This window comes from Bdellovibrio bacteriovorus (assembly GCF_002208115.1).
Lineage (GTDB): Bacteria > Bdellovibrionota > Bdellovibrionia > Bdellovibrionales > Bdellovibrionaceae > Bdellovibrio > Bdellovibrio bacteriovorus_C.
Map to the genome: position 1 here is coordinate 1,433,779 of NZ_CP020946.1, position 456,886 is coordinate 1,890,664.

General features: G+C 50.5%; 437 protein-coding genes, 4 tRNA genes and 1 riboswitch (2 of these 442 running past the window's edge). Of the genes, 255 read left to right on the plus strand and 186 right to left on the minus strand.

The window, feature by feature from the left end; translation table 11 throughout:
• On the plus strand, positions 1-10 hold the 3' portion of the coding sequence (locus B9G79_RS06885; protein WP_088564864.1) for a hypothetical protein. Its footprint begins 260 nt before the window's first position; the window shows 10 of its 270 coding nt (coding positions 261-270); its start codon lies beyond the left edge, outside the window; its stop codon occupies positions 8-10.
• Positions 11-19: 9 nt separating this feature from the next.
• On the opposite strand, the gene B9G79_RS06890 is transcribed toward B9G79_RS06885, so the two are convergent.
• Entirely contained in the window at positions 20-748 is a 729-nt protein-coding gene (locus B9G79_RS06890) for a ComEC/Rec2 family competence protein (protein ID WP_088564865.1), read from the minus strand.
• Positions 745-1,647: a ComEC/Rec2 family competence protein gene (locus B9G79_RS06895; RefSeq protein WP_088564866.1), complete on the minus strand. Its 903-nt coding sequence runs from the start codon at positions 1,645-1,647 to the stop codon at positions 745-747. Before B9G79_RS06895 ends, B9G79_RS06890 begins: the two co-directional genes overlap by 4 nt.
• A gap of 331 nt (positions 1,648-1,978) precedes the next feature.
• Between B9G79_RS06895 and B9G79_RS06900 the strand changes: the two genes are divergently transcribed.
• The 3 genes from B9G79_RS06900 to B9G79_RS06910 are packed head-to-tail and all read left to right on the plus strand — an operon-like array spanning position 1,979 to position 5,163.
• Positions 1,979-2,506, plus strand: a complete 528-nt coding sequence (locus tag B9G79_RS06900; RefSeq protein ID WP_088564867.1) for a tetratricopeptide repeat protein — start codon at positions 1,979-1,981, stop codon at positions 2,504-2,506.
• Between the two features lie 27 nt (positions 2,507-2,533).
• A complete protein-coding gene (locus B9G79_RS06905; RefSeq protein WP_232469238.1) occupies positions 2,534-4,171 on the plus strand; it encodes a LysM peptidoglycan-binding domain-containing protein in 1,638 nt (545 codons plus the stop codon).
• Positions 4,172-4,215: 44 nt separating this feature from the next.
• Positions 4,216-5,163 carry a DNA-processing protein DprA gene (locus B9G79_RS06910; RefSeq protein ID WP_088564869.1) on the plus strand — a complete coding sequence of 316 codons (948 nt, stop codon included), beginning with the start codon at positions 4,216-4,218 and terminating at the stop codon, positions 5,161-5,163.
• A gap of 172 nt (positions 5,164-5,335) precedes the next feature.
• Here the strand turns inward: B9G79_RS06910 and lptF are convergent, their stop codons facing one another.
• On the minus strand, positions 5,336-6,439 hold the full coding sequence (lptF, locus tag B9G79_RS06915) for an LPS export ABC transporter permease LptF (RefSeq protein WP_088564870.1): 1,104 nt from the start codon (positions 6,437-6,439) through the stop codon (positions 5,336-5,338).
• Positions 6,440-6,598: 159 nt separating this feature from the next.
• Between lptF and B9G79_RS06920 the strand changes: the two genes are divergently transcribed.
• The 5 genes from B9G79_RS06920 to B9G79_RS06940 all read left to right on the plus strand — a co-directional run bounded on the left by B9G79_RS06920 (position 6,599) and on the right by B9G79_RS06940 (position 10,330).
• Entirely contained in the window at positions 6,599-7,621 is a 1,023-nt protein-coding gene (locus B9G79_RS06920; RefSeq protein ID WP_088564871.1) for a hypothetical protein, read from the plus strand.
• Between the two features lie 70 nt (positions 7,622-7,691).
• Positions 7,692-8,018: a thioredoxin gene (gene trxA / locus B9G79_RS06925; RefSeq protein ID WP_011164878.1), complete on the plus strand. Its 327-nt coding sequence runs from the start codon at positions 7,692-7,694 to the stop codon at positions 8,016-8,018.
• A gap of 147 nt (positions 8,019-8,165) precedes the next feature.
• Positions 8,166-8,837 carry a hypothetical protein gene (locus B9G79_RS06930; RefSeq protein ID WP_232469239.1) on the plus strand — a complete coding sequence of 224 codons (672 nt, stop codon included), beginning with the start codon at positions 8,166-8,168 and terminating at the stop codon, positions 8,835-8,837.
• A 134-nt stretch (positions 8,838-8,971) separates the two neighbouring features.
• Positions 8,972-9,652 (plus strand): hypothetical protein, encoded by a 681-nt coding sequence (locus tag B9G79_RS06935; RefSeq protein ID WP_232469240.1) that lies wholly within the window; start codon positions 8,972-8,974, stop codon positions 9,650-9,652.
• A 30-nt stretch (positions 9,653-9,682) separates the two neighbouring features.
• Positions 9,683-10,330 carry an iron-containing redox enzyme family protein gene (locus B9G79_RS06940; protein ID WP_088564873.1) on the plus strand — a complete coding sequence of 216 codons (648 nt, stop codon included), beginning with the start codon at positions 9,683-9,685 and terminating at the stop codon, positions 10,328-10,330.
• Between the two features lie 70 nt (positions 10,331-10,400).
• On the opposite strand, the gene B9G79_RS06945 is transcribed toward B9G79_RS06940, so the two are convergent.
• From B9G79_RS06945 to mreC, 6 genes are all read right to left on the minus strand, one after another.
• Positions 10,401-10,961: a hypothetical protein gene (locus B9G79_RS06945; RefSeq protein WP_088564874.1), complete on the minus strand. Its 561-nt coding sequence runs from the start codon at positions 10,959-10,961 to the stop codon at positions 10,401-10,403.
• 192 nt (positions 10,962-11,153) lie between these two features.
• Positions 11,154-11,873 carry a lytic transglycosylase domain-containing protein gene (locus tag B9G79_RS06950; RefSeq protein WP_088564875.1) on the minus strand — a complete coding sequence of 240 codons (720 nt, stop codon included), beginning with the start codon at positions 11,871-11,873 and terminating at the stop codon, positions 11,154-11,156.
• Between the two features lie 306 nt (positions 11,874-12,179).
• Positions 12,180-13,304: a rod shape-determining protein RodA gene (rodA, locus tag B9G79_RS06955; protein ID WP_088564876.1), complete on the minus strand. Its 1,125-nt coding sequence runs from the start codon at positions 13,302-13,304 to the stop codon at positions 12,180-12,182.
• A 2-nt stretch (positions 13,305-13,306) separates the two neighbouring features.
• Positions 13,307-15,292 carry a penicillin-binding protein 2 gene (gene mrdA, locus B9G79_RS06960; protein ID WP_088564877.1) on the minus strand — a complete coding sequence of 662 codons (1,986 nt, stop codon included), beginning with the start codon at positions 15,290-15,292 and terminating at the stop codon, positions 13,307-13,309.
• Positions 15,289-15,825: a hypothetical protein gene (locus B9G79_RS06965; RefSeq protein WP_015091519.1), complete on the minus strand. Its 537-nt coding sequence runs from the start codon at positions 15,823-15,825 to the stop codon at positions 15,289-15,291. The genes mrdA and B9G79_RS06965 overlap by 4 nt, the downstream gene beginning before the upstream one ends.
• Positions 15,822-16,766, minus strand: a complete 945-nt coding sequence (gene mreC, locus B9G79_RS06970) for a rod shape-determining protein MreC (protein ID WP_088564878.1) — start codon at positions 16,764-16,766, stop codon at positions 15,822-15,824. The genes B9G79_RS06965 and mreC overlap by 4 nt, the downstream gene beginning before the upstream one ends.
• A gap of 137 nt (positions 16,767-16,903) precedes the next feature.
• On the opposite strand from mreC, the gene B9G79_RS06975 reads away from it, so the two are divergent.
• Both B9G79_RS06975 and B9G79_RS06980 read left to right on the plus strand, forming a co-directional pair.
• Entirely contained in the window at positions 16,904-17,944 is a 1,041-nt protein-coding gene (locus B9G79_RS06975; protein WP_088564879.1) for a SurA N-terminal domain-containing protein, read from the plus strand.
• A gap of 131 nt (positions 17,945-18,075) precedes the next feature.
• On the plus strand, positions 18,076-18,588 hold the full coding sequence (locus B9G79_RS06980) for a hypothetical protein (RefSeq protein ID WP_232469308.1): 513 nt from the start codon (positions 18,076-18,078) through the stop codon (positions 18,586-18,588).
• A gap of 1 nt (position 18,589) precedes the next feature.
• Here B9G79_RS06980 and B9G79_RS06985 read toward each other — a convergent pair whose 3' ends face one another.
• A complete protein-coding gene (locus B9G79_RS06985) occupies positions 18,590-19,351 on the minus strand; it encodes a transporter substrate-binding domain-containing protein (RefSeq protein ID WP_088564881.1) in 762 nt (253 codons plus the stop codon).
• A 171-nt stretch (positions 19,352-19,522) separates the two neighbouring features.
• Between B9G79_RS06985 and B9G79_RS06990 the strand changes: the two genes are divergently transcribed.
• Both B9G79_RS06990 and B9G79_RS06995 read left to right on the plus strand, forming a co-directional pair.
• The gene (locus B9G79_RS06990) at positions 19,523-20,329 is read left to right on the plus strand and encodes a substrate-binding periplasmic protein (protein ID WP_157678751.1); all 807 of its coding nucleotides are present in this window, start codon (positions 19,523-19,525) and stop codon (positions 20,327-20,329) included.
• A gap of 139 nt (positions 20,330-20,468) precedes the next feature.
• Positions 20,469-21,548, plus strand: a complete 1,080-nt coding sequence (locus tag B9G79_RS06995; protein ID WP_088564883.1) for an endonuclease/exonuclease/phosphatase family protein — start codon at positions 20,469-20,471, stop codon at positions 21,546-21,548.
• On the opposite strand, the gene B9G79_RS07000 is transcribed toward B9G79_RS06995, so the two are convergent.
• From B9G79_RS07000 to B9G79_RS07010, 3 genes are read right to left on the minus strand one after another with little or no spacing between them, the layout of a single operon-like run.
• Complete coding sequence (locus tag B9G79_RS07000; RefSeq protein ID WP_088564884.1) at positions 21,545-22,261, minus strand: substrate-binding periplasmic protein; 717 nt, start codon at positions 22,259-22,261, stop codon at positions 21,545-21,547. The two genes, B9G79_RS06995 and B9G79_RS07000, sit on opposite strands and share 4 nt — an antisense overlap.
• A gap of 24 nt (positions 22,262-22,285) precedes the next feature.
• Entirely contained in the window at positions 22,286-22,690 is a 405-nt protein-coding gene (locus B9G79_RS07005; RefSeq protein WP_011164863.1) for a cytidine deaminase, read from the minus strand.
• Entirely contained in the window at positions 22,687-23,256 is a 570-nt protein-coding gene (locus B9G79_RS07010; protein WP_088564885.1) for a Maf family protein, read from the minus strand. The genes B9G79_RS07005 and B9G79_RS07010 overlap by 4 nt, the downstream gene beginning before the upstream one ends.
• Positions 23,257-23,430: 174 nt before the next feature.
• Between B9G79_RS07010 and folE2 the strand changes: the two genes are divergently transcribed.
• The 5 genes from folE2 (at position 23,431) to B9G79_RS07035 (ending at position 30,545) form a co-directional block, all read left to right on the plus strand.
• Positions 23,431-24,345, plus strand: coding sequence for a GTP cyclohydrolase FolE2 (gene folE2, locus B9G79_RS07015; RefSeq protein ID WP_088564886.1), 915 nt, complete (start codon positions 23,431-23,433; stop codon positions 24,343-24,345).
• A 97-nt stretch (positions 24,346-24,442) separates the two neighbouring features.
• Positions 24,443-24,940 (plus strand): Fur family transcriptional regulator, encoded by a 498-nt coding sequence (locus tag B9G79_RS07020; protein WP_088564887.1) that lies wholly within the window; start codon positions 24,443-24,445, stop codon positions 24,938-24,940.
• Between the two features lie 457 nt (positions 24,941-25,397).
• Positions 25,398-26,663, plus strand: a complete 1,266-nt coding sequence (locus B9G79_RS07025; RefSeq protein WP_088566805.1) for a hypothetical protein — start codon at positions 25,398-25,400, stop codon at positions 26,661-26,663.
• A gap of 151 nt (positions 26,664-26,814) precedes the next feature.
• Positions 26,815-29,415, plus strand: a complete 2,601-nt coding sequence (uvrA, locus tag B9G79_RS07030; protein WP_088564888.1) for an excinuclease ABC subunit UvrA — start codon at positions 26,815-26,817, stop codon at positions 29,413-29,415.
• Positions 29,416-29,513: 98 nt separating this feature from the next.
• On the plus strand, positions 29,514-30,545 hold the full coding sequence (locus B9G79_RS07035; protein ID WP_232469241.1) for a DUF475 domain-containing protein: 1,032 nt from the start codon (positions 29,514-29,516) through the stop codon (positions 30,543-30,545).
• Between the two features lie 36 nt (positions 30,546-30,581).
• On the opposite strand, the gene B9G79_RS18315 is transcribed toward B9G79_RS07035, so the two are convergent.
• Genes B9G79_RS18315 through B9G79_RS07045 form a run of 3 tightly spaced genes read right to left on the minus strand, consistent with a single transcriptional unit; the run spans position 30,582 to position 32,194 of the window.
• Complete coding sequence (locus tag B9G79_RS18315; RefSeq protein WP_232469242.1) at positions 30,582-30,956, minus strand: DMT family transporter; 375 nt, start codon at positions 30,954-30,956, stop codon at positions 30,582-30,584.
• Positions 30,934-31,479 (minus strand): DMT family transporter, encoded by a 546-nt coding sequence (locus tag B9G79_RS18320; protein WP_232469243.1) that lies wholly within the window; start codon positions 31,477-31,479, stop codon positions 30,934-30,936. The genes B9G79_RS18315 and B9G79_RS18320 overlap by 23 nt, the downstream gene beginning before the upstream one ends.
• Positions 31,472-32,194, minus strand: a complete 723-nt coding sequence (locus B9G79_RS07045; RefSeq protein WP_088564890.1) for an FAD-binding oxidoreductase — start codon at positions 32,192-32,194, stop codon at positions 31,472-31,474. The genes B9G79_RS18320 and B9G79_RS07045 overlap by 8 nt, the downstream gene beginning before the upstream one ends.
• Positions 32,195-32,338: 144 nt before the next feature.
• On the opposite strand from B9G79_RS07045, the gene B9G79_RS07050 reads away from it, so the two are divergent.
• The 9 genes from B9G79_RS07050 to B9G79_RS07090 all read left to right on the plus strand — a co-directional run bounded on the left by B9G79_RS07050 (position 32,339) and on the right by B9G79_RS07090 (position 46,048).
• Positions 32,339-34,387, plus strand: coding sequence for a hypothetical protein (locus tag B9G79_RS07050; RefSeq protein WP_232469244.1), 2,049 nt, complete (start codon positions 32,339-32,341; stop codon positions 34,385-34,387).
• Positions 34,388-34,653: 266 nt separating this feature from the next.
• The gene (locus tag B9G79_RS07055; protein ID WP_088564892.1) at positions 34,654-35,262 is read left to right on the plus strand and encodes a DUF3943 domain-containing protein; all 609 of its coding nucleotides are present in this window, start codon (positions 34,654-34,656) and stop codon (positions 35,260-35,262) included.
• A 1-nt stretch (position 35,263) separates the two neighbouring features.
• Positions 35,264-35,923 (plus strand): hypothetical protein, encoded by a 660-nt coding sequence (locus tag B9G79_RS07060; RefSeq protein WP_088564893.1) that lies wholly within the window; start codon positions 35,264-35,266, stop codon positions 35,921-35,923.
• A gap of 11 nt (positions 35,924-35,934) precedes the next feature.
• Positions 35,935-36,501, plus strand: a complete 567-nt coding sequence (locus B9G79_RS07065) for a phosphatase PAP2 family protein (protein WP_088564894.1) — start codon at positions 35,935-35,937, stop codon at positions 36,499-36,501.
• The gene (locus B9G79_RS07070) at positions 36,498-37,199 is read left to right on the plus strand and encodes a phosphatase PAP2 family protein (protein WP_088564895.1); all 702 of its coding nucleotides are present in this window, start codon (positions 36,498-36,500) and stop codon (positions 37,197-37,199) included. Before B9G79_RS07065 ends, B9G79_RS07070 begins: the two co-directional genes overlap by 4 nt.
• A gap of 150 nt (positions 37,200-37,349) precedes the next feature.
• Entirely contained in the window at positions 37,350-38,399 is a 1,050-nt protein-coding gene (locus B9G79_RS07075; protein ID WP_088564896.1) for a hypothetical protein, read from the plus strand.
• Between the two features lie 189 nt (positions 38,400-38,588).
• Positions 38,589-41,990, plus strand: coding sequence for a hypothetical protein (locus B9G79_RS07080; protein WP_088564897.1), 3,402 nt, complete (start codon positions 38,589-38,591; stop codon positions 41,988-41,990).
• Positions 41,987-45,088, plus strand: coding sequence for a S8 family serine peptidase (locus tag B9G79_RS07085; RefSeq protein ID WP_088564898.1), 3,102 nt, complete (start codon positions 41,987-41,989; stop codon positions 45,086-45,088). Before B9G79_RS07080 ends, B9G79_RS07085 begins: the two co-directional genes overlap by 4 nt.
• 54 nt (positions 45,089-45,142) lie before the next feature.
• Positions 45,143-46,048 carry a hypothetical protein gene (locus B9G79_RS07090; protein WP_088564899.1) on the plus strand — a complete coding sequence of 302 codons (906 nt, stop codon included), beginning with the start codon at positions 45,143-45,145 and terminating at the stop codon, positions 46,046-46,048.
• On the opposite strand, the gene B9G79_RS07095 is transcribed toward B9G79_RS07090, so the two are convergent.
• Together B9G79_RS07095 and B9G79_RS07100 are read right to left on the minus strand one after the other, a co-directional pair.
• A complete protein-coding gene (locus B9G79_RS07095) occupies positions 46,021-46,743 on the minus strand; it encodes a rhomboid family intramembrane serine protease (protein ID WP_232469245.1) in 723 nt (240 codons plus the stop codon). The genes B9G79_RS07090 and B9G79_RS07095 overlap by 28 nt on opposite strands.
• Before the next feature lie 209 nt (positions 46,744-46,952).
• Positions 46,953-47,348 (minus strand): hypothetical protein, encoded by a 396-nt coding sequence (locus B9G79_RS07100; RefSeq protein ID WP_232469246.1) that lies wholly within the window; start codon positions 47,346-47,348, stop codon positions 46,953-46,955.
• Positions 47,349-47,613: 265 nt separating this feature from the next.
• Here B9G79_RS07100 and B9G79_RS07105 point away from each other — a divergent pair, with 265 nt between their 5' ends.
• Entirely contained in the window at positions 47,614-48,243 is a 630-nt protein-coding gene (locus tag B9G79_RS07105) for a hypothetical protein (protein ID WP_088564900.1), read from the plus strand.
• Here B9G79_RS07105 and B9G79_RS07110 read toward each other — a convergent pair whose 3' ends face one another.
• The gene (locus tag B9G79_RS07110; RefSeq protein WP_088564901.1) at positions 48,244-48,906 is read right to left on the minus strand and encodes a hypothetical protein; all 663 of its coding nucleotides are present in this window, start codon (positions 48,904-48,906) and stop codon (positions 48,244-48,246) included.
• A gap of 171 nt (positions 48,907-49,077) precedes the next feature.
• Here B9G79_RS07110 and B9G79_RS07115 point away from each other — a divergent pair, with 171 nt between their 5' ends.
• The gene (locus B9G79_RS07115) at positions 49,078-49,725 is read left to right on the plus strand and encodes an HD-GYP domain-containing protein (protein ID WP_015091488.1); all 648 of its coding nucleotides are present in this window, start codon (positions 49,078-49,080) and stop codon (positions 49,723-49,725) included.
• A gap of 37 nt (positions 49,726-49,762) precedes the next feature.
• Here the strand turns inward: B9G79_RS07115 and B9G79_RS07120 are convergent, their stop codons facing one another.
• Entirely contained in the window at positions 49,763-50,566 is an 804-nt protein-coding gene (locus B9G79_RS07120; protein ID WP_088564902.1) for a DUF1338 domain-containing protein, read from the minus strand.
• A gap of 138 nt (positions 50,567-50,704) precedes the next feature.
• Here B9G79_RS07120 and B9G79_RS07125 point away from each other — a divergent pair, with 138 nt between their 5' ends.
• The 4 genes from B9G79_RS07125 to B9G79_RS07140 all read left to right on the plus strand — a co-directional run bounded on the left by B9G79_RS07125 (position 50,705) and on the right by B9G79_RS07140 (position 57,102).
• Positions 50,705-51,721, plus strand: a complete 1,017-nt coding sequence (locus B9G79_RS07125) for a M14 family zinc carboxypeptidase (protein ID WP_088564903.1) — start codon at positions 50,705-50,707, stop codon at positions 51,719-51,721.
• On the plus strand, positions 51,708-52,448 hold the full coding sequence (locus B9G79_RS07130; RefSeq protein ID WP_088564904.1) for an alpha/beta fold hydrolase: 741 nt from the start codon (positions 51,708-51,710) through the stop codon (positions 52,446-52,448). The genes B9G79_RS07125 and B9G79_RS07130 overlap by 14 nt, the downstream gene beginning before the upstream one ends.
• Before the next feature lie 168 nt (positions 52,449-52,616).
• Positions 52,617-54,053: a transposase gene (locus tag B9G79_RS07135; protein WP_232469247.1), complete on the plus strand. Its 1,437-nt coding sequence runs from the start codon at positions 52,617-52,619 to the stop codon at positions 54,051-54,053.
• Positions 54,043-57,102: a hypothetical protein gene (locus tag B9G79_RS07140; protein ID WP_088564906.1), complete on the plus strand. Its 3,060-nt coding sequence runs from the start codon at positions 54,043-54,045 to the stop codon at positions 57,100-57,102. Before B9G79_RS07135 ends, B9G79_RS07140 begins: the two co-directional genes overlap by 11 nt.
• A gap of 77 nt (positions 57,103-57,179) precedes the next feature.
• Here B9G79_RS07140 and B9G79_RS07145 read toward each other — a convergent pair whose 3' ends face one another.
• Genes B9G79_RS07145 through rpmG form a run of 3 tightly spaced genes read right to left on the minus strand, consistent with a single transcriptional unit; the run spans position 57,180 to position 58,531 of the window.
• A complete protein-coding gene (locus tag B9G79_RS07145; protein ID WP_088564907.1) occupies positions 57,180-57,827 on the minus strand; it encodes a hypothetical protein in 648 nt (215 codons plus the stop codon).
• Positions 57,809-58,345 carry a dCTP deaminase gene (gene dcd, locus B9G79_RS07150; RefSeq protein ID WP_088564908.1) on the minus strand — a complete coding sequence of 179 codons (537 nt, stop codon included), beginning with the start codon at positions 58,343-58,345 and terminating at the stop codon, positions 57,809-57,811. Before dcd ends, B9G79_RS07145 begins: the two co-directional genes overlap by 19 nt.
• Positions 58,346-58,351: 6 nt before the next feature.
• Positions 58,352-58,531, minus strand: a complete 180-nt coding sequence (rpmG, locus tag B9G79_RS07155; RefSeq protein WP_011164830.1) for a 50S ribosomal protein L33 — start codon at positions 58,529-58,531, stop codon at positions 58,352-58,354.
• A 137-nt stretch (positions 58,532-58,668) separates the two neighbouring features.
• Here rpmG and B9G79_RS07160 point away from each other — a divergent pair, with 137 nt between their 5' ends.
• The 3 genes from B9G79_RS07160 (at position 58,669) to B9G79_RS07170 (ending at position 60,642) form a co-directional block, all read left to right on the plus strand.
• Entirely contained in the window at positions 58,669-59,547 is an 879-nt protein-coding gene (locus B9G79_RS07160; protein ID WP_232469248.1) for a ChaN family lipoprotein, read from the plus strand.
• Positions 59,548-59,608: 61 nt separating this feature from the next.
• Positions 59,609-60,013, plus strand: a complete 405-nt coding sequence (locus B9G79_RS07165) for a response regulator (protein WP_088564909.1) — start codon at positions 59,609-59,611, stop codon at positions 60,011-60,013.
• 62 nt (positions 60,014-60,075) lie between these two features.
• Positions 60,076-60,642: a helix-turn-helix domain-containing protein gene (locus tag B9G79_RS07170; RefSeq protein ID WP_011164827.1), complete on the plus strand. Its 567-nt coding sequence runs from the start codon at positions 60,076-60,078 to the stop codon at positions 60,640-60,642.
• Here B9G79_RS07170 and B9G79_RS07175 read toward each other — a convergent pair.
• The 3 genes from B9G79_RS07175 to B9G79_RS07185 form a co-directional block, all read right to left on the minus strand.
• On the minus strand, positions 60,639-61,220 hold the full coding sequence (locus B9G79_RS07175; protein ID WP_088564910.1) for a superoxide dismutase: 582 nt from the start codon (positions 61,218-61,220) through the stop codon (positions 60,639-60,641). The genes B9G79_RS07170 and B9G79_RS07175 overlap by 4 nt on opposite strands.
• Positions 61,221-61,402: 182 nt before the next feature.
• Positions 61,403-63,352, minus strand: coding sequence for an ATP-binding protein (locus B9G79_RS07180; RefSeq protein ID WP_088564911.1), 1,950 nt, complete (start codon positions 63,350-63,352; stop codon positions 61,403-61,405).
• Positions 63,349-65,517 carry a FecR domain-containing protein gene (locus B9G79_RS07185; protein ID WP_088564912.1) on the minus strand — a complete coding sequence of 723 codons (2,169 nt, stop codon included), beginning with the start codon at positions 65,515-65,517 and terminating at the stop codon, positions 63,349-63,351. The genes B9G79_RS07180 and B9G79_RS07185 overlap by 4 nt, the downstream gene beginning before the upstream one ends.
• Positions 65,518-65,716: 199 nt before the next feature.
• Here B9G79_RS07185 and B9G79_RS07190 point away from each other — a divergent pair, with 199 nt between their 5' ends.
• From B9G79_RS07190 to B9G79_RS07210, 5 genes are all read left to right on the plus strand, one after another.
• Positions 65,717-67,468, plus strand: a complete 1,752-nt coding sequence (locus tag B9G79_RS07190) for a SpoIIE family protein phosphatase (protein WP_232469249.1) — start codon at positions 65,717-65,719, stop codon at positions 67,466-67,468.
• A 32-nt stretch (positions 67,469-67,500) separates the two neighbouring features.
• A complete protein-coding gene (locus B9G79_RS07195; RefSeq protein WP_088564914.1) occupies positions 67,501-67,971 on the plus strand; it encodes a hypothetical protein in 471 nt (156 codons plus the stop codon).
• A 100-nt stretch (positions 67,972-68,071) separates the two neighbouring features.
• The gene (locus tag B9G79_RS07200; RefSeq protein WP_088564915.1) at positions 68,072-70,000 is read left to right on the plus strand and encodes a response regulator; all 1,929 of its coding nucleotides are present in this window, start codon (positions 68,072-68,074) and stop codon (positions 69,998-70,000) included.
• A gap of 537 nt (positions 70,001-70,537) precedes the next feature.
• The gene (locus B9G79_RS07205) at positions 70,538-73,279 is read left to right on the plus strand and encodes a PKD domain-containing protein (RefSeq protein ID WP_088564916.1); all 2,742 of its coding nucleotides are present in this window, start codon (positions 70,538-70,540) and stop codon (positions 73,277-73,279) included.
• The gene (locus B9G79_RS07210; protein ID WP_088564917.1) at positions 73,276-73,989 is read left to right on the plus strand and encodes a hypothetical protein; all 714 of its coding nucleotides are present in this window, start codon (positions 73,276-73,278) and stop codon (positions 73,987-73,989) included. The genes B9G79_RS07205 and B9G79_RS07210 overlap by 4 nt, the downstream gene beginning before the upstream one ends.
• A gap of 318 nt (positions 73,990-74,307) precedes the next feature.
• Here the strand turns inward: B9G79_RS07210 and B9G79_RS07220 are convergent, their stop codons facing one another.
• From B9G79_RS07220 to B9G79_RS07230, 3 genes are all read right to left on the minus strand, one after another.
• Positions 74,308-74,766, minus strand: a complete 459-nt coding sequence (locus B9G79_RS07220; RefSeq protein WP_088564919.1) for a hypothetical protein — start codon at positions 74,764-74,766, stop codon at positions 74,308-74,310.
• Entirely contained in the window at positions 74,763-75,566 is an 804-nt protein-coding gene (locus tag B9G79_RS07225) for an RHS repeat domain-containing protein (protein WP_088564920.1), read from the minus strand. Before B9G79_RS07225 ends, B9G79_RS07220 begins: the two co-directional genes overlap by 4 nt.
• A 103-nt stretch (positions 75,567-75,669) precedes the next feature.
• Positions 75,670-76,131: a hypothetical protein gene (locus B9G79_RS07230; protein ID WP_157678753.1), complete on the minus strand. Its 462-nt coding sequence runs from the start codon at positions 76,129-76,131 to the stop codon at positions 75,670-75,672.
• Positions 76,132-76,902: 771 nt separating this feature from the next.
• On the opposite strand from B9G79_RS07230, the gene B9G79_RS18150 reads away from it, so the two are divergent.
• Entirely contained in the window at positions 76,903-77,079 is a 177-nt protein-coding gene (locus B9G79_RS18150; RefSeq protein ID WP_157678757.1) for a hypothetical protein, read from the plus strand.
• Positions 77,080-77,093: 14 nt separating this feature from the next.
• Here B9G79_RS18150 and B9G79_RS07240 read toward each other — a convergent pair whose 3' ends face one another.
• The 7 genes from B9G79_RS07240 to B9G79_RS07270 all read right to left on the minus strand — a co-directional run bounded on the left by B9G79_RS07240 (position 77,094) and on the right by B9G79_RS07270 (position 82,873).
• Positions 77,094-77,486 (minus strand): hypothetical protein, encoded by a 393-nt coding sequence (locus B9G79_RS07240; RefSeq protein WP_088564923.1) that lies wholly within the window; start codon positions 77,484-77,486, stop codon positions 77,094-77,096.
• Positions 77,487-77,627: 141 nt separating this feature from the next.
• Positions 77,628-78,170, minus strand: coding sequence for a GNAT family N-acetyltransferase (locus tag B9G79_RS07245; protein WP_088564924.1), 543 nt, complete (start codon positions 78,168-78,170; stop codon positions 77,628-77,630).
• Positions 78,171-78,401 carry a hypothetical protein gene (locus B9G79_RS07250; RefSeq protein ID WP_088564925.1) on the minus strand — a complete coding sequence of 77 codons (231 nt, stop codon included), beginning with the start codon at positions 78,399-78,401 and terminating at the stop codon, positions 78,171-78,173.
• 150 nt (positions 78,402-78,551) lie between these two features.
• Complete coding sequence (locus tag B9G79_RS07255) at positions 78,552-79,283, minus strand: SGNH/GDSL hydrolase family protein (RefSeq protein ID WP_088564926.1); 732 nt, start codon at positions 79,281-79,283, stop codon at positions 78,552-78,554.
• A gap of 18 nt (positions 79,284-79,301) precedes the next feature.
• Positions 79,302-81,080 (minus strand): hypothetical protein, encoded by a 1,779-nt coding sequence (locus B9G79_RS07260; RefSeq protein WP_088564927.1) that lies wholly within the window; start codon positions 81,078-81,080, stop codon positions 79,302-79,304.
• Positions 81,080-81,685 carry an ATP/GTP-binding protein gene (locus tag B9G79_RS07265; RefSeq protein WP_011164811.1) on the minus strand — a complete coding sequence of 202 codons (606 nt, stop codon included), beginning with the start codon at positions 81,683-81,685 and terminating at the stop codon, positions 81,080-81,082. Before B9G79_RS07265 ends, B9G79_RS07260 begins: the two co-directional genes overlap by 1 nt.
• 45 nt (positions 81,686-81,730) lie before the next feature.
• Entirely contained in the window at positions 81,731-82,873 is a 1,143-nt protein-coding gene (locus tag B9G79_RS07270; protein WP_088564928.1) for a phospholipase D-like domain-containing protein, read from the minus strand.
• 69 nt (positions 82,874-82,942) lie between these two features.
• On the opposite strand from B9G79_RS07270, the gene B9G79_RS07275 reads away from it, so the two are divergent.
• The gene (locus tag B9G79_RS07275; RefSeq protein WP_088564929.1) at positions 82,943-83,671 is read left to right on the plus strand and encodes a hypothetical protein; all 729 of its coding nucleotides are present in this window, start codon (positions 82,943-82,945) and stop codon (positions 83,669-83,671) included.
• Here the strand turns inward: B9G79_RS07275 and B9G79_RS07280 are convergent, their stop codons facing one another.
• Positions 83,672-84,514: an MBL fold metallo-hydrolase gene (locus tag B9G79_RS07280; RefSeq protein WP_088564930.1), complete on the minus strand. Its 843-nt coding sequence runs from the start codon at positions 84,512-84,514 to the stop codon at positions 83,672-83,674.
• Positions 84,515-84,518: 4 nt separating this feature from the next.
• Positions 84,519-85,811: an enoyl ACP reductase FabMG family protein gene (locus B9G79_RS07285; protein WP_088566808.1), complete on the minus strand. Its 1,293-nt coding sequence runs from the start codon at positions 85,809-85,811 to the stop codon at positions 84,519-84,521.
• A 166-nt stretch (positions 85,812-85,977) separates the two neighbouring features.
• On the opposite strand from B9G79_RS07285, the gene B9G79_RS07290 reads away from it, so the two are divergent.
• Together B9G79_RS07290 and B9G79_RS07295 are read left to right on the plus strand one after the other, a co-directional pair.
• Positions 85,978-86,718, plus strand: coding sequence for a helical backbone metal receptor (locus B9G79_RS07290; RefSeq protein ID WP_232469250.1), 741 nt, complete (start codon positions 85,978-85,980; stop codon positions 86,716-86,718).
• Positions 86,719-86,828: 110 nt separating this feature from the next.
• Positions 86,829-87,932, plus strand: coding sequence for an alkaline phosphatase D family protein (locus tag B9G79_RS07295; RefSeq protein ID WP_088564932.1), 1,104 nt, complete (start codon positions 86,829-86,831; stop codon positions 87,930-87,932).
• Between the two features lie 45 nt (positions 87,933-87,977).
• Here B9G79_RS07295 and B9G79_RS07300 read toward each other — a convergent pair whose 3' ends face one another.
• From B9G79_RS07300 to B9G79_RS07325, 6 genes are all read right to left on the minus strand, one after another.
• Entirely contained in the window at positions 87,978-88,589 is a 612-nt protein-coding gene (locus B9G79_RS07300) for a hypothetical protein (protein ID WP_088564933.1), read from the minus strand.
• 65 nt (positions 88,590-88,654) lie between these two features.
• Entirely contained in the window at positions 88,655-91,951 is a 3,297-nt protein-coding gene (locus tag B9G79_RS07305) for a hypothetical protein (RefSeq protein ID WP_088564934.1), read from the minus strand.
• Positions 91,938-93,071 carry a hypothetical protein gene (locus tag B9G79_RS07310; RefSeq protein WP_088564935.1) on the minus strand — a complete coding sequence of 378 codons (1,134 nt, stop codon included), beginning with the start codon at positions 93,069-93,071 and terminating at the stop codon, positions 91,938-91,940. Before B9G79_RS07310 ends, B9G79_RS07305 begins: the two co-directional genes overlap by 14 nt.
• Positions 93,072-93,284: 213 nt before the next feature.
• Positions 93,285-93,755 (minus strand): hypothetical protein, encoded by a 471-nt coding sequence (locus tag B9G79_RS07315; protein ID WP_088564936.1) that lies wholly within the window; start codon positions 93,753-93,755, stop codon positions 93,285-93,287.
• A 90-nt stretch (positions 93,756-93,845) separates the two neighbouring features.
• On the minus strand, positions 93,846-94,217 hold the full coding sequence (locus B9G79_RS07320) for a hypothetical protein (protein WP_088564937.1): 372 nt from the start codon (positions 94,215-94,217) through the stop codon (positions 93,846-93,848).
• Entirely contained in the window at positions 94,214-95,542 is a 1,329-nt protein-coding gene (locus B9G79_RS07325; protein WP_088564938.1) for a chloride channel protein, read from the minus strand. Before B9G79_RS07325 ends, B9G79_RS07320 begins: the two co-directional genes overlap by 4 nt.
• 400 nt (positions 95,543-95,942) lie before the next feature.
• Between B9G79_RS07325 and B9G79_RS07330 the strand changes: the two genes are divergently transcribed.
• The 10 genes from B9G79_RS07330 to B9G79_RS07375 all read left to right on the plus strand — a co-directional run bounded on the left by B9G79_RS07330 (position 95,943) and on the right by B9G79_RS07375 (position 106,545).
• On the plus strand, positions 95,943-96,647 hold the full coding sequence (locus B9G79_RS07330) for a MotA/TolQ/ExbB proton channel family protein (protein ID WP_038449640.1): 705 nt from the start codon (positions 95,943-95,945) through the stop codon (positions 96,645-96,647).
• A 16-nt stretch (positions 96,648-96,663) separates the two neighbouring features.
• Entirely contained in the window at positions 96,664-97,119 is a 456-nt protein-coding gene (locus B9G79_RS07335) for an ExbD/TolR family protein (protein ID WP_011164797.1), read from the plus strand.
• 10 nt (positions 97,120-97,129) lie between these two features.
• Positions 97,130-97,627 carry an ExbD/TolR family protein gene (locus tag B9G79_RS07340; protein ID WP_226988172.1) on the plus strand — a complete coding sequence of 166 codons (498 nt, stop codon included), beginning with the start codon at positions 97,130-97,132 and terminating at the stop codon, positions 97,625-97,627.
• Positions 97,628-97,691: 64 nt separating this feature from the next.
• The gene (locus tag B9G79_RS07345; protein WP_088564939.1) at positions 97,692-100,682 is read left to right on the plus strand and encodes a tetratricopeptide repeat protein; all 2,991 of its coding nucleotides are present in this window, start codon (positions 97,692-97,694) and stop codon (positions 100,680-100,682) included.
• Positions 100,679-100,933, plus strand: a complete 255-nt coding sequence (locus tag B9G79_RS07350; protein WP_088564940.1) for a hypothetical protein — start codon at positions 100,679-100,681, stop codon at positions 100,931-100,933. The genes B9G79_RS07345 and B9G79_RS07350 overlap by 4 nt, the downstream gene beginning before the upstream one ends.
• A complete protein-coding gene (locus B9G79_RS07355; RefSeq protein ID WP_088564941.1) occupies positions 100,930-102,060 on the plus strand; it encodes an AgmX/PglI C-terminal domain-containing protein in 1,131 nt (376 codons plus the stop codon). Before B9G79_RS07350 ends, B9G79_RS07355 begins: the two co-directional genes overlap by 4 nt.
• A gap of 3 nt (positions 102,061-102,063) precedes the next feature.
• A complete protein-coding gene (locus B9G79_RS07360) occupies positions 102,064-103,224 on the plus strand; it encodes a hypothetical protein (protein WP_088564942.1) in 1,161 nt (386 codons plus the stop codon).
• Positions 103,221-103,928: an outer membrane beta-barrel domain-containing protein gene (locus tag B9G79_RS07365; RefSeq protein ID WP_088564943.1), complete on the plus strand. Its 708-nt coding sequence runs from the start codon at positions 103,221-103,223 to the stop codon at positions 103,926-103,928. The genes B9G79_RS07360 and B9G79_RS07365 overlap by 4 nt, the downstream gene beginning before the upstream one ends.
• Positions 103,925-105,520 carry a tetratricopeptide repeat protein gene (locus B9G79_RS07370; protein WP_088564944.1) on the plus strand — a complete coding sequence of 532 codons (1,596 nt, stop codon included), beginning with the start codon at positions 103,925-103,927 and terminating at the stop codon, positions 105,518-105,520. The genes B9G79_RS07365 and B9G79_RS07370 overlap by 4 nt, the downstream gene beginning before the upstream one ends.
• Before the next feature lie 2 nt (positions 105,521-105,522).
• Entirely contained in the window at positions 105,523-106,545 is a 1,023-nt protein-coding gene (locus B9G79_RS07375) for a hypothetical protein (protein ID WP_088564945.1), read from the plus strand.
• A gap of 196 nt (positions 106,546-106,741) precedes the next feature.
• Here B9G79_RS07375 and B9G79_RS07380 read toward each other — a convergent pair whose 3' ends face one another.
• Positions 106,742-108,034: a 3-deoxy-D-manno-octulosonic acid transferase gene (locus B9G79_RS07380; RefSeq protein WP_088564946.1), complete on the minus strand. Its 1,293-nt coding sequence runs from the start codon at positions 108,032-108,034 to the stop codon at positions 106,742-106,744.
• Positions 108,031-109,002: a glycosyltransferase family 9 protein gene (locus B9G79_RS07385; protein ID WP_232469251.1), complete on the minus strand. Its 972-nt coding sequence runs from the start codon at positions 109,000-109,002 to the stop codon at positions 108,031-108,033. Before B9G79_RS07385 ends, B9G79_RS07380 begins: the two co-directional genes overlap by 4 nt.
• Positions 109,003-109,197: 195 nt before the next feature.
• Between B9G79_RS07385 and B9G79_RS07390 the strand changes: the two genes are divergently transcribed.
• From B9G79_RS07390 to B9G79_RS07410, 5 genes are all read left to right on the plus strand, one after another.
• A complete protein-coding gene (locus tag B9G79_RS07390) occupies positions 109,198-110,565 on the plus strand; it encodes a hypothetical protein (protein WP_088564948.1) in 1,368 nt (455 codons plus the stop codon).
• Entirely contained in the window at positions 110,555-112,888 is a 2,334-nt protein-coding gene (locus tag B9G79_RS07395) for a hypothetical protein (protein WP_232469252.1), read from the plus strand. The genes B9G79_RS07390 and B9G79_RS07395 overlap by 11 nt, the downstream gene beginning before the upstream one ends.
• 60 nt (positions 112,889-112,948) lie before the next feature.
• Complete coding sequence (locus B9G79_RS07400; protein WP_232469253.1) at positions 112,949-113,968, plus strand: hypothetical protein; 1,020 nt, start codon at positions 112,949-112,951, stop codon at positions 113,966-113,968.
• A gap of 1 nt (position 113,969) precedes the next feature.
• The gene (locus B9G79_RS07405; RefSeq protein ID WP_088564950.1) at positions 113,970-115,151 is read left to right on the plus strand and encodes a THUMP domain-containing class I SAM-dependent RNA methyltransferase; all 1,182 of its coding nucleotides are present in this window, start codon (positions 113,970-113,972) and stop codon (positions 115,149-115,151) included.
• Positions 115,152-115,234: 83 nt separating this feature from the next.
• Positions 115,235-116,185 (plus strand): hypothetical protein, encoded by a 951-nt coding sequence (locus tag B9G79_RS07410; protein ID WP_232469254.1) that lies wholly within the window; start codon positions 115,235-115,237, stop codon positions 116,183-116,185.
• 198 nt (positions 116,186-116,383) lie between these two features.
• Here B9G79_RS07410 and B9G79_RS07415 read toward each other — a convergent pair whose 3' ends face one another.
• From B9G79_RS07415 to B9G79_RS07425, 3 genes are all read right to left on the minus strand, one after another.
• The gene (locus B9G79_RS07415) at positions 116,384-116,635 is read right to left on the minus strand and encodes a hypothetical protein (protein WP_088564952.1); all 252 of its coding nucleotides are present in this window, start codon (positions 116,633-116,635) and stop codon (positions 116,384-116,386) included.
• Entirely contained in the window at positions 116,619-116,900 is a 282-nt protein-coding gene (locus B9G79_RS07420; RefSeq protein WP_088564953.1) for a BrnT family toxin, read from the minus strand. The genes B9G79_RS07415 and B9G79_RS07420 overlap by 17 nt, the downstream gene beginning before the upstream one ends.
• A gap of 175 nt (positions 116,901-117,075) precedes the next feature.
• Entirely contained in the window at positions 117,076-118,263 is a 1,188-nt protein-coding gene (locus B9G79_RS07425) for an endonuclease/exonuclease/phosphatase family protein (RefSeq protein ID WP_088564954.1), read from the minus strand.
• 149 nt (positions 118,264-118,412) lie between these two features.
• On the opposite strand from B9G79_RS07425, the gene B9G79_RS07430 reads away from it, so the two are divergent.
• A complete protein-coding gene (locus B9G79_RS07430; protein WP_088564955.1) occupies positions 118,413-119,333 on the plus strand; it encodes a hypothetical protein in 921 nt (306 codons plus the stop codon).
• Here the strand turns inward: B9G79_RS07430 and B9G79_RS07435 are convergent.
• Positions 119,330-120,079, minus strand: coding sequence for an RluA family pseudouridine synthase (locus tag B9G79_RS07435; RefSeq protein ID WP_232469255.1), 750 nt, complete (start codon positions 120,077-120,079; stop codon positions 119,330-119,332). The genes B9G79_RS07430 and B9G79_RS07435 overlap by 4 nt on opposite strands.
• Positions 120,080-120,314: 235 nt before the next feature.
• On the opposite strand from B9G79_RS07435, the gene B9G79_RS07440 reads away from it, so the two are divergent.
• Positions 120,315-120,953: a DedA family protein gene (locus tag B9G79_RS07440; RefSeq protein ID WP_088564957.1), complete on the plus strand. Its 639-nt coding sequence runs from the start codon at positions 120,315-120,317 to the stop codon at positions 120,951-120,953.
• 54 nt (positions 120,954-121,007) lie between these two features.
• On the opposite strand, the gene B9G79_RS07445 is transcribed toward B9G79_RS07440, so the two are convergent.
• On the minus strand, positions 121,008-122,066 hold the full coding sequence (locus tag B9G79_RS07445) for a hypothetical protein (RefSeq protein ID WP_088564958.1): 1,059 nt from the start codon (positions 122,064-122,066) through the stop codon (positions 121,008-121,010).
• 80 nt (positions 122,067-122,146) lie between these two features.
• Here B9G79_RS07445 and B9G79_RS07450 point away from each other — a divergent pair, with 80 nt between their 5' ends.
• Genes B9G79_RS07450 through B9G79_RS18195 form a run of 3 tightly spaced genes read left to right on the plus strand, consistent with a single transcriptional unit; the run spans position 122,147 to position 123,990 of the window.
• Positions 122,147-122,971, plus strand: coding sequence for a TatD family hydrolase (locus B9G79_RS07450; protein WP_088564959.1), 825 nt, complete (start codon positions 122,147-122,149; stop codon positions 122,969-122,971).
• Between the two features lie 18 nt (positions 122,972-122,989).
• On the plus strand, positions 122,990-123,844 hold the full coding sequence (locus tag B9G79_RS07455; protein ID WP_088564960.1) for a tRNA threonylcarbamoyladenosine dehydratase: 855 nt from the start codon (positions 122,990-122,992) through the stop codon (positions 123,842-123,844).
• On the plus strand, positions 123,841-123,990 hold the full coding sequence (locus B9G79_RS18195; protein ID WP_198298056.1) for a hypothetical protein: 150 nt from the start codon (positions 123,841-123,843) through the stop codon (positions 123,988-123,990). Before B9G79_RS07455 ends, B9G79_RS18195 begins: the two co-directional genes overlap by 4 nt.
• Before the next feature lie 76 nt (positions 123,991-124,066).
• On the opposite strand, the gene B9G79_RS18200 is transcribed toward B9G79_RS18195, so the two are convergent.
• Together B9G79_RS18200 and B9G79_RS07465 are read right to left on the minus strand one after the other, a co-directional pair.
• Entirely contained in the window at positions 124,067-124,369 is a 303-nt protein-coding gene (locus B9G79_RS18200) for a hypothetical protein (protein ID WP_198298057.1), read from the minus strand.
• 83 nt (positions 124,370-124,452) lie between these two features.
• Positions 124,453-125,316, minus strand: a complete 864-nt coding sequence (locus B9G79_RS07465) for a hypothetical protein (protein ID WP_088564961.1) — start codon at positions 125,314-125,316, stop codon at positions 124,453-124,455.
• Between the two features lie 141 nt (positions 125,317-125,457).
• Between B9G79_RS07465 and B9G79_RS07470 the strand changes: the two genes are divergently transcribed.
• Together B9G79_RS07470 and B9G79_RS07475 are read left to right on the plus strand one after the other, a co-directional pair.
• Entirely contained in the window at positions 125,458-126,510 is a 1,053-nt protein-coding gene (locus tag B9G79_RS07470; protein WP_232469256.1) for a class I SAM-dependent methyltransferase, read from the plus strand.
• A 143-nt stretch (positions 126,511-126,653) separates the two neighbouring features.
• A complete protein-coding gene (locus B9G79_RS07475) occupies positions 126,654-127,625 on the plus strand; it encodes a deoxyhypusine synthase family protein (protein WP_088564963.1) in 972 nt (323 codons plus the stop codon).
• A gap of 62 nt (positions 127,626-127,687) precedes the next feature.
• Here B9G79_RS07475 and B9G79_RS07480 read toward each other — a convergent pair whose 3' ends face one another.
• Complete coding sequence (locus B9G79_RS07480) at positions 127,688-128,251, minus strand: hypothetical protein (protein WP_088564964.1); 564 nt, start codon at positions 128,249-128,251, stop codon at positions 127,688-127,690.
• Between the two features lie 136 nt (positions 128,252-128,387).
• On the opposite strand from B9G79_RS07480, the gene B9G79_RS07485 reads away from it, so the two are divergent.
• On the plus strand, positions 128,388-129,179 hold the full coding sequence (locus tag B9G79_RS07485; RefSeq protein WP_088564965.1) for an MOSC domain-containing protein: 792 nt from the start codon (positions 128,388-128,390) through the stop codon (positions 129,177-129,179).
• Between the two features lie 5 nt (positions 129,180-129,184).
• Here B9G79_RS07485 and B9G79_RS07490 read toward each other — a convergent pair whose 3' ends face one another.
• Entirely contained in the window at positions 129,185-131,731 is a 2,547-nt protein-coding gene (locus tag B9G79_RS07490; RefSeq protein ID WP_198298058.1) for a hypothetical protein, read from the minus strand.
• Between the two features lie 252 nt (positions 131,732-131,983).
• Here B9G79_RS07490 and B9G79_RS07495 point away from each other — a divergent pair, with 252 nt between their 5' ends.
• The 4 genes from B9G79_RS07495 (at position 131,984) to B9G79_RS07505 (ending at position 138,318) form a co-directional block, all read left to right on the plus strand.
• Positions 131,984-134,071 carry an AarF/ABC1/UbiB kinase family protein gene (locus tag B9G79_RS07495; protein WP_232469257.1) on the plus strand — a complete coding sequence of 696 codons (2,088 nt, stop codon included), beginning with the start codon at positions 131,984-131,986 and terminating at the stop codon, positions 134,069-134,071.
• 109 nt (positions 134,072-134,180) lie between these two features.
• Positions 134,181-135,545, plus strand: coding sequence for an MFS transporter (locus B9G79_RS07500; protein ID WP_088566811.1), 1,365 nt, complete (start codon positions 134,181-134,183; stop codon positions 135,543-135,545).
• Between the two features lie 61 nt (positions 135,546-135,606).
• The gene (locus tag B9G79_RS18325) at positions 135,607-135,747 is read left to right on the plus strand and encodes a hypothetical protein (protein ID WP_232469258.1); all 141 of its coding nucleotides are present in this window, start codon (positions 135,607-135,609) and stop codon (positions 135,745-135,747) included.
• Between the two features lie 105 nt (positions 135,748-135,852).
• Positions 135,853-138,318, plus strand: coding sequence for a hypothetical protein (locus B9G79_RS07505; protein WP_232469259.1), 2,466 nt, complete (start codon positions 135,853-135,855; stop codon positions 138,316-138,318).
• Positions 138,319-138,325: 7 nt separating this feature from the next.
• On the opposite strand, the gene B9G79_RS07510 is transcribed toward B9G79_RS07505, so the two are convergent.
• The gene (locus B9G79_RS07510; RefSeq protein ID WP_232469260.1) at positions 138,326-139,669 is read right to left on the minus strand and encodes an MATE family efflux transporter; all 1,344 of its coding nucleotides are present in this window, start codon (positions 139,667-139,669) and stop codon (positions 138,326-138,328) included.
• Positions 139,656-140,216 (minus strand): NifU family protein, encoded by a 561-nt coding sequence (locus tag B9G79_RS07515; RefSeq protein ID WP_088564967.1) that lies wholly within the window; start codon positions 140,214-140,216, stop codon positions 139,656-139,658. Before B9G79_RS07515 ends, B9G79_RS07510 begins: the two co-directional genes overlap by 14 nt.
• Before the next feature lie 260 nt (positions 140,217-140,476).
• Between B9G79_RS07515 and B9G79_RS07520 the strand changes: the two genes are divergently transcribed.
• Genes B9G79_RS07520 through B9G79_RS07535 form a run of 4 tightly spaced genes read left to right on the plus strand, consistent with a single transcriptional unit; the run spans position 140,477 to position 144,213 of the window.
• Positions 140,477-141,400 (plus strand): class I fructose-bisphosphate aldolase, encoded by a 924-nt coding sequence (locus B9G79_RS07520; RefSeq protein WP_088564968.1) that lies wholly within the window; start codon positions 140,477-140,479, stop codon positions 141,398-141,400.
• A complete protein-coding gene (gene lysS, locus B9G79_RS07525) occupies positions 141,397-142,875 on the plus strand; it encodes a lysine--tRNA ligase (protein ID WP_088564969.1) in 1,479 nt (492 codons plus the stop codon). Before B9G79_RS07520 ends, lysS begins: the two co-directional genes overlap by 4 nt.
• A gap of 49 nt (positions 142,876-142,924) precedes the next feature.
• Complete coding sequence (locus tag B9G79_RS07530; RefSeq protein WP_088564970.1) at positions 142,925-143,770, plus strand: sulfurtransferase; 846 nt, start codon at positions 142,925-142,927, stop codon at positions 143,768-143,770.
• Positions 143,761-144,213: a YiiD C-terminal domain-containing protein gene (locus B9G79_RS07535; RefSeq protein ID WP_088564971.1), complete on the plus strand. Its 453-nt coding sequence runs from the start codon at positions 143,761-143,763 to the stop codon at positions 144,211-144,213. The genes B9G79_RS07530 and B9G79_RS07535 overlap by 10 nt, the downstream gene beginning before the upstream one ends.
• Here the strand turns inward: B9G79_RS07535 and B9G79_RS07540 are convergent.
• The 3 genes from B9G79_RS07540 to B9G79_RS07550 are packed head-to-tail and all read right to left on the minus strand — an operon-like array spanning position 144,147 to position 147,710.
• Positions 144,147-146,288: an ATP-binding protein gene (locus B9G79_RS07540; protein WP_088564972.1), complete on the minus strand. Its 2,142-nt coding sequence runs from the start codon at positions 146,286-146,288 to the stop codon at positions 144,147-144,149. The two genes, B9G79_RS07535 and B9G79_RS07540, sit on opposite strands and share 67 nt — an antisense overlap.
• A 55-nt stretch (positions 146,289-146,343) precedes the next feature.
• Complete coding sequence (locus B9G79_RS07545; protein WP_088564973.1) at positions 146,344-147,231, minus strand: trypsin-like serine peptidase; 888 nt, start codon at positions 147,229-147,231, stop codon at positions 146,344-146,346.
• Positions 147,228-147,710 (minus strand): DUF3465 domain-containing protein, encoded by a 483-nt coding sequence (locus B9G79_RS07550; RefSeq protein ID WP_232469261.1) that lies wholly within the window; start codon positions 147,708-147,710, stop codon positions 147,228-147,230. Before B9G79_RS07550 ends, B9G79_RS07545 begins: the two co-directional genes overlap by 4 nt.
• A 199-nt stretch (positions 147,711-147,909) precedes the next feature.
• Between B9G79_RS07550 and B9G79_RS07555 the strand changes: the two genes are divergently transcribed.
• From B9G79_RS07555 to B9G79_RS07565, 3 genes are all read left to right on the plus strand, one after another.
• Complete coding sequence (locus tag B9G79_RS07555; RefSeq protein ID WP_232469262.1) at positions 147,910-148,725, plus strand: S1 family peptidase; 816 nt, start codon at positions 147,910-147,912, stop codon at positions 148,723-148,725.
• Between the two features lie 97 nt (positions 148,726-148,822).
• Positions 148,823-149,572, plus strand: coding sequence for a ParA family protein (locus B9G79_RS07560; RefSeq protein WP_015091405.1), 750 nt, complete (start codon positions 148,823-148,825; stop codon positions 149,570-149,572).
• A gap of 14 nt (positions 149,573-149,586) precedes the next feature.
• Positions 149,587-150,057, plus strand: coding sequence for a hypothetical protein (locus B9G79_RS07565; protein WP_232469263.1), 471 nt, complete (start codon positions 149,587-149,589; stop codon positions 150,055-150,057).
• 139 nt (positions 150,058-150,196) lie between these two features.
• On the opposite strand, the gene B9G79_RS07570 is transcribed toward B9G79_RS07565, so the two are convergent.
• The 5 genes from B9G79_RS07570 to B9G79_RS07590 form a co-directional block, all read right to left on the minus strand.
• Positions 150,197-150,928 (minus strand): hypothetical protein, encoded by a 732-nt coding sequence (locus tag B9G79_RS07570; RefSeq protein WP_088564975.1) that lies wholly within the window; start codon positions 150,926-150,928, stop codon positions 150,197-150,199.
• Between the two features lie 110 nt (positions 150,929-151,038).
• On the minus strand, positions 151,039-151,416 hold the full coding sequence (locus B9G79_RS07575; protein WP_088564976.1) for a hypothetical protein: 378 nt from the start codon (positions 151,414-151,416) through the stop codon (positions 151,039-151,041).
• Entirely contained in the window at positions 151,417-152,361 is a 945-nt protein-coding gene (locus B9G79_RS07580) for an HD-GYP domain-containing protein (RefSeq protein ID WP_088564977.1), read from the minus strand.
• Between the two features lie 123 nt (positions 152,362-152,484).
• The gene (locus B9G79_RS07585; RefSeq protein WP_088564978.1) at positions 152,485-153,513 is read right to left on the minus strand and encodes a lactonase family protein; all 1,029 of its coding nucleotides are present in this window, start codon (positions 153,511-153,513) and stop codon (positions 152,485-152,487) included.
• 20 nt (positions 153,514-153,533) lie between these two features.
• Positions 153,534-154,280 carry a class I SAM-dependent methyltransferase gene (locus B9G79_RS07590; RefSeq protein ID WP_088564979.1) on the minus strand — a complete coding sequence of 249 codons (747 nt, stop codon included), beginning with the start codon at positions 154,278-154,280 and terminating at the stop codon, positions 153,534-153,536.
• 166 nt (positions 154,281-154,446) lie between these two features.
• On the opposite strand from B9G79_RS07590, the gene recG reads away from it, so the two are divergent.
• The 7 genes from recG (at position 154,447) to cysS (ending at position 166,031) form a co-directional block, all read left to right on the plus strand.
• Positions 154,447-156,534 (plus strand): ATP-dependent DNA helicase RecG, encoded by a 2,088-nt coding sequence (gene recG, locus B9G79_RS07595; RefSeq protein WP_088566815.1) that lies wholly within the window; start codon positions 154,447-154,449, stop codon positions 156,532-156,534.
• A 117-nt stretch (positions 156,535-156,651) separates the two neighbouring features.
• A complete protein-coding gene (locus B9G79_RS07600) occupies positions 156,652-159,561 on the plus strand; it encodes an RCC1 domain-containing protein (protein WP_088564980.1) in 2,910 nt (969 codons plus the stop codon).
• A gap of 81 nt (positions 159,562-159,642) precedes the next feature.
• Entirely contained in the window at positions 159,643-160,047 is a 405-nt protein-coding gene (locus tag B9G79_RS07605) for a hypothetical protein (protein ID WP_088564981.1), read from the plus strand.
• 85 nt (positions 160,048-160,132) lie between these two features.
• A complete protein-coding gene (locus B9G79_RS07610) occupies positions 160,133-162,268 on the plus strand; it encodes a S8 family serine peptidase (protein ID WP_088564982.1) in 2,136 nt (711 codons plus the stop codon).
• 217 nt (positions 162,269-162,485) lie between these two features.
• Positions 162,486-162,980 (plus strand): CarD family transcriptional regulator, encoded by a 495-nt coding sequence (locus B9G79_RS07615; protein WP_088564983.1) that lies wholly within the window; start codon positions 162,486-162,488, stop codon positions 162,978-162,980.
• A 120-nt stretch (positions 162,981-163,100) separates the two neighbouring features.
• On the plus strand, positions 163,101-164,573 hold the full coding sequence (gene gltX, locus B9G79_RS07620; protein WP_088564984.1) for a glutamate--tRNA ligase: 1,473 nt from the start codon (positions 163,101-163,103) through the stop codon (positions 164,571-164,573).
• Positions 164,574-164,582: 9 nt separating this feature from the next.
• A complete protein-coding gene (gene cysS / locus B9G79_RS07625) occupies positions 164,583-166,031 on the plus strand; it encodes a cysteine--tRNA ligase (protein ID WP_088564985.1) in 1,449 nt (482 codons plus the stop codon).
• Positions 166,032-166,064: 33 nt separating this feature from the next.
• On the opposite strand, the gene B9G79_RS07630 is transcribed toward cysS, so the two are convergent.
• The 3 genes from B9G79_RS07630 to B9G79_RS07640 all read right to left on the minus strand — a co-directional run bounded on the left by B9G79_RS07630 (position 166,065) and on the right by B9G79_RS07640 (position 169,466).
• Positions 166,065-166,556: a hypothetical protein gene (locus tag B9G79_RS07630; protein WP_232469264.1), complete on the minus strand. Its 492-nt coding sequence runs from the start codon at positions 166,554-166,556 to the stop codon at positions 166,065-166,067.
• 75 nt (positions 166,557-166,631) lie between these two features.
• A complete protein-coding gene (locus tag B9G79_RS07635) occupies positions 166,632-167,147 on the minus strand; it encodes a DUF3617 domain-containing protein (protein WP_088564987.1) in 516 nt (171 codons plus the stop codon).
• Positions 167,148-167,159: 12 nt separating this feature from the next.
• The gene (locus B9G79_RS07640; RefSeq protein ID WP_232469265.1) at positions 167,160-169,466 is read right to left on the minus strand and encodes a penicillin acylase family protein; all 2,307 of its coding nucleotides are present in this window, start codon (positions 169,464-169,466) and stop codon (positions 167,160-167,162) included.
• 124 nt (positions 169,467-169,590) lie between these two features.
• Here B9G79_RS07640 and uvrB point away from each other — a divergent pair, with 124 nt between their 5' ends.
• Genes uvrB through murJ form a run of 3 tightly spaced genes read left to right on the plus strand, consistent with a single transcriptional unit; the run spans position 169,591 to position 175,104 of the window.
• Positions 169,591-171,666 (plus strand): excinuclease ABC subunit UvrB, encoded by a 2,076-nt coding sequence (uvrB, locus tag B9G79_RS07645; RefSeq protein ID WP_088564989.1) that lies wholly within the window; start codon positions 169,591-169,593, stop codon positions 171,664-171,666.
• The gene (uvrC, locus tag B9G79_RS07650; protein WP_088564990.1) at positions 171,653-173,545 is read left to right on the plus strand and encodes an excinuclease ABC subunit UvrC; all 1,893 of its coding nucleotides are present in this window, start codon (positions 171,653-171,655) and stop codon (positions 173,543-173,545) included. Before uvrB ends, uvrC begins: the two co-directional genes overlap by 14 nt.
• On the plus strand, positions 173,542-175,104 hold the full coding sequence (gene murJ, locus B9G79_RS07655) for a murein biosynthesis integral membrane protein MurJ (protein WP_088564991.1): 1,563 nt from the start codon (positions 173,542-173,544) through the stop codon (positions 175,102-175,104). Before uvrC ends, murJ begins: the two co-directional genes overlap by 4 nt.
• Here murJ and B9G79_RS07660 read toward each other — a convergent pair whose 3' ends face one another.
• Positions 175,105-175,509: an Ig-like domain-containing protein gene (locus B9G79_RS07660; RefSeq protein WP_088564992.1), complete on the minus strand. Its 405-nt coding sequence runs from the start codon at positions 175,507-175,509 to the stop codon at positions 175,105-175,107.
• Between the two features lie 77 nt (positions 175,510-175,586).
• Between B9G79_RS07660 and B9G79_RS07665 the strand changes: the two genes are divergently transcribed.
• Entirely contained in the window at positions 175,587-176,783 is a 1,197-nt protein-coding gene (locus B9G79_RS07665; protein WP_088564993.1) for an MFS transporter, read from the plus strand.
• Here the strand turns inward: B9G79_RS07665 and B9G79_RS07670 are convergent.
• Positions 176,780-176,983 carry a hypothetical protein gene (locus B9G79_RS07670; protein WP_088564994.1) on the minus strand — a complete coding sequence of 68 codons (204 nt, stop codon included), beginning with the start codon at positions 176,981-176,983 and terminating at the stop codon, positions 176,780-176,782. The two genes, B9G79_RS07665 and B9G79_RS07670, sit on opposite strands and share 4 nt — an antisense overlap.
• 149 nt (positions 176,984-177,132) lie before the next feature.
• Between B9G79_RS07670 and B9G79_RS07675 the strand changes: the two genes are divergently transcribed.
• The 4 genes from B9G79_RS07675 (at position 177,133) to B9G79_RS07690 (ending at position 180,955) form a co-directional block, all read left to right on the plus strand.
• The gene (locus tag B9G79_RS07675) at positions 177,133-177,630 is read left to right on the plus strand and encodes a hypothetical protein (protein WP_038449588.1); all 498 of its coding nucleotides are present in this window, start codon (positions 177,133-177,135) and stop codon (positions 177,628-177,630) included.
• A complete protein-coding gene (locus B9G79_RS07680) occupies positions 177,627-178,901 on the plus strand; it encodes an NfeD family protein (RefSeq protein WP_088564995.1) in 1,275 nt (424 codons plus the stop codon). Before B9G79_RS07675 ends, B9G79_RS07680 begins: the two co-directional genes overlap by 4 nt.
• Positions 178,902-178,913: 12 nt before the next feature.
• Complete coding sequence (locus B9G79_RS07685; RefSeq protein WP_088564996.1) at positions 178,914-179,666, plus strand: slipin family protein; 753 nt, start codon at positions 178,914-178,916, stop codon at positions 179,664-179,666.
• 92 nt (positions 179,667-179,758) lie between these two features.
• Entirely contained in the window at positions 179,759-180,955 is a 1,197-nt protein-coding gene (locus tag B9G79_RS07690) for a SpoIID/LytB domain-containing protein (RefSeq protein ID WP_088564997.1), read from the plus strand.
• Here the strand turns inward: B9G79_RS07690 and B9G79_RS07695 are convergent.
• Positions 180,912-182,681 (minus strand): methyl-accepting chemotaxis protein, encoded by a 1,770-nt coding sequence (locus tag B9G79_RS07695; protein ID WP_198298059.1) that lies wholly within the window; start codon positions 182,679-182,681, stop codon positions 180,912-180,914. The genes B9G79_RS07690 and B9G79_RS07695 overlap by 44 nt on opposite strands.
• Before the next feature lie 677 nt (positions 182,682-183,358).
• Here B9G79_RS07695 and B9G79_RS07700 point away from each other — a divergent pair.
• The 5 genes from B9G79_RS07700 to B9G79_RS07720 all read left to right on the plus strand — a co-directional run bounded on the left by B9G79_RS07700 (position 183,359) and on the right by B9G79_RS07720 (position 187,561).
• Positions 183,359-184,129: a hypothetical protein gene (locus B9G79_RS07700; protein WP_038449586.1), complete on the plus strand. Its 771-nt coding sequence runs from the start codon at positions 183,359-183,361 to the stop codon at positions 184,127-184,129.
• 166 nt (positions 184,130-184,295) lie between these two features.
• Positions 184,296-184,919 carry a hypothetical protein gene (locus B9G79_RS07705; protein WP_088564999.1) on the plus strand — a complete coding sequence of 208 codons (624 nt, stop codon included), beginning with the start codon at positions 184,296-184,298 and terminating at the stop codon, positions 184,917-184,919.
• A gap of 93 nt (positions 184,920-185,012) precedes the next feature.
• Complete coding sequence (locus tag B9G79_RS07710; RefSeq protein ID WP_088565000.1) at positions 185,013-185,891, plus strand: site-specific tyrosine recombinase; 879 nt, start codon at positions 185,013-185,015, stop codon at positions 185,889-185,891.
• 82 nt (positions 185,892-185,973) lie between these two features.
• Positions 185,974-187,425 carry an ATP-binding protein gene (locus B9G79_RS07715; protein ID WP_088565001.1) on the plus strand — a complete coding sequence of 484 codons (1,452 nt, stop codon included), beginning with the start codon at positions 185,974-185,976 and terminating at the stop codon, positions 187,423-187,425.
• A gap of 62 nt (positions 187,426-187,487) precedes the next feature.
• Positions 187,488-187,561, plus strand: a tRNA-Cys gene (locus tag B9G79_RS07720).
• A 474-nt stretch (positions 187,562-188,035) separates the two neighbouring features.
• Here the strand turns inward: B9G79_RS07720 and B9G79_RS07725 are convergent.
• From B9G79_RS07725 to B9G79_RS07735, 3 genes are all read right to left on the minus strand, one after another.
• Positions 188,036-188,359, minus strand: a complete 324-nt coding sequence (locus B9G79_RS07725) for a hypothetical protein (protein ID WP_232469266.1) — start codon at positions 188,357-188,359, stop codon at positions 188,036-188,038.
• Complete coding sequence (locus B9G79_RS07730) at positions 188,360-188,785, minus strand: hypothetical protein (RefSeq protein ID WP_088565002.1); 426 nt, start codon at positions 188,783-188,785, stop codon at positions 188,360-188,362.
• Between the two features lie 81 nt (positions 188,786-188,866).
• Positions 188,867-192,475 (minus strand): hemagglutinin, encoded by a 3,609-nt coding sequence (locus B9G79_RS07735; protein ID WP_088565003.1) that lies wholly within the window; start codon positions 192,473-192,475, stop codon positions 188,867-188,869.
• A gap of 221 nt (positions 192,476-192,696) precedes the next feature.
• On the opposite strand from B9G79_RS07735, the gene B9G79_RS18155 reads away from it, so the two are divergent.
• On the plus strand, positions 192,697-192,849 hold the full coding sequence (locus B9G79_RS18155; RefSeq protein WP_157678758.1) for a hypothetical protein: 153 nt from the start codon (positions 192,697-192,699) through the stop codon (positions 192,847-192,849).
• Positions 192,850-192,897: 48 nt separating this feature from the next.
• Here the strand turns inward: B9G79_RS18155 and B9G79_RS07740 are convergent, their stop codons facing one another.
• Positions 192,898-193,467 carry a class I SAM-dependent methyltransferase gene (locus B9G79_RS07740; protein WP_088565004.1) on the minus strand — a complete coding sequence of 190 codons (570 nt, stop codon included), beginning with the start codon at positions 193,465-193,467 and terminating at the stop codon, positions 192,898-192,900.
• Between the two features lie 63 nt (positions 193,468-193,530).
• Between B9G79_RS07740 and B9G79_RS07745 the strand changes: the two genes are divergently transcribed.
• The gene (locus B9G79_RS07745) at positions 193,531-194,136 is read left to right on the plus strand and encodes an HAD family hydrolase (RefSeq protein WP_088565005.1); all 606 of its coding nucleotides are present in this window, start codon (positions 193,531-193,533) and stop codon (positions 194,134-194,136) included.
• On the opposite strand, the gene B9G79_RS07750 is transcribed toward B9G79_RS07745, so the two are convergent.
• A complete protein-coding gene (locus tag B9G79_RS07750) occupies positions 194,133-195,233 on the minus strand; it encodes a DUF3943 domain-containing protein (protein WP_088565006.1) in 1,101 nt (366 codons plus the stop codon). The genes B9G79_RS07745 and B9G79_RS07750 overlap by 4 nt on opposite strands.
• A gap of 77 nt (positions 195,234-195,310) precedes the next feature.
• On the opposite strand from B9G79_RS07750, the gene mbhE reads away from it, so the two are divergent.
• Genes mbhE through B9G79_RS07785 form a run of 7 tightly spaced genes read left to right on the plus strand, consistent with a single transcriptional unit; the run spans position 195,311 to position 202,423 of the window.
• A complete protein-coding gene (gene mbhE / locus B9G79_RS07755; RefSeq protein ID WP_232469267.1) occupies positions 195,311-198,028 on the plus strand; it encodes a hydrogen gas-evolving membrane-bound hydrogenase subunit E in 2,718 nt (905 codons plus the stop codon).
• On the plus strand, positions 198,025-198,321 hold the full coding sequence (locus tag B9G79_RS07760) for a sodium:proton antiporter (RefSeq protein ID WP_088565007.1): 297 nt from the start codon (positions 198,025-198,027) through the stop codon (positions 198,319-198,321). Before mbhE ends, B9G79_RS07760 begins: the two co-directional genes overlap by 4 nt.
• A 2-nt stretch (positions 198,322-198,323) precedes the next feature.
• Positions 198,324-199,778, plus strand: coding sequence for a complex I subunit 5 family protein (locus B9G79_RS07765; RefSeq protein ID WP_232469268.1), 1,455 nt, complete (start codon positions 198,324-198,326; stop codon positions 199,776-199,778).
• Positions 199,775-200,113, plus strand: a complete 339-nt coding sequence (locus B9G79_RS07770; RefSeq protein WP_088565009.1) for a Na+/H+ antiporter subunit E — start codon at positions 199,775-199,777, stop codon at positions 200,111-200,113. The genes B9G79_RS07765 and B9G79_RS07770 overlap by 4 nt, the downstream gene beginning before the upstream one ends.
• Complete coding sequence (locus B9G79_RS07775; protein WP_088565010.1) at positions 200,110-200,367, plus strand: monovalent cation/H+ antiporter complex subunit F; 258 nt, start codon at positions 200,110-200,112, stop codon at positions 200,365-200,367. Before B9G79_RS07770 ends, B9G79_RS07775 begins: the two co-directional genes overlap by 4 nt.
• Entirely contained in the window at positions 200,364-200,699 is a 336-nt protein-coding gene (locus B9G79_RS07780) for a cation:proton antiporter (protein WP_088565011.1), read from the plus strand. Before B9G79_RS07775 ends, B9G79_RS07780 begins: the two co-directional genes overlap by 4 nt.
• A 50-nt stretch (positions 200,700-200,749) precedes the next feature.
• The gene (locus B9G79_RS07785; protein ID WP_088565012.1) at positions 200,750-202,423 is read left to right on the plus strand and encodes a glycoside hydrolase family 13 protein; all 1,674 of its coding nucleotides are present in this window, start codon (positions 200,750-200,752) and stop codon (positions 202,421-202,423) included.
• Here the strand turns inward: B9G79_RS07785 and B9G79_RS07790 are convergent.
• On the minus strand, positions 202,420-202,983 hold the full coding sequence (locus B9G79_RS07790; RefSeq protein WP_088565013.1) for a HutD family protein: 564 nt from the start codon (positions 202,981-202,983) through the stop codon (positions 202,420-202,422). The genes B9G79_RS07785 and B9G79_RS07790 overlap by 4 nt on opposite strands.
• Before the next feature lie 298 nt (positions 202,984-203,281).
• On the opposite strand from B9G79_RS07790, the gene B9G79_RS07795 reads away from it, so the two are divergent.
• Positions 203,282-203,605, plus strand: a complete 324-nt coding sequence (locus B9G79_RS07795; protein WP_088565014.1) for a KH domain-containing protein — start codon at positions 203,282-203,284, stop codon at positions 203,603-203,605.
• On the opposite strand, the gene B9G79_RS07800 is transcribed toward B9G79_RS07795, so the two are convergent.
• From B9G79_RS07800 to B9G79_RS07815, 4 genes are read right to left on the minus strand one after another with little or no spacing between them, the layout of a single operon-like run.
• Entirely contained in the window at positions 203,602-204,009 is a 408-nt protein-coding gene (locus B9G79_RS07800) for a FixH family protein (protein WP_088565015.1), read from the minus strand. The genes B9G79_RS07795 and B9G79_RS07800 overlap by 4 nt on opposite strands.
• An 8-nt stretch (positions 204,010-204,017) precedes the next feature.
• Entirely contained in the window at positions 204,018-204,911 is an 894-nt protein-coding gene (locus tag B9G79_RS07805) for a serine protease spb1 (RefSeq protein ID WP_088565016.1), read from the minus strand.
• Positions 204,912-205,334, minus strand: a complete 423-nt coding sequence (locus B9G79_RS07810; RefSeq protein WP_088565017.1) for a FixH family protein — start codon at positions 205,332-205,334, stop codon at positions 204,912-204,914.
• Positions 205,331-205,888 carry a thioredoxin-like domain-containing protein gene (locus B9G79_RS07815; RefSeq protein ID WP_088565018.1) on the minus strand — a complete coding sequence of 186 codons (558 nt, stop codon included), beginning with the start codon at positions 205,886-205,888 and terminating at the stop codon, positions 205,331-205,333. Before B9G79_RS07815 ends, B9G79_RS07810 begins: the two co-directional genes overlap by 4 nt.
• 117 nt (positions 205,889-206,005) lie before the next feature.
• On the opposite strand from B9G79_RS07815, the gene B9G79_RS07820 reads away from it, so the two are divergent.
• From B9G79_RS07820 to B9G79_RS07835, 4 genes are all read left to right on the plus strand, one after another.
• Positions 206,006-208,096 (plus strand): site-specific recombinase, encoded by a 2,091-nt coding sequence (locus B9G79_RS07820; RefSeq protein ID WP_088565019.1) that lies wholly within the window; start codon positions 206,006-206,008, stop codon positions 208,094-208,096.
• Positions 208,096-208,821 (plus strand): dolichyl-phosphate beta-glucosyltransferase, encoded by a 726-nt coding sequence (locus B9G79_RS07825; RefSeq protein WP_088565020.1) that lies wholly within the window; start codon positions 208,096-208,098, stop codon positions 208,819-208,821. Before B9G79_RS07820 ends, B9G79_RS07825 begins: the two co-directional genes overlap by 1 nt.
• Before the next feature lie 334 nt (positions 208,822-209,155).
• A complete protein-coding gene (locus tag B9G79_RS07830) occupies positions 209,156-210,778 on the plus strand; it encodes a S8 family serine peptidase (protein ID WP_232469269.1) in 1,623 nt (540 codons plus the stop codon).
• Between the two features lie 147 nt (positions 210,779-210,925).
• Positions 210,926-213,145, plus strand: a complete 2,220-nt coding sequence (locus tag B9G79_RS07835) for a cation:proton antiporter domain-containing protein (protein ID WP_088565022.1) — start codon at positions 210,926-210,928, stop codon at positions 213,143-213,145.
• On the opposite strand, the gene B9G79_RS07840 is transcribed toward B9G79_RS07835, so the two are convergent.
• From B9G79_RS07840 to B9G79_RS07855, 4 genes are all read right to left on the minus strand, one after another.
• The gene (locus tag B9G79_RS07840; protein WP_088565023.1) at positions 213,142-214,545 is read right to left on the minus strand and encodes an aldehyde dehydrogenase family protein; all 1,404 of its coding nucleotides are present in this window, start codon (positions 214,543-214,545) and stop codon (positions 213,142-213,144) included. The two genes, B9G79_RS07835 and B9G79_RS07840, sit on opposite strands and share 4 nt — an antisense overlap.
• A gap of 60 nt (positions 214,546-214,605) precedes the next feature.
• Complete coding sequence (locus B9G79_RS07845; protein WP_232469270.1) at positions 214,606-215,616, minus strand: gamma-glutamyl-gamma-aminobutyrate hydrolase family protein; 1,011 nt, start codon at positions 215,614-215,616, stop codon at positions 214,606-214,608.
• Between the two features lie 118 nt (positions 215,617-215,734).
• A complete protein-coding gene (locus B9G79_RS07850; protein WP_088565025.1) occupies positions 215,735-216,907 on the minus strand; it encodes a hypothetical protein in 1,173 nt (390 codons plus the stop codon).
• 29 nt (positions 216,908-216,936) lie between these two features.
• Positions 216,937-218,073 (minus strand): carboxylate-amine ligase, encoded by a 1,137-nt coding sequence (locus B9G79_RS07855; protein WP_088565026.1) that lies wholly within the window; start codon positions 218,071-218,073, stop codon positions 216,937-216,939.
• Between the two features lie 607 nt (positions 218,074-218,680).
• Here B9G79_RS07855 and B9G79_RS07860 point away from each other — a divergent pair.
• Positions 218,681-218,763: transfer RNA gene (locus B9G79_RS07860), tRNA-Leu, on the plus strand.
• 197 nt (positions 218,764-218,960) lie between these two features.
• Here B9G79_RS07860 and B9G79_RS18480 read toward each other — a convergent pair.
• A complete protein-coding gene (locus tag B9G79_RS18480; RefSeq protein WP_088565027.1) occupies positions 218,961-219,311 on the minus strand; it encodes a Type 1 glutamine amidotransferase-like domain-containing protein in 351 nt (116 codons plus the stop codon).
• Entirely contained in the window at positions 219,308-219,604 is a 297-nt protein-coding gene (locus B9G79_RS18485) for a Type 1 glutamine amidotransferase-like domain-containing protein (protein WP_088565028.1), read from the minus strand. The genes B9G79_RS18480 and B9G79_RS18485 overlap by 4 nt, the downstream gene beginning before the upstream one ends.
• 280 nt (positions 219,605-219,884) lie before the next feature.
• On the opposite strand from B9G79_RS18485, the gene B9G79_RS07875 reads away from it, so the two are divergent.
• Entirely contained in the window at positions 219,885-220,154 is a 270-nt protein-coding gene (locus B9G79_RS07875; RefSeq protein WP_232469271.1) for a hypothetical protein, read from the plus strand.
• Between the two features lie 111 nt (positions 220,155-220,265).
• Complete coding sequence (locus tag B9G79_RS07880; protein ID WP_232469272.1) at positions 220,266-220,955, plus strand: carbonic anhydrase; 690 nt, start codon at positions 220,266-220,268, stop codon at positions 220,953-220,955.
• A gap of 30 nt (positions 220,956-220,985) precedes the next feature.
• Here B9G79_RS07880 and B9G79_RS07885 read toward each other — a convergent pair whose 3' ends face one another.
• The gene (locus B9G79_RS07885; protein ID WP_088565031.1) at positions 220,986-221,705 is read right to left on the minus strand and encodes a hypothetical protein; all 720 of its coding nucleotides are present in this window, start codon (positions 221,703-221,705) and stop codon (positions 220,986-220,988) included.
• Between the two features lie 196 nt (positions 221,706-221,901).
• Between B9G79_RS07885 and ileS the strand changes: the two genes are divergently transcribed.
• Positions 221,902-225,072 (plus strand): isoleucine--tRNA ligase, encoded by a 3,171-nt coding sequence (gene ileS / locus B9G79_RS07890; protein WP_088565032.1) that lies wholly within the window; start codon positions 221,902-221,904, stop codon positions 225,070-225,072.
• Positions 225,072-225,821: a tRNA (N6-threonylcarbamoyladenosine(37)-N6)-methyltransferase TrmO gene (tsaA, locus tag B9G79_RS07895; RefSeq protein WP_088565033.1), complete on the plus strand. Its 750-nt coding sequence runs from the start codon at positions 225,072-225,074 to the stop codon at positions 225,819-225,821. The genes ileS and tsaA overlap by 1 nt, the downstream gene beginning before the upstream one ends.
• Positions 225,822-225,905: 84 nt before the next feature.
• Here tsaA and kdsA read toward each other — a convergent pair whose 3' ends face one another.
• Positions 225,906-226,760: a 3-deoxy-8-phosphooctulonate synthase gene (gene kdsA / locus B9G79_RS07900; protein ID WP_088565034.1), complete on the minus strand. Its 855-nt coding sequence runs from the start codon at positions 226,758-226,760 to the stop codon at positions 225,906-225,908.
• Positions 226,761-226,880: 120 nt separating this feature from the next.
• Here kdsA and gntA point away from each other — a divergent pair, with 120 nt between their 5' ends.
• The 4 genes from gntA to ligD all read left to right on the plus strand — a co-directional run bounded on the left by gntA (position 226,881) and on the right by ligD (position 231,424).
• On the plus strand, positions 226,881-227,564 hold the full coding sequence (gene gntA / locus B9G79_RS07905; protein WP_088565035.1) for a guanitoxin biosynthesis heme-dependent pre-guanitoxin N-hydroxylase GntA: 684 nt from the start codon (positions 226,881-226,883) through the stop codon (positions 227,562-227,564).
• Between the two features lie 53 nt (positions 227,565-227,617).
• Positions 227,618-228,154 carry a DUF1989 domain-containing protein gene (locus tag B9G79_RS07910; protein ID WP_232469273.1) on the plus strand — a complete coding sequence of 179 codons (537 nt, stop codon included), beginning with the start codon at positions 227,618-227,620 and terminating at the stop codon, positions 228,152-228,154.
• 111 nt (positions 228,155-228,265) lie between these two features.
• Positions 228,266-229,096 carry a non-homologous end joining protein Ku gene (gene ku, locus B9G79_RS07915; protein ID WP_088565037.1) on the plus strand — a complete coding sequence of 277 codons (831 nt, stop codon included), beginning with the start codon at positions 228,266-228,268 and terminating at the stop codon, positions 229,094-229,096.
• A gap of 3 nt (positions 229,097-229,099) precedes the next feature.
• Positions 229,100-231,424 (plus strand): DNA ligase D, encoded by a 2,325-nt coding sequence (gene ligD / locus B9G79_RS07920; RefSeq protein WP_088565038.1) that lies wholly within the window; start codon positions 229,100-229,102, stop codon positions 231,422-231,424.
• On the opposite strand, the gene B9G79_RS07925 is transcribed toward ligD, so the two are convergent.
• From B9G79_RS07925 to B9G79_RS07965, 9 genes are all read right to left on the minus strand, one after another.
• Positions 231,408-232,526, minus strand: a complete 1,119-nt coding sequence (locus B9G79_RS07925) for a DegT/DnrJ/EryC1/StrS family aminotransferase (RefSeq protein WP_088565039.1) — start codon at positions 232,524-232,526, stop codon at positions 231,408-231,410. The genes ligD and B9G79_RS07925 overlap by 17 nt on opposite strands.
• Before the next feature lie 203 nt (positions 232,527-232,729).
• Positions 232,730-233,305, minus strand: coding sequence for a type 1 glutamine amidotransferase domain-containing protein (locus tag B9G79_RS07930; RefSeq protein WP_088565040.1), 576 nt, complete (start codon positions 233,303-233,305; stop codon positions 232,730-232,732).
• A 9-nt stretch (positions 233,306-233,314) separates the two neighbouring features.
• Positions 233,315-233,503, minus strand: a complete 189-nt coding sequence (locus B9G79_RS07935) for a hypothetical protein (protein WP_088566818.1) — start codon at positions 233,501-233,503, stop codon at positions 233,315-233,317.
• Positions 233,504-233,558: 55 nt separating this feature from the next.
• Complete coding sequence (locus B9G79_RS07940; protein ID WP_088565041.1) at positions 233,559-234,515, minus strand: BON domain-containing protein; 957 nt, start codon at positions 234,513-234,515, stop codon at positions 233,559-233,561.
• Positions 234,516-234,680: 165 nt separating this feature from the next.
• A complete protein-coding gene (locus B9G79_RS07945) occupies positions 234,681-234,977 on the minus strand; it encodes a hypothetical protein (RefSeq protein ID WP_088565042.1) in 297 nt (98 codons plus the stop codon).
• Between the two features lie 30 nt (positions 234,978-235,007).
• Positions 235,008-235,265 (minus strand): hypothetical protein, encoded by a 258-nt coding sequence (locus B9G79_RS07950; RefSeq protein WP_088565043.1) that lies wholly within the window; start codon positions 235,263-235,265, stop codon positions 235,008-235,010.
• A 120-nt stretch (positions 235,266-235,385) separates the two neighbouring features.
• On the minus strand, positions 235,386-235,820 hold the full coding sequence (locus B9G79_RS07955; protein ID WP_088565044.1) for a BON domain-containing protein: 435 nt from the start codon (positions 235,818-235,820) through the stop codon (positions 235,386-235,388).
• A complete protein-coding gene (locus B9G79_RS07960) occupies positions 235,780-237,393 on the minus strand; it encodes an FAD-dependent oxidoreductase (protein ID WP_232469274.1) in 1,614 nt (537 codons plus the stop codon). Before B9G79_RS07960 ends, B9G79_RS07955 begins: the two co-directional genes overlap by 41 nt.
• The gene (locus B9G79_RS07965; protein WP_088565045.1) at positions 237,371-238,225 is read right to left on the minus strand and encodes a YihY/virulence factor BrkB family protein; all 855 of its coding nucleotides are present in this window, start codon (positions 238,223-238,225) and stop codon (positions 237,371-237,373) included. The genes B9G79_RS07960 and B9G79_RS07965 overlap by 23 nt, the downstream gene beginning before the upstream one ends.
• Positions 238,226-238,657: 432 nt before the next feature.
• Between B9G79_RS07965 and B9G79_RS07970 the strand changes: the two genes are divergently transcribed.
• The 4 genes from B9G79_RS07970 (at position 238,658) to B9G79_RS07985 (ending at position 242,165) form a co-directional block, all read left to right on the plus strand.
• Positions 238,658-239,203: a hypothetical protein gene (locus tag B9G79_RS07970; RefSeq protein WP_088565046.1), complete on the plus strand. Its 546-nt coding sequence runs from the start codon at positions 238,658-238,660 to the stop codon at positions 239,201-239,203.
• 156 nt (positions 239,204-239,359) lie between these two features.
• Positions 239,360-239,902, plus strand: coding sequence for an OmpA family protein (locus tag B9G79_RS07975; RefSeq protein WP_088565047.1), 543 nt, complete (start codon positions 239,360-239,362; stop codon positions 239,900-239,902).
• A 28-nt stretch (positions 239,903-239,930) separates the two neighbouring features.
• Positions 239,931-240,521, plus strand: a complete 591-nt coding sequence (locus tag B9G79_RS07980) for an outer membrane beta-barrel protein (RefSeq protein ID WP_088565048.1) — start codon at positions 239,931-239,933, stop codon at positions 240,519-240,521.
• Positions 240,522-240,668: 147 nt separating this feature from the next.
• Positions 240,669-242,165, plus strand: a complete 1,497-nt coding sequence (locus B9G79_RS07985) for an FMN-binding glutamate synthase family protein (protein WP_088565049.1) — start codon at positions 240,669-240,671, stop codon at positions 242,163-242,165.
• A gap of 505 nt (positions 242,166-242,670) precedes the next feature.
• On the opposite strand, the gene B9G79_RS07995 is transcribed toward B9G79_RS07985, so the two are convergent.
• Together B9G79_RS07995 and B9G79_RS08000 are read right to left on the minus strand one after the other, a co-directional pair.
• Entirely contained in the window at positions 242,671-243,093 is a 423-nt protein-coding gene (locus B9G79_RS07995; RefSeq protein ID WP_088565051.1) for a hypothetical protein, read from the minus strand.
• 70 nt (positions 243,094-243,163) lie between these two features.
• Positions 243,164-244,012, minus strand: a complete 849-nt coding sequence (locus B9G79_RS08000) for a DMT family transporter (protein WP_088565052.1) — start codon at positions 244,010-244,012, stop codon at positions 243,164-243,166.
• Positions 244,013-244,096: 84 nt separating this feature from the next.
• Between B9G79_RS08000 and queA the strand changes: the two genes are divergently transcribed.
• The 8 genes from queA to B9G79_RS08040 all read left to right on the plus strand — a co-directional run bounded on the left by queA (position 244,097) and on the right by B9G79_RS08040 (position 252,431).
• The gene (gene queA / locus B9G79_RS08005) at positions 244,097-245,137 is read left to right on the plus strand and encodes a tRNA preQ1(34) S-adenosylmethionine ribosyltransferase-isomerase QueA (RefSeq protein ID WP_088565053.1); all 1,041 of its coding nucleotides are present in this window, start codon (positions 244,097-244,099) and stop codon (positions 245,135-245,137) included.
• A 4-nt stretch (positions 245,138-245,141) separates the two neighbouring features.
• Complete coding sequence (gene tgt / locus B9G79_RS08010; RefSeq protein ID WP_088565054.1) at positions 245,142-246,317, plus strand: tRNA guanosine(34) transglycosylase Tgt; 1,176 nt, start codon at positions 245,142-245,144, stop codon at positions 246,315-246,317.
• A 127-nt stretch (positions 246,318-246,444) separates the two neighbouring features.
• Positions 246,445-246,786, plus strand: a complete 342-nt coding sequence (gene yajC, locus B9G79_RS08015; protein ID WP_226988156.1) for a preprotein translocase subunit YajC — start codon at positions 246,445-246,447, stop codon at positions 246,784-246,786.
• Positions 246,786-248,480 (plus strand): protein translocase subunit SecD, encoded by a 1,695-nt coding sequence (gene secD / locus B9G79_RS08020; RefSeq protein ID WP_088565055.1) that lies wholly within the window; start codon positions 246,786-246,788, stop codon positions 248,478-248,480. The genes yajC and secD overlap by 1 nt, the downstream gene beginning before the upstream one ends.
• A 9-nt stretch (positions 248,481-248,489) precedes the next feature.
• Positions 248,490-249,428, plus strand: coding sequence for a protein translocase subunit SecF (secF, locus tag B9G79_RS08025; protein WP_088565056.1), 939 nt, complete (start codon positions 248,490-248,492; stop codon positions 249,426-249,428).
• A gap of 8 nt (positions 249,429-249,436) precedes the next feature.
• Positions 249,437-251,164: a single-stranded-DNA-specific exonuclease RecJ gene (gene recJ, locus B9G79_RS08030; protein ID WP_088565057.1), complete on the plus strand. Its 1,728-nt coding sequence runs from the start codon at positions 249,437-249,439 to the stop codon at positions 251,162-251,164.
• On the plus strand, positions 251,161-251,856 hold the full coding sequence (queC, locus tag B9G79_RS08035) for a 7-cyano-7-deazaguanine synthase QueC (RefSeq protein ID WP_088565058.1): 696 nt from the start codon (positions 251,161-251,163) through the stop codon (positions 251,854-251,856). Before recJ ends, queC begins: the two co-directional genes overlap by 4 nt.
• Before the next feature lie 5 nt (positions 251,857-251,861).
• Complete coding sequence (locus tag B9G79_RS08040; RefSeq protein ID WP_088565059.1) at positions 251,862-252,431, plus strand: DUF366 family protein; 570 nt, start codon at positions 251,862-251,864, stop codon at positions 252,429-252,431.
• A 109-nt stretch (positions 252,432-252,540) separates the two neighbouring features.
• On the opposite strand, the gene B9G79_RS08045 is transcribed toward B9G79_RS08040, so the two are convergent.
• Genes B9G79_RS08045 through B9G79_RS08060 form a run of 4 tightly spaced genes read right to left on the minus strand, consistent with a single transcriptional unit; the run spans position 252,541 to position 257,726 of the window.
• Entirely contained in the window at positions 252,541-252,969 is a 429-nt protein-coding gene (locus B9G79_RS08045) for a hypothetical protein (RefSeq protein ID WP_088565060.1), read from the minus strand.
• A 10-nt stretch (positions 252,970-252,979) separates the two neighbouring features.
• Complete coding sequence (locus B9G79_RS08050; RefSeq protein WP_088565061.1) at positions 252,980-254,194, minus strand: TolC family protein; 1,215 nt, start codon at positions 254,192-254,194, stop codon at positions 252,980-252,982.
• 11 nt (positions 254,195-254,205) lie between these two features.
• On the minus strand, positions 254,206-254,604 hold the full coding sequence (locus tag B9G79_RS08055; protein WP_088565062.1) for a hypothetical protein: 399 nt from the start codon (positions 254,602-254,604) through the stop codon (positions 254,206-254,208).
• Positions 254,601-257,726, minus strand: coding sequence for an efflux RND transporter permease subunit (locus B9G79_RS08060; RefSeq protein ID WP_088565063.1), 3,126 nt, complete (start codon positions 257,724-257,726; stop codon positions 254,601-254,603). The genes B9G79_RS08055 and B9G79_RS08060 overlap by 4 nt, the downstream gene beginning before the upstream one ends.
• Positions 257,727-257,869: 143 nt before the next feature.
• Here B9G79_RS08060 and B9G79_RS08065 point away from each other — a divergent pair, with 143 nt between their 5' ends.
• Complete coding sequence (locus B9G79_RS08065; protein WP_088565064.1) at positions 257,870-258,151, plus strand: metal-sensitive transcriptional regulator; 282 nt, start codon at positions 257,870-257,872, stop codon at positions 258,149-258,151.
• Positions 258,152-258,157: 6 nt separating this feature from the next.
• Positions 258,158-260,332, plus strand: coding sequence for a heavy metal translocating P-type ATPase (locus B9G79_RS08070; protein ID WP_088565065.1), 2,175 nt, complete (start codon positions 258,158-258,160; stop codon positions 260,330-260,332).
• 13 nt (positions 260,333-260,345) lie between these two features.
• On the opposite strand, the gene B9G79_RS08075 is transcribed toward B9G79_RS08070, so the two are convergent.
• Genes B9G79_RS08075 through B9G79_RS08085 form a run of 3 tightly spaced genes read right to left on the minus strand, consistent with a single transcriptional unit; the run spans position 260,346 to position 263,930 of the window.
• Complete coding sequence (locus B9G79_RS08075) at positions 260,346-261,935, minus strand: hypothetical protein (protein WP_088565066.1); 1,590 nt, start codon at positions 261,933-261,935, stop codon at positions 260,346-260,348.
• A gap of 43 nt (positions 261,936-261,978) precedes the next feature.
• The gene (locus B9G79_RS08080; RefSeq protein ID WP_198298061.1) at positions 261,979-262,326 is read right to left on the minus strand and encodes a DMT family protein; all 348 of its coding nucleotides are present in this window, start codon (positions 262,324-262,326) and stop codon (positions 261,979-261,981) included.
• Positions 262,323-263,930 (minus strand): Na/Pi cotransporter family protein, encoded by a 1,608-nt coding sequence (locus B9G79_RS08085; protein WP_088565068.1) that lies wholly within the window; start codon positions 263,928-263,930, stop codon positions 262,323-262,325. Before B9G79_RS08085 ends, B9G79_RS08080 begins: the two co-directional genes overlap by 4 nt.
• Positions 263,931-264,079: 149 nt before the next feature.
• Here B9G79_RS08085 and B9G79_RS08090 point away from each other — a divergent pair, with 149 nt between their 5' ends.
• A complete protein-coding gene (locus B9G79_RS08090) occupies positions 264,080-264,499 on the plus strand; it encodes a (deoxy)nucleoside triphosphate pyrophosphohydrolase (protein ID WP_088565069.1) in 420 nt (139 codons plus the stop codon).
• Here the strand turns inward: B9G79_RS08090 and B9G79_RS08095 are convergent.
• A complete protein-coding gene (locus tag B9G79_RS08095; RefSeq protein ID WP_232469275.1) occupies positions 264,484-264,873 on the minus strand; it encodes a thiol-disulfide oxidoreductase DCC family protein in 390 nt (129 codons plus the stop codon). The two genes, B9G79_RS08090 and B9G79_RS08095, sit on opposite strands and share 16 nt — an antisense overlap.
• Positions 264,874-264,952: 79 nt before the next feature.
• Between B9G79_RS08095 and B9G79_RS08100 the strand changes: the two genes are divergently transcribed.
• Positions 264,953-265,570 (plus strand): LON peptidase substrate-binding domain-containing protein, encoded by a 618-nt coding sequence (locus tag B9G79_RS08100; RefSeq protein WP_088565071.1) that lies wholly within the window; start codon positions 264,953-264,955, stop codon positions 265,568-265,570.
• On the opposite strand, the gene B9G79_RS08105 is transcribed toward B9G79_RS08100, so the two are convergent.
• Entirely contained in the window at positions 265,563-266,471 is a 909-nt protein-coding gene (locus B9G79_RS08105) for a COX15/CtaA family protein (RefSeq protein WP_088565072.1), read from the minus strand. The genes B9G79_RS08100 and B9G79_RS08105 overlap by 8 nt on opposite strands.
• An 89-nt stretch (positions 266,472-266,560) precedes the next feature.
• On the opposite strand from B9G79_RS08105, the gene B9G79_RS08110 reads away from it, so the two are divergent.
• The 5 genes from B9G79_RS08110 (at position 266,561) to B9G79_RS08130 (ending at position 273,437) form a co-directional block, all read left to right on the plus strand.
• Complete coding sequence (locus B9G79_RS08110; protein WP_088565073.1) at positions 266,561-267,493, plus strand: cation diffusion facilitator family transporter; 933 nt, start codon at positions 266,561-266,563, stop codon at positions 267,491-267,493.
• A 215-nt stretch (positions 267,494-267,708) separates the two neighbouring features.
• Positions 267,709-270,729: a hypothetical protein gene (locus B9G79_RS08115; RefSeq protein ID WP_232469276.1), complete on the plus strand. Its 3,021-nt coding sequence runs from the start codon at positions 267,709-267,711 to the stop codon at positions 270,727-270,729.
• Positions 270,729-271,190 carry a hypothetical protein gene (locus B9G79_RS08120; RefSeq protein ID WP_088565074.1) on the plus strand — a complete coding sequence of 154 codons (462 nt, stop codon included), beginning with the start codon at positions 270,729-270,731 and terminating at the stop codon, positions 271,188-271,190. The genes B9G79_RS08115 and B9G79_RS08120 overlap by 1 nt, the downstream gene beginning before the upstream one ends.
• Positions 271,187-272,173 carry a hypothetical protein gene (locus B9G79_RS08125; protein WP_088565075.1) on the plus strand — a complete coding sequence of 329 codons (987 nt, stop codon included), beginning with the start codon at positions 271,187-271,189 and terminating at the stop codon, positions 272,171-272,173. The genes B9G79_RS08120 and B9G79_RS08125 overlap by 4 nt, the downstream gene beginning before the upstream one ends.
• Before the next feature lie 19 nt (positions 272,174-272,192).
• The gene (locus B9G79_RS08130; protein WP_088565076.1) at positions 272,193-273,437 is read left to right on the plus strand and encodes a calcium-binding protein; all 1,245 of its coding nucleotides are present in this window, start codon (positions 272,193-272,195) and stop codon (positions 273,435-273,437) included.
• Position 273,438: 1 nt separating this feature from the next.
• On the opposite strand, the gene B9G79_RS08135 is transcribed toward B9G79_RS08130, so the two are convergent.
• Together B9G79_RS08135 and B9G79_RS08140 are read right to left on the minus strand one after the other, a co-directional pair.
• Positions 273,439-273,927, minus strand: a complete 489-nt coding sequence (locus B9G79_RS08135) for a TlpA family protein disulfide reductase (RefSeq protein ID WP_088565077.1) — start codon at positions 273,925-273,927, stop codon at positions 273,439-273,441.
• Positions 273,928-275,328 (minus strand): ABC1 kinase family protein, encoded by a 1,401-nt coding sequence (locus B9G79_RS08140; protein WP_088565078.1) that lies wholly within the window; start codon positions 275,326-275,328, stop codon positions 273,928-273,930.
• Positions 275,329-275,376: 48 nt separating this feature from the next.
• On the opposite strand from B9G79_RS08140, the gene B9G79_RS08145 reads away from it, so the two are divergent.
• Both B9G79_RS08145 and B9G79_RS08150 read left to right on the plus strand, forming a co-directional pair.
• Positions 275,377-276,684: a cryptochrome/photolyase family protein gene (locus B9G79_RS08145; protein ID WP_088565079.1), complete on the plus strand. Its 1,308-nt coding sequence runs from the start codon at positions 275,377-275,379 to the stop codon at positions 276,682-276,684.
• A 9-nt stretch (positions 276,685-276,693) separates the two neighbouring features.
• Entirely contained in the window at positions 276,694-278,064 is a 1,371-nt protein-coding gene (locus tag B9G79_RS08150) for a TIGR01777 family oxidoreductase (RefSeq protein ID WP_088565080.1), read from the plus strand.
• Here the strand turns inward: B9G79_RS08150 and gloB are convergent, their stop codons facing one another.
• Positions 278,065-278,820 (minus strand): hydroxyacylglutathione hydrolase, encoded by a 756-nt coding sequence (gene gloB, locus B9G79_RS08155; RefSeq protein WP_088565081.1) that lies wholly within the window; start codon positions 278,818-278,820, stop codon positions 278,065-278,067. It lies immediately after the preceding gene.
• A 109-nt stretch (positions 278,821-278,929) separates the two neighbouring features.
• On the opposite strand from gloB, the gene B9G79_RS08160 reads away from it, so the two are divergent.
• Positions 278,930-279,367 (plus strand): (2Fe-2S)-binding protein, encoded by a 438-nt coding sequence (locus B9G79_RS08160; RefSeq protein ID WP_088565082.1) that lies wholly within the window; start codon positions 278,930-278,932, stop codon positions 279,365-279,367.
• On the opposite strand, the gene B9G79_RS08165 is transcribed toward B9G79_RS08160, so the two are convergent.
• Entirely contained in the window at positions 279,364-279,627 is a 264-nt protein-coding gene (locus B9G79_RS08165) for a (2Fe-2S)-binding protein (protein WP_088565083.1), read from the minus strand. The genes B9G79_RS08160 and B9G79_RS08165 overlap by 4 nt on opposite strands.
• Before the next feature lie 129 nt (positions 279,628-279,756).
• Here B9G79_RS08165 and greA point away from each other — a divergent pair, with 129 nt between their 5' ends.
• The 3 genes from greA (at position 279,757) to B9G79_RS08180 (ending at position 283,038) form a co-directional block, all read left to right on the plus strand.
• Positions 279,757-280,245, plus strand: a complete 489-nt coding sequence (greA, locus tag B9G79_RS08170) for a transcription elongation factor GreA (RefSeq protein WP_088565084.1) — start codon at positions 279,757-279,759, stop codon at positions 280,243-280,245.
• A 94-nt stretch (positions 280,246-280,339) separates the two neighbouring features.
• A complete protein-coding gene (locus tag B9G79_RS08175; protein WP_232469277.1) occupies positions 280,340-282,241 on the plus strand; it encodes a hypothetical protein in 1,902 nt (633 codons plus the stop codon).
• A complete protein-coding gene (locus B9G79_RS08180; RefSeq protein ID WP_088565086.1) occupies positions 282,241-283,038 on the plus strand; it encodes a glycerophosphodiester phosphodiesterase in 798 nt (265 codons plus the stop codon). Before B9G79_RS08175 ends, B9G79_RS08180 begins: the two co-directional genes overlap by 1 nt.
• Here B9G79_RS08180 and B9G79_RS08185 read toward each other — a convergent pair.
• The 3 genes from B9G79_RS08185 to B9G79_RS08195 all read right to left on the minus strand — a co-directional run bounded on the left by B9G79_RS08185 (position 282,998) and on the right by B9G79_RS08195 (position 284,866).
• Positions 282,998-284,020, minus strand: a complete 1,023-nt coding sequence (locus B9G79_RS08185; RefSeq protein ID WP_088565087.1) for an alkane 1-monooxygenase — start codon at positions 284,018-284,020, stop codon at positions 282,998-283,000. The two genes, B9G79_RS08180 and B9G79_RS08185, sit on opposite strands and share 41 nt — an antisense overlap.
• Before the next feature lie 58 nt (positions 284,021-284,078).
• On the minus strand, positions 284,079-284,318 hold the full coding sequence (locus B9G79_RS08190; protein WP_011164633.1) for a Sec-independent protein translocase subunit TatA/TatB: 240 nt from the start codon (positions 284,316-284,318) through the stop codon (positions 284,079-284,081).
• Positions 284,319-284,392: 74 nt separating this feature from the next.
• Complete coding sequence (locus B9G79_RS08195; protein ID WP_088565088.1) at positions 284,393-284,866, minus strand: hypothetical protein; 474 nt, start codon at positions 284,864-284,866, stop codon at positions 284,393-284,395.
• A gap of 232 nt (positions 284,867-285,098) precedes the next feature.
• Here B9G79_RS08195 and B9G79_RS08200 point away from each other — a divergent pair, with 232 nt between their 5' ends.
• Positions 285,099-285,968: a TIGR02285 family protein gene (locus B9G79_RS08200; RefSeq protein WP_088565089.1), complete on the plus strand. Its 870-nt coding sequence runs from the start codon at positions 285,099-285,101 to the stop codon at positions 285,966-285,968.
• 3 nt (positions 285,969-285,971) lie between these two features.
• Here the strand turns inward: B9G79_RS08200 and B9G79_RS08205 are convergent, their stop codons facing one another.
• The 6 genes from B9G79_RS08205 to sohB form a co-directional block, all read right to left on the minus strand.
• Entirely contained in the window at positions 285,972-287,186 is a 1,215-nt protein-coding gene (locus B9G79_RS08205; protein WP_088565090.1) for an ABC transporter permease, read from the minus strand.
• 11 nt (positions 287,187-287,197) lie between these two features.
• Positions 287,198-288,169 carry an ABC transporter permease gene (locus B9G79_RS08210; RefSeq protein ID WP_041577671.1) on the minus strand — a complete coding sequence of 324 codons (972 nt, stop codon included), beginning with the start codon at positions 288,167-288,169 and terminating at the stop codon, positions 287,198-287,200.
• 26 nt (positions 288,170-288,195) lie between these two features.
• Entirely contained in the window at positions 288,196-289,887 is a 1,692-nt protein-coding gene (locus B9G79_RS08215; RefSeq protein ID WP_088565091.1) for a peptide ABC transporter substrate-binding protein, read from the minus strand.
• Between the two features lie 34 nt (positions 289,888-289,921).
• Entirely contained in the window at positions 289,922-290,905 is a 984-nt protein-coding gene (locus B9G79_RS08220; protein ID WP_088565092.1) for an ABC transporter ATP-binding protein, read from the minus strand.
• 18 nt (positions 290,906-290,923) lie between these two features.
• A complete protein-coding gene (locus B9G79_RS08225) occupies positions 290,924-291,835 on the minus strand; it encodes an ABC transporter ATP-binding protein (RefSeq protein WP_088566822.1) in 912 nt (303 codons plus the stop codon).
• A 70-nt stretch (positions 291,836-291,905) separates the two neighbouring features.
• Entirely contained in the window at positions 291,906-292,925 is a 1,020-nt protein-coding gene (sohB, locus tag B9G79_RS08230; RefSeq protein ID WP_088565093.1) for a protease SohB, read from the minus strand.
• Positions 292,926-293,035: 110 nt separating this feature from the next.
• On the opposite strand from sohB, the gene B9G79_RS08235 reads away from it, so the two are divergent.
• Complete coding sequence (locus B9G79_RS08235; RefSeq protein WP_088565094.1) at positions 293,036-293,785, plus strand: hypothetical protein; 750 nt, start codon at positions 293,036-293,038, stop codon at positions 293,783-293,785.
• A gap of 226 nt (positions 293,786-294,011) precedes the next feature.
• Here B9G79_RS08235 and B9G79_RS08240 read toward each other — a convergent pair whose 3' ends face one another.
• A complete protein-coding gene (locus B9G79_RS08240) occupies positions 294,012-294,725 on the minus strand; it encodes a VC0807 family protein (RefSeq protein ID WP_088565095.1) in 714 nt (237 codons plus the stop codon).
• A 94-nt stretch (positions 294,726-294,819) separates the two neighbouring features.
• On the opposite strand from B9G79_RS08240, the gene B9G79_RS08245 reads away from it, so the two are divergent.
• The 5 genes from B9G79_RS08245 (at position 294,820) to B9G79_RS08265 (ending at position 301,805) form a co-directional block, all read left to right on the plus strand.
• Positions 294,820-296,526 carry a sensor histidine kinase gene (locus B9G79_RS08245; RefSeq protein ID WP_232469279.1) on the plus strand — a complete coding sequence of 569 codons (1,707 nt, stop codon included), beginning with the start codon at positions 294,820-294,822 and terminating at the stop codon, positions 296,524-296,526.
• A 94-nt stretch (positions 296,527-296,620) separates the two neighbouring features.
• The gene (gene mutM, locus B9G79_RS08250; protein ID WP_088565097.1) at positions 296,621-297,433 is read left to right on the plus strand and encodes a bifunctional DNA-formamidopyrimidine glycosylase/DNA-(apurinic or apyrimidinic site) lyase; all 813 of its coding nucleotides are present in this window, start codon (positions 296,621-296,623) and stop codon (positions 297,431-297,433) included.
• Positions 297,434-297,570: 137 nt separating this feature from the next.
• Positions 297,571-297,783: an acylneuraminate cytidylyltransferase gene (locus tag B9G79_RS08255; protein ID WP_080602385.1), complete on the plus strand. Its 213-nt coding sequence runs from the start codon at positions 297,571-297,573 to the stop codon at positions 297,781-297,783.
• A gap of 247 nt (positions 297,784-298,030) precedes the next feature.
• Positions 298,031-300,481, plus strand: a complete 2,451-nt coding sequence (locus B9G79_RS08260) for an acyl-CoA dehydrogenase (protein ID WP_088565098.1) — start codon at positions 298,031-298,033, stop codon at positions 300,479-300,481.
• 106 nt (positions 300,482-300,587) lie between these two features.
• Entirely contained in the window at positions 300,588-301,805 is a 1,218-nt protein-coding gene (locus B9G79_RS08265; protein ID WP_088565099.1) for a voltage-gated chloride channel family protein, read from the plus strand.
• Positions 301,806-301,901: 96 nt separating this feature from the next.
• Here B9G79_RS08265 and B9G79_RS08270 read toward each other — a convergent pair whose 3' ends face one another.
• Positions 301,902-302,171, minus strand: coding sequence for a hypothetical protein (locus tag B9G79_RS08270; RefSeq protein ID WP_198298062.1), 270 nt, complete (start codon positions 302,169-302,171; stop codon positions 301,902-301,904).
• A gap of 47 nt (positions 302,172-302,218) precedes the next feature.
• Here B9G79_RS08270 and B9G79_RS08275 point away from each other — a divergent pair, with 47 nt between their 5' ends.
• Both B9G79_RS08275 and B9G79_RS08280 read left to right on the plus strand, forming a co-directional pair.
• Positions 302,219-302,896, plus strand: coding sequence for a response regulator transcription factor (locus B9G79_RS08275; protein ID WP_198298063.1), 678 nt, complete (start codon positions 302,219-302,221; stop codon positions 302,894-302,896).
• Positions 302,886-304,244, plus strand: a complete 1,359-nt coding sequence (locus B9G79_RS08280; protein WP_157678759.1) for a sensor histidine kinase — start codon at positions 302,886-302,888, stop codon at positions 304,242-304,244. The genes B9G79_RS08275 and B9G79_RS08280 overlap by 11 nt, the downstream gene beginning before the upstream one ends.
• Here the strand turns inward: B9G79_RS08280 and B9G79_RS08285 are convergent.
• On the minus strand, positions 304,241-305,272 hold the full coding sequence (locus B9G79_RS08285; RefSeq protein ID WP_088565102.1) for a hemolysin family protein: 1,032 nt from the start codon (positions 305,270-305,272) through the stop codon (positions 304,241-304,243). The genes B9G79_RS08280 and B9G79_RS08285 overlap by 4 nt on opposite strands.
• Positions 305,273-305,480: 208 nt before the next feature.
• Between B9G79_RS08285 and B9G79_RS08290 the strand changes: the two genes are divergently transcribed.
• Positions 305,481-306,053: a hypothetical protein gene (locus B9G79_RS08290; RefSeq protein WP_088565103.1), complete on the plus strand. Its 573-nt coding sequence runs from the start codon at positions 305,481-305,483 to the stop codon at positions 306,051-306,053.
• Positions 306,054-306,117: 64 nt separating this feature from the next.
• Here B9G79_RS08290 and B9G79_RS08295 read toward each other — a convergent pair whose 3' ends face one another.
• Together B9G79_RS08295 and B9G79_RS08300 are read right to left on the minus strand one after the other, a co-directional pair.
• On the minus strand, positions 306,118-306,543 hold the full coding sequence (locus tag B9G79_RS08295; protein ID WP_011164606.1) for a response regulator: 426 nt from the start codon (positions 306,541-306,543) through the stop codon (positions 306,118-306,120).
• 128 nt (positions 306,544-306,671) lie between these two features.
• A complete protein-coding gene (locus tag B9G79_RS08300; RefSeq protein WP_088565104.1) occupies positions 306,672-308,255 on the minus strand; it encodes an Rnase Y domain-containing protein in 1,584 nt (527 codons plus the stop codon).
• Positions 308,256-308,467: 212 nt separating this feature from the next.
• On the opposite strand from B9G79_RS08300, the gene B9G79_RS08305 reads away from it, so the two are divergent.
• Entirely contained in the window at positions 308,468-308,851 is a 384-nt protein-coding gene (locus B9G79_RS08305; RefSeq protein ID WP_088566823.1) for an OsmC family protein, read from the plus strand.
• Complete coding sequence (gene arfB / locus B9G79_RS08310; RefSeq protein WP_088565105.1) at positions 308,848-309,249, plus strand: alternative ribosome rescue aminoacyl-tRNA hydrolase ArfB; 402 nt, start codon at positions 308,848-308,850, stop codon at positions 309,247-309,249. The genes B9G79_RS08305 and arfB overlap by 4 nt, the downstream gene beginning before the upstream one ends.
• A gap of 1 nt (position 309,250) precedes the next feature.
• On the opposite strand, the gene B9G79_RS08315 is transcribed toward arfB, so the two are convergent.
• Complete coding sequence (locus B9G79_RS08315; RefSeq protein ID WP_088565106.1) at positions 309,251-310,489, minus strand: MFS transporter; 1,239 nt, start codon at positions 310,487-310,489, stop codon at positions 309,251-309,253.
• 50 nt (positions 310,490-310,539) lie between these two features.
• Between B9G79_RS08315 and B9G79_RS08320 the strand changes: the two genes are divergently transcribed.
• Genes B9G79_RS08320 through B9G79_RS08330 form a run of 3 tightly spaced genes read left to right on the plus strand, consistent with a single transcriptional unit; the run spans position 310,540 to position 312,143 of the window.
• Complete coding sequence (locus tag B9G79_RS08320; protein ID WP_232469280.1) at positions 310,540-310,929, plus strand: hypothetical protein; 390 nt, start codon at positions 310,540-310,542, stop codon at positions 310,927-310,929.
• A gap of 6 nt (positions 310,930-310,935) precedes the next feature.
• Positions 310,936-311,751 (plus strand): sulfite exporter TauE/SafE family protein, encoded by an 816-nt coding sequence (locus B9G79_RS08325; RefSeq protein ID WP_088565108.1) that lies wholly within the window; start codon positions 310,936-310,938, stop codon positions 311,749-311,751.
• Positions 311,748-312,143: a DUF1634 domain-containing protein gene (locus B9G79_RS08330; protein ID WP_088565109.1), complete on the plus strand. Its 396-nt coding sequence runs from the start codon at positions 311,748-311,750 to the stop codon at positions 312,141-312,143. Before B9G79_RS08325 ends, B9G79_RS08330 begins: the two co-directional genes overlap by 4 nt.
• A 4-nt stretch (positions 312,144-312,147) precedes the next feature.
• Here the strand turns inward: B9G79_RS08330 and B9G79_RS08335 are convergent, their stop codons facing one another.
• On the minus strand, positions 312,148-312,360 hold the full coding sequence (locus tag B9G79_RS08335) for a hypothetical protein (protein WP_015091248.1): 213 nt from the start codon (positions 312,358-312,360) through the stop codon (positions 312,148-312,150).
• Between the two features lie 241 nt (positions 312,361-312,601).
• Here B9G79_RS08335 and B9G79_RS08340 point away from each other — a divergent pair, with 241 nt between their 5' ends.
• A complete protein-coding gene (locus B9G79_RS08340; RefSeq protein ID WP_232469281.1) occupies positions 312,602-313,081 on the plus strand; it encodes a DUF4442 domain-containing protein in 480 nt (159 codons plus the stop codon).
• Here B9G79_RS08340 and B9G79_RS08345 read toward each other — a convergent pair.
• Positions 313,067-314,065 (minus strand): NAD(P)H-dependent flavin oxidoreductase, encoded by a 999-nt coding sequence (locus B9G79_RS08345; RefSeq protein WP_088565111.1) that lies wholly within the window; start codon positions 314,063-314,065, stop codon positions 313,067-313,069. The two genes, B9G79_RS08340 and B9G79_RS08345, sit on opposite strands and share 15 nt — an antisense overlap.
• A 61-nt stretch (positions 314,066-314,126) precedes the next feature.
• Positions 314,127-314,753 (minus strand): TetR/AcrR family transcriptional regulator, encoded by a 627-nt coding sequence (locus B9G79_RS08350; protein WP_088565112.1) that lies wholly within the window; start codon positions 314,751-314,753, stop codon positions 314,127-314,129.
• 605 nt (positions 314,754-315,358) lie between these two features.
• Here B9G79_RS08350 and B9G79_RS08355 point away from each other — a divergent pair.
• Positions 315,359-315,874: a response regulator transcription factor gene (locus B9G79_RS08355; protein ID WP_088565113.1), complete on the plus strand. Its 516-nt coding sequence runs from the start codon at positions 315,359-315,361 to the stop codon at positions 315,872-315,874.
• Here B9G79_RS08355 and B9G79_RS08360 read toward each other — a convergent pair.
• Entirely contained in the window at positions 315,871-316,842 is a 972-nt protein-coding gene (locus tag B9G79_RS08360; RefSeq protein WP_088565114.1) for a universal stress protein, read from the minus strand. The genes B9G79_RS08355 and B9G79_RS08360 overlap by 4 nt on opposite strands.
• A 152-nt stretch (positions 316,843-316,994) precedes the next feature.
• Entirely contained in the window at positions 316,995-318,536 is a 1,542-nt protein-coding gene (locus B9G79_RS08365) for an MFS transporter (protein WP_088565115.1), read from the minus strand.
• Positions 318,537-319,008: 472 nt separating this feature from the next.
• On the opposite strand from B9G79_RS08365, the gene B9G79_RS08370 reads away from it, so the two are divergent.
• A complete protein-coding gene (locus B9G79_RS08370; RefSeq protein ID WP_088565116.1) occupies positions 319,009-320,625 on the plus strand; it encodes a fumarate hydratase in 1,617 nt (538 codons plus the stop codon).
• 31 nt (positions 320,626-320,656) lie between these two features.
• On the opposite strand, the gene B9G79_RS08375 is transcribed toward B9G79_RS08370, so the two are convergent.
• The 4 genes from B9G79_RS08375 to B9G79_RS08390 form a co-directional block, all read right to left on the minus strand.
• Entirely contained in the window at positions 320,657-321,694 is a 1,038-nt protein-coding gene (locus tag B9G79_RS08375; RefSeq protein ID WP_088565117.1) for an AI-2E family transporter, read from the minus strand.
• A 6-nt stretch (positions 321,695-321,700) separates the two neighbouring features.
• On the minus strand, positions 321,701-322,468 hold the full coding sequence (locus B9G79_RS08380; RefSeq protein WP_088565118.1) for a nitroreductase family protein: 768 nt from the start codon (positions 322,466-322,468) through the stop codon (positions 321,701-321,703).
• Positions 322,469-322,798: a hypothetical protein gene (locus B9G79_RS08385; RefSeq protein WP_088565119.1), complete on the minus strand. Its 330-nt coding sequence runs from the start codon at positions 322,796-322,798 to the stop codon at positions 322,469-322,471.
• Positions 322,799-322,876: 78 nt separating this feature from the next.
• A complete protein-coding gene (locus B9G79_RS08390) occupies positions 322,877-323,542 on the minus strand; it encodes a PilZ domain-containing protein (protein ID WP_088565120.1) in 666 nt (221 codons plus the stop codon).
• A 593-nt stretch (positions 323,543-324,135) separates the two neighbouring features.
• Between B9G79_RS08390 and B9G79_RS08400 the strand changes: the two genes are divergently transcribed.
• Together B9G79_RS08400 and B9G79_RS08405 are read left to right on the plus strand one after the other, a co-directional pair.
• Positions 324,136-326,916 (plus strand): CHASE domain-containing protein, encoded by a 2,781-nt coding sequence (locus B9G79_RS08400; protein ID WP_157678760.1) that lies wholly within the window; start codon positions 324,136-324,138, stop codon positions 326,914-326,916.
• A gap of 1 nt (position 326,917) precedes the next feature.
• A complete protein-coding gene (locus tag B9G79_RS08405) occupies positions 326,918-327,205 on the plus strand; it encodes an Hpt domain-containing protein (protein WP_088565123.1) in 288 nt (95 codons plus the stop codon).
• Here the strand turns inward: B9G79_RS08405 and B9G79_RS08410 are convergent.
• The 3 genes from B9G79_RS08410 to B9G79_RS08420 all read right to left on the minus strand — a co-directional run bounded on the left by B9G79_RS08410 (position 327,200) and on the right by B9G79_RS08420 (position 328,317).
• Positions 327,200-327,451: a GlsB/YeaQ/YmgE family stress response membrane protein gene (locus B9G79_RS08410; protein ID WP_088565124.1), complete on the minus strand. Its 252-nt coding sequence runs from the start codon at positions 327,449-327,451 to the stop codon at positions 327,200-327,202. The genes B9G79_RS08405 and B9G79_RS08410 overlap by 6 nt on opposite strands.
• A gap of 109 nt (positions 327,452-327,560) precedes the next feature.
• Complete coding sequence (locus B9G79_RS08415) at positions 327,561-327,824, minus strand: CsbD family protein (RefSeq protein WP_088565125.1); 264 nt, start codon at positions 327,822-327,824, stop codon at positions 327,561-327,563.
• Positions 327,817-328,317 (minus strand): hypothetical protein, encoded by a 501-nt coding sequence (locus B9G79_RS08420; RefSeq protein ID WP_088565126.1) that lies wholly within the window; start codon positions 328,315-328,317, stop codon positions 327,817-327,819. Before B9G79_RS08420 ends, B9G79_RS08415 begins: the two co-directional genes overlap by 8 nt.
• A gap of 202 nt (positions 328,318-328,519) precedes the next feature.
• Between B9G79_RS08420 and B9G79_RS18335 the strand changes: the two genes are divergently transcribed.
• The 4 genes from B9G79_RS18335 to B9G79_RS08435 all read left to right on the plus strand — a co-directional run bounded on the left by B9G79_RS18335 (position 328,520) and on the right by B9G79_RS08435 (position 332,422).
• Entirely contained in the window at positions 328,520-328,930 is a 411-nt protein-coding gene (locus tag B9G79_RS18335) for a response regulator (RefSeq protein WP_232469282.1), read from the plus strand.
• On the plus strand, positions 328,927-329,907 hold the full coding sequence (locus tag B9G79_RS18340; RefSeq protein WP_269768131.1) for a sigma-54 interaction domain-containing protein: 981 nt from the start codon (positions 328,927-328,929) through the stop codon (positions 329,905-329,907). The genes B9G79_RS18335 and B9G79_RS18340 overlap by 4 nt, the downstream gene beginning before the upstream one ends.
• A gap of 124 nt (positions 329,908-330,031) precedes the next feature.
• Entirely contained in the window at positions 330,032-330,562 is a 531-nt protein-coding gene (locus B9G79_RS08430; RefSeq protein WP_088565127.1) for an OmpA family protein, read from the plus strand.
• 60 nt (positions 330,563-330,622) lie between these two features.
• The gene (locus tag B9G79_RS08435) at positions 330,623-332,422 is read left to right on the plus strand and encodes an SLC13 family permease (RefSeq protein WP_088566824.1); all 1,800 of its coding nucleotides are present in this window, start codon (positions 330,623-330,625) and stop codon (positions 332,420-332,422) included.
• On the opposite strand, the gene lon is transcribed toward B9G79_RS08435, so the two are convergent.
• From lon to B9G79_RS08450, 3 genes are all read right to left on the minus strand, one after another.
• A complete protein-coding gene (gene lon / locus B9G79_RS08440) occupies positions 332,397-334,778 on the minus strand; it encodes an endopeptidase La (protein ID WP_088565128.1) in 2,382 nt (793 codons plus the stop codon). The two genes, B9G79_RS08435 and lon, sit on opposite strands and share 26 nt — an antisense overlap.
• A 63-nt stretch (positions 334,779-334,841) precedes the next feature.
• Entirely contained in the window at positions 334,842-335,249 is a 408-nt protein-coding gene (locus tag B9G79_RS08445) for a response regulator (RefSeq protein ID WP_088565129.1), read from the minus strand.
• Entirely contained in the window at positions 335,246-336,586 is a 1,341-nt protein-coding gene (locus B9G79_RS08450) for a GAF domain-containing sensor histidine kinase (RefSeq protein ID WP_198298064.1), read from the minus strand. The genes B9G79_RS08445 and B9G79_RS08450 overlap by 4 nt, the downstream gene beginning before the upstream one ends.
• Before the next feature lie 233 nt (positions 336,587-336,819).
• Between B9G79_RS08450 and B9G79_RS08455 the strand changes: the two genes are divergently transcribed.
• Complete coding sequence (locus tag B9G79_RS08455; RefSeq protein WP_157678761.1) at positions 336,820-337,305, plus strand: hypothetical protein; 486 nt, start codon at positions 336,820-336,822, stop codon at positions 337,303-337,305.
• On the opposite strand, the gene B9G79_RS08460 is transcribed toward B9G79_RS08455, so the two are convergent.
• Positions 337,302-338,189 carry a 3'-5' exonuclease gene (locus B9G79_RS08460; RefSeq protein WP_088565132.1) on the minus strand — a complete coding sequence of 296 codons (888 nt, stop codon included), beginning with the start codon at positions 338,187-338,189 and terminating at the stop codon, positions 337,302-337,304. The two genes, B9G79_RS08455 and B9G79_RS08460, sit on opposite strands and share 4 nt — an antisense overlap.
• A 138-nt stretch (positions 338,190-338,327) precedes the next feature.
• Here B9G79_RS08460 and B9G79_RS08465 point away from each other — a divergent pair, with 138 nt between their 5' ends.
• From B9G79_RS08465 to B9G79_RS08475, 3 genes are read left to right on the plus strand one after another with little or no spacing between them, the layout of a single operon-like run.
• A complete protein-coding gene (locus B9G79_RS08465; RefSeq protein WP_088565133.1) occupies positions 338,328-338,942 on the plus strand; it encodes a response regulator transcription factor in 615 nt (204 codons plus the stop codon).
• Entirely contained in the window at positions 338,915-339,409 is a 495-nt protein-coding gene (locus tag B9G79_RS08470; RefSeq protein WP_088565134.1) for a ribonuclease H family protein, read from the plus strand. The genes B9G79_RS08465 and B9G79_RS08470 overlap by 28 nt, the downstream gene beginning before the upstream one ends.
• 36 nt (positions 339,410-339,445) lie before the next feature.
• Positions 339,446-339,943: a transposase gene (locus B9G79_RS08475; protein WP_088565135.1), complete on the plus strand. Its 498-nt coding sequence runs from the start codon at positions 339,446-339,448 to the stop codon at positions 339,941-339,943.
• On the opposite strand, the gene B9G79_RS08480 is transcribed toward B9G79_RS08475, so the two are convergent.
• Positions 339,940-340,146, minus strand: a complete 207-nt coding sequence (locus B9G79_RS08480; RefSeq protein ID WP_088565136.1) for a SlyX family protein — start codon at positions 340,144-340,146, stop codon at positions 339,940-339,942. The two genes, B9G79_RS08475 and B9G79_RS08480, sit on opposite strands and share 4 nt — an antisense overlap.
• A gap of 10 nt (positions 340,147-340,156) precedes the next feature.
• The gene (locus B9G79_RS08485) at positions 340,157-341,272 is read right to left on the minus strand and encodes a calcium:proton antiporter (RefSeq protein ID WP_088565137.1); all 1,116 of its coding nucleotides are present in this window, start codon (positions 341,270-341,272) and stop codon (positions 340,157-340,159) included.
• Between the two features lie 225 nt (positions 341,273-341,497).
• Here B9G79_RS08485 and B9G79_RS08490 point away from each other — a divergent pair, with 225 nt between their 5' ends.
• A complete protein-coding gene (locus tag B9G79_RS08490; RefSeq protein ID WP_088565138.1) occupies positions 341,498-341,791 on the plus strand; it encodes a hypothetical protein in 294 nt (97 codons plus the stop codon).
• A gap of 59 nt (positions 341,792-341,850) precedes the next feature.
• Here B9G79_RS08490 and B9G79_RS08495 read toward each other — a convergent pair.
• Positions 341,851-341,927, minus strand: a tRNA-Met gene (locus B9G79_RS08495).
• Positions 341,928-342,064: 137 nt separating this feature from the next.
• Between B9G79_RS08495 and B9G79_RS08500 the strand changes: the two genes are divergently transcribed.
• Complete coding sequence (locus B9G79_RS08500) at positions 342,065-343,033, plus strand: hypothetical protein (RefSeq protein ID WP_232469284.1); 969 nt, start codon at positions 342,065-342,067, stop codon at positions 343,031-343,033.
• Between the two features lie 52 nt (positions 343,034-343,085).
• On the opposite strand, the gene trhO is transcribed toward B9G79_RS08500, so the two are convergent.
• Positions 343,086-344,138 carry an oxygen-dependent tRNA uridine(34) hydroxylase TrhO gene (gene trhO, locus B9G79_RS08505; protein ID WP_088565140.1) on the minus strand — a complete coding sequence of 351 codons (1,053 nt, stop codon included), beginning with the start codon at positions 344,136-344,138 and terminating at the stop codon, positions 343,086-343,088.
• Positions 344,139-344,439: 301 nt separating this feature from the next.
• On the opposite strand from trhO, the gene B9G79_RS08510 reads away from it, so the two are divergent.
• The 4 genes from B9G79_RS08510 to B9G79_RS08525 are packed head-to-tail and all read left to right on the plus strand — an operon-like array spanning position 344,440 to position 348,029.
• Complete coding sequence (locus B9G79_RS08510; protein WP_088565141.1) at positions 344,440-346,047, plus strand: peptide chain release factor 3; 1,608 nt, start codon at positions 344,440-344,442, stop codon at positions 346,045-346,047.
• Between the two features lie 33 nt (positions 346,048-346,080).
• On the plus strand, positions 346,081-346,998 hold the full coding sequence (locus B9G79_RS08515; RefSeq protein WP_088565142.1) for an ABC transporter ATP-binding protein: 918 nt from the start codon (positions 346,081-346,083) through the stop codon (positions 346,996-346,998).
• Positions 346,995-347,768 carry an ABC transporter permease gene (locus B9G79_RS08520; protein WP_088565143.1) on the plus strand — a complete coding sequence of 258 codons (774 nt, stop codon included), beginning with the start codon at positions 346,995-346,997 and terminating at the stop codon, positions 347,766-347,768. Before B9G79_RS08515 ends, B9G79_RS08520 begins: the two co-directional genes overlap by 4 nt.
• Before the next feature lie 6 nt (positions 347,769-347,774).
• Positions 347,775-348,029: a DUF2945 domain-containing protein gene (locus B9G79_RS08525; RefSeq protein WP_088565144.1), complete on the plus strand. Its 255-nt coding sequence runs from the start codon at positions 347,775-347,777 to the stop codon at positions 348,027-348,029.
• A 55-nt stretch (positions 348,030-348,084) separates the two neighbouring features.
• Here the strand turns inward: B9G79_RS08525 and B9G79_RS08530 are convergent, their stop codons facing one another.
• Positions 348,085-348,588: a hypothetical protein gene (locus tag B9G79_RS08530; protein WP_088565145.1), complete on the minus strand. Its 504-nt coding sequence runs from the start codon at positions 348,586-348,588 to the stop codon at positions 348,085-348,087.
• Positions 348,589-348,615: 27 nt separating this feature from the next.
• Positions 348,616-349,011, minus strand: coding sequence for a hypothetical protein (locus tag B9G79_RS08535; RefSeq protein ID WP_157678762.1), 396 nt, complete (start codon positions 349,009-349,011; stop codon positions 348,616-348,618).
• A gap of 190 nt (positions 349,012-349,201) precedes the next feature.
• Between B9G79_RS08535 and ffh the strand changes: the two genes are divergently transcribed.
• The 10 genes from ffh to B9G79_RS08585 all read left to right on the plus strand — a co-directional run bounded on the left by ffh (position 349,202) and on the right by B9G79_RS08585 (position 355,108).
• The gene (ffh, locus tag B9G79_RS08540; RefSeq protein ID WP_088565147.1) at positions 349,202-350,533 is read left to right on the plus strand and encodes a signal recognition particle protein; all 1,332 of its coding nucleotides are present in this window, start codon (positions 349,202-349,204) and stop codon (positions 350,531-350,533) included.
• Positions 350,534-350,601: 68 nt separating this feature from the next.
• Entirely contained in the window at positions 350,602-350,850 is a 249-nt protein-coding gene (gene rpsP, locus B9G79_RS08545; RefSeq protein WP_011164565.1) for a 30S ribosomal protein S16, read from the plus strand.
• 64 nt (positions 350,851-350,914) lie between these two features.
• Complete coding sequence (locus tag B9G79_RS08550; protein WP_038446499.1) at positions 350,915-351,154, plus strand: KH domain-containing protein; 240 nt, start codon at positions 350,915-350,917, stop codon at positions 351,152-351,154.
• A 111-nt stretch (positions 351,155-351,265) separates the two neighbouring features.
• Positions 351,266-351,784 (plus strand): ribosome maturation factor RimM, encoded by a 519-nt coding sequence (gene rimM, locus B9G79_RS08555; RefSeq protein ID WP_088565148.1) that lies wholly within the window; start codon positions 351,266-351,268, stop codon positions 351,782-351,784.
• Positions 351,777-352,604 (plus strand): tRNA (guanosine(37)-N1)-methyltransferase TrmD, encoded by an 828-nt coding sequence (trmD, locus tag B9G79_RS08560; protein ID WP_088565149.1) that lies wholly within the window; start codon positions 351,777-351,779, stop codon positions 352,602-352,604. The genes rimM and trmD overlap by 8 nt, the downstream gene beginning before the upstream one ends.
• A complete protein-coding gene (locus B9G79_RS08565) occupies positions 352,582-353,181 on the plus strand; it encodes an RNA methyltransferase (protein WP_232469285.1) in 600 nt (199 codons plus the stop codon). Before trmD ends, B9G79_RS08565 begins: the two co-directional genes overlap by 23 nt.
• Positions 353,182-353,231: 50 nt before the next feature.
• Positions 353,232-353,603 carry a 50S ribosomal protein L19 gene (rplS, locus tag B9G79_RS08570; protein ID WP_088565150.1) on the plus strand — a complete coding sequence of 124 codons (372 nt, stop codon included), beginning with the start codon at positions 353,232-353,234 and terminating at the stop codon, positions 353,601-353,603.
• A gap of 164 nt (positions 353,604-353,767) precedes the next feature.
• Positions 353,768-354,385: a ribonuclease HII gene (locus tag B9G79_RS08575; protein ID WP_088565151.1), complete on the plus strand. Its 618-nt coding sequence runs from the start codon at positions 353,768-353,770 to the stop codon at positions 354,383-354,385.
• Positions 354,386-354,491: 106 nt separating this feature from the next.
• On the plus strand, positions 354,492-354,737 hold the full coding sequence (locus B9G79_RS08580; RefSeq protein WP_232469286.1) for a hypothetical protein: 246 nt from the start codon (positions 354,492-354,494) through the stop codon (positions 354,735-354,737).
• A gap of 32 nt (positions 354,738-354,769) precedes the next feature.
• The gene (locus B9G79_RS08585) at positions 354,770-355,108 is read left to right on the plus strand and encodes a hypothetical protein (protein ID WP_088565152.1); all 339 of its coding nucleotides are present in this window, start codon (positions 354,770-354,772) and stop codon (positions 355,106-355,108) included.
• On the opposite strand, the gene B9G79_RS08590 is transcribed toward B9G79_RS08585, so the two are convergent.
• A complete protein-coding gene (locus B9G79_RS08590; protein WP_232469287.1) occupies positions 355,105-357,465 on the minus strand; it encodes an LPS-assembly protein LptD in 2,361 nt (786 codons plus the stop codon). The two genes, B9G79_RS08585 and B9G79_RS08590, sit on opposite strands and share 4 nt — an antisense overlap.
• Positions 357,466-357,637: 172 nt before the next feature.
• Here B9G79_RS08590 and B9G79_RS08595 point away from each other — a divergent pair, with 172 nt between their 5' ends.
• Positions 357,638-357,964, plus strand: coding sequence for an STAS domain-containing protein (locus tag B9G79_RS08595; protein WP_088565154.1), 327 nt, complete (start codon positions 357,638-357,640; stop codon positions 357,962-357,964).
• Here the strand turns inward: B9G79_RS08595 and B9G79_RS08600 are convergent.
• Positions 357,961-359,094 carry a hypothetical protein gene (locus B9G79_RS08600; protein WP_088565155.1) on the minus strand — a complete coding sequence of 378 codons (1,134 nt, stop codon included), beginning with the start codon at positions 359,092-359,094 and terminating at the stop codon, positions 357,961-357,963. The two genes, B9G79_RS08595 and B9G79_RS08600, sit on opposite strands and share 4 nt — an antisense overlap.
• 141 nt (positions 359,095-359,235) lie before the next feature.
• Here B9G79_RS08600 and B9G79_RS08605 point away from each other — a divergent pair, with 141 nt between their 5' ends.
• Positions 359,236-359,826, plus strand: a complete 591-nt coding sequence (locus B9G79_RS08605; protein WP_088565156.1) for a hypothetical protein — start codon at positions 359,236-359,238, stop codon at positions 359,824-359,826.
• Positions 359,827-359,859: 33 nt separating this feature from the next.
• Here the strand turns inward: B9G79_RS08605 and B9G79_RS08610 are convergent, their stop codons facing one another.
• Complete coding sequence (locus B9G79_RS08610) at positions 359,860-361,068, minus strand: vitamin K epoxide reductase/DsbA family protein (RefSeq protein WP_088565157.1); 1,209 nt, start codon at positions 361,066-361,068, stop codon at positions 359,860-359,862.
• Between the two features lie 82 nt (positions 361,069-361,150).
• On the opposite strand from B9G79_RS08610, the gene B9G79_RS08615 reads away from it, so the two are divergent.
• Together B9G79_RS08615 and B9G79_RS08620 are read left to right on the plus strand one after the other, a co-directional pair.
• On the plus strand, positions 361,151-362,782 hold the full coding sequence (locus B9G79_RS08615) for a ChaN family lipoprotein (RefSeq protein WP_232469288.1): 1,632 nt from the start codon (positions 361,151-361,153) through the stop codon (positions 362,780-362,782).
• A complete protein-coding gene (locus B9G79_RS08620) occupies positions 362,779-363,183 on the plus strand; it encodes a DUF4339 domain-containing protein (protein WP_088565159.1) in 405 nt (134 codons plus the stop codon). Before B9G79_RS08615 ends, B9G79_RS08620 begins: the two co-directional genes overlap by 4 nt.
• On the opposite strand, the gene B9G79_RS08625 is transcribed toward B9G79_RS08620, so the two are convergent.
• Positions 363,176-363,448, minus strand: coding sequence for an HU family DNA-binding protein (locus B9G79_RS08625; protein ID WP_011164549.1), 273 nt, complete (start codon positions 363,446-363,448; stop codon positions 363,176-363,178). The genes B9G79_RS08620 and B9G79_RS08625 overlap by 8 nt on opposite strands.
• Before the next feature lie 171 nt (positions 363,449-363,619).
• Between B9G79_RS08625 and B9G79_RS08630 the strand changes: the two genes are divergently transcribed.
• From B9G79_RS08630 to pyk, 5 genes are all read left to right on the plus strand, one after another.
• Positions 363,620-364,333, plus strand: coding sequence for a hypothetical protein (locus tag B9G79_RS08630; RefSeq protein ID WP_088565160.1), 714 nt, complete (start codon positions 363,620-363,622; stop codon positions 364,331-364,333).
• A 41-nt stretch (positions 364,334-364,374) separates the two neighbouring features.
• The gene (locus tag B9G79_RS08635) at positions 364,375-365,049 is read left to right on the plus strand and encodes a tetratricopeptide repeat protein (protein WP_088565161.1); all 675 of its coding nucleotides are present in this window, start codon (positions 364,375-364,377) and stop codon (positions 365,047-365,049) included.
• A gap of 1 nt (position 365,050) precedes the next feature.
• Entirely contained in the window at positions 365,051-365,788 is a 738-nt protein-coding gene (locus B9G79_RS08640; RefSeq protein WP_088565162.1) for a hypothetical protein, read from the plus strand.
• An 86-nt stretch (positions 365,789-365,874) separates the two neighbouring features.
• Positions 365,875-367,551: a hypothetical protein gene (locus B9G79_RS08645; protein WP_088565163.1), complete on the plus strand. Its 1,677-nt coding sequence runs from the start codon at positions 365,875-365,877 to the stop codon at positions 367,549-367,551.
• A gap of 5 nt (positions 367,552-367,556) precedes the next feature.
• A complete protein-coding gene (pyk, locus tag B9G79_RS08650; RefSeq protein WP_088565164.1) occupies positions 367,557-369,044 on the plus strand; it encodes a pyruvate kinase in 1,488 nt (495 codons plus the stop codon).
• 64 nt (positions 369,045-369,108) lie between these two features.
• Here pyk and B9G79_RS08655 read toward each other — a convergent pair whose 3' ends face one another.
• From B9G79_RS08655 to B9G79_RS08670, 4 genes are all read right to left on the minus strand, one after another.
• Positions 369,109-370,092 carry a cyclic nucleotide-binding domain-containing protein gene (locus B9G79_RS08655; RefSeq protein WP_088565165.1) on the minus strand — a complete coding sequence of 328 codons (984 nt, stop codon included), beginning with the start codon at positions 370,090-370,092 and terminating at the stop codon, positions 369,109-369,111.
• A 146-nt stretch (positions 370,093-370,238) separates the two neighbouring features.
• Positions 370,239-370,895, minus strand: a complete 657-nt coding sequence (locus tag B9G79_RS08660; RefSeq protein ID WP_088565166.1) for a CoA transferase subunit B — start codon at positions 370,893-370,895, stop codon at positions 370,239-370,241.
• A 9-nt stretch (positions 370,896-370,904) separates the two neighbouring features.
• Complete coding sequence (locus tag B9G79_RS08665) at positions 370,905-371,603, minus strand: CoA transferase subunit A (protein WP_088565167.1); 699 nt, start codon at positions 371,601-371,603, stop codon at positions 370,905-370,907.
• 5 nt (positions 371,604-371,608) lie between these two features.
• Positions 371,609-372,784: a thiolase family protein gene (locus B9G79_RS08670; protein ID WP_088565168.1), complete on the minus strand. Its 1,176-nt coding sequence runs from the start codon at positions 372,782-372,784 to the stop codon at positions 371,609-371,611.
• Between the two features lie 133 nt (positions 372,785-372,917).
• Between B9G79_RS08670 and B9G79_RS08675 the strand changes: the two genes are divergently transcribed.
• The 3 genes from B9G79_RS08675 to B9G79_RS08685 all read left to right on the plus strand — a co-directional run bounded on the left by B9G79_RS08675 (position 372,918) and on the right by B9G79_RS08685 (position 375,729).
• Positions 372,918-373,898 (plus strand): DUF4097 domain-containing protein, encoded by a 981-nt coding sequence (locus B9G79_RS08675; RefSeq protein WP_232469289.1) that lies wholly within the window; start codon positions 372,918-372,920, stop codon positions 373,896-373,898.
• A 65-nt stretch (positions 373,899-373,963) separates the two neighbouring features.
• Positions 373,964-374,860, plus strand: a complete 897-nt coding sequence (locus B9G79_RS08680; protein ID WP_088565170.1) for a hypothetical protein — start codon at positions 373,964-373,966, stop codon at positions 374,858-374,860.
• Between the two features lie 299 nt (positions 374,861-375,159).
• Positions 375,160-375,257: riboswitch (purine riboswitch) on the plus strand.
• Positions 375,250-375,729: a hypothetical protein gene (locus B9G79_RS08685; RefSeq protein ID WP_088565171.1), complete on the plus strand. Its 480-nt coding sequence runs from the start codon at positions 375,250-375,252 to the stop codon at positions 375,727-375,729. (Overlaps the previous riboswitch by 8 nt.)
• Positions 375,730-375,799: 70 nt before the next feature.
• Here the strand turns inward: B9G79_RS08685 and B9G79_RS08690 are convergent, their stop codons facing one another.
• From B9G79_RS08690 to B9G79_RS08700, 3 genes are all read right to left on the minus strand, one after another.
• A complete protein-coding gene (locus B9G79_RS08690; RefSeq protein WP_088565172.1) occupies positions 375,800-376,555 on the minus strand; it encodes a substrate-binding periplasmic protein in 756 nt (251 codons plus the stop codon).
• Positions 376,556-376,652: 97 nt separating this feature from the next.
• Positions 376,653-380,642 (minus strand): tail fiber domain-containing protein, encoded by a 3,990-nt coding sequence (locus tag B9G79_RS08695; RefSeq protein ID WP_232469290.1) that lies wholly within the window; start codon positions 380,640-380,642, stop codon positions 376,653-376,655.
• Between the two features lie 118 nt (positions 380,643-380,760).
• The gene (locus tag B9G79_RS08700) at positions 380,761-381,390 is read right to left on the minus strand and encodes a hypothetical protein (RefSeq protein WP_232469291.1); all 630 of its coding nucleotides are present in this window, start codon (positions 381,388-381,390) and stop codon (positions 380,761-380,763) included.
• Between the two features lie 94 nt (positions 381,391-381,484).
• Between B9G79_RS08700 and miaB the strand changes: the two genes are divergently transcribed.
• From miaB to B9G79_RS08760, 12 genes are all read left to right on the plus strand, one after another.
• Complete coding sequence (gene miaB / locus B9G79_RS08705; RefSeq protein WP_088565174.1) at positions 381,485-382,846, plus strand: tRNA (N6-isopentenyl adenosine(37)-C2)-methylthiotransferase MiaB; 1,362 nt, start codon at positions 381,485-381,487, stop codon at positions 382,844-382,846.
• 2 nt (positions 382,847-382,848) lie between these two features.
• The gene (locus B9G79_RS08710) at positions 382,849-383,406 is read left to right on the plus strand and encodes a bifunctional nuclease family protein (RefSeq protein ID WP_088565175.1); all 558 of its coding nucleotides are present in this window, start codon (positions 382,849-382,851) and stop codon (positions 383,404-383,406) included.
• Positions 383,407-383,424: 18 nt separating this feature from the next.
• A complete protein-coding gene (locus tag B9G79_RS08715) occupies positions 383,425-385,665 on the plus strand; it encodes a cation:proton antiporter (RefSeq protein ID WP_088565176.1) in 2,241 nt (746 codons plus the stop codon).
• 59 nt (positions 385,666-385,724) lie between these two features.
• Positions 385,725-386,942, plus strand: coding sequence for a patatin-like phospholipase family protein (locus B9G79_RS08720; RefSeq protein WP_232469292.1), 1,218 nt, complete (start codon positions 385,725-385,727; stop codon positions 386,940-386,942).
• 41 nt (positions 386,943-386,983) lie between these two features.
• Positions 386,984-387,493 (plus strand): gamma carbonic anhydrase family protein, encoded by a 510-nt coding sequence (locus tag B9G79_RS08725; protein WP_088565177.1) that lies wholly within the window; start codon positions 386,984-386,986, stop codon positions 387,491-387,493.
• Positions 387,494-387,570: 77 nt separating this feature from the next.
• Complete coding sequence (guaB, locus tag B9G79_RS08730) at positions 387,571-389,034, plus strand: IMP dehydrogenase (RefSeq protein ID WP_088565178.1); 1,464 nt, start codon at positions 387,571-387,573, stop codon at positions 389,032-389,034.
• 2 nt (positions 389,035-389,036) lie between these two features.
• A complete protein-coding gene (gene guaA / locus B9G79_RS08735; protein WP_088565179.1) occupies positions 389,037-390,557 on the plus strand; it encodes a glutamine-hydrolyzing GMP synthase in 1,521 nt (506 codons plus the stop codon).
• Between the two features lie 145 nt (positions 390,558-390,702).
• Positions 390,703-391,671 (plus strand): hypothetical protein, encoded by a 969-nt coding sequence (locus B9G79_RS08740; RefSeq protein WP_088565180.1) that lies wholly within the window; start codon positions 390,703-390,705, stop codon positions 391,669-391,671.
• Positions 391,672-391,743: 72 nt separating this feature from the next.
• The gene (gene dnaE / locus B9G79_RS08745) at positions 391,744-395,283 is read left to right on the plus strand and encodes a DNA polymerase III subunit alpha (protein ID WP_088565181.1); all 3,540 of its coding nucleotides are present in this window, start codon (positions 391,744-391,746) and stop codon (positions 395,281-395,283) included.
• Between the two features lie 2 nt (positions 395,284-395,285).
• Positions 395,286-396,458, plus strand: coding sequence for a hypothetical protein (locus B9G79_RS08750; protein ID WP_088565182.1), 1,173 nt, complete (start codon positions 395,286-395,288; stop codon positions 396,456-396,458).
• A 13-nt stretch (positions 396,459-396,471) separates the two neighbouring features.
• Positions 396,472-397,401 (plus strand): hypothetical protein, encoded by a 930-nt coding sequence (locus tag B9G79_RS08755; protein ID WP_088565183.1) that lies wholly within the window; start codon positions 396,472-396,474, stop codon positions 397,399-397,401.
• 229 nt (positions 397,402-397,630) lie between these two features.
• Positions 397,631-399,295, plus strand: a complete 1,665-nt coding sequence (locus B9G79_RS08760) for a substrate-binding domain-containing protein (RefSeq protein ID WP_232469293.1) — start codon at positions 397,631-397,633, stop codon at positions 399,293-399,295.
• Here B9G79_RS08760 and B9G79_RS08765 read toward each other — a convergent pair.
• The 4 genes from B9G79_RS08765 to B9G79_RS08780 all read right to left on the minus strand — a co-directional run bounded on the left by B9G79_RS08765 (position 399,292) and on the right by B9G79_RS08780 (position 403,463).
• Complete coding sequence (locus B9G79_RS08765; protein WP_088565185.1) at positions 399,292-400,302, minus strand: LLM class flavin-dependent oxidoreductase; 1,011 nt, start codon at positions 400,300-400,302, stop codon at positions 399,292-399,294. The genes B9G79_RS08760 and B9G79_RS08765 overlap by 4 nt on opposite strands.
• A 105-nt stretch (positions 400,303-400,407) precedes the next feature.
• Positions 400,408-400,806 carry a hypothetical protein gene (locus B9G79_RS08770; protein WP_038449303.1) on the minus strand — a complete coding sequence of 133 codons (399 nt, stop codon included), beginning with the start codon at positions 400,804-400,806 and terminating at the stop codon, positions 400,408-400,410.
• Positions 400,806-402,704 (minus strand): lipoprotein N-acyltransferase Lnb domain-containing protein, encoded by a 1,899-nt coding sequence (locus B9G79_RS08775; RefSeq protein ID WP_088565186.1) that lies wholly within the window; start codon positions 402,702-402,704, stop codon positions 400,806-400,808. The genes B9G79_RS08770 and B9G79_RS08775 overlap by 1 nt, the downstream gene beginning before the upstream one ends.
• A 207-nt stretch (positions 402,705-402,911) precedes the next feature.
• The gene (locus B9G79_RS08780) at positions 402,912-403,463 is read right to left on the minus strand and encodes a TetR/AcrR family transcriptional regulator (protein WP_088565187.1); all 552 of its coding nucleotides are present in this window, start codon (positions 403,461-403,463) and stop codon (positions 402,912-402,914) included.
• Positions 403,464-403,588: 125 nt separating this feature from the next.
• On the opposite strand from B9G79_RS08780, the gene B9G79_RS08785 reads away from it, so the two are divergent.
• On the plus strand, positions 403,589-404,872 hold the full coding sequence (locus tag B9G79_RS08785) for an acetyl-CoA C-acetyltransferase (protein ID WP_088565188.1): 1,284 nt from the start codon (positions 403,589-403,591) through the stop codon (positions 404,870-404,872).
• Positions 404,873-404,996: 124 nt separating this feature from the next.
• The gene (locus B9G79_RS08790; protein WP_232469294.1) at positions 404,997-405,173 is read left to right on the plus strand and encodes a hypothetical protein; all 177 of its coding nucleotides are present in this window, start codon (positions 404,997-404,999) and stop codon (positions 405,171-405,173) included.
• Between the two features lie 25 nt (positions 405,174-405,198).
• Here B9G79_RS08790 and B9G79_RS08795 read toward each other — a convergent pair whose 3' ends face one another.
• Complete coding sequence (locus tag B9G79_RS08795; protein WP_232469295.1) at positions 405,199-405,990, minus strand: M48 family metallopeptidase; 792 nt, start codon at positions 405,988-405,990, stop codon at positions 405,199-405,201.
• Between the two features lie 134 nt (positions 405,991-406,124).
• Positions 406,125-406,200, minus strand: a tRNA-Val gene (locus B9G79_RS08800).
• Between the two features lie 133 nt (positions 406,201-406,333).
• On the opposite strand from B9G79_RS08800, the gene B9G79_RS08805 reads away from it, so the two are divergent.
• From B9G79_RS08805 to B9G79_RS08815, 3 genes are all read left to right on the plus strand, one after another.
• Complete coding sequence (locus B9G79_RS08805; RefSeq protein WP_088565190.1) at positions 406,334-406,945, plus strand: glutathione S-transferase family protein; 612 nt, start codon at positions 406,334-406,336, stop codon at positions 406,943-406,945.
• 125 nt (positions 406,946-407,070) lie between these two features.
• Complete coding sequence (locus B9G79_RS08810) at positions 407,071-407,526, plus strand: hypothetical protein (RefSeq protein WP_088565191.1); 456 nt, start codon at positions 407,071-407,073, stop codon at positions 407,524-407,526.
• 92 nt (positions 407,527-407,618) lie between these two features.
• On the plus strand, positions 407,619-408,095 hold the full coding sequence (locus B9G79_RS08815; protein ID WP_088565192.1) for a YcnI family protein: 477 nt from the start codon (positions 407,619-407,621) through the stop codon (positions 408,093-408,095).
• On the opposite strand, the gene ttcA is transcribed toward B9G79_RS08815, so the two are convergent.
• Both ttcA and B9G79_RS08825 read right to left on the minus strand, forming a co-directional pair.
• Complete coding sequence (gene ttcA, locus B9G79_RS08820) at positions 408,092-408,871, minus strand: tRNA 2-thiocytidine(32) synthetase TtcA (RefSeq protein WP_088565193.1); 780 nt, start codon at positions 408,869-408,871, stop codon at positions 408,092-408,094. The two genes, B9G79_RS08815 and ttcA, sit on opposite strands and share 4 nt — an antisense overlap.
• Positions 408,855-409,910 (minus strand): mechanosensitive ion channel family protein, encoded by a 1,056-nt coding sequence (locus B9G79_RS08825; protein ID WP_088565194.1) that lies wholly within the window; start codon positions 409,908-409,910, stop codon positions 408,855-408,857. Before B9G79_RS08825 ends, ttcA begins: the two co-directional genes overlap by 17 nt.
• A gap of 111 nt (positions 409,911-410,021) precedes the next feature.
• Between B9G79_RS08825 and B9G79_RS08830 the strand changes: the two genes are divergently transcribed.
• Both B9G79_RS08830 and B9G79_RS08835 read left to right on the plus strand, forming a co-directional pair.
• Positions 410,022-411,593 (plus strand): hypothetical protein, encoded by a 1,572-nt coding sequence (locus tag B9G79_RS08830; RefSeq protein WP_232469296.1) that lies wholly within the window; start codon positions 410,022-410,024, stop codon positions 411,591-411,593.
• A 187-nt stretch (positions 411,594-411,780) separates the two neighbouring features.
• The gene (locus B9G79_RS08835; RefSeq protein ID WP_088565196.1) at positions 411,781-412,395 is read left to right on the plus strand and encodes a L,D-transpeptidase family protein; all 615 of its coding nucleotides are present in this window, start codon (positions 411,781-411,783) and stop codon (positions 412,393-412,395) included.
• A 72-nt stretch (positions 412,396-412,467) separates the two neighbouring features.
• Here B9G79_RS08835 and B9G79_RS08840 read toward each other — a convergent pair whose 3' ends face one another.
• Complete coding sequence (locus B9G79_RS08840; RefSeq protein WP_088565197.1) at positions 412,468-413,436, minus strand: hypothetical protein; 969 nt, start codon at positions 413,434-413,436, stop codon at positions 412,468-412,470.
• A 73-nt stretch (positions 413,437-413,509) separates the two neighbouring features.
• Here B9G79_RS08840 and B9G79_RS08845 point away from each other — a divergent pair, with 73 nt between their 5' ends.
• The 3 genes from B9G79_RS08845 to B9G79_RS08855 all read left to right on the plus strand — a co-directional run bounded on the left by B9G79_RS08845 (position 413,510) and on the right by B9G79_RS08855 (position 416,782).
• Complete coding sequence (locus B9G79_RS08845; RefSeq protein ID WP_088565198.1) at positions 413,510-414,244, plus strand: PilZ domain-containing protein; 735 nt, start codon at positions 413,510-413,512, stop codon at positions 414,242-414,244.
• 63 nt (positions 414,245-414,307) lie between these two features.
• The gene (locus tag B9G79_RS08850) at positions 414,308-416,134 is read left to right on the plus strand and encodes a hypothetical protein (protein WP_232469297.1); all 1,827 of its coding nucleotides are present in this window, start codon (positions 414,308-414,310) and stop codon (positions 416,132-416,134) included.
• 78 nt (positions 416,135-416,212) lie between these two features.
• Complete coding sequence (locus B9G79_RS08855; protein WP_232469298.1) at positions 416,213-416,782, plus strand: RDD family protein; 570 nt, start codon at positions 416,213-416,215, stop codon at positions 416,780-416,782.
• Here the strand turns inward: B9G79_RS08855 and B9G79_RS08860 are convergent.
• Positions 416,759-417,925: a class I SAM-dependent RNA methyltransferase gene (locus B9G79_RS08860; RefSeq protein ID WP_088565200.1), complete on the minus strand. Its 1,167-nt coding sequence runs from the start codon at positions 417,923-417,925 to the stop codon at positions 416,759-416,761. The two genes, B9G79_RS08855 and B9G79_RS08860, sit on opposite strands and share 24 nt — an antisense overlap.
• A gap of 65 nt (positions 417,926-417,990) precedes the next feature.
• Between B9G79_RS08860 and B9G79_RS08865 the strand changes: the two genes are divergently transcribed.
• Positions 417,991-418,428: a hypothetical protein gene (locus tag B9G79_RS08865; protein WP_088565201.1), complete on the plus strand. Its 438-nt coding sequence runs from the start codon at positions 417,991-417,993 to the stop codon at positions 418,426-418,428.
• On the opposite strand, the gene B9G79_RS08870 is transcribed toward B9G79_RS08865, so the two are convergent.
• The gene (locus B9G79_RS08870) at positions 418,425-419,057 is read right to left on the minus strand and encodes a hypothetical protein (protein WP_088565202.1); all 633 of its coding nucleotides are present in this window, start codon (positions 419,055-419,057) and stop codon (positions 418,425-418,427) included. The two genes, B9G79_RS08865 and B9G79_RS08870, sit on opposite strands and share 4 nt — an antisense overlap.
• A 63-nt stretch (positions 419,058-419,120) precedes the next feature.
• Between B9G79_RS08870 and B9G79_RS08875 the strand changes: the two genes are divergently transcribed.
• Positions 419,121-422,045 carry a M28 family peptidase gene (locus B9G79_RS08875; RefSeq protein WP_088565203.1) on the plus strand — a complete coding sequence of 975 codons (2,925 nt, stop codon included), beginning with the start codon at positions 419,121-419,123 and terminating at the stop codon, positions 422,043-422,045.
• Between the two features lie 83 nt (positions 422,046-422,128).
• Here B9G79_RS08875 and B9G79_RS08880 read toward each other — a convergent pair whose 3' ends face one another.
• Positions 422,129-422,830: a hypothetical protein gene (locus tag B9G79_RS08880; protein WP_088565204.1), complete on the minus strand. Its 702-nt coding sequence runs from the start codon at positions 422,828-422,830 to the stop codon at positions 422,129-422,131.
• A gap of 151 nt (positions 422,831-422,981) precedes the next feature.
• Between B9G79_RS08880 and B9G79_RS08885 the strand changes: the two genes are divergently transcribed.
• The 5 genes from B9G79_RS08885 to B9G79_RS08905 all read left to right on the plus strand — a co-directional run bounded on the left by B9G79_RS08885 (position 422,982) and on the right by B9G79_RS08905 (position 426,560).
• Positions 422,982-423,380 carry a hypothetical protein gene (locus B9G79_RS08885; RefSeq protein ID WP_088565205.1) on the plus strand — a complete coding sequence of 133 codons (399 nt, stop codon included), beginning with the start codon at positions 422,982-422,984 and terminating at the stop codon, positions 423,378-423,380.
• A gap of 48 nt (positions 423,381-423,428) precedes the next feature.
• Positions 423,429-424,334, plus strand: a complete 906-nt coding sequence (locus tag B9G79_RS08890) for an alpha/beta hydrolase-fold protein (protein WP_232469299.1) — start codon at positions 423,429-423,431, stop codon at positions 424,332-424,334.
• 5 nt (positions 424,335-424,339) lie between these two features.
• Positions 424,340-424,651, plus strand: coding sequence for a KH domain-containing protein (locus tag B9G79_RS08895; RefSeq protein WP_015091142.1), 312 nt, complete (start codon positions 424,340-424,342; stop codon positions 424,649-424,651).
• A 66-nt stretch (positions 424,652-424,717) separates the two neighbouring features.
• Positions 424,718-425,686 (plus strand): phosphotransferase enzyme family protein, encoded by a 969-nt coding sequence (locus B9G79_RS08900; RefSeq protein WP_232469300.1) that lies wholly within the window; start codon positions 424,718-424,720, stop codon positions 425,684-425,686.
• Between the two features lie 28 nt (positions 425,687-425,714).
• Complete coding sequence (locus B9G79_RS08905) at positions 425,715-426,560, plus strand: D-alanyl-D-alanine carboxypeptidase family protein (protein WP_232469301.1); 846 nt, start codon at positions 425,715-425,717, stop codon at positions 426,558-426,560.
• Here the strand turns inward: B9G79_RS08905 and B9G79_RS08910 are convergent.
• Entirely contained in the window at positions 426,557-427,126 is a 570-nt protein-coding gene (locus B9G79_RS08910) for a hypothetical protein (RefSeq protein ID WP_088565207.1), read from the minus strand. The genes B9G79_RS08905 and B9G79_RS08910 overlap by 4 nt on opposite strands.
• A gap of 164 nt (positions 427,127-427,290) precedes the next feature.
• Between B9G79_RS08910 and B9G79_RS08915 the strand changes: the two genes are divergently transcribed.
• On the plus strand, positions 427,291-427,977 hold the full coding sequence (locus B9G79_RS08915) for a YjjG family noncanonical pyrimidine nucleotidase (protein ID WP_088565208.1): 687 nt from the start codon (positions 427,291-427,293) through the stop codon (positions 427,975-427,977).
• A 147-nt stretch (positions 427,978-428,124) separates the two neighbouring features.
• Entirely contained in the window at positions 428,125-428,844 is a 720-nt protein-coding gene (locus B9G79_RS08920; protein WP_157678763.1) for a substrate-binding periplasmic protein, read from the plus strand.
• A 46-nt stretch (positions 428,845-428,890) separates the two neighbouring features.
• Here B9G79_RS08920 and B9G79_RS08925 read toward each other — a convergent pair whose 3' ends face one another.
• Both B9G79_RS08925 and B9G79_RS08930 read right to left on the minus strand, forming a co-directional pair.
• Positions 428,891-429,511: a hypothetical protein gene (locus B9G79_RS08925; protein ID WP_232469302.1), complete on the minus strand. Its 621-nt coding sequence runs from the start codon at positions 429,509-429,511 to the stop codon at positions 428,891-428,893.
• A gap of 155 nt (positions 429,512-429,666) precedes the next feature.
• A complete protein-coding gene (locus tag B9G79_RS08930) occupies positions 429,667-431,025 on the minus strand; it encodes an MBL fold metallo-hydrolase RNA specificity domain-containing protein (RefSeq protein ID WP_088565211.1) in 1,359 nt (452 codons plus the stop codon).
• Positions 431,026-431,160: 135 nt separating this feature from the next.
• Here B9G79_RS08930 and B9G79_RS08935 point away from each other — a divergent pair, with 135 nt between their 5' ends.
• The 3 genes from B9G79_RS08935 (at position 431,161) to B9G79_RS08945 (ending at position 435,574) form a co-directional block, all read left to right on the plus strand.
• Positions 431,161-431,937 carry an NADAR family protein gene (locus tag B9G79_RS08935; protein ID WP_088565212.1) on the plus strand — a complete coding sequence of 259 codons (777 nt, stop codon included), beginning with the start codon at positions 431,161-431,163 and terminating at the stop codon, positions 431,935-431,937.
• Between the two features lie 2 nt (positions 431,938-431,939).
• Complete coding sequence (locus tag B9G79_RS08940) at positions 431,940-433,121, plus strand: aminotransferase class V-fold PLP-dependent enzyme (RefSeq protein ID WP_088565213.1); 1,182 nt, start codon at positions 431,940-431,942, stop codon at positions 433,119-433,121.
• A 143-nt stretch (positions 433,122-433,264) separates the two neighbouring features.
• Positions 433,265-435,574 (plus strand): Fic family protein, encoded by a 2,310-nt coding sequence (locus tag B9G79_RS08945; RefSeq protein ID WP_088565214.1) that lies wholly within the window; start codon positions 433,265-433,267, stop codon positions 435,572-435,574.
• Here B9G79_RS08945 and B9G79_RS08950 read toward each other — a convergent pair.
• From B9G79_RS08950 to B9G79_RS08975, 6 genes are all read right to left on the minus strand, one after another.
• Entirely contained in the window at positions 435,552-435,932 is a 381-nt protein-coding gene (locus B9G79_RS08950; protein WP_088565215.1) for a hypothetical protein, read from the minus strand. The two genes, B9G79_RS08945 and B9G79_RS08950, sit on opposite strands and share 23 nt — an antisense overlap.
• 9 nt (positions 435,933-435,941) lie before the next feature.
• Complete coding sequence (locus B9G79_RS08955; protein WP_088565216.1) at positions 435,942-437,090, minus strand: outer membrane protein assembly factor BamB family protein; 1,149 nt, start codon at positions 437,088-437,090, stop codon at positions 435,942-435,944.
• Positions 437,091-437,102: 12 nt separating this feature from the next.
• Complete coding sequence (locus B9G79_RS08960; protein ID WP_088565217.1) at positions 437,103-437,909, minus strand: tetratricopeptide repeat protein; 807 nt, start codon at positions 437,907-437,909, stop codon at positions 437,103-437,105.
• A gap of 200 nt (positions 437,910-438,109) precedes the next feature.
• Positions 438,110-439,240 (minus strand): Glu/Leu/Phe/Val family dehydrogenase, encoded by a 1,131-nt coding sequence (locus tag B9G79_RS08965; RefSeq protein WP_088565218.1) that lies wholly within the window; start codon positions 439,238-439,240, stop codon positions 438,110-438,112.
• 113 nt (positions 439,241-439,353) lie between these two features.
• The gene (gene argS / locus B9G79_RS08970; RefSeq protein WP_088565219.1) at positions 439,354-441,096 is read right to left on the minus strand and encodes an arginine--tRNA ligase; all 1,743 of its coding nucleotides are present in this window, start codon (positions 441,094-441,096) and stop codon (positions 439,354-439,356) included.
• Entirely contained in the window at positions 441,093-441,683 is a 591-nt protein-coding gene (locus B9G79_RS08975) for a hypothetical protein (RefSeq protein WP_088565220.1), read from the minus strand. Before B9G79_RS08975 ends, argS begins: the two co-directional genes overlap by 4 nt.
• A gap of 383 nt (positions 441,684-442,066) precedes the next feature.
• Here B9G79_RS08975 and B9G79_RS08980 point away from each other — a divergent pair, with 383 nt between their 5' ends.
• Complete coding sequence (locus B9G79_RS08980) at positions 442,067-442,600, plus strand: tyrosine-type recombinase/integrase (RefSeq protein WP_038449271.1); 534 nt, start codon at positions 442,067-442,069, stop codon at positions 442,598-442,600.
• Here B9G79_RS08980 and B9G79_RS08985 read toward each other — a convergent pair whose 3' ends face one another.
• A complete protein-coding gene (locus B9G79_RS08985) occupies positions 442,601-442,933 on the minus strand; it encodes a hypothetical protein (RefSeq protein WP_088565221.1) in 333 nt (110 codons plus the stop codon).
• A gap of 192 nt (positions 442,934-443,125) precedes the next feature.
• Between B9G79_RS08985 and B9G79_RS08990 the strand changes: the two genes are divergently transcribed.
• Genes B9G79_RS08990 through B9G79_RS09005 form a run of 4 tightly spaced genes read left to right on the plus strand, consistent with a single transcriptional unit; the run spans position 443,126 to position 446,172 of the window.
• Positions 443,126-443,737 carry a 2OG-Fe(II) oxygenase family protein gene (locus tag B9G79_RS08990; RefSeq protein ID WP_088565222.1) on the plus strand — a complete coding sequence of 204 codons (612 nt, stop codon included), beginning with the start codon at positions 443,126-443,128 and terminating at the stop codon, positions 443,735-443,737.
• 1 nt (position 443,738) lies between these two features.
• A complete protein-coding gene (locus tag B9G79_RS08995; RefSeq protein ID WP_232469303.1) occupies positions 443,739-444,485 on the plus strand; it encodes an ABC transporter ATP-binding protein in 747 nt (248 codons plus the stop codon).
• Positions 444,482-445,243, plus strand: coding sequence for an ABC transporter permease (locus tag B9G79_RS09000; RefSeq protein ID WP_088565224.1), 762 nt, complete (start codon positions 444,482-444,484; stop codon positions 445,241-445,243). The genes B9G79_RS08995 and B9G79_RS09000 overlap by 4 nt, the downstream gene beginning before the upstream one ends.
• Positions 445,240-446,172: an ABC transporter substrate-binding protein gene (locus B9G79_RS09005; RefSeq protein ID WP_088565225.1), complete on the plus strand. Its 933-nt coding sequence runs from the start codon at positions 445,240-445,242 to the stop codon at positions 446,170-446,172. The genes B9G79_RS09000 and B9G79_RS09005 overlap by 4 nt, the downstream gene beginning before the upstream one ends.
• A gap of 4 nt (positions 446,173-446,176) precedes the next feature.
• Here the strand turns inward: B9G79_RS09005 and B9G79_RS09010 are convergent, their stop codons facing one another.
• Complete coding sequence (locus tag B9G79_RS09010) at positions 446,177-447,496, minus strand: solute carrier 40 family transporter (RefSeq protein WP_088566829.1); 1,320 nt, start codon at positions 447,494-447,496, stop codon at positions 446,177-446,179.
• A 35-nt stretch (positions 447,497-447,531) separates the two neighbouring features.
• Between B9G79_RS09010 and B9G79_RS09015 the strand changes: the two genes are divergently transcribed.
• Positions 447,532-447,792 (plus strand): metal-sensing transcriptional repressor, encoded by a 261-nt coding sequence (locus tag B9G79_RS09015; protein WP_015091117.1) that lies wholly within the window; start codon positions 447,532-447,534, stop codon positions 447,790-447,792.
• 45 nt (positions 447,793-447,837) lie between these two features.
• Here B9G79_RS09015 and B9G79_RS09020 read toward each other — a convergent pair whose 3' ends face one another.
• Positions 447,838-448,701, minus strand: a complete 864-nt coding sequence (locus B9G79_RS09020) for an alpha/beta fold hydrolase (protein WP_088565226.1) — start codon at positions 448,699-448,701, stop codon at positions 447,838-447,840.
• Positions 448,702-448,875: 174 nt separating this feature from the next.
• Here B9G79_RS09020 and B9G79_RS09025 point away from each other — a divergent pair, with 174 nt between their 5' ends.
• From B9G79_RS09025 to B9G79_RS09070, 10 genes are all read left to right on the plus strand, one after another.
• Positions 448,876-449,436 (plus strand): YceD family protein, encoded by a 561-nt coding sequence (locus tag B9G79_RS09025; protein WP_088565227.1) that lies wholly within the window; start codon positions 448,876-448,878, stop codon positions 449,434-449,436.
• Between the two features lie 38 nt (positions 449,437-449,474).
• Positions 449,475-449,660, plus strand: a complete 186-nt coding sequence (gene rpmF, locus B9G79_RS09030) for a 50S ribosomal protein L32 (RefSeq protein ID WP_011164465.1) — start codon at positions 449,475-449,477, stop codon at positions 449,658-449,660.
• A gap of 30 nt (positions 449,661-449,690) precedes the next feature.
• A complete protein-coding gene (locus tag B9G79_RS09035; RefSeq protein ID WP_088565228.1) occupies positions 449,691-450,686 on the plus strand; it encodes a beta-ketoacyl-ACP synthase III in 996 nt (331 codons plus the stop codon).
• A gap of 3 nt (positions 450,687-450,689) precedes the next feature.
• Positions 450,690-451,664 (plus strand): ACP S-malonyltransferase, encoded by a 975-nt coding sequence (gene fabD / locus B9G79_RS09040; protein ID WP_088565229.1) that lies wholly within the window; start codon positions 450,690-450,692, stop codon positions 451,662-451,664.
• A gap of 78 nt (positions 451,665-451,742) precedes the next feature.
• The gene (gene fabG, locus B9G79_RS09045; RefSeq protein ID WP_041583536.1) at positions 451,743-452,492 is read left to right on the plus strand and encodes a 3-oxoacyl-[acyl-carrier-protein] reductase; all 750 of its coding nucleotides are present in this window, start codon (positions 451,743-451,745) and stop codon (positions 452,490-452,492) included.
• A gap of 116 nt (positions 452,493-452,608) precedes the next feature.
• The gene (acpP, locus tag B9G79_RS09050; protein ID WP_011164461.1) at positions 452,609-452,845 is read left to right on the plus strand and encodes an acyl carrier protein; all 237 of its coding nucleotides are present in this window, start codon (positions 452,609-452,611) and stop codon (positions 452,843-452,845) included.
• 6 nt (positions 452,846-452,851) lie between these two features.
• A complete protein-coding gene (fabF, locus tag B9G79_RS09055) occupies positions 452,852-454,123 on the plus strand; it encodes a beta-ketoacyl-ACP synthase II (RefSeq protein ID WP_088565230.1) in 1,272 nt (423 codons plus the stop codon).
• A 3-nt stretch (positions 454,124-454,126) separates the two neighbouring features.
• Complete coding sequence (locus tag B9G79_RS09060; RefSeq protein WP_088565231.1) at positions 454,127-454,603, plus strand: RpiB/LacA/LacB family sugar-phosphate isomerase; 477 nt, start codon at positions 454,127-454,129, stop codon at positions 454,601-454,603.
• Positions 454,604-454,701: 98 nt separating this feature from the next.
• Positions 454,702-455,949 (plus strand): serine hydroxymethyltransferase, encoded by a 1,248-nt coding sequence (gene glyA, locus B9G79_RS09065; protein ID WP_088565232.1) that lies wholly within the window; start codon positions 454,702-454,704, stop codon positions 455,947-455,949.
• A 132-nt stretch (positions 455,950-456,081) separates the two neighbouring features.
• Positions 456,082-456,666 (plus strand): M23 family metallopeptidase, encoded by a 585-nt coding sequence (locus tag B9G79_RS09070; protein ID WP_088565233.1) that lies wholly within the window; start codon positions 456,082-456,084, stop codon positions 456,664-456,666.
• A 139-nt stretch (positions 456,667-456,805) separates the two neighbouring features.
• Here the strand turns inward: B9G79_RS09070 and B9G79_RS09075 are convergent, their stop codons facing one another.
• A protein-coding gene (locus B9G79_RS09075) for a hypothetical protein (RefSeq protein WP_088565234.1) crosses the window boundary here: on the minus strand, positions 456,806-456,886 show its final stretch. 897 nt of this gene lie beyond the right edge of the window; only the last 81 of its 978 coding nucleotides appear in the window; its start codon lies beyond the right edge, outside the window — the gene reads right to left on this strand; it ends in the stop codon at positions 456,806-456,808.

A 456,886-nucleotide genomic window follows, 5' to 3' on the forward strand; every position in this document is an offset into this window, starting at 1 on the left:
CGGTCAGTAACAGACGGAATCATTTCGCCGTACGTTGTTCCAACCAAAGATTCCCCCAGTCTTCAGTTTTGAGCAGGGGGATCTTTTTCTGATGCAATCTTGCCACCACCGTTGGGTGAGGATGGCGATAGCGGGGCCAGCGGGCCGAGGCGATGCTCAGACGTAACTTTGGCAGTGAATCCAAGAGCTCTTCGGATGTGCTTGTCTTGCTGCCGTGGTGGCCCAACAACAGCACTTCAGCAGAGCTGATCCATGTGCGTGTTCTCCATATCAGCTCTTGTGATCTTGGAGAATCTCCGGGCAGCAGCACGGGGCCCGAGCGCAGGATGTGGCTTTCAGCATTGCTGTCTTTATTAAGTGCCGGAGTCCACACCGGCAGATCCTTTTGCAAACAAAGCGGCAGAGCGCGTATCAGCTTTTCTTTATAGCGCGAAGACTTCCCCAGCGGCGGCAAAGCCAGGCATAGTCCCTGAAGCTGTTTCAGTTGAAATGTCTTGGACAAAGCCCCGATATGATCCCAGTCCCAGTGGGACAGGAACACCTGATTTTCTTTGTCGGCGCAGGCAAAGTGAATGCGCTTCCACGGAAAGAATTCTCCACCCATGTCAAAGTGGCGACAGCGTAAGGCCGTGACCTCGCTGACCCATTGTCCCTGACCGACATTCCACACGACATAATAGTGGCCGCTCAAAGCGTGTTTCACGGGCGAGGCGCTGAAAAGAATCAACAGAAAGAAAAACAGACTCATCGTGAATCCCGGCCCTGCCATAAATGCAAACGCAAGAAATGCATGATCACCTGCCAAAACACGATCCACCACCACAGTGCGGCCACAGATGGGGGGCGGGTTTTGTGCATCACGATGGGCTCCGATAAAAACGCCAAGGTCTGGCGGAAAAATTCCATCACTGCGTCAAATACGAAAACGCCGGACGGTAAAAGAGTCACGAAGAACGCGAGCGGCAGCAGCGCATAGCTGACAACCGGGGCCAGCAGCAGATTATAAATCAGACTCAAAGGATGCAGACTGCCCAGTCCCCATAAAGGTGCGCTCATAAAGACAAAGATGCCGACTTGGGAAAGCAGCAGGCGGGGCAGGGGTGGCTTCACCCGCAGTAAACTTCCCCAGCACAGCGCCAAGGCGGCGCACCAGCTCATCAGCAGGGATAGGGAATCCCACCATGTCGGAAAAAGCGAGAGGGTGATTAGACCCGCTGCCAGCACCCCCAGATCGGGCGGCAGGTGCAGGCGAAAATGCTTCAGACTGTGGCGGGTGATCAGAGCTAAAAGTGCCCGCACTGCGGGTGGTTGCCAGCCCACGATCAGTGAATAAAAGCCCAGGAACAGGATTCTTACAAAGAGTGGAATTCGCAGAATGCTTAAGAGTTCATCAAGCAAAATCAGGTGAGATCCCGAAATAACAAAGATGTGAATCAGTGATGTGCGCTGCAGATTTTTTTGCAATTCGGCGTCTGTGATTTTTTCACCACAAAGAAGTGATGCTAAGGACTGCTGTTCTAGTGAATTCTTTGGCAGAAAATGAACACACTTTTCCTGAAATTTCTGTGACAGATGTGTTGTGTTTGTCAGCAAAACATCGGGAGCGGCAATGCTTAAGCAAAGGGCAAGGCTTAGAAGAATGATCATGGTTCTAAGCACTCATGGTTCTAAGCACTTAGCAATTTTCATAACGCAGTGGATTTCTAAAATAGTCTGTTATTGGGTCCGCGCGTCTTCGGGGGACGGATTTTAAGATCTGAAATTCGAGAGCATAATTACAGGGCATTAATACTATTAAAGCTAACAATATTATATATTTAACTGCTGCTTAAGATCCGTGCAAATCGCTGAAAGCCTTGAAAATAAATAGGTCTAAGGTCTAGCATTACAATAACTCAACATTTTATGTGGATAACTCCTGCTTGTTTGCACTTCTCAAGGCGTGTCATACTAGTAAAAGATCAAGAGGTGTCGATAGATGAAGCAACTTAGACTATTAGCAGCAACGGTCCTTTTAAGCCTGCCTTTGGCCTCGTTCGCCAAACCAGCCACCAGCAATGCAAAGAGCTCTTCGCGCGACCTGAGCCAGGAAGCTTTGCTTGTCGAACTGACGGGGAAAGACCTTTCGAAAGAAAGTGACATCGGTCTTTATGCTGAAATGGTAAGCGCCTATCAGAACAATGATGAAATCGCCTTTAAGAGCCGCCTGCAAAGCCTTCTGTCGCGCTATCCACAAAGCCCTTACGCCGACAATGCCTTGTTCGTAGCGGGTCGTATGGCCGTGGATAACGGTAATTACGCAGAAGCGATCAAGTACTTTGCGCAAATCGAAAAGCAATATCCGCGCAGCAACAAAGTCGCTGCAGCCAAATTTGCCAAAGCCATGACCTATAAAAAAATGAATCTGCCTGAGTTTTCTCGCAAAGCCCTGCTGGATGTCCGCTCCCGTTACCCGGGCAGCCCGGAATCTTTCCGTGCAGATGCTGAGTTGAAAATTCTGAAATAAAAAATCACGGCAAGGATGCAAAGAGTGATGAACAAGAAGTTCTCCGTAATGATGGCCCTGATCCTGACGGCAATGCTGGCACAGGCGCAAGACAACCCACCGGATGCGACCTGGGAGTCGGATCCACTTGACGTGCTGGAAAGCCAGCAGCAGGAAGTGGTTGAGCCGAGCGTGCCTGAGTTTAAGGAAATTGACGAGCCTGGTGCAGATGTCCCGGCACCTCCGGCTCCGGAGGTGGCAAGCCCTGAGCCAACAACAGAGGACGTCGCTCCATCCGCACCGGCCCCGGAAACCCAGACAATGGAAACCTTCAGTCCGGCACCGGGCACTGGCGCCGTGGGGTCTGAACCCGATTACGCGCGTGAGGCGGAATTCCATCGCATCTACAAAAACTACAATGAACAACCCACTTCCGTAGAGCTGTGGGAAAAAGCCGTCGGCAATCGCGAGGCGGAAATCTATCAGGTGCAGAAAGGCGACACGCTGTGGGGGATCTCCACAACGTTCTTCGGTGATCCGAATTTCTGGCCGAAAATTTGGTCTTTGAACAACGGCGCGGTTTTGAATCCGCACGAAATTGATCCGAAGATGAATATTCAGTTCTTCCCTGGAACGGCGGATGAAGCGCCGACTCTGGATCTGGCGGCGGCTGATACTGCGGGCAAAGCGGATGGCACTGTGGTGACGGACGTGAAGCCGGAAGCGGGAGCCAAGGGTGATGCCGTGGTGTTGCCGCGTGGAAAAAAACGTGCTCCGCTGCTGAAGAATCTTCCCAATAGTCTGCCATCCTATCGCATGGGCGCGATGAATGACCCGAAGGTGGAACTTCAGATTGAGCTGCCGAAAAACCAGTTCCCTATTGCTCCTGAGTATCTGGAATACTATCTGGCGGACGCTCCGGTTCAGGGGGTTGGTCGTGTGACGGCTACTGAAATGGATATGAAGACGGCTGGTGAGTTCCAGTACATCTATGTGCGCTTGGACAGCAATGGCGGCAAAGACTTTGTGGCCCAGAAAAACCTGACTATGGTGAAAGACCCTTTGGTGAAAGACCGTCAGGGGCAAATGGTCGAGCTGCAGGGTGAAATCGAAGTTCTGGAAAAAGTGAACGACCAGCAGAATATCTACCGCGCGATTGTGAAAAAAGCCATTCAGCCGGTGGACGTGGGCGCGATCCTGACGCCAGGAAAACTGCCGATGATTGATCCAACGCCGTCGGGGCTGGTGTCCGGCGTGGGGGCAAAAATCATGGGCGGGCAGTTCGATAAAAAGCGCAACATCTTTGGTAACAGCACTCTGGTGTTCCTGGATGGTGGTTCTGCTTCGGGGCTGCAGGAAGGCCAGACGCTGTCGGTGTTTGCGGATGAGCGTGTACGCAACAAGAAAAACGAAGCGGTGATGAATGACCGCGTGGTGGGCTCGGTGAAGATCGTGCGTGTGTCGCCAAACTTTGCCACCGCATACGTGATCAAAGCTTCCGACAACATCCTGGTGGGCGACTATGTCGGCAAGCCGGTGGTTCAGGCCATGCGTGAAGCTCCGGTGGTTGAAGCTCCGGCCAAGGTGGATGAGGATTTTGAAAAGGAATTTGAAGATGCACCGAGCACTCCGGCAGAAGCTCCGTCGCCGGATGGCGGACTGGATGATTCCGATCTTGATTTTTAAGACCCTTTCAAAAAGGCTCTGCAAATTGCAGGGCCTTTTTTCTTATGAACGATCTTTATTCCATTTCGCAAATTTTAAAAAGTCACCCGCTGTACGCCGTTGAGCGCGACGGGGTTCACGCCCTTTATCTTGAGCTGGCCCGTGCCGGAAGGCTTGCGGCCGATCAGGTGCTGGCCGAACTTCGCCCCCGGTTTCCGGATCTGGCCGACGCCCTGGTGAAAAACCATGAGCTGTTCAAAAAACACTGCGAGGAAAGTCTGCAACTGAAAATGCAGGGGGTGAACTTTGTCGTCTATGGCGAAGTGTTGTACCCGGAACTGTGCTATCAGATGGCGGATCCGCCGCTGACCCTGAGCTATCGTGGTTCGCCCGCGTGGTTGAATGCCAAAACCCTGTCGGTGGTGGGCAGTCGGGAGCCGGCGGCGGATTCCCTGTTGTGGATGGAAAAAGAGCTGGGAGCTTTTTGCGAGCAGGAAAGGCCTTGCATCATCAGCGGCGGTGCCCGCGGTGTCGATCAAAAGGCCCACAGTGTGGCTTTGCGCAAGTTCTGCCCGACGGTGGTGGTGCTGCCATCCGGTTTGGGTGAAGTTTATCCCGCCAACTTGAAAGAGTGGATGGGGCTTGTGATTGAGCAGGGTGGTTGTTTCTTAAGTGAATATGATCATCAGCAAAAAATGCACAAACATCTCTTCCATCATCGCAACCGCCTGATCGCCGCGTTGGGGCGGGCCAGTCTGCTGGTGGAAGCCCGTCGTCGCAGTGGAACGCTGATCACCGCCCATCAGGCCGCGCAGATCGGACGACCGGTTTGGGTGGTTCCAGGTCATCCTTTGGATCCGCATTTTCAAGGCGCTCTGGATTTGTTAATGGACGGTGCGCAGGCGGTTCGCGATGCCCAAGACTTGCTCATGTTTTTCCATTCGGAAAATGCTGGTGAACAAATATCACCAGCAGGGGTAGGTGAGACAGTTGAGTCGCAACACTACCTGTAGTGGGGTTGCTAAGTGACCAAAATGCTTGGGAAAAAAATGAAATGATCTAAAAAAACCTTTTGCAAGCTCTTGGTATTGCCCCTACCATTTGAAGTAAGGGAGGGGCGATGTGGTCAGGGACGACCGTGGTAGTAAGGATGCTACTGCATCGCTCTATTTTTCAAGCCCGATCTTAGTTCCAGTTTCTTCTTAAAGTTTCCACACCCAAAGCAGCAAAAAGAACGTTCGGTGTCCAGATCGCAAGCGCCGCTGGTAAAGCACCACTGCGTGCCGCACCTTCTGCAGCCACGTACAAAATCCAATAGAAGATGATGATCCCAATACAAAGAATCATGCCTCCGGCTTTGGCGGCACGGCGGTTGGTGGTTGTTCCCAAGCCCACGCCGATCATCGCAAAGACGATACAAAGTACCGAGATGGCCCAGCGTTTGTGATACTCGCTTTGCAGAGTGCGACGGACTTCTTTGTCTTTGATGTCCTCTTTCAGGCGGTTGCGGACTTCTTCCAAAGTCAAAGAGGGTGGTGACTTGGCTTTTTCCTCGATGTTCTGTGGTTCCGAGAAGCGCACATCATAGGTGTCAAAGCTGATTTTGGTATGGGTTTTGGCCTGACGGTGGATTTCACCCTGATTCAGTTGCAGCAAAATCTCATGTCCCGGACGTGTGGGATCCGGAACAATTTCGCCGGCCTTGGCAATGATGGTCAAAGGCACGTCGCCGTTTTTCTCGTCATAGATAAAAACTTTTTTCAGCAGACCCTTGTCGGTGTTGACCTCGTTGGCGTAAATGACCATGTCAAAGAAGCCTTCGGCAAAGGTGCCTTCCTTGATGATGGCAGCGGCCTTGGTGTTGGCCAGACGGGAATAAAGAACCTCGAACTGACGATTGCCCCAGGGCGCGATGTTGAAGGACATCTGCGCGGAAATAACACCCACCAAAGTGGCCAGAACCAGGGCGGGCAGCAGCAAAGTGCCCATTGGCAGGCCCGAGGCTTTCATGGCCACGATCTCAGAATCCTGGCTGAGACGTCCATAGGTCAATAGAACCGAGAACAGCAAAGCCATCGGGAACAGAATCGGCAGCATGGAGATAATGACGTAACCAATGATTTCAGCGATGGTTTTCATGGCCACGCCATGGACCAGGGCAAATTCGGTCAAACGCAGAACCTGGAACATCAAAATAATGGAGACGAACACCAGTAATCCCAAAATAAAACTCGGGAGCATCTCAAAGAAAATGTACTGCGCGGCTTTTTTTCCGTTAAAAATACTCAAATCTGGTCTCCGTTTTGGTCGCCCCTGGGTCTCAGTGTCAGTCGCCGGGGGCTCCGTGTGTTGAACCTATTCTAGAGCGCCTTGGGCCCAAGGTCATCGCGCCCATTGTCCAGAAGAAGCCTTATTGACCCATGACTCTGCTTATCTGACAATAGAACTATGAACAAGATTCTTTTGGTTTACGAGGATTATGCTGACTTGATGTCTGTTGAAGGCACTTTGAAAAAGGTGGGCTTTGATGTCATCGGTCTGTCCAGCGAATACGCTGTGGCTGAGCAAATGCTGGCATTCAATCCGGATCTTGTTGTCGGTGCGGGGAAGGGCGGTAAAGTCAGCTCGCTGGGCGTGGGGAAACGTCTGAAAGAAATGACCCGCTGGCAGGGAAAATCCGTGCTTATTTTCCCGGCAAACTTTAAGCCCAATCCTCAGGATCTGATTAAGATCCGCGTCGACATGGTGCTGGAGTCTCCGGTGGCGCCGGTGCGCCTGGTGCAAGTGATCGGTCGCATGCTCGGGCATGATGAGGCCGTGCTGCTGGAGCGCCTGAACAAAGCCATGCACGTGGAAAGCCCGCAAAAGTCCGGGACCACGGTGGCAGGGGGCGGAAAGTTTTCTCCGGAAGAAGAAGCGATCTTTATCAAGGGCTCCACGGAAGAAGTTGAAGCCAACAGCGATCCGTCTTTGCGCACGGAAAGAATTGATGAAAACTCTGAAGGCCAGCTTGTAACTGATGAAGAGCAAAGGGAAAAGCCAACCTTCCGCTTTGGTGATCGAATGGCGGCAGCAGATGCTGAGCGCGGTGCGGCAGCGGAGGCGGCATCGGATTTTCCGGATGTCGATCTGAAGGCATTTGAACGAGAGCTTTTGGGTGGCGGGGCACCAGAGGTTGAAAAAGTCGAAGTTCCACTGCCGGGGACAGGCCTGGGGAATGAAGAAGACGAGCAGGCCCAGTTGATTGCACGCGCTCAAGAGAACTTGAAAAACGCTGATAAAGCACTTCAAGAAAAGATGGCTAAGTATGCGAAGCTTGTGGAAGATGTGAAGGTCTCTCCGAATAGCACCGTGACTCGGGTTGAGGCGCGTCGACGCCAAAAGGCCCTGGAAGCTGACTGGGATAGTCAAAACATCAACGAACTCGATAAGTTGCGCCAAGAGTTCACCAAAGCCCTCTTTAAAAAGTAATTGATCCTCACCGGGCTTGACGATAAGGTTTCCGTGATCACATTGAGTGTAGATATTACGGAGGCCATTCATGGGCACATTTACTAAAGCAGTTACAGACACGTCTTTCGATGCAGAAGTTCTAAACTCTTCGACTCCAGTACTGGTAGATTTCTGGGCCGAGTGGTGTGGACCTTGCCGTGCTTTGGCTCCTAAGCTTGAAGAAGTTGCACAGGAGTTGGGTGCGAAAGTGAAAATCGTAAAAGTGAACGTGGATGAGAATCCAAGCGTTCCTGGCAAATACGGCATCCGCGGTATCCCTGCGATGTTGTTGTTCAAAGGCGGCAGCGAAGTGGGCCAATTGGTTGGCAACCACCCGAAAGACGCTATTCTTGAATTCCTGAACAAAAACGTTTAATCGCGTCCCTGTTTAGAATTATTAGAAGTAGGTAAAGAAGGCTCCCAATGGGGGCCTTTTTTTGTTTGAATTGGACAAGAGTCCGGCGTTTCACTATGATACTTCACAGAACCCCAAACAATGTTTGTTGGGCCGACCGAGGATATCATGTACCCAGGAATTTACGTTAAAGACAGTGAACACGAAGTTCTGAACGAAGAGTTCAAGACGATCACCATGGATATTTCCCTGATGCTGAAAGCTGAAGGTAAAACCGTGCGCCCGTATGTTCCGGGTCTTCCGTATTTTTCCCGTTTGCCTCTGGATAAGAAAAGAGACGCCGTTGAAAAAGTGCGCTTCTATCAGGAGCTGTGTCATTCCCAGTTGGCTGAAGGCTACAAAATCAACGACAGTCTTTCTTTCACCTGGAAGGCATTCCGTCGTCTGGGGCTGGTGCCAAGTTCTGATCTGTTCAATCATATTCAGAACGAGGATATCATCGAGATCTATTCCAAAGAACACGTTCAGTTGTTCCGCAATTTCAATTTCTTTGACTGCTGCTCTTACACTCTTGAAGAACTGAACACCTATGAGTGGTGGTCTTTGTTTGAAAGAGAAGAAGCCGTCACCCAGAAAATCATCGATGCCTGCAATCTGGTGTTCAATGGTGAAGTGGATGGCACATTTGTTCCGGATGTTCCTGTTCATCAACTGCGCGAAGCCCGTTCGGCAGAGCGTTTGACGATGAACTGCGAAATTCGCAGAATGGCTCCGGTTTACCGCAACAAGCGCCCGGACTGTGTGATCGTTCTTGAGAAAGTTGAAATGATCCGCAACTGATTTTTTTTGCAATGTGATTTTTTGAGAAACACAGCACACAAGTCACAGGTTCTCAGAATCAAACGTCTTAAATTAGTAAACACTATCAAGTTCACAACTGGAACATCCGAAACACTCTGCCGGAAGGAGAGTGTATGGGTAAGTTTCAGTATCACCTTTTCAATCCACGCGAGTTGAATCCCGAAACAGTAAAATTAAGCAACGACGTCTACGAAGTATGGAGGCGGGTCTATTCAGAGGTGCTGGGTAAAGTCGGCGAACCTTTGAATCCGGATGATTTTCATCGCAATGACATTGTTGTCTGCCTGACCGACAACGGAAAAGTTTTCGGTTTCCATTTGTACAGCGCCTTTGATCTGCGCTCGGACGCCCTTCGTGACCACCATTATATGAAAGCCTTTGATCAGGCGATTATCGACAAATTCAAAAGCCGTGGCATCAATACTTTGATGAGCATGGAGTACCTGACAGTGATTCCCGAATACCGTTCGCGCAATGCCGAGGTGAACTGGGCCGAAATCATCATCGCGCTGGGAAGCAAGGTGATGGAAGCTTCGCCATGGGACTGCTGGGTGGGCACAGCCCGCAAGGATCTGCACGTCCGGCGCAAAGCGGAAAAAAGCGGAACCGCCTATTTTGGCAGTGTGATGAAGATGAACTATGAGTGTGAAATCCTGATGACGGCAAAAGGGGAGGTTGTGCCTCTTCCGGATCCGAAGTCCAATGACCTGGTGGAAAGCCTGTGGGCCGATAAAAGATCCCACGTGACCTGTCTGCGTGAAGTTCGCAGAAACAATCTTAAAATTGCAGCTTAATGGTTTTATTAAACCTGAAAAGAGAGACACATGCCTAACAATAAGAACGTTAACGATGAACTGATGACCCTTCTGAGTTCCTCCAAAAAGCAGATCGAAGCTTTTCCGTGGGAGGACAAAAATGCCTATTCTGCCTGGGTGTCGCAGACATTCTATTTTGCCCGTCACACCACGCGGCTGCTGGCGATGGCTGGTGCGCGCACACCATTTGGAGCGCCCGAGTTTCATAATCGCTTCCTGGCTCACTGTGCAGAGGAAAAAGGGCACGACAAGCTGCTGGTGAATGATCTGAAAACTCTGGGAAGCAAAATGGAAGAGTGGCCGGAGATGCCAGGCACCTGCGCCCTTTATCAGACCCAGTACTATTATATCGAACATCATTCGCCGATGGCTTTCTTTGGTTACATTCTGGGGCTGGAGGCGCTGGCGGCGCACTTTGGTGATTACATGAATAAACGCATTGAAAAGGCCTGGGGGCCGAAAGCCGCACATTTCATCCGCGTGCATGCTGAAGAGGACGTGGGACATACGGAAGAGGCTCTGAGCAAGATCGCCTCGTTGCCACCAGATGATCAGGTGGTGGTGATGCAGAACCTGCGGCAGACCTTGAGCTATTATGAACAGATGCTGAACGAATGCCGCGAGATATCCCGGGCCCGGGGGCGCAACGCCGCTTAAAGCGCGCAGAAAACAAAAAAGCCGGAGGAACACTCCGGCTTTTTTTTATTAGAGAAGAGAGAAATCAGAACTATTTGAAGCGAGCGGCAACCACGTCACAGATATTACCCTGCATCAGGGAAGCGCCACGATAGATTGTCGCATCCAGAACTGTCGGGTCCTTCAGTGTCTGCTGACGAAGAGTTTCGCAGTCGGATTCGTAGTTTTTGCAGATGCCACCGCTGTTTTCGTTTTCACAAACCCAGTAAAGGCTCTTTACTTTTTCGCCCACGATTTTCACATCCGCGATTTCAGAGTGAAGCTCGATAGAGCATCTGATTTTGGCGTGACCATTCTGATCCAGATCGCCGGCAACCCAACTGAAGGTGAAGTTTTTGTATTTAAGGTCAATCGCGCGCTGGGAGCCGATCACACGCTGGCGCTGTTCCAGATTATCGAAGAACTTCTCACAACGGGAACCCAGCTCATCAACAGTGCCTTTGCGGGACCACTGCAAAACGCGTTTAGAGGGCTTTCCAGCGATGCAGGACGTGCCTTCCTCGTTACAGCCAATGCCAGTGTAATAAGGGGCTGCTTGGCCAATACTGCTTAATAGGAACAGGGCCACCAGGGCCGTCAGACTCTTTTTCATATGGTTTTCTCCTGATGGGAGGAAACCTTGCGATAACTGTTCCAATGCGAGAAACCATTAAATAGTGGTAGAAGCCGGTGGGCTGTCAGAAACGCAAAAAAGGGGACAATCTTTGGCAACCTTAGCAGCCTATGGATTGAACCCCTGGTGAGGCGCTCGCTGTTCGAATTTGCGAGCGGGAACAGGATTGTCTTACAGAGCAGCCACGGTGTGTGGATTCTTGGAATTGATGTTGGAATAAAGAACGCTGTAGTTCTTCATTACTCTTGAGTTGTACTCTGCCGGTTTCACGTTTTTAGCCAGCAGACGGCGCACATTTGTCGGACCCATGTTATAGGCACTGACATACTTCATCGCCTTCTTGTCGAACTTCGCACGCAGATAGTTCATGTAAGCCATGCCGATCTTGATGTTCGCAGACGGGCTTTGCAAAGTCTTTTTACCGTTGAAAGGCAGGTCAAATTTTTTCGCGATCCATTCCGCCGTGTCGGGTTTGATTTGCATCAGACCAATTTCGCCGTGACGGCCGACAACCAGGGGATTGAATTTGGATTCCGTCTTGATCACCGCAAGAACAAACACCGGATCCATACCGTATTTGGCGCTTTCAGAAATCACCGTGCGGGCAATGGCGCGTGCCTGGCCTTTGAACTTTGCCGGCAGGTGAGTTTGCACTTTGGAAAGAATGGCTTCGTTCAAAGCCTTTTGGCCTTCGATTTTCTGGGCGTCACTGCCTTTATAGCCGCCACCCAGCAGTTCTTTCGCGTGAGAAACACGTGAAGCTTCGTTCACGCTTTCCATCGCTGGCACCTCAGGGCGCTGCCACTGGGTGAAAGAGAAGTTGTTAAATAGAACCGACGTGAGCGATGCGGTGACAAAGGCGATTCCGATTTTGAGATGTTTCGTTTTCATATCCGCGTCCTCCTGTTACAGAGGTATAGTTCAAGGGCCATGCCGAGTGGCCAGGTGTGCGGAATCTTTCAGGTCTTGCTTTGAAGCACCTTTTAAACGGAATCAATTGAGTCTGGCAAAGGGGGGTGTCAATCAAAGTATGAACACTGTCTGATTAGTGGTTAGTCGATCTGGGATAAATTCTGAGAATGAGACAGTCACTGAGAGACAGGGCCGGGCTGTGCCCGGACTCAGGGGAATCATCAAAATAAAAAAAGCTCTGAAGGGGTGCTTCAGAGCTTTTTTGTTTCTTTGATTTTGGAATTTCTAGAACAGATATCTGCGGTAGGCGACGCTGGAAACCAATCCCAAGCCTGCCATGGTGGTCAGCATGCTGGAACCACCGTAAGACAGCAGTGGTAAAGGAACCCCTACGATCGGCAGCAGTCCAATCACCATTCCGATGTTCACAAACATGTGCCAGAAGATGTAACAAAGGACTCCCACGGTTAACAACGCTCCGAATTTGTCGCGGGCGTTCGAAGCGATACGGATTCCGGTGATGAACAGGAAGCAGAACAAACCCACCACGGCGATGGAGCCCACGAACCCGTGTTCTTCGCTAAGAACAGAATAAATAAAGTCCGTGTGACGTTCCGGCAGGAACTCCAGTTGGGACTGGGTGCCCTTCATAAAGCCTTTTCCGAAGAAGCGGCCGGAACCCACGGCGATTTTTGACTGGATGCTGTTGTAACCGGTGCCGCGTGGGTCACTGGTCGGGGACAGGAACGTCAAAACGCGGTTTTTCTGATAATCATGCAAAACGAATTTCCAGGCGATCGGAATCGCGATGATTCCCAGGGCGATGATCGTTGCCAGAATGGTTTTGCGGATTTTTGCAAAGATCAGCATGGATCCGCCGATCGCGGCCAGCATCATCGCGGTTCCCAAGTCCGGCTGCTCAACAACCAGACCAAACGGAATCAGAAGGGCTGTCAAAGGCAGCGCCAGTTCCTTCAGGCCCATGCCTGAGCCGTGGGTGCTGCGAGTGGCAAGGATCTTGGCCATCAGCATGATTAACGCCAGTTTCATGGTTTCAGAAGGCTGATAACGGAAGAAACCCAAATCAATCCAGCGCTGCGCCCCCAAGGCGACCTTACCGAAGAAGGTCACATACAAAATCGCGCCCAGATTCAGGACATAGGCAATCAGGGCAATTCTGGTGACGATGGAATAATCAACAATGGTCACAACCAAAAAAACCGTCCAGCCCACGATCAACCACATGATCTGGGAAATGAACAGGGATGCCACGTCCTGAGTGGTCGGGCCGTGGGTCGCACTCCAAAGATTGATCAGGCCGATCACATTCAGGGCCAGGATCACGATGATCAGATTGATGTCTAATTTTTTGAAGAGGGTTCTTTCTTCAACATGCAAAGAGGTAAACACTCTTATTCTCCTTCAACTTCCGGTCCGGCGGCCGGTGCTTGCGCACGTTTTCCACCGGTGGCTTTCAACGCCGCTTCGATCACTTCAGGGTGATATTTCATGAAATAAGCTTCAACAATGTCGCGAACAATCGGGGCCGCACCGGAGCTTCCGTGGCACGAGTGTTCTGCCAAAGCGGCGATGGTGATTTCCGGATTGTCTGCCGGAGCAAACGCAATGAACCAACCATGGTGACGCATGTGAATCGGACGGCTTTCGCACTTCGCATAGATCTGATCCGCCGAGAAGCCCATAACCTGTGCTGTCCCGGTTTTACCGGCCATTTGCACGCCCGGAACCTTGTAGCGCTTCGCAGTTCCGCGCTCGCCATTGGCCACACGGCGCATGCCCTCTTTGACGGTTTTAAACGTTTCTGCAGAGATCTTCACACCATTAGGCTGAGTCTGTTGCAGATCACGAACCACCTGAGGGAAGTTTTCGCGCAGGACTTTTCCGTCCTGGTCGATGATCTTGCGAAGCAGGAACGGTTTTACAACTTTACCCTCGGTGCCGATCGCATTGTAGGCAATCGCCATGGAAAGCGGAGTCACGTTCACGAAACCCTGACCGATCGCTGTGGAAAGGTTTTCCCCCGGCTGCCACTCTTCGCCGACAGTGGATTTTTTCCAAGCCGAGTTTGGCATGGTTCCGGAAACCTCACGCGCCAGCTCGATACCGGTTTTCTGACCGATGCCCAGCAGACTGATATAGTCGAACATTTTATCAACGCCCAACGCGATACCCATCTTATAGAAGAACACGTTGGAGGATCGTTCCAAAGCTTCAAACACCGTGATGTTACCGTGACCGCCTTTTAAGTGGTCATGATAAGGACGACGGCCGAAGTAGAACACACCCGGAGCCGACACAATCGTCGTCGGAGTGATCACTTTTTCCTGCAAAGCGGGAACTGCCACCAAAGGTTTGAAAGTCGAACCCGGGGCATTGTGATCCTGGATAACTTTGTTACGCAGAGGTTTGAACGGATCGTTGATCAGTTTGGACCAAGTCTGCGCGGAAATACCGGTGGAAAACTCATTCGGATCAAAGGACGGGGTGCTGACCCAGGCCAGGATTTCACCGTTGGTTCGCATCGCCACAACCGCACCGATGCGGTTTAAGCTCATGAAGGACTTAAAGGCGGCTTCCTGGATATCACGGTCAATCGTCAGAATCGCGTTGTTCCCGTGGACCGGGATCATGTCCTTGATCTGCTCACCGTAAATGTTTGGTGTCTGAGTTACCGTTTCACGCCCGTGGGCGTCGACCTGGATGAAGCTGACGCCGTCAGAACCACGGATGTCTCTTTCCAGGGTTTCTTCCAGACCTGATTTACCGATGATGTCACCCTGGTCAAACTTCAGTGCGCCTTTGTACAGGTCATTCAGTACCGGCAACTGACGCTTGGAAATCTCTCCGACGTAACCAAACAGTTGTGCGCCGTTGTCACGCAATGGATAGAAGCGCACGATGGATTCGCGGATCTCAAGGCCCGGAGTGTCCAGACGCATGCGTTTCAGACGGAAGACTTCTTCGCGGCTCAGGTTTTCTTTCAGACGGATCTGTGCAAACGGACCGTTTTGGCGGCGGCTTTTCTGAACCTTCAGAACCACTTTTTCCGGTTCCATGCCCAGAACCGGGCCGACAGTTTTCGCCAGCTCATCAAGGCTTTCGATGTACTGCGGGGACAGGATGGCCTCAAAGCCCGGCAGATTTTCCACCAGCACTTTGCCATCACGATCCAGCATCAGACCGCGCGGAGCGGTGATTTTGTTTTGTTTGATACGGTTTTTTTCCGAGAACTCGCGCAGCTCATTACCAGAAATGATCTGCAGATACCACAGACGCATCGTGAAGATGGTCAGGGCAAAGCCGATGGCGATATAAAAGATCTTGTACCGGCCCAGGTACTCTTTTGCCTCGTCCGGATTACTGACGTATGTACTCATAGCTCCAATCCTCCGGGCTCATGAACCAGCTCGTCCTGAGTGACCTTGTCGATCTTGGCCAGCAGCCAGTACATCGGGAATGCAAAGGAGGGAGTCAGGATGATTTGTACAAGGCGATCGACAATCTCAAAGCTCGCAGGGTTTTTCTCCAGCACCATGGATCCAAAGAAATAGATCAGGTGATAGGCCACGGCAGAGAATGCACACATAATCGTATAATATCCTGAGCCGGACCAAAAGACGCGACTCTTGATAGTATAGACCAAGGTAAAGAGAATAATGAGGCTGATCCACATCATCTTCAGCGGCATCGCGGTGAATGTGAGCAAAATGAAGCCCATGGCGTAAATCGTGAAGATGGCCGGGAACGGTTTACGATAAAGGATCATATATACAACCAGATTCAGCCACAGCAGCGGGGAAGGAACATTCCCGAAAAGCTGGAACCAGAAGGTTGTCTGGAATCCCGCCAGCAGCATCAGCACTGCCAGGAAAACCAGGAAATTCAAAAGGGCATTCCAGCGGATTTTCACTGTCTGTTCTCCTGAGGTTTAGGAGTCGCCGCCGGCTTGGCTGCCGGAGTCGCCGCCGGCTTCACAGCCGGAGTCGCGGCGGGCGCAGCGCCTTCCGCCGTGGTTTCGGTTGTCGCAGTTGCAGATGCAGGCGCGAACTTGTCGCCGAAATCCTCATTGTTACCCTGAAGCACGACAAAGACCTCTTCCACTTTGTAAGGGTCCACCACCGGGCGCAGGTCGACTTTCAAGGATACGCTGAAAGTTTTCTTTTCCACGGAATCGACCACGGCCACCGGGAACCCTTTAGGGAAGATGTTGTCAAGGCCGCCGGTCACAACCAGGTCGCCTTCCTGAACGTCTTCGGTTCTTTCCACGTATTTCAGTTGCAGAGTGCTGCTGTACTGGGATTTACCCTCGACAATCCCGTGGGCACGGGTTCTTTGCACGATACCATCCACCACCGCATAGCGGTCGGTGATCAGCATCACATGCGAAGTGAAGGTGTCCGGTTTAAAGATGTAACCCAGAACCCCGCCCGTGGTGATCACGGCCTGGCCGGCTTTCAGGCCGTCTTGAGTTCCCTTGTTGATCGTGATGGTGTTGTGATCAATCACCAGGTCGCGGCCGATGACTTGCGCTGCCATCAGGGACATTTTGGTTTGTTCTTTGAACGTCAAAAGACCGCGCAGGCGGTCGTTTTCAATCAGCAACTCGTTCATTTTTTCCAGGCGCGCCTGAAGTTCATTGTTGGTGCTGGCCAGTTGTTCGCTGTGCTTCTTGATGTTGATAAGATCAAGATACATGGCGGTGGTGCCTTTGACGCCGGAGCTGAAGCCATAGAAGGATTCAGAAACCGCGCTGCCCAGAAGGCTGAAGGGTTTTGCCAGCCAGTTGGACTCTTGCGGGCGCTGCTGCATGTTGATGGAAATCAGTGGCAGAGCCAGGACAATCCCGATCATCACAAGTTTGCTGTATTAATATTTCTCAACGCTAGTAAAAACCGCTAAGGAATACAACAATTTCCCCTTGAATATTTATAAAATTCGTAAGGTAATGAAGCGGTTTGTTTGATAGCTTGATTAAGGAAGGAAAAGTTATGAGCGATAATATGGCAGAAAAGATGAAGCGAGGAATCAACGCGAAGAGCGTGACGGCGATGGTTATTTTCGGTGCCATCATTATGGTTTTCGTCTTCTTCGGGATGCCCGAAAGAATGGGTGCGGGCGTTGGCTCCGTGGCTCGCGTGAACAACACTCTGATTTCTCTGGCGGACTTCCAAAATGAAGAAAACCGCATCCAGCAGTACTACCAAAACCTGTTCGGAACCCAGATGGACTTTAGCTCTCAGCGTCAACTTCTGCGCCAGCAAGCGCTGGAGAATCTGGTGCGCATGGAACTTGTGTCCCAGGCTGCTCAAAAGAACGGCATTTTGGCGACAGACGCGGAAGTTCGCGACTATATCGTGAAAGACATCCCGTTCCTTCAGCAAAACGGCATGTTCCAGAAAGAATACTACATGCGTTTTATCGAGCAAACGCGCACCACTCCGGCTAACTTTGAAGATAGAATCCGTAAAGACATCTCTAACGTTCGCACTCGTGCTTTGTTCGAACTGGCGACTCAACCAACAGCGGTGGAACTGAAAAAGATTCAGGATCTGCGCGCGGCAAAGATCAATGTTCTTTTCGTGAAAATCGACTCTGAAGCTGCGACCAAGGCTATGACCAAGGAAAAAGCCGACGCAGCTATCAAAGCTTTGGATGAGGCTTTGGTAAAAGGCGACGAAGCCGCAGTTAACGCACAACTGAAAGAGCTGAAAGCGACCTGGGAAGAAACCGGTTTGGTTGAACTGGGTTCTGAGACTTTCCCGAAAATCACCAGCTCGGTGGCTACGGAAGCGGTCTTTGAGCTGAGCAAAACAGAGCCTTTGCTGAAGCGCCTGGTTCGTGACGGCAACAGCAAATACGTTTTGAAACTGAAAGAAAGCAAAATTGAAGAAGTCAAAACCGCTCTGGAGCCAATGTCTGCAGAGATGATGCAAAAACGCCGTGGCGACGGTATGTTTGAGGCGTGGATCAATATGTTCCGTTCCAAGTCCCACGTGACTATGAACACTCAAGTTCTGCAGTTGAACTAATGCTTCAATTTGTCAGAGAGATTCCCATTCGAATCACGTTAAAAGGAGCCCTGTCATCACGACGGGGTTTTCTTTTTCATCTGGCTGCCGGGTTTTCCCCGAAGAGCGGACGCATTGATCCCTTGTCCGGGATGACTGTGAACCTGATGGACGTGGATCAGTGGCTGGGGGCTTTGAAGGCCGAGCTGGAGCGGGATTTGTTCGTTTCCAAAAGCGCCAGCTTGAATCACGCTTTGGCGGAAGTGATGGCGGTGGCCCGCCTGAAGCTTGCGGAAAATGCCGAGCCGGCAGACGCAGTGCTAACCAGCCTGACATTCCGTGAAGAGCGAGGATGGAGTTTCCAGTGGAACTCGCAGCAATCCCCGGAACAGCAGCGTTTCGTTTATTCCCATTTCCTGGAACTGGTGCCTCAAGGGCAGGGCAGTCAGCTTCTGCGCCTTGATTTTGTCTGGTGCCGGTTCTTTGACTGCGAAGCAGACTATCAGCACGAAGGCTTCCGTCTGTTGAAGGGCCTGTCGTTGTCGGGGCTGGAGGATGTTCTGGCTCAGGCAGCGTCCCTGAAAGGCCATAAACTTTCCTCCGGCAGCAGTCTTGAATCCATCCGTGTCAATGTGTTGGCGGAAGGCGTTTGTCTGAGCGTTTAAGTTAATCAGTTAAGTGAGTTTTAAAATAGAGTTCCACCAGACGGTGGAACTCTTCTTTTTGAATAAGTCGGTTGAAAGTCTCAAGGTGTTCTTTGCCCTTGCCGCTGTTTTTGAAGGCGACGCCGTATTCGTCCATGCGAATGATTTTGCCATTCATCTGAAGTTCATTCTGATAGGGGCGAAGGTTGGGGCTGCTTTTCATTAGATATTCAAACATGGTGGCGTCGATAAACGCCAGGTCCACACGTTTCTTGGCAAGTTTCAGCAAATTCTGCTCATCGCTGGAAACATTTTCGATATGGAACTTTTTCTTTTTCTGGGCTGGCACCAGGACTCGGGACAATTCATAACCCATCACATTGCCGATCTTATAGGGCAAAAGATCCTCGGGCTGATTCCAGATGATGGGCTTGTCTTTGCGTTCAGCAAAGCCCCAGGGGGTGACGTACATGATTTTGGAAAGCACATAGCCGGAAGCGATGTTTTCCTGGGCGGCGGGAAAAAATCCGGACACGTCGTCTTTCTGCAGAGCCTGAATTTTAGCCCGCAGGTAAGGGGTGAAAGTGACCTTTAGGTCATAGCCGTTCTTTTTATAGATCTGGCGAAGGGCATAGACCGCCGCACCTTGTTCCGGCAGCGAGTTGCTCATAAAGGGCGGCGCTTCCATGGTGAGCAGATGAATGACTGTGCTGGCTTTGGCAGCAAGACTTTGCTGTGACCATGCACAGGCAGTTAAAAGTAAAAACAGAAGCTTGTGAACCAATGCGACCTCAGTAAGCTCCTGTTGTAAGAGATGCGGGCTCAGAAGACCAATTACCAAAACGCAATAGGAACAATCCTCATAGTTAATGATTTATTTTCCGGTGTTGGGGTTTTAGCGCATCATTGCTTTGCCTTAATGAAAATCAGTGGGAAAGAAACCGATAATAAAGGCATGAGATGGATCGTTCTGGCAGCTCTTTTGATGACCCCTCCAGCCTGGTCTAAAACTGTGAAGCTGAGCACAGATGACGGCTATGCACCCTATACCGGACAGAAGCTGTCACGGGGTGGTATGGTGACAGAGATTGTGCAGGAAGTGGTTTCCGGCATGGGGCATTCGATGGATCTTACCTGGTTGCCGTGGCGGCGCGGTTTTGAAAAGGCCCGACAGGCGCAGTTCGATGGCCTGTTTCCCTATTTGAAAACGAACGATCGTGAAAAAGAATTCCTTTTTTCTGAACCTCTTTATGAGGTCCGCAATACGGTGTTTGCCGCAAAAGGGGAAAGCGGTTTCTATTCCAGTCTGGAAAGTCTGCACGGAAAAACCTACTGCCTGCCCTTGGGATGGGTTCCGGCGACTCCTGAACTGGCGGAGATGGTTCAGAAAAAACACGTGAAAGTGTTTGAAGTCTTAAACACTGCGACCTGTGCAAAGATGGTCAACAGTGGGCGGGCAGATTTCTTTGTCACCGATGATGCTCAAGGTGAAGCGGCTTTGCGGGAAACCGGGCTTGTTGAAAAAGTCAGCTTGATTCCGCATCTGCTGCCGAAAACGCAGTTGTATTTTATTGTCAGTCGCAGTCATCCAAACGGCGTGGAGCTGGTGAAGAAGTTCAACCAGTCCTTAAGCGATCTGAAAAAGTCCGGAACCTATGAGAAGATTGTTCTGCGCCATCTTCGCAGCGAAGGGGCTGCCACCGGAGAGTTCCCCCGCAACAGTAAAAAAAATCCTGTGAAAAAGTCCTATTCCGCGCTTTAATGCCGCGCTCGGGTTCAGTGTCGATATCTTTGACAGTCCGGGGGCTGCGGCCTTCAATATAAAGCTTCCTCGGCTTTGCACGACTCTTGAAATATCAGTTCCCGGATGCCCTGAATTTTTAGGCGGCGAGGACTTCTTTATGAAACTTAAAGCATGGCTATTGGGTGGTGCTCTTCTGATGTCGGCTCAGGCCTTTGCTGAGCAGTATTGGGTTCCTGACAATCGACCGCCAAGATTCTGCCTGCAGAATTTCAATGCATATGGTCCGGTGTACGCCAAGGGCATCGAAGAGCGCACGGGGCGCATGACGGCTCTTTTACAGGGCATTCCCAAGTGTGACGTGGTCCACTTGCAGGAAGTCTGGAATGATTCGCAAATCAATCAAATCGAAAATGACCTGAAAAGACAATACAGCATCAGTGCACCCAATAAAACCGAACGTATCGGGGTGATGTCTTTGTTTATGGGTGATGTGAAGGGCACGGAAACCCACTCTTTTGCCGTGAACAATGAAGGCGGTGTGCTGGATACGGTCCGTGAGGCCTTGAATGTGAAAAAAGCCTTCCACGTTGTTAAATCCGGATTCTTCGGTATCGACGAGGACTTTTATTTTATCAACACCCATTTGCACCCGACATCCGAAGCCGTGCGCCTGACCCAGGTTCTGGATCTGTTGCGCTGGCGCATGGAACATCAGGATCTGAAGATGCTTTTGTCTGGTGATTTTAACGCCAATGTCGACAGTGTTGAGCGCGGTTTTGTGATGGCGACTCTGGCCACGCGTGATGCGATGGAAGACGCCATGGGTGGATACCCTAAAAAAGGCTATTGCACTTACTGTGCAAGAAACCCGCTGGGCTGGCTGTTCAGTGATCAGGTTTTTGACTACATCTTCTATTCTAATGTTGGCGCTTCAGGCACGACCCTTCAGGTTGTGGACGGGCAGGTGAATATGCAGGGGACACCACGTCGTCCTTTGTCGGATCACTATGGTGTGCGGGTGCAGTTCTCGGTGGATCCGAAAACCTCTGAAACCAATGCGCTGGGGCTGGAGCTTCGCCGTTCCTATGCTTTGGATAACTTTGCCAAGGCTGAAAAAATCCTGGCGGCGGCCAAAGAGCCCGAGTTCAAGCCTTATCTTCAGGCTTTGCGCAAAATGACAGAACAACTGCAGGCCAAGTCGGGCGCGTTCTGGAATTACTTCTCAAGTTTCCGTTAATTCAAGGCGGACTTTGCCGGTGGCAGTTTCGAAATGCGCGCATTGATCTTGTCCAGATCGCGCGCCAGCTTGGATTTGTGTGAAATTCCAAAAACTCCGAATTCTTCAACAATAGGCGGACCAATGCGTTTGAAGGTCTTCAGCGGAATGCCTTCGCTTTTGGCGTAAAATTCCAGAACTTGAGTGTTGCAGATAAACAGGCTGATATCGCCGGACAAAAGCTTGCGCATGCCCTGAATCACGTCCTGCACTTCGACTTTTTTCGCCAGAGGGGATTTCAAGTAACTTCCGAAGGGCTCGGCGTATTCATAACCCAGAACATACCCCAGATTGTGATTGCGCAGTTCTTCTGTGGTCTTCCAGTTCAGTTGACTCAGGTACTGGCTGGAGGCCAGGGTCCATACGGCCTCTTCGGACGGAAAGACCTTCTTGGTGAACAGCAGATAGTCCTTTTTGGGATCGATTTGCATCGGACCGATGATGTCAACGCTGCCTTGTTCGGCGGCTTTCAGCGCGCGCTTCCAGGGAATAATGCGGATATCGAGGTCTTTGCGGGGAATGTCCAGAATTTTTTCCAGGGCATCCACAGCCGTGCCCTTGGCTTCGCCATTTTGTTCATAGATGAACGGCGGATAGGGATCTGAGGCAAAGATGATTTTCTTAGCCTCAGCCCAGGGGGAAAAAAGAAATAAAACCAGCAGTAAAAACGGCATTGGATTTCCCTTTTCCCTGATTGTCTAATCCAAATGCTTTGGAGTAAAGGCTTCGGGGAAGATTTCCGGGAACTGGAAGGTCTTGATTTTACCCTGCAGGTTCGCGGTGTGAATCACGGTGTGTTCGTTGGCAAACTCTGCAATCACCTGACGGCAGAATCCGCACGGTGGCCATGGTTTTTCAGCATCGCTGACAACCAGCACTTCCTTGATCAGTTTTTGTGCGCCTTCGCTGACCGCTTTAAAGATCGCCACGCGTTCCGCACACACGGTGCCGCCGTAAGAGGCATTTTCAACATTACAGCCATTGAAAATCTGTCCGTCGCTCATCAGCACCGCCGCCCCAATCAGGGCGTCGGAATAAGGGGCGTGGGCTTTTTTCTGGGCCTTGCAGGCGGCTTCAAATAGTTTTTTCTGTGTATCGTTCATAGGTTTGCATTCTCTAATATTTTGCCAAGCTCGATCAAGGGCAATCCTTGAATCGCGGTGAAATCCTGGCTTTCAATTTTATCAAACAGCATGATGCCGTGTTTTTCAATTTTGTAGCTGCCAGCGCAATCAATCGGATTGTCCAGTTGCACATAACGTTCGATCTGGGCGCGGGTCATTTTCTTCATGTGCATGCGGGTGATATCGGTATAGGCGATTTTCTTGTCGCCGTCATAAACGCAGATCGCGGTGATCAGATCATGAGTTTTTCCCTGCATGGACATCAGTTGCTCGACAGCGCGCTCGGCCGTGTGGGCCTTACCGATAATGCGGCCTTCGAAGGACACTAGTTGGTCGCCACCGATGACGACTTTGCCGGCGGCTTTCAGGCTGGCCGCTTTGAGGTCCGCCAGTTTTTCCGCCAGAGCCTGCGGCGCCAGGGCCGGGTCTTTCTCTTTTTCTTCGTCAATCAAAGGCGCTTGGGCCGAATAGCTGTAAGCCAATCGAGAAAGAAGCTCTTGGCGGTACTTCGAGGTGCTTGCGAGGATCAGTTGCTTTTGTGACATAGGGGCCCAATATATCGCTTCTTATCGAGGGCGCCACCCATATTAAAGCTCTGTCTTGCGGTGCTTCAAAGCCTTCGGGGCAGTACCTGTCTGAAAAAGCTTCGCTGGGTGGGAAAAGTGAGAGCCATTTACAGGAAATTGCGATAAGACCAGCGGTGAATTGGATATAAATTTATGACGAAACAATCTCTTCCTGACGTAGCCAAAGAAACCCACTCTGAACGTTTTGCCCCGATCGACTGGGTCGGTATGGGCTCTATCGAACTGCCGGTGATGTTGAAGCAGGCTGATGGGGTTTATCGCATTCCCGCACGCGTGGATGCGAAAGTCAGTCTTGATAAAAAACCGTCCCGTGGCATCCACATGTCGCGCCTGTATCTTTTGTCTCAGGAGCTTCTGACCAAGTCGGAACTGTCCCTGGGGCTGTTGGGCAATGTGACCACAGAATTCCTGCGCACTCACGAAGACCTTTCCACCAAAGCTCTGGTGCAGGTGCAGTTTGAAGCTCCTCTGGTGCGCAAGGCTTTGAAAAGCAACAACCAGGCTTGGCGCTCTTATCCGGTGATCACTTCGGCCTTCAATGAAGAAGGGCAGATCAGCTACTTCGTTGAGGTTGTGGTGACTTACTCCAGCACCTGCCCGGCGTCGGCGGCGTTGTCCCGTCAGTTGATTCAGGATGGCTTTAAACAGAATTTCTCCTCTGACAAACCGCTGGATTTCGATGTGGTTCATTCCTGGCTGGGAACTCCGCAGGGGATCGTGGCGACTCCGCACGCCCAGCGCAGTTTTGCCCGTGTAAAAGCGGAAGTGGGGGCGAACTACAACTATGGCGATTTGATCGACATTGTTGAAGAAGCTTTGCAGACCGCGGTTCAAGGGGCTGTGAAGCGCGAGGACGAGCAGGAGTTCGCTCTGCGCAACGGCCAGAACCTGATGTTCTGTGAAGACGCTGCCCGCCGTGTGAAGGAAGCTTTGGACGCCAAGGTGGATATTTTGGACTACGTGGCTGAATTCAGCCATGTCGAGAGTCTGCACCCTCACAATGCCGTTTCTCATATTTCTAAAGGCTTGAAACTACGCAGTTTTTAGCCGTCCAGTGTCAGCTTACTGGAAACCAAATGAAAATGATTCTTAATAAATTGGACATCTTCGGGGCCTTCACCTATAACGAAGCCCTGAGGTGACCATGGGTAAAGACACAGTTCCATTTCTTCCAAGACAGCATGATGACGACATCGTCGTTCACGCCGATCAGTTCGACGAAGCTGAATTGAAGCGCATCATCCGTGCCTTGAACCTGAAAGTCACCAGTCAGCGTATGGCGATCTTAAAGGCCCTGCATGAAGGCCGCCGTCACGTCACCGCTCAAGAGCTTTACGAAAAACTGAATAAAGAACATCCGGACATTGGCTTTGCCACGGTTTACCGTTTCCTAAGAACCCTGACCGAAGGCACTTTCGTGACGGAAGTCCGCATGGGCGGCCTGCCAGCTCGTTACGAGTTGACCCCGAAAGGTCACCACGATCACTTGACGTGTGTGAAGTGCGGTAAGATCTGTGAGTTCGAGAATAAGGCCATCGAAGGACTGCAAGAGAAGGTGGCGAATCAGTTTGGATTTAAGCTGACCCATCATATCCTGGAGTTGTACGGGATCTGCCCCTCCTGCCAAGCTAAGAATCTTTAAGAAACGGCCGTTGAAAAAGGCCCATCTTCTTCGTTGGAGATCGGCCTTCTCGCTCCGACGTGCTCGGAGCACGCCTGCGCTGCGAGGGCCGACCTCCGCCTCGAATCTGGACCTTTTTGAACGACCTCTATAGTTGGGGACTGGCTGCGCTTCGCGGTCCGCCCGGACGGGGCTCGGCTTCGCCATCGCGTTTTTAAAAGGTGCCTGGTGACTTTTTACATCTACACTGCGTTATTGGGTGGGGGGGCTCAGCTTCGCCTGTCGTTGTGGCTTTTGGTCGGGGTTGGGACGTTCAAAAAGGTTCAGCGGCGAGGCGGAGGGTCTCCGCTGTAGCGGAAGCGTACTTAATGTGCGCTGGAGTGGAAGATGAGGCTCGACAACGAAGACGATGGGCCTTTTTCAACGTCCTGTTAAGTCTTGTTTTGGAACGGCCGATAACTTCTTTATGAAGTTGGCTATGAAACGGTGGGGAGTGTTCCTGCTGATTCCTCTTATTTTGGGTGTGAGCAGTGGCGGGGTTGTTGAGCTCGAGGGCTACTTTAATGCTCGTTATTCGGCTAACTTTTTGAAATCCACTCGTAACGTCAAATTTGTCATGCGTCCGGGGACTCGGGGGAAAATTGAAGAAACCAAACAGTTTGCTTCGGGTAACTACGGTCTGAAAGTCGAAGTTCTTTCCGGGAAGCATAAGGGCGAGAAGGTTTGGGTTTATTATAAGCCTTCGGATCCGGGGATGAAACTTTTTGAAAATACCGAGGCGGCCGGCGAGGCTTTGGCTTCGGCGGATGTTGAAAAGGCCAAGTCGGCTGAGACGACTCGCAAGACTGAGGCTTTACGGGTTCCTGCGGCGGCGGAAAAAGCCGAAGAAAAGCAGGTTGTTCAAGAACTGAACCAGCAGATTCGTGATGCCAATAAAAAAGTTCAAGAGACCAAGCCTTGTGATGGCTGTGAAGTGGCCAAGGAACAAGCTCGCGATACGGTGCCGAATGGCTCTGCGAAGGTTGTAAGCACTTTTGCACCGCGGTCTTCTTCCGATGCGCCGGTGTTGCGTTCTCCGACTCGGACGGTGAATCCATTTGGGATTCGTCCAACGCGCTGTCGAACTCTTGGGACCTATGACAGTTGTATTTTTGAAGGGGACAGCTCCGAGGGGAAATTCAAACTTAGAAACATGGGCCCTAATAAAATTGTTTCCAAGGGAGAGTACCGCATTCGTGAATGGTCTTTCGAATACGAAGCCGGAGCCCGTCAGGATATTGGAATCAGCATCAGTGATTCTCCCAATGCAACAGTCAGCCATACACAGGAAAGTTACATCATGCTGTTCCCGCGTAAAACTCTGCCGCACATCCGCGTGGAAGGGAACCGTCAGATCGTGACCCTGCCAACCGGGGAAACCGTGACTTATAATGCCCAAACCCGTGAAGTCATCGGTGGCGCCTTTTCTGAAGACGGGCCTATGACGGGCGGAGGTAAAATTCTGGCACCGGCCAAGGTTTCTTACCGCGGTAACGGCGTCATGGTCCGGGTCGATCGTCGGGGCGAAGAGCCTCGTCTGCTGGCAAACGGCACGGCGACGGTGACCAAACAAGGCAAATCCTGCAAAGTCCCTGTGCGTGACCTGTGGCCGAATCAGGCTCAGAACTCTCCTGTGCACTTCAAATATTTCTCGGACTCCGACTTTGATTCTTATTTAAAACGAAAATGCGGCTTCGGCCTTTAATCGGCTGCTGAAAAGGGCCCTTCTGACTGCGTTGTCAGGCCTTTCGCTTCACTGCGACGTGCTCCGTCTTGCCTATGGACCCTTATGACCAGCCTTGGCTTGTTCTTTTTCGGCTTTCTTTCTGCGAGGCTCGGGCTTAGACTTTGGAGTTATGTCGCATGCTGAAGATGGAATCGTAGTTAAGGGTGCAAAAGAGCATAATCTGAAGAATGTCAGTGTGACTATTCCGCGCAATAAGATCACCGTGTTTACGGGGTTGAGTGGCAGCGGGAAGTCGTCGTTGGCGTTTGATACGGTCTATGCCGAGGGTCAGCGTCGTTATGTGGAAAGTCTTTCTGCTTACGCGCGCAACTTCCTTGAACAGCTTAAAAAACCGGAAGTGGATTCCATCACCGGGCTTTCTCCAGCCATTGCGATTGACCAGAAATCGGTCAGCACCAATCCGCGTTCGACCGTGGGGACGGTGACAGAAATTTACGACTATCTTCGTCTTCTTTTTGCCAAACTGGGAATTCCGGAATGTCCGACTCACCACATCCCGGTGAGCAGTCAAACCCCGCAACAGATCATTGAAGAGGTCTTTAAAAAAGGTGTCGGCACCAAGTTCTATGTGCTGGCACCGATGGCCTCCGGCAAAAAGGGTGAGTTCCTGGCCGAGTTCCAGCGCTGGGCCAAAAAAGGATTCGTGAAAGCCAAAGTCGACGGCAAGATGATTGAACTCGACAAGGCCACGAAACTTGCCAAAACCAAAACGCACGATATTGATCTGGTGGTGGATCAGTTGATCCTGAAAGACACGCTGAAATTGCGCCTTTCAGAAAGTATCAACACCGCTCTGAGCATGGCCAATGGCCGCGTGATCATCGAAACCCTGGACGGGGAGCGCACCAGTTATTCTTTGCACTCGGCATGTCCTGAGTGCGGTTACAGCTTCCCCGAAATTGAACCTCGCCTGTTCAGCTTCAACAACCCGCGCGGGGCCTGCCCGACATGCAATGGGCTGGGAACAATTGATCTGGAAGAAGAAGAGCAGTTCTCTGACGGCGAAGTGGGCGGCAAGAAGCTGGACAAAGTCGTCTATAAATACAAAGGCAAAAAAACTTCGGACGAGGATGACGAAGAGGGCGAGGAAATGGTTCTGAACGACTGCCCGGACTGTCACGGGGCTCGTTTGAAAAATGAAGCCCTGAATATCCGTCTGGGTGGAAAAACCATCGCCGAGCTGTCGGATCTGGGGGCGCATGAATTGCGCGACTGGGTGGCCAAGCTTCAGTGGAAGTCCAAAGATCAGTTGATTGCTGAAAAAATCGTTAAGCAAATTCTGGCCCGTCTGGATTACCTGATCCGCGTGGGCACGGGATATCTTTCCCTGAGCCGTCCTTCACGCACGCTGTCCGGCGGGGAAGCCCAGCGTATTCGTCTGGCAACCCAAGTGGGATCCTCTTTGATCGGCTGTCTGTATGTGATGGATGAACCAAGTATCGGCCTGCATCCGCGCGATCACCACCGGCTGCTCGATATTATCGGCGAGCTGAAAGAGCGTGGAAACACCATCTTGCTGGTTGAGCACGACGAAGACACCATCCGCTACGCTGACTTTGTTGTCGATCTGGGACCTCGTGCCGGGGTTCTGGGCGGAGAAATGATGGCGCAAGGCACGCCGGATGAACTGGCCGCCAATCCGAATTCTTTGACCGGAAAATATCTGAACGGTGAAATGCGCATTCCGATTCCGAAAGAGCGCCGCAAAGGCAACGGGCAGTTTGTGCGTTTGACCGGGGCGACGGGAAACAATCTGCAGAATGTGGATCTGGAAATCCCACTGGGGACTTTCACGACGGTGACCGGGGTTTCGGGTTCCGGAAAAAGTACGCTCATCATCGACACACTTTACAAGATTCTGGCGCAGCATTTTTATAAGGCTTTGGCGCAGCCGTCGCCTTATAAGAAAATCGAAGGCCTGGATAAGATCGACAAAGTCATCGACATCAACCAAAGACCGATCGGACGCACACCGCGTTCGACCCCGGCGACTTATGTGGGATTGTTCCCGATGATTCGTGATCTGTTTGCGAACCTGCCGGATTCCAAACTGCGCGGTTATGAACCGGGTCGTTTCAGCTTCAACGTCAAAGGCGGGCGCTGTGAAACCTGTATGGGACATGGGCAGATCCGTATGGAGATGCACTTCCTCAGTGACGTCTTTGTGACCTGCGACACTTGTCAGGGCCGCCGTTACAACCGCGAGACTTTGAATATTAAATATAAATCCAAATCCATCGCCGACGTTCTGGAAATGAGCGTGGGGGAAGCTTTGGAGTTCTTCCGCAACCACACCCAGATCTATCGCAAGCTTGAAACTTTGCATCGTGTGGGTCTTGATTACATGACCCTGGGGCAGAGCTCGACAACGTTGTCGGGGGGTGAAGCCCAGCGTGTGAAGCTTTCCAAAGAGCTTTCCCGCCGAGGCACCGGCAAGACGCTGTACATTTTGGATGAGCCGACCACGGGATTGCACTTCGATGACGTCCGCAAGTTGGTGGAGCTGATTCAGGAGCTCGCCGATCAAGGGAACACCGTGCTGGTCATTGAGCACAACATGGAAGTCGTCAAATCCTCGGATCACGTTATTGATCTGGGGCCGGATGGCGGCAAGGGCGGAGGTCAGATCGTGGCCGCCGGAACACCTGAAAAGGTCGCCAAGGTCACTGCCAGCGAAACAGGCAAATTCCTGAAGCCACTGTTAAAATAGTCCTTTAAAAAGCCCGGCTCGCCGCCGGGCTTTTTGACATCCCGTGTCCCCCGAGGCGGTCCTTGATTCTTGCTGGGGAATCAGTCAAATCTGTGGAAATGAAATACTTTACTGGTTCCTTTGTTTTTACTTTCTTCGGATTGGTAGCGTCCTACTTTGTGGGGCACTACTACGGCGGCACCGTGGCGGCGGGCTTTCAGGCTCTGTTTATTGCCACGATTCTGGCCATTCTTGAAATCTCTTTGTCTTTCGATAATGCGATCGTGAATGCGGTTGTTCTGAAAGAAATGACTCCGGTCTGGCGCCATCGCTTCCTGACCTGGGGTATGATCATCGCCGTCTTTGGTATGCGTTTGATCTTCCCGTTATTGATTGTGACCTTCATGGCAGACGTCAATCCTTGGGAAGCCCTGGTGATCGCGGCGACGAAGCCGGATGATTACGCCAAGATGATGCTGGATGCGCACTTGCAGGTGGCCGCCTTCGGCGGAAGCTTCCTGTTGATGGTGGCGTTGAAGTACTTCTATGACGGCAGCAAGGATCTGCACTGGATCCCGTTCATCGAAAAGCCAACCCGTTATATCGGCAGCAAAGTTGAAGCCATCGAAGTGTGCTTGACCTTGATTATTTTGATTCTGATCACCCACTTCCTGAAAAGCCAGGAGCAATTGCCGTTCCTGATGGCCGGTATGGCGGGCTTGATCACTTATGTGATCGTGGATGGTATCGGTTCCTGGTTGGAAGCGTCTGATGATCAAATGCACGACGTGCACAAAGCCAGCGCCGGTATGTTCCTGTACCTGGAAGTTCTGGATGCGTCCTTCAGCTTTGACGGTGTGGTCGGGGCGTTTGCAATCACGCACAACCTGTTCATTATCATGATCGGTCTGAGCATCGGTGCATTCTTCGTACGTAGCTTGACGATTATGTTCGTGGAAAAAGAGGCGCTGACGAAGTTTGCGTTCCTCGAGCACGGGGCTTTCTATGCCATCGGTCTTTTGGCGATGATCATGCTTGCAGATCCGTTCCTGCACATCCCTGAGTGGTTCACCGGATTGAGCGGGGGGATCATCATCCTGACCTCTTTCATCTGGTCTTTGAAAAAGGGCGATATACAAGCTTCTCACTAAAAACAAAAAAGCCTGCTTCAAATAGGCAGGCTTTTTTTATGTCTTGATGTTTTCAGTTTTGCTCGCGGTATCAGTCAGAATCTGCAGCACCGAGGCAACCATGATTATCACGGCCCCGGAAATCTGGAACCAGCTCAGCCGTTCACTGAGAATCAGGAATCCAAACAGCGCGGCGAACGGGGACTCGAGCAAAAACAGCATGCTGGCCGTGGAATCCGAAAGCACCTTTTGAGTGCGGATTTGCAGATAAAACGCAATGATGCTGGAACCCAGTCCCAGGCATAGGATTCCCAGAATCGGTTTATAGTCCGTCACATTCCAGGCGGTGCGTTCCTGAGTCAGCAACAGAGGCGTCAGCGCCAGCAGGCACCAGGCGGATTGGAAATTGTTAAAGCGAAACGCATTGCCCACTTTGTTTGAAATCTTTCCGATATAAATAATATATGCTCAGGAAGGCTGCAAACACCGAACAGCCCAGGGTCCACAGATCACCCGAGTTGATGCCGGATAGATTGGCGTCGACCAGAATGAAAGTTCCCAGCAGCGCCAACGCGGTCAGGGCATAGTTTTTCCAGTTACCGGCAGATTTAAAGAACCACGCATTGAACAGCGGCACTAAAATCACATAAAGACTGGTCAGAAATCCGCTCTTGGTGGCGGTGGTGTATTTCAAACCGATGGTTTGCAAAAGCAGCATGCCGCCCAGAAGAAGCCCGGCGGGCAGGGCGCGGAAAATTTCTTCGCGCAGACTGGTGAAATTGGGTCCTTTGATGATCAGGTACAAAATCTCGCCCATGACAGAGGCGATGACAAAGCGGAAGAACAGGGTCTCTACCGGAGTGAAGGCCTCCAGAGCCCAGACAGTGGCCACAAAGCCGAAGCCCCAGAGGACTCCGGCGAAGATCAGCTCCAGGGCCGCGCGATTCTTAGTCAAACGCCTCGGCCCAGATTTTTGTTTTATCAAAGCCGTCAACTTCCAGAAGCTGGTGTTTTACGTCTTTGATCATGCCGCCGTTACCGCAAAGGTAGAACGTCGTCGGGATGTTTTTGTAATCAAATTCAGAGATGAAGTTTTGTACGTAGCCTTTTTTGCCCTTCCAGTCGTCTTGAGGGCGGCTTAGAACAAATTCAAACTTGAAGTCTGGCAGGGCTTTTTGCAGCTCTTCGATTTCTTTTTGATAGTACATGTCCTTTTCGGTGCGCACGCCGAACAACATGCGATAACGAAGATTTGGATACTGCTCTTTTTTGGAAAGCAGATAGCACAAGTGTTGGGACAGACCTGTTCCCGTATTCAGGAACACGATTTGCTCTGTTGGAGGCTCTTGGAAGAAGACTTTTCCGAACGGGCCGGTGAAGTTCAGAAGTTCGCCGCCCTTAAGTTGCCACACGAAGGTCGAGGCTAAGCCATTTTCCACGAACTTGAAAAGCAGTCGGAATCCATTTTTGGTGCGGTCATCAGAGGCGATAGAGTAAGCACGCAATGCGGGTTTTGCCTCGCCCTGAGGCACGTGAAGCATGACGAATTGGCCTGCTTTGAAGCTGAATTCATTCGGAGTTTCCGTCTTCAGGACCAATTCACGCACCGTTGGGGTGTGGTCGATGATTTCTTCAACTCTCATGTGATAGATAGTACGAGCGGCAGACATAAGGCTCCTTCATAATCGGTCCCGTCTTCATAAACCGAAAAACCCAGACAGTCCAATATTTTAGCTTGTTACAAAACCTCGCATTCAATAAAATTGAAGCACAGCAGTGAGGTATATATCGTGAATAGTGCGCAGCATCTTGTATTGTCCGTATTATTGTCTTTTGCGTCCTTTGCACACGCTCAAACACCAGAGGGAACACCCGCAGCGGCGCCAACTTCGGCTCCAGCGGAAGCCGCTGAGTCCACGGAAGAGATTCCGGCGCCTCAACGCTCCTTGCTAAAAACCGCGGCGACTCGTGATTTCAATAAGCCCCTCTATTTTGACCAGTTGGATAACGGTGTGATCCTGCCTCCGTTGGAGATGGAATACGACCTGAGCGCGGCTGGTGGCAAAAACCTGAAAATCGGGAACGTGCAACTGAACGAAAAGAATTTCTTCTTCGCACTTTTGCCTCTGGGTAAAACTCACTCGCAAATCAATCAGATCCTGGGAAGCGGCGAGGCTGGCAAAGTGGCGTTGGTGATGGCGTGGCCGGAAAAGCTGATGAGTCACGGAACGATCGAAATGATCTCTCGCACAGGAACAGTTCTTTGGAGCTATTCTTTCACGGAAGCCGATCGCACCAAATGGCAAAAACAACTGGATACGTGGAGAAAAGAACTTGTTGCTAAAGGCGTTCCGTCAAAAGATGTGGTTCGCGCCGGTATCTTCGGCTCCCAGTTTGCGATTCAGGACGTTGAGTCCGCGAAAGCTCCATTCTGGGGTCAGAAAGAATCCTTCCGTTTCTGTGTGACTCAGACTGACGGCCGCAATTCCACGAAAATGTGTTCTCAGCGTTATGGTTCCAAATCCAGCGGCAAAACTGTTGTGATGGGTAAGGTGCGCGCAGATGCGGTGACTCCGCGAGTGCTGGTGAATAACGAAGAAGCGCCATTGAAAAATTCCGTACCCGTGGCAGCGGACATGCCAAGTTCTTTCTTTGCTGAATTGGGAACCGGGGAGTCTTATGAATTTGTGACTTTACCCAACAAACTGGAGCTGATGGATATCGCCGACACCAAAAAACCGGGTGTTTTGAGAATCGTCGGTTATGACACGCGCCCGGTGGGCCGCTCTGTGATTTTGAATCCGGATCAGTACAGTTCTTTGACCAAGATGCTGGGTTTTGAATCCACCATCGGCGACCCGCGCAAGTTCTGGGCAGCGGCGATCAAGAAAGACGATCCAAAAATTTACCTTCCGGGGCAGGGCGGGGGGATCTTCAAACAGAAATTTGAACTGTCTGAAATTCCGCGCACTCAGTCCCGAGTTTATTTGAGCAAAAGAACTCCAACGGGAACATACATTGACGGCATCAAGCTGGAAGGCCGCAAACAGCCGGTGGCTCAGGTGTCTTCCGAGCAGAATTCCGTGAAGGAAAATCCGCAGGATCCGGCTTCTTTCGTGTGGGAATTCAAAGCCACCGAACGTGGTCAGATCAATCGCTCGTACTTGAATGTCGACATCGACGGCAAGACTTACAAATCTTACTATGAAATCTATAAAGGTTATCCGCGCGAGCTTTCCGGTCGTTTCACGGCGGTGCAGGCTTCCGGCGAATTCATCTTTATGGGTGAAGTGGCTTACAATCAGTGGTTCGAGGATCTGTTTGGTTGGACCAACTATTGGTTGTCCCGTCAGCGCTGGGGCTTCAGTGCAAAGTACTTCCAGTCCTTCAATCAGTTGAAAGTCGATGCTGCCGGCAACACGGCTCCGCTGAGTGTGATGACTGTGGATTTGAAATACCGTGCAACACCCGGCCTGTGGGGTCGCGATGAATCTGTTGGTGCGATGGTGTCCTATCAGAATGTGACCTTCGATCAATTGAAGGCGCCGATGCTGGGGGTAGGGGCCTTCTGGGCGCGCTCCATGCCGAAGGTGTTTGATGACTTCTTCAACCTTCTTCCGTTCATGCGTTATCCAAAATGGGTGGACATGGAATTTATCTACTACGCAAGCTCCATGGACTCGAATGTGAAACTGAATGCGCCGATGTCTCTGAATTTCCACGGTAAAGTTTTGTGGTCCGAGAGATACTTCGGGGAGGCAGGTTTCGGTATGAAACGATATGGATTCACTGATGAGTCTGTAAACCAGAAAGCCGAGCTGAACACGTTCTATGGAACCGTAGGTCTCGGAATCAACTTCTAAGCTGTTGAATTGTAAAATCAAAACAAAAAAGGAAGGCCCCCAAAGCCTTCCTTTTTTTATTCTGCCCAGGCGAAGCTTCGTCCCCCAATACTCATTTTTTAAGTAATTGCTTGATTACTTACGCGCATTCCGTTAATTTGTTTTTCATATAAGTAAGTAATCGCGTACATACATAAGTGAGCTTTTGTTGATATTTAATCAACAATTACAGATAGATACTTCGGAGTCCGAACTCACAGGGTGTTTCGCGATATGCGGAGTTTCCCATGAAAGCCCTCGTCACTGTTCTTTTAACCCTTCTGATTGCCGCGCAAGGATTCACGGCAGAAACAACATCAACACCTCCACGCACGGCCGGTGATTATGCGCTGAACTTTGGTGCCGTGTATGTGGCGCAGTGGAGCGTGTATCTGGTCACGCAGGAAAAAACCATCGCGGACCATGGCTCTTGGGACAACTTCACCAGCTATCCGTTCAAACCTGAATTTGATAAAGACAGCTTTGACTACAACATCTTCAAACATGCCCTGGCCGGGCAGTACTACTATCTTTTCTATCGCTATCGCGGCTACACCGAAACCGAAGCCTTCGCCTGGACATTCCTGTCGTCACTGGCTTTTGAATTTGCGGTTGAGACCTACACCGAACCTCCGAGCTTTCAGGATATTTATCAGACTCCGGTCTTTGGAACTTTGGTGGGGATGGGCTTTGAACGCGTAAGTCATCATCTGCGTGGGCAGGACTCCGCGTGGATGCGGGCTTTGGGTTATGCTCTGAATCCTTTCGCTTTGTTGTCGAACTATCCACAGGAACTGGCAGCGATGCCCAATGTGGGCACGGACTCTTTGGGACTGAATCTGTCCTGGAGGTATTGATATGAAAAAATCCGTGTCTGTATTTCTGCTCACGATGCTGCTTTCTGTTTCGGCTTTGGCAACTGATTTTGAAACGGACCGCTGGAGCGATGGCCTTCATCTGCTGGCCGGAGGAGGTTTCAACTCGTCCTTGTACACATCCGATGATGATCATTCGGACGGGGGCATTGGCGTCAATCTGAAGACGGACCTGCTTTATGTCTTTCATCCCGAGTGGGCGGTCGAGTGGAGCGCCAGTGTGAAGTTCAACCGCATGGAGGACAGCTTCCTTTTATGGGACACATTGCTGACCATGGGAATTCGCACTCAGTTGCCAAAGCTTTATCCCGAAATGGAAGGGACACCTTACGCCAGGCTCTTTGTGGGGCGTGCGCCGACGGTTTTATTTCTGAATGGTGAAACTCCAAAAGGGGTTTCAGATCCCAGCACCAGTCGCATTCATTTTGGCGGCCCGGTAGTGGGTTTGGGCTGGGGCATTCTGAAAAAGAATTCCAAAGGACAAGTGTGGTTCACCGAAATCGCGGCCACCGCCCAGACACTGGAAAGTGAAGAGGACGTGATGATGGATGGTGAAGTGCCCTTGGTGCTTTCCCGCAATCAGGTCACGAATAATGCGCGCATTTACAGTATCGCCGTCACCTTCGGCATCCTGGCCTTTTAAGGAGTTCTGCGATGTGGGAACAACTTGATCAGCAGATTTTCTTATTCATCAACAGCACCGCCGCCAACCCGCTGTTTGATGCCTTCTTTCCGTGGTGGACGGACTTTCAAAAGTCCCCATGGTTTTTGTTCATGGTGCTGCCAACGATTTTGCTGTGGTTGTTTATCAAGACCCGAATGAAGGGTGTGCTTGTTCTGGTGTCCGCCGTGGGGGTCGCAAGTTTTGCTGACTTCCTGTCAGGGGATCTGATCAAACCCGTGATTGAACGAGCCCGGCCGTTTCGTTCGGATCTTGCCGATCTGGTGATCTTGCGCGGGCCGGAGCAGGGCGGATTTTCATTCCCTTCCAGTCATGCCGTGGACGCCTTTGCGTTGGCTGCTTTTATTGGTGTGTTTTATCCAAAGGCGCGAATCCCACTGTTGGTGCTGGCATTTCTAACCGCCTATTCCCGTGTCTATTGCGGAGTGCACTTTCCGGCAGATGTGGCGGCCGGGGCGCTTCTGGGCGGCCTTCTGGGGGCTGTCATCGCGCTGATAGCACAGCAGATCACGATGAAATGGCAAAGAGGTTGGTCATGAAAAACCTCGTTGTCGCGTTTCTGTTGTTCTTTACTGCGGCGGCTCAGGCGGAAGAAAAAGCTTTTTCCTGGCTGTGGCATCAGGAATTAAAACCCACTATCACCAATTCCTTCGACAGCGGGGGGCAGTTGATTCTGTTGGTGGGCGCTGGCGCCACAGTGACGGCACGGCAGTACGATCAGACCGTTTATAAAAACAATCTTAGTCCCGACAAGCTGATCATGGATAAAGACACCGCCGATATCGGCGCTTATCTGGGCAGTGGAGGGCCGGGGATAGCCATCGCGCTGACACAGCTGTGGCTGGATCCACAAAACGGCCTGGCTCACAGCAAGGCCTTGGCTCTCACCGCCGCCAGCCATATCACCATGGCCTCTCTTATAGGCCGTGAACGCCCCAGCGGACGGGACTATCTGTCTTTCCCCTCGGGGCACGCCTCCTCGTCCTATGCCACGGCAACCTCACTGGCATACGCCTACGGCTACAAGGTCGGCATTCCGGCCTTTGCCCTGGCAACTTTCGTGGCGGCCTCCAGAGTCAGTGAAAACATCCATTGGACAAGTGATGTGGTGGCCGGCGCCGCCCTGGGCATTTACTGGGGCCGCGCCAGCGCCCTGAACACCGGAAAAAGCGACTATAATATAGTTCCGCTCGTCGGGGCTGGGTTCACAGGCCTCAGCTTCCACCGCGAATTCTAATTCCCTGAATCCAGTGTCCAATTCTCCAATCTCTAACTACCATTTTGGTCACCTGTTCAGGTCTTTGACAGCTGAACAGGGTTTAAACACGGAACCACTATGGATTGTGAATTGCTTTAGCATTCGACGTTGAAAATGAAAGGACGTTGTATGTTGAAGCTATTAAAGACCGCTGTGCTCTTTTTATGTGCCTTTGCCACGGCCATGGCCGCGACGGCAGACCGCGCATATGCCTGGGGCAAAAAACGAAGTACTTCCGCCTCTGAGTTTATCTCCAACAAAAGAGTCACGGATTCTTTGGTGCAGGATCTGACCTGCAACAAGCTCAGTATCGAAGGCATTTACTATCGTATCAAAGCCGATGCCTTTCATGAATCCCGCAATATGCCCATCACCAACTGGCCCTTCCGCAGTGGTGTGGCGACGATCGCCGGCTGCTGGGCTCTTAGCAGCACTCAGCGCATGATCTCTTACATGGCCCGTTACAATGAACCGACCAGTATGCGCATGGATCAAATTTCCCCAGGGCTTTTGAATCAGATCCGGGGCGGAACCCTCGAGATGGTCAGCGAGAATCACAATAATGACAATCGTGGCTTCGATAACAACAAACGCCTGATCACACGACCCCTGAAAGCCAACAGTGTCTTCCCGGTGCCGTCCAACTCTTTGGGCGAGGACAAGTGGCATACCAACAGTCTTTGGATGCGTTTGCTTGAAGGCCATATTGAAAATGTTGATGGTCGCAACATTCACAGGCACTTCCGTGCAGAGATTGAAGAAAACCAGGCCCGTCATTTCTTCCGTGCCGCGAACATTGGTATGGGAGCAGGGTCCGGCGATCGCAGCGCTAAAAAGAATCAGGAAACTGTGGCGACCATGCGCCGTAATGCTGACACCAAGCGCCTGACTCTGGTGAATCTGCGTGCCGGCAGGACGGCTCAGCACATCGTGATGGTGAAGTCTTACAAGGTCACTAACGACATCATTACTTTCACTGTTTACGACTCTAATCAGCCTTCGAAGGACCAGTTGCTTTATTACTCTGTGAAAAACAGCGCCTTCTATGCTCCAGACATCGTCAGTCGCTTCGTGCTTGAAAACACCAGCCGCTCGTTGGGCGTGTATGTTGTGGACGAAGATGAGCGTGAAATGCTTGAAGACGCAATGATGGCGCACTATCGCATCAAGTGCCGATAACTTGAGCAGAGCTTGTAAAAGCTACAGATGACCGCCGTGCAAGGCGGTTATTTCGTTTCTAAAGCAGTTAAACGGGAACTTATTTCTAAATGACTGACAATTTGTGGCCCGTTCCTTGCTGTTCCGGGAACGGGGTCCGTGTAAGGCCCTTTTGACACCACTTTGTGACCCTTTTGATAAGGATACGCTATGTCTCTCAGAATAGTTATAGTCTGCGCCCTGTGTTTGATGGCGCTCTCCATCGCAAGTGCCGAGAGTGTTTCCCTGCCATTGAACTCTGTAAAAAAGCCGGCGATGGATCTGGTCAACAGTTCCGGAACGGCTTTGGATGTCGGTCAGGCCGCAGCCCTTGCCAATCAGGGGACGGATCTCAGCCTTTTAAATCCGCTTGAAAACAAGATGTGGCAAAACCGTGTCTATCCGGGTGTGGAAGACATTCCGGGCAGCTACCCGGTGGCTCAGAACGGCGTGCAGTTCCTGTCTGAAGAAGCCGCGTTGCCTTTCACATACATGTCCCGCGTGCAGTCGCTGGAAAATCCAAATCTGTTCTATCGTTTAAGCTTGTCCCGTTTGACTCATACAACATTGATGCGTGCAGCACTGCTAAGAAAACTGGGCTACTATGTTCCGTCGCCAAAGTACTACCGCAACCTGCGTGTGTTCTTTAAGACCGAAGCTGAAAAAGAGTCCTTCCTGAAAAACGCCCAGGAGTCCATGATTTCAGACTTTGAAAGCCGTGGCTGGGTCACGGAAGACAACAAACAAAATCACTCCGTGGTTTTCTCGGATGCGGTTCTGGAACCAGCTGTGGCTGAATACTTCGACATCCAGTGGGGTTACGCTCCAGATCCAAACAATCCAAATCAGCTGCCAGCCGTGCAGCGCTACTCCCGTTACAGAGCATACCGCGCTCTGATCCTGCCATTTGCTTTGGTTGACCTGCCAGAGTCCGTGAACAGATTCAGCGCCAAGTTCGGTGCGGTTCTTTCCGGTCACGTGGTGATCAATCATCCGTCCGCGGAATCCTTCTCGGCGGCAAGCTTTGAGGACGTGCGCTGGCTGGTTCGCCGTATGGCGGAACTTCGTTACAGCGACTTCGTGGAAATCGTGCGTGCCGGTGCTTATCCTCAGGAACTTGAAGACCTGATCCTGGCAAAACTTCTGCACCGTGCCCACAATGCGCTGGAGCTTTTCAATGTGAAGAACTCTTCCGCATTGCCATTACCGGACCTGAACATCACCTCACGTTCCGGCCTGGTGAAAGACGGCAAGGTCACTCAGGAATTCGTTCCGGGCTATCCGCAGCGTTTTGCCCACGGGGACCGTCAGTCTCCGTTCCAGGACGGGGACCTTGAACGTTACATGGGTATCCGTGCCAAATCCGCTGTGATTGGCACAGTGATGAATCATATCAATGAAAAGCTGGATCTGCTTTCCACCTCAGACCTGTTCCAAAACCGTCGTGATGAAATCACTCAGCGTGTTCTGGAACACATCCGTGAGCGTCCGTACGAACCACTTTACCAGAAAGTGGAAGCGTGGGGCGGTCCGGTGGGTGGCTTCAATCTGGGAGCCACTCGTCACGTGACGACGGGTACTTACTTCGGCAGTTCCGCACCAATTCAATTGGTGGATAACGTGTCAGTGGCGGGTCGTCTGGGTTATTTCATGACTCTGGACGGGGTTCCTAAGATCACGCCAATGGCGGGTGCCAACATCATGGTTATGCGTGATTATACTCACGTACGCCCTTTGAACTCCATCCAGGAAGGCACGAAAGTGTCCTGGAAAGATCTGCTGGTTCCACGTTTCATGAGCAAGCTTTCGGCCGTGCTGGATGAAAAAGACCCGATCAAATCCCAGGAGGAAGGCAAGCCAGCCCGTCAACCGCTGGATGCGTTCCTAAGCGAGCTGCGTGAAGGTGAAGTTTTCACCGTGACTGATTCCATCGCATTGTCGGCATACGCTCAAGCTTCGTCGTCTTTGGATGTTTTGATGGGTATTTCTCCATTGAATTTCCTGAACACGGTGGCTGTGGGTGTTGATGCCAACCGCGCGATCTTAAGACAAACCAGCTTCATGCGCACCAAAGAGGGTGTCCAGGTTTACGTTCGTTCCCAGAACAGCAAAGCCATGGGCATGACCCTGGATATCAATTACTTCATCAACGTGATGCGTGTTCGCGCCAACACCACGTGGGCGGAACTGAGCACGGATGCCTTCGTGATTGATTACAATCCTGAATACGCGGAATACATTGATTCTGAAAACCAGGAAGCGAAGTTCGTGAAGGACTTCATCAAAACCCGCAATGACCTGAAACCGGCATTGCGCGCGTTGTTTAAGAGCAACGACCCGGAATTGTTGTACGCAAACTTCAATCATCGCAAGTTTGAGATCGACCACAATCTGAAAACCCGCGAGATCCGTAACAAGTTCTTCGCAATGCGTGTGAACTCTTTCAACGAAGATCACACTTTGAAAATCCGTTACCCGCGCAGTGCGGAAGCTCCGGATCTGGATCCTAAAGACGAAGAAGTGACGCTGTTCTCTAACAAGCGCGGCGAACTGATCGGTCGTGATTTGCTGGGCTTTGCCTTTGACTGGGTTGAAGGTCTGATGAATAAGTGGTGGCCTAAAGGCCGCGTGGATCTGGCTCGTTCTGATGATCCAAATCCGGCCAACACTCCGTACGGTAAAGCGTACTGGAGAACTGTGACCACCGAAGCGGATCTGACCACTAATGCGAAACAGTATCCATCCGTGGGTGTTGTTCAGCGCGTGTGGGGTGGCTGGCACTTAAACCGCAAAAAATTCCTGAAATTGATCGACGAGGTTCAGGGCGAGTTGAAAAACTCTCCGGTGGGATCTTACCGCCTGATTGAAAAAGAAGCGTTCTCGAATGTGACTGCGGTGGATTTCTATCGTATCACGGCGAACCTTTCCATCCTGCCGGGTGGTTTGGACAAGGTCAAAGATCTGATCCTGCAGCCGGATCAGGACGGGAAGTCTGTTCCTAAAGCCAAGTTCATTGGTCGTCTGTTCCAGAAACTGAGCGAGAAAATGGGTCGCAAAGCCCGTCCTCACGATCAGGAGATGTTCAACGATATGGTGACTGTACTGGGTAACGGGGACTTCAAACGCGGTAAGTCCGAATTCATCACTGCATGTCAGGAAGAGCAGGATGCCCATAAAAAAGAAAAAACGATGAACTATCAGGGTTCTTGGGTCAACGGAACTTACTTTGATTGTATGTTGCCGTGGATGGAAAGACTGTTGAAGCTTTCTGCCAGCTACCCGAAAGACAAAAAATCCCAGACGCAGTGGATGACAAATGTCCTTTACACTCTGGAAGAGGCGATTCCATTGCCTCAGCTTTTGAAGTTCCTGGGTAAGGACAACTATATCTACTTCGTGCGTATCAACGGATTCCGTGCCGGTGATGAGGACGGGGATATTGAATACTTCTCCAATACTTTGGGTGATCCGAAGCAGAACATCGAATACGCCAACGGTCTGATTCAGATGTTTGCGACGAAAACCCGTATTTCTCCAATCGAACTGGATAAATCCCTGGGGAGCTTCCGATGAGATCCTTGATTCTTTCCGTTATCTCAATGAGCTTCCTGGCAAGTCACGCTGTGGCCGCTGATCCTTTTGCTGACAAACAATGGGGTCTGAACAACCAGGGCGTGCCGCAAATGATCGACTTGGATCCTTTGCACACCTATAAAATTCCTGCTCGTGCGCAGGAAGACGTGCGTTTGCCTTCTCCGGTAAAAGCCAAAAATAAAATCATCGTGGCGGTCCTGGATACCGGTATCGCCAAAAATCACCCGGATCTGAAGGGTGTGATCCGTCGCAATGAATCTGAGTGCCGGGCTTTGGTGAAGTTTGAAGCCTGTGTGGCTGACAGTGACCGCAAGACCTGTGAAAAGAAATGGATGGATTTGAACAATCCGGAAGTGGATCAGGATAAAAACGGATATCCACTGGATTGTCAGGGCTGGAGCTTGCTGGGGGGCGTGAATGCCGCCGGCATCATGGGCCGTCCGGACTTTGGCGATGACCAGGGTCACGGAACTCACGTCGCCGGTATTATCGCGGCGGAAGTCGACAACAATATCGGTGTGCGTGGACTCAGTGAAAACGTTGAGATCCTGCCGGTGCAGGTGATCGGTGTTCAGCCTTCTGAGCCGATGAAACCTTTGTCTATTTATGATTCCCCACAAGAAACAGGCCGTGAAAGCGTCACCCGCAGTCTGGGGGACATGGTGGGTCGTGGTGTGATCTATGCGATGCGCTCGGGCGCCAAAGTGATCAACTTCTCTATGGGGTGGCCTCAGGCGAAAGATTCTGATTTCATGCGCAAAGTGATTGCTGAAGCTCAGGCCCGCGGTGTGATCATCGTGGCTGCTGCCGGCAATGACTCGACTCGTGCGCTTCTTCGTCCGTGCGCTTATCCGAATGTGATTTGCGTGGGAGCGGCCGGTCCGGATGGCGCGTTCTCGCATTTCTCTAACTTTGGCAGCGGTGTGGATATCGTGGCTCCGGGTGTGAACATCTTGAGCACTTATCCTGAAAGCAAACGTCCAGTGCGTTTCCGTTCAACTTTGGGTTATGAATTCCTTTCTGGAACGTCGCAAGCGTCGCCCTATGTGGCGGCGGCTGTGGCCGAGCTGATGGCTCGTGGTGTTCCGGCGGATGAAATTTACGCAAGACTTGTACTGGGTGCCCGCCCTTTGAAATCAAATCTGTCTTTGGTTTCCGGCGGCTCTCATGAACAAGGACAAGTCCTGAGCCCGGAAAGGGAAATTTACAAAAAATATTCTGTGGCCGGTAACATGGACGTTGAACAGTCCCTGAAAGTTTCCGTGCAGCCTTTGATCGTTCCTGCGGATAAAGAAAAAGTCGAAATCAACTGGGACCGCAAAAGCAAGGACTTGAGTTTTGAGATTTCTTTTGTGAACAAGTGGCAGGCCGTTGATATCGGCAAGGTGAAAATGAACGCCCAGTTCATCAAGCCTCATGCGGATGCTGTACGCCCGTGGATCACCGCGATCAAAGAAGCGGCTCCATACCCAGGCGTGTGGCAGCAGAATGAAGTGCGCAAATACGTGGTGATGATGAGCCTGGTGGATTCCCAGGATCCTTCCCAGTCCCGCATCCCAAGTGAGCTGGATCTGACGGTGGATGTGCGCGTTGGTGATGCCGAAGCCCGCCGCTATGTCTTTGAAAGTGAAGTCGTGGTCAGTGTGACGCCGGAAATGGCATCCAGTGATGTAAAGACATTTAATATCACGGGCATGCCAAGAGCCCGCGTGTCCTTCCTGCCTCTGGATGAAAATCTGGACAACCACCCTGAACAGCGTGATTACCTGGCTCTGAGCCAGCAAAACAACACCTGGCAGTTGTGGCTGGTGGCTGATAACGGCAACGGCGCTTATACGGCCGTGGGTGGCACAAAAATCCGCCCTGAAGGTGAAGCCGACAATCTGCGTGAACAGGTGCTGACTCGTCTGGATCTGAACGGTGACGGTCAGAGCGAATACGTGATGGGCATTCTGGAAGACAAATCCGAACTGGATGAGCCTGAAGCGTCGCCAATGACGTTCTATATCTTTGATAAGGCCATGAAGCTTCTGGAGACCTTCAAGTATTCCGCCGAAGTGGCTCCGGCCCCTTACCAGATGTACTGGCAAAAAATCGGTGGCACCAAACGCCCGGCGTGGGTGGGTGGTGGTAAAGATCCATCCAAAAAACGTGGTTTGAAAGAGCGCTGGGAAAATCCGGACAACTATGAAAAGCCGCAGACCCGTTTCTATTTCCTGAACGAAAAAAATGAATTGAAAGCCCTGGAAGAACATCAGGGTTACAAGATCATCGACGTGATCGAACCGCGCCGGGAACAGATGGTGGCGGGGCGTGTGCCGGTTTTGCTGGCAAAAAACCAGGGAACCGAAGCCAAGCCAAGTTATCTATATAATTTCGCCATCGCCGAGGTGGTGGAAGGCCGTATTGAAAACTTCATGGAGCTGGATCTGTTTGCCCATCAGACCACTTACCGCAACATCCTCGACACCCGTGTCGACAAGGTTCATGCCCTGGATTACGGCAAGGATGAATTTGCGGGCAGCTTCTGGTTCGGTGAAGGTTTGAACCGTCAGCAGCGTTTGTCGGTCTTTGATAACAAGAACTGGGAGCTGTTAGACCAGCAGCTGGGGGCGGAGCGGTCCCAATTTGACTCCGCTTTGTGGGTGCGCGCCGTGTTTGCGGGGCTGCAGCGTAAGGGAGCCTTTGTCCTGACGAACTCCGAAATTCAGTATCACGACCTTGTGACGTCCCGTGTAGTAAGCAAAAGTTTCGAGCGTTACACGTTCTTCCCGGACATGTTGATGACGAATTTGTACTTCCCGCTGACTTTAAAGGATGCGCGCGACGCATCAACGAAGATTCCAGCGCTATTTACCACGGAAAGTTCGGAACTCAGCCGTGGTGTCAAAATGTTGGTACCGGTTTTTGCAAGGGATGGATCTGCGATCGAACTGGTGTCACCAGCGCGCTTGAGATTCAAGTCTTCGACAGGCTGTCGTCCCATGGATACACCGGTCTTTGACGGAGTTAAAGGAGCCCACTCGTTCGATTACTACTGCGGCGATAAATTGCTGAGAGTTAATTTAACTTACTAAACAAAAACGAATATAAGAGTTCGATTTTTAACAAACCTATAAGGGGGAACCATCATGAAAAATGTTTTGCGCGTAGTTCTTGCGTCTGTAGTTGCGACGAGCTTTGCTGCCTGCGGCGGCGGAGGCGGTGGTGGCGGCGGCGGCTCTGCACCAGTTATCTACTACCCATACGAAACAGTCTACGGTGACGTGTGCCAAACTCAGGAAGCTTCTCCAGGCTGTACTTTCCTGAAATCCACTGGCGAGCGTATCAAAGTAACAGACGATCCTGATTACAACAGAGGCGGCTACGGTTCTGACGACCTTTGGTATGTTAAATTCGATTCTTCCGGTAAAGCGGCAGTTTACAACGATCTGGGCGTGTTCCAGTACTATGCTAACGTAAGCGAATTTGCTGGTTACGTTGGTGGCACTACGATCGGTGTGGGTACAACTGGTTTCTACTGGGAAGATATCACCAACGGTACTTACTGGTTGGGTAAAAACGGCGTTCTTTACAATGCGAACTCCGGTGAATCCAACTACGGTCAAGCTATCAATGACAAGACTTCTTCTTCTGCTTCAGACACAAACTTTGCTGCTTTGAACTCTGACGCAAATAAAGAGCTTGTTAAAATGGCTTCTGATCGTCTGATGAAAGAATACGGCTTCAAACAAGACAAAGCGGTTGCGGTTGCTTCTGCGTTGAATTCTTGGGCAGTTGCTGCTGCTGAACGCGGTACTACTTCTGAAAAAGACATGGACAAGACTTTCAAAGCTGTCTTCGGTGTTCAGTTCTCTGACGCTTTGGCTGCTGCTAAAGATCTTTCCTTCGGTGATAAATCCGGCATGCAAGACCTGACTAACAGATCTGCTGCGGCGTTGGGTTTGAAACCTCACCAGGCTCAGAAGTTCATGAAGGGCATGTACAAAAAAGCTCTTGCTAACTGGGGCTACGACGAATCCAGCTTCAACTGGTAATTGTCTTCTAAACTTAAATGTTGTTGTAAAAGAAGAGGCTCCCAAAAGGAGCCTCTTTCTTTTTTTTTTTTTTGAATCTCGGGGGGGACATTCCTTGGTTCTTTCAGGTTGTCTTCGGAGGGGGAGTCCTCAACAACCTGCTCAATAATAAGAGCCTTCAGGAAAGCCTTCCGGTTAACAAAATAATAAACAGCCCCGCTGGCCAGTCCCAGCAGAAATCCGTACCAATGGGCCAGATAACTGATCGAAGGGTCAAAGGCGGAGGCCGGGAAGAACACTCCCAGCGCCACGCCGAAAGCGCGCAGCATGCGCTGGGTTTTGGTGCGCTGCTGATCCAAAAGCAGATACAGAATCAACCACGCAGCCCCCATCCAGTAAACCACACCGCTGATTCCGACCAGTTTCACGGCCGGGTCATAGCTTAAAAGTGTCAGATAATTGGTTAGGCCCCCGACCAGCAACGCGGCCACCGGGAAAAACCACAGACTGAAATAGCCGCTTAAGAAATAGCCCAGAACAAAGATGCCCAAAGAATTCGAGGCCAGATGTCCCAGGTCTGCGTGGGCAAACAGGGCCGTCCACAGGCGCCAATATTCGTGATTTTTAAAGACGGCCTCGCCCGAGGCCGGTAAAAGGGCCCCAATGCCACCCCAGTTGCGCCAATAGACGACGGACATGGCAATCAGGGCGAACACGCTCCAAGCGGCTATAAGGCTTGCACGGAAGTGAGGACGGCGGCTGAGCCACGTTCGGCGAACGACCAAAAAACTATGGGGGGAAGGGGACTCCATCTGAACCTCCGAAGTTCAAAGGTGGGTCGGGAACCAGGGAAGTCAAGGCGGGTCAAAAAAGAAGGGGTCCCTTGTTAAGGACCCCTCTGATTATCACAATTTAAAATCGCCTTTTAGTGGCCGCGGGAAACGTAGACTCTTTGAATCAGCATTTTTTCAGGAACATCATTGATGTCGGCAAATGTTTCGTACGCGATCACCGTTTCACCCACACTGACACCGTCGATCTGGTGTTGAATGTCCAGATGGCATTCATAGATGCCATCGCGGCTGATAAAGACGCAGTCGTTCTTGATGACGGCGCCACCTTTGCCCGCAGAAATCAGAGCGCGGGAAAGAATCCCCGACAAGGTTTCACTGTCACGCACATCACCTTCAAGTTTGATGGAACCTGCGCTGCTGATAAGCACTTCCAGTGCCTTGTTGTTGGCCTCCGACGACGAAATCCCTTTGGCGAAAGCGGGCAGGGTGATCAGCATGGACAAAGACAGCATCATCAGTTTTTTCATTTTGCGTGCTCCTGGCTTAATTCCGCTTTGTTGAACCGCGGATTGGTTTCGATTTCCAGTTAAAAATTGGCAAAGGTTCGCCACCAAGAGCCAGCAATTCAGATGCCTGCCTTAATGAGACTGTGTTGCTTTTTAAGTTCAATGGATTGTCCATGCAGACATTTTTTGTCAGCGATAACCCGTTCGGGTGAACCCTCTGGGGGCTCCCGGTTGTATTCTGATGGTGAAACAACCACTATCCTGTCTTTACGTTGTTAGAGGATTTATGGGCTTCGCGGATTTTAAAGTGCTTTGTGAAAAGTTAAGCCAGGTGTTGAGTCACGAAGGTGTCAGCATCCCCCCTTACCGTGACAGCTCCCTGCAGTTCTTCAATTCCCTGGCGCCAAGTCAGCAAGAGCGCGCCTATAAGACCCTGCGGGACTACGTTGATATCTGTGAAAGCGCCATGACTGAACACACCTCGCTCAGGGACTCGGAGCGTTTTTGTCGCCGCGCCCTGGAGCGCTGGGGGCTTTCGGTCGCCTCGGACTTTTTCCTGACAGTGAAACCTGAGGATTGTGTTGAGATTTACACCGATGAGGGGTTTCAGATCTTTCGCAATCTGCGCTTTTTTGAACTCAGCAGCTATTCTGTGGAAGAGCTTTATTCCGTTGAGTGGTGGAAGCTCTTTGGTCGAGACCCTCAGGTGACGGAAAAGCTATTTTCAATGTGCCTGCAGACACTGCAGGGGCGCATTCCCGGCACTTTGAATTTTGATATTGCCGAGCATGAAGTGCGGGAAAACAACTCTGCTGAAAAACGCCGGTTTTTGATATACCCGAAAGTGGGTTCGGCGTTGCACCGTGAAGGCAAGATCCTGGGCTTTTTGGTCGCCCAGGGTGTGCGCAAGATTTGATTAGAAATAACCCATCAGACCGGCTTGCATGGCAATGCCGGACACCACGTTGTCAGAGGCAACCCCGCCGGATTGTTTTTGATAGACGTATCCACCATCAAGACGGAAACCGACGTTGCTGCCTGTGGGGAACCACTTCACGAACGGGCCCACGAAGAATTCCATGATGTCACGTTTGGAGCCGGCACCGTTATCCAGTTGGCCGATATCAAACAGACCGCCCAAGCCATAGATGAAGATCTCGCCCGGAGTGTTAGCGATCATGTTGTAATCCGCCCAGCCGCCGAATTTGAAAAGGGTGCTGGTCAGGCTTCCGGTGGCGTCTGCAGCATAAGATGCCAAAGGACCGAACTCGTAGCTTGCGTAGTTCCAGCCAAAACGGCCCGAGATCGCAATATCTGTTTCGTTCTCTGCGCCTGCGGCATCAGACTTTGTGTTGGTCAGGTCGAAAGAAACGGCAATCAGGTAGCGGCGCATGGACTGGCTCATAGTGGTATCGCCGAATTCGTCCGGTGCCAGTTCATAGACTTGTCCAGGGGCCAGGCTGCCGCCGGAGAAGTCAATAATGGCCTGGCTGCCTTTGACTTTGCGGACCTTGATTTTTTGAGCAAAGGCGGAGCTTGAGAAAGCCAGCAACAGGATCAAAAGAAAGCACTTTTTCATAACACCTCTTCAAGTCATACAAGATGGATATCAAGACCAAAGTCTTCCAACCGCGGGCAGAGCTGTCAACGAGAAGTTGTCTCAAGATGAGACGTAAAACTTTCTCGAGTTTAAGTAAATGGCGCGTTTAGCCGAACAAAAGATGGTAAACAGGGGAACAAAGGGAGTGCCATGTCTTCTTCCTGGGGAAACATTCCAACTTGGGCTTACGATGCCGCCCAGGCGCTGATGCAGTCATTGAAGGTCGTGGACCCTTTGACGTATGCCCATTGCTGCCGTGTCGGGGAGATGTCCCGCAAGCTTGCGCGCGATGCCGGTCTGAATGAGTATCAGCAGAAGCTGGCTGAATTTGCCGGCTTATTCCATGATATTGGGAAAATTGGTGTGCCTCAAGAGATCATCGCCAAGCCGGGCAAACTGACCGATCAGGAATATGAACTGATGAAGTGTCATCCGGTGCTGAGTGAAGAGATCATAAAACCGTTGGCAACCCATGACTTCTTTGCCGAAATTCTGCCGGGCATTCGCGGGCATCACGAACGCGTGGATGGGCGTGGTTATCCGGACAAAAAGAACGGCGACGAGATTCCCTTGATCGCGCGTATTATTCTGGTGGTTGACACCTGTGATGCCATGTCCGAAACCCGCGCTTACCGCAAGGGCCTGCCGATGGAAGTGGTGTACGAAGAACTGAAGCGCTGTTCGGGCACGCAGTTCGATCCGCAATTGGTGCAGATCTTCCTGAAGGCGCACGAGCACTGGAAGGACCAGAAGCAGGATCAGGACACACTGAACTATCTGATCAAAAAAATCGCATAAAAAAAAGGGCCAGTTACCTGGCCCTTTTTCATTTGAACTATTTCTGTTTGTTCGTGCTTTCAAAGATCTTGTCGGCGGATTTTGCGACAAAGCCCTGATACAGTTGGCCGTTATCCAGCGCATAGCGTTTGGCGAACTCATAGTAGCAGCCTGGAATGTTGTGGGTGCTGCCGTCGTCGAATTTCACCGGGATTTCAGAAGCCATCGTGGAGCTTTGCTCCAGATAGTCCGCCTTGGTCCCTTTGATTTCGCCGCCGGATTTGTTCAGTGTATAGCCTTTTTCCTGAACGAATTTGTTCAAAGTCGGCAGATCGTTGAACTTGTTCAGTTTGTTCACATTCACGGTGAAGTGGTTCGGACGGAAGCCATAAGCCGCCACCCAGGAAGCGTATTCGGATTCTTCCGCCAGTTTTGCGTAAGTTTCCCAGTTTACTTTCCAAGGGCGTCCCGCCATAGCGAAGGTTTCGCTTTCAATCACAGAATCCGGAACCTGCGCCACCAGTTGGTTGACGGTTTCGCGAATGAACGGGGAGACCTTTTCAAGCTCCAGTTCGCTGATGAAGATTTTTGGATTGTCCATGTTCGGGTGTTCGTAGTGTTTGGCGTATAGCTTTTTTTCCACGAACGTGTATTCGCCTTTTTCAACGTAACCCAGTTTTTTGAAGTGTTTGGCCAGGGATTCGATCCCCAGGCGCGGGTGGTTGAAGGTGCGAAGAGCGATATGGTCATTCAGCACCGTTTCACCTTCGGCGGTGAAAATGTCATAAATGCGTTTAGCTGCAGGATTCAGTTGGCAGTAATCCACCCACATCTTTTGCAACAGAGTGTCCAGATTCATCATGGCGATCTCCTAAGTATTAATTCAGCACTGACGAGACTACCCCTCTTGTCAGAGTGGTGCAATCCTTTAATGGCCGCGAGCGTTAAGCGTTGGACACGGTGGAATTATCGCGAACAATAGGGGGCTCTGGGGAAAGAAATGACAACATTGCCTGAGATCCAGCAAATCGAGAAAAAGATCGCGCAACTGGGCTCCACCGCCCGGGCGGAGATTTTGACCCATAGTCAATCTGAAGACCTGCGCTTTCCAATTTACAAAGTCTCTTTCGGCAGTCAGGACCCTCAGGCCCCGGTGCTGGGTTTTGTGGGTGGGGTGCACGGACTTGAACGCATCGGTGCGCAGGTTTGTGTGGCCTTGATGAGTTCATTGGCTGAGTTGTCCCAGTGGGATGAAAGCATTCAGCAGACTCTTGAAAAAGTCCGCATCTTTTTCATCCCGACCGTGAATCCGGTTGGTATTTACCGCAAGACCCGCTGCAATCCTCAAGGTGTCGATTTGATGAGAAATGCCCCCATCGATGCTGACAATCCACAGTTTTTACTGGGTGGTCACCGCTATAGCAAAAAACTGCCATGGTATCGCGGGGAAGAGGGCGCCCCCATGCAACTGGAAGCCCAGGCGTTGGTGGACAGTGTGCAGAAGGAAATTTCACAAAGTAAACTTGCCATGACTCTGGATCTGCATTCGGGGTTTGGTCTGCAGGATCGTCTGTGGTTCCCGTATGCCAAGACCGTGAAGCCGTATCCGGAACTGCATCTGTGCTACGCGCTGAAAGACCTTCTGGATCGCACGTATCCGCATCACTTTTATCGCTTTGAGCCGCAGGCTCAGAATTACACCACGCACGGGGATCTGTGGGATTATCTGTATGACAATCACCGCGCCCGTTCAGGCAGCGGCATCTATGTACCGCTGTGTCTGGAGATGGGGTCGTGGTTGTGGGTGAAGAAAAACCCGTGGCAGATTTTCAGCGCGGAAGGTCCGTTCAATCCGCTGAAAGGCCATCGTCATAAACGCACTCTGCGCCGTCATAACACGCTGATGGAATTTTTAATCCGGGCGGTGAATTCACCGCAGGCTTGGATCACGCAGAATCAGGAACAGGTCCGGCAGCTTGACACCCGGGCCAGGGAGCTTTGGTATGGCAACATCTAGAAACTGGTTATTGCTGCGCGGACTGGCGCGCGGGGTGGGGCACTGGGGCTCGTTCGCGGAAAAAATTCAGCAGCATTTTCCGAATGATAAATTTGAATTTTTGGATTTACCGGGGAACGGATCCCGTCATCAGGACACCAGTCCGGTGAAGATTTCTGAGTATGTGAAAGATCTGCGGGCGCGCTGCTCGTACGTGCAAAAAGGTGAACCGTTTCAGGTGCTGTCGGTTTCTTTGGGCGCGATGATCACCGTGGAATGGATGAAGGAATATCCTCATGAAATCCGCAAAGCCACTTTGGTGTGCACAAGCTCTGGCGGTTTTTCTCCGTTCTATCGTCGTTTTATTGCCGGGAACATTCCCAAAGGTCTGAAACTGATTGGCCGGGAAAAGGATGAAGCCGTCTGGGAAAAAACCATTCTGGGCATGATCACCAACAGCCACGAACGTCGCGAAGAGGAAATGGGCGCAATGATGGCTTATACCAGACAGTATCCCATGAACCCGCTGAACGTGATTCGTCAGATGTACGCGGCCTCTCGCTATCGCTTTCCGGATTCTGCACCCGGTGATATTCGCCTGTTGGGAAGTCACGGGGATCGTCTGGTTTCACCAACCTGCACTTTGAAGATTGCCGAAAAGTGGGGAGTCCGCGCTGAAATGCACCCTTGGGCGGGGCATGATGTGCCGATTGACGACCCGCAATGGCTGCTGGAGCACTTGCTCTAAAAAGCCTGTTTTTACACAGGTTTTCAAAGGAAGTTTTTTCAAACAGAGCGAGGTTTTTTTACCATCATCTCTCATATAATCGAACTGGAGCCCCTCAACGCGTGGCTCCGTTGACTCCGAAAGCCTTTTCTTATTCTCTATCCCCTAGACTTTTATCCAGAGGCGGATGTGAGTAGTAGGACCTATTTGGCCGCGATGCTTTTGAGCGTTGTGGTGGTTTCAAAGTCCAAGGCACAATCAACGAGCTTGAAGATTCCTCAAGCCGAAGGGGTGAGCTCTATCCAACAGCCTCAGGTCTCGTCCAAACCGGCAACGGTGTATGGGCAGATCAGGATGGAGGGGATGCAGTATCTGACCCCGATTCCTGAATCTCCGAATTTAACTTACAGCCAGCTTCTTTCCGCTCGTCTTTCCGGTCTTAAAGAAACTTCCTGGATCGACTTTGCCGCCGACGTCTCCGGCGGAACCTTCTTCACCCGTGGACAATCTCACTTCGTTGTTTCTGAGGCCTATGTGGCTTCCAAGAAAGCGCCTTTCCGTGCATTTGCCGGTCGCAAAAAGCATGACTGGAGTGAGATGGACCGCCGCTGGCAACTGGGTCTGTGGCAACCGAAGTTTGCCATCGACACCCTTCGCCCCGAGGAACAGGGTCTGACGGGTCTGTTCCTGGATTATAACACCAACGGTTGGCAGATCGTGGGCTTTGCCTCACCTTTGTTCATTCCAAGCATGGGCCCCGATATTCGTGAAGAGGGTGGCGGCCTGGTTTCTGACAGCCGCTGGTATCGTGCCCCTTCGCGCGACTATGACTTCAATAACAACATCAACACCATTCAGTATCAACTCGACATCCCGGATGCTGCCAAGCTGACGGCCAATGGTGGTGCCGCGATGATGGGGCGCCTGGGCAGCAAAGAGCGTGGCCCGTGGGTGGTGGTCAGCGGTGGTTACCTGCCGGTGAATGAACTGATTCTGAAGCGCAAAAACTTCAAAGACGTTTCTGAAGAAAAAGTCGACGTGACGGTGTCTCCGGATGTCACTCATCACATCATCAAATCCATCGACCTGGGTTACACCCATGGCCGTATGAAGGCTTCTGTTTCTTATCTTGAGGACGATCCTATTGAAAAACGTCCGGATGATCCGGAATGGTCCATTCAAAAGCTGGAGCCTATCCGTGCGTACTCGGCGGCGTTTGATTTCTCTTTGGCGGACTTCCTGGCAAAAACTCTGGCGATCCAGGTGGAATATCTGAAAGTTGAAGGCGGCGGTATCACGGACATTCAGTCCAATGGTCAGCCGGATGACTTCACGATGTTTGACGACCGTTTGAAATTCACGAACGCCCTTTCTTTCCGCGTTGAAGGGCAGCTTGCCAGCTTCTTCAATCGTCCGTTTGTGACCCGTTTTAAGTATTTGTATGATTATGATCAAAGAGGCTCGTTGCTCAACACCGAGTTCCTCTATTACCCAAGTCAAAAGTGGGCCGTGGTCGTCGGAGGAGACGTATTGGGCGTGCAGGATGAAAAGCACGATCCATCCGGATTCCTCAATCAATATCGCGCGAACGACCGTTTCTACGGGGGCATGACTTATGTTTTCTAAATGTTTGAAGGCCGTTCTGGCATTGTGTTTGGTTGCGGGACTGGCGTCCTGTGACTCGAAGGTGGGCGAAGAGCCACCTCCTCCAGAGTCTCAGGAATTTGGCGGCACTCAGTGTTTGACAGAGGCTAAGCCTGTGGCCAAAGCCTTCGTTGTGGGCGATGCCCAAAAAGAGGAACTGGAAGCGGCGTGGGACTGTATTGGCAGTGCTGTTGAGAAATTCAAACGTTACGTGCGTGGCAACACTGCAGATCGTTACACCGCTCAGGAATTGGCAACGTTCCTTGAAAAGAACTTCCTGGATCCCAAAGACAACGTCGTTATTTCCCAGCAGCTTCAGACCGAGTTCATGAAGCTGAAACAGGTCTTCGTCGGCGGCAGCCGCGAGTACCTGACCCGCAGTGAGCTTGATAAAACCATCGCTTTGGTTAAAAGTCTGCGTACGATCACGGTGAATCTGAATCCGTACATGAAAGTGATCTCTCTGAACTGGGAGGTTTCTGAAAGTCCGAACATGCAAAGTGACGTCCGTCACTTCGAAGAAGCCAATAAAGAACTGCAAAACGCCGCGCGTATGCTGGCGTCATTGATCGAGCAAAATGCGCAAGGTTACAACCTGTCTGACTTTGTTGTCCTGATGCGCGAGATGGGTCAGTTCTTCGGCGAAAAATGGGAGTTCCCGTCTGTGATTCAGACCTACATGCCGGTCATCAAAAAAGTGAAAAAGGCCCTGGCGGGTGGGGATGAAAACTCCATCACTCCGAACGAGTGGCGCCGTTTCACTTTGTTGGGGGCGCGAGGCTATGTGCAGTTCCTGCGCTATCACTATTTCATCAAGTCTGTTCCTGAAACCGGCACGGGTTATCGTCTGGGCTATCTGGCCCGCACGGTGGAAGACGTTTTGTCCGTGTTCCAGGATCTGGTGGCGGAAAAGCCCGAGGGCGTGGTTTCCCGTGACGAGGTCTTTGACCTGCTAAAAACCCTGGAAATCGTCTGGCCGGAATTCAAAGTGTCTTCAGGCTTGGTGTTTGAGGGGATGAAGGTTAAGCAACTGTTCTTTGGCGGCAGTGTTGATTCCCTGACAACCACAGACTTTGAAACGGCACGACTGAAAGTCAGCCGTATCAAAACTTTGATTGAACGTTTCATGCCTTTTTATTCCATTTACGGTCGTGAATGGGATCCGGACATGTATGATGCTGATGAGGCGCAAAAGCTCTTCATGGAATCCCAGTTTGTTCTGGAAGCCACAGTGCGCGAAGCCGGTGTGCTGTTTGAAGGTTCCTACGACCTGAATGATCTGAACAATATCGTGCGTGAAATCGAGATCCTGTATCCTCCGAAAGAGGGCCGTGGTCTGGCAGATCAGGTGAAAAGCTATCTGCCGCTGGTGATCGATGCGAAGAACATGGTTCTGGGCGGCAATGATTCATCTTTACGCAAATCCAACTGGAGTGTGTTGCTGGGCTTTGCGGCCCGCGCGTATTCAGACTTCCTTTACTATCAGTACTTCCTGATGGGCGAATCCCTGCAGCAGCCGATGAATCTGAGTTATTTCTCGGTGTTCGGCAATCAGACTCTGAACATCCTGCGTGATCTGCTGCTGGTGAAAAAAGAGAATCAGTTCACTCGTGTTGAATTGAATAAGATTGTGAAACACCTGATTCGTTTGGAGCTGGTTCCGGGTGCGATCAATGAACAGTCCGCTGATAAGCTGCTTAGCGTGGTTCTGAATAATATGCTGGTGGCACCGGAAGCTCGTCTGTCCGGTCACAAGCCCGATGCCCTGACTTTGACCTCGGTTGAAGTGGGTCGTCAGGAAATGCAAATCTGGATCGATACCGAGTTGATGTTTGCCCAGATGGCCGAAGGCTGGAAACCGGAAGAAGGTTTAACGGCTAAGGATCTGCTGGCGGTGTTGAAGAAAACTGAAAAGAACCTGGACGCTCACGCCTTGCCATTGCAGGCGGCGCTGACGGAATTGATTTTGTCAGTGGAAAGCCCGGTTCCAATGACCACGGACTATCGTGGTTTTGTGATCATCTCGAACAAGTTTGAACAGCTTTATACGTTCAAGAGCTTGCGTGACCTGAACCGCAATCGTGCAGTGGCGCGTTTGCTGATTCGTTCCTTTGCCAATGATTTGAACCGTATCAACACGTTCCAGGGTGCGACCCTGCCGGAAGTGGAAGGGGCCTTTAACGAGCTGAAATCCATCTTTGTTGAGATGGGCCTGCTTGATCCGAAAAATACTTCCTTTGCGTCTTCGCGCTTCCGTGAAGCCAACATCTTTGTTCCGCACTCTGATGGGAATGCCTTGGCTTCCCAGGCTGAAATCACCGACCTGATTGGTATGATCTGGTCGGGTGTGGGGATCAACTCACGTCTGCGCACCGAGCTTGTAAAGAAATGCTTCGGTCGTGATGAGGAAGTGACTGACAACAGTCTGGTGACGTTAAGCTGTGCTCGTGCGGCTTATAAGGACGCGATGCCGGCCATCATGTCGGCGACACCGGAATATATCAAGTTCATGAAGAAGGCTTCTGCCGACGATTGGGCTTACTATATGAACAACGTCTTTATGGCGGCAGGCTACATCCCGAACGACAAAAATCTGGCGAAGATGGGGGATATTGCCCTGACTCCGCACGTGATTCAGTATGTGGAAATGGTCTTTGCCCGTTTTGATAAGAACAAAGACAATATTATTTCCACCAGTGAGGCGATCAAAGCATATCCGGCATTTAAAGGTCTGTTGAAAGAACTTGCGGCGGATCAGTTGAAAAGCGGTGTGCTGAAAGAAAAAGACCTGCTGGATGTCTTCACCTTCATCCTTCGTTATGGCAAACCGCCAACAACGCTGATGGAGCAGGCAAGATTCATGTTCAAGTGGAAGGGCAAACAAGATAAGTGGGACGTATGGGCGGACCGCGTGCAGTTGGCTCAGATCCTGGGTTATATCGCCGATCAGGTGAATAAAAGTGCCAGTGCCAAGATCGTTCAGGAACCAGCCTCCCAGGACGCTCTTGAAAAAGCCGCAAGCCAGCTTTAATTCAGAATCAAAATCAGAAAAAACAAAAGCCCCTGAACAGGGGCTTTTTTATTGCTTAAAGATTGTCGTGAAACCTTTTAATCGAGCACTTTAGGTGTCGACACTTGTGCTGCCGTGACAGTCGCATAGTTCAGAATCAACCCGGCAAAGACCCCGGGGCCAACCGCTGTGGGAAGAGCTGAAGATACATCCGAATTTGAATCCACATCCGCGCTGGTTGGGGCATACACCAGATTGTCGCGTCTCCAGATATAGACGCGGGACTTGGTGCCGACGTTGTGAACGTCAATCACCACATCAATATTGTTCGGGATGTAAAAGCCCATGTCGGCACTGGTGACGGTGCGGGTCTGGCCATTGAAGGTGATCGAGGCGTTCACACTGGCGCCCGTGCGGCTGAAGGTCACCACAATTCCGGTGGAGCCCGACACGCTGGAATCGCTCGCATAGAAAACGGCACTCACATCACTCAAAGTGACGTTGTTTAATGAAGCTTTTAAAGAAATAGAGCGGGAAGAGCTGACGCCCGGCAGTGTAGAGGTGAAGCGAACGACACCGGTGGTGCCGGCAATATGCAGGGCGGTCGAGTCAGCCTGGCTGAACGAGCCGGAAACGACAGAATAGCTGTCTAAACCGGAAATGTCGTCGACCTCGCCCCCTGAAGAACAGGCGGCGGTAGTCAGAAAACCAAGTATGAGTAGGGATTTTAGAATGAATTTTTCCACATCATGGACTCTACCGGGATTGGTTGTTTGTCGTTATATTTTGCGGAAGGTTTGACATTATAAGGAGTTAAAATGTCGCCTTTCACTTCAAAGTATATCAACTGACCAACCGGCATTCCAGTGTAAACACGCACAGGCTGTTTCACGGAAATTTCCAGAGTCCAATAGTTGCAGAAACCGACGTCTCCTTTGCCAGCAGTGGCATGGATGTCGATTCCGAGACGGCCTACGCTCGATTTGCCTTCCAAAAATGGGACATGCTTCAGAGTCTCAGTGTACTCCAAAGTAACGCCCAAATAGAGAGTGTCTGGCATCAGCACGAAACCCTCTTCTGGAATCTCAAAGGTACGAATCTTGTTATGCTTCTTGGCGTCCAGCACCTTGTCTTCATAGACAGCTAGAGTTTTACCCAGGTGAACATCATAAGAGTTCGTACCCAGGCATTCTCTGCGGAAAGGTTCCACTTTAATGGAGCCTTCCTTCATGAAATCCAGAATTTGCTGATCCGTCAGAATCATTACGAATTACTTCGTTTCTCTGTGAACAGTGTGGCGCTTAAGATTCGGATTGTATTTCTTCTTCTCAAGACGGCTTGGAGTCTTAGTTTTGTTTTTAGTCGTAGTGTAACGAGAAACAGGTTTGCCTTCAGCGCGAGCTTCAGTGCACTCAAGAGTTACGATGATTCTTCCTGTCTTTTTAGCCATTGCGATACCCCTTAAATTGAACCATTTGTATTGCCACGCGTTGTATAGAAAAAATGACAATACCTTTTCAAAGGGGCTCAAGGTATCAAAGGAAAAAGGAAACTTCAACAGACAAATTCGCGTCTAGAGGAGGAATCGTGAAGACTTTGGGCCTTTTTTTAAGTTCCCTGCTCATGTTGGCCTGTGCACATGCTCAAAATAGTGGCATTTTGCGTGGAAACGACCTCCAACCGGTGGATTTGGCTGAAGCCGTCCGTCCAGTCGCTCCGGGTTCTATCGTAGTTATCGGCGAAAATCACGGTTTCAAAGAACACCAGAATCAACAGCTCTCCATTATGCAGGCTTTGCGGGCTCAGGGCCTGAAGGTCTCTGTCGGGATGGAATTTTTTACATACACCGACCAGCCCGTGGTGGACTCTTACCGTCAGGGACTTTTGAGCGAAACTGACTTCCTCTCTCAAATCAAATGGGGCAACCCTTCTTATGATTATTATCGCGGGCAAAGCCTGTTCCCGAACCTGTCAGAAGGGTCCAAGACGATTGCTTTGAATGCTCCGCGCTCTTTGACCGGCAAGGTTTCCAAGGGCGGCCTGCAGGCGCTGACTCCGGATGATTTGAAACTGATGCCTCCGCAATTTGCGGTGGGGAACGATGGCTACAAACGCCGTTTCCTGTCCATGATGCCGCATCTGCCGAATCCCGAGGCGGGCGAGCGCTATTTTGCGTCTCAGTCCATCTGGGATGACACGATGGCGTGGCAGGCGGTGGAGTTTATGCGCTCCCATCCCGAACAAGTGCTGGTGATTGTGGTGGGGGATTTCCATGTGCAGTACGGGGGCGGTCTGCCGGATCGTCTGCGTGTGCGCGGGTCCGAGTTCCCCGTGGTGACCTTCTCGCAAGTAAATACGGCAGGTCTGACTGAGGACGAAATCGCGACTGAAATCAACCCAGGCACTCAGGACGGTCCCCGTGCTGATTATCTGTGGTTGGCGCCAGCTCTAAGTCCAGCATTGTAAAGATTCTTTGAGATTCACCACAGGTTTTCTAGAATAGGGGAATGTAGAGGAGACCTCGTCTATGTTCCCCCCTGAGACCCGCATCCTAGTTATTGATGACATGCCCTCCATTCGTGATCTGGTGAAGAACACGTTAAAAGCCATGGGTTATAAAAACCTGCAGGAAGCTGAAGACGGGGAAGCCGGTCTTAAAATTCTTATTCAGAACAACACTCCGGGCTCTCAGATCCAACTGGTGATTTCCGACTGGAATATGCCGAAAATGAAGGGCTTGGAATTGCTGAAGCAAGTTCGCGCCACGGCGGAATTTGCCAATCTTCCATTCGTGCTTCTGACGTCAGAGTCCGAGCGTGATCAGGTCACTGAAGCTGTTCTTGCCGGTGTGTCCCAGTATATCGTGAAGCCATTTTCGGCAAAGATCTTTGAAGACAAATTGAAAGCTGCTTACAGCAAACACAACAAATAGATTCTTTAAAGAGTGCTGCGCGCGTGCGTTGCACTCTTTCCTGCAAACATCTACCATAGGGCATGACTTCTTTCGACGTATTGGCTCAGAACCTTGCCGCTCAAATCACTGAACTTCGTAAAAAACGTCAACTGACTCAAGCTGCCTTGGCGAAGCTGGCCGGTGTGCCACGATCCACACTGACCAATATGGAAAGTGGGATGGGGAACCCTTCGTTGGTGAATCTGGCCAAGGTTTGTGCGGCTTTGCAGGTTTCATTCGAAGAGCTGCTGGCAACGCCCAGATCCCAGACAAAATTGATTCGCAAGGATGAAATTCCCGCCAATAAAAAAGCCAAAGGCAACGTCACTGTTTACAAACTTTTACCGGATCCGATTCCGGGGATGGCCATTGATCGCATGGAGCTTGAAGTGGGGGCTCGCATGGGCGGGATCCCGCATTCCAGCGGTACGAAAGAGTATTTGCACTGTGTGCAGGGGCAGATGACCGTGGTGGTCAGTGGGGAAAGTTTTGAGCTGAAGCCCGGAGATGTTTTGGCATTCCCGGGGGATTCAGCCCATAACTATGTCAACACGGGCGCTACAAAAGCCATCGGCCTGAGCGTCGTGACGATGACACCAAGATATTAGCCTTTAAAGTTTTTTGCGGCGAATTCCCAGTTCACCAGCTTCCAGAACGCGGCCAGGAAATTCGGGCGGCTGTTGCGATAGTCGATATAGTAAGCATGTTCCCACACATCGCAAGTCAGAATTGCCGTGTGACCTTTGGTCATCGGGGTTTCGGCGTTGCTGGTGCTCAGGATTTCCAGTTTGCCTTCTTTGTTTTTCACAAGCCAGCCCCAGCCCGAGCCGAATTGTTTGATGCTGGCATCAGCAAACAGTTCTTTGAATTTTTCGATGGAACCGAAATCGCGAACAAGGGCTTGCGCCAGTTCACCCGTAGGTTCACCGCCGCCCTTCGGGGACAGGCAGTTCCAGAAGAACGTGTGGTTCCAGATCTGAGCTGCGTTGTTAAATACGCCGCCTGAGCTGCTCATGATGATTTGTTCCAGAGTTTTACCTTCGTGTTCAGTGCCGGGAACAAGTTTGTTCAAGTTATCAACGTAGGTTTTGTGGTGTTTGCCGTGGTGGTATTCCAATGTCTCAGCGGACATGTGGGGAGCCAAAGCGTCTTTAGCGTAGGGAAGTGCTGGAAGTTCGAAAGTCATGGGGGTCTCCTTGTAGTACAGGTTGAAATTCCATGATCAGAATAGAGGGCGGACGGGGATCAGGGAACCCGTTGGTCTTTATATTGGCAAAGGGACGATATATTGGCGGAAATGACGCTAAAATGCCTACGTCACGCGACGCTGTGTAGCCAGAAAAAACAACCAGGCACCTTTTTACCTTTTTAGGCGGCGGTTGGAAGTTTTTTGTCTTTTTGGAATTCGGTGATGTAAGGAACTTCCACAAACAAGGTAGATCCTTGTCCTACGGTGGATTCGACCCATACGCGGCCGGCCAGCTCTTCGGCGGCGACTTTGATGGCGTCCATTCCCACGCCACGGCCTGAGATGTCCGTGACGTGTTCGCGGGTCGAGAACTGACTGTCGAAGATATGCTGAATGATCTGCTGATCGCTTTCAGCGGACACATCCAGGCCCTTGCCGGTAAGCTTTTCGCGAATACGGGCAGGGTCAATACCGCCACCGTCATCCTTGATTTGCACCAGCAGCCAGGAACCTTGAGAATTGTGATTCAGACTGAAAGTAACATCCACCTGGCCTTCGGCAGGTTTGCCGATGTCCACGCGATGATCCGGCATCTCGATACCGTGATCCACAGCATTTCTGAAGGCATGCACGAAGGTAGAGAACAAACCGCTGTAAATTTCCGGAATCACCATCAGGTTGCCATTGTGAATCTTCAGCGGGGAGACCATTTTATCGACCTGAGCAGCCACTCGCAGCATCACGTCGTTATAAGGCTCGACAAATCCAGCGACCGGCTCCATCGCAAGTTCCAGCAGCAGCTCCTGCGCCACGGCACCGCCACCCGGCAGTGAGCCCACTTTGCGGGCGATATGGTTCAGTTTACTGATAGCGACTTCGATCTGACGCTCTTCTGGCATGTTCGAGCTTCCCAGAATTTCTTTGGTTTGATCCAGGAACTTGTGGAAGAACTCTTCCACTTCAAAACATTTGCCGCGAAGGGCGATAAAGCCTGGATGAGTCCAGGACTCTTTCAGTTCGGCCAGCAGGCCCTCGGCCTGATGGCAGGCTTCGGCGACATCTTTGATCGAAAACAGCGCTGCGCCGCCTTTGAGCGTGTGCAGACTGCGGAAAAGCTCTTCGGTGTTGTAAGGACCGTTGTCCTTGCTGACTTCATCACGCACCTGACCCAGCAAGCCTTGAGCTTCCTGGATGAAGCGGTGAATTTCACGTTTGGATTTGATCATGTGGATGATCAATTTTGCATGTTCTTTTTCGCGCTCAGCTTGTTTTTGTGCTTCGACCAGCGAAGTGATGTCCGAAGCGACAACAACCACACCTTCCATCACGCCTTCGCTGCTGCGAAGCGGGTGGTATTCAAGGGCGATGTTACGCTCTTTGCTGTGCGGGTAGGTTTCAGGTCCCAGGCAGGACAGGTCTTCAAATGGCAGCATTTCCATGAACAGGGTCTGCATCCATTTTTTGAAGCCTTCGACTTTGTTTTCCGGAAGTTTCAGCACATCCCAGATCAGTTGACCGTCAGGTTTGCATTCCACCGTGGCTTCGCAGGCCTTCGAGGACACATCCAGGATTTTACCTTCAGCATTGAAGATAAAGAAACCCTGACCCAGACTGTCCAGCAGGGCGGACATGGTTGTGTTAAGACGGGACAACTCGCGCGTGCGGTCGGCCACCATTTGTTCCAGGTTTTTGCTGTAGTTTTCAAGCTGAACTTTGGCTTCTTCCAGCGCCGTGATGACGCCTTCTTTTTGCTCAAGTTCAGCGCGGTATTTTTTCTGCAGACGTTCTTCCAAAGTCACATCACGCACAAAGACGATCCAGTTCTTGTCACCCATGGAATCAAAGATCGGCTGCAGAGTGATCTGCACTTTGCCTTCTTCCGCGTGGATGGCTTTGAAGTTGACCTCTTTGTAAGGAGTCGCATCCGAGACACCAATCAGATTGTCCAGAGCTTCAATAGGTTCGCTGAACTGGAACAGTTCATTGAACTTCATGCCTCTTGTGATCTTGCGAATGGAAAGGCCGGCCACAATGGCGGCAGTTTCATTGCAATAGACAACCTTTTGATCTGCTGTCAGAACAAAAACAGGCTCTAAAAGGGTGTCGAAGAGGGAGTACTGGATTCTCATTTTACGAAGGTCTCATTCTTCTGGTGATAAAGGGTGAATTCACGTTTTTCCGCCCACTCGGACATTTCGGCGTCGCCTTTGGCTTCGGCACGAACTCTCCAGTAGATTTTCCCCAGTGGAACCTTTTCCTTGATCAGGAAGCGGTTGCCGGCCAAAGATTTTGCAATCAATGTGCGAGAAAAGTCCGGTTTGTCGGAAATCTCGATGCGGTAGGAAGTCGCACCTTCCACCTTTTTCCATTCCAGCCAGATGAACGGTTCCATCTCGGTCTGCAGGAAGATTGAGGCATTGTTAAATGGCTCCATCAGTGGTGGCGCCACCAGCGGGGTGCGGAAGGTGTACATGACTTCCTGAATATTCGAGAAATCAGTCAGGGGCTTGTTGGCTTCATCCAAAGCCTGCACGCGCACTACATAGGTGCCCGGATCCTGCAGCGTCAGATTTCCGCCTGTGGCAGAGTATTCCAGTTGCTGAGGGGCCGTGAACTCTTTCGATTTATCCACCTGCACCAGATAGGATTTAGCAAACGGCACTTCGCTCCAACTGATCGGGGTTTCTTTAGGTCCCGGAGCCTGGCCGACGGCATTGATGGTTTTCAAAGGATTCAAAGTCAGGCCGCCGACGCTGACGTCGATGGTTCCCACTTCACTGAATTCACTGTTAAGGCCATTGATGCCTTTGGCTTGAACACGGTAATAGTGTTTGCCCGGACGGAACTGCGACCACGCCACTTGATTTTGGGTGATGTCGTATTTTTCCACTTCAGCAAAGCTGATGTCCTTGGAGATTTGCAGTTGATAGCCCTTGCTTCTCAGAACTGGTTTCCAGGCAAGTTTCGGAGCTTCAGGGGAGGCGGGGTTACGTTCACCCGTTGGCGCCTTGAAGTCGACTTGCTTGGTGATCAGCACAGGCCTGTTTGGACGCTCTTCTTTATGAGCTGCCAGATTTAAAGTAAAGGAAACAGGCTCAGACCAAGGCGAAACATTGTTGCCGGCCGTTTGCCCCTGGACACGCACCCAGTAAGTCCCGCTTGGAAGGCGAGGGGTCACGGCTGCCAATGAATCCGTCTGGCCATCTTTGATGATCTGCTGGAATTCCGGGTCTGCCGCGATCTGCCAGGTGAAGTGTTTCAACTGGGCCATGGCCTTCCATTGCACCTCGGTGGTGGTGGCCAGTTCTTCCTGAGGTTTTACTTTCAGTTCCAGATTGATTTGGGCTGCTTGAACCGGGGTCACGATCTGCGGGCCGGCCAGATGAGTGATGCTCATGCGCTGGGCCGGGGACACAACACCGACTTCGCCATTGCGGTCATAGGTTTTTAGGCGCCAGAAATAAGGGCCCGGCTGCAGCGGCTCGGTCACCGCGACTCTTTGTTCGTTGGTCATTTTTGAAAGGGCCACTGAGCTGAAGTCCTCGTTTGGAGAAACTTCAAGTTCATAGCGGGCGATGTCGCCTTTACCTTGCCATTCAAATGGCAGTGGATCATCCGGGTTCACACGAAGCCAGTTCATGTTGTCCGGAGTTTTCACAAGTAACGTTGGTTTTTCAACCGGCTTGATGTCGCCGTCTTTTTTAACTGCTACGACTGCGTTCTTAGGCAGTTCTTTGACGGCCTGTTTTTTCTTGTCGATGTATTTCACGTCACCGGAAAGCAGTTTCAAATCAACTGTGCCACTGTGAGCTTTGTTGAATTTGATTTTGGGCTTTTCCTGCGTGTTTGTAGGAGAGCCTTCCAGTTTGAACTCTTCGGTGCCGGACTTGATCGTCAGGGAAGAACCTTGCGCCAGTTCCCCGACCAGATTTCCGTAACGCAGATCCAGATTCATCTGACCGTTTTTAAGATTCAGGGTGATCAAAGAATTCGGTTCGATGCGGATCTGGGTGCCATCCTGTAATTGGATAGTGGCTTCAGAACGATCCCCGGTGAAGATAGAATCGTTCTGGAAGACATTGTCTTTGCGCGAAGCGGGTAGCCAACTGAAAGTATCCAGATTTTTGCGGCGCACGTCGTTCTGGGAAATGGCAACGGAACCAATTAGTTCGAGTTCGCCAGTATTTGATTTTGGGAATAGCAAAGAGTCGTCGTACAGGAAGTACGAGAAGACCATGAGCACAAGCAGGGCTCCGGTGAAGATCATTTTTTCTGTTCGTCCAAAGCGCGACATAAGACTCCTGCTCAAAGCTTATCGGTTGGAAATGACAAGAGATTTACAGACCTTAGGCTAAGTTATGTGAGAATTTGTTTTCGGCCAGTGCTTGAACGGGCATACTGGAGTCGTGAAAAAACGTGGATTATCAATTAGATACAAGATTCTTTTGTTACTCACTTCGTTGCCACTTATTACACTTACGGTGTATTTGGTTTTGGCGCTGAAAATTTTTGAGGACGATAAGATCGCTTACGTCTTTGATTCCTCCAGCAGCATGTCCGGAACCATGGCGGCTCAAATTAAGACACAATTGAATGCCGTGCTTGGAACGACCAAACCAATCTTCCAGGATTATCTGAGCCAGCAGAAATTTTCTTCTGTTGGGGAGTCCATCTTCCAGAACGAATTCAATCTGGAATCCATTGTGGTCTTCAAACCTTCAGCGACCGGTGCTTATGAAAAGGCCGCCGTGCTTGAGAAAGTTCCCAATCAGACAGACGGGGTGTTGAACAGTCTGCAATCCCAGATGTCCGGTTACTTTGCTGAAGTGGAAGCCACCCGCCGTGTGGTGAAAGTGCCTTTCAGCGATGACCGTGTGTTCATCATGGAAAAAGTCAGTGACGAAACCAACACCCGCAACACGGTGTTTTTGGTCATCGTGAAGATGAGTGAAGCCTCCGAGATGTTCCGCGCGGCGATGTCGCAAAAAATGTATCTGATTTCTTCTGACGGGACCGTGTTGTTTGGACCGGATGGAATGCCGGGGCAAAAGCTGCAATCCACCGTCAGTCCCCAGTTCCTGGAAAGCACCAACAAACAAATCGCCCAAGGGGCTGAAACGGATCGCTCCGCAGACGGCAAGGAGCTGCTGGTGTCTTTCTCGCGCGCGGGTTTTGGTGATCTGATTGTTGTGACCACGGTGGAAAAAGAAAAAGCCCTGGGTGCGGTTCAGATCCTGATTCGAAAATCTTTGATCTTCTTCGGCATTCTGATTTCGGTGACAGTGATCTTAAGTCTGTTTGCCTCCAGCGGTTTGACTCAAGCCTTAACACAATTGTTCGATGCCACCAAAAAGGTGGCGGAAGGCGACTTCAATATCCGTGTTGATGTGAAGTCCAATGATGAAGTCGGAAGCCTGGCTGACAATTTCAATATCATGGCGGCGGAGGTGTCGCGGCTGCTGGATCAAACGGCGGAAAAAGCGCGTATGGAATCCGAGCTGCAGACCGCGAAAACCGTGCAAGAAACCCTGTTCCCGGAAACGCAGGCCAAGATCGGTCCGTTGTCGATTGCCGGTTACTATGAGCCGGCCAGCGAGTGCGGTGGCGACTGGTGGCACTACTGTCAGATCGGTAACAAGATCTTCTTGTGGATCGGGGATGCGACGGGGCACGGGGCTCCTGCAGCATTGATCACCAGTGCAGCGAAATCAGCCTCCACAATCATTGAGCGTTTGAATATCACTCCGGCCAAAGCGTTGGAGTTGTTGAACCGTTCCATCTATGATGTGTCCAAAGGCCGTATCATGATGACGTTCTTCCTGGCGTCTTTTGATCTGGACACCGGGGAGCTTGCTTACTGCAATGCTTCGCACGAGGCGCCGTTCCTGATGAAGAAAAATGAGGGCGGCACACTTAAAAAGAAGGACCTTGTTCCATTAAATGAAGTGAACAATCCCAGACTGGGACAGGCCCGCGATTCGGTCTACGAACAAACAACCATTCAGGTTGAGCCGGGAGATCTGGTATTCTTCTATACAGACGGAATTCCTGACATCCAGAACCCTGGTAAAGAGGCGTGGGGCGAGCGTGAGTTTATTAAAGCTTTGATCGCGGCCAACAAGGATTTCCCGGGCGTTAATGATTCGGTGGAGCGTTTTGCAATGAGCTTCCAAGCCCATCGTCAAGGCGCGCCCTTAATCGATGACGTCACGTTTTTTGTAGTGAAAAATGAAGGTCTTAGTTAAAGTTAGATTTTGTGAACGAGGAGATTGGAACTATGGGTAAACTCGATGTGAAAATGAACAAAGCCGCAGATAAGCTGACTGTCCAAATGGCAGGCACTATTGATGAGGACGTTGATTTTTCTCAGTTCAGCCTTGGCGGCAATCCACAGATTGAGGTGGAGCTGAGCGGACTGAAGAGCATCAACTCCTGCGGTATCCGTGAATGGATCAAATGGATGGGCACAGCGGGCCCGGCGCAAATCAGCTTCAGCAACTGCCCGAAGGTGATCGTGGATCAGATCAACATGGTTGATGGCTTCCTGCCAGCTTCCGGCAAAGTGAACTCATTCTTTGTCCCTTACTACAATGATGATTCCGGCTCTGAAAAGAACGTCCTGTTCCGTTATGGGACGGAGTTCAGTGAAGGCAGTGTGAATCCTCCTGCATCCGTCAAAGATGATGAGGGTAACGAGATGGAAATGGACGTCATCGAATCAAAGTATTTCAAGTTCTTAAAGAAATAGTCCATCGACAAAGGTCCAGTTCTTAAGGCGGGTGCTGTATTACAGCCCCGCTTTTTGCTTTTATCCTAAATGGAAGGGCCTTTAGAGCCGACAAGGAAGCGTGGAATCAGGCAAATCTAAGATCTTGATATTGGAAGACGACGAGTCCGTCAGATCGGCCTTAAAAGAAATTTTAAGCCGCGCTGGCCATTCCGTCTTTGTCGCGTCCCGCCCGGACGAGGCCAATAGCATTCTTGCCAGCAATTCCAACATCGAATTCCTGTTCTGTGACTGCTTGCTGCCACAGATGACGGGCCTTGATTTCATCAAACAAGCCCGCGCCAATTATCCCTCTGCCAAATTCAAAGTCGTTCTGATGAGCGGTATTTATACCGACAAGTCCTTCATTCAGGAAGCGACTCAAAGCACCCAGGCCGTGGCTTTCATGAAAAAGCCCTTCGATATGGAGCAGGTGCTGAAGATCGTTAAAAAAGAAGAAGCTCCACGCCGCGAGGAATCCAGCGCGCGCAAGCTGCTGTATCAGATGTTCGCCAACCCCACAGTGACCAACCGCCAGAAAAGAAAGGTGATTGAGTCCATTGAAGAGGTGAGCGGCTTTGACTTGCCATTCCTGTATTCACTGCTGGTTGAAACCAAGAGCGGTGGTTATTTGAATATCTATAATGCCGACGGTTCTGTGTCCGGTATCTCGTTCTGTAACGGGAATATCGTGGGCGTGGATGTGGATGATAAAACCACCTTCCTGGGCGAGATGCTGATCCAGAGTGGTTATGCGACTCCGCAAGACGTGCAGGAAGCTCTGCGTGTCAAAAACAACCGCCGCATTGGTGACTATCTGATTCAGAACAATCAGCTAAGCCCCCATGCCTTTGATCTGATCCTGATGGAGCAAATGAACATCCGTCTGGTGCGCACGATTGTTGATCAGAAGATCCGCGTGAACTTTGCGTCTGCGGAAGTTGAGATGAGCAATCCAAGTATCGATGCTGACAGTCTGTCTTATTATCTGCATGACTGGATTGCCTCTAAAATCTCTATTAACTGGCTGAAGTCTTTGTATGTGATGTGGTCCGGTAACATCATCGTGAAAAGTCCGACTTTCCGCGATGACCATCCGGCCTTGAGTATGTCTCTGGTCAAATCCCTGGAAGGTCTGACCGTGAAGCTGAACAACCAGATCACACTGACGCAGCTTCTGGATATCAAAGGCTACAGCGAAGTGGCGGTCTATAAGGCCATTCACTTCCTTTTGACCAAAGGTCTGATTGTCTTTGCCCAGCGTGCGGCCTTTGCAAATCCGGCTGAGCAATTAAAAGTCATCAAGAAGATCGCGGCCGAACTGGAAAACAAGAACTCTTACGAAATCGTTGCTTACATGGAAACGGGGACCGGTGGTGGTTCTGCCGAATCCATGTTGTCAGACTTTATGACGTTGCTGGGAGATGAGCCGACCGACACCGCTTCGGAAGTGTACACCCAGTGGCACAAGGTGCAGAAACTGGCTGAAGAGGCCATGAATGCATCCAAAGACACCAATAAAATTGATCAGATCCGCCAGGCAACGCAAAGAAATGAAGCTGAAGCCAAGCTTCGCGCCAATTCCTTGATGGAAGAAGTCAAAAAAGCCCTGCAGTACACCCAGTTCGCGAAAGCACTGGAACTGCTGGCCGAGGTTGCCAAGCTGAATCCGCAAACCCAGCAGCTGCACTTGTACAGCTCTTGGGCGAAGCTGGGTTCTGTTGACGTGGCCAAAAAGAACTTTGTCCTGAAAGAAGTGGAACTGGAGTTGATGCAGGTTCCGCCGGATGAGCGCTATGACACGCTTTTCCCGTTTGTGATTGGTCTGTTCAATAAAACCAAAGGCGATATGGTGGCCGCACGCAAATCCTTCGAGAAGAGCGTGGCACTGGATCCTTCCTTCATTCCTGCACGTCGGGAAATCTCTGTCTTGGCGGCTGCTAATAAAAAGCAGGACGTCTTTAACGTCGACCTTAAACAGGTTGTTTCGGGCTTCTTTAAGAAAAAATAGTATTGGTCTTTGCACGGGGATCGCCGGTGGGTAAGGGCTTGGTAAGCCCTGCCGCTACAGCGGGCACGCGTCCGTGCTCAATCGCCGCCGGGGCTTTGCCCCGGTTCGCGCATCCATGCGCCGGCGAAGGCCCGCCTTCGGGCAGAGCTTACCAAGCCCTTACCCACCGACGATTGTGCTTGCCACAAATATTTCCTCTTAAAGAATCCCGAAACAACTGAGGTCTCTGTATGTGGGTGCCTTCATTGTTGGTCAATAAGGTGTGATTTGGTTTTGTGACATGTATGAAATGGGGCCCAGTGATGCTTTTGGAAGGATTTGTGGTGGCGGGTTTCGTCATTGAAAGATGTATTGGGATTAAAGCTTTTCTCTGAGGGGAATGATCAAAGATTTTACAGAAAAAGGAACATTCAAAAAATGTTCTTTAAAGTGTCTAAAGCGTTGATAAGACGCTAAATCAATATGACTCGAATGTTGTAAAAGTATGGAGATTTTAGTTGCGGCTTGTAAACATGAACGTAAGCAAGGAGTCGCACGATGAACTACGGAAGAGTCTTACTGCCCCTGAGTTTAATCGTTCTAGCAGGATGTCAGAAAAGCGCTTTGAGTGAAGGTTCAGCAGATACTATGGAGGCGGCAAGTTACTGTGCCGGTCAGCTTTCCAAAGCTTCCTCTGAAGAAGTTCGCATCGTGGGTAAATCAGCTACAGAGGCAGGAAGCACTGTTAGCTACTCCTTGGATCAGGCCGGGAACTGTGTCAGCAGTTCTGATGTCACATGGAAGGTGGCAGGGGCCAGTCGCACTAAAACGTCAGCGTCCGGGATGACGTCGACATTTAAAGTGGCCGGGACCTATGTGGTGACTGCGCAGGAGAAAACTTCTGGTTCTGAAGAGATCTCTTTGTCTTTGGTGACGACGGTGGTTAAGGAAGATCTTAAGATCTCGGGTCCACAAGCCGGTTTTGTCTTTAATCCTATGAGTTTTGAGGTTGTGATTCCTTCCGGTGTGGATGCTCAGTCCATCGTTTGGAATTTTAATGATGGCACTGCGACTGTCAGCAACGCCAGAACTGTTGAACACTCCTTCTTTAATGTGGGGACATACCAGGTTCAGGCGACTGTGACTGATGCTGATGGCAAGGTTACGGTTGTCAGCCATCGAGTGACCGTGATGACGGTGATTGATGATATGGACTGCCTGGAGGACTTGCGTATTTCCGGGGCTAATGAGGCTAAAGTGAAGATCGCTACTGCGATGCACGTTTATCTTCCGCCTTGTCTGGTTAGCAAGGTCGGTGCCGTTCGCTGGAACTTCGGTGACGGAGGTACAGCGGCCAATCAGTCTGTGACTCATGCTTATCAGGCAGTGGGAACTTATCCTGTAACTGCGACCCTTTATTTGGGTGACAATCAGGAGCCTTGGGTGACTTTGGATCATTCGATCCGTGTGATCGAGGATCTGGATGTTGATCCGGAACCAGAAGTTCCTGTGGATCCAAATGCTTGTACCGTTGCGGGTGCAACCCGTGAATCCAAAGGTGAACTGGTTTCTGAAGAAGTGGCCTGCGGTGTGAACGGTAAAAAGACTGTTTCTTACCGTGACCGTGTGGTTGAAGAATGTAAGCTTGTCGTAGAAAAACTGAACTGGGTGGAAGTGTCTCGCACGAAAGAAATTACCAACGAAGGTTCTTGTGAAGGTCAGTCTTGTAAATTGCCTGATGGCAGTCTGCTGGCACACGGGGCTTCCCAGGTTCTATATTCCAGTTCGACTCCAGTGGGTTCTTGTTCCAGCGTGAGTGAGTCCCGTACTTGTAATAACGGTGTATTGTCCGGTTCCAGCACGCACAACCAGGTGACTTGTCACGAGGGTTGCGGCAGCTTCGGTTCCCATGGCACTGTAAAAACGGGTGTGATCACCGGTGAAACGAAAGTTCCATTGAAATGTTCTTTCAATGAAGAAGGTTTCTTTGACCTTTATAATGAAATCTCGGACCAGACTTGTACTGACGGTCAGATCATCAGCTCTAACACTCGTCAGGGCACGATGAAAGAAGCAGGAAAATGTCCGGTTTACAAATTTGCTCCTACGGACAGCTTCACGGCTTGTACCGCGGATTGCGGCGGCAAACAAAACCGTATCTTTGTCTGTGTGGACGATAAGGGTGTGACTGTTGATGACAGCCGTTGTGCGGACCAGGTGAAACCAGTGGAAGAGCGTCTGTGTGATGCCAACCCTGAAGCGGTTCGCAGCCAGTCCTCTGTAACGACAATCGAAGAGGCCAATTCATCTGCGACATGTCCGGCGAACCAAATTGGTGTGATCGTCAAAACCCGCGAGGTTGTGACGACTAAAACCATGGCTTGTATCGATCACTCTGTTCAGTTGGAAAGCGAAGTGGCGGTTCCAGGTGCTTGGGTTGAGGAAAAGTATTGCCGTGACTACGTAGCGCGTCGTTGTTCTCATGACAGCTTGAGCAACACTGAAGCCAAAGGTCGCTACGACTGGATGGTGAAATGTCAGGACGAGCTGCCAGTGATCAAGGAATTCCTGACCAACTTTGCCAACGTGACAGTGACTGTCGGCGGTAAAAAAGTGGGTCTGGGTTCTGCCGGTCAGGAAATCTATGCGACCTTCATGGATCGTGCATACAATCCTGAAAAAGCATGGATCGCTCCGAAGAAAGCCAATGCTCCATGTACAATGCCTGCGACGGCTTACGTGGCTACAGTATGCGTGTCTTCATGTGCGACTCCAGAACAGCAGATTCTGGCTGAAGAGGTCGTAAGCAAGAAGCTGAAATACATGTCCTTCTTTGATGCTCTGACTTCACAGTCCGCTTATGTGGGTACAATGCAGTCCGCGGATTCTTTGAACAAGAATGCGGTTGTGAAAACCAAAGTGGATCAGTGGGTGACCGAGCTGGTGGACGGCGACCACGAGATCCTGGTGTTCAAAATGAAGTCCGGCCGTGAACTGCGTGTGACGAAAAATCACCCGATCCTGAGTCAGGACGGCTCCATGAAAGTGGCTGAAGAGTTCAAAGTCGGAGAGTCCTTGGTTCAAAGTGGTGGAACACTGGATGCGATTGTCTCCATCAACGAGATCAAGTACTTCGGTAAGGTGTACAACGTGTTTGTTCAGTCCAATGCACCTCACAAAAACGTGGTTCTGATCAACGGTTACCTGAACGGATCTGCATTCTTCCAGAATGCCGGTGCGAAGGAAATGAACAGAACGATCTTCCGTAACAACATGACCCGTGGAGTGTTTGGCAAATGAGAATCAGAACACTAGTAATGCTATCCGGTGCAATAACAGTCCTGGGTGTGGGTTTGACCGTGATGAGTGAAAAGAGCAAGCCTGAGACGGAGTCCCAAGCGGCCCCGAGTCAGGAAGCTCCGGCGGCAAACCCCGTTGAATCTGAAAAAGAGACCGCCATCGCAGCAGGGACGAAACCTGCTGCGATGGACGTGATTAAATCTTCGCAGCCAATGCCCGTGGTGTTTAAGGAATTCAAGCAGGCCCGTGACCTTAAAAAGTACGCGGACCTGAGCCACAAGGCCCTGTTGCTGGAACCTGACAAGATCGTCAAACGGCGTTTGTTGAAAGATGAAGACTTTCTGAAAAGTCTGGAAGCTTTGTTGAAAACCGCACCCAATGATGAAGAATCCCAGCAGATGCAAAATTCGGCTTTGGATTTTGTGTTTGAAGCCCTCAATACTGATATGAAATCCGCTGCGATAGAAGTTTTAAAGGGTGTGGTCGCTGATGCCACGGTGGAAAACAGTGCTGTGAATGAAATGGATCGCAAAGTGCTGGCAGGGGTGAAGGCAGAAGCTCTTCATAACTGGGCGGCCGCAGATCCGTCAGCGGAATCCAGTATCAACAGTCTTCTTCCAGGCCCGGTCAGTCAAAAGATCTGGGCGAACGTGAAACACCAGCAGGAAAGCAACCTGGGTGAATCTGCGATGCTTCAGGCGGGGCAGTAGGGATAAGATCTATTAGGCCAGAAGTAGAAGCTTGCATTCATTCTTGTCTCTCAGCATCGCTTTAAAGATCCAAGAAAGCCCCGCCATTGAGTTCAAAGTTTCTCTTTGGAGGGAAAACCCAAAAGCCGTTTTCAAAAACTCAACGAATAATGCCTCCAGATGCAAATTAGAGGTGGCACCCGGGACAGGAACTTTAGAATCAGAAAACTGCAAATTTCGAGGATTCTTAGATCAAGAACGGCCTTCAATCGGCCGTTTCTTGATCCACTTATCTATCAAAGGTGCTCTAAGACCGCCAACTTCAAGACTCTTCTAGAACTAAAAGCAGTACCTTATTTTCTTTTCAGTTTCTTTTTCTTTAATCTTTTTCTCCTCTGAAACGACTCTCACTGCATCCTTGAACTTCATAACGAGAGCTTTTTTGGTGTTCTGCTTGAGTTGCCTGCATGCACCGTTAATTTCCTTAGGATAATGTAAAATGATTTCCTTAAGTTGCTGAACCAACTCTTCACTAGCGCTTTGTTCTAGATACGAGAGTCCTACCAGATATGGTCTCAAGCACTTTTGACAATTTTTCTTTGCCAAAAGACCACGCATCTTATCCACAGCAGGAATGAATTCATTCTCGTTGAATGCCTCTGTCTCCTCGCGATACTTCATTGTATCGCTTTTAAATTTCTCATAGATGCCATGACTTTTATCGAAAACAGCCATAACGTTTTGTTCCGGTGATGCAGCACTAGCAAAAAAACTCAATAAAAATGTTAGGATAATCATCTAACCTCCAAGGCAATCCAAGGTGTCATCGGTTGTCCATAGATGCCTCTGAGCATTTCACCCAAAGCATCAGCAGAACCATTAGTACAATTTACTCCAATACAGCCTAAAGTTCCAGGTGTTCCTCCATCAGGGTGAATTCTCAAATCGGTTCTATTTGTCGGGAACTGTGGATGTAAGTTTAGAGAGTAACCGTTTGATCCAGGACAAGCATAGCTTCCCGATCTATTGTCTCTGAAGTCACCTACTGAATAGTTTCCTTTAGGCAGACCTCCGTTACCCCACGGCCCCGAAGTCGCAGACCCTTCATACAGAAGTCCGCCGTTGTCGTCGAAAAAGGACAGAGTACCATTCTGGAAAACAAATTTTTTCTTCAGTCCACTTGGATCAATGAAATTCACGGGATCATTTTGCACGTACCCAAACAAATTCGTATCCCCGCCTTTAAACAAGATCGGATCTTTGCTTGTCCATCGCCCTGTTTCCGGATCATAGTCTCTGGCGCCGAATCTTACAAGTGGCGTGTTGCGGTCATAGAACCCACCGGCGAAGCCATGCGGAGATATTTGATTGTAGTTTTCAAGAATTTGTCCAAATTCATCGTGGTCCATTCTGGATATGATTGCTCCGTCAGAGAGTCGAATGGTTAGGCGAGGGGATCCCAGATGATCGGAAATCACGCGATAAAGCTGATTTCCAGTAGCGATGATATCCGGGGTGTTCGGTTTGGATGCATAGACAAATCTGTTGACGAGGGCTCCTTGTGCATTGAGCTCACCGGCAACCCTATATTGGTCCATATAGATCCATCTTCTTGAGATGTTGCCATTAAAGACCTCGCCAGCATCCTGAATCTCTCATCCTCCAGAAGACACTTCGTTGGCATAGAATGTCAAAAAAATTTTAAATGGGGGCCGCATACAGGAGGCATACATTCACACCTTTTTGCTCAATCACTTTTGCGTAAGGTGCAACCCCGGCGTCTTTGGTCAAGGCACTTGGTTGAAATGGCACTGTTCCCATTTGACCTAATTGAATCGTAGCGCCTTCTCTGTAGGCGTCTAACAGCATATTTTGGCAGGCCGCGACGTCTGCCAAGGGATAGGTCTTTTTATCACTGTCTGTCCAAGGCAGGGCTTGGTGAAGCCAGCGGTGCGACGATGAGGGCCAATTGTGAAATTCAAAGACGAACCTTTTGAATTCGCTTTTTGATATAAATCCATTTTCTTGGACCCACTCTAGTTCGAAAACGACTTGAGCGCGTTCATTGAATATAAATTTCGTTATCTTAGCTTCAGACCAATCTCCACCTGCAGAAGCCGTTGATCCAAATCCTAATGCAAGCAGTACAAGCACTTTTCTCATTTTATACCTTTCTGCCATCCAGCTAAATAGCTTGGAACCATCTAGTTCCCATTTGATGGGACTACCAAGGTATTGCCTCCCATCTCGTTCGTCAGCAACTGGTTTAAGTTATATATGCTCCCAGCGTTATTTTCAGATCGTCGAGCTGTGATACATCCATTCGATGTGTTTCCGGGAATGTGGAAGTTAAAGCCGCCCCTCCCTAGACCGAATTTATATAGGCCTCTTGAAACTGTTCCTGGATCAAGGAACCATGTTCCATATTGAGAGTCTGGCAATTTTACAATATTATATGTGCCAGAGGGGATTGCACCGTTTGTCATATTTTGAGGCTCGGAGCTAGTAAAAGCGTTGACGGTAATTGTGGTCTTGCCATCGTTACTTGTGCAAGAGAGTAGCCCTCCGCTGAAGATACACTTTGCAAGGCCCATTGGATCTACTCAATTCACAGGATCATTGGCAACATACCCATACAAATTTGTATCCCCACTTTGAGATCCAAAATCTTCGTACTTCTCCAATTTCAATTTAAGTGGTTGTGATATGAAAATTTACCTCGCTGCTATGAAATATTATCTAATTTGTTCAAATTTTTTGGCAACAATTTGGCACGCATCGAGACTCTCTCGTGGCATTTTGTATAAACGTATCATCGTCATTTTATCTGCCGCATTGTCGTGTCAACAAAATGCGGCAAAGGCCTTGAGTAGATCGTGCCAGCGATTCAAATTTTATTGAATTTTTTGGCACGATCTAGGCGCGGAATCCCAGATGATCGGAAATCACGCGATAAAGCTGATTTCCAGTAGCGATGATATCCGGGGTGTTCGGTTTGGATGCAAAGAAAACAAATTGTCTTTGCAGTCTCTTGGCACCGCCAAGGTCACCGGAAAGCCGGGTGTGGTTCTGGTTGATCCTGTGGTGGTCACTGCTGTCGAAAAAAACTGAAGCAAATTTAGTAATTATCGATAGGTCTCAGTATAGCAAGACTCAACTTCGGCAACCCCATTGGAGTTATAATAGGGCTCATCCGCGAGCTTGGCATCCAAGGTCCCGTTGTGACTCCAAGTGCCGCGCCCTTCTTTGTAGATGTTGTTGAAATCAAGTTTGATCACACCGGTGTTTTTCAAAGTGATCATTAAAGTGCCCGGGCCTTCTTCTTTTTTGATGATAGTATCTTCACCAATCGGGCGTCCCATGCTGGAGGCCATTTCCCAAAGATCCACGATATTTTGTCCCTCATAGACCTTGAAAGTATAGCTTTGTCCAATGGAGCAAATAAGAACATTGACCTTGGCCAATGCGACATCCGCGAACATTAAAGAGAGGATTAAAACACCGGAAGCTGCCTTCATATTAAAGCCCTTTCGTAGGGCCTAAGGAATACAAGAAGAGGCTTCAAATAGCGAGATCAATCGGCCAAAATTGACAGTGTCTAAAGTCTGGACAGTAGAATCTTCATAGAGATATTTGGAAGCTGGTCGACTCAGCTATTGTTAAAGTTTAGCACCTTCCAAAGTAGCGCTAAATATTCTAAAATGATCAGTCTCCGACTGCAAAGTCATCCCCAGCTTTTGCGCCACATTTTGTGATCGGATATTTTGGTTGTTGGTTCTGATAATAGCCTGTCTCCAGCCTCTAGCGGCCATGGCTTTTATCAGAAGCAGCAGGCTTTCTTGGACCAATCCCTTTCCTTCATATTCAGAATCCACCCAATATCCGAATTCAAAGCTGCGGTTCTGATAGTTCAGCGAATGAATGGAGATGGCCCCAGCAAAAGTCTCATCTTTGAATATCTGAAAGTGATAAGCATGGCCTGCTGCCCACTGTATATCTGTTTTTAGCGAAAAGTTCAGCTGGTCTTCCAAGGTGTTAATGTGGATCGGCCAGTTTAGGAACTCTTGCAGTCTTTCTTTTTGTGACTGCACTTTTTTAAATACAACCTCAGCATGCCGTGCTTCTTGCTTGCGAACAGAAACTCCGGAATTACCGAAGAAGATGTCCGCTGGCGCTATGGGGTTGAACTCTGCCGAGTTCATTTAGTACCAAGCATGTTCACGCGGGGAATAGAAGTGTTTGCGGGATTCTGGAATCTTTTCGGACTCTTTTTCTTCGATGCGTTTGTCGTCGTGGGCATCGGCCTGGCTCCAGGAATTGGCGGCAAGCTTCTGGCTTTGTTCAAGCTTGTTACTTAGTTCCAAGTCAGAAGCGTGGGCGTTGGAAGCCATTAGAAGACCGATAAATGCGTAAAAGATTGCTTTGGATTTCATGTTTCCTCCTCAGGAAAGTATTTGTTGTGAGGAGGGTATTGCGCGGTCCGTGCCGCCGGATTTTAGGGTTATAAGCCGCTTATATTCGATCTGGCCTCCGTATTGTCCGGGGAGGGATTCTAAAATCTAGGATATCGGATGAAAGGGACCTTACTTGGTGCCGGTCTTTTTTTGAGCTTCTGCAGCCTTCGGGGCTGCCGCTTTGGCTGGGGGATTGATCTTCAGTTTGCCGATCTCTTTCGCCACTGACTCGCCCCAAGCCGCTGAATCTTTCGGGCCATAGTGAATGCCGTCGGATTTGCCGCCGGGATATTTGGTCAGCTTGGTGGAATCAATGAACTGACAGTTGTTGGCGTCAGCCCAGGACTTTAATTCCTTCACGCCCAGTTCTAGATTTTTCTTGAACGGATCTTTTCTCAAGTCTGGAGGTCCCACCCAGATGCACGCAGAACCTGCGGCATTGATCTGCTTCATCATCTTTTCAACGTGGGCTTTTTCGCTTTTGATGTTGGCAGGGCTTGCCAGGAAGTTTGTTCCCAGGGTGATCACCGTCAGATCCGGTTTTGTCGCAGTAAGCTCTTCACTGAAAGAAGGCAGCTTGTGACTGGTCACGCGGGTTTCTTGACCTTTGGCGTTCTTTTTCCAGAAACCACAGTTGGTGCTTTTAAAGTTTTCAGAGCTGGTGGTCCATGTGGATGGGGATGAGCCACAGCTGGATAAAGATGTGACCTGGGTGGCGCCCTTTCTGAAGTGCGCATCCAGCACCGAGCCGTAACGGCCGTAAGCGTGGGAATCCCCCAACAACAAAACGCGCGAAGGACCTTCGGCAAACGCCGATGAGAATGAAAGCCAAACTGTCAAAGTCAAAAGTGTGCTTTTCATAAGGTCCTTCGTCAGAAATTAAAACTTCCAGTAAAGGCTGGTGGACAGGCCGATTTGCATGTCTTCTTTGGTTGCGGAGGGGTCGAACTTATAATCCGACAAATCAACGCCATAGCGCCAGTACCATTGGTTAGAGAACTGCAAGTATGCTTGTGCTTTCAGGTTGTACGCCGACTTCACTTTGAAGTCGCTTCCAGAAGAACCTGCATAGTACTGCAGCTTGTATTCCGACCAATCCATGAACGGGCGTAACCAGCGGCCTGGCTTTTTGATGATATAAGCCCCCAGCCCGTAAGCCGTGGCACTGGAGCTTTCGCCGGCCACCATTTGCAGTGGTACTGTAAGACCCCAAGTGGCATCCACAAGGTTAAAGCCTTCCTCAGCGCGCCACATCAGTTCTACCGTGGTCAGATCGACCTTGGCGGTATCATCGTTTTCGGTCAGGTGCTGCTGGCGTTCAATCGACAATCCCCAGTGGAATCGGGTCCAGTCTGAGTTCATCCACAGGAAGTTTTCAATCCACCACTGGAACTCAATAGTCCCAAATGCAATGCCTGACGGAGTCTGATAGCGCGCCCCCAGACCCAGTCCAAACGGCTGCCCGCGGAAGACGTCGTTACCGGCAACAAACGTGTGGCTGTCCGCTGTGACCGCCAGATAACGACGGTTTTCTACGCCTGCCGGGATGTCATCAATGGTCCATGCGAATTGGTTTTTCTTGGTGCCTTCCAGTCTTGCGGCCTTGTCGGAATCAAGTACTTTCACCGTGACACCCTCTGGTGCCACACCCGCAAAGCTTAAAGATGAAGAATAAGTGCGCACGGCAGAACGGTTGGAAAGATAAGGACGGTTCTTTTCGCGTGGCAGTTGACCACGGATATAGAATTCCTGGCGCATCGGGATGTCGCCATCACCTTTTAAGTAAAGCACCGGACGGGACTTCGGCAAAGAGATCTGCCAGTCTGTCGCAGAAAGTTTTTTCACTTTCTTGGCATCCACAGGCTCAGCCCCGGAAGCTGTCAGAATCAGATTTTCACCGTCATCAGACACAACCACGTCTTTGAAGTCGACGTCTTTTTTACGGGTTTCAATTTCCAGGAAGGCGCCAGAGCGGGTGGCCGCTTTAAATGCCACGTTTTCACTGCGGTCGTTCAGATAGATGATCCCTTGATTTCCGACCACCTTGCCGTTGATCTCAATCTGTGAGGCCTTCTTGGTGCTGGTGCGGGCTTTCACCGCCATCTGACCTTGCTGGGAACTGAGGTAAAGTTCGTTCGAGCAAAGATACAACCGAGTCTCTTCACTTTCACGGTAAATACAGAATGTCATGAACGGCAAATATTTCATGTCGTCGACAAGGCTGTTTTCGATTTCTTCCACCACGAATTCCGCTTTTTCCGAACGAAGGTCCCCATCTTCGGCAGGCAGGGTGTCGGTGGTGACTTTGACGTTGTTCTTGTCCAGAACAGCGTTGAAGATGGCTTTGCCGGAATTGTTTTTCACTGCCAGCTCGCCATCTTTGATCAGTCCCGCCGGCCAAGAGAAGCGAATACGGTAGGAGCCTTTTTTAGACGGGGATGGTTCCACCTGGAAAGTGACTTCGGTGGTGTCAATCAGGATGTCGCCGACTTTCAGACGGTTTTCATCCATCAGGGTGTATTCAAAGCGCTGAGGCAGAACCTGCAGATTGTTTTTGTCGGCCTGAAAGTACATGGGCTTCAGGCGGCTTGTGCGGGTTTGTGCCGCCACAGGCAGGGCGATCGAAAGACTTAACAATGCAAGCAGGGCGGATTTCATTACAGTAGCTCCTTCTTGATTTCTTCAGCGCTTTTATGGGCCATGATGGCTTTGATCACTGCCAGGGATGTTGTCATCTTGGAAAGGAAGTCGGCGTTGTGAGTGATCACCACACGGCGGGGATGTCCGTCCCAGGCATTTTTAATACGGTCATTCAGGTCCCAGGCCTCCTGATAGGTTTCAGTGCGGATGGGATTGGAACTGTCATAGTCATCAGCTGCGGCGGTATCCAGATGAATGACCCAGTCATAGCGGGCCAGTTCTTTTTCTTTGGTAGTGTTCATGCTGGTGAAGAAATCACTGCCCAAAGATGTCGGCCAGTAAGCAGCGCTGTCCAAGGAGCCGCGGTCACAGACGATCAGACTTTTTTGACTGACGTAAGAAATCATCGCCTCCAGTTCAAACTGAGTCGCATAGATCGCTTTTTGTGCATGCACTACAGTCTGCGGATCTTTGTAGCGTGGGAAACCTCCGCGATACAAAATACTGGCCGCTTCCGGCACGATGGCACAGCGCTGGCCCAGCTCTTTTTTCAGAGCTTCGATAAGTGTGGTTTTTCCCCCTGACGGGCCTCCGGTGATCGCGACTTTGACGTATGAATTCATACCTCTATGGTCCCTAATAAACGGTCCTCAGGTCAAAACAAAAAACTAGAGCATATAACGCAATCGGAAGGCGATTTTATACAGGATTCGGGTCAGCCATGACGGGGTCGCAAAATCCTTTTCTGAGGCAGGTCGGGAGTTTGCAATATCCTTGTTCCATTGCTCCAGCATGTTTTGCACCAGGGGCGGATCCTGCAAAATCACTTCGACCTCCAGATCATGCAGAATACTGCGATGATTCAGGTTGAAAGAGCCCACAAAGGCCTCGTTGTCGATGATCATCGTCTTGGCGTGCAGAATGGACTTTTGATACTCAAATATCGGGATCTGGCGCTGGATTAAAAGGCGAACAATATAAAAAGCCGCCCATTTCACCATCGGAACGTCGGACTTTCCGGGGATCAGCAGTTGCACGTCGACGCCGCGTTGAGCGGCTTTCAGCAAGGCTCGCAGCAGGGATCGCCGTGGCAGGAAATAGGCTGTGGTCAGGTAAATGCGGTTTTCTGCGTGGCTGATTCGGCGAAGCAGGTCGCGATAAAGTTTTTTTCGCGTGCGCTGGGTGGTGTTCAGGCGAAGCACACTATGGGCGACGTCTTCGTTCATGCGCCAGCGGCCGACCCACGTCAAAAGGCCCTTCATGAACGTGCGCAGGTAAGAGATCTGAAACGCCAGCACCAGGCGCTTGACGGGTTCACCTTCGACCCATACGCCGGTGTCACGCCAGGCTTTGTCGCCGACATAGCTTATGCAATGTTCCTGAGTGAAGTTCATGCTGCCCAGATAGGCGCGTTTTTCATCGATGATGGCGATCTTGCGGTGAGTGCGGCGATTCAGGCGTTTAAACAACAAAGACCCGCGCCAGGAGTATTTCAAAACAAACTGATGTGCCCAAATCAGCGGATACGGCAGGGGGTGAAAGACCCGCAGTTCCAGTCCGTTGTCCGTGCAAAAGCGGTCCAGATAAGGGATTGAGGTGTAAGAGCCAAAACCGTCGACAACGATTTTGACGGTGCAGCCGCGCTCCCGCGCGTTTGTCAATTCCTGCAAAATCGTCTTGGTAAGCTTATCTTCAGCAAAGATGTACGATTCAATGGTGACGCTGCGACGAGCCTGTCTTATATCTTGGGAGAGACTTGAAAAAAAGTCGTCACCTGAGTGAAAAATTTGAACTTGGCTCCATGACTCCATATGTCGCAATTGTTCATTAATTTATTAAAAAAGTCGACAGCAAAGCAAGGGGGAGGGCACACTCACTTTATGGCATTAAGCAACATATCTCTAGACATCAAAAGTCTTAAAAAATTCCTGACGGGAAGTCTTCTGATCCTTGCCTCCTGCGGGGCAACATGGGCTCAGGCTGCGGTGCCGTCCTCAAAAACAACGGTGATCTATTTCGGTCAGAACAAAGCAGAAGACTTTGAACTGAAAGTGAAGCCTGTTTTTGCTGATTTCGTTAAATCCTGCAAATCCTGCGAGATCCTGAATTACACTCCATATACCAAAGAAGGTGAAGTGGACATGGCTTCCCTGCAAGAGCGCGTGGAGTCCCTGCCGGACAATGCAGCTTTTGTTTTCTTTGATTTCAACATGAGAGCCAATGAAGCCAATAAAGAGCTGGTGGAAATCCTGAACAAGAAAGCCGACTCCGGCCTTGTTATTGTGGGGGCCGCAGGTGGCCCGGGGCCCGCGGAGGTTTCAAGTCCGTTGAGCCGTACTGTCCTGGGACAGGTTCATGGTGCATTGATCATCGGCGAGCTGGGCGAAAGAGACCGTCTGTTCCCGGTGATTGGGTTCTATGGCCCGGAAATGCTGACTGCTTTGCGTGCGCCACGCGATATCGTCGGTCAGGGTTACAGCCCGCTGATTTTCTCTGCAAACCTGGCCAGCAACTGGCAAAAACGCACGTCTTCTGAGTGGGTGGAGCACTTCCGCAGTAAGAAGATGAAAACCCGCAAGCTGTGGCTTGATTTGGGTGATTTGTTCTAATTAACGGCCTGGAAACAGTTCGACACGATCCCGGTATTCTGCCGGGATTTTTTCTTGAAGCAGGCGCAAAGCCTCTTTGTCTGAATATCTGCTGGAAGCATGAATGATAACGATCTTCTCGCTCTCAATGTCCTTGAGGCGGGGGATGATTTCGTCAATATGGGTGTGACCCCAGGTTCTGGCGTGTTCAACGGATTTCTTGTCGTCCAGATAGGTGGACTCCATAATCAGGATCTTGCTTTGGCGAACCCAGGGGCGGGAATCCAAAAACTCGATCTGGGTGTCGCCGGTAAAGCTGACCACCGGGATGTTGGTGGTTTCGTTGACTTCAAGACCCTGGCGGCGCAGGTCCACGATTTCGTCCTGTTTCAGGCCCAGGTATTCTTTCTTCAGTTTCTTGTGAACCTCAAACAGGGTGTAACCGTAGGACTCGATTCGGTGAGTGGTCGGGAAGACCTTGATGAAGGCTTGCGGATTCAGAGGGATTTCGTCATCGGCTTTAACGGGGATGAATTCGTACTTGTACTGATGGTTTTCAATCTGCTCCCAGAGCTTCATGATTTTATCCAAAGGTTCCACCAGCGTGCCCGGCATATAGAACTTTCCGGGTGGCATTGAATTCATCGCTTTCTGCGAGATGATGTAGGGAATCCCTGCTGCGTGGTCCAGATGGCCGTGACTGATAAAGAATTGCTTTAAGTTTATCAGGAACGGATAACCTTGTGCGACATCAAAGCTCAAAGAGAGTTCGGGCATGGAAATCGCCGTGCGGATTCCCGACAGCGACATTCCATGGAACTTGTACTTGTTGTAACTCCAACTCTCTCCGGCTTGAACTGACATACAATTACATGCAGCGGGCTACGAGGTCGTGACCAATCCATGCCACCGGAGCTTTCGGCTTCCAAGAGTCATGAAGCATCACGTAACCACAGGATTTAAACACCACTTCAGACAAAACGGCCGTCAGTAGATTCTTCGGATCTTTGTGCATTTCAAACAAAGCGTCCGAGTTTTTCAGCATGAACTCCATCTGATCCTGGCGGGAATGCTGAGGCCATTTGTCGAACTTGGTGAACTCCAAAGTCAGATCATTGGTCAAGTAGTCGTCAGTGGTTTTGATGATTTGTTCAAGTGTTACGTCATCTTTCAGAAGGGCCTTGCACTCGTTCAGAACCTGCTCCGCGTGTTTCTTGTCACCAGCGTCTTTCTGAATAGCTGCGAGCAAAGGGTAAAGTGATACTTCAACCCCTTGGAAGATGGAGCTTGAGTTCGTTAGAATCTCTGGGCAGTTGTAAACGCAGCAGTGAACACCTTGTTGCGCAAAGTCTTCAGCGTGTTTTTCCAATGCCATTTTTGCCCAGCCCTGGAAGTAGCACGTGTAAGTCTGCCATTTGTACTGGCCACGGATCAGGACTTCGGTGCCATGGTATCCGTAAGCAGTGTAAGAAACGTGGCTGCCTGCGGCTTCCAGTTTTTTGCGCAGTGGGGTGGAAAGTTCCACCAAATGCTTGAACGTTTCTGCTGTCACATCCTGGAAGTTACGCAGGCACAGTTTGCCGATCTCAGAGTCCATCAAGGCCTGAGAGGAAATGTGGCGGTCCCCGGTGCCTTTGGCAACGCGGTTCAAAACTGGCATGATCACTTTTGTGCGCGGAACGCCGCCGGCCATCAAGTGCGCAAACAGAACATTGGCACCCGCCGGGATGTATTGTTCCAGTTCTTTCAGGAAAAGTTCGGTGTTTTTTCTGAAGCGAGCGGTCCCGTTTTTCTGGGATTCATCAATGGACGCCCAGTCCAAGTGGACCTTGTCCCATTCGCTCATTTTAACGCCTTCCAACTGCTGGCAAGGAGTCACGCCCTTGGAGTCTGGCTCCATGTCAAAACCGGCCTCCATCGGCACGTTGATGAATGGGCGAGGGATGTTGGCAGTTTCTTCTGCATTCAAAGCGCGCAAAGAACCGTCTTTTTCGCGGCGGCCCACAGTGGCACGGACAATCGTCATTCCACGGCGCTCAGCCTCTTCAACCAAACCGTTGGCATAGCCACGAGTGAAAAGCTCACCGAACAACACCAGGACATCGCCTTTTTTGTACGGGCTCAAGGATGGCTTCTCGGTCAGAGGGAAAAGTTGCGTCATAAATACCTCACTCAAAATTGAAAAAAACATACTTGTCCTCTCTGGCAGCGGGGTCAAGTTTTGACTAGCGGCAGTTCAAAATACAGCGCAGAGTGCTCAAGGCCTGGGCCGTTTTTATTGCTTTGGGCGCTGGGGGACGTTTAGAATGGGCTTTCGGAGGAATATTGTGCGAGTTGTTAGTATGGTTCCGTCATGGACCGAGACACTTTTAAAAGCCGGCGTTCAGGTTGTTGGACGCACGCGTTTTTGCATTCATCCGCCGAAACAGATCACCAATATCCCGATCGTCGGGGGCACCAAGGACGTGTCCTGGGATCTGGTGGTGGATCTGAAGCCTGATCTGGTGCTGCTGGATCAGGAAGAAAACCCTCTGGAAATGGCTGAAGAATGCCCGGTGCCCTATCTGGCGACCCATGTGCATTCGCTGGCTTCTTTGCAAAAAGAGCTGGCTCGGCTTGGGGAGCATTTTGAAAATCCACAGTTGATGGAAATGTCTGTTGAAGCTTTGGATCTGGTCGAGGCTGCGCCGCTAAAATGGGATCTGCAAAAGATCCCGGGCTTTCTGGAGTGGGTGCGCCCGCCGGGAAAAAGCTATGACGAAGTTCTTTATCTGATCTGGAAAAAGCCCTGGATGAGTGTCAGTCGTGAGACCTACATCGGCTCGGTGCTGGAAAAGCTGGGAGCCAGGGTGGCCGAATTTCCCGAGGGCGAAAAGTATCCGGTGGTAGAGCTGGAAGATTTCAAGAACGCTTTCTATTTGTTTTCGTCTGAACCGTTCCCGTTCCAAAAAAAGATCGGCGATTTGAAGGCGCTGGATATTGATGGAGCTATTGTCAACGGGGAGTCCTATTCGTGGTTCGGTGTTCGCAGTATCGAGTTTTTGAAAGAGGCTTATCTCCAGAAGTAGGTCTGGTGTTTTCGAGTTCTCAGTGACAGATCCTGATGATTATATACAATAAATTATATACAATAAAATCTCATGATTTCATTGAATGAACATCAGGAAGGATTTGCCTCATGACTGTGACTTCGTTTTCGGCCCGTGTGTCCTTGTTGGCTTTGACCACTATTCTTGCAACGTCTTGTGCGGAAAAAAGCCAGGCGCCCGAGTCTTTGACCTTAAAAATGATGCGCATGCAGGCGGAAAACAACTATCAGTCTGAGATTCCGCAAAAAGATCTGAAATCAGTCAAAAAAGTTCAGCGTGTGGCCTTTGTTTGCTGCGCCCATCAGGATCAGGAGCAAAACCTGTGGCAGCAGGTTTCTGCGAAAAATCCGGACGTGGTGGTCTTTACCGGGAACAGTGTCAGCGCGGTTCGCTACGATGAAAAACCATTGGGCGCGCAATACAAAAAACTGGATCAAATCGAAGGTTATCGTCAACTGCGCGGCAAAGCGCCTTTCATGGCGGTGTGGGATGGACTGGATTTCGGTCTTCGTCACGGGGACTCGGGCTTTGAAGGCAAATACGAAAGTCGCGAAGCTTTCCTGAATTATTGGAATTACATCCCGAAACTTCAGCCTAAATCCGCCAAGGGGGTCGAACACTCGGTCATTCTGGGGGCGCCGGGGCAGCGTGTGCAAATCATCATGCTGGACACACGTTTCTATGCGACACCATGGCTGGATACCGGTGTGGACGGGGTGTTTAAGAAAAATTGGAACCGCTCAGATTCTTTGTTGGGAACCGGGCAGTGGAACTGGCTTGAAAACGAACTTCGCAAAGAAGCCGAATACCGTGTGATCGTGTCCCCGTTGCAGATGGCAGCCAACACCGGTGGCCAGGAGCGCTGGGGCTTGTTCCCGCTGGATCGTCAGAAGTTCTTTGATACCTTGCGCGCCACCAATGCCAGGAAAGTGGTGATTGTCAGCGGCAACCGTGGCTTTGGCTCTGTTGGTAAAGTGGATCTGCTGGAAGGTTATGGGCCGCTGTATGATCTGACCGTGGGCCCGATGAACGGTGAAACCAGCCCGCGTGAAAAAGACTTCCACTATGTGGGTAGCGCCTTAGAGGCCTTTAATTTCGGCCTGCTAGAGTGGGACTGGAAAGCCAAAACAGTTCACCTGAAACTGGTGGATGAAAGCGGCAAGACGGCGCAGGAAATGAAATTGAGTTTGTAATTTGAAAATTCCGAAAATAAAAAACCCGCGATCTTCGCGGGTTTTTTATTTGTGGCCGGCTTTGCCTTTTTGGTATTTGTAAGACGCTTTTCGGTGCAGCAGTTTTTCGTAAAAGGCACTTTGTTTGTCGATGCTCACTTCTAGCTCTTTGGATTCGACCTGGCGGCAGATGTTCAGAGCGTGCAGGGTGTCTTCGGGATCGTATTTGTTCTGGTATTCACCGGTGACACTGTTCATCTGGCGTAAGAGTTCTTTTTTTAAAAGGGCGATGGAATCCGGATCCAGTTGGGCTTTTGGGGTGACAGCCTGAGCTTTGGCTTCCTTGGTGGTGTCTTCAAAGGACACGTTGCCGATGGTGCCGTCTTTTTGGAAATTGATCGTGCGATAGAAGGGCTGGCCTTTTTCTTCCAGTTTCACGGTCATGCTTTGATCGGCGTATTTGTGATCCAGAACACTGACAGAATCACTGGTGATGAAATAGATCTTTTTTCCGGAAATCAGCGTAAAAGGAGTGGGGGAGGTGACTTCCAGCTTAAAGGTGCGGGCGTCGGATTTGCCATCCAAAGCCTCGTGGCAGGCAATCAAGCGCGCCAGCTCCTGCGACGCAAGAGCGTGATTTGCGAACATGAGCATGCTGGCAAACAGAACAATTTTCATAATTTAAGGATAAAAGGAATTCCCAAAGACCGCAAAGTCGTCCAAGGGGAATTCCCGATTTGAGACTATTTCACCAGGTACATGCCTGGGTAAGCAGGTGCTGGCATCTGGAACAGCTGCTCCATCATCTTGGTCGCCTGAACCTGAGGATCTTCGTCTTTTTCCGCACCCTGAGGCATACCAGCGTTACCGCGCATTGCGATCACGAAGCGGTTGAAGTCTTGCGTGGATCTCAGCGCGATAAAGAAGTTGCGGTTGCGGGAATCGCCACTGTCCTGCATCTGAGAGCTGCTGGTTTCCTGAGCGATCAGATAGTAGTTCTCAGTGATGTCCATTGGCTCAGTGTGAGTCACACCGTCACACACCATGATACCACGAGTGACTGCCGCCGCTTTTTCAGCCTCCGTCAGTTGTGAGTTCAGCACCATCAGATAGTCCTTGCGACCAAACCAGGATTTCGTGTCCTTGATAAACAAAGTCGGGTTCAGGCGCACGATTGCGCACTGTTCGTACTTGTTCACGCGAATCTTCATCTGGCTTTGTTGAACCGTCATGGAAGTGGAACCATTCACAGAAATCGAGTTGCTGGAAGCTTTCGCGTCGGTGGTGGCCCAGGACATCGTGTAACCCAGGTCCGCGCTGACAGACAAAAGATCCATGAACTTCTTGGACAAACCAATCTTAGCAGACACACTTGTGGAAGTCGTCACGGATTTAGAGTGGGAAGCGCTCAAAGAGAAGCTTGTCCCCACAGTCAGACCCTGATTCAGACCCTTCAGGTATTGAGTGTTGCCGACTTCTTTGATCAGCATCTGTTTTTCAACCATGAAGAACTTAGAAGCGTCTTTTTTAACTGCGTGGAAGCAATCCATACCAAACGCCGGAGCAATATTAGGCATGATCGCGCCACCTTTGGCAGCGTACATTTTTCTCATATAGTCGCTGGCCCAGAACGCACACATTCTTTGTGCCGCTTCGTTGGACAACTTGCCCGTGGAAACCAGGGAATACAAATCAGACTTCGTCACAATCAGGCGGTCCGCCAGGTTCGTTGAACCTACCAAAGCTTTTACCAGTGGCTGCTCTTTTTCAAGGTTTGGCAAAGCCAGCAGATCCAGATTGTTTTCTTTGGCAAACTGCGCCGCCTGAGATCGGTTCTTGATGTTGCTTGCGATCTCGGCTTTCACTTTCAGACCTTCGGCCACGATACGAGCCACCACGTTCTTTTCAGAAGTGTTGTTTTCGCCTTTACCTTTCAGCAGGTAAGTGCTGATCGCTGCCGGGTCCATAATGCGAAGCGGACGGGTCGTTTCATCGATATTCAGAGTGATCGGACCAATGAAAGTTGGATTTTCCAACACAGAACCAGCATCAATCGCAGAGTCCGCGTGCTGAGAGGCGTCTTTCATGCGCACTTCGCCTTTTTCAATCACGACCTTGGATTCATCCACCGGATGCAGTTCCACCAGGATGTTGTTGCGATTACCCAGGGCTTTAAGATCCTGAGTTTGGAAGGTCACGTCCGTGTTGATCAGGCCGTTCATGACGTTCACGAAGCGGTCTGCAGATGTAACATAAGTGTTCTTCTGGTCATAGTCGCGGTTTTGCACGATGGCCAGTTTCATCAAGTAAACGCCATCACGCAGTTTTTGAGCTTCCGCGCGGCCGTTGGCCAAGCTTGAATAGATCAAAAGGCGAGGGTCCATCTTGAACTGGATTTTCTTGGTCACAGTCAGGTTCAGTTGTGCATCCACGTTGTAGTTGTAGGACAAAGTGTTGTAGCTGAAGCTGTCCAGCAGGATTTGCGTGCGTGGACGACTTTCTTTTTCACAGCTCAGGATCAGCTTTTCAGTTGGATCCACATAACGCATGTCACGAGCCACCTGACCCCAGGATTCCCATGGGTTCACGATGATTTCCAGTTTTTCCTTCATGCCCAGGTCTTCGTTTTCGATCTGAACATAACCTTTCAAATAGCGCTGACAATCGAAGTATTTAAATGAAATGCTTTCATCCCAGCTCAGGCATGAGTTGTTGTCCGTCTTCAAGGACACAGAAGAAGACGTCTCCGCTTCGTTTTGGCGGAACTTAGTGACTTTGAATGTGTGAGCGCGCGTGTTCTTCTGATCCAGGCCGTTTCTTACGCAGGCCTTGATATTATAGAACACTTCACGAGTGGACGTTGTTTCAGAGCCCACGCGGATAAAGCGGAATTCCAACTGGGATACTTCAATTTTTGGTTTCTGGTAAGTGTCTTCGTTCATTTTGCCAGCCGGAGTGACTTGTGCCACTTCCTGCATCTGAGCATTCACATAGTTGCTGATTTTGAAACCTTTGGTTTGAGCTACAATCGTGTTCAACTTCAGGAAAGAAGACCCTTTGATCTGATCGTATTCACCCAGGAAGTAAACGCCATCAAATGCGGTCAGGCCCTGGGGACCGTTCACCGGAGAAAGCTCCAGACCCAGCATGATTTGACCGCGAGTAGGCAAAGCTGGAAGGTGCATCGGGGATTTGATCGCCAATGAACCGTTTTCCATTTTGACGTCCATCACCGGAGTCTCAGACATCTGGCGGCGGATTTCCTGGTTGTCGTGCTGATAGATATGGATCAGCTTCATGCGCGCTTTGAAAGATCCCGCCGTCAGGGCGCGCAGGAACATTTCGCCGTTCATTTTTGTAAGCTGAATGGATGGATTCGGGCGCATTTCCACCAGCAGGGTCACGCCATCGGTAGTCATTTTCTGTTCTGTTACGAACAGACGACCATCTTCCACCCACAAAGGGCGAGTGGCTTGAGCGTTGTCAGCAGAAAGGCCTTTCAAAGCCAGTTTGCCTTGTTCCTGGTTGTCCACCAGGCGAGGGATGTTGTTGCCATCATCCGGATTCAAAACCGGAGTCAAAGTTTCGCCATGGGACCAAGGGTTGATCGCATAAGCCACTTTTTGAGAACCGCGGTGAACGCCCGTGCCTTTGATGGTTCTTTCGATGCGGATGTACTGGGATTCTGCCAGGAAGTTAAAGCTCACGCGCTCAGCCCAAGTCAGGCAGCCGGCTTTGTCAGTTGTAACTTTCTGCTGTGTTTCTTCCACCATGAAATCATGACCCGCCACGACCTTGTCATAAGCGACGTCTTTGATACATGCCTGAAGATTGAAAACTTTGGAAGATGGCAGGGCAAAGTCACCCTGAACGCTGACTTCCAAAGCTTTGGATTTATCAGCCATAGGTTGCGCGGTGAAAGTCGCAGCCCCTGTGCCCGTGCTTTCTTTGTCCTGCGGAGAAGGAAGATTACATCCTGCCAGTGACAATGCATAAAGACTTAAGATGGCTTTAAGGATTGTCAGTTTAGATGTTTGCATAGAAAGTCTCCAGCTTGATCATCAAAGTCTTTTCGCGGGATTGGGGATCGCGATTAAACATCACTTCTGAATCCGTGTATTTCACGCCGATATTGAAACCTTCCTTTTTAAAGGAAAGGTAGCTTTCAGCGGAATAGCCCACGCGGTTGGTTTCAAAACCACCAGCGTTAAAGTAAGCCACCGCTGCTTCCGGAGCGATGGAGAAATAGCTGCCTTCAATAACCAGATCTGTATTTTTGCCGAAGTGGAACTCACCCGCGGCAAAGTAACGGGTTGCGGTGTTCTGGTCGGATGGAGCTTTGGTGTTTTGCAGGTATTCGCCACCAGCTCTGAAATCAAACAGAGAAAACACCGGGAATTCAAATTCAGTCGCGGCCTCGATGCCTTCGTATTTATACATGAATGCGTACTGGGCTTCGGAAAGCTTTTCAACTTCATTCCCCAACAGATTGGACTGCTGAGCCACCGCAGAAGGCAGATTGTTATACATGAAGTATCCAACAGAGGATTTCCAGAAAAGGTTCTGGGCGGCCTGTACCTGGAATTTAAGGGCTGCGGTGTTCAAGGATGGTGTCTTTTCAAGTTCTTTGGTGTTCGTGCTCAAAGAAGTTGAAGTCGGGATTGCGGATTCCACAGAAAGGCTTGTTTTAGTCAGGCCCGCTTTCATCAGGGCTTCCAGGCGAGCTGCGGGGAAGGCAATGCCATCCACCAATAGATTTGTATGCATGTGGCGCTGATTCAAGGCACCCGCTGACAGGCGCAACGCCGAGAATGGCAGATAATGAGCTGCCGCCTGGTTCAGGATGATCTTGTTTTCAGCTCTGTCGGCACCATCCACGCTCTGGGTTTGGCCTGATTGCAGGCGCAAAGAAGGCTGGATGTCCAACTGCAAGGAACGGCTTAGAAGGTATTTGGCTTTGATATCTGTACGGATATCAACGACTTTGGATTGGCTGCGCTCATCGTGCACGTCAGAGCCTGCAAGGCGCAGTCTCCACTCGGCATCGAAGCGGCTGCTTTCTTTGGTCTCAGGCATAGCTGCGCTGATCTGACTTTGCGCATAGCTTTGCGCCGTCAGTATCAGAATGAGACAAAGTGTTGATAATGCAGTTCTTTTCATGCCAACCCCATATTCCTACCCACATCATTTCAAGTTCCGTGCGCGGGTTTGGCGTTACCATTTCAAAGATATAAGACTTAATAGAAAGGCCTTGGACAGTGTGCCCTCAATTGTCACAGCAGGGTAAAAAAGCCAATGAGGGCTCACAATCCCCAATAGAGGGCTGCAAGGAGGGATTTCGAATGAAATTCTTAATTTCAGAATTGAGACAGTTTATTTATAGACCTGTTTGCAAGAGCTTTCGCAGGCGGCCGCGTCCCGGGCCGATTCGCCAAACTGTGCGCCGCGAGCAGTGGCTTTATAGTCGTCTTCATCGAAGCGCGTTTTATAATTGCAGTCGGTGATGTCCCGGTCTTCTTTCAGCCAGCCCACATAGTCCGCCGTGTGATAGCTGGTTTCCTGAGAAATGCGGCAGCCGATGTAACAATGAGCCAGCTTGTCGGTGCCCATCTTTTCGGCCTTGGTTTTTTCGCTCTTGTAAACGTTGTAAGCCTTGATCAAGGAAAACGGATTTCCAGCTCCCGGGTTTTGCTCAGCCCAGTCGGCGCGGAAGGCGTCGTATTCGTCAGCGCTGGTGAAGGCCTGACGGGTGTTCGGGTTGCGCTCTTTTTGATAGCAGAGTGGGTCTGCTGCTTGCGCAACAGAAGAGAGGCTGATGATAAGGGCGATCAGGATTTTTGCCATAAGGGCAAAATCTATCAAAGTCGCCCCCGAGGTGCCCGTGAAAATTCAGCAAGGTGAATTTTTATAATACCAGTGACGATTTATGGCTAGCTAGGTTTCAGGTATTGAAATGCGAACAACCGATGCGCAGTTCTGGCAGATTTCCGTGTGTTCCTCAAAAAAGGCGGCTTTGCCAATTGTCACTGGCGTTTTGCAATGCGGGCAGTGGATCGAGCCCGACAAGATCTCGTGACGGAACTTTCGCGCGCGTACGGACAGATAGATTCCCAGAATAAAAAATAACGGCGTCAGAACAAAGTGCACCACTGGAAGCAGAATACTGAAAATCGCTAGGCCCCAGAACATTCCCAGCTTTTGCAATGACTTGATCAGAACTTCACGCGGGGAATACGAGCGGATGTCGGCGGTGCCGTACTCGACATGATCGCTGCCGGCGGTGGCTTGAATGCGTTGCTGACTCATGAGTGGGATCCTCCGTAGTATTCATGGGGAACCTTCAGGCCCCGGCGTGCGATTTTTTCAGTCATGATAGAGTTTTTCATAATCACGGTTGAAATCAAATAAGCAATACAACAGCACCCCAATAAAGGAACCAGGCCCACGGGTTGTTTGGTTCCTTCCAGGGCGAACAGTACGGATGCCAAGAGTGCTCGTGAAGATCCGGCAAACAGGGCTGCCATTCCGATCAGGGCCATGGTGTTTATATCCGTGTGCAGTTCGGGAACAAATCGAGCCAGCAGCGTTCCAATGATAAATCCGAAAGCGGCGCCCAAAGTCAGTAGTGGTGCCAGGGTCCCGCCGGACGTTCCGCTTCCCAGCGCAATGGCCCAGGCCAGGAACTTCCATACGAAGATGCTTACTGCGGCGCCGACGGTAAGACTGCCCGCAAGACTCAGCGATATATTGCCATAGCCCACACCCAAGGAGCGTGGCTCAATCAGGCCGATAATGCCCACAGCAAGGCCGCCAAGTGCGGGCCACCACATCCAGTGAAGGGGGATTTTTTCAAAGTGGTCTTCCACCCAGTAAATGGACTTCGTGACAACGACCGCCAGTAATCCCATGACAGCGCCAAACGCCAGATATGTCAGCAGCCCGGTCATGTCCGGGGCCTGAATAGGCGGCATGGTGAAGAAAGCTTCCGTGTGCATAAAGGCTGAACGCAAAGTCGCCGCCACCGCGGTCGCCAGCGCCACGGGAACAAAAGATTTGGGACGGTATTCAAAAAGGAGCAGTTCGATGGCCAGCAGTACCGCCGATAACGGTGTGCCAAAGATCGCCGTCATGCCTGCCGCTGCGCCGGAAGCCAGAATGATTTTTCGTTCGTAAGCGCTGACCGGCACAATCTGTCCCAGCCAGGATCCCAGGGCACCGCCGGTGGCGATGATCGGGCCTTCGGCGCCGAAAGGGCCGCCGGAACCAATGGCGATGGCTGATGACAGGGGTTTTAGGAATGTGATGCGACGGGGGATGCGACTTTCTTTTTGCAGGATATTTTCCATCGCTTCAGGAATGCCATGACCGCGGATGCTGGCAGATCCAAATCTTGCCATGGCTCCAACAATCAAACCACCGATGACCGGTACCACGACAGCCCAGGCACCTAGAGTGTTGTCTGCGGGATTGCTTTCTGCCACAGAGAATGTTTGGAAATAGAAAAGGTTCGTGAACAGGGCAATTCCCAAAAGCAGCAGCTTTGCCACCAGAACACTGGCGACAGCCACGAGGCAGCTCAAAACACAGATCAGCAGAATGCGACGACGTTGCTTCAATTCATTTGAAAACACTAAAACTCCCAGGCGGTCAGACAGTGCGACAGAACTTCTGCCTGTCAGTGTGAGGGGTCAATGCATGAGGCTTTGCATCGAAACGGTGTGTCATGGATTTATATCTATAATATGCACCAACATAAAAATAATTTTGTTCCGCCATGTGTGGCGAGGGCGGCGGGGGTGGAGAAGCGTGAAATCGGAAACTGCATAAAAGCAATTTTTCATTCGAGAAACTTGTTTGTACAGTAAGAGGATGTAAGAGGATCGCGACTTGCTTGGAGGAGTAAATCGTTCGTTTCGCCAACTATTCCCTGACCTAAAAATAATATTGTGTTGTGTCATCTTGCATTTGTCCCTTTACGATTTGCTGGACCATGGTCTGTAATTGAAATGTTACATTAATGAGGGGGTAACAATGGAGTTTCTGACAAAAATGGCTGTAGCATTCGAACACGGTGGTTTCTGGATGTGGCCAATCTTGCTTATTCAAGTCGCATCTATCGCAATCATGATCGAAAGAGCTTACGCTTTGTTCGTTCGTCGTAAAATCACTCAATTTGACTTTGCAATGGGCTTTGAAGAGTCCATCCGTCGCGGTGAAATGGATGCCGTGATTTCCAAGTCCCAAGCGGCTATGGCGACAAATCCAGTGGCTCGCGCAATTGCAGCGGGTGCAACTGCGGCTCGCAACCTGGGCGGTAAAGAAGAAATTCAAGGTAAAATGGACGAAGTTCTTATCCAGGAAAATGCAGCTTTGGATCACCGCACGGGCTTCCTGACTATGTTCGGGAACGTGGCGACCCTGACTGGTTTGTTGGGTACGATCTCTGGTATGATCAGCTCTTTCGCGGCCGTGGCGTTTGCGAATCCGGCGGAAAAAGCTTCTTTGCTTTCTGCTGGTATCTCTGAGGCGATGAATGCGACAGCTTACGGTCTGATCACTGCGATCCCGGCTCTGGTTGCTTACGCAATCCTTCAGAACCGTGCCAACCGTCTGGCTGAAGACCTGAACCAAGCGGGTCTGAAAGTTTACAACTGGCTGAGCTACTCTTACGAGCCAATGACTTCCTACAACATCAAAACTTCCAAATCCGAGCGCGCTGCTGAGCTGGATGCTTAATTTTTAAGGGGGTTCAATGAAACACTCCAAGAAGCATCTGGATTTTGAGGTCAACCTTATTCCGTTCATCGACTTGCTGTCGGTATCGATCTGTTTCCTTTTGATCACCGCTGTGTGGTTGAACGTCGGATCGATGAACGTGAAACAGGCGGTTGGCGGACAGGCTCAGGAGGACACGAAAAAAAGTCCCCTGGTCTGGATTCGCATGACCGCTACCGGAGATCTGGATCTGGAGGTGCAGCAAAGCTCTCTGGTGCCGGCATCTTTGCGCAAGTTTCGCGTTGCTCACGAGGGCAAACAGGTGAACTGGGCAGGGTTGGAAAAGGCTTTGACCAATCTGAAACAGGTCGAGCCATCTTTGAACACAGGACTGATTCAGCCGACAGCTTCCACCGCGTACGAGGAAATCATCGACGTGATGGACAAGCTTAAGAAAACCGGCATGACAGATCTTGGCGTTTCTCCATTATAGTGGGGGTTTTGTGGTTACTGATGGAATTTTAAAACATTCAGTGCTGACCGGGATGATCGAGGGGCAATCCACGATCACTCCGCGCGGCGCCAAAATGAAAAGGCAGATCGCTGCGGATCTATTGTTGACCGCATTGATTGATGCTTTCTCTATTCTTGTGATCTTCCTTTTGATGAATTTCTCCAGCACAGGCGACATTCTGATGATCGGCAAGGGACAGGAACTTCCCAAAGCACACATGGCAGACGTACTGGAAAGAAATCCGGTTATCAAAGTCGAAGACGGCAAAATCTTCGTCGAAGATAAACTGGTGAATGCCAACACGATCACGGCCGAGCTGCTTGAGCTTCGCAAAAAGTACCAGGAGCTGCATCCGAATACGGAGTTCCCGGGAACCGCGACCATCCAGGCGGATCGTCGTGTGAAGTACGACTTCCTGAACCAGATTATTCTGGGGATGAATCAGGCGGGCTACAGCGATATCAAGTTTGCCGTCGTTATGAAGTAACTCATGAGATAGGCAATGAAGTAAAATCTGCCAAAGTAGTTTAGAGACAGAGGGGGTCTCGACAATGAAAAAAGGACTTTTAATTTTCTCCATGACAGTTGGGGTGGCTGCGGCCCCTCACGCCATGGCCTCAGGGTCGACTCAAGACCTTCTGATCCAAAAACTGACTCAGGTACAACTGGGCTTGGCGCCGGCAGATCCGGCCCGAGCCGCTGTGCTTTTGCGACTGGCGGATCTTCACGCTGAACGCAGTCGCCAACTTTCCATGAAGGAACTGGCCGATGGCTGCACGGTTTGCACGGCGGGTGCCAAAGACCGTGATAAAGCACTGACTTATTATACTGAAGCTCTCAGCAAAGTTCCTCCCACGTCTGTGGCGAAGGTTCACTTGCAGATGGGCCATCTTTACGAACTTCAAGGCCGTAATGACCTTGCGGAAAAAAGCTATCAGGCCATGCTGACCAACGGTGGCATGACCACGCCCATCGAGATGGCTGAAGCCAATCTGTCTTTGGCGGAAATGGCTTTCCGTCAGTCTGACTTTGCGAAAGCCGCAGGTCTGTACGACAAGGTTCTGGCAACTGAAGGGGCGAGCTCTCAGGGGTTGGCGGCTTACCGTCGCGCTTGGTGCTCTTTCCGTCAGGGGAATATGGATGCCTCTATCGCCCAGCTTCAGGTTATTCTGAAGAATCCGAAATTGCAGTCCCGCATGGCGGCGTCCCGTGGTGTGGCGGATGTGCAGTTCCTGGAAGAAGTTTCCCGCGATATGGCGACCTTCATGGCCGCGCGCGGAATCAAGGATGGCGATGCAGAAACTCTGTACAGCCTTTCTCCGGAACAGTTCAAACTGCAACAGGTGACGATGCTGGCCCGCGAAGGTTTGCGTCTGGGGCAAAAAGACCAGGCTTTGAAAACCTGGGACTATGTCTATCAAAAACAAAGCGATCCAAAAATGCGTCTGGAAGCCCAGGTGCGTATGGCGCAGTTGAACTTTGATCTTAAAAACACTCAAGCTGCGGCAAAATCCTATCAGACTGCTTTGGGTCTTTGGGGTGCCACGGATTGTACGGCTGCGACCTGCGAAGAATCAGCAAAAGGTCTTCGTCAGTTCATCGTGGGCTGGAACCGTCTGGAAAACAGCAAACCAAGTGCAGAGCTTCTGACAGCGTACCAGGAATATTTCCAGGTGTTTGCTGAAGATGAAGACATGTATGTGTGGGGTGCTCAGGCGGCGGCGACGGCGGGTAATTATGCTTTAGCCTCCCAGTGGACTGCTTTGGCGAACAAGGTAATCCTGGCTAAACACAATGTTGAAAAAGATGCGGCAGCAAAAAAATCCCAAGCTGAAAAACTTGAGAAGAACCTGCTTTTGGGCATTGAAAATGCTGAAAAATCCAAAGATGCAAGTCTGTTGGTTGCGGCTCAGGATGACTATCTTCAGAACTCGGTTCTAAAACAGAAGTCCTTCGATGTTCAATATCAGAAGACCTATGCAATCTATCAAAAAGGCGACTATGCCGTTGCGGCGGACCAGTTGAAACAACTGGCTTTGAACACGCAAGGCAGTGCTGCGATTCGCACGCAAGCCGCGGAACTTTCACTGGATGCTTTGGCATTGCTGAAAGACGACGCGCGCATCATGGCTTGGTCCGCAGAATACGCGGGCAAGTTTGCTGATAAAAAAGCGGACTTCCAGCAGATCCAGCAAAAGTCCATCCTGACTCAGTCGGCGAAACTGGCTGAAAGCCAGCCTGAGCAAGCCTTGGCTGCATTGGGTTCTTTCCATGCTGCTTCGGCAAGTGCTGAAGACCGTAAAGTATATTTGAAGAACAAGATTCTTCTGAGCGAAAAGCTGAACAAGATCACCGAAGCCCGCGTGGCCATCGAGGATCTGTTGCGTGAAAAGACTTTGACTGCCGAAGAGCGTGAATTCGCCCTGGGCCGTAAAGTCTGGTTCGCAGAACTGGAACTGGATTTTGCGACGGCTTTGAAAACGGCTGAGCAAATGAACTTTGCGGGTTTGTCAGCGGACGACAAGGTCCTGAAACTGGCGATGTATTCTGAGCTGGCGGAAAAAGATCCCCAGCAGTACTACGCTCAGTATCTGAAGCAGTCCAAAGACGACAGCAAAAAGCCTTTGATCGCGTCTCAGTTGATCCGTTTGTCGAAAAATCCGGTGAAGGATCTTGAGACTTACAAAATGTACTTTAAAAGCAACAATGGTCTTTATGCCCGTGCCGCTTTGGAAGTTTACGGACGCACCAAAGATCGCAAAGCTTTGGATCTGGCTCTGAAGGAAAAAGGCGCATCCAAACAAGATGCGTTTGTGATGATCGAAAAGATAGTCTTCCTGGCAGACTTGAAAGCGCTGAGCGCGCCTTTGGCGTCTCACACGATCGACACCAAAAACCAGAATACCATCGCTCAGGGGCTGAAAGCCCGTGTGAAGCTGCTTGAAAAAGCGGAAGCTCTGGCAAACCGGGCAATCAACACCGGGGACTGGTCTTCCCAGTTGCTGGCTTTAGATCTGGTGGCGAAGGAAAACACGCGCTTCTATAATGAAGCTTTGTCTTTGCCAATGCCTGCGGGTCTGACTCCGGAACAGGAAAATGAATACCTGACGATTCTGTCCCAGCAAGTGGCTCCGAATCAGAACACGGCGATGATGGCTGAAACCAAAGTCAAAGAATTCTGGGCACAAACCGGCGCTCTGGAATCTTACAAAGCCTTTGCCACTCAGAACAACGAGTGGGCTCAGTACACTTCCCAGGAAGTCGAAGCGGTGGCGGCGATTGCTCCAGAGGCTCAAAAAGCCACCTGGACTGCGGCGGTAGCGCAAATCAAGGCGGAAGAGTCCGCGCAAACCAAACCAACTCTGGTCGAGCTTGAAAAAGCCCGCACCCACCTGAAACAGAATCCATTCATGGCCAGCGCCATCGAAGAGGCTCTGGTTCTGGAGAAAAAAGCCCAGCGCAAATCCATGGTGGAATACCTGGAAGGCCGTTTGGCGACACTGGCTAAGAAAGACACCGAAGTGAAGGAGAAGCAGCAATGATGAAATACGTATTGATGATGCTTGTGATGGCAGGCTCCGTCCAGGCGGCTCCTGAAAAAACAGCTCCGGCAAAAAAGAATCAGGACGTGAACTTCGAAGACCTTTTGGTCAGCGGTCAGTATCACTTCTCTGATGAGGCCGTGACCACGGTGGAAGAAGACAAGGTTCTGAACAGCCTTATCGGCGTCAGAGCAGACTTCAAGGATCGCATGAAACAATCTGCGACCCTTGGTGAGGTGAAAAATCCATGAGTTTAAGACTGGTTATTGAAGACAATTTGGGCAATGTGACCCGCCAGATTCCGGTGACGGAGAAAAAAGCGCAGGTGATCCAGCGCTTTGACACCAAACGCCTGGAAGTTGTGACGAACACGGCGGCTCTGGATAAAAACAAAATCAAATTCTCTGTTATTGCGGATCTTGATTTTGACGAAATGAAAGACAAAAAAGTCCAACTGGGCAAGTTCGGCTCTATGCGCCTGGTAAAGGAAGTCAAAGCCGTTCCAGCAGACCTGCTGGTTCGTACTGATGACAAGAAAGATCTGAAAGCTTCCGTGATGATGGCCTTTGCCATCTTGTTGTTGCTTCTATCCATCTTCAAGCTGGCTCCAAAAGAGAACGCGAAGGTGACTGAGCAGCTAAAACAGGAAGTCGTGAAGATCGTTCAGGCCAAAGAACAGCACAAGCGCACCGTGGCTCCGACCACGAATATGATGGCGGATCCAACCGCAACCAAGATGCCGGTAAAACGTGCGGAACTGGTGAAACGTTCCGGAGCATTGTCTGCCCTGGGCAGTCTGCGTTCTGGCAAGCAGCGCGGTGGTTTGAATCTGGGTGCCGTGAACACCACAGCCGGCGTCGGCTTGGGTGGCACGGGCGGCAGCGGTGGTGTGCAGACGTCTTTGTACGGCAAAGGCATCACATCGGCTCCGTTGGGCCCTGGAGCTAATATTGCCGGTGGTGGCGGTTACGGCACCAAAGGTAAAGGCGGCGGTCAGGCGGGTTACGGCAGCTTGTCCCTGGTGGGTTCTGCGGGCGGTGCTCCGGTTCCATTGGGTGCCGAAGCTGAAGTGGCTCAAGGTCTGGATCGTTCTGCGATTGATGAAGTCATTCGTCGCAACCTGGGTCAGGTTCGTTTCTGTTACGAGCAGGCCTTGCAGGGGACTCCAAGTTTGAGTGGTCGTGTGGCGATGGGCTTTACCATCGGCGGCAACGGTTTGGTGAAGTCCGCGTCTGTGGAAAGCTCTTCCATGGCGAACAAGGGTGTTGAAGATTGTATTACCATGCGTTTGAAAACCTGGAAGTTCCCACTGCCTCAAGGGGGCGTGGATGTAAAAGTAACTTATCCATTCGTTTTGCGCAGACAAGGTCAGGGGTAAAAAATGAAAGTATTGTTGGCACTATTGACCAGCGTTTTGTTCCTTACTGCTTGCGAAATGCAGCAGGATCCATTGGCAAATGCTTCCGATCAGGTTCGTAACGGACACCTGCCGGATACAAACAAACCGGTTCCGGAAAAGCCAATCCCGCAGGATGGCCTTTTGGTGGATGCGCCAGAGCGTGTGAACGCTCGTGTCGGATCTGAAGTTCAGTTCAAAGTCGGCGGCCGCGTGATGATTCCGGGCGTGACCTTTAAAATGATTGTTCTGAATCTGGCGGACTTCCCAGGGGCAAAATTTGATGAAAGCACCGGTGAGTTCTTCTGGACTCCGTCAAAAGCCCTGCTTGGCAGCCTGCCAAACCTGGCGATGAGCCTGAAAGTGGTTCTGGCGACGGACTCCACTCCGACTCATCCGACCGTGTCCGTAAGAAATCATGAAGTTCGTTTCTTCATTGAGAACACTTACACAAAGCCGATCGTGAACACGATTGAAGGCAGCTCCGGTGTTTTGATCGCAGGTAAATCCTACGAGATGACGGTGACTTTGGAAGATATCGATGCTTATGCCAAAGAAAACGTGTCTGTTCAGGTGCGTGACTGTGCAGCCAGCTATTCCTCTGATTCCATTTCTCACTTTGTTGAGGTGAAAAATATCAAGGACGTGGCCGGCTCCACGGGCAAGTACACCGGCACAGTGGTGGTGAATCTGAATAACGCCGACACCCTGGCTTATGGTACTTACTGCTTCGGTCTGGTTGCGGTTTCCAAGCACGGTGTGGTTTCGGACTTCTACAAGCGCGAAGTGACGGTTGAACCGCGTTTGCGTCCGACAAAAATGACGATGGAAAACGTCCCGAACATCACTGCGGGTGAATCCGTTCAAGTGGCGTTCTCGATCTATGATCCGGCTAACTTTGCCAACATCCGTCTGGTTTCCATCGATGATGTGGCAACTGCATTGCCTGGCAGTTCCTTGACCTGCAAAAAAGCCTATGGCAGCAGCTCTCAGTTGGATTGCGCTGGTTTGATTAAAACGGATGCGACTACAGCGGCAAAAACTTTGACTGTGACTATCAAGGTGGAAAGCGTTTCTCCGCGTTCTATCCAGACCGCAAGCAACACTCACACACTTCGTATCAATGTAAAGGCGGCGAACCCATGAAATCAGTAAGCATTATCTTTGCTCTTCTTTTGTCTTCTGTTTCCTATGCTCAGGTCGAGCAGGAAGTGGATTCTTTTGGTGGCAACGAGGCATTGTACATGAAAGCCAAAGCCCTGAATCCGGAAGTTGAAAACGAAGTGGTGCAAAACCGCTTCATCAACCGCACCAAGCGTGTGGAACTGGCGCCAGAATTTTCCGGCGTGTTCGGCGGGGATTCCTACAACAAAACCAACAACGTGGGTTTGAATGCTCACTACCACATCAATCCAAGCTGGAGTGTGGGTGTGAAGTACAACTATTCCTTCAACACGTTGACTCCGGAAGGAAAAGCCATGGTTTCCAAGGCCGATCAGGCGGCGGCAGCCAATCCAAAAGATCCCCAGTACCTGTTCCCTCAGGTTGTTTATCCAAAGTCTGAGACTCTGGGTCTGGTGAACTGGTATCCGGTTGTGGGGAAACTCAGCTTCGGCAAATTGGGCGTGGCTCACTTCGACACCTACCTGACTGCGGGTTACGGCCAGATGGAGCTTTCCACGGGGACTTCTCCAGCGGCGACTTTGGGTGTGGGTTTTGGCTTCTGGCTAAGCAACAACCTGACGACTCGTATCGAGTACCGCGCTCAGCAGTACAAAGCGGAATACTACGACAAAACTGAGAACATGATGACAAACGTTGCCTCTGTGCAAATGGGTTGGATGCTATGATGTTGATTAAATCCCTGACAGTGGCTTCTTTGCTGGTGGGTGTGAACAGCGTCGCTCTTGCAGAAGACGACCTGATGAGCATTCTTGAAGGCAAAACAAGCACTGCCCAAGCTCAATTCGTGGAAAGCGAAGAAGTGGCCAAGCTGAAAAAAGCGGTGAACCCGTCTTCAGCCGAGCAAAACATCTTCTTCCAGTTCCTGGTGGAAAAGAACTATGAAAAAGCTCTGTTCCAGTGGAGCCAGGCTTTCAATCAGTCCGCTTTCCAGATGACTGAAACCGGGAAAGCTCTGGAAGCTTTCCTGAACTATAAAAACGGTCTGAAGCTGACGGGCGTTGAAAACCTGCTGGCGATTTCCAATCCTGAAAAGATTGACGCCACTGTGATCAGTCTGTGGAAGGAAAACCTGAACGACAAGGATCCGGTCTGGGGCATGGCTCAGGTGACTTGGAATCCTTATTGGACTCAAGTTTTCGGTCAGGCGGCGGAAATGGCCGTGGTTCTGCAAAAAAGCTATGTTACTGAAGACATCGCCGCTTTGACGGAACTGATCAAAAAAACTCCGGTTGATTCCAAAGAAAGAAACATTCTGCAATGGCAGTTGGTTCTGAATCTAGGTATCAAAGGGGATGCCTCCAAGGCCGCTCAGGTTTTGGCGCACTTGATGAAAGCGAAAAACAACCCGATCGACAAGGATCTGATGACCCTGACGGCGGGACGTTTGCTTTATCAGAACGGATTCCTGGATGCTTCATTGAAGTATTACGAAAAGATCTCCAAGAAATCTGATTATTGGTTCCAGGCTCAGGAAGAAATGGCCTGGGCTTACATGAGAAAAGGCGAGCCACAAAACGCGATGGCGATCACCAAGACTTTGACTTACCCGCACTTCAAAGGCTGGGTGGGTATTGAGTCTTATCTGTTGAATTCTTTCACCAGTTTGAAAGTGTGTGATTATTCCGGCGTTCTGACGACCATGAAATCCATCAAAGGCCAGTTCGGCGAGCACCTGATTGCCCTTGAAAAACTGAGTGCAGATCCTCACCAACCGGCTGTGGCAAACCTGATGAAGGCGTTGGCCCAAGGCCCGGTCGGCACGGCGAAGCTGGGTAAAGATGCTCATCTTTTGCCGGCAGTGGCTTCTCGCGACGAGGTTTTGAACCTTTTGGTGAAAAGACATCAGTACATGAATCAGGAAGCGGATCTTGCTGAAAAGCTGTATGCGCGTTCTTTGACCTTCGGAAATCTGCAAGGCCAGTTTGAAACCTTGAAAAATCAGGTGAAAACCCGTGCAGACATGACCCAAGGTGCTGGTTACCAGCGAGTCCAAGAGCTGGCAAAGGCCGAGCTGGAAGATTCCAAACAAGTGATGCAGCGTCTGCGCATCGTGGAAGTTGAGATGATTCAGCAGGTGGATTCCGCCAGCAAGTTCATCAAACACGCCGGAGCAGTTGAAACCAAAAAAGGTTCCACCGGTGCTTCTGGCAAATATGCGATGAGCTTCTCTAATGACAAAGAAATCTGGTTCGACGAATTGTCCAACTTCAAAGTCGATGTGAAAAAAGGCTGTGCTAAAGACAGCGTGAAGGAGTAAGGATGAAGTCTTCGATCAAGGCTTTGAGCCTGCTGATGGCTTTTGCAATGGTTTCCGGTTGTGGAAACGAATCCACAAAACTGATCCCCAAGGCTAAAATCAACAAAGAGGAAGTCTCTGAAAAACCAGCGGACTTCGCCATCTTCAATCCGAAGGTGGATATTCTGTTCGTGATTGATAACTCGGCCAGTATGGACGATGCCCAAAGCAATTTGAGTCGAAATGCGGCGGCTTTTGCTGATGGTATTTCCAAGGTGTCCATCCTGGATTATCACATCGGTGTTTTGACGACAGATATGGCTTGCCGGTATTCGAACAAGCCAGATGCCTGCGGGAAACTTGTCGGGACTCCGTCATTTGTGCAAAACTCGACTCCGAATCTGGTTAGTATCTTGTCCAGTAAGATGATGGTGGGTTTGGACGGGGACGTCAGTGAGATGATGTTTTCTCCGGTGGTGGCGGCGTTAAGTCCGCCTTTGGATGTGGGGGTGAATGCCGGCTTCTATCGTCAGGATGCCTTCCTTGCTGTGATTTTCATCACGGATGCGAAAGAGCAATCGACACTGTCGCCGAAGGACTTCCAGCAGTTCCTGAACACCAAAAAAGGCGATCCTAACAAGGTTCTTGCCTATGGTGTTATCAACAAACTGGCAGAGGAGGATATCTGTCCTTCCAGCGAGTCGCTAGATGGCAAGCTTGAGGAGTTCTTGGGGTCTGTGGTTAATGGTGATAAAGCTCAGACTAATGTTCTAAGTCTTTGTGCTCCGGATTTTGGTGTGAAGCTGGCGGAATTTGCCCGTGATATCGTTCGTCGCACGGCAGGTTCAGTGAAACTCAGTCGTACTCCGAATGAAAAAACCATCGTGGTGAAGTACGGAACGCAAGTGATTCCAAACAGTGTGACGGAAGGTTGGGTTTACGAGCCTGCCACGCGTTCCATCCTGCTGGCTGAAGGTATCAAGTGGGACTATCAAGGGCCCGGCGTTGGCTTGACGATTGATTTCGAAGCTATCGACATTGAATAGACTTGCGTAAATTAAGTAATAGACCCCACTTGCTGGGGTCTTTCTAAAATGCATGAACAAACTAAGACCAACAGCAATGTTCGGTCTTTTTTTGTTTTTGATGTATTAATTCTGATTTTAGACGGTTCGTGATGAGTGAATTCTGCGGTCCGCCATCGCTACGAGGACGGACTGCGTTGTGGTCAACGTGTGATTATCAGTAAATGACTTTTTCAATGGCGGAAAGAACTCTTTGCGTGGAGTTTCGGTTCTTGCCGATTTCGGATCTGATTTCCTCTTTGATGTGCGGGATCTGTTCCTGTTGTTTTTTCATTCTTTGTAGCAACACTGCGATGTCCGCCGAGGAATGAACCACCTGCACAATCATGCCGGATGAATAATTCTTTTTCTGATAGAATAAAGCTTCGCGGTTGTTGCGATGGTGGGGCCCCACCATGACTGGCAATCCGGCGGCCAGAGCTTCCATCACACTGTGTACTTGTTTCTTGAAGGATCCGCCGATAAAGGCGATGTCGGCCCAAGTGTAAAGTTCAGCCAGAATGCCGACTTGATCCACCAGCAGAATACTTCCTGCCGGCCATTCCTCAGTTTGAGAGTAACGAACATAAGAAAGTCCCAAAGCCTTCATCTGGTTTTCCAGATGTTCCAGGTGGGCGGGTGTGGTTTCATGCGGCGCTAAAATCACGCGCATGTAAATGCCCTTCATCTTTTCCAAGGCTGGCAAAAGGACAAGTTCGTCTTCGCCCCAGGTGGAACCGGCGATAAAAACGAAATCTTCAGGACTTGGAATCAGTTGGTTCTTGAGCGCCTTTGGGTTTTCCAAACGGTGAAAGACTTGATCAAAACGGGTGTCACCGCTGACCAGCATTGGGACTTTCAGCCCCAGTGTATCCAGATTCTGAATGTCTTCCGCCGACACACAGTGAATCTCTGAAAGATGATTCAAAGAATAACGGGTCAGATGGCGGGTGATGCCTTTAAGACGGGAAGAATTATCTGCAAAGGTGGCTGAAAAGAGCGCTGAAGGAATGCCCATTTTGCGAGTCACTGACACCAGCACGGGCCACACATCCGTGCGCGAGAAAAGCAAAACCCGCGGGTTCCAGCGTTTGATAAAATTCTGCATCTGGAAATCCAGATCCCAGGGAAGCGCACACCACACATCCACGTCATGCAGGCTTTCCAGAATCTTTTTTGCTGACGGGGAAGAATACGTCACCAGCACCGGGATGTTCGGATGCTGTTTTTTCAGTTCACGGATCACCGGGCGGGCGTATTCAATTTCGCCACTGGCCGCGTGAATCCAGAACGGGCGTGCCTGGGCAATATCAGCTTCGCTGCCGGCCTTTTTGATCTTGTAAAAGCCTTTGTTTTTGTCCTCGATCATCTCGCGCAATTTGCCTTGCAGGAACGGGCGCAAAAGCTGCAAAAGCAAATAGGCCAAAGGGACTATGGCGAGTTTATAGAAATAGAAAATCAAAGCGCTCATGGATGATTCCGTTGCAGCAGCTGTTTTAGTTCCATCGCCACTTGTTCGGGTGTGATGTCCACCAGACACTGGTGATATTTGAATTTATTCACGCAAGGGCCCTGACCGTGTTTGCTGCACGGGCGGCACTTCAGTTCAATTTCAAGAATCTTCGTGGATGGGCGGGACGGGAATCCAAACGGAGCAGGTCCCATCAGGGCGATGGTTTTTTGTCCCAGTTGTTCGGCCACGTGCAAAAGCCCGGTGTCGTTGCTGATCAACGCCGTAGACAAGCCGACAACGCTGGAGCTGACTTGCAAAGAGCATTTGCCCGCCAGATTTAAAACTCTTTCCGGAGCTGCGGCCTTGATGTCCTCGATAAAGGAATCCTCAGGACCACCCAGCAGCACAAAGCGCTGATCCGGGCACAGCAGAATCAACTGCTGCCAGTATTCCTTCGGCCAGCGTTTTAAAAAGAACGCCGCTGACGGAGCCAGTGCAACTGACCCGGCATAGTGACCCAGCACTTCGCGCGCTTTTTGATAGCTTTCTTCACTGGGGAAGATTTGCGGGGCGGCGGGGGCTTTACGGGAAATTCCCCAAGGCTGCAGTGGTTCCAGCAAGTCGCGCTGGCCATTAAAGGGCATTTCGAAAGTGTTGATGCGGAATTTGAACAGCAGCAAACGCTTCCAACGGCGGATCGAACGGCGGATGAACTTCGGCCCCATGCCCAGGATTCCCAGCGGACGCAAGATCCAGGAAATCACGCGGGAGCGCATGTTGTTGTGGGCGTCGTAAATGTGCGTGAAGCCTTCCTTGCGCATTTGCAGGCACAGTTTGATCAGACCGTTGAGACCGGCTTTGCGATCAAACTCCCAGATGCGATGGATGTTGGGATGGTTCTTCAGTAAAGGGGCCATGTCCTTGCGGGTGATCCAGTGGATCTCTGCATTGGGATAGGTTTCTTTGATAGCCGAAGGAACGCTCAAAGTCTGAACGACATCTCCAAAGCTGGAAAAGCGAATAATTAAAAATTTAGCACTATTAGGGTCCCGTACCAACATGGGACTAATCTATCAAAGGCGCCGAAAAAGGTCACTTGTTTAAAAGGTGGAAAGGGTAATCGCCTATAGGCGATCTGGCCGGGCATGGGCATTGAAGTAAAGCTCATTGATGGGAGGCCCATGGCTTTCAAACAAGTCCCCGTTTTGGGGGCCCTTAACACATCTCTGATCGGGTTCATGCTGCTGGTTTTGACCCCGTTTTTTGCGTCTGCGCAGGTGCAGACGGAGATGCGTTTATTCTCGGATTCTTTCATCAGCCCGACCTTTGAGGCCGCGGAAAAGACCAATTATCAGTTTGTCGGAGCCCAGTTAAAAAGCGAAACCTTCAGCGAGGCGCCATTTAAGATGGACGTTTCCGGTGGTGTGGCCATTGGGGCTCCGTTGCTAAATTACCTCAATATTTCCGAGTTCTATCTGGAAACGCGCCTGAGTGAAACTGAGAATTTCTATATGGGGCGCAAAAAAATGCTGTGGAATGAACTGGACGCCCGCTGGGATCTGGGTGTGTGGGAGCCCTTGTTCAAGTGGAATCCCCTGAACGCCGAAAGCCAGGGGTTGACCGGGATTTTCTGGCAGGTTGACAAGCCTTATTACACGCTTTTGTTATTTGCTTCACCGATCTATATTCCGGATCAGGGGCCGAGCTTCGATATCGAAAACGGCAGCTTCGTGAAAGGCAACCCTTGGTTCCGCCGTCCGCCAGAAAGCATCCGTATCTGGGAAGAGGCCACGGCCATCGATTATACTTTCGAAAAGCCGTCAGAGACGGAAGTGGTTTTGCAAAACTCCTTTGGTATGAAGCTGGCCTTTGGTGACCCGCAAGGGTTGCGCGGGCAACTGGCCTATACCTACAAACCATCCAATCAATTGGCTATCGGTTATGAAGGCAATTTGAACGTCGCCGAACTTAAAGGGGCGGTCAATCTGCAGCCGCAAGTCTTCTATCACTCGTTGGTGGGTGGTGATATCAGCTATAAATCCGATCGTCTGCGCTTGGGCGTCAGTGGATTGTATGACAAGCCAAGCAAGGATGAGATCTTTGAAGAAAAATGGACCCATCCGACATTTGAAGATGCCGTTTTGGTCAGCCCGTTTATTGAGTGGACTAACTCCTATTTCGGCGTGGCCTTGCAGCACTTGGAAATCTATGGCGGCAAAGTCACTGAAGAGGGCGAACTTGCCAATGAAAACCGCGCGCCTTTGATGACCCGTTACCCGTATCAGCAGGCAACCCAGTTGTCGTTGATGGGGAACTTCAGCTTCAAGCGCACGAAAAAACTGATCACCAAAGTCAGTTATACACATTCGGAAAAAAACAAATTTGACCTGATCCGTGTCAGCGCCAGATTCCGTCTGTCGGGCCTGTGGTCCTTCATCGGAGAAATGCAGATGGTGAAAGCCGAACCGGCAAGCCAGGAAAATCAAAACGACATCGCCCAATTCGAGAACAACGACCGCCTGATGTTAGGAGCCGCCTATGTGTTTTAACGCTCCTAGCAAGGCTTTTATGGCGGTTTTGAAGAGGGCTGCATCTTTGATTTTGGTGTCGGCATTTGGTCTGTCTTCTGTGGGTTGCAGTGACTTCCTGAATGGGAAGAAGGCTGAACCGGAAGTGATTGAGTTTTCTGACACGCGCTTTGCGTGTCTTCAGGTGATTCCGCAGCATCTGGAAAAGTTCTCGGTCGGTGAGGCCAAGGAATCTGAAATCCGTCAGGGCTTTGACTGCATGACGGATGCCTTGAACTACTTTAATAAAAAGACTTTCGGTTCTTTGGAAAATGCTTATACCGTCGAGGAAATGCGCCGGTTCTTTGGCAAGTACTTCCTGAAAAAGAACAATGTCACTCCGGAATTCGCGGCCGAACTGATGAAAATCAAGCGCGCCCTTTTGGGTGGGTCCACCAGTCATATCACCAAAGACGAGATCGTGCGTCTGGTTGAGATCCTGGGGCTGCTGCGTGATGAGTCCATCGAGTTGTCACCGCATGTGAAATTGCTTTTGAATCAGAATCAGAATGACAAGACCGAGTGGGAGCAGATTTCTGCAGCCGTTGATCAGTTGCGCCGTTCATTGCAGCGTTTGCTTGAAAAAACACAGATTGCCAAATCTGATTACAGTTTTGAAGACGCCAAGAAAGCCTTGTCAGGATTCGCCGAGTTCATCCGGGGTGAAGAGCCCTTTGCGCCTTACCAGAAATACAGTCAGTGGGTTCCAATGGTGGAATCTGTCAAAGTCGTACTGATGGGCCGTCGCGCGCATTTTGCGGGCCTTTATCAGTGGAGTGAAAGTCTTGATACTTTGCTGGATCTGTATGAACTGGCTTTGAAATATCATTATGTCATTGGTGACTTTGAGTTCACCAATGCCGCCAAAGTCCGTCAGACCAGTCAGTTCCTTTCCCAAGGCCTGGGCTTGTTGTTGAACTCCCACCAGATGAAAACAGCGGGCCGCATTCCGGTTGAAGACATCGACAATCTGATCAATCAGATTCTGCCTTCTGCGACGGACATGATTCAGCCCAAATCCCTGATCAAGACTTATAAAGCCGTGCTGATGAAGATTCTGGATCCGGCGCGCGTGGCGGATTCCCGCAGTCTGCTGGGACTAGAAAAGAAGCACATCCTGAGCATCCAACGCGAACTGAATATCTTCCGACTGCATCAGAGCTTTATCGACAACATCCCCATGGATGAATTGGGCGGAGGGGTCACACAAAAGCAGTTGATTGAGTACTACAACAAGTTCAACAAGACCTATGTGATTGAAAAGGGTCTTACTGACGACGCCTTTGAACAAAAGGCCCTGGAAAATGCCTGGGCTGACATCGGGGATCTGATCAAGAATCCAACGATGGTGAACTTCAATGCCGATGGACGTTTGATTATTTCAGCCACCGCCAGCCAGACCAAACAGAGCTGGGCGGCGTTGACCAAGTTCAACTTGATGCGTGTTCTTTCGCGCATGCTGATGCTGGGTTATGCCGACAATGTTGGCGGCCGCTTGAGTCAGTCCCAGATGAGTGAAAAGGGCCTGGTGTCCTGGTATGAAGACTTCCAGGAACTGGGGCTGGATCTGAAAGCCTTTGACCCGCGTTCAGCGAATTCCGGTTCCCGCAGCTTCCTTGAGGCGAATTTCTTCACGTTCAGTGGGAACGGCAACGATGGCATGGATCAGAAAGAGACTTTCGAATTTGTGACGACGCTGTTCTCGGCCGGTCTCGGGACCTCCAATGCCGTGTCTGATCACATGAAGCTGGCTCAGTGTGCGATTGAAGAAAGGGACGTCTTTGGCTTTAACTACTACAAAGAAGACTGTTTCCGCGAACAACTGCGCAAGCATATCGGTGTGTACTTTGGAAATATGCCTGGCATGGTGAATTACGTGCGCGGTTTAACTGCCGCCCAGTGGAAGCAGTTCTTTGACTATCTGCTGGCGGCTTCCGTGACGCCGACCCAACGCGCAGGTTTGATTGAAACAGCCAACGTGCGCACGATGGTGACGATTCTTCATTATATTGAAACCATCATGGTCATTTACGACACAGACCACAATCAAGGTCTGTCAGTGGATGAGGTGTATGCCTCTGCCCCAAGATTCATGTCCTTCTTCAAGAAGGTGAATCCGGGCACTTACGAGTTCCTGATCAAGGAAGGTTTTGCGCATCTGGTGTTCTATGGTGAAATCCCGGGGGCGGGTGGTATAGCCAGCTTCCAGTTTAAAAAGCTTTGGGGCATTGACGATGCTCAGCGCATGGAAATCGCCCGTCTTTTCGGCACCCTCAAGGACCAATTGAACAAGGTGGAAAACTAGGTTAGGCTCCGGAACATGCTGCGGCTTGTTCTGGTGCTGACAACCTGTTTTGTGTCCTTTATGGCACAGGCTTCATCCTCCATGGATGAAGAGGTTCCTATTATTTTGCGTGAGCCCGCCATGGAAATGCCAAAGCCCATGGCCGAAGCCCGAGGGCGCATTGATTCCTTTATCGACAACAAAACCTTGCGCGTGATCACGACTGCCAGTGACTGGTACATTGGTGAAATGGTCGCCATCGAGTCTCAGACCCCTTCCGTGGGCATTGTGGGCTTTGTCGAGGTGACCGGCATCGAGAACAAGCAAGACGGCACCTATGAGCTGATCTGCGAACTTCAACGCCAGTCCCGTATGAACTTCATCCAGATCGGCGATCAGGTCATGCATTTGGATTTAAGCTCTGAAAACAATCGTTATAAGGGCACCACGGACCTGATCATCAAAAAGGGCACGAAAGAAACCTCGTCCAAGTACAAACCTTTGTTCACCCAAGGTATCGCGGTCGGTGAGACGGCCGAAACCCTGTGGGAGGACGAGTTCCTGATAACCTGGTTCGGTCAGGTGAACTATGGCTGGAAAGAGTGGCTGACGGTTTCTTCCATCATCCCGGCGGACATTCTGGGGGCTTACAATGCGACGATCAAATCACGTCTTTACCAGTCCGCTTCCAATAACTTTGCCGGGGGTCTGAACTTTGCGCGCATTCCGAACGAAAATCGTTCCACTCTGAATTTAAATATCTACTGGGATTCAATTTCTTCTGAAAGTGTGGTTTCGCACACGCTTTTGTCCGTGGCTCTTTTCAGCTTTGAAGATGCCGCTAATACCACGGCCATCAAGTCCCTGGGAACAAGCTCCTTCCAGACGGGTTATGAATTCATCCTCGACAACTGGGACCGCGTTTTGTTGGGTCCGTCGTACAACTTCGAATCCAAAGCCGTCGGGGGTTATCTCAGCTATGTCAAAATCTGGGATCAGTTCCATCTGAGCTTCTCGCTGAACTCCACTGACATCACTTCCCTAAAGTACGCCCCGGAAGACGGCTATTATCTGCTGTTTGATGCGTATTGGAGATTCTAAAATGAATCGATTCTTTGTTGCAACACCGCTTGATTTTGAAAAGTTGGCTTTGGCTGAAATGAAAGAGGTTTGGCCGTTCCTGTTGGGGAAGGATGCCAAGCCCCATACTTTGCCGTTTCCGGAAGTCACCGTGCTTGAGGGCGGTTTTGAATTCGAGACGGAATTGGTCATTGGTCTGCAGTTGAATTTCTTCCTGAAGACCGCCAATCGTGTGTTGCTGCGAATGACCTCGTTCAAAGCGAAGGATCTTCCCAAGTTCTATCAAAAGTTCAAAGCCCTGCCGTGGATTGATTTTCTGCCTCACGCCCATGTCGAGTGGGAAGTGGCGGCGCAAAAAAGCCGTCTGAACAACGAAAAACGCCTGCAGGAAAGTGCCGAAGCTGCCCTGACTGAAATTTTTAAAGGTGTCAAAGGCAAAGAAGCCTGCGCCAGCATCTACATCCGCATGGATGATGATACCTGCACGATCAGTCTTGATTCCACAGGGGAACATCTGCACAAGCGCGGCTGGGCCACACTGAAAGGTGAAGCTCCTTTGCGAGAGACTTTGGCGGCCATCCTGTTAAAGGAAATCATTGGCAACACCAACCCAGCAGAAACGGCGCAAATCACGTTATTGGATCCGATGATGGGTTCAGGCACTTTCTTGTGTGAGGCACGTGCTCTGTGGGCCGGGCAGTTTGTGCGGGACTTTGCTTTCAAAAAATGGAAGCGCGCCCCGAAGCTTTTCCAGTCTTCCAGTTTTGCTCTGAATTATAAGCTGCCTGCGGTTCATCCGTTTAAGGCCTATGTCGGCTTTGATATTGATGCCGCTATGATCCCGGCCGCGGAAGGAAACTTCAGCGAAGTCGAGCGTCAGTTGCAAGCTGTGCAAAAAGCGGCATTTGTGAAAGCACCTCACAAGTTCATCCAGGGCAATTCCCTGGAGATCAGCGAGGACGTGGGTACTTCGTGGCTGGTGGTAAATCCGCCCTACGGCGAGCGCCTTCCGGTGGCCGGAAGCGGGGGGCTGAAGACCCTGGTGAAGCTTCTCAGTGAGCGTCATAAGCCCTTGAAATTGGGCGTTCTGTACCCCGAAAAAGAGCGTCTTGGGACGGTGCCGGCGGGCTATAAACTGCTTAAAGAGGTTAAAATCAACAATGGCGGCTTGCGCTGCCTGTTCACAGTTTTGACACGTCTGTAAATTTTCAGGAATTGGTTAGAATTATTGAAGGAATCGACGGACCCACTGGCGGAAAACGTCCTTTCCGGCTACATTCCTTTTCCATGAAAACAGCCAAACTACTTTCAGTCCTATTTATTTCATCTGCACTTTTGACGACAGCTTGTACGCCGAAAGACGAAGCGGTTACCACCGATGCCGTTCGTAAAAAGATCATCGCGCAGAACGAGCGCAAGAACAAAAAGAACACTAAGCCTGGTCAACAGGGCTTCAAGTTCCAGTTCGGCTCTTTCTCCAGCACGACGCTTATCGTAGGCAAGCAACTGGAAGGTTTGGAAGTACTTCGTTACGCTCTGGATTCTCAGGACGTTAACAAGTCTGTTTATAAAGCGGAAGTGACCAAGCGTGATGACGGTGGCGACACAGTGAAACTGGTGGCTGATAAAGTTGTCACTGCCTACACAACATCCAAAGGTGAGTTCGCGAACACTTTGACTAAAACATGGGAAGTCGATGTGACTTATGTTGATGGCCAGGTGGCGACGGTGAAGGCTGTTTCTAAAAAATCCCGCAACTCTTTGGATCAGAAGAATCTGGAAAAGACCTTCGTGAACATGAACGAAGACGAAGCGGTTGTTGAGGCGCTGAACGAAAACGGCGTTTTGAAAGTCAGCATCACGGCTAAAGGTGTTATCAATGGCCGTCTGAAAAATGCAGCGACTCGTGAACAGTATGAGTTCTCTGAAAAACTGGAAGTTTCTTTGGAAGAACTTCTGGCGGGTAAAGTAGCTGTGAAAAATGCTGACGCGAAACTTGATTATATAAAAGAAGGCGGCAAGCCTTGGACCTCGTCTATGAAAGCTGGCAAAATGTCTGTTGAGCTTCAGGGGCTTTGCAACGTGGCGATCTTTGATACGGTGATGAAGGGTAAAAATCCTAAGAACATGATCTCCACCGCTGAAGGAATTGAAGTGACTCAGTCCAGCTTCAAGTCCACTTACGGCGCTTGTGGTTCCCGCCCGACGATCGATCTTTCCCTGATGCTGATCTACTAATCGAGCGCGGTTGGTGAAAAAGGCCCATCTCCTTCGTTGGAGGTCGGCCTTCTCGCTTCGACGTGCCTGGGGCACGCCTGCGCTGCGAGGGACGCCCTCCGCCTCGGATCTGAGCCTTTTTGACCAACCGCTTGGCTTGGCAGTGAGGGTTCTTAAAAATAAAAAAAGCCGCGATCTTTGATCTGCGGCTTTTTTGTTTTAAGAGACGTCTTTGATCATCTTTAGGATTTCAGCGCCTTTTTTGTCCAGGAGTTCTCCGGTGATGTAGCGATGCAGGATGCTTCCCATGAGGGTTTGGTAGGGTATTCCCAGTCGATCTGCTTCGGTTTTAAGATCAACCAGATCGTTGGTGTTGATGCGCATGCTGATAAGTATCTTGCCTACCTCGTCTTTGGAGACAGTACGGCTTTTCTTTTGTTTCAGATTTTTAAGATCATATTCTTTCTTCATAAAATCTTCTTTCCTTGTCGGTGGCCCTGCGGGACGAGATAAGACGAATTGTATTGCCATGTACGCGCTCACAAAAGGATGTCATCAGCAGGCGTCCTTTTAATGAGTACCCAAGCTTTAAAAAGCGATCCTCGGATTGGCTGTGAGGCTCGTCATAGAACTCCAGTGAATGGCTGTCTGACCAGCAGGTCTTCGCTTCGTCAAACCAGATGCCGTGCTTTTTGTGGTTAATCCTCTCTTTGGACGAGTTCCACTCGAATTCCAAAGCGACCTCCTTAGTGTAATACAATGTATATACTTTTTCAATAAGGAGATTTTGCAAGAAGTGGGGAAGTGCGAGGAAGAATAGATTCGATTTGGGGAGCAGAAGGGTGCGTGATTCGGCAAAAAAAAAGCCGCGATCTTTGATCTGCGGCTTTTTTATTTTGAGCGTCTGAAGACTACTTCTTTTTCGTCTTTTTAGCGTCTTTAGCGGGCTTTGCTTCTTTGGCAGGAGCTGGGTCCTTTACCGGAGCTTTCGCCTCACTACGCTGTTTTAAACGAACATACAGCGGGAAGTGATCGGCCACGCCGATTTGGCGGTCATAGTCCCAGCGCAGTGGGTACTTGCCCTTTTTCAAATGAACTTCATCGTAGCGGATCACGTCGATTGTGCCTGGCTCCATTTTATAGCTGCCAGAACCTTTTTCCAGAAGCGCTTTGGAATAGATGTGCGCATCCAGGAAAGACCAGCTCTTACGATAGTTGTGAGTGCCCGGGCACTCTTTGCAGCCTACGAAGTGGGAAACGTCACCCACCGGGCTGAAGGTGTCACGGAAGATGTGCTCTTTGCTTTCTTCTTCGTGGGTGATGTTCAAGTCACCGCCGGCAATAACCATGGTGTCCGGCCCCTTGTCTTTGATCAATTTAGCCACGAACTCCGCAGCCTGTTGACGCCAATAGGTCGGATTGGCCTGGGACGGGAAGTGGGCCGTCAGGAAGGTGATAGGATCGCCATTAGGCGCCTTCAGGGTCACTTCCAGGACGCCACGGGAGGCTTCCATCCATTTTTTGTCTTCGTCGTTTTTAGGCTTCCAAGGGATTGGGTGCAGAACCGGTTTTCCAACCACTGGCAGACGGGACATCAAGCCCACGTCGATACCGCGTTTGTCCGGGCCCTCGATCAGAACCACGGTGCTGTAGCCGGCTTTTTGCAGGTATTTTTTGTTCCAGATATTAAGAACATTTTCGTTCTCTACTTCGATCAGCATCAGAACGTCCGGACCATTGCCGTCTACGCCCAGAACCACCTTGGAAAGGTTTTGCAGCTTTTTATCGAGTTGTTCCTCGCTCCAGTCGGTGGAAAGGCACTCGCCCACGCGGTAAGCACTGTCGTTGGTGTCTTTGCAGGCTTGGGCAATTTTTGCGTCTTTCTGCTTCACCGCCAACGGCAGGTAAGTATAGTCGTTGCGGTTTTCATCGTGGGTCGTGTCGAACAGGTTTTCGACGTTGAAAGACATCACGGAAACCTCGTCAGCGGCCTTCGGTGGAAGGCTAAACTCGGCCTTTTTGAAGGTGACGGCACAGCCAACTAACAGGGACAGAAGAAGAGCAAGGGTCAGGTTCTTAAGTTGCAGTAAATTTTTCATGTCCTCAGTTGTAAGGGATGGGGACAGGGGACTCAAGTTGAAAGAGTTTTAGGAATTTATTGAGACTCATACTGTCTAAATATTCGCTATTGTGTAACGTGGCGCACTATGGCATATTTCCAGCGAATTTGATCCCTTAAGGAGCTTCCATGTTTAAAAAGGCCCTGGCACTTTCTCTTGTTTTCTCCTGTCTTGCCCCTTTCGCTCAAGCTCAAGAGCGTGAAGAAAGCATGGTGATGTCCGTAGGTGATTCCCTGCGCAGAAACTGGAACTTCACGTTGTTCAACGTGGTTTCCCAAGCCAACATGAAGCCAGGCAAGAAACAGACGGACGGCCGCTCCCAGGATTCCTACACTTACATCAGCATGAACTACAAAGTGAATGCGGATGAAAAGTTCTCTTTGCGTGTTCCTTTCATCTTCAATACGGCCGGTCAGAATGAATACGGTGATCAGGTTCAATCGGAAACCCAACTGTCTGACGTGCACGCGGTTTATTCCATGTACGACCTGGGTTATATCGGTGATGTGGATCTTTCCGGTAATGCCAAAGTATATCTTCCAACAAGCAAGTTCTCTCAAGACTCCGGTCTGATCGCAAAGTTCCGCGCAGAGCTTTATCTGGAATATTCCATCGGACGATTCTCTTCCATCTCTTACGGTATCAAACCTGATTACTACTGGCAGAGCCGCACGGCGAGCTTCAACTATGACATGCCTCAGTTTGATGACGGGAACTATGTTTCCGATCCTCGTCAGGCCAACAAACAGGCTTCCCTGGAGCACTTCCTTGAAGTGGTTGCTGATATCAACAAGTACTTCTCTTTCAAACCACGCATCGGTATTGAAGAAGACTGGTACCACTCTTCCACAATCGAAGGCATCGAGCCACGTCACGTGACCAAAGCGTTCTATCAAATCAGCCTTGGTATTCGTCCGGTTCGTGGTGTGAACTTCCTGGTGGGTGCGACGAATACAACGGTTCTTAATTCTTACCGCGGTAAAGACATCGCTTTCGGTCAGCCAGAGAACACCCAGTACTTCGTAATGACCAACGCCTTCTTGTTCTAGATTTTAAATTCGTGATTTTCACCTGTGAGCGGGTTTGTAAACGCCAGCTCACAGGCTTCAAGTTCGATTCTTTCCTCTTCCCAGACTTTCAACGCTCCATAAGCCACATCACCCACAATCGGATGACCTTCTGCTGAAAGCTGCGCGCGAATCTGATGCGTGCGACCGGTGTGAAGTTTGATGCGCACTTCACTCATTTCGTTTTCTAGCTTTGAAAACTCAAGAATCTCAAGAAGGCATTCCTGCCACTTGGGCTGCTGTTCTTTGCTGACCACTTTCGGGGCGCGCGGGGACGGCTCCATATAATGCTGCAACAATCCGGTGGAAAGACCCTGGCCTTGCACGCGGGCGCGATAGATCTTTTGCATCTCGCGTGCGATCAGCAGTTTATTGAACTCGGTCTGAAATTCGGGTCTCTTGGCATAGACGATCAATCCTCGTGTGGGCACATCCAGACGGTGAGTCACATAGACGGGTTGATTTATAGTCTGCTGCAGATACGACTGCAGATTCTCATGCAGATTATCAACGCTGGCATGAACGGGCAGGCCCGAAATTTTGTTGGCCACCACAAAGTGTTCGTTTTCAAAGACGATACGCGATCTCCAGTGTCCGTCGTTGGCGGTGAATCGACGGGGTTTAGTATGGACCCTGATGTAATCGCCGACGGAAACCGAGGAATTTTCTGTCGTGCGCTGATGATTGTGGTAAATGGCACCCAGATGCAGAAGAAACTCGATTTGCATGCGATCAAGTTCCAGATTGCCTAATAATACATCACAAAGCCCTCCAGCCTGGGGGCTTAATATATGTCTAACTCCGTATTCAAATCCTCTGGCACTCTGCATACTTCAATCTTCTGTTAGAAACACTCATAGCACGGTGTAGCAAGGGTGTTCAAGTGAGACAGTTTCATCCATAGTAAGGTCCTCAAGGAGAGATTGCAGTTTGGAGTTTGCTAACGAGCCAATATTTCAATGGATGTCTCAGTTTGCGTATCAGCCGGGGATGGTTTACGCCGGTTTGATCGCGATGATGGCATTATCTGCCGTTGGTTTTCCGCTGCCGGAAGAAGTCACTCTTATTAGTGTGGGTATCTTGGCCTTTATGGGCGCCCACCCAGCGCATTTCCCGCCCCCGTACGAGGGCGCCCCTGTCGTCAACGTTCATACCGCTGCCATCATAGCCTTTACGGCCGTCGTGGCCAGTGACACCCTGATCTATGTGATAGGACGGGTGTTTGGACGAAAGCTTCTTTACCATCCCAGAGTTCACAAGTTCTTCCCAGAGCACATGATGAAACGTGTGGAAGAGTGGACACACAAGTACGGCGCTTATGCCTGCGGTATCTTCCGTTTCACTCCAGGTTTGCGTTTCCCAGGTCACTTGGCTTGCGGAATGCTGAGATACCCAGTCTGGAAGTTCCTGGTGATCGACGGTATCGCCGCTCTGATCAGCGTGCCGACGCAGATTTACCTGTTGGCGCATTACGGGGAGCCGATCCTGAAGTACCTGCGTCAGTTCAAGCTGGTTCTGTTTGGAATCATCGGATTGTTGGTTGTTTATTTTGTAGCCAAGAAAATTCATCAACGCTGGTCGGCTCGCGCAGCCAGTCGCTAAAAAGAAAAGCCCAGCTCGAAGCTGGGCTTTTTAGTTTTAAATCAAACAAACAGATTATGCGGCGTTGCTGCCGAAAACCGCTTCCGGTGTCACTTCACAGCACAGGTGCAGGCTGACTGGTTTAGAGTGGAATTTCGGCTCCACATCCTTCCAGAAGATTTTCTCATAGCCGCTTTGCAGGGCAAAGATCTCTTCACGGATTTTGAACAGCAAACCAGCAGGGGAACCCAGCAGCCAGTCCATCTGAACCAGATAAAAGGCCTCTTCCAGCTCCATCGGGCTCAATGATTCGATGAAGTTTTTCGGCAGGTTGTCCACCAGGTGGCAGGCGTTGTGGGAATATTTATGGAAGGCTTTTTCCATAGGATTCACCAGCAGTTTTTCCACGCGGCTGTCAGGAGTTTTCGGACCCGCAAACGGTTGAGAGAACTTTTTGAAGTTCCAGTACAACAAAGCATCATTCACCACATATTCGGCGCGCGGCAGATAATCGGTGATAGCGTCCACTTTAACACCTTCATGGGACGGGTCTTCAACATGAGCGTTGTGATCCACAGCCACCAGGCTTCTGAGGTTGTACAGGAATGAATAAAGGTACTGAAGCTTGTCGACAAACGGTTTAGAGAAGTTCAGACCGAAGTTGTACATCAACGGCTGACCCATTTTGTTTTCAAACCAACTGAAGCTGTCCAGAAGCGGCCACAAAGCCGTCAGATCCACACCCCACGGTTTCAACGCCGTTTCAAAGTGTTCGTTGAAGTGAGATTCAAATTCGGCGCACAGATCCGGATTCACAACCGCGATGTGGGACTGCAGTGCACGCACGCGTGGCAAAGAGCGTTCATAAAGTTCGGTGTGGGGATCCAATGCCTTCCAGGCTTCGCTCGCAAAATTATAATCCAGGTGAGGAGTTGCCACCGGGCTTTTAATGTAATGATTCAGTTTGACCAGAGACAATCCTACCAAGGCGTCAGACATGTACTTGAACGGCTCAGAGGCTTTGAATTTGTCGTAAGCGGAAGGTTGATTCCAGAATTGAACCTTGACGGGTTTCCAAGTGGAACCCTTTTCCATGGTGACATCAAAACCCAAACGCAAGCTTTTATGCTTCATACATACTCCTACATGTCTGTTGTTATCGGTTGAACTGCGGCCTTGTTCGAGTCCGGGTTTTCAGGATATAACCTAGACCTATGGTTGGATTTGGCTATTGGATCGATGCTCACGGACACCTTGCGGACCTGCGATGGCAGGGGCAGGTGGACACTATTATCGATGAGGCCCGCTCAAAGGGCATCGCCTTCTTCATGCAAGGGGGCGTAGATCCTGAAGATTGGCAGCGTCAGCGCGAAATCAAAGCGCGCTACCCCAGTCATATCGGTCTTTGTTTTGGCCTGCACCCGTACTGGGTGGCGGCCCACGATGACGATGAATGTGAGCAGGCTCTGGATCTGCTGGCGCAGGCGCTGCCTGAAGCCGATGGTTTGGGGGAGCTGGGTTTGGATTTTCGCCCGCATATCATGAAAGATTCGATGGAACGCCAGATTGGCGTATTTGAGCAACAGTTGGAACTGGGGCATATCACGGGGAAGCCTCTGGTGTTGCATCTGGTGCAGGCCCACGAGGAAAGTCTTAAGATCATGGACGTGTGGGGGCTGCCAAAGCAAAAAGGCATGGTACACTCGTTCAACGGCAGTGCTTATAAGGCGCAGGATTTCCTGCAAAGGGGCCTTATGCTGTCCATTGGAGGCCCGGTGTGTCGCCCGGACAATCAGAAGCTGCATCAGGCGGTGCGTGAAATTCCCCTGGAACAGCTTTTAATTGAAAGTGACAGCCCGGATCAGGGGCCTCCTGCCTATAAAGGCCGCTTAAATCCCCCAGAAAGCATCTGGGAGGTGGCAAGAACTATAGGGGAGCTAAAATCACTTGATCCTCTGGAAATATTAGATATCACTACTGCAAACTTTCGGAGACTGGGCATAGGCCCACAGAGCGCAGGGCCTGCGGCCCGTAGCTGAAGTAGCTTGGAGAAATTAATGGAAACCACACAATCACCTAATTTGCCTCAACCTCAGGAAACCGAGTACGTTTTGCACCGCCGTTTCGATCGTATGGGTCGTTTGGTGGGTGACGAGGTGATGAAACGCCTTTTCAACACTCATGTGATGGTGATTGGTTTGGGCGGCGTGGGCTCTTGGGCTGCGGAATCCCTGGCTCGCTCCGGTGTGGGCAAACTGACGGTCATTGATTTCGATGAAATCTGCATCACCAACGCCAACCGCCAGTTGCATGCTTTGCAGGGCCTTGTGGGGAAAAAGAAAGCCGAAGTGATGGGCGAGCGTCTGCGCAAAATCAATCCGCAGAACACGGTCACTGTGATCCCGGAATTCTACAACGCTGAAAACTCTGAAATGATGTTGTCCCATAAGCCGGACTATATCGTGGACGCCATCGACAACCTGACGGCAAAAACCCACTTGCTGGCGACCTGCCGCGAGCGTGGTATCAAAGTCATCACTTCTGGTGGTTCCGCGGCGAAGATGGATCCGCTTCGTATCAAAAAAGCGGATCTGGCTGACACATATGTTGATCCAATGGCGGCGCAAGTTCGCAAAATGTTGCGCCAGAAATATGATTTCCCGGAAAAGAATTTCGGTATTCCTTGCATCTTCTCGGATGAAACTCCGATTCAACCGGTGGAATTGAAATACGACAACGGCCAGGGTTTCAAATGTGTATGCCCTAAAGGTCAAAACGATCTGCACAATTGTGACAGCCGTAACGTGATCTGGGGAACTGCAAGTTATGTGACGGGAGCTTTTGGTTTGGCCATGGCTTCTCACATTGTAAATGAAATCCACGCTCAAGTTTGGGCCGAGGCAAAAGCATGATCGTTCTTGCCTGGTTCATCCTGATAACTCTTATTATTCTCTTCAGCTTTGGTTTTTTGGGTGCGACGTTCTGGCACTGGTACAAAGAAGGTAAAGCCAAAAGAAAAGCGGCCGCTGCAACCGCCGCCGCTTCCGTTCAAAATTAATTCTCAAAACTGTTAAATACCGACGCCGGCCGGATTTGGTATTGAGATGTTGATACTGGATTTGTCCCCGGAAGAATCAAATGGCGTCACCTTCACGGTGTCGCCAGATTTCCACGCGATATTGATATTGTGCTTTCTGCGTCAGCCCGATGTGCGAGATGACTTGGGAAAATCCTCCGGTGCTGATAGTGCCGCCAACATACAAAAATAGAAAACTTTTGCCATTTTGACTGCTGATGCTGGAGCCCGCGCCGGCAGCAGGAATGGTCGTCGGAGAATATGTGAAGCGAATGCCGACGGAAACATTGGAGGTCCCTCGGGTGCCCGCGGTGATCGGTTGCATGGAGTCACTGGAGCTGTAGCCCGCGAGGTTGCTCATGTCGAGGTCGATGGACCAGATGCCGGTCTCGGGACAGAATACGGATGATTTTTGCGCGATTCCGTAGGATCCCAGAATGACGATCAGATTGCCGGGCTTGCATACACCTGTGAGTGTCTGTATCGTTCGCAGGCAGATACGATATCCAGGTCGCTGATGTTTTCACAGCGGCCATTGACCTCAATTCCCCAGGCAGAGGGCAGGCCTCTCAGGAGTTCGCAATTGGTGGAGTAGTCCACCGCAGCCACCATATTCCCAGAGCAGGAATCAGAATTGAAGATTTTTACAGCGCCCGGTGTGCTGGCGCCTTTGAAGGCGGCGCAGGCTTTGGCTGGTGCGGTGTCGCTGATGTTCTGGCACTTGCCATCGATTTTGACAGCCCAGGCGCTGGAGCCCGTGCTATCAAAGTTCTCGCATCGGGAAGGGGCGCTGATAGCGGCGATCGCATTGCCGGAACACGAGTCCGAGGTGAAGATCGTGACGGCGCGCGGATCGGCTCCACCCTTAAAGGATTCGCACGCTTTTACGGTGGAAATGTCCGGGATGTTCAGGCACTGCCCCTTGATGCGAACAGCCCAGGTGTCGCCAGCAGAAGAGAATCTTTCGCAGCTGGAAGCCGCACTCACGGTGCCAATCAGGCTGCCCGAGCAGGAGTCGGAGCGGAACAGTTCCACGGATCCGTAAGACGGCGGCGGAGGAGAAGATCCGCCACCACCCAGGGCCTGACGCAGAAGTTCTTCAGCGGAAGTCAGGCGGTCACTCACATAGCGCAGTCGTTCCTTCTGATCTGGGCTGGAAATTTGGCCCATGACCAAGCGGGTTTGCTCTTTGGCAACAGTGATTTCTTCCAGGCTGCGGCTGACTTTAGAATCATCAGCGGCCAGAGAGATGGAACAACACAATGACATCAACAGACTGACAGTGGCGGTTTTAAAAAGCACAGGCATCTCCTTTATGGTGACAGCATTTACAGGCAAGAAAGACCTTACAACCTTTGTGCCAGACCAAAGTGACACCGGGGATCAGGCCCGGCGGAATCTTGTGTTTTTCCAAACTCCGGCGGTAAAATATGGATGGAGGCCTTGTCTATGAAGATCAAGATTCCTTATCAGGACAAAATCACTCTTGGGTATTCCTTGGCGCGCTCTGCGGGCTTCGCAGCCCAGCAGTGGACGCTGCCGTTCTTTGAATTTGTGACGACGGGTGCCCGGAAGTCCCACAAAGCCATGGATCCCCACAAACTGCGCCTGGCTTACAAAGAGCTTTTTCGGCTGCTAAAGAAAGACAGCGAAAACATCGCCCAGGGAATTTATCCGGTGGAGGTTTTGAAGCCTGAAACCGTCACCCGCCATTTCATGCGTTATCCGCGCATCATTTATGACGGCTATTCCATTGCCAAGCGCCGTAAAGACAAGTCCGCCCACGATTTTGATGCGGAAGCCGAAAACTTCATGAAGGACCTTCCGGAGTATTATCAGCGAAACTTCCATTTTCAGACCGGGGGTTATCTGACCCGGGAATCGGCAGAGCTTTATGAACATCAGGTTGAAATTCTTTTCTCGGGCTCGGCTGATGCCATGAGACGCCTGATCATTCCTTTGGCCAAGCAGGTTCATCCCGGCGATGGGGCTGGCCTGCATTTTCTGGAAGTCGGGGCTGGCACCGGACGACTGACCCGGTTTATGAAACTGGCGTATCCGAAGGCCAAGATCACCGTTCTGGATTTAAGTTATCCTTACTTGAAAAAGGCACAAGACAACTTGCACGAATTTGACCGCCTGGATTTTGTGCAAGGGGCGGCAGAGGATCTGCCGTTTTCTGATGCCAAGTTTGATTTTGTCTATTCCTGCTTCCTGTTTCATGAACTGCCTCACGAAATCCGCCGGCAGGTGATCCGCGAGGGTTACCGGGTGCTGAAGGGCGGGGGGTGTTACGGTCTTGTGGATTCTTTGCAAGCTGAAGATACTCACGATTTTGAATGGGCGCTGGAGCAGTTCCCCGTGGATTTCCACGAGCCGTTCTACAAGAATTACACCCAGAATCCGATGGAAGGGCTGCTATTGGCGGCCGGTTTTGAGGGGCTGCATAAGGATCAGGGATTTTTTGCCAAAGCACTGTTGGCGCGTAAACCCTCAGAGTAGTGTCGTTTTTTTCAATTGGGGTTTTTAGAACCTGGGGGTGAGTTAACACTCCAGAAGGACTGACTTTTTTAGACTTGTGTTTTCCTTTGTTTCTGGTAGTTTCCTTGCCACTTGATAAAAGCTAGAAACTTTCAGGAGAAATCATGGGTCCTATTACTCAGTTTATCGATCATCACTACCGTCACTTCAACGCTGCTGCATTGAAAGATGCTGCTAAAGGCTACAAACTTCACATGGATAACGGTGGCCAGATGCTAGTGACTTTGGCAGGTGCCATGTCTACAGCAGAACTGGGTCTTTCTTTGGCTGAAATGATCCGCCAGGGTAAAGTTCATGCGATTTCCTGCACAGGTGCGAACCTTGAAGAAGACGTATTCAATCTGGTAGCGCACAATCACTACGAGCGCATTCCGAACTACCGTGACTTGACTCCGGCTGACGAACAAAAGCTTCTGGAAAGACACTTGAACCGTGTAACTGACACCTGCATCCCTGAGGAAGAAGCCATCCGTCGTATCGAGAACGTGGTTCTTGAATACTGGCAGGACGCTGATAAAAAAGGCGAGTCTTACTTCCCGCACGAATTCATGTACAAAATCCTTCTTTCCGGCAAATTGGAACAGTACTACCAGATCGATCCAAAAAATTCCTGGTTGTTGGCTGCGGCTGAAAAGAACCTTCCAATGGTTGTTCCAGGCTGGGAAGATTCCACTTTGGGTAATATCTTCACTGGTCACATCATCAAAGGTGACATCAAAAAATCCACCACTGTTAAAGGTGGTATTGAGTACATGAAAACCTGGGCAGAGTGGTACATGGGCGCTTCCAAAAGAGCTCCTGTGGGCTTCTTCCAAATCGGCGGTGGTATCGCTGGTGACTTCCCAATTTGCGTTGTTCCGATGCTTGAACAGGACTTGGGCCACGAAGACATTCCTTTGTGGAGCTACTTCGCTCAGATCTCTGATTCCACAACTTCTTACGGTTCGTACTCTGGTGCGATCCCGAACGAGAAAATCACTTGGGGTAAATTGTCTCCAACAACTCCTAGCTACATCGTTGAATCCGATGCAACTATCGTTGCACCTCTGATCTTCGCTTACGTTCTAGGAAAATAGTCGTTAGAGATTAGATATTAGAAATTGGAAAAAGGGCACCGGAGACGGGGCCCTTTTTCTTTTTAGCGAACGAATTCAATTTCCAGGCGGCCGCGGCTGCCGATCAGATTCGGGCTTTCGATATCCAGAATCAGAGTGCGCACGTCCAGGGTGTCTGAATATCTTTGGCCGAAGTGGCGGTCGTATTCGTAGTGACCCAGATCAAATTCCAGAGTTTCGCCGGATCTCATTTTATAGATATATCCCAGGTCCACGCGCTCTTCGCTTTGAGCGATGACTCGTGGGTTGTTTTCAAAACGGACTTCACCTTCCACGCAGCGGATGATGATTTTGCGGTATGAACCCCAGACATCCAGGCTGTGGCGGCTGGCGCCGAATTTGTCGGCTTTCACCGTGCGAACTTCATTCGGGATTCGCGGGGTTGGTTTGATCGGCGTTTTGGCAAGGTGTTCGTCGGTCAATGCGATCAGCTCGTCGCTGATTTGCAGAATTTCTTCCGTGCTTTGTGCTTGTGCCATGCGGGCTCTGAGTTCGGCGATACGCTGCTCAAGGTTGTCCTGGCTTTGAGCAAAAGCGGTAGATTGAAGAAACAGTCCAAAGATCAGTGTGAAAATGGTGGTTTTCATGTTTTTTGCCCCTCCCAAGTGGCGAAGGGACGCATTGCAATCGCAGGGCCAACGTTTGAGGTGGCAGTTTGGCTCCAAGCCTGGTGGCGGGTAGTCATGGCTTGCAATAAGGACGGCAAAAGGAAAGCATATTGCCATGAAGATTGAACAGCTTTGCATCTATCCCCTGAAGTCCGCGCGTGCGCAAAAGATCAACCAGATGACCATGACTCATGAAGGTCCGGTCGGGGATCGTCAGTGGATGCTGATTGATGAAAACGGCAAATTTATTTCTCAGCGAACGTTGCCAAAGCTTGCCACAGTGGAAGTGTTTTATGAAGACACAGCCTTGACTGTTGGTTTTCAGAAAATGTTCTTTAAAATCTCCACCAATAATTCATTCAAACGTCAGGTGAAGGTTCAGGTTTGGAATGACACCTTTGATGCGGCTTTGGAGCCCGACCTGTATTCCCAGGCGCTGTCCCAGTATCTGGGGGTGAACTGCCGCTTGGTGCGCTATGCGCCCTATTCCCAGCGCCGTGTGCTTTCCACAGACAAAACGTGGAAGCCGGAAGTGCGTTTTGCAGACGGACGCCCAGTGCAACTGATCAACACGAAAAGTCTGGAAGAGCTGAACTCGCGATTGGCAGAACCAGTCGGCGTGGACCGCTTCCGTGGTAACATCATCTATTCCGGACAAGTGCCATTTGAAGAAGACAAATGGAAAAAGATCCGCGTGGGTGAAGTGGTCTTTTCCCAACCCAAGCGCTGTTCCCGCTGTACGATCACCACCATTGATCAGGCCACGGGTGTGGCCATGGGCCCTGACCCGCTGAAGACTTTGGCGGGCTATCGTCGCGAGGGAAGCTCTGTCTTTTTCGGCACACTGTGGATCCCGGAAAACACCGGGGTGATCAAGCTGGGTGACGCTTTGGAAGTGCTTGAATAGTCGCTTTAGAACAGTTCTCCGGACATGTTCAGACGATAGGCCGTGCCGTCGAATATTTTGAAAGAGTTATCGTTAGAGTCCCAAAGAACGTCGTCAAGACTGCGGTACTGACTCATGGGGAAGTTCAGGGTTTGGACGCTGTTGTTACCAAAGCTTTGGTTTTCGGAACCGTCACCTTTCCATGATTTCATGACGAGGTTCTGACTGTAATCAAGACCGAAAACATAAAGGTTTCCCTGGGAGTCAATGCTTAAGGCATCTCCACCCCAGATATTTGTATCGATCCAGAAGTCCGTGGTGGTGCTGATATATCCATTTCCAGAACCGAATGAAGTATCCAGCGTTCCATCGGGTTTATAACAATTGATGAAGATCATTCCATCCCACGATGGCATTTCATAGCCGTCAAAGACTGTATAAAGCCGGCCGTCAGGCGCAAACTCAAGGCCCATAGTGGCGTGATCAGAGTCGGTGTCCATGCGCAGTTCCACATAGCCGTCTCCACTGAAGCTGGAATCGACATAGCCATCCTCAGCAATCATCAGCAGGAACTGGGCTGCATTCATGGAGCCATCATAGGAAAGACCTGCTATCACCGTGCGGCCATCGGCCGCCTGCTTCATCGTTATCAGATCATAAACATCGCCCGGAGGGATTGTGATCACATTCAAACCTGTGCCTCCGAATCCCAAGTCCCGCGTCCCATCCGCCAGAATTTTTGCAGTGATAATGTTGTCACCGTTGTTGAGGATTCCCACGGACTCGCCATTGTCGTGAAATGCACAGAACCAGGGATAGGCATTGCTGCCGTTATTAATTGTTTCAGTGTAAATTCCATTGACCCCGAAACTTAAGTCCCGGCTGCCATCGGGATGGAACTTTGCGACTGAAAACTTTGTTCCCGTGGACTCGCCACACACCATGATACTGCCGTCGGCCAAGTGTTTCAGGGTGAGTATTTTTTCATAATCGTTCTCAAAAACATCACGAATATAGCCGTCGTCACCAAATTGAGTCTGAATGACGCCGGATTTGTCTGTCTTCACAATGAAGACTTTTGCGGATCGGGCCTCGAATCTTCCGGCATACAAAAAGGTGTTGTTGTCCAATTTGTATTGTATATCGGGCTGGCCATTGTCGGTGGCGGCGGCAAAGATGGATTCGTGTTTTCCCGCGCTGGCAAAGCCAGGATCCGGACTCATCGCCGTATTAAACTTTCTGATCAAGGCTGAATAGTAAAGCGGTTCTAGAGTGGTGCCCTGGCCCGCGGCGACGATGTCGCCATTCGCTACAAAACGCAGCAGGCGAAAGCTGTCGCTGCCGTTATAGGTGATCGTGCCACCCGTACCATGAGAGGCATCCAGCGTCCCGTTATAGTTGTACTGGGAAAGAAGAACTTTGCTGAACGTTCTTAAATTATCATAGGGAAAGGACAGTCTTTGGGTTTCGGTATAGGCGATCTGAATGTCGTTGTTTGAACTTCCGTCAAGAACACCTCTGACATCAAGCACGCCATAACTTAATGTGGCGTGAGTGAACATCAGTGTTCCGGTGGAATTGAAGCCGGTGTCAGGGGTTCCGTTGAGGTTGCAGACAACAATCAATCCCTGGTCTCGTTGATTTGATCCGCCCGCCGTGGCCGTGTTGCCGAAGATAACAAGGCGATCATTGTTTAATTTTTTTAAGCCGATCCAGCGAACCGTGTCGACAGCCGCCGTTGACGGGTAGGCGGTCGTAAAGCCGCCATCTTCAACACCGCTGATATTGAACTTTCGCAGTTTCACTCGGTCTGCGGTTGGCACGTGGTTCAGCAGATAGATTTCGCTGTCCGAAACATATAATATATCCTGCGGGTTTTCAGCACCGGCCGCGTTCGAGAAGACCTGAATGCCTCCCGTGCCGTGGTTGGTATCAAGAGTTCCGTCAGTGTTTATCAGAAAAGTTGTGGCTTTGTATTGGGTGTCCATGCGATAGGAAGCAACCAGAATCTTTCCAGAGTCCGTGATCGCCATCTTCCGGCCATAAACGGCGTTACCAGTTTCTGTGCGATTGTATACGCCCTCGGTTCCAAAACCTGTATCGATGTGTCCTGTTGTTGAAAGCTTCAGAACGTTGAATCCATTTTGAGTGGGATTTGAAAATAGGATGAATGTGCCGTCATCTGAAGTTTTCATGTCGACGATGCCGGAAAGCGTGCTGCTGGGAAGGTCAACATAGCCATCTTGCCCGTAGGTCAGATCCAGCGAACCGTCTGTATTTAATCGAAAAAGAAGGGGCTTGGTATAGTCGTAGAAATTTGAATGATAAAATTGTCCCACAATGATTTTACCGTCTGATTGAGTGTTCAGCAGGCGGGGATTCATGTTCACTTTGTTGGACCCGTTGATTTTCAGAATACCAGACACCCCAAATTCATGCAGTGCGACCGAGGGCGCAGATTCTGTTTTCATCGTCAGATTCAGAATGTCGGCTTCCAAAGTGCAACCCGTGAAGGCCACAGCAAAGTACAAGTGACCCACGATGGAAAGGGCTCTTTGAGTAAGAAATCTCATAAAACGCGCAGAATTACTCATGTAATATTAATCGGTTTAAGCAGAGGTAACCTCAAGAAGCGTTTACCTTTAGAAAGTGGATAAGCTGTTTATTACAGCAACTTAAGAGCGACATCTCATTTTGATACAAGAGAACTGACACTTCTGGCGCGCTGACAATTCCTTAACCATACCAGATCCCATAAAAGCACAAGCCCGGTGGGTCCAAACTGTGCAGCTAGATACCTGAATTATTTAATTTAAGGGTGTATCATGTTGAGACAGTTGCGGTTCTTGATATTATTCATACTGATCCTCGGTCGCTTTGCCTGGGCGGTGACGCCAGAAAAAGTGGGCCTTCATCTTTCTTTCGAAGAAAGACTGGCGCTGACCTATGCCCTGATGGCGCAGGGTGAAACCGCTGAAAATAAAGAGCAAATTCTTGAAAGAGCCAAAAACTATTTCTCGGCTGTTTATCAAGCTGAAGTCGAGACTGTCAAAGTCCGCAACTTTGATGAGTTTTTAAAACTTCACAAAGGTGAGTGGCCGAACACTCACAGCGTGGCTTTGGATCTGGAAATGATCGAAGCCCGTGGGGCGAAACCCATGCGCACATACACTTCCGACAGCGCGCGCGTTCAGAAGCAGATTGAAAACTATTTGGAATGGCAGCAGCAAAAACTGAAAGACATGGTTCCGCAGGATCAGCTTGAGCAAAAGATGCCTATGGAAGCCCTTGCGGCTCAGGTGATGGCTTTGGCGCAAAACCCGGACGGCCAGAAGCTGGCTGAAGGCTGGGTCCTGGCTGAAAGTGATGCTCTGTTAACTGAAAAGATGAAAGAACTGGATCGTGTGGGTGAAAAGATCGCGGAATCCAAGCTGGGTCAACAGCAGGATGCGACGATGAAGATCTTCCTGCAGACCATGTTCAGTGAATACTTCCGTCGTTTAAGCCCGGCTTCGAAAAAACTGATTGTGTCTTCTTACCTGGGCAGTGATCTGAATATGCCGGAGATGAAAAAGTTTGAACTGATGGTTCAAAACAGCGGACCGCAACTGCAAAAGTTGCTTCAAGTGGTGGCTCGGCAGGCGGATCTGGGACCTGATATGGTTGAGGTCTTCCGGGGTCTTGAGAATTCTGTGCGCCCGGTGCCTTGGTCGCAAGTGGAAAAGCTTTTGAGCTCTGAAAATGGCAACTATAAGTTCACCTATTTTGAAAGAAAAGCACTGGGTGTGGGAACGATGGCTCAGGTTCACCGCGCGAAAGTCGTCATCGATGGCGAGCGCCGTGATGTGGTTGTGCGTTTCATCAAACCGGGTATTGCCGACAGAGTTGAAGAAGACAAGCGCATTCTGATGGATGTGGCTGAAATTCTGGATTCAAACCCCGAGTTCCGTAAAACCGGGGCTCCGAAACTGACTCCGGTGGTTCAGGATATTACGGACACCGTTTTGGCAGAACTCAGTCAGGAAGACACGATTGCCCGTCAGAAGCTGGCGGCGACTCGCTATGAAAAAATGGCTTTCATGAATACGCCGGATTATAAGAACGACATCCAGTTCCATGTCCCGAAGATCTACGACGGCAAAAAAGGCTCCAAATTCATGGTGCAGGAGCTTGTTATCGGGAAAAAACTGGATAAAGAAGTGGCCCTGTACAAAGAGATTGCTCCGGAAATGAAACGCGTGATCATTGAGCAAATGGCCCGCGTCTGGGCCCAGGAAGTGATGTTTGGTGGCGGGTTCTACCATTCCGATCTGCACCAGGGGAACTTCATGATCCAGGTCACCGAGCCAAAAATTATTGTGAACATTCTGGATTATGGAATGGGTGGGGTGATCACTCGTGACATGCAGACCCAAGTCATGTTGTTGGGGGCAGGTACGGAGCTGTTGAATTCTGAAATCATGGCGCGGGCCTTCTGGAATATCGCTGACAAACAAAAAAGCACGATCACTCAAAGTCGTCTGCAGTTTATGATCGAGGCAAAAATGCATAATATCCGTCACGGCTATGAGCAGCCTTTGACGATGGAAATGTGGACGGCCTGGGTTATGGATCTGGGACTTCGTCTGCCTTATGAGTTTGTCAGTTTGAATCGAGGTATCGTGATCGTGAATAAGCTGCTGGCCGATGCCGGCAGTAAAATGTCCATCAGCTCATTGATGAAAAGTATGGCCGTTAAAAACCCGGCCCGCGTTTACAAGGCTTTGGCGATTGAGGGCAAGATCTCTCACAAAGAATTGGTGAAGCTTGGGTGGATTGAAATGAAAGACATGCTGGGCTTGTCTCCGAAGGTCCTTCCTGCAAAAGTGGCGACTCCGGCAGCGGTTGTTCGTTGTGAAATGGTGTTCAACTAGGGACTGCGCAGCGACAGTCCCTTAATTAATACTTTGAAATCGTCATTGAATTTGTTTGTTGTTGTTCCTGGCTCCTGATCAAAATGAGGAAAATCAGGAGGGAACGTTCATGGCCATATCTACTGTCAAAGATGCGGGCAAAGCCGTCTTGGATAAAAGCAAAATTTGGAAAGTCATCGGGGCCTCCAGCGCCGGAACCCTGATTGAGTGGTATGACTTTTACATCTTTGGCAGTCTTGCCACTATTATCTCCGCTCAATTTTTCCCTAAAGGTCATGAAACTGTGGCATTGCTTAGTACGCTGGCCACTTTCGCCACTGGCTTTATTGTTCGTCCTTTCGGCGCGCTCGTGTTTGGCCGCGTGGGCGATGTGGTGGGGCGTAAGTATGCCTTCATGGTCACCCTGCTGATCATGGGCCTTGCGACCACCGCCATTGGTTTATTGCCAGGGTATGAAACGATTGGGATTCTTGCGCCGATCCTGCTTTTGGTACTGCGTCTGTTGCAAGGTCTGGCTCTTGGAGGAGAATACGGAGGTGCCGCCACCTACGTTGCCGAACACAGTCCGGATGGCAAGCGCGGATTTTATACCTCGTTCATTCAAACCACGGCCACTTTGGGGCTCTTTGTTTCATTGGGCGTGATTCTGGTAACCCGTTTGACGATGGGTGAAGACGCCTTTAAGGACTGGGGCTGGCGGATTCCGTTTCTGCTGTCGGTGGTTCTGGTGTTGGTGTCTTATCTGATTCGCCGAAAGATGCAGGAATCACCGGTCTTTATTCAGATGAAGGCCGAGGGGAAGTCCTCGAAAAGTCCGCTGCGTGACAGTTTCCTGCATCCTGAAAATCGCCGCCTGGTGATTCTGGCATTGTTGGGTGCGACGGCTGGGCAGGGGGTGGTGTGGTACACCGGGCAGTTCTATGCACTTTACTATTTGCAGACGGTTTTAAAGGTGGACTTTGTGGTGGCCAATCAGATCATCGCGGTGGCATTGCTGTTTGCAACTCCCTTCTTTGTGGTGTTCGGTGGCCTTTCTGACAAGATCGGACGCAAGAATATTATGATGGCGGGGTGTTTGATCGCGGCCCTCACTTACTATCCGATCTATCAGGCGATGGAGTATTATTCTGGATGGAATCCTGCAGAGCCTTTGGCGACGGCGGTGAATCCCAATGTCGTGATGCTGACCTTGTTGGTGTTCATTCAAGTGATCTATGTGACGATGGTGTACGGGCCGATTGCCGCCTTTCTGGTCGAGCTATTCCCGACACAAATTCGCTATACTTCGATGTCTCTTCCATATCATATCGGGAACGGTGTGTTCGGGGGGCTTGTTCCTTTCATCGGCACGGCGATTGTGGCGGCCACTGGGAACCACTTTGCCGGTTTGATATATCCTATCGCAATCGCCTTGATGACATTTGGTATTGGGATGATCTTTATCAAAGAAGACCGGAACGTTCGTTGGCATTAGCTGGACGCAGTTTCTCAATTTGATACTCAGGTCGCTTTCCACAATCTCCGATAAGATAAACATGCACGTTGGTAGGTGGGAAGTGGCCGAAATTCAAAAGAAAATCAAAGCAGCAGCAAGTCTGTTGCTTTTTTCTATTTTGGTTTTGGGTTGTACCGAGCGCACCCTTGAAATGGACTTTTTAAATAAGGCAGATGTGTAATAAGAGACAGGTATTACTTGTGACCGATCCATTGAAAAGATCGAAGCTGAAAACCCACAAACCAAGATTTGGCGTGATGTCACGGAACTTGCTACAGATGCTCAGGTGGACTGTGCCGACACGGGGAAAGCCACCTTCAAATTGCCGTTGGAGCATATCTTCCCTTATGAAGCCCCCACAGTTGCCGGGAATGTTGGTCACGACTTCCAGATCCGCTGGTATGTGAAAAGTCTTGAAGGGGAAACGTTTGTTTTCAACAAAACCCTTTCATTGGTGATTTTTGCTCCGAATGTCAGTTTGACCGCGGAAAGTATCAACACCCTGAAGTTAGGTCATCAAAGCTACGAAATCAACGGCACCTGCCAAATCGAAGGTGGGGTGGTGAATCTGACCGGTCCCTTTGATGGAGGACCTCAAAGTGCCAATTGTTCGGGCGGCGTCTTTTCAGCGGCAGTGACCTTGAAAAGCAACTTGGGTGATGGCGTAACCAGTATTTCAGTCAATCACATGGCCACCGGCGCTTACCGGGTTTTTGGTTTTGAGCAGAAAGAAGTTTTGGTTGATTTGACGGCTCCTGAGGTGGTGATCACATCGCCAACGGGCAATACAAAATTCACCCAGTCCTCGGTCAACGCTGATGGAACGATTACTGTTCGCGGCACTTGTTCTGAAGATTTAATTCCCGTAAAAGTGAACATTGGTGCTGTTGTTCGTGAAGTGACCTGTTCGGCCGTGCGCACTTTTGTTGCCGACGTGGCCGTCAGTAATGGCATGCCAGCAGTCCACGCTATGCAGACGGATGCGGCTGGTAATGCGGGGGATGCTGTTGGTGTAAATATCATTGTGGATCTTGAGGGGCCTGGGGCCTTTACGATCACCGGGGTTCGCACGATGGCCGGTGCAGACGTGACGGCAGATGGATTCCTTCGTGACAAAGGACCGGTGATTGATTTCACGATGCCGTCGGACCTTGATCATGTCGAAGCTTTTATCAAAGACAGTGCGGGCGCCACGACGATTTGTCAGGCCAGTATTGCCGCCTCTGCGGTGGATCTTTCTTCTTGTGTGCTGGCTCAAGGCACAGTCTATTCCATTTATATTCTAGCCGTCGACGTAAATGGCAATAAAACTGCGGCTTCGAATAATGGCTTTATATTCACAACACAGTTCCCGGTTCCGCAAATCACGCGGGTTTATGCTGCCGTCCCGGGGGCGCATTTCGGGAACGGTACAACTGTCAGTATTCGCGTCGAGTATGACCGTGAATTGAAGGTGGTTGGTGGAGTCATGCCCAGCATGGTTCTAAATACCGGCGTCCTCGTGACAGCGGCGTCGCTGCAGGCGGACCTGCGAACACTGCAGTTCAACTATGTGGTGTTCGCGGGGAACTATGCATTCCCTCTGGGAGTCACTTCAACGTCCTTCAGTGGCTGTGCGGGCTGTCTGGTGGACAAGGCCAATGATGTTGTTCAGGCATCAATGGTATTGCCCGCGGATGTTGGAGCAAACGGGCTTCAAGCATCCAATGTAAAAGTAGATGCGATGGCGCCAAACACCCCGCCGTCGTTTAATCTGGGGGCGGTTTTGCCTCTGTACACGGAAGCACCCGTTGTGAATTTCACGTTACCTTCAGATCCAGATGTGTTGACAGCGGAGCTTCGCCTGCTGCAGCAGTCCAATGGCGCCATCCTTCGTGACTGGACTGAGGTTGCTAGTCCGGTCAAATTCTCTTCTCTGTCGACGACTCTGCAGCCGGGTTTGACTTATTCGCTGAGCCTGCGCCTGAAAGACCCGATGGGGAATTATAGCAGCACTTTGACAAATAACTTTGTCGCGTTTTCGTGTCCTGCGGAATTTATCTATGTCCATAATGCGAGCATCGTCGCAAATCCGTTCTGTATAGGTCAGTATGAAGCCAAGAACGATGGCTCGCCACGCCCGCGCTTTATCGCGGATTTTGTGCCCGAAAGTTTAAGCAATATGGGGGCGGTGTCGCGATGTACTTCTTTGGGGGCAGGTTATGATCTGGTCACCAATAGTGAATGGCGGGCTGTGGCGGACCTCATTGCGAAACAGGCCGGAAACTGGGCCAGCGGTGTTTATGGGTCAGGTCTTTTGCATCGCGGGAACAATCAATCCGGTTCTCCAGTGTCTGCCACGGGCGGGGATGTTTGTGCGCCGAATTCGGCTCTTTGTACCAGCAATGCTTTAAGAAGAACGCACTCGCTGCCGTATGGTCAGATCATCTGGGACTTTGCTGGCAATGCTACGGAGGCAATCAAAGACACCAATAGTGTTATTTATAATCCGGCCTATGTGTATCCGGCGCAGAACACCGGCGATGCTTTGAATCTGGCATTTGGTACAACGGCCGTGACCTGCAGTGGTGCGGGTGGACCTGAGTACTGTGGTTTTGGTAAAATCGACTTCAGCAATTCAGCCGTGACAGGTGTTTGGCGCGGAGGCGGAACTGGAGATGGCAATTCCGCCGGGGTCTTTAGTGCCAAACGTGCTGCTGATGTGACATCGGTCCTGACCAACAGCGGATATCGCTGCGTTTATCATCCGTAATTGAATTCTAACTCTTCAAAAAGCGCTTGCTTAGGATGTGGAATCTCCATGTCAGAAGAACTGAGGCAAAGATCAATCCCACCAGCAGACCGATCCAGATTCCCACCGGACCCACGCCCAAGTGGAAGGCCAGCAGGTATCCACCCGGAAGCCCCATCACCCAGTATGCAAAGAAAGCGATGATGCTGGGCCATTGCGTGTCGCTCATGCCGCGCAAAGCGCCAATCGCCACGGCCTGAATGCCGTCAAAGATCTCAAAGATCGCAACGACGACAAAGAACTTCGCCGCCCACGCGATCACATCCTGATCGGTCACATAGAACGTCGGGAACCATTCGCGCAGGAAGAAGAATCCAAGTGCACACAAGCTCATGTAAGCCGCCCCCAGCTTGATCGCGGTGAATCCCGCAAATCTTGCCAGGGAATAATCCCCACGGCCCAGTTCAAAGCCCACGCGGATGCTGGCGGCAATGCCGATCCCCAGGGTGATCAGAAAGCTTGTGCTGGCAAGGCTGATGGTGATTTGGTGCGCTGCCAAGGGGGTTGATCCAAACCAGCCCATCATCACCGCCGCGGCGGAAAAAGCACCCACTTCAAACAAATAAGTGAAGCCGTTGGGAAGTCCCAGGCGGATGATATTTTTCAGCAGGTGGTGATCAAAGCGATGCACCCAGCGCTCGACCAGATATTTTTTAAATTGCGGGTGCAGGTGCACATAAGTGACCATGATCAAAGCCATCAGGCAGCGGGAGATCAGGGTTGCCCACGCGGCACCGTTCAGGCCCAGCTTGGGAAGGCCGTAAAGTCCATGGATCAGCACCCAGTTCCCGGCGATATTCAAGACCACACCAAAGATCATCACATACATGGCCACTTTGGTTTTACCGATGCCATCGGTGAACTGTTTGTAGGACTGGTAAAGCAGGCTCGGCAACACAGACCAGATGGTGATCTCGAAAAAGGCCGCTCCCATTTCCAGAACTTCATGGGTTTGTCCAAAGACCTTCAGGTTCGGAAGAAGGGCGTACAAGAGTCCGATGATGAATGCACTGATGGCCAGGGCGACAACAACACTATGACGAAGCAAAACCCCGCCATAAGGATAATTTTCCTGGCCCTGCATGCGCGCAAAAAGCGCTGTCACCGGAGCCAGCATTCCCAGACCGAAAATCAGAAACACAATAAAGACACTGCCGGCAAATGCCGAAGCCCCCAGGGCCACGGACCCCAGGGCGCCCACCATGATCGTGTCCGCCAAAGTGATCAGGTTCTGACCGACCTGGCCAACGACGATAGGCCCGGAAAGACGGGCCAGCATTTTGCTTTCGTGAATGAATTTAGACTGCGACAACTTCTTTGATCTCCGGGAAAAGTTCCTTCATGCGCACTTCGACTCCTTCTTTAAGGGTCACGCTGGAACTTGGGCAGCCGGAGCAGGCGCCTTTCATGTGAATGTAAAGGATGTTGCCTTCATATTTATGGAATACGATGTCGCCGCCATCCAAAGCCACTACGGGACGGATTTCGCGGTTCAGGACCGATTTGATATTGCGAACCATCGGGCTGTCGTTTTCATCATTTTCGTCGGCTTCAACGAAAGTAACCACCACAGGTTCATCGCGATCCAGGTGTTCCTGAATCAGGCCGCTCAGGGGGTGAGCCAAAAGTTCCCAGTCCACCCAGTCCTGCTTGGTCACGGTGATGAAGTCCGGGCCCACGTATACGGAGCTGGTCCATGGGAAGCCGAAGATTTTGGCAGCCAATGGCGAACGTTCCGCCTCCTGAACGGTCGGGCAGTCAAAGCCCTGATCCGTGACCTTTTTGTGAAGCAAAAACTTCATCGTGGCAGGATTAGGGGTTGGTTCGAAGCTGACAGGCATTTTTTCACTCGTATTCATACAGACCTCATAGGGACAACGAACATTATACCACAGCATGTTTTCTGCCAAGCGTGTTAATCGCAGAGACGCGCTTGATTAAACTTGAAAAACTTCATAAATTTACCCCGGCCTAGGGTGTGCCTGAAAACCTCCATTGCTGCGTTGCTCGTCGTCGGCGTACAAAGAGTACGCCTTCCTCCTCGCGCCTTGCACTGGAGGCTTTCAGACACACCTTAATAATATGAATGTAAGTTTTCTTTAGGTTATAGGAGATCTAGATGACGCCGAGAGTTAGAGAGATTTTGAGCTGGTACGGAGCTGATAATCCAGGGGTATTAACGAACCTGGCTCGCATGTTGAACCACGGTAAGTTGGCTGGCACCGGTAAGTTGGTGATTTTGCCAGTGGATCAGGGCTTCGAACATGGACCTGCTCGCTCTTTCGCGAAAAATCCAGATGGCTATGACCCTGCTTACCACGTAGAGCTGGCTATTGAATCCGGTTGCAGCGCTTACGCAGCTCCACTGGGTGCTATCGAAGCTATCGCCCGTGACTATGCTGGTGAAATCCCGTTGATCCTGAAAATCAACAACTCTGATTCTCTTTATGCCAACAAGGCCCCGATCTCTGCGATGACGTCTTACATCGACGACGCTTTGAGACTGGGTTGCGTGGGTATCGGTTTCACGATCTATCCGGGTTCTGCAGAACGCAAAAACCAATACGAAGAAATCGCTCAGGCGGCACGCGCAGCTAAAGAAGCCGGTCTTGCGGTGATCATCTGGTCTTACCCTCGTGGTGAGCAGCTTTCCAAAGAAGGCGAAACTGGCATCGACGTGATCGCATACGCGGCTCACATCGCGGCTCAGTTGGGCGCTCACATCATCAAAGTGAAACCTTCCTCTGCGCACCTTGAGCAGGCCGCGGCGAAAAAAGTTTACGAAGAACAGGGCATCAAAGTGTCCTCTCAAGTGGACCGCACTCGTCACATCGTTCAGTCCTGCTTCAATGGCAAACGCATCGTGATCTTCTCTGGTGGTGAAGCCAAAGGCACTGACGACTTGTTGAAAGAAGTCAGCGAACTGGCACAAGGTGGCGCCTTCGGTTCCATCATGGGCCGCAATGCCTTCCAGCGTCCGAAAAAAGAAGCTCTGGAACTTTTGCACAAAGTAATGGAAGCCTTCGCAGGTAAAAAACTATGAGCATCAACGAAAATCCGCTAAGAGCCGAGAAGCGCAAAAAACTTCATGCGCTTCGTGAAAAAGGCATCAACCCGTATCCGTACGTCTTTGAAAACAAGGCGAAGATCTCTGAAGTGACTGCGGAACACGCGGCCACTTTGCAGGCGGGAGAAAAGAAACCTGAATTCTCTTATCGTATTGCCGGCCGTCTGATGACCCTGCGTATGATGGGGAAAGCGTCTTTCTTCAATCTTCAGGACCAGACCGGTTCCGTTCAGGTCTATGTAAAAACTGAAGAGCTTTCTGAACAGGACCGCGCGGCTTTCGAGCTGGTGGATCTGGGTGACATCGTCGGTATTGAGGGCTTTGTCTTCAAATCCCAAAAAGGCGAGTTCTCAATTTACGCGAAATCCTTCCAGATTCTGACGAAAACCATCGAGCCTTTGCCAGAGAAATTCCACGGCGTTCAGGACATCGAAATCAAGTATCGTCACAGACACCTGGATTTGATGACCGATGCGGATTCCCGCAAGGTGTTTGAAACACGCTCCAAGATCATCAAAGAGGTTCGTCGCTTCCTTGATGATCGTGGTTTTATGGAAGTGGAAACTCCGACATTGCAGCCGGTTTACGGCGGTGCTGCGGCGACTCCGTTCACCACACACCACAAAGCTTTGGACATGAAGCTTTACATGCGTATTTCGCCAGAGCTTTATCTGAAACGCCTGATCGTGGGTGGTTTCGAAAAAGTTTACGAAATCAGCAAAAACTTCCGTAACGAAGGTATCGACCGCACTCACAACCCGGAATTCGCGTTGCTTGAGTTCTACGAGGCCTACACGGACTATAACTATCAGATGAAGCAGTTCGAAGAGCTGATTTCTTCTTTGGCTTTGAAAATCACCGGCAGCATGAAGGTGACTTATCAGGGTAAAGAGATCGACTTCACTCCTCCGTGGAGACGTCTGACGGTTCATGACGGGGTTAAAGAATACGCTGGCATTGATCCGGACAAGGCAACTGATCAGGAAATCTTCCAGGCCATCCGTAAAAACGGGGGCGATATCGATGAGCCGGGTAAACGCGGCGAAATGATCATGGAATTGTTTGAACTGACAGCTGAACAGCACTTGTGGCAGCCAACCTTCGTGATGGATCACCCGGTGGAGATTTCTCCGCTGACGAAGATTCACCGTCGCGATAACAGACTGGTTGAACGTTTTGAACCGTTCGCCGCCTGCATGGAAATCGGTAATGCTTATTCGGAGCTGAATGATCCGGAAGACCAGTTGGCCCGTTTGAAAGAACAGGAAGCCAACCGTGCGAAGGACGAAGAAGCTCACCCGATGGATGAAGACTTCCTGCTGGCGATCGACGCTGGTATGCCTCCAACAGGGGGCGTGGGAATCGGTATCGAGCGTATCGTGATGTTGCTAACGGATAGACCAAGTATCCGTGACATCATCTTTTTCCCAACAATGCGTATTACAAAATAGTCTGCAAAAAGGGAGCGAAAGCTCCCTTTTGTTTTTTCAGGGGTATGTTATGAAGTTTGTTTTGATTGCAGCATTTGTGGTGCTTTCTGCGTGTCAGATGAAGCCGACGAAGGTGACGGTGCAAGAGCCGGTGATGGGTGAAAATGTCACGGCCGAACAATTGATCAAAGGCAAGACGGTGATCCTGGATGCTCGTCCGGCGTTTGAATTTAATCTGGCGCATGTGCCGGGCTCTATCAATGTTCGTTGGGAGGATTTTTCTCAACAAAATCCCAAGTCCCGTGGATTGTTGCAAAATGACCTTTTTGCGATTGCTCGCAGACTCGCTCTGGTGGGCGTAGATCCGTCGACTCCCGTAGTGGTGTTGGGTAAAGGTGCGCAAGGGGCTGGGGAAGAAGGTCGTGTGGCCTGGACACTGAAAGTCCTGGGGGTGAAAAACGTTTATACTTTGGTTCACACTTCTTATCGAGAAATGAACACCAATCCCAACCGTGAAGCGCCTCCGGTTCAGAACAAGCCTTACTGGAAGCCGGAAGTGGCGGAAAACCTGGATACATCTTTTAAAGTGTTCAAGGCAGACGTCACTCAAAATGAAAAGCCTGTGATCGTACTGGATGTGCGTTCCGGTCAGGAATTCGCATTGCGCAATCTTTCGACGGAAAAATCCGTGAAAGCGCCGGTGGTGAATCTTGAGTGGCGCGAGTTCTTTGACGATAAAGGCCTTCCATCCAAAATAATCGAGCGGGCCCTTTACGAGAAGAACATTTCTAAAGACAGCCGCATTCTGGTTGTCAGCAATCACGGTGTTCGCTCCGGTGCCGTGGTGTATGCTTTGAATTATCTGGGTTATAAAAAAGCCACAAACTTTGCCGGGGGCTATGAACAATGGAAGTAAACCCGCAGGAACTGATTCAGATTCTGAAGGACAAGATCACTCTGTATGAGCATCTTGGCATTGAAGTGAAAGAAATCAGTTCCGCGCGCGTGCACTTTCGTGTGTCGCTGGATAAGAGCAAAAACCACAAGGGCACAGCCTTTGGTGGCAGTTTGTATGCTTCGGCTGTTCTGGCTGCCTATGCACTGGCATTGGCAGGGTTAAAGCAGCGGGGCCTGGACACCGAAAATATCGTTATTGCCAAGGGCGAGATCCAGTATCTGCGCCCGGTGGAAACTGACTTTGATATCGTCAGCGAGTTTCCGTCTGAAGACGACGAAGAAGCGTTCTATCAGGAACTGCTTTCCAAAAAACGCGTTCGCGGAAAAATCCGCTCTCAAATACTGGGTGATGGCGGCTCTTTAAAGGCTTCCTTGGTCGGGGATTTCGTCGTCAAGTTGTGAGCCAGAATTTCTAAAATCTCGGCCTTCTTTACCGGCTTCACGGCGTAGGAATCACAGCCGCTGCTGATGGCTCGTTGCAGGTCTTCCACCACCGCAGTGGCCGTCAGGGCGATGATTGGCGTATGGGGAAGTTTGTTCATTTTTTCATAGTATCTGATCAGTTCGGTGGACTTATACCCGGTCATGATGGGCATTTGCATGTCCATAAAGACCAGATCGTATTTACGCTCTTTGAATTTTTCAAACGCCTCCTGGCCGTTGACGGCTTCGTCGCAGTCAAACGGCAGGCTTTTTAAATAGTGAATCATCAGAACGCGGTTGTCTTCTGAATCATCCACCAGCAGCAGACGGAAGCGTTTGTCGGTGGGAAGCTGGCTCCATACCATGGCGGGCTTGGCCTTTTTCTCGATGTTGCTGCTAAAATCAGGACGGTGTGGCAGTAAAATCCGGAACGTCGTTCCGCGTCCGGCAAGGCTTTTCATCTCCATGGTGCCACCCATGATTTCAACCAGGTTCTTTGAAATCACCAGACCAAGCCCCGTGCCGCCATATTTGCGGGTGATCGTCGGATCACCCTGAAAGAACGGTGAAAACAGTTTGGACTGTTTGTCGCGAGGAATGCCAATGCCGGTGTCCTGCACCTCGATCAGCAATTGTTCGGGGGTTTCCTTGGTCAGATCCACCTTCACTTTGACATGGCCTTCATTGGTGAATTTTAGCGCATTGCCGATCAGATTGAACAGCACCTGTCGCAGGCGGGTCGGGTCCCCCCATTGCAGAGCGGGGACATCCTTGGAAACCTGCAATTCAAAGTGCAGGCCTTGTTCCTCGGCTTTGATTTGCAGGATTTCAAAAACGCTGCGAATGGTGCTGTGAATATTATAGCTGACGTTTTCCACAGTCAGCGCTTTGGCTTCAATCTTTGAAAAATCCAGCAGGTCATTGATCAGGGCTTTCAGGTTTTCCCCTGCATGACTGAATAAGGTCAGATAACGTTCCTGATCTTTGGAAAGTTGGGTTTCGCGCAGCAGTTCCAGCATTCCCAGAACAGAGTTCAAAGGTGTTCGGATTTCATGGCTCATGCGGGCCAGAAATTCGGATTTTGCGCGAGACGCTTCTTCGGCCTGCTCTTTTGCCGCTTTAAGCTGGCCTTCGGTTTCACTCAGCTCCCGGATCTTTCCGGTCAAAGATGTCACGGCAGAGCCCGTAATCAGAGAGCAGAAACACAACGTCAGCAAGGTGGCCGGGGTTTGCACCTCGATAAAGCTGTTGGACCACGGAAGATTGGTCATCTTTGGCAGAATGATTGTCAGGAAGACCACCCAGGTGTTCACGGCCAATGCGGCGTACATTCCGTACCACGCAGCTGAAAGCAGCATCAATATTCCATAGACGTACCAGGTTTGGGGCAGATGAACGGATACAGCCAGCGCCAGCATTCCCGTCAGGACGACTGCAAATAAAACCTTTTCTTTGCGACTCAATGTTTCCCAATGCATTGGCGGAAGAGGTTTGACTGCAAATAGGGACAGATTGTGTTTGCGCAGCCATGGCGAAATAAGAATCAGTGCCGGGATACTTATGAAGATGGCACCCGTGAGATCGCCGACGGTTGTGATCAGGGTGCTCCAACCGAACAGGGTTTTATCCTGAATGCCGGTTAAAACAAACAGGGCTTGAATCGCGATAGAGCAAATCACGGACGGAATCAGCAGACCATATACAAAATAAAGACTGATGTTTTTGGGGCTGGGTTTCCAGGCATGCAGGTCCTTGAAGCGTTCACGAACCAGGAACCACGAGAAAATTACTTCCAGAGTTTCAGGCAGGGCAAACAGGGGATAAAGTGTTGGTCGAGGCACGCCAAACAGCGAAACTGCGACCAGAGCATTCAGGAAAACGGCAGCAAAAACCCGAGGCCCCCACCACAGAGCCATGATCACACCGAAGTTGATCGGGAAATAGATCCAGTAGATCCCCTGGGATATCTTGAAGGTGAGGCTTAAAAATGTGCCTCCAAGTAGGATGAAAAAGGGAAGGACCCAGGTCCACCAGGGAAGTTGCTTTTGGTTCATGCCTCTAGTTTAAGGGCAAAGAACCTTAGCCCCTAAACGAGAAGCTATGAATATGCTAAAGGTCAATGCGGGGGGCTTTATAGTAAGTCTGACCAAAGCAAAGGCCGACGGCACAGGCGTTGAAGTTGATGCAGCCGCCCTCTTTTTGCACGCGATAGATGTCATCTTCCAAAATGTCATCCATACCGCGAGAAAGGATTCCGACAATTTCACCCTGGGTGTTGTAAAGGGGAGAACCTGAACTGCCAGAGAACGTGTCCACCTGGACTTTGAAAGTATGCATCTCTGGTGTGTCAGAAAGCACGCGTGCATAATCCTTCTTTACTGGCAGACCCAGTGGGTGCGACAGACTTAGCAGAGTTTGATCGGGCTTCAGCAGAACTTCTTTGGCGATCTTGGCCGGGCGCACACCGGGAACGGGGCGATCCAATTCCAGAATCGCGTAGTCGATGTTTTTGCGAATGTTCAGTTCAAACTTCACAATGCCTTTGCAGTTGTAAATTTCCGAAGACGGCAGCAGGGCTTGACGGGATTTTTCTTCGGTCCAGCCGAATATGAAATGACTGTCGTTGCAGTCTTTTTGGTTTTCCACGCAGTGACCGGCCGTCAGTACCAGATTGGGCGCAATCAAAGTTCCCGAACAAAACCCCAGCGTCGGCTGGGTCAGGAACTTTTCATTCGGGCACAGGGGATAAAGCTGTTCCAGTGGGGTGGAGTTCAGCTTAACGACTGGGTTTTGCGCTGGCACCAGTCGGTAAGAATGAACCAGTACGGCCGTAGCCTTGACCAGTTCTTTTTCCGGGGACGACGAGGTGCTGACATCTTCACGGGTGTCGCCGTTGTAAATAGCACCCGGAGCCTCTATTTTGGATAAAGCCTCAGGGGTCGAACCTGTGCAGGCGGCCAGGACCAGTGGAAGAAGGGCGCAGAGAAGGAATCTCACTTTTTAGATCCTTTGCTGTCAGTCAGGCCGGCCACTTGTCCGTTGATGGCGATAAAGCCATCTTCATGAGGACCGCCTTTTTTGGGGTTGATGTGCAGCCAGTGGATCACGGCCTTGTGTGGAGAATACTTGTCGACCACAAAGTCACCGCAGGCGATGATGCGATCGCCGGGTTGATATTCCGGAAGCTTGCCGTATTTCACGTTATAGATCACTTCAATGCGGTCATCGTCGGTGTTCAGGTTTTCATCCAGATCCACTTCAAAGTGCACATGTCCCTGACGGTCTTCCATCAGGCGCACCAGGGTGCCATCCACAAAGGCGCGGGCGGTGAACTTGTTTTCCATGAACTCGCGCCAGGTCAGCACCTGGCTTTCGTTAAATTCCATACGGTCTTTGCGATCGAAACATTGAGGAATGCGATCGCCCGCAAATGCCGAACACGAGATCAAAACAAGAAAGAAAATAAGCGATTTCATAGGTGCTGAATATAACAGGATTTTGCGACGGTTTTGATGGCCATTTCCCCGCTGGAAAAGCTTTCAGGTGGTGTCTAAAGTTTGGCCGTTTTTGCTGGTGAACTTTTGGGCGAAAAACAATAAACGTCACTCTGTGGATTTCTTCACTTTTCCCTCTGAAAATCTGGTAAAACAGAGGTCCAAAACCGCGAGGTGTGTGATGCTTAAGAAACTTTCTTTGACTTTGTTGTCAGTGGCGATGCTTGCAGCCTGTGGGCAGCAAAATACCGCAGAAATTCTGTCGGAAGACTCGCAATCCGGAGTCATTGGCGGTGAAAAGGTTGAAATGGGCAGCCGGATCATGCGTTCCACCGTAGGGCTGTATGATGAAGGCTCTGGTACGTTGTGTACGGGAACTTTGATTTCGAAAGAACTGGTTTTGACGGCCGCACATTGTGTGACCCCGGGTTCCACCCATCAGTTGGTGTTCTTTACTGACGACATTAAAAACATGAATGCTTATAATTCCCGATATGCCATCAAAGCTTTGCGCCATGAGGACTATGAACGAAACCGTGGCCGCAAATATGACACTGCCGACATCGCGCTGGTCCGAATCCGGGGCGAATATATTCCGGTGGGTTATGCCCCGGCACCGATCTTTGCTGACTTTCAAAGTCTGAAACAAGGTTCCGAAGTCGTGGTTGCAGGATATGGACTGAGCTGGGCGTGGGGCGTGAAGAAAGGTTCTGGAGCTCTTCGCACCACGAAGCTCAAAGTCGGTGAGGCCCGCTACGGACAAAACGAGGTTCTGATAGCTCAGTCAGTGAAAAAAGGTGTGTGCAGTGGCGACTCCGGCGGCCCGGCGTATATTGATAAAAACGGTGAATTGTATCTGATGGGCGTGACCAGTCGGGGTGACTCGATGGCGACACCGCTAACGCCGAAATGTTTCCAGTTTTCCATTTATTCGCGTGTGGATGCTTACCTTCCTTGGATCAAAAAAACCTCGGAGTTGTTGTTGAAGGATCGTTAAGCAGCCGCGTCGTGAATTCGAAATCGCGCTTCACATTGCCCAAAAAAAACAGCTAGACTTAGGTGTTGAATTTTATCTACCACGAAGGGAATCGTGTATGGGCAGCATCGTATCATTCATCAATCAAAAAGGCGGCGTGGCAAAAACCACCACCGCCATCAACGTGGCATCTCAGTGGGCGAAGGAAGGCAAGAAAGTTCTTCTGGTCGACCTGGATCCTCAGTCTTCCGCCACTCGTGCGATCTTTGGCGACGAGGATTTTGAAGATACAATCTATGACGTTATCACTGGCGAAGTGCAGGCACAGGACGCCGTTGTTTTCTCTGAAGCCTTCGGCATCGATGTGATCCCGTCTGAAATCATGCTGAGCGGTATTGAAATCTCCATGTCCACCAAGTTTGGCCGTGAAAGCATCCTGAAAAGAGCCCTGGCAGAAATCAAGGAAGAGTACGACATCGTTGTGATCGATTGTTCTCCGTCTTTGGGTCTTTTGACCGTGAATGCGCTGATTGCCTCCAAGGACATCGTGATTCCGATCTGCCCAGAGTACTTCTCTTTGATGGGCATTGATCTGATTCTTGAGACTTTGAAAAGCATCAAGAACGGTCTTGGTCACACCATCAACGTGCGTGGAATCATCATTTCCAAGTACCGCAACCGCCGTATCGTGGAAAAGGTCATCCAGGATCTTCGCACGAACTATTCCATCCCGGTATTTAATAACTTTATTCCAGAATCCATCGCGGTTGAGGAAGCTCACCACAAGCATTTGCCGGTGAATGATTTCTCTCCGAAAAATCCGGCGGGTCTTGCTTTGGCAAGCCTTGCACAGGAAATGTGGAATTGAAAAAGCACAACCCCTTGTTTCTAGATTCAACCCAGCCCGTTGGTGACAAACTGATCACCAACGTGGAGCTATTGGATGCGAGTCTGGCGCCAGGGGAATCGCTGTATCTAGAGGTGACTGACAGCTTCGGGGTGCAGCAAAAGTTTGCTCTTAAGACTGTGGCGACGAAAAAGTCCGTGCGCCACAGTGCCGAGCTTTGGCTGAATCAAAATGAAGAGATCAAGTACAGATTCATTTTGATCTCTGCCGGAGCCGAACTGTTGTCGACAGCAGAAAAGACGGCCCTGGCTGGCGGCGCCATCTCTGAAAAGTGGGACCCTGCCACAGCCGTCAAGGCCTCTGTCGCGCCCAAGGCGAAGAAGGCAATGCCCAAGACACCCAAGTCCTCTGAAATCAAGAAAACCGCATCTATCAAGTCCCAAGGCCTTCTGGGCACCGCTCAAGACTATCAGCAGATGAAGTTCCTGCTGGGTGAGTTGGAGTAGTCATCCTCTTCAGTGAGTGGCAGCTAATTATAAAATTTTTCACAAATTGCAATGAGGTTTATTTCTCTTTGGGTCTCATGTAAACAAGAATATGCACTGAGCTCCTCAGTGCCTTTTTATTTTCCGGACTTAAAAGTGACTACTTAGCGCCTGCTTCAATCCAGCGTTTCATATAGCTCAGTTCGGCTTCGGTCAGCGGAGCCAGAATCGTCTTGCCTCTTTGCGGAGGCATAAAGCGTTTATTCATTCCAGGAACCGTCACCTGATACAGCACGCTTTCTTCGGCGGTGGCTGCTAGCAGGTTGTGGTTATGAAGATCCGCCACTGTTTCCAGGATCGTGCGTTTCGCTGTTTCGGTGCTATGGCAGACCATGCACTTCGGGGCCAGGATTTCTTTTTTCAAATTCTCAAAGCTCAGTTCCAAAGTCGCAAGATCGGTTTTTGGTTTTTGAACAGGAGCTTCAGCTTCGCCACAGTTGGAAAGCTCGCCGACCTTCTGAACGTCAGAACGGCTGCGCATTTGATCATCAATCCACGTTTCAAGGATCTGTTTTTCGCAGGCATTTAATGCCTGATAACCCGAAGACCGCGGGGGCATGGTGCCTTTGTTGATGACAGACAAAATGGAATCTTTTTGCGCCAGCACTTCTTCTGCCGTGTCCATGCTGCGGGAACCCGTGGTGTGACACTCAAGGCAGGTGCTTAGGGCGGTGGATTTCACCACGTCGAAGCTGACTTTTTCGTTTTGGAATTTACTGAAACCTTTGACCTCAAGACCGCCGGTTTTAAACAGACCCAATTCTTCCATTGGATAGCTGCAGCCCACCAAAGAAAGCCCCAAAATTGCCAAGAAAACGAAGTGCTTTTTCATAGTGGCAAAGGTTCTATCAAATTTTGGTGAAGTCAGGGGATTTGATTCAGTGCCGAAGAATAAAATACAAGGGACTGTCAGCTTTTTCGACAGCCCCAGAATGTGGGGTCCTATTTTTTAACTTTTAAAGGCTGAAACGGAGCCACAGAGGCAGGCTTACGACCCCCACGGGCAGTATCAATACAGCTTTGGCGCTGGGTATCGCTGGCTTCCGTATTCTCTCCACATTTGGAAAGCTCGGCCGGGTTGTAGCTTTGCCCTTGGATGCTGTCCCAGCATGCCCAGAAGGCTTTGTCGTCTTGTTGCAGGTGGCAAACCGTAGCGGCATACCAGTCGACGTTTTCGGTTTTAGTGCGCTCTTGGCATTCGCTGATTTCTTTTTCGCCGATGAAGCGTTCGCAGAAACCAGCAGGGTTGGTGGGTTCAAGAGCAATGGCAATCAGCGGAACGCAGGCAATAAGAACCAAAGAATGCAAAACGAGCTTCATCTAAGCGACCTTTATTTTGAAAAGTACTGAATACATGGCTTTCAGCATGTCGGGATCATAACGACCGGCCAGTTTTTCCTTCATCATGGCGACGGCATCCATCGGTGTCATCGGCACGTTGTAGGATCTTTGTGTGGTCATGGCGTCATAGGTGTCGGTGATGGCGACGATCCTTGCAAACGGGTGGATTTCTTCCGCCACCAGTTGCTGAGGATAACCGTTCCCAGCCCAGGATTCGTGGTGCTCAAAACAGGCGGCCTTGATTGCATCACTGATGTTCGGGTGGTTGTTCATGATAACCAAACCGTACTGCGGGTGCATTTTCATTTGCTCCCACTCGGCATCTGTTAAGCCGCCTTTTTTGCAAAGGATGTCCAGACTGACGCTGCGTTTGCCAATATCGTGGAAAAGGGCACCCACACCCAACTCTTCCAAAGTTTTTGCATCATAGCCAAGAGCTTTACCCAAGCCCAAAGAATAAATGCTAACGTCCAAAGAATGATTGTAGGTATAGAAGTCATGTCCGGACAACGAGATCATAAAGCCCATGGCTTCCGGTGCGCTTTCCATCAGGTCAATGAAATCGGTGATAATCGGGCGGGATTCATCCAGCGCCTTGTTCACATCCGGATTTTCAAAGAGATCTTCCATCAACGCAACCGAGGATTCCCGCAGGATTTTGGCTTTATCAAACGGGTTCAGAAGGTCCGAGTTCATTTCTTCCTTCACCCAGTCGCGATAAGTCTGTTTGTCTTCCATGCGCACGAAGAAAGAATCCCCCGTGTCACGTCCGTGCAAAGTTTTGATTTTACCGGAAGCAAGTTTGTCGCCGGCGCGCAGGTAAAGAATATGTTTACCATCCACAAGGATGTAAATGTCAAAACTGGTGACTTTATCAGGGCGAATTGTGCTTAGACGGATGCGGAAGTAAGTCGTGGAATCCATAGGAAAATTCTGCCACGGAAAGGGGGCTTGAAGGAACTAAATCCGCAATAAACAAACAGCTCAGCCCTTGGTCTAGACGTAGAGGGGCGAGCCCCCCTCACAACGTTTCAATGCGGGACGGGATTAGCGTTTCAGCAGCATCTGCACTGGAGTCAATCCCGTGCTAAAAGGAGTCGCACTGGTTCGGGTCAGCGACCCGTCGGTGCCCACATGAAACTGCAGTATTTGGTTTTCAATATAGTCGAGCACATAAGCGGATTGGCCTGCAGCATCCACAGTCACCGTTTCAGGCGAGGCCCCGGCAGGAACTGTTGATTTAAGCTCCAGTGTTCCGCTGTTTTGAATTTCATAGACACTGACGGTTGAAGAAAACGCATTGGCCACATACAGGTGGTTTCCGCTGATGGTCATGCCTTGCGGGCTTGATTCCGTCGCCATCACCTGACGGGATTGCAAAGTGCCATCTGAACCAATGGCAAACACTTCGACTTCGTCAGTGCTGCAGCTAAGCACATAGATGAATTCACCTTGTGAGGCCACCCGGTCCGGCACCAATGCCGTCAGCGCGCCATTGTTGTCCACTGCATACTGGGAAATACTGGCATCAAGAATGTTCACCACATAAGCATACTGACCCTGATTGGAAAAAAGCATGCTTAATGGACCTGCTGTATGCGGCGTGCTCCCCATCGCAGTAAGGCGCCCATCACTGCCTTTGCTGTACTGAGTGATGGATTCACTGCGCAGATTCAGTGAATAAACAAATCTTCCGTCTGGAGAAATCTGCACCGACTGGGGAAACTCTTCCGTGGCAACGAGGCCCAGGGACTGAAGCTTGCCATCAGGGCCGATTTGAAACTGTGAAATCGTGTCGTCACTGGCGTTCACCACATAAAGATGCTCTTGGTTTTGATCCATCAAAAGTGATTTCGCATAATTCCCGGCGGCCGCGACCTCCAAAGGTGCAAGGGTGCCATCAGATGCAATCGAAAAAACACTGATGCTGTCGTCCGAAGAATTCAACACATAAGAAAACCTGGCCGGAGCAGGCGTGGGTGAAGGGGAGGGGGAGGGGCCAGAACCAGAACTGCCAGCACAAGCAGCAAGAGTCAGTATCCAAAGCAAGGTCAAACCAAGGCGCAGGGTTTTCATGGGTTCTCCGTAAAAAAAAGCTAGCGCCCTGGGGCGCTAGTGACGACAAGTCGAAGGATCGATGGGTTGTTACCGGGAACCAGCTCGATTTCTTCATCCAGGATCATGAAGCCCGCACGGCATAGTTCCTGACGAATCACTTCAGCGGGTGGCAGTCTTTTTTGTGCTGTCCAGTGACGGCCATTCATGGCAACCACACCCGGAGCATCTGATTCTGGAGTTTGTCTCCACAAAACATAGTCGGCATCCAGGCAAATGGACTCGAAGCTGTCATCCGGATCGAACTGTGGGCTGAGGATGGAGGTGCGAATCACCAGTTTGCCATCTTCAGCCAGCATTTTGCGAAGGCTTTGCAGGAAGCGCGCTCGATCCAGAGGTAGTGGAATATTAGTAAGGCAGTCGCGATCGTGGATCAAATCGAATTTTTCCTGTAGCTGCTCGATTTGCAGGCTGCCGCCCACGCGGAATGAAATATTCAAGTGCTGCTCCATGGCCATTTTGTGAACAATCGCCACAGAAGAACGGTACATGTCGTAAGCCGCTACTTGCATGCCCAGTTCGGCCAAGGCCATTGCACAAACCCCGTGCGCCGCACCCATGTCCAGGGCTTTCAGCCCTTGGGGGTTTGGGAACAAGTCGGCGCAGACGTCTTGCAGATATTCGACATGATTGCGTTCAGTCAGGCCATTTAAGGCCACCAGAGTTTCACCGTTGATGGCAGTTTTGTGATTGTGAGTGCGGATGAATTGTTGGTATTGAGCTTTCATAAGATCTCCTTTATGCCAACCTATAAAGCACAGGCGGTGCCAGCGGATTTCGCTCTGAAAACGGCTTAATTTTGAGCTGATTGGCCCCCCCGCCGAGTTCCCGGCAGGCTGCGTTGCCGGGGGTTCGGCAGTTGCCGAAATCCCGGTGATTGGCCATAATCACCGCATGGCTCTTCGTCTGGATACGCAAATACAATTTCTTAAAGGTGTGGGTCCCAAGTTGGGGGATCTGTTTTCCCGTAAAGGTCTTAAGACCTTGGGGGACCTTTTTGAGTTCTATCCCCGTGCCTACGAAGACCAGCGCGCGGCACGAAACATTTCAAGCCTGCGCCCGGATGATATCGTCAGCATCAAGGCCACGGTTGTCGCTGTTCACAGCGTGAACATGGGGCGATCGGCACGCAAGATGTATGACGTTCTGGTCAGAGACGCCTCCGGACAGATTCACTGCAAATACTTCCGTGTGCCTTACAAAGGATACTTTGAACGCTTTAAGCCCTTCACCGAAGTTCGTGTGGTGGGAAAAGTCACCGAGTACCGCGGCCGTTTGGAATTCCATCATCCCGATATCAAGGATGTGGAGCCCGACGAAGAAACCCAGGACGCGCTGATCCCGCTGTATACGGAAATTGAAGGTCTTGCCACGGCCAAGATCATGAAGCTGGTGCGTTCGGCGTTTGCGCAAATCGAAGAATGGCCGGAAGAAGCGTTCCCGAAATGGATGCGCGAAAAGTACAATCTGATTCCGCGCAAAGACGCCTTGAAGGACATCCATTTTCCGGATCCGAACAAGGCCAAGGAGTATTCTGAATTTAAAACTGCGGCCCAAAAACGCATCATCTTTGATGAGTTTTTCTGGTTGGAACTTTATTTGGCCTCTAAAAAGGCAGGCTTCCAGAAAGAAGGGGCTCCGCAGATCAGAAATTCCGGCGAAAAGATGCGGGCATTGCTTCAGTCTTTGCCATTTGAAATGACAGGCGCACAAAAGCGCGTCTTCACTGAAATCAAAGCCGATCTGGAAAAAGGCCACCCTATGCACCGAATGGTGCAAGGGGATGTGGGAAGCGGAAAGACGCTCGTGAGCTTTATGGCCGCCATCTATGCCGCAGAAAGCGGTTATCAATCCTGTTTGATGGCGCCGACAGAAATTCTGGCTGAACAGCACTTTAAAAATGCGCGCAAGGTGCTTGAGCCTTTGGGTGTTCGTCTAGGGCTGCTGGTGGGTAAATCCAAAGCCTCGGAGCGAAAAGCTCTGCTGGCGGCTTTGGCAGCCGGCGAGATTGATTTGATTATAGGCACCCATGCCCTGATCGAAGATGAAGTGCAGTTCTCAAATCTGGGACTTGTGATCATCGACGAACAGCACAGATTCGGGGTTGAACAGCGCGGGGTTTTGAAGAACAAAGGAAACTCTCCGCACTTCCTGGTGATGACCGCGACTCCGATTCCCAGAACTCTGGCCATGACTGTGTACGGGGACCTGGATGTTTCCATCATCGATGAAATGCCGGCCGGTCGAAGCCCGATTCAGACGCGCGCAACGTTTGAAAGCAAACGCCCTCAAGCCCTGCAATTTATGCTGGAACAAATCCAAAAAGGCCGTCAGGCCTATATCGTTTATCCTCTGGTGGAGGAAAGCGAAAAGATTGATCTGAAAGATGCAGTGTCGGAATACGAAAAGCTGAAAGAGCTTTATCCGCAGTTGAAGATCGGTCTTTTGCACGGGAAGATGAAACCAGATGAAAAAGACCAGGTCATGGATCAGTTCCGCAAAAATGAAATCCAGGTTCTGGTTTCCACCACCGTCATTGAAGTCGGTGTCGACGTGCCGAATGCCAACATCATGATCATCGAACATGCTGAACGTTTTGGTCTGTCGCAGCTGCATCAGTTGCGCGGCCGCGTGGGACGGGGAGAATACAAAAGTTTCTGTATTCTGATCATGGGTTATGCCGTGTCTGAAGAAGGCAAAGCCCGCACCGAGATGATGGAAAAGACCTCGGACGGATTCAAGATCGCTGAGTTCGATCTTGAAATGCGCGGCCCGGGTGAGTTCATGGGGACCAGGCAGTCAGGTCTTTCCGGCTTTAAACTGGCAAACCTGGTACGTGATATGGCCATCCTGCAGGAAGCCCGTGAAGCGGCTTTTGAGGTTCTAAGAAAGGATCCAAAACTTTCCTACGTCGAGAATCAAGGTTTGAAGGCCGAGCTTTTGCGCGAGCACGGTCCAGCCGCTCTAGCTGGTATTGCCTAATGTGACAACCTTTCCTGTTTGAAATATTCGTGTGTCATTCTGAGAAAATGCCTTAAGTGAGGGTTGTTAAGGGCCGATCAATGATGGGCTGTTAACTGAACGTTTCGAGGAATTGGAATGACCACGAAGTATATTCGCAACCTGCTTCTTACACTGAATCTTCTGCTGCTGACGGCGTGTTCGTTGGATGCGGAACTCTTTGAAAAAATCAAATCCACCTCCGAAGCTTCCACCGATCTGAGTCTTAAGATTTCTGATTTGCCCACGAACGTTCCTGAATCCTTCCCTTATTATGGACAGGTTCAGGTCACAGGTCTTTCCAGCGGTCTTTCAAGTTTCAGCACTCCGGCTTTATCCCTTCAAGACAGCACGTGTCCGGGGCTCTCCATCAATGCCGATGGCTGGATTTCCGGAGTGCTTGACAAGGTTTCTGGCGAAAGCTGCGAATTCAAAGTCAAGGTCACTCAAGGCTCTGTCAGTGTGGTGTCCGATGTTATCAGTCTGGGTGTGCAAAACAGCTTGCAGTTGACCTTATCTCAGGAAAACTTCAGCTTTGATTCCGGTGCGCCAACGCAAAATACGGTGTTGAATCTTTCAGCTCCGGCGCCTTTTGCGACCTATTTGGATTACTCCATATATTCCGCCAATTCCGAATCATCACTGTTTAATGGAATGAACACTGGGAAGATTCTGGTTCCAGCCGGAGCCACCTCTGTCGTTATTCCTCTGACTTTGCAGGCGGGTCTGTCTTTGTCATCCGCCGAACATCAAACCATTCAGCTCAACAGCGGTATGAGTGGGCTTAAACCCAAAATCGAACTGGTCATTCCGTTGGAGTTTACTGGCGGAGCTCCTGCGCAGGTTTTTCAGGACATCAATGTCTCTGATACCCATATCTGCGCGATTTCGGATGGCAAGCTGTATTGCTGGGGTAATAACGACAAGTACCGTCTTGGATTGGGGGCTGGGGATCAGGACAATCGCACAAAGCCTGTCCGTGTGGGAACTTCCACGACATGGCAAAAGGTGGCATTAAGTTCTGAGGGTACCTGTGGGCTCAATGGGGGCAAGCTTTATTGCTGGGGTCGCAACGATGCGGGACGATCGGCAACCGGGTCCATGGTGCCGTCTGAGGTTACAGAGCCTACTCAGGTGGGTGCAGATTCCGACTGGCAGGACCTGGTCGGTGGTACTCATTTCTCATGCGGTATCAGATCAGGTGAATTGTACTGCTGGGGTTTCAACCAGTTTGGTCAGCTCGCCACCGGAGATATTCTGACAAAATACAGTCCTACAAGAGTTGGCGCCAGTACAACCTGGCAGAAGATTTCTGCAGGTGGATCCCATGTGTGCGGTCTTGATTCCGGAAAACTTTATTGCTGGGGCGCGGGGTCTCGTCTGCAACTCGGGAATAATGCTAGCGTGACTCGGCAGCAGTCGGTTTTGCAGGTGGGTGCCTCGGCATCTTGGCAGGATGTTGTGGCCGGAAATGATCACACCTGCGGTATCAATGCTGGAAAGCTTTACTGCTGGGGTGACAACTATTCCGGGCAGTTGGGGCTGGGAGCTGCAGAGGCAGGCAATATCATCGGTGCGATTTCCCAAGTGGGTACTGCTTCCGACTGGGAAAGTCTTGCGGCAGGGGGGAATCACACCTGCGGAATTCGAAACGGTGGCGATCTTTACTGTTGGGGTGCTGTAAGTTATCAAAGCGGCGTGTGGGAACCAACCCGCATTGGCACCGACAGTACTTGGAGCAAAATTAGCACAAGCTATTACATGACCTGCGGAATCAATAACGGATCCGTGCTGTGCTGGGCGCATGACGAGAGCACTATTAATTACATCGGATTGGGCGAGGATCGGGCCGAGATTGCCCACAAACCTCATAGAGTGGGCCTGTCTACATCCTGGTCTTTGCCAAGTGCGGGATATGGTCATTCTTGTGCGATCAATGCGGGTCGCCTGTACTGCTGGGGTGATAACTCCAGTTTCCAGTTGGGGCAAAATGACAACGGATCTTTGGCGTCAATCATTGTTCCTCAACAGGTTGGAAACTCCAAGGCCTGGCAGAAAATCGCCAGTGGCGGGGGGCACACCTGTGGCATTAAAGAGGGTGAATTGTACTGCTGGGGCTTAAACGTGGGATTTGACTTCGGCGGAGGAGGTCCACCGCCACCACCACCTCCTCCGGGCGGCGGTGGTTTTATGCCGATGAATGTTTCACCGGTTTCGCAAGTTCCTACGCGTGTGGGGACTTCCAAGGCGTGGACGGCCATTGCCGCGGGTTCCGGTCAGTTGTGCGGAATCAACGGTGGAAAAATGTATTGTTGGGGGCAGAACTCCGACGGGCAGATGGCGGCTGATCCGGCCACGGTGCCTTTGGTGGAAGAGCCTACTCAAGTCGGCACTTCTGATAAATGGCATGCCGTGGGGATCAGTTCCTATCATTCCTGTGGTATCGATGACGGCAAGCTTTATTGCTGGGGTTACGGCGATGACGGGGAATTGGGTGACGGCAATAACACCTCTTCACACACGCCTGTTCGTGTGGGATCTGACTCTGATTGGACCGCCGTTGTAGCGGGCAACCTGCATACCTGTGGTATTCGCTCAGGTCAGCTTTACTGTTGGGGTGGATCCTATCAGGGGGCTTTGGGGACTGGAAGCATGGTTGATGCATCGACTCCGCAGCGTGTGGGTGTCTCGTCATCTTGGACTGAAATTGCCTCGGGCTTTGAAAATAGTGCTGTCTGTGGCATTGATGGCGGCAAACTGTTCTGTTGGGGTTCTGATGGCTGGGGGCAGCAGGGCAATGGTTCTGCCTTCACTGGTGCGGAAGTTGTGCCTATTCAGTTAGGAACTTCTACCAATTGGCAAAAAGTTTCTGTTGGCGAAAGAAACGTGTGCGCGGTGAATGCAGGGAAACTCTTCTGCTGGGGTGGCAATAATAACGGCCAATCGGCACTTCCGCCGACACCGGGCGCTGCTGATCCGACAACGCCAACGCTGATCACTGGTTTCTAAGAAAAAATAGCGGAACATTTTGCTGTTGCATCCGCGAATTTTGTTTGTCATCCTTTTCTTAGATCACAAGGATGTGCTCTTATGAAATTGCTCTTCAGCGTAGTTACGGCAACAGTTCTGTTCTCTCTTCAATCATTGGCGGCGGCACCTTCTTATAAGGTGAACATGCGTGTCGGTTTGAAGGGGGCTTCTCCTATTTCTATCAATACTGTTGCAAAATCCGGCAAAAAAAGCTTCGTCAGTGAAATTTCTGACGATGGACAAAGCGAAACACTGGTGGAAGTGTTTGCGCGCAAATCCCAAGTGAATAAAAAAGACGGTCTTTATATGGATGTGACCGTGACAAAACGTGTGCGTGGGCAAAAGAAACTCGCGGAACGCGCGCAGATTTTTGCTCCTGACAATCAAGAGATGGAATTTGGCATGAATTCCAAGGGTCGCACGGCAGGGAATCTTTCTCTGGCGGTGATGGCTCATCAGCTTTAAAAAATCACTCAGCGCATCAATATACTAAGTACCCCTTGCGACTGGACTTCGGTCGTGATCTGATTTTGTACTCAGAGGGGGTATTATGAATCATCTTGTGAAGGGCATCACGGTCTCTACGGTCGCGGCAGTTCTTTCTGTCAGCGTGGCACAAGCAGGCACAGTATTGAAATTCAATGCTGGCGCTATCGACACCAACAAACTTACCAGCAACTACGCTGCTTCCTGGATGATGGAAGCCAAAGCAACTGAATACATCGTTCAGTTCAAAAAAGCGGTGACTGAAAAAGACAAAGCGGCCTTGAAGGCTCAGTTTGAAGTGTTCGGCTATCTTCCTGATGATGCTTTGGTTGTTCGCGGGATCTATTCTGATCTTGTGACTTTCAAAACCAACCACCCTGGTGTTCAGGCTGTGGTGAAGTACTCGGCTCAATATAAAGTGAGCACGTCCTTCGCTCCGGCCAGCGTCTTTACCAAAGACAATATGGTTGCAGTTCTTGTGAACACTTTCAAATCCCACGAAGTGGAAGTGATCGCCTCTAAAATTGAAAAAATGGATGTTAAAGTAGCAGTTCAAGTTGTTGATGGAAAGCACATCACAGCTTTGATTCCTCGTGGGCTTGTTCCGGCGGTGGCTGCTTTGACAGGTGTTGAGCACGTTCAACCGGCTCCAGTAATTGAATCCTTCCACTTTGCGATGGATGAGGACCTGGCCGGTCAGGTTTCTGCAACTGCAGCGGGTGATTATTCAGACCTGACGGGCGATGAGTCCGGCACTCGTTTGATGAACTTTGATGCAGCTTGGGCCATGGGCTATGCAGGGAAAGGTCAGACTGTTTCCATGGCGGATACAGGTCTTGATTCTGGTAACACCGGCGCGATCCATCAGGATTTCGCAGGCGGCGTGATCTCGGGTTATCCTTTTGGTTTGTGGTCTAAATCATGGTCTGATCCAATGGGTCACGGGACTCACGTTGCCGGATCTGTGATGGGTCGTGGTACAGCTTCCAAGGGCTTGCTGAAAGGCGGCGCTTATGAAGCTAACATGGTGGCTGAAGGCATGTGGTCTCCAATGATGAAGAACTTGAGTGTTCCATCCAAACTAGGGGATTTGTTTGAAAAAGCCTTCGCTGATGGCGCTCGTATCCACACCAACTCTTGGGGTGGTGCTCGTACCTTCGGTGCTTATGACAACTTCGCAGTTCAAGTGGACGAATGGTCTTACGCGAACCCGGATATGTTGATTCTGTTTGCGGCTGGTAATAGCGGCGCGGATAAAAACAAAGACGGCCGTATTGATTCCAACTCCATGGCTTCTCCGGGCACAGCGAAAAACGTTTTGACCGTGGGCGCTTCTGAAAACGTGACGAAGTCCGGTGGTATTCAGGTACCAATCAGCAAGCTTCGCGCGGCTAAGGATGAATGGCCGGCAGAACCAATCTACAGCTCTTACATCTCTGATAACGGCAACGGCATCGCGATGTTCTCTTCCCGTGGTCCAACGACAGATGGCCGTACCAAGCCTGATATCGTGGCTCCGGGCACAAACATCCTGAGCGTGTTCTCTCAGGAAAAAGATGCTTCTCCACTTTGGGGCGCTTACAACAAAGACTATGTCTGGTCTGGTGGTACGTCCATGGCGACTCCGCTGACGGCGGGTGCGGCGGCGATTGCTCGTCAGGTGCTTGTTGAAAAATTGGGCATCAAAAATCCATCTGCGGCTTTGATGAAAGCAACTATGCTTCACACGGCTGTTGATATGTACCCAGGTCAGTTCGGTGAAATCGGTGCAGCTCGTGGTCAAGAGATTCTGACTCGTCGTCCGAACTCTGATGAAGGTTACGGCCGTGTGGACGTGGCTAACATCGCCAACTTGGGCGGTGCTACTCAGTTCGTCGACAACCGTCAGGGTGTGGCTCAAGGAGCTGAGGTTTCCTACGAATTCACTTTGAATGCGCCAGGCAGCCTGTATGCGAACCTTGTTTGGACCGATGCTCCGGGTTCGGCGAATGCGGCCCAAGCCTTGGTGAACGATTTGGATCTGGTTCTGACTTTGCCAAACGGTCAGACCCTGAGCATGAACGATCACATCAACAATCTTGAGATGATCGAAAAGTCCGGCTTGCCGGCGGGTACTTACAAGCTGACTGTAAAGGGCTTTAAAGTTCCGCAAGGTAAGAACGGCGCTCAAGCTTATGCTCTAGTCTATACGGCTAAATAGGTCTTGATAACTGTTTTAAGTATTCGAAAATACTGGAAAAAGGCTCGGATGATTCCGGGCCTTTTTTGCTTTTAAAAGGCTTCTGAAATAATTTCCAATGCGCTGCTCCCGTTTGATAACTCGTGTCAAATTTGATAGAACTGTCGAGGTTGCAAGTCTGTCCTAAGGTCTAGGCCTTATGGATGTATAGTCCCTTTTCCCTTGGGGAGGTTCGTGAATGCAGACGTTTGAAGTCGGTGATAATGCAGTTTATCCTGGATACGGCGTTGTTAAAGTGGTTTCTATTGAAACCAAAGAGATGCTTGGTACTAAGACTACGTTCTACAACATGCAGTTGGTGGACACAGGTCTGAAGATCATGATCCCTACCACGAACGTGAAGTCCGCGGGTCTGCGTCCTATCATCTCCAAGTCCGAAGCATCCCGAGTTGTTGGAATTCTTAAAGAAAAAGACATCAAGATCGACAATCAGACATGGAATCGCCGTTATCGCGAGTACATGGAGAAGATCAAAACCGGTTCCGTATTCGAGATTGCTGAAGTTTTACGCGATTTGTTCCTTTTGAAAGCGGACAAAGAGCTGTCCTTCGGTGAGCGCAAGATGCTTGATTCTGCGCGCAGCCTGCTGTTGAAAGAGCTGACTTTGGCGACAAGCCAGGAAGAGCTGTTCAAAGAGGAAGAAGTTAAAGCCATCTTCGGTATCACGGGTTAGGCTTTTTTAACCAGCCGAGAAAGGCTGGACGACTTTCAAAAAACATAATAAATTCGGGGCTTGGTTTAATGACCAGGCCCTTTTTGTTTTTTAAGGCCTTTCCCAGCTTTGGAGTTCCGCATGTCCTCGAAAATCTCTCCGCATGTTCGTGTTCGTTTTGCCCCATCCCCAACGGGTTATTTGCACGTGGGGGGCGCAAGAACCGCTCTTTACAACTACCTTTTCGCCAAGAAAAACGGCGGTGAGTTCATCCTGCGTATCGAAGACACGGACGAGGCCCGTTCCACTCAAGAATCCCTGCGTGGGGTGGTGGATGACCTGGTTTGGCTGGGTTTGAAATGGGACGAAGGCGTGGACCCGGTGACGTTGAAAGACGTGGGCCCGAGTGGTCCTTACCGTCAAAGTGAGCGTCTGCATATCTACAAAGAAATCGCTGATCAGCTTCTGAAAGAAGGCAAAGCGTACTATTGCTTCATGACCGAAGAGGAAATTGAAAAGCAAAAAGCCGCAGCCGGAAGCTTTGCTCACCTGGTGTCTCCTTATCAGGATTGGTCTTTGGAACAAGCTTTGGAGCGTCTGAAGACCGGCGACAAAGCCGTGGTTCGTTTCAAAACCAAAAATCTGGTGAAAGATTATATCTTCACCGATCTTGTGCGCGGTGAAGTGAAGTTCCCATCCGACATGGTGGGGGACTTTGTCCTGCTTCGTTCTGACGGAATGCCGGTTTACAACTTCTGCTGCGTGGTCGATGACCACCTGATGAAGATGACCCATGTTTTCCGTGCGGAAGAACATCTGCCAAACACTCTTCGTCAGTTGATGATCTATGAGGCGATGAACTGGCAGGCGCCGGAGTTCGGTCATATGGCTTTGATTCTGGATGAAGACCGCCAAAAACTTTCCAAGCGCAAAGGCGCTGTAGCTTGCGGTCAGTTGAAAGACGAAGGTTATCTGGCAAGTGCCGTTTTGAACTTCATCGCATTGCTGGGATGGTCTGATCCTCAAGGGCGAGAGATCCTGTCTGTGAAAGACATGCTGGAAGTGTTTGATATTTCCCGTTTGAATCCATCCGGTGCGATCTTTGACCGTGTGAAATTCAAATGGATGAATGCGCAGCACCTGCGTGCGTTGCCAAACGCGGAACTTTGGACGGCGGTGGCTCCGTTCCTGGCTCGTGAAAACATGGATCTGCCAAGTGATCCTGCGTGGCAAAGCAAGTCTTTGGATTTGTTCAAGCCCTACATGGAAGTCCTGGCTGATGCGATCGAACTGTATCGTCCGTTGAATGATAAATCTTATGTGATCCTGCCGGAAGCCGATGAAACCCTGAAGTGGGAATCCACCAAAGCGGTTCTGACCTCCTGGAAAAACCTGCTTCAGGCGCACCCTTCTGACTATATGACAGAAGAAGAGTTCCTGAAAATGCAGGATGAAGTGAAAAATCAGACCGGTTCCAAAGGCAAACACCTGTTCATGCCGATTCGTGTGGCGGTGATCGGGAAGCCTCATGGTGCGGAACTGAAGACACTTGTGCCGTTGATGAAAAAATCCTCGCTGGTGGCCCGCGCAGAGCAGGCCCTGGCAAAAGTGTAGGTTTTAACTATGTTGAAGATTCACAATTCTCAAAGCAAGCAGCTTGAAGATTTCACACCACTGACGCCGGGACAGGTGAAAATGTATGTGTGTGGTCCGACGGTGTATAACTTCCTGCATGTGGGGAACTTCCGCGGGCCGGTGGTCTTTAACATGGTTCGCAACTGGCTGGAGCACCTGGGTTACAAAGTGACCTACGCCCTGAATTTCACGGACGTGGATGATAAGATCATCAACCGTGCGAACGAGCTGGGTATGACTCCGACTGAGTTGTCTGAAAAATACATCGCAGAATACAAAAAAGATTTCGCGATGCTGGGGCTTCGCCCGCATGACATGAATCCGAAGGTGACGGAGCACATGGATGACATTCGCTCCATGGTGGAAAGCCTGGTCAGTCAGAAAAAAGCCTATGAAGCACAAGGCGATGTTCTTTATTCCATCGAATCCTTCAAGGATTATGGCAAGCTGAGTGGTCGCAACACCGACGACTTGTTGGCGGGTGCCCGTGTTGAAGTCGATGAAAAGAAACGCAACCCCATGGATTTTGCCCTGTGGAAAGCGGCAAAGCCGGGTGAAGTGTCCTGGCCATCGCCTTGGGGCCCAGGGCGTCCGGGCTGGCACATTGAGTGCTCGGCGATGATCAAAAATCTTTTCGGCGATCAGATCGACATTCACGGGGGCGGCATGGACTTGATCTTCCCGCACCACGAAAATGAAATCGCACAAAGTGAAGGCTGCACCGGCAAAGCCTTCGTAAAATACTGGATGCACAACAACATGCTGAACTTCGGCGGGCAGAAAATGTCCAAGTCTTTGGGGAACATCGTGACTATGCGAGAATTCCTGGAGATGTACAACGCCGAGATCTACAAATGGATGATCCTGTCTGCGCACTATCGCACATTGAGTGACTTTGGTGATGAAGCCGTCGAGCGCGCCGTGGGCGGGTTGTCCCGTGTGTATTCTGCGCTTTCCATGGCTGAAAGCTATCTGACTGCGGAAGTGACTCAGGAGGATGCTGCTTTTGCGAAAATCACGCAAGACGCCTGGAAGAAAGTGGAAGAAGCCATGAATCATGACTTCGGAACACCGGATGCGTTTGCGGCGATGTTTGAAGTGGTCCGCCAGTTCAATGCTCAGGTTCGCCGTGGCATGAAAGTGAACCCAGCGATTCAAGGCAAAGCTTTGGCTTTCCATAACTTCGTTCGCAAAATGGGTTCAATGATGAGTTTGTTCCAGGAACCGGCGCACGCCTTCCTGATCAAGCTTGATGATATGTTGCTGAAGAAAATGAACCTTGAAAGGTCTGCAGTGAATGCATTGGTTGCAGAACGTGGCGAGGCTCGCGCAGCGAAGGACTTTGCGAAGTCTGATGAATTGCGCGCGAAAATCACCGCTTTGGGCATTTCAGTCAGCGACACTCCGGAAGGAAGCTTCTGGGAAGTGACGAAGTAGAAGTAAATGTTAAAAGCCCTCGTGATGAGTTTTTTATAGTCCCGCGATAATCGAATTCAAATCCGGTTTTGAGATCGGCATTTTGCCGCTGTCGCGGGTGTTTTTGCTGACGACTCCAAACGGGATGTCACCCCACCAGCGTTCGACCATGGTTCCGTCGGCCATGGTCATGCTCATTTTGCAGGTGTCATAGGTTCCCGCCGGGGCGATGAGCTTTTCCAGGGTTCCGCCATTTTTCACGCAGTCCACAATCAGGGCTTTATATTTTGCCGGGGAGTAGAGGTCCGAGATCTCCATCGTCTCACTGGTTTTTTCTGTGCCAACGACGGCTTCGATTTTTATTTTCCAGATGTTCTTTTTTTCGTCGTGGCCGATGACTTCTTTGGTGATTTTCACGGCGTTGGTTTCGCCGCTGACGGTGCTCATGGTCCCTGTCCAGGAAACTTTGTCACCGACATTGGGATAGGCCAAGGCGGTCGTGATAAACAGGGTGGTGAAAGCTGCCAGTAAAGATTTGGTAAACATAAAGCCTCCTTCCATGGAATGCCACTAGCATGGCATCCAAAGAAAAAGGCTGAAAGTCCAAGAGCGAATCAGGTGCTAAAGTACAGGCTTCACTTTACCGCAATCAGCAGAAATAAACTTACCCTGATAGCGAATTTGTGTGTTGCTGCCTTTGCTGGTTTTGCCGTTCATCAAGCCTTCGTATTCGTTGCTGGATTTGGCATTCCATTCAAAGTCACCCTTGGCGTCGTCTTTCGGACAGTCAAAAGTTCCCGCCAGCTTCTTGGCAGTCTGCGTGGTGATCTTGGTGGTGCAGGCCTTGGTGCCTTCCATCACTTTGTTGGGATTTTTCAGCATGTCGGCAGTGTAGCAGATACGATAACCATTTTTTGTGACGGGGATTTTGTCAGAGCCCGATAGCATCGCTTCCATCTTTTTTCTTTGCTCGGGTGGCAGTTGTTCCAGGGCTTTGTTCATTTCAGCCATAGGATCAAAGGCTTTTCCGTCCAGGGTCATTTGCATTTTTACTTCCCAAAGGCCGGGCTTGATATCAAAAGCTGCGAATGATGTGGAAGCGGTAAAAAGTGCGGTGAGCAAAATCAAAAACTTCATGAAATCCTCCGGTTATTGGGGTGTCAGTTTCAGTTCGTATTTTTTGTTCTTTTCAATGTCTTCGGCCGCCATGTATTGCGGGCGATATTTTCCATCCAGGAACAATTGCACCTGGTCTTTATAGAAGGGTGACAGGATATGACCGGAAATGCCAATGGGATTAATGCCCCAACTGGTTTGGGGGCGGGCAAAATCAATCACCCGGCGAGTGCTGGGTCCTGCCACCACATTGAAGTCACCACCAAGGCCGCGCATCTTGTTGTTGTTGATTTCATTGTAGGCGCCCGGCATCGGGTAGGGCCCCAGATTAAATATCTTGTCCAGTGGGAAGCTGCGGCCCAGAGGGTGTTTGTATTCCACCGTGTGCAAGTCGCCCCAGGGAATGTCCTGCACTTTTTCAATCGCGGTTAAGAAAGCTTGCGTGATCAGTTGATCCTGATTGCGATCTTTCCACCAAGGCGATGCGTCGTCCAAAACGGCGCGCTCATAAAAGGCCCAGGCGTACGGAGTCGTCAGATAGGTGGCCTTCATTTCTTCCGGTACATCTTTTAGCAGCAGCAATACCAGTTCGTTGTTCCACTGATGGTACAAGCTGGCTTCGACGGATTGAACATCTGAACGCAGGTTCCAGTTTTTCAGGGCGTTCAGTTCAGTTTCGTATTTTAGATTCTGCGCTTCATCCAACTGCAGGTGATCATTCAGTTTGTCTAACAGCTCACGGGTTTTATAGTTGAAGTTGTCTGTTTGCAGGGCGCGCACATCATCGGCACTCCACAGGTCTTTTTCGCCCAAGGCACGCACCAGGGTCTGATAGCGGTCATCGGACTGCCAGTCTCCGCGGATGTTTTCGGCGATGCCATCGGGACGGGAATTGGCCGTGACGATGATGCCGTTTTCAGGATTTATTTTGTGGGGTTTGTCTGCCCATGCAAGCACACGCTCGTATTCATCCAGACCCGAAGCTCCGTCCAAAATCATATCCGAGTTCGGATTCTTCTTAATGGCGATATCACCAAAGATCCACCACGCGATATTTTCGGCATCCGCGTACATGACATTCAAGCCCGGTGCGGTTCCGTATTGCAGGGCTGTTTCAAAGGCTGCCATGTTCGGCGCTTTGCCCATTTCAAAAAGGGCCTTCATCGGATTGTTTTCGGGGCGGTGATAAGCCCACTTTAATGCCAAACCTTTGCGTTTCAAGGTTTCATCCATGATCGGGCCATGATTGGTTTCAATCATGTTCAGCACCAGATCTGGTGCATCTTTGATTTTGATGGTTTCAGTCCATTCCTGATAAGGGACTTCCTTTCCCATGAAGACGGCGGTTTTCTTGTCCTTATTCAGGGTTTCGGCAAACAGATCCATATCGTCGGATAAAGACATAGTGAAACCCCAGGCATGCTGGCGGCTGTGGCCTAGGATGGCGAAGGGAACCAGCGGAAGGTAGTGGCCGTAAAGTTCAAACTCCGGGGTTTGGATGTGGGCTTCGACCCAGGTTGCGGGGTGAGAAAAACCAATGTGAGGATCGTTGGCAAAAATACTTTTGCCGGACTGCGAACGGTCCGGCCCGATCAGCCACGCATTGCTGCCTTCAAAAGAGGCGGTGAAAAGATTTTCAGTCAGCAGTTCAAACGGGGTGAATCCGCCCTGAAGGGATGTGATCTTTAGTGGGGCTTTCAGCGGCACATTGCGAAGTCCTTGGAAGGATTCCGGGGAAAGCTTCCCGGCAAGTTCGGTCATCAACGGGTCGGCTTTTAGTGCGATCCCAAAGCTGTAAGCCATGTGGCCGGTCATGATGTAAGCATCCAAAGGCGAAAACGGGCGGGGTTTTAGTCCCACGAGCGCCATTTCATAGGGGGCTTTTTGAGTGCTGATGTATTGATTCACACCTTCAAAGTAGGCCTCCATCTCATCCCACATACTCTGATCAAAACGGCCCTCGGCTTTTTCCTTTGCAAGCATGCGTTCGACTGATCGGCGAAGCATCAGGCTGCGGTACAATTTGTCGCTGGGAAGGGCCAGCTCTCCGAAGATCTCGGAAAGTTCCCCTTGAGTCATACGGCGGGAAAGCTCCATTTGGAAAAGTCTTTCGCTGGCCATGACAAAGCCCAGGGCTTTCAAGGCGTCTTTCTTATTGGCCGCTTTGATATGAGGAATGCCGTATTGATCGCGAATCACGGTCACGGGCTCAGACAGCCCTTTAAGCGGAAGTGAGCCCTCCATCGGTGGCAGGGACTGGCGCAAGAATAGATAACCCCCCAAGCAGAAGACGGTAACCAAGATGAAGAATACGAGAAGGCTTCGTTTGAGTGTTTTCATCCCTCAACTGTCGGCGGGGTCTGGGAGGGAGGCAAGAAAACCTTTAATTGCCACCTCGCATATAACGCAGAGTAGAGCCAAAAAAGGACGGGTACTTTTATATGATCGTGCTATTCTTGGAGGGATGGCCTCTGCATATAAAAAGAACTTTCAATTGGTGTCCGAGTTTAAACCTTCCGGCGATCAGCCGAAAGCAATTGAGCAGATTGCTGAAAACTTCAAAGCGGGTTTGAAACATCAGACGTTACTGGGTGTGACCGGGTCGGGAAAGACCTTCACCATGGCGCACACTATTGCAAACTTGAATCAGCCGGCTCTGGTTCTGGCGCCGAATAAAACTCTGGCGGCTCAGTTGTATGCCGAGTTCAAAGAGCTGTTTCCGCACAATGCCGTGGAATACTTTGTCAGTTACTACGATTACTACCAGCCGGAAGCTTATATTCCTTCTACGGACACCTATATCGAAAAAGATTCAGCCATCAACGAGCAAATCGATCGCATGCGCCACTCGGCGACGCGTTCCCTGTTTGATCGTCGTGATGTCATCATCGTCAGTTCTGTTTCGTGCATTTACGGTTTGGGGTCGCCAGAGGCCTATGAAGGCATGATGATTCAAATCGTGTCCAACACGTCGATGAAGCGCGATCACTTACTGCGGGAATTGATTCGTATTCAGTATCAGCGTAACAACGTGGATTTCTCGCGCGGAACGGTGCGCGTGCGCGGGGACAACGTCGAAATCTTCCCACCCTATGAAGAAGAGCGCGCCGTGCGTGTGGAATTCTTTGGAGACTATATCGAACGCCTTTCCTGGATTGATCCTTTGACCGGGCAGATCCTTGAAGAAATTGACCAGATCGGTATTTATCCGGGAAGCCACCACGTTACCAGTGATGACAGCTTAAAGCGCGCGATCAAGACCATTCAGGACGAGCTGCGTGACCGCCTGGTGCAGTTGAATCAGGAAATGAAGCTGCTTGAAGCCCAGCGTTTGGAACAAAGAACCTATTACGACATCGAGATGATGGAGCAAATGGGTTTCTGTCAGGGGATCGAAAACTATTCCCGCCATATGACGGGCCGGGGGCCGGGGGAACCACCTCCGACGCTGCTGGAATACTTCCCCAAAGACTTTGTCACCTTTATCGATGAGTCCCACGTCACCGTGCCTCAGATCGGGGGGATGTATCGCGGGGATCGTGCGCGCAAGATGAATCTGGTGGAGCATGGCTTCCGTCTGCCTTCGGCTTTGGACAACCGTCCTTTAAACTTCCAGGAATTTGAAGCCATGATGGACAAGGTCGTCTATGTTTCGGCGACTCCGGGCACTTATGAGCTGCAAAAATCCGAAGGGGTGATTGTTGAGCAAATCATCCGTCCGACGGGTCTGATTGATCCTGTCGTCGAAGTCCGTCCGGTGAAACATCAGGTTGATGATCTGCTCAAAGAAATCCGTGTCCGTATTGCCAAGCAAGAACGTGTTCTGATTACAACTTTGACCAAACGTTCTGCTGAGGATCTGACCGAGTACTATGAAAATCTGGGTATTAAGGTGAAGTATCTGCACAGCGAGATCGACACCATGGAGCGTATGGAGATTCTGCGCGATTTGCGTTTGGGGGTCTTTGACGTTCTGGTGGGGATCAACTTGCTGCGAGAAGGCCTGGATATTCCCGAGGTCAGCCTTGTCGGTATCACCGATGCCGATAAAGAGGGTTTCCTGCGCTCAGAAAGATCATTGGTGCAAACTATCGGTCGTGCCGCCCGTAACTTGAATGGCCGGGTGATTTTGTACGGGGACACGATCACCGAAAGCATGGAAAAAGCCATCAACGAAACCGATCGTCGTCGTCGCATTCAAAGTGAATACAACGAGGCTAACGGGATCACCCCTCAGTCGGTGAAAAAACGCATTAAAGAGGGTCTGGGCGAGATGTTCGACGGAACGGTCTCCAACCCATTGGGTGGTGAAAACAAAGCTGCTGCCATCATGAACAAGTTTGCGCAGCAGCCGGAGAAAATCCAGCAAGAGATCACGAAGCTTCGTGCCCGCATGAAAGAGCTTTCTGCGAACCTCGAGTTTGAGGAAGCGGCGAAAGTTCGCGACGAAATCAAACGTCTGCAGATTGTGGAACTGAACGTGCGCAGCGGGGAGATCGAACAGGAGAGTGCGGAGGTCGTCAAGGATGGCCTCAAGTAAGTTCGAGGAAGTTCGCGACAAGGTGAAAGAGTTTCCCACGCAAAGTGGTGTTTATCTGATGAAAAACACCGCCGATAAGATCATCTATATCGGTAAGGCGAAGAATCTTAGAAACCGTGTGCGCAGCTACTTTAACGACAGCAAGGATCACAGTCCCAAAACGCGCCTGCTGGTTACGAACATCTGTGAAGTTGAATACATCCTGACCAAAACCGAGGTGGAAGCATTCCTGCTGGAAGCCTCGCTGATTAAAAAACACCGTCCCAAATACAACATTCGTCTGCGTGATGATAAGGCCTACCCTTACATCCGCTTCAGTTGGGGAGACCAGGCGCCAAGACTGTATCTGGCGCGCAAAGTGAAAAAAGACGGGTCTTTGTATTTTGGCCCGTACACTTCGGGCCTGGCCGTGCATGGCACGATCAAGTTTCTAAACAGAACCTTTAAAATCCGTGATTGCACTGATGCGGTCTTTAAATCCCGGACCCGTCCGTGCATGACCTATCAGATCGGTCGCTGTACCGCGCCGTGTGTGAAGTACATCTCTTTGGAAGATTACCGCAACGAAGTTGAAGGCGCGAAGCTGTTCCTGAAGGGGCAGAATAAAAAAGTCATCAAAGCCATGACCGAAAAAATGATGGGCGCTGCGGACGAGGAAAAGTTCGAGGTTGCTGCGCGTTTGCGGGATTCTATTGAAGCCATCAAGGCGATCCTGCAAAAACAGGCCGTCATCAACGACACTTCCGAAAAAGACCAGGATGCCCTGGGTTATTATGGGGATGAGCGGGGCTGCTTGATTGAAACAGTCCATATCCGTGCCGGACGGGTGATTGGAACAAGGCCGCATTACCTGCCGCACTTTGATCCGAATGACGCTGTTGAAGATCCGCGCGAGTGGCTGGTGGACTTCCTGAATCAGTACTATGAAGACAACTTCATTCCTGATGAGGTTTTGCTGCCATTGGATATCGGCAATGACCTGACCAAGCTGATGGAAGAGGTTCTTAAAGAACGCTCTGGCAGCAGGGCCACGGTGCGCTTTGCAACGGATGAGCGCGGCCGTAATCTGGTTGAGATGGCCCATGAAAACGCCAAGTCGCATTTCCTGAAGTACGTTTCCAAGTCCGAAGAAAAACTGCGTGGTCTGGAGGAAATCAAAGAACGTTTCAATCTGCCGGAGCGTCCGCGCCGTATTGAGTGTTATGATATCTCCACCTTCCAGGGGGCTGAAACCGTGGCCTCCCAAGTGGTGTTTGAGGACGGGGTCCCTGCCAAAGAGCACTATCGTCGCTATAAGATTAAAACCGTTCAGGGAATCAATGACTTTGCCTCGATGTACGAGGTGTTAAGCCGTCGTTTCAAGCACACCGAGTACGAGGACCCTCAGTTGATCGTGATCGACGGTGGTAAGGGGCAGTTGTCCCAGGCCATGAAGATTCTGGAAGAAATCGGGCGCAAGGACATCCCGGTGGTGGGCTTGGCCAAGGCGCGCACCGAAAGTGATTTCCAAAAGCAGGAAGTCGAGTCCACCGAAGAGCGCTTCTTCCTTCCGGGGCGTTCCAATCCGGTGATCTTTAAGCACAATGCCGAGGCTTTGTATATCCTTTCGGGCATCCGCGATGAGGCCCATCGTTTTGCCATCACTTACCACCGCAAACTGCGTGAAGGCACGTCACTTGAAAGTGAGCTGGATTACGTCGTTGGTTTGGGGGAAAAAAGAAAGAAAGTTCTTTTGACTCAGTTCAACTCTGTTGATGAAATCAAAATGGCTGATGCAGAAGAGATTGCTAAACTTAAGGGCTTTAACCGGGTCCTTGCCGAGCGTATTTTGCTTCAGCTTAACGAGAGTGAAGAAGAAGAAACTGAGGTTGAAGAGTGAAGAGTCATGCGCTCTTAGTCGGACTGGGGATTTTTTTAAGCCGTATCGCGGGTCTTGTCCGTGAAAGGGTCTTTGCCCACTACTTCGGAAATTCTGATGCCGGGGATGCCTTCAAGGCCGCTCTGAAGATTCCAAACTTCCTGCAAAATCTGTTCGGTGAGGGCGTGCTGTCGGCAAGCTTTATCCCGGTCTATGCCCAGTTGCTGGCAAAAAAACACGATGAAGATGCCGCCAAAGTGGCGTCGGTGATCGGCAGTTTGCTGTTTCTGCTGACGTCAGGTTTGGTGCTGGCTGGTGTGCTGGCAACGCCTTTTTTGATTGATGTCATTGCGCCGGGATTCACCGGTGAAAAACGTGATCTGACCATTCAGATCGTGCAGATCCTGTTCCCGGGCACGGGGTTTTTGGTGATGTCGGCGTGGTGCTTGGGGATTTTAAATTCTCATCGCAAGTTCTTTCTTTCGTATGTGGCGCCGGTGATCTGGAACCTGGCGATTATCGCCGCGCTGGTGATGTGGGGCGGGAAACAGGGGCAGTTCGACCTGGCTGTGACGGTGGCCTGGGGGCTGGTGGCGGGAAGCTTCCTGCAATTTGCAGTGCAGTTGCCGTCGGCTTTGCGTTTGGGGAAAAAGATTTCGCCGTCCTTGGATTTAAAGCTTTCTTCCGTTCGCACGGTGGTGAAGAACTTTGTGCCCGTGGTCTTTTCCCGCGGTGTTGTTCAGGTTAGTGCCTATATCGATAACGTTTTGGCCAGTTTGCTTCCCACCGGCGCGGTGTCGGCCTTGGCTTACGCGCAGACCCTTTATCTTTTGCCAGTCAGTCTTTTTGGAATGAGTGTGTCGGCCGCGGAGCTTCCGGCCATGTCCCAGGCGACGGGTTCTGACGAAGAAATCCGTCACTATTTGCAGGGGCGTCTGAACAGGGGCCTTGAACAGATTGCGTTCTTTATCATTCCATCTGTGGCGGGCTTTCTGATTTTGGGCGATCTGATTGTCGGCGCGGTTTTTCAGACCGGAGAGTTCACGGCACAAAACACCCACTATGTGTGGATGGTTCTGGTGGGATACACGCTGGGTCTTTTGGCGTCCACATTGGGGCGTTTGTATTCTTCAACCTTCTTTTCTTTGAAAGACACCAGGACGCCGCTGCAGTTTGCAATTGTGCGTGTGATCTTTGCGACCTTGCTGGGCGCGATGCTGGGGTTCTATGTGCCTCAGGCGCTGGGGCTGGATTCCCAGTGGGGAACAGCGGGTCTGACGGCGGCGGCCGGGATAGCGGGCTGGATCGAATTCTATCTTTTGCGCAAGTCCTTGAATAAACGCATCGGTCGCACCGGATTGTCACTGAAATTCCAAGGCAAAGTGTGGTTGATGGCTTTGATCGGGGCAGGTGCGGGGGCACTGGTTGCCAAAGGATTGCTTGATGCTTCAGTGCACGTCATTGCCCGTGCCGCAGTGGCATTGGTGATCTATGGCCTGCTCTACTTCACTTTGGGTTATATCCTGAAAGTAGAGCAAGCTCACAGTTTGCTGCAGAAAATTCTGCGCCGTATTCGTTAATCACCAGCGCACACCCCAGCCATAAAGCTCAACAACGATGCTGCCGTTCGGGAATGCGAATCTGAGTGCGCCGCTGAAATAGCCTTCATACCAAGGGCGGAACTCAACACGGGTCAAACAGCTTTGGCCCGGATACAGATAGTTCGGACATTGGCTCCAGGCCCAGAAGGCGGCGCCGCTGATATAAACGCCACGGACATACAAAGGCTCATGTCCCGTGTTGCGCAGATAGATATCGGCGTATTGACTCCAGTTCACCCGCACACTTCCAAAGTTGTAGTAATAGTATTGATGTGATTGCGTCTCTATCGTGGATGGAGTGACGGTGACTTCCAGTGGGGCGGCCTGGGTTGTTAGGGGCAGGCAAAGGCTTGCGGCAAGGAAAATACTTAGTAGAAGCTTCATAAGCACCTCCTGACACTTCTATTTTTTCCCAAGAAGAGATTGGTCGCAAAGTTTTTCAGGAGTATGCTGTTCTTGTCATGAACGAATCAGTCTGGTCTCCGATGAAAATTTCCATCTATCGATCCTTTTGGATCTGTGCCTTTGTGTCGAATCTGGGAACCTGGATTCAGGATGTGGCGGCCAGTTGGGTGATGACACACTTATCAACATCACCTCTGATTATTTCTTTGCTGTCCTTCACCGGAAGTCTGCCGGTGTTGTTCTTCAGCATCCCGTCCGGCTATTTGTCGGATCTGGGGCATCGTCGAAAATTGTTGCTGTTCGCACAAGGTCTGATGTGTTTTGCCGCGGGCCTTTTGGCGTATCTGGTGTGGACCGAGCAGGTGACGGAAGTCAGTTTGTTGGGTCTGTCTTTGATCATGGGCGTGGGCTTTGCGCTTTCCAATCCGGCATTTCAGTCGGTGCTCACGGATCTTGTTCCTCATCCTATGCAGGCACAAGCGGTGCTGGTGTACTATATGGGGATTAACATCACCCGCGTTTTGGGGCCCACACTGGGGGGCGGTATTTTAAGCGGCTTTGGTCCCAGCAGTGCCTTTGTGGTGAACAGCGTTTCTTATCTGGGGTTGATTCTTTTTTTCTGGAAGTGGCCAGTGCCGCAGTCCGTGGAAACGCAGAAACTAAAAGTCCGCATTCAGGAAAGTGACTGGAAGCCGTTGTTGTCATTGCATAACATGAAGCTGTGGGTGGAAATTTTCCTGGTCACTTTCTTTGCGTCTTCGTTGTGGGCGCTTTATCCGACACGCGGGCGTATTGAGTTGCAGCTAAGCTCGCTGCAATATGGGTCGCTTCTTGGTTTTTTGGGGCTTGGGGCTTGTGTCAGTGCTTTCTTGTCAGGAAAGATCATGCATCCGGATCGCACGCAAAAATCCTTGGCCGGATCGTATGTGATATATGCCGTGGGGATTTTGCTTTTGGGGCTGGCGCCGGGCTACTTGCTGATGTGTGCGGCGATGTTCTGCGGCGGGGTGGGGTGGCTGGTGCTTTCCACGTTGATGAACATGAGCTCAAGGCAAATCACCGGCGCTTCGCAGTTGAAAGCGACGATGCTGGGAGTTTTTCTGGCGGTATTCTATGCCGGCATGGCGTTGGGGGCCATTTCCTGGGGAGCCGTCGCGCGTGTGGGGTCCACTTCGGTGGCCCTCATCATGGCCTCGGTGGGTTTAGGTCTGATAGGATTTTACAAAGGGCTTAAAGACTTCACACGCGTTTAGTGAACGCGGTGATTTTCTTCTTTGATTAAAGCACAGCACGGGCAGGAAGCTTCTTCCGAAAGCACGGCAAATTCATTCAATTGTTTGTAGCTGAATTCCAGGGCCGTGCCGCAAGCTTCACAGTTGTTGATGGCTTTGCGGAAGGCTTCACGTTTGTTAAATTCTTCAGTCGGGATGATGTTGAATTTGAATACTTCCATGTGATGCCTCCTGTTTGTGCGTGGTATCTTTCTTATCGGTAAAGTTTGTATCAACTTGAGACAAAAAAGCGGGTTTTAGCCCCCTTTAGGCAGTGCATTAACCCCGGTTTTTGGTGTCTCCAAACCAAGGTCCAGATACAATCGGCGCCATGAAAGACTACATCCAGTATCTTCAAGACGTTCTTGGTCTTCAAAATGTCATGCTCGCTCCGGAACAAGCCGGGGTTGAGGCTGCCAAGACGCAGTTTTTCACTGCCAAGGGGCCCTTCACGGTCTCTGAACTTCGCCATTATGAATTGGTATTTTTGAATATCCTGACTCAAAGCAAAGAAAGTCTTTTCCTGCCGGAAGTGAACGATCTTTATTCCAAGATGAAAGCGGCGATGAAGCTGCGCAATCTGCAGGTGCTCGAGCTGGATTGCACGGTGGAAGACCGTTCCCAACTGCCGTCTGAACTGGCGAAAATCTGTGAAAGCAAAGTTGTGGTTGTCTATAGCTCGTTCCCGAAAGACATCGGCGAGCTGATCTTTAAAGGTCCGGGAAAGTGGCTTGAGACCTACAGCCCGGCTTATCTGCTGGAAGATCCGGCAGCCAAAAAAGTCGTTTGGAATGACCTGCAAAAAGTAATGAAGGAGCTCGGAGTATGAAGTCTTTGATGCTGATTCTGGTTGTGTCTTTGCTGTCGGTGGTTGCCAAAGCGGACTGTACGACCGCGATCACCATCAATGAGGCTATTTCGGCCAGCACTTCAGATTATCTGGAACGCGCGGAAAAGCGGGCCGTCGAGGATAAGTGCAGCTCCCTGTACCTGCGTATCAACACTCCGGGTGGCAGCCTGCAAAGCACGCGTCTGATTGTTGAACGTATTTTGGCGTCACCGGTTCCTTACCTGTGTCTGATTGCTCCTCGTGGGGGGCATGCCGGCAGTGCGGGGGCTATCATTCTGCAAGCCTGTCACGTGAACGGTGGTCTGACTGCCACTAATATTGGCGCCGCGACCCCGATTCTGGGGTCGGGTGAAAAGACCCCGGAAGATTTGCGCAAAAAACTTATTAACGACACCGTCAGCTGGATGGAAGGTGTGACGAAACTTCGCGGTCGCAGTCTGAAGTTTTCAAAAGAAATCATCACGGAAGCGAAATCTCTTTCCAGTGAAACGGCGCACGCCGAAGGCGCTTTGGATATTCTGGCGGGTACCGAGCTGGAGTTTTTGCAGCAGGCGCAAGGGCGCAAAGTTCTGGTGGGTGAAGACAAAGAACCCGCAGTTGTGGCAGTTCATGACTTGCGCGAGTTTGTGCCGGACCTTCGCTATAAGGTTTTAAGTTTTGTGGCCGACCCTGAATTTGCTTATCTGCTGTTTATGGGAAGTTTGGCTTTGCTGTATGTTGAGGTCACGCATCCGGGATTGATCGCGCCGGGAGTGATCGGGGGAATCGGTCTGGTACTTTCCATGGTGGCCTTCCATAAGCTGGATGTTGCCTGGGGCGGACTGGCGTTGATCTTGTTAGGGGTCGCGTTCCTGATTGCGGAAATGTTCATCCCAAGTTTTGGTGCTTTGGGCATTGGCGGCCTGATTGCCGTATTTGTGGGAAGTGTGTTTTTGTTTGATGCGCAGACAACGGGGTATGTGTTGCCAATGTCTTTGATTGTTTCAGTGGTGGGTGTTTTGGGGATCTTCTTCCTGGGCTTGGGTTATCTGGCGGTGAAAACCATCCGCTTGCGCACCCAGGACGCGGATGCGCAGATGCAAAGCCGTGATGGTGTGGTGATGACGGTGGAAGGCAACGGCCACAGCGGGCAGGTGGAAATCATCGGCGAGATCTGGAAGTTCGTTTCTGAAGATTCCCTGATGCCTGGCGACCGTGTGCATATCACCGGACGTCAGGGTCTGACTTTGAATGTGAAAAAGAACAAATAAGGAGATAGCAGCATGGAATTTATAATTGGTATTATCGTCATCGGCGGTATCATTGGCAGCTCGATGATCAAAATCCTGAATGACTGGGAACGCGGCGTGGTTTTGCGTCTTGGTAAGGCTGTGGGCGTGCGTGGTCCGGGTTTGATTCTGTTGATTCCGTTCGTAGAGCGCATGATCAAGATCGACACTCGTACCATCACAATGGATGTTCAGCCTCAGGACGTTATCACGAAAGACAACGTATCCATGCAGGTGAATGCGGTTGTTTACTTCAAAGTGATTTCTCCGATGGAAGCGATCACAAAAATCGAAGACTACTACTTTGCGACCAGTCAGTTGGCGCAAACGACTTTGCGTTCTGTGATGGGGCAGTACCACCTTGATGACGTGCTTGAGCATCGTGACAAAATCAATGCGGCTTTGCAGGTGATCCTGGATAAGGCGACGGAATCCTGGGGTATCAAAGTCACGATGGTGGAAGTAAAACAAATCGACTTGCCAAAAGAAATGCAAAGAGCCATGGCCCGTGAAGCGGAAGCAGAGCGTGAGCGTCGTGCGAAAGTCATCAGCGCGGAAGGGGAAGTGCAGCGTGCGCAGAAGCTTCAGGAAGCTTCCAACACTCTGGCGGGTTCTCCATCAGCTCTGCAATTGGCTTATTTGCAGACTTTGACGGAAATTGCCGGCGATAAAACCAACACGATCCTGTTCCCATTGCCGCTGGACATCATTAAACCGTTCATGGAGATGGCGAAAAAGGAAAACTAGACTTTCATCGCTGGACCACTGTTGGTTTAATAAAGGGGATAAAGCAAGACGCTTTATCCCTATTTTTTTGCTCTACGGATGGAGTAACAACAGTGAAGCTCGTTTTTGCAGCGTTGATCTTCAGCATTGGTTTGGTCAGTTTCACATCAGAAGCCCGCGCGGAAGACAAAGAAATCGTGCGCGTGCGCTTAAGCTCATTGGCGGGGAAAATAGCCTTCACCGGGACAGGTTTGCAGTTTCAGAATCTGACCCAGAATTTTCGTCCTGTTGCCATTCCCAACTCTTCTTCAGCCGAAGTACGTGTGCTTTCCAAAGGTAATAAAAAAATCTGGGCTCTTCGTATCAACAACAAAGACCCGGAACATCTTTTCACCGACAAGTATCTGATGATCCAGGGGCACAATCTGCGAGTCGGATCGCAGGCTCTGCCGGGCCGGGTTTTGCTGAATTTGAACTCTGAAAGACAGATTGATGTCATCGGCGTGATGCCGCTGGATGAATATATCACGGGTGTCCTTGCCAGCGAAATGCCCTTGTCCTGGCCTCTGGAAACCTTGAAGGCTCAGGCTGTGGCGGCAAGATCCTATGCCCTGGCGGTGATCCATGAACGCAAAGACAAAGCCTATCATCTGGAAAGCAGTGTGCTGGATCAGGTGTTCCGTCATGTCGTCGCGGAAGATCGCAAAAGCCCTTTGATTCAAAAAGCTTTGCAGGCGGTGGAGTCCACCAAAGGAATCAAACTTTTGGGGAATAAAGACCGCGTGCTGAAGGCCTTCTATCATTCTGATTGCGGTGGCAAAACCACGACATCCAAGAATGTCTGGAACTATGGCGTGAACACCGGTGTGGTGGTGGACAGCTCTTGTCCGACGAACCCGCGTGGCCACTGGAAGTTGTCTCTGACGAAAATGGATCTGCAGAAACGTTTGAAGGTGGAAGATTTCAGGGACTTGCAATTGGAACGAAATCCTGCAGATCAAAGAATCAAGTCTGTGCGTGTGGCCTTTAGCGGGCTGCCGGACAAGGTGATTTCAGCCAATGACTTCCGTCAGGCTTTGGGTTTTCAGGATCTGCGCAGTGCTTTGTTTGATATGAAGAAAACCGGGGATCAATTCCTGTTTGAGGGCCGTGGTTTTGGTCATGGCGTGGGCCTTTGTCAGTGGGGCAGTCGCGCTTTGGGTCAGAAGGGTTATACCTTCCGCCAGATCCTGAAGCACTATTACCCGCTGGCGTCTTTGAATCAGCCTACTTTGATTGCCCACGCACCTCAGTCTCAAGACTCACAATAATGGATTTCAGCAGCGAGGATTGTTCCAGAATGGATCCTGCGGCCTCTGAAACTTCAGTCATGTTTTTCTGATTGTCAGACGTCTCTTTTTCAAAATCAGACATCGTGCGCGCTATTTGTGCTAAGCCCACGGACTGCTCTTGGGCGGCGTTGGCGATCTCGTTTGAAAGTGTCGAGACGTTTTTGATCGAGGAGACAATGTCATCCAGAATCGACACGGCTTCATCGGCCCGTTGTTGGCTGGAGTTCACCAGTTCCACATTGGATTTCAAAAGCTCGTTGATTTCCTTGGCGGACGTGGCGCTTTTTTGAGCCAGGGCACGAACGGCGTCCGCCACGACAGCAAAACCTTTTCCTTGTTCTCCGGCGCGGGCGGCTTCGACTGAAGCATTCAGTGCCAGCAGATTCGTCTGAAAGGCGATATCATCAATGACCGAGATCGTTTCCACGATCTTTTTGGATCCTTTGGTGATGTCATTCATTGAATTCAAAACACTTTTGATCTGTTTTTGTCCTGAATCGGCAGAGTCGTTGGCTCTGCGGGCCATCTCAGAGGCTTCTTTGGAATTGTCAGCACTCAGATTCAGCATGCTGTTGATTTCCTCAATCGCCGCAGCCGTTTGTTCGACGGCCGCCGCCTGATGGTTGATGCGGCTAAATACACTTGTGGTGATTTCATTTAGGTGAGTGCTGATGGAACCTGAAGATTCGGAGCTTTCCTTCAGCTTAAGAACCGAAGCCAGAATGGTCTTGATACTTTTATGAATACTAAGCCCGATGATGACTGAAATCAGAATCGAGAAAAGCAACGCAATACTGGAATAGGTGAGAGAGCTTTGTCGTCCGGCCTCTAGGGTCTTGAGACGGCTTTCAAGCAAGACATCCATTTCATTTACACTAGAGTGCCAGGTTTTGAACGATTGCTCCAGCGCCTGATTGGCGTCAGTAAAGTACTGATCTTTGCTGACTGCTTCACCACGGGACAGAGCGCGCAGGCTGTCGATCATTTTCCTGGTTGGGACGGCAAGGGCTTCTACGGTGGCGGGCAGATTCTTTTGCAGGCTTTCCGAGGTGCCATAGAAGTTCTTGTCTTCATTGATGGCGGTTTGTGCATCGGCGAGCACGCGGTTTAAGTCGGATTCTTCCAGCTGGCTGGCGTACAGAGCGGCCTGGATCCGGGTGGCTTGTGAAGTCTCACTGGTAAAGAACTGGTCGCTGTTGTGAAGAATGGTTTGAATACGGTCTTGCATCTGAGGCAGGGCCAGCAAGGTGATGTCCATCACATAGTAACTGTCCAGATCCGGATCCAGGATCAGATTGGAGATGTCCCCCAGGTGAGCAATGGATGTCTTGACGGATGAAATCGCGTCATTCCAGTTCTTGGCTTCAATCTGCTTTGACAGATATTCTAAGCTAGCGTTTTCACGTTTGCGCGCGGCAAGGTTGTGATCGTCAAAGAGCAGGATGGGGCCGACTTCGGCGTAGATCTTGTTGAGCTCGGTCATCTTGGTTTCAAGATTGGTGGTGGCTTTTCCCTGTCGGGCAAGGTCGATATGCCACAGGACTTCTTCATAGGGGCGTTGCAACCTGGTGCCCAGTTCTTCTTTTTTGGTGAAGTCGATGTTCACGGTTTCTGATCTGTACATGAAGACCGTCAGGACGATGATCGGTACAGCGAAGACGATGATGTTAAGAAGGAGCTTTATCTGCAACGGGATCTTTTTCATGATGAACCACTCGCGATGTTGTAAAAAAATCTTCATTACAATCGGTATAATTGTGAGGTGCCATAGAGGTGAGTTGGTCCAGATTTGAATATTGTAAGCAGATAAGTGGTCGATTTTTTTCAGGTTCAGAAAGTGGTTTTAGCCCGCTTGGGTGATTGAGTAATACGAGGCAGGAGATTTTGTTTGTGGCTGGAAAAGTGAGGAAGTGGGAAGTGCTCTGCTATGGCAGAAGGAAGAAATAAAAAAAGGGCTGTGTAAAGCCCGATTCAAGAGCGTGTACTTTTGGTTCTTTTGGAAGTTCTAAATATTAGAACGCCAAGAAAACGCGGGCTGCAAACATGAATACTGCGCCCAGGATCAATGCGTTTGTTGCTGTAACAGTCATCTATAATTCCTTGTTTAAATTGATACATCCCATTTCGGTAAGATGAGGGAAAATCTTAAATATTTCTTTTTTCGTCGAAGTTTTAGGCGGCTCAGGATGTGACAGTGGTGCCCCTTTTGCGCACCTTCCTCAAGGATTAGACGATTACGGGTGTTTGTACCACCCTGAGATTAGTCGAAAAAGCTCCGTTGGATCATATAGTTAGGTCATTTTGGCAAGGTTGGCACACGCATAGCAATAGAGTCTTGGTGAGAGGTCCATCAATCAACCGGACCTTTTAAGTGAGGCTGATATGAAAACATTCAACTCTAAACTGATCTTCCTGCTGGCGGCGTTCTCTTTGATGGGCGTTGGTTGCGGTAAGAGCAATCAGTTCCAGACTGGATCCAACACCAACACACCAGTTGTTGATGGCGGAGTTGATGGCAGCGTACCAACTTCCCCAGATGGTTCTGGTTCATCTTCTTCCGGATCCACTTCTGGCAGCAACACGGTTGATTTCGTACCGACATCATTTACTGAGTTCAGTAACTATGTGGCATCTCACCCGCTGAACAATCCATCCAACTATAAGTTGACTGTGGATTTGCAAAAGCTTGAGAGCGGCCGTTATGCCGGTTCTGTAAAGATCTCTTATGTGGATACAGGTTATCAGTATCAGGGTGTGTTTGAATCCGGTTCCGGCACCAATCAGAAACTGAGCGGTCTGCAGGACAACAACATGCTGGAGTACAACTATAACTACTGGTTCAAATACGGCAGCAAGACAGTGTTCAGCGCTTACTTCCAGGATGCTCAAGGTGCGATTGTCCTGATCGTGGATAACGTAGTGAACCAAGGTGACGGTCAAGGCGGCGGATATGTAACAGGTTCTGTATACTACAAGAACTTCGCACAGTCCTACGTACAACAGTCTCCATACAGAAAATGCTGGTACATCCGCTCTGGTCCATACAACTGCCGCGCTTCCGCAGTTATTGACAAGACCAGCCTTTACCCAGCAGACGGCTTCAAAAAGCTTGGAACATTCTCCGGCTTGGCGAAATCCGCAGCGTTTAAATAGTCGGCCCCGGCCGGCAGAGCTCGGGCCTGCGCCCGGCAGAGCTCGGGCCTGCGCCCGGCAGAGCTCGGGCCTGCGTCCGGCAGAGCTGGAACGCCGGCAGGCGTGAAAGCTGAAGCAGCTTAAGAATTTTTAAAAATGAATTTATTAATTAACCAGGAGAGAGAAAATGGAAGGACTTAACAACAAAACTTTAAGTTTTCCAGCAAAGACAATCACACGAGCTTTCGCAGCGCTGGGAATGGTACTGGCTTTAGCAGCCTGCGGTAAAGGCGGAGGCGGCGGGACAAACACCAATGTGGGTTTGAACTGTCTGTCGCAAGCTTGTGGAAATATCACAGCACCGGTTGTGCTGACGACGTTCCAGTCTCAGTCTTCGACAAGCAATCCAGAGATCATTTTGCAAAACATGCAGATCATCGTTTCTGCGAACCTGATCCAGCAAAATGCCTCCGGTAACAACTATAATAACTACCAGGGGCCGATTGCGATCCAGGGGCAGATGGTTGTGACCAAGCAAATGGTGGATGTGGATACAATCACCGGGGCTCAGTTGACTCCGTGTGTTTTGCCAGCAGGAACTTACAATCTGCAGACTTTGACGACAGGAACCATGGGCTTGGCGGGCGGCGATGTGAATGTGCCGGCAATGCTGAGCAACGTGGGTAACATTGAAGTGAAAATCGAAAACGGTCAGTTGTTCACTTCTGGAACCCGCCTGTTCGCAAAAGTTTCTGTGACCAGAGTGAATGGCTATGTTTGCTCTGGCAGATTCTTCGGCTCGTTCTACTAACCCTTATCAAATCCAAATAAATGAATCACCAAGCCCCGGGGAAACCTGGGGTTTTTTCTTGCGTATGGATGAAAGTCTGGGTCTAATAGGGGTATGGAACTACCTCTTTGGATCGACTTCTTTGATGAACTGCAAAATGTACGAGGACGCTCCCAGAATACGGTGATGGCATATCGCCGCGATTTGGAACTTTATCTTGAGTACCGTAAAACCGGTAAAACGGTGCCGGGCTTCTATGAGTTTATGAAGAAAAATAAACTCTCCACACGCTCTCAGGCCCGCGTAATTTCTTCTTTGCGCACTTACTTCAAATTCTGTGAAACCCGCGGGATGAAGTGCCCGGAGCTGCGTGAACTTCGTCCACCAAAAGTGAAAGTGGGCCTGCCAAAGGTTCTGACGCCCCAAGAGTTCCAGCAACTTTTTGATGCGGCAGAAGTGCCGGATGCCGTGAAAACCGCGCGCAACCAACTGACGTTGTTGTTCCTGTACGGTTTGGGCTGCCGTGTGTCTGAATTGATTGGTCTGAATGTGGTTGATTTCAACCAGACAGACCGTTGGATCAAGGTTTTGGGTAAGGGCAATAAAGAACGCCTGGTGCCTTTGACTGAAAAACTGGCAGAAAATCTGACTGTTTATTTGAAGGAACATCGTCCGACGCTGATGAAAGAAAACAGCCCGTCGATTCTGATCAACGATCGTGGTCATCGTCCGTCCCGCGTGGATGTATGGAGATGGCTGGCGGCGTGGTCGGCTCGCGCTGGTTTCGCTGAACCGGTGAATCCGCACAGATTCCGTCATGGTTGTGCGACCGCGCTTCTGGAAAGCGGAGCGGATCTTCGTTCGATTCAGATGTTGTTGGGGCACGCAAGCATCCAGACAACGCAGATTTACACGAATGTCACGACCAACACGATGACCAAAACCATCGAAGAACACCATCCGCTTTCGCAGATGGTTGATGCGGATAAATAATCCGGCTTTCGAAAAGGCTCCTCTCTGAGGGGCCTTTTTTATTTGTTCTATAGCGGGCCCGAACTTGCTTTTGGGCCCTGTCATGAAAATCCAATCACTTATTCGAAACAACGACCGTCTGGTGCCTGTGGAGGTGGAGCTGAGCTTCGTTCCGGGGTTGCCACAAATTCAATTCTTAGGTTTGCCGGATCAGGCAATTAAAGAAAGCATCCACCGGATCAAAAGTGCCATTCGCAATCAGGGGTATGAATTCCCGAAAGCGCAGCAGATTCTGGTCAACTTGCGTCCCTCGCATTTAAAGAAAACTTCGCGGGGGCTGGAGCTGGCGGTGGCTTTGGGCATCTTGTGGGAAACAGAGCAGGTGCCTAAGCCCTTGGATGGGGAGGCTTTGGTGTATGGTGAGCTTTCTTTGGGCGGAGAAGTGTTCGAACCAGGGGATCTGCATGAAGACTTTGATCCCGAAGTTCCACTGACCGTGTGGACCGGAGACGGTGACGGGCGTTCTTCACCCTTTGCGCGCTCTTGTTTGCGTGAACTAAAATCCGTGACGGCTCCTGAGATCGTGGCCCATGCTCCGCGCGAGTATCCGATTGAGCGTCCTTCCTTCGGTCTTGATCTGGAGTTTCCAGAACGTCAGGCCAAGCTTTTAAAACTTGCTGCCATTGGTGAGCACTCTGTGTTGCTGGCTGGGCCTGCGGGTTCGGGAAAAAGCACGATCGCCAAGGCCCTGCATGCGTTGCTGGCAGCTCCGACTCAGAAAGAGATGCATGAAATTCGTCAGAACAACAAAGGCGGGGCTGAGGCTCCGCTTTCCTGGCGTCCGTTGGTGCATCCTCATCATTCCACAACGCCGCTGGGGTTGATCGGCGGGGGAGTGCCGCCATTTAAAGGCGACATCACCCGGGCGCACAAGGGGATGATGGTTTTGGATGAATTATTGGAGTTCAACCCGCGCGCGCAAGAGGCGTTGCGAGAACCCATGGAAGACTTCCGCATCCGCATTCGTCGCGGAAGGTACGTGGAAGAACATCCGGCGGACACCCTGGTGGTGGCGACCACGAATCTGTGCCCTTGCGGGGATTGGGTGCCGCAGACGAAGGTTATTTGTGGGCGCTCGATTAAGAAGTGTCATTCCTATATGGAGCGCCTGTCGGGGCCCTTGGTGGATCGCTTTCAGATCACCTTCTTTACTCGCAAGCGGGAAGAGGGCGGGACCGTCACCGGGATCAGTCTTTTAAAAGAGCTGGAAGAGGTTCGGGTCTTCAGGGCCGCCATGGCCGGAAAAGATCCTCGGTTTTTAAGGGTGGCTGCCCGCTGGAGTTGGGAGGAGCTGACCCAGGATCTGCCGGGGTTTTATATGCGGGAGCTGTTCCCGAAAGAGCTGTCTTCCCGGCGCAGGGAGCTTGCGACGCTCCGGGTCGCAAGGAGTCTGGCGGACCTGATGAAGGCTGAAAAGCTTCATCCGCTTCATGTTGAGGAGGCCTTAAAGATCACCCACCTTCCGTTTGAAGCTTTAAAACGACTTGGGGGATAAATATTGACTTAAACGGGGGGAAGGATTAGTTTGGTCCTTCCTTCGCATAAGTAAATGCACATGGTGATGTGGCCGAGGGGTTAGGCTCAGCTCTGCAAAAGCTGCTACAGCGGTTCAAATCCGCTCGTCACCTCCAACTTTAAACCCGCTTAACAGCGGGTTTTTGCGTTTTAAGCCCCTTTTCCAATCTCAGAATGGTCCATTGACTGAAACTTGGTTGGGAATGTTCTAAACAGGTCGATATCCTCAATCATATGACGATGGTGCCAAAGTACTTATTGGATATGCCTGCGGCAGGAATTGCCGGTGTTAAGTTTAGTGATGAGTTTGTAAAATGGGATGATATTTGGTCAGCATCCATTAGCGGCCATTTTCTTGTACTCCGCCGAAGAGGTGTGTTGTTTTCTTTAAAGGTGCCCTTGTTTCCTGATCATTATCAGAGATTCCGTAGTCAGGTGCTGGAATTTGCACCAATGGATAGTGAAGTTCGTATCTTGCTGCGTGAATTGAAGGAGTGCCCTGCTCGAGACACATATTTTAGAATACGACTAAATAGTTTCATTTTATTGTTGTCTTTCAGAGATGACTTTTTTCACTGCCGTAAAGAATTTTATTTTGAGTCCTTCTCGATGGACACAGCCACCAAATGAAAATCCGACCAGCGGGTTTTCATCAGCCATTGAATTGATACTGCGTGGGCCAGGATTCCCCCGAACATCATCAGGAACCACATGATAAACAGCGGCCCCAGAGGCATATTCCTTTGAATTTCTTCCGGCGTGGTGCCGGGTTCTGGGGTGGGCATAATAAAGAACATCAGCACGCCCGTGATGACCATCACGGGGATCATCAGCACCATCATTCGCCATGACCAACTGACAAGAATTTTAACGGCTCTTTCAAGGGTGACTTCGGTGGTTTGCATGGCGTCCATTTAACTCGCTTTCGGGATGTTTTCCTGCTCTGGTTTGTCTGTCGGGTTTTTCTTTAAATAATCCAGCGCGCGGATGCAGGCGATAAAGCTGCAGATGAAGATCACGGCAATTGCCAGGCCTCCAACACCCGTGTGTTTGATCGTGTACACACGATCGCCCACATACACGATCAGAGCCATCCATCCGGCTGTTTTGGAATGCTCCGAGATAAAGTAGGCCAGCACCCCATAAATCAGAGCGCTGCCCCAGGCGTCTTTTGCCAGGGGAATGTCGATGATCTGGTACTTGTACAGAAGACTGAGTGTCAGGCTCATGGCAGCGATAAAGATACAAATCCCCACAGCTCGCTTTACAAGGGCCTCGGCGTCGATACGATCGTTGATTTCTGGCCAGAACAAAGTTGGCGGCTTGCGCTTCTGCTCCATAAATCCTCCGCATGTTCTTATCGGCCGAATACTAAATTATTTTATGTTTTCTAATGAACTTACTAAATTGAGACGCCGACATTACAATGGCGTCGGGAACAGGGCGGTTTTAAGAATTCGCTTTTTAGTTGTATCCAGCAACAGCAATCCCAGCGGAGTGATCTGAAGGGTGATCGGGCGGAAGGTTGAAAGACGCGACGGCAGAACCCAGCCGGTCGTGGAAATCTGCACGAAGCCCTCATCCGGATGCGCGGCCCAAACTTGGCCCTGAGTGGTGCCTTCGGTGTGTGTGACGAAATAGCTCCAGCCCGTGGCCGTATCATGAACGGCATGGTTCCACGAGGCAATGGTGGGCTTGTTCGGCAATGCCGCGAAGTTGGTCAGGTCGTAGATTTTAGGATTGGCGGATTCGGTGGCGATGGTGACCTTACGCAGTCTCCATCCATCAAAAATCAGCAAGTCCCCATCGGCATTGGCCTGCAGGCCCGAGATATCGCTCAGGTAAGCACCCCAGGCATTTTGGCCGTGATCTGTCGCCACATAGTTCGAAGCGCCGGCGCCGCCGACGACGGGTTTGATTTTGCCGGTGTCTTTGTCAGATTCAAAGATCCACAAGTTGGCTTCATCCAACAAACCTGACGAACCATAGAAATACAGTTTGTTATTCGGAAGGAACGTCGCAATTTTGCGGTAAGAGTGCAGGTTGTATCCGGTGTTCGTGGTGTTGAACTGACCGACATCAACGGCGGGATAAGCGCTGGAGGCGGGCGTGGCATGATAGTAAGACGGGCCCACGGTCAGATTGTATTCCAGGGTGCTGGCATCCCAGGTGCTCATGCCGTAAGAGCTCCACAGGTTGGCCGGGGTGCCTGCGATTTGCGAGAAAGCAGCAATGCCGGTTCCAGAGATCGTTAACGAGGCATAGGCCGAACTGTTACCCGCCGAGGCATGATAACCTGTGGCAATGTGATCAATGGCTTCAGATCCGGGGACAGAGGTATTGATGTGCAGACGTCTTAGATGGCGGGGGCCTCGCACATACAGGTACTGAGAATCGGGTTCATATGCGATGCTTGAAATCTGGGTGAAGGCCGTTTTGGATGGGTCTGTGCCGTTTCCGAAGGTAAAGAACGGAACCCCCGCGACCATGGAGTTTGTGAAAGTGCCACTGTCATCCACAACTTTAAAAAGTTCGTTCGTGGTGGTGGAGAAGGCATAGATAAAGTCTTTCGCCGCGCCCATATAGAAAATGGTCGACATGTTTTTGTAGTGCTTGTCCAGATTGAAGGACGCCGACCATGTTTCCGTCGCCAGATCGAAGTAGGCGAGCTTGTTGCCCTCGTATTGAGCCCGAAGGCAATAAAGTTTGCCAGGCAATCCGGCCACCTGCGTGCAGCGGTTAAAGAACGTGTTCCACGTGCCCGTGGTCATGCCCACTCGGGCAATTTTATACTTTCCGTAAGCGGCCTGCTTGTGCAGCTCAAAAGTGGAACCGTTGATCTGAACCCAGATTTTATTCAAGTCAGGTCGAAGCAACGTCAGATAAAGATCCGATGTCGGGCAAGGAATCGGAGAAATATCCGCCATCGTATCAACAGCTCCCATGGTGCCACAGGTGCCAGGGGTCCCCATGACCAGCACCGGATTTTTATCGGCAGAGTTGACGTCGACCATCCAGAAGGCCTCATTTGAGAAATAGAACAGATGGCCCGTTTTCACATATCTGATGCTGGAGGCTTGCTCTTTGTTCAGGACCAGGCTGTTGATTTTAATTTCCGGCAGAGTCTTGCTCCACAGGACGGTCTTGTCAGAGATGCGAATACGGAACAACTGCGAACAAGGCAGGCTTAGCACCAGCATTTCATCAGATTCGTTGATGTCCAGAATCATGGGGCTTGAGAACTTTCCGTTGGCGGGGTCACAAGCCAGGCTGAATGGTTCGCCCATCCAGGTGGACACCAAACCCGTTTCCGAATTCACCGTCGAAATGCTGTTGAATTTGGTATAGTAAATTCGATTCAGAGAATCTGCAAAGAAGCCATACATCCCCGTTGTGGCGTTGGCGGTCAGATCCGCAGCATTCATGTGCACGCCGTTGCTTAAGTTCCCCGGTTCACCGACCAACACAGTCCATTGTGAATTCACGGCATTGGAAATCGCACTGGTCACAACACCGGCGTCTGAAACGCAGGATATCAGAATTTTTAAAGGTGTCGTGGCACTGACGGTCTGTCCCGTGGGGGTCTGAGAGGGCACCACCCAGGAATAATTCCCGGTGGTGGCACTTAAGTTGTTCGGGCGATTTGTGGATATGGTGTGGAAGCTGATGCCATCATCAACGGTGTATTGAATCAAACTGATCGGGTTTGTCGCCAACGGGATGGGCCCGGCCCCCGGACTGCAGGACCATTCGATATTGACGGTAGCACCTGGGGCATAAGTTTGTCCGCCCACAGGCGAAGTCAGATATACCAACGGGGGATTGCCAAGGTCCAGGGTCACAGTGTCTGTCAAAGTGTTGCTGACGGTGCCTGCGGCGTTTCTGACTTGTGCATAGATTGTTTTTAAACCGCCAGGATTTTTCAGAGTGGTTGTACCCGATGCAGAATAAGGGACCCAGGTGGTGTCAGAAAAATCTGCAAGCTCAGAAAATCTCATGCCGGTGATTGCGGCAAAAGCTGACGATGCGGTCATTTGGGTTGTGGTGTAAGCAAGACCGATAGTTGCCGCGTTGTTGGCAATAGTGAAGCTTGACAGGGTGACGGTGCCGGAATCCACAATCCAGTTATAGATTATCGGACTGCTGACATTCCCAGCCGTGTCTTTGGCGCGAATCGAAAAGCTGTGTGCCCCTTGGGATAAAGAGGCATAGGCCTGCCCGGACACGCAGTCAGCATAGTCGTCGGTGTCGATTTTGCACTGATAGCCGTCAAAGACCCCACCACCGGTTTCGGTGTTGGTAAAATTGAACGTGGCTGAGGCGCTGGTGGTTGCTGTGGCCGGCTTGCCAGTGATTTGTACAGCAGGTGGAGTCAGATCCACAGTCCAGGTGTAGGTGTATTCTGCTGACTGATTTCCGGCTTCGTCCATGGCTTTGATGGCATAGGTGTGAACGTCTTCAATCAGGCCCACCAAAGGCACAAGCGGACTGCAGGTTTCAAAACTTCCTGCGGGCTGGGTCAGGCTTGTGTGTTTGCACTGATAACCTTTGATGGGCGATGTGACATCAGCGGCCACAAAATTAAAAAGCGCCGTGCTGGAGTTGTTCAAGGCTGTGGGGTTTTGCGTGACTGTCAAAGACGGCAGATCCGTGTCGACAGTCCACTGGAACGAGGACTCACCAGCCAGGATGCCTTGTGCTTCGAAAGACTGCACTTTGAATTCGTGGGCACCGTGTGAAAGTCCACTCAGGGTTTGCGGGCTGCTGCAGTCGTACCAGTCGCTCTGATCCAGAGAACACTTGTAGGACTTGATCACACTGTTGGCGGCTTTGAAATGGAAGGTCGCCGAAGTGGAAGATGAAAATGCCGTGGGCTTTTGTGTGAAAAATGGTGTTGAAGACTGGACGTCAGAAATTTCAAGCTCAGCCGTACATGCTGAAAGGATCATAACAAAAAATAAGAATCCGCCCGGCAACAAGGTCGGTCTTAAATGTGATAGATTCTTCAGGAAATACGTGCCTTTAAACATCTTTACTCTTATCGGTGGCACGCTCGGAGTTTGAAGAAGAATCCTTAGGCAAACTGAACATTAGTGTTCCGTAGGGTCTGGCTCTGTTTCAAGATGATACACACTCAAGGCGAGTGACGGCGAGCAAGTCATACAGACGTTTTTTTAAATCTCAGAAATAAAGACGCAATTTAGAGACATCCTTGTGTTGGCGTTTACACTCAGACGAAAAGGAGGTCGCTATGAAAGGCACCAAAAGCTCAAGCCGCTCTGGCAAACAAAGCCGTTCGTCCACATCTTCGGGTAAAAGCTCCGGCCGCTCTGGTAAGCAGACAGGTCGCAGCTCTTCCAGTTCATCACGCTCCCGTGACGAGAGTGAACAGGACGACGAATAGTCTGTGAAATAATCTGGCATCATGCCAGAAGGGAACCCGGGGATGCTCTCACCGGGTTCGAAACTCCCACATCTGAAGCTGGGCTTTCAAATCTGCACCGTAACTGGTTTCGGTGCGTTCCAAATCAAGCCCTGCCTGGGTGGCCGCGAGGGTGATTGCTTCTTCGCTGTGAATGTGATTGGCGGGTGGTGCAGACTCGGTGTGGACTTCGGATAAATATAAAATGCCGTTATTTACAAGCACCGCCGCCGCTTGTCTGAACAAGTGGGGAAGATCCTTGACAGGTTCGGCTACCAGACTTGTGACAACTGCAGAAAACTGATGCGGGCTGAAATCCTGAAAAGTCAAAAAGTCCCCGTGAATCATTTCCACATTGTGAGATTCGATAAAGTCCCGGGCTTTGGATATTAAATCCAAAGAAGCCTCGATGCAGGTGACTGTGTTACCAGCATCCACGAGGCTTTCCGCCAGATGGCCATGCCCCCATCCTACCAGAAGAACGGTTTGGTTTTGCAGATTTTGCCAGAAGGCGGGAAATGCCGTGGCATCCGCCTCAAGCAGGACCTGTTGCGGGCTTTTTGGAGCTTCAGAATAAGGGGACTCATGTGTGGGTTCCACGTCATCTAGTCTGGAAGGACACGTGAGGTTCCGTCAACGGCCAATCTGTGATATCGTCAATGTATGTCGGCACAAGCAATCTTTTTGGATATTGGTGGAATTATTCTGGAAATCAACTGGCGTAGGACAGTGGAGGCTTTGGGGATTTTTGATCGAGCAAAACAGGATCAGATATGGTCGGTGTTAGGAAGTGCAAAAATTCACTTTGAGCTGGAGCGGGGAAACGCAACTCCGGACGAATTCTTTTCCTTTGTTCGAAGTGAATTAAGGCTTTCTGCCGAGACCCCGTTGGAATTCGCCTGGAATAAATTGATTCTGGGAACTTTGCCGAATGTGGAGCAGATTTTTGATCGTTATGCTGGAAAGGTTCCGTTGTATGCCCTGTCTAATACCAATCTTCCGCACTATGATTATTTTATGAATCAGTTTCCGGTCATGAAACGATTTGATCGGATTATGACCAGTTTCGAGCTGGGGCATCGAAAACCGGATGCCGAAATTTATCTGTCCGCCGCTGCCCAGGTGGGATTGCCACCGTCGTCCATCGTCTTCATCGACGACAGCCCCGCCAACGTGGACGCTGCGGAAAAGCTGGGATTCAGATCATTTCATTCGGTGAATTCCGTGCCTGCCACCCTGGAAATCCTTCAGCGGCAGTTTTCGCTTTAGAATTTAAACTGCAATTCAAAGCCCCAGACCGGAGCGCGCTCGACAGAAGGGTGGCCGCCGACACCGGTATGACGACGCACAACCCAGCGTGCACTGGCACTTTTAATGACCTTGCTGCCAAAGAGTTTGTTCATCTGATCACTGAACGCGCCCATAGGGTTCATCAGAACAATCAGCACGGAGCCGAGCTTTTTTGAACCCCAGACTTTCCCGCCATTTTTCTGAATCTTCAGTTCCGCGCGATAGAACAGCTCACCCATAATTGATCCGATGATGGGGGTGATGAACAAGTCCTGAATAGAGGGCTTTTCAGCGAAGGCTTCAACTCCGTATTCCCAGAAGAATGTGGACATCAAAACAGAATAGCCGAAAGAACCCATCGGTCCTACGCCAGCGTGACGGGCCACCTGGTAATAAATGGCACCCGAATAAGGGTGACCGATGTAGTTGATCGCCCAGTCGTCTTTGTCCACCACCGGGCCGTCCTTGACATTGTCCTGCCAGTTCTTGCCAAGGTTTTTCATTTTTTCTTTGTCCCAGTTGGTTACGCTTTCAGGCATCATGTATAACAAGCCTGCCACACCCACGGCACCCAGGGCCACGTTGCGGGTGCTGGTGTAAAGGTTGGATTGGTCCGAGGTCAGTCCGCTGATATCCACCTCGCGCTGCCATTCAATTTCATTGGACTCGCGCAGCACCATCACGCTGGCAATGGGTTTCGTGTTGTCCTGCACACAAAGTCCACGCACGTCGTTGACGGCTTTCATGTTTCTGTTACCGGTCAACTGGTCCTGAATCTTTTGGCAGGCCTCCTGATCCCGAGTGTCCACCATAATCAGCTGCCCTTTGATCAGCCGCTGTTTGCGATGCTCTTCGGCGCGCATTTCCTGACTGATTCGTTCGATATCGGCTTTGGTAAAATACTTTCGATAAGGGTTTTCTATGAGTTCTGCCACAGGATCTTTGGCCGCAGGAACGGACTGATAAAACGGCTCGGGTGTTAAAATACTGGCAGGGTTACGAAAATTGCTGGCGGCAGCTCCTTGCAATTGCAAAAGAGCCAGCCCAAATGCCATATATCGCATTAGAGAGATCATAGAACCTCACTTCCAGAGACACAAAGTACGAGAATTCAGTAAAGCAAATGCAGGGCCACGAAGTCCCTTGGGGACCTATGAAAATGCCTTTGATTTTATCCCGAAAAGCCCCTTCAAAGTTGTCGAAATCCATCCTGTTGGGAACACTTGAGGAGATAAACAAAAAAGAGGTGCAGATGCTGATGTACTGGGTGATTTTGTTTTTCCTTTTGGCGCTGATGGCCCCGTTGTGTTTACGGCTGCCTTCCGCAGTATGGCGTGTGCTTTTTTTGCTGCCTTATCTTGGTGCCTTTGGGGAAAGCTTAAAACCCTTTATTGAACAATCCTGGCCTTTTCCCCGCGACGGTCTGTCCGAGTTCTTCGCCTGCATTGTCAGTGGTATTGGTGCTTGCGTCAGCGTGTATGCTGGCACCTACTTTAAGACCGTGGAAAGGCGCAGATTTTTTCCGCTGTTTTTTGCCTTCACCGGGAGCATGCTGGGGGTTCTTTGGGCTGACAATATTTTTGTGTTCTATGGCTTTTGGGAGGCCACGGGCCTTTGTTCGTTTTTGCTGATCGGATTTAAATTCACTGATCCTGATGTGCGCAAAGGTGCCAAACAGGCGCTGGTTCTTAATATTGCCGGGGGCTTGTGTCTGCTGCTGGCACTGTTGATGTTGTCACAAGCTTCGGGCAGCAACTCGCTGCTGGAAATTCTGTACGGGCACACGGAATATCAGCACAGCCAACTGACGATGCTGATGATTATGATTGCTGCGATGATCAAGTCGGCACAATTTCCATTTCATTTCTGGCTGCCAGGAGCCATGGTGGCCCCGACGCCGGCCAGTTGTTATTTGCATTCGGCCACGATGGTTAAGCTGGGGGTGTTCCTGCTGGCAAGGTTCAGCCCGTTGTTTGATAAGAATCTGGATTGGCTGATGACGCTGGGGCTTGTCGGCGCGGCCACTCTGATCTGGGGCATGATTGTTTCACTGACCAAGACGGATCTGAAGCAGTTGTTTGCATGGACCACGGTCAGCTCTCTGGGTGGGATGTGCATGCTGGTCGGATTGCACGAAGCTTATTCATGGAAGGCTTTTTTTTCCTACATTCTGGCGCACTCTTTTTACAAGGCCAGTCTGTTCATGTGTGTGGGAAACATCGACAAACAAATGGGCGGGCGCAGTCTGGATCATGTCTCGGGTCTTTATCGTCGGATGCCTTTGACGTCGCTGGCTCTGTTGATGGCTTTGGGGTCGATGATGGGGCTTCCCTTCAGCATGGGCTTTTTAAGCAAAGAGTATCTTTTTAAGTCCGCTCTGGCTTTGAAGTTCCCGGGATCATTTTTGGTCCTGGCCTTGCTGGGGGCCAGTATCATGTCCATCGTGGTCGGGTATCGTTTGATCGTGGTGATCTTTGCCCAGCAGGAGGACCGGCAAGTCCTGCATGAAGTGCAGGCGAGTATGTGGGGGCCTCCTTTGTTGCTGGCTTCTGGCGGCTGGTTGGCGGGCTTTTTCTTAAACGACATCAATAAATATTTCCTGAATCCGGTTGTGTCGGCCATCGTGTTGCGCGATGTGGAATTGAATCTTGAAATGTGGACCGGAGTGAATCTGGCGCTGATTCTTAGTTTGATTTCCATGGGCCTCGGGACTGTGCTTGCCGCCCGGTACGCCGGCGTCGTCACCAAGGCGGCCGTGTGGATGAAGGGTTTATACAAGCCTTCACCGCGAGTCGGCCATATGGGAACGCTGGCCAAAAAAGTCATGGACCGCCTGCAAAGTGGGCGTTTGAGTTTTTATATTCTGTGGATGCTGCTGGTGCCTTGTCTGGTGCTGCCGTGGTTTTTACCGCTTCGGGACTATGCGCCTTCCTTGAGGACCGACGAGCTGATTCTTTTTCAGGTCATTCCCTTTGCGCTGGTGGTGCTGGGACTGCTTCCGCTGATTTTTAGTCTAAAGCCTCTTTTGAAAGTGGTTGGGGTGGGGGTCGTTGGTATCGGTATCAGTCTGTTTTACCTCAGTGTCGGTGCCACCGATCTGGCTATGACTCAGATGGCGGTGGAAACTCTTTCAGTCGTGGTATTGACTTTGTCGCTGGTGTTCTTAAGGCCGAATCCGTCGGGATTCAGCGTTTTGTATCGCACCGTGCGCGCGCTTGCAACGGCGGGTGCCTTTGTCGGCGCACTGCTTTTGTGTGGAGTCATGGCCGACGGAAAGCTTTCTTCGCGGGTCGCGGATTTCTATCGTGAAAACGCGCTGCCTTTGGGAAAAGGATCCAATGTTGTGAATGTGATTCTGGTGGATTTTCGCGCGCTGGATACCTTGGGTGAAATCACGGTTCTGGGAATTGTGGGCATGGGAATTCATTTTATGCTTTTGCGAAAGCGGCGCCTGAATTTGACTTTGCGGCCCTCTATCATTTTGTATACTTCCGCGCGGGTGATGGCTCCGTTGTTCACCGTGATTTCCTTGATCATTCTTTTGCGGGGTCACAACACCCCAGGGGGTGGTTTTATTGCGGGGCTGGTCCTGGCCATCTCTTTCACATTTTACGGACTGGTGTTTGGCGAAGATGGCGCGCGCAAGGTGCTGGTGATGAAGCCCTTAAGCTGGATCTGCACCGGACTGCTGCTGGCGTTCACGGCGGGGATGTTGCCGGTGTTCTGGGGTAAACCCTTTCTGACGGCATTGTGGTTGCCGGGGGGGCTGGCTTTCCTGGGCACGCCTCTGTTGTTTGATATGGGTGTTTATCTGCTGGTACTGGGAATGGGGACCAGCCTGTTTTTTGCCTTCCTGCGGAGGGACGTATGATTGACTTTCTCTCGCTCAGTATTGCGCTGCTTTTTTCCGCCGGTGTGTGGTTGATCCTGTCGCGCGACTGGCTGACTTTGATTCTGGGGATAAGCGTTCTGGGGCACGCGGTGAATCTGCTGATTTTAAAAAGCGGAGGATCCCAGGGCGCTGATCACCTAAGCCAGGCGCTGATTTTAACGGCCATCGTGATCGGTTTGGGAATGACGGCAGTGCTATTGGTACTGGCCAGTCAGGGACTTAAATATTCAAAATCCCGGGATGCGGATTTTCTGCCGGAGGATTCGGAATGATAATGGCCCCGTTGCTGATCAGCTTTGTAACGGCGTTGCTGACGTATATGTGCAGAAAGAATTCGCTATTGCTGCGAAGTGTGTCCCTGGCCGGCTCGGTGGGGGCATTAGGGGCCGCGGTGCAGTTGTTTTTGCGAGTGGAGGATGGGGGCATTCAAACCCTGCAACTGGGGAATTGGCTGGCGCCTTTTGGCATTTCATTTTCGGTGGGCTTGCTGGCGGCAGTCATGCTGGTGGGAAGCTCTGTGGTTGCTTTGTGCGGAAACCTTTCCATGCAGGCACTGCTGAACCGGCAATGGGAACTGCGGGGGTACTACAGCTTGTTCCATTTCATGATGATGGGTGTGTTTGGCGCCTTTTCCACCGGAGATTTATTCAACCTGTACGTGTGGTATGAGGTGATGCTGGCCTCGTCCTTTTTCCTGGTGGCGATGAGCCGCTATCGCACATCGGTGACCGGCGCCTATAAGTACGCTGTGTTGAGCATTCTTTCTTCAGTCGCTTTTTTGATTGGCATTGCATTTATTTACAATACGGCTGGCAGTCTGGATATCGTGGATCTGATTCAGTATCAGCGCAGCTACGGTCAGAATCTGGGGATGGTCGTGGGCCTTTGTTGTCTGGTCATGGCATTTTCTGTGAAGTCGGCGCTGTTTCCGTTTTTCTTCTGGATGCCAGCGGCGTATCCGGTGACGTTGACGGCAGTGGCCGGGGTATTTGCGGGTTTTCTGACCAAGGTGGGCGTTTATTCTCTATTGCGGATTTTGGTGCCCGTGTCGACTTTACCTGGCAGCGAAAGACTGTTGCCGCTTCTGTTTTCGTTGGCCTTGTTGTCGATGATTCTTGGCGTGCTGGGGGCGCTTTCCCGGGACAATATGAAGGGCATTCTGGCCTTTCACAGTACATCCCAGGTCGGATATATGGTGCTGGGATTGTCGCTGGGAACTTCGGCGGGCATAGCTGCCTGTGTGTTCTATATGATCCATCACATGCTGGTGAAAACGAATTTATTTTTTGCTGTGGCGGTTATGGAAAAAGCCAGCGGCACCAGCTTTGTTTCTGAATCCGGAGGCCTGTGGAAGGCTCGTCCGCTACTGGGGGCTGTCTTTGCATTTTCGGCGTTGTCGTTAATTGGTGTGCCTCCGCTGTCTGGTTTTTGGGGCAAGGTGCTGACCCTGCAGGCGGCGTTGGGTGAAGAGCGTTGGCTGGCTGTGGGGATGGCGTTGGCAGTCAGTCTGTTGACTTTGATGTCGATGCTTAAAATCTGGAACGGAGTGTTTTGGAAGCCTGCGGTGTCTTCGTTGCCTGAAAACGACCGGCAAGGCCGGGGGCGCTGGATGATGGTGCCACTGTTGGTGATGAGTTTATTGATCCTGAGTGTGGGGCTTGGTTTTCAGCCTTTGATGAATCTGACGGAAAGGGTGGCGCAGGAACTGATGGAAGGAGGTCTGCGATGATGCGGGTTGTGTGGGTGGTGGAAGTGCTGCTGAAGTTTGCCTGGGATTTTTGTGTTGCCGTTTTACAAGTGGTGTCCTGGGTGTTTCGTCCCAACCGGTTTATGAAGCCTGTTATTGTGCGTCTGCCGTTGGATATTAAAAGTAAATGGGGGATCTGGTGGCTGTCGCTGATCATATTCCTGATTCCCGGTTCTATGGTGATTCGGGTGCGTCAGGATCTGGGGCTTTTGTATGTGCATCTGTTGCATACCGATGATGCCGATAAGGATATGGAAGTTTTAAAATCCCGTTTTGAATACAAACTGCGTTTGATACTGGGGGAGGTGAAGTCATGATTTATTTGATGATCACAGCACTGGTGGTGTCGTCGGGGCTTGCCATGTATCGCTGTATTAAAGGGCCGGACTGGATGGACCGGGTGATGACCTTTGATCTATTGAACAATATCTCCATCGCTTCGGCGGTCTTGTATGCCGTTTTTAGCAACAGCGAAGAAGCGGTGTCTTTGATTCTGGTGCTGGCGCCGCTGTCATTTCTTTCAAACACGTTCTTCGTGTTTTTACTGGAGCGTAAAAAGGACATCTTATGACGATCATCGTGCAGGGGCTGTTATTATTGGGATGCCTTTTGATTTTACTGGCCTCGGTCGGAGGAGTGAAGTTTCCCGACACGCTGACACGAATGGCGGCGGTTTCCAAATCGTCAACACTGGGGGTGGTTCTTTTGTGTGCGGCCGCAGCCCTGCATTTTGGTGATGCCTATATGGGGGGATTGCTGGGATTAGCGGCTTTGGTGCTGTTCCTGGGCATTCCGGTATCTTCGTATTTGATGGGGCGTGTGCGGGTGCGCCATGCCCGGGTTATCCCGCTGCAACTGAAAAGAAATGATTTGCAGTCCGATGAGCCCTCAGTCTTTTCTTGACGGGTCCTTTTTTAGAACTTTACATTCGAGACTTACAAGGGGTCTTAGTCGTGTCCGAAGTTCAAAAGAATTGGTGGAAAGAAGCGGTCGTTTATCAGGTTTATCCTCGCAGCTTTAAGGATTCCAATGGCGACGGCATGGGGGACCTGCAGGGTTTGATTTCCAAATTGGATTACCTGAAAGATCTGGGCATTGATGTGATCTGGATTTGTCCTATGTACAAATCCCCGCAGGACGATAACGGCTACGACATCAGTGATTATCAGGATATTCACCATGAATTCGGCACCATGAAGGATTTTGATCAGCTTTTGCAGCAGGTTCACGCCCGGGGTATGAAGCTGATCATTGATCTGGTGGTGAATCACACCAGTGACGAACATCCTTGGTTTATCGAGTCCCGCAGTTCTAAAAACAATCCCAAGCGGGACTGGTACATCTGGCGCGACGGAAAAAACGGCAAAGAGCCCAACAACTGGGAAAGTATTTTCAGCGGGTCGGCCTGGAAGTTTGATGAGCTGACCCAGCAGTATTTCATGCATATTTTCTCAAGCAAGCAGCCGGATCTGAACTGGGAAAATCTGGACATGCGTAAAGCTGTGTATGACATGATCAACTGGTGGCTGGATAAGGGCATTGATGGTTTCCGCGTCGATGCCATCAGCCACGCCCGCAAAGAGCCGGGCCTTGCCGATATGCCCAATCCGAACAATCTTGAGTACGTGCCGTCTTACGACAAACACATGAACGTGAACGGCATTCAGGAATACCTGAAAGACCTTTGCACCAACACCTTCAATAAGTATGACATCATGACGGTGGCGGAAGCCAACGGTGTGTCGGCTGAAAACGCGGAAGAGTGGGTGGGCACTGCCCAGAAGAAGTTCAACATGATTATCCAGTTTGAACACGTGGGTCTGTGGGATGCAAATCCCGAGCGCCGTGTGGATCTGGCAAAGCTGAAGTCAGTTCTGGGCCGTTGGCAAAAGGGTCTTGAGGGGCGTGGTTGGAATGCTTTGTTCGTGGAAAACCACGATGTCCCCCGCATCACTTCCAAATGGGGTGATATTCAGAACTACTGGCGTGAAAGCACGACGTCGATTGCAACCATGTACTTCATGATGCAGGGAACGCCGTTCATCTATCAGGGGCAGGAAATCGGGATGACCAACACGGTCTTTAGCGGGCCTGAGGACTTTAACGATGTGTCCGCGAAAAACATTTTCACAATTCGCCGCAGGCAAGGTGCGACAGATGCCGAGATCACGGCAGACCTTGCCAGTGCCTCTCGAGACAATGCCAGAACTCCCATGCAATGGGATGCTTCTGAGCAGGGTGGTTTCACCACAGGTCGTCCTTGGTTGAAGGTGAATCCGAATTATAAGACCATCAACGTCGCAGCTCAGGAGCAGGATCCAAATTCAGTTCTGAATTTTTATCGCAATCTGATTCGACTCCGCAAAAATCATCCGGTATTCATCTATGGTGTCTATGACGAGGTTCTTGGCAAGCATGATCAGATCTATGCTTACACCCGCACTGACGAGAATGAGAAAATGCTCGTGATGGCCAACATGACTGGCAAGCCTGCGAAATTTGATCTGCCGGGAATCAGTCTGTCTTCGGCGAATCTTTTGATGGCGAATCAAACCGTGGCTGATCACAGTCAGATCACCGGTGGAGAGCTTCGCCCGTTTGAAAGTCGCATCTATAAAATAAACTAAATGGGGGAAAGCGAGATCTGATAGTATCCCAGGGTCTCGCTGGCCGTGTTTTGGATTTTGATCTGGGTTTCCCGGATGAGTTTAAAACAGTCTTGCACTTGCGCTGTTTGACCGTCCAGGCGCATCTTGCCTTGGACCACGAAGAAAAAGTGAATCTCTTCTTTCAGGGACATCACGGATTCGCTGACGGCGGGCAGGGTGTGAAACTGCATGCGTGCGCGGTGGGTCTTGGGATTGAAGATAAGTCCCAGGTCCCGGACGGGGGAGCCGATCAGCTGACAATCGGTGTGATCGTCCCCAGAAAACTCGCATACCTGCAGCGGCAGAAGCGGATTTTGATTCAACATCAGGCCATCGCCTTCGATCACACTAAGTAGACGATCATAACCTTCAAAGATTGAAAATGGATTCGACGCCGTCACTAAAGCAGAACTCAGGCGCCACGCATAGGGCTGACTGCTTTTGATTTCTGCCGGAGCCAGGTCAATTTGATCGGTGACACCAAGGCCGTTCTTCCAGGGCATGCGTTGATAAGTGGAGCTTTTCAGAAGTTGAATCATCACACTATTAGAAGAAACTTCCGACAGGATGTCCAAGAAATCTCACAATTGAAATTACACTGAATACCTGGCTCGGACAGTGCGAAATAAACTCGAGAATATTTTCGTGATCCATTCTATTTGACACTAAGTAACCCCGGAATTTTCGGTAAGTGCGAGTCTCTTTGAGAAATCTAAAAAAAGTGCCTAACTCTTGGTGGGGTTCTTACAGATTTTGAATTACATTTGCCAAATCCCCCTTTAGTTTGATTATTACAAAACCGAAATGTTTCTTGTTGATATAATTGGAGTGAAACAAATGTCTGGCCTAAAAGAGATCAAAGTCATTCGTAAAAGACCTGAGATCAGCCCTAACCAAGACCAAGATCGAGAGAGCGGTCGCAGCCTGCTTGAGACTTTGATCCGAGGATTGGTCGATTATCCTGACACGGTTTCTGTAACTTATATGGTGGGCGATAAGACGACTGTCTATAAGGTGGAGTGCGATCAGAAGTGCCTGGGGCAGGTGATCGGCTGCAAAGGCAAGAACATCAGCGGCATTCGTGCGGTTCTTTCGGCAACATTGGCCCGAAAAGGCATCCGGGCCATCGTGGAAATTCCATACTTTGTGGTTGAAGCCTAAGGCTTCACCACCACAGTCATTTCGCTCTTCTCATTATTGATCCAAACGCGGATCAGCCATTTACCCGGCATCACAAAGTAAGCTTCAGAAATCAGGAAAGTTCCGACTTCCTGCTTTTCGATTTTTACCGGTGATGTTCCATGGCCGTGGTGACCCATGTTCATCCACAAATCCACTTTCAATTGAGCCGGATCCACCAGGACAGGCACAGAAGCCGTGCTGGTCAGATCATATACTTTCAGGATAAACGGCGAATCTGTGTTTTGATTTGGCGCCTGTGCAAACTCAATAGTTGCACATAATTCGCTGTCATGGAAAGAAAGCGGGCAATCTGCGGATTGTTGAGCTGAAGCTGTTACAGATGCCAGCATCAGACCTGCAGCAAGCATGAAGTTCTTAAACATAAAATCTCCTAACGGGGCCACCGCTGTTGGTAGCTCAGATTAATGGTATTAGATAAACTTGAATTAACGGGATTGCCGATCAGACTTTGATCGGCGTAGCTGACGGTTACAGCCGATTCCAGATTGATCATGTAACTTCCGGCAACACTTAGCGTGAAGTTCTTTTGTGCGTGCCCCTCTGAAGTCGTTGAGCCGTTGATGGCAATAGCTTCTTCATACAGAAACGCCAAAGTGCTTCCCAAACGGAAGTCCCTGCGGTTCCAGCCAACGCCCAGGCTTTGTGTCGTGCCCCAGCCCGGACGGATGGTGGCTTCGCCGTTGTAGGCTTCACCGGAAGCGGTTCTTTCAAATGATCTGTGAAGTTCGGAACTGAAATTAAAATCCCACACTTTCCATGCTTTGATCAGCGCCAGTCCTGCGCCCAAAGAGTAAAAGCCGCGGCCCCGAATGTCCGATGCATTCAAAGCACTGTCATAAATGGACGGGCTTGTGGGCAGGGTCAATTGCAGGAACGTGACCCCGCGAGGTTTCCAGGCAGAATATGTCAGCTCAGGGAAGGTTTCATGCCCCAGGTACAGCGACACATCCCCAAGCCCTGAGTTGGTGTCAGAGGTGCGGCTGTTTTTGGAATGCACGGGCAGGGAAAAGCCACCCTGAAGGCTGTCGTTGATAAGTGCAGCCCCTTCCAGTTTTAGCATCTGCGCGCGGTTGTCATCTTTGCGGCGGATCCACTTGCCGCTGGCCAGAACATCGTCAGTGATTTCAGACTGACTGAGGGTTCCTGTGACCTGAGCCTTGTCGTCGCCCAGGATCAACGCTGGAAATGAAAAGCTGCCACCACAGCAACTGGCAGCCAATGCTGGAGAGCTTGCGAAAATCAAAGCCAGCGCCAGCAGTTTCATTTACGGTACCACCAAAGGCACATGCGCCTGATCCAGAGTCGCCTGGCTGTCTTTAAGCACGATGCGAATTTCCCAGTCACCGGGCATGATGAAGAACACGTTAAACACGCGGAATTTTCCGTCGCCCAAAGATTCAATTTTTACTGGAGAGGAGCCATGTCCCATGGAAGGCATCCACAGAATCACCGACAGATTCTCTGCCGGTATCGAAGCGTTGAAGCGAAGTTCGAATTCGGAAAAATCGGTGCTGGTGGGGGCTTGCTTCCAGAGCAGCTCAGCGCAGATGTTTTCTTTGTTGAACAGGATCGCACAGTTTGACTGTGGATCGTTTTGCTCGTTGTTCACCGCGGTTGCTTCTGGCAAATAATCAGGACGGGCGCAGGCGCAAAGGGTCAGTGCCAAAAACACAATCAGATATTTCATGCTTCATCCGCTCGTTGGATGTAACACCCCAAAGCGCGTCCTTCCTTGTGGCGGGAGGGTTTTCCGGCCTGCAGGTCTTCCAGAACTTCTTTTAGGAACTGCTTTTTAGCAGAAGGACCCACGTGACTGTCGGTCACGCCGCCGTGATAAATCATTTCGCCGGAAGGATTAAGGACAAAGGCATGAGGAGTTTTCAAGGCACCCAGCTTGTTTGCCCACTGGCTGCGCGCATCTTGTATCACCGGGAACAGCAGATGGGCTTCGCGGAAATGCTTTTGTGTTTCTTCAGCGGTTTCGTCCGAGTTGGAATGTATGCCCACGAATTGGAAGTCTTTGTATTTTTGGGCCAGCTCCTTTAGTAAAGCTTCGTGGCTGGCAGAGCAAGGGCACTTCGCGGATAGAAAGACGGCAATCGTGGCTTTGTGATTGGCGGTGGTAATGGTCTTGGGTTCACCATTCAGTACATCCGCTCCGGACAGGCTGGTGATTTTATCAGCTCCCATACAGATTTGAGAGATCATCAAAATAAGGGTGAAAATCAGACCGTTTCGCATGGCGAATTTTTAGCACGGACAGGGATGGGGAGAAATGCCACAAATGGTTGCGTTGTGCGTTGCGGCTTTGGGCAGAATCCCGCGTGCCTTTGAAATGGGATTCTGTAAACTTTCTATATGTTTACAAAGATCAAAGCCTTTAGAAACCGGTTCATTCAATACAAAAGAAGCAGCAAGGTTCACAGTGACCTGGATGTGCTTTTGGGTTCGGCCTCTGAACAGAAACAACTGGAAGATCAGCTCCAGTGGCTGGTTCGGCTGCTGCAGTGGGTTCGCTATGAAGGCGCTGTGGATGCGCACATAGAAAAGGAAACCGGCCGTCTGCCGGTGGCTCGTTTGCGTTACCTGTTGATGGTTTTGGAGCGCAATCCGCAGTGGAAAAAATCGGTCGCCGTGATTCTTAGAACCGTGGTTCACGAAGTCAGCGGTCTTGAATTGTACACAGAAACCGGTCTGCCCAGAGAATTAGGCCTGTGGAGTGAGCTTTCAGATCGTCTGATGATGAAGATGCTGCCAACCCCGCCGCTGGATCACGAACTGGGGTATTTGTTCTGGGCGCTGTTCCCGGAAAAAGAAGATCCATTGTGGGTGGCCTCTATTGATCCGGCGACGTTTGACCGCCTGGTTGAGTTGTTTAATTACGAAGTCGGTTCTGATGAAAAAGACTGGAACCGTTTCGGCATGGATCTGGAAGATGCTCTGGTTTATCTGGTGATTCAGGTGCGTGCGATCGGTCTGTCACCGGCCATCCGTTATCGCCTGGATAAACCGAACTTCCGCGATTCGGCGTTCTTTGCTCTGGTGCGCGGGCTTGAGGAGTTCATGAATGCCTATCACGCCGGGGATCGCAACCTGGCATTGGAAAAGGCTTCGCGCTTTCGCATGATCGTGTGGGAATGCCGCCGTGAAATGGCGCAGGTCCACAAGCATCTGGATGAATATGGTGTCAGTGTCAATCTGGTGTTCCAGATGGCGCGTCTGCGCACGTATTTGCAGCGTATTGACAGTCTTTTGGAAATCCTGCTGAACGAGCGCGTGGATTCAAAAAAAGTCACAAGCTTCCTTTCAAAACTTATTGAGGAAAATCAGGATCTGCGCAGTATCTCGTCGCTGTTTTCCCAGAACGTGTCTTTGCTGGCCCGCAAGGTGGTTGAACGAGCCGCCGAAACCGGCGAGCATTATATCACCCGCACCAAGGATGAATACCGACGCATGCTTCAGGCCGCGGGCGGTGGTGGGGCCCTGACGGCGATCACGGTCTATGTCAAGACTGGCATCCTGGCGCTGGGTCTTTCAAGCTTTATGGAAGGGGTCTTTGCCTCTTTCAACTATGCACTCAGCTTTGTGGCAATTCATTTGGCTGGATTCACCCTGGGCACCAAGCAGCCGGCCATGACGGCTCCGGCGCTGGCGGCAAAAATGCAGGATGTGGATACGGAAAAAGGGATGAATGATCTGGTGACAGACATCACCCATCTGATTCGCTCGCAAGTGGCGGCGATTGCCGGGAACGTCATGTTCGTGGTTCCGTGTGTGATCCTGATTGATGCCTTGTTCTTTATGCTCTTTGGCGGGCATCTGATGTCCCACGAAAAAGCGGTGTACGCATTTAAGTCTGTGGATATTTTTGGCCCGGCGCTGATCTTTGCGGCGTTTACCGGGGTTTTGTTGTGGTTGTCCAGTTTGACATCGGGTTGGGCGGACAACTGGTTTGCGCTGAATTCTTTGCGTAAAACCCTGGCGCGCAGCCCGACGCTGAAAGCAGTCTTTGGCAAGCGCGGAGCACGCAGCATTGCCGTGTTCTTTGAAAATAACATCTCGGGCCTGGTCGGGAATATTTCCCTGGGTTTTTTGCTGGGGATGACTCCGGAAATTATGAAATTCATTGGTCTGCATCTGGATGTGCGCCACGTGACTCTGTCGTCGGGCACGCTGGGCGGGGCTTTGCCAGTGCTGGGTGTGGAGTTTATGAAGTCCTGGGAATTCTGGCGTGCGGTGATCGGGATCTTCTTTATCGGTGCCCTGAACGTGCTGGTCAGCTTCGGCCTGGCATTGTGGGTGGCGATCAAAGCTCGCGGCATCAAGCCGCCACAGCGTAAAGCCATTCGCAAAGCGGTGATGAAAAGATTCTTCTCCAGCCCTTTGAGTTTCTTCCTGCCTGTGGGGGCGACAGTTCCCAAGTCCTCCAGCGGAAACCACGGCCACTGATGCAGAAAGTTTCGGTGGTCATTCCTGCATACAACGAAGAAGAGCGTCTGCCGGCAACCCTGCAGCGCCTGCGCGAGCTTTCTTCATCGGGATTGTTTCAGGCCGAAATCTGTGAGGTCGTGGTGGTTGATGACGGGTCCCGTGATCATACGCGGGAGGTTGTCGAAAAGCTTCGCAGCGAATGGCCGCCGCTTCGTCTTTGCAGTTTGCGTGAAAATAAAGGCAAAGGGGTCGCAGTTAAAAAAGGTCTGGTCGAATCCCACGGAGACTGGATCCTGGTGGCCGACGCGGATATGGCAACGCCCTGGGAGGAACTGAACAAGCTGCTGTCTTATTCCGACCGTGCGGATCTGATCATGGGGTCGCGCGCCCTGCCGGAAAGTCAGATTGAAGTTCGGCAGCACTGGGTTCGTCAGTCGATGGGAAAGATCTTTAATCGCATCATGCGCTTTTTTATCGGCCTTCCCTATAAAGACACGCAGTGCGGATTCAAGTTGGTGCGCAATGAAGAGGTGTTTCGCAGCAAAGTACTGCCGCTTCTTTCCGTTGAACGCTTCGCCTGGGATGTGGAGCTGATTTTATTCATGGAGAAATTTCGCCTGCGCGTGTGTGAAGTGCCGATTCGCTGGCAACATAAAGAGTCTTCGCGGGTGCGCCTTATCCACGACAGTGTTGAAATGCTTTTTGCTATTCGCCAGATGCGCCGACGTCTTAAAAAGGCCTGATGCCGAGGTATTCCGGCTGCTCAAAGACTGCTCATGAACAAAAAAATGACGACGCGAACGGTCATTTACTTTGATTTAATATTGTGCAGCTAATTCCAAATAAATGATGGTATCTATAAGAGAATCTAATAATAAAGGCCGCTCTGGTCCTAAAATCGAACTGGGGTGCCACTTTGGAACCCCCACCCTCATGACAGATTTTTTCACTTTTCTGGTGCCAAAAAAATATTTAGGTGGTTCCAAAAGAGTACTTGATAAATCTTTCAAGCTGAAATGAAGTGCCTCTCCATGAGGACTTCAATTGTTGGAGTCCATGGATATGGGGGGAATTTTAATGAAATTCAACGTGTTTGCACTCATCGTGTCAGTGCTTTTCGCGACATCAGCTCAAGCAGAGCGCGTTCTAGTGATCATGAAAGACCAACAGTCTTTCAATAAAGCTCACATGGCTTATAAGATGAAGGGGTCTTATGCGTCTAAGGGCTTGGACTTGGGAGTTCAATCTCAAGCTGTAGGTCAACTGGAAGACAGTCTTGCGAATTTGAATTCTTTGGTTGTTAATACTGACAACGACGCTCAAATCGAAAAATTGAAAGCAAATCCAGCAGTAGCTTACGTTGAGAAAGAAGTTTTCCACGATGCTCCAGCTCCGGTAAAAGGCTTCCTGGGTCAATCCCGTCAATCTTCTCAAGCTAAATTGGGTCAAAAAACTCCATGGGGTATCCATGCAGTAAAAGCGACTCAGGCTTGGAACAAATCCGGTCGTGGTGCTGGTGCTCGCGTGCTTGTGTTGGACACTGGTATCGACGAAGCTCACCCATCTTTGGCTGCTAACTTCGAAAAAGGTAAAGACTTCACTGGTGACAGCAACGGTTCTGACTTCTCTGATAAAGTAGGTCACGGTACTCACGTAGCTGGTACTATCGCTGGTGTTCTGGACAACACAGGTTTCACTGGTGTTGCTCCTAAAGCAAAAGTTCTTGCGGGCCGCGTGTGCTCTGAGCAAGGTTGCTCCAACGTAGCGATCGCTCAAGGTATCAACTGGGGTATCCAGGAAAAAGTTGACGTGATCTCCATGTCTTTGGGTGGCGCTTGGTCCACTCCTGCTGAAAGAACTGCAGTTGCTGCCGCTGATAAAGCTGGTATCACTGTTGTAGCGGCTTCCGGTAACAACGGTTCCAACCGCGTTTCTTACCCAGCGGCTTTGTCCACTGTTATCGCAGTAGGCGCAGTTGACGTGAACCTGCAAAAAGCAGACTTCTCTCAATACGGTCCAGAATTGGCTGTAGTTGCTCCGGGTGTTGCAGTTGTATCCTCCGTACCACAAGGTACTGGTCGTGAGTCTGCAGTAGCTGTTTCCAACGGTCAGAAAACTGTAAAAGTTGCTTCTTCCACTTTCCAAGGTGCGAAAGAAATCCTGACTCCAGAAACAAACGTACTTGTTCACGCAAACCTGGGTAAACCAGAAGACTTCGCTAAAGTTGACGTTAAAGGCAAATACGCTTTGATCTCCCGCGGTGAAATCACTTTCGGTGAAAAAGTTAAAAACGCGATCAAAGCGGGTGCAGCTGGTGTGGTTGTTTACAACAACGCTCCTGGCCTGATCCAAGGCGCTTTGACTGATGACGGTTCTGTTCTTCCAGTAGGCGTGTTCATGATCGAACAAACTGTTGGCCAAGAGCTGGTTCGCGTAATCAACTCTGGTAAAGTGGCAACTGCAACTTTGCACACTATGGCAACTGACTACGCTCCGTTCGACGGTACTTCCATGGCGACTCCTCACGTATCTGGTGTGGTTGCTTTGATGAAAGCTGCGAACAAAGCTTTGACTGGTGCTCAAGTAAAAGAAATCCTGAAGCGCACTGCGACTCCACTGACTCCAAACTCTGCTAACGAGTTGGGCGCTGGTATCGTGAACGCTGAAGCGGCTGTTCAAGCTGCGATCGACGCGAAGTAATTTTCGCTTCAAATTCAGATCTTTTAAAGACGGCTTTCCTTCGGGAAGGCCGTTTTTCTTTTTGTGCAGCGCTTCGGAAAAAGTTACCTGGTACTTTTTTGAAAAGGTAGCTGGTGCCTGCGGCTGAAGTGTGGGCATAATTTATCTATGCAGCATTTACCGGCGATGATTCACGACCTGGCCCTGATTCTTGGTACTGCGGGGCTTGTTACACTTCTATTTAAAAAACTCAATCAGCCCATAGTTCTTGGATATTTGGTCGCAGGTTTCCTGGTGGGGCCGAAAACTTCGATTTTCCCGACAGTGATCGGGGTGGCTAGCATCAACCTGTGGGCCGAGATCGGGGTTATCTTCCTTTTGTTCGCCCTGGGGTTGGAGTTCAGCTTTAAAAAGCTATTGCGTGTCGGGGGCTCGGCCAGCTTTACGGCATTGTTTGAAGTCTCATTGATGATCCTGTTCGGTTTCACCACGGGCCGTCTGCTGGGGTGGAGCACCATGGACAGTTTGTTCCTGGGGGGCATCCTTTCCATTTCTTCCACATCCATCATCATCCGCACGGTGGAAGAGCTGGGAATGAAGAACATGAAGTTCGTGGGGATGGTCTTTGGGGTTCTGGTGATTGAGGACCTTGTGGCCGTTCTTTTGATGGTTTTATTGACCACGGTGGCGTTGACCCGAGACTTTTCCGGATCTGAGATGCTGGGGGCGGTGCTGAAGCTGGCCTTCTTCCTGTCGATCTGGTTTGTGGCGGGGATTTTCCTTTTGCCAAGCTTCTTAAAGCGGGCGCAAAGACTGTTGTCCGAAGAAACCGTTTTGGTGGTGGCCGTGGGACTTTGCCTGATGATGGTGGTCTTTGCCAGCAACGTCGGGTTTTCCTCCGCTTTGGGGGCTTTCATCACGGGCTCGATTTTGGCTGAAACCATCGAAGGCGAGCGCATTCACCACTTGATTGCTCCGATCAAGAATCTGTTTTCGGCCGTGTTCTTTATCTCGGTCGGGATGCTGATCGACCCCCATGTTATTTCGATCTACTGGAAAGAAGTGCTGCTGCTTTCGGCGGTGGTCATTGTGGGAAAAACTTTAAGTGTCACTTTAGGGTCGGTGTTGTCAGGACAGACCTTCAAGTCTTCCTTGCAGTCGGGAATGAGTCTTGCGCAGATTGGGGAGTTTTCCTTTATTATCGCGACCTTGGGTTTAAGTCTTAAGGTTATCAGTGAAAAGATTTATCCGATTGCGGTGGCAGTGTCAGTGCTGACGGCGTTCACGACTCCGTATATGGCACGGTCGGCGGAAAAGACCTATGCTTGGCTTGAAAAGTTCCTGCCGCCTCGGTTTATCCAGTCCATCGACAGCTACAGTGTGATTTCATTTTCGATGTCCGGGAACCGCGAATGGCGTGAACAGGTTCGTGCCTATATCTTAAAGGTTCTCTTGAATGCCGTGGTGGTGGTGGCGGTGTTTTTGACCATGGCTCGTGTGTTCCTGCCTTTCCTTTTGGAACGTCAGATGGAAGAGGGCCCCGCCAAGTTTTTAACTTTAAGTGCCACTCTGGTGATGAGTGCCCCTTTCTTGTGGGCGCTGGCTTTCGGCCGCACCAAGCAGTTTGAAGCTCTTTTGGTCGAACAGGGGAAGGGCAGTCATAACTATGTTTTCCTGGTTTCCCGGATCATGCTGGCGGTGGGACTGCTGGGTGCGATGGTGGGGCAGTTTGTGCCGGTCATGTGGGCGGTGGCGATCACTTTATGGATGGTTGTGGTTGTGGGTTATGTGTTGTCCCAGAAACTGCAGGACATATATGGCTGGTTTGAAAGACGTTTCCTGACCAACTTGCACGACGATGTTCAGAAGGTGCACGCCCGCAAGAACAGCCGTTCCCTGGCTCCGTGGGATGCCCACATCACCGAATTTATGATTCCGCCGGAAGCTCCTTATGTGGGTGTGCCTTTGCATCAGCTTTCGATCCGGGAAAAGTACGGGGTCACAATTGCCCTGATCGAGCGCGGTCGTCGTCGTATTACCGCTCCGGGGCGGGTGGAATGTCTGATGCCTCACGATCATGTGTTTGTCATCGGGACGGACGAACAGTTGATCCTGTTTAAGGACTTTATCCAATCCGAAGTCCCGGAAGTGGCCTTGACCGAGCCTGAAGCAGAGTACAGCCTTGAGCAGTACCTGTTGACGGAAGGTTCGCCGTTCTTGAATAAAAGCATTCGGGACTGCGGCTTGCGTGAAATTACTCACGGCCTAGTGGTGGGAATTGAGCGTGAGGGCGGGCGTATTTTAAACCCGGACTCCAGCGAAACGCTGAAGCGCGGGGATTTGTTGTGGATTGTGGGCGATCGCGAAAAGATCCTGCAACTGACTTAAAGACGGAAGCGAATCAGACTCTTTAGCGCCTTCATTTTAAAAGGCGTATAAGGGGGATACATGATTCGCAAAAGCTTCCCGAAGAAGGACTGTTTTAAGACCGCCTTTTCATGGGAAAAGGCGCGGAAGCCATGTTTGCCATGATAGCTGCCCATTCCACTGTGATTCACGCCTCCAAAGGGCAGATGCGGGTTCACAAAGTGAATTACGGAATCATTAAAGACCAGGCCGCCTGAGCTTGTTTCCTGCTGAATTCTTTCCATGTTCATCTGACTGTGAGTATAGCAATAAAGCGCCAAAGGCTTTTGGCGTTCATTGATGAAATGAATCACTTCAGAGATCTCGTGGAAGGTCAGCACCGGTAAGATCGGACCAAAGATTTCTTCCTGCATGATCAGGGCATGGGGATCGACGTTTTCCAAAAGGGTCGGGGAGCAGAAATGCTCGCCGGGAGATGTTTCCCCGCCGAAGAAGACCTTGGCATTCTTGCTGACGGCATCATCCACCAGGTCTTTCAGGCGTTGGGTGTGGTTGATGGACACCATGCGCGCCAGATCCGGTGAGGTGTGGCGAAGGTCTGCGGATTTTCCATAGAAGTTTTCGATGGCCGCGATCAGGTGTTTCTTAAACGCCTGATGAATGCTTTCGTGCACGAAAAGATAATCCGGCGCCACGCAAGTTTGTCCGGCATTGATAAACTTGGCCCAGGCGATTTTTTGTGCGGCCTCAGAAAGATCGGCTGTGGCATCCACAATGGTCGGGGATTTTCCGCCCAACTCCAGAGTCACACTGGAAAGGTGCTTGGCTGCGGCTTCCATGACGATTTTTCCCACCCGCGTGCTGCCGGTGAAGAAGATATGATCGAAGGGAAGTTTCAGTAATTCCTGGGTGGTTTCGACTCCGCCCTCGGCAACAAAGACATGTTCTTCCGTCAGGGTTTCGGTCAGGATTTTTTTAATCACATAACTCGTATGACGGGTCAGTTCCGAGGGTTTCACAATTGCGCAGTTGCCTGCGGCGATGGCTGACACCAAGGGTAGCAGGCACAGTTGGAAAGGATAGTTCCAGGGTCCAATCAGCAGGCACACCCCTCGGGCTTCCGGCAGTATATAGCTGCGGCTTCCAAACAGTGTCAGGGGTGTTTTTACTTTCTGTGGTTTGCTCCAGCGGGAAAGGTTTTTGCGGATGAATTTGATTTCTTTTAAGACCGGATAGATTTCCGACAGCAGTGTTTCAGCTTCGGGTTTTTGGAAGTCTTTCTTCAGGGCCTCGATGATGTCCGGCGTGTGAGTCTCGATGGCTTTTTCCAGGGCCTTCAGTGCCTCGATGCGGGCTTGAAGGCCTTCGGAGCGAAGTTTTAAGGAGTACTGCTTTTGATGAAGAAAGATCCGTTCCAGCATGCCCTTTATGTTAGATCACTGTCTGTAAAGGGCAATAGATTAGTGGACCGTCTGGCTGTGTTACAGAGCAAAGATCTTGGAGCAACGGGAAGGCATCACGACGTTCTTTTGCTGCACAATACGCCAAAGGATCTTGGATCCCAGTTGATTGTTCATGAGTTCCGGGTGGAACTGCAAAAGCAGGCCCCGGCCGTTTTTAAACTCGGTGGCTTCGGTGACTCCGTCATGTCCCTGCGCGGCCAGTTGTAATGGACCATTTTCTTTATAGATCACTGCCTGATGGTGTAATGAATTTACCAATAGTTTTCCATCCGCGTTTGGCACCAGTGAACCCAGAATGTTGTGTTTGGTTTTATGAACCTGAATTTCATGCCAGTCATTTCCGTGGCTGACTTTGTCGCCCACGTGGAAAGGCACATCCTGCATCAACTGATAGCCCAAGGCCACCGCCGAAATCTGAGAACCCCTGCAGACCCCCAGCAGGAAGCCTTTTTCCTGTGCAACATAAGACTTGATCAGTTGAATCTCGAACTGATCGCGCGTCGGGATGGTGTTGCGGGAGTGAGTGTTTTGTTTTTTATAAAGAGTCGGCTCAACGTCATCACCCCCCATGGCCACCATGAATGGGAATTTTTCCGAGATTTGTTTGAACAGATCGCGGGTTTCTTCAAGGCTCAGTCCCAGGTTGGCGTTCATGGGAAGAATGAACGAGCTATGACGGCTTTGCGCAAAGATTTTTTTAAAATTGATCACGCGCTGGGAATTCATGCCGTAATCTTTGGGAAGATTCGCAATCAAAAGCGCGCGCGATTCGCGGGAATTTTCATTTAATGGTTTAAAACCCGACAAAGCCAGGTCCGGAGTTCTTCCTTCGAATAGCTCCATCAGTTCGGGTTGTCTTTGCAGCTCGCGCATATAGCGGGTGGCGGCCTGTTCTGGTGTTTCACCGGACTTCACAGGAAGAATGATGGGCGCCAGGGTGTTTCCCGGACTCCATTCATACAGACGAACCAGATCCCCGGTGGCCCAGGCAAATCTGGCAAAACTTAGAACCAATAATAGAATCCACATACTGTAACCCATACCAGAGTTCCATTCAAAAGCGGTGCCTGCTTTGCGGTCCTGATATTTATCCTGGTGGTTTCGGCGGAGGTGGCGGCGTTTCAGTTTGAGACAGCGACCAATTTCGTTATTCAATCACACGATAGTTGTCGGGATTTGAACAGGTGCGGCCGAAGCGTTTTTCAAGATGCACGGCTGTCTGGGCAAGACTTGAAACATAGCCCGGGCCTCCGTGGCTTTGCCACACTTGCAGCCATTCAGGGAAGCTGTACATCGAGGCCGAAACGTTTCTCAGCACTCGTGAAACCGCCACGTCGATTTGTGTTTCGTTCAATTGGCGGTTTTGTTCGCGCAATTGTTGTTTCAGATTGTTTTTGTGTTTGTGGAATTCTGCCAGACCCTTTTTGAAATCAAAGTCTTTGGCTTGGACATAGGACAGCGCCTGGGCGCGGTCTTCTTCGGTCAGGCTTCCCAGCAACTGAATGTTGAATTCCTGGCTTTTGCGACGAATGAAATCCACGCGACTGAAAAGGTAGTCCTGCAGATTTTTTACGGCCACAGCCCCGCCCGTGTTGTATCCCAGGGTGATCAGAATGCGTTTGATCTGAACATAATCCTGACGGGGATATCCCGCTTCGCGCAGCAGGGCCGGGATGTTGCGTTTGGCGAATTCGTTGTCGACATATTTTTCATTCAGTTTGTGAAAGATCCCGGCATAAAGCAGGTTTTTCACCGGGTTCGAGTTCTTTGACATCAAAGAGCATTTGCTTTCTTTCAGCAACGGACGCCAGAAGCTGGCGCCCCGGTACTGGGTGCGGGATTTGATCCACTGGCAGGATTTTTTGCGGCTTTTAAAGATCTGCTCCTTGTAGGCAGGCAGCACCTGATCCACATCCGCGATGGCTTTTCCGGTCAGTTGCCCGATGCCGGCGTCCCCATTGGGATTCTGAATCTGCACGTGAAAACCGCTTTCCATCATCAATTTCGGGAACAGCCACTGTGGATCAATCTCCAGACAATCAGTGATGTTTTCAAAAGCCTGACTGAGGGCTTTGATTTCAGAGGTGGTATAGCGTGGGCGCGGCTGACCGGCCTCGGGCTGGCTCTTTTCAGAGGAGCATCTCACAAAGAGACGCGACTTTTCCCCCACAGCAATACGCGGGAACGAGTTTGTCAGGGCGTGGTCCATGCAGGTGTCGAAGTTCTCTGCGGAGGCAAAGAACGGCAACAGGCTGACCACGAATGTGACAAACACCGCTTTTAGAAGCTTTATAAAGGTATTGGAAAAGAACCCTTGCATGCCGTCTTAACAAAGCAAGGGCTCTGCCATCAGACGACGTCGAGGTCCTTTTCAAAGACGTCGCAAAGTGAGTCGACGACATCTTCAAGTGATCCGGTTTTCTCAAACAGGGCGCGCTGGATTTCATAGGAAGGATGGGTCAGATCCTCTTCGACCAGTTGTTTTAGATATTCTGTGTAGCCCATCTCGGCGGCATCCTCTTTCATCGCGGACAGCAGATCGTTGATGTCCGCGCGAAGATTCTTGGTCAAGCCATCATTATCAATCAGCACGTCGCAATCAAGTCCATGGCGGGACGCACGCCATTTGTTTTCGCGCACCATCCAGTCATCCGGCGTCTGACGGCGAATGCCCTGATCCAGACGTTTTTGCAGGTGACGGGCCAGCAGGTGAATGAATGCCACAAGGCGCGTGGTTTTGCGAATTCCCGGAACACCGTCACAGATGCGGATTTCCAGTGTGCCATAGTTCGGGCTGGGACGGATGTCCCACCAGATGTCCTTGAAGCTTCCGATGGATTTGCTGCGGGTTAATTTCTGTACGATGTCTTCAAATTGCGCCCAGTTTTCCACACGGCACGGGGTGCCTCCGGCCGGGTGAGCCTCAAACACCGTGATGCGCGAGGATGCCAGGCCTGTGTCGTGGCCCGTCCAAAAAGGGGAGCTTGCCGACATCGCCAGCATGTGCGGCAGATAGTATAGGAATTCATTCATCATGGCGATGCAGTGATCACCATCTTTCATTCCCAGATGCACATGCAGGCCGTAAATCATCAGACGGCGGGCAATGTGCTGGTTTCTTTCAATCAGATACTCATAGCGATCCGATGGATAAAATATACGATGATGCCATTGAGCGAACGGATGGGTTCCGTTGGTCGCAAGTCTTGCACCGTGCTTTTTACAGATACGCGAAAGCTCGCGGCCAGTTAGCAGCAGTTCATATTCCACTTCCTGCACGTTTTTGCAGATCGGGGTGTCGATTTCCAGCATACTCTGAAAAATTTCAGGTTTCAGATGCGGGCTTTGTAAGGACCATTCTTCCAGGATATCCGGAGATATGGGGTAAAGGTTTCTGGTTAGCGGGTGAATGATTTGAAGCTCAACTTCTACACCCAGCGAGAATAAGTCCGATTTTCCAAAAGGAATGGGTTGAGGCTTAGTCATAAAATCACCTTAGGGAGTTATGACCATCGGGGCAAATTTTAATGATGAAAATGTAGGAATAATATGACTTGGCGGAATAATATGACTTGGCGCGCTCAAATAGGCCTGAAAATAAAATGGGGGGCCTCATCGGCCCCCCGGACTCGTGTGAAGGGAACCACCAAACCTTCACTGAGTCGCCCAAAATAAATTTTTAGTTTCAGTATCGTCTTTTCCTTGCTTCAACCCGGGCGGGGCTTCGTGCCACCGTTATCCAGAGAGCGTACATCACGACTCCCGAGTAGAAGAGGCAGAACATCGCTACATCTTGTAAGTCTGTCATGTACTCTCCTTCCTTTACTTTTTGCGGCCTTCCTTGGCCTCGGATTCCTGAGGTGCCATCCTAGCGTCCCCTTGTTTCCGTTTGTAAGAGCGTCCGTGCTCTTATTGATATGACAGGGAGGGGTGGGGTGACAGGGAGGGGTGGGGTTGGGGTTAATCTTTTTTGCTAAATTTGTGGGCAAAAAAAGGTCTAGTTACTGGCCGGGGCCCAATGGGCATCCTATTGACTCTGAGGGGTCAAAATGGTTAATTAGTTGTTCCCTCTATCAGAATTTCTTATAGGTGCGCGCGGATGGTGGAATTGGTAGACACGTACGTTTGAGGGGCGTATGCGCAAGCGTGAGGGTTCAAGTCCCTCTCCGCGCACCACTCTTTGGGGCTCTTGCCCTCCTTGGCTTCGGACAGTCCTCGCTCTTTTCTTTATTTTACTAGTTTAGGTCGCTTTTGGGTTCGTCGGCGTCTTTGGGTGTTTTAGTTTACTGCAAAGGCCTGCGGAACTTGCCAATGAGGGCAAGAGCCCCAAAGAGCGCTGCGCGCAGAGGGCCGTTCACTGCGTGGGTGGAAGCTCAGGGGGTTGGGTGTCCTACGAGTTCTGTTTTTCCTTGGTTGATGCGAATGGCTTCGCCGTCGTGGAGGGTTTTGTATTTGATGTTGTGGGTTTTGTAGTAGGCTACGACGTTTTCCATTGCTGGGGATTCTGGGTGGTTGGAGCGATAGTGTGGGGCTATGCAGAAATCAATGAGCCCGAGGCCTTCCCATTGTAGTTCGGTTGCGGGGATTTTTTCTGGTTCGTCGGCTAGATGAATTCCCTTGAGTGTCGGGCTTAAGACGCAGGCGCCAGCACTGAATCCACCATAGACCAGATCCGATGTCTGTAATAAATTCGGGAGGAGTGTGTCGAGGCCGGATTTGTTCATCGCCCATCGAGGGCAAATGTATTTCCGCCTGCGGCCCACATCAATCCATAATTAGATAAAGCAGATTGCAGATCGGCTTTTGCATTAAAATAGTTTCGCAGATCCAGTTCTTCCATTTCGATTCCAAGCTCTGCGAAGGCCATTTTGTATTTTAATACATAGTCCGGTCTTTGCTCGTTCCCAAAAGGATCGGTCGCATTCATGATAAGTGCGGCCCTCTTATTTGAACCGATAAGTTCAGTCAGTTTTTCGGGCGCATTTCCGATTTGGTAGGAAGATAAGAATAACTTCATCTGAAAAATGTAGCACTACTGCCGACGCGTGAACATGAATTTGTCGATGAATTTTCACCTCTCGAAGTCGCACTGTAGGAGGGTGGACATTTTTTCGGGTCTGTGATATTGTCAGCCTATGTTTGTAATTAGTTTTTCTGTCTCAGAGTAGTTTTGCGAAGAAAGGCTTGAGCTGGGCTCGCCTTTCTTCCGCTTCTTGTTCAAATCGGAAAAAATTATGGATGGAGTTCTGCTTCTTTAATTTGAAGCAGGGCGGTTGCTTTTGTTTTATGGGAATCAGATGAATATGAAAAAAGAAGAAGTGCTAACGACAGAATCCAGCAAGGTCGAAAGCTGGGAGCGCTGGTGGCATGCATTGTCTATTTCTGACACCTTGTTGTCCCGGGCGGAAGAGGACCCTTCGATGAAGGAAATCTGCAACTATCTGGAGAGCATCGAAGTCGTGTTCGAAGACGCCTGTGATCCGGCTGATGACTTTAAGGCTTATGCCATCCGGTCGCTCTGTCAGGCGGTGCGACGGACCCTAAAAAATAAGCAGGAGTCGACGTGATTTCGAGCACTTGGACGCATGCGACGCAACTGGTTAGGTGGGCCGGGTTTTCTTTGATGTAGAATGTATAAAATTCTTTTCGCCTGTCCAATCCGGTGGTACAGAAATCCCATGGCTTTACAGGAACGCACTCTTAAAAAAGAAATTCTGAAGATGGTTGTTGGTTTTCATCGCTTTCAGCAGCGATTCTTTAACAATCAGGATTCTCACCTGTACGAACACCTTTCCAGCATCGGTCAAAGTCCCAAGACGCTGATGATCGCCTGCAGCGACTCTCGTGTCGATCCGGCTATTTTGTTCTCGTCCTCGCCGGGTGAAATGTTTGTGGTTCGCAACGTTGCTAATCTGGTGCCTCCGTTTGAATCCAATATGGGTTTCCACGGGGTCAGTGCCGCGATCGAATTTGCCGTGGCCAATTTGAAAGTCGAAAACATCGTGGTTCTGGGGCACCGTCAATGTGGTGGTATCCGCTCTCTGTTCCAGCCTGAAAACGTCCTTAAGGGCGGCTTTGTGGCGCAGTGGATGACCATCGCGGAAACAGCGAAGCTGAAGGTTCTTGAGAAAGATCCACATGGGGATCTGGATACACACTGCCGTGATTGTGAAAAAGAATCCATCGTGACTTCTTTGCAGAATCTACGTTCGTTCCCGTTCATTCAGGATGCGATCAAAAACCGCGGATTGGAGCTTTTCGGGGTTTACTTCGACCTGGAAAACGGTCACCTGTGGAACTACAATGACGCCACTCACGTGTTTGATGAAGTCACCCTGAACGGTCTTCGCGCCACGAATTTGCCTTAAAATTTCAAAAGACAATCAGAAGGCTTCACGCTAGTAGTGAAGCTCGCCACCCGGGAACTTGATCACGCGCTCGTTCCCCGGAGCCACCAGGTGCGCCCACAGTGGAAGCTTTTGGCGCTCTGGCGCCGCCAGCGTGTAGATACGCTTGGTTCTGACTTCGCGCAGTTTCAGCGTGTATTTGAAGGCCAGAGTGAAGGGGATGTACTCTTTGCTGATGGCGACGACCTCAAACCTGTTGTAGGCCGCAATCGTTTTGCCATTGAGAATCACCGAAGCAGAATTCACCACATGATCCCGCACGGCCGCGCGTCCGGTTTGCAAGGTGGGGCTTCTGTAAAGCTGGTCCGGGATCATATTGAAATTGCCTATCACCGATTCAGGATCCGCCTTGGCTCCTACAAAGTAAGTGACCCCGGTGGGCTGAAGGTTTTTACCCAGTTCAACCAAAGACAGTGTGTAAACGGTGTCGACTTTCTTGTGGTCTTTCAGGCCATAGGAATCAAAAGAGTGAACGTAACTGACGCGATACAGGCGGCCTTTGCGGATGGGCGACTGGCCGTATTCGGTCAGGGTCATCGCAACGGTTTTTTCCGGGGGCTGCAGCAGTTCAGGTTGAGTGACCACCTCGGACAGGTCGGCAGTGGCCTGTAAAAGCAGGCGGGGGCGCAGGTCGCCATAGGTGGCCTGCTCGGCTTTACCGAAAGCCGCCGTGGAAATCAGAATAAGGGTCAGAAAAACCAGCTTGGTCATCGGGCTTTAACTAGCAGAATCCGTTCCATGACCAGATTCAAATAATGCAGTCCCAGGGAAGAGGGCCCTGTTCACTCTCTAAACAAGCTCCGGGAAGTGTCATTTTCTGACGCATTGCCAAAACAGCAATCTGGTCCCGGAAAGCGGGCTTCTAGACGTGCAAGTTCTGGGAAAACCTGATAGTTATTAAGGACCTATGACAAATGCAAACACTCGTTCGACACCGTATTCAGCCGTAAAACCAGATGTGAATCTTGCCAAGCAAGAAGAGACCATTTTGGACTTCTGGGATCAGGAGAAAATTTTTGCTCAATCACTGAATCCTGAAGGTAAAAAAACTTACAGCTTCTATGACGGTCCTCCGTTTGCAACCGGTCTTCCGCACTATGGTCACTTGCTGGCGGGTGTTTTGAAAGATGTTGTTCCTCGTTACTGGACGATGAAAGGCTACACAGTGCCTCGTCGTTTCGGTTGGGACTGTCACGGTCTTCCGGTCGAGTATGAAATCAACAAGACTCACAAAATTGAAAGCCGCAAAGACGTTTTCAAAATGGGTGTTGCCAATTACAACGACGCTTGTCGTTCGATTGTAAAACGTTATTCCACTGAATGGAAAACCACGGTTCGCCGTGTGGGGCGCTGGGTGGATATGGAAAATCCTTACTTCACCATGGACGTGTCTTTCATGCAGTCGGTGTGGTGGGTGTTCCAGCAGTTGTTTGAAAAAGGTTTGATTTATGAAGGCTACAAAGTCGTTCCTTACTCTGTAGGAATCTCTACTTCGCTTTCAAACTTTGAAGCCAATCAGAACTACAAAATGGTTCAGGATCCAGCGATCACTGTGATGTTCAAACTGGTGAATCAGCCGGACACAGCGATCATGGCATGGACGACGACTCCTTGGACCTTGCCTTCCAACCTGGCGTTGGCTGTGGGGAATGATATCGAATACGTCAAGGTTCAGGAAAAAGCCACGGGCCGCAAGCTGATCATGGCGCAGGCTTTGCTTTCTTCCGTCTTCAAGAAAGCGGACGAGGAAGTGGAAGTTCTTCAGATGATGAAGGGCACAGAGCTTGTGGGTCTGACTTACGAGCCTCTCTTCCCATACTTCGGCGATCGTGCTGACAAGGGTGCTTTCCGTATTATCTCTTCGGATCACGTGACCACGGAAAGTGGTACCGGTGTGGTGCACATGGCGCCTGCATTCGGTGAAGAGGATTACTATGCTTGTGCGAAAGCAGGCATCCCGATGGTCAATCCAGTGGATGACGATGGTATGTTCACTGCGGAAGTTCCTGATTACGCAGGAAAACGCGTGAAGGAAGCTGATAAAGATATCATCGCGGATCTTAAAAAACGCGGGAACCTGTTTAAGCAAGATACTATTCAGCATAGTTACCCGTTCTGTTATCGTTCCGACACACCGCTGATTTATCGTGCGGTGTCTTCTTGGTTTGTGGCTGTTGAAAAAATCAAAGAAGAGCTGATTGCAAACAACAAACAAACTTCCTGGGTTCCGGATCATCTGCGTGATGGCCGCTTCGGAAACTGGCTGGAAGGCGCTCGTGACTGGGCGATTTCACGCAATCGTTTCTGGGGGACACCACTGCCAATCTGGCGAAATGCCGAAGGCGAAGTGATTTGTGTTGGTTCCCGCGCGGAGCTTGAAAAACTCTCCGGCCAGAAGGTCGACGATTTGCACATTGAATTTGTGGATAAAATCACCATCCCATCACCAACTGGCAAATCGCCGTTGAAGCGTGTGGACGGCGTATTGGATTGTTGGTTTGAATCCGGCTCCATGCCTTATGCTCAATGGGGTTATCCTGAAACGTCTGTGGAAGATTTCAAAAAAGCCTTCCCGGCAGATTTCATCGCAGAAGGTCTGGATCAGACGCGCGGTTGGTTCTACACGCTTTCCATCATCGGAACGGCGTTGTTCAATCAGGCTCCATTCAAAAACGTGGTGGTGAACGGTTTGGTTCTGGCTGAAGACGGTCGCAAGATGTCCAAGTCTTTGAAAAACTATCCGGATCCAATGGAAGTGTTGAATCAGCACGGTGCGGATGCTTTGCGTTTGTACTTGATTGATTCTCCGGTGGTGAAGGCTCAGGAATTGAAGTTCTCTGAAAAAGGCGTTTACGATATCGTTCGTAAGATTTTGCTAAGATGGTGGAACTCTTATTCCTTCTTTGCGAACTATGCCAATATCGATGGCTTTGTTCCAAAAGGCGATGCGAAGAAGTCACCGAACATTCTGGACCAGTGGGTTTTGTCCCGTCTGAATGGTCTGATTGCAAACACGCACAAAGAAATGGACGCCTATCGTCTGTACAACGTTGTGCCTCATTTGCTTCAGTTCATTGAAGACCTGACGAACACCTACATCCGCTTCAACCGCAGCTTGTTCTGGCAAGACGGCATGCCGGAAACCAAACGCTATGCTTACGAGACTTTGCACGAGGTTCTGGTGACCTTGTCACGTCTGATGGCTCCGTTTGCTCCGTTCATGTCAGAGGTGACTTACAAGAATCTGGCGCAGGTTCTGAAAGACAAGAAAGACTCTGTTCATTTGGAATCCTTCCCGACGGCAGATCTTTCCATGCTTCGTCCTGAGCTGGAAGAAGCCGTAAAAGCCATGGACACATTGGTGACCCTGGGGCGCAATCACCGTGAAAAAATCGGCGTGAAAGCAAAAATCCCGCTGAATGAAATCAAGATCATCCACAGAAGTGCAGAGCTTCTGGAAACTTTGAAAAAGTTCGAACCGTTCTTCGTGGACGAACTGAACTTCCGCAAAGTTGTCTACAACCCGAATGAAGATCAATTCGTTCAGGTGTCTGCCAAGGCGAACTTCCCGGTGTTGGGTAAACGTCTGGGGCCTAAGATGAAAGCTGTGGGCGCAGGTATCATGTCCCTGTCCCTGGAAAACATCCTGAAGCTTGAAGGCGGCGGTACTGTGGTCATCGAAGGTGAGGAAATCAGTCTGTCTGATGTGGAGATCCGTCGTGCACCTAAAGGTGACAACGCGAATTTGTCCGTGCATCAGATTGTATCCATTGAGGTGGACCCAACGGTGACTCCAGAGCAGGAGCGTGAAGGTCTGGCTCGAGAGATCATGCGTAAGATCCAGGTGGCCCGTAAAACGGCGGACTTCCAGATGGATGACAAGATCACTTTGGAAATTGCTTGTGACGGTGCTTTGTTGGAGGCATTGAATGCCCACAAGGACATGATCACAGGTGAAACCCTGACGAAGAATCTGAATATTCTGGCGTTGACGGCAGAGCCTAACGGCAAGCACACCGAGACGTCAGACATCGATGGTCAGACGATCAAAATCGGCGTCACCAATCTGCCAAGATAATGAAACAGCTGGGAGAGGTTTTTGAATTTTCGGCAATAGGTGTGGTGAGAACTCCGTTCAAAGACAGATTCGGAGTTCCGCGCCAGCCCGGGCTTGCGGCGCAGGCCAAAGGGGTGATTAAAATCAACCCCGATCCGGATTTGAAAACCGCTCTGCGTTCGCTGGAAGAATTCACTCATATCTGGATTGTCTTTGTCTTTCATGATCATGGTGGCAAGGGCTGGAAACCCAGCATTCGTCCGCCACGATTGGGTGGCAACCGCAAAGTCGGTGTTCTGGCTTCGCGTTCTCCGCACCGCCCGAATCCCATCGGGCTTTCTGCAGTCTTAGTTGAAAAAATTGATTTTGATGCCGAAGGTGGCCCTGAGATTCACATCGGCGGTGTGGATCTGGTCGATGGCACGCCCGTGCTGGATATCAAACCCTACATTGCTTATGCGGATTCAATTCCCCAGGCCAGTGCAGGGTGGGCGTCTGCACCTATTCCTCGTTATCCGGTTATTTTTTCGGATGAAGCTGAAAATGAAATTCTAAAACGTGATCCTCAAGGGAAGCAGAACCTGCGTGCCCTGATCGTGGATGTGATGGAGCTTGATCCTCGTCCCGCGTTCCAAAAACGTCAGAACCCGGTGACCGACTCGGCATCGTGGGGACAGCGGTATGGCATTGATGTTCTGGGAAATGATGTGAAGTATGAACTTCGCGAGTCGGGGCTTTATGTCTACGACGTTCAGGATCTGAAAAAGTAAAAGCCCCAGTGATGGGGCTTTTGCGCACTGCTTAAGCAAAATTGCGGTGGGCCCTCCTGTGGAGGGTGCCGCAAGAGGTACCTTTTAGTTTTCGGTGTTTAGTTCTGGGAAGGATTTTACCAGATCGTCCAGAGCTTTCATTTGCTGCAGGAATGGCTCTACTTTGGAAAGAGGCAACGCCGACGGTCCGTCGCAAAGGGCTTTGTCTGGATTTGGATGGCTTTCGATGAAAAGACCTGCAAGGCCTACGGCAAGACCCGCGCGGGACAATTCTGCCACCTGGCCACGGCGGCCACCAGACGCTGCACCAAATGGATCACGGCACTGCAGGGCATGGGTCGCATCCAAAATCACCGGGCTGCCTTTGGAAACTTTCTTCATGATGTTAAAGCCCAAGGTATCCACGACCAGATTGTCGTAACCAAAGTTCGTACCACGATCACACAGAATGATTTTGTCATTACCGCACTCTTCAAATTTATCAACGATGTTACCCATCTGTCCTGGGCTCAGGAACTGCGGTTTCTTCACGTTGATCACGGCGCCAGTGCGGGCCATGGCTTCAACCAGGTCTGTCTGGCGCGCCAAGAAGGCGGGAAGCTGGATCACGTCGACAACTTCCGCCACGGGTTTGGCCTGATGGATTTCGTGAACGTCCGTGATGACTTTCACGCCGAAAGTTTTTTTAAGCTCCGCAAAGATCTTCAAGCCTTCTTCCATGCCCGGTCCACGGTAAGAGTGGATAGAGGATCGGTTGGCTTTGTCGAAAGAGGACTTAAAGACATACGGAATATTAAGTTTGTCGGTGATTTTAACGAAGTGCTCACACACTTGCATGGCCAGATCGCGGGATTCCAGGACATTCAGGCCTGCAAACAAAACAAATGGCTTGTTGTTCGCTACTTCAATATTTCCGATTTTTACGACTTTATTTTGCATGGGTAATACCATAGCACCCTTTATTGGCTTTTGACATCCAATATTCTCTGTCGGAACGGGAGTGCGGAAAGACACGAAGCCCGACCTTGTTAGGGGCTCAACCGACACAGACAATGCCTTATGGAAACCCATCAAATTGAAGCCGACCTTAAATCCCTGATAAATCAACGTCATTACCCCTGCGTGGCCGCTATTCAGGCGCTGCATCACCGGGACTACACTTTTGACGTCTATGAGGACTTCGGCACCGGGGATTCCCGGCATCGCCTTGCGCTGAACCTGATACGATTTAAACACGAGCAGCGGCAAAGTCAGGTGCCTTACCTAAGCTACTTTGCCATCTATCCCAATGACCGGGCTAACACCGAAGAAGAGTTCGAACGAAAGATGTGGCGCGAGCTTTCGGCCCTGTGGGAAGACGAAACTATTGCCGGTAGCTGGGATCCTCAGTTCAGTGACAATCCCGAGGAACAGAATTTCTGTTTCAGTCTGGATGGCAGTGCGTATTTTGTCGTGGGTCTGCATCCCGCGGCCAGTCGCATTTCCAGGCGGCTTCCTTACAATGTTCTGGTGTTTAATCTTTACAGTCAGTTCACCGAGCTGATGAAAAAGGGGACCTACGATGCCATGGTAAAAGTCAACCGTGACCGGGATCGGCGCTTTCAGGGGTCGGTCAACCCGATGGCTGAAACTTACAATGAGTCGTGGGAAAGCATTCAGTTTTCGGGACGTAACAATCCTCCCGATTGGAAATGTCCTTTCACGAAGGGGCTGGGAATTTTGCGGAGCAAGCTGTGGAAGTAAGTCGTCTTTCTCCATTTTGCCGGATTCCCGCCCAGCAAGGGGCAGGATTCCGAATGAGTAAGGGCCAAAAGCTTCGGGTGGTCACCCCAGAGGATATGCAGGTGGCGGACCTTTTTTGCTATGCAGTTTCTGATGTCACCGAAACGTTGTCCAGTGGGCGCTCTATTGATTATAACGACACCATCTATTTGACTCAAGGTCATGATCTTTATTCCAACCGCAGCAATGTGATGTTGTCGGTTCTGCAGGACAGTTGCGGGCGACATGATTTTTTGATGACCCCCTGCAGTTTGCGCATGTTTCAAATCGTTTCGGGAAGCTCCCATTATCATCCCAGTTGTCACGAAAACCTGGTGCGGGCCTTTCAGGAACTGGGGGTCGAGGGTGATACAGTCGGCACCACATTCAATCTTTTTATGAATGTGGCTGTGGATTCTCTGGGGTTGATTTCCATTCAGCCTCCCTTGGCGCGAGCGGGGGACTATATTCTGCTGCAAGCGCAAATGGATCTGCATGTGGGGCTGACCGCGTGCTCTCATCCGGAAACAAATCACTTTCATTGCAAACCCATTCACTATCGGCTGGAGTGATTGTCTTTTCCCACTGGACTGGACGGGCAAAGCGGGGCTTGTTGGCAAAAGGCGGCCTTAAGGCTTTTCAAAATGCCACTGATGGTTTGTCCTTTTTAAAAGGAGAACTTTATGGCGGCAAGTATTTGGAAAGGCTCTATCAGTTTTGGGCTTTTGAATATTCCAGTTAGTCTGCAGAGTGCTCAAAGCGAAAAAGAGGTTCATTTTTCCATGCTGGACAAAAAAGACCTCTCGCGCATCCGCTATCTGAAGGTCAGCGCCAAAACCGGCAAAGAAGTTCCCAGTGACCGTATCGTGAAAGGCTATGAATATCAGTCCGGGCGCTACGTCATCATGACCGAGGCCGAGCTGAAGAAAGCCAATGTCAAAGCCACACAAACCATCGACATCGAGGATTTCGTTTTGTTGGATGAGGTGGATCCGATGTTCTTTGACCGGCCTTATTATCTGGTGCCGCAAAAAGGGGCGGAAAAAGGGTATTACCTGCTGCGGGATGCATTGGAAGGAACCCGCAAGGTCGCCATCGGAAAACTTGTTATCCGGATCAAACAGCATCTGGCCTTGATCATGCCGCGCGGCCCGTACCTGGTGCTGGAGCTTTTGCGTTTTTCCCATGAAGTTAAAAGTGAAAAGCAGGTTCATTTTCTGACAGCTTCGGCAAAAAAACCGTCTTACAGCCCGAAGGAGCTGAAAATGGCCGAAGAGCTTGTGGAAGGCATGACCAGCGAGTGGAAGCCGGAACAATACAAAGACACCTATTATCAGGATGTGATGAAAACCATTCAGCGCAAAGTCAAAGGCGGACAGGGACATCGGGTCAGTGAGGCTAAAGAGGAAAAAATCGCCACAACCGACAACGTCATTGATTTGATGCCGCTGCTGCAGAAAAGTCTGATGGCGAAAAAGAAGACCTCCCGTCGCAAAACCCGGGCAAGGGCTTAAGCTATGCCTTTAAAAGAGTACCATCAAAAGCGGGATTTCAAGAAAACCCGCGAACCACGGGGACGCGCACAAAAGAAGGCGAAAAAGCCCGCCAAAGAGCAATTGATGTTTGTTGTGCAGGAACATCATGCTTCGCATTTGCATTATGATTTCCGGCTGGAGTGGCAGGGGGTTTTGAAAAGCTGGGCTGTACCCAAAGGTCCCAGTCTGGATCCTCACCTGAAGCGGCTTGCCGTTGAAGTGGAGGATCATCCGCTGGAGTACGGAAGTTTTGAAGGGGTGATTCCGGAAAAACAATACGGTGCGGGCCAGGTCTATATCTGGGATACCGGGGTTTGGATTCCCAAAGGCAATGCCGCAGCCGGATTCAAAAAAGGTCATTTGGAATTTGAGCTAAAAGGAAAAAGACTGAAAGGCACCTGGGATCTTATTCGCACGCGCATGCAAGGGCGACAGGTGCAGTGGTTGTTAGTCAAACGTGAAGATGCTTATGCCCGGGCCGGGTATGAAGCGCCACTGATTGGCGAAAAGACCCCGGCACGGCGAATTCATTCGCAAGAATCCTTTCAATTTGTCAAACCGATGCTGGCCCTGCTGGTAGATGAACCGCCTCACGGGAAGGAATGGATCCACGAAGTGAAGTGGGACGGCTATCGCATTCAGGCCCATGTCCACGGCACCAGTGTGAAGTTGTACACCCGGGCCGGGCATGACTGGGCTGGCAAGATGACAACAGTCGCCCATGATGTTTCAGGCCTGAATGTGCAGTCGGCCGTTTTGGACGGGGAAGTGGTGGTTCTGGATGCAAAGGGAGTCAGTCATTTTCAAAAACTGCAAAATTACTTTGAGTCTGATCCCGATCAAAAATTGACCTACTTCGTTTTTGATCTGCTGATGTTAAACGGAGAAGATCTGCGCGATCGTCCGCTGAAAGAACGGCGCAAAAAACTTCAGCAGATTTTAAAAGGCAAGCGCAAAGGCCGTCTGCAACTTAGTCGGGAGATAAAACTCACAAAAGGTTCCTGGGCGCAGTTGCAAAAGCAGGGGCTCGAGGGAGTGATTTCAAAAAAAGCGGACAGCACCTACGTTTCAGGCCGTAAGGGCGAATGGGTGAAGAGCAAATTTTTGAATCGCCAGGAATTCGTGATTGGCGGATACGTTCCCGGGAAAGGCAGTCGCAGCGACTTTGGGGCCTTGTTGTTGGGGGTTTATGAAAAAGGCCAGTTGCGCTTTGTTGGCAAGGTCGGGACTGGATTTAACCAGAAAAATATTACTTCGTTAAAGCGTCAATTGGACAAAATTAAAACCGCTAAAAAGCCCTTCACTGCCGGGGATCCACCGAAAAAAGATGCCATCTGGGTGAAGCCGCAATTGCTTGCGGAAGTGCGCTTTGCGAACTGGACCCACGGCATGCACCTGCGGGCTCCGGTGTTTGTCGAGCTTCGTAAAGACAAGCCCGCGCCCGATGTCACTTCCGACGCGTTGATTCTGACCAGCCCGGACAAAGTGCTTTACCAAGACGAGGGCATCACCAAGCTCGAGGTGGCCGAGTACTACATTGCCATCGCTGAGCGCATGCGGCCTTATCTGGAAAACCGTCTTCTGGCCTTGGTGCGCTGTCCGGAAGGTTCAGCCGGGAAATGCTTCTTTCAAAAGCATTTGAACGCAAAGGCGGATGCTGTGGCGATCTTTGAAAAAGACGATGCCTTGTACGTCAAGGACGTGCGCGGTCTTTTGGAGCTTGTGCAGATGGGTGGTTATGAAATCCATGGTCGCAACAGCCGCGCGGAAGCACCCGCCAAGCCGGATCAGTTTGTTCTGGATCTGGATCCGGGATCAGGAGTGCCCTGGAAGGACGTGGTGGCCGCCGCTTTGTTGTTTAAGAAGGATCTGGAGGCTTTGGGGCTTCGCAGTTTTGTGAAGCTCAGTGGGGGCAAGGGACTGCACATTCATGTGCCTTTCAAGCCCGGCCCAACGTGGGATGAGGTAAAGCATTTTACTCATGCTCTTGCGCAAGCCTGGGAGGATCGTTATCCGGATCGGTTTGTCAGTAAAATGTCCAAGAAGATCCGCCACGGGAAAATATTTGTCGATTATCTGCGAAACTCAAAAGGGTCGACCAGTGTTCTGCCATATTCACTGCGTGCCCGTGATAAAAGTTCGGTGGCGCTGCCGGTGGCGTGGAATCAGTTGAAAAAATATGAAAGCGGGGATGCCGTCAGTCTGAAAATGGCTTTGCAGGAAATCAAGAAAAGCCGAGACCCTTGGGCAAATTACTTTGCCCGGGCCCCGGTTTTGCCATTGAAGAGAACTAGAAGTGCTTCTTGACTGTATCGCAAACGTACTGAAGCTCTTCCTGAGTGATGTAAGCATAACAAGGAAGATTCAAAACCGCTTGAGAGATATGGTGAGCGTTGCCGTTGTCGATCTTGCCAGCCAGGTGACCTGCAGAACCGGATTGGTGGCTCATCGCGCCCGGATAGATGGTGCCGTAACCCACGTTGGCTTTTTTCAATGAATCAATCAAAGAAGCGCGCAAAGAAGGTTCGATCATCGCAACGGCGCAGTAGCCGTTCTCTTTCACTTTGGAAGTCGCACGCACTGGTTTCAGAGGAAGACCTTTCAAAGACTCTTCATAGAACTTCACAGCGTTCATGCGGCTTTGGATGCGTGCATCGATGTGTTTCAAAGACATGTTCAGGAACAAAGATTCGTAAGCTCCGATACGGGAGTTCCAGCCGATCATGCCGTGAGAATAGTGATCAGTTCTGCCGTGGTTGATAAGCGTGCGGCAGTTTTTGGCGTATTCATCGTTGGTCGTGAAGATCGCACCTGCGTCTCCGGAAGCACCCAGAACCTTTGCCGGATAGAAACTGGTGGTGGAAATCAAAGCCGTGCCCAGGATGGACTGGCCGTCGATTTCAGTGCCGAAGCACTGGGCGCCGTCTTCGATCAGAAGAACGCCGGCTTCTTTGGCGAATTTGCGGATTTCCAAGGTGTCAGCAGAAGCCCAGCCGTAAAGGTGAACCATCACCGCGGCTTTGGGTTTGAACTGTTCTACAGCTTGTTTGAAAGTGGCAAGGTCCCAGTGGCATGTTTCACGATTTACATCCACAGTCACAGGGTTCGCGCCCACGTTCACAACGGCTTCGAAAGTGGCCCAGAAAGTCATATCAGGAACTAGGACTTTGTCGTTCTTGTTAACGCCCACTGCACGCAAAGCAATTTGGATCGCATCAGTGCCGTTGGCACAACCGATAGCGTGTTTGGATTTTGTGTAAGCTGCAAGGTTGGCTTCCATTTCGCCAACAATAGGACCGCCCACGAATTGCGTTTTATCGAAAAGATTTGCAACGCCATTCAGGAACTCATCACGGAAACCAGGTTCAAAACGATTCAGGGTGATAAATGGAACTTGTTGAATGCTCATAGTTTTCTCTCTCGGAAAATGTTAACTGGATGAGAGAATTATCCAATAAGTCCTGGCAACTTGCAACCCGTGGGTCCTTTTACGGACCGCGCGGTTTTAAGAAAAAAGTGAAGGAAACTGTATCTTTACGGACTCGGTGGTGCTTTCTCGCAACACACTCTGCCCCGTACAGGCTTAAAATGCAGCACATTCCCAAGGGGGGCTCATAAAGGGGGCGTGGCGTCTTTCAATTGCTGATCACCCATTGAAAAGACCTCGATCATCTTTTCGCTAAAGGCGGAGATGTCTTCGGGCTTACGACTGGTGACCAGTCCGTTATCGACGACCACCTGCGTGTCAAACCAATCCCCCCCGGCATTGATCAAATCCGTGCGCAGGCTGGGCCAGGAAGTGATTTTTCGACCTGAAACAATCCCGGTTTCGATCAGTAGCTGCGGACCGTGGCAGATGGCGGCAATGGGTTTGTGGGAATCCACAAAGGCCTGTACAAACTTGACGGCTTTTTTATCCATTCGCAGTTTGTCTGGATTGATGACTCCGCCAGGAATCATCAGGGCGTCAAATTCAGAAGGGTCGACTTCATCCAGGGATTTGTCGACGGCCAGGAAGTCACCCCATTCGCCTTTTTTCCAGGCCTTGATGTGACCTGGCTTTAATGACACAAGCACCGTCTGTGCGCCGGCCTTGTCCAGATAGTTGCGGGGTTCGATCAGTTCTGATTCCTCAAAACCGTCAGTGGCAATGATGGCTATCTTTTTACCGGCCAGTGATTGATTCATGGGGGCTCCCTAGTGGGTGGTTTTCTTGCGGCTGGATTTCTTCTTTTTGGCAGCGCCGCCGGTTTCTTTATTTACTGTGGCCCACGCAAGACGTTCGGCCTTTTTCGTGGAGGCTCCTTTTTTCTTGTAGCCCTCTTCAATATGCTGGGCCATGCGTTTTTGTTTGCTGGAATAGCTTTCTTTGCTTCCGCGAGGCATGAAAGGCTCCTTTTCAGAAAGAGCAAGGGAGGCCGTCATGGCCTCCCTTGGTGAGTTAGTGATTCGGGGCGTTTGTGGACGTGCTGGAGGAAGAGGACTTCTTCGTTCCGCTGGTTCCTGTTGTGCCCGTTGTACTTGAGGAACGTTCACTGCTCAGGGAGGAGGTGGAGGACGTGTCCTTTTCAGAAGACGATTCGCGGTTGACGCGAATGTTGTTGGTGACATCCTTCACACCATAGCAGCCTTCGGCGCAGTCTTCCGCCATATGTTTCATGCGGCGGTCAGGCACCGTTCCCGACAATGTGACTTCACCGTCTTTCACTTCAACCTCAATGCCTTCGGCATCGATGTTGTTGTCACGAGTCAGCATTTCGCACACATCTTCCTTGATGCGTTCGTCGGAGCGTTTGTAGGACTTTGGACCGCGACCGAAGAACTGGGAACGTCCTTCAGAGCGCTCCGAGCTGCGTTCAGACCCTCGCTCGGAAGAGCGATCACGATCTGTATCGAAAGAGGAACTGGTGCGGTATTGGTCCGATCCTTGGCGGGTCAGATCACTGGTGCCATAAAGCCCGCGACGGGAATCAAAACGGCCGGCTTCATAGCCGGAGCCTCTTTCGGATCTTTCTGAACGATCCCAGGAACGTTCATTGCGGTCATCGTAAGAGCGCCCGTAAGACTGTTCACCAGAGGAACCGTAGCGATCCTGACGGCCGCTGGCGCTGGATTCATAGGAAGAGCCGGAGCGATTGCCGTCGATAGAGCGGCTGCCACGGGATAGTTCACGGGAACCCTGTGTTCGGCCGTAGTCCTGATTGGAGTAATTAAAGTCACGGCGATAGTCAGAAGCATCGCGATATTCAGAGGAGGGACGATAGTCTTCATCGCGGTATCCGGAGCGCTCGTCCATTTCATCGCGCTCATACCAGTCTCTGCGTTCAGAGGCTTCACGGCGGGACGGACGTTGTTCATCCCTGCGCAAGTTGCGTGGTTCACGTTGATCATGTCTCATTTAATACTCCTTTTGTTGTTGGAGCGTTGATGTTGAGACGAGATTTCAGGGTTGACCACCTTCCTTTAAGTAATGTTTCAGAAAACAAATCTGCCGTATGAAAGAAAAAGAAAGGTCTTCTGCAAGAAGACCCTCCTGATAATGGATGACGGTGACATCCCGGATTTAGTCCCAGCTTCTTCCATCCGGCATCAGATTTTGTGAATCGATATCACGTGGCATCTGACGACCGCGCATTTGCCGGTCAAGCTGTTCCTGACGACGTATCATTTCATCCTGACGTCGATCCCAGTCCTGATCCAGAGTGCTCTGGGAAGTTCGCGGAGTGGGTTGAGGGCGTCGGTCCTGCGGTCCGGTGGGAATAGGACGTGATTGATATTGGGTTTCAGAAGATCGGTACTGTGCCTCGGCGTAGACCGATGGCAACAGCAGAGAAAGGACAACAATTGCGGTGAGTTTCATAGTATGCCTCCAGATGATGTTGTTTTGAGTTCAGTGTCTTCTTCTTAAAAGATAAGCCGCCAGTGCGCCCACGCCAGCTACGCTCACTGCTCCCAGAATTATCTGATAAGGGTGTCTCACGGCGTACTTGCGACCGCTTTCCAGAATTTCACCGGCCTGCTGGTAGATGCTGTTGAAGTTCAGCGACGATGATCCGGTGATGGAAGGTCTGTGGGTCGGTGATGTGGGTTTTCGTTGTTTGGGACTGCCATAGTGTGTGGCAGGGTTTCCTGCATGCTGGGCTGCCATAAAAGCCTCCTTGCTTGGTTTTTCTTTATTGTCGCGCGGGGCGGGCGGGCAGAGTACAGAACATCGCAATTTCTGTCAGAGACCATGCAGGACCAGGGACCTTGGTGGGTCCCCGGACACCTACTTTCGTTTGAAGTGCAGATCATTGTGGATGTCTTTGACGCCGGAACAGCGTGATACATGCTCTTCCACGAATCTTTTCATCTTGCGGTCGGCCACGATCCCTCGCAAAGTGACTTCGCCCTGGGTGACAATGACCTCCACGTCGGCGATGTCGATGTCCACCTCCAGCGCCAGAGTTTGTTCGACCTCGTCGCTGATGTTGCTGTCGCTGACGTCCATATCCTTGCTTGACGTGGACCCAAAGCGCGCATCATCAAAGGGCGGCCGGAAACTTTGGGTGCAGCCGGTGGAGCCTTGGCGCTGACGGTTGATATCAGGCCTGCTGGATTGCAGCTCTTTCTGCGAATCCAGATCATGATAGCAATGAATGCCGGCATCGCGGGTCTGAATTTTATCTTTCCGCGGAGGTGTCGCTCGGTTTTGCTTTTTCATATTCAGTCCTTTCATCAGGCATGGCGATGGTTTCCGCCTTTTCCTGTGGTTTTTTCATCACGGCTTGTTTAAGTCCTGAAATCGCCGGACCATTGATCACTTCACCGGTGCAGGCAAAGCGGGATCCGTGACAAGGGCAGTCCCAGGTTTTTTCGGCGTCATTCCAGTGCACGATGCCGCCCAGATGCGGGCACACGGCATTGAGAGTGACTGTCTCGTTGCTTTCGCTGGTATAGACGGCGAATGTCTTTGCTCCCTGATGCACCAGCCGTCCTTCACCCGGATGGGCTGAAACATTTTTGAGTTCTTCGCGTAAAGCAATCCGGTCGCGGTATTGGGCCAGCATATTCATATTGACCGAAATCACAGTTCCCAGATTTTTCACTTGAAAACGCGAAGGCGAATAGATGTGAGTCCACTCGTTGTGATTTTGCTGGATCAGATCACGAATCACCATGGCGCTGACCGCGGCGTGAGTCAGCCCATGACCGGAGTCGCCGCTGACAATATAGGTATTGCGATTGCCAGGGTTTCTTCCAATGTGGGCAAGGCCGTCGACGGGCTCGATGATCTGTCCGGACCATTTGTAAGCGATCGGCCCGGAAATGCCGAGGTTGAACAGAGCCCAATCGTGCAGGGTTTCAAATTTGGCTTCGGGATGATCTTCCTGGCCCACGCGGTGATCTTCACCGCCAATCAGCATAAGGTCCTTTCCTTCGGCATGATTTTCGACTTTGCGCACATAGTGATAGGGATGAGAGGTATCCCACATCAGAATGTCGGGGAAAGCATCGTGAGGCACTTCGATTCCGATAATATAGCTGCGGTGGGCGGCTTCCATGGTGTGAATCATCACCCGGTCATTGACCGGCACATTCGTGCAGACGACGACATGCCGGGCGTAGACATAGTGTCCGCTGTCGGTTTTCACGGAAGGCAGGGCGCCGTCCTTGAATTCCACCGCCGGAGACTTGCTGTGAATTTTTCCCCCCATGCCCACGATGGCCTTCAAAAGTCCGTTGATGAACTTCAGACTGTGAATGCGGGCCTGACGGGGGAAGCGCAGGGCCGGACCAAACTCGGCGAAATGAGGTGGTGAGGAAAGCAGTTCCACATCCTTAAAGCCCAGTTTTGCTGCGGCCTGGGCTTCTTCTTTCAGGTAATCTTTGTTCGTCTCGGGGCTTAGATAAAGATATCCGTCCAGTCGGCGGAAGTCGCAGTCGATGTGTTCTTCCTCGACAATTTTTTCTATCAGATCAATGGCATCACTGTGGCTGGCAATGGCCTTTCGGGCATTGTCTTCCCCCAGATTGTCGAGAAGTCTTGAAAGTCCTTCGTCGAGCACATTGGAAAGGTGCGCGCTGGTGCGGCTGGTTTCGTTGTGGCCCAGAGTGTCCCTTTCCAGGAGTGTCACCTGAAAGCCGTTTTTTAATAGGACATAGCTGTTCAGAAGTCCGGCGATACCGGCTCCGATCACACACACATCGGTGGATGCGTCTTCGCGAAGTGGCTGGAACTCGGGGACCTGAGTGTCCTGCCAGAAAGAGGCGTTATTCTGTTGATGTGGCTGCATGGGAAAACTCCTTTCTCCAGGCATAAATCGAATGTGCACCTATAAAAACAATCAAAGTTGAATAATAGACCCAAGCCAGTAATACGACGATGGAACCGGCTGCGCCGTAAGAGGAGGTGATCGGGCTGCCTCCCAGATACAAGCCGACCAGCTCTTTTCCGATCACGAAAAGCAGGGCCGTAATGATGCCGGCATGAAAGGCGTCCCGCAGGGCCAAGCGGGGCACGGGCAGAAAGTGAAAGATGCCGGTAAAAAGCAAAACGTAAAGCAGCAAAGAGAAGATGATGTTTATCACGAAAGCCCCCTCGCCATTGTCCAGCAGGCCCACGCGGATGACCGTGTTTAATGCAGTCGAAACAATCAGTGAAACCATCATGGCAAATATGAACCCAAATGCGAGACCGATCTGCAGCAGGCGGCTTTTCACGTAGGCGATCGAAGCGTGCAGGATGCTCAGGTCTTCCTCTTCCACAGTGTGTCCGAGTATTTCTGTCAGGGCCGCGCGCATTTCGCCGAAAATCAATCCCGCAGAAAGAACCAGGGTGCATGTTCCCAGAATTCCTGCCCACGACATCAGATCCACACGGTCATTGGCATTTTTTACCACGGCTTGCACTGCTTCTGCGGCGGTAGGACCGACCAGGGATGAAACTTCACTCATAAACGTCTGCTGCAGTTCCAGCCCCAGGTTGGCCACCACTGCCAGTGAAATCATCACCAGCGGGGCCAGAGAAAAGCAGGTGTAAAAAGCCACCGAGGCTGCCCAGGTCATGGTGTGGCAGTCACTGAATCTGTCTGCGAATGTGAATACGAAATTCTTCACTTTCGTCATGCAACCTCACCCCTCAATTATCGGACCCTTGAGGGGTGGGAGGAAGGTAAAAGTCTTTGCAAATATACACACACAATCACCCCTCATTCGGAGGAGGCGTGCCGGGATCTTTGGAGGGATTTTCCCTTGGCATGCCCGGATCTATTTCCGGCACGACCTTGGGACGTGGTGGTTCTTTCACTGGAGAAGGGCGGGGCTGGGTTGAGGGTGGGTTGAGGGTGGGTCCTGCGGAATGGGAATTTCATTTGGTCGTGGTGTCATGCAGATCTCCTTATTTTTTTTGTTTTCATTAGGCGGAGTTCTGAAAATGCGGGCAAAGATTTTATGATTACATGTGGGAAGGTCTGTTCATATACATGCGTGAAGAGATAGGCCTTGTGGAAAAAAAAGATCATAGTTCAGGTATTCAACAACCCTAAGAAAGGATCAGCCATGAAGACATATCTGTTAATTGCATTGTTTGCTGCTGCAACGGTTTCCTGTTCCCACAAGGAAAAGACCGCCAGCACCATGCCAAGCACGGAAGCTAAAACCGTGGCCGTTCAGGAAGAGGCGACTCATGTGACTGAGTTTGGTTTTAAGAAAGGTTCCAGCACCCTGACCTCGGATGCCAAAGGGGATTTACAGCGTTTGATTGATGAAGCCAAAAAGACCGGCACGATCAAAGAGATCAAAGTGATCACCTGGGGTGACAAGGACTATCCATCCACCGAAACCAAAAAGCTTTCTTCTGCCGAGGTGAAGCTGGTTAAAGAGCGCAACAAAGCGATTGAAAACTATATCAAGTCCTATGACAGATCTCCGGATGTGGATTTGTACAGCATGGCGGAAAGACCAAATTTGTTGCAGGACATGCTGAACACTTCCGATGCCCGTATCAAAAAGAATTTGGAGACGGCGGGAATTCCAACGACTGACACAACAGCGAAAGCACCGTCAAAAGCTTCAAAGTCCATCGTCATGGTTATTATGGAATAAATCCCCGCGGGGCAAAACTCCGCATTGCGGGAGGGCATTTAGGGACGACGGGGCTGTGAGCTGCAAAATAATATGGTCTCAGCCCCGGTCCAAGAGATGCAATACCCACGGATGCTGACAGTCGTAAGATTTTAACAACAACAAAGGAGAATGAAAATGAACATTCAATCTGTGATTGGCTCTTTGATTTTGGCAGTGGCTTTGTCTGCAAGCACATCGTTTGCTCTGGATAGTTCCACCGAATCCGCGGGAAAAACCCTGGGCGCGAAAATGGTTTCGGAAATTTCTTTTGACGAAGGCAAATCCACACTGACGGATTCTGCCAAAGACGACATTCGAAAAATGGTGAATGAAGCCAAACAAAAAGGAAAAATCGATGAACTAAAGGTTGCTGTCTGGGCGGACCGCGAATATCCGACGGAAGGGGCCAAGGCCTCCAAGCAGGATGTGAATCTGGCCAACGACCGTGCACGTTCGGTGAAGAACTTTATCAAGGACGAATTGAAGGTGGGCTCTGTGAACACTTATAACATGACCGAGCGCCCGAACGCCCTTCAGAAATTCATGCACACCGACACGGCCAAAACCAAAACCGCCATGGAAGACAGCGGGGCTGCTCCTCGCACTCAGGATGAAACCGGCTTCTTCAATCAAAAAGCCAAGTCATCCAAAGCTGTCATCATGGTCTATATGAAGTAAGCATTTGGAATTCACAACGGAGGCTTTTATGAAAGCAATCAGCGCGATACTTCTGGGATGGGCCTTAACAGTTGTCATGCCGGCCTATGCAGGATTTTATATTGAACCTGGAATCACCTATGAAAAAGGGGATAACGAGCTGGAGTGGCCAGCGCCTTTGAGCAACTCCACCGGAACAGGGCAGGGCCTGGGATTTAACCTGAAGCTTGGCTATCATGCCAATGACGTTTTCTTTATCGGTCTGGACGGCTCTTATTCCAAACCGAAATTCGAAAGCTCCGCTTCCATGGACTACGCAGCCGAAGCGACATCGACACTTTACGGGGCGGTGATCGGGGCACAGATGCCGGTGGCGGGACTGCGAATCTGGGGCGGATACATCTTTGGCGGTGATCTGGATCCGGAAGAGGACGGGGGCGTGGACGTGAAGTTCGAAGGTGCCAAGGGGCCCAAAGTGGGGGTTGGTATCAAGATCCTGATCGTCAGTCTGAATCTTGAGTACATGGATCTGGAATACGGCACCTCCAAATTGGAAGAGGCCGGTCCGGTGACCGGGGAGCTGGGCAAGTTCAAGAATAAGGTCGGTCTGCTGAGTGTGAGCTTTCCTCTGACATTCTAAGTTTTAAGACGAAAGAAAGGCCCGGTTTTGACCGGGTCTTTCCCTTTTGCCTTTTCAGTCCAGTTGGACTAGATTGGCTGTGCTTTGTGTTCGATACTTTGTCGGAAAGCGCAGTTTATTTTAAGGCAAGAGGGTCTTGAGGCTGAAATGAGAAGAGAGTTTTATATCGCATTTGCGGTGGCATTGGGTCTGAATGTGTTGTTCTATCTGTATTGGACGCCAGGACTTTATTCCCTGTTTTTGTTTGTGCCTTTCTTCCTGCTGGGATTCCGCGACATTCATCAAAATCGCCACGCGATCAAGGCGAATTTCCCGGTGTTCGGTCACTTCCGTTATATTCTGGAATCCATCCGACCTGAAATAAATCAATACTTTATCGAATCCAACACCGATGGAAAGCCGTTCAATCGGGAACAGCGATCCGTGGTTTATCAGCGCGCGAAGAAAGTGTTGGACACTGTTCCCTTTGGAACCCAGCACAATGTTTATGCGCAAGGGTATGAGTTTGTGACCCATTCCATGTACCCGAAGCATGTGGACCGCAAAGACCTGCGTGTGACCATCGGGACGGATTTGTGCAAACAGCCGTATTCCATGTCGCTTTTGAATATTTCCGCGATGAGTTTTGGTTCTCTTTCCACGGCCAGTATTCTGGCGCTGAATGGCGGTGCCAAAGACGGTGGTTTTGCGCACAACACCGGTGAGGGCGGTATTTCCCCTTACCATTTGGAGCCGGGCGGCGATCTGATCTGGCAGATCGGGACGGGGTATTTCGGTTGCCGCACGCATGACGGTGACTTTGATCCTGAGTTGTTCAGAAAAAATGCATCTCACCCCCAGGTGAAAATGATTGAGATCAAACTTTCTCAAGGTGCGAAGCCAGGGCACGGCGGTATGCTGTCCGGGAAAAAGGTAACTCAGGAAATTGCCAATATTCGTAACGTGCCAATGGGTAAGGATGTGATTTCGCCTCCGGGCCACAAGGCCTTCAGCGACAGCCGTGGCATGCTGGCCTTTATCACGAAACTGCGTGAGCTTTCCGGGGGAAAACCCATCGGTATCAAACTGTGCCTGGGTCACCGCAATGAATTTGAAGAGCTGGTCAGTCTGATGACTGTTGAAAAAGTGTATCCAGACTTTATCGTCGTGGATGGTGCCGAAGGTGGAACGGGTGCTGCTCCGTTGGAGTTCACCAACTATATCGGTATGCCAGGTATGGATGCTTTGGTGATTGTTGTCGACACGCTGAAAAAAGCGGGCTTGAAGGATAAGATCAAGGTCATCGCTACCGGTAAAATCACCACGGCATTTGATATCATCAAGTTGTTGTGCCTGGGCGCAGATGCGACTTACGCGGCAAGATCCATGCTGCTGGCATTGGGTTGTATCCAGGCCCTTCGCTGTAACAACAATAAATGTCCTACGGGTGTTGCCACCCAGGATCCAAACTTGGTTCGTGGCCTGCACATTCCGACAAAACGCGTGCGCGTAAAGAATTTCCATCAGGAAACACTTGAGTCCGTTGCACACGTGATTGGCGCAATGGGTGTGGCTCGTCACCAAGACTTGAACCGAAGCCACCTGTACAAGCGTGTCGAAGACGACACCATCAAAACTTACGCCCAAATTCACCCAGGCGTTTAAAATAAATCTAAATACAAATTACTTCGAGCGGAGGCGGGGCTTGGGCAGAGTCCTAAAAGCCCGCCGCTACAGCGGGCACGCGTCCGTGCTCAGTCGGTGCCGGGACTGCGTCCCGGTTCGCGCATCCATGCGCCACCGAAGGCCCGCTTTCGGGCAGGCTTTTAGGACTCTGCCCAAGCCCCTCGGTGCTAGATACAATTTCTCTTTCGTTTTTTTAAACGTGCCCGCGCGCGCGACTCTCGGTTTTTTTGCTTTTATTTTTTTTGCACTGAGCTTTGTGGGTTGGCGCTGAAAATCAGGGTCGTTGATCATTCATAAATAGCAAAATTTGGGGAGCGAGGAAGGGCCCTGGCGGCCAGAGAGAGGCCTTCGCGGGGCCTGGATGGCCCTCCGCCGAAGGCGGAAGCGACGAGGCAGGATGCCGTGCCGAACGGCGCGCCGACAGGGCCCTTGCTCGGGCCCCAAATCGTCGTGTCTAAGCAGGATCAACGATCCCGCTTATTTCTTACATGCATTTGAATTTCATTTCTACGTTGTAGCCGTTACCCAGAACTCCGTCGGCGACGGCGCCGCCCAGGCCTACGATGCCGCCAGCGGTGGATTCAGTTTGGCCGCCCAAAACGTAAGTAGCGCTGCCAAGGACTTGGGCTGCCTTGCTGGCTTTTTTTGCGTTTTTATAGGTTTTTTCGTCGTAGTCGCCGTTGTATTTGGAAGACTCATTGATGAAGGCTGCGGTCTGATTGCGTTCTTTGCAGAAGCTGTTGGCTTGGCGGATGGCTTCGCGGGAACCTTGATCGGTGTCTTCGCTGGCAATGACGACACGGTGAATGCCGTCAGCTCCGGCGCGAACATCCGGGTGGTGGGCGCAGGCTGCGGTGAAAATTGTGGCTGCTGTGATCAAACCGAAACGAAGATAAACCTTGTTCATGTGAGCATTCCTTTTGTTGTGAAATAACAATCATAGGAGACGCTGAACTATGCAAACAGTCCAGATCTTTTTAAAGGCTTAGAAGCAAAGCTCCAAGTCCGATGGTGGTCGCGCCCAGAATCTGTGTCCGGGTCAGGGACTCTTTTAAAAAGACCGAGAATACAACCGCAAAAAAGATGGAAGAGTTTCTAAGCGAGATTGCAAAGCCGGGGGCCGAGACCTTTAAGCCATACAAAAAGATTAAAAACGATGCCGTGGCGAAGGTGCCACACAAAAGAACCCGCACCGGGTGTGAGGTCATGGTTGCCTTGATTCGCGGCCAAGGGGCGCTGCGGATTCCGTAAAGCAAAAACGGCAAAGACACAACCATCGCCACTAAAAAGAGCGGCTTGGGGTCGGTGTTTTCGGTCAGAGCCTCATGATAGGCCAGGTGATAGCCGGCGATAAAGACGGCGCTGATATAGGCCCAGATGTCGTTTTTCAAACTCTGTCTTTTTCCTTTTAGCAGGTCCTGGAAGTTCATCGCCAGAATTCCTAAAAGAACAAAAACAGCTCCCAGGAACTGCAGGCCGTGGGCGCGTTCCCCCAAAAGGACGGTGGAATACAGCCACACCAGCACCATGGCACCTCCGCGCATGATGGCGTAAGATTTGCCAAGACTTGAAGCTCGCAATGCTTTGGACAACGTCAGAAAATAGAACCCCTCAAAAATACCTGAAAGAACTGCGATCGCAAAGGCGCGGTTGTCCGGAAAAATGAACCCCGTCCCGCTGATCGGCAGACTGACCGCTGTCAGCAAACCGCTCAGTAAAATGGTCAGAAAAAGGAAGCTTTCCTTGTCTTTAGAAGCCTTGGCCAGGCCATTCCAGGCGGCGTGAAGCAGGGCAGAGAGTAAAAGTAACAGGGGTCCTAAAGTCATGGTTGTTGTTTTAAACCCTTTCCATGGGTCGAAGCCACAAAAAAACTGCCTCGTATGGGGGTTTTATGGTATCAGAACCCACCTATGAAACTGACCGATTTGGACTTTTCCTACCCTGAAGAGCTTATTGCCACGTCCCCTGTGCGGCCGTCCCGCGTGATGTGGGTGGAAGGCGAATTAGAGCCTCAGGAAATCAGTTTGCAGGAACTGTTGTCACGTATTCCCGCCGGCGATGTGCTGGTGGTGAATAACACCCGCGTCTTAAAGCGCCGGGTTTTTTCTGGTGACGTTGAAATCCTTTTCCTGAAGCAGATCAATGCCACGGACTGGGAAGTTTTATTTCCGTCCAAGAAATTCAAAATCGGTGCGGCGCTGGAACTTCCGTTGGGCGTGCAGATGACCTTGCTGCAAAAAGGTCGCCCGCAAACCGTTCGGCTGAGTCAGGAAGTGGGCGAGGATTACTTCCAGAAGGTGGCGGAACTGCCACTGCCTCCGTACATTCAAAAAGCCCGGGAGCAGCGTCACACTGTCGAGGCGGACGAGTCCTGGTATCAGACGGCGTGGAATAAAAGTCCTGGCAGTTTTGCGGCACCCACGGCCAGTCTGCATTTTTCCGCCGACGACATTGAAGGTCTGAAAAAACGGGGCGTGAAAGTTTTGGAAGTCACTTTGCACGTGGGCCTGGGAACCTTCCTGCCGGTGACGGCGGAAGATCTGAATGATCACGACATGCACGAAGAATATGTGGAAATCTCTGCCTCCACATGGGCGGCGGTTCAGAATGCCAAAGCGGAAGGTCGCAGGATCTGGTCCCTGGGCACCACAACCAGCAGATCGCTCGAAAGTGCGGCTCAGGGTCTTTTGGGTGAAATGTCTGAAGCCGGTTTCAGTGGCTTTACCAAGCTGCTGATTCAACCCGGATACCAGTACAAAGTGGTGGATTGCCTGATGACGAATTTCCATCAGCCGCAGTCGACTCTGGTGGCTTTGGTCGCCGGATTTTCTTCCTTGAATCGAGTAAAAGCTTGCTATCAATGGGCCATTGAGCGAAAGTTCCGGCTCTTTTCTTATGGCGATCTGACAGTTTGGGTCGCGGCCGCAAAGTCGGCAGTTCACGAAGGGTGAGGTTATGTTGGACGGTCACAATTCCACAGCCGTGGGTCCTAATTCCACTGCAACAGATGCAAACATGAAACTGGGTGAATTCAAAGTTCACGCGACTGACGGCAATGCCCGTCGTGCCACCCTGATGACCGCACACGGTCCGGTGCAGACGCCGGTCTTTATGGCCGTGGGTACGAAGGCCACCGTGAAAGCCATGACTCCGGAAGAACTGAAAGACTGCGGCACTCAAGTGGTTTTGGGGAACACCTACCACCTGCACTTGCGCCCTGGTGAAAAAACCATCGCGCGCATGGGGGGCTTGCACAAGTTCATGAACTGGCATGGCCCGATTTTGACGGACTCTGGCGGTTTCCAGGTGTTCTCTTTGTCCCAGCTTCGCAATATGACTGAAGAGGGTGTGGAGTTCCGTTCGCACCTTGATGGCGCGAAGCACTTTATCTCTCCTGAAAAGTCCATGGAAATCCAAATGGACCTGGGTTCAGACATCATCATGGCCTTTGACGAGTGCTTGAAGTACCCGGCCACCGATGAAGAAATCGAAAAGTCCATGGCGCTGACCTATCGTTGGCTGCTGCGTTCCCAGGCCGCGATGACCCGCAAGGAAAGTCTGCTGTTTGGTATCGTTCAGGGCGGTTTGAGCCTGAAACATCGTTTGAAATCCATGGAGCAGATCTGTTCCGTGGATCTTCCGGGTTATGCATTGGGTGGATTCAGCGTCGGGGAGCCGATGCACTTGATGCACGCATTGCTTCCGGATGTGGCACCAAGAATGCCAGCCAATAAGCCGCGTTATCTGATGGGCGTTGGGACGCCGACGGATTTGATTATCGCAATTGATTCCGGCGTTGATATGTTTGACTGCGTCATGCCTACAAGAGTGGCACGCAACGGGACGATTTATACCTGGAACGGCAAGGTCAGCATCAAACGTTCTGAGTATAAGGAAGATCCTTCGGCTTTGGATCCGGAATGTGATTGCTATACTTGTAAGAACTATTCCAAGGCTTACTTGCGTCACATGTTCATGAGCGGAGAAATCCTGGGCTCCCGCCTGAACACCATCCACAACATTCATTTCTATATGAAAGTGATGGAAAAGGCGCGTGAGGCCATCGCTGAAGGCCGCTGGGCAGAGTATAGAGACTTCTGCTTAACACGCTTCGCCAAGAAAGATTCTTAAAGCCGATGAAGGCCCTCCGCCTTGCATCCGAACCTTTTTGATCGACTTTCTACTAAAGTATTGATTCTTCCCAAGAATAATGCTGAATTTTAACGTCAGTTAGAATTGTAAGTTTATGGAGGAATCAATGTTATACGGACTTCTTGTATCCACAGCTCACGCACAATCAGCGGCTCCTGGCGGTCAGCCATCAGCTTTCGAAATGTTTGTGCCGTTCATCTTTATCTTCGTCATCTTCTATTTCCTTATTATTCGCCCTCAGTCCAAACGTCAGAAAGAACACCAGAAGTTCCTGACTGAAATTAAAAGAGGTGACGAAGTTGTCACTTCCTCCGGCATTCTGGGCCGTGTAGAAGGCATCACTGAGCAATTTGTGACTTTGGAGATCGCAGACGGCGTTAAGGTGAAAATGCTTCGCAGCCAGATCGCAACATCTCAGAAAGCAGCAACTCAAGAGGAAAAGAAATAATGGAAGGTCTTCGCTGGAGAACGTTTGTAGCAGTATTGGGCGTTGCCGCATCTTTGGTGTGGGTATTGCCTAACTTGGTTAACTTGTCGGAAGTGTCCTGGTGGCCTTCCAAGCAAAAGCTGAATTATGGTCTGGACATCCAGGGTGGTTTGCACCTTGTTATGGGTGTGGATGTTGACGGCGTGGTGAAAGAATCCACAACTCGTCTGATCAGCACTATGAAAGCGGAAATGACCAAGGAAAACGTGGCTTATGCTGACGTTAAATCCGAAAAGCCAGAATCCGGAGAGGTTCAGGTTGTGGTGGCTGATGCTGCGGGCAAGGCTGCTGTCGAAAAGTTCATCTCTGACAAATATTCCACTGTTTTGCAGGTTGTTGGTTCCACTGACACTTCTGTGACGGCTCGTTATTTTGATGCTTACCTGAATGACTACAAAAACCGCGTTATTCAGCAGTCCATCGAAACAATCCGTAACCGTATCGATGAATTCGGTGTGGCCGAGCCTTCTATTTCCCAGCAGGGTGCCAACCGCATCCTGATCCAGTTGCCTGGTATGGCTGACGCTGAAAAAGCGAAACAGCTTATCAATACAACTGCGAAACTGGATTTCATGATCGTGTCTAATGAAAAGACACCTCAGGAACTTCAGGTGATGATTGCTGAGGCGGAAAAAGCTGGCAATTTCAACATGGAAAACACCAAGTACTCTGACTATGTGACTCGCGTGAATGAGGCTTTGAAAGGAAAACTTCCAGAGAAAACGGCAGTTTACTTTGAAAAAGCACCAAATGCGGCGACGATCGATGCCGGCGCAATTCCTTACCTGCTAAGAACTGACACTGATCTTGGTGGTGGTGCTTTGGATGACGCTTTCGTGGGTTATGACCAATACGGTTCTCCACAAGTGTCTTTGCAGTTCAACTCTGCGGGTGCTCAGAAATTCGCTGATTTGACTGGCAACAACGTGGGCAAACAGATGGCCATCGTTCTTGATAAAGTTGTTAAATCCGCTCCAAGCATCCGTGACCGTATTGCGGGTGGTTCTGCTGTCATCACATTGGGTGGTGGTCGTGACCGTAACGGCATGATGGATGAAGCAAAAATGATCTCCACTTCTTTGCGTGCGGGTGCTTTGCCTGCTTCTTTGGAGCAGTTGGAAGAGCGTCGCGTGGGTCCAACTTTGGGTGCTGATGCTATCGGTAAAGCCAAACTTGGTTCCTATGTGGGTGCGGCGATCATCGTGATCTTCATGCTGGTTTACTACAAATCAATGGGAGCAGTGGCGTCCGTGGCTTTGGGGTTGAACATCCTGGGCATCTTCGCTTTGCTGACGACTTTCGGTGCAACTCTGACTTTACCGGGTATTGCGGGTATCGCATTGACCGTGGGCTTTGCGGTTGACGCCAACGTTCTGATCAATGAGCGGATCCGGGAGGAACTGCGAATGGGTCACGGAATCAAGGTGGCTGTCGCTGAAGGTTACAACCGTGCGATGTCTGCGATCATCGATGCCAACGTGACGACGGCGGCGACGGCGGTGGTTCTGTTGTACTTCGGTACGGGCCCGGTGCGTGGTTTCGCGGTGACCTTGTTGATCGGTATCGTGACTTCCATGTTCGCAAACGTGTTCGTTTCCAAAGTTATCGTTGATACTTTGGTGAATAAATTCAACTTCAAGAAGTTGTCGGTTTAGTAGGTATATATGGCTAATAAAAATACAGAATCATTTGGACGTTTTGATTTCGTCGGTAAAGCCTGGTTCTTCGGGGGCGTGTCCCTGATCCTGGTTGTTGCTTCTTTGATTTATCTTGCGGTTCACGGGATCAACTACGGTATCGACTTTAAGGGTGGTACCGAGATCCAGGTGAAATTTGACCAGGGTGTGACCATTGATCAGGTTCGTGACTCCGTGGCGAGTCTGGACTTGGGTGAAGTGGGTGTTCAGTCCTTCGGTGAAGGCAACGAATTCATCATTCGTTTCCAGGGCCGTGAAGGTAAAACGGACAAAGAGACGAATGAGATTTTGAATGCGGACCTGACCAAGGTTCGTGGCATCATCACCGAGAAATTCCAGGCTTCCAATCCGGACATCCGCCGTATTGATACCGTGGGTCCTCAGGTGGGTGCGGAGTTGAAGCGTAACGGTTTGCTGGCAGTATTCTATTGCTTGCTGGTGATCCTGATCTACGTGGCACTTCGTTTTGATTACAAGTTTGCTCCGGGCGCAGTACTTTGCTTGTTCCACGATGCGGTGATCACTTTGGCGGTCTTCGTTCTTGTGGGTAAAGAAGTGAATGTGTCTATTTTGGCTGCGATCATGACGCTGATTGGTTTCTCTCTGAATGATACCATCGTCGTGTTTGACCGTATCCGTGAGATCGACACTGGAAACCACGATAAGGGCTTCAAGTTCGTTATCAACAAGTCCATCAACGAAATGTTGGTGCGTACTTTGATTACGTCCGGTACCACTTTCGTTTCCGCGCTTTGCCTGTACATCTTTGCTGATGGTACAGTTGAGGACATCGCGTTCTCTATCTGTGTGGGTATCTTCTTCGGTACTTACTCTTCTATCTACGTAGCGGCTCCTTTCGTTCTTTTGATGGACAAGCTCCAGTTCAAAAAAGCTAAAGCGGCGTAAGGATTTTCATGAATCCTTTGTGGACGCTGCGGGAATCTGAGAATGAGCCAGTCATCCCCTCGAATGTCGAGGGGCAATGGCCGAAGCTCATCACAAAGGTTCTTGCAGCCCGCGGTTTTGCTGAAGCTTCCCATGTTGAGAAGCTTCTATTCCCGAAGCTCGCTGATTTGAAAGATCCTCTTGTGCTTAAGGGGATGTCTCAAGCTCTTGAGCGCCTGGGTCAGGCGTACCTGAATAAAGAAAAAATCTGCATCTATGCTGACTTCGATCTGGATGGAACTTCCGGTCTTGCATTGCTGAAAACCGGCATGCTGGCTTTGGGGTTCCCGGATGTTTTGCACTATCAGCCAAAACGCCTGGCCGAAGGTTACGGCTTCCACGCCCATGCGGTCGAGGAGTTGAAAAAGCAAGGTGTCAGTCTGATCATCACCGTCGATGTGGGTATCACCGCGCACGCGGCGATTGATAAAGCCAATGAACTGGGTGTGGATGTAATTCTGACGGATCACCATTTGCCAGCAGAAACAATTCCTGCGGCATTTGTGGTGGTGAACCCCAATCAAGGGGATTGTCCGTCGGGATTGGGTTATCTTTGTGGGGCGGGTGTTGCCTTCTATCTTTTGCGTGGATTGAAACGTCACTTCCACGATCATCCACAACTGCCTAAAAATAATTGGGATTTAAAAGAAGTATTGGATTACTTTACCATCGGTACGCTGACGGACATGGTTCCGCTGGTGGATGACAACCGCGTGCTGGTAAAGCATGGTCTGGTGAAGCTTGCTGAAACCAAGCGTGCCGGACTTCGAGCCTTGCTTGAAGAATTAGACCTGACCGGAAGACCGCTGACCAGTCAGGATGTGGCGATTCGTTTTGCGCCAAAGCTGAATGCGCTTTCTCGTATGGAATCCGGCATTCTTCCGATTGATATATTCTTGTTGGATGATCCCAGCCAAGCCCGCGATATGGTTCGACAAGTGATGAAGAATAATTCCACCCGCGTGCAATTGCAGGGGGATGCGGAAGCAGAAGCTCAACAATTACTTCAAGGCTGGCCTCATCAGGATTTCGTGTTTGTCGCTTCCAAAAACTTCCACCGCGGAGTTCTTGGGTTGATCGCGACGAAGCTGACTCAAGTCTATAACAAACCAGCCTTTGTGGGGGCGGTGGGTGATGACGGCATGATCGTGGGCAGTGCGCGTTTGCCGCAAGGTCAGGAAGCCTGTCTTGTGGAAGCAATGTCTTCTGCACAGGAATTGCTAAGCCGCTTCGGTGGTCATTCGGCCGCGGCGGGTTTTGAGATTGCGGAAACCAAGGTTTCCACTTTCGTGGGTAAGCTGGCGGATCATTTCTCGGATTTGCGTGAAAAGCCAAAACCGCTGGAAATCTTCTATGATGTTGAAGCGGGACTTTCCGAGGTCAGTGAAGGTTTGATGAAGTGGTATGACTTCGTCGGTCCTTTCGGCGCGGGGTTCTCGATTCCTTTGATTCATTTCACGAATGTTCAGGTCTTGTCCAAACGCGAACTCAAGGGCGGGCATCTTCGTCTGAAAATTGCTGATGCTGATGGCGGGGCTTCTGCGGAAGCGTTGTTGTTTACTCCGACACCGCGCCAGTTGGATACTTTGACCAATGTGCCGGGGTTCTACCATGTTCTGGGTGAACTGCAGTGGAACTATTTTGCCGGGCAAAAGACAGTTCAGATTCTTATTCGGGATTTAAAGGCAGCCACATGAAAAAAAACAAAAAGGTCGTAGTGCTTTTATCGGCGGGGTTGGACTCGACGGTGAATGCGTATGAGGCTATCAAACACCACCATGAAATTGTTCTGGCTTTGACTTTCAATTACGGGCAGCGTGCCGCGAAGAAAGAGCTGGAGGCTTCCGCAAATATCGCAAAACACCTGGGGGTTCCACACAAAGTGGTCGAGCTTCCATGGTTCAAGGACTTTAACAAGTCGTCTTTGCTGGTCGAGGATCAGACGGTCCCTACCGGGGCGGCAGTGGAAATCGACAATCAGCAAAAATCGGAAGAAACCGCGAAGTCAGTGTGGGTTCCCAATCGCAACGGGATCTTTTTGAACATTGCGGCGGCTTACGCAGAAGCTTTAGGTGCTGATGCGGTCATCCCGGGATTCAACGCTGAAGAGGCGGCAACTTTCCCGGACAATTCCCGCGAGTTCCTTGAGCAGGCCACCAAGTCCCTGTGGTATTCCACGTCCAATCATGTGACGGTGGGGTGTTACACGGCTCATTTGAAAAAGCCTGATATCGTGCGGTTGGGGCAGGGGCTGAAGATTCCCTGGGAATTGATTTGGCCTTGCTATTTCTCGGGCGACAAGTGGTGCGGGCAGTGTGAGTCCTGTCTTCGTTCCAAGCGGGCTTTTGCTTCAGCCAACATTGATGTGAAACATCTTTTTAAGGAGTAGTGCGGATGGAAGCTTCATTTATTGAAAAGAAATTTGCCTATGACGGTTCTCAGCTTCGCTCGCTGTTTGCCTATCTGGAACACGGAATTTTGGGACCTTCCATTGTTTCCTGGGTGGGTGCCTGCTCGATCCCTTTTGATCACATGGTGGACGGCGAAGATCTGCTTGAAAAGGCCGTGATCCAGTCCGATGAAATGCTTCATTTTATTATTGAAGTCTTTGATCGTGATTTGTTTTCGGGCGTGGCGTTACAGCGCCTGTTTGCCTCGATCGCGAAAGATTATGTGCAGTCTCACGGGAAGGGTCTTCTGACGGGTAAATCGGTTCGTCGCGACGGGGATGATATTTACCTGGATACCAAAAAGTTAAGCATTAGCATTGCGACTCGCTCACCAGTGTCGGTGATGGTTCATTTCGCCATGAACGTCACCAACAAGGGCACTCCGGTTGAAACCCTGTCTTTGCAGGATCTGGAGCTGGATCCAGTGCGCGTGGCCGAAGACCTGATGTCCCTGTTCCGCCGCGAATTCGAATCGATCACCGTAGCCACCCAAAAAGTCCGCCCCGTTCCTTAGGCGGACCTTCTCGCTTCGACGTGCTTAAAGCACGCCTGCACTGCGAAGGTCCGCCTCCGCCTTGCATCTGGGGCTTTTTGAGTCGCCTAAGCCCCAGCACGTTTTTCGCTTAGTGGTGGTGGGAGTGGTCTTCTTTTTTGGATTCCTTCTTGGATTCTTTGAAGACAGGAAGAGGGAGCTTGTAGATGGCTTCGTTACCTACGGCTTTTTCTCTTGTTGCCTGAATAATCAAATTTGTTTTTGCCGGAACTTTTCCATTCGGAATGCAGTGATAGTGGTCAGTGCCCATCACGGAGCATGTGTATTTTACTTCTGATTTTTTATTTTTTGCTGTCACCGCTACGGATGAATCTTTGATGGTTGGGTTTTCAAAGTTCATATCCAGCAGGTAAACGTGAACGCTCTGGTCTTTGTCCACGGTGATTTCCGTGTGGAAAGCTCCCGGCATTTGGACATGGCCACCATGCGGACCTGGTTTGTCTTCGCCATGGGCCCAGGAAAGCGCGGGAAGAAGGATAAGAGTTGCTAGCAGTTTCATGTTGTTCTCCTTAGATAGTCAGTTCGTCAAATTTCAATTTCAGGATTGCAAGTTCTTTTTGTACTTCCAGCAGGCGGGTGCGGTTGTCAAAAAGGCTGTTGGTGGCGCTGGCAAGGTCTGAAGAGTTTTTTACTCCACGACGGTATTCAGACAATGTCAGGTCATAGTATTTCTGAGTCAGTGTCTGGCGTTTCTCCAGCAACGTGCGCAGTTGTAAAAGTTCCCGGGCTTTGTTGCGCAGGCTGGAAACTTGCGTATCCAGTTGCAGGCGGGTGCTGGTTTTCTCCAGGCCTTGAGCTTTTTCGATTTCTTTCGCAGCGGCGCTTTTAAAGCGCGTGTCAAGACCCGAGAACAGCGTCCAGGTCATCAGCACCGACACACGGGACTCGCTTGCTTCCAGAGGGTCGTCGTATTGTGGAACCAGGCGACCGTACTGAGCATTCACATCAATGCTGGGAAGGTACGCCCCTTGGGTCTGCTGGCGGCGCAGTTGTGAGCTTTGCTCGAGCGCTTCCTGCTTCTGTAAAGTGGGGTTGCCAGCTAGGTCCGACTTTGCAAAATCAGCTTCGCTGATGCGCGGGAAAGTTTCTTTTGTGGTCAATTGCACGGGTTCTGAGCTGTTGATCAGGGTTTTGATCACATCTTTTGAAACCTGCAGATCGGTCTTATGAGTTTCGATTTCCGCTGACAGTGTGCTTTCTTCCAGGTCCAGTTCAATGGCATCCACGTTCGACGTCAGACCGGCATTGATTTTTTTCTGAGCCATGGCGCGCTGGTTGTGCAGGAACTGCAGTTTTTCCGAATCCACAGCAATAAAATGCGTGTTGAGCAAAGCTTCGTAGTACGCTTCCCCCAGCTCGCGGTGCAGGCGGCGCGAGGTGATTTCAAAGTCGAAGTCTGCAATGCGGCTTTCCTGAGTGGCAACGCTTTTTGCCTTCCAGTCCTGGCCGCCGCGATACAGGTTCCAGCGTCCGCTGAGATAGCCGACATATCCATCATCTTTGTCATGCAAAGTGCTTTCTTTGCCATAACCGGCCGAGGCGGATATCTCTGGCAGGAACGGACTCCATTGGCTTTTTGCCTGACTCTGGCTGGCTTGTTGACGAGCGGCGCTGGCCCGCAATTCCGGGTTGTTGCTGACCAGTTGCTGTTGCAGGCTGGTCAGGTTTTGCGCGTTCGTTGTTAGACTGAAGAACAGGGCCGTCAAACCCCATTGCCACTTCATAGAAACTCCTTTTATTTTTCCACCAGAAACTTGAAGGTGTCAGATTTACCTTCATAGTCGACTTTGATCTCAAGATTTACGCGGTGGGAACCCTGGAAATCCACAGTCGTGTCGAAAGAATTGGCGTTGGCGGTAAATTGCAATGGGGCCGCTTTGCCCTTGGGGGACTTGGCAGTGCCGCTGATTTTGATGTTTTTGGTGTCCAGGCTTTCGCCCTCGTGAGCGCGCGGGAAGAATTGAACCTTGGTTTCGATTGCCAGCATTTCCATATTGAACAGTTTTCCGGTTTTTGGAATACCCCCATGCTGGGCTTTCAAAGTGCCTGGCACATCATGGCCTTCATGCGCCATGGCCACAGGGGAGAGGGTCAGTGATGCCAGCAGAATCAGGCTTTTCAGGGTGCGTTTCATGAAAGGACTCCTTGTTTTTCGTTTTCTTCAATATGTTTTAAAGCGGACTGTTTACCAAACTTCCAGAATATCGCCGGAGTCAGATACATATCAAGCAAAGTGCTGCTTAATAGACCGCCGACAATCACGATAGCCACCGGATGCAGAATTTCCCGTCCCGGAGCTCCCGGCGAAAGAGCCAAAGGCAGCAATCCAAGAATGGCCGTCAAAGCAGTCATCAGAACCGGAACCAGGCGCTCTAAAGAGCCGCGCACGACCATGTGTTTGGAGAACTCCTCGCCCTCGTGCTTCATCAGATGCAAATAGTGTGAAATCATCATGATGCCATTGCGGGATGCAATACCACATAATGTGACGAAGGCCACAAGGCTGGCGATGCTCAGAGTGCCGCCCGTTATGTAAATCGCGATGATGCCGCCAATGAAGGCCATGGGGATATTGAGCATAATCTGAATCGAAATAAAGGTGGATTTGAAATGAGCATACAGAACCAGGAAGATCGTCAGGATTGAGATCACTCCCAGAATGGCCATCATATCAGAGGCCTGTTGCTGGCTTTCAAACTGGCCGCCATAAACCACATAGTATCCGGCAGGCATTTCCACTTTGGATTCGATGTTCTTTCTAATATCGGCAATGATGGCATCCAAAGAACGGTCGGTGGAGTTCGCCTGAACCACGATTCTTCTTTGTGCATTTTCACGCTGGATAATATTGGGGCCGGTGGATTCGTAAACGTCCGCGACCTTTTCAACTGTGATGCGGCTTCCGTCCGGCATAATTTTCACCGGTGTGCGTTTGATAAGCTCAAGGTCCGTACGGGACTTGTCATCAAAACGCATAAACACATCCACTGTCTTATGGCCCTCAAGAATCTGTCCGACCACTTCGCCCTGCAGCGCTTTTTCAAGCAACTGGGCCAGATCGCCGACCGTGATGCCATAGCGGGCAGCCTCATCGCGCAGAAGATGTATCTTCACCTGGGGAATCAGAACCTGCTGTTCAACCTGAAGGTCGACAAGGCCGGGAACATCTTTGATGGCCTGATAAACTTCCGCCCCTTTGGCGCGCAAGGTGGAAAGCTCAGGTCCAAAGACCTTAATGGCAATCTGCGCGCGCACGCCGGACAGAAGGTGATCCAGGCGGTGAGAAATCGGCTGACCGACGTTCACACCCACGTTCGGGATGGCTTCCAGATTTTTACGAATCTCTTCCAGCACCACTTCGCGGGGGCGGCCTTCGTCTTTAAAGTCCACTTCAATTTCCGAAGTGTTCACGCCCTCGGCGTGTTCATCCAGTTCGGCGCGTCCCGTTCGGCGCGACACGGTCACGACTTCCGGAGTTTTTAGAACGATCAATTCAGCCTGGGTTCCAATTTTATTGGACTCTGCCAAAGAGATTCCCGGGGGAGCCACAACGCTGATCATCGCCGAGCCTTCATTAAAGTGCGGCAGGAAGTCGCGTCCGATGATCAGAGACAATGCGATCGAGCCGGCAAACAGCAGGCCGGAGGCCCACAGAACTGGCTTTGGATTATCCAGGGTTTTGTTAAGCAGCTTTTCCTGATGTTTTTTCAGCCAGCGCACCAAGGCGCCGTCTTTATGTTCCAGCAGTTCGCCTTTGGAAAGGAAGTACGAACACAGCGCCGGAGTCACGGTCAGCGAAACCACCATGGAGGCCAGCAGTGAAACGATGTAAGAAATCCCGAGTGGTACAAACAGGCGGCCTTCAATTCCACCCATGCTAAACAGCGGCACAAACACCAGCACCACAATCAAAGTCGCAATGACGATGGAGTTACGAACCTCTGACGAGGCCTCATAAATCACTACCAGAGGATTGCGGGGATTCGCCAGAAGTTTGTTCTCGCGAAGGCGGCGATAGACGTTTTCCACGTCGACAATGGCATCGTCCACCAGCTCACCGATGGCAATGGCCAGCCCCCCCAGGGTCATGGTGTTGACGGAAAGATCAAAGAACTTAAACACGATGGCTGTCAGAACGAAAGACAGGGGAATGGCTGTCATCGTGATCGCCGTTGTGCGGAAGTTCATCAGGAACAGGAACAGAACGATGAAGACCAGGAACACCCCATCGCGCAGGGCCATTTTTACGTTGTCGATGGCGGTCTCAATGAACAAGGACTGTTTGAAAAGGTTGGGTTGCAGCTCGACACCCGCAGGAAGAGTGGTGGCGAACTGCTTTAAGGCCTCGTCGATTTTTTCTGTCAGCTCCAAAGTGTTGGCGCCGGGCTGTTTTTGAATGGAAAGAATAACCCCGGGTTTTCCGTTGATGCTGCCGTCACCGCGTTTGGTTTGCGGGCCTTCAACGACGTCAGCGATTTCTTTGACCAGAACCGGGCGGCCCAGATGCATGCCGACGACCGAGTTCATGATCTCTTCCTTTTCCTTTACCGCGCCGATGTTGCGGATCAGGAACTCCTGTCCTTCAAGATCAATAAAACCGCCGGTCGAGTTTTGCGATACATCTGAAAGGTTGTGTTCAACCTCGTCCATGGTCAGTTGCAGCTTTTGCAATTTTTCTGCGGAAATCAGAATCTGATACTGGCGGACTCCGCCACCAATGGAGATAACCTGCGACACGCCCGGAATGCTCATCAGGCGGGGGCGCAGTGTCCAGTCAGCCAGAGTGCGCAGATCCATGCCGGACACCTTGTTGTCAGGTGAACTTAAACCCACAAACTGGATTTCGCCCATAATGGATGAAATGGGTCCGAGGGTGGGGGAGATGTTCTTAGGCAGCTTTTCTTTGGCCAGAGCAATTTTTTCCTGAACCATCTGGCGGTTGCGATAGATGTCGGTATCCCAGCCGAACTCAACATAGATCACACTGAGTCCCACGCCTGAAGAAGACCGAACTCGTTCGACTCCGGGCAGACCATTCAGGGCGGTTTCCAGCGGGAAGGTGACCAGGGTTTCGACTTCTTCCGGAGCCAGGCCATGGGCTTCCGTCATAATATTAACGGTGGGGCGATTCAGATCTGGAAAGACGTCCACTGGCAGATGAACCAGGGCCCAGCCTCCATAGGCCACCATTAAAGCAGCGACTGCGATCACAATGAGACGATGAGTCAGAGAGTATTTAATAATTCTATCAAGCATAGGTCTACTTTAATGCCTCCGCACACCCTACTAGGAGGGGGTATCCGGCCTTGTGACAATCCGAGGAAAAATATTTTTCTTCAAGGCCCCTTGAAATACATACCCCAGGGGGGTATATACTGGAACTGAAATCGAGGTGTGTCATGAAAAAAGAATCCGGTCAGCATCCCGACCACAGTGGTCATTTAAAGCGTCTCAACCGTGTCCGCGGTCAGTTGGATGGCATTCAGAACATGATCGAAGAACGTCGTTATTGTCCTGACATAGTTTTCCAGATCCGCGCGGCCGCAAAAGCGCTGCAGGCGATGGAAAATGAGATTATGCGGACCCATGTCCACGGTTGCGTAAAGACCGCGATCAAATCCAAGGACGAAAAAGAAATCTCTAAAAAAATCGACGAGATCATGAATCTCGTCAGTAAGTAGGTCGTTATGGAAACACAAAACAACAGTACCGAGTTGCAACTTATTGGCATGTCCTGTGTGAATTGTGCAGGCAAGATTGAAAAGACATTAAATGGTTTGCCGGGTGTGACGGCAACAGTGAACTTTGCCACAGAAAAAGCCCAGGTGAATCTGGGGGACAGTCCCCTGACAGTTGAAAACCTGATTAAAACCATCCAGGAGTTGGGGTATCAGGCTTTTGAAGTGAACTCAGAAGTCGACGCCCAAAAGCTGAAAGAGGAGGCTGCGGCTGAGTACCGCAAAGAACTGCGTCTGTTCATTATCTCAGCGATTCTGACGGCGCCCTTTCTGGTTGAGATGGCCGTGATGCTGAGTGGGGCGGGTCATGAAATGATTCCGCGCTGGGTGCAGTGGATTTTGGCGACGCCGGTTCAGTTCTGGGTCGGGTGGAGATTTTATCGTGGATCTTATTACGCCTTGAAGTCGGGCAGCGCCAATATGGATGTGCTGGTGGCCTTGGGGACGACGATGGCATATGGCTTGAGTGCGGTGATGACGGCCATGAGCTGGCATCATCATCACGTTTATTTCGAGGCCAGCACTGCGGTCATTACCTTGATTCTGCTGGGTAAGTTAATGGAAAGCCGCGCGAAGGGGAAAACCTCGGAAGCGGTGGAAGGTCTGCTGCGCCTGCAGCCGAAAAAGGCCATGGTGGAAAGAAACGGCGAAGTGGTTTCTTTGGATATCAGCGAACTGGTGGCCGGTGACATCGTGGTGGTGAAAAATGGCGAATCCATTCCGGTGGATGGTGTGGTGGTGCAGGGACTTTCGACTGTGGATGAGTCGATGCTGACCGGCGAAAGTATGCCGGTACAAAAGGCTGTCGATGATCACGTTTATGCAGCGACTCTGAATCAGGATGGCAGTCTGCGCATTAAAGCCACGGGTGTGGGCAGCAAGACTCAGTTAGCGCAAATCATTAAGATAGTGACGACGGCTCAAGGTTCGAAAGCTCCTATTCAGCGTCTTGCGGATAAGATTTCAGCGGTCTTTGTGCCCGTGGTCGTTGCTATCAGCGTGCTGACATTCTTTGGGACCTGGCTGTGGACCGGGGATTTGACGATGGCGTTTATTTCGTCCGTTTCGGTCCTGGTTATTGCCTGTCCGTGTGCTTTGGGTTTGGCAACGCCGACCGCCGTGGTTGTGGGAATTGGCAAGGGCGCTCAGGCCGGAGTTTTGTTCCGCGACGCCAAAGCCTTGGAGCTGGCCGAAAAAATTGATGTTCTGGTCTTGGATAAAACCGGCACTATCACGGAAGGAAAGCCCGTGGTCACAGAAATTCATGTGACTTCCGGTCAGGATAAAAAAGAGGTGCTGACTTTTGCGGCAAGTCTTGAGGCGGGATCGTCGCATCCTTTGGCTCACGCTATTTTGGAAGAAGCCAAAAAAGAGGGATTGTCCCTGGTTCAGGTTGAAAATTTCCAAAGCGTGATGGGGCAGGGTGTGGAAGGCCGCATTCAGGGACGCTCACTGAAGCTGGGTAAGAGCGGCTGGGTGGCGCCGGAGTTTTCCTTGAATCAGGAGCTTTTAAAGACTCTTGAATCCAAAGGTCAGACTTTGATGGTGCTCGCGGATGACGCTCGTGTCCTGGGGTATATCGCGGTGGCCGACCGTATCCGTGAAAGCTCGAAAGAAGCCATCGCCGATATTCAAAAGCGCGGTGTGAAAGTCATGATGCTTACCGGGGACAACGAAGGCACTGCCAAAGAAATCTCCCGTCAGGCAGGAATCACTGACTACAAACACAGCGTGAAACCCGCCGACAAAGCCAATGTCATTGTGACCCTGAAACGCAAAAAACTGCGTGTGGCGATGGTGGGTGACGGTATCAATGATGCTCCGGCATTGGCGATGGCTGATGTCAGCTTCTCCATGTCTTCTGGAACTGATATTGCGATTGAAACTGCAGATGTCACTTTGATGAAGAATGATCTGAAGTCCGTGGCGCAGGCCATTGAACTGTCACATCTGACATTAAAGAAAATCCGTCAGAACCTGTTCTTTGCTTTCATCTACAACGTTCTGGGGATCCCACTGGCCGCATTAGGAATGCTCAACCCTGTCATCGCAGGGGCGGCCATGGCCATGAGCTCAGTCTCTGTAGTCAGCAACTCGTTGTTGCTGAAAAGAAAGAAGATCTAAAAGAACCAGGAACTTATTTTTCTTTGGTTTTGATGTAGGCTTCGCGCAGCCAGAGGCGGATGTGTTTTAGATAGTAGTCTTTCATTCCGAAGAAGACGAAGTGGTTCAGGAAGTAGTTTCCGCCACCTTTGTCTTTTTCGGTGTAATTCACGGTGCCGATGATTTCCGGGGTTTCCAGTTCTTCCGGGCGCCACAGGACGAATTCACGGAAGGCCCCGATACTGATCTCGCGATAGTATTTCATGATCAAGCCCGCTTCGGAAATCTGGGTGATCTCAACGGGATTGGCCACTTTCAGGGCGCTGCTGTCCTTGCGGCTGGCGATAGTGGTTTCGGTTTTGTTCACCAGCGAAGTTTTTGTCTTCAGCAGTTTTTTGAATATGTAAGTTTTGTCCAGCGGGGTGAAGAAAATTTCTTTGGTCCATGCGGACAAGGCCTTTACCTCATCAATGATCAAACGCTTGCGAGAGATCATGTAAAGCTCCGGGGCCTCGCTGAATTCCTGGTTGTAGATTTTGCAGCGATCTTTCAGGTATTGCTGAATCTGTTCCCATTTTTTCTGTTTTTCAATTTCAAAGTCAGCATAGTTCACAAAGACCATGTCAAACTGGGCCGGCAGCTCCTGGCGGTTCGGAGTTTCCTTGTTGGCAAGATCTGACAGCAATTGGCCAAAGTTGGAATAAGTGAAGACTTCGGTGTTTTCAAATCTTTCTGCCAGAAAGGTTTTCATTTCGATGGCCAAAGGCACATCTTCATCCAGCACCAGAATGCGGTTCTTGTTACCCAGAGAGTTTTTGATTGGTTCCTGAGAATGAGTTTTGTCCGTCAGGATATTTTTTCGAATCTGGCTGAGCTGCTGGTTGTCAGCGCCGAAGAACATGAATTCACACAGAAACTCTTTCGGAGAGATTTCTTTGCACGAGTGGCAGTACGCCAGCACCGAACGCTTGTGGTCCGTGGTGAAGGATTCGCTGTAATACTTGGTCATGGCACCAATGCGAATCTCGTGGTTGTTGATGGTGGTAAAGCCAATTTCGCTGATGCTGTGAAGCTCAACTTCTTTCAGCATTTCGATGGTTGAGCTGATCTGCATGGAGGCCACGGCGGTGGAGCTGACCGGGTGGTGGCCTGACAGGGCAAACTCCAGATGCTGGCGCAGAATCAGTTTGTCGAAGGGTTTAAAGATCACATTGTTGATAATGCGCTCTTCAGCCAGAGAGATATCAAAATCCGGGCTGTCAAAAGCCGTGATGATCAGGGCTGTGGGTTCTTGTGCCGAGCACATTTTCTTGCGCAGGAAGAACTCACGGGCGCGTTTGATCAGGCCCATGTTCTGCACGCCCAGGAATTCGTTTTTGGCGATCACCAGGCGAAGTTCGTGGGTGCTTGCGGGTGTCACATCCGGAGACGTGTCATCAGCATGGCGACGACCGCCGCCAGCCAGTGCTTTTGGCCCCTCAGTAACCGAAATTTTCAGCCATTCGTGGAATTCAGCCAGGTTCAGGAAAAAGCGAATAGAAAGCCCGGAATCTATGCTTTTTAAGGTCTCAAATAGATCCTTCTGTATGCGTTCATCATCTTCCAGGACATAAATGAACTTCATACTTTAATCGTATCCTAAAATGAGGCAAATAAGGGATTTATTTTTAAGGACTGCGAAAAATGAAATAAACCGCCCCCACAAGGCATAGGCCCGCCCAGAGGAAGTCCAGCTTCAGGGACTGTTTCATATAGAGAACCGAAAAGCCCGCAAAGACCACCATGGTGATCACTTCCTGCATGATTTTAAGCTGTGGCAGGGAATAGTAATCAGAGCCCAGGCGGTTGGCCGGAACCTGAAACACATATTCAAAGAAAGCCACGCCCCAACTGATCAGAATCACCAGCCACAGTGCCGAGGACTTCAGAGTCTTCAGATGACCGTACCAGGCAAATGTCATAAAGATGTTGGAAATGATCAGCAGACCAATAGGGGCAATAGCGTTATTCATCATGACTGGGACCTTTGATTGTAAGCATGGTTGCACAGAAGACTTGCGATACGACGGTATTCACTCAGCAGATCCAGGTGAATGGAGCTGGTGTTGATCGACGTGTTCAAGCCACGGTTCAGACGACTGATATGGTTTTCACGCAAAGAGATCTCGGTTTTTGCCAGGTCCCGCTTCAACTGAATGGCGGCTTCCGCCAGCTCTTTATTCTGATAGGCATTGATGGCCATGGAGGCCACTTTCACCACTTGTTCGTGCATTTGACGGATCTCTGCCCAGCCTTCATCAGAGAACTCCAGTTTCAGGGCGTTCTTTTTGATCGCCAGGGCCAGGATGTTGATGTCAATGGCGTCTGCCGCACGCTCAACGTCACTCAGGAACATAATCATGTTCATGACGTTCTGATGTACCACTGTGGTGGATTTGTTCGCGTGGTCCAGAAGGAACATCTTGGTTTCGCGATAAAGGAAATCGACCTTGTTGTCGCGGTCCTTGATAGAATCAAAGTCTTTCGGGTCATTCGTTTCAAACAAACGAAGGGAGTCCTTGATCATGCCCAGAACAATGTCCGCCGTGCGCATGATTTCGCGGTTGGCATAAGAGATGGCCAGAGCTGAACTTTGATAGTTGTTCATGTTCACGAACTCGGTTCCAAATTCTTCAGAGGCTGCTTTCGGGAACATCTTTTCGATCAGTTCAGCACCCTTGTTGATGAACGGGAAGAAGATGATCGAAGACAGGACGTTGAAGATCAGATGCGCGTTGGCGATCGACCGGGACTGGGTGGTGTCAAATGTCATCAGGAAGTCGATAAAGATCTGCGTGAATGGATAGAAGATCACCACGCTCAATGTTTTATAGAAGAAATGCGCCCAGGCCACCTGGCGGCCGATGTAGTTTCCACCGGCTGCGGCAATCAATGCCACAGAAGTCGTTCCGATGTTCGCACCATACACCCACAGCATGGCATCATAGAAGGTGATCGCTTTGACGGTTGCCAAACTCATGGCAAGACCAATTGTTACAGCCGAACTTTGCACGAAGGCACAGAACACCACAGAGATCAGCAGGGAATATCCAGGGTTGTCACGCAGGCTTTGGAAAACCTCGGTCAGCATTGGATTTTCAGCAAAGTGATGGGAGGAAATCGAAATCAGCTTCATCCCGAAGAACAGCAAGCCAAACCCCATAAAGACCAGGGACAGGTTCTTGAAGACTGTTTTCTTGGCTTTGAAATAGAATGCAAATGCCACGGTGAACACTGGCAGGGCGTACTGGGTCAGATCCAAAGAGATCAATTGAACCGTCAGGGTCGTACCGATGGCGGTTCCGATAATCACGCCCATCACCTGGCGCAGGTTGACCACGCGGGCAGAGCCCAAACCGACCAGCATGGACGTCACCGCCCCCGAGCTTTGCATCAGGGTGGTCAGAATCACCCCGGTCAGGATGGCCAGAAATTTACTTTGCGAAAGATGATTCAAGAGGCCGGTGATTTTTCCGGCCATCAGTTTCTCCAAAGAGCTGGAGGCCATGCTCATTCCGTAAAGGAAGAGTGCCACCCCGCTGACGAGGAGAATGAAGTACGAGTTGCCCGAGTCGATCATGATGCGTGTTCCCTCAAAACTCTGATGTTATCAAGGGGCTTCAATTTAAGGAAGCACCAATACTGTGCGTGAATCTTTCTTAGAGTAAAACAAATCCTTAAAAAACTCAAAAACCGCTTATATACTTTGGTCTTACAAAAGGAAATCTCATGACCAAGCAGCCGGTGTTAGTCGTCGCCGCCGTGATTCAAAGACAGGAAGACCCTGAAGGGCGAATTCTTGTGGTTCGCAGAGGCCCCGGCCAGTCCGGAGCAGGTTTTTGGGAGTTTCCAGGCGGGAAGGTGGAGGCCGGCGAGGCTCCCGAGCAGGCCCTGGTCCGCGAGATCATGGAAGAGCTGGCCCTCAGTGTCCGGGTGCATGAGCTGATTGGTGAAGAGGACTTTGCCTATCCGTCAAAAACCATCCGGCTTCGGGTGTATTGGGCATCGGTGAAGGGCGGCGAGGATCTGGTTCTGAGTGAGCATGACGACTTCAAATGGCAGCGGCCTGAAGAGATCGATGTGATGGCACTTTCGGCGGCGGATCGTCCGTTTGTTGAGTTGATTCAAAAAACTTACGGCAAAAGGTAAGAACGTTCCGCCGGGGTTGGAAGGCGACAAAACTCACGTTCGCCAAACCACGAGTGGCGGTTCTTGGCGATCAGTTTGTAAAACACATCACGCAAAGGGCCGGGGATGATCCAGGCCAGCGCAAAAAGTTTGTAGGCTCCACCGAGGCCGGTGAGGATCTTCAGGATTGCGGCAGAACGGTAATAAAGTTTGCCTGACTCAAAGTAAATCACTGTATCAAGATTGGTCCGGTCCTGAGCACTCAGAACCTCTTCGGCGGTTGTTCCTTGCAGAGGAGCAAAGAGATAAGTGTGGTTTTTGTCCCTGCTGATCACAGCATCGACAAAACCATTGCAAAGGTGGCAGACGCCATCAAAAAAGACCACATTTCGCATTGATATATCCACCTTTTCCATAGCAATTACAGGCTACAGTCCTTATAATCAAAGTTCAAGCAAGAGGAGTCGTGTTCGCATGGAAGTCTTTCTTTTTCCTCTAGTCAATGTGACCTTGTTCCCAAGGACCACCAAGCCTCTGAACATTTTTGAGCCCCGCTATCTTTCCATGATCAAGGAAGCTGTGGAAACCCAGACCCCGATTGCCGTGGGGTTTATTGAGGATCCCGCGAAGGTGATACCTGTGCGTCCAGGGGAGACAGTTCCCTTTGTGCGTGAGGTGGCCGGATACGGGTATGCTCAGATTATCGAAGAGCGCCTGAACGGCACTCTTTTGGTCTTTATTCAGGGACAGGGCAAGTTACGTCTGGGAAAGGTCCTTGATCGAGGAACCCCGTACATGGTTTGTGAGGCGCAGATTATTCCAGAGAAAACCGTGCTTGAGCCCAGCCTAAGGTTGGAGCTGAATTCGCTGCACAAGATTCTGACCCGTTGGATCCAGACGCATATTCCGGACCCGGCTCAGAGGGATATTTTCATGAGAAATCTGACTCACCCCGAGGAAATCGTGGGGAGTTTTGCTTCCTATCTGGTGCGCGACTATGATTTGCAGCAGATGGTATTGGAGTACGACGACATCAACGAGAAGGTGCATTTCCTGCACCGTCTGATGGAGTCCAACGAACTGACTACGTAAGTTTGTTGCTGCGGATGAAGAACACCCATTGCAGCAACACCACCCAGATACAGTGAGCCAGTGCCAAGTGCACGATCTTCATCCACACCGGCGCATGCAGAAGCAGCGTCGCAATTCCGAACAAAATCCCCGCAATCAAAAGACCCGTCATTTGCACCGAACGCTTTTGCACGAGCTGTGATTCGGTTGTCTGTGCCTTCAGCCAGAAGAACAGCGCAAGGCTGCCGCCGCCCAACAATGCCAGCACCGGGTGGAAACCGCGAATGCGCACCAGGAAGTGGGATTCGCTTGAGAAATCATCCAGCAACCCCTGGAGCAGGTTGTCCGTCGGGAAAAGAGAATTTGAAAGAGATGCCCAGGCGCCGGTGATGCCGATAACGACAATCACCCAGGGAAGCAGACGATAACGGCGGTCCTGGGTTGTGGGAACTCGCAAGTCTTCAGTTAACAAGGCGGCGGCATAGGTCAGTGCCACCGATCCCGTCAGCAGGAAAGAGTTGATCTGGTGTAACGCCATGATGAACGCGCGATAGGGAGTGTCGTTCGTGGTGACCAGGCCGAACAAAACCAGTTTTGCTCCCAGCAGAGCTTCTGAAATTGTGAAGATCAAAGTGGCCAGGGCCGCTTTGCGGGCATAGTGACCTTTTGGGTAAAGCTTGCGGGACACCCACCAGAAGTAAATCACCACCAAACCGTAAATTCCCGACATCAGACGATGGCCGTATTCAACCCAGGTTTTTCCGCGTTCAGCTTCCGGGATCAGTTGCCCGTGGCACAGCGGCCAGGTGTCGCCGCAACCATCACCAGAATGAGAAATCCTCACCCAAGCACCCCAAAGGATCACCAGAAGGGTGTAAACGAGCAGGCCAAATGCAAATTGCTTGTATTGAGAGCGTTTCATAGTGATTTTTGAAGTATCACGCCCGTTGGAGGGGGTCAATTCAAGGCTGTTCGATTGACTTCCAATCCCAGAAAAGCGTTAAATGAGCTATGTCTGAATCCAAGCACGCTCATCATCACCATTCGCATTCTCACGGCCACCACCATCATCATTCCCATGGCGCGGCGGTGGGGCGCATGACCTTTGCTTTGGTGCTGAATCTGACTTTCGCGGTGATTGAACTGATCGGCGGGCTTTGGACGAACTCGGTGGCGATTCTTTCAGATGCGCTTCATGATTTCGGTGACGCCATCGCGATGCTTTTGGCGATCATTCTGGAAAAGGTGTCGCACAAACAAAGTGATGGCAAGTTTTCCTATGGTTATCGTCGTTTTTCCACCCTCGGGGCGGTGATCACCGGTCTGATTTTGGTCTTGGGTTCGATCTTCATTCTGGTCGAGGCTGTACCGCGTTTGTTCGCCCCTCAGCAGCCCCATGCCGACGGCATGATTTTGCTGGCTTTTTTGGGAGTGGCGGTGAATGGTTTTGCGGCCTACCGCGTATCCAAGGGCGAGTCGCTGAATGAAAAAATGCTGATGTGGCATATGATCGAAGATGTTTTGGGCTGGGTGATGGTCCTTGTCGGCGCGCTGGTCATGAAATTTTTTGATGTGCCACAACTGGATGCGGGGATGGCGATCGCCCTAGCGTCGTGGATTTTGTACAATGTGGTTCGCAACTTGCGGGAGGCCTTGAAGGTGTTCCTGATGGCTTCGCCAAGTCATATTCAGGTGGCGGATGTGGAAAAAGCCATTTTGGAAGTGGATCAGGTGGTGGGTGTGCACCATGCGCATCTGTGGTCTTTGGATGGTGAAAGCCACATCTTTACAGGGCATGTAGTTGTGGCCAGCGGTGCGGGGGCTGCGGATATTGAAAAAATCAAAAATGAGGTCAAAAAAAGGGTGCGTGATTTCGGCATTGTCGAAGCCACCATCGAAACGGAATCTGATGGCACTCACTGCGCGGATCCGGAACACCACTAAGACTGTTTACAAATGAAACGTTTTTTAAGCCCGGCCCAGCCGGGCTTTTTCTTTTCCACAATCTCTGTCTGAGTCAGCTTCATTCCACAGTCGGCGCACTTCGCTTCAGCGTGAGACACGGCTTCATTTCAAATTCATAAAACTTTGTGATTTCCATCAGTTTTTTCATATAATTACCGATAAAGGTACGGGTCGTAGAAAATAAGGAACCATTTATGCTGAATACGGTACGTAACACCAAAGGTAATATTTTGCTGCAAATTCTCGCGGCCACCGCGGTGATGAGCACGTCCTTTTACTTTCTAACGAATTACGTGATCGGGCAAAGGCAGCAGGTCAGTAAGACCTCCAACGTCGTAAACCTGCGATTTGCTTTGAACAGTGCCATGGATTACGTGATTTTCGGGGTCCGTCAGAAGTACTGCTTCTCCAGCGACAATCTGCTGATGAATGACCTGGGGGCTGAGTGTAACCTGGCGCACACGGGAAGTGTTGAGCGTCTGATTATGTCCACTGAGCAGGAAAACTTCATTCGTCAGTTGGTGAATGACGGAAAAAATGTGGGCCCGCTGGAGTCCAACGCGCTGACTCAGAACAAGATTCGTCTGAAAACAATTGTGCGCCTGCTGGAAGTTGGCAAGGCAACAACAACGCATCCCTTATTCCCTGTCCTTGAAAGCTTAAAAACAGTTCGCAATGAAAACGGTGAAGTTGTCAAAGTCGCAGCTATTCGTGTGACGTTGACTCGCAATGAAAGCATCAACCTGCCAAAGGCAGGTCGTGAGGTGTATGTTGATTCCCGTGTCGATCTGGTGGATTCCCTTGGCAATGTTAAGCCGATTAAAGTGGGCAATAAAGAGCTAAGTCTGAAATCCCAGATCGTTATTTACCCGCGTGAGGTGGGATCTTTTGCCTTGCTAGTGCCGCAGGATCTGTACATGGACCGCTCGTGGGATTCGCCGATGAATGCCGGGGATGTGGCTTTGCACAAGTTCTCCAGCCGCAAAGAAATGGCGGGAAGCTCTGGCCTTGTTTTCCAGAGTCCGGTGTTTGTAAATCGCAATATCTATTTGCCTACGGATGAGTCGGGTGATGATGCTTCTCCGGATTCCATCAATTATGCCGGTGTGACGTTTGCTGACCGGGTGTATATGGGGAACGGTGATATCATGACTTCCAAAGGGAAGTTTTCGCCGAGATCCTCGGGCCAGATGGGAGACCGTTTCTGGGCGGATGTTCGCACCTTTGGGGGATTCCTCAAAGGGGTTGAAAACGACGGGGGGCTTGATGCCGGTCTCGTCTATCTTTCTGATAAAACCAAAAGCATTAATGTTGATAAAACTTTGATGGCCAAGTGTCAGGACATGAGCACCAAGCAGGCGGATAAAACCAGCGTTTACCGTTCAGAGTTGGGCGCTCGCAGGACCGATGACGGCTATAATGAAGCCGATTACCGTCTTTATCTGTCGAACTGGAACTATTTCAGTCGTCAGAGTAATGCCCTGCAGGTCGATAAAACAAGATGGGGTAACGGAAAAGTCGAGGTCGACTCCAATGATTACAATGATGCGGTCGTGAAGATTATGCTGGCCGTGGGTGATCGCGTTGTTGAGGCCCAGTTGCCTCGCACGGGGTCTGTGACCTTCACTCCTGAAGTGGGATCTGCGGCATTTGAATCCGCGTTGAGGAGCAAAGTCAAAGCCTCTCAGACGACTTATGATGCTGCTGTAAAGGCGGAATCCGATCTGACTGACTCCCTGGCTTCTTATCGTGCGGATCTTAAGGATAAAGAGGCTGATCTTTCCGCTGAAATGGCTAAACCCGTGAAGGGCAGTCTTGCTGGTGGCAGCACAGGCTCCGGATCAGGTTCTGGCACGGGTACCGGCACTGGTACTGGAAGTGGCACCGGCAGCGGTGGCACTAAGACAGTTGAAAAAACTTTGGAATCAGAATCGACAGTGGAAGATTCTGGCGTAGCGGACTCAGGCTCTGGTTCCGGTTCCGGCTCCACAGGTACGGGCGGAACCAAAATTGACTATCGCGATGAAAAACTCGTGGCAGAGCTGGAAAGAGCAATCAGTGATCTTAAAAAAATTATCAGCGATTTGAACAATAATAAAATTCCGGCCCAGTCTTCGGTGGTGAATCTGGCATCCAAACAACTGGATACAGACAAAACTGCTTTGAATACTTATGAGCTGCAAAAAGCCAATCCGCCAAAAATTACGGTGGAGGTTTCCAAGGCTTCTAACGCCTATTACTTTGACAAGCTCAATCTGGAAGTGTCTGCGAAAAACGTGCAGAACATGATTGATAAAAACGGGAACTATTCTGAACCGGTCATCGGTGTTCAGGCCTACGACAGTACATACTATAAAAGTAACCCGATCGATCCAAAGAACGAGAACACCAAATTGTTGGGTTACATCAACATGACCTTCAATAATAACAAGACCCAGTTGAATTTCCCTTCGAATATTTCCCGCGAACCAAAAGGCGGATCAGCGGTTCAATTGGCCGAGGACAATGACCTTGAGACCATGATGACCGAATGTTCGAAAGCCTATGGTACGATGACCTCGGCTTCCTTTGGTGGTGCCGGCTGGGATGTCAGCTTTGCGCCTACTGCACGAACCTCCTGGAACTTTGCGGGGGCGGATGACAGCAAGGATATGAAGGCCGACCCGGCATTGGCCACTTTTGAGTTCGACAACATGACCCAGGCAAATGCGACCTTCCAGGTGCGCTCTATCGTCGGGAAATGTGTGATCAAGGCCAGTACGACTTTTGTTACCGGCTTTATGACCTGTGATGAACTTCACATTGAGGCCAGAAGTGCTCCTCTAAGAATTATCGGGACCTTTATTGTGGGTCGAATGAAAATTCATCCGACCGCCATCAAATCCGGGATCAACTGGAGCAGCGTCTATCATCCTCAGGCCACCCGCGAATTGCGAGCGGCAGGAAATCCACGAATTCTTCGTTCATTCAGTGGCACGGACTGTAATGCGACCAGCAATGAACCTATTTGGCATCCCATCCCTTCAATCAAGGCCGTGGCCGATCGTATGAATTGCAATACGATCAGTCTTCGTGCCAAGGCTGATCCATTCCAGTGGACTTCAGTGGATCCGGATTGTGGTATTGCGGCGGGAACCATGGCATCCAACACCACATGTAAACGCCGTTTGGTTCGATTCTTCGTGGTTGAACAGTCCCGCGAGGGAGGTATTTAATGAAAATGCAGAACGTAATTGGCAATCAGAAAGGTCAGACCATTGTTGAAGCCATTGTGGGCTTTGGTTTGATTACCATGGTGGGATTGACCTTCGTTGGCGGAATGGTGTCCCTGCGTAACACCACGAAAAGCACAATCCTGCTTTCTTCCACTGACAAGCAGGTGACTGATATTGCTGAAAACATCAAAGCAGGTGTTGAAAACTATCAGATCAATTATGACTCCAATCGCAGTGTGTCCGAACTGTTGAATCCGGATAATCTGCCGATGGCATGGGATAACGGAAAGGTGGCTTTGCGCAAGGAATGTGAAACCTGCCAGGGCACCTATGGCTATGTGATCCAGCCTTATCCAGAATTCCGCGGACTTTATAAAGTGACTTTGCGAGTGACTCATAAGTCGTGGATTGAAAAGGGTGAGGCCTTTAAAGACTATCATTTCGTGGTGAGTGCAAAATGAAGAATTTAAACAATCACGGTTTAACGGCAGTTGAATTGGTTATCGGGGTGGGGTTGGTCGCCATTCTGACAAGTGTCGTTGTAACGACGCAGCTGACTGTTACCAAAGATCAAGTGAAGATGACCAAAGAGCTGGAAGACTCCATTGATACCAAGCTGGCAGAACGAATTCTGTTCAGTGATTTTAACAATGTGGATCCTTCCTATAACAATCTGACCGTGAAGGATGATTCCGGGAAGATGTTTTTTGACTATTACCCTGATGTTCCTGCCAACGCCATTAAAAATGGACTTGAAAGGAATGCGACTCTTTCTCTGACGGGCAGAAAAGAATTCGTGATCATGACACAGGATCCGGCAGCCGGTGGCGTGCTGGTGTACGACCCGGTTTTTGCTTATGAGGTCGGACCCGCTCCGGATGATTTCAATGTGGCTGCAAGTCTTACATTCAAGGGTTTGAATTATAACGATAAGGTGGCTTCCCAAAGACCTGCGATGTGGAATACTGGTCGTACCGTCATGCTGGATACGCCGGCCCGACTGCGCCCGCTGGTTAATGGCGTGGCCAATATGCAGGTGGCGCCGCGAAGTCCCATTTACGTGGGTACAGTTCATGGAATCAGCACGGTTTCAGACTCTAATATCAGTACGTACGTGAATATGAATCACCCGGAAACAGGCGAACATCTGGCTTCTGCGGACTTGTTCCTGCGTCGAGCACCTTCCATTGGGGGTGGTCAAAGTCTGATTCGTCTGCGCGCGGTGCATTTGATCAAATACTATCTGGAAGAAATGAAAGAAACCGGCAGTACTCAGCGTATGGCAAGACTGTACAAGGTGAGTTATGCAGAGGGGCGTTGGGGAACGCCGGTTCTGCTGGCCGATCGGGTGGAGAAATTAAGTCTTCGCCGCGATTCGATTCTGAAACGAATGATTTATTTTAAAGTTAAGAAAGTTGATACGACTAAGACCGCAAGTCTGTAGTTGTTTTCAGGGGGAAATTATGGGGAACAATAAATTCAAAATGATCGTAGTCGCGGGGATGTTGATCTCTGGCGCAGCTCAGGCTGAAGACAAAGACTTCCCGATGTCGGTGAACAGTGCCAGTTCCGGTGAAACGGTGACGGCGGCGCCTGCTTCCGGCATGGTCAGTCGCGCAGCAAAGGACACAGTCACAGTTAGGTTGAATAACTCTTGTTTCCCAACGAATCTTCGCGGGGTGACAAATCCTTTGGCTGCGACGGCAATTATCACAGCGCAGTTTACCCTGGTGCTTGGTGGTAAGGACTATGCATTCACAGTGAAGTACCCCAGTGACCTGGTTCTGAAAACAGGAATGACGACAGGAACTCCGGCGCCGATGGCGGCGGACAAATTTGTTGTCAGTGGCGCTTCCGGCACGGCAGCTCTGTTTGGAAACACAGTTTTGATGAAAACAAAAGTTCCGACCACGGTCAGTGTTGATGACGAGGGGCAGGTGATGATCCCTGAAAAAGGTGACGTATCCCTGAAATCCTCAAGCTTCGTGCAGACTGTGAACTGTGATGGCTCGGCAGCGGTATACGGTCAATACGGCTATTCCTCTTATACTCCCACCCGCAAATGCGGTGACTATATGGGTAAGGACGGCGCCATTACAGCGTCTTTCGGTGGAATTTCAGTGTCAGCGGATAAATCGGTGGTGGACATCAACGTGTCCTTCCCGGGTGAAACAGGTTTCTGCGGTGGTTACTGGTCGCCGTTGATGGTCTTCTTTGACGATCAAAGACCAAACTTCAATAACATGAGCGACTTCCCGTTGAATCCGATTGGCAAAACGCACTGGCCGGAAGCCAACGCTCCAGGCTGGTTCGTGGCTTTGGACCGTGACAAATCCGGAAAAATCGACCAGAAGGATGAGCTCTTCGGTGACAATGCGTCTCAGGTGAACGGATTTGAGGTGCTAAGAGCCTTTGATTCCAACAAAGATGGTGTGATCGATCACCGTGACAAGGGCTTCAAAAAGCTGGTGATGTGGCAGGATAAAAACGGCGATGGCATCTCTCAGAAAGACGAGATGATCCCGCTGCACACCAAAGTCACCAAGATCTCATTGAACTATGAAAAGGGTGTGGTAAGTCCGATTGGTGCTTATGCCGAGGCCCGCGAGCGTGCGGATTTCTGGTATAAAGACGGCAAGAAGATCAAAAAAGGCAAGATCGTGGATATCTGGCTGGCTCCGGCAGAAACGAAGCTCAGTCAAAGATAGGTCACTGCTTTAAAAGTTCCTGAATTTTCTTTTCCAAAGCCTGTGAGTTTTTTTCGTCATAACCACGATAAAAAACCACAGGCTTTAACTTTTTATCAAACACATAAAGTGTCGGCAAAGCGAGAACTTTAAAGTCCTCCAGAACCAGACGTCCCTGGTCGTGATAAAGCGGGAACTCAAGTTTGACGGTCTTTAAAAAGGCCTCGCGTTCAGCGACCTCTTCGTCTTCGTTCACTCCCAGCACCACCAGTCCCTGACTGCGATACTTTTTATAGAGGCTGTTATAGTGCGGCAAAGCGGCTTTGCACGGCTCACACCAAGCCGCCCAGAAGTCCACCAGAACAACCTTACCCTGAAGGTCCTTGAGTGTTTTGATATCGCTTTTATTCAAAGCCACCGTCGGCAGTCGTTTGAATTCCACGGTGGAGGGCATTTCTTTGGCAAAGACCGAAGAGGCGCAAAGCAAAAGCAATACAGGCAGAAATCTCATTTAAGAGATCCTTTCAATATACTTTAAAAGCAAATCCCGCCCGCGCACCTTGGCCCGCAGGACCGCGAGGAAGATAAACACCCCGCCGGTCTTGCGATCCAGGAAAATGATTTCCCGCGGAGGCGTGCGGAAATGGAAGCCACGGATGATCTGAAATACTTTTTTGGAAAGTCGCTGGGGCAGGGTGGTGTTTTTCCAGTCATAAGTTCCATCCGCTGCAATCTGTCCCTGGTTGTTGCGGGGATCGGTGTATTCAATAAACGGCTCGACCGTTTCAAAGCAAAATTCTTCAAACACCTGCTTTAAGACCGGATCATCATTGTCATGGACGAACTTTAAATCCATGGCCGCCTTCATAAACAGAGCCCGGTCGTTCAGCAGTGAGCCCTTGACCATGCGGCGATAAGGAGTCAGGAAGTCCAGATCATAGGAACGGGTCGCGCCGAAATCAAAAAGAACCAACTGATCCCGCCCCTGGGGATCAATGCGGATGCGATAGTTGCCGGCGTGAGGATCGGTTTGAACGACGCCCCACTCAAAGATTTCTTTGAAGTAAAGATCCAGGAAATTCAATGCCAAGCGGTTGCGGCGTTCCTGTGGCAGGCTTTGAATCAGGGAATCATCGGCGCGCAGGCCTCTTTCAAAGGTGGTGGCCAGAATGCGGGGCCCTGAAAATTCACGAATGACTTTGGGAACCACAAAGCGGCTGTCGCCAGCCAGGCGGTTGTGAAAATCCTCTGTCAGAGTGGCTTCCATCTCATAGTCGGTTTCCTGCACCAGCATTTCCCGAACCTCGGCAAACACCGGATCCATATTGAAATCCTTGGGCAGAAGTTTCAAGGTGCCCAGAAGTGTCTTGATCGCGCGAAGATCACTGTCGATGGCGCGGTCCACATTCGGGTACTGGATTTTCAGCACAATGCTTTCGCCCGTGGCCTTGATGCGCGCACGGTGAACCTGACCCATTGAAGCGGAGGCTAGGGCTTCTTTTTCAATTTCCAGAAGCTCCAGCTTTTCCGGAGGCAGTTGCTTTTTCAAAGTCGGCTCGATCGCCTCCCAAGAAAGAGGTGGGGAATCATGCTGCAGGGACTTCAACAGGTCATTGGCTTCCGGAGGCAGAAAATGTTCGCCATACATGGAAAGCATCTGGCCGGCCTTCATCAGGCTGCCTTTAAGTTCACCCAGTTCCGCACTGATGCTTTGAGCCTGGTTTTGCAAAAGCTGTTTCCAGGTTTCCTCTTTGGACTCTTTGGATTTTAAAGCGGTGGTGACCCCGTGCTGGGCGATGGAGGCTCCGGCTTGGATGGTTAATTTGGCCAGAGAAAGACTGCGCGAAAAGACCGAGGATTTGATCTTCTCAATCTTTTTTGTATGTTTTTTGGCAGACTTTTTTTCGTCCATAGAATCCCAATTTACCTTAAGTAGGTGAAATGTTAAACTTTTATTCCTATGTCAAAAGTCACAGTTTTTTGGTTCCGCCGCGATCTCCGTCTAGATGATAATGCGGGGCTGTATCACGCCCTTAAAGAACGCTCTGCGGTGTTGCCGCTGTTTATCTTTGATTCTGAAATCCTGGAAAAACTCGACGACCCCGCAGATGCGCGAGTGACATTCATTTATGATCAGATTCAGGATCTTAAACAGCAATTGAAAGCCAAAAAATCGGATTTGCTGGTTCGCCATGGCAAACCTCTGGAGGTCCTTAAAGACCTGTCAGCCGAAATGACAATTGAAGCCATTTACACCAATCATGACTATGAGCCGGCGGCCCGCAAACGGGATGAGAAGGTGGCAGCCTGGGCGGCGAAAGAGCACATTGCGTTTTTAACTTTCAAGGATCAGTGCCTGTTTGAAAAAGACGAGATCCTGACCGATGCGCGAAAGCCCTACACCGTGTATACGCCTTACAAAAACAAGGTGCTGGCGAACCTGACTCCGTTTTATCTGAAGTCGTATCCCAATGAGCTGTATGAAAGCAGTTACGCCAAAGTCAAAAAAACCGAGGCGATGCCGACGTTGAAAAGTCTGGGCTTTGAGCGCAGCCAGATCGAGTTCCCGCCGATGGAACTATCCACAAAAATGTTGAAGACCTATCAGGCGACGCGGGACTTTCCGGCCAACGAAAAGGGCACATCCCACCTGGGACTGCATCTGCGCTTCGGGACTTTAAGTGTGCGTGAACTGGCACGCGAAGCCAAAAAGTATTCACCCGTTTGGTTGAGCGAACTGATCTGGCGTGATTTCTTTATGCAGATTCTGTGGCATTTTCCCCAAGTGGAAAAACAGAGTTTCCGTCCCGAGTACGACAAAATCGCCTGGCGTACGTCCAAGGCCGATTTTCAGAGGTGGTGTGAGGGGCAAACCGGGTACCCTCTGGTGGATGCAGGTATGCGGGAACTGAATGCCACTGGATATATGCACAACCGCGTGCGCATGGTGGTGGCAAGTTTCCTGTGCAAGCACCTTTTGATTCATTGGTATGAAGGCGAACGGTACTTTGCCAAAAAGCTTTTGGACTATGATTTATCAGCCAACAATGGCAACTGGCAGTGGGCGGCAGGATCAGGTTGTGATGCGGCTCCGTACTTTAGAATCTTCAACCCGCAAACTCAGTTTGAGAAGTTTGATCCGGATGGCAAGTATGTGCAAAAATGGGTTCCAGAGTACGGAACGGATGCATATCCAGAGCCCATGGTGGATCACAACGAAGCCCGCGGGCGCTGTTTACAGGCATTCACCAAGGTTTTGAAAAAGTAGGAGGCAGTCATGCGAATTCTGATGACCGGAGCGACGGGATTGATCGGACGGGAGCTGGGGAAAGTTCTGGCGGAAAAAGGCCATGACCTTTATGTCGTCAGTCGTGATCAGGCCAAGGCCCGCGAACAGCTCCCTTTTCCCTGTGAAATCATTGAAGGGGATTTAAATACAAATCCGCTGCATGATTCCCGTCTGGCCAAGGTTGAGGTCGTCTTCAACCTGATGGGCGAATCCATTGCGGGTGAACGCTGGAGCGAGGAAAAGAAAAAGCGCATTTATCAGTCCCGGGTCATGGGCACGCGCCATTTGGTGCAAAGCCTGCCCGAAAACTTGAAGTGTTTTATTTCTTCTTCCGCGATGGGGATTTACGGGGATCAAAGTGACACCCCACTGACTGAGGATTCTTCGCACGGAGAGGATTTCCTGGCCAACGTCTGCAAAGAATGGGAAGCCGAAGCCGCCAAGGCGCCGGGTCGTTCGGTCTTTGTGCGTACCGGGATTGTGCTGGCCAGGCAGGGCGGGGCATTGGATCAGATGCTATTCCCGTTCCGCAGCGGTGTCGGTGGGGTCCTTGGTGACGGCAAGCAGTGGATGAGCTGGATCCACTTAAAGGATATTGTCGGTCTTTATCTTTTTGCTCTGGAACATCATGATGTGGAAGGTGCGTTGAATGCGGGGGCTCCGCATCCAGTCACCAATCGAGAGTTCTCTGAAACTCTGGTGCAGTCTTTGGGGACCCGTCTGGGGCCGGCCGTGCCTCTTTTTGCCTTGAATGTGTTATTCGGTGAACTGGCGAAGTCCTTGGTGGCCTCGGCTCGTATGGTTCCGGAAAAAGCGCAGCGTTTGGGATACAAGTTCCACTATGAAAACCTGCTGGAGGCGCTGAACGAAATCTGTCTGCCATTCAAGATGGGGGAAGAGATTTTCGTGGCTGAGCAGTTTGTCCCGGCACCTCCGGAAAAGCTGTTTCCGTTTTTCAAGGATGCCCACAATCTGGAGCGCATCACGCCGCCCACACTGAATTTTTTGATTGAGAAAATGTCGACACCGGAAATCGGGCAGGGGACCCTGATAGATTACCGGCTGAAGATTCACGGTGTTCCCGCCAAATGGAAAACCGAAATCGACGAGTGGCAGCCGCCCTTTAAGTTCGTCGACAATCAGTTGAAAGGCCCTTACCGGCTTTGGCATCACACGCATGAATTCCGTCCATTCTGCGGGGGGACTTTGCTGGTGGATCGGGTTCGCTACCGCATGCCGATGGGCTTTTTGGGATGGCTGGTGGCAAATCGTTTCGTCAGAAAAGATGTGGAAAACATCTTTGCCTTTCGTCGCAAGTACATCGCCAATATGGGAACGTTGCCAACCAAGACCGACTGATCACTGACGGTTGCGCAGCTCGCGCAGGTATCGGAACTGTTCAGCGTCTTGGGCCAGCAAAAAAGGATTCGTGCTTTCTTCGATGGAAAGTTTCAAAGGAACGCTGGGAAGCCCCAGGTCCCGGCGATTGGACAGTTCGTTGGCGTAAAGTTCCAGCGCTTCGGAATCGCCGGTGATGGGGGTGTTGTCCTGATTTGTCAGAATCCGGCAGAAGTCCAGGTTGCGTTCGGTGTATTCATGCGTGCAGTAAATCAGCGTCTGGGGCGGAAGCTTCTTGATGCGCTGAAGACTTGCATAGCCCTGTTCGTGGCTGCCTTCAAACAATCTTCCGCAACCCAGCCCGAAAATCACATCGCCGGAAAAAAGCCATTTGTGCTGTTGATCCCAGTAAGCGATATGCCCCAGAGTGTGACCGGGAAGCTCCAGAATGGTGAATTCCCAAGGGGACAGTTTCACCACATCGCCTTCTTTCAGCCAGTGATCTGCCTGGGGGATCTGCTTCTGATTTTTTTCAGGGGCATACACCGGACAGCCGAAGGTGTTCTTCAGGGCAGCGACTCCGCCAATGTGATCTGAATGATGATGAGTCACTAAAATGGCTGTGAGGTCGAGCTTTTTTGCGCGCAGAAACTCGGTGACCGGCCCCGCATCGCCCGGATCAACAACAACGGCCTTTTTCCCCGCGTTGTCGATCAGGACAAAGACGTAGTTATCGTCAAAGATGGGGATCAGCTCTACATGCTCGTTTTTCATCATGTCTTATTCTTGCAGTTGTACGGGGCTTCGACAAGACCAAGGTGGGTTTGATTAACAGCACAACTGGCCTTGGGAAAACCGGGCGTTTCCTCTAAACTTAGAGCTTATTATGAAGATCAAAGTAGAGCTTGAAGGCCGTGATTTTATTGAAGTTCAGTGCCAGGGGGACAACGCCCAGGCACCAGGCCCTGTTGAAAAGGTTTCGATCATGGGTTGTTCCCAGTTTATGGATATGATGCAGACAATGCGCAAAAACTTCGGGGCCGACCTGAAAAAGTGGCCGTTGCCGGAAGCTCAGGATCATTCCAGCCTGCTGTTGCGGGAAATGATTTTACGTCTGCGTGGAGAGTGGGCTTTCCCTTATTGTGAGGAAGAGCTTTGTCATTGCCGTTCTGTTTCTGCGCACACCGTGGATCAGGCGATCATCGCCGGGGCTCATTCCACGGAAGTGGTCAGCCGTCAAACCAACGCCAGCACCAACTGCGGGACCTGTCGTCCTGAGGTTCAAAAGATCATTGATTTCCGATTGGGTAAAAAGACCGCCTAGGTGTCTTTTTTCGGGGGGACCGGGGCTTTTCCGGTCAGGTCCTCGGTGATCTTGTCCGGGAAGGTTCCATTTTTCAGATAATAATCCAAAAGAGGCCCCAGCTTGCGGCGGCAAGACCCCCCGCAGGGTCCAACCCCGGCCGACGTGGTGTCGAAGATGTCATTCAGGGTCGTGGCGCCGTTTTTAATAGCCTGCTCAATGGTCTCTCGACTCACGTTATTGCAACGGCAGATGATTTCGGTCTTTTTCTTAGCGCCCATGGACTAATTGTAATGCCCCGCATCCGAAAAGGATACTTCTGAACCCTTAGTATTGCTAAGCGTCATAAGTGCATTGAAAAGCCCGCGGGAATCCTGTAAAACAAATGTCCTTCTAACACTGGAGCTGAAATGGCTATTGCTACACCTGATAAACTTCCTATGACCATCCGCGGAAAAGCGCTGCTGGATGCAGAGTTGAAAAAGCTTCTGTTGGAAGAAAGACCGTCCGTGATTCTGGCGATCGAAGAAGCTCGCGCTCAAGGCGATATCTCTGAGAACGCTGAGTATGAAGCAGCTAAAGAGCGCCAGGCCATGATTGAAGGTCGTATTGCTGAAATTCAGGGCAAACTGGCGGGTGCAGATGTTATCGACACTGCGCAAATCAAAGCAGACCGTATCGTATTCGGTGCGGTTGTTAAGATCGTAGACACTGAGTCCGAAGAAGAATTCCAATACCAAATCGTGGGTGTGGATGAAGCGGACGTGAAAAAAGGCATGATCTCCATCCTGTCTCCTTTGGCGCGCGCGTTGATCGGTAAAAAAGACAGCGACACCGTGACCGTACAAAGCCCTAAAGGCGACAAAGAGTTCGAAATCATCTCCTTCGAGTATAAGTAATTTTCTTGTCGGTCCATGACCTTCTCTGTGAGAATGGGTCATGGACTCGCGCAGACGCCTCTCAGACCGACATCTTATTGCTGAACAACCTGGAATGACCATTCTTCTGACCGGTCTGATTCTGGCGTTTCTTCTTGGTTACACCACCAAATCCCTGCTGTCGCCGGCCCGGCTGGCAGCGCGAATTGAAAAAGCCGCAAGCCACATTCATAAAGACGTTAAAGTCAGCTTTGGTTCCGCTCACGTCAGTTTGAGCAACGGCATTCTGCCACGCTTCGCAGTGATCATCTCCAATGTGCGTATGGAATCCAGTCAGACCTGCTGGGCTGCGCCCGTGATGGAAATTGACGAGCTTCGCCTGCCATTGTCGTTCTTGAATCTGATTCAAGGCAGGGCCCCCGTGCGGGTGGTGGAGGCCAACAGCGTGACTCTGACTTTGCGAGACGACTTCAAAGACTGTGACCCCACTGATCCGGAACAGATCCCGGCCAGCCGCCCAAGACCGGCCGTGACGCTGTCGCCTTCAGAACAAAGTCAGAAATACCGTAACGATGTGCGGGGGATTTCGGTTCGCACCCTGAAGATCACTTCAGCAAAACATCCGCAGTATTCAACAGAGCTGATGAATTTTGCAGTGAAAGTAAAATCCTTTGAACCCAAAGTGATTGAAGTCACCGCAAAAACCCATCTGATGAAAGACAGTCAGGTCGGGGATTATCTGTCCCACGCAAATCTGTATCTGCAATACAAAGAGTCCCCGGAAGCGGCAGTGCAGGCCCACTTCTTTGGAAACTGGCGTGAAGGCCACTACAGTGTGATTGCCAATTACACTTTGGGCGACCAGTTGCTGGCTGTGGAAACTGATTTGAAGCACATCCCCTTAAGTCAGATTCTGGCTATTCTGCAAAAATATCAGTTGGCTTCCCGCGATTTGAACGGCCGTCAGGTGTGGATGTCTTCCAAAGCCCGCATGGCGGGGCCGGTGGATGAAATCCGCACGCTGCCTTTGGAGATCCGCGATCTGCGCCTGGAGGGCGACTTGGGGGAAATGCATGTTGAAAAAATCAACATCGGTTCGCTGGAACCTTTGAAGTATGAACCGATCCTTGTCGATGTGAAGAAACTGGACATCGAAAAATTGCTGGTGCTTTTAAATCGCACCAAGCAGACCAGCATCCTGGGGCACCTGGGAAGCTTCACCGGACGTGCGGAGATCGTGTCGGATCAAAAAATGCGCATGAGAGGGGAGCATGCCGGGCTTGAGTTTGTCTTTTCAAATAAAGGCCAGCGGGAGCTTCAGGTGATTGAAAGCATGGTCGGCGACATTGCTTTGGATCAGGATCAATGGAGTTTCCAGATTAAACGAGTCGAGCCCCGTGGCGGTGTCTTTGTCGGGGATTTAAGTCTGCGTGCCGATCGTGATTTCAAAGCGGTGGCGGTGAAAACCCACATCGATGAACTGCAACTGGCTTTGCCAGTGCAAAAGCTGATGACCAACGGAGGCGAGATCGGCCTGATGAGTCTTGACGGCGATTTGCGTTTTGGAGAAGGCAAAGTGCAGTCCTTAAAAGGTCTGCTGCGCTTGAACTCCATGAATGTTGAGGGTGTGGGCCTGGGGAAAACCCGAGCCTCCTTTGACTGGAGCAAGGGGGAGGTTTTGCTGAACGCCCAGGTGCAGTCCATGAAGGTTTCACCCAACTCTCCAACAGCCGAGGTGCTGCGTCCGGTGACTTTGAACTCGTGGTGGCATGACGGTGTTTTGAATCTTTCTGGTTTAACCGGGCAGTTGGGTGCAAAAAGCGCGAAAGACTTCTCTTGGAAGGGGTTCCAGGCGCAGGCCTCCAAAACCGGAAAGCTTAGCACCGAGGGATCCTGGAATGAAGAAGCGCGCTTAAAAGGACACGTGCAGGTCAAAGACGGCAAGATCCAGCGTCGCTGGCAGATTCAGGGAACGCGCGAGCTTCCGCAGTTTGTGGAAGAAAAGGCGCGGCGCTGATGATGGCCGTGGTGCTGGTCCTGGCCGTGGCAGGATTCTTGTTATATCGCCATAAAACCTGGAAGGCGCAAAGCTGGCCAGCCGAAGGGGTGAGGCCCCCTGCCTGGCAGGCGCATCGCGGATTCTGGAAAGCCGGTGCCCAGGAAAATTCCTATTCGTCCTTTGTGAAGGCCCGTGAGATGGGTTTTCAGATGTTTGAGCTGGATGTGCGGCTGTCAAAAGATGAAGTGCCAGTGGTGTTTCATGACGGCGATTTAAAACGAATTGCGCAAAAAGATCTGCGCGTGACGGATGTGGCCGCCGCAGATCTGAAGGCCTGGGCCGGAGCCTGCACGCTGGAAGAAGTGCTGGCGTCCCAAGACATCCCTGCCACGATAAATATAGAAATCAAAAGCAATGCGGTATTCGATTCCCGTCTGGAAAAACGGGTGGCTCAGCTTGTGCGAAAATATCACCGCGAAAAAGAGGTGATGTTTTCAAGTTTCAACCCGGCTTCGATCTGGCGACTGGGGCGTCTGTTGCCACAAGTGCCGCGGGCACTGCTGGCGACCGGGGAAGACGATCCGGAAAATAAAATCTATCTGAAAAAACTCTGGCTGGCTCCGTACATTGGAGCCAACGCTTTGAATCTCGATTATCGCTTTGTGACTCCAAACGAAGTGCGCGCCTACAAAGAACGCGGGATTCCGGTGGCTTTGTGGACAGTGAATGATCTGGATCGTGGGAAAGCTTACCTTCAGGCCGGGGCCATCAGTATTATTTCTGATGTAGAGAAAGCAGCGGATTCATTTTCTTAAAGTACAAAGGCGGCACAAAAGCCAAAAGGGCCATGGTTGAATAGCCGTGGGGAAGTTTCATGGCACCGGGCTGTTCCTGTAATTCAGTGAACGGCAAAGTGGCTTTCAGGTGATGATGGGAATGGTATCCCAGATTGATCAGACTGTAGTTGGTGATGACCTGATAACTGTCCCAGGAATGTTGGGCCTTGGCGCCTTCATAGAATCCGTCTTCTTTTTTAGTGCGCATCAATCCATAGTGCTCAATATAGTCCGCAGTCTGAAGCAAAGTCACACCCACGAACCCCTGACCCAGCCAGAACAGAAGGGCTGAGTTTCCGTAAAGCCCATGCACCGCTAGACACAACACCAACTGCAAAAGAAGATACCACACAATGCGATGGCGAAACCGCTGCCAGACGGGCTTGCTTTTCAAGCGTTTATTTTCAAACTTGAAAGCATCTATCAGGCCGCCAAGGAACGAGCGGAAGTGATATGTGTAGATCCATTCATTCTTGCGGGCGGTGGCGGGGTCTTCCGGTGTTGCCACGTTTTTGTGATGCCCGTAAACATGCTCAATGGCGTAGTGAGCAAAGTTCGCCAGCAACAACAGTCCAACACCCAAGCCGCGCAGGGGTTTTTCACGACGATGCACTAACTCGTGAGCCGTATTGATGGCCAGCACTCCGGTGATGGCGCCGAAGGAAAGAACAAGGCCTGTCAGTTCCAAAGCCGTGGCATCCAGTGAATGGATGACTCCGGTAAATAAGAACACCGACATAAATGGAAGAGCGAAAATCAACAGGGCATCGGGCAGGCGACTTTTGGGGCGGGCTTGGGGCACATGTCTTGTGCGCAGAACGTGATCCCAGATCGGGTGGATCACAAAAAGCCCAATGACTCCCAAAAAGGTCCATGCACCACCCAGGGCGGCTCCGAGCAAAGCCAGCAGGGCAAAGAGATAAGCAAGACTGTAGCGGGAATAAAATAAAAAAGCCTTCATGGTTCTAAGTAAAGCTTAGCTCCAGGAAGGCTTTTAAGAGAAACAAAAAAACTAAAACTTAGGAGTTTTGGTTTTCGCCTTGTTTCTGAGTTTGACCCATAGACTGTTTGTTCTGATGGGAAACTTGTTGGTTGTCGTGAATGTCTTTGGCATCAACGTCGATTTCATTCAGGCCTTGTTTGAAACCACGGATGGCTTTACCCATGGACTGACCCAATTGTGGCAGACGGCTTGGACCGAAGAAGATCAAAAAGATAACTGCAAGAAGCAGAATGTGCGTAAGGCTAAACTCACCCATGGGGTTCCTCCCAAATTTCTTAAAGTGTACACTTTTTAGACCTGTCTGGGAGGAAAATCAATGCTTGTCTGGCTTTATTCCACTGGCATGTCGATAATTTCGACCTGATCTGCGTCAGCGGCTTCTTTCTCAAGACCGTCAGTTTCTTCTGAACCCACGGCAACGACTTTTGTCCCTTCAGTCACGGTTTGTACTGGGATAGCTTCAGAGCTCTGAGCTTTGCCTGGGAGCTGCTTTGCGATGCCCTTGGTTGGTACAGGAGCCTGGACTTCACGAGCGACCGGAGCGGCTTTGGCGGCCTTTTTGGCGTTGCCATTACCCATCTTCTTAAGCTCTTTGTCGTACTTGGACTTCAGATCAGACAGCTCTTTTTGATAATTTTTTCGGATTTCCTCAACCTGCGTGTTGCGCGCTTCAGTAATGCAGGAAGAGTAGGTCTGGAGAGCCATCTCTTTGGCCTGGGCGCGGCAAGTCAGCTCTGCAGCAGTTTGTGGCATGGCTGAAAGCGAGAACATAATAGTGGCAAAGAAAGAGAATACGGTTTTCATATCAACCCCATTTATCTATAGCCCCCTATAACAAGATCCGTGCCGGGCTTGCTCCAAACCAAGGGGGCTTTGAGGTCGGGGGATCTTACCTTTTTACATCCTTGATCAGTCTTTTGTCGGCACCTGCCGAACGCGAAGAAGGGTCAAATTACATATGGTGCCCGCAGCTCAGGGGAGTAAATTAAAACCAGAGGAGGGCGCCGTGATACCTCTGACCTGCATACTTCTTCCTATGTTACTGACACTGGGCTGGGCCCAGACATCTCCGGTCGTCACCGAGAAAATCACCGTCCCCTGGGCCGTCACTGATTGGGAGCCCTACTACATATTGGAAGGTGCCAATGCCAAGTCCGGCAGGGTCGATCGCCTGCGTCGCGTGCTGGAAGATCATCTGAAAGGCTATCAGTTCACTGATATGTATGCGGATATGCCAAAAACAATGGAGCTGTGGAAGCTGGGTAAAAACATTTGTTCAGGCTCTGCCTTGATGACCGCAGAGCGGGAAAAGCTGGCGTATTTTTCGGCACTGTCATTTCAGGTTCCCCATGAATATGTGCTGGTGACGGCTAATACAAAAATGGTGGAAGATCTGCCGGCGGAAATTTCTTTAAAAGATATTATGAAGAATAAAAAATGGACGGGCCTCTTCGTCAAAGACCGTTCCTATGGTTCCGAGATCGATGCTCTGGTGAAAAGTGTTTCCCCGCGCGACAAACATCTGATGCTGAAGAAAAATGTGACTGAAGGCTACACTTCGCTGCTAAAGATGCTGGAAAAAAAGCGCTTTGATTACATGATCGAATACGAAGCCGTGGTGCGGGCGTATAACGAAAAGATCTTTCCGGCGAAACCGCTTGCGACCCGTATAGTGAAAGAATCTTATCCGTCGGCGGTGTTTTATCTGGCGTGCACCAAAAATCCATGGGGCCGGGATGTTGTTCGTCGGGCGGATCAGGCCTTGCAGAAAATGGCTTTGACCAGTGAATACCAGCGCGCCGTGGAATCCTGGCTGGCGCCGGACCTGCAAAAGAAAAGTCGAAAAATTCTGGATGAATTCTATCAGAAAAGAGCACAGGGACCGTGGATGACGGCCCCCTGGTGAAAACTAGCGACGGATCGCTTTTGGATCGATGGCGTCCTGAAGACCATCACCCAGATAGTTGAAGCTGACTGTCGTCAGGAAAATCAACAGACCCGGAAGAACTGCCAGGAACGGAGCCTGATAAATCAGCTCTTGAGCATTGTTCAGCATGTTACCCCAGCTTGGTGTCGGAGGCATGATCCCCAGACCTAAGAAACTCAAAGCCGCTTCAAACAAGATGGATTCACCCACACCCAAAGTGATCGCCACCAGCATTGGGGCAATCACGTTCGGGAACATGTGGCGGACGATGATTGTGCTGTCTTTCGCGCCCAAAGTTTTTGCCGCCAGTACGAATTCGCGTTCACGAATGGACAGAATACTTCCGCGCACCAGACGAGCCACCGACATCCACGAGAACAGGCACAGGATGATGATCATCTTGAAGATGCTTTCGTTGGACGTGCTGATGATAGCTTTCAGCCATGGGATCTTGGAAAGATCAATGGCGGCGATAACAATCAGAACCGGGATGTGTGGCAGGGACAACAAAGCATCCGTCACGCGCATCAGGAAGGTGTCAATCATGCCGCCATAGAAGCCCGCAATACTGCCGATCAGAAGACCGATCAAGGCAGAAGCAATCGCCACCAGAACACCCACACCCATGGAAACACGGGTGCCGTAAACCAGGCGGATAAAGACATCACGGCCCAGTTCGTCGGTGCCGAACAGGTGGAAGGTTTCAAAGTTGTTGAACATGGAAACCAGACCCGCTGTTTCAGCGATGTTCAGGCTTTTCAGATCCGACAGGGCTTTGGATATTTCCTGGGCACCCAGTTCATAGATCGCGTCAGCTTCCGCCACCGCAACGATGCCTTTTTCAACCAAAGCTTTTTGCACAACATCGGCCGCTTCGGGGTTGTCCGTGATGAAGCGTTCAATTTCAGTTTCACGAACATCCAGGCCCACAGAGGCGGTGGTCATTGGTGCCAGATAACGGTTCCCCACGTTTTGGGCATCCGGATCAAGGCCGGTCACGGCCTGAATGGTGCCGGCAAACACAGCCACCAGCAGGAAGATGCTGATGATCACAGCGCCAGCCACAGCCAGTTTGTGATCCATAAACTGCGACAGAACCATCTTCCACATCGGCTGGGCTTTTTCCAGCTCCGCACGATCCTTGGCTGACAGTTGGTTGGAATCAATTTCAATTTCGTTCATGGTCATTTCGCTCATACTTTATGATCCTATTGGTAAGAGATGCGAGGATCCGCAAAGCCGTACATGATGTCCGCGACCAGATTCATCAGCAAAACCATGCTGACGGAAATCACGAAAGAGATCATGGCCACGTTGTAGTCATTACCGATGATGGAGTCGTAAACAAGTTTACCCACGCCCTGATAAGCAAAGACAGTCTCTGTCAGAATGGCGCCGGAGAACAATCCCGAGAAGCTCAAAGCCAGGATCGTGATCAGCGGGATCAGGGCATTACGGAAGCCGTGCTGCCAGATCACTGTTTTGCGGGAAAGGCCTTTGGCTCTTGCCGTGCGGATGAAATCATTGCGCATGGCTTCGAGCATGGTGGAACGGGTGAATCTTGAGAAGCGTCCGATCTGCTGAATGGACAGACTCAAGACAGGAAGAATCAGATAGATAGAGCGGTCTTTGATATCAGCCCAAAGGCCCATATCTGAAGCTCCGATGGTTTGTGTGCCCCCGGCCGGTAAGATGGGGAATTTCACGGCAAAAAGAATAATCAAGACGATGGCCAGCCAGAATGAGGGGATGGAAATGCCCCCGAACGAGAACAGATTCACAATGTAATCGGTTCGGCTTCCCGGCTTCAGCGCCGAGATCACGCCCAGAGGAATGGCAATGGCAATGGAAAGGGTCAAAGAAATTGCAGAAAGCAGGAAGGTGTTCCACAGACGGGGACCCATCAGTTCCTGAACCGGAACACGATAGGTACGGCTGTAACCAAGATCACCCTGAAGGATGGAGCCCATCCAACTGGCGTAACGTTTATAGACCGGCTGGTCCAAACCGTACAACGATTTCAGACGGGCCACGTCTTCAGCGGTGATTTTGGGATTGGAGGCCACCATCATGTCCACCGGGTCACCGGGCATTAAGCTCATCAGATAGAAACACACGTAGGACAGGATCACTATCACAGCGAGTGTCTGCAAAATGCGGCGGGTGATGAATGTAGTCATAACAGGGGTCCTCCAGAGTCAGGGATCTAGTTCAGGTTCCAGTCTTCGATGTTGTTTGTCTCGTAGAACTGGTGACCAGCCATTTTGTAACCCTTCAAGTTTTTCGGAGTCACAGAAATGTCAGAGCGGTAGTAAAGTGGCAAAACCGGAACTTCCGCAGTGTAAAGCTTCAGGATTTCATGAACCAGGTCGGCGCGTTTCTTCGCGTTGAATTCAAGATCCAGAGCGTCCAGGTTTTTATCAACAGTTGCGTTTGTCCAACCGTGATAGTTCTGACCGGACCAGCCGTTGCTGTTGTTCGGAATAGCTTTGGAATAAACCGTAGAACGCGGGCTGTTTTCCGGAGAAGAAACCCAGGCAAACAAGGCCATGCCCTCGAACTTGCGTTTGGACATGGTTTCACCGAAGAACACACGTGCTGGTTCATTCTTGATCAGCACTTCGATACCAGCCTGTTTCCATTGGTTTTGCAGGTAAACCTGAACCAGCTCACGGGTTTTGTTGCCCGCAGTTGTCTGGAAGACGATGGAAAGCTTTTTGCCGTCTTTGTAGCGGTAGCCATCTTTACCCATTGTCCAGCCAGCAGCATCCAGAAGTTTTCCGGCTTCACGCTTGGAGTAACGGTACACAGTGATCTCTTTTGGATCCGCAGTGAACCAAGGATCTTTCGGGGATACGTTGTGCAAAGCCACTTGTTGTTTGTTCTCGAACAACGCTTTCACCAGGTCGTCGCGGTTGATGGAATACAACAACGCTTTACGAACGTTCACATCTTTCAGGATTGGATTGTCCAAACGAAGGTCGATGTGCTCGTAAGTCACGGACGGAACGAAATGAACCACGTAAGGCAGGTTCTCAGACTTGTTTTTCTTGTCGAAAGCAAGTGCCTGATCCAGATCCAGACCCAAAGTGGAGATCATGTCGATGGTGCCGGAGCGAAGGTTGGCTTCCATAGTTCCGGTGTTCGGGATCAGCTTCACGATCACCTTTTTGATGTTCGGCTGTTTGCCATAGAAGTTCGGGTTGGCTGCAAATGCCACGTGAGAACCCAATTTGACTTCGCTGATCACATAAGGACCGTTGTAAAGGCCCGGATTGGTCGGGTTGCGAACATAATTGGAATTCTTCTCGTAGCCTTCTTTTTGCTTGGAGTGTTTGTCAAACACAGGTTTTTCCAGGTGAGTTGGCACCGGGAAGAACTGAGCCAATGTGAAGAAGTCCCATTTGGCTTTTTCGTATTTGAATGTGCACTTCTTTGGATTTTTAGGATCGATGTCGATCTTTTCCACCTGAGTCCACTGTTCTTTTTCACCCACGCTCACAGTCGGGCTGGTCGCGATGGTGTGGGAAGTGATGAAGTCCTGGCAGATAACCGGTTTACCGTCGCCCCATTTGGCGCTTTCGATGATTTCCCAGTTGGCTACAATCTTCTTTTTGCCGCCTTCTTCGATGATCTTCGCAGTGCCTTTGTCCAAAGAAGGAATTTCTTTGGCAAGCTGAGTGACCCATTTGCCTTCAGGAGTCAGAACCACCAAAGAACGGCCCACCATGCGGTACATGTAAGCAGAAGCAGACATGGACATGATCAGCGGATTCATGGTTTCGAATTCCTGAGAGATACCGATTTTAAGTTCGGTGTTGGACGGAGCTGCCACAGCCTGGACACTCATGCCCAAACCTGCAACCACGCAGAGACCTTTCGCAAACTTTTTCAACATCACTTTCTCCTTGTTGATTAACTTTAAAACAAAACTAAACCGACATCTTTGGTGCGGACTCAAGCCAGCACGCCTTCTGATGATTTCCCTGGCCTTCCAAAACCGGGGTCTTTTGCGAACAGATGTCCATTTTATAAGGACATCTTGTGTGGAAAGAGCAGCCGGAAGGCGGGTTGATCGGGCTTGGCACTTCGCCACCCAGGGATTTTTTCATTTTCTTTTTACCGTGACCCACGCGCGGGATTGCGCCGATCAAAGCCTGCGTGTACGGGTGCTGAGGATTTTTGAAAAGCTCATCACGCGGGGCGATTTCGACAATCTTACCCAGGTACATCACGGCGATACGGTCACAGGTGTGCTCGATCACGGAAAGATCGTGGGAGATAAACACATAAGTCAGTTTCAGCTTTTCCTGCAGGTCTTTCAGTAGATTCAGAATCTGCGCCTGAATGGAAACATCCAGGGCGCTGACCGGCTCGTCACAAATGATCAGTTCCGGATTCAAAGCAATCGCACGGGCGATGGAAATACGCTGGCGCTGACCCCCGGAAAATTCATGCGGGTAACGATTCACATGACCTTTGCGCAGGCCCACGACTTCGATCAGTTCCAAAACGCGCTGAGTGCGCTCTTCCGCAGTGCCGACGTTATGAATATCCATAGGCTGGCGGATGATTTGACCCACGGTCATGCGTGGATCCAAAGACGCATACGGATCCTGGAAGATCATCTGCATGTTCTTGCGTTTTTTGCGCAAAGCTTCGCCTTTAAGTTTCAGGAAATCCTGACCATCAAAGTTGATGTCACCGGCTGTCGGTTCATAAAGACGGATCAAAGTTCTGCCCAAAGTGGACTTGCCGCAACCGGATTCACCCACCAGACCTAAAGTTTCACCTTTGCGAACGTACAGGGAAACATCGTCCACGGCCTTAACGCTGGCCACTTCACGCAACAACAGACCCTTTTTGATAGGGAAGTGTTTTTTGATATTTTTGGCTTCAAGAATGATTTCGTTCATCTTTATTATTCCCGAACCTTAAAGAGGGTTGAAGCAGGCCACTTTATGACCCGGTCTGATTTCTACCAAAGGCGGCTTGGTGCCGGCGCATTCACTTTTTACGCGAGAACAACGGTTCACAAAAGGGCAGCCTTTCGGCAGTTCGTACGGTGCCGGGACCGAACCTTCAATGGTGGTCAGGCGGCTGACGCGTTCGCCGAATTTAGGGCGGGATGCGATCAATGCCGCTGTATAAGGATGGCTTGGGTTCAGGAACAGTTCAGAGGTGTCTGCTTGTTCGCAAGTCTGGCCACCGTACATAACCATCACCCGGTCCGAAATCTCGGAAATTACACCCAGGTCGTGGGTGATAAACTGAACAGTCATGTTCAGCTTTTCCTGCAAGCCTTGGATCAGCTCCAGGATTTGGGCCTGAATCGTCACGTCCAACGCGGTCGTTGGTTCATCGGCGATCAGGAATGTTGGGTCGCAGGAAAGAGCCATGGCAATCATGGCTCTTTGTCTCATGCCGCCGGACAGTTGGTGAGGGTAAGCCTCATAACGTTCTTCCGGGGAAGGGATGCCCACCAGGCGAAGCATTTCAATGGCACGTTCGCGGGACTCTTTCGGTCCGCACTTTTTGTGCTTCATGATCTGTTCATCCATCTGGAACCCGATGGTCAGAACCGGGTTCAGGGCCGTCATCGGCTCCTGAAAGATCATCGCCATCTCGCCGCCGCGAACTTCGGCCATTTCCGGTTCAGAAAGTTTCAAAATATCACGGCCATTCAGCAGGACCTGGCCGCCGGTAACTTTTCCCGGTTTTTCAATCAGACGCATCAAAGAATAGGAAGTGACAGATTTGCCGCAACCGGATTCGCCCACGATCCCCAGGGTTTGACCTTTATAGATGTCATAACTGACGTTGTTGACGGCGCGGACCGGGCCCATCTTTGTGTGAAAGGTGGTTTCCAGATTCTTAACTTCAAGTATTGGTTGAATAGCCACTATTTAAGTCCTCTTAAAGAAAGCGTCTTGTTTCAAGTTCTTCCATGGCAGAAAGGGCGCCTTTTTTTAGGGCCTTTCCCAAAACGCCGGTCAGCTTGTCGCTTAAGCTTTCGTGGTGTTCAAATTTTACTTTAACTACCTGATGCTTTTCAGAAAGGGTCAGAAGGTAGTCATCGCTGGTGCGGATTTCATCAACCAGCAGTTTTGTCAGGGCTTGTTCGCCGTACCAGTATTCGCCGGTGGCTACTTCAGACAGATTCATCTGTGGACGGAAGCGGCTGACAAAGCTCTTGAACAGCACATGCGTGTCTTCAAGCTGTTGTTTGAACTTTTCTTCGCCCTTGTCAGTGATTTCACCCAAAAGGCTCACAGTTCGCTTGAACTCTCCAGCGGTGTATTCTTTGTAGTCTACATCGTGCTTTTTCAACAGACGGTGCAGGTTTGGAAGCTGGGCCACCACACCGATAGAGCCAACAATGGCAAACGGGGCGCACAGGATTTTGTTCGCGGTCACAGACATCAGGTAACCGCCGCTGGCAGCCACTTTGTCCACGCAAACAGTCAATGGAATGCCTTTTTCACGGATGCGCAAAAGCTGGCTTGCGGCCAGGCCGTAACCATGAACGACACCGCCCGGGCTTTCCACGCGAACGACAACTTCGTCAGACGGGGTGGCCAGGGTCAAAACAGCCGTGACTTCTTCGCGCAGGTTTTCAACCGCAGACGCTTTCACGTCGCCTTCAAAGTCGATCACGAAGATTTTTTTGTCGCCATCGCTGGATTTGGATTCAAGGGCTTTGCGCTCTTCTTTCAACTTTTTCTTGAGCTCTTTGCGCTCGGACTTGGTGACGGTGTGGGCTTTCAGAAGATGACGGAAGTTTTTGTAGCGCTTATGCAGAAGTTCGATTTGAATTTCGGATTTGTGACTTGCCTTGGCAGCCAGCAGGGCGATGACCAGAATCACCGCAAGGACGGCGAAAAGGATCAAAAAGGTCTGTGCTGCGAAAACTCCGATGCTCTGCAATGCGTCCATAGTACTCCTTAGGGGCAAGTTGGTACGTTATTGAGAAAACAGACAAAGGTCGAGCATCTTTTTTGTTTGCTCAAAAAAAACCGGGAGCCCTGATAGACTCGGAAGTACGAATGAAACCTTCAGGGCGTCTGACCTCTCTTCTTCTGCTTAGTTTTTTTGCTTCCTCTGCATGGGGGGAAAGCCCGGAAGAGGCTCGTCTAAAGGGTTTTGCTCAGCATCATAAGGCGCAGGATCGCTTTGAACAGGCTCGTCAGCAGGGCGAGCGTGCCTATCTTGAAGAAGAAGAGCAGTGGGAACGTCAGAAAGACCGCCAGCTTGAAGAATACAAGAAAAACAAAAAATCGATTGTTATGACTGAAGACGGCCCGGAAGCTCAGGCTGATGCGGCTGCTAAGAAACGCTGGGACGAATCCTATGAAAAGGAGCGTCGAGTGTATGCGGCCGAAAGTGCGCGCCGCGAATCTTTGGATCGTGGGGCAAAGAATCTGCCGTCTGAATCTCAGGAATTGGGTTTGCTTGAAGATCGTCCACGTTACGACTATCGCAAGCGCGCCATGTTCGGCGGTAAGCCCAAGTTCGGCTCCAGTGCCAGCTCGGGCTCTTCCGGCGGTTCCAGTTTCGGTGGGGGATCTAGCAGTCCCTCATTCCCGCCACCACCAACATTTGATGATTTTGGCGGCGACGGCGGCTATGTGCCGGCGCCCAATATGCCAGAAGATTACGGTGATATTCCACCACCTCCTCCGCCACCACCACCTCCACCGCCGTTTGGCGATGACTTTGGAGGAGGATTCGGAGGCGATTCAGACTTCCCACCTCCGCCACCACCCCCACCATTCGAAGGCGGCGGCGACTTCTAAGCGAAAGCTGGAACTTGCCCAAACTCTGCGTTGCTGCGTCGGCGGCGTGCTGTTAGCACGCCTTTCTCCTTGCGCCTTGATTTTGGGCAAGTTGCAGCTTTCGTGGTTCCCGGTTTTTTTTTGGGGGGGGCGGGCCAAATGCCTTTGGCATTTGTGCCAAGGGGAGGGGCCAAAACGGCTTTGCCATTTTGAGCCTGGAAGTCAAAGTGCCGAAGGCCTTTGTGCTTTAGTTTTCTTTTAGGAGTTCTTCGGTGGAGAGGCCGCTGTGTTGTTTAATGCCTCTCATGAGATACCAGAAAATGCCTAGCAGGAAGATCATGGATGGGACCATGATGATGGCCATTGACCAGGTGGTCATTTGGGCGATTTGTTCGTTGAGCACTGTGGACTGAGCGTCTGCGGACAGTGTTGAATCAATATTAATGAAAATCTTGCGGGCCAGTACGAAGTTGCAGACGGCGCTGAAGGCAAATGAGAGTGACAGCCATACGGTGGCGCTCTTCATGTGATCGTGGAATTCTTTTTGTTTGCCCTTTTCTTTCAGGCGTTCTTCCAGAAGATCCACTTTCATCAGAGAAGGATTCAGGAACAGAGTTTCGATGAATGGTTTTTTGGTGAAAGCTGATCCCAAAACGAACAAGCCAACCAGGGCCGGGAAGGCCGCTTCTTTTACGGCGAACCAGAATCCGTGCAGACCCAATAGTGCTAGGCCGCCGGTCAGTAGTACGTTCAAAAGACCCAGGGCTGAAAAGGCATTGAATTTTTTGCGTTTGATCAAGTCATAGGCGCCGTATCCCAACGGGAAGGCCAACGCCAAAACCAGTGCCCAGAAAGGTCCGATAAACTTCGACAGTTTATTCAGGATCAGCACCGGAAGTACGATATTAAAGACGATATTTAAAAGGCCGTTTTCTTTTGGTGGTGCTTCCTGTTTTGACATGCATAGCATCCTTGTCGGCTTCGTAGAAAAAGGCAAGTCGGCGCTGTGCATAAAGTTTCGTTGCACTCAACGTCCGACCGGGTACAATTTGTCGATGGCAATTATACTGGTCTTCTTATCCACGGCGCTCAGCTTTCTAATCAGTTCTGTTTTTGCCGTCCGTTCCTGGGCGTACCGCAGATCTTACATTCATAGACTGGTGTTTATTATTGAAGTTGGCTATGCCCTGTGGGCTTTTTCCATCATCAGTGTTTTTGCCATTGATGACATGGCATTTAAGATTTTTATGACCCATGTGCGGATGCTGGGGCTGCCCTTGTTGTTTCCGTCCTGGGCTTTGCTGGGGGCGGGCCTGTTTTTACCAAGGGTGTCGGCGAAGCTTCGTCAGTACTGGTACGTGGTTTTTGCCTTTCCGGTGTTGATGATCGTCGGCAATTTGCTGGCGATGGCTGGGCTTCCTGCGGCCTCTCGGTGGATGTATTACGACTTTCAATTGATCCCGGGGATGAGTGGCCTTGTGGATTTCACCCGGGGACCGGGGGTGCTGGCGACTTTTGCTTTCGGGGCCGTGGCGATCGCAGTGGGATTTGCGTTCCTGATCTATGCTGTATGCACCCTTAAAGGGCGTCGTTGGAAATATGCCCTGGTATTTTTGGCAGCAGCATTATGGCCCTTTGCTCTTGAAGGCCTGGTTTTGCTGAGCCCCGCGGATCTGCATTTGCGTCAGTTGAAAATCGCCGCCCTGTGGCCCTTTATATGGGGCCTTCATTATGCGGCGAACAAGGGCGACGTTCTGGAAATCACATCCCTGGCGCAGCAAAAAGTTTTCGAGCAGCTTCCGGGGCCCGTAGTGATTTTGAATGCGCGCTCTGAATACTGGGGTGGCAATGCGGCGGCGTCGGAAGTGCTGGGTCTTAAGGACAGCTGGCAGGGACGTCTTGCGGTGGAAATCCCCGTTCTTCGGGACATCATTTCCGGTGCCGAGCGTTTTCAGATTCACGGGCTCAGTTATCAGATCCGCCGTCACAATTTGGAAGGCGACAGTCTGGAAAGTCAGGCGCAGGTGTATCTGTTGAATGATGTGACCGAGCTTGAGGAAAGCAACAAAGCCCTGAAAGATCTGAATGGGGAAATCTTAAAAATGTACAGATTCAACAAACGGGTGCAGACGGTGCTGGCGCATGATTTGACGGGAGCGCTGGCAGGGACGCAGTTGCTGCTGGGCGGAGTATCCCGTGAAGACGGTGTTCTGACTCCGGATTCGCTGGTTCGCGTGCGGGAAGCTCACAAGGCCTCTTTGGAGCTATTGAGAAATATTCTGGTCTGGAGTCATGAAGGCGAAAGTCGGGAAAGCGTTGATCTGAAGACGCGTGTCAATGCAGCAGTGGGGCATCTGGCTCCTCAGATTCTGCAAAAGAATGTTTCGGTGAACGTGGACCTGCCAACTGGGGAAGTTCAATTGTGGGGATCCATTCGTGTTGTTGAAACGATTTTAAGAAATCTGCTGTCGAATGCGGTGAAGTTCAGTCCTGAGGGGGGAACCATTCAAGTGACGGGCTTGATTATGGGAAATCAGGTTGAATTGACTATTCAGGATCAGGGGCCGGGAGTATCGGCGGAAATTATGGCCTCGTTGTCGGATTCAGGTTCGGTGATGTCGTCGCAGGATGATGGCTTCGGGGTGGGGCTTAAATTCACCAAGGACTTTGTGAATCAGATGGGCGGGGTTTTGATCTTTGACCCGAATGTTGTGCAGGGCACCCGGGTTTCAGTTCGTTTTCCTATCGGGTTTCCAGTTTAGGTATTTTAAATAAGATAAGTAAAATTAGGTATTTGCTGGATTCGTCCGCAGCGGGTGAAAAAGTGTGATAAATTGGGCTCACACGAGGTGAGTGATGCCTGAACTTCCAGAGGTCGAAGTCGTCCGCCGGGGCCTGCAGACCATATTAAAAGACCAGCCGATTTTGGAAAAAGTCGAACTGATGCGCAAAGATCTGCGCGAGCCGATTCCTGCTAGAAAAATAAGCACCCTTATCGGCCAGCCGCTGACCTCCATCGAGCGTCGCGCTAAGTATTTGCTTTTGTGGACCCCGAAGGGCGCCATGCTGTCGCACTTGGGAATGACCGGAACCTGGCGGGTGGCGGTGCCGGGGGATGAGCGTCTGCATGACCATATATATCTGCACTTTTCCGGAAACCTGCGCCTGGCTTACCGCGATCCGCGCCGTTTTGGCTGTTTTGACTTTGTTCAAGACCCGTTAAAACACCCTAAGTTGGCGGATTTGGGGCCCGAACCGTTAGAGGCGGAATTCAATGGATCGCTGTTGTGGGAAAAACTGCGCGGCAAGGATGTGGCTTTGAAAGTTGCCCTCATGGATCAGAAGGTTGTCGTGGGTGTCGGGAATATCTATGCCAGCGAAGCGTTGTTTGCCGCCGGAATTAAACCCACTCTGCCAGCGCGAAAGCTGTCTTTGGAAAGAGCTTCGCTTTTGGTTGGCGAGATTAAAAAAATTTTATCTCAGTCAATCAAGGCGGGTGGATCTTCCATTAGTGACTTCGCCCAAGCCTCCGGGGAAAGTGGTTATTTTCAGACGAGCTTTCAGGTTTACGGGCGGGACAAAGAGCCTTGTGTGACTTGCGGGCAACAGGTAAAGTCGAAAGTTCTGGGTGGCCGAAACACCTTCTGGTGTTCGCGTTGCCAAAAATAATTTTGCAAAATTTCGTTTGCTAAGCGGGCCAATTTTTGTGTAACTTAGGCCTTAGTCGAGTTTTAAAACAAACGCGGGCCCACTGTTGGCAATTAAGTCAACAAGGTCAGCTTAAATAAATAACGAAGGGATCATCAATGAAAGCAATCGTAGTAGCAGCTTTGCTTGCACTATCTTTCACAACTGGCTTCACTTGCTCTAAAAACCAACCAGAGACAGCTCCTGCTGAAACTGCACCTGCTGCTGAAGCAACTGCTACTGAAGCAGCTCCTGCAGAAGGCACTCCAGCTGCTACTGAAGCAGCTCCTGCAGCTCCAACTGAAGCAGCTCCAGCTGGCGAAACTAAGTAATTAGCCTTTAGGCTTAGTACTTAAGTTACGACGAAAGCCCTCGAAAGAGGGCTTTTGCTTTTTTCCCCTCTGAAGTTTGTGATTTCTCCATCCCCCCGGATCACCCAAGGTGATTAGTTCTGCTCCCAAAGGTTAAATCAATTTCTCCTCATATTCCGTGTATATATAGATAACGGGCCAGATGCGCTTGCACATGCTCACATTATTGAGTCTAATTATTGGTGTATTTCAATAAAGGAGATTCATCGTGGATTCTATCAGCTCATTCTATGGAATGTTTTTGGAGAACTACACGGGCCTGTGGGTATTGGGCTCTGTGGTGCTTCTGTTGTTTGTGGGCTTTTTCTCAAGCCCTCTGATTGTGTGGGCGATTGCCCTGGCCGCAATTCTTGTCGGCTTTGGAGCGCCAACCTGGCTGCTGGCAGTGTACGCTGTCATCGCCATCATCTTCCTGATCACGCCGCTGCGTGCAGCACTGGTAACATCCGGTTTGCTGGCGTTCATGAAGAAGATGCAGTTCCTTCCGAAAATCTCCGACACGGAAAAAGCGGCGTTGGACGCCGGTGCCGTGTGGGTTGAAAAAGATCTTTTCTCCGGCAACCCGAACTTCGGCAATCTTCTGAAAGAAGACTATCCGCAATTGACGGCGGAAGAGCAGGCCTTCATGGACGGCCCGGTGAACAACCTGTGTAAGGTTTTGGATCACTGGAAAATCCACAAAGACAAAGACATCCCTAAAGAAGCCTGGGACATCATCAAGAAAGAAAAATTCTTAGGCATGATCATCCCGAAAGAGTACGGCGGTCTTGGATTCTCTGCGCTGGCGCACTCTGAAGTGATCATGAAAATCTCTTCCCGTTCTTTGTCTACGGCAATCACGGTGATGGTTCCAAACTCTTTGGGTCCTGCAGAGCTTCTGGCTCACTACGGAACTGATGCACAGAAAAACCGCTATCTTCCACGCCTGGCGACGGGTGAAGAAATCCCTTGCTTCGGTTTGACAGAGCCAACAGCGGGTTCTGATGCGGGTTCTATCACTTCCACCGGTGTTCTTTTCAAAGGTCCGGATGGCAAACTGCAAATTAAATTGAACTGGAACAAACGCTGGATCACTCTGGCTGCGATCTCCACCACGATCGGTCTTGCGTTCCGTTTGCGTGACCCTGAAAATCTTTTGGGTAAAGGCGAAGACGTGGGTATCACGTGTGCGTTGATCCCTTCCAGCACTCCGGGTGTTGTTTTGGGTCGTCGTCATGATCCACTGGGTATTCCGTTCTACAACTGTCCGACTCAAGGTAAAGACGTTATCGTTAACGCAGAAGATGCCATCATCGGTGGTGTTGCCAATGCCGGTAAGGGCTGGCTGATGTTGATGGAGTGTCTGGCTGCAGGTCGTGGTATCTCCTTGCCAGCTCAGGCAACCGGTGGCGCGAAACTGGCGGCTCGTGTTGTGTCTGCGCACTCTTTGGTTCGTCGTCAGTTCGGTATGTCCATCGGTCGCTTCGAGGGTGTTGAAGAACCTTTGGCGCGGATCGGGGCGGCAGCTTACCAGCTTGAAGCCATGAGACGTTACTGCCTTGGTGCCATCGACAAAGGTATCAAGCCGGGCGTTATCACAGCGATGCAAAAGTACTATGCAACTGAAATGGGCCGTCATGTGATCAACGACTCCATGGATATCATGGGTGGTGCGGGTATCTCTATGGGTCCTCGCAACGTGCTGGCGGAAATCTATATTGCGACTCCAATCGGTATCACGGTTGAAGGTGCAAACATCCTGACTCGTACTTTGATGATCTTCGGTCAGGGGGCTCTTCGTGCCCATCCATTTGCTTACGCGGAAGTTAAAACGGCGGAAGCGGGTGATTTGAAAGGCTTCGACAGAGCATTCTGGGGTCACATCGGTCACGTTGTGCGCAACACTTGCCGCGCGATTCTGCTTTCTTGTTCCCGTGGTTTCCTGGCGTCCACTCCGGATGTGCACCCGCAAATGAAAGTTTACGTTCGTCGTTTGACTTGGACTTCTGCAACGTTCGCGTTGTTGTCTGACGTGGCGATGGGTGTTTTGGGTGGTCAGTTGAAAGCAAAACAAAAAATCACCGGTCGTTTCGCGGATATTCTGGCGAATATGTACATGGCGACAGCAATTCTTCGTCGTTTCGAGTACGAAGGTCGTCGTGAAGAAGACCTGGCGTTTGCTCACTACAACCTGAAACGTTGCATGGCGAACATCCAGACTGGTTTTGATGGCATCTTCGACAACCTGAAAATCCCGGGTCTGCGTTGGTTCTTCAAAGGCTGGATCGGTGCTTGGTCCCGCATCAACTCCATCGGTTCCCAGGCTTCTGACGGCTGGTCTCACGCGATCGCGGCTTCCATGCTGAAAGAAGGCGGTATCCGTGAGCGTCTGTCTGATGGTATCTATCTGCCAACAGATAAAAACGAAGCTATCGGTCGTCTGGAGCACGCATTCTCTGTGACGAACAAAGCTGAAGCGGCCGAGAAAAAAGTGAAAAAAGCCATCCGTGAAGGTGTTCTGCCTAAAAAGAAAGTTCACTTGTTGCTGGATGAAGCCCTTCAGAAGAATGTGATCACTCAGGACGAACTGAAGCTGATCCAGGAATCCGATGCGGTTCGCTACGACGCGATCCTGGTGGATGATTTCTCCCAGGAAGAATACATGTCCCGTCATTCTTAAGACGGAACTGATTCCGAAACTTAAAACCCCCGTGTGAACCACGGGGGTTTTTCTTTTTCAAGGGCTTGACCACTTGGGGATGCAGGACTAGCGTCTGATTCCAGGGATGAATTTTCAGATCAGAAGAATACTATTAAGTGCTGCCGTGGGAGTGATGGCCGGAATGGCCGCCGCAGTGTTCTTAATTGCGTTGAACGCGGCGACCCTGTTGCGGGAGTCATATCCCTGGCTGATATGGCTTTTACCCGCGGCTGGAGCGGTGATCGGTTATGCCTACTACAAGTATGGACAAGGCACCGACAAGGGCACAGGGTTGATTCTGGAACAAATCCATGACCCATCCAATATCATTCCATTTCGTATGGCGCCGATGGTGCTTTTGGGAACCGTGCTGACTCATCTTTTCGGCGGATCGGCGGGGCGGGAAGGCACGGCCGTGCAGATGGGGGCTAGCCTTGCTGATCAGCTCAACCGTTTTTTTAAGATGTCCCCTGAAGATCGTAAGGCGCTTTTGATTGCGGGGGCCGGGGCGGGTTTTAGTGCGGCTATTGGCGCACCTTTGGCCGGAGCTTTGTTCGGTCTGGAAGTCATTCAGGTGGGCAGACTTCGCTTGTTCGCCTTGGCAGAATGTCTGGTGGCTTCGTTTGTGGCCTATTACGTTTGCCGTCTGCTGGGGGCTCCGCATTCTGTGTTCGGCCCGGTCGGGGATGTTTCTTTCAACGCGCTTGGTTTTGTCGCTGTTGTTGGTGCGGGTTTGGTCTTCGGGCTTGCTGCGAATATTTTCATGCGCTTCACACATTGGATCGAGCGTTGTCAGAAAAGATATATCGGGCATCCGGCATTCAGACCCGTTGTGGGAGGCGTGTTGCTGGTGATTCTTTATCAGCTTGAAGGCAGTTTCCGTTTCGTGGGACTGGGAATTCCCGTCATTCAGGATTATTTCTCGCAAAGTGCTGCCTTTCTGGATCCGGTTTATAAAACCCTTTTCACAGGTTTGACCGTCGGATCAGGGTTTAAAGGGGGAGAGTTTATTCCCCTGGTCTTTATCGGCTCGGGCCTGGGAAGTGCGCTTTCTGTGGTTTTGCCGGTGTCCGTTTCCTTGTTGGCGGCACTGGGGTTCGCCGCCGTCTTTGGTGCTGCGGCCAACACTCCGTTGGCTTGTGCGGTGATGGCTTGTGAAATTTTCGGATGGCATATCGCCCCTTATGCATTCTTAGCCTGTCTGGTGGCGTATTTCGTGTCAGGCCATCTGGGGATTTACAAGAATCAAAAGATCGTGCGCAGCAAGCGCGATCAACTGTTGTGGGTGTTTCGGCGCAAGTAAGCCGCAAACAAAAAAAGCCTGAAGACTTTGGGTCTTCAGGCTTAGAAGAATGTATGAAGGGAAATTCAACACGCTTCTAGTCGAGCTTAAATCAAATTATGTCGTCGCGGATGCTTTCGCTTTTTCTTTCACGCACTTGCGGATTTCTTTTTTGCTGGCTTTTGGGTTTTCAGATTTGCAAGCCTGGCTGTAAGCTTTCAGTTCTTTCTTAGAGGCTTTTGCAGCGTAGCCAGGTTGAGTGACAGCAAATGTCAGAGCTAGAGCGAAAAATGCAATCCATTGGGTTTTCATCGGGACTCCTTTTTTTTTAAGCCTAGCAAATGGCAAAGAACCAACAATGGCTGAAAATAAAAAATCTTTTAACATGGAAAATAACTTACAGAGTCGAGTCCGGATTGGGCTATAGTGACGCCATGAACATCCTGTTGCTGGAAGACGACGAAGAGATCTGCAAGCGTCTTGTAATCACATTTGAGTCTCAAGGCTGGGCGGTGAAAGCCGTGCAGTCCATTTCAGAGCTTGTCGCACTTTTAAAAGCAAAATCCTTTTATCCGCAAGTGGTGGTGCAAGACCGCATGATTGCGGGCACCGATTCGGCTCAGTATGTCGAGCGCATCAAGACGTCCTTTATTGATACAAAGATTCTGGTCCTGTCCGCCATCGATACCAGTAATGAAAAAGCCGGTTTGTTGGACCTGGGGGCTGATGATTATGTGGCAAAGCCGTATTCAACCTCAGAACTGGTGGCCCGAGTCAAGGCTCTGGGGCGCAGATCCACGCTGGTGGCGTCTAGTCAGTTGATCACCGTGGGAAATCTAACTGTCGACATGGGACTTCGCCGGGCGGAAGTGGCTGGCGAAGTGGTGAACTTGTCGCAAAAGGAATTTCAACTTTTGTCCTTGTTTGCGCATCATCCGGGCAAGGTTTTTCCGAAAGAGGTCCTGCTTGAAAAAGTCTGGGACAATAAGGGCGATGTGGAATCCAAAGTGGTTGAAGCCACGGTGAACAATCTGCGCCGAAAGCTTGAATCCGGGAAATGTTCCTGCGGAATAAAAAACGTGCGCAATGTGGGGTACTGGCTTGAGGCTTAAGTTTTTTCTTCTGTCACTTCTGACTCTGGTTTTCACAAGTCTTTGCATCACTTTTTTGCTGGCCTATTTTTATCAAAGCGAGCGTCTGGCTTTTATCGACGATCAGGTTCGGGAAACGGCCACGGCCATTGTTGATTCAGAATTGTCAGATCTGAAAACCTATGACTACCAGATTGCCAATGCCCTGATTTCTGAAGAACTCGGGCCGGACCGCGTGGGTAAGTTCTTTATCGTGCGAAACTCCAAGGACGAGATTTTGTTTCAGACTGACAACGTCAGTCTGCTGGATGTCGCCATTCCGCGCAGTCCCCAGTGGGTGACGATCGAACAAGACGGCAGACTTTTGCGAGTTCTGAATCTAAGTCTGCCCAAATTTCCCAACCGCACGTTGCAGGTCGGAGCTATCACGGACTCTAATTTCATCTTCTGGTCCACGCTGACGCAAAGATCCGTGGTGTTGATTTCGTTGATCGTGGGAATTGTTCTGGTCATGACCTGGTTCCTGTCAGCCCAGTTGTTTTCACCTGTGCGGGATCTGGAAGGCTTCCTGCATGAAGCCAGTGCCATGCTTGAAAGTAAAAAGGATATTCCCGAAATCCCGCATCGCCTGTTGTCTCCGCAGATAAAATATCTGCGCCGCCGGGACGAATTCAAATCTCTGGTCGAGGGTATTTCCCAACTGGTGGGGCGGGTGAATATGAATAACAAATTCACCAAATCTTGGACCTTTCAGATGGTCCATGAAATCAAAACCCCATTGACCCTTTTAAACCGCGAGCTGGAACGTCTGCAGGAAAAATACCATTGGGAAGCCAGCGAAAATCACGAAGTGCAGCGGCAGTTGAACCGGGTTTCCCGTACCATCACCAATTTCCTGGACTGGGCGGATCTGGCTAACGCCGAAAAACCCCAGAATCTGCACGTTTTAAAGACTCAAGCCGTGGTGCGCGAAGTATGCAGTTCGATTCAGCGTGCGTATCCGGATCGTCTGAATCTGGATCTTCACGCGGATTTTCAGGTGATGTGTAATCCACTGCATTTGGAACAGGTGATTGAAAACCTGACGGTGAATGCTCTTCGCTATACAAACGGTCCTGTGAAAGTGATCTTAAAACAGAACCAATTCATCGTTCAGGATCAGGGGGACGGAGTTCCGGCGGAAGTGATCGAGCGTCTGGGGACGCCTTTTAACCGCGGACCACACCGCTCCGGGCAGGAAAAAGGCAGCGGCCTGGGTCTGGCGTGGGTGTTCTCGGTGGCGACGCTTTATGGGTGGAAGTTCACCCTGATCAATGATCAGGGCACTCGGGCCAGGATTGAATTCCCGGCCTTGAATGAGGCTGATTAAATCGGACGGCGGCGGGACTTGGAGGCCAGGATCTTTTTCATCAGACCATCGTCATCTTCATCAAAGACATCGCCGATGATTTCTTCAAAGATATCTTCCATGGTCACAAGACCCATCGGGTTTTGTTGTTCATAGATGATGGCCATATGCGATTTTTGCTCCTGCATTTTCAGCAGAATTCTGAAAAGCGGCTCGAAGGCCTTAAAGCGCAGGATCGGGCGGATCACACTTTGCCATTCCGCTTCGCCATAGCGGCGCGCAGTCAGGAATTCTTTGGTGTTGATCAGGCCGATGACCTCTTCGCCGTCCAGTACCGGCAGGCGGGTGTGGCGGGAATTCATGATGATGGTTTCAACGTCCTCGACAGAGTCCGTCTTTCTGACAAAGATGACGTCCTTCCATGGGAGCATGATTTCACGGGCCATCTTTTTGTCAGCGCTGACCAGATTCACAACGTATTGTTTGGTCTGCTGTGGCAGATCCTCAAATTCAATGTGCGTTTCTTTAGGGGCGCCGTGGAAGTTCCCGAAAGTGAAAAGCTTCAAAACCACGTTCGTGGACCACTCTAGAATGGTCACGGCCGGGGACAGCAGTTTTTCACCCACATACAGACCTTGCGCCGTGAAAAGCGCAATGGCCAGAGGATTTCGCAAAGCCAGAGTCTTGGGAACGAGCTCGCCAATAACGACGCTTAAGTAAGAGATCGGCAGAACCACCATACCGATGGCCACGGCCTCGGCGGTTTGTTCGGACATCGCAAATGTGCTCATCAGCCACGGACTTAAAGCTTCTTCGGCCCCGGCACCACCGACGGCCGCCGCGATCGCACCCACCAGGGTGATGCCGATTTGGATGACGGACAGGGTTCGCTCCGGATTTTCTTTTAATTTCAACAGGCGGCGGGCATTTTTGTGAGTCGGTGCCAGGCGCTTTAATTGCTGCCGGTTGACCGTGACAAAGGCCATCTCGGAACCGGAAAGAAGCATGTTTACGAAAAGACAGGCGGCGACAACGATGAACTCAGTCATGTGCGCTCCTGCGGGAAAGGGACGAGTATTTCGGGTAAGGGTCAGGATCCATAGGGTTCAGATAGTACAACGGGCGGGCCCTTCCCGCAAAGGGGCACTGCGTTTTCGGCTGGGGAGTTTGTGGTGGCGATGCGTCATAAGACTTCGTGGACAATGTAGTTGCTTTTGGTGGCGCGACCCGGCAAAAAAGGGGCCTCGAGGGGGCTCTATGAAAGTTGTATCGTTGATTCTTGGTCTTTTGCTGTCTGTTTCCACGGCGTCTGCAGACTGGGCTCAGGATTTTTCTGAACTAAAAGACATTCCACGCAGCTATGAAGATTCCGGCGCCATCTGTGAAGAAGTCGCGCGTCTGGAAATGCAGCGCACGTACCCGGCGCCACAATATAAAGTGGAAGTGGGCATTGCCTACGGCGATGGCTCCCGCATCATTGGTGAACTGGATGTGGTGATCTTTGATAACAATCTGAACAAGGTCTTGAAAATCGCTGAAGTCAAATGCTGGAAAGACGTTCGCGGCGGTTTGCAAAAAGCCCAGGAACAAAGAGCTCGCTTCTTGAAGTACAACCGTTCCGGAAAACCATTGTTCTTCCGTTCGACCTCTTCGAATCAGACGTTCGATAAAGAGCAGTTTGCCTTCGTGAAAGAGTTCTTCTCTATCGCACAGAAAGGTTCTGCGTCCCAGGGGTTTGAGGTGGAGCTTGAATACACTTTGAAAGAGATGCATCAGCATCGTTATGAAATGATCCGTTGTCAGAATCAAGGGCAGTGCGCGAAGCCGTAAGGTGATAGTTCAGGGGCCACGGACATCATGCCCGCGGCCCCGTTGCATACGTTCCTAAGTTGCCTTAGATAGAACGCAAAATAAAATTAAATGATCTCATCATGGAACTGAACGCCTGGCGCTTGTTGATAAAGCCCATATAGGTGAAGTTTCTGACCAGTGGCAGATCCAGTTCTTCTTCGCTGTGGCCGGTGTAAATCACAACCGGAATCGGGCGACGGATCTTATGAACCTTCCTTTCAGTCAAAAGTCGATCCATCAAAAGTAAAGTGTCACGGCCGCCCATTTGTGGCATTTGCCAGTCTAAAATCACCAAATCAAAATGTCTGTTCGCAAGAAGTGGGATGGAATCTTGACCGTCGAAAGCCATCGTGACATCGCATTTGTAGTGATCAAGGATGTGTGACATGAGTTTCACAGAATCCAAGCTATCGTCGATCACCAGAACGCGAGGTGTGCGTTGTTTTTCGAGATTAGTTTCTAAGACCATGAATATTCTCCCTGTGTGTCGCTACTTCAGTAATTGAAACCGAAGTAGATCGGAGAATCTTCTAAAAGAACTAGCATGAAGGGATTTTAATAGAAGGTCTGTCTAAAGACAGAAAGAACTCACATTGCTTATGCGAGTTCTTTCCTTGTTTGCTCGGTGACAACTGTTTCGCGCACCACAACCACTTTAATTGATCCTGGATAGTTGCACTCTTCTTCGATGCGTGCCGCAATTTTGCGCGAAAGATCCATGGCTTGAGTGTCATCCACCTTTTTGCCATTCACCATCACGCGGCATTCGCGACCACCACTCAATACGAAGCAGTCCGTAACCCCAGAGAAGCTGCGGGCGATATCCTGCAGTTCAGAAACTTTCTGATTGTAAGATTCGATTGTCGAACGGCGCGCACCTGGGCGAGCCCCGGAAACCGCATCGGCCGCGATCACCAGGAACGCATGATCGGTGCTGGGTTGTTCGTCAAAGTGGTGGGCTTTCACGGCATGAACAACGTCAGGTGCTTCACCGCGTGCCGCGATAAAGTCAGCGCCGATCACGGCGTGACCGCCCTCGACAGTGTGGTCCATGGATTTACCGATGTCGTGAAGCATACCCACGCGGCGTGCCTTCTTGATGTCAATACCCAGCTCGGCCGCCATCAGGCCCGCCAACCAGCCCACTTCACCGCAGTGGAAATACTGATTCTGAGTGAAGGAATAACGATAGCGCAAAGAACCCATCATCTGACGGATCTCGGCGTTCAAACCTTCCAGTTTCAACTCTTTGGCCAAAGAATCGCCATCGTGTTTGATGTTTTTGAAAAGTTCCTTTTTCTGGTTTTCAGCAATTTTTCTGATGAAATCAGGATTGATGTTTTTCTTTTCTTTGAAGATGCGCTCCAAAGTACGGCGGGTCAGTTCGCGGCGAACAGGGTCAAAGCCGGCAACGCCGACCATTTCCATGCCTTCTTCCACGATGATGTCGCAACCGCAGGCATCCTGCACGGCCTTGATGTTGTTGCCCGCCGGATCACAGAACAGCTTGCGGATGTGGGCATCCGGGAAGTTCACGGCACCAATACCGCGCTCGGCGCAGTAAGGACGGGCAAAACGGTCAATCACCAGGCTCAAAATGCGCTTGGCTTCGGATTCAGCGTGTTCTTTGGTGTCAGCTTCGGTTTCCTGGATCATGCGCGCGGCACGACGGCGGGATTCCTCTTCCATCTGGTTTTTCAACTGGGTCTTGAATTCTTCTGCGGAAGTTCCCAGGCGCTCTGTCAGCTTCTGAACCAGTTCTTGGTTCAGGGCTTTTTGCGCTTCCTTGAGTTTTCCAAGCTCAGCTTCCTGACCACGCAGGGCCTGTTCCTGAACCTTGACGTCCGCTTCGCGATCCTGAAGTTTCTTTTTTTCTTCCTGAACGATGGCGTCGGCTTTGGCTTTTTTCTCGTTGGCGACTTCCTGCAGATCCTCGATGCGTCCTTCGGACTTCAGCATCTCGGGTTCCACTTTGGTCCACAATTCCATTTCGATTTCCTGGATGCGTTCTTTTTCCTCCAGGTTGCGAAGTTCGATGACTTCATTGGCTTCGTCCAAAATATCCTGGGCCTCTTCGCGAGCCAGACGCAAAGTGCGTGCTCTGAAGAATTTGTGCAAGGCCCAGCCCAAACCACCACCGGCGACAATTCCAATTATGGCTGTAGCAATCATTGCAATCATAAGGGTACTCCTAACCCCGTTATTGTACCTCCCAAAGGAAGGTCATTGCAAACCTTTGCCGCGCCAATGGGGGCCTTTACTTCTGGCGTTATGGACGGTAGGCTACCTCTCAAAGCGCGTTGCAGGAGGTTTTAATGGGTCATATGGCGTGTCAAACGAAGTGGGTTGGAGGAATCGGGTTCGAATCACAGATTCGTGACCACAAGGTTGCTATGGACTCACGCAGCGACGGAGGCAAGGACCAAGGACCATCTCCAAAAGAGCTGCTTTTGGCCAGCATCTGCGGGTGTACCGGAATGGACGTGGTTTCCATTCTGCAAAAAATGAGAGTCGGGCTTCAGTCCTGCAACGTGGACGCAGATACCGACACCACGGCGGGCTATCCGTCCATTTTTGACCGCGTGAAACTGAAATTTCTCGTAAAAGGCGACATGAAAAACGAGCAGTTGATGAAGGCCGTGACGCTGTCCATGACCAAGTACTGCGGTGTCAGTGCCATGGTCGTGAAGGCTTCCCCTATTGATTACGAAGTGTTTCTGAACGATGTAAAGATTGGCGAAGGACAGGCCGATTTTGAAAGCGCAGCCAAGGCATGATCGAAATTCAGATTCCTTTTGCCGAACTTGACTTCACCTATGCCCGGTCTCGCGGACCCGGCGGGCAGAACGTCAATCGCACCAACTCGGCGGCGATCCTGCGTTGGAATCTGATGAGCTCCCAGGTGATCAGTGAAGAATTAAAACTGCGCCTGCAGGCCAAGCTGGCAGCGCAGTTGACCGAAGACGGGGATATTCTGATTCGCAGTGATGTGCATCGCGATCAGGATCAGAACCGTTCTGAGTGTATTGCGCGTCTGCATGCACTTTTAAGAAAAGCACTCTTTGTTCCCAAAAAACGGGTGGCCACCAAACCTTCTCGCAGTTCTGTGCGCAAGCGTCTGGATACCAAGCGCAAGCACTCTGAAACCAAAACCCTGCGCCAAAAAGTGAAATGATCTAAACGGCTGGTTCTGCGACGTGCTCCACTGGAGCCGGACCGCCACCTTCGACCGCTTCAATACGACGGGACAGGAAGATCGCCACAAAGGTGAAGCCGATGGCGATGTAGCCCACCGTCGGGTAGTGCTCCAGCCGTCCGTTCGCTCCGGTGGTGACGATCAGTCCGCCGATATAGCTTGAAACTGCCGATGACAACTGCTGAACGCAACTGACGATACTCATGAAGCTCCCGCGGTTTTGCGGGCGGGCTGTACCAGAAACCAATGCTGTTGCGGGAATCATGCGCCCGCCGGAAACCACAAAGAAGAAGGCGCAAATCGCCAGCACCACCCACAGCGGACTTGGTCCCAGATGGGTGATCACCCAGTAAGGGATCAGCGTCACCAGGGCACCCCACAGGAAAACTTTGTGTTTGCCATAGCGATCCGCCAGGCGACCGATAAACGGGGAACTGAAGATCGTAAAAGCCCCGCCGATCATGTACATCAGTGGCAGTTGGGATTCGCTTAAGCCGGCGTTCGCAACCAGTGAAGGGGACAGGAAAGGGATGATGGCAAAATGGCCGAACATCACCGAAGACATGAAATACAGTCCACGGCGCTGGTTTTTGTTGCTCGCGATGCGCGTGATGGTGTTCCACATCGGCTCTTTATTCGTGCCGCCTTCAAGGTGCTTGCTCATGGCGGGCACTTTGAACCAGATCACCACACAAAGTGCCAGGGACGTGCAGCCCAGGAAGATGAACGGGGCGTGCCAGTTGAACTGGTTTGCCAGATACAGACTGAACGGAACCCCCAGGATGGAAGCCATGGAAAACGAAGTCATGATCACGCCCATGGCGCTGCCTCGGCGCTCGTAGGAAATCGCATCACTGACGATGGAAAGAACCAAAGATCCCAGCACACCGCCAAAGACGCCGGTCAGGCCGCGGGCCAAAAGCAGCATTTCATAATTGGGCGCCAGACCGCAGGCCACTGTTCCCACGGAAAAGCCGATAAAGAAAAACAGCAGGCATGCTTTGCGATCGAACTTGTCCAGGAAAAAAGAGGCGGCAAAGCCGCTCAGTCCCGCAAAGAAGGTGTACGATGACACGAGGAGTCCGAACTGGTGTGGATTGATCGCAAACATGCGCATCAACTGCGGTCCCAGCGGCATCATGATCATGAAGTCCACGATGGAGCTGAACTGAATGGAAGCCAGGATCGCGAGAAGGAGTTTTTCTTGTTTGGAAAACACGGGGGGTCCTTTTTGTTGACGTGTTTAAAACTTACCGATAAGCCATGGATATGGCAACAATTTGGAAGTTTACAAAGTTTGTTATTGGTTTGGTTGTACTTGGTTTGATTCTGTGGGCGGTGCTGGCGAACTACAGCGTGATTTTCTCTAAAACTGTGATTGGTGAAATCACCAGTGTTGAGCGTGTGGAGCTTCCTGTGGCGCTTGTCACACGCGCTGAAGGTAACATCACTTCTCAGGTGTTCTCTTTCGCTATTGGTATTAAGGACACTAAAACAAACGAAATCTTCACGGCGTCTTCTGAAGACCGTCAGTGGGCGGTGGCGCAGCCGGGTCAGTGCGCTGAGGCTGTTTTCCTGCCTTATCCGCCTTGGCAGTTCACAAAGAAAGACACTTATTTCGGAGCTCGTCTGGTAAAACTGTACGAGTGCGCAAAGTAAGGCACGATGTTTGAGTTACTGCTGCTGATCACTTCCATGGCCGCCGGATTCCTCGGGGCCCTTTTGGGGCTTGGTGGCGGAATTATTGTGGTGCCGGTTCTGACGCTTGTGTACCACGTTGATATTCGCTATGCGATTGCCGCCAGTCTTATTTCGATTGTGGCGACGTCTTCGGGCGCTGCTGCCAGTTATCTGAAAGATTCTTTGACCAATTTGCGACTGGCCGTGTTTCTGGAAGTGGGAACGGTCAGCGGTGCCATTGTTGGTTTTTTGATTTCATCCTTTATCAAAGCACAATTCCTGTTCCTTTTGTTTGGCACCTTTTTGCTGTTTTCGGCGCTGATGATGCTGCGAAAACGCGGCGAACACATTGCGACAGTCAATCACCCTTGGGCGGAAAAACTGAAGCTGGATGGTATCTATCCTGAAAGCGACAACCGACTGGTTGAATACAAAGTCCAGAATGTTCCACTGGGATTGTTTGCCATGTTCGGTGCGGGTGTGATGTCGGCTCTTTTGGGTATCGGCAGTGGCATTTTCAAAGTTCTGGCCATGGATGGGGCGATGAAGCTTCCGATCAAAGTTTCCAGTGCGACGTCCAATTTTATGATTGGCGTGACGGCCTCTGCCAGCGCCGGGGCGTATCTTTTGCGCGGGGACATCCGTCCTGAAATCGCGGCGCCCGTGGCAGTGGGAATTATCGTGGGATCCTTTGTGGGGGCCAAGGCCATGGTGAAAATCCCGGCCGTGCGCATTCGTCAGATCTTCGTGGTGGTTCTAAGCATCGTTTCCATTCAGATGATCATCAAGGGGTTGAAATGACGCCAACGCCGCAAACAAAACCTGACAAAGATTCTTTGCATGACCTGGAGCTGACAATCAGTCAGATCCTTCGTGGCGGCGTACTGTTTGCCGGAATCTTTCTGCTGACGGGCTGGGTGTGGATGTGGTTGCGTGACGGCGACAATTTGCAGTCTTTCACTGTTTATGAACCTCGTCCCTTTGTTGAGAATATTCAGTGGGCGCTGGTGATGAATGACCGGGCTTTGTTGATTGCTCAGTTCGGGCTGGTGGTGTTGGTCTGTCTGCCTTTGGTGCGAGTCCTGATGACTGCGATTTTGTTCCTGAAGCAAAAGGACAAGGGCCTGGCGGTGATGGCGCTGACGGTGTTTGTGGCTTTGGTGGGCAGTTTCCTTTTGGGGATTGATCTGTAAAGTTTTAAAGCAAGTTCTTCGCCAGATACCATGGCAGAATGATGTACAAAGTAATGTCCCGAATCAGATAGTACGCGAAAAAGACCGCAAAGAATTTCCATCCATAACGGCGGATCACGCCTTTTAATCCGCTTTCGCGGAATATCTGCTTCGCTTCACGAAACACCCGCGGCGTCCAGCGATCCAGAAATTTTGTCTTGGGTGGAGCTTGTTCCATATCTAAAAAAGAACCCCCTGCTGTATCTATCCTCTCCTTTAAAGGCGAATAGTCAAGGGGTCAATAAACGGGGCAGGAGTCCGTGAGAAGGAGGGAATGAGAACATGAATGAGGGGAAAATTCACGGAGCTCCTGTCTGATTTCATTACACTCCTGATGGTGCGTTTTGTCAAAAGGTCGAGGCGCCAGTGAAAAACGCTGGTCCATCTCTGGGCGGGAGTCCTACTATCAAGATATGAATATGAAAAATCTCAAATACACTCTGTTCGTTCACCTTTATGGTCTTTTCAAAATTCCTTTGGTTCTGTTTGTCAGTCCACGTGTGGTGGAGGCGGGAAAAAAGCGCTTTGTGATCAAGATCCCGCTGGGGTACCGCACGAAGAATCACCTGAACTCGATGTACTTTGGCGCCCTGGGGATTGGCGCTGAGCTTTCGATCGCCGCGGCGGCGGTGTTTGCCATTGCCGAAAGCAAGCAGAAGATTGATTTTGTCTTTAAGGATTTCAAGGGCGACTATCTAAAGCGCGGTGACGGCGATGTTCATTTTATCTGTGACGAAGTTGAAATGGTGAATTCTTTGATCGAAGAATCCAAAACCAATCCGCATCGTATCGAAAGAAAAATGAAAGGTTACGCGATTGTTCCTTCCGTCAGCGAGACTGAGCCCATCATGACTTATGAGCTCACTCTGTCGGTCCGAAACAGATCACTCAAGGCCTAACTGGGAAAGGCTTTTTACGCTCTCATCGTATTCGTTGATGAGCTTGGCGTAGATCTCTTTCACGGTCAGAATTTCCTCCACCAGACCGACGGATTGGCCTGCAGTCCAGACGGTTTTCCAAGTGGGTTTGGTGGCAGCCGCTTCCAGGGATTTCATTCCCATCAGATGAATCAAAGGCACCATGTATTTCTTCGTCAGTTTGTAGTCTTTCAGGATTTTCATCGCCCAAGGCAAATCAGTTCCCATTTTCTGTACATAAGGAGTGTTGATCACTGCTGCGGGTGTGCCTGACACCCGCGTGGTCATCACGATGTCTTCCGGGGTGGATTTGACGATGGCATCTTTGTAGGACTGATCCACCTGTGCTTCGCGGCTGGCGATAAAGCGGGTTCCCACGCTGACTCCGGAGGCGCCCAGCGCCAGGCATGCGGATATCATCGAGCCGTGAGCAATGCCTCCGGCGGCAATGATCGGAATCTGCAGGCGGGTCTTAAGCCACGGAATCAAAACCAACGGAGAAATCGGGCCGGCATGGCCGCCAGCGCCTGCGCCCACGGCAATCACGCCGTCCGCACCCATGTCCTGAACCTTCAGGGCGTGCTCAAGATTCGTCACATCACAGAAAACCTTCGCGCCGTTTTTGTGGGCGTCCTGAATTACAGATTTGGGACTTCCCAAAGAGGTAATGAACATGTCCACGCCGTGATCCAAAGCGACTTTGATGTCTTCGTTTTGGCGGGTATTGCTTTTGTTCACAATGACGTTCACGCCAATAGGTTTCTTGGTGCGGCTTTTGATGTTCTTAAGGGCTTCGGCGTATTGTTCAATCGGACGATAATTCAGTGCAGGGAAGGTGCCGATTCCGCCGGCCTCGCTGGCTTCGACGACAATGTCCGTGTTGCTTACCAGAAACATCGGGGCGGCGATGATGGGATAATTAATGCCCATAGTGTCGGTGAAACTGGTTTTGATCTTTTTGAGCATAAAAAAAGCCTCCCTGCTTTCATAAAGAATACGGGGAGGCTTGGAGGACGCAAGTAATTTCTTAAGGCTTCAGGTATCTGCTGAACAGAGTGAAGACTTCTTTTTTGATCGCTTCTTCGCGCTCGACAGTTTGCGGTCCCAACAATCCCAGTTGCAGGATGTTGTTAAAGCAACTGACCACGAAAAGGGCCATCATGTCGCGGTCACGCCCCTGGTAAGCCGGCATGTGTGCCAGAACCGCTTTTTGATAGTGTTCAAAGAACACGCGGCGTGTTTCCCAGTAATCCAGCATACCCTGAACGCCTTGCAGGGCCGTTCTTAGTGGGCGGTTGTCGTGGAAGCGCGTAAATCCAATGTCGATGAAGGCATGGATCTTGGCATCCAGGTCCGGCGTTTGAAGATGAGCCAGTTTCTCTTCAATATATGCCAGATCTTTCTGCAGAAGATCGTCGATCACCGCAGCCACAATGGCTTCTTTGTTGGCAAAGAACTGATACAGAGACCCGATGCTGACGCCCGCCATTTCGGCGATCTTGTCAGTAGTGATAGCGTGGTAGGGCTCTTGAACCAGAAGGCGTGCGCAGGATTCTACAATGCTAGCCACCGTCTCTTTGGAACGTTTCTGGACGGGGATTTTCAGCATGTACTTCTTTTCAGGACTTGTGTGAGTTTGTGGAGCTGCACCCATAATTTCCTCCTTTTTGAGGTTATAAACTTGGCTCAGGTTCATATTCGGCCAAGAGGGTTTATAATTCAATACTAGTTCCCTAAGTATCATTTAGCGGTACCGACGTCCTCCCTAGAGGTACATCTTTACCGGTTCTTAACATAAAATTAAAACTATCGTCTTATTCTGATCCTATACCCCTAAACATTAGAAGTATTGCTCTATCGTAATCAAAAAACAGTAGAAATAAGAGCTTTTAATTATGTTTATGTCGAAATACGTGTTTTCTACGAGCTGTTTTTAAATATTCCTTCTAACTTTGTGAATGAAACTTTTGAGATCTGCTGCGGAAACTCACCGAAAAGTTCATTTGAAAGCAGGATTGGGGATCCAATACGTTGCTTTTGTTCCTGCCGTTCATCGCTGCGCGCAATGCTCATGGAGGCGATCGACCTCACATTTTAAACCACCATTAGTAAGGCTGCTAAGTATACGAAGTTACGAGTCTTAATTAGTTTTGCAAAGCATCTGGATTGCGAGAGGTCTTTAATTATTTTGGGTCCTATGATGGGCATCATGTTTTGCAGAGCGGCTTTCGGCGACTATGAAATGGATGGAGGTGGTGTGTGGATGGCCAGAATGATTTAAAGCACTTTGCAAATCTGGGAACCAAGCTGGGTTTGTGCGTGAAGGATCAGGACAAACGAGTTCTTTATCAGAATGGAAACAGCATCCGCACTTGTGGCAATATGCTGGGGCAGCAGTGCTCCAAGACATGCATGACTCTGTACAAGAAGATCGAAGAGTGTTCGGCCATCTCTGAAGGCATGAAACTTTTTAAAGCCACTGAAATTGAAGGTCACAAAGTGGATGCGCTGATCGTGAATGACGGCGACAAGATCACCACCATGCTTTATCCACTGGATGAAAGCGAAGAAAAGTTCCAGAAACAGGAAGCCTACTTCCGCGAAAAAGGTCTGACCAAAAGTGAAATCCGTATCATGCAGATGGTTCTTCAGGGTATGACCAACGCCAACATCGCCGAGAAGCTTTTCATCTCCAAGGCGACGTTGAAAACTCATTTGAATAATATTTATAAGAAACTTCCAGAATCCATGCGCCCATCCCAGGTGCGCAACTAAGGGGACGGCTCGACAAAGCGGTCCTCTTTCTTGTCATAGAAGTGGCGGGTCAGCACGTACACCGGGCAATGGGCCTTGCGAACGACGTTGCGGGTGTAACTTCCCAGCAAAGCGGCGCTCATCGGGCCGCTTTGAGCTTCCATCACCACAAGATCTGCTTCGGTGCTGTCAATGGCCTCCATCACCAGTTCATCCACGCCACGGAAAGAATTATCAATAATGAATTGCGCTTCGACGCCTTCTTTGTGGGCCCAATCGACCCAGTGCTGAGCGCGGTGGGATTGTTCTTCGATGGTGTGCTCGATGATTTGATCCAGCGTCAGCATCTGCCCTTTGAAATTATAAATTCGCGGACGGGTGTCCAGATCAAAAAGGCTTTCAATCGGGCGGGCAATCGCGTGCAACAGGGTCACACTGGATTTCAGGTTTTTCGCCAATTCCAAAACGTGACGGAAGTTGTCCTTGGAATGCTCCCCAAATTCGGTCGGGAACAGGATGTTCTTAGGTGAGCGGGTTTTGGTGGTGTGGGCCCCCACGACGCAGACCGGGACTTCGCTTTGCAAAAGCAGGCTTTCGGCGAAGCTTCCCAGAATAAAACGCTGGAATCCCTCGCGTCCATGGCTGCCGACAACGATCAGGTCGGTTCCGGTGCGCAGGGCATAATGGGACAGGGTTTCTGCAGCCCCAGCGTGCGACTGTGAGGCGTGCGGGATGACCTTGGGGGCGAGCAAGAAGGGAAGATTATAATCCGCCAGAACTTCTTTAAAGAGCGATTCGGCGGTCTTGGAATGATCCGTGACCCAGGCTGGGACTTCATAGGTCGGCAGCACGATTTCGTTTTCACGCAGAAGGTACAGGGGCTCTATTTCTGCGAGCAAAGTGTGATGCAGGCTGGTCAGATAGTCCGCCATACGCTGGTTGAGTTCTTTGTTGTCTTCAAATGCATCTAAAGCCCAGATGATTCTCATAGAACCTCCCGGCCCCTATTGTGCCGTGAAGGGGAGGCGCAATAAAGAACTCGCCTTAGAGCATGTCGGGAATCAGTGTGGCAGGTGACAGGGCTTAAAACGAAAAAAGCCTGCCGGGAAGGGCAGGCTTTTTAAATTAAACCGGAAAGGTCTTATGTGGACGGAGCCGGATCAGAGCTGCCCACTGTTGTGGTGCCAAGCTTCTGAGCTTTTTCTTCGGCCTTTTCGATCTCTTCGATGTATTTCTTGGTCGCTTTCGGAAGTTCATTCCACATGCGCAAGGAAAGAAGAAGACCCATCACCGCAAACGGGATCAGGAACAATGGCCAGTAAGCCCAGCTCTTGTGGGAAAGATAACCGATTGCCAGGGACTGGATACCAGATCCCAGATACACGCAACCATCCACGATACCGGAAGCAGTAGCCGTCATTTTTTTACCGCCGAAGTCAGCCGCCGCAGTACCGGACATCAATGAGTGAACGCCGATAACTGTCAGGGTGATCATGATGGCTGCCAGACCCAGCACAGTGGGGTTGGAGAACAGGCTGAACGCCATGATGATCAAAAGGATGATCATGATGAAGTTGTTGATCGCGGCTGGAGGACCGCGACGGGACTGGAAGAAGCGGTCAGAGATAATCCCCGCCATGAAACCACCAAAGATACCAGTCATGCAAAGCAACAGACCCCAGTTTTTGATGAAGAACTGAGAGCCTTCAAAGAACACGGCATCTTTGTCTTTCATTTCGTGCGCAAATACCAGATACCACTGCATGATGCCGTTACGCAGAACGCCGGAAGTGAAGTCCACCAGGGCGATTGTGATCATCACAGGATTTGTGAAGATCTTTTTCAGCATGAAGCCAATAGTGATTTTAACGTTGGAATCATCGTAGTCAGAAGAAGCATCTGCCGTGTCGAAGTCGCCGAAGTTCGCTTCTGCCGGGGAGTCTTTTAGCAAAACGAAGTCGATCAGGGACCAGCACAGAAGCAGGAAGGCCGGGATCGCAAACACCAGCCACGTTGCGTTGGTTACGCCCGTATCGATGGCAAAGATGTGACGGATGAAGCTTTGGAAGGCTGTTGGTTCGTGGCCCAGTTGCAGTTTGGATGCCTCAACGATCGCCTGACCCCAGTCGAAGGCAAAGTAAACCCCGAAAGAGATCAAAGTGCCGAAGATCGCACCGAAGACACCGCGCTCACGCACGTGGAACCAGTATGCTTTGACCTTGATGATAGAAACCGCACCGTAAGACTGGAAGAACATGTTCAGCGCAAACAATACAGAGTACGCCACCACGATGTTGGTTTTCAAAGTGCCCATCAGATACAGATAGGTTGCACCCGCCATCAGCATATTCATGATGGAAGAGCCCAGAGCCGCGATGATGATACCTTTTTTACCGCCGATCTTATCAACGATCGGACCATTCAGAAGGAAAGAGAACCCGTAGGTGATTGTACCGGCGGCGAAGATGATACCAAATTGTTCTTTGGTCATCAGGTCGCCCAGAGCGTTCTTGGAAACGTTCAGGTTGTAACGTGCCATGTACAGGAAGGCATAGGTCATACCCAGAGGGAACCAGTTTACGAAACGACGAATCATGAACTTGCGTGAATGTCCCAGCGGGTTGTTCTTGAAGTACAAGAAAATAACCGCGAACAGACAGGCGCTGACGAGTAGTAAAGCCATGGAACCTCCGGTAAAATTTCGAGGAAGCTAAAGGAAAATGAGCCACTTTGCAATCTAAAGAGCCTTCAATTCCTCCGAAGTTATTTCAAGATTGTGTCAGGGCGCCGGGAAACTGGTTCCAGAGTGGGATTTTATTTTCCCCTCTCTGTGATACGCTGCAAAAACTTCACGATGAAATCTCTCAAATCTGTTTAATTGGACCCCTGAATTACCCATAAGCAAAACTTATGGAAGCGCTAAAAATTATGACTTTGTGCTTATAGGTCCAGGGCGATATGTTGTGTTTCAGAAGGAGACGTTACAAACGAAACCTTCTAACCTCGGTAGGTTCCTGACCACTCTCCAGCGAAGAGAGACCCGGTCCCAAGAAAACCGCCGCAATCGCGGCTCACAAAGTCCCACCCAAATAGCCCACCTAACACAGCCTACCGAGGGTTGCGCGCGAACACGACGCAATGCTACTTTCAATCCCATGTCATTTAAATATTTCCCCCTCTACGAAAAACAAAAAGATACTACCCAATATAAAAAGATCTCTTCTGATCACGTGCGTGTGGAAAAGATCGGCGAGCGCGAGGTTCTGATCGTGGAACCGGAAGCTCTGGAATTGCTCGCTCAAGAGGCCTTGAGCGATGTGTCGCATCTCTTGCGTCCCAAACATCTGGAAAAGCTCGAAAAAATTCTGCAGGACCCTGAGGCTTCCCCAAATGATCGCTTCGTGGCGGTGGATTTGTTGCGTAATGCGGTGATCGCGGCACAGATGGAGTTCCCGTCCTGTCAGGATACCGGAACAGCGATTGTTGTTGGAAAAAAAGGCGAGCGCGTGTTTACCGGTGCTGATGACAAGGAGTTCCTGTCCAAGGGTATTTACAACACCTATCAAAAAAGAAACCTGCGCTTCTCTCAGATGGCGCCGATTTCTTTCTTTGAGGAAAAAAACACCGGCAGCAATCTGCCGGCACAGATCGACATTTATTCCGAGCAGGGTGATGAATACAACTTCCTGTTCCTGGCAAAAGGTGGCGGCAGTGCGAACAAATCCTATTTGTATCAAAAAACCAAGGCGGTTCTGAATCCTGAGGGTTTTGAAAAGTTCGTGCGCGAAACGCTGAACTCTTTGGGCACAGCCGCATGTCCTCCTTATCATCTGGCGTTCTGCGTGGGCGGAACTTCTGCCGAAGAAACGCTGAAGATCGTAAAATACGCCTCTGCGGGTTATCTGGATGGTCTGCCAACCACGGGCAGCGAAGGCGGCCGTGCCTACCGTGATCTGGAAATGGAAAAACAAGTTGAGCAGTGGGCTCGCGAAACCGGAATCGGCGCTCAGTTCGGTGGCAAATACTTCGTGCACGACGTGCGCGTGATCCGTCTGCCTCGCCATGGTGCAAGCTGCCCGATTGGTGTGGGGGTCAGTTGTTCTGCGGATCGCAACATCAAAGGCAAGATCACCCGTGACGGCATCTTCCTTGAGCAGTTGGAGCTTCACCCGGAACAATACCTGCCCAATCACCTGCAGGACGCGGGCGCTGAAGCAATTGAAATTGATCTGAACAAGCCAATGGCGGAAACGTTGAAGGTTCTGTCGCAGCAGAAAGTGGCAACCCGCGTGATGCTAAACGGTCCGATGATCGTGGCGCGTGATATTGCCCATGCGAAACTGAAAGAAAAAGTCGATCGCGGTGAAGGCGTGCCTCAGTATTTCAAGGACTATGCGGTTTATTACGCAGGTCCGGCGAAAACACCAAAAGGCTATGCTTCGGGCTCCTTCGGTCCGACCACCAGTGAGCGCATGGATCCCTATGTTGGCACGTTCCAGGCTTTGGGTGGTTCCATGATCATGCTGGGTAAAGGAAACCGCAGCCCGCAGGTCACGGAAGCGTGCAAGCAGTACGGGGGCTTCTATCTGGGATCTATCGGTGGTCCGGCGGCCCGTCTGGGCAAAGAGTGCATCACGAAAGTGGAAGTGCTTGATTTCCCGGAGCTGGGCATGGAGTCCGTGTGGAAGATCGAAGTCAAAGACTTCCCGGCCTTTATCATCGTTGATGACAAAGGAAACGATTTCTTCAAGTCCGTTATCAGAAAGTTGTAAAAGTAAAAAGCCTCCCAGCGGGAGGCTTTTTTTATGTCTCTTTCAGCAGGATCGGCGAAATGCCGACAAAGAGATTCATGATCACCGGTCCAATCAGCAAGCCCGGCAGCCCCATCATGATGATGGCTCCAACCACACACGTAAATCCAATTACCGGAGAGATGTCCTGATCACCGCCCACGATGAAGGGCTTCAGAATATTATCGATACTGCCGGCGATGGTTGCCACGATGAAAAGCCCCACCGCGGCGCCGGTGCGGTCCCCGATAAAGGCCAGCACGCAAAGTAAATATCCCACGGGCGCGGCGCCGATCACAGGAATGAAGGACACAAAGAAGGTCACAGTCAGAACCAGCCAGAAATCACCCTCACCAAAAATCAGACTGCCGGCACCAATAAGGCTTGCCTGAATCAGACCAATCACCAGAGTTGAAAACAAAGTGACCCAGCAGCTTTTTTTGGTGATCACAATCAGCTTTTCGGTTGTTTCAGCTTTCAACGGGCTGTAGCGCAAAGTGAAGGCTTTGATGCCCGGCGCTTTGATCAGCATGACCGTCATGGCAATCAGGAACACAAAGATCATAAGCAGAATCGCCGGAAGCTGGCCCAGGAACTGGGTGGAATATTCCAGGGCGCCGCTGCCGATTTTGTGCAGAACATTTTCCATGACCTCGCGGGCAGGGCCTGCCAGATCCGTTCCGGTGAAATCAGAAAGCTTCTGCAGCAGATTCAAGGCATAGTTTTTCAGATTGTGGGCCTGGGACAGAATCTTGTCGGTTTCAATGTCCTTGGGCTGGCTGGCATAGACGACAATGCGGTAGATGGCCAAAGACAGCGGGATCAGGAACAGGCCCATTCCCAAAAGCATAAAGATCAGTGACCAGGATTTACGCCCCAGACGCCCTTTGGCGCTGAGTTTTTCTATCCAGTCATTCAGCCCCAGCGCAAAGACGCCCGCCAGGGTCAATGGCATCAGAAATGGAACATTGATGAAAAGAAATGCCGCCAGAAGAAGTATCAATAAAATCCAGTGCACAGCTTGAGGTTTGTCTTTAAAAGAATTCAGCATAACGTCCTACACTTTCTTGATAAATAAATCCTGGCTGCCGCGAATACGTTCAGCATAGATGCCTTTTTCTGATCTTTTTCCCGCACTGATGATCATGGTGACGGCGGCTCCGGACGGCAGGGCCAGCAGCTTTTTCACGCGAACTTCGTCAAAGCCCTCCATCGGGCAACTGTCGTATCCGGCAGCGCGGAAAGCCAGCATCAGGTTTTCACAGGCCAGGGCCGTGGTCTTCGTGGCCCACAGTAAATTGCCGCTGCGACCAAAGGGGCCGCGCGGGATCACTCTGAACATTCCCAGGAAAAACACGGCAAGACTTTTAAATGGCGCCAGAATATTCAGCGGACCGTTGCCGTACACGAAAGGCACCAGCTTGTTGTAATAGGCATGAACACTTTTCGGAGTATCCTGACGATTGGAAAAATAGATCTGGTTGATCTTCTGACCGCGCTGCCACTGATCAGGACGGGCAACGCAGGCAATCAGCGTCGGGGCAGTGCGTGCGGCAGGCTGATTCAGGCAGAACTCTTTCAGACGCTGAAGTTTATCGGGGCTTTTTACCCAGTAAAACTCCCACGGCTGCAGATTGGATGAATTGGGTGCCAGCAGACCCAGACGCAGGCATTCTTCAACAACAGAATCCGGAATCGGTTCATTGGTATAGTGGCGGACAGAACGGCGGCTTTCGACGACTTTCGTGAATTCACCAAAGTCACAATCGACCGCCGGCTCTGAATACATCACGTCAGGGGCTTTGCTGAAAATATTGTCGGACATTTAGTTTTGAACCTCGCACTGCATGCGCGCATCACTGCGACAATTGACCCAGGTGCCATCATGTCGGGGTGGCAGATAATTCGGACTGCAGAAGGTGTTGGTGAAAGTGGTGTAAGTCAGTGAGCGCCCGCGATGAGTCATCTCGCAAGTCCAGCGGGCGTCGCGTTCGGCTTCATCTTCAGAACGCTGTTTGATGTTGTTAAAACAGAAACTGCCGCTGTTGGCATTGCAGTAAGAGTACTCGGATCCGCGACCGGTAACCTGGATGGTTTTGGCAAAAACAGACTGTGATATAAGAATTGCAAATACTGCAATGATCAATGTTTTCATAAAGGCCTCCGCCTCTCAATCAACGCACAGTTTAGAGGGGGAGGCAACAGGCACTGTTATCAAGGCATAGCGTCAGTGTCAGGCTTGGGTAAGAAACTGAACGCCCAGCTCCTGAGCCTGCTCAGTCTCGTTCCAGCGCGACCAGCGGACTTGTCCTTCGACGCTGACATATTCACCTTCCTTGTTCTGGTAGGTGAGGTTGACAAAGTCTTTCTTCGTATAGAATGGAGCCTTAATCTTAAGGCAAGAGCCGTTAAGTGAAATGTTCTCAAAGGCACCTCCCATGATGGGTTGAAAGCCGCGGTTTTCCATTCCCGCCGGCAGCATGGAAGGGCTGACCATGGCCCGGCTTTCCTGCATTTCCCGCTTGTCCTGGCGAAGCTCCAGCGGGCGGCCACTCAGGTATGCCTGAATGTCTTTCAGCAGGTTGGCTTCTTCCGTTTTCCATAGCACCACGAAATCATTGCGGGACTTCAGGCGGATTTTCATCGAACTTGAAAGTTCATTGACCACGAAGAAAGTCTTCACATTGCGTGTGGTTTTTTGCAGATAGCTGTAAAGATCAAAGTGCCGGATCTCCAGAAAAGGCAAAAAGACGATGATGATTTTTTCGACGTCGTTATTTTGCAAAAGCGGGCGCAATGAATAGGGATTGTCGATCAGTGTGCAATCGAAATTTTTTTCATTTTTCAGTTGTGCAGGAATGCGGTTTGTTCCGGTGATAAAGATTTGTGTGTTCATCATTCTTAGGTTCCCCCTTGTTCAGATTCCCTAAAGCAAGCATGAAGCCAACGCCAACCAGCGCAGAAGGGCTCTTCAGAAAAAGTGCGTGAACAGGTGTCTAGAATTTACTGACAGTGTTAAGTTCCTTCCTCTCAAAATGAGACTCCGACGGGAGGAGGGGTGAGAGGGCCTCTTGCTCAGGCCCCCTCACTGGAGGGAAGGGTATTTGAATGGATACAGCGTAAATGCCGCCTCCTATATAATAGGAGTGAAGATCGCCAGACTGATCTTTCTCACCATAGAGACCACCCTGGGAGAAGTGCATGGGCTCTGTGGTATGAAAGCGCAAGTGAAGCTGTTGATCAGGGCTATTTGCCGTTACATCGTTCATGCTAACTCAGTAATGCAAGCGATGGGCCCCGTGTGAAAACGCATATATTTCATCTGGCAGAATTTGGATGATTTTACGGGGCAAAATGACCCAGGCGACTGGAGAAAGACCCCCATGCATTTCTACAATAATATTAGTCTCTTTTTCTTGCGGTGAGAGCTTTCTTCACCTAAGAATGAATTAAGACTGAATAAATCATAAATCCTGGGAGAGAAGGGTTTTTGTGAAAAGACTAAAGCGGTTGTTCGTTCTGTCACATGAATGGAATGTCTTTCTTGTTCTGTTGATTATCATCTCTGTCAGCGTCCTGAGCTGGTGGATGGTCAAAGTGCATCTTGAAAAAGAATGGAATGCACGTCTGGATTCAGAAATAGGAAGTGTTCAGGCGGTTATCAACCGCGAGTTCTTCGGCTATGGCCAGTCGTTGATGGACACGCGTGCGTTCTTCCAGTTGGCGGGCATTCCCACAGCCAAGGAATATCAGGACTATGTGGACTCCTCCCAGGTGCTTCGACGTTTCCCGGGACTTCAGGGGATCGGGTTTGCGCAGAAAGTTGAAAAAGACGGTGTCGCGAATCTTGAGCGTGCCATGCGGGATCAGGGATTTGTTGATTTTAAATTCTGGCCTGAAGGGGAGCGCCCTCTTTATACCTCCATCACTCTGATTCAGCCCCAGGACTGGCGTAATAAAAAAGCCATGGGCTTTGATATGTATTCCGATCTGACCCGCCAGTCGGCCATGGACAAGGCTCTGTTGGGGAATTTGATGGCTGTATCTGATCCCGTGGTGCTGGTGCAGGATGATCAGGAGGAATTTCAAAAGGGCTTCCTGATTTATTTGCCCGTGACCAAGACCATCGATGTGTCCGGCGAGGTGGAGCCCAAAAATATGCTGCTGGGTTTCGTCTATTCCGTAGTGCGTATCAATCGTTTCTTTAACGGGGCGTTTGGCGTGCCGCAGTTCTACGATGAAAAGGTCAACTATAAGATCACCATCTATGATCAGAAGATGGGTCGCACCATTCCCATCTATGAACGCTTTCCCTCGAAATCGGAAGCCAAGGTCCTGTCTGACATTTCAGTCAGCCGGGAAATCAAGGTCTTTGATAAAACCTGGACAATCCATTTTGAGCCCTTGCCGCATTTCTTTAACTGGTATGAGCGCTATGTGCCGATTCTTTTTGCATTCGTGACGCTGGTGATGTTGTCGGTGATCTTCCTGGCTCTGTGGTCAACGCAGCAGTTCCTGAAGTTCAGTGAGCGTCACAAGGCCTCGTTGTCCCAGCTTTCCAAAAACAAGTCCGAGGATATTGCCATGTTCAGAAAGCTGAACACCGTCAAGGCCGACCTTTCCTCGGCGATCGAGGGAAGCTCGTTGTTTGAAAAGTTCTGCAAGCACATGGAGTCTGTTTTTGGCATTGAAGACTGTGTCGTCTTTGTTCGCGAGCAAAAAGGTCCTTACGAAAAGCGTTTTCAGAAAAAGCTGAATGTATTCCCTGATGTTTTGGACATCCCAAACGAATTTGACGAGCATTTGGGCGAGGAGGTTCTGGCAACTCAGGGGCACGCGGAGGCGGCACAGAAAGCCCTGGCGCTCGTGGCGCCGGAAGTGCGAAAAGTCCTGGATCAGTCATCTTATTACATGAGTCGAACAGTCATGCACGAATCCGGCAAAGAGACTTCGGTGCTGATGATCCTGAAGGGCCCGAAAAATCTGCTGGACTCCGAGATGAAATCCTATGCTGTACAGCGGGTGGTCGGACAGTTCACGATGTCCTATGATAAGGCCATTTTGCTTCGTCGCGCAGAGGATGCAAACTTTATGAAGAGCTCCTTCCTGGCCAATATGAGTCACGAGATCCGCACTCCGCTGGGGGTGATTGTCGGCTATTCCGAAATTCTGGCTGATGATGAGCTTGAATCCGAGGATAAGGAGCAGATTGTTAAAAGCATCAAGCGCAACGGCAAAGAGCTGGCGCGGCTGATCGATGATATTCTGGATATTTCAAAAGTGGAGGCCGGCAAGCTGCACTTTGAAATGGCTCAGGTGAATCTGGAAAACCTGATTCAGGAAATCAAATCCATCATGGAAGTGCGCGCTTCTGATAAGAAAATCCAGTTCAGCACGGCGAAGCTCAGCAATGTGCCGTCGCTGGTTGTGACTGATGATGTGCGCCTGAAGCAGATTTTGGTCAATGTGGTCGGTAATGCCATCAAGTTCACCGAAAAAGGCGGTGTGAAGCTGCTGTATAAAACCTATAGCAATGATAACGGCGAGCAGTTCCTGGAATTTCAGGTTCAGGACAGCGGTGTTGGTATCAGTGAAAAGGGCCGGGAGATGCTGTTTAAGCCGTTCTCTCAGGCGGATGTTTCCACGACTCGCAAGTATGGCGGGACCGGGTTGGGGCTGGCCCTTTCCAAGCGTCTGGCAGAGCTTTTGGGCGGGGATTTGTTCCTGCAGGAATCCTCTGTCGGCAAGGGCTCGACCTTCTGTCTGCGCATTCCTTTGAAGGATCTGGAAAAGAAATCTTTCAACGTCCGACCGGAAAAGAATGTGGTGAAAGTGGAAAGCGCGCTGGATGACGGTCCAAAGCGTGAAATCGACTGGGGGGCGCTGGATCTGAAGAATCTGCTGGCCGGATCGCGCATTCTGCTGGTTGAGGATTCAGAGGACAATCAGGAGATCTTTGAACACTTCCTGCGCAGTGCCGGCGCGGACGTGATGATTGCTGACGACGGTGAAAAAGCCGTGGATCAGGCTTTCCGCTACAATCCGGATCTGATCCTCATGGACATTCAGATTCCTAAATTTGACGGCCGCGAGGCGACCAAGCGCATTCGCCAGAAGGGCTTCACCCGCAGTGTGATCGCCCTGACGGCCCATGCCCTTCATGAAGAGCTGCAAAGCTGCCTTGAAGCCGGTTGCAACGGTCAGATCACCAAGCCTGTGTCCGGTGAACTGCTGGTGCAGGAAGTTTATTTCTATCTGAATCACAAGGTGTAAGATGACGGCGATGAGTGTGCCGGTGGAATCAAAAGTGAAGTATCTGCGCCGTCGCGCTGCCGAGCTTGAGTCCCTGCTGGCGATGGGGGAAGGTGTCGAGTTGTTTGAGCTTGGAAAGAAAGTGGGTCATCAGGTCAAGGGCAATGCCGCCACGTTCGAGTTTGCTGAATTGGCGGAGTCGGGAAAAAAGCTGGAGTCGGCGGCTCTTTCAGAAAATGCCAAAGCTGTGCTGGAAGCGGCCCGGGAGCTGATGCAGCAGGTGACCGCTCTTTTGCAGCAGTATTCATGAGTGACTGGTTTTCCCCACCAGCAGTCGATACACAAATAAAATCAGCATGGCGCCCAGGACCGACGCAATAAAGCCCGCAGGTTCATAGGGCGCATAATATCCTGCACCCGTGCCAATAAAGTGGGCCACAAAAGATCCGGCAATTCCCAGGGCGCAAGTGATGATCCAGCCTCCGGGGTCCCGTCCGGGCATTAGTAGTTTGGCCAGGGCTCCGACCAGCAGTCCCAGTATGATGGCGACAATCATGATGTGCTCCTTTCAGTGTGAAGTGTTGATGGAAGGCCACCCCTTCGGAGAATGCTTGAAGGGGTGGCTGCTTATCCGTCATCCGTCGTGGTCAGATGACGAACAAATTTTAAATACTATTGTGGGGGACGGCGCGAAGGAGGAGTCGGCTTGTCCAGACTTTCTCTTGCGCTGTTCGCGTACTTTTAAAAACGCTGGAGACTTTTTCTGAAGCCTCTTCTTTTGCCATGCCGTACTTCTGCTGCAGAATGCCTGCGATGGCTGTGGCATCACCCTTGGTTTTTTCCCACTCGTCATCGGTGATATTGCCCCAGGCTTTGTGCAGGTCGCCTTTGATCTCTTTCCATTTTCCCTGAATGACATCCTTATTCATGGTGTTCTCCTTTGTTGAGGGTTGTTGGGTTGTATGTGATCAGCACCAAGGCTTTGGAGGCTTTGGCGGTGTTTAATTCTGAATCCGCTGGGTGAAGGTTTGCGTTACGCTCATCGATCACCGTCATCTGCTGAAGATCTTTTTTCAGCAAAGCTTTAACTGCCGCGGCTCGTTCATCAGCAAGTTTAGAATCTCCCTGGGGGACATTCTGCCCTGACGAGGGATAGTCCCGATCGGCCCAGGCAAGAATCCGGATCTCGTGAATGTGGCCATGGCGTTCGGCCAGTTCGGTAAGCTGATGAATCTTGTTCTGCTCTTCTTTGCTAAGTTCCTTGGTGCCGGGTTGAAAATTCACAACGGTATAGTGAGCGGTGCCGGGTAAAGCATCCGCTGATGTCAGTGACGGTTGGGTATTCGTGGGGCTTGTCGAGCAGCCAATACTCAGGAAGAGGGAGCTGGTGATGGTGATTATAAGGCCCGCAGAGCGTAACATAATGTCTCCTTGTGGTGTATTTTCATGGGGCCAGAAGCCCGTTGCTATAATGTGGTTGCAACTGGGGTGCCTTGCTTTAAAAATGCTCAGAACAAAATAAAGAGATATAGAATTCTTATTTTTGGCCAAGGGTGGCAAAAAGCCACAAAAATGTTGCGGATATATGCCCCATTGGTTTAATTCTGTAAAAGAAGGGGGCTTAATGGACTCTCAAAAGAAAATTCTGCTAATTGAAGATGATTTGGATTTAGCCGAGCTGGCGACAGCCTATTTCCGCCAAAAAGGCATTCAGGTTCTGCATATGGAAGATCCGCTGGAGGCTTTGAAATCCATCACCTCCAAAAAACTTGTGCCCGATGCCATCATCACAGATTTGAACCTGCCAATGATGTCCGGCTTGGATTTTATCAAAGCCGCACGCAATGAAGGGGTGGCGCTTCCGATTATTCTGATCACTGTTTCCAATGATGTTGAAACTGCGGTGGAAGCCATCAATGCCGGCGCTTATGATTTTGTGGTGAAACCTCTGCATTTCCCCCAGTTATTAATTTCAGCGCAGCGGGCTTTTAAGACGAAAACCTGCGTCAGACGCTTGATTTCAGCAAAGGTGTGAATCCAGAGGGCATCATCGGAAAGAGTGATGCGATTCGCAAGGTGGTCGACTTGGCCCGCCGGGTGGCCAAAAGCGCTTCCACCGTTTCCATCACTGGTGAAAGCGGGACCGGTAAAGAGGTCTTTGCCAAAGCCATTCACAACTGGAGTCCGCGCGCTAAAAAACCTTTTGTCGCGATCAACTGCTCTGCCATTCCGGAAAATCTTCTGGAGTCAGAATTGTTCGGTCACGCCAAGGGTTCCTTCACCGGCGCCGTGGAAAAGAAAGTCGGTCTTTTTGAGGAAGCTGACGGCGGCACGCTGTTCCTGGATGAAATCGGGGATTTGAATTTGTCCCTGCAGGCAAAGCTTTTGCGGGTGTTGCAGGAGCGTGAAATCAAACGGGTGGGTGAAAATCAGTCCCGTCCGGTGGATGTGCGTGTGATCGTGGCCACTCACAAAGATCTGCGTCAGGAAGTGGCGGAGAAGCGCTTCCGCGAGGATTTATATTTCCGTCTGAATGTGATTCCGGTGAAACTTCCCCCGTTGCGCGATCGTCGCGAGGACATTCTTCCTCTGGCAGAGCACTTTCTTAAAAAGTACAACGCCATCAATGGCACCCAGGTTCAGGGCTTTAAAAAGTCGGCGAAGGAATTTTTGCTGACACAAAGCTGGCGGGGAAATGTGCGTGAACTTGAAAATGCCATTGAAAGAGCCGTGGTTCTTTCGTCAGGGACCGAGATTGACGTGGCCGCGTTCACTTTGTTTGATGAACCGGCATTGCAGGATGCATTCCTTGGCGGTGAAGACAAAAAGAATGCATTCGTATTCCATTTCGGTGACGAGGTAGAACCATTGCATGAACTGGAAAAGAAGTACGTCCAGTTTGTCTATGAACGAAAAAACCGCGCAAAAGAGCTGACCGCGAAAGCTTTGGGCATTGATCGCAAAACCCTGTATCGCAAGTTGCAGGAGATTGATCCTCAGACGTCCATCTAGGGAGAAAATCCCAGGTAAATCGGGGTGATTTGCCTCGTCTTGGGGCTTAGGGCGATTTAATGCGTTTTAAGCCCTGGTGGTTCCCTTGCATTACCTTCCTTGTGAGATAACAAGGAGGGTTTTCATGATTTCAATGATCCGTTTGGTGCTGGCTTTGGGTTTTGTCGGCGCTATCACATACGCTCAACCCGATGTGGAACTGGCCACTGCTCGCATGGTGGGGGCGTCCCAGGTGGCCCCTGTCTTTTTTGATCCGGGAAAAAACAGCCTTAGTAACGAAGAGAAAAAAGAACTGCGCACGTTCTTCACGTCATTGCGTGAATCCGAAAAGATCAAATCGGTGCGCGTTCTAAGCTGGGGGGATCGCGAGTATCCGGCGAAGGACGAAAAGGTGTCCAGCAAGCAAATATCCCTGGCGCAGGACCGCGCCGAAGCCATTAAAAAATTTCTGAAGCAGGATTTGAAAATCGACTCTGTGGATACGCACAATATGAGCGAGCGTCCCTCCAAATTGAGCGAGCTTTTCAAAACTGATGACTACGAAGTGAAATCTTCGGCTGAAGCCACGGGAGCTGCGCCTGCGCAGAATAAAACCGGCGTCTTTGAAGAAATGGCCCGATCCACCACCGCATTGGTGCTGGTGGTCCTGCAGTAAAGGAGAGAGCTTTCCCAGTTGAAATTTGGATTTCACTGGTGTGCAGCTCATAATCGCAAGATGGACTATAATCAGATCCTATTCTTAATAATCCTGGCATTGGCGTTGTATTTTTTTGTCAGCGAAAAGCTGGGTGTGGATATGACAGCGCTGTTGATCATTCTGTCTTTGGCCGTCACGGGTGTTCTGGATCCCAAAGAAGCCTTTGCCGGATTTTCCAGTGAACCCGCGCTGATTGTGGTGGCGGTATTTGTGCTGTCTGCGGGGCTCTCTGCGACGGGTCTGACTGATGCCATCGGAAATGCCGTGGGGCGGGTGGCTGGAAAAAATCAGTGGACTGCGAATATCGTGATTATGACGACGGTGGCGGCTCTTTCGGCTTTCACACATCATTTGATGGTGACCGCAATGATGCTTCCGATCGTCATGCGGCTTTGTCGTGAACAAAATCTTCCTTCTTCGCGATTGTTGATTCCCATGGCTACGGCAGCTTCGCTGGGGACCACTCTGACGTTGATTGGGGCGCCGGCCTTTCTGCTTGCCAACAGCGTTTTAAAGCGCTCTGGAGAACCTGCCCTGCGCCTGTTCTCTGTGACCCCTTTGGGAGCTGTGCTTGTCGGCGTCAGCTTTGTGCTGATCCTGCTTTTGTTGTGGGTTTTGCCGAAAACCTCGGGCCGTGATCAACAGGATGAAAAGTTCCGCATCGATGAGCTTTTCACCGAACTTGTTGTGACTCCGGGGTCGCGCTGGGCGGGAATGGAGTTGTCCCAGTTTCAGAAAGAAACGGCCAAACGCTTTGAAATCGTCGGCTTAAAAAGAAACGGCACCAGAATTTCCACTTTGGAGGCCCGGGTGCAGCTTGAGGTTCATGATGTTCTGCTGGTCAAAACCTCGCCGGATGAATTGTTGTCCGTGGACGAAAAAATGGGCCTGGCCTTAAGAACTGTAAGAAAATACGGCGAAGAAATCGCGGCTGCCGCTGAGGACGGGCACAGCAAGGCTGCTGAACCGATGATCGTGCAGGCGTTGATCGCGCCGCAGTCATCGTTGGTCGGTAAAAGCATCGGCGAAATTGATTTTGTCCGTACCATGGGGGTGATCGTCATCGGTCTGTGGCGGCGGGGAGGCTGGATGTACCATGAGCTTTCTCAGGTGCGACTGCGCGAAGGGGATCTGATCATTTTGTGGGGTCATGAACCTCAGCTTGATGAGCTGAACGCCAAGTACAGCCATCTGCTGATGTTGTTCCCGATGAATGTGCGACCCAAAAAACGGGTGAAAGCCAAAACCGCGGCTTTAATCATGGGGGCCTCTGTGCTGGTGGCGGCCACCGAAACTCTGCCGCCGCATATTGCATTTATGATCGGGGCTGTGGCCATGGTGCTGAGTAAATGCATTTCTGTGCGTCAGGCCTATGATTCTATTGAAGTGAAAATATTTGTGATGATTGCCGGGGTGATTCCGTTGGGGATTGCCATGGAAAAAACGGGACTGGCGACCCTGTTTGCGGAAAATCTGGCTCGGGTGATCGCACACTGGGAGCCCTGGGCCATCATGATGACCTTCTTCGTGGCGGCCGGGTTGTTAACTCAGATATTATCGGATGCGGCGACCACTGTTTTGATTGCCCCGATTGCGATTGCCTTTGCAAAAACCGCCGGTGTTTCTCCAACAGCGGCGGTGGTGTGTGTGACCGTCGGAGCCGTTGCGTCTTTCCTGACTCCGATTGGTCATCATGGGAATTTACTGATACTGGGGCCGGGGAACTACCGATTTGTTGATTTCCTGAAAATCGGTTTTCCTCTGACGGCCCTGATCGCGGTAGTGACTTCTTTTATGTCCCTGCATCTGTGGGGCTAAGCGGGGATGGCGGAGGAAGCTGCACCTGATCCCACTTCGGCACATCCAGGCCCAAAGTGATCTTCAGAACTTCATTCACATCCTCGACAAAGTGGAAGCGCAGGTCTTTGCGAATATCTTCCGGGATCTCTTTCAGATCCTTTTCGTTTCTTTTGCAAAGAAGAATTTCCTGCACTCCCGCCCGGTGAGCGGCAATAACCTTTTCCTTGATCCCGCCAACCGGCATCACACTGCCTCGCAAAGAGATCTCACCTGTCATGGCAATCTTCGGATCCACGGGCTTATTCAGCAGCATGGACGCCATGGAGGTCAGCATCGTGATTCCGGCGGAAGGCCCGTCTTTCGGGATGGCTCCGGCAGGGACGTGCACGTGGATGTCTTTCTTTGCAAAGTCCAGCAATGGATCCAAAAGGGGCAGACGTGACTTCAGCAGGGTCAGGGCGATCTTCGCGGACTCCTGCATGACTTCACCCAGTTGGCCGGTCAGCAGCAGATTCCCTTTGCCGGGCATCTGCGCAGATTCGATAAACAGAATGTCACCACCCACCGGCGTCCAGGCAAGGCCTGTCACCACGCCCGGAGGCAGCAGACTGCCAATCATGTCGGCCGAGAATCTTTCAGCCCCGAAGATTTCTTCAAGGTCTTTTTCCTCCACGCGCAGTGGCAGGCCTTCGGCTTTGATGATCTTAAGGCTCATGTGTTTGCAGATGCTGGCGATTTTTCTTTGTAAATCGCGCACACCGGCTTCCCGGGTGTAATGGGTCAGAAGTTTCGTCAGGGCCTGATCGGTGATCTGCAACTGATTGTCTTCCAATCCGTGCTCTTTTAGTTGCTTCGGCCACAGATGGTTGCGCGCAATCTGGCGCTTCTCATCGATGGTGTAGCCACTCAGGTCAATCACCTCCATACGGTCCAGCAGCGGTAAGGGAATGCCTTCCAATGAGTTTGCTGTGGCGATAAAGAACACCTTCGACAAATCGAAAGGTGTGTCCAGATAGTGATCCTGGAAGGTGTTGTTCTGTTCGGGGTCCAGCACTTCCAGCATCGCGCTGGCGGGGTCACCGCCAAAGCCACGGGTCAGCTTGTCGATCTCATCCAGGATAAAGACCGGATCGTTTTCGCCGGCTTTCTTGATTCCCGCAATGATTCGACCGGGCAGGGCGCCAATGTAGGTGCGGCGATGCCCGCGGATTTCCGCATCATCTCGCACGCCACCCAGGGCCACGCGCACATATTTTTTACCCAATGCGCGCGCAATGCTTTTACCCAGGGATGTTTTCCCCACGCCCGGAGGCCCGATAAACATCAGGATGGAGCCCTGCTGCGACTTGCGAAGTTTCATCACGGCAAGATGCTGCAGGATTCTTTTTTTGATTTTATCCAGACCATAGTGATCCTCGTTCAGCACGCGCTCGGCGGCCTCAAGGTCGATGTCCTGCTGGGCGGATGACTGGTTCCACGGAAGACTTGTCATCAGCTCCAGATGGGTGCGGATCATTTGGTATTCGGGCGAGGCCGAGTTGGACGTTTCCAGCCGGCGCAACTGGTTCTTGGCAAGTTCCAGGGCTTCCGGTGGCATACCGGCTTTGTCGATCTTGTCTTTGAATTTGGTGAAAAGATCTTCGCCTTCGTTGTCGCCCAGCTCTTCGCGGATCACACGCATTTGTTCACGCAGAATGCTTTCTTTCTGATTCTGCTGGAAGCTTTCCTGCAATTTGTCGCGGATGCCGCGCTGAATTTTCAGGCGCTCTTTCAGCTCCTGCAGACGATCCAATAGCTTCAGGGCGCGGTCTTTCAGAACCGGGATTTCCAGGATTTCCTGTTTGTCAGATATATTGATGTCTGCGTATGCGGCACACATGTTTACGAGTGTTTGCAGATCTTCGATTTCAGCAATCATCTCACGGATCTGCCTTGTATTTCCCGGCAGAAGGTCCAAGAGGTCATCGCTGAGCTGGCGCAAAGAGGAAAGCAGGGCTTCTTCCGTCTTTTTATCAAGACGTCCGGTGTCCTCAAGGGCTTCAGTTTGCGCTTCGATGTGTCCTTCTGAATCACGGCTGTGAATCAGGCGAATGCGCTGGTGCGCTTTGACGAAAATATTGTAGCTTCCGTCTTCTTCCATGCGGAATGATTCGACTTTTGCCAGTGTTCCCACTTGATAAAGGTCTTCGATTTTATCCACGGATGCATTGGGATTTTTTTGCGTCAGCAAAATCACCCAGTGATTGTCGCGCAGGGCTTTTTGTAAAGCCGATATACTTTTTTCACGTCCGATTCGTAAAGGCATACTGATGTCAGGAAACAGTACGGAATTCTTCAGAGGAATGACTGGGACGTAACCAGAGACGTATGACACGTGTTACCTCGTTTCTCCCCATTATTGGGGGCTTTCTTAAAGATGAGCACGATCCGCCAGCCGTCAAGCCAGGGTCACCCCATAATCTTTTTCCATGCGGGATATGAGTTCTTTATAGTTTACAGGTTTCGTAAAATAGCCCTGCGCACCAAGATTCAGGGATTTTCGAATACTTAGTTCGTCGTCATAGGCACTCATCATATAGACATCAATATCGGGGAAGCGCTGCTTAACTTTTTTAAGCAATTCAAAACCCGAGACGTTGGGCATGTTGATGTCCGTGAATAAAACTTCGGAGCCCGGACTTCTTTGAGAGTTTTCCAGATATCTTAAGCAGGACCGGGCGTCTTCAAAGAAATGAAATTGAATATTGCCTTTTTCAATGGGCTTTCTGAACTTCAGTTCGCACAAGGCACCGACACTGCTTTCGTCGTCGACCACGACAACATTTAAAGGTGCTGCAACATTCATAGGCTGACCTCCGCTGTGCGGGGGGCACTGGGAAGTTCGATGGTGATCTGGGTGAATTCATTTTCTTTGCTAAGAATCTGGAATGATCCGCGGTTTTTTTCAACATTCTGCTTGGCAATCCAAAGCCCCAGTCCGGTGCCTTCTCCGGGAGGTTTGGTCGTGTAAAATTCATCGCAGACATTAGGCAGGTGATTTTGAGGAATGCCGATACCATTGTCGCGAACAGTAAGACGACACAGGGTTTTGCCCGGAGTCAGTTCCACCTGCAGTTCCGGAACAAAGGAAGTGCGGTTTCGTTGGAATTTTTCATTCAGGGCGTACAGGGCGTTGTCGATGATATTGATAAACACACGCTCCATTGCAGGGGCATCCACCAGTCGCGCCTGCACACGGGGGGTGATATTGATCTTTTGCACCAGGGCTGTTTTCAGGTCGATATCCGAGATAGACCGCAGGAACATATCCAGCGCTCTTTCAACCAAGGCGGAAAAATCAATCCATTCCGGTTCCTGACTGGTATCCTGGCGGGCTTGTTTCAGCATGTTGGTGATGATTTCGCTGGCGCGCACGCTGTGTTGTTGGATCATTTCCGCCGCGCGCAGATGCGATTCCTTGTCCAGGTCGTCATCCAGGAGCAGCTCTGAGGCGTTAATGATGATGTTTAACGGATTTTTCAGTTCGTGGGCGATGCCGAAAGTGATGCGCCCGATGGTTGCGAGCTTTTCCTGGGAGATCAACTGCTTTTGTGTGGCTTGCAGCGAGGCAAAGGCTTTTTGCAGTTCATTGGTGCGTTCATCCACCAGTCTTTCCAGGCTTTCATTGATTCTTTTCAATGAATCCTCAGCCGCCAGTCGGCGGTATTCAGTGCCAATGCGGGCTGCGAAAAATTCCACGATGGCAGTGGGTAATTCAGTACTTGCAAAAGGTTTGTCATCCATAATGACCAGGAGGCCGATCAAACGCCCGTCGGTGTGCAGGAACGGTGCGCCCAGATAGGACTGAACATTCATATCCTTGAGCATCTGGTCTTTGGGGAATTCCTGCTGCACGTTCATCGAATAGCAGGCCACACGGGTTCCGCAAAGAACCTGAGTGCAGGGTGTGTCCTCAAGACTATAGACGACATTGTCGGTGAATCCTTGATTTGCCCACAGAAAATCGGTCTGGATGGACTTGCGTTCGGGTTCGATGGCGTGACCGACCATCACATACTTCACGTCCAGGGTGGTGGCCAGGCGATGCACGAGCTCGCGAATGTATTCTTTTCCAGAAAGCAACTGGTCGATATTGTAGATGTCCTTGATGACCTCCAAAGATTGCCGTGTGTTGCTTTCCATAGCTGGCCTCCAGCCAGTCCATTTTATCACTCCCATGAAAGAAAGATCGCTTTGGTCTGTGGGCCTGTTAAAAGTCATCCTGTTTTCCGGATTTCCGGACAGTTAATCCTGGATTTCAGATGCGCAAAAGAGCTTCGGCCGCGCCCTTTTGGCTTCTGATTGCATCTGGCAAGGCACATCCCTTGCTGATGGGGTTGAACATCGGAAATGAGTTTTTTCCAGAAAGGTCAGTTATGAAAAAGTTAGTATTTTTGGTTATTGGATTGTTGGTGGCGGCGGGTGGGGCCGGTGCCCAAACTGCAAAGCCCTCTTTGGCTGAGCGAGCGCAGAAGCTGTCAGCTCATTTAAAGGCCGTGCAAGGTCAGTTGATCTATGCAGACCATGAGGAGGTTCGTGACAGTCTGGACCGCTTGGAATTGGTGTTGAGCCGTTATCAGAATTCAGAGGTGCGATCTGCCTTGGCTTGTATTTCTGATGGCAATGCGGATCTGTTTGAGCGCTTTAAACCTACGAATTTGGATACGGGTACTGTCTTTGGTGGAGGGACGTCGAAGAAAAACTGTGAGACTTTGATTGAGCAGGCAACAGAAAACTTTATGTGTGTTTCTGACGGCAACGCAGACCTTTTTGAAAAATTCGTCCTGCACGACATAAAACGTGCGCGCAGTATCGGAGGAGGCACCACGCTAAAGAACTGTCTGGCCGCAATTCCCCGTTAATTTTTAAACCCGTCCACCAGCGCAATATCCCTAGTCATGCCACCGAAGGGGCCGCAATACACGGTCTCTTCAAGCCATTTGGTTTCATCCGGGACTTCGTCTTTGAAAATGATTTTGGACCAAAAACGATTGATGCTGTCCCAGTTGTAACCGCGACCCTTTAGATGGTCTTTTGATTCAAACGGCGCGGAAGTCGCAATCACATGAGTCATCGGACGGCGGGCATTGTTGATCAATTCAAAAAGATAAGGTTTCTGGGTTTCTGCATCCGGCAGGCTTAGCAGATAAAGCAAAGCATCCACGTCGTTGATCGCACGGTGGGAATCCGTGAAGAAGCCGTGATAGATATTCAACAGCTCCAGTTTCGGACTGGTAAAGCCCTTGTCGGACCATTCCACTTGTTTGAAGGAACATGCCCACACGCGCTCGGCAGAGGTTTTGGATCTGCGATCGATGAAGGGACGGTCAAACTTCGCGTTGTGCGCGATAATCAATTGGCATTCATTTAAAAGCGCATCCACAGCAGTCCAGTCAATGTGCTTTCCGGCGACCATTTCGTCAGTGATCCCGGTCAAAGCCTGGATTTCTGCACTGATAGGCTTCCCCGGATCCTGGAAGCTGGAGTAAGACTTCGTAACGGCCAGGACTTCCCCGGTGTTTTTATTGAACAGGAACTGGCGAATGCCGATTTCGATGATGGTGTCCTCGGCCTGGTTCAGGCCAGTGGTCTCGACGTCCAAAATGGCGGCAACGCGAACGATATCGGCGTTATCCCGAACCCAGGTCGTGGTCGCATAAGGGGGCGTGTTTAGTTTGCAGTCCTCAAGGTGTTTGAGGGTGACTGACTTACCGTCTGCTGATTTGCCGATCCAACGAAATGCCAAGGGACAACTCCTTAAAAATCGGCCCATTTTAGAGGGAGCCCCGTCCACTTGTCACGGAGGGCCTGAGGCGAAGCGATGCGGCGAAAGTCTGAAGTCGCCCGAATTGACTTTTTTAAGCCGGGCGTAAAGACTTTTAGTATGAGTTTGGAAAAAGTATTGATTATTGATGACCATCCGATTGTCCGCGCCGGTTTGAAAACCGAAGTAGAGCGTCTTTCTGACACCTTCACGGTTGTCGGAGAGGCTGAAGAAGCCGTCCGCGCTCTGCAGATGATTCAAACTGAAAATCCCTCAGTGATTTTACTGGATCACCATTTGCGTGGCTCCAGTGGTTTTGAGGTTTTGGAATTCATCCGCAAATTCAATGCTTCTATTCGTGTGATTGTGTTTACGCAATCTCTTGAATCCGCTATTTTGAAAACCTACTGGAACTCCCCGGTGGTGGCGATTGTCAGCAAGGGGTCCTATATCGAGGATGTTCCAAAGGCATTGCTGGCATTGAAAAACGGGGACCGCTTCCTTTCTGAAAATATCCGTCAGGCCATTGATAAAGCCGGCGTCGAAGTTCTGACCAAGCGAGAGATCGAAGTGGCAAGAATGGTTGCTACAGGCCGTTCGAATAAAGAGATCGCTGAAGCTTTGGGTTGTTCTGATCAGACTATCAAAACTCACAAGACAAACATCATGACCAAGCTGGGTGTGAATACCTCTGTGGAAGTTGCCATGTGGGTGACGAAGCAGGGTCTATCTTAAAAACTTTAAAAGCATTCAATCAAATACTGCGCAGGCTCTTTCTGCCGCGCTTTGAAGTTTACACTGACGGCAGTGTTAAGCATGGGCGAGGTTCCTGGGCCTATGTGATCGTTCGCCGTAACCGTGTGCTTCGCGAAGCCAGCGGGGCGTGTTTAAGGCCCACCAACAATCAAATGGAATTTCAGGCGGCTATCGAAGCCCTGTCGTCTTTGCCGGTAAAGTCCCGCATCGATCTTTATACTGACTCTCGTGTATTGATTGAAACCCTGAAAAAGGTCCCGGAGTGGAAAACGCTGGGCTGGATGAAGTCGCGAGGTCAGGCGATTCCGCAGGTCAGTCAGTTAAAGGAACTGGATCGGTTGCTGGCGGTGCGGGAAGTTCAATGGAAATGGGTCAAAGCGCACTCGGGAATTAAGCACAACGAACGATGTGATCTGCTTTGCATACAGGCGCGGTCTGGGTCCTGAGTTGACTTGAGGCCGGGTCGAGGTCATCATAAATTCATGCTTAAATCCAAAATCATCCTGGTGTTGTCTTTGTGTACTTTGTTTGCGGCTTGTTCTCCGATGAGTTCGATGACGGCAAGCAAGCGTGATGCGGAATTTTATGGTCGCTTCGTAAACCCTGCAGATCAAATGGCGAGCGCTCCGGAAAAGCTGGATCAGGTCAAGCTTCTTGAAACAGGTTCTGAGTACCCAATGCGTATGGCTTTGTTCACCAATGGAAAATTCTACTATCAGGTGGACAAGCTGGGGGACGGACAGGGACTGTGGGATGTGACGGACGGAGTTTTGCGTCTTAGAGCGATCCGCCCGTTGTTTGATATGCACTTGTTTGTATCCGGGGCTCAGGCTGACGGGGATGAAACCGTGATTCGTTTCATCGATCGCCACGGATTTAATTCAATCAAGATCCAGTTGCGCGATCCAGAGCTGATGAAGCAGCAGGGGGTTGTTCCTCCGGCGCTGCCGCTTTATCAGGCTTCTGAAAAAGATATCTAGTAGTGAGGCGGCTTTTCATTGCCGCGAATCTCATCACCCTCTGTTCCCAGAACTTCCTTCAGACGGCTGGTCAGACCCTGCAGAAGGGTCTCCAGTTTGTCGATGGTCTTTTGTTGTTCGTAAAGCACGTGGTGCAGTTCTTCCAGTTTTTGTTCCTGGTGAGTCAGTTTGATTTCAAGGTCCACGAATCTTTCTTCGCTCATAAAAAACCTCTTAAGGGATAAAGGACATCACAAAGTAAGTTAATAGAATCACGCCGTGCACGGCGCCCTGAAGCAGGGTCGCTTTGCCTGTTCCCAGAGTGATTGTGCCGGCCATGAACGTCATGATCAGAAACACCATGTTTTTCGGGTCAAGACCCAGCATCAGTGTCTGGTTTGTGTAAAGGCAGAAAGCGATCACCGTCGGAATCGTCAGCGCAATACTGGCGATGCCGGAACCCAGCGCCAGATTCAAGCTTGTTTGCAGGCGGTTGGCGCGAGCGGCGTTGATGGCGGCCCAGGTCTCAGGCAAAAGCACGATGGCTGCAATCAGCAGACCCACCATCGATTTCGGAGCCCCGACATAATCCACGCCCTGTTCGATCAAAGGTGAAATCATTTTTGCCAGGCCAATCACCGCGATCAGGCTGACTGACAGGGAAATAAAACTCAGCCACGCGTCGGTCGTGGTGATTTCATGGGTGGAGTCGATGGGTGAAATGTCACTTTTGGTATCCACAGCTTCGAAGTATGTTTTGTGTGTGGTCGTTTGGAAAAGAATGAACAGAAGGTATAGGACCACACAGATGATACCGATGAAGATCATTTGGGGCGGGTTGTAAGTGCCTGCCGCTGTTGTGGTGGTGAAGTTTGGAAGCACGAACACCAAAAGTGCCAGGGTCATCAAAACGACCATCAGACTTTTAGAGCCTTGAACCTGGAACTCCTGCTCTTTGTACTTCATACCGCCCAGGATCAGGCACAGGGCCACCATCCCGTTGGTGATGATCATCACCGCAGCAAACACGGTGTCACGGGCCAAGACGGCAGAATCAGCGCTAACGGTGGATTGATTCATCAATGACACAATCAAACCAACTTCGATAATGGTCACGCAAAGGGCAAGGACCAGGGTGCCCAGGCCTTCGCCGATCTTGTGCGCGATCACTTCGGCGTGGTGGACCGAGGACATGACAGCAACGCCCAGGAAAACGGCGGCTGTGATCGAAACCCATAGATTGTCCGTGGCGAAGATACTGGAAAGCAGGAATACAACAAAACTTAAAGAAGAGACCAAGTGCTGGGGTTCCAGTCCTTTACGGATGAATTGGGCTGCGCTCATGATCATAGATGTCCTCCTGTTAAGTGTTGAATAAAAGCCTTAGAACGGGAGAGTCCTTGTGCGCAAGTATAAATCCAAAATAATCCAAGAAATTAACTATTTGAGAACGATAATGCCCGATATGTGGGCAGATATTTCCGGGCCTGATAAATAGTGAGAGATTTCCTAAAAAATCACAACGGCATTGACCTAAATCATGAAATCCCCGAAATCATTTACTGAGGAGTTCTTATGAAGCAGTTGTTCTTGGTTTTGGTGGTGGTATTTGGGTTTGCGGGAAACGCACTGGCGTTCGATTGCAGCGATAGAGTTCTGCGCTTTCCGATGAGCGAAATCACGCGCAAGGTGCAAGTAAATCCAGAGGCTGCGGACACGCTGGAAGGTATTCATCTGTATTGGATCGCTTGGGAAAGTTATCCCGAAGCTATCGAAGTGACTCAAGCGGCATTGGCCTGCCTGGAAAGTCAGGGTGTCATGGAGCAATTCCGTATTGCGAATCGAGTGCTGTGGAGACGTGCTCGCTAGAGCTTAAAGTAAAGGCCTAGAAATGGAAAAGGCCCGATGGTTTACCATCGAGCCTTTATTGGTTGCGGGGGCAGGATTTGAACCTACGGCCTTCGGGTTATGAGCCCGACGAGCTACCAGACTGCTCCACCCCGCGACAAGGAAACATAGGTATAGGTGCAAAGCGCCGAGGGGTCAACCCCTCATTATTAATAATTGTAATATAGCACCACGTATCATTGTCAGTGCTCGCATTTCATGGTTCAGTTCGACTGTGTTGCAGGAGACGTGAATATGAATGCGAAAAACTTGCTAAAAATTCTGGGAATCAGCTTTGTTATCTCCGCAGTAGGTCTGCTGGGTTTCTTGTTCTGGGGTCTTTCCAAACTTCCCTCAGCTTCTGATCTGAAAAAAGCGCTGACTCCACCTGCTTTACAAAAATCTGCTCATGCAAACAGCACTGAATCTGCGAAACCGTTAGCTGCAAGCAATTCTGAGGCATCTGTCGCGGCGGCCGATTCATCACCTGCGCCGACGCCTCCTCCAGCCCTGAGTGCGCGTGAAAAGCTGGCGCAGGACACAGTGGATGTGTTGCTGAAGGATTTTGCTGATCCTCGCAAACCACTTGTGGATGGGTGCCGCAATCTTGAAAAAGCAGCACAGAGCGGGCTTTTGCGTGATCCGCAAAATGCCTCGGCGAAATACTTCTTTAGCAGCTTGTCGGATGGGAATCATGATCCGATGGTTGAAACCGCAGCGCCGATCCTGCGCTTTATTTTCCGTGCACCAGGTATGGAGCAAGTCGTGGAACAGATCATGAGTGCGGATGCACAGAACGATCAGGGGCTGCTGAAAAAAGCCGAGTTTTACTATGAGATCTATCGCGCGGGCGATTACCTGCAGAAGCACACTTCGGAAATGGATCAGATTCTGCAAAAAAGCTATAACATGCACTATCTGGCGCGCGCGGTGGCGGCAAAGCCGGAACTGGCCAAGGACTCTGCGACTTTGGATTTCTGCGATCAGATGGAAAAGAATATCAATGCGGGCGGTGAATTCGATGCTGATGAAGCGGCATCAGAGATGTCGAAGTTTTTGGATAGCGCCGGGCTTGATGCCAAAGCGATTGGTTATGATCCAGCTTATCGTTCCAAAGTGAAAGTGCAATTCAACAGCACCCGTGTGGGGGTGAATGATTCCTGGGTTGTCAGTTTGTTTGCCCGGGATATTGAGAGGGCTCAGAAAGCCCCCTCAGGAAAATAGATAGCTACTCCAGCTTTCGCGACTGCCGTCGCTACAGCACTGTGGCTGGCGCCTACTCAGCAGTTTCTTTGGTGGAGCGGGTTTCTGCTTCGCCGTTTTTATTCAAGGAAATGTACTTTGTGCGAGTCACGCGAATCTGCGGCAACGCAGACGGGTCCTTGCCTTCAGCCTTCATTTTTTCGATTTCAAATGGCACCAGTTGTTTTTGACCTTTGCGGGCCGGATGTTTTTCCAACTGGTAAGCACAGTTCTTGGAACAAGTGTCTTTTGCGTAGTCCACTTTGATGCAGTCTTCGCAGATCAATTCATGGGCGTCACAGCGCTTGCATTCAATTTTGATCGTGGAAGGCTGACCGCAGTGCGGGCACAGGCCGAATTTGGTGGTCGGCTGCAGGTTCTGATCCACGGCCACGCGGTGGTCAAAGACGAAGCACTCACCCTCGAACTGATCGTTCGGATATTCTTTCATGTAATTCAGAATACCGCCATCCAGTTGGAAGACGTTGTTATAGCCCTTGTCCTGAAGCTCCAGAATGCCTTTTTCACAGCGAATGCCGCCGGTGCAGAAGATCAGCATCTTTTTGTCTTTCGGAATGCCTTGAGATTCAATGTACTGCGGGAACTCCGTGAACTTTTCAATGTTCGGGTTCAGCGCGCCCTTGAAGGTGCCGATTTTGTATTCGTACCAGTTGCGCGTGTCGATCATCACATAGTCAGTTTCTTCTTTCATGACCTTGTTCCACTCGGTCGGGGACAGGTGATGATTGACGCCTTCCGGAGGCATCACGCCAGGAATGCCCGTGGTCACGATTTCATTGCGGACTTTGACTTTGAATCGACGGAACGGAGACTTCGTGGATTCAGAATCTTTGAAGAACTGATCCGGAGAATTAAAGTACTCGCGGATAAAGGTTTTCCAGGCCTCGAAGGATTCTTTAGTGGAAGCTGCGCAGGTTGAGTTGTAACCCTCATCGCCCAGGATCACGAGTCCTTTGACGTTAAGTTCTTCCGCTTTGTCTTCCAGAGCTTTTTGGATGGCTGGCAGATCCGCCAGTTTGGTAAAACGATAATAAGCCGTAACATAATAGTTCAGCGATTCAGACATTGTGTCACCTTCGTGTCCTGCCGGCGCGCGAGCGTCCGGGTAGCTTGGCTCCAAACCAAGGGGAGTTCAAAGTAGTCGGACGGTTATAAGGGCTTTTGCATTTTAGCGCAAGGGGGCCTCGTCATTCCGGCCGGAAAACGAGGAGAAGTCTGTATGAATTGCCCGGTTTTGGGCATGATCGCCGTCAGGTTGGGCACAAATCCACCCAAGGAGGGTTTCAAGCGCCGAGGGCAGTGCGGCAAATGCTTGTAACCTGTGGGATTTCCCCGTAAAAAGAAGTTTTCAAAGGAAAGATTCCACAATGCAAGTCACTCCTCAGATCCAAAAAGAAATTCAGCGTCGTCGGACGTTTGCCATCATCTCTCACCCGGATGCCGGGAAGACCACGCTGACTGAAAAATTGCTTTATCACGGCGGCGTGATCCACGAAACCGGGGAAGTCAAAGGCAAGCAGGGGACCAAGGCCGTGACCTCCGACTGGATGGCCATGGAGCGTGAAAAAGGGATCTCCATCACATCGTCCGTGATGACTTTTGATTTCGATGGTTTGCGCGTGAACCTGCTGGATACACCGGGACACAAAGACTTTTCCGAGGATACTTACCGCGTCTTGATGGCCGTGGAATCCGCCTGCATGCTGATTGACGTTGCCAAGGGCGTGGAAGAACGTACCAAAAAACTTTACGAAGTCTGCCGCCTGCGCAATATTCCGATTTTCACATTTGTGAACAAACTGGATCGTGAAGGTAAAGATCCGCTGACGTTGATTGATGAAGTTGAAAAGACTTTGAACATGCAATGTTATCCAGTGACGTGGCCTTTGGGCATCGGGCAGCGTTTCCGCGGTATTTACAACCGTCTGACCAAAGAAATCTGGATCTACGATCAGCGCCGTGAGGAAGTGGAAGACTATAAGATCATTCCATTTGAAAAAGGCAAAGACGACAAAATCCTTTACGACTATCTGGACAAAGAATCCGCAGATCAGGTTCTGGAAGAACTGGATCTGATCGAAGGAGCACTTCCTCCATTTGATGTGAATGACTTCCTGAATGGGACTATTTCTCCGGTGACGTTCGGTTCTGCAAAACAGAACTTCGGGGTGGATACATTCCTGCAGTTCTTCACCAAGTACGCTCCGGGTCCGCAGCCCCGTCATCTGAAAGACGGCAAGGACATGGATCCTTGTGATGCAAACTTCTCTGGTTTCGTATTTAAGATTCAGGCCAATATGGACAAGCGTCACCGTGATCGTATTGCCTTTATCCGTATTTGTTCCGGTAAGTTCGAGCGTGGCATGAAGGTGAAGCATTCCCGTCATGACAAAGAGCTAAGACTTTCTTACGCCAGCCAGTTCGTGGCGGCCGACAAAGAAACCGTGGATGATGCTTACGCGGGCGATATCGTCGGGGTCGGTGACACCGGGAACTTTGCCATAGGGGATTGCGTTTACGCTTCCGGCAAAATCCATTTCGAAGACATTCCAAAGTTTGCGCCGGAATTGTTCGGCAAGCTTTCTGTGCGTGATGCTTTGAAACGTCAGAAGATGAACGAAGCCCTGAATCACCTGTCAGAAGAAGGCGCAATTCAGTTGTTCATTGACCCTATCATCGGACCTCAGGATCCTATCATCGGCGCGGTCGGGGAGCTTCAGTTCGAAGTTCTGATCCGTCGTTTGCAGGATGAGTACAACCTGGAAGTGAAGTTGAGCCGTCTGCCATATGGTGTGGCCCGCTGGCCGCGCACGGAAGACGGAAAACCCGTCACGGACCTGAAGGGCGGCGCCAACATGTTCCGCGATTTGCAGGACAACCCGGTCGTTCTGGTAAACCAGGAATGGGATTTGAACTGGCTCAAGCGTGAAAACCCAACAGTGGAATTCCACACCAGCATCTCGCGCGCCCGCTAGTGCAAAGTGCTGAAGCGGCGGAGGGTAAAAACTATGAATTTGCCATTAGAGATTACCGATCTTAGAAAAACCTACCGCGGCGGCACTGTCGAAGCGGTGAAGGGTATGACCTTTTCCGTAAAACCCGGCGAGATCTTCGGACTGCTGGGGCCGAACGGGGCGGGTAAGACCACGATCATTTCAACCATCACGACGCTGGAAAAGCCCACGTCAGGGACGGTGAAAGTGTTCGGGGTGGATGTCTGCACAGATCCGATGTTCACCAAAAAACAAATCGGCGTCGTTCACCAGGAAGTGATCACTTCCGGATTCTTCGACGTTGAAGAGATTCTGACTTTCCATTCCGGCTATTATGGTCTGCGCAAAAACAAAGAGCGCATCCACTTCCTGCTGGAAAAACTGTCGTTGTATGAACACCGCCACAAAAAAGTAAAACAGCTTTCCGGCGGGATGAAGCGGCGTTTGATGATCGCAAAGGCCCTGGTTCACAATCCAAAGCTGTTGCTTTTGGATGAGCCCACGGCCGGGGTCGACATTCGTCTGCGTGAAGATCTGTGGAAGTTCGTTCAGGAACTTCGGGGCGAAGGCATGTCGATTCTGCTGACGACTCACTATTTGGAAGAAGCGCAACAGCTCTGCGACCGGGTGGGTATTATCAATCTGGGTTCACTGGTTGTTTTGGGTGACACCAAAGCTATCATCCGTGAATACACCCATAAAAAAATCCGTGTTCTTCTGACTGAAAAGCATTTGATCCAGTCGGAGTATCTGACGGAAGTGGACGGCAAAGAATACAGTTTCGTCGTCCCTCAGAATAAGACTCTGGGTGAGTTCCTGAACGAGGTCCACATTCCGACAGGGCTTATTGCAGACGTTCAGATCGAAGAAGGCAGTTTGGAAGACGCTTTCCTGAAGCTTGTTGCCAAGAAAGAATCGCAGGTGTCTCTATGACCGGTTTTGTGACTATTTTCCAGCGCGAAATTGCGCGGTTCCTGAAGGTTTTGGTGCAGACGGTGGTGACGCCGTTCATCTCGTCTTTCCTGTATCTTTTGATCTTTGGTGTGTCTTTGGGTGAACAAATGGCCTCGCATCAGGGTGTGAGCTATCTTAGCTTCCTGATCCCGGGTCTGATGATGATGGGTATTATCAACAATGCCTTTCAGAACTCATCCTCTTCGATTGTGTCGGCCAAGTTTTCCGGCGACCTTGAGGATCTGCGTGTGGCGCCGGTGACTGATCAGGAGATCATCTGGGCCATGAGTCTGGCCGCCTTGGTTCGCGGCAGTATCGTGGCGGTGATTACTTATATCGTGGGTTCTTTGTTCTTGTACTACCAAAATGGCACCTGGCTGGTGATTGCTCACCCGGTGGCGGCACTGTTCTTTGTGGTCCTGGCGGGTTTGATCTTTGGAATGATCGGTATCAGCATTGCCTTTTGGGCCAACACCTTTGATCAATTGTCGGCTTTTTCCGCCTTCATTCTGCTTCCGCTGACTTATCTGGGAGGGGTGTTTTTGTCGATCGAACATTTGCATCCGTTCTGGCAGGCGGTTTCCAAGGCCAATCCGCTCCTGTATCTGATTAACGGCCTTCGTTATGGAATTCTGGGTGTCAGCGATGTGAATGTGTGGACGGCTGCTTTGATCTCGCTGGTGGGGATCGGTGTGTTCTATACGGTTGCCCGGATTTCTTTGCGCAAAGGCTCGTTCCAGCGCTGGTAGGTGTTTATGAAGCCGTTTAAAGTGCACGACAAAGTTCAATGGCAGTGGCTTGGAAGAGCCATTGTCGGCACGGTCGAAGAGGTGTATCTGGAGTCGGTGACCCGAATCATCAAAGGGAAAAGCATCACCCGGCATGGCAGCCCCGAAAAGCCCGCCTATCTGGTTAAATCCGAAGCCGGCAACGAAGCCCTGAAGCTGCATACAGAACTTCAGCCACATAAGAAATCCAAGAGTCCGTTCAAGATCTTTTCAGACGAATAACAGACCCCGGAAACTTTATAAAGGCCCTGATTATGAGTCAGGGCCTTTGTTTTTTTTAGTGAGGGTACACACCTTCACATGTTGGGAACGTGAAACGCTTCCAGAAAGACTGGTCAGCTTCGCCACGAGTGATGATCACTTGCGTGTCGATAGTGCGAGGGACCGTCACGATTTTTGAACCAAAGCGCGTGCACTCTGGAGTTTGATCGCCGTTTGCTGGAGTGAACTCTTCACACACGGGCTGTTCGTAGCTGCGGGAAACTGCCAAAGTTGTAGTTTCATAGCGTGCGCAAACCCACTCAGTGTAGCCACCTTGCTCGCTGTTGGGATTGCCGACCTGGCGAGGCACCAGTTCCGCACATTCGCGGGTTGGCGTGATGGAGCGGATTTCAGTGTCAGTCATGCAGGCATTTTCAAGCTTGATGCCGCCCAAGGCATATCCGTGGGTCACAACCGCGTGACGGGACGCAAAGATTTCAGACCAGGAACTGCCCTGGTGAACTGCGTGAGCGCTGACAGAAACCAGAAGTGCGGCCATTGTGAATAGAACCTTTTTCATTGGAACTCCTTACCAAAATTGGTGTGGTTATTGTTTGTTTCGCAAAAGGAGCAAAACACTCCAAAAGCGCACGACAAAACCTATTAAGAAACTCGTGGAACGGTCTAAATACAAAAATGTAATTGGCAACTGACACGAAAAAACCGTGGCTTTCCGTGTGTATCCACAGAATTCCAACAAAAAAACCATTTCAAACGTGTAGAGGCTGAAGTTCAAGGAATCAAATTCACGGAAACGTTTCTTTTCGTCTTCCATGCGTTGTGCTTCCAGTTTTTCCAAAATGGAGTTTTCAGTTTGAACTTCCATTTGTTTGCGGGCGTCGCGAAGACCTTCCATTGTCGTAGAGTGAGTCGTTCTTAGTCCTGTCTGCGCATTTGCGATTGCAGCAGTCCCCAATACAGAAACAAGTACAATTTTTTTCATAAAAGTGCCCCTTTGCGAACTCTCATACACACAAAGCATGGAGAAAGAATGGATTGACGCTCTGCCGGAGTATATTATTCCCAGTGTGAAAAGGTGCCCGGCAACCCGCACTCGGGGCGCAGTGCGTTAAGTGTGGTTCTTTGTCATTCCGTCCGACTTGTTATAAAGAAAGATCCTTCAGGAGTTTCACATGTTTGAGAATTTATCAGATAAAATCATGACAAGCCTTAAAAAGGTCCGCGGTCAGCACAAGATCAGCGAAGCCAATATTGAGGAAGTGATCAAGGAAATCCGTCTGAGCCTTCTTGAAGCCGACGTGAACTTCAAAGTGGTGAAAACCTTTATCGACAAGGTGAAGGAAAAAGCCCTGGGTCAGGAAGTTCTGACCAACGTCAATCCCGGCCAGATGTTCGTAAAGATCGTCCATGACGAACTGGTGAACGTTCTTGGCGGCGGTGCGGTTGATATTAATGTCCGTGAAAATCCCAGCGTGATCTTTATGGTGGGCTTGCAGGGGGCGGGTAAAACCACTTCTGCAGCGAAACTGTCTCTGTATATCCGTCAGAAGCTGAATAAAAAACCGGGTTTGGTTCCCGCCGACATCTATCGTCCGGCGGCGATCGACCAGTTGCAGGTTCTGGGTAAGCAAAACAACATCCCGACTTTCCCGACCCAAGTGGGCATGAAGCCGGAAGAAATTCTGGAAAAAGCAAAACAATGGGCCCGCGACAATATGGTCGAGGTGGTCATCGTCGATACAGCAGGACGCCTGCAGATCGATGAAGACTTGATGGGTGAGCTGGGGCGTTTGAAAGAGATCTGGACTCCACAGGAAATCCTGCTGGTGGCCGACGCGATGCTGGGTCAGCAGTCCGTGAACGTGGCTGAGGGGTTCCATAAGCGCCTGAATCTGACGGGCCTGGTTCTGACCAAGGTGGACGGGGATGCGCGCGGTGGTGCGGCCTTGTCGATCCGTGAAGTGACCGGCATTCCAATCAAGTTCCTGGGGGTTGGTGAAAAAGTCACCGCTCTGGAAGTCTTCCACCCGGACCGTCTGGCCGGCCGTATCCTGGATATGGGCGACGTGCTGTCGCTGGTTGAAAAAGCCCAGGAAGTCATTGATGAAAAGTCTGCGCGTGATTCCGCCAAGAAACTCATGAAGAATGAGTTCACTCTGGAGGATTTCCTGACTCAGATTCAGCAGCTCAAGAAAATGGGCGGCTTTGAAAGTATTTTGAAATTTTTACCGGGCATGGGGGAGCTCAGCAAACAGCTGAAGAATATGACCCCTCCGGATGCAGAAATGAAAAAGATTGAAGCGATCATTCGCTCCATGACCTATCAGGAACGTCATAACCATAAGATTTTAAACGCTTCGCGTCGTCAAAGGATTGCGAAGGGGAGCGGGACTCAAGTTCAGGACGTGAACAAGCTTATAAAGCAGTTTGAGGATGCAAAAAAGATGATGGGCGGTATGATGAAAATGGGTATGGGCCGGGGCGGAATGAAGTTTCCATTTTAGGGCTTGATATTTAACCACGATCCAAGTACAAACTTGGACTTACTGTTTTTGATACATGAGGTTTAGAAATGGCAGTTGTAATTCGTTTGGCTCGTATGGGCGCTAAGCATGAACCTAAATACCGCGTTACTGTAGCGGATTCCCGTCGTTATGTGACTGGTAAATTCCTTGATATTCTTGGAACTTACATTCCATCTCCAAAAGGTAACGACAAAAAGATTGAGCTTGATCTGGCTAAAGTTGAAGAGTGGATCAAAAAAGGTGCTCAACCTACAGATCGCGTAAAACACGTGATCAAATTGGCTCAAGCTAAATAAGTTGTTGGCTTCCTACTTGGTTTTGCTAAACTAGATCAGGTAGGTACTATCTGTGGGGGTAAATATGGATAGCTTGAAAGACCTCGTTGAGTTCATGGCGAAGTCCCTGGTGGACAAACCTGAAAATGTCGAAGTTGATGAAATCCCTGGTCAGCAAACCACACTTCTTGCTTTGAAGGTTGATAAAGAAGACCTTGGTAAAGTGATTGGTAAGCAAGGTAAAACTGCTGCTGCAATGAGAACTATCATCCGCGCAGCTGGTACTAAGCTTAACAAACGTTATCACTTGGATATCGTAGAGTAGTTTGGTTTAAGTAAATTTAGAGTTAATTCTCATGGAAGGGGTTACCAAATAGGTGACCCCTTTCTTATTTGTGCTGGCGGACTTACAGTTTCGCCTCACTGGAGTCGTAAAATGAAATTGGTTGGAAAAATCCGCGAAGCTCACGGCCTTAAAGGAGACCTTTATGTTCTGGTCTTCTCTGGTGAAATTGCCTGGGCAAAACGTATGAAAACCTTCGGCCTTAAGGCGAAGGATTCAGACGAAATCAAAACTTTCACAGTGGAACGCACCAAGCCCTTCAAGAAAGGTCTGATCGTGAAAGCTGCTGAAGTGGCTGACCGTACAGCGGCCGAAGGTCTGGAGCACATGGAATTCTTCATCGACGATGAGCTGATGGTGTCCAAGCCGGGCGAAACCATCTTCCTGTCCGAGATTAAAAACTTCAAGTTGAAGAATCCAGAACAGACAGTACTGGGTGAAATCGTTGGTTTTTCCTCCAACGGTGTTCAGGATCTGCTGGTGGTTGAAACGGCTGACGGCAAGACCGCTGAAATCCCGTTCGTGGATGCTTTCATCAAAAAAATCGATTTCAAACATCAGGCTGTCGTGATGGATTTGCCTGAAGGGCTTCTTGATATCGAAAATGCTTAAAATCGATGTGATCACTCTTTTTCCTGAGATGATCCAGGGCGCGGTTTCTCACGGCGTCCTGGGGCAGGCATTAAAGGGTGATCTTTTGTCGGTGCAGGCGCACACTCCGCGCGAATTTGCCACCGACAAGCACCGCACGGTCGATGATCGCCCCTTTGGCGGTGGTGACGGCATGATCATGCTGTCTGAGACTCTCGAAAAGTCCCTTCAAAAAGTGCAACATAAGAATTCCAAAATCATCTATTTGTCTCCGCAGGGCTCGGTGCTTACGGATGACAAAGCCCGGGAGTTGTCCCAGGCGGAACATCTGGTTCTGGTCTGTGGTCGCTATGGCGGCATCGATCAGCGAATCATCAACAGCTATGTCGATGAAGAGATTTCGATCGGGGATTATGTGCTTTCGGGCGGGGAGCTGGGAGCCCTGGTGGTGATCGATGCACTTTCTCGCTTCATTCCTGGTGTTCTGGGGCATGCGGATTCGGCGGACAAAGACAGTTTCTCTGAAGGGCTGCTGGAGCATCCCAATTTCACCCGTCCTCGCGAGTACTTAGGACAGGATGTTCCCGAAGTTCTTTTGAGCGGCAATCACAAGCTGATCGCGGACTGGAAAAAGAAAGTGTCAGCGCTGGTGACCCTGAAAAAACGCCCGGATCTGTTCATAATCTATCTGGCGGAAGAACGGGAAAAGTACCGCGCTTTGAAAAAGAAAAAAACCGCAGAGCCCCTGAAGGAGCTCTTTAAGTTCTGGCAGCAACTATCCCCTCAGGATCGCGAAGTTTTGGGTCTTGAGGATTTGAATGAGGAAAGCTTCAATGGCTGAAGAAACACCTTACGTGCCCCGTCTGGCAATTGGACTGGTTCATTATCCGGTCCGCGACAGCAAACAAAAGACGGTGGCCACCAACATCACCAATTTTGATATTCATGACATCGCCCGGGCGGCGACCGTTTTCGGAGTGGAAAAATATTACATTATCCATCCCATGAAAGAGCAGCTCATGTTTGTGGACCGCGTGCTGGATCACTGGCGCACCGGTCAGGGGTCGAAGTTCAACCCCATGAGAAAGACCGCCCTGGGGAACGTAAAAGCCGTTGAGAGCGTTGAAAAGGCCTTTGAGGACTGGAATGTCCCGGAGGCGCTGACGATCGCGACAACGGCCCGTACGGAGTGGGCAAAGCACAAGTACTCGTTTGCCGAGCTGCGCAATGAAATGCATGTGGCCAAAAAGCCAGTTTTTATGCTATTTGGTACGGGCTTCGGTCTGACGGAAGACCTCATCAGATCCTCTTCAGGGGTTCTGGAGAGCATTAGGGGTGCTCCCCCCAAAGATTATCGGCATCTTTCAGTAAGATCTGCCGTAAGTATCTGTCTTGACCGTGTCATGGGTCCATGGTAGACCCTTGTTTTACTTTTTGTGAAAATTGACTGCTATAAGGATTTTAAGCAATGGCTAAAGAAACAAACCTCGTTCGTCGCGTTAGTGTTAAAGCTGCTAACAAAAACATCCAATCCTTCAACTCTGGTGACACTGTTAACGTATTCGTTAAAGTTAAAGAGGGTGAGAAAGAGCGTGTTCAGCTTTACAAAGGTATCGTAACTAAGATCCAAGGATCTGGTGCTGCGAAGTCTTTCACAGTTCGTAAAATGTCCGCTGGTGTTGGCGTGGAAAGAACTTTCCCGTTCGCATCTCCAGCTTTGGATAAAGTTGAGATCGTAAACATGGGTAAAGTACGTCGTTCTAAACTGTACTACCTGCGTGATCTTAAAGGTAAAGCAGCTAAGATTGAATCTGAGCTGGTTTCCTCCAAAGCAGAATAGTTTTTTAAAAACTAAATACAGCTTTATGCAAAGACCTGGGATTTTACGATTCCGGGTCTTTTGTTTTTTCTGAACAATGGCAGCGTCTGACGCACTCAAATCTTGAGTGACCTGTCTTGCCTTCTTCCACTATCATCGCAGGCCTTAAGCATCGAGGCATCCGCATGGCGAAAAAAGAAAAAATCGAGTTCCCGAAAATTGAATGGCGCGACTATTCACCGACTCCGATCATTGGTGTGGATGAAGTGGGGCGTGGCTGTTTGGCGGGGCCGGTGTATGCGGCGGCTGTGATTTTCAAGTCCGATGCCCTGAATGATCTGGTGACTGATTCAAAACTTCTGTCCGAAAAACGCCGTGAAGAACTGGCGGATCTTATTTTAAAAGAGCACATTGTTGGTATCGGTTCTGCTTCCGTGGAAGAGATCGACGAAATCAACATTCTCAATGCCTCACTGCTGGCAATGAAGCGCGCGGTGGAAAAATTGGGAGTGAAGAAAGGCCACGTCCTGGTGGACGGCAACAAAAAGATTCCGAATCTGAAGGGCTTTGAGCAAAGCACCATCGTGAAAGGTGACTTGCGAGTGGCGCCGATTTCGGCGGCATCGATTGTTGCGAAAGTGACCCGTGATCGTCTGATGAAAGATCTGGGGGCAATGTATCCGCTTTATGGATTCGAAGTGCACAAAGGCTATTCCACGCCAATTCACAAACAAAGCATCGTCGATCACGGCCCGTGCATCGCGCACCGCCGATCCTTCGCCGGCGTCAAAGAGTACGTTTAATAATTCTCAGCGCCCGTCTTATTGGGCGCATGAACGGGGACTGCAGTCCGAGTCTCTGGTTATCAAACACTATCAGCTTAAAGGTTATCAATTGCTTGGACAGAGGGTGAGGACACCTTTTGCCGAGGTGGATCTGTTGTTTAAAACTTCCCGGCAGACATTGCTGATGGTGGAGGTGAAAACCACCAATCTTTCGGACTTTCAGCCTTTCCGTATCAGTAAAAAACAAAAAGCCCGTCTGGTGCGGGCGATGCTGTTTCTGGCTTCACGCTGGGACATCCCGGTGGAGGTTCACTGGGCCTTTGTCACGAAAGACGGGCAGATCACAGTCTTTGAAGATATCAATGATTGACTGAAAACCCCGCTTTCAGGGGACAATGTCTTATGAGAAAAATTCTGCCACTTCTGATTTTTGTTTTGCTTCAATCCCAGGCTGCTCAGGCGCAAAGTCTAAAACGTTTCCTGACCAGTTGTGCATGGGGAACATTGGGTGGAGCGGGGCTTGGGGTGGTTAGTCTGGCCGTTGAAGATAAACCCAGTCAAAGCTGGAACAATGTGGCCCGCGGGGCCTCGCTGGGGTTGTATGCGGGAATTGCTTATGGGATTTATTCCATGAACAAAGAACCAGAAATGTCCCAGCAACCGGACTTTGCCATCGCACCGACTTTTAAAAAAGGTCAGATCGACGGCGCTGAAGTGTTTGCCACGGTTTTGAGTTTTTAGAATCCGTATGAATCCAAAGCTTCCGGCGGCAGTGCCGGTTTTGGATTTCCGTCGAATGTGAATTCGAAATTCAATTTGAAATTCGTATCCCCACCGGTTACCTGATCGTGAATGAAGGTGATCATCATACAATCGCCCGGCGGCTTGAATTGCGCAATGTACGCCCAGGATTTCACCTGGTCACGCGTGGTGGATTCAGCCCAGTTGGCATCATACACGAACTTACCCATCAGGTTGATGAATCTGGAAGTAAAGCCCGCCGAGAAAGTATAATCTTCCTGGCGATCACTGGTATTCACGGCTTGTCCCGGAGAGATTTTATATTGACGGGTTAGCTGCACTTGGAAGAACTGCCCCATATCGTTCAGCAAGCGCACACGCGAAGACGCATTGGTCACGTTCTGATAGGGGAAGTAATTGAAGATGGAGTAAGTCTGAAAGCGATCCAGGCGCACATCCAGTGTGGCGGTCAGATCAGACCAGGGTTCTTTCACGCCGACTTTGTTTTCCTGGGTGCCGTCATAGGATTGTGCCAGTTTCAGATAGCCGACCTGGCGGTATTCAGGGCGTTCACCAATCCAGCGCTTTTCGGTGATTTTGTTGATCAGAGCCAACGTCACCAGATTTCTGTCATAGACGCGATCGTAATAGTCAAACTGCACCCCATAGTCACTGGCGATATCAAGGTCTGTGATACTGTCACGAGCCGTATAGGGCGCATCGGAAATGGACCCGGTCCCGAAGAATGGATTGTCATCCTGAGAAACCCACGGCAGGCGCGTGTAGGTCACTTCCGGGATGATTTCGTGTTTATAGCGGGTGGCCTTGGAGTTGACAGTGTCGCCATAGATGCGGCTCAGGTTTGTGCGTGCGCCGATTTCTGTGCGGATATAGCGACGTGCCAGATACTGGTCTTCGTCGATATTGAAGCCGTAGTGTGTTTCACGATAGCTGACTGCCGGAATCACATCCAGGCCATCGCCGAATTTGAGCGGGTAGTACAATGCCGGCATAAAATCCAGGCGCTGACCAGTGCGGATCTGATCCAGACCCGGATCGTAAGAGCCATCGTACACGCGGCGGCAGTTGGGATTGTCTTCCCAGCGCGGGTCGTTGCAGGTGTTTGTCGGGAAGCGAATTTTGCTTCCGTTAATAGTCTGCTCGGTCATGTCATCATAAGCCTGACCGGCGCGGGTGAAATTCACATAGGTCAGATTCAATGAATAAATGAAATTGGTCTCGCCAATATTTTCCTGAGTTTGCGAAAAGCGCAGTTCCGGAATGCGGTGAACGGCGTCTTCGTTTCCTTCCTGCGGATTCCCGTGCAGCATGTTCACATAGTACGATGAATCCACACTGTAGTGCTGATCCAGAGTGTTCTTGGTGAAGGACATGCGGTTTTCCATCGCCGAGTCCCCGTGGTTCAGGGTCTCCGTCGGGAAGTCCTTCGGATATTGAAGGTCGCTGGCCAGATTTAATTGGGCACGGTGGATGATGCCATCGGGCATGTCATAGTAGTGATCATAACGCAGGAACCAGCGTTCCAGAGGGTCGCCTTTTTCCGTGGCCGGGCGGTACAGATTCAAACGATCATCCTGCGCGAACGCCTGGTCGAAGATCGTTCCGAAATTCATGGTTCCGCTGGAGGTCTCATTCAGCATGTAGCGATACTCAACCAAACCTTTAAGACCCCGCTTTGCGTAGTCTTTCACTTCGATGGTCGCATCGGTGCTGCGTGAAATCGCCCAGAAGTACGGTTGGGAAATCGCGAAGCCCCCTTTGTCGGAAACTTCAAAGGTCGGTGTCAGTAAACCGGATTGGCGATCACTCTTCAGCGGAACAATCAGATAAGGCATCCAGAAAACCGGAACGTGGCCAAAGCGCAGAACGGCATTTTTGATGTAAGCGTATCCACCCAGTTCGGCGCGCACCGTTGTGCCGGAGAAACTCCACGAAGCCGGACAGTTGGTGCAGGCCGTGTAATCAGCAGAGCTGACGACGAATTCGGATTCGCCGGTTTTTTGCAAAACATCCCCCGAGAACATGATCGGGCCGGATTGCACTGAACCGTTATAGATCATGCCGGTGTTGTTTTCATAATCCAGGAACACCTGATCACCGACGATGGTGTTTTTGGCATCCATGATTTCAACGTTGCCGTACAGCTCCACCTGGCGGGAGCGCAGGGAGGTGATGGCTTTGTCAGCTTTGATGTGCTGGCCTTTGTAGACGATCTGGATATTGCCTTCCAGCTCGACGATTTCTTTTTCGGTATCGCGGTACATGCTGTCGGCATTGATCAGCATATCATGGATCTTCGCCATGGGTTCTGCACCCAGGGCAAAAGAAGATGACATCACTGTCACCAGTAAAAATGAAATCAAGACGATCCAGCTTCGAAGCACCAAAGTATTCTAGGGATGGTTTAGGGCCTTTGTCGAGGTGAAACTGGTCTCTTTTTGGACTCAAAATGTCATAGATTTTGGCCGTTAAGATAGAACACTTAACTTAGGTTGATGAGGTCTTAACATGGAAGTCAAACTCGTGCTCGATGGTGACATCACCGTTGTGTCTTTGAGCGGTCGCATTGAAATCGAAAAAACTCAGTCCTTTAAAAAAGCCTGCCTGCAGAATTTTTCCGACCGCAAAGTCGTATTTTGCATGAAAAACCTGCATTTTGTCGGTTCTTCCGGGATCCAGTCTTTCTTTGGTGTTTTGAATGAATTGAATGCGGGGAGCCGCATGAATGTGAAGATCGCGGGTTTGACCCCGGACTTCCAGCGCCTATTCTCATTCTCTGAGTGTGCCAGCCTGGAAGTGCACGAAAGTATCGAAGGGGCCCTGCAAAGCTTTTAAGCTGTGGGCCCGTCCTGTTTACGCAATTCATTAAGTTTCTGACTTAGCTCAAGGTTCAAACGCTCCAAAGCGGCGGCTGCAACCTTGAGTTTTTCGTTTTCCTCGTTCTTGGCAGTCCACATGTATCTGAGGCTTTCCAGTTGCTCCTGGGCCTGATAGTGGTCTTTTTCAAGTCTTTGGATCTTTTCCTGATCTTCCACCACGCGAATCTGCAAATCGGCATGCTCCACACCCAGTTTTTGGTTCTGGCGGGTCAGCTCGCTGATGCGCTCCTGCTGGCGGGAGATTTCCTGTTCGTAGCGGTCTTTCAGCTCCTCTTTGCTGCGGCGAAGAGTCACTACTTCGTTTTCCAGCGTGTCCTGACGTTCCAGGGCGCTGTGCAGCTTTATGGATTTCACTTCAAGTTCTTCTTGAATCTGATGTAGCTGTGCGACTTCCCTGGTCAGGCGCTCGATTTGCTCTTCATAGAAGTGAACCATTTCTTGAGCTTTTTTCTCGGAGGCTTCCACTTGATAGCGGGAGTTCTTGGTCACCTCGATGATTTGGTGACGCAGATCGCGCAGTTGGGCCTCTTTATGGCTGGCGGACTGCTCCAGCTCCTGCAGGCGCAAGTCCTGGGTGCGGGAGTACTCTTTCAGCTCAGAGATATAAGGTTTAACCTGGGTTTTGATGCGCTCGTGGTACTTTTCATGGCGAGCCAGTTCGGTGGCCATGTTTTGTGTTTTTTCAGTCAGCGCGCGCAGCTTTTCAGCCTGGATTTCTTTTTCTCTTTCCAGTTGATCGACTTTTTGTCTCCACAGATTGTCTTTTTCTTTCCAGACCAGAATTTGATCGGTCACAGAAGATTGGGAAAGACGGGCTTTGTTGGCCTCTTCGCTGAATTTCTGATTTTCTGTTTCCAGCAAAGAAAGACGGCGCAAAGTCACCTTCAGGCGGGCCATCAGGTCTTCGTTTTGTGAAATCAGATTTTCAACAGTGGAGGACTTCAGGATCTCTTTTGGGAGATGGCTGAAATCGTTCTGGCGGGGCAGCTCATCAGGCAATGGGATATTGCCCACCGGTTGGGATTCCCGAGGTGAATCAAAATCTAAATGTCCAAGTTTCGCGGTCTGGAAAGATTCGGTTTCCATAGCCCTCCTCCATGAAGTCTAGGTCGCCCTAAGTCCATGTTCTCAGGATGAGACATAATTAGTCAAACCAAGGTACTAAGACTGGACCTAGGTAATAAGAAAAGACCTTAATATCGCCGCCAAACAGCCGAAAAGATACTCATGTCAGTACCCGCATTAAAAGACGCCGCAAACGCTGCGGATCCAGCTAAAAAAAGGGAAGAAGGCGCTTTCTTCGATATGAATGTCGACAAGTCGGATCTGGGTCGGCCGGAGTCGCTGCGCTATAACATTCTGACATGGGTTCTGGATGAGCGTTATGATCGCGCCATCGAAGAGCTGAAAGACTTTTTGGAAAAACCCTCCGAGTACCCGAACTTTCAGGATAAAGTCACTCGATACATCAATCATTCCATCGACTTGATCTATGCAATTAAAGCCAAAAGAAGCTTTCCGGGGATCAACTCCCTGACGCGCGCCAAGCAGCAGGAGCTTCGCGAGAAATTCAAAGAGCACTTCCGCGAACTTCAGTATGTTTTGAAAATCGTTGAAAAAGTTCAGGGCGATTTGCGTATTCAGGATGTTCGTTCCACCATTTATGTGGTGAAGGCGGCGTGGTTTGCATCCTTGGCAATTATTGTCCTGGCGTTCTGGCTGGATATCGTCAACGGCCTGGCAAAGACCAGTGTTGTGGTGTTTGACGACGGCTTCGGGAAGCTCGCCAACATACTGGCCGAAATGATCGGATTCTAAAAGAAAACGGCCTCTTGGAGGCCGTTTCTCATCTTACTTTTTCAATGTTTTATAAGCAGCTTCAAGGACCGGGATCAGCTGACCGCCGTCCAGCAGTTTGCCATTCACAAAGATCGCCGGTGTTCCGCGGATCTGCGCCACTTCGCCTTCTTTGGCCGTGTTGCGCACGATTTCCGGGATCTCGGTGCCTTTCACGCAGGTTTTCAGTTCTTCCAACTGGATGCCAGTCGCTGTCGCGATAGATTCAAGGTTCTTGTCCAGGTTCATCATGCGCGTGATTTCTTCCTGATTCTCGAAGATATAGTCGTGCGCCACCCAGCCTTTTTGTGCGATTTTTTCAGAGCACAAAGTCGCAAAGGCCAGACCGCAAGAGATGCCATCGCCGCCGCCGTTTTTCATGGCTTCATTGCACGTGCCATCCAAAGGGAATGGTTTGTAGATCAAGCGCACATCCGGGTGGTTTTTGGTGAAGTTGTGCAAAGGAGCGGCTGCATGCTTGCAATGACCGCAGCGGAAGTCAGCAAACTCCACGATGGTCATCACGGGTTCGTCAGTTCCTTTTTGCATGCTCAGACCCTTTGTCAGGTCAAAGTTCTGCTGGGGAGCCACTTGCCAGTAAGCCACTTTTTCTTTGGCCATCTTTTCAACATCGGAAAGACCATGGCTTTCCAGATACATAATATTTGCAAGGAATGCAAAAGCCGGAATCGCCAAAAGGAAGCCGGCAACCCAGCGTTCGGAGGTGAAGATGTCTTTGATGTCATTGCTGATATTTTCAGCAGACACATCTTCAGCCCCCATCCAGGTAAAGATGAAGCCGATGATTGAAAGAACGTAAGCCGTGATGCAGAAGATGCAAAGATTGCTCATCGCCGTGACAGAGATCACCGCCATCACAACGGAAGCCAGCACCGTCACCCCGGAAAGCAACAAAGCGTAGCGGGAGGTGCGATCCGGATCCTGAACAAGATTGAAGCGGCTGACGCCCAGGAAATACAGCAGAACCAGATTGGTCATCACGCCCCAAAGAGCGATTGGCACACCCAGGAAAGCAGAGAATCTGCTGGCGGTCACAGCGTCACAGTTCAGCACTTCGTTGATATTGCACATGGAATCGCCGGCAGACAGGCCGAACTTGATGTCATAATAGTGCAGGGTCAAATAGATATGAACGCCCACGCCGATCAGGGTGGCAATCATGGCGAAAAGCAGGAACTTGGATTTGCTGACTGTGTTTTTCATGACCCCATTGAATCTTAGAATCGTGTTTGAAATCAATCGAAATTATGTAAAAATACTTCGGAATGCTCTCAAGGAAGACAGCTTGAACGACCTACAAAAATGGATACGTATTCGCAAAGACCTGTATCTGCAGATGGAAAAGCAGGTGCGGCATCGACTGGGCCGGGACACGCCCGAATTGATGCGCTATCAAAAGGTCTATGAAAAGGAGTTCGCCAAGAAATGGACGGCCTCCACCAAGGAAGCTCTGTGGGAGCAGATGAGCCATTCCCAGGTCGTTATGGTCGGGGACTTCCACGCCCTTCATCAGTCGCAAAAGGCCCAGGCGCGCATCCTTCGTCATATCCCCAAAGACCGCAAAACCATTCTGGCGGTGGAGTTTCTCGAGGCCGCAGATCAGGAAAAAATCGACCGCTTTATGTCGGGGAAGATGTCCGAGCGTGATTTTCTTAAGTCAGTGCAATGGCAGACCAAGTGGGGATTCCCATGGGAATACTATCGTCCGCTGTTGCGCTGGGCGCAAAAAAACAAGGTGGCGGTCCGCGGAATCAATCGCAGTTATAAAAAACGCAATGCCACCACTTTAAAGTCCCGGGATGTCTTTGCGGGCAAAAAAATTGCGGAACTGGTGAAAGCTCACCCTGATCATTTGGTTTTCGTTATTTATGGGGATTTACATCTGGCTGCGGATCATATCCCTGCCGAGATCGTGCGTATTTTGGGGGCGCCGTTTGCCAAGCGTATTTTGCGTATTTTCCAGAACTCCGAGAAAATCTATTTCCAGTTGCTGAACCGGGAGCTTGAATCCACTACGGACCTGGTACGTCTTTCTCAGAATATTTTTTGTCTGATGAGTGTTCCGCCGTGGGTGAAGTGGCAAAACTATTTGATGTATCTGGAGCAGACCTATGATCTGGGACTGCACGACGACGAAGAAGATGATGATGAGGATCTGCTGGACTATACGGATCACGTCGGCCGTTACGTGAAGATCATTTCAGAAGAGCTGGGGTTGACGGTTTCAACTTCAAACTTGTCTGTCTACACGGCCCGTGACAGTTCTTTCTGGAGTCAGGTGCGTGAGCATTATGACCCCAAAAAATTGCGCTGGATCGAAATGATGATTGCCGATGAAAACTCCTTCTATCTGCCGGAAATCAGTGCGGCCTATCTGGCGCGGGGAACGGTGAATCACGCGGCCTCTCTGGCAATGCATTTTGTGCATGCTCAAGTCAGCGGTGAAAAACAGATCCCGATGGATGTTCCCAGTGATTTTCTGCGTCTGATTTGGAAAGAGGCCGTGGCCTATTTTGGCTCTAAAATCATCAACCACAAACGCAAGACTGACACAATTGCAGACATCAAGGCCAGCCTGGCGGCTCGTGGTCCGTCGGATTTGGGGAAAGAGGCCTTGCAGTTGGCGCTTGCGCAGAAGATGCATGAGCTGATGGTCATCACCGGAGTTCCTGGCCATCGCCTGCAGGCGCGTCCGCGTAAAAAGTGGAGCTATGTTCTGGCAGCATCTTTGTTGGGTGGGATGATGGGGGAGCGCCTGTTCGGCGGATATCAAAAAAAGCTGATTAAGGCTGCCACTTTGGCCACCTTCCTGAAAAAGCCATTAGGAAATCCGCATTTTGATGTGGTTTACTATGAAGCGCTGGAGGTGATTGAATCCCTGCCGGCACCATTCCTGAGCAAAAAGGAAAAGTTATGAAAAATGACCGTTGGTACTACAATAAAAATTTGAAACCCCAGGGCCCTGTCGGTTTTGAAGAGATCCGTCAGCTCATACTTAAAGGTGACATCGGTCCTCACGATTTGATTTCCTGTGATTCTGACGGAAGTTGGAAATCTGCCTGGGAGTGGGGGTTTGATCGCAGTTTATTCCCGGCCACACAAGGTTATGTCCAGGGGATGGATATCGCGGCTGATGATAAAGAGTGGGTGCTGCTGGTGGCATCTGATGATGGCAAAGCTTTGGTTCAGGAAGGACCCTATTCTGTCCGTGAAGTTCAGGAGTCTTTGCGCAGTCAGCGCGTCAGTGCTCAAAATTACATTTGGAAGTCCGGCATGAGCGGATGGTCGCGAATTTTAGATCGGCCCGAATTTAATTAAGGGCGTCTTTAAGGTCTTTGCCGGGTTTGAATTTTGGAATGTAGGCGCTGGGAATTTTCACGGTTTCGCCGGTTTTGGGATTGCGGCCCTGGCGTGCTTTGCGGGAACTGCGGGAGAATGTGCCAAAACCTACAAGTTTAACTTCATCACCATCTTTTAATGCTTCTTGAATGGCTTCCAGAGTGGCATCGAGAATCAGCTCGGATTGACTTTTGGTTGTCTTTGTTTTTTCTGCGACCAGTTCCACCAATTGCGCTTTGTTCATAGCTTTCCAATCCTCATCCCGAAGGAACTTACCCTAGTTTTCTGTGTCGGGATGGTCAAGCGAAATGAAATTTTCCGGTCCAGGATGTGTTGCAGAAATTAATGGCTGTTAAGTGTCATGCTTTTTATTTTTTGTTCCATTGGGTACTATGGACTTTCGATGGGGGGCTTTATGGCGTTGATTCTGGCACTTTTGTTTCCGGCATTCGGATTTGCTCAAAACTATTCTTCCGCAACCCTTTACGATTTGAAATCAAATCGCCAAAAAACTCTCTTTACATTGAATGTGGATCTTGCGGCCCTCGCAGATGGAGTGCAGACGCAGACGGAGTTTCGCGATCCCGATGGCAAGATTGTGGTGACGGAAAAAGGTCTGATCAAAGAGGCTGAGGTGCTGTCCTATGAAATCGACCGCAAGCAGACTGGTGAAAAAGGCCGGTTCCAGGTGCGCGAGGGGCGCATTTACTTCGAATACGAAGGCCCGGGTGGGAAAAAGAAAAGTGCCGATGAAAAGCTGAGCGGGTTTGTGTTAAGCACGCCGAATTTCAACGCCTTTGTTGAGAAAAACTGGGGCGCGCTGGCCGGTGGGAAACCGCTGGATGTTCGCTTCGCTGTTTGGGATCGCCTGGAGACCGTCGGCTTCACTCTGCAAAAGGTCGGCGAAAAAGAGGTGGCTGGTGGCAAGTGGATGGAGCTTCGTATGAAGCCCACAAGTTTTATCATCGCCGCTATCGTTGACCCGATCCATCTTTGGTATTCCCATGCCGACAAAAAGCTGCAGGTGGTTAAGGGGCGTGTGGCGCCGAAAATTCAGAAAGACGGGAAGTGGAAGGATCTGGACGCCGAGAGCGTCTATACCTACGACCAGAAGTCTGTCTCGAAATAAGACAGTCTCAATATTTATCGGTTTTTGCCGATAAGTGAGACATGAAAAATCAGAACTCTTTATTTGTCGTTTTCTGCCTGTGCCTGGCTGTCGGGTTCATGGGAGTGTATGCCACATTCGTGGCGCATTTTAATGGTCATGAAGAGTATGAAATGCGCCTGGCATCCCTGCAAAAACAGGTGGAAAAAGAGAAATTCAACAACTCTCTTTTGACGTATCAGTTAAAGGACTTCCAGCAAACCGTCGCGCAGGTCCTTCCGAACGACAAAACACTTCAAGCAAAGTATGAACTTCATAATCTTTCCGCAGTGGTACGTGCTCCGGCCAGTGAAGAGGCATTGGATCTGTCTGGCGCCATCTATGAAAAGGGCAAGCGTTACTTTAACGGTCAGGAATATGACCGCGCCATTCGTGAATTTGGTCAGCTTCTGGAAAAATACCCGTTGTCCCAGCACAGTGTAGAGGCGCGTTTTTTCATTGCTGAAAGCTACTTCCTGAAAAAAGACTATCGCAGCAGCCTGGGTCAGATTGATGAAATGGTGACTCAGTATCCGCAGCATGATTTGACAGGTTTTATTTTGCTTCGTATGGGGCAGATCAGTGAAATCAACAGCCAGACTGAAGAGGCCGCTGAAATCTATAAAACCGTGGCTAAAAACTTCAAGAATGAAAACCTGAAAAAACAGGCGCGCAAACTGGCGCAAAGTGTTGAGTAGTATGAAGAAAATCGTGCGCTTGATGTTGTTCCTGATGGCATTTCAGATGGAGGTCCGGGTTCGGGCCGCCGGTGATCTGATCGAGCAGCCATCAGCCTGTCTGAAATCCCAGGAAAGCTGCGCGATTCAGGTGACAGGTTCGGCCTTTCATTTTGAAAAAGGGGATCATCAGTTGCATGCCACAGGTGGATCAGCCGTGGTTCGCCTGACGCCGGATCAATGGCGTTTGGTAAAAGGTGCTGTCTGGGTTGAAGGGGGAAAAAACCTGCAACTTGAAAGTCTTTATGCCAGCACTCAGGCGACGATGGGTGAGTACTGGGTGATCTCTCAGGATTCCCGTATTTTGATCCGCAATATGAATGCGTCTTTAAAGGTGACTTTGCGCGATGGAAAGACTTTGGAGATTCCAGAGGGTTTCGAGGTCTGGGTTGCCGGGTTGAACTCTCAGGGTAAGACCGAGTACGGCATGATTGAGCCTATCAATATGAAAGAGCACCTGCCGATGTGGAATTCCCTTTATCGTGGCAGCAAAGAGGATTTCGTAAAAGAAGTGCGTCTGTACCGCGATAATTGGGGTGATCTGGCTCAGAAATCCAGCCGGCTTTATCAGACACTGACTGAAAGAAAGATCGCCTCTATTGAGGCCCAGGAAAAGGCCGAAGAAGCGCGCCGTCAGCGAAAAGCCGCGGAACTGCAGCGCATGAAAGATCTGTATCGCCAGCGCGTCTTTGAGCGCTAGACTCTGGTCCTGATTTTAATTTGCATTCCATGTCATTTGAAGTTTCTTCCCATGCCTCATGTTAATCTGAGGTCTGGGAGGATAGGATGTCTTCTATTTCATCATCGGATCGTGCGCGTCAGGACGAAAAAATTCGCAAGACTCGGGAAGAGTACGAAAATCGCGAAAGCGAAAATGCCAAGCGCCGGAATGCAGAAATCAAACGCCTTGAGCAGCGTCATCACGACGAAATCAAGAATATCACTGATGAATATGAAGGCCGCATCGCCGAACTGAAGGATCGCAACCGCGAAACCTTGAGTGAGCGCGACTATGAAAACTCCAAGAAAATCGATGAAGTCCGCCAGACTTATCGTGAGTCTTTGCGCAATAAAACTGAAGATGCTTACAATGCGCGTGAAGAACAAAAAGCGGCCTACGAAAGCACCATCAAAAAGCAAAAAGAAATCAATGAATCCCAGAAACAGAATCTGGTGGGACAACTGAATTCTGAAGTCAGCAATCGCGACGAAAGATTCCAGACTGCCATTGAGGAAAACCGTCTTAAATCCCAAAAAGCCATCCACGACAACGCCCGCAAGCTGAATGACGCCCACGAACGTGAAAGAGAGGCGATTTTAAGCAGCCACGACGAGACGCTGAGATCCAAGGATCGTAACGAGCGTGAAATGCGCAAGTCCTATGAGTCCCGCCTGAAGCAGACCGAGCGTCAGCGTGAGGCGGATAATTCCCGCTGGTCACAGAAGTATTCTGACTATGTGACCAACAGCAAGGAAGAGTACGGCGACAATCTGGAGATGAAGCAGCAGATCATGGATCAGGAGCGCGTGGCGGTTCGTGATAAATACGAAAACACCCTGGCGAAAAAATCCAATATGATGGATGAGCAGAATCAGGATTTCCGTGATTCTGTGAATGGCCGTATCAACAGCCAGATCCGGTCCCGCGACAGTCAGATTCAGCGCCTGAACAGTCGTTTGAACAATGAAATTTCCAAAAATGAGCGTCTGCGCGGCATTGAACGTCGCAACCTGACGCAAGCCTATGAGCAGCGCCTGAACCTTTCTGAAGAGCAGCGGGAAAATGCCGTGGATCGCATGAAAGAGATCAACGACGAGCGCATCGGCAAGGTGTTGACTGAAAATCAAAAGCTTTTGCGCAATACGGACCGTGAAAACAAATCCCAGGTCAGTCTTATGAACACCCGTCATCGCGAGGAAAAAGAAAATCTTCTGATGACTCATAAAGATCAGGTCACCCAGGTGGCGAACAACGCCGAGGCCCGGGTGAAGAAGGTGATTGATCTGACCAACAAGAATCAGGATCAGTTGGAGCGCTATTACAGCGATTCTTTGGACACCATGAAGGCGAACTATATGGAACGCATGGACGTGGTGCGCGAGAAAAACAGCGCTGATCATTCGGCCACTAACAAGGCTATGACGGAGCGCTTCAGAACAATGGAAGCCAGCTTTAATTCGAAGCTTGAGCAGACGGTAAAGACCTATGAGGACCGTCTGGCGGCCCTGAAAGACAGTCAGGATCGTGAAATCAAGCGTATCGAGAAAATGTACGCAACTCGTGTGGATGAGCGCGACAAATCCGGTAAAATGGAAAAAGAATCCATGCAGATGAAGTACGAGGCGAAGATTGCCCAGTTGAACAATTCGCATCAAGATCAACTTGATAGAATGAATAGACGCCATCAGGAAGATATGCAAAACTTGTCTGTGAAGATGAGTTCATATAGCAGGAAGGCGTAGTTCAAATGTTAGCAGATCGTCGAGCGAAGATTGTGGCCACTATCGGCCCAGCGACACGTGATGAGAAAAATCTGGAAAAAGCAATTAAGGCGGGCATGAACGTGGCTCGCCTTAACTTTTCGCACGGAAGTCATGAAGACCACCTGAAGGTGGTTCATTCCCTGCGTAAGCTCTCTAAAGAGCTTCAGGCGCCCGTGGCAATCCTGCAGGATCTGCAGGGCCCTAAAGTCCGCGTGGGTAAATTTGAAAATGGTTCCATTGAAATCAAGCCTGGTGAAAAACTGGTGGTAACGACGGCAAAAGTTCTGGGTAAGCCGGGGCTGGTTCCGTCCGACTTCCAAGAGCTGCCTTTGGCCTGCGTTCCAGGCACGCGCATTCTTCTGGATGACGGTTTGATGGAAGTGAAGGTTTTGCAGGTTCGCGGTGAGGAGATCGACGTGGAAGTTGTCTATGGCGGTATCCTGAAAGACCGCAAAGGCATGAATCTTCCGGGTGTAAATCTGCCGGTGGACTGCATGACGCCAAAGGATCTTGAGGATCTGCAATTTGGTATTGCCAATAAAGTTGATTATATTGCCCTGAGCTTCGTTCGCCACGCCCGTGATATTCGCAAATTGCGTGAACTGATCGAGGCGGGTAATTCCAACGCAAAAATCGTAGCCAAAATCGAAATGGTGGAAGCGATTGAAAATCTGGAAGAGATCTGTCGCCTGAGTGACGCTGTCATGGTGGCGCGCGGGGATTTGGCGGTGGAAGTCGGTCAAAGCCGTCTGCCGGGTTATCAAAAACGCATCATTCAGGTGTGCAATCAATTGGGTAAGCCGGTGATTACTGCGACGCAGATGCTGGACAGCATGGTTGAAAACCCTCGTCCAACCCGTGCGGAAATCACGGACGTGGCCAATGCGGTTTTGGATGGTTCTGATGCTTTGATGCTGTCAGCGGAATCTGCCAGCGGCAAACATCCGTTCAAGTGCATCCGTACTATGCATGAAATCATCACTGAGGTGGAACGCAACGAGGAAGAGTATTATAAAATCTCTCTTGAAAACGAGTTCCTGAGTACGCCGGCGTCCATCGCCGCCAGTGCTTCATTGAGCGCATTGAAGTTGAACGCGACTGCGATCATCTGTCTGACGACTTCCGGTAAAACGGCAAATATCATTTCTGCCTTCCGTCCGAAGGCGCGCATTATTTCCGTGACTCAGCATCTGGATGTTTTGAATGGCATGGAATTGGGCTGGGGTATTCAGACCCATGCGATCAAGCCCTATAAGACGATGGAAGATATCCTGCGTGAAGTGGATCTGTTGTTGGTGTCTCATGGCTTGGGTAAGACCGGGGACCGTGTGATTCTGACATTGGGTCAGCCGATTGCTTGTGGTGCAAAAACCAATTCGATCTATGTGCACACAGTGGGCGGGGAAAACGTGGCGAAGCTTCCTAATGACAAGTTGCCTCTGCGCTGTCAGGAAGAGCCGGTTGTTGAATAGGATCTGTGTGAAATGAAGAAATAAAAAAAGCCAGGGAACCCCTGGCTTTTTTCTTTTCCGCTTGTTAGCGAAGCTTCTTTTTTAGATTGTTCACGATGGTCCAGTTGCGCGCCAAAGGCTCAACATAAGGCAGTTCCACCATGATGTAGACGCCTTTTTCATCCATGATTTTTTCCGTCAGATACTTTTTCTCAATCAAAGAATTCACATCGTCTGCGCGGATCAGTTGCCCCAGTTCTTTCATCGATTCGTTCTGCACATCGGTCAGATCGACTTTGTATAAACCCTTGTTGTTCGGCTGGGCACGGCGGGCAAACAGCAGGATGCCGTTTAGAATGTTGACCTCAGCTTCAGTCAGGGCTGGCAGGCGGTCCTTGTCCTGTTTAAACAGCCACTCATTGTACCAGTCGACAAAGCCAAACAGTTCCTGCGGCTTCAGGTTGGTGATTTTCTGGGTGCCGTCGCCACGGTCTTCCTGGGAAAGATAGCCAAGATCGGTCAGGGCGTTGGTGATGCTTTGCATTTTGTTGGTGGCTTCCTGGAAAATCTGAATCGTGTAATTGCGAATCAGAACAGACGAAAAGCTCAGGCCTCCGCCGTCTTCGGGTTTTCCGTATTTGTTGCCGACCAGATTCAGAATGGAAATGTATTTGTTCACGATGTGAGGCGGGAAGCGCTCTTCATCGGGATTGGTGTTTTCAAGCAGACGGATCTTCTGGTTCGCATCGCGCAGTTTTTCATTCAGCGTTTTCATGATGGCACGAACCCACACTGGCAGTTGATCCATCTGTTTGTTCAAAGAGTCATAGGGAAGTGCGATCACTTCAGAGTCTTTGGTGGCTTTTACATTCGCGCTGCGGGGTTTTTTATCAAACAACGCCATTTCGCCAACCATCGCGCCTGGCTGAATTTCTGCGATGACAACTTCAGTGTTGCCTTTGCTTTTGGTGATGGAAAAGCCGCCGGTCTTTACGATATACATGGCATCGGGAGCATCCCCATCTCGGAATAGATAGGTGTCTTTTGCCACTTTTTTTGCTTCAGCCACGAAAACCCCACTCGCAAGTACGTGAAGATTTATTATCTATGGGATTTTCAGACAGAGCAACGAGGTGCTGGACCTTGGTGGGTGAGAAGCGGGGAAGTGTTTAAAACCAAGACGGCTTCCTTGTGAGAAGCCGTCTTGAAGTGAAACTAGAATGTCATCGCTTTGCAGTCCGGGGCGATTTTCATTTTGCCCTCAGTGGCTGCAAGAACTTTTTCCGGAGTTAGATCCGGAGCATATTCTTTCAAAACGAAACCTTCAGGTGTGATTTCGATCACGCCGAAATCGCTGACGATTTTCTTGATGCACTTAACACCAGTCAAAGGCAGCGTGCACTTGGTGCGAAGCTTGGAATTGCCTTCCTTGTCAGTGTGCTGCATGGCCACGATCACGTTGCGTGCGCCCGCAACCAGATCCATCGCGCCGCCCATGCCTTTGACCATTTTGCCAGGCACCATCCAGTTGGCGATGCTGCCGGATTCATCAACCTCCATCGCGCCCAGTACGGTCAGATCCACGTGACCGCCGCGAATCATCGCAAAGCTGTCAGCACTGGAAAAGAAGCTCGCACCCGGAAGTGCCGTCACAGTTTGTTTGCCGGCGTTGATCAGGTCGGCATCAATATCAGCCTCTTTCGGGAATGGACCCATACCCAAAAGACCGTTTTCACTCTGTAACATAACGAATTTGTCCCGAGGGATGTAGTTCGCCACCAAAGTGGGAATACCGATACCCAGATTCACACAATAGCCGTCTTCAACTTCCTGAGCGATACGTTGAGCAATTTGCTCTCTTGTTAATGGCATTTTGCTCTCCTATCCCTTGGAAACTGTTTTTTGTTCGATGCGTTTTTGATAGTCAGTGCCCTGGAAGATGCGCTGAACGTACACACCCGGAGTGTGAATCTGATCCGGATCCAGTTCGCCAATCTCAACCAGCTCTTCAACTTCAGCCACGGTGATTTTACCGGCTGTTGCCGCCATCGGATTGAAGTTGCGCGCAGTTTTTCTGAAGATCAGATTTCCGAACTTGTCGCCCTTCCACGCTTTCACAAATGCGAAGTCGCCTTTAATGCCTTTTTCAAGAACATAGTCGCGTCCGTCGAATTGTTTGATCTCTTTGCCTTCAGCCACCAGTGTGCCCACTCCTGTCGGAGTGTAGAAACCAGCGATTCCAGCGCCTCCCGCACGAATGCGTTCAGCCAGTGTGCCTTGCGGGCAGAATTCCAACTCCAGTTCGCCGCTCATGTACAGTTTTTCAAACAAAGCGTTTTCACCCACATAGGAGGAAATCATTTTTTTGATCTGACGTTTTTGCAAAAGCAAACCCAGTCCGAAATCGTCCACGCCGGCATTATTAGAAACGCACGTCAGGCCTTTTACGCCCATTTCATTCAGAACTGTGATGCAGTTTTCCGGGATGCCGCAAAGGCCGAAGCCTCCCAGCACCAGAGTCATGTTGTCTTTGACGTCAAAGAGCGCGCTCTTGGCGTCTTTAAACACCTTTTTGCTCATGATGATTACGCTTTCTCGATGATCAATGCCACCGCTTCGCCGCCACCGATGCACAAAGTCGCAAGGCCGTAGCGTTTGTTGTGAGTGTGCAGAGCGTGAACCAAAGTCGCCAGGATGCGCGCGCCAGAAGCACCGATCGGGTGACCGATAGCCACAGCACCACCATGGATGTTCACTTTGGAAGCCGGGATTTCAAGTTCTTTCATCGCCACTTGAGTCACAACCGCGAAAGCTTCGTTGATTTCCCAAAGATCCACATCGCCCACTTTCAGGTTGGCTTTGTTCAGAGCGGCTTTGATCGCGCCCACTGGAGCTGTGGTGAAGTATTTTGGTTCGTGCGCAAATGTTGCGTGAGCCACGATTTTTGCCAGAGGTTTGATGCCGCGTTTTTTTGCTTCACTTTCAGACATCAAAACGTGAGCCGCAGCGCCGTCGTTGATTTTGGAAGCGTTGGCCGCCGTGATGGTGCCGGCTTTGTCGAATGCTGGTTTCAAGCCAGGGATTTTGTCGAAGTTCGTGTTGAACGGCTCTTCGTCTTTATCGATGGTCACAGCGCCTTTGCGGCCTTCAACCACAACCGGAGCGATTTCGTTTTTGAAAACATTCTTCGCCCACGCATCCTGAGCTTTTTTGTAGGAATCAATTGCGAAAGCGTCTTGTTCTTCACGAGTGAAGTTGTGCTCTTTTACGCAGATTTCCGCGGCATTACCCATGTGGAAGTTGTTGTATGGATCCCAAAGGCCGTCTTTGATCATGGAGTCGGTCATTTGTGTTGGACCCATGCGGTAACCGGAACGGGAGTTTTCAAGCAAGTGCGGAGCCAAAGTCATGTTTTCCTGACCGCCGGCCACAGCGATTTTAGTGTGACCCAAAGCGATGGAGTCCGCTGCCAGCATCACAGATTTCAGACCGGAACCGCACACTTTGTTGATGGTCATGCACGGAGTGGAGTTTTTCAAACCCGCGCCCAAAGCCGCTTGACGCGCTGGAGCCTGGCCGACACCTGCAGTCAGGACTTCGCCCATGATGCACTCATCGATTTCGTCAGCAGAAACACCTGCGCGAGTGATGGCTTCCTTGATGGCTGCTGCACCCAGTTTTGGTGCAGGAACAGAGGCAAAGCCTCCTTGGAAAGAAGCTACAGGGGTTCTTACGCTGCTCACAATTACGACATTTTCCATATTTCACCTCAATTAGTCTTGGGGCGCATTCCGCCCGAAGCTTTATAAATACCTTATTGTAAATGCCCGGATACTTTTTTATATTTTAGGAACAGAGTCAATAGCCCCCGGGATGGGGCAGGGGAGTCAACGCATGTCAGCGATTAGTTTCATTCTTGCCCACCTCGTTTTTCAGCCAGTGATGGCGGCGACTTTCGACGTGCCGGTTTCTGAAGGGGATCGTCTGGTCCTCAAAGGACTTGAGGCTCAGGTTCAGATGGTGGCGCAGCCTGGTGCCGCGTTGCGGGTTTCCGGAGTGGAGCAGTCCGGCGCCGAAGGCGTTTTCATCGTCGAAAAGAAAAATAATATCATCGAAGTGCGCATGAATGAATACAGCGGGAAAAGAACCTGGCTGAACATCTTGCCAAAAGCGAATACACAACTGAAAAAAATCGAAATCACCGGGCCAGCAGTACCCACAGAAGTTCAGTTGCGTGGTGGCTCCGTCGTGGCGCAGAAGTGGAATAAAGACCTTAAAGTGAGTCTGACTCAAGGCCGCGTTGCGGCACTTAATGGGGCGGGGACTTTGCAGGTCTACGTGCAAAAAGGCGACGTGTCTGTGTCCGATCATCTGGGCAAGGTGGAGGCAGACTCCTATTCTGGCAGTATGACTTTGAAAAACATCCAGGGGGATGTTGAAGCGTCCCTTTTCTCGGGTCAGATGAACATCGAAAAAGTGCGGGGATTCCTGACTGTGTCGGCGCAACAGTCGACAGCGAAGGTCAACCAAAGCAACGGGACCATTCAGTTTGAAAGTGGTAAAGGCAGCCTGAATATTCAGGGCTTCCAGGGCCGCATTGAGGGTCAGAATCAGGATGCCGCAATCACCATCGGCATGACTCTGGACTCTGAAGTGGACGTGAAATCCAAGTCTGGCAAAGTCAGCATTCAGACGCCCCCGGGTTCGGGCGCTTCTTTGAACTTGATGACGGTGGAAGGTGAAATTGTTGTTCCTTCCGAACTTCGTGTGACGAAACTCAGTGCAGAGAAAAGCGTGCGAGGCCGCCTGCGTGGCGACGCACCTAGAGGAAGCATTTTTGTGCGCAGTCAAGATGGCACTATTTCAGTGAAATGAGTTGACAGCTTTTCTCAAATGTCTGACAGATGAAATGATCATCTAAAGCACTACCAGGTAGAACTATGGCAAAAATCGTTAAAAAGAAGCCCGCGGCCAAAGCCGCTGCAAAACCAGCTAAGAAAGCGCCCGCAAAAGCCGCAAAGCCAGCTCCAAAAAAGCCGGCTCCGAAGGCTGTTGTAAAGAAAAAGGCCGACAAAGCCCCTGTTAAGGCGGCTAAAAAGCCTGAGGCGAAGAAAAAGCCGGAAGTAAAACCGGCTAAAGCCCCGGTTAAAGCAGCTAAAGAGACCAAAGAGGTTAAAGAAACCAAGGTCGAAGCGGCCAAAAAAGCCGAAAAAAAGGCAGCCCCGCAACCTGCTCCTGAAAAAGCTGCGCCTAAAAAAGAGGCAAAAGCCCCTAAAAAAGGCAAAGCGAAGAAGGAAAAGGACGAAAACGAGCTGGAAGACGATTTTATCGCCGATGACGATCTGATGGGCGATGAAATTGGCGAGTACGAGGAAGAACTCAAAGCCGTCGAGGAATCCGAAGAGGAGATCGAGGTTGATGAAGAGTGGGTTGCCGAGGAAAAAGCCAAGTCTGACGAAGAAGTGGTTCTGACGGATGCCGAAGGCCGCCGTTACTGCCGTGCCCGTGATTGCGACCAGATCGCTGCCGTGGATGCTTACTGCCGTTACCACTACCTGATGTTCTGGAAGAAAATCCAAGTTCGTAAGAAGATCCTTCAGGATGGTAAACTTGAGCGTTATGTGGAAGAGCTAACCTCTCGTTATCCGGACAAATTCCTGGAAATGATCCGCCGTGATTTGCGCACTGAAAAAGACTTCCTGGCAGCCATCCAAGAGCTGGAAATCGACGAATCAGCGAGCGACAATGACTTTGAAGAGGATAACAGCGCATTCATCGAAGAAGTTCGTGGAATGGGAGAAGGATCCGGCTCTGGAGTAGAAGACGACGAGTACTAGTCGGCCGGTGAAAAAGGCCCAATCGACTGCGTTGTCGGGCCTTACCCTTCACTCCGACGTGCTTGGAGCACGCCTGCGTTGCGGGTAAAACCCTCCGCCTTGCGCTTGAACCTTTTTGACCGGCCTTGAAGTTGGTCATTTTGGGGAGATTAAATGTCGGCGCCTTTGGCTGGACGCTTTTTATTAGATCTAATTTTTTAAGACCTGCCCTTGTGGTGGGTCTTTTTTTTTGTTTGGGGACATAGGCTGGGTGCGTTAGGGTCCTTAGTTTTTTATTGCAAAGAGGAAATCTCGCCGTTACTACTAACCGCGGTTACACAAATATAAGTCGGAGATAGGGTCCGACGTTTCTACCTGCCACCGTAAAGGGCAGTCTATTTGGAGCGAATATGTTGAAGAGCGCAGTTCTCTTTGTTGTTGTTTTGTTCTCTGTTTCCATGTCCCAGGCTTATGAAGCCTTCCCAAAGGGACCGGATGCCACTCTGACTCCGGGTGCTCTTTGCAACCGTCCGTCTGAATACCGTTACCCTGAAAAAATCAAATACTGTGAGCGCGATGTGTCTTCTTCTCAGAAGGCGGCTATCTTCCAGAAGTACGATCAGATCGGCTACAGAACGCGTTCCATGAAGCGTCTGGCGTTCAAGATTGATCACTACATCCCGCTTTGTGCAGGTGGCAGCAATGATTCTAAAAATCTGTGGCCACAGCATGAGTCTGTTTACGAAATCACTGACAAATTGGAAGCTCTGATCTGTGAAAAAATGGCTGCCGGCCGTTTGCTTCAGAAAGATGCTGTCGAAATCATCATCCAGGCGAAAAATCACCTGAATGAAGTTCCAGAAATTGAAGCTCGCGTTCGCGAACTTTAATCCTTAGATTTACAATATTCTCTGTTCGAGGGGCGCCCGTGTCTGAATTAAGGCACGGGCATTTTTCGTTTCAGGGGTTCAGGGCCTGCAGGCTGTTGAAGCGATTCATGATTCGGTCATAGGTTCCGTCAGCCCGGATGGCCTGCAGACCTTTTTCAAAAACATGGGCGTAGTGCGCTCCATCCTTGTGACTTTTTGAGAAATTCAAATACAGTCCATCTTTGGAAAGACGACCCACCGGCTGAATTTTCTTGGCCAGTTCGGGATGGTTTTTTAGAAGGTATTCTCCGGTCAGGCCCCATACGACGGCGTAGTCAATGCGATTGCTGGCCAGTTTTTCCAGTTGGGATTTTTCCGTGGGACTTTGTGAATGCAGAATTTTTTTGTTCTGCAAAAACTCCGTCGGGTAGGTGTAGCCGTTGGTGGTGCCAACCACTTTGTTTTCCATATCCTTCAAAGTGACGTTTTGCCGACCGTCGCGGATACGGCCATAGACGACCATTTCCGCTTCAAACATCGGTGTCTTGTGAAAGATGTATTTGTCTTTGGTGTCCTGGTTGATGATGGTGTCAAAGCAACCCAGGGATTTCCCTTTTTCAACTTCATAAATACAGCGGGCAAAAGGAACAGGGCGGGTGATCACTGTGATCCCCTGACTTTTGAAGGCGGCTTTCACGATTTCCGGCGCCAGGCCCACGACATCTTTATAGTCGGCGGAAGCCGAGGAGTAGGGTGCCCAGTCATCTTCACCATTGATGACAATAGTCGTGGCGTGGGCGAAATTCCCGGAACAGGCGAGTGTCAGTATTAGAAGTAGTTGCAGCATCCTGAGTCCTTCAAACATGCTCTTTCATTATCTCGACAAGCCACAAGAGAGCTAACTAAAAAAAGCCGCTGAATAAAAATTCCGCGGCCAATGTTGTCTATTTGCAGATAGGATTTTGTGGTTCTTTTTCGCAGACATATTTTTTGAACTGCTCATTTTGTTGCTTCAAAGTTTGAACCTCCTCTTTCAGGGAGGCGATTTCTCTCTTGGTGATTTGTGAATCTTTGCTCCAAAGCTCGTAGAATTCTTTTAAGGCATTGAATAACGGCGCCACCAGGTTTCCGTAAGTAACGGACTTGTAACCATCTGCATCCGTTTTCACGGCTTGAGGGAACACTGTTTCTACTTCCTGTGCGATCACCCCGATTTGCTGACTTGGATCTGGATTCACGCCCGGCTTCCAGTGGTAGGTCACGCCCTGCACCTGCAGCACTTTTTTCAACGCATCCGGGATGACTTCAATGTCAGTCTTGAAACGTCGGTCGGAACCGTTAGAATAAGTTCCGGCGATCCACATGTTTCCGGAAGAGTTCGTGAAGTTCATGCGTTGCCCAGCGGTGCTGTCCCAGAAACGGAACATGCCGGTGCTGGCCTGATAGCCATAACCGAAGTATTTTCCGCTATCAGAGCCTTCGTACGGAACGTACACATCCAGGTTGGCGCTGGCGGCGGATCTGCGCAATGTGAAGATGCCTTGGTCGTGGCCATAATCACCTATAGTCAGTAAACCGCTTTGAAAGGCTGTGCCCGAAGCACCGATAGAGACTTGTCCGTTCTGCCCGACAATCATGCGCAGGGTGTTGGTGTTGGGGCTTCCCGGAGTTAGTCCGTTGGCTCCATAAAACACAACCCCATTTGGACCGACGGCCAATGCCGCAGCGGTGGTGCTTTCAGCGACCCAGGCGGAGCCTGTATACTTTGTGCCTCCGGAAAGAATCAGCCCCGGAGAGCTGGTTGGGACCGTCAGGTATCCTGCGTAGCTGCCATTTGAAATGCGGACAGCAGAAGCAGTTGCAGGCCCTGTGACATTCAGACGGTTTGAATCTGTATTGAAATCGCCGATGGAAACGTTACCCGTGGTGTGCATCGCCATCACATGCCCTGAGCTACCACCCACGCCGGTATGGTCATGCCAGAAGTTCAGAGATCTGTTATTGCCTGCAACATCTTGCACGATAGTCCAGCGATTTGTCAGACTGTTCCCCATGACAAAACCGCTTTGGCTGGTGTCGGCACCAAACGTTCCGACAATGGAATCTCCGGCGGCATTGACTTGCAGTTGATAGCTGGGTGATGTGGTGCCGATGCCCACTTTGCCGCTGCCATCGATGCGCATTTTCTCTGTGCGTGTGGCAGATCCGGTTGTGGTGGTTTCAAAAATCATTTTGCTGCCGCGATTGGTGGTGCTTTGTGTTTCCGAAGCGCTGACTTCGATGGCGGCGTTGGTGGTTCCGGTGCCGGATCCATCGTGGGCACGGAAATACAGACCACCGATGGTGTTTCCAGAATTGACTGCGGTACCAGATGCTATAGTACCGCGGGTTCGTGTCAACATCAGTGCGGCCCCATTATAATCGGCGTCTGAAGCATGGAACAGGCGCTGCTGGAACGCATCTGAAGTTTGGACATCAAGTCTGTAGGAGGGGGAATTGGTGCCAATGCCGACATACCCACCATTGGTAATACTCAGCTCGTTGCTAGAGCCTCCTGTGCCCAGATCCGTTCGGTTGGTCGCAAAGTCCATAGCTAGAAAGTCATTGGTGCTTGTGCAGGTCGTGTTGGTGCATTTGCCCATGTTGAAGCTGACGCCATTGGTGTACATGGTTGTCATGTTGCCACCACGATCCAGTAAGAATCGCGCAAAAACGCCAGGGTCTCCCTTTACAATGAAAGGATGCTCTGTGCCGGTGTAGGTGGTGCCGGCTCCGCCAGCGACGATAACGCCATCATCGTAATACAATTTTGTCCCCGAAACCTGCCATTGTCCCAAAGTGGAAGGCAGGGCGCTCGCTGGCAGTTTTCCACTTCCATCCAAAAGCAGAACTTCACCCGCCGCAGTTCCGGCCGCTTTTGTTGAAGCAGTGCCAAGGCCTGTGACCTGTGTGTTGGCGATAGAGATGTTCTGACATTCAAATTTATCTGTGATTGAGCTCCAATTCAAAGTCTGCGCAGCAGTGCAACCAGCCGCATTGAATGCGCTTCCGCCGGTCAGGTTTTGCAGCTCACTTAGTTTCACAAAACCCGGAGTCCATTTGCTGGTGCCGTTGTCCCATTTTAAGTAAGCATTCGCGGTCGGTGCGGTTGTGGAAACTTCATAACTCTGAAGTTTTGCAACAGTCGGATTTGGATAAGTCCCGGAAAGATCGCCTCCGGCGGTGCCTGTTGGAGGAGCGCCGGTTGTGGCGATGGAAATACTGCCTGTGCCATTGGTGATGGAAATACCTGAGCCCGCCGTCAAAGTGGCTTTGGTCAGTGTATTTCCGGTGGAGTTACCAATCAACAGTTCACCATTCACAAAACTGGTCTGACCCGTGCCGCCCTTGTTCACGGGGATTGTCGGAAGATCAACGGCTGTGATCGCTGCGTTCACCCAGTTTGTGCCGTTGTGTTTGATCACGTGGCCCGAGGCCGGGGAGGCAAGACTTAAAGCCACTCCGTTCAGTTTGTCGATCGTGGGGTTGGGATAAGTGCCGGTCAGATCTCCACCTGCAGATCCTGAGGGGCTTGTGCTGGCATTAATAGAGGCGATGCTAACCCAGGCGCCGGAATTGTACTGATAAATGACTTTGCTATCGGTGGCAAAGTAGATAGCACCGGCAGCGGGACTTGCAGGTTTGGCTGTGTCCAGACCTGTTTGAATGGAGGGGCTGCCTCCGGCATTTTGCACCCAGGACTCTGTCGCGGGCGCCCATTTGGTGCCGTCATATTTAAGGACCTGTCCTGATGTTGGAGCTGTGGCATCGACACTGACGCCTTTGATTTTATCAACGCTGACGGCACCGATCGAGCCGCTGACATCACCTGCAACAGACACATTGATCGCCTGACAAAGGAATTTTCCGGCGACGGAACTCCAGTACGCAGTTTCATAGGCTGCACAGTTGGCGCTGCCAACGGCGGTGTTAAAGCTTGCCGTCGACAGCAGTCCGCTGAGGGAGCTGGTCAGATTCGTCACATCGGCAATGGCTATTGCGGAACTGCTCCACTCGGTGCCGGAAAACTTCATGAAGTGCCCGGAGGTCGGGGCTGAGTTTGAAACAGCCACGCCCTGGATTTTTGCGACCGAGGGATTAGGGTAGGTGCCACTCAGGTCACCAGTCGCATTTCCTGACGGCGTGCGCGCATCTGTGAAGCGCGTATCATTGCCGGCAGCCACGGTGTTGGCGGTTGTGCCGACGTTGACAGTCAGGACTGGTGTGGAATTGCCAGTAGCGACAGTCAGATAGTTGTTGGCGGAAGTGACGTCCGTCACTGTGCCTCCGGCTGCGCCGGTTACCGGTGCACAAGAAAAGCTGGTGCCGTCGAAGGTCAGGAAGTTATTTGCCGGGCAGGCCGTGACGGTGTTTTTCAAAACAAAGTCCGTGGACTGATAGGAGCCCAGCTTTTGCGCGGACAAGGAATAAGCGGCATAAGGAACAGAACGGATTTCATTGTCCGGAGAGATCGTCTTCCAGCCTGTCCCATCATGGAATCTGACGCGCAGGCGGCGTTGATCGTTGGCGGCCGGATTGTAAGTGGCGCCACCATCACAGGAAAGGCTGCCGGAATTTTTAAATGAATCAAGCAATGTGAATGTGCCCGCTGTCGGATGGCTTTGTGAGCCGGTTCCGATAGGCACATCGAACACGCCACCAGAGTTTGTCAGATCAATGTGATCCACTTGCTCGCGATAAATGATGCACTGGCCGTTGGGGCTGGTGATTTCAAATTGAAAGCTGACGTTGCTGTATTCCAGCGGAGTGCCGTCGTTTTTGAGAATTCTTCCCTGATACGTGAGGGAATTGGGTGTTGCTGATGCGGAAGCAGCCAGCATCAAAGAGGCCGTTAAAATACCAACAAGCGACGTTCCGTATTTGCGAGTTTTCATGAACTACTTATCGGAAGAAGCTCGCCTTTTTTGGATATCTGTCTGATTTTTCTGGAAAAACTTTAATAAAGGGGGATGCCTCAAAGTGAGAATTTATCCCCCAGAAGGGAGAGGGTAGCTAGTGAAGCTGCTTCTTTCCTTTGCCACCGAACATTTTTGGACCCTTGTCTTCAGAGCCTTCCTCATCTTCTTCGGCAGATTCGTTCTCTTCGGAATAGTCTTCATCGTCACGTGGAGGAGAAAGCTCTTCGCTTTGTTCTGCGCGGCTTAGTGCATCTTCGTCTTCATCCTCATTGGTGTCGTGAAGCATTTCATCTTCGCTGAGACCCAGAAGTTTATTGGCTTCAGCTTCCAGGTTGGAATTTTCAGTTGAGAACTTCAGATAGACTTTCTTTCCTTGGAACGGCACTTCTTTCCAGTTGTAAGGGAAGTCGACTTCGCCTTCGTTTTCCAGGAACTCCAACATCATGCTGGCTGCGGCGTCCACGCAGTTGTGGATACGGGAAACGGCGTCTTGCTGCTCTTGAGAATAGCTCATGGACACTTCGAAATTGGCTTGCGCCAAACGGCCCTCTTCCAGATAACCAACGCGCAGCACAATTTCTTCCTGATAGATGCGGCCTTCAATAATCAACTCGGCATTATCCAGGTATTGGGCGAAATTTTCTTTAAAAACAGCCTGGATCTGATCTGAGTATTCTTTAGGGAAGGATGTCCATTTTTTTGAACTTTTCAGTCTTGGGATCATGACGAAGGCCTCCATCAGGTTCGGGCTTTTTTTGACATTCTTAAAGCGCTCCTCTATAACTCACTTTCTTTAATGACACAAGAGGTAATAGCTCGTGGACGACATCACCCAAAATCTTGAAAGTGTTGAGAAAAATCCCGATATCGGGATGGGTCGTGGCGTCTATATTTCGACCTACGGCTGTCAGATGAATGTGAACGATACCGAGCGCATGTACGCTTTGCTGGAAATGCAGAACTTTGTTCCTGTGACGGATCCAAAGAAAGCATCTTTGATCATTATCAATTCCTGCAGTGTGCGCGAAAAACCGGTGCATAAGGTTTATTCTGAAGTCGGCACTTACAAGTACATGAAGCGTAAAAATCCGGATCTGAAGATCGGCGTGGGTGGCTGCGTGGGGCAGCAGGAAAAAGAAAACCTGATGAAGACCCAGCCAATGATCGACTTTGTGTTCGGCACCGATCAGATCGACAGTTTACCGCAACTGGTGGCAAAATCTTTTGCGGGCGAGCGCAGGCTGGTGAACTCCCGCTTTGAACATCGTTCCCCGTATCACATCGAAACTTTGGTGCGTAATCCGGGTGTGGCCACTTATGTGAATATCACCAAGGGTTGCGACAATTTCTGCACCTTCTGTGTGGTGCCTTACACTCGCGGTCGTGAAAAGTCGCGCCCGGTTCAGCACATCCTGACTGACATCCGACATCTGGTGAAACGCGGGGTGAAGGAAGTCACTTTGCTGGGGCAAAACGTCAACTCCTATCAGGGTGATGAGGGTATCGACTTTGCTGACTTGCTGGCGAAGGTGGCCAAAGAAACCGACGTCGAACGCATTCGTTACACGACATCTCATCCCAAGGACTTCAATCAGAAGCTGGTGGATGTGATGGCGGAACATTCGGACAAGATCATGGAATACATCCATCTGCCGTTCCAGGCGGGCAGCACCAAGGTGCTTGAACGCATGAATCGCAACTATACGCGTGAAGAATATCTGGAGCGCATTGCGATGATTCAAAAGGGGCTGCCGAATGTCTGCTTCTCAACGGACATCATCGTTGGTTTCCCAGGTGAGACTGAAGAGGACTTCCAGGACACGCTGAATATGGTGACGGAGGTTGGCTTTGAAACCATTTTTGCGTTCAGCTATTCACCGCGACCTTTCACCAAGGCTGCGAAGTTTGAAGACCAGTTGCCGGAAGATGTGAAGAACGAGCGTTTGAATCGTCTGTTTGATGTGCATGAGGCAATGGCCTTTGAGCGGGTCAAGCGTTATGAAGGCACAACCATGAAGGTCCTGGTGGAAAACGTGGACCGTGATCACGGAAAAATGCAAGGACGAAGCACCGGCAACAAGCTGGTGCACTTCCTGGGAACCGCGGATTTGATCGGTAAAACGGTCGATGTGAAAATCACCAAGGCGTTCCCGGCAGTGTTCAGAGGAGAAATGATTTAATCATGAAAGACATCCACAATTTCAACTCACTTAAAGCACAGATCGTGTTTTCAAATGAATCACGTGAAGAGGAAACCTTCCATCAGAATGAACTGGTGCAACTGTTCCCTTATGGTTTGTCAGTGACCACGGATGCAACCCGTCCGTTTTTGCTTTTGAAGGACGAGGCTCATCAGTATACACTGCCAGTGGCGGTCAGTGCCATTGATGCCGGTGTGGCGTTGTCTCAAAGCAATAAGATGATTTTAGAGTCCTCGCCGCACAAGTTCACGGCGTTGATGCTGGAATCTTTGGGAATCGAAATAAAGCAGGCGGTTTTTGTCGAAATAAAAGGCGCTCATCAATATCTGCGTCTTTATATCAGCGGTCATGCGCAGATGAATTCACTTAAGCTGCGCGCCGATGAGGCGATGTCGCTGTGTCTTTATCTGGGTGTGCCTCTATTTGCGACAAAGAGCTTCATTGGTCGTTCCCGCGTGATGAATGCGGAAGTCGAGGGCGGCGCGCAAAACATCCAAAATTTTGGTCTAATGGACAAAGGCTCTGGATATTTGAACTAGTTTTTGTAACTATGAGGCATGCATCATCTACCTCATTTGATTACGGATCTTGGTTTTATTCTTATGATCGCAGCGCTTTCCACGCTGCTTTTCAAAAAACTCGGCCAGCCTCAAGTTCTGGGATATCTGATTGCAGGATTTCTGGTCAGTCCTCACGTTCCCTTTTTACCCACAGTCACTGATCAGGCCAATATTCAGGTTTGGTCTGAAATCGGTGTGATCTTCCTGCTGTTCAGTCTGGGGTTGGAGTTCAGCTTTAAGAAATTGTTCAAGGTCGGTGGGTCGGCCAGCTTTACTGCGGTCTTCGAAGTAGTTTTCATGGTGGCCCTGGGATATCTGGTGGGCCGTCTGCTGGGCTGGAACAATATCGACAGCCTGTTCTTCGGGGGTATTCTTTCCATTTCCTCCACAACAATCATCGTTCGTGCTTTCCAGGAACTGGGGATGAAAGGCAAAAAGTTCGTTGAACTTGTCTTTGGCATCCTGGTTGTGGAAGACATCGTGGCAATTTTGCTGCTGGTGCTGCTGACGGCGATTGCAAGCTCTGACACTTTCTCGACCGCCGAACTGGCGTTCTCGGGGCTTCGTTTGTTGTTCTATATCGCACTTTGGTTCGTGATCGGGATCTTCCTGATTCCGATCTTCCTGCGCAAGATCCGCCATCTTTTGGAAGACGAAACCATGCTGCTGGTTTCTATTGGTCTGTGCTTTATGATGGTGATGATTGCCGCCGGTGTGGGGTTCTCTCCAGCTTTGGGCGCTTTCGTGATGGGATCGCTTCTGGCGGAAACACCGGAAGGTCATAAGATGGAGCACGTTCTGCAGCCGGTGAAGAATCTGTTTGCAGCGATCTTCTTTGTCTCTGTCGGTATGATGATCGATCCGAAAGTTCTGATTGAGCGCTGGGATCTGGTGATTCTGGTCACTTTGGTGACGATCGTTGGTAAATTCGTCAGCACCTTCCTGGGGGCGATTTTGTCCGGTCAGGGGCGCAAACAGTCCTTCCAGTCCGGAATGAGTCTGGCGCAAATCGGAGAATTCTCTTTCATCATTGCCGCCCTCGGTGTCAGTCTGAAAGTCACCAGTGATTTCCTGTATCCGCTGGCGATTGCGGTGTCGGCCGTGACGACCTTTACCACTCCTTATCTGATCAAGGTGGCCGATCCGTTGTATCGCTGGGTTGAATCGAAACTGCCTGAAGGAGTTAAGCGCAATCTGGACCAGTACCAGGCGTCTTTTAATCAGGCCGGTGAAAACAAAGCGGGTGCTTTGATTATGAAAACCTACGGCATGAAGATTCTTTTAAACACCGTGATGGTTGTGGCCATCATGGGGGCGTTTAAAGCCGTGGTGAATGCGGAAATTCAGAAATATCTGCAGGAAAGCCCCTGGGCCAGCGGTATTTCGCTGTTTGTGTGTCTGGCGATATCCGCTCCTTTCTTCTGGGGTATTGTGATGAGTGGTCCTTCCCTGCGCGCTCAGCGTGAAGTGGAAGAGCTGCAGAAACTGCGCGGTTTGCAGGCGGGCCTGTTTGTCGGTCGTCTGGTGCTGGCTGTGATTTTATTGGGCGCTTTAATCAGTCAGTTTGCAACGCTCAAAGTCGCCTCCGGCGTCATTGTGGCGGTGGTGGGTGTGGCGGCTTTGGCCGGTCAGCTATGGGTTCGTCATCTGTATCAGTTTATTGAAAAGAACTTCCAGAAAAACCTGACGGAAAAAGAACGTAAGGAACTGGTCAGCAGTTCTGTGGCAAAAAACTTCCTGCCTTGGGAAACAACCCTGGGGAACTATGATATCGCATCAGAGTGTTCGCTGGTGGGGCGTACCTTGAGGGACCTGTCCTTTAAGGAAAATTACGGTGTGACGGTGGCGGCAGTTTTCCGCGGTGCCAAACGTTACTTTGCTCCGGACGGGGAGTTCGTTCTGTGGCCGCATGACAAACTGATTTGTTTCGGAAGTGAAGAGGAACTGCAAAGTTTCCACACATTCCTTGAGGGTGAAAAGGCAGCGCAGGTGCCAGAACCTGAAATGACCACCAGACAGGATGATTACAAATTGTCTTCGTTTGTGGTGTCTGACGATTCCAAATTCAAAGACAAAACCATTCGCGAAAGCGGCATCCGTGAATCCTATCACGGCATGGTTGTGGGGATTGAACGTGGCCCCCAAAGAATTTTGGGCCCTCGTGCCAGCTTCACTCTGCGTGAGAACGACCTGGTCTGGGTGGTATCTGATAAAAAGCAAAGTCAGGCGACAGTTTAGCTCGAGTTCTTTACGTCTTCATTGGTCAAAGTTAGCATAGACACTCGGGGAGGGTGTTTATGCCAACTCTGGGTCTTGTACTTTCCGGGGGCGGCGCCCGCGGGGCTTATCAAGCCGGCGTGCTTGCGGCGATTGCGCACATCTGTTCCCGTCATCAACTGGATGATCCATTTCAGGTTTATTCCGGAGTCAGCGCCGGAGCCATCAACGTGGCTTTGCTTGCGGGGAATCCCTCGTCATTTGTTCAAAGCAGTAAAAATCTGGTGAACCTGTGGTCTAAGATCGACAGTGATAATGTTTTCTATGCGGATCTGATGGCCTTGTCCCGGGGTGGACTGCAGTGGATGACAGAGTTTTCCCTGGGGGGCGGGAAAAAAGATTCCGGTCTTCGCTCGCTTTTGTCCACGCACCCTTTGCATAACTATATTCTGGGAAAATGTCAGTTTGGTGAAATCCAAAAAAAGATCAACGCCGGCATTTTGAGGGCGGTGTCGGTGTCTGCTCTGGACTACGACAGTGTCGCCACCGTCACCTTCTTTCAGGGGATTCCCGAACTGAAGACCTGGGAGCGGGGCATGCATCGCAGTGAAAAGGTGAATCTTTCGGTGGAACACATCATGGCCTCATCGGCGATCCCGATGTTGTTTCCTCCGGTCAAAGTGCAGGATCGTTATTACGGTGATGGTTGTATTCGCAATCAGTCCCCTTGTGGACCGGCGATTTATCTGGGGGCCAGTCGTTTGCTGGCCATCGGGGTGCGCCGACGGCAGGACACGTTTTACAGCTATCATCATGCCAGTGGCGGAGAGATGCCGACGGTGGCTCGGGTCGCCAATGTGCTGATGAATGCCGTGATGATGGATGGCCTGGAATCCGACATTCAGCGTATTCAGCAGATCAATGAAGGCCTGAAAGGCCTTTCCAGTGAAGAACGTCGTCGTTCGAACTGGCATGAGCTTGAGACGCTGTGGATTTCCCCTTCGGTGGATTTTTCAGAGCTGGCAAAAAAGAAGGGAAACGAGCTTCCGCGGATCATTCGCTACCTGTTGCGGGGGCCGGGTTCGGTGGATGAATCGGCGGAGCTTTTGAGTTATCTTATGTTTACGCCCACCTATTGTCGCCAGCTGATTGATATCGGGTTTTCGGACGGCATGAAAGAGCAGGAGAGGATTACAGATTTTCTTGTGCGCGCTCAAGAAGAGACCACGGTACGAAACTTGGCCGGCAATCGCAAAGAAACAGCGGCGTCGAAAAGAATTTCCGGAATCAAAGGTTGATTCCTTCAAAACGAAACTTTAGCCTAGAACAGAGGTGTTCTATGAGCAACAGGTTAGTGAATGCACGCGGCATGTCTCCGGTGATTGGTGAAAAAGTTTTTGTGGCAGACACTGCCCGCATCATCAGCAACGTGGAAATTGGTGACAATTCCTCGATCTGGTATAACGTGGTGATTCGTGGTGACGTGATGCCGATTCGTATTGGCAAAGAGGTCAACGTTCAGGATGGTACGGTCATTCACGGAACCTATGGAAAATGGGGCACGACGCTCCATGATCGCGTGACCATTGGACATTTGGTGATGCTGCATGGCTGTGAAATCGGCCGTGGCACTCTGGTGGGCATGGGATCTATTATTATGGACGGTTGCAAAGTGGGCGAGCATTGTCTGATCGGTGCCGGAACCCTGATCACGGAAGGCACGGAGATTCCGCCACGCAGTCTGGTCGTGGGACGTCCCGGAAAAGTCAAACGCGCACTGACGGATGAAGAAGTCGCGCTGCTTGAAAAGTCTGCCGACAACTATCTTTTGTACAAGACCTGGTACTGATAAATCATCCTCGTTTTGCTTGAACTCAAAGGGATTTCCGCTCAGAATAACAAAAACCTGCCTCTAGGAGCTTTGTTATGGATCGTGAAGTCCCTTACGCATTGACGTTCGACGATATTCTTCTTCTTCCCCAGTATTCTGAAATCACCCCGACTGATGTAGTGCCTCGCTCTGTGTTTGCCCGTGGCAAATATCTGAACACGCCGATCATTTCTGCGGCGATGGACACGGTGACGGAAAACCGCATTGCGCGAGTGATGGCTCAGCATGGTGGCCTGGGAATCATTCACAAAAATCTGGATATCGACAAACAGGCACTGGAAGTTGAAAAAGTAAAAAAATACGAAAGCGGCATGATCATGGATCCGATCACTCTGGGGCCGGATCATCTGGTGGAGGAAGCTGTCGCCTTGATGGAAAAGTATTCCATCAGCGGGGTTCCGGTGACGGTGAATGGCGAACTGGTGGGGATTTTAACCAATCGCGATCTGCGTTTTGAAGAAAACTTCAATCAGCCGATTCGCAATCTGATGACCAAAGAAAATCTGGTCACCGCGAAAATGGGAACCACTTTGGATGAAGCAAAAAAGATTCTGCAAAAACACCGCATTGAAAAACTGCCGGTGGTGGATTCCAAAGGAAAACTAAAAGGTCTGATCACCATCAAGGATATTGAAAAGGCCAAAAATTACCCTCAAGCCACCAAAGACGAACATGGTCGGTTGTTTGTAGGGGCTGCGGTGGGCGTGGGCCCTGATTCCCGTGACCGCGTGGAAGCGCTGGTGGCGGCCGATGTTGATGTTCTTTGTGTCGACACCGCTCACGGTCACTCTAAAAACGTGATCGAAATGGTGAAGTACATTTCTCAGAAACACAAAGATGTCATCGTTGTGGCGGGGAACGTGGTCACTGCCGACGGCACAAAAGCCCTGTTGGACGCTGGTGCGGAAGTGGTCAAAGTCGGTGTCGGTCCGGGCAGCATCTGCACCACGCGTGTGGTGGCTGGTGTCGGGATGCCGCAAATTTCTGCGGTGATGGAATGTGCAAAAGTCGCCCGCTCCCGCGGTAAAACAATCATCGCCGACGGCGGTATTAAATTCTCGGGTGATATCACCAAGGCGCTGGCGCTGGGTGCAAACTCAGTGATGATCGGAAACCTGCTGGCCGGGGCTGAAGAATCCCCAGGCGAAACGATTTTGTTCCAAGGTCGTACTTATAAAGTCTATCGCGGCATGGGCAGTTTGGGGGCGATGTCCAAGGGCTCCAAAGACCGTTATGGGCAAATGGACGTCGAAGAAAATGACAAGCTGGTTCCCGAGGGCATCGAAGGTAAGGTCGCTTACAAAGGATCTGCTTCCGGCGTTATTCATCAGTTGATCGGTGGTCTTAAATCCGGAATGGGTTACGTGGGCGCCCGCAATATTGATGAGCTTCAAAGCAAAGCGAAGTTTGTGCAGATTTCAGCCATGGGTCTTCGTGAGTCCCACGTGCATGATGTCAGCATCACCAAAGAAGCACCTAACTATCGAATTGAGTCTTAATTATGCGTGGTTTTGTCATTCTTGATTTTGGTTCCCAGTTCACTCAGCTCATTGCCCGTCGTCTGCGCGAGTTGGGCTTTTATTCCGAAATTCATTCTTTTGAATATCCTACGGAAGAAATCCGCAAAAAAAATCCTTACGGAATTATTCTTAGCGGCGGTCCGAACTCCGTTTATGAAGCGGGTTCTCCGCAAAGAAATGTGGCGGAACTTCGTAACATAAGTCCTGTGATGGGTGTTTGTTACGGAATGCAGCTTTTAACCCATCAACTGGGCGGCAAGGTCACTCGCGCTGAACATCGTGAGTACGGGCTGAATTATGTAACATGGTCCAGTCCGGTCGAGGGTGTTCCTGAACGACAAAAAGTTTGGATGAGTCACGGTGACGTGGTTGAAAAAGCGCCGGAAGGCTTTCAGATAATCGCAAATTCCGACGGCCATCATCCGGCGGCAATGCAAGGTCCCGGCGTTCTGGCAGTGCAATTCCATCCTGAAGTGGCGCACACCGATCACGGAATGGATTTGCTGAAGTATTTCGCGCAAGGCATGTGTCAGGCCCCTGCGGACTGGGATGCTCCGCACATCAAAGACATTCTGATTAAAGAAGCTCAAGACAAAGTCGGTCCGACAGATCATGTACTGGTGGGCCTCAGCGGGGGTGTTGATTCCACCGTGGTGGCGACACTTTTAACGAAGGCCTTGGGGGCTGAACGCGTTCATTGTGTGTTTGTTGATAACGGTCTGTTACGTAAGAACGAATACGAAGGTGTTCTTGAGTCTTATCATCGTATCGGACTTAACGTGCGCGGCGTGGATGCTTCTGAAGAGTTCCTTTCGGCTCTTAAAGGCAAGTCTGATCCAGAGGAAAAACGCAAAACCATCGGCCGCGTCTTTATCGAAGTTTTTGATAAAAGTTACGATCACAAACTTCCGATCAAATGGCTGGCACAGGGGACACTTTACCCGGATGTGATTGAAAGTGTGTCCTCTGTCGGCGGCAGCGTGACGATCAAGTCTCACCACAATGTGGGTGGTCTGCCGGAAAAAATGAAACTTGGTCTGGTGGAGCCGGTTCGTGAATTGTTCAAGGATGAAGTGCGTGCGCTCGGGGCTCAGTTGGGGCTTCCCAAAGAAATGCTGTGGCGCCACCCATTCCCTGGTCCGGGGTTGGCGATTCGAGTGTTAGGTGAAGTGACGAAAGAAAAGCTGCAAATTCTTAAAGAAGCAGATGATGTTTATATCTCAGAACTTCGCCGTCGCGGCCTTTACGAGAAAATCTGGCAGGCCTTTTGTGTCCTGCTTCCAGTGAAAACCGTGGGCGTGCAGGGGGATTCCAGAACTTACGATCACGTTCTGGCCTTGCGTGCAGTCACCTCCAGTGACGGCATGACCGCAGACTGGTATCCATTCGAATTCCAGTTCCTGCGCGAAGTCTCCAATCTGATCACCAACAAAGTCAAAGGCGTCAACCGCGTCGTCTACGACGTAACCAGCAAACCCCCCGGCACCATCGAGTGGGAATAACCAAAAGGTAAAAGGTACCTGCTCACTTTTGCATAAACGCTGCGCCCAATGCGTCGCTTCAGCAAAAGTGAGCAGGTACCTTTTTTGTTTGTCATGATTTTTGTGTAACTGCTGATTCGGGGTTGGTTTTGTTAGCCTTCTTTGAATGAAGACAAAACACATCCATAAAATTTCCAAGGGTATTACTTTACTGATCGTTCTTTCCTGTATGGCGGCGCTTGCGGCGGCGGGGCAGATTCTTTATGAAAGCTCTGGCATTTCCAGTTTTAAATTAAAACAGGCCGAAGACGGCAGTCGTGTAATTCAGCGCACTTCTCAAGACTATCAGACCTATCGCTCTTATTCGGAAGTGGATGGGGATCAGTTGTACTTGATCGGCAGTGTAAAAACCACTGAGCAATATTTAAATGCAGAGGGGATATCCGGAAGTATTTCCTGGAGTGTTCGTAAAGGCGAGCGTCTGGAACAGGTTTTGTGGGGGAAGACGGAATCCGCCACTGAGCTGAATGTGCACGACAGCTATCCTGTGCTGGTTTCTGGTTTGGGCGGCTGTTGTGCTGAGATGACGGGATATCGCCTGTTCAATCTGGAAGATGGGCGCCTGCTGATGTCCTTTAACGATTTCAAATATCGCGCACGAGTCACCCAGCCCTTTTCTTTGGAGGTTCCGAACTCGAATTTGGGCATTCGCTATATTGGCATGATTTCCCAGGATAGCACCCGCGATCGTGATTTTGTCACGCCAGCGGCGGGCAAAAGTGCCGTGCTTCTGATTAAGTACGCCAACGAAATGCTTCGTCAAAAACTACAAGTGGATATGGAAGTGGCCGACGGCTATGCCGCCAGTGTTCTGGAGGCAAAACTTGAAAAAGACCCGGCAGCTCCGAATAGCGATAAGATTGAATTCCGCGAAGATCAGGCGACACTTTGGAATATCGACGGGGCGACCAATCCGGCTCAGATTTCTGGAGTTATTCTCACAGTCGTCATGGATGCCGGTTTGGGGCAAAAAACCATCAAAATTCCCGTCAAAAACGACAGATTGGATCTGGGATCTGCTCAGATTCCGGGCGGAGTTTCCATTCAACCGTTGGTGCAGCTCGGAGTCTTTTAACGCGCCGAGCGAAGTGTGATCCAAACACCCCCTTTTATTGAAACAAAAAGGGGGCTAAGATATGAAATTGTCATGTCTTTTGTTCATCTACACGTCCACTCAGAATATTCCCTTTTGGAAGCCGCGTGCCGGGTTAAAGCCATTGCTAAAAAAGCAGCGGCGATGCAGATGCCCGCGGTGGCTCTTACAGACAACGGTAACATGTTCGGTGCTGTTGAATTTTTCTTTGCCTGTAAGGACAACAACGTAAAACCAATTCTGGGCTTGGATGCGTACATCGCTCCGGGATCGCGCCTTGAAAAAAAGCAGGACCGAGATCAGGTCAACACCGGTCCGCGCCGTCTGGTGTTCCTGGCGCAGAATAATGATGGCTATCGCAATCTGTGTAAACTTTCTTCCATTGGTTATCAGGAAGGTTTTTATTGGAAGCCTCGTATCGATTACGAAGTCATTCAGCAGTACAATGAAAATCTGATCTGTCTGACCGGAGGCCTGCGTGGTGAAGTCGCGGAGTCCTTCCTGCGGGAAGGGCCGGACGCGGCTTTGGCGAAAATCCGCCAGTTGAAAGAAATCTTCAATGATCGCCTGTATCTTGAGATGTGCCGCACGGGTGTGCCCGAGTGGGATCGTATCAATCCGTTCCTGCTAGAAGCCTCCAAAATCGCGGGAGTTCCTGTGGTGGCGTCCAATGACGTGCACTACATGACTCAGGACGACCAGATGGCTCAGGAAGTTTTGATCTGTATCGGATCGAATAAAACTTTGAGCGATGAATCCCGTTTCCGTCTGGGGACGGATGAATTCTATCTGAAAAAACCAGAGCAGATGGTCGAGCTTTTTGCCGACGTGCCGGAAGCGATCTCCAACACTCTGCAAATCGCCGAACGTTGCGATGTTAAATTCAAACTTAAAGACGACCAGGGAAAACCAATCTATCACCTTCCGACATTCCCGACAGATGATGGGTTGTCGCTGAAAGAGGACATTGCCCGCAAAGCCAAAGCCGGTCTGTTGGTGCGCTTTGAAGAGGCGGCGGCACGCGGTGAAATGGTGCCTGAAGATAAAATTCCTGAATATGACAAGCGTCTGGAATACGAGCTTGGCATTATCGACCGCATGGGTTTTAACGGTTACTTCCTTATCGTTCAAGACTTCATCAACTGGGCCAAAACCAATGACATTCCGGTCGGTCCGGGGCGGGGTTCCGGGGCGGGTTCTTTGGTCGCTTATGTTTTGCGTATTACGGATCTGGATCCGCTGCCGAACTTCCTTCTGTTTGAGCGTTTCCTGAATCCAGAACGTATCTCCATGCCCGACTTCGATATCGACTTCTGTCAGGATCGTCGTCAGGAGGTGATCCAGTATGTGACCCGCAAGTACGGTCAGGAATCTGTTTCCCAGATCATCACTTACGGAAAGTTACAGGCCCGCGCCGCCATCAAGGACGTGGGCCGCGTGTTGGGTATGACCTTCCCTGAGGTCGACGCGGTAACAAAACTTATTCCGGAAAAGCTCGGCATCAACCTGAAAGAGGCCATGGAAATGGAACCTCGTATCGGAGAGATGATGGAGATGAATCCAACAGTGAACACGCTGATGGATCTTGCTCAAAGGGTTGAGGGGATGGTTCGCCATGCCGGGATCCACGCCGCCGGGGTTATCATCGCCGACGGCCAACTGGTTCGTCATGCTCCACTTTACAAGGGTGCTGACGGAGAGCAGGTCGTTCAGTACGACATGAAGCACGCCGAGAAAATCGGCCTGATTAAATTCGACTTCCTGGGTCTGAAGACCCTGACTCACATCAATCACGCGCTGAAGCTGATTGTGAAAAATCGCGGCAAAAAAATTCTGTCGCAGATGATTCCGATGAATGACACGGCGACGTTTGAGATGATGTCGCGCGGGGATACCGCAGGGGTGTTCCAGTTTGAGGGTGAGGGCATCACCGATGCCACCCGTAAAATCAGACCTTCTTCTTTTGCCGATATCACCGCGATCACGTCGTTGTACCGACCGGGTCCGATGGCGAACATTCCGGACTTTACCGATCGTAAGCACGGCAAGGCGCCGGTGGAATACCTTCTGGAAGACACCCGTGAGGTTCTGTCCGAGACCTACGGGATCATGGTCTATCAGGAACAGGTTATGGGTATCGCCTCTCGCATTGCCGGATATTCTCTGGGTGAAGCGGATATGCTTCGTCGTGCGATGGGTAAGAAGATCAAAGAGGAGATGGACAAGCACCGTGAGCGCTTCATGCAAGGGGCGATCGAACGCGGGCATGATAAACAGCGCTCTAATGATCTGTTTGATTTGATGTACAAGTTTGCCGACTATGGATTCAATAAATCCCACGCGGCGGCTTATTCCGTTGTTACGTTACAGACTGCCTGGTTGAAATGTCATTACCCGGCGGAATTCTTTGCAGCCCTGCTCAGTACCGAGCTTTCCGACACTGAAAAGATCGTAAAATACTCCAAGGATGCGACCAAGCGCGGTCTGACCGTGCGTTCGCCAAGTGTGAATTTCTCGGATTACCTGTTTGATGTTCATGGCGATGAGATCTACTTCGGTCTGGGGGCGATCAAAGGTGTGGGGCAGAATGCGGTTGAGGCCATCATCGAGGCCCGCAACAATCTGCCCGAGAAAAAGTTCACTTCTTTGGATGAGTTCTTTAATTCCATCGACACCCGTCGTGTGAATAAAAAAGTGATCGAATGTCTGATCAAGGCCGGGGCCTTTGATGGCTTTGGCGCGCACCGTGCGCAGTTGATTGCCGGTTATCAGAAGTACCTGGATCGCGCGATCGGTCTGCAAAAAGACCGCGAGATGGGGCAGTCTTCATTGTTTGATCTGGGGCCTTCGACTGAAACCAAAGTCACTTTGGAAGATGTGAAGCCTTGGGCACGAACGGCGTCTTTGACCTATGAAAAAGAAGTGCTGGGTTTTTACCTGAGTGATCACCCGCTGAAGGGGTTTGACACGCTTTCAGAACTTTGGACGACCTGTAAGGTGATTGATTTGCCAGCACAGATGCCAGCGCCGGGCAGTCCCGAGGCGGAAGCACTGAAGGCTGCCAAGAAGGATTGGAAAAATCGCGATGCGGGTAAAAAACGCGTCGTCGTGGCCGGTCTTATCACTGAGCTTCGCGAACTGATCACGAAAAAAGGAACCCGCATGGCGTTCGGCAAGGTCGAGGACCTGACGGGCAGTTGTGAGCTTGTGATCTTCCCGGATTCTTATGCTCGCTTTGAGGCCCAGCTTCGCGATGAAAGGCCGGTCCTGGTCGGGGGTGGTCTGGAGGTAGAGGACGGATCAGCCAAGATCATGGTTGATACCGTTTCTCCGTTGGAAGATATCCTTAAAAAAACCAAGCGAATGGTACTAAGATTGGATAAGATTAATCCTGATGATTACCCACGCCTGCAGTCGTTGATGAAGGACTATCCGGGAACAACCTCGGTCAGTCTGGAAATCGAGCTGGGTGAGCTGAACCGCCGTGTCTTGATGGAGATGGAGGAGGCTCAGGGTATCAGTGTGAATAATGAATTCTTTGAAGGCGTTCATTCCCTGTTTGGAAGAACGGACTTTATCGAGTTGAGGAGCTAGGAATGCGTTTAGTAAGTGTGGTTGCAGCAGCATTGATGATCTTCGTAAGTGGCACCGCCCTGGCCCAGCAGGCAGAACTGGTGGACCGCACCTATTCCGGTGTGTCCAAGGAAACCAACCCTCAGGTGGCAAAAAGAGTCATTCAGGATGAAGCGGCTCAAAAAGTTTCTGAAGAAATCATTCAGGAGCTGATCGGTAACGACCGCTTCCTGAAAAACAAAACCCTGATTCAGAATAAAATCATCCGCAATTCGGCGCGCTATATTCCGTTCACGAAGCCTTCGGCGCTGACTCAAAGCGCGGATGAATTCAAGATGTCCGTGGCGATGAAGGTGTCTTTGAAGGATTTAAAGCAAATGCTTCAGGACAACTCGCTTTTGAATGAAAACGAAGCCGTGCCGGTGGTGTTGCCACTGGTCAGTTGGCAGGATCGTGTGGAAGGCCGCAGCTATCGCTGGTGGTTGCCGCTGGATAAAAATCCTCAAGGCTTCCTGGTGAAAGAGGGCCGCCTGCTGGAGGAAGCTCTGCGTGGCGCTTTCCAGAAAAACAACTTCTATCTGATCAAACCGATTGAAGCGGGTTTGGCAGCCAGTGTGCCCGCGGATTTCCAGAATGAAAAAGTCGGTGGTGAGGATGCTCAGTTCTTTGCCCAGTATTTCAATGCTCCAGTGGTGGTTGACGGACAGGTGAACCTGACCAAAGGGGAGCGTAATAACTTCCGTATTGAAATCAAATTGACCGCTTTGCAGGTCAGCAACGGCCGCGCGATTGCCGATGTGTCCCGTCGCTTTGATACGGACGGCGGTTCTTTCGAAAATGCGATCGATAAAAAATTGCGCGAGGTTCTGGAGGGCACGGCCAACGATCTGGCTGTGCAGGTGATGGACGCATGGCAAAGAGGTTCTGTGGGGACTTCTGTGATCCGTCTGACCATTCACGGTCGCCAGCCATTGCCGGTTCTTGAGGGCGTGAAAGAAAAAATCCGCTCACAGTTGACGCAAGTGAAGAACATCCGTGAACGTCTGGTCAGCGCTGACAGTGTCAGCTTCGAGGTCGACACGTCGGTGCCGGCGTCGGAACTGGTCGGCAAATTGGAAACCCTGGATTTGGACGGGAAAAAACTTTCCCGCGTGTCCGAGGGGCAAAATGAGATCGTTTTGAAGTGGGCTCAGTAGGAAAGGACTCCTGGTGAAAAGGTTATTTTGTCTGGCAATCGTATTTTGTGTGACTGCGTGTACAACTTTGGATCGCAGTGCAAATCCCACCACGCGCCGGGAAATCAAGGATGTGAACTATGAGGCGCGCAAGGATGATTCCGCACCTCGCAAGCGCATGATGGTTCTGCCGTTCCTGGATGCGGGTGACAAGCGCCCGCAGGAATTGCGTGATCAGGCTCGGGCGGCCTTTATCGCTGATTTGAACCGCACGGGTGAAGTGATTGCTCTGGACAGCCGTGAATTGAAAGTGGACCTGGCCAAGATGATTGAAAACGGTCAGTACAAGCTGACAGAGGTGGCCAAAGCAGCCCAGGCCCTGGGTGTAAATACGGTTCTTGAAGGCAAGATCATCGACATTCGTATCAAACGCAAAGCTGATAACGTGGGTGTGGTTCGTCATTTGACCACGGCCTTTGAGGTGGTGGCACAGGTGCGTGTGGTGACGGGCCGTGCGGGGCGCGAAGTGTTTAATACGGTGAAGACAGTCACCGTGGAAGAGCAGGGCGTGCGTGTTGCAGAACGTGTTGAAACAGACAAGTTTCTGGCCAACAACCCGGATATGATCACCGTTTTGGTGAAAGACGCGTTTCTTGATTTCACTCCGCAGGTGCTGGCATCGTTGGATAAAGTCACCTGGGAAGGTCGCATTGCTGCGATCAATGGCGACAGAATTTACCTGAATGTCGGCAGAATCTCTGGCCTGCAAGTGGGAGATCTTTTAAAAGTCACTGAAGACGGTGATGATGTGTATGATCCGGAAAGTGGCGGTCACATTGGTCGTGTTCCGGGGCGTCTGAAAGGAACACTTGAGGTCATCAGTTACTTTGGTAACGATGGATCTATTGCTGTCATACATTCCGGCTCTGGATTCAGAGAGAATGATCGCATTGAGTTGTATTAGTGCCGCGGATATCTGTGGAACATCAGCGTTTCGTTTATCTCTGTAAACATATCTTGTTTTCTTTCATTAACAGCTCGCAATTCTGAATTGCTTGTTTGGAGCCCATAACGGCATCAGCTATACTCGCTGTGTGGGCACAAATAAGTTTTGTTTTTTTATCATCGCATTTATTTTTTCTTTTTCTTCACATGCTTCAACAACGTGGAATGTTCCCGCATTGTACTGGAGCATGAAGATTGAAGGCCAGGTCGCAATGCGAAAAGGCTTCGAAGAGGAAATTGAAAAATTCAACAAAGCCAGCGCTGATAAAATCAAAGTGATTCCTTACGTGGCCGGGGAAGGCCGCAAAGGTATTTTGAATCAAACGGCCCAGTTGGATGATGCTCTTAAAAAAGCCCCGAATGTGATTGTGATTCAGCCCACTGACAATTCGGCCCTGGCGCGCGGTCTGCAAGAGGCCAATACCAAGGGCATCCCGGTGATTGCCTATGATCAGTATATCGTGAATGGCAATCTGGCGTCGTTTTTAACCAGCGATAATTATCAGGGCGGCCGGGATAACGGCGATTATATCGAAAAGACCTTTGAAAAAGGCAGCACGATTCGCATCGTGGTGTTTGAGTATCCGCAGGTGTCTTCCACGATGGATCGGGTGGATGGATTCTTTGATTCCCTTCGTGAACACAACCGCAATTTCAAAGTTCTGAAGCGCTATCAGGCCGTGGATCCGGCGTCCGGGGAAGCGGCGGCAAAACAATTCCTGAAGGACTTCCCTGAAAAAGGCAGTGTGGATTTGATTCTGACGGTGAATGACGGAGGCGGGATCACGATTGTGAAAACCCTTTGGGAAAAGAAACGCACCGAAATTCGGCATGCCACTTTCGACGGGGATCCGGAATCCGTTGAGAATATCAAAAACAAAAGACTGACGATCATTGATTCTGCGCAGTTTTGTGCAGAGCTGGGGCGGGAAACTGCCCGGAATCTGATTGCGTATCTGAGAAAAGAAAAAGTTCCCACGAAAAAACTGGTGCCCACTTTCCCGGTGACCGAGCAGTCCGTAAAAGATTATCCGGGCTGGATGGGACGTCCGTCCTCAAAGTATGTGACGGTGACTCCGGAGAAAGCTCCGGTTCGCGTGAAGACAGCGGCCATTCCCGCATCGTCCTCCAATCGTGTGATCGTAAAAATCGGTGTGGCCCCTTTGTGTCCCTATCTTTGTGAAAAAGGCCCGGGAGTCTGGGGCGGATATATTTATGATATTTTGAAAGACATCGCCCAGAAGCAGGGTTTCATTCTGCAAATGGAAAGTATTGCCAACACCCGCCTGGTTTCAAATCTTTTAACCCGGAAGGTGAATTACATCATTGTGCCGTCGTATATGGTTCGCTATCTTCCGAATATCCGCGTTGTCGGGCCGGATCTGGGGATGAGCTATCTGGGAGCCCTGGTGCCTTTGAATTACAAGGACTCGTTGATCGACAGTGAATCCATTGCCACAAAAAAGATCGTCTATGCGGATGTCGGCAGTGAAGGCAGTGCCGAGGTGTTCTCAGCATCCGGCGGGTCCCGCGTGATCAAACTGACGGGTTCTGATGTGGCGGATCGCATGATTAAGATGATCAATGATCGTCGTGTGGATCTGGCCTTGGGCGATTACAATTTGCTCAGCTATTCCGTGGGACGAAAAGCGGGGGTGAATCTGAAGCTGGTGCCGACCTCACTGACGGGATTCAGCTCTTTGGTTCTGGTCAGCGTCCCGAAAGAGCCTGAATTTGGCTCTATTCCTCAGCTCTTGCATAACTGGTTCCTGCAGGCCCGCCAAAACGGCGAGCTGGAAGGTATTTTGAACAAGTACAATCTGAAAGACTGGCACCTGATGTCTCAGGACTAGCTTTTCCACGCTTGCGCGGTCAGTTCAAACGAGCGCAGGCGGTCTGCGTGATCATACATATCCGATAAGATCATCAATTCATCTGCGCCCGTGCGCTGGATAAATCTTTCCAACCCGGCTTTGACCTCATCCTTGTCACCAATGACGGCGTTGCTTAGTTTGTTTAAGACGAGCTCTTTTTCACCAGGGCGCCAGATTTGTTCCATGCTGCTGACCGGAGGCAGCAGATTCACGCGCTGATTGCGGATGATTCCCAGGAATCGCAGATAAAGCGTTGTGGCCAGGCGCTGGGCTTTTTCACTGGTGTCGGCGGCGACAACCTGCAAGCCCACCATGACGTGGGGTTTTTTAAGAAAGCGCGAAGCCTGGAACCCGGACCGGTAAATATGTATCGCTTCTTCCATCAGTTCCGGGGCGAAGTGACCGGCAAAAGAATAAGGAAGTCCCATCACCGCCGCCAGTTGGGCACTGTAAAGGCTTGAGCCCAGCAACCACACCGGAACTTCTGTTCCCATGGCTGGAATCGCGCGCACGCGTTCATGCCCGTGGCTTTTTGCAAAGTATCCGATCAGTTCACGCACATTTTCCGGGAAATCATTTTCATTTCCCTGCATATCGCGCCGTAAAGCATGCATGGTCAGGCGATCGGTGCCGGGTGCTCGTCCCAAACCCAGATCAATGCGACCCGGGTATAGATGGGCCAGGGTGCCGAACTGTTCTGCGATCACCAAGGGGGCGTGGTTGGGAAGCATCACGCCCCCAGAGCCCACGCGGATGGTTTTGGTTCCGCCGGCCACATAGCCAATCAGAACTGAAGTGGCGGAACTGGCGATACCATCCAGATTGTGATGTTCGGCCAGCCAGTAGCGATTGTAGCCCCATTTTTCTGTGTGCTGGGCCAGATCCAGAGTGTTGTGAAAGGAGTCCGCAACGGACTTGCCGTCGATGATGGGGGCCAGGTCCAGAACAGAAAGTTGAATGTCAGAAAGCTTTTTAGTATCAGTCATAGGCACATTATAAGCCTGTCTGTCTGAAACAACAACTCGTATCCGTAACAAAAAAAGGGACTGATTTCTCAGTCCCTTTTTCGTGGTCCGAAGTAAAAACCTGAACTAAAGGCTTTCAGCTCTTCTCATAACCAAGTAAGCCACTTCCTGATCGGAAAGTTCAGCAGAAGCTTCGACTTGCGCACGCGCCAGGAAATCACGCTCATAGTTCATTGCCTGCGCCAGTGCCGGAGTCGGCTCGCCACCTTCAGCAAGGAAGGTTGCCGCGTCCTGATCGGCGTGCAGATAAACTGCCTGAGAATGGTTGGCAGTGATGTCGCTCAAGAACAGAGCTGATGTGGAAAGCAGCAAGCCTGCCAATACACCATCACCGAAATCGCTGTGACCATGATGGCCACCGTGGCCACGGCCGTGCTCCGGGCGCGGTCTGTGGTGAGGACGAGCCATTGCCGATTCCATGCCGATACCCATGATCAACAAAGAGACCAGTACTAGTTTTTTCATTAAAACCTCCTGCGGTTTGTTAGTTGTTCCAGGTTCTGTTTAATTCCAACAAGCTCCCGGTCGATGCCGGGGAACTTTTTCATAACCAATTCTTTGTAAGCCCCGCCCCACTTGATGCCCTCTTGCAGGCGCAAGGCGACCTCTTCATCAGAAACCACTTCGGCGGCCAGCGGCACACCGTAACCCCCTTGAGCCAGCTTCCATGGCAGTCGGTTTTGTGAAGCCTGATTGATGCCGGCAATAACCTGCACAAACGCAGCTTCGCGGTTGTCGCCTTGAAGCAGGCGGGCAATCAGTTTTCCCTGCAGGCCTTGCTGCACCAGATGGGCGTATTTTTCCAGCATGTAGGCATTGCCGATGTCTTCGAAGGTCTCAAGCGTTTCATACACTTTTGCGCGGTCTGAGGCTTTGGAATATTCTGCCCATTCGGACAAATCACGATACCCGAGGAAGAACGGGCGCATGTGATTAAAGGCCTTGTCCAGGGATTCTTTCTGACTTGGGAAGAAGTAACCTTTGCGTTTGGCATCCTTTTCATCTTTTAAAAGGCCTTCATCCACCAACTGATGCAATTTCAAATTACGATAAACTCCCAAAGGGCTTGCCGCAAAGGTGTCCTGATAGGAATGATTCTTTGGCAAAGCTGCGCGCATCAATTGGTCGGTTTCTGAAGCACAGTTGTTGGACAGGAATTTGTAATCGCCCGCGTAACTCCAGTAATGTTCCAGGGCACTTTCCACCAGAATTTTCTTTTCCGCGGCAGAGATCTTTAACGGCAGGCTGATCAGATCGCGCCATTGACCGCGGGTGTATTCATCAATCACTTCATTCATTGAAAACGTCATGATTTGTGACGGATACTTTCCGGTCAGGCCGTCCCAGTAATTCACAATCACATCATCAATATTGGCGCGATAACTTAGCACCACGTGGTAGGCCACATCCGCCAGGCATTCCGGGCCTACAGTTTTGCGCGTCGGTGCGCAGACCACCAGTCGAAGCATTGAGTGCCCCCAGCGGCTCATAATCTCTTCACCCTTGCTGGCAAAAAGGAAATGGACTTCGTAAACCTTGGCAGGATCGATGTCGATTTTCCACGCCCCCGTACTGGTGTAAAGATGAGTGACGGGCGCACAGTTTTCGGCAGCAAATGGAACAAATCCTGTCAGGCGCTGGAAATAAGTGTGGAAAGAAGGTTTACGGCACTGATAAGAGGGGTCCGTTAAAAACTGCGTGAAGTTGTATGCAAAATGCTCATCCGGAGAATCCAATTCGTGGATGTTTCCCAGTCGCACTGGAAGTTCATTTTTGCTTTGAATGCGATTCCCCTTAAAGTCCGACAGGTTCTTGTAAGCAGGGGAGCCGGAAACACGGTAAGAACTTTTCAGATAATACTGGCAGATCGGAAACAGATTGCCATTCTGACGATCGGTTTCGTGCTGGAATTCACAACTGGAAAGAGCGGCCTTGTCGGTGGCATTGTCCCAGTGTTTGTCTGAGCGGTCATACAGGCGGGAAATTTCAAAGATCAAGGCCCGTGCGGCGATGTTTTGAATGCTGTCGCCGGCGCAAGGGGACTTGGATCCTTTGAGGTAAGGCAAAAGACCTTTATGCAGATAGATGCGTTTACGGAATTTTAAGATGCTGCTTTTAACCAGGTCTTTATAGTTCACATCTTTGCTGCACAGATTTCCTGGAAGTGAACTCATGTCTTTAAAGTCGATTGTTTGTGGACCCACGAACTTGATCACTTGTGGTGGCAGACGCATTTCTGTTTTTGAAAGGAATTCCCGGATCAGTGTCGTATTGACCTCGGAGTCAGCACTCAATGACGCGGCATTCGCGCTGATCATCGCAAAAAACACAAGGCCCAGAACTGTAAGTGATCTGTATTTCATATGAATACCATTCCTCTGAGCCCATCAGAAATGGGCTGGTCGCACAATGACTCCAAAAAGCACAAGCAGTGTCCTTAGAGCAAACTCAGTGCCAAAAGGGTGGTAACAAAAATTTAGTAAATTATGGAATTACTAAGAGGAAATGATGGAACAATTGTGGAGCAGAGCGTAGAGATTCTGAGTCCTACGGACTGCTCAGCGGAACTATCACTTAAGATTCTGAATCAGAGTTTTGCCCAGGGTTTTGAAGCTTTTCATTTCGCCGCGAATGCGCGCCACCTGCAGTCCCCCTTGAATGCTGGCTTGAATCAGATCAGCGGTTTCCTCGATGGGAAGATTTTTTCGGAAAGTTTTTTCGCGAATGCCCTGCTTCAGTGTGCGAATCAGCCACGCTCTTTGTCCCAGATGAAACTGCAGCAGTTTTTTCTTCATGGCGTTTGAAACCGCCCCAAAATCCGCGCACAAAACTCCCCCGGGGCAGATCTTGTGATCCGCACCGATTTTGACAAACATCTGGATCAGTTGTTCCATTTTTTCTTCGGCAGAGAGATGCTCTCTTTTTAAGGCCCAGTCGGAATAGGACTTTTGGTATTCCTCGATCAGAGCCATACCCAGGTCTTCTTTTGAGGCGAAATAGTAATGCAGACTGGCTTTGCGGATGCCCAGGGCGTCTGCGACGGTCTGAAAGCTGAAGCCGTTAAACCCCAGGGTTTGCAGATAATGGCGTCCCAGGTCCAGGGCGCGGGTTCTAGTGTCCATACTCTAATCCTTTTCAGCTCTTGCATTCACGGGCCGACAGGGATATTATCTACCTATCAGTAGGTAGGTATCAAGCAGAATTACTGCAGGTAACCAGAATAGGTACCAGAACAGGACAGGTAAATATGAGCAACCGTAAAACCATGAGACCCGTCGCCATCCTGGCCGGCTCCAGAACTCCGTTCACAAAATCCTTCACACATTATTCCCGCACTTCGAATCGGGAACTGATGACGGCGACGGTCCGTGATCTGGTCGACAAGACCCAGTTGCGCGGGGCTTTGCTGGGGGATGTGTCTTTGGGGGCGGTGATGAAAAACGCCTCCGACTGGAACCTGGCCCGGGAAACTGTTCTGGGGGCCGGACTTGATCCACACACGCCGGGTTATGATGTGCAACGTGCCTGCGGTACGGGGCTTGAGACGGTGGCACAAATTGCCCTGAAGATCGCCTCAGGCCAGATCGAAAGCGGCATTGGCGGCGGTACCGATACCAACAGTGATATCGCCGGTGTTTTGCCGCATGAATTTTCCTGGATCATGATGGAAGCACAAAAAGAAAAAACTTTGGGTGGGCGTCTGAAAAAGTTCGCCGAACTAAAACTTCAGTATCTGAAGCCGCGTTTCCCTAACGTGCAGGAACCACGCACTGGCAAATCCATGGGTGATCACACGGAAATGATGGTGAAAGATTGGATGATCACGCGCGAGGCCCAGGACGAACTGGCTTATCACAGTCATCAGAACGCCGCCAAAGCGTATGCGGATGGCTTTTATAAAGACCTCGTGTTTGAATTTAAAGGTCTGAAGCAGGACATCTTTGTTCGTCCCGACACGACCATGGAAAAGCTGGCAAAACTCAAACCCGCCTTTGATTTCAATGGCACGGGCACGCTGACTGCCGGCAACAGCACTCCGCTGACTGATGGCGCCTCCGCCGTGCTTTTGGGCAGCGAGGAATTTGCCAAAGAGAAAAACCTGCCGGTGCTGGCGTATTTTGTGGATGCTGATTACGCGGCCGTGGACTTTGTAAAAGGCGAAGGTCTTTTGATGGCCCCGACACGCGCGGTGGCTAATCTTCTTCGCCGCAATAACCTGACTTTGCAGGATTTCGACTTCTATGAGATTCACGAAGCCTTCGCGGGCCAGGTGCTCTGCACTTTGAAGGCCTGGGAAGATGAGCAATACTGCCGCACACAACTGGGCTGGGACAAGGCACTGGGATCCATTGATCGTTCCAAAATGAACGTCAAAGGTGGAAGTCTTGCACTGGGCCATCCCTTTGCGGCGACCGGTGGAAGAATTGTGGCCAGCCTTGCCAAGATGCTCGCACAAAAGGGTTCCGGTCGTGGGCTGATCTCCATCTGTACCGCAGGTGGTATGGGTGTGGCCGCGATCATTGAAAGATAGTAATCGTTTTTCTTCCGGGCAGGACCTCCCACTGCCCGGACCACCTTTATTAAAATCTCCTAACTCGATCTTTAGCTAAGCTTTGTCTATATTCCCTCGCCATTAAACAATGCAGGAGAATTATATGATGAATCTGTCCATTTTTATTTTGATCAGCTTGCTTTCCGCAGCCGCGTTCGCTGACACCACCATGATTTGCAGTATGGGAGACATCGCCGATATGGACATTCAAGTGCAGTCACTTGAAGGCCAGCAAGAGCGTCTGACCGCTATGATGTGCAGTTTGCGGCAAAGGATGTGATCTTCACCGCGTCCTGCAAGTAAGACTACTTGATGGTTGCGCCCAGGCCGTATTTGCTGGGTGACTGGGCGTAAACGGATTCGGCCTCTGGCAGCCAGCTTTTCAGATTGTTTTTACGGGTCTGATCAGACGGGTGCGTGGAGATAAACTCTGGCGGAGCCGCGCCCTGTTTTGCGGCATTCATGCGATCCCACAACACCAAAGATTCTTTCGGGTCGTATCCGGCTTTGGCCATATAGATCTGACCCTTTTTGTCTGCGGATGTTTCGTCTCCGCGGCTGAATTTTCTTTCCAGGAATGTCAGGGCAAAGCCAGCGGCTGCGCCACCCAGGGCGCTCCACTTGCGGCATTCATCTGTTTTACAAAGCAATTGTCCCCCGACGACGGTGGCGCCCGCAATCAGGATGCCGGCATAGCTTTGTTGTTTGGCGCGGATATAGCCTTCCATCCCGTGGCGCAAAGTCGCGTGAGCCACCTCATGCCCCATGACCGCAGCCAGGGCGCCTTCGGTTTTTAGCACGGGCATGATGCCGGTATAAACCGCCATTTTTCCACCGGGCATGCACCAGGCATTCACTTCGGGGCTGTCGATCAGGATGACTTCCCACTGAAAGTTTTCACCAGAGGCCTTGGCGATTCGATCGGCCACGCGCTGAACCATCGCGGTCCATTCTTTGTTGGTGGAGATTTTGGATTTGGTTTTGATTTCCGCGTAAGCTTTCTCCGCTTCGGCGTTGATGTCCGCTTCGTTCACTTTCGGTGTCAGAGTGGAGCAACTGATAAGCATGGATGTCATTAGCAGGGCGATGAGTCTCATTGTTTTCATGAAACTAAGATAGCGCAGAAAAAGCGCAAAAATCAATCTGCCGGAGCAAGAGCCTTTGTTTACTAAAACTGTTTGTGATCTGACGGGGAATTGCTTGAAAGCAGACAGGAAAAAAAGGAAGAAAATGGTGCGAATAACTGGACTTGAACCAGTGACCTCTTCCATGTCAAGGAAGCGCGCTACCAACTACGCTATATCCGCACATGTGAAAACTGAACAGACCAAAATCTATCTTATTAAGAGATAGGCAGCAATCATGGATGCGGGTGGTCAGGGGTCCCGTTTTAACGAAAGGGGGTCTAAACTGGGGCCTTTCGCCTGAAGGAGTTCATCTATGATCGAGTTTTACACCGCCTCCACCCCCAACGGCCGCAAAGTGACCATCATGCTGGAAGAATTGGGCCTTGCCTACAACCTGCACAAGGTGAGCCTGAAGGATCTGGAGCAAAAAAAGCCGGAGTTTCTGGCGATGAACCCGAATGGAAAAATCCCCACCATCATCGACAACAAGGGGCCGGAAGGGCAGACGACGGTGTTTGAAAGCGGTGCTATCCTTTATTATCTGGCCGAAAAGCACGGGAAGTTTCTGGGCGATTCTTTGCCGGAAAAAACCCGCACGATGCAGTGGGTGATGTTCCAGATGTCGGCGATTGGACCGATCTTTGGGAATTACTATTATGGTCTGAACACGCTGACCCCGCACAACCCGGGGTTTATCGAGCGCTTTGAAAAAGAGGCACGTCGTCTGGTGGGGGTGATGGAAATCCAGCTTTCCGGGAACAAGTACCTTTCGGGTGAAAGTTACACCATCGCCGACATGGTGACATATCCTTGGGTGGCAGGATTTATTCATGCCCAGCCGGGCTGGTTTGAAGACAAGCCGGCAGTGAAGCGCTGGGCTGAGCTGGTGGGAGCTCGCCCCGCAGTTCAAAAAGCCATGGCTTAAGCGCCCCTTCTTGGCCTCTGCCAACTCTTTAGACAGTGTTCCGCAGTTATCCGAGAATAGATTGATTTTGGAACAGGCACAGTTGTCGCTATTCTCCGCGATGAACATTTATAAAGGAGAATACAATGAAAGCCTCTCATTTGTTGTTTGCGGTTGTTATGGTGGCCAGTGCCACATCTTTCGCTGAAAGAGCCGGGAACGCCTGGAAAAACGAGGTTCGTTCCGAGGGTCAGGGTCAGTATTTTATCGATCAGGAAGGCAATAAATACTGCACGCATGAAGGAACGCGTTTTGCGCATTCAATCCAAGACGGAACTCTGGTCGTGATGGATAAAGAGACCGGAAAGTCTGCCAAGTATTTCAGTAAAGTGGGCTTCACCAAAAAAGGATTTGTAGTGTCGATGAAAAGTGAAACGGGTGATGAGTCACTGCCGGTATTCATCGGTGAGTCTGAGCAGGGAACACACTACTTCAACAGCCTTGGTGATGTTCAAGCCGGACAGTTGGATGAGGGTTTTTCTTTTGGTGAAATTGCCAATGTGAAGACCAAGACTTATACGCTGATGTGCTCTAAAAAATAAGCTTCAATTTCACGCAACTAATTGCTGCATTGTGGGCCTTCTTGAAGTGGATTAAAAATCCATCCATCCATCCATCCATCAAGGAGGCCTTTGTGCTTAAAATGATCCCTGTTCTGTCTTTGTTACTGGGCTCTCAAGCCCTTGCCCATGTGTCCCTGGAAAATCCTCAAGCCGCTGCTGGCAGCTATTACAAGGCTGTTGTGCGCGTACCTCATGGCTGCGATGCCACAGCCACCACGTCTTTGACGGTGCATTTGCCCAAGGGCTTCATCACGCCTAAACCCATGCCGAAGCCAGGCTGGGATGTGGCGGTTGAAACAGACACCAGCGGTGTTGCCACGGCAGTGAAGTTCAGCGGTGGAAACTTGCCGGATGCATTCTATGACGAATTTGTGATTCGGGCGAAAATCACGGCCCCGGCAAATTCAACCTTGTATTTCAAAGTCTCACAGGTCTGTGAAAAAGGTCAGATTGACTGGTTTGATATCCCGGTTCCAGGTCAGGATGAGCACGAACTGGCGGCTCCGGCGGCAAGCTTGAAAATCACCGCAGGAGCTTCGGGCCACTAGGTCTTGAGGTTCTTAAAGTCCCACAAATCCTGATCCATCAGTTGACTTGGCTTGATATTCGTCATGGAAGTCTGGATGGAGGCATAGATGTTCGGGATCTCTTTTTCGAGGTCTCGAACCAGCTTTTTGATGCGCTGACGTTTCAATCCGTCCTGGGATCCGCACAGGTTGCACGGGATCACCGGGAAGGCCCATTCGGCCGCCAGTTCTTCGATATCTCTTTCAGAAGCATAGCACAGTGGGCGGACCAGAATATTGCGTTCGTCGTCAGATTTCAGTTTTGGTGGCATGGCCGCAGTGGTGCCGACATAGAACATGTTCAGCAAGGCCGTGTGAACGACGTCATCGCGGTGGTGTCCCAGTGCCAGCTTGGTGAAGCCGTTGTTATGGGCAAAATCATAAAGAATCGCACGGCGCAGACGTGAGCAAAGAGAACAGAACGTTCCGCCCTGAACTTTTTCTTTCACGATGGAATAAGTGTCTTTTTCAACGATATGAAAAGGCACGCCCAGGCTTTCCACCCAAACTTTGAATTTGGAAACATCGAAGCCCGGTTGTTTTTGATCCAGGATCGCAGCTTCGATTTGGAATTTGCGCTCAGAGCGTCTTTGGATTTCGGTCAGCAAAGCCAGCAGGACACTGGAATCTTTGCCGCCGGAAACGCAGACCATGACCTTGTCGCCGTCTTCAATCATGTTGAAGTCGTTCAAGGCCTGCACGATCTGTTTGCGGATTTTTACCGCCAGGGGAAGTTCAAAATTAACGGCTGATTTCATGGCCTTGGGTTGTATCCGATAGCTCAACCACTTGTCGAGCTAATTTGATGCCCTGAGCCTTCAGAGCCTCAATCCCGCGCACATAAACCTTGTCGCCGATGTTGAACTGGGAACCGTAATTATCAATGAAATAGATGATTTTCAGTTCCACCCAATGTTCGTTGGTGTCGCTGACATAGGCCCAAGGTGCCGGAATGCCTCGGATTTCGCCAACTCCGGCGACCGTGCGCTCCAGGATCTGCTTGGCCAGCTCGATGTTCTGACCGAATGCCAGGCGGAAGATCTGACGGCGAACGATAGGGTTGTCCGGTGGGGAGAAGTTTGAAATCTGAGCATTGGCCATAAAGCGATTCGGGAAGGTGATCAGCTCATCAGAAAAGCCCACCAGGGTTGTGGAGCGCCAGGTGATCTCGCGCACTTGACCCGTGGCTTTCTGAATACCGCTCGTGATTTCCAGCCAGTCACCGATTTCAAAGTTGCGATCCAGCTGCAAAGAAATTCCGGCAAACAGATTTCCCAAAGTGTCCTGCAGCGCCAGACCCAGAATCACCGAGGCCGCCGCCGACGTCGCAAGCAGGGGTCCCACCTCCAGGCCAAACACGTGAGTGATGCCCCAGAACATTAAGACGATAGAAAGGATCAAAGAGAAAATGTTCACCAGAAGCAGAGGAACACCGTGCTTCATTGATCCCAAGAACAGGTACTGCAGGACGATCAGACGGGATGTTTTCACAAACACCACGTTGCCCCAAACAAAAGTCAGGAAGGCGACATAAGGAATGAACTTCGCAAAACGCCCGATCTGGGGTTCGGAGGTCTGCATGAAAATAAAGAGCAAAAACAAGAAGGCCAAAATCACATAATGGCGAAGCAAAGTGCGGAAATGATTGCGGATGCTGCGATGTCTTTCGTCGGAGGCTTCCTTCAGGAAAAACTTGTAGAAGATCCAGGTGATGGCAATGAGCGCCCCCAAAAGTATGAAAGGCTCAAGTTCAAGGAGTCCATAGAGTGCCTGAATTTTGATAAACTTTTCTGCCATGCTGATGTGTCCCTCTTGAACTCTGATTATAGTGACTAATTTTTAGTCTAGTCGAGTCTAAAATTCATCCCGGGTGTAATCTGTCCAAGTCAGCCTGCCGATAAGTTCCCTATGAAAACACACGGAATGGTTTTGATCTTAGGGATGATGATGACGGCCTGCGCACCACAGGGGTATGAGGCCATGAACAATATCGCTTCGCAGGTGGGTAATGACATTGCCTGCAAAGACAACAAGCTGGAGATGAAGCTCTGGGACGGCCTGAAGGCCTATCTGATTGAGCAAAAAGAGATCCCGGCTTCCGAAACACTAAAGCAGGCCATGCGCGATCAGGTGCAAAAACTGGCTGCTGAAAATCCAAGCATGACAAGTGAAGATCAGGAGAAGCTGCAAGCCCAGTTGGACAAGCTGGTTGTATCCTTGCTTGAAGAAGCTCCCAAGGGTGAGCGCGTGGAAACACCAGAACAGCTTTTGATGCTTCTGTCGGCGATCGACGTTGGGGACCGTTCCACGGTTTTCAGAAGCTACATGCAGGATAAAGTGCGTGGCAATTTCACGCAGCTTTCAAAAACCGTGGAAAGCTTTGAGTTGAATTGTCCGTCCGGCGACAACTCCACAGCGGGCACAGACTCGGGATCTGATTCCGGCAGCACTGATGCGGGTTCAGGATCGGGGGGCAGTAATGTGGTGGAAGAGCCAACACCAGCGCCGAATCGTGATTATGAATACCATAAAGCCCAAGCTTTGAGTGCCGGGGAGCCCTTGGCGGTATTCGGTGCCCGTTGGGCCTTTGCAACGTCCTATCAGACCTGCCAAAGCGTGGCTTTGCCGGACCTGAATGCGCAGACGCCCACGATCTCCGGTATCTCTATCGTGGGGAAACACTCCGACGGTGTCGGCAGCAAGCGAGAGATCGCCAGCCTTTCCAAGGTTCAGGCCACGCATCCTTACATCAAGGGTGTGTCAGGATATGGTGAGGGTTGCTTCAGTGTTAAATCCAATCCTTTGATTTATGATTACGGCGGGAAGCCTTACGGAACGACAGCGGCCGATTCCCCGATTGATATGTTTAAGAACAACGGTGACGGCACCAAGGTTCTGGGTATTGACTGCTCTGGTTACGTTTACACCTCCATGGCCACCGCGGGGCTTCGTTTGAAGGCAGGCCGCGCACTGAAAGCTTCAGATTCCTGGGCGTGGGGTTCCAGCTCTTATGTAGAGCCTCAGAACAACGGGCTGACGTGTTTATCCAAGATCTCTGTGACACCTTCGACGTCCCTGAAAGCCGGTGACATCGTGGCAGTCTATGGTCACGTTCTATTGATCGATAAAGCCGGTTCTGATCCATTCGGCATCGCTTCGGCAAAAACCGAAAGCGATTGTTCGAAAATCAAATCCAGCGGTTTTGATTTCACGGTCGCGCAGAGCTCTCCGAACGTGGGTGGTGTGGGTATCAACTTCTTTGATGCCCGTGTGTACCTGCCGACCAGCGCGAAGATGCAAACGGGTCTTGAGAAGTACGCTTACTATGCGTGTCTGGCGAAAGTGAACAACAAGACCTACACTCCGAATGTGGGGACATTGTCGGTGATTCGCCACAAGGGCACCGCGGACTGTATGGCTCCACGAGTGAAAATGGCCCGTGAGGCTTGTATCTCATCCTGCTCCTCGCTTCGCAGATAGTCCCCGGCCGGGGCAGGAACTCTGCAGGCTGGCGGCGATGAATAACTTTTTGACAGAGTGACAATAGGGGTCTCCGTGAAAAACACGGGGACCTTTTTATTTGCTTTTTACGACGGGAAAACGATTACAAAAAAATATCTTTTTGGGGTGGATGTGAATGAGGGGCGAGTGTGATATAACTCTCGTCATGAAAAAGACATTGCTTCCCCTCATTGCTCTAAGTCTGTTTGCTACAAACTCTTTTGCCGCGGGCTCCAAGGCCCTGGATAAGTCTTTCCGCTATTGCCAAGACATTTCCCAGGTCGACAAACTTCTGGATCGCAGCCGTGAAAGCGTGGATCGTCTTCAGGCGGAAGATCTGACGGTGGAAAGAATTGTGGTTTCCAAAGACCGTAAAGAGCTTTATCTGATTTCTGGCGAGACCCTGTTGAAAGTATACCCAGTGGCCTTTGGCAGAAACCCTGTTGGTCACAAGCAGTTCGAGGGCGACAACAAGACGCCGGAAGGTTTGTATTCTATCGATTATAAAAATCCTCAAAGTCAGTACACCAAGGCTTTGCACGTTTCTTATCCGAATAAATCGGATGTGGAGTTTGCAAAATCCCAGGGTAAGTCCGCGGGTGGCGATATTATGATCCACGGTCTGCCTTCTGAAGAACGTAAAGGTCAGGCGGTTGGTTTGATCCATCCGATGAACTGGACCCAGGGGTGCGTGGCAGTGACAAATCCGGAGATCGAAGAGATTTATTCTTTGGTCAAAGAAAAGACTTTGATTGAAATCTGCAAAATGTCCAGCAACTAATAAATTTAAATTCCGGCACGCTTCAACGAAAAAGCCACCTTATAAGGGTGGCTTTTTTATTTCTGCTTCAGCTTAGGTGCCTGTCGCGACCGAGCAGGCTTTCTTGTAGTGTTTCAGTAAGGCCGTGTCGACCAGGCTTCGTTCGTGTTCATCCACAATAAAAACCCCGATGGCGTCGTTGGCGTTTTTCACCCGTGGCAGACCACGCACGATGTCCGGTGCGTAGAAATCGTCTTCGCGGCCATCAAAGGTCACAATCTGATCCCGCAGGGGCTGGTTGGAGTCGTACACGCGTATTTCAATTCGTCCGTTGCTTTTAACCTCAAAGGACTTGGCCACGACAACGTGCTGGGCGGTGCGAGTGGGACGCAACAACAGTAAAGTCAGACGGTGGGATTCAAGATTTCTTAAAAGCACATCGCGGGTCTGGCGGTTCTTGCGTCCGCTGCGGGCGTCGTCGCCGATCACGTACTTCAGGTTCTTTGCGAATTCGTGAAACCGTTCTTTCTGATAGTGTTCAATTTCATTCTTCCAGGCACGATACAATGTTTTGCCATTTGAAAATTTCTGGGAAAAACCATACTGCATCTGCGACCACAAGGGCGTGTTGGTGCGCCATTGGGAGTCCTTCTGACTGAAGACTTTGAATTCACTCAAGGCCGTTTCTTTCAAGCCACTGCCAGATGCATAGGGGCGGCTGCCGCGAACCATGTCCAGTATCTCGGTGGTCTGCTGGGGTGTGGGATCGCTCCCCTGATTCCAGCGCGACAGATAAAAGAACAGACGCTGCGTGCGCGACAAGGACCAGCACGCGGCCAGATCATAAAGGCCGGCCGAGAAGGGCCAGTTTACTGACAGATTGTGATAGCTGCTGCCTAAGGACTCGGGCCGGATGCGGCGATAGATTTCCTCTGTCGAAACGCGGTCGCAAGCCAGATTCTCCACCAGGGAGTCCGAGATTTTTCGGGTCGGAGTGGCAAAGCTTTGGGTTGATAAAAGGGACACCAATAAAATGAGTATTTGTTTTGCTGTTTTTGACATAACTAAGGTCCAGAGATCGCAAGAAGTGATGCCCCGTCAAGTTGCTTTCGTTTAACATACTGGAGGGGGTTTCATGGGGGAAGAACAGTTGAAAAGGCCAACGGGAATGTACCTGATGGCGATTCTTTTTATTCTGGCTCCATTGGGAAATCTTCTGATCAGTTTTGTAAGCTCTGAATTTGTCAATTCGCAAAGCGGGTTTCTTTCTTTCGCGCAATCTGTTTCGAATCTTGATTGGATGTGGCTGGGTCTTTTGTTTTTGACCGGGGTTTTGTTGTTGCGCGCGCATAAGGCCACATGGACTCTGGCGATTGGCTCGTTGATGCTGGTGCTTTTTATCAATCTCTATCGTTGGGGCAATGGCGAGTTTTCAGACAGCGGCCTGTTCGTTCATGGACAGCTTTTCATGTCCTGCCTGATCACGGCTTTTGTTTTGTTGCTGGCTTTTTACTTCCGTTTTCCTTATCTGGATCGACGCGCGCAGTGGTTGTTCCCGGCGGCGGCTCGTTATGAGTTCCGCACTCCCGTGAATGTGGTGGCTCAGGATATTTTTGAAGGGGTTACTGAGTCCATTTCCGCCAGCGGGGCGAGGGTTCGTTTGCAGCGGGATCTTGAGGGGTCCCAAGGATTGCGGTTTGTGGATGTGATCTTCCCCGACATTCGTAATATGAAGGTCAAAAGTCGAGTCGTGGAGTATCGCGATAACGTGCTTCGCCTGAAGTTTAAAGAACTTACAGAGCGGGACCGGTTATATTTGCAGGAGTGGTTGCGGTCTCAGATTGAGACAGGAACAGAAAAGTTAAGTTAAGTCCGGGTTCTTTTTAAGTTTTTTAGAATGTGTACCGAAAAGACTCAAAAGCATGAGGTCGTTATGAGATGGAAGTTGAAACCGAAGTCATTGATGAAAAGTCTTGCAGCCAGCGCATCTGCATTCACGATGTGTATGGCGCCAGTCGCACAGGGTGCGGCGGCACAGGATCAGAAGAAGCTGATCAATCAATACCTGAAAGAAACAGGGCTCACGACAAAGAAAATGACCGTCGGTGAATTCTACCGCATGGTTCGCCACGTTTATCCTCACAAACTGCAAAAGCAGATGGATCAATGGGTGGAGTTGAATCGTCATGAAATGATGCCGGCGGTGGAAGCATCCACTTACAAAGGCGCAGACGGTAAAGAGCAAGTGCGTTTGACTTTGACTCATGCTGGTCAGACTTCCACTTTGACTTTCACTGGTGATGACGAAAATCCACTGAAGGTCAACGGCGTCAACTTCAAGCGCAAAGAGCTGATGAATTATAACAACTTCAACGCGATCGCCGGTAAAATGGCGAAGCTGGATCCGGTTGTTGCCAAGTCCCTGAAAACGGGCAAACAAAAGCCTCTAAGCAAAAACTTCGTTTTGACTTACAAAGAATACACGCGTCTGACTCCGCGTCAGAAAGCAGAGTACTTTGTGCGCATGCGTGCGGCTCTTGAATCCGCTCAGAAAGTTTATACTAAAATCTATGGTGTTCAGGCGTTGAATGAACTCAATAAACGTCATGAGTGGGCGGCTTCATTCTTCTTTGGGGAAGAGGCTGAAGCAGCAAGTCTTGTTGGTAAGCCATGTATCGTGGCGGGTTATCTGTCCATTTATGGCGAAAACAATTCCTGCGGCGGTAGCAAGCAGGGGGCGATCGATCTGAAAAACAAAATGGAAGTCAACAGCGCGACGTGCTTGAACAACGGCGTTTCCTGTAACCCGATGGTTTATGGTTTCAGCGCGAACGGTACCCCTCATTGCGTATCCCGTTCTGAGATCAAGTACGCAACCCGCGTTTGTAACGGCAAATCCCCTCTGCGCACAGGTGATGTGAAGTCGGAAGGCGAAGATAAAAAACGTATCATTGAGTCTTATCTGAAAAAAGTAAAAGGCCAGGATATCAACCTGGTTCTGAACGAAGAAGGTAAGATCTCTCAAGAGCAGTACAATCAGATCTCTGCTTACCTGGGTGACCTGCAAAACTTCATCAACTCTGCAGTTGCAGAGTGTGGTCAGTTGCCGTTGCAAAAAATTGCACAGCAGCGTGATGACCAGGCGTCAGCTTGTAACGAGATCAAAACCCGTGCGTTCTCCCTGCAGTCTTTCGTGGTGTCTCCAGAGCCGCCATCTCCTCCAGGTCCGATCGCGGGTGATTGTTCTGTTGAAAAACCAGGTTCCGTTCCGGGTGAAGGCGGCAAAGGCTGTGTATGTCCTGAGGGAACTAAAGAAAGTGAACCAAGTGAAAGTGAATCCCGTCCAAGCTGTCTAGTGATCGAAGCTGGTGGCGAGGGTGATCTGCCAGGTGGTAAAACAGAAGTCGGCAAAGACGACAGCTGTGGCTTCTGGTGCCGTAATAAAAACTGGATCATTCCAGTCGGTATCGGTTTGCTGGCCCTGGGTGCTTTCTGGTGGTTGTTCAGCAAGAAGTCCAAATCCGACTCCAAGTCTCCAGAGTACGTGCCACCAGCACCTGCTCCAGAACCAGAGCCGACGGCGACAACAACTGTGACGACACCTCCGGTGGTCGATCCTCCGCCAACGGCTCCTTGCCCGGCTCCGAACCAGTTGATCAACAACGTGTGTGTGCCGGTCGTGGTGGTGCCTCCTCCGACTCCGGATTCCGAGGGCGGAACAACTACTGACACCTCCATCCGTGCGGGTGGGGTTCGCTAGGAAACTTAAAAAGTGAATATCGACAAGCATCAAGAGAAAAACAATCCACAGCGGGCTCCCCAGAAAAGGGAAGCCCCTGTGCCGTTAAGGGGCCCAGCCCCGCGTCGTCGGGGTCCGGTGACTCCGGCTCCGTCACGCGTGAACGGCTTGTTCAAGGATCGTCGAGATCTGAATTTTGAGCAGGGAACCGGTTTTCATGGCGGGCCATCGGCGCGTCGCAAGGGTTATAAACTTGCGCTGTGGTCGTGGCTGGCGTCTTTCATTGATGCTTTGATTCTGATTGCTGTCAGTTGCGTGTTCATGCTGATGTTTTCCATGATCGTGAAAACGCCGGTCGGTTCGTTGATGAATCGTATGTTCCACAGCCAGCATCAGCTGACTTTCTTTGCTGAAGTTTTTGTGATGTTTGCCTGGGTGTACATGATCACGATCCGCAGCCTGATGGGTTCCACCATTGGTGAGTGGGCGTGTGATCTGCGTTTGGGGCAACCTCATGAGCGTCTGCAAATCAGTTATATCTTCCGTGTGGCTTTGCGCAGTTCCTTGATTTTAATCACTGGGATTGTGACCTTGCCGTTGCTTTCGCTATTGGCCGGGAAAGATCTGGCCGGTGCGCTTTCAGGCTTACGCCTTTTCTCTTTGAAGTAATCCCAGAACCTCATAGTGATCCGTCTGCGGGAATTGGTCGACGATAAAGACCTCCTGCATGCGGTATCCGCATTCCTGCAGGGTCACCAGATCCCGGGCCATGGATTCAGGATAACAGGACATATAAATAAAGAACTCGGGCCGCTGTTCAGGCGCAAGGTTTTGTAGCGGATTCAAAAAGCCCATCAAACCTGATCTTGGCGGATTTGCCAGCACCCCGTCGAACTGGGAAAAGTCCTGCGTCAGTTTTTTCTGGAAGTCCCCGCGATAAATCGTCACGCGATCTTTCAGGTGTGACAGGCTTGCAGGAAGCTCGTTTAAAGAGCGCTCCAGACCTTGCAGCGAAAGCTCGTCGATTTCACACGCCAGAATACTCTCTGCCCCCGCCAAAGCCGGGAAGGTCAGATTGCCGATGCCAGAGCCGAACTCGATCAGGCGCTGAGCTTTGTACCGTTTCACCCAATCATAAATCACATCACAGATGACCTTGTTCGCCTTGTGGCTGGGCTGAGTGAAGCTCGCCACCTGACAATACAGGTTCACCGGTGTGTCGTTCATCCAGGACTGGAACCACACATGATGTTCGGGATCGCGCAGCTTAAATTCATTTCCAGTCCAAACCGGAACTTTGCGGCGCTGGCCGATTTCAACGAAAGACTGCTGTTGCAGGGAGTACAGGATGCTTTGCTCATCCAGCAGGGTTTTGATGTCGATATTGGCCAAATCAATCCACACTCCGCGCTGTCCGGCCGGTCCGACGCGAAGTCGGAAGGATCCGCGCTTAAAAGGCCACTGAATCTTTCTAAAGTCCGAGAGCCATTCTTGCAATGCGGGGCTCAACTGGGCGCAGACTTCGATATCGAGAATTTCATGACGATCCGTGCGGTAAAGTCCCAAGCGGCCGTCCTGAAGGCTGAAATCCAGTCGGTCCCGCAGATGGGCGGGGCCGGCGGAAAGAACTTTGAGGGGCTGTGGAAACGCCACCGATGCCGCCGTAAACAAGCCTGAAAGGTCGTTTATTTTGTTTTGAGCCTGGTCGCCGTAAGGCACGCCGATATGCTGACAGCCGCCACAGTCCGGGGCGTAGGGACAAGGCACAGTGGTCAGTTTGTCAAAGGTTTCGAATTTCTGAAAGTTCGGCATTGAGTGCTTGCCCCGGCAATTTCGCTGTTATAAGAAAAACCTATCTTATCAAAACTAATGGGGGAATGGTGAGAATTTTATTGCTTGCTGGCATGATCATCTTTGCGGGAGTTTCCTCCTTTGCTGCCAACAACAACCCGTGGATGCGCGCTTGCCGTATTGAGGCGGGTCAGTTCTGGGTTCTAAAAGCCGGTTCGGAGGAATACTCCATGTGTTTCTTCGGCGAATCCGCAGTGGGGGCTGAAGCCCTTTTCCAGTTTAAATCCAAATCAGGGACTCCAGAGGCCGTTGTGGCCTATAAGAACCGCAATGCCTCTTCGGCTCGCGGCGGGATCTGTGGATCTTTTGATGCGGAAGTTCTGCAAGGCAAGGATACGGACGGTCAGACGTTCAACGTCTGCAAGTTTTCTGATGGTTCTTTGATTGAGGAAACCACGCTGTGGCTGGGCCCTGGCGCCGGTACAACTCAGGGCTTGGACAAAGCTCTTTCAAGCACTTACTAGTTTTTTGCTGATTCAGACGGGCGCAAGGAATAGATACAAGAACTTGCGTCCTTGATCACACCATCTTCCAGGTGCAGATCCTTCTTCGTAAAACCCAATGTCACATGCGGATAGTACAGATCAGGATTGAAGTCTTCGGCTTTACCGCCTTTTTGCGTGTAAAGAACGTGCACGGCTTTTCTGATCTGGAACAGGCGGTCTGATTCCACCACGGCGTAATAGGTGGCATCCTCATTCACTGCCCCTTTGCCCACACACAGCAGGTGATAAGAGCTTTTATTCATGTCCATGCGTTCAGCCAGGGCGTTGATCTCTTTCATCGAGATTTTCTTTTTCAACTTGGTGAACTCGACAGGTGAAATTACGGTGATGTGCGCTTCGCCGCGATGCTGAAGCTGCACGTTCTGGTTTTTTTCCACATCAACGCGCATTTTTTCAAAGGCCGCATAAGGCAGATCCAAAGACAGATAGGACTTTTCTTTTTTATGTTCAACCGAGGCGATGCCGCGCGTGGCTTTCGGCTTCAGCTCTTCTTCAGAATAGCTCAGGCTTGAAAGTTTATACGGTGATGAGGTGGCGCAGGCGGTCAGTGAAAGTGAGATGAGAGCCAAGTGAAACGTGCGGCGCATGAGTTTCTCTTTTCTTCGCTTGGGTTTGACTTAAGATGGTCCTGCTTTTAGCCTACACAGACTATGAAAAAAGTGAAAGTTCTTCTTACAAGTGCCTGCATTTTCTCGCTAATTTCCGGCCTGGTGGCGTGCCAGATGAAGGACACCAAGTCCGCTGTTTCCAAATCTGAGACTGCCGCCACGGGTGCCTTTTCCAACGAGCCGCACACCCTGGTGGGTGAAGCCCGTCAATTGACCTTCACAGGCCCTAAGTCAGGGGAGGGTTATTTCAGTCCTGACGGCAAAAAGATGATCTTTCAAAGTGAGCGCGAGCCGGGGAATCCCTTCTATCAGATGTACATTCTGGATCTGATCAGTGGTGACACGACACGGGTTTCGCCGGGGCATGGGAAAACCACCTGCGGCTGGATTCATCCGTCCATGAAGAAGGTTCTGTATTCGTCCACTCATCTGGATCCGGAAACGAAAAAGAAAACCCAGGAAGAATACGACAACCGCAAAAAAGCCGTTAAAGCCCGCTATTCCTGGAGCTTTGATGATAACTACGACATCTTCAGTTCTGATCTGAATGGCAAAAGCATCCAGCGCCTGACCCGCGAAAAAGGCTATGACGCTGAAGGGTCTTATTCTCCGGATGGACAATGGATTGCCTTTGCCTCCAACCGTGCCGGTTACACGGAAAAACTGGAAGGGGAGGATAAAAAACTTTTTGAGCAGGACCCTTCCTATATGATGGACATTTACATCATGAAGGCTGATGGCACCGAGGTGAAGCGCCTGACGGATTCCAAAGGTTATGATGGCGGTCCGTTCTTCAGTGCGGATGGCAAGAAAATCACCTGGCGTCGATTCTCTCCGAATGGTTCCACGGCGGAAATCTTCACCATGAATGTCGATGGCTCTGACCAGAAACAAGTTACAAAATTAAAGTCCATGTCCTGGGCTCCTTATTTCCATCCATCAGGGGATTACATCATCTTTGGTTCCAGCGTTCTGGGTTATCACAACTTTGAACTTTTTATTGTCGATGCGGAAGGCAAGAAAGCGCCGGTGCGGGTAACCTCGGATGAGGGCTTTGACGGACTTCCGGTGTTCACTCCGGATGGCAACAGCCTGTCCTGGACTCACCGAAATGAAAAAGGGGATTCGCAGATCTTTATCGCGAAGTGGGATGATGCTCAGGCGAGAAAGCTTTTGGGTCTTTCGGCGCAGGATCCGGCGGCGGGGTCTTTGACTGCGGAAGTGAAGGTCGAAGACATCAAAAAATGGGTTTACTATCTGGCCTCTCCCGAGCTTCAGGGCCGCGGCACAGGCACGGGTGAGGAAAAGATTTACACCGCAAAGCTTGCGCAGCTCTTAAAGTCCTGGGGTTTGACAGGCGCAGGTCCCAATGGATCTTTCTTTGAAACCTTCGAATTTACTTCAGGTGTGGGTCTGGGTGCTGCGAACTCACTTGAAGTGGTGGGTTCATTTAAAAAGAAATACACTGTTTCCAAGGATTTTGAACCGGTGTCATTCTCTAAAACCGGAGACTTCCGTGAAGCACCGGTGGTGTTTGCGGGTTATGGTATTAAAGCTCCGGCCAGCGACAAGGAAGCTGAATACAACTCTTACAAAGGTCTGGATGTTAAAGGCAAGTGGGTGATGGTGCTGTCGGATTTGCCGGCGAACGTGTCGCCGCAACGTCGTCATTACCTGAATCTGTATTCTCGTTTGCAGCACAAAGTGACCGTGGCGAAAAACGAAGGGGCTGTTGGTATTATTGTGACCAACGGACCAGAAAGCGGTTTGCCGGAAAAGTTCGGCAAGATCAAATTCGAAGGCTCTTTGTCTGAAAGCACGCTGGGGGTTTTGCGCCTGTCGACATCAGCCGCTCAGGAAATGATTCGTTATGCAGGTCAGGATCTGATCAAGCTGCAAATGAAACTGGATAAAGGCGAAATGCTTGAGGGTTTTGTGATTCCTTCGGCGTATATCAAGGCGCAGGTGGATTTGCAGTTCCAGAAAGCTCAAGGCATCAATGTCGTTGCGAAACTGGCTGTCGTCGGTGCTGATTCTGCGGTGATGATCGGCGCCCATGGGGATCACCTGGGACACGGTCAGTTCGGCAGCAGCCTGGCTAAAACCGGCGAAGCTGGTAAAGCCCATGTGGGTGCTGATGACAATGCCTCAGGGGTCGCTGGTGTGATGGAGCTTGCGCATTACTATGCGAACCTGAAGGCTTCCAAGCCCGGTCTGCTGAAAAAGAATATCTATTTCGGCATCTGGTCCGGCGAGGAATTGGGAAATCTGGGATCGTCTCATTTCACCAAAAACATGGCGAAACATAATATTACCGCTTATATCAACATGGACATGATCGGTCGATTCAAAGATCGCGTCTTTGTTCAGGGTTTGGGATCTGCTGACAACTGGACCCGTCTGGCTGAAGAAGTCGGCGTGCGCAGTGCGGTTCCGATGATTGTTCAAGAAGACCCTTATCTGCCGACAGATTCTTTGGCCTTCTATCTGGCTGGAGTTCCCACGGCGAACTTCTTCACCGGGTCCCACGCTGAATACCACAGTCCTCGCGACATTCCTGAAATGGTAAACTATGAAGGTGTTGCCCGTGTTCTGACGGCCGTAAGAAGCCTGACGGACCTTTTAGTCGATTCCAAACTTCCGATGGTCAAATATGTGAAGGTGGCCGGTGCCCAGAACCGTCTGGAAGGGCGCAGCTTCCGCGTTTACCTGGGCACAGTTCCGGATTATTCCCAGGAAGGGGTCAAAGGGGTGCGTATCTCGGGGGCGTCCAAAGACAGCCCTGCTGAAAAAGCCGGATTGAAAGACAAGGATATCATCACCGAGTTCGGTGGAACCAAGATTGAAAACCTGTATGACTATGTTTACACGCTTCAATCGGTGAAACCCAATCAAGAGACCATTATGAAGATTCTTCGTGATGGCAAACCACTGGAGCTGAAGATCACTCCGAAGCTGAAAGAATAGATAATAAAAAAAGCCAGTCAGGATTCCCGGACTGGCTTTTTAGTTTTTCAAGCGCAGCGATTTAGCGCTTCAAGCGGAGCGATTTAGAAAGTCAGTGAAGAGCAACGGCTTTTTAAGAATGTCTTCAAACCACTGTCAGAGAATTTGAAACGCACATCCCCGTCGGACGTATATTTGAACAGCTCATAGTTTTTCACACTGCAGGTCTTGCCGTTTTTGTCAGTGAATACCGAGCTGTTTCCGGAAACTGCCGTGGGAGCCGAACCCAGCTTAAATCCTGAGTCCAGTTTCAAACCCTGATATTTATTGATCTCCACGCCTCCACGGTTGTCCGGGCGGATTTCTGCGGCTCTTCTGATTTCAGCGCCCGTCATTTCAACCAGTTCGGCGTCTTCGTAGTCAAAGGAAGCTTTGTTGCCGTTCACGGTTGTCACCGTCAGGCGGCGGGTTTCATCATTCCATTCAAAAGTCGGAACCGGATTGATACGCGGGAACAGGAAGAATTCGCGGGCTCCTGTGGTTGAGGACTCATCCCCGTACCCCAAAGAGTTAAACACCATCAGTTCGCCGTCAGCGGTGAACAGGTAGTCACGATAAACCAGACCCTCGGCCTTGCGGTTGTGAACAGAGACATAGCAGTTGTCGCCGTCATTGGAGGAAATCATCTGGACCTGGATGCTGCCACGTCTCTCAACGATATCCTGACAAACTGCCTGGGAGTCGAAAGCCATTGCGGAAGCCGATCCAACGGTGGAAAGAAGAAGAACGTTCAAAAACAGTTTCATGTGCACCTCTTTGTTGTAAGCAGAACCCAGTCAAAACAGGCTGTCAGCTGGGGAGGCAGAGCGGCAAGGAAAATAACAGAATCTGGACTCGATCTGTACTAACCGATTGTGATTGTATAAGGGTCTCTTTGAGGAGCGAGGTTTCCTGCACATGTCCTCTTTTGTGGAAGAATTCAAAAAATACCAAAGACAAGAACGCCTTCTGACGGGAGCCTTGGTGCTGCTTTCGGTGATGGCACCAGTGTCATTCACATGGCTGATGGATGAAAAGGTTCATTGGGCAGTGGCGCTGAGTGCGGCATTCGTGTTTGTCTGTGGTGCCATTTTGATCCATGTTCTGCGTGCGCGTGTGGCGGGAAAACTTTTAAGCAAGTACGAAAATTTGGATGTGGGATCGGTTCTTGCCAAAAAGATATCTCCCGCCCAACCCCGTCGTTTTGTGGTAACCAACAGGGGTTTCAATCACTTCTATTTGCGCTGCTTGAATACGGGAGAACAAGTTCTCGTGTCTAAGCACAGAGTTCGCGAAGATTTCGATATTGCAAATTGATTTTTCATAGACCTCAAGGGACCCTTTCCTCTGTGTAGAGGGGGGTCTATGAAGAGGTTGACTCTAGCTTTTCTCCTTCTGTGCGTTTCACTGTGGGCTCAGGGATATGATGACGTGACCGACGACTATATGCTTGCAGAAGCAGATGTCCCGGAAACTGAGTTTGGGCGCGGACGATTTATCTGTGATTCGGAAGAATTGCAGGGCGTCCGGTTTAAGTATTGTTACCGGGATCCAGACAGCGCGAACAACAACGATATCGTTTATTTCTTCCATGGACTGAACGGTTCAGAGAAAACCTGGCACCGTCAATTTCTGGGAACCCGGACGATTCAGGACTGGTGGGAGCTTCGCGGTTATCGTCCTCGGATCGTATCGGTTTCATTCGGCCCCCAGTGGCTCTTGGTTAATAATAAGCGATACCCTTTGTTGCCGGCTTTCACCAGGGTGATTATGCCTTATATGGAAAAGAAGGTCGGGGGCCTGAAAGGTGGACAGCGCCACATTATTGGCCAGTCCATGGGGGGATTCAATGCTGCTGAAATATCTCTGAAGAACCCGGGGATGTTTTCAAAGGTGGCCTTGTTATGTCCGGCTCTTGCGACGATCAGTCCGTTTGCCAGTGATCGAGAAATCGACGCTTACATCCAGCGCACCGGAGCTCTTCGTTGTCAGGTGGAAAAAATGCAGCGCATTTCGCAATCCGTGTTCGTGGATAAAAAGGACTGGGATGATCATGATCCGCTGAAGCTGATCAAGAGATATCCCAAAGGCAAAAAACCAAGGTTCTATGTTTCCATCGGACGCAATGACGGTTATGGATTCCAGGAAGGTTCGGCCGCCTTTATCAAAGGGGCCCAGGCGTTTTCCTTCCTGTTTAGCTGGGTGCCAGTCCCGGGACCGCATTGCAACTTTAAGCGTATCGGCACAGCCAATTTCATCATGGGGGACTAGGTTCTATGAACGACATCGAAGCCTTTAAGTATGAAGAACGTAAAGTCAAAGGCGCAGATATTGACCAGGAAAAGTACCGCGAAGAGATTCGCCAGTTGATTGAGCACATGGTGCGTCTGCTGGTGGATCACCCCGACACGGTGACGGTCAGTACCTATGTGGGCCCCAAAACCACCGTGTACCGGGTGAATTGTGCCAAAGAAAACCTGGGACAGGTGATTGGCACTCAAGGAAAGACCATCATGGGGTTGCGGGCTGTGGTTCACGCGATGACGGCACGAACCGGGATTCGTTCAATCGTGGAAATTCCGGTTTAAGTATTCCGATAAGTTTTCAATTTTACTTGGAGTTTGCCTGGAACCCTAGGTATCCTTGTTTTATTGATGAAACCAGCTGAGATCGAGCGACTGCATTCCATTTTGAACCTATGGCCCTTGGGGGTCATCCAGTCCGTTGAGGAAATCCTTAACGGCGCCGTCAATCAGGTCTATCGGGTGCAGGCCAGTCTGGGGAACTTTTACCTTCGTCTGTATAAAACGAGCGAGCGAGCCCGTGTAGAGCGAGAGCACGCTTTGCTGGAATACGTCGCCTCTTACAATCTGCCTGCAGTTCAAACTCTGCCATCGCGTTATGGCACCTCGTTGATCGAACACGACGGAAAATTTGGTGCCCTGTATTTTGAATCGCCCGGCCATCAGGTGAAAAAATCGGATCTGACGGTGGTCCATGCGCGGGCTGCAGGTTCCATGTTAGCTCGTCTGCATAAAGTATTAAAACCACTGCCGGATGTGGGGTATCGCAAGTATTCCTTGAACTGGGATGCCAAAGAGTGGATTGCTCGCCTGGATAAAATTGAAGCGGTCATTTTGCAGAAGCCCCATCTTTCCGAAGCGGATCAATGGGTTTTGTACCGCCTGAAAGATCAGCGTGAGTGGATGCGAAATCCTGCTTGCCTGCATTCTTATGTTCCAAAGTTCTCAGCCCAGGTTCTGCATGGGGACTATCATCAGGGAAATCTGTTTTTTCAAAAAGAAACTGTCTGTGGTGTGATTGACTGGGATCAGGCCGTGTATATGCCCCGTGGGTTTGAAGTGGCCCGTGTGGCGTCTTACATGTTTGACCTGAAACCAGATCTAACTATGGCCTTTCTTGAAGCCTACATGGCTTTAAATCCATTGCCTCAGGAAGAACTTGAAGATGGCGCGGCCGCCTGGGGCTGCCACTGTGATCACTATGTGTGGGCTCAGGAAGAAATCTATCTGCATGGCAATGAACGTGCTCGTGTGTTTATCCCGGACACCGCTTATAAGCCCTTCTCTGAAGTCTGGGCTCAACTGACAAAGAAGCTTTAAAATAATCCGCAAGGTGTATGATGGCTTTATGGAATACCTGAAGGGGTTGCTTCTTCTTTTGGTGTGTCTGTTCAGCGGGAAGGCGCAAGCCCTGCCTTCGGTGAACGCTTTGTCGTGGGTGTTGCTGGATGCCTCCAGCGGTCAGATTCTGGCGGAACTTAATAAAGATCAACCGCTTCCGCCGGCCTCTTTAACCAAAGTGATGACGGCTTATATGGTTCTGTCTGCAATCCGCGAAGGGCGGCTGTCCCGCATGGACCGGGCCAGGGTTTCAGCCAGCGCTGTCATTCTCCGCCCGGAAGAGTCCAGTATGTATTTGAAGGTCGGGGAGTCGGTGACGGTGGATGAACTTCTGCGTGGCCTTATCGTGGCTTCGGCGAATGATGCCGCCCTTGTTCTGGCTGAAGTGGTTTCCGGCAGCCAGAAGGCTTTTGCCGAGCAAATGAACAAGACGGCGAAGAGTTTAGGAATGACTCAAAGTCTTTTTGCCAACGCTTCAGGGCTTTATACCGAAAAACACTATTCAACAGCGCAGGATCTGGGGCTTCTCGCGGTGCGGATTTCCCAGGAGTTTCCCGAATACTTTGAATACTCGTCCAGCAAAGAGCTGACCTTTCGCGATTTTCAAAAGAAAAATACCAATGACTTGTTGTTTTCAAAACTGCCCGTGGACGGCATGAAGACCGGACATATTAAAGCAGCAGGCTGGTGTGTGATGGTCAGCGCGCGAAAAAACAAACGCCCGGATAAAAAGTCCGGGCGTTATATAGCCGTTGTTTTGGGGGCGCCCAGCAATCACGATCGATTTGCTGCGGGCCGGACTCTGCTGGAGTTTGCTTTCAGTCAACCCCGAATCCTCAAAGAGACCTTTTAGTAACCCACTCCAAAAGACAGTGTGTGCTGCACATCGTTTTTAGACAGGTCGGAATAGTCCCTGAAGACCATCGTGGCGCTTAAATTCACTGAAAACACACCGAGCTTCACACCCACTTGGGCACCGGCATAGGGGTTGTATTTCAGATCCTTGTCTTTTCTTGTGACCACGCCACTGGACGTGGATTCTTCAAAGCCTTTGGTGGCTTGCGCTCCCAAACGCGCGGAAGAGAAGAAATACTGATTGAATCTGTAAGTGGAGCGAATGCCGAGCTTGTAGTTTTCGTCCTCGTGATAAACCTTTTCCGGGGTGCCAGAGAAAGTTTCGGTATCAGAGGCACGGGAATACTCAGCTTCGCCGGAAAGCAAATCCACACCGGCCGACAGGCGCACGCCGTACATCGCGCAGGTTGCTAAATGCGGGCTGGGGCTGCTGCGATAAACGGTTTCATAACCATAAAGTGGCTCAATCGCGTAACCGGAGCCTTTCACCAAAGTGAATTGGCGGGCGGATGCCACGGAGGTTGCCATCAACATCGCCAGAACTGTCAGGAATTGAATTTTCATAAGGCCCCCTTGTTGGACTTGTCTTGCATTTGTTTAATCGGCTTATTGGGCGGGAAGTTTTACAGGACGTTATGACAGGAGACGGCTTTTGATACAGACTTGGGTATGGCTTTACGGCTGGTAAACGAGTATCGTGATGTTCTGGAGTAATTTAAGATCAGATTATGAAATACGATTTGTTCCTTTTTGATTTGGATGACACTTTGTTGGACTTTAAAGCGTCGGAAAAGCTGTCCTTTGTTTCGGCGATGCATTCGGTGGGTCTGACGACAGATCTGGACAACCTTTTTCGCACCTATCAAATTGAAAATGCCGCTTTGTGGAAGCAGTTTGAACAGGGAAAAACCACCAAGGATCTTTTAAAAGTCGAACGCTTTCGCAAGTTGTTTGAAATCCACGCCATCGAAATCGACCCGGTTCTGACAGCGAACAGATACCTGGATGCTTTGCCAGAAGCTGTTGTGTTGATCGATCACGCGGTTGAGCTGTGTGAATATTTAAGTGGCAAAGGGGAGCTTGGAATTATCACCAACGGGATTCAAGCCACTCAAGTTCAACGTCTTAGTCGCTCAAAGCTTGCTCCGTATGTCAGATTTATGGCTGTGTCGGAAGAAGCAGGATTTGCGAAGCCCGATGTTCGATTCTTTGAATACACCGTTAAACAAGCCCGTAAGTTTGATAAAAGCTCGACCTTGATGGTGGGCGACAAACTGGAAACAGACATCCTGGGGGCGCATCATTTCGGTATTGATTCCTGCTGGTTTAATCCGGCAAAAGTCAAAATCGAACCCCATGAGGTTCCCCCGCAAATGCAAATTACGCATCTTTCTGAACTGAAGAAAATGGTTTAAGGCCCGGAGTTGCAATCAGGAACAGGTTTTTAAAGTCGTTGATCAAGGCTGAATGAAGGTGAGCATAAGTTAAATTGTAATGTTGCAAAGATGAATATTTCTTCAACGAATAGAGGTTCAGAGAGATAATGAAATCTGGAGGTCTTCTTGAAGACCGTTTTATTCGTTGCAGTTTTATGCTTTTCATCATGGGGCCGGGCTTTACCCGGTGTCCGCGTCGCATTTTCTCTTGATAAACCACCCTATGTCATTCACGAGACGTCCAGTGGACTTGAAGTCGAGCTTCTACGACGGGTTTTTCTGGATATGGGATATGAAATGATACCGGTATTTCAACCACCGGCTCGATCCGTGCGCAGTTTGGAGCTGGGTCATGTTGAGGCCATGGCGACTATCAACAATACACCCAAATTTTATTTGTCTGATTCGTATATTACTTTTCAGAACTTTGCCTGGACTTTAAAGTCCAAGAGCCATCAGTTGAATGGCCTTGGCGATCTTTCTAAAAAAAGTGTGATCGCCTTTCAAAATGCGCGGTCCTTTCTGGGGCCGGAGTTCAGTTCCGCCATCAGTAAAAATTCGGACTATCATGAATATGCCGAACAGAGCCGGCAGATTAAAATGCTGCTGATGGATCGCGTGGATGTGATCATATGTGAAGAGCGGACTTTCAGGATGCAGAAAGATAAAATTCAGAGAAAATCCGCCCATCCTTTACCGGAAATCGCAAAGCATGCTCTGTTTCCAAAATCCCAGTACTCAGTGGCATTCCATGATAAAAGAATGCGTGATTCGTTTAACAAATCATTGAAAAGAATCCGTGAAAAAGGGGAGCTTAAGACCGTTTTCAATCAGTACGCTGATTGATCCGGACGGGGAGAGATGTTTTTCACTATCCCCGTTTGATACAACACTATTTTTTGCGGCTGTTGAACTCTTCCATGAAAGCTTCGAAGTCCTCATAGATGTCTTTTTCGATCCCAGCATGCATAATAGTCAGATCTTGTTCTTGTTCCAGTTGCTGAATCAAAGACTTCGCAGGCAATGGACGCTGATCTGTGATCAGGAAGAAATGATAACCCAAAATGCAGCATTCCGTGGCGTTTAAACCTTCAATACGGGTTCGCACCGGGGCTGAAATGGTTTCGATATGCTCCGGATTGAATGCCGCCCAGAGGTGATAGTCGTTTTCTTCGATGAAACGGCCATTAAAGTCATGCGCCAAACGATCAAAACTGCCAATCAAATGCTGTTTCAAATTCAGACCCACCAGGAAATACAACAAAGCGATGCGGGATCTTTTAAGATGAAGTTCAGATCCATAGAAAGTGTCGTAATAATCAGGCTCATTGGTTTTCTTCAAGAAAGCGCGCTCTTTGAAAAACTCCATCGTGAAGGCGGCATTTCGTTCAAAGCGTGTCTGACAGGTCCCACAGATATTCAAAGTCGGGTTTTCAGAAGCATTCATCCAAGCCGGAAATAATGGTTCGGAATGGAGCTGGGATTGATTCGAACAAAGCGGGCAAGATTCCATATTAATTAAGCCTTTAAAGAGATGCTTTTGAATGTAAATCCGGAACCAGTTCAGGGTCAATTCGATGAAAAGCCCACGGTTGAAGTGAGATATATAGTCTTCTGATAAGTTATATTATGTAACGATAGCTATAGGGGTTTATTTGCTTATAAGCCCTAGGTCTTAATAAATTGATTCATTCTAGGCACTGAAACGTTCCATTTTAAGTCTTTATCGATGCGTTTCCGAAGCTCATCTGCAGCGGTTGATTCTCCATGCACCAGGAACGTTCTTTTTGGTGCCTCTGGAGCCTGCTTTAACCAGGTCATTAAATCACTTCTATCTGCATGGGCTGAAAATGAATCTGATGGAACCACTTTGCAGTTAATCTCCACATAAAGACCATGGATTTTGATCTCTTTTGCGCCATTCAACAAGCTGTGTCCACGGGTTCCGGGGCTTTGAAATCCTGCCAACAGAACAATATTTCTTGGATCCGGTCCGAAAGCTTTCAAATGATGCAAGATCCGGCCACCAGTTAGCATTCCGCTGGCGGCGATGATGATTTTGGGCCCGGATTTATCATCGTTCAAAGCCCGGGATTCTTCGGCGGTTTTAACGGAATGAACTTCAGACATGATCTCAGCGAACTGTCCCGAAGCCAGACGTTGGAACGGGTGATAGTGTTCGTATAGTTTTGCGACCTCATGACCCATGGGAGAGTTAAAATAAACGGGGATATGGGCGGGGACCTCCCCGTCTCTTTTTAGTTCCGTGATTTCATACAGCAGATTCTGCGCGCGGCCCACGGCAAAACTAGGAATCAGCAAGACTCCCCGTGTTTTTGCGATCTCTAAAATGCATTGTTTTAAGACTTCTTTAGAGCTGATTTTAGAGTGATCGCGATCCCCATAAGTGGACTCCATCACCATATAATCGGATTGCACGGGAGGTTCTGGAGGTGGCATCAAGGGGTCATTATAACGACCTAAATCACCGGAAAATTGGATGCTGGTTTCACCGTTTGAAATCCATGCCGAAGCAGCCCCCAGGATGTGTCCGCTGCTGGTGAAATAAACCTTCAAAGTCCCGATATCAAATTCGGTGTGCAGATCCACCGGCGTTAAAAGAGGCAAAGTTTTTTCGGCATCTTCAATGGTGTACAAAGCCAGCGCGGGAGTGTGTTTGGAGAAACCTTTCTTGTTCGCGTATGCAGCGTCTTCTTCCTGGATCTTGGCTGAGTCCAGCAAGATGATTTTAGTCAGCTCCAACGTCGGTTCGGTGCAGTAAATTCGCCCCTTAAAACCCCGTTTCACCAACAACGGTAAAGCTCCGCAGTGATCCAGATGTGCGTGAGTTAAAACCACAGCATCGATATCACGGGCCTCAAACGGAAAGTCTTCCCAGTTGAGCTCGCGAAGTTCTTTAAAACCCTGGAACATGCCGCAATCGACAAGAATTCGGGTGCTGTTATTATGTACCAGAAACTTGGACCCTGTAACGGTGCCGGCTGCGCCTAAAAATCCAATTTCCATGAACTCCCCTTTGTCGATTTCTTTAAGAATAGCCCTAAATCTGACCGTATTTTGACCTTTTATGCGCGCGGTCAGAATTGTATTCACGCGGAAGGTCCGCTAGTCTTTGCGGGCGTTTTTGCGTAAGGGGGATTTATGGCTAAAACGACGTTCGTTTCATTGTTTGTGCTTCTGGCAGCATTTCTGGTTTCTTGTTCGGAATCCAGCAATAAAAAGCCCACCCAAGGTGTAAAACCTGCCACCAGATCAGACGACTCCTGGAAAGCTCCTTATCCTGCGCACTGGTGGAAAGAAGTTCCGCGTGAAGAAGCCAAATCCTGGGAGATCCTTCCGCAAGATGCTGGCCGTATGGAAGTTGTTTTAAGCAAACGAAATGAACTGGGTCTGCTTTCAAATTTTGCGGAAGCCTCGTTTGTCTTTCACGGTGTTTGTTATCCAACGGTTGAAGCCTTCTGGCAGATGATGAAATATCCAGAGACTGAAAACGATCCGCGCTGGGCTTGGGCCAAGAACTGGAAATACACGCGCGAACAAGTTTCCCAGATGAATGGTTATGCCGCTAAAAGTGCGGGTGGCTATGCCAACTTCCTGATGGAAAAAAACGACGCCAACTGGGTGACCTTTGAAGGCAAAGTGTTTCCGTTTGCCACCAAGGAACCCGCCGAGCATTACAACCTGATCTTTGCAGCTCTGATCGAAAAGCTGCGCCAGAATCCTGAAGTTTTGGATGTTCTGGTAAAGACAAATGATCTGAAACTTCTCCCCGACCATGGTGTTTCGGAAAAATCCCCCCGTGAATGGCATTACTATCTGCTGTGGATGGATATTCGCGAACAACTGAAAAACAATCAGTTGTCTTTGGTGACCAGCGAAGATCTGTCTTTGAAAACCTGCAAAGGTCGTAATAAGTAATTATGTTTCAGGATTTTTCCGCCGCTTTTGAGAAGTACAAAGACACGTCCTTCGTGAATCTCAATAATGGCACCCTGGGATTGTGTCCATCGGTCGTGATTGATCAGCAAAAGGCCGAGCTTGGGACTTTTGAACACAACACATCTACTGGGTATGGTGCGGCCTGGGCTCGTCTGTGGGCCCTGCAAGAGCGTCTGGGGAAATTCATCAAGGCCCGACCTCAGGATCTGTTTCTGCGCCCCAATGTCACTTTGGCTTTAAATGAAATCATCATGGGTTTGCAACTGCCTGCTGACTCCGAAATTCTTTCCACCAGCTTTGAATACGGTGCGGTTGTTAATATCCTGCATTTCAAAGCCCGCAAAGACCGTCTTTCTGTGCGTTTTATCAACGCGGATTTTATGTATGATGAAATCTCGGCGGATGAAGCGGTTTCAAAGATCGTTTCCCAAATCTCTGATAAAACCCGCGTCTTCGTTGTCAGCCACGTCTTTACCGGCAATGGCCTGACCATGCCTTTGGCAAAGCTGGCGGCCGCATTAAGAGCGAAAAACGTTTTGCTGGTGGTTGATGGGGCTCATGCACCTGGGTTATTAGATTTAAACTTCACAAACGAGCTTCAAAACGTCGATTATTACGCCGGGAATCTGCATAAATGGTTTATGGGCCCCAAAGGCACCGCGTTTGGCTGGGTGAATCCATTGCTTCAGGATCAGATGCAGCCAGCTTATGGATCCTGGACCACGGAAGAAAAGATTCTGCCTGGTATGGGTGCTTATTGTGATCATCCATTTGCAGCTCGCATGCTGTGGTCACATTCCATGAGCTATGCAAGTCTGTATGGTTTGGAATCGTGCTTTGATTTCTGGGATCAGACCGGACCTGAGCTTATCAGAACCGAAATTCAAAAACGTATGAACTATCTTGAAGACGGCTTAAATCAATTCAAGATCAGATCACTTAAAGGCCGGCATTCAGAAATTGCTTCAAGTCTATTATGTTACAAAATTGCGAAGTTTTCCGGAATCGAATTTGATGGTCTGTTTGTCCGTCATTCAAAACCAAATTTGCAGGTCGGCCTGCCAAGAGTTCCGGGCTTTCCTGTTCTGAGACTGACCCCGCACATTCATAACACCCAGGCTGAGTTGGATTCTGCCATTTCAACGCTTTCCAAGTTCGTCTAATCCATCGACAGCCGTCGACGCAAATTGCTTCTTTCTCAGAATGAGACGGGGAGTCCCCTACCCCTCCCCGTTTAAGTCCAACGTAGTGCTTATGACTTAGCACGGGCATTGCTTTAGTAACCTTCTGAAGAAGAGGAGTTATTATGCCTGCGCATAAAATGTTTAAGTTCATCCTGTCCCTGTTGCTGACAATCAGCTTCATGAGCCCGGCGCAAGCCGCTCAGATGTGTGAGTATGTCTTTACAGATCCTCAGGTCAAAGCCCGCGGTGTGGACTTCGGTCTGCGTTCCGAAGTGAAGCAGCCGGAAACACCACGTGAACTCCTTCAATTTAAATCCATCAAATCCGAGCTTTGGGCCACCCTGGAAAAAATCCCAGCCCAGCGTAAGAGCCAAATCGAACACCTTTTGGCTTCCGTTGAGTTCTTCGATTACACGCACACCGCTGAAAAGCTTTTGCCGAACTTCCTTGAAGGCAAACGCGAAGCTATGGATTTCTCCAAGATCTACGATCGCGGCGAAGCTGAGGCAGCTCCATTCAAAGGCTTCCTGAGTGCCCGTGATAACTTCCTAAGAAAAGAACAACCAGCCCTTACCGCAGACCTTCTGCCAGAGATTCATAAGCGTATTATGGAAAACGGCGTTGAAGGCATCCGTCCAGATCAACTGGGTGTATGGCGCAACGGTCACTGGATGGGCAACGTCGCTGGCGCATTCAAAATGACGCCGAAAGAAGCTCAAGTAGTCCTGGAAAATCCATACCTGAACTTTGTTGAAAGCGCTCGCGAAGGCAGCACTTTGAATGAAGGTGTATGGAAGAATGTAAAAATCTGGGGTTCCAAACGTGACATGGTAGTTGAAAATGGCGAGACCACTTTGGTTAGCGGCCGTATTCACTACCCATACGTAACAACTCCGAAGCAAGCCACTGTTGATATTATCAAAAACTCCCACCCGGAGCTTTATAAAGAAATCATGGCGTACCGTGAACAAAACGGCACGTCCCTGAATGGCCAAGCCACTCCAGCCTTGGAGCAAGCCTTCACCAAAGCCCTGGTTGAACAGCGTTTTGAAAGATTCAATGCTGAGCGCGCGGCTTTGGGTGAAGTTAAAATCGGTATCAATGAACACAGATATATCGACATCGTAGCGGACCTTCAGCGTGATCTGGTGGCGATCCACCCGGTTCTGAATGGTAACGGCCGCACGACTCGTTTGTTGATGAACTATCTTCTGACGAAAGAAGGCTTGCCGCCGGTTCGCCTGGTGGATCCTTTCCTGGATGTTCAGGTTTCCCAGAAAGAATGGCGTGAATACGTTCACAAAGGTGTTGTTAACAACGCCCAGTTGCAAGCCGATGTTCTGTTCCGTGTGAAAAACGGTCTGACGGTAGAGCATTCTCCAGAATTGCTGTACCCAGGTCTGCCAGAGATGGTGAACATTTCCCTGAAACAACAGGGTAAAACCAAAGTCGTTGAAAACTACACTCAAGCTAAAGTTGACAGTGAACAGTTCAACGCCTTCATTAAAACCCTGGTTCAGGCCCACCCTGAACTGAAAATCGAGATCCAGAACAACCGTCTGCGTGCAATGTCCCGTATTGCGGACCTGTTTGTTGAATACTACAGATCAAAAACTGTTCGCTACATCCACGATAAAGATGGCGAACGCCAGATCGGTCTGCGCCTGGTTGATCCTGACTTTATCGATATGTTCGGTGTAAATCGTTCCGGTTCCAAAGCCCTTTGGGATGCAAAAATGAACCGTTGGTATGACAAAGAAATGCTTGTATGGCGCGGTCTTTCCAACAGAACCAAAGAACCGACTCGTCAGGAGCTGTTGGATTACTTCAAGAAACCAACGTCTCACCTTGTGTCCAACAGTGTTTTGAGAGCACTTCGTTCCGGCACTCCACTGGTCGAGGCCATCAAGGCGGACTTTGCTCTGTATAATAAAGAATCCCTGAATGGTGACATGGTTGAAATGGCCATCGACCACCACAGAAGCGGACCAAAATATGGAGTTTCTTACGGTTATTCCACTTCCAAACGTGAAGTGGTTGGTAAAGCCTTCGCCATGGGTGCGATGGTTGTTGGTGAGTACGGTAAACACATGGATCCAGCTCTTCAGGCTCAGTTGAAGTCCCGCATTAACGTGGCTTCTTACAGAGCGATGAAGGACGTGGACCTGGGTCGTCTGAAAGCGTTTGACCCTGAATTCGCCTACACTTACGGCCGTCAGGCAGAAGTTATGGGTATTGGTGGTACCGATCCAGATGCGGTGATGCTGATCCAAAGACTGGATGCCGCTGGAAAAGTCATGGAAACGCTTCTAAGAAACGTAGAGAAGCCAAATGAAGTGATGGTGATCGAAGGTCGCTATGTGCCGGGAGAAGGTCCTCTCCCGACAGAAAGAATCAAAGAGCGTTTGCTTATTCAGCCAACCACTCTTTAAAGCCCAGCTTCAGGGCAGCGTCCAGGTCCTTACGATCGATCTCGTAGACATTGGCGTTGCCTGTAGGGCTTCCACAAAGTTGAATACGCATCATCCCGTCGTTCTGATTGGATGAAGAAAAGACCTCAATACCCTTGAGGTCTTTTTGCATTTCAGCCGGGGCGATTTTTTTACCCTGACCGCACTGCAAAGATCCGTCGTACTTAAACACCTTCACACGATCCGTGGCTTTGGATTTTTCCACAACAACCTCGCTTTTAGGGGCGTTTTTCTGAGCTTCCTTCTGGGCACGACAGTTCCCGTGACTGCACGCTGCCAAAGTTCCCATGACTGACAAAACCAACAAAAGCTTTTTCATGACTTACTCCTAAAAGTAAGGGGTTCTGATCCAACCGGCGTCAATTGCATAAAGATTCGCTTCACCGGAAATAAAGTAAACTCGACCCGCCTTTTCATCCACTTGCGGGGAGGAAAGGATTCCACGGCCTGGCTCGAAAGATCCCACTTCCGTGCCGGCATTGGCATCCAGGAAGCGCAAAGAGCCCTGGGATTCACCGAACACCAGCACCCCTTTATAGGTCCTTACTTGCGTCGCAATGCCGTCCTTCAGCTTATAAGACCACAGCTTATCACCAGACGCTTTATTCAAAGCCTGAACTTCGCCATTGGTCGTTGGATAGATCAGCTTATCGCCCACAACAGTGACGCCGCTATAGCCGCCACCATCAATACGCCAAACGACTTCACCTTTGTCTGCAGAAAGACAGTAAAGCTTGTCGTCATAACCAGCCACATAAAGCTGATTGCCTTCAACCACCGGGGTCGCGTCAATGTCACGGAAGCGCTTGTTGCGGTTCAATTGCACTTCCCACAGGGAAGAACCCGTTTTCGCATTCAAAGCCACCACGGAACCGTCAGAGAAGCCCACGTACAAAGTGCCGTTGTTTAAAGCCGCCTGACTGCCGCCACGGATAGAGAACTGGGAGGTGTCCTGGCGGGAATACAACCAGACCTGATGCCCTGTGGAGGCGTCCAGCGCATAAAACACGCTGTTGCCCGCAAGGAAGTACACAATGCCGTCTTCCAACAAAGGAGCGGCCAGGTTTTCAGACTTGGTATTGAAGGTCCACTGGACTTTGCCGGTGCTGGCTTCGATAGAATAGAAGTTTCCATCGCTCGCACCCACAAACAGACGATCCCGGATCAGCGTTGCACTGGGTTCAGCGCCATTTTCAATCGGCAGTCTCCAGCGCTCCTGGCCATTGTCGCGGCTATACGCCACAATGCCGTCCAGACCATTCCCCTGAATCACCAGATCGCCGGCCAAAACCGGCGTCATACGGTTGATCTTGCGGAAGCCCAGATTGTCTTTTTCAGTGGTGCGACGGATCCACGCGGCCTTGACCTCGTACTCACGCTTGCTGTTGTTTAAAGAGCTCCATTTCTCCAAACCAGAGTTCAAAGTGGTGCATCCCACCAGCGTCAGCAATAGAGTTCCGAACAGGACAATCTTCATGAATTCCCCGGATTAAAGGTTCTTCTTGGCTTTAAGCAAACGCAGGTATTTTTGCGCTTCTTTGGCTGCCGCGAAGTCAGTTGTGTTCATGTCTTCTTTTTTAGCGATCTCAGTGTAAAGCGCTTCCGCTTTCGCCAGATCATTCATGGATTCAAAGCAAAGACCCATGCGCAATTTTGCTTCATCATGAGCAAATGCCAGATTTTTGGAGTCAGCCAGTTTCTGCCATTTTTCAACAGCCGCTTTGCAATCGCCTTTGTCAGCCTGAACATTTCCAGTCTGCATCAGCACCAAAGCCGTCAGAACGTCACCGCTTTTCAAGCCCGGCTCGACTTTCGCCAATACCGCAGCAGCTTCATCGTTCTTTTTGTAAGTCAGATAGATTTCACTCAGGTTCAAAGCTGCCATTTGAGCTGCTTTGGTTTTAGGGGCGTCATTGATGAAGGACTCAAAGTTCGCCACGATGGTGCCGTAGTCCTTTTGCAGGTCACCCGACGCTTTTTTAGCCGGATCGAATGCAGGAACATTCTTTTTGTCTTTGCTTTGCGCATTGATCTGCTCCGCGCGAGCTGCTTCCTCAAAGCCTTGCTTTTTCGCGCTATAAGCTTTTTCCAGAAGGAAGTACTTTTCCTGTTGAGCAGTTTCTTTCTTTTCAGACAGGTGGCTGGCGATGGAATAACCCACACCCAACACGATGAAGGCAGCAACGGCTGCGATTACAATTTTGGAGTGACCAGTGGTCCAGACAAAACCTTTTCTCAAAGTTTGAGTGACCTGATCCGGGGACTTCAAATCGTCTTTAGAAATTTTAGTGCTCAAGATAATTCCTCGCTGTTAATAAATACTTACGAGGAAAGATTGTTCTTTGGTCCAGAGGGGATGTCAAGAAAACGGGCCGTAATGAATGCTATCACTCGGCGCATAAAAAAAGGGGTCTTTCGACCCCAATTTTAAGCTGCTTCAGCTTACACGCCTTCCGGCGTTTCAGCTCTGCCGGACGAGGCGAAGCTCTGCCGCTACTAGCGATTGTGCACTTCACGCAGCGTGGTGAACGCACGGGAAGATTTGCCTGGGTGGCGCTGTTTCAGGCGACCAATTGTGTTGATACGCTCTTCAGCCAGACGGTCCGCAGCGGTGTGGGTACCGATACCATCACGTTTTGCGATTTCGTAAACTTTAAGGATGTTGTCGTAAACGCGTTTTGTCTTTTCGAAGGCGCGCTCTGGAGAGTAGCCCTCAAGCTCAACGAATACGTTCATCAGACCACCGGCGTTGATGACATAGTCTGGAGCGTACAGGATGCCCAGTTCTTTCAACTGGTCACCGTGACGGGCTTCAGCCAATACGTTGTTCGCGCCACCAGCGATAACTTTGGTTCTCAATTTAGTGATGGACTGATCGTTCACGATCGCGCCCAATGCACAAGGAGCCAGGATGTCACATTCTGTGAATAGAATGTCATCAGAGCTCACAGCTTTCGCCCCGAACTTGTCAGCCACGTTTTTAGTGCGGTTCATGTCGATATCAGCCACTGTGATCACAGCGCCTTCTTCAACCAGGTATTTTACCAGATTGGAACCCACGTTACCCAGACCTTGAACGGCGATATGCAGGCCTTTCAAAGAGTCTGTGCCGAACTTTTCTTTAGCGGAGGCTTTGATACCCATCAAGACACCGTGTGCAGTGTATGGAGATGGATCGCCGGAACCACCGAAGTCCTTAGGGATACCAGTCACCCAAGGAGTCTCCATGTAGATGTGTTCCATGTCCTGAACAGACGTACCAACGTCTTCAGCAGTGATGTATTTACCATTCAGAGAGTTCACGAACTGACCGAAAGCACGGAACAGACCTTCAGACTTTTGTGTCTTGGGATCGCCGATGATAACTGCTTTACCGCCGCCCAGATTCAGGCCGGAAGCAGCTGCTTTATAAGTCATACCTTTGGACAAACGAAGAACGTCAACAAGAGCCTCGTCTTCATTCTTATAGTTCCACATACGGGTGCCGCCAAGTGCAGGCCCCAAAGAGGTGTTGTGAATAGCGATGATCGCTTTCAAACCAACATGAGGGTCGTTACAGAAAACAACCTGCTCATGATCACCATGCTTAGAGATAATCTCAAAAGTTCCCAATGTAGGCTCCTTCATTTTTGAATTGCCGAAAGATCATGGGTCCAATTGAGTAAAAAGACTAGCGTTAATGCGGGGTATTAGCTCAGGCCTCCAAATTTTCATTTAGAGGCCCTTTTTCTCAATTATATCTACATTTTTTCCGGTGCTGGCATACCAAGAACCGCCAGACCATTTTTCAGAGTCAAACCGACAGCTTCACTCAAAGCCAGACGGGCTTCACGTGTTGCCACGTCAGCCTCGGTACCGATCGGGCATTCGTGATAAAAGACGTTAAAGCTCTTCGCCAGATCATACAAATAAGTGCAAATCGCCGAAGGCTTGAAGTTTTCCGCCGCCGCCGCAACCGCCGTATTGAAACCGCCCAAAGACTGCATCAACTGTCTTTCTGAAGCATGATTCAAACGACTCCAGTCGATTTTTGCACCTGCAGTGCGTGGGAACTTGCGCCCCAGGCTGGAGATACGTGCGTAAGAATATTGCACAAACGGCCCGGACTCCCCATCCAGCTTCAACCATTCATTCATATCAAAGACGATCTTCTTGTTCGTATCCATGCGAAGCATGCCATAGAAAATAGCCCCTTTAGCCACCTGGCCGGCAATTTTCTCGATATCGGCTTCCGACCATTCGCCTTTATAGCGGCTCAGGTATGTGGTCTTCACGTGATCTTCCATGCGGTGAACCAGTTCACGCAGCGGCACGATATTGCCCTTACGGGAACTCATGGCACCATCCGGAAGCTCGACATAGTTGTACTGAAGGTGGAAGCAATTTTTCGCCTGCTCAAAGCCCAGGATTTCCAGCACGCGGAAGACCTGCTTAAAGTGCAAAGCCTGGCGCATGTCGACGACATAAACGCTCTTTTCAATCTTCACATCTTCAAACTTGTGCTTCGCCAGCAACAAATCTTTCGTCGCGTAAAGACCGGTGCCATCGGATTTCAAAAGCATACAGAAGCCCAATTTCTCAGACTCAAGATCCTTACCGATGGCGCCTTGAGACATCTCAAGCTTGCCCTCAGCATAAAGTTGCTTCACCCATGCCGCAGACGGAGAATCCATTTCAGATTCAAAGTACCACTCATCAAAAGTCACATCAGCCCAGGCATAGACCTTTTTCATCAGATCGATCGACCATTCACGGGTCTCAAGCCACAGATCATAGTAGGGACCGGTCTTGCCTTCCAGTTGATGCAAAATCGCCGTCAGTTCCTGGCGGTTGATGTCTTCCTGAGGGGTGCCGTTTTGATCTTCCAGCAGCAGGTTGGCCTTGGAATACATGCGCCCCAGCCATTCACCTTTTTCAGTTTCAGGCACTGGCTCTTGATTGTGTTTTTTCATGTACCACAGACACTTCGCCACGTGCGTGCCCATGTCACCCGGGAACGTCGAAGAAACAATCTCGCGGCCGCTGTAACGAAGCATGCGAACAATCGCGTCGCCAAGGCACAGGTTGCGCATATGACCCACGTGAAGTTCTTTGTGGGTGTTTGGCTGGGAATATTCGATCATGGTTTTCGGGGATTTTTCCATCAGCGGCTTTTTGAAATAGCTGCCATCCAGGATTGTTGCCAGAACCTGTTCACCATGAGTTTGTTCGTCAAAACGAATATTAATATAAGGACCCGCCGCAACCGCGGTGGCCCCTTTCATTTGAGCCGCCACTGCCGTGGCCACTTGCGGAGGAGCCGCTTTCAAAGCCTTCGCCAAAATAAAACAACCAAAAGCCAAGTCACCCAGATCTGATTTTGGGGGATTTACCAAAGCCTTATAAATATCGTCTTCAGAAGCAGAAAAATCCGGATAAGCGCGGCCAATCGCATCTTTAAGTAAGTTCGTCGCAAGCAATCGAATGGAGTCGTGTTTAATCATAGACCTTTCCAGAAGAAAAATACGCCAGCCCAAGCCAGACCAATAAGAAGGACAACTATACTGATATTTCTGTGGAATTTCAGGTCTTTTTTCAATTCCTGAAGCTCTGATTTGAGCTTTTCCCGTTCAGAAAACACCCCACGAAGCTCTAAAGACAGCTTTTCAATCTCTTCGCGGCGGGCCTGGCGTTCCAAATCGACTTCCTGAAGGGCTTTTTGATGCAGAACCTGAGGGCTTGAACCCAGGAAATAATTGGGCGTGAGCCCGGGGATCTTTTCCCGCAAAGCCAAATACCATTGCAAAGCTCTCCAAATATGCGGGGGAGCTTCATCGCCTTGTTTTACCCAGCGGGTCCAACTGGATGGATCGACCATTAAAAGCTGCGAAATTTTGCGCTGGGAAAGCCCCAAATCACCCCGAATTTGTTCCAGATTGCCGATCTGCCTTTGGATGACAGCCACCTGGGCTTCGTAATTCATACGCAAAGACGTCTTGGATCGGGGGTTCAAATCATCCTCGATAAACCCCTCGTCAAACGCCCCCTTTTGAAGCTGATCCTGATCTGGACCCTGAACCTCACCCTGCATACAAACCCCTTCTGGACCGTTGTGTTTCGCAATATTTGTGTTGTTATTCACAATAAATAGCGTTGTATAATACAGATATCTTTCCAGAAGGGTCTTTATGGGGTCAAGCTAAGTCATTGAAACCACAAAAGAATCTTTCCAAGGGTACCCCAGGCACCCCTTTTTCAAATCCGCCTAAAGCTTATAGTTATAAGCTTTAGTTCTAAATATATGTTATTATTGATGTTTTATAATCGAAATATGGTAGCCTTTTATGTTGACGCGCTGCATATATTATCGATGCATCGCAACTAAACACAAATTATTTACCTATCACCACTTTGGATGCGCCGCGTTGCGAATATCCCCTTGTCAAAGCCATCTCGACTTTTGAATGATGAGTTATGGCCACGGCACCTCGGTATCAACTCAATAAGAACAAATATCTTCTCGCACCCGAATCAGAACGTTTGCGAAAAATCCTCACGGATTTTCAGGATAAGGATCCCCGTAATTGTTTGATGATTTGGACGGCTTTGCGAACCGGGGCCCGGGCTCAGGAAGTTTTAAACATTCAGCGGGCGGATTTGAATCCCTACGATGAAAGCATATTCATTAGAGGTCTAAAGGGGTCGAATGACCGCGAAATTCCAGTCCACTCGGACCTTTTCAGCCGCCTTCATCGCTTCGCCGAAAATCAGGGCGGAACGTCGGTTTTTCCTATTTCGTACAATCGGCTTTATCAGGTCTGGGAAATGTATCGCCCCGTACCAAAGAAGTTTCACGCTTTAAGGCACACGTTTGCGATTGAGCTGTATCAGAAAACGAAGGATTTGCGACTGGTCCAGGTGGCGTTGGGACATCGAAACATCACCAACACCATGGTTTATGCAGATTACGTATATTCTCAGCAAGAGCTACGTAAGTTGATTCTTTAATTACTCTTCCATACCGCGGATTTCAGAAGCCAGGCGGTCAAACTGCTTTTCTTCTGAAGCACGGTGGCTGATCTTTTCCTTTTTGAAGGCCAAAAGGTCTTTTCTGGTTGGAGCATTGTAAGAAGAACCGGAGTTTTCCACCACCACGATACGCTCACGCACTTCCGCCGCTGCGGCTTGTTCGCGGGACGCTTCCAGGTTGTGTTGAACCGTATTATGAAGCTCGTTTTGCGCTTTGGAATTCTCGCTGATCAAAGCGTTGAAATCCGAGATCTTGGCGAAACTGATTGCTGGGATCAGGGTCATTACGGCGATAACTACTTGCTTCTTCATACTTAGCTCCTTGCTGATACAGGCTAATAAAGCAAGGGGGATGCCACCCGGGCAGCAATTCTATTGCTTTAGAGCGCCTCCTTGCGCAAAAGTCCCTTACAACTGTCAAAGAAGTAGCTATCAATTCTTGTAATGACACAGATTTAGACCTATGGTGAAAACACGCAATTACAAGCATTTAGGTGTCTCAAAATGATAAAAACACTCTTCCCCACCTTCGTTTACTATGCTCCCTTGGCGAGCAAAGACAAATCCCTGAACAAGGACCTTAAGCAAGAGTCCCTGAAAATTGCCGAAGTCGATGAAGAAGGTCAGATCTGGTCACAGAAGAACTACAAAGGCGGCTTCACTTCTTACGGTTCCATGAGCCAGTTGCATCAGTTTTCCTCCACCTTTGGGGATCTGGAAAAGGAAATCAACAAACACGTTCGCAAGTTCGTAAAACATCTTGAAATGGACATCGACCCGAAAGAACTGCGCATGTCTTCGTGCTGGGTGAACATCATGCCCACGGACGTGATTCACACCATGCATTTGCATCCACTGTCTGTGATCAGCGGGACTTATTATGTTCAGACGCCGAAAAACTGTTCGGCGATCAAGTTCGAGGACCCACGCCTGGATTCGTTCATGGCGTCACCTCCACGCAAGCACAACGCCAAGGTTCATAATCAGCGCTATCATTCGCTGGAGCCTCAGGAAGGCCACGTGGTGCTGTTTGAATCCTGGCTGCGCCACGAAGTTCCCAAAAATGATTCCGACAAAGAGCGTATCAGCATCAGCTTTAACTACGACTGGGTGTAAAGTGAACGGAGCCCAGGGGATTCAAATTGAAAAACTGAACAAAAGCTTCGGCAAAAGGTCTGTGATTGAGAACATGGATCTTTCAGTCGAGCCTGGCTCCTTCATTTCAATTGTCGGGCCTTCGGGATGCGGCAAGTCCACACTGTTAAGACTTATGGCAGGACTTGAATCCGCCAGTTCTGGCAGTGTGAAACTGACTTTGTCTGACGCCCCCTCCAGTTTTGTCTTTCAGGAACCCAACTTGCTGGCCTGGCGAACCGTTTATGAAAACGTGCATCTGCCGTTTGAGCTGAATCATGCCTTTAAAAACCTGCCGGATGAAGAACGCAAAAACAAAGTCCTGGCAGCACTTAAGAAAGTCCACCTGACAGAGGCCCAGCATCTTTTCCCGCATCAATTGTCCGGTGGGATGAAAATGCGTGTGTCTTTGGCTCGTGCCCTGGTGAATTCACCGAAGCTTTTGCTGATGGACGAGCCCTTTGCGGCTTTGGATGAAAGCACCCGCTTTGAAATGCAAAACCAGCTTCATGAACTTTGGCATTCCGAACGCATGACGGTCGTGTTTGTGACGCATTCCTTGTTTGAATCTGCGTTTTTGTCGGAACGAGTGGTGATGTTAAAGGGGCAGGGAGCGCCCATCGTCTTTGATCAAAAACTGGCGCTGCCAGAAAGACGGCAGGAACACTTAAGAACCTCAGAAGGGTTCAACAAGATCGTTGAAGGTCTTTCTGAAAGGCTGCGCGCATGAAACGTTTTCTGCCGGCCTTTGTCAGTTTTGTCGTCTTGACCTTAAGTCTTGAAATCCTGATTCGTGGCGGGTGGGTGAGTGAGACTCTGCTGCCCTCCCCTTCCACCATTGTTGCAACTTTGCAAGAGCTTCGCGCTGACTTTGCGGTCGCCTTCAAGGAAACCCTGATCAATGTTCTTGCGGGATTGGGTTTAAGTGTTCTTGTGGGTGGTTTGATTTCCTTTGTGTTTTCATTGTCGGAAACATTGAAGCGGGCCATTTTGCCGTTTGCGGTGTTTTTCCAAACGGTGCCGATCATTGCGATTGCGCCTTTGCTGGTGATCTATTTCGGCTTTGGTGCGCCCACCGTTATTGCTTCAAGTTTTATTGTTTCATTGTTCCCGATCATCGCCAACACCCTGATGGGTCTTGAAAGTGTCAGCGAATCACAAAAAGACCTCTTCAGAATCTATCGCGCCACCCGTTTACAGACTTTGTGGAAGCTAAAACTTCCCCGTGCGTACAGCTATATCTATTCCGGCCTTAAAATCTCGACGGGCTTGTCGATTATCGGCGCCATCGCCGGGGAGTTTGTGGCTGGCGGGGGCCTGGGGGCCTTGATTGATTCCGCGCGCACCCAGCAGCGGGTCGATATTGTTTTTGGCGCTCTTTTGTTATTGTCCCTGATGGGTCTTCTGTTAATGGGCTCATGGGCTTTGCTTCACAAATTAATACTCAGCCGCCGTCCGCTGGCTTCCGCTACACAAGGAGATTTATGAAAACCATGATCACCCTTTTAATTTCTGTATTTCTGACTTCAGCAGCTTTTGCCGCCAACACGCCTGTGACTTTGGCCTTAAACTGGAAAGCAGAGCCTGAGTTTGGCGGCTTCTATGCAGCCTCTTTGCAGGGGTTCTATAAAGCACAAGGTCTGGATGTAAAAGTGCTTGAAGGTGGCTCTGGAACGCCGACTGTTCAAATGCTGGCGAACAATAAAGTGGATTTCGCCATCGTCAGCGCGGATGAGCTGATTATTTCCCAGGACAAAAACAAAGTGAACAAGGTCAAGGCCCTGTTCGCGGTTTATCAAAAGTCCCCCTACATCGTAATGACCCACGCGGAAAGAAACTTTAAAAGTCTGAAGGATGTTTTCACTAATGAAGGCTTCTTATCCATGCAATCAGGCCTGCCCTATTATCAGTTCCTGGTGCAGAAATTCGGAAAGCCGAAAGTCCGTGTCGTGCCTTACTTGGGTGGCGTCAGCAACTTTGTGAATGACATGACTTTTTCCCAGCAGGGCTTTATCACCATTGAGCCTTTAAGCGCGGAAAAAGCCGGCGCCAAAGTGAAAAACTTCCTGATTGCGGATGAAGGTTTTAATCCTTATCTGGTGGTTCTGGCGACCACCGAAGAGACCTTGAAGAACAAACCCGAACTGGTGCAAAAAGTTCTGACCGCCACTCGTGAAGGCTGGGCCCAGTACCTGAAAGATCCCAAAGCCACCAATGAACACATGGCCAAATTAAACAAAGCCATTGATCTGGAAACTTTCAACAAGGCCGCTGATATTCAAAAGCCTTTGATTGAAACAGCCGGCGTCACGGTGGGCTCCATGAGCGATGAACGCTGGGACACTCTGGTTCAGCAAATGAAAAAACTAAAACTGATCAAATCGACTCCGAAAGCCTCGGACCTTTACCTAAAATAGGTCTTCAGGATTCAACCGGTTCAGCAGATCTTAAAGGTGCCCTCTGCCTGCTGGACCATTTGATAAAGACAACATTCGCAACAAGCACCGCAACCAGCGACAAGTAAACCAGATACTTAAAGTCTTCCGTTCGCGGCAGCAAACTTCCGGCCGCAAATAAAATCAATGTGGCAGACGTTGTTGTCAGGGAACTTAACGAGTTCAATTCCCCGCGACGACCTTCCGGAATAAGTCTTTGGCGGAGTTCAAACTCCCCATTGGAAAATCCATAAAGTCCCACCCGCGAAAGCAGGATACACCCCAAAAGTATATAGACCGATGCTGCAGATCCCATCGCAAAAGCGATGATCCCGATTGTCAGAGTCAACCCCTGAAAGCCCAGATGCCATCTTGAACTGGTGATGAGTCCCAGGCGGCGGACCAGATAAGGAAAACTCACAGTGGAGATCAGGCCAAAGAGAGCACCCAGCCCACGGAAAAGACCGATCTCTGCCTCTGGAAGTCTCATTTCATCTTTTAAGTAGGCGGCCAACAAAACTCCATGCGGGCTTAAAACCGAAAGCCACAACAAGGCATAACTTAAAATCAGCCAGAAAATGGGATCCGCGAAAGAACTGCGCAGATTGATTTGAAAGGTTTCCCTCCAGCTTTGCATCTGAGCAAGAACCTTGACCTTCAATTCTGATTTTTGAATAACATTCTTTAAAAGGAAATACTCAGGAACAAAGGATATCAAATTCCAAAGACCTATAAGGAACAAACCCGCCAGCGGAAACTCTGCTGGGTGAAATGCAAACAAAGTTCCGGCCAGAATAGGCGCGCCCACTTCGGTGGCCAGATCAATTCGCCGCAGCCAACTGTTGAACTGGGTCAGCTTTTCCGGTGCCACCAGGGACGGAGCCAGATCATTCCCCACAGATATATCAGTGATTTGGGATCCCAGCGAAGCCATCACGCCTGACGACGCCAGGACAAAAAACAGTGCGACAGACAGCCACGACTCACGCCCCCCATCACGAACAAGACTGTCCAGCATTCCAAAAAACACCATGCCAGCCAGAATGGCAAAGAACTGCAGCCAGACTCCCCACTTCACCACCTGAATGCGGGGATGAGTGTCGATCCATTTTCCACTGGAAGGGGTTAAAACGACGGTCCCGATCTTCACTATAAGATAGTAAAACGCCGCGACCTGCAGCTTCCCGGGAAAGATCACCAACAAAGCAAATGGCACGACAAAGTCCCAGGCCTGATCGCCGGATCTGGTTAACAATCTTCCCAACAACAATTGAGTTTCAATTCGGAACAAGCTCTGGACTTTCATTGACATCCCATCCCCCGGGAGGGGATACTAGATTCATGTCACACAAAAAGCAACACGCAAGTCATGAGGATGTCTCTAAACGTCTGAAGCGCGCCAAAGGGCACCTGGAAACAGTCATTAAAATGATTGCCGACGAACGTGCCTGCGTTGATGTGGCCCGCCAACTGCACGCGGTCACCAAAGCCCTGTCAGCGGCAAAAAGCGTTTATATCCACGATCACATCGAGCACTGCCTGGACGGCAACCACAAAGACCTTGATTTGGATGAGATCAAGGAAATCACCAAATATATCTAATAAAGAAGGCCCCCCGCCAACTGCTGAGGACCTTCGAATTCAGCTTCACATCGCGCGGGCATCAAAACCCAGTGGAGCCTGCTTGAATTGATGTTTCAGATGACGTTCCACTTTACCCACGAAGGTGCGGATGTTTTCGGCGACCTCTTCAGGTTGTTCGATCACAAGGGCAAAGCCAGCGTGGTGGATGGTTTTGTATTCACCGGCTGGAAGAGCTTTCGCCATTCGGCGGTAAGCTTCCAGATTGGAAGGTGAATCCTCATCACCCGCCAGAATCAGAACCGCACAATGGACTTTATTCAGTTCTTCGCTCATGTCGGTGCGACGGAAGATTTGCAAAGCAGAGTCCATTTCCTCTGGTTTCATGTGTTTGATGTGACTCAGCCATTTTTCGCGACGGCTGACTTGAATTGGATCTTTGGTGGCGCGGAAGGTGTCTCCGAACCACATTTTAGCGAAGTCATTGACTCCGGCTTTCATGCCTTCTTTCTTGATATTGGCGACAAAGCCTTCCATGGCTTTGATTGTTTCATCGCTTTCACCCTCAGCGACCGCACCCATCAAAGTGCAGCTTTTCAGCAGATCAGATCGACGGATGGCCAGTTGCAGTCCGATATAGGCTCCCAGACAGTTTCCCACAAAGTGGCAGGGTCCAACACCCAGTTGTTCAATAAGTGCCGCCACGTCCTTGGCGCCGCTTTCCAGGCTGGGACTGACAGTGTGTTCACTGCGACCCAAGCCGCGGTGATCATAGGTGATCACACGATAATCGTCCGCCAGGATGCGGGCGATGGGCTCATAAACAGTGGTGTCTGTATAAACAAGAGGACTCAGCACAATGCTGGGGGCGTCTTTGGGGCCATGATCTTCATAGTAATACTCATGTCCATGCAGTTTTAAAGTAGCCATACAGACCCCCTTTTGCTTCCAATTAAAGCCTACTCCCGCTGTGGAAGCCCGCAAGACCCACTGGACGAAATCAGTCCTTGACCAACCGCTTCAAATTCACTACAAAGTCCCGTTCCCCTATTACAATGCACTATGGGCCCGAAGAGGCTTTTTTGGGGAACCTGAGGAGTTTCTATGAAGATCAAATTGACTGAAGTCCCTGAAGAAGGCCGTTCCTATCATTGGACGACCCAGTCCGGCGAAGCCAATGCCGTTTTGGCCGATATCGTGGGTAAGAATGCCTACGATACTGAGTTTTTTATTAAACCTCTGAATTCCAAGGACTTTGAGCTGACCGGCAGAATCAAGACGAAATCCCCGGAAGTCTGCTCCCGTTGCGGAAATGATATTAATTTCCCGGTGAACGAACGCTTCCATGAGATCCTGATCCCGAAACAGTCCCAACCCCGTGCCAGCAAGTATTCCAAGGTCAACCACGTCAGCGATCTGCCAGAGGGTGGACCTGAGGTTTCTGAATACGAAAACATGGCTTTTGATATGGGCGAGTTCCTGCACGAAGTGGTGGCTCTTGCTGCGCCTTTTAATCCGGCATGTCCGGAAATTGGTGAAGATGGAAAACCCTCAGATTGCAGAATTCCCGAGTCAGGACAGGGTCTTATCTACGACGAAGAAATGCCTGTGGAAAAGCCCCAGAATCCATTTGCAGCTCTAAAGAATTTAAAACGGTTAAATTAACGTGCTTTGCTAAATACTAGTTTAAAACGAGGTTTGAAATGCCAACTCCTAAGAAGAAAACATCCCGCTCCAAGCGTGACATGCGCCGCTCTCACGACGGTCTTACTGCTCCAGCTATCGCTGTAGAAAAAAAGACTGGTGAACTTGTTCGCCCTCACCGCGCACACAAAGGTGCTGACGGTGCTTTGTACTACAAAGGCAAACAAATCAGCGCAGCGAAGTAATCTCGCTTCCTAACAGAATAGGTTGACTCCATGGCAGGAATGTATCGATCTCGAGTTTCAGGGATAGGCTCCTATCTACCGGAAAAGATTCTTTCAAATAAGGATCTGGAAAAAATGGTAGAAACCAACGATCAGTGGATCGTTGAAAGAACCGGGATCGAACGCCGCCATATCGCCTCTGAAGATCAGGCCACGTCTGATCTTTGTGTCATCGCCGCCAAGCGCGCTCTGGAAGACGCTCATCTCAAAATCGAAGATATCGATATGATTCTGGTGGGCACCGTAACAGGTGACCATCAAATGCCGTCCACTGCGTGCTTTGTTCAAGCAAAACTTGGAGCTAAAAACATCATGGCTGTGGATTTAAACGCAGCCTGCTCCGGTTTCCTTTACGGCGTCAGCATTGCCGACCAATTCATCCGCACAGGCATGTACAAAAACATCCTGGTTATCGGTGCGGAAGTCCTTTCCCGCTACATGAACTACAAAGACCGCGAAACCTGCATTCTTTTCGGAGATGGTGCCGGTGCGTGGGTCGTGTCTCGTGCTGCTGAAGGCGAAACCAATGTTATCGAAAGCTCTCACCTGCGTGCCGACGGCACTTTGGCGGATCTTCTGATCCTTCCTGCAGGTGGCAGTAAAATCCCGCAATCCCATGAAGCTATCGACAAAGGTCTGAACTTTATGACCATGAAGGGCCGCGATATCTTTAAGAACGCGGTACGCACGATGGCTTCCTGCTGCCAGGAGGCTCTGGAGCACAATAAAGTTGCCCCTGAACAGGTCGACTGGATTGTTCCTCACCAGGCCAACAAGCGCATCATCGAGGCGGTTGCTGATCAATTTAATTTCCCTATGGAACGCGTGATTGTCTACCTTCAGGAAACTGGTAACACATCAGCGGCTTCCATCCCTCTTGCATTCGACTGGGCCGTTAAAAACGGCAAGATCAAACGAGGTCAGACTATTTTGCTTACCGCTTTCGGTGCAGGTCTTACTTCCGGCAGTATTCTATTGAGGTACTAAAAAATGTTTACACTTGTATTCCCAGGACAAGGCAGCCAGCAACCTGGCATGGGCCGTTTTTTGTTTGAAAACTTCAAGATCGCTCAGGAAACTTTCGAAGAAGGTTCCGAAGCCCTGAAACAGGACATGAAAAAGCTTTGCTTTGAAGGTTCTGAAGCAGACCTGGCTTTGACCGAGAACACGCAACCCGCTTTGCTGTTGGTTTCCACAGCCACTCAAAGAGTTCTGACCAAAGAATTCGGCGTGAAAGCGGCGGCGGCGGCTGGTCACTCTATCGGTGAATATGCGGCGATGGTTGCAGCAGGTGTGACTCGTTTTGACGAATCCATGCGTGCCGTAAAAACCCGTGGACAGGCAATGCAGTCTGCCGTTCCTGTGGGTCAAGGCGGAATGGTCGCGATCCTGGGGCTTGAACCTGATCAGGTTGAAACTCTTTGCAACTACGTGGTGAAAAACTCTGGCGTGGGTCCATTGTCAGCTGCCAACTTCAATTCTCCAGGACAAATCGTTATTTCTGGTTCACAAAAGGCCATCAACTGGCTGAAAGACAACTTCAAGCCAGAGGCGATTTTTGCGGAAGCTCCAAAACGCGCAAAGCTGATCCCACTGACGGTTTCAGCGCCTTTCCACTGTGAAATGATGAAGCCGGCCGAAGACAAGATGAGAGAAGTCCTGACCGCGATGAAATTTGAAACGGCGGCCTTCCCGATCATTCAAAACTTCCACGCCAAAGCTGAAACCGATGGTTCCATCTTGCGCGAAAATCTGATTCGCCAAGTGTCAGCCCCTGTGCGCTGGACTCAGAGCATGGAAGTCCTTAAGGGCATGGGTCACTCTCAAGTTATCGAGTGTGGCGCAGGAAAAGTCCTTCAAGGTCTGCTGAAAAAGATCGACGGAGATTTCTTCAAAGTCATGACCACAACTTCCATCGAAGATGTGAAAATTATTGAAGAATTTCTGAAAGCTACGAGTCATTAAAATTTCTTGAGCTTTATTCGGAGTTCGGTCAAAGTGTGCTGAAAACAACACAGGTTATTGCTTAAAAGGATTTTGCACATGAGCGGAAAGTCGCTTCAAGGAAAGAAAATTGTTGTCACTGGTGGCAGCCGCGGAATTGGCGCTGCTATCGTTAAGCTTCTTGCTGATGAAGGCGCTCAAGTCGCCTTCACTTACTCTTCCCGCGAAGAGGCCGCTCAACAAGTGGCTCACTCTTTGACCGGTGAAGGTCACTTTTACATCAAAATGGATATCGCGAACGAAGAATCTGTGAACTCTGCTGTAGATCACATTCTGGAAAAATGGAGCGATATCGACGGCGTTGTGAACAATGCCGGCATCACCAAAGACGGCTTGCTTCTGCGCATGAAATCAGAAGATTTCGATTCCGTGGTGAACACCAATCTGCGCGGCACCTTCCTGGTGACGAAAGCTTTCACCAAACCCATGATGAAAGCCCGCAAAGGCTCCATCGTAAATATCGTTTCTATCATTGGCGAGACTGGCAATGCCGGTCAGGCGAACTATGCCGCCTCCAAAGCCGGCACGATTGCTTTCAGCAAATCCGTGGCGCTGGAGCTGGGTTCCCGCAACGTGCGCGTGAACAACGTGGCCCCTGGATATATCGCAACAGAAATGACAGATGTTCTTTCTGAAGACGTAAAATCCAAAATGATGGAGAAAATTCCCTTGGCAAAAATCGGCGAAGGATCCGACGTGGCGCAAGCCGTGCGCTTCCTTTTGAGCGATGAATCCAAGTACATCACCGGTCACACACTGGACGTGAACGGTGGAATGCATATGAACTAAGTTCGCGAATAAACTCGCGAAAAACTTCATCTCGCCTAAGAGCGACATGATAGAGTTCTAACACTAGACTAGACTTGTAATTTAAGTAATATTGAACGCACTATTAGGAGGCATAAATGGCTATTCATCCAAAGGTTAAAGATATCATCGTTGAACAACTTGGCGTAGATCCAGATAAAGTTAAAGCGGAAGCTTCTTTCATCGACGATCTGGGCGCAGACAGCTTGGATATCGTTGAACTTGTGATGGCAATGGAAGAAGAATTCGATCTTGAAATCCCTGACGAAGACGCTGAAAAGCTGAAGACAGTTCAAGACGTAGCTTCTTACCTTGAGAAAAAAGGAAAAGCTTAATTCATTATGAACTCCCGATTTGAACGTCCATCCAAACCACAGAGAAGAGTTGTCGTCACCGGAGTAGGCGCAGTCACTCCCCTTGGTAACACCATTGAGGAGAGCTGGGCAGCTGCAACCCGTGGTCAGTCTGGGATCGCCAAGATTACCAAATTCGACACGACAGGCTTTGATGTGACTTTTGCCGGCGAAGTAAAAGGTTTTAATACAGACCAATACATCGAGAAAAAAGAGCAAAAGAAAATGGACGAGTTCATTCACTACTCGATCGCAGCTTCCAAAATGGCCGTGGAAATGGCCAAGCTGGAACTGACCGAAGAAGTGAAGAATCAAGCGGGAGTGATTATTGGTGTCGGTATCGGTGGTCTTGCGAACATCGAAGAAACCGCCATCAAAATGAAGGAAAGAGGACCGGGCCGTATCAGTCCGTTCTTCATCCCTTCTGTGATCACGAACCTGGCCGCGGGTCAGGTGACGATCTCACTGGGACTGAAAGGTCCTAACTATTCTGTGACTTCCGCGTGCGCTTCAGGCGTTCACTCTATCGGGGATGCAGTTCGCTATATTCGCGACGGTGTGACTGATGTGATGCTTGCAGGTGGCGCAGAAAGCACAATCTGCGGACTGGCTGTTGGAGGCTTTGCTTCCATGCGCGCCCTGTCCACCCGCAACGATGCTCCTGAAAAAGCCAGCCGTCCTTGGGATAAAGACCGTGACGGATTTGTTTTGGCAGAGGGTGCGGCGGTTCTTTGCATCGAATCCCTTGAGCACGCCGTCAAACGTGGCGCTAATATTCTTTGCGAAATCACAGGCTACGGAGTTTCCTCCGATGCTTATCACATGACTTCCCCGGCTCCGGAAGGCGCTGGTGGTTATGCGGCGATGTCCATGGCTTTGAAAGACTCTGGTCTGAAAGCGGAAGACATCAACTATATCAACGCTCACGGCACAAGCACGCCGGTGGGTGATGGCCTTGAAACCGCGGCAATCAAACGCTTGCTGGGTGATCATGCGAAAAAGGTCTGGGTTTCCAGCACCAAGTCCATGATGGGTCACGCGTTGGGCGCAGCTGGCGCAATTGAATCTGCTTTCTGTGTGATGGCAATTCGCGACCAGGTGGCTCCTCCAACGATCAACTTGGAAAATCCGAGCGAAGACTGTGATTTGGATTACGTTCCTAATGAGGCACGTAAAGGTAAAATCACCAATGTCATCAATAACAGCTTTGGTTTCGGTGGAACCAACGCCTCCATGATCTTCTCGAAATACGAAGGATAGAAAATGATTGTCTATGTTGGCTGCGATCACGCTGGGTTGGATTTAAAACTTAAAGTGATGGCGGCTCTTCCAGAAATTCAATGGAAGGACATGGGCACTCACTCTGCTGATTCTGTCGACTATCCGGACTATGCCGACCAGGTATGCCGTGAAGTTGTTAAAGTGGAACTTCAAAATCAAAAGAACAATCTGACTGATTCTCAAAAAGGCCCGGCTTTGGGTCTTTTGATTTGCGGCTCTGGTCAGGGCATGGCTATTCGCGCTAACAAGTTCCCACAAATTCGTGCGGCTCTTTGCTGGAATAACGATATCGCCCGCCTGTCCCGCGAACACAATAATGCGAACATTATTTGTCTGAGCGAACGCTTCACCTCCCCTGATGATGCCGTGAAGATGATCCAGACGTTCCTTTCAACATCCTTCGCCGGTGGACGCCACCAGCAACGTGTTGCCAAGCTTTCAAGCGACACTGGTTGTTGAGACTTTTAAATTCCTGTCTTTCAAGGGATACTTTCATCATCTGATTTAACATCACGACTAAAATCAAAGCACACGAACCTGTGCTAAGGAGTCCGTCTATGCATTCAACTTCACTCAGCTTAGCCCAAGTGGATCCGGAAATTCTGGCCGCCATCAACAAAGAATCTGAACGGCAGCAGTTCGGACTGGAAATGATCGCCTCAGAAAACTACACCTCCAAAGCCGTGATGGAAGCACAAGGATCTATCCTGACAAACAAGTATGCCGAAGGTTACCCAGGCAAACGTTACTATGGTGGCTGTGTGAATGTGGACACCGTCGAGTCTTTGGCGATTGAAAGAGCGAAAAAACTTTTCGGCGTTCAATATGCCAACGTACAACCGCACTCAGGTTCTCAGGCTAATATGGGTGTTTATCTGGCAGCATGCAAAGCGGGCGATACCATCCTGGGAATGGATTTGTCCCACGGTGGTCACTTGACCCACGGGTCTCCGGTGAACTTTAGTGGCTTGCTTTTCAAGGCGGCTTCTTACAAGTTGGATCAGGAAACGGGTCGTTTGAATTATGATACAATCCGCGCAACAGCCAAAGAGACTCAGCCAAAACTGATCATCGCAGGCTACAGTGCTTATCCGCGCACTTTGGACTTTGCGAAATTCAAAGAAATCGCAGATGAAGTCGGCGCTCAGTTGCTGGTGGACATGGCGCACTTTGCGGGCCTTGTGGCCACGGGTCATCACCCGTCCCCGGTTCCTTACGCTGACTACATCACTACGACAACTCACAAAACTTTGCGTGGCCCCCGTGGCGGCATGATTCTGACGAACTCTGAAGAAAAAGCCAAGATCATGAATTCCCGCATCTTCCCTGGCATCCAGGGCGGCCCGCTCGAGCACGTGATTGCCGGCAAAGCTGTGGCTTTCGGCGAAGCACTTAAACCAGAGTTTAAAGATTATTCCGGCAAAGTTATCAGCAATGCCAAGGTTCTGGCTGAAGAACTTCTGTCTGCAGGCTTCAAACTTGTGACTGGCGGTACGGACAATCATTTGATCTTGATGGATCTAAGCGACCGTGAAATCACCGGGAAGCTTGCAGAAAATTCTTTGGATGAAGCTGGCATCACTGTGAACAAAAACACTGTGCCAAATGAAAAGCGCTCTCCATTTGTCACAAGTGGTGTGCGTATTGGAACCCCTGCATTGACCACGCGTGGAATGGGTCCTTCAGAAATGAAGCAAATCGCGAAGTGGATCGGCCAAGTTCTGAATAATGCTGAAGATGTTGCAGTGAAAAATCGCGTGCATGAAGAAGTAAAAGAGCTTTGCAAGCAGTTCCCGATTTACTAAATTCAGTCTCAAGCTGACAAAGTGTTACGAAGCCCTCAGAAAACTGGGGGCTTTTTTTGTGGTTTTCACCAGTGAAAATGCCTTTATTTTAAGCTGGCCTTTGGTCAAAAAATTCTTTGGATCCAAGGGCTTATGTCGTATACTCAATCCATGACACCAGGATGGAATCAGCTCGTTAAAATTGCAGGATGCATTGCCACGTTGGGAACTTTGGGTTCCTGTACGACTTTTCACACACCCCTTTCACGCGAATATCTGGCGCCCAACGGGTCTAACACCCGGGTAGCAGCCTCCGACCACAACCCGCGCTTGATTGAATCGTCTTCTTTGACGTTTGATTGGCCTGTGGATCGCGCACGTATGACCCGTGGTTTTTTACCTAACAAACGCCGCCCGCATCTGGGTATTGATCTGGCAGCACCTAAAGGAACGCCTATTTTGGCTTCTCAGGCTGGCACCGTGATCTATGCGGGTCGTGAGTTCCGGGGATATGGAAAAATGGTTCTGATCGAGTCTGGCAACGGCTGGGCAACGCTGTATGCCCACTTTGACAAGATCCTGGTCTCTGAAGGACAGAAGGTTCGCCAGGGCGAGGTTGTCGGCGCCATGGGCCGCACAGGACGCGCCACCGGGGTCCACCTGCACTTTGAAGTCAGAAAGGACCGGGGCCCCATTGACCCGCTTCCACTTCTGCCCACTGTCACTGCTCAACTATAAATCATAAAAAAACAAAACCCGCTCACAAAGGCGGGTTTTTTATTTTCCGAAACGTCCAAGATGAACGTCTTTATGTTTAAGAAATAAAAAAGGCCACCCCGAGGGGCAGCCTTTTAGTTTTCCTAATTTCCGTCGGGAATTAGAACAAGTTCAAGTTAGCAGAAACTGCTACGTTTGTTCTGTCAGCACGAACATCTTTAGGAGTGAACTGTACGTTTGG

Bases quoted from the DNA above. Each gene is read 5' to 3' on its own strand.
- B9G79_RS06890 (WP_088564865.1), bottom strand. From the start codon at position 748: ATGAGTCTGTTTTTCTTTCTGTTGATTCTTTTCAGCGCCTCGCCCGTG.
- B9G79_RS06895 (WP_088564866.1), bottom strand. From the start codon at position 1,647: ATGATCATTCTTCTAAGCCTTGCCCTTTGCTTAAGCATTGCCGCTCCC.
- B9G79_RS06900 (WP_088564867.1), top strand. From the start codon at position 1,979: ATGAAGCAACTTAGACTATTAGCAGCAACGGTCCTTTTAAGCCTGCCT.
- B9G79_RS06905 (WP_232469238.1), top strand. From the start codon at position 2,534: ATGAACAAGAAGTTCTCCGTAATGATGGCCCTGATCCTGACGGCAATG.
- B9G79_RS06910 (WP_088564869.1), top strand. From the start codon at position 4,216: ATGAACGATCTTTATTCCATTTCGCAAATTTTAAAAAGTCACCCGCTG.
- B9G79_RS06920 (WP_088564871.1), top strand. From the start codon at position 6,599: ATGAACAAGATTCTTTTGGTTTACGAGGATTATGCTGACTTGATGTCT.
- trxA (WP_011164878.1), top strand. From the start codon at position 7,692: ATGGGCACATTTACTAAAGCAGTTACAGACACGTCTTTCGATGCAGAA.
- B9G79_RS06930 (WP_232469239.1), top strand. From the start codon at position 8,166: ATGTACCCAGGAATTTACGTTAAAGACAGTGAACACGAAGTTCTGAAC.
- B9G79_RS06935 (WP_232469240.1), top strand. From the start codon at position 8,972: ATGGGTAAGTTTCAGTATCACCTTTTCAATCCACGCGAGTTGAATCCC.
- B9G79_RS06940 (WP_088564873.1), top strand. From the start codon at position 9,683: ATGCCTAACAATAAGAACGTTAACGATGAACTGATGACCCTTCTGAGT.
- B9G79_RS06945 (WP_088564874.1), bottom strand. From the start codon at position 10,961: ATGAAAAAGAGTCTGACGGCCCTGGTGGCCCTGTTCCTATTAAGCAGT.
- B9G79_RS06950 (WP_088564875.1), bottom strand. From the start codon at position 11,873: ATGAAAACGAAACATCTCAAAATCGGAATCGCCTTTGTCACCGCATCG.
- mrdA (WP_088564877.1), bottom strand. From the start codon at position 15,292: ATGAGTACATACGTCAGTAATCCGGACGAGGCAAAAGAGTACCTGGGC.
- mreC (WP_088564878.1), bottom strand. From the start codon at position 16,766: ATGATCGGGATTGTCCTGGCTCTGCCACTGATTTCCATCAACATGCAG.
- B9G79_RS06975 (WP_088564879.1), top strand. From the start codon at position 16,904: ATGAGCGATAATATGGCAGAAAAGATGAAGCGAGGAATCAACGCGAAG.
- B9G79_RS06980 (WP_232469308.1), top strand. From the start codon at position 18,076: ATGACTGTGAACCTGATGGACGTGGATCAGTGGCTGGGGGCTTTGAAG.
- B9G79_RS06990 (WP_157678751.1), top strand. From the start codon at position 19,523: ATGAGATGGATCGTTCTGGCAGCTCTTTTGATGACCCCTCCAGCCTGG.
- B9G79_RS06995 (WP_088564883.1), top strand. From the start codon at position 20,469: ATGAAACTTAAAGCATGGCTATTGGGTGGTGCTCTTCTGATGTCGGCT.
- B9G79_RS07000 (WP_088564884.1), bottom strand. From the start codon at position 22,261: ATGCCGTTTTTACTGCTGGTTTTATTTCTTTTTTCCCCCTGGGCTGAG.
- B9G79_RS07005 (WP_011164863.1), bottom strand. From the start codon at position 22,690: ATGAACGATACACAGAAAAAACTATTTGAAGCCGCCTGCAAGGCCCAG.
- B9G79_RS07010 (WP_088564885.1), bottom strand. From the start codon at position 23,256: ATGTCACAAAAGCAACTGATCCTCGCAAGCACCTCGAAGTACCGCCAA.
- folE2 (WP_088564886.1), top strand. From the start codon at position 23,431: ATGACGAAACAATCTCTTCCTGACGTAGCCAAAGAAACCCACTCTGAA.
- B9G79_RS07020 (WP_088564887.1), top strand. From the start codon at position 24,443: ATGGGTAAAGACACAGTTCCATTTCTTCCAAGACAGCATGATGACGAC.
- B9G79_RS07025 (WP_088566805.1), top strand. From the start codon at position 25,398: ATGAAACGGTGGGGAGTGTTCCTGCTGATTCCTCTTATTTTGGGTGTG.
- uvrA (WP_088564888.1), top strand. From the start codon at position 26,815: ATGTCGCATGCTGAAGATGGAATCGTAGTTAAGGGTGCAAAAGAGCAT.
- B9G79_RS07035 (WP_232469241.1), top strand. From the start codon at position 29,514: ATGAAATACTTTACTGGTTCCTTTGTTTTTACTTTCTTCGGATTGGTA.
- B9G79_RS07045 (WP_088564890.1), bottom strand. From the start codon at position 32,194: ATGTCTGCCGCTCGTACTATCTATCACATGAGAGTTGAAGAAATCATC.
- B9G79_RS07055 (WP_088564892.1), top strand. From the start codon at position 34,654: ATGAAAGCCCTCGTCACTGTTCTTTTAACCCTTCTGATTGCCGCGCAA.
- B9G79_RS07060 (WP_088564893.1), top strand. From the start codon at position 35,264: ATGAAAAAATCCGTGTCTGTATTTCTGCTCACGATGCTGCTTTCTGTT.
- B9G79_RS07065 (WP_088564894.1), top strand. From the start codon at position 35,935: ATGTGGGAACAACTTGATCAGCAGATTTTCTTATTCATCAACAGCACC.
- B9G79_RS07070 (WP_088564895.1), top strand. From the start codon at position 36,498: ATGAAAAACCTCGTTGTCGCGTTTCTGTTGTTCTTTACTGCGGCGGCT.
- B9G79_RS07075 (WP_088564896.1), top strand. From the start codon at position 37,350: ATGTTGAAGCTATTAAAGACCGCTGTGCTCTTTTTATGTGCCTTTGCC.
- B9G79_RS07080 (WP_088564897.1), top strand. From the start codon at position 38,589: ATGTCTCTCAGAATAGTTATAGTCTGCGCCCTGTGTTTGATGGCGCTC.
- B9G79_RS07085 (WP_088564898.1), top strand. From the start codon at position 41,987: ATGAGATCCTTGATTCTTTCCGTTATCTCAATGAGCTTCCTGGCAAGT.
- B9G79_RS07090 (WP_088564899.1), top strand. From the start codon at position 45,143: ATGAAAAATGTTTTGCGCGTAGTTCTTGCGTCTGTAGTTGCGACGAGC.
- B9G79_RS07100 (WP_232469246.1), bottom strand. From the start codon at position 47,348: ATGAAAAAACTGATGATGCTGTCTTTGTCCATGCTGATCACCCTGCCC.
- B9G79_RS07105 (WP_088564900.1), top strand. From the start codon at position 47,614: ATGGGCTTCGCGGATTTTAAAGTGCTTTGTGAAAAGTTAAGCCAGGTG.
- B9G79_RS07110 (WP_088564901.1), bottom strand. From the start codon at position 48,906: ATGAAAAAGTGCTTTCTTTTGATCCTGTTGCTGGCTTTCTCAAGCTCC.
- B9G79_RS07115 (WP_015091488.1), top strand. From the start codon at position 49,078: ATGTCTTCTTCCTGGGGAAACATTCCAACTTGGGCTTACGATGCCGCC.
- B9G79_RS07120 (WP_088564902.1), bottom strand. From the start codon at position 50,566: ATGATGAATCTGGACACTCTGTTGCAAAAGATGTGGGTGGATTACTGC.
- B9G79_RS07125 (WP_088564903.1), top strand. From the start codon at position 50,705: ATGACAACATTGCCTGAGATCCAGCAAATCGAGAAAAAGATCGCGCAA.
- B9G79_RS07130 (WP_088564904.1), top strand. From the start codon at position 51,708: ATGGCAACATCTAGAAACTGGTTATTGCTGCGCGGACTGGCGCGCGGG.
- B9G79_RS07140 (WP_088564906.1), top strand. From the start codon at position 54,043: ATGTTTTCTAAATGTTTGAAGGCCGTTCTGGCATTGTGTTTGGTTGCG.
- dcd (WP_088564908.1), bottom strand. From the start codon at position 58,345: ATGATTCTGACGGATCAGCAAATTCTGGATTTCATGAAGGAAGGCTCC.
- rpmG (WP_011164830.1), bottom strand. From the start codon at position 58,531: ATGGCTAAAAAGACAGGAAGAATCATCGTAACTCTTGAGTGCACTGAA.
- B9G79_RS07165 (WP_088564909.1), top strand. From the start codon at position 59,609: ATGTTCCCCCCTGAGACCCGCATCCTAGTTATTGATGACATGCCCTCC.
- B9G79_RS07170 (WP_011164827.1), top strand. From the start codon at position 60,076: ATGACTTCTTTCGACGTATTGGCTCAGAACCTTGCCGCTCAAATCACT.
- B9G79_RS07175 (WP_088564910.1), bottom strand. From the start codon at position 61,220: ATGACTTTCGAACTTCCAGCACTTCCCTACGCTAAAGACGCTTTGGCT.
- B9G79_RS07180 (WP_088564911.1), bottom strand. From the start codon at position 63,352: ATGAGAATCCAGTACTCCCTCTTCGACACCCTTTTAGAGCCTGTTTTT.
- B9G79_RS07185 (WP_088564912.1), bottom strand. From the start codon at position 65,517: ATGTCGCGCTTTGGACGAACAGAAAAAATGATCTTCACCGGAGCCCTG.
- B9G79_RS07195 (WP_088564914.1), top strand. From the start codon at position 67,501: ATGGGTAAACTCGATGTGAAAATGAACAAAGCCGCAGATAAGCTGACT.
- B9G79_RS07205 (WP_088564916.1), top strand. From the start codon at position 70,538: ATGAACTACGGAAGAGTCTTACTGCCCCTGAGTTTAATCGTTCTAGCA.
- B9G79_RS07210 (WP_088564917.1), top strand. From the start codon at position 73,276: ATGAGAATCAGAACACTAGTAATGCTATCCGGTGCAATAACAGTCCTG.
- B9G79_RS07220 (WP_088564919.1), bottom strand. From the start codon at position 74,766: ATGATTATCCTAACATTTTTATTGAGTTTTTTTGCTAGTGCTGCATCA.
- B9G79_RS07225 (WP_088564920.1), bottom strand. From the start codon at position 75,566: ATGGACCAATATAGGGTTGCCGGTGAGCTCAATGCACAAGGAGCCCTC.
- B9G79_RS07230 (WP_157678753.1), bottom strand. From the start codon at position 76,131: ATGAGAAAAGTGCTTGTACTGCTTGCATTAGGATTTGGATCAACGGCT.
- B9G79_RS18150 (WP_157678757.1), top strand. From the start codon at position 76,903: ATGATCGGAAATCACGCGATAAAGCTGATTTCCAGTAGCGATGATATC.
- B9G79_RS07240 (WP_088564923.1), bottom strand. From the start codon at position 77,486: ATGAAGGCAGCTTCCGGTGTTTTAATCCTCTCTTTAATGTTCGCGGAT.
- B9G79_RS07245 (WP_088564924.1), bottom strand. From the start codon at position 78,170: ATGAACTCGGCAGAGTTCAACCCCATAGCGCCAGCGGACATCTTCTTC.
- B9G79_RS07250 (WP_088564925.1), bottom strand. From the start codon at position 78,401: ATGAAATCCAAAGCAATCTTTTACGCATTTATCGGTCTTCTAATGGCT.
- B9G79_RS07255 (WP_088564926.1), bottom strand. From the start codon at position 79,283: ATGAAAAGCACACTTTTGACTTTGACAGTTTGGCTTTCATTCTCATCG.
- B9G79_RS07260 (WP_088564927.1), bottom strand. From the start codon at position 81,080: ATGAAATCCGCCCTGCTTGCATTGTTAAGTCTTTCGATCGCCCTGCCT.
- B9G79_RS07265 (WP_011164811.1), bottom strand. From the start codon at position 81,685: ATGAATTCATACGTCAAAGTCGCGATCACCGGAGGCCCGTCAGGGGGA.
- B9G79_RS07270 (WP_088564928.1), bottom strand. From the start codon at position 82,873: ATGGAGTCATGGAGCCAAGTTCAAATTTTTCACTCAGGTGACGACTTT.
- B9G79_RS07275 (WP_088564929.1), top strand. From the start codon at position 82,943: ATGGCATTAAGCAACATATCTCTAGACATCAAAAGTCTTAAAAAATTC.
- B9G79_RS07280 (WP_088564930.1), bottom strand. From the start codon at position 84,514: ATGTCAGTTCAAGCCGGAGAGAGTTGGAGTTACAACAAGTACAAGTTC.
- B9G79_RS07285 (WP_088566808.1), bottom strand. From the start codon at position 85,811: ATGACGCAACTTTTCCCTCTGACCGAGAAGCCATCCTTGAGCCCGTAC.
- B9G79_RS07295 (WP_088564932.1), top strand. From the start codon at position 86,829: ATGACTGTGACTTCGTTTTCGGCCCGTGTGTCCTTGTTGGCTTTGACC.
- B9G79_RS07300 (WP_088564933.1), bottom strand. From the start codon at position 88,589: ATGAAAATTGTTCTGTTTGCCAGCATGCTCATGTTCGCAAATCACGCT.
- B9G79_RS07305 (WP_088564934.1), bottom strand. From the start codon at position 91,951: ATGCAAACATCTAAACTGACAATCCTTAAAGCCATCTTAAGTCTTTAT.
- B9G79_RS07310 (WP_088564935.1), bottom strand. From the start codon at position 93,071: ATGAAAAGAACTGCATTATCAACACTTTGTCTCATTCTGATACTGACG.
- B9G79_RS07315 (WP_088564936.1), bottom strand. From the start codon at position 93,755: ATGGCAAAAATCCTGATCGCCCTTATCATCAGCCTCTCTTCTGTTGCG.
- B9G79_RS07320 (WP_088564937.1), bottom strand. From the start codon at position 94,217: ATGAGTCAGCAACGCATTCAAGCCACCGCCGGCAGCGATCATGTCGAG.
- B9G79_RS07330 (WP_038449640.1), top strand. From the start codon at position 95,943: ATGGAGTTTCTGACAAAAATGGCTGTAGCATTCGAACACGGTGGTTTC.
- B9G79_RS07335 (WP_011164797.1), top strand. From the start codon at position 96,664: ATGAAACACTCCAAGAAGCATCTGGATTTTGAGGTCAACCTTATTCCG.
- B9G79_RS07345 (WP_088564939.1), top strand. From the start codon at position 97,692: ATGAAAAAAGGACTTTTAATTTTCTCCATGACAGTTGGGGTGGCTGCG.
- B9G79_RS07350 (WP_088564940.1), top strand. From the start codon at position 100,679: ATGATGAAATACGTATTGATGATGCTTGTGATGGCAGGCTCCGTCCAG.
- B9G79_RS07355 (WP_088564941.1), top strand. From the start codon at position 100,930: ATGAGTTTAAGACTGGTTATTGAAGACAATTTGGGCAATGTGACCCGC.
- B9G79_RS07360 (WP_088564942.1), top strand. From the start codon at position 102,064: ATGAAAGTATTGTTGGCACTATTGACCAGCGTTTTGTTCCTTACTGCT.
- B9G79_RS07365 (WP_088564943.1), top strand. From the start codon at position 103,221: ATGAAATCAGTAAGCATTATCTTTGCTCTTCTTTTGTCTTCTGTTTCC.
- B9G79_RS07370 (WP_088564944.1), top strand. From the start codon at position 103,925: ATGATGTTGATTAAATCCCTGACAGTGGCTTCTTTGCTGGTGGGTGTG.
- B9G79_RS07375 (WP_088564945.1), top strand. From the start codon at position 105,523: ATGAAGTCTTCGATCAAGGCTTTGAGCCTGCTGATGGCTTTTGCAATG.
- B9G79_RS07380 (WP_088564946.1), bottom strand. From the start codon at position 108,034: ATGAGCGCTTTGATTTTCTATTTCTATAAACTCGCCATAGTCCCTTTG.
- B9G79_RS07390 (WP_088564948.1), top strand. From the start codon at position 109,198: ATGGCTTTCAAACAAGTCCCCGTTTTGGGGGCCCTTAACACATCTCTG.
- B9G79_RS07395 (WP_232469252.1), top strand. From the start codon at position 110,555: ATGTGTTTTAACGCTCCTAGCAAGGCTTTTATGGCGGTTTTGAAGAGG.
- B9G79_RS07400 (WP_232469253.1), top strand. From the start codon at position 112,949: ATGGCACAGGCTTCATCCTCCATGGATGAAGAGGTTCCTATTATTTTG.
- B9G79_RS07405 (WP_088564950.1), top strand. From the start codon at position 113,970: ATGAATCGATTCTTTGTTGCAACACCGCTTGATTTTGAAAAGTTGGCT.
- B9G79_RS07410 (WP_232469254.1), top strand. From the start codon at position 115,235: ATGAAAACAGCCAAACTACTTTCAGTCCTATTTATTTCATCTGCACTT.
- B9G79_RS07415 (WP_088564952.1), bottom strand. From the start codon at position 116,635: ATGAAGAAAGAATATGATCTTAAAAATCTGAAACAAAAGAAAAGCCGT.
- B9G79_RS07425 (WP_088564954.1), bottom strand. From the start codon at position 118,263: ATGAAAAATTTACTGCAACTTAAGAACCTGACCCTTGCTCTTCTTCTG.
- B9G79_RS07430 (WP_088564955.1), top strand. From the start codon at position 118,413: ATGTTTAAAAAGGCCCTGGCACTTTCTCTTGTTTTCTCCTGTCTTGCC.
- B9G79_RS07435 (WP_232469255.1), bottom strand. From the start codon at position 120,079: ATGCAAATCGAGTTTCTTCTGCATCTGGGTGCCATTTACCACAATCAT.
- B9G79_RS07440 (WP_088564957.1), top strand. From the start codon at position 120,315: ATGTCTCAGTTTGCGTATCAGCCGGGGATGGTTTACGCCGGTTTGATC.
- B9G79_RS07445 (WP_088564958.1), bottom strand. From the start codon at position 122,066: ATGAAGCATAAAAGCTTGCGTTTGGGTTTTGATGTCACCATGGAAAAG.
- B9G79_RS07450 (WP_088564959.1), top strand. From the start codon at position 122,147: ATGGTTGGATTTGGCTATTGGATCGATGCTCACGGACACCTTGCGGAC.
- B9G79_RS07455 (WP_088564960.1), top strand. From the start codon at position 122,990: ATGGAAACCACACAATCACCTAATTTGCCTCAACCTCAGGAAACCGAG.
- B9G79_RS18195 (WP_198298056.1), top strand. From the start codon at position 123,841: ATGATCGTTCTTGCCTGGTTCATCCTGATAACTCTTATTATTCTCTTC.
- B9G79_RS18200 (WP_198298057.1), bottom strand. From the start codon at position 124,369: ATGAGCAACCTCGCGGGCTACAGCTCCAGTGACTCCATGCAACCGATC.
- B9G79_RS07465 (WP_088564961.1), bottom strand. From the start codon at position 125,316: ATGCCTGTGCTTTTTAAAACCGCCACTGTCAGTCTGTTGATGTCATTG.
- B9G79_RS07470 (WP_232469256.1), top strand. From the start codon at position 125,458: ATGAAGATCAAGATTCCTTATCAGGACAAAATCACTCTTGGGTATTCC.
- B9G79_RS07475 (WP_088564963.1), top strand. From the start codon at position 126,654: ATGGGTCCTATTACTCAGTTTATCGATCATCACTACCGTCACTTCAAC.
- B9G79_RS07480 (WP_088564964.1), bottom strand. From the start codon at position 128,251: ATGAAAACCACCATTTTCACACTGATCTTTGGACTGTTTCTTCAATCT.
- B9G79_RS07485 (WP_088564965.1), top strand. From the start codon at position 128,388: ATGAAGATTGAACAGCTTTGCATCTATCCCCTGAAGTCCGCGCGTGCG.
- B9G79_RS07490 (WP_198298058.1), bottom strand. From the start codon at position 131,731: ATGAGATTTCTTACTCAAAGAGCCCTTTCCATCGTGGGTCACTTGTAC.
- B9G79_RS07495 (WP_232469257.1), top strand. From the start codon at position 131,984: ATGTTGAGACAGTTGCGGTTCTTGATATTATTCATACTGATCCTCGGT.
- B9G79_RS07500 (WP_088566811.1), top strand. From the start codon at position 134,181: ATGGCCATATCTACTGTCAAAGATGCGGGCAAAGCCGTCTTGGATAAA.
- B9G79_RS18325 (WP_232469258.1), top strand. From the start codon at position 135,607: ATGCACGTTGGTAGGTGGGAAGTGGCCGAAATTCAAAAGAAAATCAAA.
- B9G79_RS07515 (WP_088564967.1), bottom strand. From the start codon at position 140,216: ATGAATACGAGTGAAAAAATGCCTGTCAGCTTCGAACCAACCCCTAAT.
- B9G79_RS07520 (WP_088564968.1), top strand. From the start codon at position 140,477: ATGACGCCGAGAGTTAGAGAGATTTTGAGCTGGTACGGAGCTGATAAT.
- lysS (WP_088564969.1), top strand. From the start codon at position 141,397: ATGAGCATCAACGAAAATCCGCTAAGAGCCGAGAAGCGCAAAAAACTT.
- B9G79_RS07530 (WP_088564970.1), top strand. From the start codon at position 142,925: ATGAAGTTTGTTTTGATTGCAGCATTTGTGGTGCTTTCTGCGTGTCAG.
- B9G79_RS07535 (WP_088564971.1), top strand. From the start codon at position 143,761: ATGGAAGTAAACCCGCAGGAACTGATTCAGATTCTGAAGGACAAGATC.
- B9G79_RS07540 (WP_088564972.1), bottom strand. From the start codon at position 146,288: ATGAACCAAAAGCAACTTCCCTGGTGGACCTGGGTCCTTCCCTTTTTC.
- B9G79_RS07550 (WP_232469261.1), bottom strand. From the start codon at position 147,710: ATGAAATCGCTTATTTTCTTTCTTGTTTTGATCTCGTGTTCGGCATTT.
- B9G79_RS07555 (WP_232469262.1), top strand. From the start codon at position 147,910: ATGCTTAAGAAACTTTCTTTGACTTTGTTGTCAGTGGCGATGCTTGCA.
- B9G79_RS07560 (WP_015091405.1), top strand. From the start codon at position 148,823: ATGGGCAGCATCGTATCATTCATCAATCAAAAAGGCGGCGTGGCAAAA.
- B9G79_RS07570 (WP_088564975.1), bottom strand. From the start codon at position 150,928: ATGAAAAAGCACTTCGTTTTCTTGGCAATTTTGGGGCTTTCTTTGGTG.
- B9G79_RS07575 (WP_088564976.1), bottom strand. From the start codon at position 151,416: ATGAAGCTCGTTTTGCATTCTTTGGTTCTTATTGCCTGCGTTCCGCTG.
- B9G79_RS07580 (WP_088564977.1), bottom strand. From the start codon at position 152,361: ATGGATTCCACGACTTACTTCCGCATCCGTCTAAGCACAATTCGCCCT.
- B9G79_RS07585 (WP_088564978.1), bottom strand. From the start codon at position 153,513: ATGAAAACCCTGCGCCTTGGTTTGACCTTGCTTTGGATACTGACTCTT.
- B9G79_RS07590 (WP_088564979.1), bottom strand. From the start codon at position 154,280: ATGAAAGCTCAATACCAACAATTCATCCGCACTCACAATCACAAAACT.
- recG (WP_088566815.1), top strand. From the start codon at position 154,447: ATGGCTCTTCGTCTGGATACGCAAATACAATTTCTTAAAGGTGTGGGT.
- B9G79_RS07600 (WP_088564980.1), top strand. From the start codon at position 156,652: ATGACCACGAAGTATATTCGCAACCTGCTTCTTACACTGAATCTTCTG.
- B9G79_RS07605 (WP_088564981.1), top strand. From the start codon at position 159,643: ATGAAATTGCTCTTCAGCGTAGTTACGGCAACAGTTCTGTTCTCTCTT.
- B9G79_RS07610 (WP_088564982.1), top strand. From the start codon at position 160,133: ATGAATCATCTTGTGAAGGGCATCACGGTCTCTACGGTCGCGGCAGTT.
- B9G79_RS07615 (WP_088564983.1), top strand. From the start codon at position 162,486: ATGCAGACGTTTGAAGTCGGTGATAATGCAGTTTATCCTGGATACGGC.
- gltX (WP_088564984.1), top strand. From the start codon at position 163,101: ATGTCCTCGAAAATCTCTCCGCATGTTCGTGTTCGTTTTGCCCCATCC.
- cysS (WP_088564985.1), top strand. From the start codon at position 164,583: ATGTTGAAGATTCACAATTCTCAAAGCAAGCAGCTTGAAGATTTCACA.
- B9G79_RS07630 (WP_232469264.1), bottom strand. From the start codon at position 166,556: ATGTTTACCAAATCTTTACTGGCAGCTTTCACCACCCTGTTTATCACG.
- B9G79_RS07635 (WP_088564987.1), bottom strand. From the start codon at position 167,147: ATGAAGTTTTTGATTTTGCTCACCGCACTTTTTACCGCTTCCACATCA.
- B9G79_RS07640 (WP_232469265.1), bottom strand. From the start codon at position 169,466: ATGAAAACACTCAAACGAAGCCTTCTCGTATTCTTCATCTTGGTTACC.
- uvrB (WP_088564989.1), top strand. From the start codon at position 169,591: ATGGCCTCTGCATATAAAAAGAACTTTCAATTGGTGTCCGAGTTTAAA.
- uvrC (WP_088564990.1), top strand. From the start codon at position 171,653: ATGGCCTCAAGTAAGTTCGAGGAAGTTCGCGACAAGGTGAAAGAGTTT.
- B9G79_RS07660 (WP_088564992.1), bottom strand. From the start codon at position 175,509: ATGAAGCTTCTACTAAGTATTTTCCTTGCCGCAAGCCTTTGCCTGCCC.
- B9G79_RS07665 (WP_088564993.1), top strand. From the start codon at position 175,587: ATGAACGAATCAGTCTGGTCTCCGATGAAAATTTCCATCTATCGATCC.
- B9G79_RS07670 (WP_088564994.1), bottom strand. From the start codon at position 176,983: ATGGAAGTATTCAAATTCAACATCATCCCGACTGAAGAATTTAACAAA.
- B9G79_RS07675 (WP_038449588.1), top strand. From the start codon at position 177,133: ATGAAAGACTACATCCAGTATCTTCAAGACGTTCTTGGTCTTCAAAAT.
- B9G79_RS07680 (WP_088564995.1), top strand. From the start codon at position 177,627: ATGAAGTCTTTGATGCTGATTCTGGTTGTGTCTTTGCTGTCGGTGGTT.
- B9G79_RS07685 (WP_088564996.1), top strand. From the start codon at position 178,914: ATGGAATTTATAATTGGTATTATCGTCATCGGCGGTATCATTGGCAGC.
- B9G79_RS07695 (WP_198298059.1), bottom strand. From the start codon at position 182,681: ATGAAAAAGATCCCGTTGCAGATAAAGCTCCTTCTTAACATCATCGTC.
- B9G79_RS07700 (WP_038449586.1), top strand. From the start codon at position 183,359: ATGAAAACATTCAACTCTAAACTGATCTTCCTGCTGGCGGCGTTCTCT.
- B9G79_RS07705 (WP_088564999.1), top strand. From the start codon at position 184,296: ATGGAAGGACTTAACAACAAAACTTTAAGTTTTCCAGCAAAGACAATC.
- B9G79_RS07710 (WP_088565000.1), top strand. From the start codon at position 185,013: ATGGAACTACCTCTTTGGATCGACTTCTTTGATGAACTGCAAAATGTA.
- B9G79_RS07715 (WP_088565001.1), top strand. From the start codon at position 185,974: ATGAAAATCCAATCACTTATTCGAAACAACGACCGTCTGGTGCCTGTG.
- B9G79_RS07725 (WP_232469266.1), bottom strand. From the start codon at position 188,359: ATGGACGCCATGCAAACCACCGAAGTCACCCTTGAAAGAGCCGTTAAA.
- B9G79_RS07730 (WP_088565002.1), bottom strand. From the start codon at position 188,785: ATGGAGCAGAAGCGCAAGCCGCCAACTTTGTTCTGGCCAGAAATCAAC.
- B9G79_RS07735 (WP_088565003.1), bottom strand. From the start codon at position 192,475: ATGTTTAAAGGCACGTATTTCCTGAAGAATCTATCACATTTAAGACCG.
- B9G79_RS18155 (WP_157678758.1), top strand. From the start codon at position 192,697: ATGAAAGGCACCAAAAGCTCAAGCCGCTCTGGCAAACAAAGCCGTTCG.
- B9G79_RS07745 (WP_088565005.1), top strand. From the start codon at position 193,531: ATGTCGGCACAAGCAATCTTTTTGGATATTGGTGGAATTATTCTGGAA.
- B9G79_RS07750 (WP_088565006.1), bottom strand. From the start codon at position 195,233: ATGATCTCTCTAATGCGATATATGGCATTTGGGCTGGCTCTTTTGCAA.
- mbhE (WP_232469267.1), top strand. From the start codon at position 195,311: ATGAAAATGCCTTTGATTTTATCCCGAAAAGCCCCTTCAAAGTTGTCG.
- B9G79_RS07760 (WP_088565007.1), top strand. From the start codon at position 198,025: ATGATTGACTTTCTCTCGCTCAGTATTGCGCTGCTTTTTTCCGCCGGT.
- B9G79_RS07765 (WP_232469268.1), top strand. From the start codon at position 198,324: ATGGCCCCGTTGCTGATCAGCTTTGTAACGGCGTTGCTGACGTATATG.
- B9G79_RS07770 (WP_088565009.1), top strand. From the start codon at position 199,775: ATGATGCGGGTTGTGTGGGTGGTGGAAGTGCTGCTGAAGTTTGCCTGG.
- B9G79_RS07775 (WP_088565010.1), top strand. From the start codon at position 200,110: ATGATTTATTTGATGATCACAGCACTGGTGGTGTCGTCGGGGCTTGCC.
- B9G79_RS07780 (WP_088565011.1), top strand. From the start codon at position 200,364: ATGACGATCATCGTGCAGGGGCTGTTATTATTGGGATGCCTTTTGATT.
- B9G79_RS07790 (WP_088565013.1), bottom strand. From the start codon at position 202,983: ATGATTCAACTTCTGAAAAGCTCCACTTATCAACGCATGCCCTGGAAG.
- B9G79_RS07795 (WP_088565014.1), top strand. From the start codon at position 203,282: ATGTCTGGCCTAAAAGAGATCAAAGTCATTCGTAAAAGACCTGAGATC.
- B9G79_RS07800 (WP_088565015.1), bottom strand. From the start codon at position 204,009: ATGTTTAAGAACTTCATGCTTGCTGCAGGTCTGATGCTGGCATCTGTA.
- B9G79_RS07805 (WP_088565016.1), bottom strand. From the start codon at position 204,911: ATGAAACTGCTGGCGCTGGCTTTGATTTTCGCAAGCTCTCCAGCATTG.
- B9G79_RS07810 (WP_088565017.1), bottom strand. From the start codon at position 205,334: ATGAAATATCTGATTGTGTTTTTGGCACTGACCCTTTGCGCCTGCGCC.
- B9G79_RS07815 (WP_088565018.1), bottom strand. From the start codon at position 205,888: ATGCGAAACGGTCTGATTTTCACCCTTATTTTGATGATCTCTCAAATC.
- B9G79_RS07820 (WP_088565019.1), top strand. From the start codon at position 206,006: ATGTTTACAAAGATCAAAGCCTTTAGAAACCGGTTCATTCAATACAAA.
- B9G79_RS07825 (WP_088565020.1), top strand. From the start codon at position 208,096: ATGCAGAAAGTTTCGGTGGTCATTCCTGCATACAACGAAGAAGAGCGT.
- B9G79_RS07830 (WP_232469269.1), top strand. From the start codon at position 209,156: ATGAAATTCAACGTGTTTGCACTCATCGTGTCAGTGCTTTTCGCGACA.
- B9G79_RS07835 (WP_088565022.1), top strand. From the start codon at position 210,926: ATGCAGCATTTACCGGCGATGATTCACGACCTGGCCCTGATTCTTGGT.
- B9G79_RS07840 (WP_088565023.1), bottom strand. From the start codon at position 214,545: ATGCTGGAACGGATCTTTCTTCATCAAAAGCAGTACTCCTTAAAACTT.
- B9G79_RS07845 (WP_232469270.1), bottom strand. From the start codon at position 215,616: ATGTGGATTCTATTATTGGTTCTAAGTTTTGCCAGATTTGCCTGGGCC.
- B9G79_RS07850 (WP_088565025.1), bottom strand. From the start codon at position 216,907: ATGCAAGGGTTCTTTTCCAATACCTTTATAAAGCTTCTAAAAGCGGTG.
- B9G79_RS07855 (WP_088565026.1), bottom strand. From the start codon at position 218,073: ATGACTAAGCCTCAACCCATTCCTTTTGGAAAATCGGACTTATTCTCG.
- B9G79_RS18480 (WP_088565027.1), bottom strand. From the start codon at position 219,311: ATGAACAAATCCGGCCTCGACACACTCCTCCCGAATTTATTACAGACA.
- B9G79_RS18485 (WP_088565028.1), bottom strand. From the start codon at position 219,604: ATGAAGTTATTCTTATCTTCCTACCAAATCGGAAATGCGCCCGAAAAA.
- B9G79_RS07875 (WP_232469271.1), top strand. From the start codon at position 219,885: ATGAATATGAAAAAAGAAGAAGTGCTAACGACAGAATCCAGCAAGGTC.
- B9G79_RS07880 (WP_232469272.1), top strand. From the start codon at position 220,266: ATGGCTTTACAGGAACGCACTCTTAAAAAAGAAATTCTGAAGATGGTT.
- B9G79_RS07885 (WP_088565031.1), bottom strand. From the start codon at position 221,705: ATGACCAAGCTGGTTTTTCTGACCCTTATTCTGATTTCCACGGCGGCT.
- ileS (WP_088565032.1), top strand. From the start codon at position 221,902: ATGACAAATGCAAACACTCGTTCGACACCGTATTCAGCCGTAAAACCA.
- tsaA (WP_088565033.1), top strand. From the start codon at position 225,072: ATGAAACAGCTGGGAGAGGTTTTTGAATTTTCGGCAATAGGTGTGGTG.
- kdsA (WP_088565034.1), bottom strand. From the start codon at position 226,760: ATGCAAAATAAAGTCGTAAAAATCGGAAATATTGAAGTAGCGAACAAC.
- gntA (WP_088565035.1), top strand. From the start codon at position 226,881: ATGGAAACCCATCAAATTGAAGCCGACCTTAAATCCCTGATAAATCAA.
- B9G79_RS07910 (WP_232469273.1), top strand. From the start codon at position 227,618: ATGAGTAAGGGCCAAAAGCTTCGGGTGGTCACCCCAGAGGATATGCAG.
- ku (WP_088565037.1), top strand. From the start codon at position 228,266: ATGGCGGCAAGTATTTGGAAAGGCTCTATCAGTTTTGGGCTTTTGAAT.
- ligD (WP_088565038.1), top strand. From the start codon at position 229,100: ATGCCTTTAAAAGAGTACCATCAAAAGCGGGATTTCAAGAAAACCCGC.
- B9G79_RS07925 (WP_088565039.1), bottom strand. From the start codon at position 232,526: ATGAGCATTCAACAAGTTCCATTTATCACCCTGAATCGTTTTGAACCT.
- B9G79_RS07930 (WP_088565040.1), bottom strand. From the start codon at position 233,305: ATGAATCAATCACTGGCCGGTAAAAAGATAGCCATCATTGCCACTGAC.
- B9G79_RS07935 (WP_088566818.1), bottom strand. From the start codon at position 233,503: ATGCCTCGCGGAAGCAAAGAAAGCTATTCCAGCAAACAAAAACGCATG.
- B9G79_RS07940 (WP_088565041.1), bottom strand. From the start codon at position 234,515: ATGAGACATGATCAACGTGAACCACGCAACTTGCGCAGGGATGAACAA.
- B9G79_RS07945 (WP_088565042.1), bottom strand. From the start codon at position 234,977: ATGAAACTCACCGCAATTGTTGTCCTTTCTCTGCTGTTGCCATCGGTC.
- B9G79_RS07950 (WP_088565043.1), bottom strand. From the start codon at position 235,265: ATGGCAGCCCAGCATGCAGGAAACCCTGCCACACACTATGGCAGTCCC.
- B9G79_RS07955 (WP_088565044.1), bottom strand. From the start codon at position 235,820: ATGAAAAAGCAAAACCGAGCGACACCTCCGCGGAAAGATAAAATTCAG.
- B9G79_RS07960 (WP_232469274.1), bottom strand. From the start codon at position 237,393: ATGCAGCCACATCAACAGAATAACGCCTCTTTCTGGCAGGACACTCAG.
- B9G79_RS07965 (WP_088565045.1), bottom strand. From the start codon at position 238,225: ATGACGAAAGTGAAGAATTTCGTATTCACATTCGCAGACAGATTCAGT.
- B9G79_RS07970 (WP_088565046.1), top strand. From the start codon at position 238,658: ATGAAGACATATCTGTTAATTGCATTGTTTGCTGCTGCAACGGTTTCC.
- B9G79_RS07975 (WP_088565047.1), top strand. From the start codon at position 239,360: ATGAACATTCAATCTGTGATTGGCTCTTTGATTTTGGCAGTGGCTTTG.
- B9G79_RS07980 (WP_088565048.1), top strand. From the start codon at position 239,931: ATGAAAGCAATCAGCGCGATACTTCTGGGATGGGCCTTAACAGTTGTC.
- B9G79_RS07985 (WP_088565049.1), top strand. From the start codon at position 240,669: ATGAGAAGAGAGTTTTATATCGCATTTGCGGTGGCATTGGGTCTGAAT.
- B9G79_RS07995 (WP_088565051.1), bottom strand. From the start codon at position 243,093: ATGAACAAGGTTTATCTTCGTTTCGGTTTGATCACAGCAGCCACAATT.
- B9G79_RS08000 (WP_088565052.1), bottom strand. From the start codon at position 244,012: ATGACTTTAGGACCCCTGTTACTTTTACTCTCTGCCCTGCTTCACGCC.
- queA (WP_088565053.1), top strand. From the start codon at position 244,097: ATGAAACTGACCGATTTGGACTTTTCCTACCCTGAAGAGCTTATTGCC.
- tgt (WP_088565054.1), top strand. From the start codon at position 245,142: ATGTTGGACGGTCACAATTCCACAGCCGTGGGTCCTAATTCCACTGCA.
- yajC (WP_226988156.1), top strand. From the start codon at position 246,445: ATGTTATACGGACTTCTTGTATCCACAGCTCACGCACAATCAGCGGCT.
- secD (WP_088565055.1), top strand. From the start codon at position 246,786: ATGGAAGGTCTTCGCTGGAGAACGTTTGTAGCAGTATTGGGCGTTGCC.
- secF (WP_088565056.1), top strand. From the start codon at position 248,490: ATGGCTAATAAAAATACAGAATCATTTGGACGTTTTGATTTCGTCGGT.
- recJ (WP_088565057.1), top strand. From the start codon at position 249,437: ATGAATCCTTTGTGGACGCTGCGGGAATCTGAGAATGAGCCAGTCATC.
- queC (WP_088565058.1), top strand. From the start codon at position 251,161: ATGAAAAAAAACAAAAAGGTCGTAGTGCTTTTATCGGCGGGGTTGGAC.
- B9G79_RS08040 (WP_088565059.1), top strand. From the start codon at position 251,862: ATGGAAGCTTCATTTATTGAAAAGAAATTTGCCTATGACGGTTCTCAG.
- B9G79_RS08045 (WP_088565060.1), bottom strand. From the start codon at position 252,969: ATGAAACTGCTAGCAACTCTTATCCTTCTTCCCGCGCTTTCCTGGGCC.
- B9G79_RS08050 (WP_088565061.1), bottom strand. From the start codon at position 254,194: ATGAAGTGGCAATGGGGTTTGACGGCCCTGTTCTTCAGTCTAACAACG.
- B9G79_RS08055 (WP_088565062.1), bottom strand. From the start codon at position 254,604: ATGAAACGCACCCTGAAAAGCCTGATTCTGCTGGCATCACTGACCCTC.
- B9G79_RS08060 (WP_088565063.1), bottom strand. From the start codon at position 257,726: ATGCTTGATAGAATTATTAAATACTCTCTGACTCATCGTCTCATTGTG.
- B9G79_RS08065 (WP_088565064.1), top strand. From the start codon at position 257,870: ATGAAAAAAGAATCCGGTCAGCATCCCGACCACAGTGGTCATTTAAAG.
- B9G79_RS08070 (WP_088565065.1), top strand. From the start codon at position 258,158: ATGGAAACACAAAACAACAGTACCGAGTTGCAACTTATTGGCATGTCC.
- B9G79_RS08075 (WP_088565066.1), bottom strand. From the start codon at position 261,935: ATGAAGTTCATTTATGTCCTGGAAGATGATGAACGCATACAGAAGGAT.
- B9G79_RS08080 (WP_198298061.1), bottom strand. From the start codon at position 262,326: ATGATGAATAACGCTATTGCCCCTATTGGTCTGCTGATCATTTCCAAC.
- B9G79_RS08085 (WP_088565068.1), bottom strand. From the start codon at position 263,930: ATGATCGACTCGGGCAACTCGTACTTCATTCTCCTCGTCAGCGGGGTG.
- B9G79_RS08090 (WP_088565069.1), top strand. From the start codon at position 264,080: ATGACCAAGCAGCCGGTGTTAGTCGTCGCCGCCGTGATTCAAAGACAG.
- B9G79_RS08095 (WP_232469275.1), bottom strand. From the start codon at position 264,873: ATGCGAAATGTGGTCTTTTTTGATGGCGTCTGCCACCTTTGCAATGGT.
- B9G79_RS08100 (WP_088565071.1), top strand. From the start codon at position 264,953: ATGGAAGTCTTTCTTTTTCCTCTAGTCAATGTGACCTTGTTCCCAAGG.
- B9G79_RS08105 (WP_088565072.1), bottom strand. From the start codon at position 266,471: ATGAAACGCTCTCAATACAAGCAATTTGCATTTGGCCTGCTCGTTTAC.
- B9G79_RS08110 (WP_088565073.1), top strand. From the start codon at position 266,561: ATGTCTGAATCCAAGCACGCTCATCATCACCATTCGCATTCTCACGGC.
- B9G79_RS08115 (WP_232469276.1), top strand. From the start codon at position 267,709: ATGCTGAATACGGTACGTAACACCAAAGGTAATATTTTGCTGCAAATT.
- B9G79_RS08120 (WP_088565074.1), top strand. From the start codon at position 270,729: ATGAAAATGCAGAACGTAATTGGCAATCAGAAAGGTCAGACCATTGTT.
- B9G79_RS08125 (WP_088565075.1), top strand. From the start codon at position 271,187: ATGAAGAATTTAAACAATCACGGTTTAACGGCAGTTGAATTGGTTATC.
- B9G79_RS08130 (WP_088565076.1), top strand. From the start codon at position 272,193: ATGGGGAACAATAAATTCAAAATGATCGTAGTCGCGGGGATGTTGATC.
- B9G79_RS08135 (WP_088565077.1), bottom strand. From the start codon at position 273,927: ATGAGATTTCTGCCTGTATTGCTTTTGCTTTGCGCCTCTTCGGTCTTT.
- B9G79_RS08140 (WP_088565078.1), bottom strand. From the start codon at position 275,328: ATGGACGAAAAAAAGTCTGCCAAAAAACATACAAAAAAGATTGAGAAG.
- B9G79_RS08145 (WP_088565079.1), top strand. From the start codon at position 275,377: ATGTCAAAAGTCACAGTTTTTTGGTTCCGCCGCGATCTCCGTCTAGAT.
- B9G79_RS08150 (WP_088565080.1), top strand. From the start codon at position 276,694: ATGCGAATTCTGATGACCGGAGCGACGGGATTGATCGGACGGGAGCTG.
- gloB (WP_088565081.1), bottom strand. From the start codon at position 278,820: ATGATGAAAAACGAGCATGTAGAGCTGATCCCCATCTTTGACGATAAC.
- B9G79_RS08160 (WP_088565082.1), top strand. From the start codon at position 278,930: ATGAAGATCAAAGTAGAGCTTGAAGGCCGTGATTTTATTGAAGTTCAG.
- B9G79_RS08165 (WP_088565083.1), bottom strand. From the start codon at position 279,627: ATGGGCGCTAAGAAAAAGACCGAAATCATCTGCCGTTGCAATAACGTG.
- greA (WP_088565084.1), top strand. From the start codon at position 279,757: ATGGCTATTGCTACACCTGATAAACTTCCTATGACCATCCGCGGAAAA.
- B9G79_RS08175 (WP_232469277.1), top strand. From the start codon at position 280,340: ATGACCATTCTTCTGACCGGTCTGATTCTGGCGTTTCTTCTTGGTTAC.
- B9G79_RS08180 (WP_088565086.1), top strand. From the start codon at position 282,241: ATGATGGCCGTGGTGCTGGTCCTGGCCGTGGCAGGATTCTTGTTATAT.
- B9G79_RS08185 (WP_088565087.1), bottom strand. From the start codon at position 284,020: ATGAAGGCTTTTTTATTTTATTCCCGCTACAGTCTTGCTTATCTCTTT.
- B9G79_RS08190 (WP_011164633.1), bottom strand. From the start codon at position 284,318: ATGGGTGAGTTTAGCCTTACGCACATTCTGCTTCTTGCAGTTATCTTT.
- B9G79_RS08195 (WP_088565088.1), bottom strand. From the start codon at position 284,866: ATGAAAACCGTATTCTCTTTCTTTGCCACTATTATGTTCTCGCTTTCA.
- B9G79_RS08200 (WP_088565089.1), top strand. From the start codon at position 285,099: ATGTTACTGACACTGGGCTGGGCCCAGACATCTCCGGTCGTCACCGAG.
- B9G79_RS08205 (WP_088565090.1), bottom strand. From the start codon at position 287,186: ATGAGCGAAATGACCATGAACGAAATTGAAATTGATTCCAACCAACTG.
- B9G79_RS08210 (WP_041577671.1), bottom strand. From the start codon at position 288,169: ATGACTACATTCATCACCCGCCGCATTTTGCAGACACTCGCTGTGATA.
- B9G79_RS08215 (WP_088565091.1), bottom strand. From the start codon at position 289,887: ATGTTGAAAAAGTTTGCGAAAGGTCTCTGCGTGGTTGCAGGTTTGGGC.
- B9G79_RS08220 (WP_088565092.1), bottom strand. From the start codon at position 290,905: ATGAACGAAATCATTCTTGAAGCCAAAAATATCAAAAAACACTTCCCT.
- B9G79_RS08225 (WP_088566822.1), bottom strand. From the start codon at position 291,835: ATGGGCCCGGTCCGCGCCGTCAACAACGTCAGTTATGACATCTATAAA.
- sohB (WP_088565093.1), bottom strand. From the start codon at position 292,925: ATGGACGCATTGCAGAGCATCGGAGTTTTCGCAGCACAGACCTTTTTG.
- B9G79_RS08235 (WP_088565094.1), top strand. From the start codon at position 293,036: ATGAAACCTTCAGGGCGTCTGACCTCTCTTCTTCTGCTTAGTTTTTTT.
- B9G79_RS08240 (WP_088565095.1), bottom strand. From the start codon at position 294,725: ATGTCAAAACAGGAAGCACCACCAAAAGAAAACGGCCTTTTAAATATC.
- B9G79_RS08245 (WP_232469279.1), top strand. From the start codon at position 294,820: ATGGCAATTATACTGGTCTTCTTATCCACGGCGCTCAGCTTTCTAATC.
- mutM (WP_088565097.1), top strand. From the start codon at position 296,621: ATGCCTGAACTTCCAGAGGTCGAAGTCGTCCGCCGGGGCCTGCAGACC.
- B9G79_RS08255 (WP_080602385.1), top strand. From the start codon at position 297,571: ATGAAAGCAATCGTAGTAGCAGCTTTGCTTGCACTATCTTTCACAACT.
- B9G79_RS08265 (WP_088565099.1), top strand. From the start codon at position 300,588: ATGAATTTTCAGATCAGAAGAATACTATTAAGTGCTGCCGTGGGAGTG.
- B9G79_RS08270 (WP_198298062.1), bottom strand. From the start codon at position 302,171: ATGTTAAAAGATTTTTTATTTTCAGCCATTGTTGGTTCTTTGCCATTT.
- B9G79_RS08275 (WP_198298063.1), top strand. From the start codon at position 302,219: ATGAACATCCTGTTGCTGGAAGACGACGAAGAGATCTGCAAGCGTCTT.
- B9G79_RS08285 (WP_088565102.1), bottom strand. From the start codon at position 305,272: ATGACTGAGTTCATCGTTGTCGCCGCCTGTCTTTTCGTAAACATGCTT.
- B9G79_RS08290 (WP_088565103.1), top strand. From the start codon at position 305,481: ATGAAAGTTGTATCGTTGATTCTTGGTCTTTTGCTGTCTGTTTCCACG.
- B9G79_RS08295 (WP_011164606.1), bottom strand. From the start codon at position 306,543: ATGGTCTTAGAAACTAATCTCGAAAAACAACGCACACCTCGCGTTCTG.
- B9G79_RS08300 (WP_088565104.1), bottom strand. From the start codon at position 308,255: ATGATTGCAATGATTGCTACAGCCATAATTGGAATTGTCGCCGGTGGT.
- B9G79_RS08305 (WP_088566823.1), top strand. From the start codon at position 308,468: ATGGACTCACGCAGCGACGGAGGCAAGGACCAAGGACCATCTCCAAAA.
- arfB (WP_088565105.1), top strand. From the start codon at position 308,848: ATGATCGAAATTCAGATTCCTTTTGCCGAACTTGACTTCACCTATGCC.
- B9G79_RS08320 (WP_232469280.1), top strand. From the start codon at position 310,540: ATGGCAACAATTTGGAAGTTTACAAAGTTTGTTATTGGTTTGGTTGTA.
- B9G79_RS08325 (WP_088565108.1), top strand. From the start codon at position 310,936: ATGTTTGAGTTACTGCTGCTGATCACTTCCATGGCCGCCGGATTCCTC.
- B9G79_RS08330 (WP_088565109.1), top strand. From the start codon at position 311,748: ATGACGCCAACGCCGCAAACAAAACCTGACAAAGATTCTTTGCATGAC.
- B9G79_RS08335 (WP_015091248.1), bottom strand. From the start codon at position 312,360: ATGGAACAAGCTCCACCCAAGACAAAATTTCTGGATCGCTGGACGCCG.
- B9G79_RS08340 (WP_232469281.1), top strand. From the start codon at position 312,602: ATGAAAAATCTCAAATACACTCTGTTCGTTCACCTTTATGGTCTTTTC.
- B9G79_RS08345 (WP_088565111.1), bottom strand. From the start codon at position 314,065: ATGCTCAAAAAGATCAAAACCAGTTTCACCGACACTATGGGCATTAAT.
- B9G79_RS08350 (WP_088565112.1), bottom strand. From the start codon at position 314,753: ATGGGTGCAGCTCCACAAACTCACACAAGTCCTGAAAAGAAGTACATG.
- B9G79_RS08360 (WP_088565114.1), bottom strand. From the start codon at position 316,842: ATGAGAATCATCTGGGCTTTAGATGCATTTGAAGACAACAAAGAACTC.
- B9G79_RS08365 (WP_088565115.1), bottom strand. From the start codon at position 318,536: ATGGCTTTACTACTCGTCAGCGCCTGTCTGTTCGCGGTTATTTTCTTG.
- B9G79_RS08370 (WP_088565116.1), top strand. From the start codon at position 319,009: ATGTCATTTAAATATTTCCCCCTCTACGAAAAACAAAAAGATACTACC.
- B9G79_RS08375 (WP_088565117.1), bottom strand. From the start codon at position 321,694: ATGCTGAATTCTTTTAAAGACAAACCTCAAGCTGTGCACTGGATTTTA.
- B9G79_RS08380 (WP_088565118.1), bottom strand. From the start codon at position 322,468: ATGTCCGACAATATTTTCAGCAAAGCCCCTGACGTGATGTATTCAGAG.
- B9G79_RS08385 (WP_088565119.1), bottom strand. From the start codon at position 322,798: ATGAAAACATTGATCATTGCAGTATTTGCAATTCTTATATCACAGTCT.
- B9G79_RS08390 (WP_088565120.1), bottom strand. From the start codon at position 323,542: ATGATGAACACACAAATCTTTATCACCGGAACAAACCGCATTCCTGCA.
- B9G79_RS08405 (WP_088565123.1), top strand. From the start codon at position 326,918: ATGACGGCGATGAGTGTGCCGGTGGAATCAAAAGTGAAGTATCTGCGC.
- B9G79_RS08410 (WP_088565124.1), bottom strand. From the start codon at position 327,451: ATGATTGTCGCCATCATACTGGGACTGCTGGTCGGAGCCCTGGCCAAA.
- B9G79_RS08415 (WP_088565125.1), bottom strand. From the start codon at position 327,824: ATGAATAAGGATGTCATTCAGGGAAAATGGAAAGAGATCAAAGGCGAC.
- B9G79_RS08420 (WP_088565126.1), bottom strand. From the start codon at position 328,317: ATGTTACGCTCTGCGGGCCTTATAATCACCATCACCAGCTCCCTCTTC.
- B9G79_RS18335 (WP_232469282.1), top strand. From the start codon at position 328,520: ATGGACTCTCAAAAGAAAATTCTGCTAATTGAAGATGATTTGGATTTA.
- B9G79_RS08430 (WP_088565127.1), top strand. From the start codon at position 330,032: ATGATTTCAATGATCCGTTTGGTGCTGGCTTTGGGTTTTGTCGGCGCT.
- B9G79_RS08435 (WP_088566824.1), top strand. From the start codon at position 330,623: ATGGACTATAATCAGATCCTATTCTTAATAATCCTGGCATTGGCGTTG.
- B9G79_RS08445 (WP_088565129.1), bottom strand. From the start codon at position 335,249: ATGAATGTTGCAGCACCTTTAAATGTTGTCGTGGTCGACGACGAAAGC.
- B9G79_RS08450 (WP_198298064.1), bottom strand. From the start codon at position 336,586: ATGGAAAGCAACACACGGCAATCTTTGGAGGTCATCAAGGACATCTAC.
- B9G79_RS08455 (WP_157678761.1), top strand. From the start codon at position 336,820: ATGAAAAAGTTAGTATTTTTGGTTATTGGATTGTTGGTGGCGGCGGGT.
- B9G79_RS08465 (WP_088565133.1), top strand. From the start codon at position 338,328: ATGAGTTTGGAAAAAGTATTGATTATTGATGACCATCCGATTGTCCGC.
- B9G79_RS08475 (WP_088565135.1), top strand. From the start codon at position 339,446: ATGCTTAAATCCAAAATCATCCTGGTGTTGTCTTTGTGTACTTTGTTT.
- B9G79_RS08480 (WP_088565136.1), bottom strand. From the start codon at position 340,146: ATGAGCGAAGAAAGATTCGTGGACCTTGAAATCAAACTGACTCACCAG.
- B9G79_RS08485 (WP_088565137.1), bottom strand. From the start codon at position 341,272: ATGATCATGAGCGCAGCCCAATTCATCCGTAAAGGACTGGAACCCCAG.
- B9G79_RS08490 (WP_088565138.1), top strand. From the start codon at position 341,498: ATGAAGCAGTTGTTCTTGGTTTTGGTGGTGGTATTTGGGTTTGCGGGA.
- B9G79_RS08500 (WP_232469284.1), top strand. From the start codon at position 342,065: ATGAATGCGAAAAACTTGCTAAAAATTCTGGGAATCAGCTTTGTTATC.
- trhO (WP_088565140.1), bottom strand. From the start codon at position 344,138: ATGTCTGAATCGCTGAACTATTATGTTACGGCTTATTATCGTTTTACC.
- B9G79_RS08510 (WP_088565141.1), top strand. From the start codon at position 344,440: ATGCAAGTCACTCCTCAGATCCAAAAAGAAATTCAGCGTCGTCGGACG.
- B9G79_RS08515 (WP_088565142.1), top strand. From the start codon at position 346,081: ATGAATTTGCCATTAGAGATTACCGATCTTAGAAAAACCTACCGCGGC.
- B9G79_RS08520 (WP_088565143.1), top strand. From the start codon at position 346,995: ATGACCGGTTTTGTGACTATTTTCCAGCGCGAAATTGCGCGGTTCCTG.
- B9G79_RS08525 (WP_088565144.1), top strand. From the start codon at position 347,775: ATGAAGCCGTTTAAAGTGCACGACAAAGTTCAATGGCAGTGGCTTGGA.
- B9G79_RS08530 (WP_088565145.1), bottom strand. From the start codon at position 348,588: ATGAAAAAGGTTCTATTCACAATGGCCGCACTTCTGGTTTCTGTCAGC.
- B9G79_RS08535 (WP_157678762.1), bottom strand. From the start codon at position 349,011: ATGAAAAAAATTGTACTTGTTTCTGTATTGGGGACTGCTGCAATCGCA.
- ffh (WP_088565147.1), top strand. From the start codon at position 349,202: ATGTTTGAGAATTTATCAGATAAAATCATGACAAGCCTTAAAAAGGTC.
- rpsP (WP_011164565.1), top strand. From the start codon at position 350,602: ATGGCAGTTGTAATTCGTTTGGCTCGTATGGGCGCTAAGCATGAACCT.
- B9G79_RS08550 (WP_038446499.1), top strand. From the start codon at position 350,915: ATGGATAGCTTGAAAGACCTCGTTGAGTTCATGGCGAAGTCCCTGGTG.
- rimM (WP_088565148.1), top strand. From the start codon at position 351,266: ATGAAATTGGTTGGAAAAATCCGCGAAGCTCACGGCCTTAAAGGAGAC.
- trmD (WP_088565149.1), top strand. From the start codon at position 351,777: ATGCTTAAAATCGATGTGATCACTCTTTTTCCTGAGATGATCCAGGGC.
- B9G79_RS08565 (WP_232469285.1), top strand. From the start codon at position 352,582: ATGAGGAAAGCTTCAATGGCTGAAGAAACACCTTACGTGCCCCGTCTG.
- rplS (WP_088565150.1), top strand. From the start codon at position 353,232: ATGGCTAAAGAAACAAACCTCGTTCGTCGCGTTAGTGTTAAAGCTGCT.
- B9G79_RS08575 (WP_088565151.1), top strand. From the start codon at position 353,768: ATGGCGAAAAAAGAAAAAATCGAGTTCCCGAAAATTGAATGGCGCGAC.
- B9G79_RS08585 (WP_088565152.1), top strand. From the start codon at position 354,770: ATGAGAAAAATTCTGCCACTTCTGATTTTTGTTTTGCTTCAATCCCAG.
- B9G79_RS08590 (WP_232469287.1), bottom strand. From the start codon at position 357,465: ATGTCATCTTCTTTTGCCCTGGGTGCAGAACCCATGGCGAAGATCCAT.
- B9G79_RS08595 (WP_088565154.1), top strand. From the start codon at position 357,638: ATGGAAGTCAAACTCGTGCTCGATGGTGACATCACCGTTGTGTCTTTG.
- B9G79_RS08600 (WP_088565155.1), bottom strand. From the start codon at position 359,094: ATGGAAACCGAATCTTTCCAGACCGCGAAACTTGGACATTTAGATTTT.
- B9G79_RS08605 (WP_088565156.1), top strand. From the start codon at position 359,236: ATGTCAGTACCCGCATTAAAAGACGCCGCAAACGCTGCGGATCCAGCT.
- B9G79_RS08610 (WP_088565157.1), bottom strand. From the start codon at position 361,068: ATGAAAAACACAGTCAGCAAATCCAAGTTCCTGCTTTTCGCCATGATT.
- B9G79_RS08620 (WP_088565159.1), top strand. From the start codon at position 362,779: ATGAAAAATGACCGTTGGTACTACAATAAAAATTTGAAACCCCAGGGC.
- B9G79_RS08625 (WP_011164549.1), bottom strand. From the start codon at position 363,448: ATGAACAAAGCGCAATTGGTGGAACTGGTCGCAGAAAAAACAAAGACA.
- B9G79_RS08630 (WP_088565160.1), top strand. From the start codon at position 363,620: ATGGCGTTGATTCTGGCACTTTTGTTTCCGGCATTCGGATTTGCTCAA.
- B9G79_RS08635 (WP_088565161.1), top strand. From the start codon at position 364,375: ATGAAAAATCAGAACTCTTTATTTGTCGTTTTCTGCCTGTGCCTGGCT.
- B9G79_RS08640 (WP_088565162.1), top strand. From the start codon at position 365,051: ATGAAGAAAATCGTGCGCTTGATGTTGTTCCTGATGGCATTTCAGATG.
- B9G79_RS08645 (WP_088565163.1), top strand. From the start codon at position 365,875: ATGTCTTCTATTTCATCATCGGATCGTGCGCGTCAGGACGAAAAAATT.
- pyk (WP_088565164.1), top strand. From the start codon at position 367,557: ATGTTAGCAGATCGTCGAGCGAAGATTGTGGCCACTATCGGCCCAGCG.
- B9G79_RS08660 (WP_088565166.1), bottom strand. From the start codon at position 370,895: ATGCCATTAACAAGAGAGCAAATTGCTCAACGTATCGCTCAGGAAGTT.
- B9G79_RS08665 (WP_088565167.1), bottom strand. From the start codon at position 371,603: ATGAGCAAAAAGGTGTTTAAAGACGCCAAGAGCGCGCTCTTTGACGTC.
- B9G79_RS08670 (WP_088565168.1), bottom strand. From the start codon at position 372,784: ATGGAAAATGTCGTAATTGTGAGCAGCGTAAGAACCCCTGTAGCTTCT.
- B9G79_RS08675 (WP_232469289.1), top strand. From the start codon at position 372,918: ATGTCAGCGATTAGTTTCATTCTTGCCCACCTCGTTTTTCAGCCAGTG.
- B9G79_RS08680 (WP_088565170.1), top strand. From the start codon at position 373,964: ATGGCAAAAATCGTTAAAAAGAAGCCCGCGGCCAAAGCCGCTGCAAAA.
- B9G79_RS08685 (WP_088565171.1), top strand. From the start codon at position 375,250: ATGTTGAAGAGCGCAGTTCTCTTTGTTGTTGTTTTGTTCTCTGTTTCC.
- B9G79_RS08690 (WP_088565172.1), bottom strand. From the start codon at position 376,555: ATGCTGCAACTACTTCTAATACTGACACTCGCCTGTTCCGGGAATTTC.
- B9G79_RS08695 (WP_232469290.1), bottom strand. From the start codon at position 380,642: ATGAAAACTCGCAAATACGGAACGTCGCTTGTTGGTATTTTAACGGCC.
- B9G79_RS08700 (WP_232469291.1), bottom strand. From the start codon at position 381,390: ATGATCCCAAGACTGAAAAGTTCAAAAAAATGGACATCCTTCCCTAAA.
- B9G79_RS08710 (WP_088565175.1), top strand. From the start codon at position 382,849: ATGAAAGACATCCACAATTTCAACTCACTTAAAGCACAGATCGTGTTT.
- B9G79_RS08715 (WP_088565176.1), top strand. From the start codon at position 383,425: ATGCATCATCTACCTCATTTGATTACGGATCTTGGTTTTATTCTTATG.
- B9G79_RS08720 (WP_232469292.1), top strand. From the start codon at position 385,725: ATGCCAACTCTGGGTCTTGTACTTTCCGGGGGCGGCGCCCGCGGGGCT.
- B9G79_RS08725 (WP_088565177.1), top strand. From the start codon at position 386,984: ATGAGCAACAGGTTAGTGAATGCACGCGGCATGTCTCCGGTGATTGGT.
- guaB (WP_088565178.1), top strand. From the start codon at position 387,571: ATGGATCGTGAAGTCCCTTACGCATTGACGTTCGACGATATTCTTCTT.
- guaA (WP_088565179.1), top strand. From the start codon at position 389,037: ATGCGTGGTTTTGTCATTCTTGATTTTGGTTCCCAGTTCACTCAGCTC.
- B9G79_RS08740 (WP_088565180.1), top strand. From the start codon at position 390,703: ATGAAGACAAAACACATCCATAAAATTTCCAAGGGTATTACTTTACTG.
- dnaE (WP_088565181.1), top strand. From the start codon at position 391,744: ATGTCTTTTGTTCATCTACACGTCCACTCAGAATATTCCCTTTTGGAA.
- B9G79_RS08750 (WP_088565182.1), top strand. From the start codon at position 395,286: ATGCGTTTAGTAAGTGTGGTTGCAGCAGCATTGATGATCTTCGTAAGT.
- B9G79_RS08760 (WP_232469293.1), top strand. From the start codon at position 397,631: ATGAAGATTGAAGGCCAGGTCGCAATGCGAAAAGGCTTCGAAGAGGAA.
- B9G79_RS08765 (WP_088565185.1), bottom strand. From the start codon at position 400,302: ATGACTGATACTAAAAAGCTTTCTGACATTCAACTTTCTGTTCTGGAC.
- B9G79_RS08770 (WP_038449303.1), bottom strand. From the start codon at position 400,806: ATGAAAAAACTAGTACTGGTCTCTTTGTTGATCATGGGTATCGGCATG.
- B9G79_RS08775 (WP_088565186.1), bottom strand. From the start codon at position 402,704: ATGAAATACAGATCACTTACAGTTCTGGGCCTTGTGTTTTTTGCGATG.
- B9G79_RS08780 (WP_088565187.1), bottom strand. From the start codon at position 403,463: ATGGACACTAGAACCCGCGCCCTGGACCTGGGACGCCATTATCTGCAA.
- B9G79_RS08785 (WP_088565188.1), top strand. From the start codon at position 403,589: ATGAGCAACCGTAAAACCATGAGACCCGTCGCCATCCTGGCCGGCTCC.
- B9G79_RS08790 (WP_232469294.1), top strand. From the start codon at position 404,997: ATGATGAATCTGTCCATTTTTATTTTGATCAGCTTGCTTTCCGCAGCC.
- B9G79_RS08795 (WP_232469295.1), bottom strand. From the start codon at position 405,990: ATGAGACTCATCGCCCTGCTAATGACATCCATGCTTATCAGTTGCTCC.
- B9G79_RS08805 (WP_088565190.1), top strand. From the start codon at position 406,334: ATGATCGAGTTTTACACCGCCTCCACCCCCAACGGCCGCAAAGTGACC.
- B9G79_RS08810 (WP_088565191.1), top strand. From the start codon at position 407,071: ATGAAAGCCTCTCATTTGTTGTTTGCGGTTGTTATGGTGGCCAGTGCC.
- ttcA (WP_088565193.1), bottom strand. From the start codon at position 408,871: ATGAAATCAGCCGTTAATTTTGAACTTCCCCTGGCGGTAAAAATCCGC.
- B9G79_RS08825 (WP_088565194.1), bottom strand. From the start codon at position 409,910: ATGGCAGAAAAGTTTATCAAAATTCAGGCACTCTATGGACTCCTTGAA.
- B9G79_RS08830 (WP_232469296.1), top strand. From the start codon at position 410,022: ATGAAAACACACGGAATGGTTTTGATCTTAGGGATGATGATGACGGCC.
- B9G79_RS08835 (WP_088565196.1), top strand. From the start codon at position 411,781: ATGAAAAAGACATTGCTTCCCCTCATTGCTCTAAGTCTGTTTGCTACA.
- B9G79_RS08840 (WP_088565197.1), bottom strand. From the start codon at position 413,436: ATGTCAAAAACAGCAAAACAAATACTCATTTTATTGGTGTCCCTTTTA.
- B9G79_RS08845 (WP_088565198.1), top strand. From the start codon at position 413,510: ATGGGGGAAGAACAGTTGAAAAGGCCAACGGGAATGTACCTGATGGCG.
- B9G79_RS08850 (WP_232469297.1), top strand. From the start codon at position 414,308: ATGAGATGGAAGTTGAAACCGAAGTCATTGATGAAAAGTCTTGCAGCC.
- B9G79_RS08860 (WP_088565200.1), bottom strand. From the start codon at position 417,925: ATGCCGAACTTTCAGAAATTCGAAACCTTTGACAAACTGACCACTGTG.
- B9G79_RS08865 (WP_088565201.1), top strand. From the start codon at position 417,991: ATGGTGAGAATTTTATTGCTTGCTGGCATGATCATCTTTGCGGGAGTT.
- B9G79_RS08870 (WP_088565202.1), bottom strand. From the start codon at position 419,057: ATGCGCCGCACGTTTCACTTGGCTCTCATCTCACTTTCACTGACCGCC.
- B9G79_RS08875 (WP_088565203.1), top strand. From the start codon at position 419,121: ATGAAAAAAGTGAAAGTTCTTCTTACAAGTGCCTGCATTTTCTCGCTA.
- B9G79_RS08880 (WP_088565204.1), bottom strand. From the start codon at position 422,830: ATGAAACTGTTTTTGAACGTTCTTCTTCTTTCCACCGTTGGATCGGCT.
- B9G79_RS08885 (WP_088565205.1), top strand. From the start codon at position 422,982: ATGTCCTCTTTTGTGGAAGAATTCAAAAAATACCAAAGACAAGAACGC.
- B9G79_RS08890 (WP_232469299.1), top strand. From the start codon at position 423,429: ATGAAGAGGTTGACTCTAGCTTTTCTCCTTCTGTGCGTTTCACTGTGG.
- B9G79_RS08895 (WP_015091142.1), top strand. From the start codon at position 424,340: ATGAACGACATCGAAGCCTTTAAGTATGAAGAACGTAAAGTCAAAGGC.
- B9G79_RS08900 (WP_232469300.1), top strand. From the start codon at position 424,718: ATGAAACCAGCTGAGATCGAGCGACTGCATTCCATTTTGAACCTATGG.
- B9G79_RS08905 (WP_232469301.1), top strand. From the start codon at position 425,715: ATGGAATACCTGAAGGGGTTGCTTCTTCTTTTGGTGTGTCTGTTCAGC.
- B9G79_RS08910 (WP_088565207.1), bottom strand. From the start codon at position 427,126: ATGAAAATTCAATTCCTGACAGTTCTGGCGATGTTGATGGCAACCTCC.
- B9G79_RS08915 (WP_088565208.1), top strand. From the start codon at position 427,291: ATGAAATACGATTTGTTCCTTTTTGATTTGGATGACACTTTGTTGGAC.
- B9G79_RS08925 (WP_232469302.1), bottom strand. From the start codon at position 429,511: ATGGAATCTTGCCCGCTTTGTTCGAATCAATCCCAGCTCCATTCCGAA.
- B9G79_RS08930 (WP_088565211.1), bottom strand. From the start codon at position 431,025: ATGGAAATTGGATTTTTAGGCGCAGCCGGCACCGTTACAGGGTCCAAG.
- B9G79_RS08935 (WP_088565212.1), top strand. From the start codon at position 431,161: ATGGCTAAAACGACGTTCGTTTCATTGTTTGTGCTTCTGGCAGCATTT.
- B9G79_RS08940 (WP_088565213.1), top strand. From the start codon at position 431,940: ATGTTTCAGGATTTTTCCGCCGCTTTTGAGAAGTACAAAGACACGTCC.
- B9G79_RS08945 (WP_088565214.1), top strand. From the start codon at position 433,265: ATGCCTGCGCATAAAATGTTTAAGTTCATCCTGTCCCTGTTGCTGACA.
- B9G79_RS08950 (WP_088565215.1), bottom strand. From the start codon at position 435,932: ATGAAAAAGCTTTTGTTGGTTTTGTCAGTCATGGGAACTTTGGCAGCG.
- B9G79_RS08955 (WP_088565216.1), bottom strand. From the start codon at position 437,090: ATGAAGATTGTCCTGTTCGGAACTCTATTGCTGACGCTGGTGGGATGC.
- B9G79_RS08965 (WP_088565218.1), bottom strand. From the start codon at position 439,240: ATGAAGGAGCCTACATTGGGAACTTTTGAGATTATCTCTAAGCATGGT.
- argS (WP_088565219.1), bottom strand. From the start codon at position 441,096: ATGATTAAACACGACTCCATTCGATTGCTTGCGACGAACTTACTTAAA.
- B9G79_RS08975 (WP_088565220.1), bottom strand. From the start codon at position 441,683: ATGCAGGGTGAGGTTCAGGGTCCAGATCAGGATCAGCTTCAAAAGGGG.
- B9G79_RS08980 (WP_038449271.1), top strand. From the start codon at position 442,067: ATGGCCACGGCACCTCGGTATCAACTCAATAAGAACAAATATCTTCTC.
- B9G79_RS08985 (WP_088565221.1), bottom strand. From the start codon at position 442,933: ATGAAGAAGCAAGTAGTTATCGCCGTAATGACCCTGATCCCAGCAATC.
- B9G79_RS08990 (WP_088565222.1), top strand. From the start codon at position 443,126: ATGATAAAAACACTCTTCCCCACCTTCGTTTACTATGCTCCCTTGGCG.
- B9G79_RS09000 (WP_088565224.1), top strand. From the start codon at position 444,482: ATGAAACGTTTTCTGCCGGCCTTTGTCAGTTTTGTCGTCTTGACCTTA.
- B9G79_RS09005 (WP_088565225.1), top strand. From the start codon at position 445,240: ATGAAAACCATGATCACCCTTTTAATTTCTGTATTTCTGACTTCAGCA.
- B9G79_RS09010 (WP_088566829.1), bottom strand. From the start codon at position 447,496: ATGAAAGTCCAGAGCTTGTTCCGAATTGAAACTCAATTGTTGTTGGGA.
- B9G79_RS09015 (WP_015091117.1), top strand. From the start codon at position 447,532: ATGTCACACAAAAAGCAACACGCAAGTCATGAGGATGTCTCTAAACGT.
- B9G79_RS09020 (WP_088565226.1), bottom strand. From the start codon at position 448,701: ATGGCTACTTTAAAACTGCATGGACATGAGTATTACTATGAAGATCAT.
- B9G79_RS09025 (WP_088565227.1), top strand. From the start codon at position 448,876: ATGAAGATCAAATTGACTGAAGTCCCTGAAGAAGGCCGTTCCTATCAT.
- rpmF (WP_011164465.1), top strand. From the start codon at position 449,475: ATGCCAACTCCTAAGAAGAAAACATCCCGCTCCAAGCGTGACATGCGC.
- B9G79_RS09035 (WP_088565228.1), top strand. From the start codon at position 449,691: ATGGCAGGAATGTATCGATCTCGAGTTTCAGGGATAGGCTCCTATCTA.
- fabD (WP_088565229.1), top strand. From the start codon at position 450,690: ATGTTTACACTTGTATTCCCAGGACAAGGCAGCCAGCAACCTGGCATG.
- fabG (WP_041583536.1), top strand. From the start codon at position 451,743: ATGAGCGGAAAGTCGCTTCAAGGAAAGAAAATTGTTGTCACTGGTGGC.
- acpP (WP_011164461.1), top strand. From the start codon at position 452,609: ATGGCTATTCATCCAAAGGTTAAAGATATCATCGTTGAACAACTTGGC.
- fabF (WP_088565230.1), top strand. From the start codon at position 452,852: ATGAACTCCCGATTTGAACGTCCATCCAAACCACAGAGAAGAGTTGTC.
- B9G79_RS09060 (WP_088565231.1), top strand. From the start codon at position 454,127: ATGATTGTCTATGTTGGCTGCGATCACGCTGGGTTGGATTTAAAACTT.
- glyA (WP_088565232.1), top strand. From the start codon at position 454,702: ATGCATTCAACTTCACTCAGCTTAGCCCAAGTGGATCCGGAAATTCTG.
- B9G79_RS09070 (WP_088565233.1), top strand. From the start codon at position 456,082: ATGTCGTATACTCAATCCATGACACCAGGATGGAATCAGCTCGTTAAA.